Source organism: Paenibacillus sp. FSL H3-0333 (assembly GCF_038002805.1).
GTDB classification, from domain to species: Bacteria; Bacillota; Bacilli; order Paenibacillales; family Paenibacillaceae; genus Paenibacillus_AQ; species Paenibacillus_AQ silagei.
On the sequence record NZ_JBBODG010000001.1, the window covers coordinates 5,984,906 to 6,446,278 of the forward strand.

General features: G+C 50.3%; 357 protein-coding genes, 1 tRNA gene, 3 pseudogenes, 3 riboswitches and 1 other annotated feature (2 of these 365 only partly in view). Of the genes and pseudogenes, 79 read left to right on the forward strand and 282 right to left on the reverse strand.

Features of this window, described 5'->3' with window-relative positions:
* From MHH78_RS26485 to MHH78_RS26545, 13 genes are all read right to left on the reverse strand, one after another.
* Positions 1 to 3,300, reverse strand: partial view of an S-layer homology domain-containing protein gene (locus MHH78_RS26485; RefSeq protein WP_341169363.1) — the 5' portion only. 1,014 nt of this gene lie to the left of the window's left edge; the window shows 3,300 of its 4,314 coding nt (coding positions 1–3,300); it begins with the start codon at positions 3,298 to 3,300; the stop codon falls past the left edge of the window.
* A gap of 98 nt (positions 3,301 to 3,398) precedes the next feature.
* On the reverse strand, positions 3,399 to 4,055 hold the full coding sequence (locus MHH78_RS26490) for a 3-oxoacid CoA-transferase subunit B (RefSeq protein ID WP_341169364.1): 657 nt from the start codon (positions 4,053 to 4,055) through the stop codon (positions 3,399 to 3,401).
* Positions 4,048 to 4,716, reverse strand: a complete 669-nt coding sequence (locus tag MHH78_RS26495; protein ID WP_341169365.1) for a CoA transferase subunit A — start codon at positions 4,714 to 4,716, stop codon at positions 4,048 to 4,050. Before MHH78_RS26495 ends, MHH78_RS26490 begins: the two co-directional genes overlap by 8 nt.
* A gap of 40 nt (positions 4,717 to 4,756) precedes the next feature.
* Positions 4,757 to 5,497 carry an acetoacetate decarboxylase gene (locus MHH78_RS26500; protein ID WP_341169366.1) on the reverse strand — a complete coding sequence of 247 codons (741 nt, stop codon included), beginning with the start codon at positions 5,495 to 5,497 and terminating at the stop codon, positions 4,757 to 4,759.
* Between the two features lie 34 nt (positions 5,498 to 5,531).
* A complete protein-coding gene (locus tag MHH78_RS26505) occupies positions 5,532 to 6,716 on the reverse strand; it encodes an acetyl-CoA C-acetyltransferase (RefSeq protein ID WP_341169367.1) in 1,185 nt (394 codons plus the stop codon).
* Positions 6,717 to 7,161: 445 nt separating this feature from the next.
* Positions 7,162 to 7,731: a manganese catalase family protein gene (locus MHH78_RS26510; RefSeq protein WP_036692823.1), complete on the reverse strand. Its 570-nt coding sequence runs from the start codon at positions 7,729 to 7,731 to the stop codon at positions 7,162 to 7,164.
* 48 nt (positions 7,732 to 7,779) lie between these two features.
* The gene (locus tag MHH78_RS26515) at positions 7,780 to 8,046 is read right to left on the reverse strand and encodes a spore coat protein CotJB (protein WP_036721463.1); all 267 of its coding nucleotides are present in this window, start codon (positions 8,044 to 8,046) and stop codon (positions 7,780 to 7,782) included.
* Between the two features lie 3 nt (positions 8,047 to 8,049).
* A complete protein-coding gene (locus tag MHH78_RS26520) occupies positions 8,050 to 8,265 on the reverse strand; it encodes a spore coat associated protein CotJA (RefSeq protein ID WP_036692819.1) in 216 nt (71 codons plus the stop codon).
* Positions 8,266 to 8,483: 218 nt separating this feature from the next.
* Positions 8,484 to 9,842, reverse strand: a complete 1,359-nt coding sequence (locus MHH78_RS26525) for a hemolysin family protein (RefSeq protein ID WP_036721461.1) — start codon at positions 9,840 to 9,842, stop codon at positions 8,484 to 8,486.
* An 18-nt stretch (positions 9,843 to 9,860) separates the two neighbouring features.
* A complete protein-coding gene (gene yfkAB / locus MHH78_RS26530; protein WP_339255043.1) occupies positions 9,861 to 11,000 on the reverse strand; it encodes a radical SAM/CxCxxxxC motif protein YfkAB in 1,140 nt (379 codons plus the stop codon).
* Between the two features lie 169 nt (positions 11,001 to 11,169).
* On the reverse strand, positions 11,170 to 12,276 hold the full coding sequence (locus MHH78_RS26535) for an HD-GYP domain-containing protein (RefSeq protein ID WP_036721458.1): 1,107 nt from the start codon (positions 12,274 to 12,276) through the stop codon (positions 11,170 to 11,172).
* A 58-nt stretch (positions 12,277 to 12,334) separates the two neighbouring features.
* Positions 12,335 to 13,156 (reverse strand): undecaprenyl-diphosphate phosphatase, encoded by an 822-nt coding sequence (locus tag MHH78_RS26540; RefSeq protein WP_209872766.1) that lies wholly within the window; start codon positions 13,154 to 13,156, stop codon positions 12,335 to 12,337.
* Between the two features lie 75 nt (positions 13,157 to 13,231).
* Positions 13,232 to 14,671, reverse strand: a complete 1,440-nt coding sequence (locus tag MHH78_RS26545) for a bifunctional metallophosphatase/5'-nucleotidase (protein ID WP_341169368.1) — start codon at positions 14,669 to 14,671, stop codon at positions 13,232 to 13,234.
* 153 nt (positions 14,672 to 14,824) lie between these two features.
* On the opposite strand from MHH78_RS26545, the gene MHH78_RS26550 reads away from it, so the two are divergent.
* Both MHH78_RS26550 and MHH78_RS26555 read left to right on the forward strand, forming a co-directional pair.
* On the forward strand, positions 14,825 to 15,073 hold the full coding sequence (locus tag MHH78_RS26550) for a MoaD/ThiS family protein (RefSeq protein WP_036692939.1): 249 nt from the start codon (positions 14,825 to 14,827) through the stop codon (positions 15,071 to 15,073).
* Positions 15,074 to 15,232: 159 nt separating this feature from the next.
* Positions 15,233 to 16,273: an HD-GYP domain-containing protein gene (locus tag MHH78_RS26555; RefSeq protein ID WP_341169369.1), complete on the forward strand. Its 1,041-nt coding sequence runs from the start codon at positions 15,233 to 15,235 to the stop codon at positions 16,271 to 16,273.
* A 113-nt stretch (positions 16,274 to 16,386) separates the two neighbouring features.
* Here the strand turns inward: MHH78_RS26555 and MHH78_RS26560 are convergent, their stop codons facing one another.
* Positions 16,387 to 18,249 carry a beta-glucoside-specific PTS transporter subunit IIABC gene (locus MHH78_RS26560; protein ID WP_341169370.1) on the reverse strand — a complete coding sequence of 621 codons (1,863 nt, stop codon included), beginning with the start codon at positions 18,247 to 18,249 and terminating at the stop codon, positions 16,387 to 16,389.
* A 236-nt stretch (positions 18,250 to 18,485) separates the two neighbouring features.
* A complete protein-coding gene (gene licT, locus MHH78_RS26565; RefSeq protein ID WP_076079076.1) occupies positions 18,486 to 19,331 on the reverse strand; it encodes a BglG family transcription antiterminator LicT in 846 nt (281 codons plus the stop codon).
* 266 nt (positions 19,332 to 19,597) lie between these two features.
* On the opposite strand from licT (MHH78_RS26565), the gene MHH78_RS26570 reads away from it, so the two are divergent.
* Positions 19,598 to 19,846: a DUF7667 family protein gene (locus MHH78_RS26570; protein ID WP_341169371.1), complete on the forward strand. Its 249-nt coding sequence runs from the start codon at positions 19,598 to 19,600 to the stop codon at positions 19,844 to 19,846.
* Positions 19,847 to 19,939: 93 nt separating this feature from the next.
* Here the strand turns inward: MHH78_RS26570 and MHH78_RS26575 are convergent, their stop codons facing one another.
* From MHH78_RS26575 to MHH78_RS26610, 8 genes are all read right to left on the reverse strand, one after another.
* Entirely contained in the window at positions 19,940 to 21,808 is a 1,869-nt protein-coding gene (locus MHH78_RS26575; protein WP_341169372.1) for an ABC transporter ATP-binding protein, read from the reverse strand.
* On the reverse strand, positions 21,805 to 23,574 hold the full coding sequence (locus MHH78_RS26580) for an ABC transporter ATP-binding protein (protein WP_341169373.1): 1,770 nt from the start codon (positions 23,572 to 23,574) through the stop codon (positions 21,805 to 21,807). The genes MHH78_RS26575 and MHH78_RS26580 overlap by 4 nt, the downstream gene beginning before the upstream one ends.
* A 461-nt stretch (positions 23,575 to 24,035) precedes the next feature.
* Positions 24,036 to 25,433 carry a Fe-S cluster assembly protein SufB gene (gene sufB / locus MHH78_RS26585; protein ID WP_036721442.1) on the reverse strand — a complete coding sequence of 466 codons (1,398 nt, stop codon included), beginning with the start codon at positions 25,431 to 25,433 and terminating at the stop codon, positions 24,036 to 24,038.
* Positions 25,434 to 25,463: 30 nt separating this feature from the next.
* Positions 25,464 to 25,892 carry a Fe-S cluster assembly sulfur transfer protein SufU gene (gene sufU / locus MHH78_RS26590; protein ID WP_036721441.1) on the reverse strand — a complete coding sequence of 143 codons (429 nt, stop codon included), beginning with the start codon at positions 25,890 to 25,892 and terminating at the stop codon, positions 25,464 to 25,466.
* Positions 25,879 to 27,105 carry a cysteine desulfurase gene (locus MHH78_RS26595; protein WP_341169374.1) on the reverse strand — a complete coding sequence of 409 codons (1,227 nt, stop codon included), beginning with the start codon at positions 27,103 to 27,105 and terminating at the stop codon, positions 25,879 to 25,881. Before MHH78_RS26595 ends, sufU begins: the two co-directional genes overlap by 14 nt.
* The gene (sufD, locus tag MHH78_RS26600) at positions 27,102 to 28,403 is read right to left on the reverse strand and encodes a Fe-S cluster assembly protein SufD (RefSeq protein ID WP_341169375.1); all 1,302 of its coding nucleotides are present in this window, start codon (positions 28,401 to 28,403) and stop codon (positions 27,102 to 27,104) included. Before sufD ends, MHH78_RS26595 begins: the two co-directional genes overlap by 4 nt.
* Before the next feature lie 25 nt (positions 28,404 to 28,428).
* Positions 28,429 to 29,211: a Fe-S cluster assembly ATPase SufC gene (sufC, locus tag MHH78_RS26605; protein WP_076079081.1), complete on the reverse strand. Its 783-nt coding sequence runs from the start codon at positions 29,209 to 29,211 to the stop codon at positions 28,429 to 28,431.
* Positions 29,212 to 29,384: 173 nt separating this feature from the next.
* Positions 29,385 to 30,413 (reverse strand): nitroreductase family protein, encoded by a 1,029-nt coding sequence (locus MHH78_RS26610; protein ID WP_341169376.1) that lies wholly within the window; start codon positions 30,411 to 30,413, stop codon positions 29,385 to 29,387.
* A gap of 208 nt (positions 30,414 to 30,621) precedes the next feature.
* On the opposite strand from MHH78_RS26610, the gene MHH78_RS26615 reads away from it, so the two are divergent.
* Complete coding sequence (locus MHH78_RS26615) at positions 30,622 to 31,128, forward strand: MarR family transcriptional regulator (RefSeq protein ID WP_076079083.1); 507 nt, start codon at positions 30,622 to 30,624, stop codon at positions 31,126 to 31,128.
* Positions 31,129 to 31,261: 133 nt separating this feature from the next.
* Here MHH78_RS26615 and MHH78_RS26620 read toward each other — a convergent pair whose 3' ends face one another.
* Positions 31,262 to 31,723, reverse strand: coding sequence for a Dps family protein (locus MHH78_RS26620; protein WP_036692784.1), 462 nt, complete (start codon positions 31,721 to 31,723; stop codon positions 31,262 to 31,264).
* A 275-nt stretch (positions 31,724 to 31,998) separates the two neighbouring features.
* Positions 31,999 to 32,301, reverse strand: a complete 303-nt coding sequence (locus MHH78_RS26625; RefSeq protein ID WP_076079084.1) for a YunC family protein — start codon at positions 32,299 to 32,301, stop codon at positions 31,999 to 32,001.
* A 212-nt stretch (positions 32,302 to 32,513) separates the two neighbouring features.
* On the opposite strand from MHH78_RS26625, the gene MHH78_RS26630 reads away from it, so the two are divergent.
* Complete coding sequence (locus tag MHH78_RS26630) at positions 32,514 to 33,047, forward strand: hypothetical protein (protein WP_341169377.1); 534 nt, start codon at positions 32,514 to 32,516, stop codon at positions 33,045 to 33,047.
* Between the two features lie 86 nt (positions 33,048 to 33,133).
* Here MHH78_RS26630 and MHH78_RS26635 read toward each other — a convergent pair whose 3' ends face one another.
* The gene (locus MHH78_RS26635; protein ID WP_036721421.1) at positions 33,134 to 33,511 is read right to left on the reverse strand and encodes a DUF423 domain-containing protein; all 378 of its coding nucleotides are present in this window, start codon (positions 33,509 to 33,511) and stop codon (positions 33,134 to 33,136) included.
* A 167-nt stretch (positions 33,512 to 33,678) separates the two neighbouring features.
* Between MHH78_RS26635 and MHH78_RS26640 the strand changes: the two genes are divergently transcribed.
* Positions 33,679 to 34,134, forward strand: coding sequence for a hypothetical protein (locus tag MHH78_RS26640; protein ID WP_341169378.1), 456 nt, complete (start codon positions 33,679 to 33,681; stop codon positions 34,132 to 34,134).
* 86 nt (positions 34,135 to 34,220) lie between these two features.
* Here the strand turns inward: MHH78_RS26640 and MHH78_RS26645 are convergent, their stop codons facing one another.
* On the reverse strand, positions 34,221 to 36,497 hold the full coding sequence (locus tag MHH78_RS26645; protein WP_341169379.1) for a copper amine oxidase N-terminal domain-containing protein: 2,277 nt from the start codon (positions 36,495 to 36,497) through the stop codon (positions 34,221 to 34,223).
* 205 nt (positions 36,498 to 36,702) lie between these two features.
* Positions 36,703 to 37,131 (reverse strand): hypothetical protein, encoded by a 429-nt coding sequence (locus MHH78_RS26650; RefSeq protein WP_339255032.1) that lies wholly within the window; start codon positions 37,129 to 37,131, stop codon positions 36,703 to 36,705.
* A gap of 172 nt (positions 37,132 to 37,303) precedes the next feature.
* Here MHH78_RS26650 and MHH78_RS26655 point away from each other — a divergent pair, with 172 nt between their 5' ends.
* From MHH78_RS26655 to MHH78_RS26680, 6 genes are all read left to right on the forward strand, one after another.
* Positions 37,304 to 37,948, forward strand: coding sequence for a methyltransferase domain-containing protein (locus tag MHH78_RS26655; protein ID WP_076079089.1), 645 nt, complete (start codon positions 37,304 to 37,306; stop codon positions 37,946 to 37,948).
* A 131-nt stretch (positions 37,949 to 38,079) separates the two neighbouring features.
* Positions 38,080 to 44,799, forward strand: coding sequence for a DUF7507 domain-containing protein (locus MHH78_RS26660; RefSeq protein ID WP_341169380.1), 6,720 nt, complete (start codon positions 38,080 to 38,082; stop codon positions 44,797 to 44,799).
* Positions 44,796 to 46,481, forward strand: coding sequence for a hypothetical protein (locus MHH78_RS26665; RefSeq protein WP_341169381.1), 1,686 nt, complete (start codon positions 44,796 to 44,798; stop codon positions 46,479 to 46,481). The genes MHH78_RS26660 and MHH78_RS26665 overlap by 4 nt, the downstream gene beginning before the upstream one ends.
* A 114-nt stretch (positions 46,482 to 46,595) precedes the next feature.
* Positions 46,596 to 47,756, forward strand: a complete 1,161-nt coding sequence (gene yhbH / locus MHH78_RS26670) for a sporulation protein YhbH (RefSeq protein WP_036721417.1) — start codon at positions 46,596 to 46,598, stop codon at positions 47,754 to 47,756.
* Between the two features lie 292 nt (positions 47,757 to 48,048).
* Positions 48,049 to 48,375, forward strand: a complete 327-nt coding sequence (locus tag MHH78_RS26675) for a PadR family transcriptional regulator (protein ID WP_445668068.1) — start codon at positions 48,049 to 48,051, stop codon at positions 48,373 to 48,375.
* Positions 48,375 to 48,950 carry a DUF2812 domain-containing protein gene (locus MHH78_RS26680; protein ID WP_036721413.1) on the forward strand — a complete coding sequence of 192 codons (576 nt, stop codon included), beginning with the start codon at positions 48,375 to 48,377 and terminating at the stop codon, positions 48,948 to 48,950. The genes MHH78_RS26675 and MHH78_RS26680 overlap by 1 nt, the downstream gene beginning before the upstream one ends.
* An 85-nt stretch (positions 48,951 to 49,035) precedes the next feature.
* On the opposite strand, the gene MHH78_RS26685 is transcribed toward MHH78_RS26680, so the two are convergent.
* The 7 genes from MHH78_RS26685 to MHH78_RS26715 all read right to left on the reverse strand — a co-directional run bounded on the left by MHH78_RS26685 (position 49,036) and on the right by MHH78_RS26715 (position 57,884).
* The gene (locus MHH78_RS26685) at positions 49,036 to 50,181 is read right to left on the reverse strand and encodes a stalk domain-containing protein (protein WP_341169383.1); all 1,146 of its coding nucleotides are present in this window, start codon (positions 50,179 to 50,181) and stop codon (positions 49,036 to 49,038) included.
* Positions 50,182 to 50,655: 474 nt separating this feature from the next.
* Positions 50,656 to 52,161, reverse strand: a complete 1,506-nt coding sequence (locus MHH78_RS26690; RefSeq protein WP_341169384.1) for an alpha-glucosidase/alpha-galactosidase — start codon at positions 52,159 to 52,161, stop codon at positions 50,656 to 50,658.
* A gap of 152 nt (positions 52,162 to 52,313) precedes the next feature.
* Positions 52,314 to 53,210 (reverse strand): AraC family transcriptional regulator, encoded by an 897-nt coding sequence (locus tag MHH78_RS26695; RefSeq protein WP_076079140.1) that lies wholly within the window; start codon positions 53,208 to 53,210, stop codon positions 52,314 to 52,316.
* Between the two features lie 244 nt (positions 53,211 to 53,454).
* Positions 53,455 to 54,108, reverse strand: a complete 654-nt coding sequence (locus MHH78_RS26700) for a Type 1 glutamine amidotransferase-like domain-containing protein (protein ID WP_341169385.1) — start codon at positions 54,106 to 54,108, stop codon at positions 53,455 to 53,457.
* Between the two features lie 181 nt (positions 54,109 to 54,289).
* On the reverse strand, positions 54,290 to 55,138 hold the full coding sequence (locus MHH78_RS26705) for a sugar ABC transporter permease (protein ID WP_340942434.1): 849 nt from the start codon (positions 55,136 to 55,138) through the stop codon (positions 54,290 to 54,292).
* The gene (locus MHH78_RS26710; protein ID WP_341169386.1) at positions 55,135 to 56,448 is read right to left on the reverse strand and encodes a sugar ABC transporter permease; all 1,314 of its coding nucleotides are present in this window, start codon (positions 56,446 to 56,448) and stop codon (positions 55,135 to 55,137) included. The genes MHH78_RS26705 and MHH78_RS26710 overlap by 4 nt, the downstream gene beginning before the upstream one ends.
* A 101-nt stretch (positions 56,449 to 56,549) precedes the next feature.
* Complete coding sequence (locus MHH78_RS26715) at positions 56,550 to 57,884, reverse strand: sugar ABC transporter substrate-binding protein (protein WP_341169387.1); 1,335 nt, start codon at positions 57,882 to 57,884, stop codon at positions 56,550 to 56,552.
* Positions 57,885 to 58,736: 852 nt separating this feature from the next.
* Between MHH78_RS26715 and MHH78_RS26720 the strand changes: the two genes are divergently transcribed.
* The 4 genes from MHH78_RS26720 (at position 58,737) to MHH78_RS26735 (ending at position 65,772) form a co-directional block, all read left to right on the forward strand.
* Positions 58,737 to 60,485, forward strand: coding sequence for an alpha-glycosidase (locus tag MHH78_RS26720; protein ID WP_341169388.1), 1,749 nt, complete (start codon positions 58,737 to 58,739; stop codon positions 60,483 to 60,485).
* 449 nt (positions 60,486 to 60,934) lie between these two features.
* On the forward strand, positions 60,935 to 61,969 hold the full coding sequence (locus tag MHH78_RS26725; protein ID WP_076079097.1) for a LacI family DNA-binding transcriptional regulator: 1,035 nt from the start codon (positions 60,935 to 60,937) through the stop codon (positions 61,967 to 61,969).
* A gap of 118 nt (positions 61,970 to 62,087) precedes the next feature.
* Complete coding sequence (gene pgmB / locus MHH78_RS26730) at positions 62,088 to 62,750, forward strand: beta-phosphoglucomutase (protein ID WP_341169389.1); 663 nt, start codon at positions 62,088 to 62,090, stop codon at positions 62,748 to 62,750.
* Positions 62,751 to 63,453: 703 nt separating this feature from the next.
* The gene (locus tag MHH78_RS26735) at positions 63,454 to 65,772 is read left to right on the forward strand and encodes a glycoside hydrolase family 65 protein (protein WP_341169390.1); all 2,319 of its coding nucleotides are present in this window, start codon (positions 63,454 to 63,456) and stop codon (positions 65,770 to 65,772) included.
* Here the strand turns inward: MHH78_RS26735 and MHH78_RS26740 are convergent.
* Positions 65,762 to 66,469 carry an HAD family hydrolase gene (locus tag MHH78_RS26740; RefSeq protein ID WP_341169391.1) on the reverse strand — a complete coding sequence of 236 codons (708 nt, stop codon included), beginning with the start codon at positions 66,467 to 66,469 and terminating at the stop codon, positions 65,762 to 65,764. The genes MHH78_RS26735 and MHH78_RS26740 overlap by 11 nt on opposite strands.
* Before the next feature lie 464 nt (positions 66,470 to 66,933).
* On the opposite strand from MHH78_RS26740, the gene MHH78_RS26745 reads away from it, so the two are divergent.
* The gene (locus tag MHH78_RS26745; protein WP_341169392.1) at positions 66,934 to 67,794 is read left to right on the forward strand and encodes an AraC family transcriptional regulator; all 861 of its coding nucleotides are present in this window, start codon (positions 66,934 to 66,936) and stop codon (positions 67,792 to 67,794) included.
* Positions 67,795 to 67,956: 162 nt separating this feature from the next.
* Entirely contained in the window at positions 67,957 to 68,802 is an 846-nt protein-coding gene (locus tag MHH78_RS26750; protein WP_341169393.1) for a DegV family protein, read from the forward strand.
* 321 nt (positions 68,803 to 69,123) lie between these two features.
* On the opposite strand, the gene MHH78_RS26755 is transcribed toward MHH78_RS26750, so the two are convergent.
* From MHH78_RS26755 to MHH78_RS26785, 7 genes are all read right to left on the reverse strand, one after another.
* A complete protein-coding gene (locus tag MHH78_RS26755; protein ID WP_341169394.1) occupies positions 69,124 to 69,924 on the reverse strand; it encodes a class I SAM-dependent methyltransferase in 801 nt (266 codons plus the stop codon).
* Positions 69,925 to 70,174: 250 nt separating this feature from the next.
* Positions 70,175 to 71,992 (reverse strand): ATP-binding protein, encoded by a 1,818-nt coding sequence (locus MHH78_RS26760; protein WP_341169395.1) that lies wholly within the window; start codon positions 71,990 to 71,992, stop codon positions 70,175 to 70,177.
* A 241-nt stretch (positions 71,993 to 72,233) separates the two neighbouring features.
* Positions 72,234 to 72,926: an ABC transporter permease gene (locus MHH78_RS26765; protein ID WP_341169396.1), complete on the reverse strand. Its 693-nt coding sequence runs from the start codon at positions 72,924 to 72,926 to the stop codon at positions 72,234 to 72,236.
* On the reverse strand, positions 72,919 to 73,836 hold the full coding sequence (locus tag MHH78_RS26770) for an ABC transporter ATP-binding protein (RefSeq protein WP_076079106.1): 918 nt from the start codon (positions 73,834 to 73,836) through the stop codon (positions 72,919 to 72,921). The genes MHH78_RS26765 and MHH78_RS26770 overlap by 8 nt, the downstream gene beginning before the upstream one ends.
* Before the next feature lie 104 nt (positions 73,837 to 73,940).
* A complete protein-coding gene (locus MHH78_RS26775) occupies positions 73,941 to 74,876 on the reverse strand; it encodes a sensor histidine kinase (RefSeq protein WP_341169397.1) in 936 nt (311 codons plus the stop codon).
* The gene (locus tag MHH78_RS26780; RefSeq protein WP_341169398.1) at positions 74,873 to 75,622 is read right to left on the reverse strand and encodes a response regulator transcription factor; all 750 of its coding nucleotides are present in this window, start codon (positions 75,620 to 75,622) and stop codon (positions 74,873 to 74,875) included. Before MHH78_RS26780 ends, MHH78_RS26775 begins: the two co-directional genes overlap by 4 nt.
* Positions 75,623 to 75,978: 356 nt before the next feature.
* On the reverse strand, positions 75,979 to 79,002 hold the full coding sequence (locus tag MHH78_RS26785; protein ID WP_341169399.1) for an S-layer homology domain-containing protein: 3,024 nt from the start codon (positions 79,000 to 79,002) through the stop codon (positions 75,979 to 75,981).
* 289 nt (positions 79,003 to 79,291) lie between these two features.
* Here MHH78_RS26785 and MHH78_RS26790 point away from each other — a divergent pair, with 289 nt between their 5' ends.
* Positions 79,292 to 79,783, forward strand: coding sequence for a DinB family protein (locus MHH78_RS26790; RefSeq protein ID WP_341169400.1), 492 nt, complete (start codon positions 79,292 to 79,294; stop codon positions 79,781 to 79,783).
* Between the two features lie 74 nt (positions 79,784 to 79,857).
* On the opposite strand, the pseudogene MHH78_RS26795 reads toward MHH78_RS26790, so the two are convergent.
* From MHH78_RS26795 to MHH78_RS26810, 4 genes and pseudogenes are all read right to left on the reverse strand, one after another.
* Positions 79,858 to 80,055: pseudogene (locus MHH78_RS26795) on the reverse strand (phosphoribulokinase); the annotation flags it as partial.
* A 1-nt stretch (position 80,056) separates the two neighbouring features.
* The gene (locus tag MHH78_RS26800; RefSeq protein ID WP_341169401.1) at positions 80,057 to 81,184 is read right to left on the reverse strand and encodes a glycoside hydrolase family 88/105 protein; all 1,128 of its coding nucleotides are present in this window, start codon (positions 81,182 to 81,184) and stop codon (positions 80,057 to 80,059) included.
* A gap of 35 nt (positions 81,185 to 81,219) precedes the next feature.
* Complete coding sequence (locus MHH78_RS26805) at positions 81,220 to 82,254, reverse strand: dienelactone hydrolase family protein (RefSeq protein ID WP_341169402.1); 1,035 nt, start codon at positions 82,252 to 82,254, stop codon at positions 81,220 to 81,222.
* A 56-nt stretch (positions 82,255 to 82,310) separates the two neighbouring features.
* Entirely contained in the window at positions 82,311 to 83,201 is an 891-nt protein-coding gene (locus tag MHH78_RS26810; protein WP_340954740.1) for a pectinesterase family protein, read from the reverse strand.
* Positions 83,202 to 83,275: 74 nt separating this feature from the next.
* Here MHH78_RS26810 and MHH78_RS26815 point away from each other — a divergent pair, with 74 nt between their 5' ends.
* Positions 83,276 to 84,145 carry a helix-turn-helix domain-containing protein gene (locus MHH78_RS26815; protein ID WP_341169403.1) on the forward strand — a complete coding sequence of 290 codons (870 nt, stop codon included), beginning with the start codon at positions 83,276 to 83,278 and terminating at the stop codon, positions 84,143 to 84,145.
* 25 nt (positions 84,146 to 84,170) lie between these two features.
* On the opposite strand, the gene MHH78_RS26820 is transcribed toward MHH78_RS26815, so the two are convergent.
* From MHH78_RS26820 to MHH78_RS26840, 5 genes are all read right to left on the reverse strand, one after another.
* Positions 84,171 to 85,622, reverse strand: coding sequence for a glycoside hydrolase family 28 protein (locus MHH78_RS26820; RefSeq protein WP_341169404.1), 1,452 nt, complete (start codon positions 85,620 to 85,622; stop codon positions 84,171 to 84,173).
* A gap of 30 nt (positions 85,623 to 85,652) precedes the next feature.
* Positions 85,653 to 87,218 carry a glycoside hydrolase family 43 protein gene (locus tag MHH78_RS26825; protein ID WP_341169405.1) on the reverse strand — a complete coding sequence of 522 codons (1,566 nt, stop codon included), beginning with the start codon at positions 87,216 to 87,218 and terminating at the stop codon, positions 85,653 to 85,655.
* Between the two features lie 256 nt (positions 87,219 to 87,474).
* Positions 87,475 to 87,843 carry a hypothetical protein gene (locus tag MHH78_RS26830; RefSeq protein WP_341169406.1) on the reverse strand — a complete coding sequence of 123 codons (369 nt, stop codon included), beginning with the start codon at positions 87,841 to 87,843 and terminating at the stop codon, positions 87,475 to 87,477.
* Positions 87,844 to 87,903: 60 nt separating this feature from the next.
* On the reverse strand, positions 87,904 to 88,680 hold the full coding sequence (locus tag MHH78_RS26835; protein WP_341169407.1) for a GNAT family N-acetyltransferase: 777 nt from the start codon (positions 88,678 to 88,680) through the stop codon (positions 87,904 to 87,906).
* Between the two features lie 104 nt (positions 88,681 to 88,784).
* Positions 88,785 to 89,582 (reverse strand): AraC family transcriptional regulator, encoded by a 798-nt coding sequence (locus MHH78_RS26840; RefSeq protein WP_341169408.1) that lies wholly within the window; start codon positions 89,580 to 89,582, stop codon positions 88,785 to 88,787.
* A 137-nt stretch (positions 89,583 to 89,719) separates the two neighbouring features.
* On the opposite strand from MHH78_RS26840, the gene MHH78_RS26845 reads away from it, so the two are divergent.
* Complete coding sequence (locus MHH78_RS26845; protein ID WP_341169409.1) at positions 89,720 to 91,972, forward strand: FAD-dependent oxidoreductase; 2,253 nt, start codon at positions 89,720 to 89,722, stop codon at positions 91,970 to 91,972.
* 294 nt (positions 91,973 to 92,266) lie between these two features.
* Here the strand turns inward: MHH78_RS26845 and MHH78_RS26850 are convergent, their stop codons facing one another.
* From MHH78_RS26850 to MHH78_RS26860, 3 genes are all read right to left on the reverse strand, one after another.
* Positions 92,267 to 92,896: a hypothetical protein gene (locus MHH78_RS26850; protein ID WP_341169410.1), complete on the reverse strand. Its 630-nt coding sequence runs from the start codon at positions 92,894 to 92,896 to the stop codon at positions 92,267 to 92,269.
* A gap of 120 nt (positions 92,897 to 93,016) precedes the next feature.
* Positions 93,017 to 94,132, reverse strand: a complete 1,116-nt coding sequence (locus MHH78_RS26855; RefSeq protein WP_341169411.1) for a glycoside hydrolase family 88/105 protein — start codon at positions 94,130 to 94,132, stop codon at positions 93,017 to 93,019.
* 34 nt (positions 94,133 to 94,166) lie between these two features.
* Complete coding sequence (locus tag MHH78_RS26860; protein ID WP_341169412.1) at positions 94,167 to 95,963, reverse strand: glycoside hydrolase family 2 protein; 1,797 nt, start codon at positions 95,961 to 95,963, stop codon at positions 94,167 to 94,169.
* A 227-nt stretch (positions 95,964 to 96,190) separates the two neighbouring features.
* Between MHH78_RS26860 and MHH78_RS26865 the strand changes: the two genes are divergently transcribed.
* From MHH78_RS26865 to MHH78_RS26875, 3 genes are all read left to right on the forward strand, one after another.
* Positions 96,191 to 97,108, forward strand: coding sequence for an ArsR/SmtB family transcription factor (locus tag MHH78_RS26865; RefSeq protein ID WP_341169413.1), 918 nt, complete (start codon positions 96,191 to 96,193; stop codon positions 97,106 to 97,108).
* A gap of 142 nt (positions 97,109 to 97,250) precedes the next feature.
* On the forward strand, positions 97,251 to 97,670 hold the full coding sequence (locus MHH78_RS26870) for a hypothetical protein (protein WP_341169414.1): 420 nt from the start codon (positions 97,251 to 97,253) through the stop codon (positions 97,668 to 97,670).
* Positions 97,671 to 97,827: 157 nt separating this feature from the next.
* Entirely contained in the window at positions 97,828 to 99,225 is a 1,398-nt protein-coding gene (locus MHH78_RS26875) for a SpoVR family protein (RefSeq protein WP_341169415.1), read from the forward strand.
* 107 nt (positions 99,226 to 99,332) lie between these two features.
* Here the strand turns inward: MHH78_RS26875 and MHH78_RS26880 are convergent, their stop codons facing one another.
* On the reverse strand, positions 99,333 to 99,671 hold the full coding sequence (locus MHH78_RS26880; protein WP_341170386.1) for a Uma2 family endonuclease: 339 nt from the start codon (positions 99,669 to 99,671) through the stop codon (positions 99,333 to 99,335).
* A gap of 94 nt (positions 99,672 to 99,765) precedes the next feature.
* On the opposite strand from MHH78_RS26880, the gene MHH78_RS26885 reads away from it, so the two are divergent.
* Both MHH78_RS26885 and MHH78_RS26890 read left to right on the forward strand, forming a co-directional pair.
* Positions 99,766 to 100,509 (forward strand): MBL fold metallo-hydrolase, encoded by a 744-nt coding sequence (locus tag MHH78_RS26885; RefSeq protein ID WP_341169416.1) that lies wholly within the window; start codon positions 99,766 to 99,768, stop codon positions 100,507 to 100,509.
* A gap of 242 nt (positions 100,510 to 100,751) precedes the next feature.
* On the forward strand, positions 100,752 to 103,169 hold the full coding sequence (locus MHH78_RS26890) for a transglutaminase domain-containing protein (protein WP_341169417.1): 2,418 nt from the start codon (positions 100,752 to 100,754) through the stop codon (positions 103,167 to 103,169).
* A gap of 74 nt (positions 103,170 to 103,243) precedes the next feature.
* Here MHH78_RS26890 and MHH78_RS26895 read toward each other — a convergent pair whose 3' ends face one another.
* The 5 genes from MHH78_RS26895 to MHH78_RS26915 form a co-directional block, all read right to left on the reverse strand.
* The gene (locus MHH78_RS26895) at positions 103,244 to 103,849 is read right to left on the reverse strand and encodes a DJ-1/PfpI family protein (protein ID WP_341169418.1); all 606 of its coding nucleotides are present in this window, start codon (positions 103,847 to 103,849) and stop codon (positions 103,244 to 103,246) included.
* 39 nt (positions 103,850 to 103,888) lie between these two features.
* Entirely contained in the window at positions 103,889 to 104,821 is a 933-nt protein-coding gene (locus tag MHH78_RS26900; protein ID WP_341169419.1) for a VanZ family protein, read from the reverse strand.
* 41 nt (positions 104,822 to 104,862) lie between these two features.
* Positions 104,863 to 105,795, reverse strand: coding sequence for an AraC family transcriptional regulator (locus MHH78_RS26905; RefSeq protein ID WP_341169420.1), 933 nt, complete (start codon positions 105,793 to 105,795; stop codon positions 104,863 to 104,865).
* A 66-nt stretch (positions 105,796 to 105,861) separates the two neighbouring features.
* Positions 105,862 to 106,305, reverse strand: coding sequence for a flavodoxin domain-containing protein (locus MHH78_RS26910; RefSeq protein ID WP_341169421.1), 444 nt, complete (start codon positions 106,303 to 106,305; stop codon positions 105,862 to 105,864).
* A 144-nt stretch (positions 106,306 to 106,449) separates the two neighbouring features.
* Positions 106,450 to 107,037 (reverse strand): TetR/AcrR family transcriptional regulator, encoded by a 588-nt coding sequence (locus MHH78_RS26915; protein ID WP_341169422.1) that lies wholly within the window; start codon positions 107,035 to 107,037, stop codon positions 106,450 to 106,452.
* Positions 107,038 to 107,197: 160 nt separating this feature from the next.
* Between MHH78_RS26915 and MHH78_RS26920 the strand changes: the two genes are divergently transcribed.
* Positions 107,198 to 108,079, forward strand: a complete 882-nt coding sequence (locus MHH78_RS26920) for a hypothetical protein (protein WP_341169423.1) — start codon at positions 107,198 to 107,200, stop codon at positions 108,077 to 108,079.
* Positions 108,080 to 108,313: 234 nt separating this feature from the next.
* Here the strand turns inward: MHH78_RS26920 and MHH78_RS26925 are convergent, their stop codons facing one another.
* Positions 108,314 to 110,209 carry a PrkA family serine protein kinase gene (locus MHH78_RS26925; protein WP_036721316.1) on the reverse strand — a complete coding sequence of 632 codons (1,896 nt, stop codon included), beginning with the start codon at positions 110,207 to 110,209 and terminating at the stop codon, positions 108,314 to 108,316.
* A gap of 170 nt (positions 110,210 to 110,379) precedes the next feature.
* Between MHH78_RS26925 and MHH78_RS26930 the strand changes: the two genes are divergently transcribed.
* On the forward strand, positions 110,380 to 111,273 hold the full coding sequence (locus tag MHH78_RS26930; protein ID WP_341169424.1) for a DUF2161 family putative PD-(D/E)XK-type phosphodiesterase: 894 nt from the start codon (positions 110,380 to 110,382) through the stop codon (positions 111,271 to 111,273).
* A gap of 986 nt (positions 111,274 to 112,259) precedes the next feature.
* Here the strand turns inward: MHH78_RS26930 and MHH78_RS26935 are convergent.
* From MHH78_RS26935 to MHH78_RS26955, 5 genes are all read right to left on the reverse strand, one after another.
* Positions 112,260 to 114,161: a beta-glucoside-specific PTS transporter subunit IIABC gene (locus MHH78_RS26935; RefSeq protein ID WP_341169425.1), complete on the reverse strand. Its 1,902-nt coding sequence runs from the start codon at positions 114,159 to 114,161 to the stop codon at positions 112,260 to 112,262.
* A gap of 238 nt (positions 114,162 to 114,399) precedes the next feature.
* Positions 114,400 to 115,251, reverse strand: a complete 852-nt coding sequence (licT, locus tag MHH78_RS26940; RefSeq protein WP_209872925.1) for a BglG family transcription antiterminator LicT — start codon at positions 115,249 to 115,251, stop codon at positions 114,400 to 114,402.
* A 248-nt stretch (positions 115,252 to 115,499) separates the two neighbouring features.
* A complete protein-coding gene (locus MHH78_RS26945; RefSeq protein WP_341169426.1) occupies positions 115,500 to 116,957 on the reverse strand; it encodes a glycoside hydrolase family 1 protein in 1,458 nt (485 codons plus the stop codon).
* A gap of 267 nt (positions 116,958 to 117,224) precedes the next feature.
* Positions 117,225 to 118,442, reverse strand: a complete 1,218-nt coding sequence (locus MHH78_RS26950; protein ID WP_076079779.1) for an aminotransferase-like domain-containing protein — start codon at positions 118,440 to 118,442, stop codon at positions 117,225 to 117,227.
* Positions 118,443 to 118,509: 67 nt separating this feature from the next.
* A complete protein-coding gene (locus tag MHH78_RS26955; RefSeq protein ID WP_340991942.1) occupies positions 118,510 to 119,166 on the reverse strand; it encodes a response regulator transcription factor in 657 nt (218 codons plus the stop codon).
* Between the two features lie 370 nt (positions 119,167 to 119,536).
* Between MHH78_RS26955 and MHH78_RS26960 the strand changes: the two genes are divergently transcribed.
* The gene (locus tag MHH78_RS26960; RefSeq protein WP_036722356.1) at positions 119,537 to 119,944 is read left to right on the forward strand and encodes a hypothetical protein; all 408 of its coding nucleotides are present in this window, start codon (positions 119,537 to 119,539) and stop codon (positions 119,942 to 119,944) included.
* A complete protein-coding gene (locus tag MHH78_RS26965) occupies positions 119,941 to 121,008 on the forward strand; it encodes a phosphodiester glycosidase family protein (protein ID WP_076079778.1) in 1,068 nt (355 codons plus the stop codon). Before MHH78_RS26960 ends, MHH78_RS26965 begins: the two co-directional genes overlap by 4 nt.
* A gap of 386 nt (positions 121,009 to 121,394) precedes the next feature.
* On the opposite strand, the gene MHH78_RS26970 is transcribed toward MHH78_RS26965, so the two are convergent.
* The 27 genes from MHH78_RS26970 to MHH78_RS27100 all read right to left on the reverse strand — a co-directional run bounded on the left by MHH78_RS26970 (position 121,395) and on the right by MHH78_RS27100 (position 156,235).
* Positions 121,395 to 121,649 (reverse strand): AbrB/MazE/SpoVT family DNA-binding domain-containing protein, encoded by a 255-nt coding sequence (locus tag MHH78_RS26970; RefSeq protein WP_036697751.1) that lies wholly within the window; start codon positions 121,647 to 121,649, stop codon positions 121,395 to 121,397.
* Between the two features lie 153 nt (positions 121,650 to 121,802).
* Positions 121,803 to 122,267, reverse strand: a complete 465-nt coding sequence (gene trmL, locus MHH78_RS26975; protein WP_036697752.1) for a tRNA (uridine(34)/cytosine(34)/5-carboxymethylaminomethyluridine(34)-2'-O)-methyltransferase TrmL — start codon at positions 122,265 to 122,267, stop codon at positions 121,803 to 121,805.
* A 195-nt stretch (positions 122,268 to 122,462) separates the two neighbouring features.
* A complete protein-coding gene (serC, locus tag MHH78_RS26980; RefSeq protein WP_036722639.1) occupies positions 122,463 to 123,554 on the reverse strand; it encodes a 3-phosphoserine/phosphohydroxythreonine transaminase in 1,092 nt (363 codons plus the stop codon).
* A gap of 106 nt (positions 123,555 to 123,660) precedes the next feature.
* Positions 123,661 to 124,545 carry a hypothetical protein gene (locus tag MHH78_RS26985; protein ID WP_341169427.1) on the reverse strand — a complete coding sequence of 295 codons (885 nt, stop codon included), beginning with the start codon at positions 124,543 to 124,545 and terminating at the stop codon, positions 123,661 to 123,663.
* 145 nt (positions 124,546 to 124,690) lie between these two features.
* Positions 124,691 to 127,438: a GH36-type glycosyl hydrolase domain-containing protein gene (locus tag MHH78_RS26990; RefSeq protein ID WP_341169428.1), complete on the reverse strand. Its 2,748-nt coding sequence runs from the start codon at positions 127,436 to 127,438 to the stop codon at positions 124,691 to 124,693.
* 934 nt (positions 127,439 to 128,372) lie between these two features.
* The gene (glnA, locus tag MHH78_RS26995; RefSeq protein WP_036722362.1) at positions 128,373 to 129,797 is read right to left on the reverse strand and encodes a type I glutamate--ammonia ligase; all 1,425 of its coding nucleotides are present in this window, start codon (positions 129,795 to 129,797) and stop codon (positions 128,373 to 128,375) included.
* A complete protein-coding gene (locus MHH78_RS27000; protein WP_076079776.1) occupies positions 129,787 to 130,065 on the reverse strand; it encodes a hypothetical protein in 279 nt (92 codons plus the stop codon). Before MHH78_RS27000 ends, glnA begins: the two co-directional genes overlap by 11 nt.
* A 13-nt stretch (positions 130,066 to 130,078) precedes the next feature.
* A complete protein-coding gene (gene aroF, locus MHH78_RS27005) occupies positions 130,079 to 131,125 on the reverse strand; it encodes a 3-deoxy-7-phosphoheptulonate synthase (RefSeq protein ID WP_036722366.1) in 1,047 nt (348 codons plus the stop codon).
* A gap of 262 nt (positions 131,126 to 131,387) precedes the next feature.
* Positions 131,388 to 132,344 carry a 4-hydroxy-3-methylbut-2-enyl diphosphate reductase gene (locus MHH78_RS27010; protein WP_341169429.1) on the reverse strand — a complete coding sequence of 319 codons (957 nt, stop codon included), beginning with the start codon at positions 132,342 to 132,344 and terminating at the stop codon, positions 131,388 to 131,390.
* Positions 132,345 to 132,401: 57 nt separating this feature from the next.
* On the reverse strand, positions 132,402 to 133,853 hold the full coding sequence (locus MHH78_RS27015; protein WP_341169430.1) for a sensor histidine kinase: 1,452 nt from the start codon (positions 133,851 to 133,853) through the stop codon (positions 132,402 to 132,404).
* Between the two features lies 1 nt (position 133,854).
* On the reverse strand, positions 133,855 to 134,541 hold the full coding sequence (locus MHH78_RS27020) for a response regulator transcription factor (protein WP_076079773.1): 687 nt from the start codon (positions 134,539 to 134,541) through the stop codon (positions 133,855 to 133,857).
* Positions 134,542 to 134,671: 130 nt separating this feature from the next.
* On the reverse strand, positions 134,672 to 136,333 hold the full coding sequence (locus MHH78_RS27025; protein WP_076079772.1) for a S1C family serine protease: 1,662 nt from the start codon (positions 136,331 to 136,333) through the stop codon (positions 134,672 to 134,674).
* 263 nt (positions 136,334 to 136,596) lie between these two features.
* Positions 136,597 to 137,808, reverse strand: a complete 1,212-nt coding sequence (locus MHH78_RS27030) for an MFS transporter (RefSeq protein ID WP_341169431.1) — start codon at positions 137,806 to 137,808, stop codon at positions 136,597 to 136,599.
* Positions 137,809 to 137,962: 154 nt separating this feature from the next.
* The gene (locus MHH78_RS27035; RefSeq protein ID WP_341170387.1) at positions 137,963 to 138,958 is read right to left on the reverse strand and encodes an ROK family protein; all 996 of its coding nucleotides are present in this window, start codon (positions 138,956 to 138,958) and stop codon (positions 137,963 to 137,965) included.
* A gap of 99 nt (positions 138,959 to 139,057) precedes the next feature.
* On the reverse strand, positions 139,058 to 139,711 hold the full coding sequence (locus MHH78_RS27040) for a response regulator (protein WP_036722382.1): 654 nt from the start codon (positions 139,709 to 139,711) through the stop codon (positions 139,058 to 139,060).
* A 63-nt stretch (positions 139,712 to 139,774) separates the two neighbouring features.
* Positions 139,775 to 140,839: a sensor histidine kinase gene (locus MHH78_RS27045; protein ID WP_341169432.1), complete on the reverse strand. Its 1,065-nt coding sequence runs from the start codon at positions 140,837 to 140,839 to the stop codon at positions 139,775 to 139,777.
* Complete coding sequence (gene liaF, locus MHH78_RS27050; protein WP_341169433.1) at positions 140,840 to 141,919, reverse strand: cell wall-active antibiotics response protein LiaF; 1,080 nt, start codon at positions 141,917 to 141,919, stop codon at positions 140,840 to 140,842.
* A gap of 236 nt (positions 141,920 to 142,155) precedes the next feature.
* The gene (locus MHH78_RS27055; RefSeq protein WP_200869501.1) at positions 142,156 to 142,302 is read right to left on the reverse strand and encodes a hypothetical protein; all 147 of its coding nucleotides are present in this window, start codon (positions 142,300 to 142,302) and stop codon (positions 142,156 to 142,158) included.
* Positions 142,303 to 142,437: 135 nt separating this feature from the next.
* Positions 142,438 to 143,139: a 3D domain-containing protein gene (locus tag MHH78_RS27060; RefSeq protein ID WP_445667978.1), complete on the reverse strand. Its 702-nt coding sequence runs from the start codon at positions 143,137 to 143,139 to the stop codon at positions 142,438 to 142,440.
* Between the two features lie 171 nt (positions 143,140 to 143,310).
* Positions 143,311 to 145,248: a threonine--tRNA ligase gene (gene thrS / locus MHH78_RS27065; protein ID WP_341169435.1), complete on the reverse strand. Its 1,938-nt coding sequence runs from the start codon at positions 145,246 to 145,248 to the stop codon at positions 143,311 to 143,313.
* Between the two features lie 511 nt (positions 145,249 to 145,759).
* Positions 145,760 to 150,148, reverse strand: a complete 4,389-nt coding sequence (locus MHH78_RS27070; protein WP_341169436.1) for a bifunctional 2',3'-cyclic-nucleotide 2'-phosphodiesterase/3'-nucleotidase — start codon at positions 150,146 to 150,148, stop codon at positions 145,760 to 145,762.
* 648 nt (positions 150,149 to 150,796) lie between these two features.
* Positions 150,797 to 151,933: a cyclic dehypoxanthinyl futalosine synthase gene (mqnC, locus tag MHH78_RS27075; protein WP_076079765.1), complete on the reverse strand. Its 1,137-nt coding sequence runs from the start codon at positions 151,931 to 151,933 to the stop codon at positions 150,797 to 150,799.
* Between the two features lie 230 nt (positions 151,934 to 152,163).
* Positions 152,164 to 153,330 carry an aminotransferase class I/II-fold pyridoxal phosphate-dependent enzyme gene (locus tag MHH78_RS27080; RefSeq protein WP_076079764.1) on the reverse strand — a complete coding sequence of 389 codons (1,167 nt, stop codon included), beginning with the start codon at positions 153,328 to 153,330 and terminating at the stop codon, positions 152,164 to 152,166.
* Positions 153,331 to 153,378: 48 nt separating this feature from the next.
* Positions 153,379 to 154,296 (reverse strand): homoserine O-acetyltransferase MetA, encoded by a 918-nt coding sequence (gene metA, locus MHH78_RS27085; RefSeq protein ID WP_341169437.1) that lies wholly within the window; start codon positions 154,294 to 154,296, stop codon positions 153,379 to 153,381.
* A 116-nt stretch (positions 154,297 to 154,412) separates the two neighbouring features.
* Positions 154,413 to 154,544: riboswitch (SAM riboswitch) on the reverse strand.
* A gap of 206 nt (positions 154,545 to 154,750) precedes the next feature.
* Complete coding sequence (locus tag MHH78_RS27090; protein ID WP_341169438.1) at positions 154,751 to 155,017, reverse strand: helix-turn-helix domain-containing protein; 267 nt, start codon at positions 155,015 to 155,017, stop codon at positions 154,751 to 154,753.
* Positions 155,017 to 155,883: an antA/AntB antirepressor family protein gene (locus MHH78_RS27095; RefSeq protein WP_341169439.1), complete on the reverse strand. Its 867-nt coding sequence runs from the start codon at positions 155,881 to 155,883 to the stop codon at positions 155,017 to 155,019. Before MHH78_RS27095 ends, MHH78_RS27090 begins: the two co-directional genes overlap by 1 nt.
* Complete coding sequence (locus MHH78_RS27100; protein ID WP_341169440.1) at positions 155,873 to 156,235, reverse strand: hypothetical protein; 363 nt, start codon at positions 156,233 to 156,235, stop codon at positions 155,873 to 155,875. Before MHH78_RS27100 ends, MHH78_RS27095 begins: the two co-directional genes overlap by 11 nt.
* Before the next feature lie 294 nt (positions 156,236 to 156,529).
* Here MHH78_RS27100 and MHH78_RS27105 point away from each other — a divergent pair, with 294 nt between their 5' ends.
* Positions 156,530 to 156,982 (forward strand): hypothetical protein, encoded by a 453-nt coding sequence (locus tag MHH78_RS27105; protein WP_341169441.1) that lies wholly within the window; start codon positions 156,530 to 156,532, stop codon positions 156,980 to 156,982.
* 204 nt (positions 156,983 to 157,186) lie between these two features.
* Here MHH78_RS27105 and MHH78_RS27110 read toward each other — a convergent pair whose 3' ends face one another.
* The 36 genes from MHH78_RS27110 to MHH78_RS27285 all read right to left on the reverse strand — a co-directional run bounded on the left by MHH78_RS27110 (position 157,187) and on the right by MHH78_RS27285 (position 206,250).
* Positions 157,187 to 157,570 carry a type II toxin-antitoxin system PemK/MazF family toxin gene (locus MHH78_RS27110; RefSeq protein ID WP_341169442.1) on the reverse strand — a complete coding sequence of 128 codons (384 nt, stop codon included), beginning with the start codon at positions 157,568 to 157,570 and terminating at the stop codon, positions 157,187 to 157,189.
* A gap of 328 nt (positions 157,571 to 157,898) precedes the next feature.
* Positions 157,899 to 158,759: a peptidoglycan recognition protein family protein gene (locus MHH78_RS27115; protein ID WP_341169443.1), complete on the reverse strand. Its 861-nt coding sequence runs from the start codon at positions 158,757 to 158,759 to the stop codon at positions 157,899 to 157,901.
* Positions 158,760 to 158,846: 87 nt separating this feature from the next.
* A complete protein-coding gene (locus MHH78_RS27120; protein WP_341169444.1) occupies positions 158,847 to 159,305 on the reverse strand; it encodes a phage holin family protein in 459 nt (152 codons plus the stop codon).
* Positions 159,306 to 159,424: 119 nt separating this feature from the next.
* Positions 159,425 to 159,565, reverse strand: a complete 141-nt coding sequence (locus tag MHH78_RS27125; protein ID WP_341169445.1) for a hypothetical protein — start codon at positions 159,563 to 159,565, stop codon at positions 159,425 to 159,427.
* Between the two features lie 28 nt (positions 159,566 to 159,593).
* On the reverse strand, positions 159,594 to 160,178 hold the full coding sequence (locus tag MHH78_RS27130; protein ID WP_341169446.1) for a hypothetical protein: 585 nt from the start codon (positions 160,176 to 160,178) through the stop codon (positions 159,594 to 159,596).
* An 18-nt stretch (positions 160,179 to 160,196) separates the two neighbouring features.
* Complete coding sequence (locus MHH78_RS27135) at positions 160,197 to 161,024, reverse strand: pyocin knob domain-containing protein (RefSeq protein WP_341169447.1); 828 nt, start codon at positions 161,022 to 161,024, stop codon at positions 160,197 to 160,199.
* A 21-nt stretch (positions 161,025 to 161,045) separates the two neighbouring features.
* Positions 161,046 to 164,291 carry a phage head spike fiber domain-containing protein gene (locus tag MHH78_RS27140; protein ID WP_341169448.1) on the reverse strand — a complete coding sequence of 1,082 codons (3,246 nt, stop codon included), beginning with the start codon at positions 164,289 to 164,291 and terminating at the stop codon, positions 161,046 to 161,048.
* A gap of 52 nt (positions 164,292 to 164,343) precedes the next feature.
* Positions 164,344 to 168,945, reverse strand: a complete 4,602-nt coding sequence (locus MHH78_RS27145; protein WP_341169449.1) for a hypothetical protein — start codon at positions 168,943 to 168,945, stop codon at positions 164,344 to 164,346.
* A gap of 62 nt (positions 168,946 to 169,007) precedes the next feature.
* Positions 169,008 to 169,406 carry a hypothetical protein gene (locus MHH78_RS27150; RefSeq protein WP_341169450.1) on the reverse strand — a complete coding sequence of 133 codons (399 nt, stop codon included), beginning with the start codon at positions 169,404 to 169,406 and terminating at the stop codon, positions 169,008 to 169,010.
* Positions 169,406 to 174,937 carry a DUF7359 domain-containing protein gene (locus MHH78_RS27155; protein WP_341169451.1) on the reverse strand — a complete coding sequence of 1,844 codons (5,532 nt, stop codon included), beginning with the start codon at positions 174,935 to 174,937 and terminating at the stop codon, positions 169,406 to 169,408. The genes MHH78_RS27150 and MHH78_RS27155 overlap by 1 nt, the downstream gene beginning before the upstream one ends.
* A gap of 15 nt (positions 174,938 to 174,952) precedes the next feature.
* Positions 174,953 to 175,729 carry a phage tail domain-containing protein gene (locus MHH78_RS27160; protein WP_341169452.1) on the reverse strand — a complete coding sequence of 259 codons (777 nt, stop codon included), beginning with the start codon at positions 175,727 to 175,729 and terminating at the stop codon, positions 174,953 to 174,955.
* A 48-nt stretch (positions 175,730 to 175,777) separates the two neighbouring features.
* Positions 175,778 to 182,335: a phage tail tape measure protein gene (locus MHH78_RS27165; protein WP_341169453.1), complete on the reverse strand. Its 6,558-nt coding sequence runs from the start codon at positions 182,333 to 182,335 to the stop codon at positions 175,778 to 175,780.
* A 217-nt stretch (positions 182,336 to 182,552) separates the two neighbouring features.
* Positions 182,553 to 183,689 (reverse strand): homing endonuclease associated repeat-containing protein, encoded by a 1,137-nt coding sequence (locus MHH78_RS27170; protein ID WP_341169454.1) that lies wholly within the window; start codon positions 183,687 to 183,689, stop codon positions 182,553 to 182,555.
* A gap of 39 nt (positions 183,690 to 183,728) precedes the next feature.
* Complete coding sequence (locus MHH78_RS27175; RefSeq protein ID WP_341169455.1) at positions 183,729 to 184,478, reverse strand: phage antirepressor; 750 nt, start codon at positions 184,476 to 184,478, stop codon at positions 183,729 to 183,731.
* A 150-nt stretch (positions 184,479 to 184,628) separates the two neighbouring features.
* The gene (locus MHH78_RS27180) at positions 184,629 to 185,387 is read right to left on the reverse strand and encodes a GNAT family N-acetyltransferase (protein ID WP_341169456.1); all 759 of its coding nucleotides are present in this window, start codon (positions 185,385 to 185,387) and stop codon (positions 184,629 to 184,631) included.
* 12 nt (positions 185,388 to 185,399) lie between these two features.
* Positions 185,400 to 185,606: a hypothetical protein gene (locus MHH78_RS27185; protein WP_341169457.1), complete on the reverse strand. Its 207-nt coding sequence runs from the start codon at positions 185,604 to 185,606 to the stop codon at positions 185,400 to 185,402.
* A gap of 495 nt (positions 185,607 to 186,101) precedes the next feature.
* Positions 186,102 to 186,572: a hypothetical protein gene (locus MHH78_RS27190; protein ID WP_341169458.1), complete on the reverse strand. Its 471-nt coding sequence runs from the start codon at positions 186,570 to 186,572 to the stop codon at positions 186,102 to 186,104.
* The gene (locus tag MHH78_RS27195) at positions 186,559 to 187,056 is read right to left on the reverse strand and encodes a hypothetical protein (RefSeq protein WP_341169459.1); all 498 of its coding nucleotides are present in this window, start codon (positions 187,054 to 187,056) and stop codon (positions 186,559 to 186,561) included. Before MHH78_RS27195 ends, MHH78_RS27190 begins: the two co-directional genes overlap by 14 nt.
* Positions 187,057 to 187,195: 139 nt before the next feature.
* Positions 187,196 to 187,927, reverse strand: a complete 732-nt coding sequence (locus MHH78_RS27200; protein ID WP_341169460.1) for a hypothetical protein — start codon at positions 187,925 to 187,927, stop codon at positions 187,196 to 187,198.
* 37 nt (positions 187,928 to 187,964) lie between these two features.
* Positions 187,965 to 188,684, reverse strand: coding sequence for a hypothetical protein (locus MHH78_RS27205; protein ID WP_341169461.1), 720 nt, complete (start codon positions 188,682 to 188,684; stop codon positions 187,965 to 187,967).
* A 1-nt stretch (position 188,685) separates the two neighbouring features.
* A complete protein-coding gene (locus tag MHH78_RS27210; protein ID WP_341169462.1) occupies positions 188,686 to 189,168 on the reverse strand; it encodes a hypothetical protein in 483 nt (160 codons plus the stop codon).
* Positions 189,169 to 189,178: 10 nt separating this feature from the next.
* Positions 189,179 to 190,099 carry a hypothetical protein gene (locus tag MHH78_RS27215; RefSeq protein ID WP_341169463.1) on the reverse strand — a complete coding sequence of 307 codons (921 nt, stop codon included), beginning with the start codon at positions 190,097 to 190,099 and terminating at the stop codon, positions 189,179 to 189,181.
* Positions 190,100 to 190,558: a hypothetical protein gene (locus MHH78_RS27220; RefSeq protein WP_341169464.1), complete on the reverse strand. Its 459-nt coding sequence runs from the start codon at positions 190,556 to 190,558 to the stop codon at positions 190,100 to 190,102.
* Between the two features lie 19 nt (positions 190,559 to 190,577).
* On the reverse strand, positions 190,578 to 191,039 hold the full coding sequence (locus MHH78_RS27225) for a hypothetical protein (RefSeq protein WP_341169465.1): 462 nt from the start codon (positions 191,037 to 191,039) through the stop codon (positions 190,578 to 190,580).
* Between the two features lie 57 nt (positions 191,040 to 191,096).
* Positions 191,097 to 192,089: a hypothetical protein gene (locus MHH78_RS27230; RefSeq protein ID WP_341169466.1), complete on the reverse strand. Its 993-nt coding sequence runs from the start codon at positions 192,087 to 192,089 to the stop codon at positions 191,097 to 191,099.
* A 37-nt stretch (positions 192,090 to 192,126) separates the two neighbouring features.
* The gene (locus MHH78_RS27235; RefSeq protein WP_341169467.1) at positions 192,127 to 192,663 is read right to left on the reverse strand and encodes a hypothetical protein; all 537 of its coding nucleotides are present in this window, start codon (positions 192,661 to 192,663) and stop codon (positions 192,127 to 192,129) included.
* 22 nt (positions 192,664 to 192,685) lie between these two features.
* Positions 192,686 to 194,185 (reverse strand): hypothetical protein, encoded by a 1,500-nt coding sequence (locus tag MHH78_RS27240; RefSeq protein WP_341169468.1) that lies wholly within the window; start codon positions 194,183 to 194,185, stop codon positions 192,686 to 192,688.
* Positions 194,186 to 194,217: 32 nt separating this feature from the next.
* Complete coding sequence (locus MHH78_RS27245; RefSeq protein ID WP_341169469.1) at positions 194,218 to 195,702, reverse strand: hypothetical protein; 1,485 nt, start codon at positions 195,700 to 195,702, stop codon at positions 194,218 to 194,220.
* 11 nt (positions 195,703 to 195,713) lie between these two features.
* Positions 195,714 to 197,534: a terminase gene (locus MHH78_RS27250; RefSeq protein WP_341169470.1), complete on the reverse strand. Its 1,821-nt coding sequence runs from the start codon at positions 197,532 to 197,534 to the stop codon at positions 195,714 to 195,716.
* A gap of 45 nt (positions 197,535 to 197,579) precedes the next feature.
* Positions 197,580 to 198,671: a hypothetical protein gene (locus MHH78_RS27255; RefSeq protein ID WP_341169471.1), complete on the reverse strand. Its 1,092-nt coding sequence runs from the start codon at positions 198,669 to 198,671 to the stop codon at positions 197,580 to 197,582.
* A gap of 559 nt (positions 198,672 to 199,230) precedes the next feature.
* Positions 199,231 to 199,737, reverse strand: coding sequence for a hypothetical protein (locus tag MHH78_RS27260; protein WP_341169472.1), 507 nt, complete (start codon positions 199,735 to 199,737; stop codon positions 199,231 to 199,233).
* A gap of 520 nt (positions 199,738 to 200,257) precedes the next feature.
* A complete protein-coding gene (locus MHH78_RS27265; protein ID WP_341169473.1) occupies positions 200,258 to 202,174 on the reverse strand; it encodes an RNA dependent RNA polymerase in 1,917 nt (638 codons plus the stop codon).
* A 628-nt stretch (positions 202,175 to 202,802) separates the two neighbouring features.
* Positions 202,803 to 204,323, reverse strand: coding sequence for a DEAD/DEAH box helicase family protein (locus MHH78_RS27270; RefSeq protein WP_341169474.1), 1,521 nt, complete (start codon positions 204,321 to 204,323; stop codon positions 202,803 to 202,805).
* 136 nt (positions 204,324 to 204,459) lie between these two features.
* Positions 204,460 to 204,630 (reverse strand): hypothetical protein, encoded by a 171-nt coding sequence (locus tag MHH78_RS27275; RefSeq protein ID WP_341169475.1) that lies wholly within the window; start codon positions 204,628 to 204,630, stop codon positions 204,460 to 204,462.
* 228 nt (positions 204,631 to 204,858) lie between these two features.
* A complete protein-coding gene (locus tag MHH78_RS27280) occupies positions 204,859 to 205,887 on the reverse strand; it encodes a RelA/SpoT domain-containing protein (protein WP_341169476.1) in 1,029 nt (342 codons plus the stop codon).
* Between the two features lie 15 nt (positions 205,888 to 205,902).
* Complete coding sequence (locus tag MHH78_RS27285) at positions 205,903 to 206,250, reverse strand: hypothetical protein (protein WP_341169477.1); 348 nt, start codon at positions 206,248 to 206,250, stop codon at positions 205,903 to 205,905.
* A gap of 1,214 nt (positions 206,251 to 207,464) precedes the next feature.
* Between MHH78_RS27285 and MHH78_RS27290 the strand changes: the two genes are divergently transcribed.
* From MHH78_RS27290 to MHH78_RS27305, 4 genes are all read left to right on the forward strand, one after another.
* Positions 207,465 to 207,662, forward strand: coding sequence for a hypothetical protein (locus tag MHH78_RS27290; RefSeq protein WP_341169478.1), 198 nt, complete (start codon positions 207,465 to 207,467; stop codon positions 207,660 to 207,662).
* Positions 207,663 to 207,945: 283 nt separating this feature from the next.
* Positions 207,946 to 208,155 carry a helix-turn-helix domain-containing protein gene (locus MHH78_RS27295; RefSeq protein ID WP_341169479.1) on the forward strand — a complete coding sequence of 70 codons (210 nt, stop codon included), beginning with the start codon at positions 207,946 to 207,948 and terminating at the stop codon, positions 208,153 to 208,155.
* A gap of 187 nt (positions 208,156 to 208,342) precedes the next feature.
* Positions 208,343 to 208,840, forward strand: a complete 498-nt coding sequence (locus MHH78_RS27300; RefSeq protein WP_341169480.1) for a hypothetical protein — start codon at positions 208,343 to 208,345, stop codon at positions 208,838 to 208,840.
* A gap of 69 nt (positions 208,841 to 208,909) precedes the next feature.
* A complete protein-coding gene (locus tag MHH78_RS27305) occupies positions 208,910 to 209,188 on the forward strand; it encodes a hypothetical protein (RefSeq protein ID WP_341169481.1) in 279 nt (92 codons plus the stop codon).
* Between the two features lie 54 nt (positions 209,189 to 209,242).
* Here MHH78_RS27305 and MHH78_RS27310 read toward each other — a convergent pair whose 3' ends face one another.
* Together MHH78_RS27310 and MHH78_RS27315 are read right to left on the reverse strand one after the other, a co-directional pair.
* Entirely contained in the window at positions 209,243 to 209,428 is a 186-nt protein-coding gene (locus tag MHH78_RS27310; protein WP_341169482.1) for a hypothetical protein, read from the reverse strand.
* Between the two features lie 340 nt (positions 209,429 to 209,768).
* Complete coding sequence (locus MHH78_RS27315; protein WP_341169483.1) at positions 209,769 to 209,912, reverse strand: hypothetical protein; 144 nt, start codon at positions 209,910 to 209,912, stop codon at positions 209,769 to 209,771.
* 145 nt (positions 209,913 to 210,057) lie between these two features.
* Here MHH78_RS27315 and MHH78_RS27320 point away from each other — a divergent pair, with 145 nt between their 5' ends.
* Entirely contained in the window at positions 210,058 to 210,255 is a 198-nt protein-coding gene (locus MHH78_RS27320; protein ID WP_341169484.1) for a hypothetical protein, read from the forward strand.
* Positions 210,256 to 210,269: 14 nt separating this feature from the next.
* Positions 210,270 to 210,755 (forward strand): hypothetical protein, encoded by a 486-nt coding sequence (locus MHH78_RS27325; RefSeq protein ID WP_341169485.1) that lies wholly within the window; start codon positions 210,270 to 210,272, stop codon positions 210,753 to 210,755.
* Positions 210,756 to 211,934: 1,179 nt separating this feature from the next.
* Here the strand turns inward: MHH78_RS27325 and MHH78_RS33985 are convergent.
* The 4 genes from MHH78_RS33985 to MHH78_RS27340 form a co-directional block, all read right to left on the reverse strand.
* Entirely contained in the window at positions 211,935 to 212,024 is a 90-nt protein-coding gene (locus MHH78_RS33985; RefSeq protein WP_445668069.1) for a putative holin-like toxin, read from the reverse strand.
* Positions 212,025 to 212,101: 77 nt separating this feature from the next.
* Positions 212,102 to 212,908, reverse strand: coding sequence for a hypothetical protein (locus MHH78_RS27330; protein ID WP_341169486.1), 807 nt, complete (start codon positions 212,906 to 212,908; stop codon positions 212,102 to 212,104).
* A 304-nt stretch (positions 212,909 to 213,212) separates the two neighbouring features.
* Positions 213,213 to 213,398, reverse strand: coding sequence for a helix-turn-helix domain-containing protein (locus tag MHH78_RS27335; RefSeq protein WP_341169487.1), 186 nt, complete (start codon positions 213,396 to 213,398; stop codon positions 213,213 to 213,215).
* A gap of 213 nt (positions 213,399 to 213,611) precedes the next feature.
* Positions 213,612 to 214,145 (reverse strand): hypothetical protein, encoded by a 534-nt coding sequence (locus MHH78_RS27340; protein WP_341169488.1) that lies wholly within the window; start codon positions 214,143 to 214,145, stop codon positions 213,612 to 213,614.
* A gap of 338 nt (positions 214,146 to 214,483) precedes the next feature.
* Here MHH78_RS27340 and MHH78_RS27345 point away from each other — a divergent pair, with 338 nt between their 5' ends.
* The 3 genes from MHH78_RS27345 (at position 214,484) to MHH78_RS27355 (ending at position 215,971) form a co-directional block, all read left to right on the forward strand.
* The gene (locus MHH78_RS27345; protein WP_341169489.1) at positions 214,484 to 215,077 is read left to right on the forward strand and encodes a hypothetical protein; all 594 of its coding nucleotides are present in this window, start codon (positions 214,484 to 214,486) and stop codon (positions 215,075 to 215,077) included.
* A 210-nt stretch (positions 215,078 to 215,287) separates the two neighbouring features.
* Positions 215,288 to 215,680, forward strand: a complete 393-nt coding sequence (locus MHH78_RS27350; RefSeq protein ID WP_341169490.1) for a helix-turn-helix domain-containing protein — start codon at positions 215,288 to 215,290, stop codon at positions 215,678 to 215,680.
* Between the two features lie 33 nt (positions 215,681 to 215,713).
* Positions 215,714 to 215,971: a hypothetical protein gene (locus MHH78_RS27355; protein WP_341169491.1), complete on the forward strand. Its 258-nt coding sequence runs from the start codon at positions 215,714 to 215,716 to the stop codon at positions 215,969 to 215,971.
* Positions 215,972 to 216,019: 48 nt separating this feature from the next.
* Here MHH78_RS27355 and MHH78_RS27360 read toward each other — a convergent pair whose 3' ends face one another.
* Positions 216,020 to 216,157, reverse strand: coding sequence for a hypothetical protein (locus MHH78_RS27360; RefSeq protein WP_341169492.1), 138 nt, complete (start codon positions 216,155 to 216,157; stop codon positions 216,020 to 216,022).
* A 128-nt stretch (positions 216,158 to 216,285) separates the two neighbouring features.
* Here MHH78_RS27360 and MHH78_RS27365 point away from each other — a divergent pair, with 128 nt between their 5' ends.
* The 3 genes from MHH78_RS27365 (at position 216,286) to MHH78_RS27375 (ending at position 218,671) form a co-directional block, all read left to right on the forward strand.
* Positions 216,286 to 216,870 (forward strand): helix-turn-helix domain-containing protein, encoded by a 585-nt coding sequence (locus tag MHH78_RS27365; RefSeq protein WP_341169493.1) that lies wholly within the window; start codon positions 216,286 to 216,288, stop codon positions 216,868 to 216,870.
* Between the two features lie 166 nt (positions 216,871 to 217,036).
* A complete protein-coding gene (locus MHH78_RS27370) occupies positions 217,037 to 217,807 on the forward strand; it encodes a helix-turn-helix domain-containing protein (RefSeq protein ID WP_341169494.1) in 771 nt (256 codons plus the stop codon).
* A gap of 135 nt (positions 217,808 to 217,942) precedes the next feature.
* Entirely contained in the window at positions 217,943 to 218,671 is a 729-nt protein-coding gene (locus tag MHH78_RS27375; RefSeq protein ID WP_341169495.1) for a helix-turn-helix domain-containing protein, read from the forward strand.
* A gap of 13 nt (positions 218,672 to 218,684) precedes the next feature.
* Here MHH78_RS27375 and MHH78_RS27380 read toward each other — a convergent pair whose 3' ends face one another.
* Positions 218,685 to 219,071: a hypothetical protein gene (locus tag MHH78_RS27380; protein ID WP_341169496.1), complete on the reverse strand. Its 387-nt coding sequence runs from the start codon at positions 219,069 to 219,071 to the stop codon at positions 218,685 to 218,687.
* 377 nt (positions 219,072 to 219,448) lie between these two features.
* On the opposite strand from MHH78_RS27380, the gene MHH78_RS27385 reads away from it, so the two are divergent.
* The gene (locus tag MHH78_RS27385; RefSeq protein ID WP_341169497.1) at positions 219,449 to 220,621 is read left to right on the forward strand and encodes a tyrosine-type recombinase/integrase; all 1,173 of its coding nucleotides are present in this window, start codon (positions 219,449 to 219,451) and stop codon (positions 220,619 to 220,621) included.
* Between the two features lie 552 nt (positions 220,622 to 221,173).
* Positions 221,174 to 222,109, forward strand: coding sequence for a magnesium/cobalt transporter CorA (gene corA, locus MHH78_RS27390; protein WP_036696789.1), 936 nt, complete (start codon positions 221,174 to 221,176; stop codon positions 222,107 to 222,109).
* Between the two features lie 169 nt (positions 222,110 to 222,278).
* Here corA and MHH78_RS27395 read toward each other — a convergent pair whose 3' ends face one another.
* From MHH78_RS27395 to MHH78_RS27465, 16 genes and pseudogenes are all read right to left on the reverse strand, one after another.
* A complete protein-coding gene (locus MHH78_RS27395) occupies positions 222,279 to 223,295 on the reverse strand; it encodes an HRDC domain-containing protein (RefSeq protein ID WP_341169498.1) in 1,017 nt (338 codons plus the stop codon).
* A 167-nt stretch (positions 223,296 to 223,462) separates the two neighbouring features.
* Positions 223,463 to 224,344 (reverse strand): ROK family protein, encoded by an 882-nt coding sequence (locus MHH78_RS27400; protein ID WP_341169499.1) that lies wholly within the window; start codon positions 224,342 to 224,344, stop codon positions 223,463 to 223,465.
* Positions 224,345 to 224,825: 481 nt separating this feature from the next.
* Positions 224,826 to 226,415, reverse strand: coding sequence for a cobyrinate a,c-diamide synthase (locus MHH78_RS27405; protein ID WP_445668105.1), 1,590 nt, complete (start codon positions 226,413 to 226,415; stop codon positions 224,826 to 224,828).
* Position 226,416: 1 nt separating this feature from the next.
* Entirely contained in the window at positions 226,417 to 227,556 is a 1,140-nt protein-coding gene (locus MHH78_RS27410; RefSeq protein WP_341169501.1) for a cobalt-precorrin 5A hydrolase, read from the reverse strand.
* Entirely contained in the window at positions 227,549 to 228,352 is an 804-nt protein-coding gene (gene cobM, locus MHH78_RS27415) for a precorrin-4 C(11)-methyltransferase (RefSeq protein ID WP_341169502.1), read from the reverse strand. The genes MHH78_RS27410 and cobM overlap by 8 nt, the downstream gene beginning before the upstream one ends.
* Entirely contained in the window at positions 228,349 to 229,224 is an 876-nt protein-coding gene (gene cobI / locus MHH78_RS27420) for a precorrin-2 C(20)-methyltransferase (protein ID WP_341169503.1), read from the reverse strand. Before cobI ends, cobM begins: the two co-directional genes overlap by 4 nt.
* A 31-nt stretch (positions 229,225 to 229,255) precedes the next feature.
* Positions 229,256 to 230,482 (reverse strand): precorrin-6y C5,15-methyltransferase (decarboxylating) subunit CbiE, encoded by a 1,227-nt coding sequence (gene cbiE, locus MHH78_RS27425; protein WP_341169504.1) that lies wholly within the window; start codon positions 230,480 to 230,482, stop codon positions 229,256 to 229,258.
* Positions 230,475 to 231,659 carry a cobalt-precorrin-5B (C(1))-methyltransferase gene (locus MHH78_RS27430; RefSeq protein ID WP_445668106.1) on the reverse strand — a complete coding sequence of 395 codons (1,185 nt, stop codon included), beginning with the start codon at positions 231,657 to 231,659 and terminating at the stop codon, positions 230,475 to 230,477. The genes cbiE and MHH78_RS27430 overlap by 8 nt, the downstream gene beginning before the upstream one ends.
* A 949-nt stretch (positions 231,660 to 232,608) precedes the next feature.
* Entirely contained in the window at positions 232,609 to 233,274 is a 666-nt protein-coding gene (locus tag MHH78_RS27435; protein WP_341169505.1) for a precorrin-8X methylmutase, read from the reverse strand.
* Between the two features lie 2 nt (positions 233,275 to 233,276).
* Positions 233,277 to 234,071, reverse strand: a complete 795-nt coding sequence (gene cobK, locus MHH78_RS27440) for a precorrin-6A reductase (RefSeq protein ID WP_341169506.1) — start codon at positions 234,069 to 234,071, stop codon at positions 233,277 to 233,279.
* The gene (locus MHH78_RS33990; RefSeq protein WP_445668107.1) at positions 234,068 to 235,228 is read right to left on the reverse strand and encodes a sirohydrochlorin chelatase; all 1,161 of its coding nucleotides are present in this window, start codon (positions 235,226 to 235,228) and stop codon (positions 234,068 to 234,070) included. The genes cobK and MHH78_RS33990 overlap by 4 nt, the downstream gene beginning before the upstream one ends.
* A pseudogene (gene cobJ / locus MHH78_RS33995) lies at positions 235,205 to 236,848 on the reverse strand (precorrin-3B C(17)-methyltransferase); the annotation flags it as partial. The gene MHH78_RS33990 and the pseudogene cobJ, both read right to left, overlap by 24 nt.
* A gap of 14 nt (positions 236,849 to 236,862) precedes the next feature.
* Positions 236,863 to 237,723, reverse strand: a complete 861-nt coding sequence (locus tag MHH78_RS27450) for an energy-coupling factor ABC transporter ATP-binding protein (protein WP_076079753.1) — start codon at positions 237,721 to 237,723, stop codon at positions 236,863 to 236,865.
* 12 nt (positions 237,724 to 237,735) lie between these two features.
* Positions 237,736 to 238,524: a cobalt ECF transporter T component CbiQ gene (cbiQ, locus tag MHH78_RS27455; protein ID WP_341169508.1), complete on the reverse strand. Its 789-nt coding sequence runs from the start codon at positions 238,522 to 238,524 to the stop codon at positions 237,736 to 237,738.
* Complete coding sequence (locus MHH78_RS27460) at positions 238,521 to 238,814, reverse strand: energy-coupling factor ABC transporter substrate-binding protein (RefSeq protein ID WP_036722466.1); 294 nt, start codon at positions 238,812 to 238,814, stop codon at positions 238,521 to 238,523. Before MHH78_RS27460 ends, cbiQ begins: the two co-directional genes overlap by 4 nt.
* A complete protein-coding gene (locus MHH78_RS27465; RefSeq protein ID WP_036722468.1) occupies positions 238,814 to 239,578 on the reverse strand; it encodes an energy-coupling factor ABC transporter permease in 765 nt (254 codons plus the stop codon). Before MHH78_RS27465 ends, MHH78_RS27460 begins: the two co-directional genes overlap by 1 nt.
* Before the next feature lie 288 nt (positions 239,579 to 239,866).
* Positions 239,867 to 240,060, reverse strand: a riboswitch (cobalamin riboswitch).
* Between the two features lie 139 nt (positions 240,061 to 240,199).
* On the opposite strand from MHH78_RS27465, the gene MHH78_RS27470 reads away from it, so the two are divergent.
* Positions 240,200 to 241,132 carry an ArsR/SmtB family transcription factor gene (locus tag MHH78_RS27470; protein WP_341169509.1) on the forward strand — a complete coding sequence of 311 codons (933 nt, stop codon included), beginning with the start codon at positions 240,200 to 240,202 and terminating at the stop codon, positions 241,130 to 241,132.
* A gap of 379 nt (positions 241,133 to 241,511) precedes the next feature.
* Here MHH78_RS27470 and MHH78_RS27475 read toward each other — a convergent pair whose 3' ends face one another.
* The 3 genes from MHH78_RS27475 to MHH78_RS27485 form a co-directional block, all read right to left on the reverse strand.
* The gene (locus tag MHH78_RS27475; RefSeq protein ID WP_341169510.1) at positions 241,512 to 242,033 is read right to left on the reverse strand and encodes a hypothetical protein; all 522 of its coding nucleotides are present in this window, start codon (positions 242,031 to 242,033) and stop codon (positions 241,512 to 241,514) included.
* A 233-nt stretch (positions 242,034 to 242,266) separates the two neighbouring features.
* The gene (locus tag MHH78_RS27480) at positions 242,267 to 242,542 is read right to left on the reverse strand and encodes a DUF6171 family protein (RefSeq protein ID WP_036722478.1); all 276 of its coding nucleotides are present in this window, start codon (positions 242,540 to 242,542) and stop codon (positions 242,267 to 242,269) included.
* Positions 242,543 to 242,554: 12 nt separating this feature from the next.
* A complete protein-coding gene (locus MHH78_RS27485) occupies positions 242,555 to 244,048 on the reverse strand; it encodes an alpha-N-arabinofuranosidase (RefSeq protein ID WP_339254966.1) in 1,494 nt (497 codons plus the stop codon).
* A gap of 185 nt (positions 244,049 to 244,233) precedes the next feature.
* On the opposite strand from MHH78_RS27485, the gene MHH78_RS27490 reads away from it, so the two are divergent.
* Entirely contained in the window at positions 244,234 to 244,650 is a 417-nt protein-coding gene (locus MHH78_RS27490) for a peptide deformylase (RefSeq protein WP_339313285.1), read from the forward strand.
* Positions 244,647 to 245,624, forward strand: a complete 978-nt coding sequence (locus MHH78_RS27495; protein WP_341169511.1) for a hypothetical protein — start codon at positions 244,647 to 244,649, stop codon at positions 245,622 to 245,624. Before MHH78_RS27490 ends, MHH78_RS27495 begins: the two co-directional genes overlap by 4 nt.
* Before the next feature lie 43 nt (positions 245,625 to 245,667).
* Here MHH78_RS27495 and MHH78_RS27500 read toward each other — a convergent pair whose 3' ends face one another.
* From MHH78_RS27500 to MHH78_RS27520, 5 genes are all read right to left on the reverse strand, one after another.
* Positions 245,668 to 246,609, reverse strand: a complete 942-nt coding sequence (locus MHH78_RS27500) for a 5'-3' exonuclease (protein WP_051477787.1) — start codon at positions 246,607 to 246,609, stop codon at positions 245,668 to 245,670.
* A 27-nt stretch (positions 246,610 to 246,636) separates the two neighbouring features.
* A complete protein-coding gene (locus MHH78_RS27505; RefSeq protein ID WP_036722484.1) occupies positions 246,637 to 247,002 on the reverse strand; it encodes an arsenate reductase family protein in 366 nt (121 codons plus the stop codon).
* A 95-nt stretch (positions 247,003 to 247,097) separates the two neighbouring features.
* Positions 247,098 to 248,156 (reverse strand): RluA family pseudouridine synthase, encoded by a 1,059-nt coding sequence (locus MHH78_RS27510; protein WP_341169512.1) that lies wholly within the window; start codon positions 248,154 to 248,156, stop codon positions 247,098 to 247,100.
* Positions 248,153 to 248,719 carry a cob(I)yrinic acid a,c-diamide adenosyltransferase gene (locus MHH78_RS27515; protein WP_341169513.1) on the reverse strand — a complete coding sequence of 189 codons (567 nt, stop codon included), beginning with the start codon at positions 248,717 to 248,719 and terminating at the stop codon, positions 248,153 to 248,155. The genes MHH78_RS27510 and MHH78_RS27515 overlap by 4 nt, the downstream gene beginning before the upstream one ends.
* A gap of 140 nt (positions 248,720 to 248,859) precedes the next feature.
* A complete protein-coding gene (locus MHH78_RS27520) occupies positions 248,860 to 249,654 on the reverse strand; it encodes a class I SAM-dependent methyltransferase (RefSeq protein WP_341169514.1) in 795 nt (264 codons plus the stop codon).
* 258 nt (positions 249,655 to 249,912) lie between these two features.
* Between MHH78_RS27520 and MHH78_RS27525 the strand changes: the two genes are divergently transcribed.
* Positions 249,913 to 251,988, forward strand: coding sequence for a methyl-accepting chemotaxis protein (locus tag MHH78_RS27525; RefSeq protein ID WP_341169515.1), 2,076 nt, complete (start codon positions 249,913 to 249,915; stop codon positions 251,986 to 251,988).
* 54 nt (positions 251,989 to 252,042) lie between these two features.
* On the opposite strand, the gene MHH78_RS27530 is transcribed toward MHH78_RS27525, so the two are convergent.
* The 7 genes from MHH78_RS27530 to MHH78_RS27560 all read right to left on the reverse strand — a co-directional run bounded on the left by MHH78_RS27530 (position 252,043) and on the right by MHH78_RS27560 (position 256,815).
* On the reverse strand, positions 252,043 to 252,954 hold the full coding sequence (locus MHH78_RS27530; RefSeq protein ID WP_341169516.1) for an alpha/beta fold hydrolase: 912 nt from the start codon (positions 252,952 to 252,954) through the stop codon (positions 252,043 to 252,045).
* Positions 252,955 to 252,988: 34 nt separating this feature from the next.
* Positions 252,989 to 253,618, reverse strand: coding sequence for a TetR family transcriptional regulator (locus tag MHH78_RS27535; protein ID WP_083685634.1), 630 nt, complete (start codon positions 253,616 to 253,618; stop codon positions 252,989 to 252,991).
* A gap of 182 nt (positions 253,619 to 253,800) precedes the next feature.
* A complete protein-coding gene (locus tag MHH78_RS27540; protein ID WP_051477788.1) occupies positions 253,801 to 254,055 on the reverse strand; it encodes an aspartyl-phosphate phosphatase Spo0E family protein in 255 nt (84 codons plus the stop codon).
* Between the two features lie 200 nt (positions 254,056 to 254,255).
* Positions 254,256 to 255,473, reverse strand: a complete 1,218-nt coding sequence (locus MHH78_RS27545; RefSeq protein WP_341169517.1) for an aminotransferase class I/II-fold pyridoxal phosphate-dependent enzyme — start codon at positions 255,471 to 255,473, stop codon at positions 254,256 to 254,258.
* 13 nt (positions 255,474 to 255,486) lie between these two features.
* Positions 255,487 to 255,978 (reverse strand): Lrp/AsnC family transcriptional regulator, encoded by a 492-nt coding sequence (locus tag MHH78_RS27550; RefSeq protein ID WP_036696743.1) that lies wholly within the window; start codon positions 255,976 to 255,978, stop codon positions 255,487 to 255,489.
* A gap of 168 nt (positions 255,979 to 256,146) precedes the next feature.
* On the reverse strand, positions 256,147 to 256,545 hold the full coding sequence (locus MHH78_RS27555) for a spore coat protein (RefSeq protein ID WP_341169518.1): 399 nt from the start codon (positions 256,543 to 256,545) through the stop codon (positions 256,147 to 256,149).
* A gap of 36 nt (positions 256,546 to 256,581) precedes the next feature.
* On the reverse strand, positions 256,582 to 256,815 hold the full coding sequence (locus MHH78_RS27560; RefSeq protein ID WP_036696741.1) for a hypothetical protein: 234 nt from the start codon (positions 256,813 to 256,815) through the stop codon (positions 256,582 to 256,584).
* Between the two features lie 188 nt (positions 256,816 to 257,003).
* Between MHH78_RS27560 and MHH78_RS27565 the strand changes: the two genes are divergently transcribed.
* Positions 257,004 to 258,242 carry an NAD(P)/FAD-dependent oxidoreductase gene (locus MHH78_RS27565; RefSeq protein WP_341169519.1) on the forward strand — a complete coding sequence of 413 codons (1,239 nt, stop codon included), beginning with the start codon at positions 257,004 to 257,006 and terminating at the stop codon, positions 258,240 to 258,242.
* An 83-nt stretch (positions 258,243 to 258,325) separates the two neighbouring features.
* Here MHH78_RS27565 and MHH78_RS27570 read toward each other — a convergent pair whose 3' ends face one another.
* The gene (locus MHH78_RS27570) at positions 258,326 to 259,885 is read right to left on the reverse strand and encodes a flavocytochrome c (protein ID WP_341169520.1); all 1,560 of its coding nucleotides are present in this window, start codon (positions 259,883 to 259,885) and stop codon (positions 258,326 to 258,328) included.
* 237 nt (positions 259,886 to 260,122) lie between these two features.
* On the opposite strand from MHH78_RS27570, the gene MHH78_RS27575 reads away from it, so the two are divergent.
* On the forward strand, positions 260,123 to 260,935 hold the full coding sequence (locus tag MHH78_RS27575; RefSeq protein WP_076083701.1) for a CPBP family glutamic-type intramembrane protease: 813 nt from the start codon (positions 260,123 to 260,125) through the stop codon (positions 260,933 to 260,935).
* A 33-nt stretch (positions 260,936 to 260,968) separates the two neighbouring features.
* Here the strand turns inward: MHH78_RS27575 and dcuS are convergent, their stop codons facing one another.
* From dcuS to MHH78_RS27590, 3 genes are all read right to left on the reverse strand, one after another.
* Positions 260,969 to 262,582, reverse strand: coding sequence for a DcuS/MalK family sensor histidine kinase (gene dcuS / locus MHH78_RS27580; RefSeq protein WP_341169521.1), 1,614 nt, complete (start codon positions 262,580 to 262,582; stop codon positions 260,969 to 260,971).
* A 204-nt stretch (positions 262,583 to 262,786) separates the two neighbouring features.
* Positions 262,787 to 263,146: an FMN-binding protein gene (locus MHH78_RS27585; protein ID WP_036696731.1), complete on the reverse strand. Its 360-nt coding sequence runs from the start codon at positions 263,144 to 263,146 to the stop codon at positions 262,787 to 262,789.
* 25 nt (positions 263,147 to 263,171) lie between these two features.
* Complete coding sequence (locus tag MHH78_RS27590; protein ID WP_076083692.1) at positions 263,172 to 264,602, reverse strand: flavocytochrome c; 1,431 nt, start codon at positions 264,600 to 264,602, stop codon at positions 263,172 to 263,174.
* Between the two features lie 184 nt (positions 264,603 to 264,786).
* Between MHH78_RS27590 and MHH78_RS27595 the strand changes: the two genes are divergently transcribed.
* Positions 264,787 to 265,245 carry a hypothetical protein gene (locus MHH78_RS27595; RefSeq protein WP_076083689.1) on the forward strand — a complete coding sequence of 153 codons (459 nt, stop codon included), beginning with the start codon at positions 264,787 to 264,789 and terminating at the stop codon, positions 265,243 to 265,245.
* A gap of 136 nt (positions 265,246 to 265,381) precedes the next feature.
* Here the strand turns inward: MHH78_RS27595 and MHH78_RS27600 are convergent, their stop codons facing one another.
* The 4 genes from MHH78_RS27600 to MHH78_RS27615 form a co-directional block, all read right to left on the reverse strand.
* On the reverse strand, positions 265,382 to 265,636 hold the full coding sequence (locus MHH78_RS27600) for a DUF7660 family protein (RefSeq protein ID WP_209991468.1): 255 nt from the start codon (positions 265,634 to 265,636) through the stop codon (positions 265,382 to 265,384).
* Between the two features lie 27 nt (positions 265,637 to 265,663).
* Entirely contained in the window at positions 265,664 to 266,383 is a 720-nt protein-coding gene (locus MHH78_RS27605; protein ID WP_341169522.1) for a response regulator, read from the reverse strand.
* A complete protein-coding gene (locus tag MHH78_RS27610; protein ID WP_341169523.1) occupies positions 266,380 to 267,024 on the reverse strand; it encodes a DUF4291 domain-containing protein in 645 nt (214 codons plus the stop codon). Before MHH78_RS27610 ends, MHH78_RS27605 begins: the two co-directional genes overlap by 4 nt.
* A 168-nt stretch (positions 267,025 to 267,192) precedes the next feature.
* Positions 267,193 to 267,870 carry a lactate utilization protein gene (locus MHH78_RS27615; protein ID WP_340755512.1) on the reverse strand — a complete coding sequence of 226 codons (678 nt, stop codon included), beginning with the start codon at positions 267,868 to 267,870 and terminating at the stop codon, positions 267,193 to 267,195.
* A 94-nt stretch (positions 267,871 to 267,964) separates the two neighbouring features.
* On the opposite strand from MHH78_RS27615, the gene MHH78_RS27620 reads away from it, so the two are divergent.
* Entirely contained in the window at positions 267,965 to 268,666 is a 702-nt protein-coding gene (locus MHH78_RS27620; protein ID WP_341169524.1) for a Crp/Fnr family transcriptional regulator, read from the forward strand.
* A 366-nt stretch (positions 268,667 to 269,032) separates the two neighbouring features.
* On the opposite strand, the gene MHH78_RS27625 is transcribed toward MHH78_RS27620, so the two are convergent.
* The 10 genes from MHH78_RS27625 to MHH78_RS27670 all read right to left on the reverse strand — a co-directional run bounded on the left by MHH78_RS27625 (position 269,033) and on the right by MHH78_RS27670 (position 293,507).
* Entirely contained in the window at positions 269,033 to 269,455 is a 423-nt protein-coding gene (locus MHH78_RS27625) for a hypothetical protein (RefSeq protein ID WP_341169525.1), read from the reverse strand.
* A 9-nt stretch (positions 269,456 to 269,464) separates the two neighbouring features.
* A complete protein-coding gene (locus tag MHH78_RS27630) occupies positions 269,465 to 279,205 on the reverse strand; it encodes an RHS repeat-associated core domain-containing protein (RefSeq protein ID WP_341169526.1) in 9,741 nt (3,246 codons plus the stop codon).
* Between the two features lie 26 nt (positions 279,206 to 279,231).
* A complete protein-coding gene (locus MHH78_RS27635; protein WP_341169527.1) occupies positions 279,232 to 280,026 on the reverse strand; it encodes a hypothetical protein in 795 nt (264 codons plus the stop codon).
* Positions 280,027 to 280,040: 14 nt separating this feature from the next.
* Positions 280,041 to 280,979 (reverse strand): hypothetical protein, encoded by a 939-nt coding sequence (locus tag MHH78_RS27640; RefSeq protein WP_076083668.1) that lies wholly within the window; start codon positions 280,977 to 280,979, stop codon positions 280,041 to 280,043.
* A 21-nt stretch (positions 280,980 to 281,000) separates the two neighbouring features.
* The gene (locus MHH78_RS27645; RefSeq protein WP_341169528.1) at positions 281,001 to 284,324 is read right to left on the reverse strand and encodes a fibronectin type III domain-containing protein; all 3,324 of its coding nucleotides are present in this window, start codon (positions 284,322 to 284,324) and stop codon (positions 281,001 to 281,003) included.
* A gap of 27 nt (positions 284,325 to 284,351) precedes the next feature.
* A complete protein-coding gene (locus tag MHH78_RS27650) occupies positions 284,352 to 288,548 on the reverse strand; it encodes a fibronectin type III domain-containing protein (protein ID WP_340826672.1) in 4,197 nt (1,398 codons plus the stop codon).
* Positions 288,529 to 288,630: riboswitch (cyclic di-GMP riboswitch) on the reverse strand. Its footprint overlaps the gene before it by 20 nt.
* 84 nt (positions 288,631 to 288,714) lie before the next feature.
* Entirely contained in the window at positions 288,715 to 289,932 is a 1,218-nt protein-coding gene (locus MHH78_RS27655) for an MFS transporter (protein WP_341169529.1), read from the reverse strand.
* An 81-nt stretch (positions 289,933 to 290,013) separates the two neighbouring features.
* Positions 290,014 to 290,559: a hypothetical protein gene (locus MHH78_RS27660; protein ID WP_076083656.1), complete on the reverse strand. Its 546-nt coding sequence runs from the start codon at positions 290,557 to 290,559 to the stop codon at positions 290,014 to 290,016.
* A 129-nt stretch (positions 290,560 to 290,688) separates the two neighbouring features.
* Entirely contained in the window at positions 290,689 to 291,108 is a 420-nt protein-coding gene (locus tag MHH78_RS27665) for a DUF350 domain-containing protein (RefSeq protein WP_036696710.1), read from the reverse strand.
* Between the two features lie 32 nt (positions 291,109 to 291,140).
* Entirely contained in the window at positions 291,141 to 293,507 is a 2,367-nt protein-coding gene (locus tag MHH78_RS27670; RefSeq protein WP_076083653.1) for an endonuclease MutS2, read from the reverse strand.
* A gap of 152 nt (positions 293,508 to 293,659) precedes the next feature.
* Here MHH78_RS27670 and MHH78_RS27675 point away from each other — a divergent pair, with 152 nt between their 5' ends.
* Entirely contained in the window at positions 293,660 to 294,007 is a 348-nt protein-coding gene (locus MHH78_RS27675; protein ID WP_076083650.1) for a phage holin family protein, read from the forward strand.
* Positions 294,008 to 294,050: 43 nt separating this feature from the next.
* On the opposite strand, the gene MHH78_RS27680 is transcribed toward MHH78_RS27675, so the two are convergent.
* Positions 294,051 to 295,151, reverse strand: coding sequence for a GGDEF domain-containing protein (locus MHH78_RS27680; RefSeq protein WP_341169530.1), 1,101 nt, complete (start codon positions 295,149 to 295,151; stop codon positions 294,051 to 294,053).
* Between the two features lie 274 nt (positions 295,152 to 295,425).
* On the opposite strand from MHH78_RS27680, the gene MHH78_RS27685 reads away from it, so the two are divergent.
* Positions 295,426 to 295,812, forward strand: a complete 387-nt coding sequence (locus MHH78_RS27685) for a cytochrome C oxidase subunit II (RefSeq protein ID WP_341169531.1) — start codon at positions 295,426 to 295,428, stop codon at positions 295,810 to 295,812.
* A gap of 715 nt (positions 295,813 to 296,527) precedes the next feature.
* Here the strand turns inward: MHH78_RS27685 and MHH78_RS27690 are convergent.
* The 6 genes from MHH78_RS27690 to MHH78_RS27715 all read right to left on the reverse strand — a co-directional run bounded on the left by MHH78_RS27690 (position 296,528) and on the right by MHH78_RS27715 (position 304,654).
* The gene (locus tag MHH78_RS27690; protein WP_341169532.1) at positions 296,528 to 297,721 is read right to left on the reverse strand and encodes a sugar ABC transporter permease; all 1,194 of its coding nucleotides are present in this window, start codon (positions 297,719 to 297,721) and stop codon (positions 296,528 to 296,530) included.
* A 2-nt stretch (positions 297,722 to 297,723) separates the two neighbouring features.
* Positions 297,724 to 299,235 (reverse strand): xylose ABC transporter ATP-binding protein, encoded by a 1,512-nt coding sequence (locus MHH78_RS27695; RefSeq protein ID WP_209878383.1) that lies wholly within the window; start codon positions 299,233 to 299,235, stop codon positions 297,724 to 297,726.
* Between the two features lie 87 nt (positions 299,236 to 299,322).
* Positions 299,323 to 300,369 (reverse strand): D-xylose ABC transporter substrate-binding protein, encoded by a 1,047-nt coding sequence (gene xylF, locus MHH78_RS27700; RefSeq protein WP_209878455.1) that lies wholly within the window; start codon positions 300,367 to 300,369, stop codon positions 299,323 to 299,325.
* A 248-nt stretch (positions 300,370 to 300,617) separates the two neighbouring features.
* Positions 300,618 to 302,198 (reverse strand): helix-turn-helix domain-containing protein, encoded by a 1,581-nt coding sequence (locus MHH78_RS27705; RefSeq protein WP_341169533.1) that lies wholly within the window; start codon positions 302,196 to 302,198, stop codon positions 300,618 to 300,620.
* A gap of 36 nt (positions 302,199 to 302,234) precedes the next feature.
* A complete protein-coding gene (locus MHH78_RS27710) occupies positions 302,235 to 303,668 on the reverse strand; it encodes a sensor histidine kinase (RefSeq protein ID WP_341169534.1) in 1,434 nt (477 codons plus the stop codon).
* Entirely contained in the window at positions 303,665 to 304,654 is a 990-nt protein-coding gene (locus MHH78_RS27715; RefSeq protein WP_341169535.1) for a sugar-binding protein, read from the reverse strand. The genes MHH78_RS27710 and MHH78_RS27715 overlap by 4 nt, the downstream gene beginning before the upstream one ends.
* Positions 304,655 to 304,968: 314 nt before the next feature.
* Between MHH78_RS27715 and MHH78_RS27720 the strand changes: the two genes are divergently transcribed.
* On the forward strand, positions 304,969 to 306,291 hold the full coding sequence (locus tag MHH78_RS27720; RefSeq protein WP_341169536.1) for an IS4 family transposase: 1,323 nt from the start codon (positions 304,969 to 304,971) through the stop codon (positions 306,289 to 306,291).
* Between the two features lie 671 nt (positions 306,292 to 306,962).
* On the opposite strand, the gene MHH78_RS27725 is transcribed toward MHH78_RS27720, so the two are convergent.
* The 3 genes from MHH78_RS27725 to pheS all read right to left on the reverse strand — a co-directional run bounded on the left by MHH78_RS27725 (position 306,963) and on the right by pheS (position 313,461).
* The gene (locus MHH78_RS27725; protein ID WP_341169537.1) at positions 306,963 to 309,428 is read right to left on the reverse strand and encodes a hypothetical protein; all 2,466 of its coding nucleotides are present in this window, start codon (positions 309,426 to 309,428) and stop codon (positions 306,963 to 306,965) included.
* A gap of 204 nt (positions 309,429 to 309,632) precedes the next feature.
* Positions 309,633 to 312,077 carry a phenylalanine--tRNA ligase subunit beta gene (gene pheT / locus MHH78_RS27730; protein ID WP_341169538.1) on the reverse strand — a complete coding sequence of 815 codons (2,445 nt, stop codon included), beginning with the start codon at positions 312,075 to 312,077 and terminating at the stop codon, positions 309,633 to 309,635.
* A 349-nt stretch (positions 312,078 to 312,426) separates the two neighbouring features.
* Positions 312,427 to 313,461: a phenylalanine--tRNA ligase subunit alpha gene (gene pheS / locus MHH78_RS27735; RefSeq protein ID WP_341169539.1), complete on the reverse strand. Its 1,035-nt coding sequence runs from the start codon at positions 313,459 to 313,461 to the stop codon at positions 312,427 to 312,429.
* Between the two features lie 59 nt (positions 313,462 to 313,520).
* Positions 313,521 to 313,797, reverse strand: a binding site (T-box leader).
* Positions 313,798 to 314,017: 220 nt separating this feature from the next.
* Here pheS and MHH78_RS27740 point away from each other — a divergent pair.
* From MHH78_RS27740 to MHH78_RS27760, 5 genes are all read left to right on the forward strand, one after another.
* On the forward strand, positions 314,018 to 316,564 hold the full coding sequence (locus tag MHH78_RS27740) for a hypothetical protein (RefSeq protein WP_341169540.1): 2,547 nt from the start codon (positions 314,018 to 314,020) through the stop codon (positions 316,562 to 316,564).
* A complete protein-coding gene (locus MHH78_RS27745) occupies positions 316,561 to 317,988 on the forward strand; it encodes an efflux RND transporter periplasmic adaptor subunit (RefSeq protein WP_341169541.1) in 1,428 nt (475 codons plus the stop codon). The genes MHH78_RS27740 and MHH78_RS27745 overlap by 4 nt, the downstream gene beginning before the upstream one ends.
* On the forward strand, positions 317,985 to 318,686 hold the full coding sequence (locus MHH78_RS27750) for an ABC transporter ATP-binding protein (RefSeq protein ID WP_341169542.1): 702 nt from the start codon (positions 317,985 to 317,987) through the stop codon (positions 318,684 to 318,686). The genes MHH78_RS27745 and MHH78_RS27750 overlap by 4 nt, the downstream gene beginning before the upstream one ends.
* On the forward strand, positions 318,683 to 319,855 hold the full coding sequence (locus tag MHH78_RS27755; RefSeq protein WP_341169543.1) for an ABC transporter permease: 1,173 nt from the start codon (positions 318,683 to 318,685) through the stop codon (positions 319,853 to 319,855). Before MHH78_RS27750 ends, MHH78_RS27755 begins: the two co-directional genes overlap by 4 nt.
* Positions 319,856 to 320,383: 528 nt before the next feature.
* Complete coding sequence (locus MHH78_RS27760) at positions 320,384 to 321,988, forward strand: sensor domain-containing diguanylate cyclase (RefSeq protein WP_076082693.1); 1,605 nt, start codon at positions 320,384 to 320,386, stop codon at positions 321,986 to 321,988.
* Between the two features lie 125 nt (positions 321,989 to 322,113).
* Here the strand turns inward: MHH78_RS27760 and pulA are convergent, their stop codons facing one another.
* From pulA to MHH78_RS27830, 14 genes are all read right to left on the reverse strand, one after another.
* On the reverse strand, positions 322,114 to 324,513 hold the full coding sequence (gene pulA, locus MHH78_RS27765; RefSeq protein ID WP_341169544.1) for a type I pullulanase: 2,400 nt from the start codon (positions 324,511 to 324,513) through the stop codon (positions 322,114 to 322,116).
* A 267-nt stretch (positions 324,514 to 324,780) separates the two neighbouring features.
* On the reverse strand, positions 324,781 to 326,025 hold the full coding sequence (locus MHH78_RS27770) for an MFS transporter (RefSeq protein WP_341169545.1): 1,245 nt from the start codon (positions 326,023 to 326,025) through the stop codon (positions 324,781 to 324,783).
* Between the two features lie 158 nt (positions 326,026 to 326,183).
* Positions 326,184 to 327,896, reverse strand: a complete 1,713-nt coding sequence (gene ptsP / locus MHH78_RS27775) for a phosphoenolpyruvate--protein phosphotransferase (protein WP_076082687.1) — start codon at positions 327,894 to 327,896, stop codon at positions 326,184 to 326,186.
* Entirely contained in the window at positions 327,889 to 328,164 is a 276-nt protein-coding gene (locus MHH78_RS27780; RefSeq protein WP_036696683.1) for an HPr family phosphocarrier protein, read from the reverse strand. Before MHH78_RS27780 ends, ptsP begins: the two co-directional genes overlap by 8 nt.
* Positions 328,165 to 328,264: 100 nt before the next feature.
* On the reverse strand, positions 328,265 to 330,322 hold the full coding sequence (ptsG, locus tag MHH78_RS27785) for a glucose-specific PTS transporter subunit IIBC (RefSeq protein WP_341169546.1): 2,058 nt from the start codon (positions 330,320 to 330,322) through the stop codon (positions 328,265 to 328,267).
* Positions 330,323 to 330,574: 252 nt separating this feature from the next.
* Positions 330,575 to 331,438 (reverse strand): glucose PTS transporter transcription antiterminator GlcT, encoded by an 864-nt coding sequence (gene glcT, locus MHH78_RS27790; protein WP_341169547.1) that lies wholly within the window; start codon positions 331,436 to 331,438, stop codon positions 330,575 to 330,577.
* Between the two features lie 145 nt (positions 331,439 to 331,583).
* Positions 331,584 to 333,203, reverse strand: a complete 1,620-nt coding sequence (locus MHH78_RS27795; RefSeq protein ID WP_076082683.1) for a hypothetical protein — start codon at positions 333,201 to 333,203, stop codon at positions 331,584 to 331,586.
* Positions 333,196 to 333,903 (reverse strand): ABC transporter ATP-binding protein, encoded by a 708-nt coding sequence (locus MHH78_RS27800; protein ID WP_076082681.1) that lies wholly within the window; start codon positions 333,901 to 333,903, stop codon positions 333,196 to 333,198. The genes MHH78_RS27795 and MHH78_RS27800 overlap by 8 nt, the downstream gene beginning before the upstream one ends.
* Before the next feature lie 116 nt (positions 333,904 to 334,019).
* Positions 334,020 to 335,603 (reverse strand): flotillin family protein, encoded by a 1,584-nt coding sequence (locus MHH78_RS27805; protein WP_341170388.1) that lies wholly within the window; start codon positions 335,601 to 335,603, stop codon positions 334,020 to 334,022.
* A complete protein-coding gene (locus tag MHH78_RS27810) occupies positions 335,603 to 336,139 on the reverse strand; it encodes a protease (RefSeq protein ID WP_341169548.1) in 537 nt (178 codons plus the stop codon). Before MHH78_RS27810 ends, MHH78_RS27805 begins: the two co-directional genes overlap by 1 nt.
* 179 nt (positions 336,140 to 336,318) lie before the next feature.
* Entirely contained in the window at positions 336,319 to 337,482 is a 1,164-nt protein-coding gene (locus MHH78_RS27815) for an iron-containing alcohol dehydrogenase (protein ID WP_341169549.1), read from the reverse strand.
* A 166-nt stretch (positions 337,483 to 337,648) separates the two neighbouring features.
* Complete coding sequence (locus MHH78_RS27820; protein WP_341169550.1) at positions 337,649 to 339,232, reverse strand: UDP-glucose--hexose-1-phosphate uridylyltransferase; 1,584 nt, start codon at positions 339,230 to 339,232, stop codon at positions 337,649 to 337,651.
* An 81-nt stretch (positions 339,233 to 339,313) separates the two neighbouring features.
* Positions 339,314 to 340,300 (reverse strand): UDP-glucose 4-epimerase GalE, encoded by a 987-nt coding sequence (gene galE / locus MHH78_RS27825; protein WP_036696662.1) that lies wholly within the window; start codon positions 340,298 to 340,300, stop codon positions 339,314 to 339,316.
* Between the two features lies 1 nt (position 340,301).
* Positions 340,302 to 341,483 carry a galactokinase gene (locus tag MHH78_RS27830; protein ID WP_445668070.1) on the reverse strand — a complete coding sequence of 394 codons (1,182 nt, stop codon included), beginning with the start codon at positions 341,481 to 341,483 and terminating at the stop codon, positions 340,302 to 340,304.
* Positions 341,484 to 341,709: 226 nt separating this feature from the next.
* Here MHH78_RS27830 and MHH78_RS27835 point away from each other — a divergent pair, with 226 nt between their 5' ends.
* Positions 341,710 to 342,567 carry an AraC family transcriptional regulator gene (locus MHH78_RS27835; RefSeq protein ID WP_341169551.1) on the forward strand — a complete coding sequence of 286 codons (858 nt, stop codon included), beginning with the start codon at positions 341,710 to 341,712 and terminating at the stop codon, positions 342,565 to 342,567.
* Positions 342,568 to 342,677: 110 nt separating this feature from the next.
* Here MHH78_RS27835 and mgrA read toward each other — a convergent pair whose 3' ends face one another.
* The 4 genes from mgrA to MHH78_RS27855 all read right to left on the reverse strand — a co-directional run bounded on the left by mgrA (position 342,678) and on the right by MHH78_RS27855 (position 346,123).
* Positions 342,678 to 343,676: an L-glyceraldehyde 3-phosphate reductase gene (gene mgrA / locus MHH78_RS27840; RefSeq protein ID WP_076082664.1), complete on the reverse strand. Its 999-nt coding sequence runs from the start codon at positions 343,674 to 343,676 to the stop codon at positions 342,678 to 342,680.
* A 98-nt stretch (positions 343,677 to 343,774) separates the two neighbouring features.
* Complete coding sequence (locus MHH78_RS27845; protein WP_341169552.1) at positions 343,775 to 344,515, reverse strand: NAD-dependent protein deacylase; 741 nt, start codon at positions 344,513 to 344,515, stop codon at positions 343,775 to 343,777.
* A gap of 40 nt (positions 344,516 to 344,555) precedes the next feature.
* A complete protein-coding gene (locus MHH78_RS27850) occupies positions 344,556 to 345,326 on the reverse strand; it encodes an HAD family hydrolase (protein WP_341169553.1) in 771 nt (256 codons plus the stop codon).
* Between the two features lie 47 nt (positions 345,327 to 345,373).
* Positions 345,374 to 346,123, reverse strand: a complete 750-nt coding sequence (locus MHH78_RS27855) for an alpha/beta hydrolase (protein WP_036722576.1) — start codon at positions 346,121 to 346,123, stop codon at positions 345,374 to 345,376.
* 213 nt (positions 346,124 to 346,336) lie between these two features.
* Here MHH78_RS27855 and MHH78_RS27860 point away from each other — a divergent pair, with 213 nt between their 5' ends.
* Positions 346,337 to 347,377 (forward strand): acyltransferase family protein, encoded by a 1,041-nt coding sequence (locus MHH78_RS27860; protein ID WP_341169554.1) that lies wholly within the window; start codon positions 346,337 to 346,339, stop codon positions 347,375 to 347,377.
* Between the two features lie 258 nt (positions 347,378 to 347,635).
* Complete coding sequence (gene ilvD, locus MHH78_RS27865) at positions 347,636 to 349,321, forward strand: dihydroxy-acid dehydratase (RefSeq protein WP_036722581.1); 1,686 nt, start codon at positions 347,636 to 347,638, stop codon at positions 349,319 to 349,321.
* Between the two features lie 147 nt (positions 349,322 to 349,468).
* Here the strand turns inward: ilvD and MHH78_RS27870 are convergent, their stop codons facing one another.
* Both MHH78_RS27870 and MHH78_RS27875 read right to left on the reverse strand, forming a co-directional pair.
* A complete protein-coding gene (locus MHH78_RS27870) occupies positions 349,469 to 350,599 on the reverse strand; it encodes an IS4 family transposase (protein ID WP_341168437.1) in 1,131 nt (376 codons plus the stop codon).
* 186 nt (positions 350,600 to 350,785) lie between these two features.
* Positions 350,786 to 352,156: a polysaccharide deacetylase family protein gene (locus tag MHH78_RS27875; protein ID WP_036722582.1), complete on the reverse strand. Its 1,371-nt coding sequence runs from the start codon at positions 352,154 to 352,156 to the stop codon at positions 350,786 to 350,788.
* Between the two features lie 223 nt (positions 352,157 to 352,379).
* Between MHH78_RS27875 and MHH78_RS27880 the strand changes: the two genes are divergently transcribed.
* A complete protein-coding gene (locus MHH78_RS27880) occupies positions 352,380 to 353,621 on the forward strand; it encodes an AI-2E family transporter (protein ID WP_341169555.1) in 1,242 nt (413 codons plus the stop codon).
* On the opposite strand, the gene MHH78_RS27885 is transcribed toward MHH78_RS27880, so the two are convergent.
* The 8 genes from MHH78_RS27885 to MHH78_RS27920 form a co-directional block, all read right to left on the reverse strand.
* Positions 353,570 to 355,387: a peptidoglycan D,D-transpeptidase FtsI family protein gene (locus MHH78_RS27885; RefSeq protein ID WP_341169556.1), complete on the reverse strand. Its 1,818-nt coding sequence runs from the start codon at positions 355,385 to 355,387 to the stop codon at positions 353,570 to 353,572. The genes MHH78_RS27880 and MHH78_RS27885 overlap by 52 nt on opposite strands.
* 180 nt (positions 355,388 to 355,567) lie before the next feature.
* Positions 355,568 to 356,515 carry a methyl-accepting chemotaxis protein gene (locus tag MHH78_RS27890; protein WP_341169557.1) on the reverse strand — a complete coding sequence of 316 codons (948 nt, stop codon included), beginning with the start codon at positions 356,513 to 356,515 and terminating at the stop codon, positions 355,568 to 355,570.
* A gap of 21 nt (positions 356,516 to 356,536) precedes the next feature.
* Positions 356,537 to 357,637, reverse strand: coding sequence for a cache domain-containing sensor histidine kinase (locus tag MHH78_RS27895; RefSeq protein ID WP_341169558.1), 1,101 nt, complete (start codon positions 357,635 to 357,637; stop codon positions 356,537 to 356,539).
* A 121-nt stretch (positions 357,638 to 357,758) separates the two neighbouring features.
* On the reverse strand, positions 357,759 to 358,784 hold the full coding sequence (locus MHH78_RS27900; RefSeq protein ID WP_341169559.1) for a glycoside hydrolase family 130 protein: 1,026 nt from the start codon (positions 358,782 to 358,784) through the stop codon (positions 357,759 to 357,761).
* A 66-nt stretch (positions 358,785 to 358,850) separates the two neighbouring features.
* Positions 358,851 to 359,684 carry a carbohydrate ABC transporter permease gene (locus MHH78_RS27905; protein WP_340991793.1) on the reverse strand — a complete coding sequence of 278 codons (834 nt, stop codon included), beginning with the start codon at positions 359,682 to 359,684 and terminating at the stop codon, positions 358,851 to 358,853.
* A gap of 4 nt (positions 359,685 to 359,688) precedes the next feature.
* A complete protein-coding gene (locus MHH78_RS27910) occupies positions 359,689 to 360,570 on the reverse strand; it encodes a carbohydrate ABC transporter permease (RefSeq protein ID WP_341169560.1) in 882 nt (293 codons plus the stop codon).
* Between the two features lie 107 nt (positions 360,571 to 360,677).
* Positions 360,678 to 362,054, reverse strand: coding sequence for an ABC transporter substrate-binding protein (locus tag MHH78_RS27915; protein ID WP_341170390.1), 1,377 nt, complete (start codon positions 362,052 to 362,054; stop codon positions 360,678 to 360,680).
* A 309-nt stretch (positions 362,055 to 362,363) separates the two neighbouring features.
* A complete protein-coding gene (locus tag MHH78_RS27920) occupies positions 362,364 to 363,128 on the reverse strand; it encodes a response regulator (RefSeq protein ID WP_340954955.1) in 765 nt (254 codons plus the stop codon).
* A 256-nt stretch (positions 363,129 to 363,384) separates the two neighbouring features.
* Here MHH78_RS27920 and MHH78_RS27925 point away from each other — a divergent pair, with 256 nt between their 5' ends.
* Together MHH78_RS27925 and MHH78_RS27930 are read left to right on the forward strand one after the other, a co-directional pair.
* Positions 363,385 to 364,614: an AGE family epimerase/isomerase gene (locus tag MHH78_RS27925; RefSeq protein WP_341169561.1), complete on the forward strand. Its 1,230-nt coding sequence runs from the start codon at positions 363,385 to 363,387 to the stop codon at positions 364,612 to 364,614.
* Positions 364,614 to 365,789, forward strand: a complete 1,176-nt coding sequence (locus MHH78_RS27930; protein WP_341169562.1) for a glycoside hydrolase family 130 protein — start codon at positions 364,614 to 364,616, stop codon at positions 365,787 to 365,789. Before MHH78_RS27925 ends, MHH78_RS27930 begins: the two co-directional genes overlap by 1 nt.
* Before the next feature lie 136 nt (positions 365,790 to 365,925).
* On the opposite strand, the gene MHH78_RS27935 is transcribed toward MHH78_RS27930, so the two are convergent.
* The 12 genes from MHH78_RS27935 to alaS form a co-directional block, all read right to left on the reverse strand.
* A complete protein-coding gene (locus MHH78_RS27935) occupies positions 365,926 to 366,987 on the reverse strand; it encodes a LacI family DNA-binding transcriptional regulator (protein ID WP_076079658.1) in 1,062 nt (353 codons plus the stop codon).
* Positions 366,988 to 367,035: 48 nt separating this feature from the next.
* Entirely contained in the window at positions 367,036 to 368,346 is a 1,311-nt protein-coding gene (locus tag MHH78_RS27940) for an ABC transporter substrate-binding protein (RefSeq protein ID WP_341169563.1), read from the reverse strand.
* A gap of 2 nt (positions 368,347 to 368,348) precedes the next feature.
* Positions 368,349 to 370,247, reverse strand: coding sequence for a cache domain-containing sensor histidine kinase (locus tag MHH78_RS27945; protein WP_341169564.1), 1,899 nt, complete (start codon positions 370,245 to 370,247; stop codon positions 368,349 to 368,351).
* 202 nt (positions 370,248 to 370,449) lie between these two features.
* Positions 370,450 to 372,648 carry a methyl-accepting chemotaxis protein gene (locus MHH78_RS27950; protein ID WP_340826666.1) on the reverse strand — a complete coding sequence of 733 codons (2,199 nt, stop codon included), beginning with the start codon at positions 372,646 to 372,648 and terminating at the stop codon, positions 370,450 to 370,452.
* 258 nt (positions 372,649 to 372,906) lie between these two features.
* A complete protein-coding gene (locus tag MHH78_RS27955) occupies positions 372,907 to 374,229 on the reverse strand; it encodes a peptidase U32 family protein (protein WP_036722597.1) in 1,323 nt (440 codons plus the stop codon).
* 256 nt (positions 374,230 to 374,485) lie between these two features.
* On the reverse strand, positions 374,486 to 375,418 hold the full coding sequence (locus MHH78_RS27960; RefSeq protein ID WP_341169565.1) for a peptidase U32 family protein: 933 nt from the start codon (positions 375,416 to 375,418) through the stop codon (positions 374,486 to 374,488).
* Between the two features lie 47 nt (positions 375,419 to 375,465).
* A complete protein-coding gene (gene mltG, locus MHH78_RS27965; RefSeq protein ID WP_200869505.1) occupies positions 375,466 to 376,512 on the reverse strand; it encodes an endolytic transglycosylase MltG in 1,047 nt (348 codons plus the stop codon).
* Positions 376,513 to 376,694: 182 nt separating this feature from the next.
* Positions 376,695 to 377,000 (reverse strand): DUF1292 domain-containing protein, encoded by a 306-nt coding sequence (locus tag MHH78_RS27970; RefSeq protein ID WP_341169566.1) that lies wholly within the window; start codon positions 376,998 to 377,000, stop codon positions 376,695 to 376,697.
* A complete protein-coding gene (locus MHH78_RS27975) occupies positions 376,993 to 377,301 on the reverse strand; it encodes a DUF1292 domain-containing protein (RefSeq protein ID WP_036696606.1) in 309 nt (102 codons plus the stop codon). The genes MHH78_RS27970 and MHH78_RS27975 overlap by 8 nt, the downstream gene beginning before the upstream one ends.
* Positions 377,302 to 377,314: 13 nt before the next feature.
* Positions 377,315 to 377,731 carry a Holliday junction resolvase RuvX gene (gene ruvX, locus MHH78_RS27980; RefSeq protein ID WP_200869510.1) on the reverse strand — a complete coding sequence of 139 codons (417 nt, stop codon included), beginning with the start codon at positions 377,729 to 377,731 and terminating at the stop codon, positions 377,315 to 377,317.
* Positions 377,731 to 378,006, reverse strand: a complete 276-nt coding sequence (locus MHH78_RS27985) for an IreB family regulatory phosphoprotein (RefSeq protein ID WP_036696603.1) — start codon at positions 378,004 to 378,006, stop codon at positions 377,731 to 377,733. Before MHH78_RS27985 ends, ruvX begins: the two co-directional genes overlap by 1 nt.
* Before the next feature lie 337 nt (positions 378,007 to 378,343).
* The gene (gene alaS, locus MHH78_RS27990) at positions 378,344 to 380,977 is read right to left on the reverse strand and encodes an alanine--tRNA ligase (RefSeq protein WP_076079662.1); all 2,634 of its coding nucleotides are present in this window, start codon (positions 380,975 to 380,977) and stop codon (positions 378,344 to 378,346) included.
* 508 nt (positions 380,978 to 381,485) lie between these two features.
* Between alaS and MHH78_RS27995 the strand changes: the two genes are divergently transcribed.
* Positions 381,486 to 381,562, forward strand: a tRNA-Pro gene (locus tag MHH78_RS27995).
* Between the two features lie 110 nt (positions 381,563 to 381,672).
* Here the strand turns inward: MHH78_RS27995 and MHH78_RS28000 are convergent.
* The 8 genes from MHH78_RS28000 to MHH78_RS28035 all read right to left on the reverse strand — a co-directional run bounded on the left by MHH78_RS28000 (position 381,673) and on the right by MHH78_RS28035 (position 393,399).
* Entirely contained in the window at positions 381,673 to 383,739 is a 2,067-nt protein-coding gene (locus MHH78_RS28000; RefSeq protein ID WP_341169567.1) for a family 43 glycosylhydrolase, read from the reverse strand.
* A 30-nt stretch (positions 383,740 to 383,769) separates the two neighbouring features.
* Entirely contained in the window at positions 383,770 to 384,765 is a 996-nt protein-coding gene (locus tag MHH78_RS28005) for a glycoside hydrolase family 43 protein (protein ID WP_341169568.1), read from the reverse strand.
* 18 nt (positions 384,766 to 384,783) lie between these two features.
* Positions 384,784 to 385,707, reverse strand: a complete 924-nt coding sequence (locus MHH78_RS28010) for a carbohydrate ABC transporter permease (RefSeq protein ID WP_341169569.1) — start codon at positions 385,705 to 385,707, stop codon at positions 384,784 to 384,786.
* 12 nt (positions 385,708 to 385,719) lie between these two features.
* Positions 385,720 to 386,658: an ABC transporter permease gene (locus MHH78_RS28015; protein WP_036722608.1), complete on the reverse strand. Its 939-nt coding sequence runs from the start codon at positions 386,656 to 386,658 to the stop codon at positions 385,720 to 385,722.
* Positions 386,659 to 386,739: 81 nt separating this feature from the next.
* Positions 386,740 to 388,419: a hypothetical protein gene (locus MHH78_RS28020; protein WP_341169570.1), complete on the reverse strand. Its 1,680-nt coding sequence runs from the start codon at positions 388,417 to 388,419 to the stop codon at positions 386,740 to 386,742.
* Positions 388,420 to 388,535: 116 nt separating this feature from the next.
* Positions 388,536 to 389,990, reverse strand: coding sequence for a response regulator transcription factor (locus MHH78_RS28025; RefSeq protein ID WP_341169571.1), 1,455 nt, complete (start codon positions 389,988 to 389,990; stop codon positions 388,536 to 388,538).
* Positions 389,975 to 391,723 carry a sensor histidine kinase gene (locus MHH78_RS28030; protein WP_341170391.1) on the reverse strand — a complete coding sequence of 583 codons (1,749 nt, stop codon included), beginning with the start codon at positions 391,721 to 391,723 and terminating at the stop codon, positions 389,975 to 389,977. The genes MHH78_RS28025 and MHH78_RS28030 overlap by 16 nt, the downstream gene beginning before the upstream one ends.
* Before the next feature lie 257 nt (positions 391,724 to 391,980).
* Positions 391,981 to 393,399 (reverse strand): MDR family MFS transporter, encoded by a 1,419-nt coding sequence (locus tag MHH78_RS28035; RefSeq protein WP_341169572.1) that lies wholly within the window; start codon positions 393,397 to 393,399, stop codon positions 391,981 to 391,983.
* Positions 393,400 to 393,515: 116 nt separating this feature from the next.
* On the opposite strand from MHH78_RS28035, the gene MHH78_RS28040 reads away from it, so the two are divergent.
* Positions 393,516 to 394,109 carry a TetR/AcrR family transcriptional regulator gene (locus MHH78_RS28040; RefSeq protein ID WP_341169573.1) on the forward strand — a complete coding sequence of 198 codons (594 nt, stop codon included), beginning with the start codon at positions 393,516 to 393,518 and terminating at the stop codon, positions 394,107 to 394,109.
* A gap of 368 nt (positions 394,110 to 394,477) precedes the next feature.
* Here MHH78_RS28040 and MHH78_RS28045 read toward each other — a convergent pair whose 3' ends face one another.
* Together MHH78_RS28045 and MHH78_RS28050 are read right to left on the reverse strand one after the other, a co-directional pair.
* Complete coding sequence (locus tag MHH78_RS28045) at positions 394,478 to 398,452, reverse strand: endo-1,4-beta-xylanase (RefSeq protein ID WP_341169574.1); 3,975 nt, start codon at positions 398,450 to 398,452, stop codon at positions 394,478 to 394,480.
* 212 nt (positions 398,453 to 398,664) lie between these two features.
* On the reverse strand, positions 398,665 to 400,050 hold the full coding sequence (locus MHH78_RS28050) for an MATE family efflux transporter (protein WP_036722618.1): 1,386 nt from the start codon (positions 400,048 to 400,050) through the stop codon (positions 398,665 to 398,667).
* Positions 400,051 to 400,252: 202 nt separating this feature from the next.
* Between MHH78_RS28050 and MHH78_RS28055 the strand changes: the two genes are divergently transcribed.
* Complete coding sequence (locus tag MHH78_RS28055; protein ID WP_036722620.1) at positions 400,253 to 400,432, forward strand: hypothetical protein; 180 nt, start codon at positions 400,253 to 400,255, stop codon at positions 400,430 to 400,432.
* Between the two features lie 536 nt (positions 400,433 to 400,968).
* Here MHH78_RS28055 and MHH78_RS28060 read toward each other — a convergent pair.
* From MHH78_RS28060 to MHH78_RS28105, 10 genes are all read right to left on the reverse strand, one after another.
* Positions 400,969 to 402,528 (reverse strand): IS1182 family transposase, encoded by a 1,560-nt coding sequence (locus tag MHH78_RS28060; protein ID WP_341169575.1) that lies wholly within the window; start codon positions 402,526 to 402,528, stop codon positions 400,969 to 400,971.
* A gap of 434 nt (positions 402,529 to 402,962) precedes the next feature.
* On the reverse strand, positions 402,963 to 405,425 hold the full coding sequence (locus MHH78_RS28065; RefSeq protein ID WP_341169576.1) for a glycoside hydrolase family 88/105 protein: 2,463 nt from the start codon (positions 405,423 to 405,425) through the stop codon (positions 402,963 to 402,965).
* On the reverse strand, positions 405,425 to 406,690 hold the full coding sequence (locus tag MHH78_RS28070) for an FG-GAP-like repeat-containing protein (protein WP_341170392.1): 1,266 nt from the start codon (positions 406,688 to 406,690) through the stop codon (positions 405,425 to 405,427). Before MHH78_RS28070 ends, MHH78_RS28065 begins: the two co-directional genes overlap by 1 nt.
* Positions 406,691 to 406,733: 43 nt before the next feature.
* Positions 406,734 to 407,534: a polysaccharide deacetylase family protein gene (locus MHH78_RS28075; protein WP_341169577.1), complete on the reverse strand. Its 801-nt coding sequence runs from the start codon at positions 407,532 to 407,534 to the stop codon at positions 406,734 to 406,736.
* Positions 407,535 to 407,616: 82 nt separating this feature from the next.
* Entirely contained in the window at positions 407,617 to 408,312 is a 696-nt protein-coding gene (locus MHH78_RS28080) for a DUF1961 family protein (protein WP_076079670.1), read from the reverse strand.
* Complete coding sequence (locus tag MHH78_RS28085; RefSeq protein ID WP_341169578.1) at positions 408,309 to 411,542, reverse strand: exo-rhamnogalacturonan lyase family protein; 3,234 nt, start codon at positions 411,540 to 411,542, stop codon at positions 408,309 to 408,311. Before MHH78_RS28085 ends, MHH78_RS28080 begins: the two co-directional genes overlap by 4 nt.
* A 119-nt stretch (positions 411,543 to 411,661) precedes the next feature.
* On the reverse strand, positions 411,662 to 414,028 hold the full coding sequence (locus tag MHH78_RS28090) for an AraC family transcriptional regulator (RefSeq protein WP_341170393.1): 2,367 nt from the start codon (positions 414,026 to 414,028) through the stop codon (positions 411,662 to 411,664).
* 90 nt (positions 414,029 to 414,118) lie between these two features.
* Positions 414,119 to 415,726, reverse strand: a complete 1,608-nt coding sequence (locus tag MHH78_RS28095; RefSeq protein ID WP_341170394.1) for an extracellular solute-binding protein — start codon at positions 415,724 to 415,726, stop codon at positions 414,119 to 414,121.
* Between the two features lie 36 nt (positions 415,727 to 415,762).
* Entirely contained in the window at positions 415,763 to 416,647 is an 885-nt protein-coding gene (locus tag MHH78_RS28100; protein WP_036722627.1) for a carbohydrate ABC transporter permease, read from the reverse strand.
* A gap of 16 nt (positions 416,648 to 416,663) precedes the next feature.
* A complete protein-coding gene (locus MHH78_RS28105) occupies positions 416,664 to 417,635 on the reverse strand; it encodes an ABC transporter permease (protein WP_341169579.1) in 972 nt (323 codons plus the stop codon).
* Between the two features lie 470 nt (positions 417,636 to 418,105).
* On the opposite strand from MHH78_RS28105, the gene MHH78_RS28110 reads away from it, so the two are divergent.
* Positions 418,106 to 420,094 (forward strand): beta-galactosidase, encoded by a 1,989-nt coding sequence (locus MHH78_RS28110; RefSeq protein ID WP_341169580.1) that lies wholly within the window; start codon positions 418,106 to 418,108, stop codon positions 420,092 to 420,094.
* 422 nt (positions 420,095 to 420,516) lie between these two features.
* On the opposite strand, the gene MHH78_RS28115 is transcribed toward MHH78_RS28110, so the two are convergent.
* The 4 genes and pseudogenes from MHH78_RS28115 to tnpA all read right to left on the reverse strand — a co-directional run bounded on the left by MHH78_RS28115 (position 420,517) and on the right by tnpA (position 424,416).
* Entirely contained in the window at positions 420,517 to 421,689 is a 1,173-nt protein-coding gene (locus MHH78_RS28115; protein ID WP_341169581.1) for a methyl-accepting chemotaxis protein, read from the reverse strand.
* Positions 421,690 to 421,706: 17 nt separating this feature from the next.
* A complete protein-coding gene (locus tag MHH78_RS28120; protein WP_341169582.1) occupies positions 421,707 to 422,738 on the reverse strand; it encodes an FIST signal transduction protein in 1,032 nt (343 codons plus the stop codon).
* A gap of 213 nt (positions 422,739 to 422,951) precedes the next feature.
* Positions 422,952 to 424,040 (reverse strand): RNA-guided endonuclease InsQ/TnpB family protein, encoded by a 1,089-nt coding sequence (locus tag MHH78_RS28125; protein ID WP_341169583.1) that lies wholly within the window; start codon positions 424,038 to 424,040, stop codon positions 422,952 to 422,954.
* Positions 424,012 to 424,416: pseudogene (gene tnpA, locus MHH78_RS28130) on the reverse strand (IS200/IS605 family transposase). The gene MHH78_RS28125 and the pseudogene tnpA overlap by 29 nt, the downstream one beginning before the upstream one ends.
* A gap of 276 nt (positions 424,417 to 424,692) precedes the next feature.
* On the opposite strand from tnpA, the gene MHH78_RS28135 reads away from it, so the two are divergent.
* Both MHH78_RS28135 and MHH78_RS28140 read left to right on the forward strand, forming a co-directional pair.
* Positions 424,693 to 424,878 (forward strand): hypothetical protein, encoded by a 186-nt coding sequence (locus tag MHH78_RS28135; RefSeq protein WP_341169584.1) that lies wholly within the window; start codon positions 424,693 to 424,695, stop codon positions 424,876 to 424,878.
* 42 nt (positions 424,879 to 424,920) lie between these two features.
* Positions 424,921 to 425,409: a YfbM family protein gene (locus tag MHH78_RS28140; RefSeq protein ID WP_341169585.1), complete on the forward strand. Its 489-nt coding sequence runs from the start codon at positions 424,921 to 424,923 to the stop codon at positions 425,407 to 425,409.
* Between the two features lie 954 nt (positions 425,410 to 426,363).
* Here MHH78_RS28140 and tyrS read toward each other — a convergent pair.
* The 5 genes from tyrS to MHH78_RS28165 all read right to left on the reverse strand — a co-directional run bounded on the left by tyrS (position 426,364) and on the right by MHH78_RS28165 (position 433,119).
* Positions 426,364 to 427,623, reverse strand: a complete 1,260-nt coding sequence (tyrS, locus tag MHH78_RS28145; RefSeq protein WP_076079745.1) for a tyrosine--tRNA ligase — start codon at positions 427,621 to 427,623, stop codon at positions 426,364 to 426,366.
* Positions 427,624 to 428,094: 471 nt separating this feature from the next.
* Complete coding sequence (locus MHH78_RS28150; RefSeq protein ID WP_341169586.1) at positions 428,095 to 429,156, reverse strand: M4 family metallopeptidase; 1,062 nt, start codon at positions 429,154 to 429,156, stop codon at positions 428,095 to 428,097.
* A 15-nt stretch (positions 429,157 to 429,171) separates the two neighbouring features.
* Positions 429,172 to 429,840 (reverse strand): YukJ family protein, encoded by a 669-nt coding sequence (locus MHH78_RS28155; protein ID WP_076079679.1) that lies wholly within the window; start codon positions 429,838 to 429,840, stop codon positions 429,172 to 429,174.
* A 20-nt stretch (positions 429,841 to 429,860) separates the two neighbouring features.
* Positions 429,861 to 430,373 carry a histidine phosphatase family protein gene (locus MHH78_RS28160; protein ID WP_341169587.1) on the reverse strand — a complete coding sequence of 171 codons (513 nt, stop codon included), beginning with the start codon at positions 430,371 to 430,373 and terminating at the stop codon, positions 429,861 to 429,863.
* 28 nt (positions 430,374 to 430,401) lie between these two features.
* Positions 430,402 to 433,119 carry an endonuclease gene (locus tag MHH78_RS28165; protein WP_341169588.1) on the reverse strand — a complete coding sequence of 906 codons (2,718 nt, stop codon included), beginning with the start codon at positions 433,117 to 433,119 and terminating at the stop codon, positions 430,402 to 430,404.
* 301 nt (positions 433,120 to 433,420) lie between these two features.
* Here MHH78_RS28165 and MHH78_RS28170 point away from each other — a divergent pair, with 301 nt between their 5' ends.
* From MHH78_RS28170 to MHH78_RS28180, 3 genes are all read left to right on the forward strand, one after another.
* The gene (locus tag MHH78_RS28170; protein ID WP_341169589.1) at positions 433,421 to 435,319 is read left to right on the forward strand and encodes a S8 family peptidase; all 1,899 of its coding nucleotides are present in this window, start codon (positions 433,421 to 433,423) and stop codon (positions 435,317 to 435,319) included.
* Positions 435,320 to 435,508: 189 nt separating this feature from the next.
* Entirely contained in the window at positions 435,509 to 436,090 is a 582-nt protein-coding gene (locus MHH78_RS28175; RefSeq protein ID WP_340942776.1) for an LOG family protein, read from the forward strand.
* Positions 436,091 to 436,194: 104 nt separating this feature from the next.
* Positions 436,195 to 437,706 carry an amidase gene (locus MHH78_RS28180; RefSeq protein ID WP_341169590.1) on the forward strand — a complete coding sequence of 504 codons (1,512 nt, stop codon included), beginning with the start codon at positions 436,195 to 436,197 and terminating at the stop codon, positions 437,704 to 437,706.
* 116 nt (positions 437,707 to 437,822) lie between these two features.
* Here the strand turns inward: MHH78_RS28180 and MHH78_RS28185 are convergent, their stop codons facing one another.
* Entirely contained in the window at positions 437,823 to 438,257 is a 435-nt protein-coding gene (locus tag MHH78_RS28185) for a MarR family winged helix-turn-helix transcriptional regulator (RefSeq protein ID WP_341169591.1), read from the reverse strand.
* Between the two features lie 118 nt (positions 438,258 to 438,375).
* Here MHH78_RS28185 and MHH78_RS28190 point away from each other — a divergent pair, with 118 nt between their 5' ends.
* Together MHH78_RS28190 and MHH78_RS28195 are read left to right on the forward strand one after the other, a co-directional pair.
* The gene (locus tag MHH78_RS28190) at positions 438,376 to 438,831 is read left to right on the forward strand and encodes a CBS domain-containing protein (RefSeq protein WP_076079685.1); all 456 of its coding nucleotides are present in this window, start codon (positions 438,376 to 438,378) and stop codon (positions 438,829 to 438,831) included.
* Between the two features lie 203 nt (positions 438,832 to 439,034).
* Positions 439,035 to 440,237 carry an ROK family protein gene (locus MHH78_RS28195; protein ID WP_341169592.1) on the forward strand — a complete coding sequence of 401 codons (1,203 nt, stop codon included), beginning with the start codon at positions 439,035 to 439,037 and terminating at the stop codon, positions 440,235 to 440,237.
* A gap of 672 nt (positions 440,238 to 440,909) precedes the next feature.
* On the opposite strand, the gene MHH78_RS28200 is transcribed toward MHH78_RS28195, so the two are convergent.
* The 15 genes from MHH78_RS28200 to MHH78_RS28270 form a co-directional block, all read right to left on the reverse strand.
* Positions 440,910 to 441,917 carry a glycoside hydrolase family 130 protein gene (locus tag MHH78_RS28200; protein ID WP_341169593.1) on the reverse strand — a complete coding sequence of 336 codons (1,008 nt, stop codon included), beginning with the start codon at positions 441,915 to 441,917 and terminating at the stop codon, positions 440,910 to 440,912.
* Between the two features lie 70 nt (positions 441,918 to 441,987).
* Positions 441,988 to 442,824 (reverse strand): carbohydrate ABC transporter permease, encoded by an 837-nt coding sequence (locus tag MHH78_RS28205; protein WP_341169594.1) that lies wholly within the window; start codon positions 442,822 to 442,824, stop codon positions 441,988 to 441,990.
* 14 nt (positions 442,825 to 442,838) lie between these two features.
* Positions 442,839 to 443,741, reverse strand: a complete 903-nt coding sequence (locus MHH78_RS28210) for a carbohydrate ABC transporter permease (protein WP_341169595.1) — start codon at positions 443,739 to 443,741, stop codon at positions 442,839 to 442,841.
* A gap of 108 nt (positions 443,742 to 443,849) precedes the next feature.
* Entirely contained in the window at positions 443,850 to 445,238 is a 1,389-nt protein-coding gene (locus MHH78_RS28215) for an ABC transporter substrate-binding protein (protein ID WP_341169596.1), read from the reverse strand.
* Between the two features lie 174 nt (positions 445,239 to 445,412).
* Positions 445,413 to 447,041 (reverse strand): response regulator, encoded by a 1,629-nt coding sequence (locus MHH78_RS28220; protein ID WP_341169597.1) that lies wholly within the window; start codon positions 447,039 to 447,041, stop codon positions 445,413 to 445,415.
* A gap of 3 nt (positions 447,042 to 447,044) precedes the next feature.
* Positions 447,045 to 448,853, reverse strand: coding sequence for a cache domain-containing sensor histidine kinase (locus tag MHH78_RS28225; protein WP_341169598.1), 1,809 nt, complete (start codon positions 448,851 to 448,853; stop codon positions 447,045 to 447,047).
* Between the two features lie 158 nt (positions 448,854 to 449,011).
* A complete protein-coding gene (locus MHH78_RS28230; protein ID WP_341169599.1) occupies positions 449,012 to 449,290 on the reverse strand; it encodes a hypothetical protein in 279 nt (92 codons plus the stop codon).
* A gap of 90 nt (positions 449,291 to 449,380) precedes the next feature.
* Positions 449,381 to 450,388 carry a glycoside hydrolase family 130 protein gene (locus tag MHH78_RS28235; protein ID WP_341169600.1) on the reverse strand — a complete coding sequence of 336 codons (1,008 nt, stop codon included), beginning with the start codon at positions 450,386 to 450,388 and terminating at the stop codon, positions 449,381 to 449,383.
* Between the two features lie 729 nt (positions 450,389 to 451,117).
* Positions 451,118 to 452,416 carry a group II intron reverse transcriptase/maturase gene (gene ltrA, locus MHH78_RS28240; protein WP_341169601.1) on the reverse strand — a complete coding sequence of 433 codons (1,299 nt, stop codon included), beginning with the start codon at positions 452,414 to 452,416 and terminating at the stop codon, positions 451,118 to 451,120.
* Positions 452,417 to 453,189: 773 nt separating this feature from the next.
* Positions 453,190 to 454,530, reverse strand: coding sequence for an SGNH/GDSL hydrolase family protein (locus MHH78_RS28245; RefSeq protein ID WP_341169602.1), 1,341 nt, complete (start codon positions 454,528 to 454,530; stop codon positions 453,190 to 453,192).
* Positions 454,470 to 455,852 carry an FAD-dependent oxidoreductase gene (locus tag MHH78_RS28250; protein WP_341169603.1) on the reverse strand — a complete coding sequence of 461 codons (1,383 nt, stop codon included), beginning with the start codon at positions 455,850 to 455,852 and terminating at the stop codon, positions 454,470 to 454,472. Before MHH78_RS28250 ends, MHH78_RS28245 begins: the two co-directional genes overlap by 61 nt.
* A gap of 91 nt (positions 455,853 to 455,943) precedes the next feature.
* The gene (locus tag MHH78_RS28255; RefSeq protein ID WP_341169604.1) at positions 455,944 to 456,843 is read right to left on the reverse strand and encodes a carbohydrate ABC transporter permease; all 900 of its coding nucleotides are present in this window, start codon (positions 456,841 to 456,843) and stop codon (positions 455,944 to 455,946) included.
* 13 nt (positions 456,844 to 456,856) lie between these two features.
* The gene (locus MHH78_RS28260) at positions 456,857 to 457,756 is read right to left on the reverse strand and encodes a carbohydrate ABC transporter permease (RefSeq protein WP_341169605.1); all 900 of its coding nucleotides are present in this window, start codon (positions 457,754 to 457,756) and stop codon (positions 456,857 to 456,859) included.
* Positions 457,757 to 457,824: 68 nt separating this feature from the next.
* Positions 457,825 to 459,243, reverse strand: coding sequence for an ABC transporter substrate-binding protein (locus MHH78_RS28265; protein WP_341169606.1), 1,419 nt, complete (start codon positions 459,241 to 459,243; stop codon positions 457,825 to 457,827).
* A 145-nt stretch (positions 459,244 to 459,388) separates the two neighbouring features.
* Positions 459,389 to 460,612, reverse strand: a complete 1,224-nt coding sequence (locus tag MHH78_RS28270) for a glycoside hydrolase family 130 protein (protein WP_341169607.1) — start codon at positions 460,610 to 460,612, stop codon at positions 459,389 to 459,391.
* 230 nt (positions 460,613 to 460,842) lie between these two features.
* Here MHH78_RS28270 and MHH78_RS28275 point away from each other — a divergent pair, with 230 nt between their 5' ends.
* Positions 460,843 to 461,373: the 5' end (the start) of an FAD-dependent oxidoreductase gene (locus MHH78_RS28275; RefSeq protein WP_341169608.1), read on the forward strand. The gene runs 978 nt beyond the window's last position; 531 of the gene's 1,509 nt are visible here — the first part of the coding sequence; it begins with the start codon at positions 460,843 to 460,845; the stop codon falls past the right edge of the window.

Sequence of the window (461,373 nt, forward strand, 5' to 3'; positions counted from 1 at the left end):
TGTGCCAGGCTCGGCGGTCAGCTTCAGCAGCTTAGGCACCGTACCTTCTGTCTGAACCGTTACCGATAGCTTCACCGGCGGCATGTTACCGTAGTTCGCCTGGATGGTAGCTTCTCCCACTTCAACGGCATGAATGATACCCTGGGCGTCTACCGTAGCTGCCCGCTCATTAGAAGATGTCCATACCGCTTGATTCGTGACATCGGCAGTGGAGTTATCGCTATAGGTAGCCGTAAGCACCGTCGCGTGCGTGTCACCGACATTCAGCTTCAATTCAGCAGGGGCTACGGCCACGGAAGTTACTGTCCGCTCATCCTTTTTCACAATCGTATAGTTGTCAATTAATTCTGCACTCTGCGTAGTGCGGGCTTGGATAATGATCTTATCATGGCTTACCTGAATGGCAGAATAGACGGGAACATCCTCGTCAAACATGAAATCAAGATACTCGTATTTGCTTCCATCGTAGAACTTCCAGCCCGACGCCCCGCCGTCCAGATAGACTGTTCCTTGCTCTCCGTTCAGCAGTGGCTTGCCTTTGCTCATCGGATAGGTGCGCGCATATACATGGTCATGGCCTTCCAGCACCAGATCGACCTTCAATTCTTCGAGAATAGGGGCAAAATAAGTCTGGGTGTATTCAATCAGATTGCCGCGTCCATCTTCGGTATGGTAGGCAGGTTTGTGGAACATGACAATCTTCCATTTTTTATTACTAGTTAAAAGATCCTCCCGCAGCCACTCCGCTTGCTTGCCCATTGTGACTTCGTCTGCTTCAGAGTTCAGCACCACGAAATGCACCTCGCCTGAATCGAACGAATAGGCATACTCCTTCTGAACCTCAGGCCCATTTACAGGAAGCCCCAAGCCTTTGGCGAAAATGTACTTCCCTCCCCCTTTTACATCATGATTCCCCATGGCATACGCTGAAGGAATCGAGGAGGCGTAGACCGACGAGGCTTGCCAGAACTGGTCCCACTCCTTCAAAACCGCCCCGTCATCGACCATATCGCCTCCATGCATAACGAACTGGGTATCCGGATAATTAGTGAATGCATTCTGGATCAATTGCTGATAAGTCTCCAGCCCATTGTCCCCTTTGGTATGCGAATCAGTTACAAATACAAAGGAAACAGGCTTGTCCGGCGCAGCCTCCACCGTCTTATAATTGGACCAATCGCTCCAATGGCCTTCGTAGCCAACTCTGTAATGATAGCCCGTACCTGGCTCAAGACCCGTGACTAATGCGTTATGGAACTTGATTTCGCCCATAGGTCCCCCTGCAACCTCAGGAATAACCTCCACCTCGGAGAGCGCACGCTGCATGGCTGCTTTTGCCGGAGCATTCGTCAAGTCACTGTCCACCCAATCACTATCTTTCATGTACTGGATGTAAGCTTCTTGAACACTTGGCGCGCTCTGCCACCCTACACTCATCATCGTCTTCATATCTTCGGTTACAAAGGTCTGCACATATTGCGGATCTGCCCCGCCAAACGGAGCTACAACATTCATACTGATACTCTCACTGGTACCGCCATCCTTGACAGCCTGAACGCTCCAAGTGCCAATGGCAAGGTTAGTCAGGGACGTATAGATCTCTCCCTTGGCATCCGTCAAGCCTATTCCTGAGGTAAGATCACTCTGCTCCACATCTGCGGATGAGATGTACCCTGCCTTGCTGCCATCCGGCAAATACACCTTGATGAATCCGGAAGCACTGCCTGCTGTGGCGAACATCCGCGCGTCTTTCTCTACAGCAAGCAACAATGCGGACGATGGATCGGCTTTGGCATATACTTTGGACCCATCGGCGGTTACACGCACATAAGTCTGAGGACCGCTGGTATCGCTAAAATCAATCCCGGCTCCTTCCACCGGCGCTCCTGCGCGAGAGGTAACCGTGAGGATACTCTGAGTATGCAGCGCTGATCCCTTGATGCTAAGCTTGTAAGGAAACCCGATCTTATACCTAAGCGGGGAGGCTAAGGAAGGAACTCTCGTCCCGCTTTCATACCCGAAACTGCCTTCCACCATAGCCATCTGCTTAGCCGTCTCGCCGCGTTCCATTTTCGCAGAGCGGTTCACCTCAAAATCAATACTTGCCAGCGCATCCGCCTGATCCCCTTGCAATCCCTCGGCACTGACTTCAACATAGCCGCCTGTATTATCAAGGACTGTCTGCACATGGCTGAGGCCGGAGCGTGCAGTAATGACATTGGCCTGCAATGTCTCTGGATCGAACTTGATTCTGGCATGGAAGCTCTCAGCCTCGCCTACATCTGTTGCCTTCAGCTTCAGCCGGTAGGTCTCATTGCTGACAGCCTCCTCAGGGGCTTCCAAGGTAAATCTGGCTCCATGCTCAATCTGAAAAGCATATTCTGCCGCTGCCGGATTGCCGGCCTTATCCTTCACTTCTGCCAGCACTTGATGATAACCTCCGGCCAGCGGAAGCTCCGGGTGATAGGTAATCTGCTTATGATTCAGATCATAGCCATAAGTTGACGGTGCCGCAAGCTGACCATCCACCGTTAGCCGGATCGAATCCGGGTCAATGCCCGACTTGGCATCCTCCGCTGACAGAATAATGTCAGAGACAGGGGCGCTCAAGGTTTGATTAGGAGCCGGTGCCGCTGGACTTAACACAGGCACATCCATATCTTCATTAACCGGCTCATCATAGATCAGCCTGACGTCATCAATCCAGATCGAGCCTTTATTCTTTTTGCTCATTTGTCTTTCTTTCATCTGGAAGTAGAAGGCCAGTGTACCCGGCATGGTCAGATCTGACCCTATATCCGCCTCAACATACTTCCAGCCGCTCCAGTCGATCCCGGTCTCTTCACTCCTGATTTCATACGTTTTGGATTTGCCGGTGGAAGAAACGTAGAACTTGGAGGTCAGGCCATGGCCTTCCTGATTGGCATATACCCACATTCCGATTCTTTTAGGGGTTCTGTTAGAGAGCGGCAGCTGAGTCGCCGGGCCAACGGCAACCTGAGACGGGTTATCGGTTATGCCAATGAAGTCATAATCAATCCGCAGGGACTTCGATCCGCTATGTACGTATTTCGGATTCGTCTCCAGCGCCAGACTGCCGCTATGAATGCGGGCACTGTCAAAGGTTAGATCCGCTAAGCTCAACTGTTCAAAGTCCTCTACCTTCAAGACTCCACTAGGTTCCGCTGCATCCCCAAAGGCAGTCGGTAACGGAGATAGAGCAGGTGTAAGGATGGGAAGCAGAACCGTCATAGCCAAGATCCCGCTTAATACTTTCTTTACAAATGGATGATTACTCACGAACTTTCACGCTCCTTGTTGTCTGTTCTAGTAGACAGCATAACGGCGTAATATGTTCGTAGAGTCATCACAATGTAAACATATTAAATTTTATTGTATTAGACAGCAATTCCCTTCAGGTCCGGTGAGATCCATAGCTCGGCCCCTGTCGCCTTCTGAATCTCTTCTACCGTCAGACCCGGTGCGATTTCCATCAGCATCAGACCTTGGCCCGGGATCACCTCGATGACCCCCATTTCAGTGACAATCGTGTTTACGACATGTACCGCTGTCAGGGGCAGCTTGCAGTCTTTCACTATTTTCGGCTGCCCATCCTTGTTCACATGATCCATGGCGATAATGACCCGCTTGGCCCCGACTACCAGATCCATAGCTCCGCCCATGCCCGGTACTTTTTTCCCCGGAATCATCCAGCTTGCAAGATTGCCCTGCTCATCGACTTCAAGCGCACCCAGCACAGTGATGTCCACATGCCCGCCACGGATGATCGAGAAGGAGACCGCGCTGTCAAAATAGCAGGCTCCGGCCATCGTGGTCACGAAGCTCCCGCCAGAATCTATACAATCGATGTTTTCTTCTGACTTCGCCGCTTTGGGGCCGACTCCAAGTATTCCGTTCTCCGCCTGTAGCATAATCTGGACATGATCAGGAATATAGTCTACCGCCAGGGTCGGCATACCGATCCCCAGATTCACCACATCGCCGTCCTTGAACTCCTGCGCGATTCTTCTCACAATGAATTCCCGGTTATTCATGCGTATTCCCCGCCTTTACAATGGCATCGATCAAAATTCCCGGTACGTTGACATGATTGGGATCAATCTCCCCGAGCTTCACATAGTCATCTACCTCAGCGATTACATAATCCGCCGCCATCGCCATGACGAAATTAAAGTTCCGGGAAGAGCCGTCGATCACCAGATTCCCCGCCTCGTCCGCCTTATGGGCCCGGATCAGGGCCACATCTGCATGGAGAGGCAGCTCGAGCAGGTATTCCCTTCCTTCAATATCGAGCTTCCTTTTGCCTTCCTCCACAATCGTCCCTACTCCTACAGGGGTTAACACACCGCCCAGTCCCGCTCCACCAGCCCGGATTTTCTCAGCTAACGTGCCCTGCGGATAGAGATTCACCTCCGCTTCTTTGGTCATCAGCAGTCTTCCGGTTTCCGGGTTGGAACCGATGTAGGAGGCATAGATCCGCTTGACCCGGCCGCTTTTTACCAGCTTATAGATAGATAATTCCGGGGTGCCCGTATCATTGGAAATTAGCGAGAGCTGACCGGCTGACTGCGTCTCGACAAGCGCACGCACCAGCTCTTCGGGGTGGCCACCAGCCAGAAAACCGCCGACCATCACGGTATCTCCATCCTTCACCCTCTTCACGGCGTCTTCGGCGGAGATTAATTTGTTTATCATAGATTTCAGGCTCCTTGTTCATTATTTGGAGAAAAGCTCGTTACTGGAGATAATCATGAATGACTTGGCCATAGGGCAGTGTTAGATCGGCAATAAAATGCTTTCCCCCGCGATACGTCTTCACCGGCAAATCGGCCACAGGGGCATTCACATGGGGAATCAGGCTTAAGCGGGCCGGTCCGGTCCAAGCGCCTTTTACATGAACATCTTCAAGAGTGTAGGCAACCAGCTGCGCAATCTTAGGGGTCCCATCCACATCGGGGATCAGCTTCAGATTCACTTGGGTTTTGGCGATAGCTCTGGCCGTGTCCTTTTCATCCAGCAGGTTATGCTTGTAAGGCATCGTTCCCACAGCCACCAGGACATCGTTATAGTGCAGCGTACCGGTCAGCGTCTCTGTGCCTGCAACGCTCAGGCGGGGAGAGGCCCACTTTTTGGGGAACCCCCAGATCTCCCGTCCTCCCAGAATGGCAGGCACATTATCCAGATACATCTGGGCTACAAAATTGCAGGGCTCCCCCTGAAAGGTACACGGAATCACGATCCCGCTCTCCTCATAGCTTCCCAGGCCAGACGAATCGGGCATCTTAATCCATTCATAAGACACGGTATTGCTTCCATCCGGCTGCAAGGGTTCCGGGACCGCCTGTCTGATCGCCGCAGGATCGGATTCGTAAGTAATAACCATAAATTCACGGTTTATGAAGCGGTAGGGCGGATGCCCGTAACCCGGACTGGCCGCAGGCATGGATTGCAGCGTAAGGACCTCTTTTGCATTCATAATGATCTTAAACTCCCTTTCTGTCAGAGTAGTGTTAATAGCGTGCGTTCTCGACCAGCATGGCAATGCCCATCCCTGTTCCGATGCACAAGCTGGCTATACCGTAATGCGACGATCTCCGTACCATTTCATGCACCAGTGTAACTAACACTCTGGCTCCGCTTGCCCCTACAGGATGTCCAATCGCAATCGCACCGCCGTTGACATTCACCTTCTCGGGGTTAATCTCCAGCTCATGCAATACCGCTATGGCCTGTGCCGCGAAGGCTTCATTAATCTCGAACAGATCGATAGCTTCTAGAGGGATATCCTGATTCTTAAGCAGCGACTTAATAGCTCTTACCGGACCCATTCCCATGTAGGCAGGATCTACGCCAACCAGTGAATACCCCTTAATATAGGCTAAAGGCTCTACCTCATACTCCTTGCATTTGTCTTCCGACATGACCAGCACAGCCGCCGCTCCATCATTGATGCCCGAGGCATTTCCGGCAGTCACCGATCCGTTTTCTTTAAAAGCAGGCTTCAGATGAGCAAGCTTCTCTTTGCTGACCTCTCCTCTTACATGCTCGTCCTCCGTGAACCAGACAGTTTCCTTTTTGCTGGTGGTCATCACGGGCACAATCTGCTCTGCAAAAACCTGGTTCCGTTTAGCTTCGGCGGCCTTAATCTGGCTGTCATAGGAAAATTCATCCTGCTCCAGTCGTGAAATATGATATTTCTCGGCGATGTTTTCGGCAGTAATGCCCATATGATATTTATTAATAGGACAGGTCAGACCGTCTGCTACTACGGTATCAATCAGCTCGCTGTTCCCAAGCTTGTAGCCGTTTCTTGCATTCCTCAGCACATATGGGGCATTCGACATGCTCTCCATCCCCCCGGCCAGAAGGACACTCCCTTGTTCAGCCCGAATAGAGTTGTAAGCTAAAGCGACGGCATGAAGCCCTGAACCGCAAACGGTGTTAATGGTTGTTGCAGGGACTTCAATAGGGATACCGGCTTGCAGTGCCGCCTGTCTGGCAGGATTCTGACCCTCACCCGCCTGTAGGACATTGCCCAGATAGATCTGCTCCACTAGCGCAGGCTCTATATGGCTTTGCTGAAGACAGGCCGTCATCACCTTTGCTCCTAATTCTGTAGCACTTAGTGTCGAAAGTCCGTTGTTAAATGAACCAACTGCTGTCCGTAAAGGACTTACCAATGCAACTCTGTTCACAAAATCTCACTTTCCTTTCTGATGGTATTGGGACTTACATGCGGGTATGACCACGATGTATGAGAGAGTATGCGTTACGGCTTAGATCGGCTTAATCAGCTTGATTAGCTTGATCCGCTATGCCGCCTTGATCGCCTTCCTCCATTTGAATATTTGTAATTTATTTACATATTTAGTGTAAGTCTAAATTTCCTTTTGCTCAACATTGGTATTATTACATAATTTTACATACGAATACCTCTAGGCCCTTGTACACTCCCCCAACGAGGTCATGCTATCATTTCCTTTGATATTCTGGTTATTAATGGTTATTTCAGAAAAACGCATGAAAACATACCAAAAGAGTTCATATTTAAAACGCCTCCGGCCCTTACTTGGGTCTGGAGGCGTTTTTTGCAGCTCTCTTAGCATATTGTTCCGTTATTTGTTTGTGTATTCATTATTGTCAGAACACCCGCTTCTTATCCTTCTCCTCAATCAAAATCTGCACCGATTCCTTGAACCGGATCGCATGAATGATCTCCCGCTCGCGCAGGAACTTGAGGCTGTCCTGCAGATCCACATCGTCGGTCATGTCAATCAGCCACTGGTATGTAGCCCGGGCCTTCTCCTCAGCGGCGATATCCTCATACAGATCCGCGATTGGATCTCCCTTCGCAGCGATGTAGGCAGCTGTGAACGGAACACCGGCAGAGTTGTTATAGAACAACGCATGATCCCGCTGCGCATAGTTCGGGCCTAAGCCTGCGGCTTCCAGCTCCTGCACCGAGGCGTCCTTGGTCAGCTTGTAGATCATGGTGGCAATCATTTCGAGGTGTGCAAATTCTTCAGTGGAAATATCAGTCAAAACACCAATTACCTTGTCGGGTATTGCATACCGCTGGTTCATATAGCGCAGCGCCGCAGCCAGCTCGCCGTCCGCACCGCCGTATTGCTCCATCAGATACCGGGCCATCCGCACATCACATTTGCCGACACGCACCGGGTATTGCAGCTTTTTCTCATAGATCCACATTCGTGAACTTCCCCCTCCTTAAGGCTATTTCATTCCCGGCTTCATGCCTCAGACTTGCCAAGGCCAGGGACTCTCGCTCCATTGCCATGGAGCCTTGGAATAGGCGCGGCCGAAATTCTGCAGCGGTCCGTATAGCTCCTGGAACTGGTTCGCCAGCTTGGTGCGCTCATATGTCAGCTGATTGAACTGCTCAATCGCCTTCACATCCTGCGGATGAGTGTCCAGGTACAGATTCAGCTCTACGAGTGCAAAATCAAGTACCTGCAGCTGCTCCAGCATCTCGTAATAACGGGGCTCGCAAGGATTAGCTTCCATAGCCTACTTCCCTCCTTTGAACTTGGATTCATAAGGGCTGTATAGCGATGGCCATAACGTTCCATGCTTGAGCGCCTCCGGCAGGGAGAACTGCGGCAGATTCGGGGGCTGAAACGTGACGAATTGATTCGGCGGCACAACATACGTCTTGAACGGCACCGGCGGACAAGGATCAAACGGTCCCCTGTACGGTGTCCATACGCGATCCTGGGAGTTCAATGATCATTCCTCCTCGTAAGGTTTTGACGGCATTGCCTGATGGATGTCCAGATCTCTGATCGTTACCTTCGTAACTAACTTATGACAGTCCAAGGGTGGAAAAGAACAACTGCCCAATAAAATCGCCCCAAGCAACAAAAAAACAGGGACCCCAAAAGCCCTGCAAACCGGCTTCTGAAGTACCCTGCTCTATTTAAAAATACGAGTTACACTTCTGCTTACTCCTTCTCCTCTTCCACGGCTTCCGCATCCTCTTCGGACTCTGGCGGCGGCTCGCGGTGGATGTTGATCCGGGTGATCCGCAGCCGGGTGGACTCCTCCACCTCGAAGGTGACATCGCCTACCACAACTTTTTTGCCCTTGGACGGATTGCCCTCCAGCTCCTTGAACAGCCAGCCGCCGATGGAATCCACCTCGTCATCCTCAATCACGACGCCTGTGAGATCGTTGACGTCTTCAATCAGCATCCGGCCCTCTACGGAGATGTAATCGCCGTTACGCTCTACGCTGGGGCGTTCATCCTCGAACTCGTCATGCAGATCGCCGACGATCTCCTCCAGAATCTCTTCAGCGGTCAGCAGCCCCGCCGTTCCGCCGTACTCGTCAACGACCAGAGTCAGCTGGGCCTTGTTCTTCTGCATCAGCCGCAGCGCATGGCTAATCTCCATCGATTCCGGCACGTTCAGAATCGGCCGGACCAGGGAAGCCAGATCATTCTGCTGCTCCGGCGGGGCGAACAGCAGATCCGTAATATGGATGAAGCCGATAATCCGGTCCTTATCCTCGAAGGCCACCGGATAACGCGAATGCTTCGTTTCCGTGATAATCCGCATATTCTCCTCGAGCGGAAGATTGCTGTACAGTACATCCATATCGGTACGCGGCAGCATAACTTCACGGGCCAGCAGGTCCGAGAATTCGAAGATGTTATCCATCAGCTTCATCTCATCCTGATCGATCACCCCGCTCTTCGCGCTCTGATTCATCAGAATACGGATTTCCTCCTCCGAATGGGCAGCCTCGGCTTCACTGGCCGGCTCCACGCCGAACAATCTCAGCAGAGCGTTCGCTGATGCATTCAGCACCCAGATGAAGGGCAGAAACAGATTATAGAAGAACATCAGCGGTGCGGACAGCAGCAGTGCTGAGCCTTCTGTTTTTTGAATAGCCAGAGATTTCGGTGCCAGTTCCCCCAGCACAATATGTAAAAAGGTAATAATCGAGAAGCCGATAATCACAGATACCGTTGAGATTAGCGTCTGGTCAGTAACACCGATCTGGTACATCAGGGGCTCCACCAGGAGCTCCGAGATCGCCGGTTCCCCGACCCAGCCGAGTCCAAGGGAAGCGAGTGTGATCCCGAACTGGGTGGCTGACAGATACGAATCCAGCCGCTTGTTGACCTTTAGCGCATATCCCGCCATTTTGTTCCCTTCGCTGACCAGCTGGGTCAGACGGGACTGTCTGACCTTGACCAGCGAGAATTCCGCCGCAACAAATACACCATTTAATAATACGAGCACCAGAACGAGCAAAAGATTAAGCACTAATCTTCCTATTTCAAATTCCGTATGCACTATAATAACGCCCCATTTCTACAAGGTGATCGCTTTTCTGGTTTTGAAATCGACCCCGGGATAATACATATCCGCCACGAGCAGATTAGGCCCGCAGCAGCCTGCTGCATCGCAGTAACAATTCACTTGCTGATTCAAGGGATGCTTAGTCTGCCACTCGGTGAAAATGTCATCCAGCTTCGAGTCGCTGATATTGCCAAAGGCGGATATGTCGGCGAAGTCTGTTACAAAGACATCGCCCGTGAACAGGTTGACATTGACCCGGTTTCTTCCGTCCGGATCATTGCGCAGCGTTACATTCTTCTCGCTGCGCAGTCTGCTCAGCAGCTGCTGGTCTTCCTCCAGGAAGCTGCAGGCGAAGAACGGCAGCGTGCCGAACAGCATCCACATCTCCGGGTCACGATGGTCAAGGAGGGAATGAATAGCAGTATTCATCTCCCGGAGCGACAGCACAGGCAGCTTCGAGGCGAAGCTGGATGCGTACATCGGATGTACCTCATGCCGTCTTGCCCCCATGTCCCCGATCAGCCGGTGAATCTCGGGAAGCTTGGTGTGTGTACGATAGTTGATCATCGACTCGGCAGAGATCAGCATTCCGTCGCTGCTCAGCCGGCGGGAATTCTCCAGCATCGTATCATACAGCCGGTAGGCGGCCTCCTTCGAGACCGGGTGCCCGCTGTTCGCGAAGCCCACCTCGTGGAAGTCATCGCCGTTCACATAATTGAACGAGATATGCATGACATCCAGGTAAGGGAGCAGCTGCTCATAACGGGAATACGGCATGGTCAGATTCGAGTTGATCTGTGAACGGATGCCACGCTCCCGTGCATATTTCAGCAGGGGTACGATGGTATTCTCCACCGTCCCGGCACGGAACATCGGCTCCCCGCCCGTAATGCTGATAGTCTGCAGGTGCTCTACCTCGTCCAGACGCTTCAGCATCTTGGTTAAAGGCAGCAGCTCTCCCTCTTTCATCGTAAGACTGTCGCCGACGGCGCAATGCTCGCAGCGCATATTGCATAGATTCGTGACCGTCATCTCTACACTGGTCAGCACATGCTGCCCGTATTCACGGAGTGAAGTAATCGGATCCCACGGATCATACTCCGGCGACAGCTCTTTTACAGGGATTATAGATGATGGCTCTAATATACTCATTTATTAATGCTCCTTTAATGCTTATTCCTTATTATTAACCCAAAACAAAAGATAAAGAACGATAACTTAAGCTATATCATACCACGACTACTCAAAAAAACAGCAAGGCGGAGAATACAGCTCCGCAATTCCTGCAGATACCCTATTCTCTCCTCGCTGCGCAGAACACCTATCCGGTACTTTTCACTACAGGTTCTCCCCCGTCTGTCACATCCACAATGACTACAGAGAGGGCTTTGCTGAGATCACGCTCATAGGGGGTAACCGTTTCGCCTTCGGGTCCATTCAGCACCCGGACAACAGGCCGATGTGGTGTGCTGGGATCTATCTTGACCACCACACCGCTCTCGCCGGAGCTGAGCTTCACCGTAAGTCCCAGCGGATAGATGGCCACGCGGTCTCTGAATAACTCCAGTTGTTTCTGCTCATACAAAGTTCCCGAGCCGACATACAGCGCTTCTACCGCCTGATGGGGCAGCATGGCTTTTTTGTAGATCCGGTTGGAGGTCATCGCATCATAGGAATCGGCGACCCCCAGCCATTTCGCATATTCATGGATCTGCGGACCCGTCAGGCCGCGCGGATAGCCGGAGCCGTCAATCCGTTCATGATGCTGCAGGGCACAGTGGGCCGCCAGCAGAGGAATATTCGGCTCTTCCTTGAGAATGCGGTATCCGATCTCCGTATGCGCCTGCATATGGCGGAACTCCTCCTCGCTGAGCATACCGGGCTTTTGTACAATTTTGACAGGAATTTGCGTCTTGCCGATATCATGCAGCAGCGCACCAAGCCCGATGACCCGCAGCTCTTCTTTGCTGTAGCCATGGGCAATGCCCAGCACCAGCGTATACAGGCATACGTTCAGGGAATGGACGTACAGGTAATTGTCAGCGGTGTGCATGTCAAGCAGCATGATCATCGGGTCCTCCTGCAGCGACATGTCGTCGAGAATGGAGTCCATCACCTTGGAGAACTTCTTATCCAGATGATAAAAGCCCTTGGTGATCCCCGAGGCGCCGGACATCTGCTGGAACTGGTTCCGGATGACCTTGAGCGCCTGATTGCGCGTCTCATCCTGCAGCATTCCGGGGATCACAATATCCTCCGTGAGCGAATCCTCAATATAGATATAGCCGATATCGATTCTGGCGAGCCGCTTGATCAGGGAATCGGTAAGCTCCACTCCGTCCGCGAGCAGAACCAGCCCTTCATCATTATATATTTTTTTACCCAGCTTCATTCCCGCCTGAAGCCGGTTAACGGATACTAGACGCACCTTGGCTCACTCCTGCCTTTAACGGTAAAATTGCTTTGCTGTGATGCCAAGCTGAGAATCAACGCATAATAAACAGCCAGAAGGCGGCTGCAAGGATAAAGCGGTAGATGGCAAAATGCGTTGGTCTGATCTTCTGGATCATTCTCATGAACAGAACCACCACCACATAAGCCACGATGAAGGAAATAATGAAGCCGATGACAAAATACCCGATCGTCTCACTCGTGAAATTCTTGTAGGAATCCAGCAGCTCATACCCCGAGGCCGCGCACATAATGGGAATCGCGATGAGGAAGGAGAAGTCGGCCGAGGCCTTGTAGCTCACCCCGCTCAGCATCCCCCCGGAAATCGTCGAGCCGGAGCGGGAGAACCCGGGCCAGAGGACGGAAATAATCTGGAACAGTCCGATCGAGAGTGCCTGCCCGTAGGACAGATCATCCAGATCATGCGCCGTCACGCGGATCTTGCGTTTGTTGACCCATTCGGCAATGATCATCAGAATACCGCCTGCGACCAGCGCCCAGAGGACGGTGGATGCCCCGAAGAGGCTTTTAATGAAGTCCCGGGCAAAAAAAGCTACAGCGAGCGCAGGCACAATGCCCAGCAGCACATGAATCAGGTTCAGGCGGGCTGCCGGCATTACGCCCCCTCTGTCTCTGCGGCCGAATCCGAGCAGATCCACAATCCGCTGGCGGTAGACCAGCGCAATCGCCAGTATAGCCCCCAGCTGAATCACAATTTCATACGTCTTCATAATCGAATCCTGCTCGTTAAATCCCAGAAGCTTAGTCGTTAGAATCATGTGTCCCGTCGAAGAAACCGGAATGAACTCCGTGATTCCTTCCACAATTGCCAGAATAATGGCTGTAATTGTATCCATATTACTCCTCCTGATCTAGTCAATGAAACCTGGTACTGTGTTAACTATCAATTTAATAAAACATGGTGTGGATCATCAGGTGGATTGCCTCTCCCAGCGAACCGCTTCACACTCATCCAGACTCCCCGGCCGCTGCAGCTCCATCCGCAGCAGATCGCGCAGGAAATGAGGCAGCAAATATACCGCCTCCCGGCCATTGGCTATACTCTCATAGCCTGTACGGAACGTAAACATATCCAGCGTGCCGACACTATATACCTTGGTATCCTCCAGCTGCTCCCCGCCGGCAAAAATCGCAATACCGTTATCATAAGGCATGACCCTTGGATCGTACAAGATTTTTAATCCGTCCACGGCCAGGGTGCCCAGCACCTCTCCCCGGAAGCCATATCCGTAGATGACTTTATTCCGGAACTCTGCCATCAGACTTTGTTCCAGTGCGGTGCGGATATCCTTGCCTGTCAGCTGTACAATACAAGGATTAATCGGAGAAGGACATAAGGCATGCAGCATGCCTGCGGTAATGTTGCCCTCCGGCAGCGGGCCGAGCAGCTGGCCTGTATTAACGAGCGAGATGGGACTGCCTGTGAACTGACGGACCGCCTGTGCCAGCAGGTTGCCAAAAGGAGACTCCCCCTGCAGATCCAGAGGCAGCATGCGGTCGCTGATGGCAACCGTCTCCTCCAGGGCCTCACGCCCGCGCAGCAGATGGATCGCTGCCGCCGGAGCAATCAGCTCCTCCGTCAAGGCAGGATCAACTTCCGTGCAGCCTCCTTCGGCCAGGTGAAACGCTCCGTCCGGCTGCTGCCGCTCGAAGACCACCCGTCCGGCGTACCGGCCGAATTTGCCGGCTCCGCATACGGCTGTCCCGTTAATCATCTGCGGCTGCTCCAGCATATGGTGGGTATGCCCGCCCAGAATGGCATGCACGCCTTCCAGCTTCTCTGCCAGCCTCTGGTCTGCGGGCAACCCCAGATGAGACAGAATGATCACGATATCCACCTGCGGGGCAAGCAGCTGAACCTGCTCGCGCAGCGCCTCTTCCGGGTCCAGCACATCCCAGCCGAGCAAGGAATAGAAGGAGGTGAATGCCGCCGTCGCACCGGTCAGCCCAATCTTGATGCCATCCTTCTCCAGAACCGCGCGGCGCTGCATCCAGTGCGGCGGCTCACCGGTGGCGGACTCCAGGAAATTGCAGCATACCACAGGACACTGGATACCTGTAAATATGGCTGAGAGCATCTCCTTGGAGAAGGTGAGACCCTCGTTGTTGCCGATGGTAACCGCATCGTATCCGGTCAGATTCATAATGTCTATGTTGGCCTGACCCATCGTGCCTTCCGTCTCTACAGCAGCGCGGTCCATATGATCGCCGATATCAAGCAGCAGCACCGGCTCCCCGCCCGCCTCTGCCTTCATCACGGATATCACTGCCGCGAGCGGACTCATCATTTCAAAGTGGCTATGTATATCATTGGTATGAATAATGGTTAATCTTTGCGGCCCAGGCTTCATAAGCTGGCTTCCCTCCCACTTGTACAGCCGTTTATAAAGTAAGCGGCAGGCTTGTTCAGTTCTAGAGTTAGCATAACATTTTCAGACCCAATATGGTATATTGTAATCATTATAAGCTGTCCTAAGCTTAAGTCCAGAAAGGGTGAAGAAAGCATGCATATCTCCATCCGGCTGTTCGCCGGTCTGGCCGAAATCATCGGCTCCTCCACTCTGGTCTTCCACGCCCATGAGTCCCCTGTGACAGCAGGCCGGCTGAAGGAACTCCTCTCCGCCTCCTATCCTGACGCCGCGCCGCAGATCGGTGTATCCCTGGTAGCCGTTGATCAGGAATATGCGCCTGATGATACGGATATTACCGAAGGCTCAGAGGTGGCCTTCATTCCGCCCGTGTCCGGCGGTTAACCGGACCGTTCCCCTTCCGCGAATCTGCATAGATACACAACAGGGTAGGACCAGCGGGTTGCACAATCTGCAAGCTACAATCAGTACTCTTACACCATTGAATATTGCAGACTTTGTTGCTATGCTGTAAAAAATTGCTATAGTAAGGTGGCCTATTCATTGAGAGTACACGTGATGGATCTTAAACCGGGTGATCATCTGCGGATGGATACCTTCAGCTCCCGCGGGCTGCATGTACTCCCTAAGGGATCACGGCTGCAAATGGAGGAAATCGCCAAGCTGATACAGCACGGCGTGGATTATGTAGACATTGAAACGGTACAGGAAGAGCCCGCCCCTTCCAGCCGGACGTCAATCATTCAGGCCGCAGCCAGCAGCTTTGATACCACGATTGACGGTTTTGAATCTCTATATATGGAAGCGCTCAGCAAAGGCAGCTTCAATCAGTCCGTAGTGGATGATATTCTGCAGCCGACCTTGTCCACGCTGGACAAACATAAGGACGTAGTGACACTCCTGCTGCTGCTGGACCGGGAAGATAACTATACCTACAATCATTCCCTGCAGGTAGGCATGCTCTCGTATTATCTTGCCTCGTGGCTCGGATATTCCAGGACAGAGTGCTACGAGATCGGGCGTGCGGGATACCTGATTGATATCGGCAAATGCCGCATCTCCCCCGCAATTCTGAATAAGCCCGGCAAGTTAACCCCTGAAGAATACGAAGAGATCAAATTACATACGATTTACGGGTACGAAATCATACAGAACTCCATGAACGATCCTTTCACTGCTCTGGTTGCCCTGCAGCATCATGAACGCGAGGACGGCTCCGGTTATCCCAAGCAGCTGACCAAGACAGATATTCATCCTTACGCCCAGATCGCAGCCGTTGCGGATATTTACAGTGCCATGACCACTCACCGGGTCTATCAGTCCAAGCAGGAGCTGATTTCCGTTCTGCGTGAGATCAACTCCCTCAGCTTCGGGAAGCTGAACGGCAAACCGGTCCAGGCCTTCATCAATCACCTGATGCCTAACTTCATCGGCAAGCGCGTTCTGCTGAGCACCGGTGATATGGGTGTTATCGTGATGAACAACCCGCTGGATGTCTTCCGTCCGCTTGTACAGAGCGAAGGCAAGTTCCTTGACCTGTCCCGCGAACGCAAAATTGCCGTCGTTGAGATTTACATGGAGTAGAGAGATTTCCTCTACGCAAAATAAATCAAGCAGCCCCTCCTACGTTGCCGCAGAAGTGCTGCTTGAAGCTGAATACCAACAGAAGCCTCCCCCGGCCGGGGGAGGCTATCCTTTTATCGAATGAGTGTAAACAGTATCTCGCCGCTAGGCACTTCTGTCCCTGTGCTCTTAAGCACATCAAGGTATTGTGCCGAGTTGGTGACAATCACCGGTGTCGCGGTTACAAATCCGGCTGCACGGATGGCTTCGAGGTCAAATTCAAGCAATAGCTGACCCTTGACCACCTTGTCGCCTTCCTGCACTTTTTTGGTAAAATGCTGACCCTTAAGCTTCACGGTATTGACACCGACATGAATCAGCAGCTCCGCACCGCCCTCCGAAGTGATGCCGATGGCATGTCCTGTCGGGAATACAGTAGTTACCGTTCCATTCACAGGGCTGGTTAAGATGCCGGAAGAAGGCTCGATGACAATGCCCTTGCCCATGGCGCCGGAGGCAAAAGCTTCGTCAGGCAGGGTGTCAAGCGGCTGCAGCGTTCCTGCCAGCGGGCTTACAACCAGTTCTTTATCAATCAGCGTCGGTGTAGTCGTACCCGAGGTTGCACTTAAGTTAACCGATGCCGCAGCATCTGTCTCAGGCTCCTCGTAGCCAAACACCAGCACCAGTACGGCGGCCAATACAAATGCTACCAGTATACCAATGACTACCCAGACAAATCCGGTGCCGAAATAGGTCGGCAGAGCCAGCAGACCCGGCAGCGAGAAGGATAATGCTCTTGCGCCGCCTGTTGCAATAATTGCACCGCCGATAGCGCCGGAGATACATGCATAGATGAACGGTTTTTTGAGCTTCAGGGTGACTCCATAAATTGTTGGTTCAGTAATCCCGAAGACCGCAGATAGTGTAGAAGAACCGGCGAGTGCCTTAAGCTGCGGGTTCCGCGATTTCAGGAATACACCGAATACAGCCCCGGCCTGCGACAGAACGGCCGCACTGAGAATAGGCAGCATGGTATCCTGTCCCAGTGTAGCAATATTGCTGAGCATGATCGGTACGAAGCCCCAGTGTACACCGAAGATTACGAACACTTGCCAGAACGCCCCGGCTATGGCTCCGGCCACAAGCGGACTTAGATTGTAGAGCCAGGTATAGCCAGAGGCCAAGCCGTCACTGATCAGGGAGCCGACAGGTCCGAAGGCCAGGAACGTAAGCGGAATAACAATGAGCAGCGCGAACATGGGAACAAGAATATTCCGCACGGACTCATGAATGAAGGAACGGAACCAGCGTTCCACATACGACTGCACCCATACCGCCAGAATAATCGGGATCACGCTGGAGGAATAGTTAATCAGTACGATCTTGATCCCCAGGAAGTGCAGCGGGTCAGGTGAGCCTACAGCCGCAATGACTGCGGGATAGATCAAGGCTCCGGCTATGGCAATGGACACGAATTGATTCGCCTTGAATTTGCGCGCTGCCGTAACCGCCAGGAAGACAGGCAGGAAATAGAACACGCTGTCGGCAGCCGCATTGAGGATCATGTAAGTACCGCTGGCAGCACTAATCCACTCCAGTGACAGAATCAGGGCCAGCAAGCCCTTGAGAATCCCCGCCCCAGCCAGTGCACCCAGAATCGGCGAGAAAATACTCGAAATGATGTCCACCGCTTTACCCAGAACTCCGGTGCTTTCCGAGCTTTCGTCACTGCCGCTTTTCTCCGCATCCTGAAGCGAGGTTTCCTTCATAATCTGCTCGAATACCTGGCTGACATTGTTGCCGATGACCACCTGAAATTGCCCGCTGTTCTCAACTACTGTAATGACTCCCGGAGTCTTCTCCAGCGCTGCTTTATTGGCTTTGCTGTTATCCTTCAGCTTGAATCTTAAGCGTGTGGCACAATGGAAGACGGAATTCACATTCCCTTCTCCGCCAACGAGTGTGATAATTTGTTTGGATAAGTCTTTATTGCTCATTTGGGTTTGCTCCTTTTGAGATCTGTAATATAAGCATCGCTGCAGAGGCGAGTTGTGCCAGCCCTTCTATCTTTCCCCTCTGCAAACAAGAAAAACCTGAACTCAAGGCAAAAAAGGCGTAGAACACACACGCTATTTTGCCATCAGCTCAGGTTTTGCCTGCATGACCAGTTACACCCTGACAGATGATATGAAAATATATGAAATAAATATTGTAGTCTTACGTATGTTACGTGTTACTCCAGGTTATTGCGTTCAGTTACACGCTGAATGTGAATCGTCAAATAGACATATTCATCCTTGCTGAGGCTCTGGCCATGGGATTTCTCCAGATATTCATTAATCTTGCCTACGCATTCAAAAGCCTTGACATAAGTTAGCCTCACCTGATTGTACAGGAACTCTTCCCCGCTGTTATTGGTCTCCTTCTTCAGCACCCGCATGGAAAAATACTGCAGATGGGTCAGGAACCGCGAGTAGTTAAGCGAGGTCTCGTCCAGCACAACCTTATAATGATAGGTAACGATGTTCAGGATATTCTGAACGATCTCCGTCATCTTGATCGTCGATCTTACCTCGGTGCCATCCATTCTGGCGTTGACCAGGTGGAGGGCAATGAAGCCGGCTTCATCCTCGCCCAGCGAGAGGCCGGTGGTCTGTTCAATCATCTTCAGGGCATCCAGCCCGATCCCGAATTCCTTCTGGTAAAAGCGCTTGATCTCAAACAGCATCGCATTCTTCAGTTGAATCCCCTTCTCAAAACGCTCCAGCGCGAAATGAATATGATCCGTCAGCGTCAGATAGAGATTATCGTTCAGCTCTGTGTGCAGCACTTCATTGGCGTAGGTGACGATGCCGCTGGCCAGCTCCAGGTGAGCTACCGGAATATCATTCAGCAGTTCAGTCAGCCGGGCAGTGAATTCATTCTCATTCAGCAGAAAAATCTTATCCACCTTGGCAGGATCCACATAATCACCCGCCACCTTATTGAAGGAAATTCCTCTGCCCATCACAATAACCTCCTTGCCCTTCTGGTTCTTGGTCAGGAGCACATTATTGTTCAGCACCTTCTCGATAATCATCTCAATTTCACCTCCTGACGCATAGTTTGTACAAAAAAAGCCTAAGTTGATCCCAATATCATTCATAAAATGATACTCGCATCAGCTTAGGCATTGCCCGCGTTACCGGTCACAATCCTGTATTACTGTTATTGTAGCATAAATAAAAGCGATTTCAAGAACTTTTTTTATTCTAAAGATCTGAATATTCATATTAGGCTTCATTCCGGTTTGAAACCGTATCTCCAGGGTCACGCTAATAGAAGACAGTAATACAAGGAGGAGATATGATGCTTGCGGTTCATCAGCGCCTTGCCGAGCTATATACCCTTAGTCAGAAGCGTCCGCTGGCTCCTGCGGAGCAAGACGAGCTTCAGCACTGCCTGCATGTCAACACCGTCTACTGCTGGGAAATGGCCCGCCTCCATATCGAAGCTCTGTTGGCAGAGGGTACTCAAGATACCGGGTGGCAGCAGGAGATCAGCGCGCAGCTGCTGGAGGTCCGGGTAAGCGGGAAGCCGGGGAAACGGCCTTAACGGGAAGGAACTCTACGCTTCCCCTTATCATTCCAGACGCAAAAAAAACAGCAGCCCCTCCCCCACTTCGGGGCCAGGCTGCTGCATGTGCTTCTATAAGAAGCGGAACTGTGCTTCTATTAATCCGTTATAAATACCGTCGTGCTTGGTCAGCTCGGCATGGTTGCCTTCTTCCTTGATCTCGCCGTGATCCAGCACCACGATCTTATCCGCATGGCGGATGGTCGAGAGGCGGTGGGCGACGATGAAGGAGGTCCGGCCCTGAAGCAGCAGCTTCAGCGCTTCCTGAATTTTGATCTCCGTCTCCGTATCAATGCTGGCGGTCGCTTCATCCAGAATCAGAATCCGCGGATCGGCCAGCAGCGCCCGGGCGAAGGACAGCAGCTGGCGCTGTCCCATGGACAGTGCGCTTCCCCGCTCCTCTACCTCGGTATCATAACCGGCAGGCAGCTTGACGATGAAATCATGGGCGTCTACAGCCTTAGCGGCCGCTTCAATCTCTTCGTCCGTGGCATCCAGCCGCCCGAAGCGGATGTTGTCGCGGATCGTTCCCGAGAAGATGAAGGTATCCTGCAAGACAATCCCGATCTGTTCACGCAGACTCTGGAGTGTAACCTCGCGGATATCCCGTCCATCAATGGTGATGCCGCCGCTCTTGATATCATAGAACCGGCCGATCAGGTTGATGATCGTGCTTTTGCCGGAGCCGGTATGTCCTACGAGTGCAATGGATTGGCCTGCCTGGACATCCAGGTTAATGCCCTTGAGTGCTGCACGGCCCTTCTCATATTCAAACACAACATTATCGAAGTGAATATCTCCCTTAATCTTGGACAGCGGAGTTGCTCCCGGCTTATCCTGAACCGCAGGCTGTTCGTCGAGATACTCGAAGATCCGCTCGGAGGAAGCCATCGCCACCAGCAGCTGATTGTACATCTGCCCCAGCCGGTTGATCGGGTCCCAGAAGTTGCTGACATAGCTGCTGAAGGCCACCAGATAACCAATGGTAAGCTCTCCCGATTGAATCAGGTAAGCCCCGAACCAGAAAAGAATCATCGTTCCGAAGCCGCCGGTAACTTCAATAATAGGACCGAACCCCTGGTTCATAGCGGATGCTTTGTTCCAGGACTTCCGGCTGTCCATATTCATGGCATCGAAATAATGCATATTCTCTTCTTCCTGGGTGTAGGCCTGCGTTACGCGAATCCCTTGAATCGACTCGTTAAGATGGGAGTTGATCCGGGAATTCTTCATCCGCACATCCTGCCAGGCGATCCGGATTCTCTGCCGCAGCTTGGTGGAGATCAGGAACATAATAGGTACGGTGATCATCACCGCCAGCCCCAGCTTCCAGTTGATCAGCAGCAGAATAATCATGATGCCCAGCAGCTGCACACAGTCAATCATCAGATTGACCACGCCGTTCGTGAACAAATCCTGAAGCGAGTTAATGTCATTGGTTACCCGGACCAGCACCGAGCCCGCGGGCCGTTTATCGAAGAAGTTGAAGGACAGCTTCTGGATATGCCGGAACAGGTCCGAGCGCAGATCATAGATCACCCGCTGGCCGATCACATTCGTATATTTGATCCGGTATACGCCGGCGATCCATTGGATCAGGTACAGGATGATCACACTTGCCGTTAACGTATAGAGCAGCGTCAGGCTGGTATTTCCGTCTTTCGGAGCAATTGCTTTGTCTATCGCCATACTTGTCAGGAACGGAACCGTAAGCTTGGTAATCGTGCCCAGAATCATCATGATGGAGACAAGCGGCAGCATCTGCTTCGCGTATGGCTTCATATAACCGAACAAGCGGGTGAACTGCCTCCAGTCAAAAGCCTTGTCGATCACATCATCATCTTTATAGATAAACCGTTCTTCAAGCGTCTGTTCCTCTACTTTACTGTTGTCAGTCTCTACTGCGCCCTCTACAGTCTTCTTGGAGGTCTGAAGGTTCATGCCGGATCACCCGCCTCTCGCTTCATATCCCTGGCTAAATAATCGGCATACTGAATCCGGTACACATCCTGGTAAGGTCCCGGGACCGCGATCAATTCCTGATGGGTGCCCTGCTGGACCATTCTCCCTTCATTCATGACAATGATCTGATCGGCATGGCGCAGAGAGGAGATCCGGTGGGCAATAATCAAGGTCGTCCGTCCGCGCATAACCTCCTGGAAGCCGGCCTGAATCTCATGCTCCGTCTCCATATCGACCGCACTGGTGGCATCATCCAGAATAAGAATCCGCGGATTCTTGAGCAGTGCGCGAGCAATGGCAATCCGCTGCTTTTGGCCGCCCGAGAGACCCATTCCCCGCTCACCGACTACGGTATCGTAGCCTTCCGGCATCTCCATAATGAAGTCATGCGCCTTCGCCAGCTCGGCGGCACGGATGATCTCATCCATGCTGACATTCTTCAATCCATAAGAGATATTATTGCGGATCGATGAGGAGAACAGGAAGGTCTCCTGGAATACCGTCGATATTTGCGAGCGCAGACTACGGACCTGGAACTCGCGGATATCCACGCCATCGAGCTTGATACTGCCCTGATTCACATCATAAGCACGCATCATCAGCTGGGTAATCGTGGATTTACCGGACCCCGTTCCGCCGAGGAAGCCAATGATCGCACCCGGCTCGGCATGAAAATGAATATCCTTGACTGCCGGCATTTTGTTGCCGTAAGCGAAGGTCACATGATCGAACTCCACCTCACCCTTCACTTCTGCCGCTGCAAGCTCGCGGGCATTCTCTTTATCCCGGACATCAATCTGCTGATTCAGCACTTCCAGCACACGTTCGCCGGAGGCTTTGGACTGGGTGTAGTTATTGATATGGAACCCAAGTCCCCATACCGGACCGATGATGTACCAGATCAGGCTGAAGAACGCAACCAGCTCACCCAGCGACATCTTCCCGTTGATAACCAGCGTACCGCCGACACCCAGCAGGATCGCTACACTGACCGAAGCCAGCAGCTCCATGAACGGGAAGAATTTACTCCACAGCTCGGCCGCAAAAATCTGATTATCTTTATAACGTTCATTACGGTGTGAGAATTTCTCAACTTCGTAGGCCTCTCTGGCAAACGATTTGACCGTTCTTACCCCGGTGACATTCTCCTGTACAGCCGTTGTCAGGGAACTTAACGCCAGGCGCATCTCCTGAAAGGCCGGATGAATCTTGGATTCAAATCTGAGTGCGACTACCGCCAGAAACGGCATTGTGATCAGAGTAACCAGCGTCAGCTGCCAATTGATGGTAAACATCATAATGGAGCCGAACAAAACCATGAAAAATACATTCAGCAGTTGGGCAAATCCGAAGCCGATGAACATCCGGATCGCTTCCAAATCCCCGGTCAGCCGGGACATCAGGTCACCTGTCTTCGCCGTATCATAATAACGGAAGGACAGAAATTGCAGCTTCTCATAGCAGGCATTGCGCAGCCGGTAGGCCAGGAAATTCCCCAGCCGTCCGCCGAAAAATCCATGAGCAAACTGCAGGCACGCCTTGACAATAATGACAGCAAGCACACTGAGAGCGAGTACGGGCACCTCAGTAAACTTTAGGGGAACAATAACATCATCGATCAATCTCCTTAACAAATTGGGGGTAATAAGCCCCACTGCAGTTGCGGCCGCCAAACATACAATCGACAGAATCAGATAGTGCAGCTTCTCCCGATAAAAGCCCCGCAGTTGCCTGAGAACATCCATATCTCTCCTCCTTAAAGCTTTACGAAGTAAAGCTGGCTCCGTAAGCATAAACTTAGCTTTACGAAGTAACCTGCTCCGTAAGCATAAACTTGGTCTCTAAATATCGCACCGTAAGCTAGCTTTTTTAGCGCTTCCAATTTAGTGACTTTAAGCAGTTTATCATCCCTAATTTAATGCGGCAAAGGGGAGAAACCACCGTTTTCCCTCTTTTTCCGGAATAAACCGGGCTTAAGCAGGGGCTAAAGGACGCCCGTCGTTTTAAATGCTGCTATTTCCTCGCAAATACTGCTCAATTAAGATATAGCAAGATTCAACAATGCGAAGCAGCTTTTTGAAAGCCTAATAAAAGGTATTTTATGTTCCTATAAAACACAAAAGTGCCCACAGAGCTTTGACCAACCTGCATCAAAGTTCTGTGGACACTCACTGTATATCGCCTGGTTATTGAAAGAGGCAGCTAGTTACCCGATACTGCCTTCCATTTCGAATTTGATCAATCTGTTCATCTCGACCGCATATTCCATCGGCAGCTCTTTGGTGAACGGCTCGATGAAGCCCATAATAATCATCTGCGTGGCATCAGCTTCGGAGAGACCGCGGCTCATGAGGTAGAATAGCTGCTCCTCAGATACCTTGGAGACCGTCGCTTCGTGCTCAAGCACAATGTTATCGTTCATGATCTCATTGTAAGGAATCGTGTCCGAGGTGGACTCGTTATCCAGAATGAGCGTATCGCATTTAATATTGGATTTCGCGCCTTCTGCCTTGCGGCCAAAGGAAGCGAGTCCACGGTAAGTGACCTTGCCGCCGTGCTTGCTGATCGACTTGGATACAATGGTTGAGGTGGTATCCGGTGCCAAGTGGATCATTTTGGCGCCTGCATCCTGATGCTGATTCTTGCCCGCTACCGCGATGGACAATACAGACCCCTTGGCTCCACGGCCTTTAAGCACAACCGCAGGATATTTCATAGTCAGCTTGGAGCCGATGTTGCCATCTACCCATTCCATCGTAGCGTTCTCTTCGGCAACCGCACGTTTGGTAACGAGGTTGTAGATGTTCGGTGCCCAGTTCTGAATGGTGGTATAACGGACACGGGCGTTCTTCATGCAGAGAATTTCAACCACTGCACTATGCAGAGAGTTCGTGCTGTAGATTGGGGCAGTACAGCCTTCAACGTAATGCACGAAGCTGTCTTCGTCTGCCAGAATCAGAGTACGCTCGAATTGTCCCATATTCTCGGAGTTGATGCGGAAGTAGGCCTGCAAAGGAACTTCACACTTCACACCCTTCGGAACATAGATGAAGCTGCCTCCTGACCAAACGGCACTGTTAAGTGCGGCGAACTTGTTGTCTGCAGGCGGAATGATTGTGCCGAAGAACTTCTTGAACAGCTCAGGATGATCACGCAGTGCGGAATCCGTATCTGTGAAGATCACACCCTGATCCTCCAGGTTCTGCTGCATGCTGTGATAGACTACCTCAGATTCATACTGTGCAGAGACACCGGCAAGGAACTTCTGCTCCGCTTCCGGAATTCCCAGCTTGTCGAAGGTCTCTTTGATCTCGGAAGGCACCTCCTCCCAAGTCTTGCCCTGCTTCTCGGAAGGTCTAACATAATATTGGATATCCTCGAAATCCAGATCATCCAGATTGCCGCCCCACTTCGGCATTGGCATCTTACGGAACTGCTCCAGGGATTTCAGCCGGAATTCCAGCATCCATTCCGGCTCGTTTTTGATTGCGGAGATTTCCCGGACGATTTCTTCCGTGAGTCCTTTACCAGACTGAAATATCGACTTGTGCTCGTCACGGAATCCGTACTGGTATTCCTCCATATCAGGCGCTTTCTTAGCCATGGTGTCAGCCTCCTTGTGTGTAATATTATTTTATAAGCTTCTTTGCGTATCTATGCCTTTGCGAAGCGCGTTCCAGGCCAGAGTGGCACATTTGATCCGCGCCGGAAATTTATTAACACCGGACAGGGCTTCAATATCTTCGTAGTCACCGAAATCTGCTTCCTCACCCTTCATTAGAGAGGAGAAGCTGTCGGCCATCTCAAGCGCATGCGCTATCGATTGGCCCTTGACCGCTTCCGTCATCATCGAAGCCGACGACATGCTGATTGAACAGCCTTCGCCGCTGAAACGGGCGTCCTGGACGACGCCATCCTCCACCTTAAGCTGAAGCGTAATGCGGTCGCCGCAGGTAGGGTTATTGAGCTCAATCTTAAGTGCGTCATCTTCAAATGAGCCGCGATTCCGGGGATTTTTGTAATGATCCATAATTACGCGTCTATATAAGTCATCCAAGTTCATAGCTGAAATACTCCTTTGCCTTAAGTAAGGCTTGAACCAGCGCATCTACATCCTGTTCAGTGTTGTACAGGTAGAAGCTCGCCCGGGCGGTGGAGCTGACCTCCAGCCAGCGCATAAGCGGCTGGCAGCAATGATGCCCCGCGCGGACAGCCACGCCTCCCGCATCCAGCACGGTGGCCACATCATGCGGATGAACATCACCCAGGTTGAAGGTGACTACCCCCACCTGACGGTTGCGGGGACCATAGATCGTCAGATCACTAACCTCCGACAGCCGCTGCTCCGCATATGCTGCAAGCTGCATTTCGTGGCGGTGAATCTCATCCATCCCGACCTCCTGCAGGAAATCAATCGCTGCTCCTAAGCCGACGGCACCTGCAATAATCGGTGTTCCGCCTTCGAACTTCCACGGCAGCCCCTTCCAGGTAGACTCATACAGCCCGACATCATCGATCATCTCGCCGCCGAATTCAACCGGCTCCATAGCTTCCAGCAGCGCCTTCTTGCCGTAGAGAGCACCGATACCAGTAGGCGCAAGCATCTTGTGCCCGGACAAGGCGTAGAAATCGCAATCCAGATCCTGCACATCCACCTTCAGATGCGGTGTGCTCTGTGCACCGTCCACCACGATTACTGCACCGTTCCGGTGGGCAATCGCTGCAAGCTCTTTGATAGGATGAGTAACGCCCATGACATTGGATACATACGCAATGGCTACAATCTTGGTCCGGGCAGTAATCGTCTGCTCGGCATCCTCCAGCGTGATCGTACCGTCCTTTTGCAGCGGCAGGAATTTCAGGGTAGCCCCGGTGTTCTTGGCCAGTTGCTGCCAGGGAATGAAATTGCTGTGATGCTCCATCTGGGTAATCACGATCTCATCCCCTTCCTTCAAGACGGAAGGACCGTAAGAGGAAGCTACAATATTGAGCGCGGTCGTTGTCCCGCGTGTGAAGATAATTTCCTTCACACTGCGGGCATTAATGAAGTTCTTCAGCTTCTCGCGGGCGCCTTCATACGCATCGGTTGCCCGGCTCCCCAAGGTATGCACCCCGCGGTGTACGTTGGCATTATCCCACTCGTAGTAAGACTTGACCGCCTCAATGACCTGGCGCGGCTTCTGTGAAGTGGCCGCACTGTCCAGGTAGACCAGCGGATGGCCGTTGATCTTCTGGTTCAGGATGGGAAACTGCTCCCGGATCTGACTGCTAATCATTGGCCTAACTTCCTTTCCACAAGAGATTGGAGCTGATTGCGCAGTCCCTCCAGTGGAATTTGCGATACAACAGGTGCAAGGAAGCCGTATATGATCAGTGTTTCTGCGTCATGCCGCGATAATCCCCGGGACATCAGGTAATAGACTTGCTCGTAATTGACCTGTCCTACGGAAGCGGCATGGCCTGCGGTTACATCATCTTCATCTATAAGGAGGATCGGGTTGGCGTCTCCGCGCGCTTTGGGGCTTAGCATCAGAACCTTCTCTGTCTGCTGTCCGTCAGCTCTGGTAGCGCCCTTCTCAATCTTCGTAATTCCGTTAATAATCGAGGTTGCTGAATCCCGCATAACAGCACGCGTGATCATGTCACTTGGTGTATTTCTGCCGAAGTGCTGGGCTTGTGTAGTATAGCTCAGCTTCTGCGAACCGGAGCCTACAGCAATGACCTTCGCATCTGAGCTTGAGCCGTTGCCTTTAAGCACCGATTTGGTATCGCTGGCTGTATCTCCATAGTTCATCTCACCGATGATCCATTCAATGGTGCCGTCATTCTCCACAACGGCGCGGCGGTACGTCACATCCGTTGTATCCTGCCCCAGCTGATGTACGGTAGCGTATCTCACAGTGGCACCTGCACCTACGAATACTTCAACGGCTCCGTTATGCAGACCCGCTTCAGTCTTATCGGATACGTAGTTATCCACGTAGGTCAACGAACTGTTAGTATCGGCAACAATCAGAATATGCGGTACAAAGGCAGCTTCAGCGTCATCCGTGAGCAGAACCGCCTGCAGCGGAGTCTCGATGACAACATTCTTCGGAACATAGAGGAATACCCCGCCGTTCCATAGTGCTGCATGCAGTGCGGCGATGGAGTGCTCTTCCGGCAATACTGCCTTATGCAGATAACGCTGAACAAGGTCTCCATGCTCTCTGACTGCAGTCTGCAAATCGGTGAAAATAACACCTTGCGCAGCCAGCTCCGGAGCCAGGCGGGCATATACAGCCCCTGAATTCCGTTGAATGATCAGGCTGCCTTCTTCTTGCCCCTCGATTAGTCCGGCAATGGAAGCCGGTGCATCTTGAAGTGCCGCCAGCGCCTTGCTTGGCTTGTATTCCCCGTAGTTGTTGATATTCCAGCGGTCAATCCGTGTCTTCTCCAGCTTCGGCAGGTCAAGCCCTGCGGCAAGCTCCAAAGCCTTCAAACGGCTGTCCTTCAGCCAACCCGGTTCGCCGCTACTCTGCGACTGTGCGCTGAGCTGCTGTGCATCCACGGGAAGAATGGTTTGCGTCGTCATAAGTGGTTTCCTCCTTCCAGCGTTTCTAAGCTTCTTGTCCTACAGTTTCATCTTCGATGCCGAGTTCTTCCTTAATCCATTCATAACCATCAGCTTCCAGTCTGTGGGCCAGCTCAGGGCCGCCGGATTTCACAATCCGTCCCTGCATCATGACATGCACATAGTCGGGCTTGATGTAATTAAGCAAACGCTGGTAGTGGGTAATAATCAGGAATCCGCGTTCCGGGCTGCGCATGGTGTTCACACCATCGGCAACAATTTTGAGTGCGTCAATATCAAGGCCGGAGTCAATTTCGTCAAGAATGACGATCTTAGGGTCCAGCATCATCATTTGCAGAATCTCGTTACGCTTCTTCTCCCCGCCGGAGAAGCCTTCATTCAGATAACGGTGCAGGAATTCAGGGTTCATATCCAGTTCTTTCATCTTGGCTTCCATCTGTCGGATGAAGCGGATCAGTGAGATCTCACTGCCCTCTTCACGGCGCGAGTTAATCGCACTGCGCAGGAAGTCGGAGTTCGTCACTCCGCTGATTTCACTTGGATATTGCATCCCGAGGAACAACCCGGCGCGGGCGCGCTCATCCACTGCCATCTCCAGCAGATCTTCACCTTCGAGCAAGGCCGTACCTTCTGTAACCACATACTTGGGATGACCCATCAGAGCTGAGGCCAGCGTACTTTTACCAGTACCATTCGGTCCCATCACGGCGTGAATTTCTCCGCCCTTCATCTGAAGGTTAATCCCCTTCAGAATTTCTTTTCCTTCAATCGTCGCTTTCAGTCCCTCAATGACAAATTCTGCTGCCATAATTATTATTCCCTCCATTGATCGATTTGCGAAATCAGAAAGTTGTATTGTCACAGGTTAACCCTGATTACAAGCAATTAGATTTTATATCACATTATAATTATTATAAAGTGAATCAGGATGATTATCAATGATTCTCACTAATTTTATTACATCGGCCCTTTTTTATCAAATTAATTAATGGTTATCTTCACTGCGGGAATAAGAAAAACGGAATTTGAATACCGCTTATGTTCCCCCGCTTCAAGTACTGCGACGATCCGTTCCAGCGGACGAAGCCCGAAGGACTCACACTGCTTCCGGTCATAGACCCATTCCGGAATCCTGCGGCGCAACTGCCACCCTTCAGACCGGGCCAGCAGTTGAAAATTCTGTATCAGGCTGCACACCGCGGCATAATCCTCGTCCTGCTTGTGCGGGTCCGTCTCTTCTCTGGCTACGACCAGCAGAAACGGCGGTGAAGGTGCCTCTTCAGAGAACTGCAGTTTGCCTGGTGCCTCTGTCTTATCACCCGTCACATAGATGAACCGCCAAGGCTCCCGCATGCCGTCATTCGGCGCCCAGACCGCCTCGTTCAGCAGCCTAAGGACATTGTATGCAGAGAAAGGGGCGGCATCCTCAAGCTGGCGGCTGTCTTCCCCGATAATTGTCCATTTCCGTTCTGCCGGTGTTCTTTTTCGTCCTCGCGGCGCTTTGTCGAAGGAGCCGATTTCCAGTATCCCCGCAAACCGCTCTCCTTCACGCCAGCCGATGAGCTTATAAAACGATTCGCTCAGAATCAAGGGATCTGTGTACCACAGCATCCCCAGCCCCTGTTCCCAGCCCAGAAGCTGAACCGTTTGCATGATGCTGCAGACCGCCGCGTAATTCTCATCCCGCTCCCGCTCCGTGCCGGCGGACTCGGCGATGAAGATTACATGAGCGGGAGTACCCGTGATTTGCCTTCTTAGAAGATCTGTCATGCGGGCAGGAAGGAGCTTCCCGAGCCGGCCGCCCGTCACCTTCGCCATCATGGATTCAGCCAGCTCTTCACGGGACTCGGGAGTGCCGAAGTAAAGACAGCGCCAGTGCGGCGTATCTTCGGACTCATATAAGCCAGCCGCCTCTTTTACCAAGGAAATAATCCGTTCTTGTTCAACCGGTGCAGCGCTGAATCTCCGAATGGTCCGCCGTTCCCTAACCGTTGTGGACACATTCTTCATCTTCATCCCCCCCAAAATATCGTTTGGCATTCAATAATTTATATTGTTTACCAGTTAACTATATTTTGAAAGAAATACGATGTCAATCTATATTATTAAATTTAATATCAGCAATTTATCATAAATAACTCGTCTGAATAGTTAGTTTACACGTTAATAATTTTACGTTAGAATAAAGGTACTTTGCAGAAAGGAGATGCTAAGCCCTATGCATTCCTCTGAAGGACTTAAGCGGCTGCTGTATGACCGTTTTCTCCACCTCTCCCATTTAGTTGAAGAGACTTTCGTAACCGAAATGGATGTATTTACGGATCTCACACGGAAGTACGGGATTACTCTCACTTCAACCAGCTTGACCAGTATTCATGTCATCGACTGCATTGGCAATCACGAGCCTGTCAACAGCACTACCATCGCGGAGAGCTTGAAATTGTCCAAGGCGAGCATCACTAAGATCAGCACCAAGCTTCTCCAGGATGGCTGCATTAAGCGGAGCCGGATGAATGACAACAAGAAAGAAATCTACTTCAGCCTTACTCCTAAAGGCAGACAGCTCTTTGAACTCCACGCCCGGATGCACAAGAACCTGGAGGAGAAATTCATTGAGAAAATGGGTGAATTCTCGGAACCGGAGCTGCAGGCTTCACTGAAATTCATTCAAATGATGATTGATGAGAATAGAATGCTCCCCCTGAATCTTAGTGAATTCGAGTAGAAAGGGCTACGCTGCCCTTTTAAAGGGGATCATGCGAAGCACATGAATCCTTATATTTTGAAAAATAAATAAAGCCTCCCTTCAGGGGAGACTTTATTCCTATATTCAAATCATTGTGCTACTTATCCCGCAATCAGCCCAGGAAAGCGCGCAGCATCCACTGGTTCTTCTCCAGATCCGTGCGGATCTTGATGAACAGGTCTGCCGTAGGCTGGTCGCTGATTTCTTCCGCCAGCTCGATGCCCTCTGTCAGTTCTTCCGCTACTGTAGCGAAATCTTCGATCAGCGCCTGAACCATACCACGGGCATCTTCTTTGCCTGTGGCTTCCTGAATGGTAGCCAGTTCCAGATATTCTTTCATAGTTGCTGCAGGGCTGCCTTTGATGCTCAGCAAGCGCTCAGCTACCTCGTCCATTTTGAGTGTAATATCATCGTACAGCTCTTCGAACTTCACATGCAGGGCGAAGAACTGCTCCCCCTTCACATACCAGTGATAGTTATGCACCTTCACATACAATACGTTCAGGTTGGCAACCTGACGGTTCAGTACCTGTTCCAATGAAGCGGTGTTCACTTTGTTTGATGCTTTAGCCATGATATGATCCCTTCCTTATCCATTAAATTTAGCCGGCTGCTTGTCCATTGTCCGGCCTTGCAGTTGTCTATTCTCCATTTACCCTTTTGCCTGGAGGGCGAAACAAGCCTGACCCCGGACAAGCCCTCTTCCCCGCCGCTGGCTGCATGCTTGTGTCTTCACCCGTAGGATGAACCAAGCAAGCGCCGGTTATGCTAATTGATGCGATTCAAGACAGAATAAAGTCAGCCAAGGGGCCGGGAAGCTCCTTGGCTGACTACACATTGCTATGTGCCTTACATCATTAGCAGCAGGGCCTCTGCACCGGACATGCCCGGAACGATTCCCAGCTTCTCTGCTTCTATAGTTACAGACTCCAGCGGCGCGGCCAGCAGCTGTTGAAGCGTGCGCACCCCGACAGCCCTTGCCGCAATAATCTGCCGGTCGCTCAGCACCTCGTTCAGCAGTCCTATGTCCAGCGCCCCGCACATAATATATCCCTTGTCTGTGCTGATGCTGAGCAACGTCGTTTTGGGCAGCTTCACCTCAACCCCCACCAGGACATGATCGCCCACATGCATGGGCTCTATTGTTACCATCTGCAGCACCTCCTCCTTTCACATTCACGTTGTAGGTTATGCGTACGGTTCAGGCCACGTGTGGACGATTGTCCTAGTTCATGGAGAAATCGGAGGGTCAGAAGTCCTTATTTCTATACAGGAGGGTATATAATTTCCGCTTATTTAATGGTATAGTTTATACACTAATTTAAATTAAAGAAATCGTGATTAACGATTAAGCTGGGGGATTAATGGATAAGAAACTACAACACACCGACGGCAATTATCTTTTCAATGTCGACATCCTGATTAATGCCCGCACCAACCCGCTTGCGCTGCAGTTCCTGCTTGAAATGTTGAATTCAAGCGACAAAGTCACTGATTTCAACATCAACTCCGGGCTGGAGCTTGGAAGAGCCATTGATCATCTGCTGAAGTCTGCAAAAATGGCTCTGAAGAATGACAGCTCCACACCTGCTCCGGTGCCAGTGAAATTGCCGGAGAAGCCGGCAGACCCTCAGGCAGCCAAGCCTGCGGAGAAGCCCGCAGCCAAGAAGCCTGCAGCAGCTCCGGCAGAAACTCCAGCAGATGTATTCGGCAAAATCAGACAGTACATTCAGAATAACCAGCTCGTCCGGCTGCGTGCGAACCGGCATGGCAAACAGGTATCCATGCCCTGCCGTATTCTGAACTTAGACGAAACGGAGAATTCGCTGAGTGTATACCATGTAGACGAGAAGCAGGTCTACACGTTCAAGCTTAATGAAATCGATGAATTTCTGTAAGAGAAAGAAGCACCCGCTCCGGGTTCCGGGGCGGGTGCTTCTTTCTCTTACGATTATTTTGGCGAATATGCAGCTCTTGCCGCACTTCACTTCTTGCGCGAGAAGGCCTCCAAGGCCAGGCAGATCCAGCCCGCAATGAAGCATACGCCTCCCAGCGGAGTGATTGCTCCGAGAACCTTGACACCGGAAATACTGAGGATGTACAAGCTGCCCGAGAACAGGACAACCCCGGCAACCATCAGCCGTCCTGCCCAGCGCAGACGGACACTTTCGCCCCACTGCCCAGCGGTAAGCCCGATAAGTATCAGGGCCAGCGCATGGAACATATGATACTGGACGCCCGTCTCGTACACCTGCAGATAGTGCTCGCTGATTACAGGCTTCAGGATATGCGATCCGAACGCGCCGATGGCAACAGACAGCATACCCAGCAAGGCTCCCCAGCCCACCAATCTTCGTTGCATGGATATACAGCTCCTTCCCTGAGTTGAACTTCTCCTATCTTAACAATCAGCTTCGCCTTTTACCAGCCGCATCATTCTGTAGCTTGTATTCCTGAGGACTTGCATTTAGAGCGCTGTTATGATGAAGTGGTAGTAATAACCTATTACACCCCAAGGAGTGCAGCCAAATGGACTATCATACACCTCCCAAATCGGACACCGCCGCAACCGAGCCTGCGAGATGGGGCTCTTCAGAACAAGACATGAACGCGGATTATGTATACCAGGAGAACAAACGAGACTATAAGCACTCCGGCCCCGGTATCGCCTCGTTCGTAATAGCTCTACTTACACTGGTCTGCTATGCCATTACCTTCGTGTATGTAGGAGCGCAAGCGTCTTCTCTGATGAATGAGCATAATAAACTGATTGCCGATTCGGCAGAAACGATTATGTATTTGGGCCTGACGATGCTGATCCTGGTCGCAGTGAATATCATCGGGGCGGTTACCGGTATTATCGGCCTGACCCTGCGCAGACGGCGCAAGGTTTTTGCTATTATCGGCACCATCATCAACGCCGGCTTCCTCCTTCTGTTCATGCTTCTGCTATCCGTTGTTCTGGTGAATGCCGGAGCATCATGATAACTCGTGTACGCAAACACAGCATATCCCCTTGAACCGGGACATGCTGTGTTTTGTTATGGAGCCTTATATACAGAGCTGGACGCTTAGATCTCGAACTCTTCGCTTGAATCGGACAGTCCGCCGTTCTGCACTCCAGAGCTGTTGGCTACCGCAAGCACGTATACCTTATACTTGGTGCCTTTGACAATCGGGTTACCGTTAATATCTCTGGCTGCAGCCGCTATAGAGAGATTGCTTCCGTTAGGGACTGCTGATCTGTAGTAAGACGATTGCACGTTAAGAGCTTCTGCAGTGCCGAAGCTCTGCTTGGAAGGGACTACGAATACTCGGTATTCGGAAATATTCGACTCACGGGCAGACTTGGTGAAGTTAACCACAAGTTTGCCGTTATCCATGCCGTAAGTCACATTTGTCACGGAGGTGACGGGAAGCTTAGCCGATAAAGTAATGGCTGCCGATCCCTCCGATAATACATTAGCTCCCTGGTAGCTGCCGTTTCTGACAGTCAATACATATACCCGGTAGCTGATTCCCGGCTTGATGGCTGCGCCGCGTACGTCTTTGGCTGAGCTATCGAGCACCTGATTGGTGCTGTCCCCGGATGTACCTGCGGTTGTATAATTCCCCGCATTATTCGCATCCGACAAGCTGAAGCTGTTGTAATAATTCATAGGTACCACCAGAATCCGGTAATGGCTGATGTAGGATTCGTCTCCGGCATGATTGAACGATACTCTCAGATCACGCCCGTCTCCATAATCGTTCACATCACTCACACTCAGATTCGATATGGCACTGAGGCCGGAGGTATTCACCAGCGTGATCGCCGGAGAAGCAGCGGATAACACATTCGAGCCCGAATTGTTCCAGTTGCCTGCCGCGAGCACATACACTTTGTAGCTGGTTCCGTTCCTGATCAGGGAACCGCGAACATCTCTGCTGGAAGAATTCATGATCTGTTCGGTATAGGTTCCTGATGTGTTTACCGCCGTATAATTCGCACTGGATACGTTATTCGCATCATTTAAGCTGAAGCTGCTGTAATAATTCACAGGCACCACCAGAATGCGGTATTGGCTAATATTGGTCTCGTCTGTAGCATGGTTGAAGGTAACCTTCAAATCCCGCCCGTCATTATAATCATTCACATCGGTCACGTTCAGGTTGGATACCCCTGCATTGGCCAGTGTAAGGGCCGTTGAAGCAGGTGACAGCACATTATTCGCAGCATTGCTGCTGTCAACCGCCAGTACGTATACCCGGTAACTGACACCCGTCTTGATCAGCGCTCCATCTGTATCTCTGGAGCCGGAGGAGAGGTTCATGCTGATGTTGTTCCCCGTCTTGTTGATCTGCGTGTAATTGCTGCTGGAGACCGCATTGGCTCTGCCCAGGTCAAACACTGTGGAATTGGACGCTTTGACTACGAAGATCCGGTAAGAGCTTATCTTACTCTCATCGGCCAGCTTGTTGAAGCTGACGGAGAGATCCCGGCCATCCCCGTAATCACTGGTATCCGTTACCTGGACGGTGCCCAGTGCCGGAACTGCCTTGTTCTGCAATGTAATAACGGCAGCTGCACTGGAGAGGGCACTGGTATTATTGCCTTTGCCGACTGTCACTACATATACGCTATATCCCTGATTATTCTTAATCAGGTCACCGTCGATCGTTCTGGCGGCAGCGTTCAGCTTCACAACAGGATTGGCTCCTGTTACCAGAGCAACGGAGTAGTTATTGGCACCTACTGCCAGTGCAGACGACAGGTTCAGTGAAGTACCGGTCTTGGCGACAAGCACTCGGTATTGATCCACCAGCGATTCGTCGGCCGCACGGTTGAAGCTGACCTGCAGATCCCGGCCGTCTCCATAATCGCTGATATCCTGAGCGGTTACTCCCGATACCGGAGCCGCATTCCCGCCTACCGGAACCGGAGTGGTGATCGTGACAATCTGCGCAGCCGGATTCCAGCCGACCTCGCGGCCGAGCGCTTCACTTACGAAGCGGGTAGGCACCATTGTGCGGCCCTTCAGATTCTGGCCCGGCACATCCAGGCTGACTGCCTTGTTGTTGATGGTTGCGATCTTGGAGCCAATCTTCAGTACAATCGTTGTATCGTTCTGGGAAGCTGTTACTGTCTGTGTCTTCTGATTCCACTTGATGTCGGCATTGAAGGCTTCAAAGATCGCCCGCAGGGGAACCATAGTCCGTCCGTTCACCATTACCGGCGGCTGGTCTGTGGACAAGGTCACTCCATCAATAATAACTCTGATGGGTTTTGCTGCTGCCTGGGCCGGAGCCTGAAACAACATCGGGAACACCAATAATCCTGCTACAATCGAAATCCATAACTTTTTCACAAGCTCACCCTCCCGGATAGGAAACCAATCTCAATTTCTATCTCTTTGACGCAAGCCGGGCGGAAAAAGTTTCTCTCTGAACCGGTTACAAAAAAATAACCTTTGGAGCCGATTCCAAAGGCGGCAAAAAGAACTGCAACAGGCGGATACCCATGGGATATTCCGCCATTGCAGCCCGGGTTCGGGTTCAGGGCACTCTGCCGAATCAGTCCGCTTTGGCCAGACTGGACAATACCCGCTGAATCACGACAGGATCTTTTCCGACTATTTTTTCCACATAAGTAAATACTACAGGATCATCCATCTCAAGCCCTTCCGGCGCATCCGCTGTGCCTGCACCGAGTTCAAAGGCCGTCGGCCCTTCTTCTGTCACAATCTCCACGGAATGGGTATCCATCTGCCCGACATAAGTGCCTGAGCCCTGGATCTTCTCTGACTCTGCGGCTGCGGAAGGACCAGGCTTCAGCACCGGACTGGCGAGAGGTAACGCCGCTGTCTGTACAGGGATTCCCGATGAGCCTGCTGAGGACGATTCTCCGGGGGCTTCCGCAGGGCTGTTCCCGCCGCAAGCCGTCAGGGTGAGCATCAATACAGCGATTGCTGTCATAGCGGGTAGCGTACGCTCTAATCTCATGATGTGTACCTCCTCTGTTGGTTGTGTGCTGCTTACCTTACCTATGGATTACCCCATAAGCCGGGTAGTGTAAACTTGCCGTTACGGGCTGGGCATCAGCCGTACGCACAGAAGCGCCGGACTAATACAATAGATGAAGAGCCTTATTCAGCATTTGAAGGAGTGGTATCCCTTGAGAATCGATATCGGCTGCGGCCCCGGCAAAGAGTCCGGGTATCTGGGAATCGACCGCACACAGTACCCCGGAGTGGATATCGTCTGCGATATTTGCGAAGAAATCCCCCTGCCCGACAATACGGCTGAATTCGTTATGGCCAGCCGGGTGATGCCTTATGTGAACGATCTGTTTGCAGCGATGTCAGAGATTTATAGAATAAGCACACACCAAGCGGTTGTGTGTATTCTCTCACCCTATGCCCATAGCTTCCCGCATGCCTCCAACCCTATGTTTAAGCAAAAGTTCGATGAGTATACCCCACGGTATTTCACCGGCCACTTCTTCCAGCCCTATCAGAGCCCACTGTGCCCGGAGATCCCGGATTATCCCGTGCCGCTGCCGCCGTTTGACTTCAGACTGCTGCGGATGGAGCTGTTCTATCAATATCCGTATGACGACAATCTGTATGATGCGGAAGAGCTTGAGGTTCTGAAGACGCTGCAGTCCAATGTCATTCACGAAATTATGTACCACTTCGCCGTCATTAAGCGGGAGATTACCGATGAGGAACTGGAGGCGATGAGCCGGAAGGTGCTGCCTGAACCACAGGCACTGCTAGAGCGCCGGCTTCGGCTGCAGGACAGGAAATATATGTTATAAAATTCGGGATGGACATACAAGATTGCCCAAAACGGAACATAGGTTAATACAACACAAGCAGGATGGCATATCGGCTCACACAGGAGCCGGTCTGCTTTTTTTTGACTGTCTGAGCTTCTATTCAAAAGGAGGTGAAAATTATTCCTCTAGTCGTTCGGTCTACGGTTAATGCAACAGGCGCCATCACTTTCACTGGCAACACGCTGGGACTAAGCCGCTCTGAAACTGCCGGTGTACCGGGTACACAGGACAGTATCGGAGGCTTCTCTACGATTAATACAGCTTCTGTATACGGCACCTATCCTGCTGGCACTACCAGTCTATATCAGAGCAACAGTTCAGCAGCCATTCTGGTTCTCCCTGCCGGAAGCACAGTTCTGTATGCCGAGCTGATCTGGGGCGGTTCCTATGTTAACGGTACCGTCAATCTCACTGCGGCAATCAACAACCCTGTATCCTTCACTACACCGCTAGGGAACACGGTCAGTGTAACCCCCGATTCAGCCACAGCCAATTCGGTGGATCTGGGCGGGGGTGCACTCGCATATGTCCGTTCCGCAAATGTCACCAGCACCATTCAAGCCTCCGGTGCCGGAACCTATGTCACTGGCGGTGTAGTCGGAACTATTGTAATTCCCGGAGATTCCACTGCCAACCATGCCGGCTGGACACTTGCTGTCATCTACCAGAATCCGTCGCTGCCCTTCCGCAACATGTCCCTGCGCGCAGGCGCTGTCCTTGTCCAAGCCTCCTCGGCCCCGGTGGTCACCACCATTACCGGCTTCGCCACACCTGTTACCGGCGCGCTGGGCGGACGCATCCAGTTCAGCGCCCAGGAAGGAGATGCCAACCGCTCGGGAGACCAGGCGCTTTTCGGCCCTACCTCCACCACTCAGGTCGCCCTCTCCGGGCCTAACAATTTTGCCAATAACTTCTTCGCTTCGCAGATTAACAATGATACCGGCAATCTGAATACGACCGGTACGTTCGGCACCCGCAACCAGACCAACGGCAGTCCAGGCTCTAACATTGTCGGCGGGCGGCAGGGCTGGGATATCACGAATGTGGATGTCTCTGCGCGCCTGGTCAATAACCAGTCCTCCGCACTCCTGACCTTAACTACTTCGGGCGATGCGTATGTCGTTAACGCCAACGGGCTGCAAATCGATATCAATGCACCTAAGATCTCCTTGACCAAAAGTGCAAATGTCGCCGGCACCATCGTTGGTGATCTGGTCACCTACACTGTAACGGTTAACAATACCGGTACCGCAAGCGCAGCCAGTGTTGTATTGTCAGACATCTTACCGGCAGGTCTTACTTTTGTCACAGGAAGCGTGGTGGTAGCCGGTGTTGCCAGGCCGACTTATGATATAACCTCCGGCATCCCGCTGGGTTCACTTACTCTGGGCACTTCCATAACGGTGACTTATCAAGCCAGGGTGACTTCCCTGCCGAATCCGCAATTTGTGCCCAACACGGCTAACGCTGCCTTCACCTTCCAGAGTGTAGCCGGAGGCCCGATTGTCAGCGGAGTCATTCCATCCAATACACAATCGCTGCCGGTATATTCTCCCGTTCTCGGCATTGTCAAAAGCGCCAATACTACCAACGCAACCGTCGGAGACCAGATTCTCTACACCCTGCAAATCTCCAACACCGGCAATATCGGAGCCACTACTACGCTCACGGATAACATTCCTGCCGGCAGCTCCTATATTCCGGGAAGCTTCACGGTAAACGGCACGCCTGTGGCGGGTAATCCCGCCGCCGGGATCGCCATCGGCACCATCGCGGCGGGAGGAAGCTCTACAGTCCAGTTCCGTGTACTGGTGAACAGTCTGCCTTCTCCTCCGCAGCTGGTGGACCAGGCTACAGCCGCCTATACCTTCCAGGTTCCTGACGGGCGGACCGTGAGCGGTACGGCTGCCTCCAATACGCTCACCATACCGGTCAGACTGCCGAATGTTGCCCTTGTCAAAAGCGCCAGCTTCCCGGATGTCGCCGTAGGCGATACCTTGCAGTATACGTCTGTGGTTACTAATAACGGAATCGTCGCCATCACGAATGTTGTGCTCTCTGATCCGATACCCGCCGGCAGCACTCTGGTGCCTGGAAGCGTGGTGGTAGCGGGAACCGCACGGCCTGCCGCTGATCCGGCTTCGGGGATATCCGTGGGCACCCTTGCCCCGGGAGCCAGCGTAACGGTAACCTTCCAGGTAAGTGTCACCTCTGTGCCGGGAAACGGCCAGCTCGCCAACCAGTCATCGGCCTCTTACAGCTCGGGGACATTTAACGCCATCACACAGTCCAATACAATCCTCACTCCTGTGTACCAGCCAATAATCGGTATCGTTAAAAGCTCCAGTCCAAGCAGCGCCACGGTTGGAGGAAATGTACAATACACGCTGCAGGTGCAGAACACCGGTAATCTCGCAGCGAATGTGACCCTAACTGACACGATCCCTGCCGGGTCTGCCTTCGTCGCCGGAAGCGTCACAGTAAACGGTGTGGTCCGTCCGTCAGATTCTCCGGTAAGCGGAGTCCCGCTCGGGTCCGTAGCACCGGGAGCTGCCTTGACCGTAACCTTCCTGACCACTGTCCAATCCCTGCCGTCTCCGGCAACCTTGACGGACCAGGGCAGCAGCAGCTATACCTATCAGTTGCCCAGCGGACGCTCTCTGTCCGGCGGAAGTGTATCCAATACGGTGACTATTCCAGTCTCTGCCCCCAACATCACGATTCTCAAAAATGCCAATCTCACCTCAGTGGCTGTAGGCGAATATCTTACCTACAGCGTCTCTGTATCCAACCCCAGCGGCGTAGCTGTTAACAATGTAGTGCTGTCTGATCCGGCTCCGGCAGGCAGTGCCTTTGTAGCAGGAACTGTCACGGTGAACGGGACGGCCGTACCCTCTGCCAATCCAAATGCCGGGATTGCTCTCGGAACACTTGCTGCGGGTGCCACAAGCATCGTTGTCTTCCAGGTGAATGCCAACTCTATTCCAAGCCCGCCTCAACTGAGCAACCGGGCCAGCGCATCCTTTACGGCCGGCTCATTCAGCGGAGCAGCCCTGTCCAATACAGTGTCTACCCCAGTCTTCATTCCAGTCATTGGACTGGTCAAAAGCTCAAGCCCTGCGCAGGCCTCTGTCGGCAGTCTGCTCTCCTTCTCCATCCTGGCCAGCAACACTGGCAATATCGCGGCAATGCTGAATCTGACCGATTCCCTGCCGCCGCAGACGGTATTCGAGACCAACAGCGTAAGTATAGGCGGGACCCCGTTACCTGGGTATAGCCCATTAACAGGCATTCCGGTGGGGCCGCTTGCTCCCGGAGACAGCGTCGTAGTCAGCTTCCTTGTTACGGTTACTTCGCTTCCCCCAAACCAGCAGCTGCCTAACTCGGCAGCAGCATCCTATACTTTCACCCTGCCGGATGGGCGTCAGCTTGGCGGTAACACCGTGTCGAACACACTTATGGTTCCCGTATCGGCACCGAATGTCAGTGTTGTCAAAAGCGTCAATGCAATTGATGCCGTGACCGGCGACATCCTTACATTCACCTCCGTGCTGACGAATAACAGCATTACCTCTGTCAGCAATATCATTCTCAGCGATCCCTTGCCAGAGAATGCAGCGTTCCTTCCCGGAACCGTAATTGTCGGCGGCGTCTCCCAGCCGTTGTCAGTTCCGTCGGCCGGCATCCCAATCGGCAGCCTGGGGCCTGGAGCCTCCGTTGCCGTCACATTCGAGGTGAGAATAACCATGCCGATTCCTTCACAGGTGAATAACCAGTCCACCGTCAGTTTCACCTCCGGGGTCTTCTCCGGCTCTTCATCGTCCAACGTCACCACCACACCGGTCACACAACCGCAGATCTCCCTTGTCAAAAGCGCCAGTGACCTGAACGCCACAGTAGGCGATACGGTCATCTATACCATTGTGGTCAGCAATAACGGTAACCTTGCAGCCAATGTTACGTTAACCGACAACATCCCGGCGGGTACTACATTTGACCCCAACAGCGTCATTGTCGGCGGATTCCCTCAGCCGGGGGCTGCACCGGATACCGGAATTACTGTTGGAACTGTAGCTCCCGGTGCCAGTGTATCTGTCAGCTTCACGGTCTTCATCGTGTCTCTGCCTTCACCGCAGCAGCTTGTCAATCAGGCAAACGCCACCTATACCTTCACTCCGCCTGACGGGCGGCTGCTAAGTGGAAGTGCCGTCTCCAATACCGTGACCATCGCAGTCTCTGCCCCTAATCTGGCGGTGGTCAAGAGCACAACCTCCACCTCCGTTGCCCTTGGGGATACCATTTCCTATTCCGTGAACATCACCAATAACGGGATGGACCCTGTCAACAATGTCGTGCTCAGTGATCCAACACCGGGCGGGGCCACCTTTGTGCCGGGCAGCGTATCGGTGAACGGGGTGCCTTTTCCGAATGCCAATCCGGCCTCAGGGATTACTATCAGTACGCTTGCCTCCGGGGCTAGTGCCGTCGTCTCGTACAGTGTCACTGTCACCTCTGTACCCGCAGATACCTCCATTGATAATCAGGCGACGGTCACTTACACCTCCGGTGTATTTAGCGGATCAACCTTTTCCAATCCTGTGGCGGTGCCTGTCTTCCAGCCCAATATCGCTGCGGTCAAAACAGCCAATACCGCCAATGCAACAGTCGGTGATACAGTAACCTACACGATAACGGTCAGCAATACCGGCAACTACGGAGCAAGCCTTACGGTAACGGACAACATTCCGGCCGGAACTACCTTTGAAGAGAACAGTGTGCTGATTAACGGGCTACCTCTGCCGCAGGCGAGTCCCGCCGCCGGAATTGCCGCCGGAACCATCGCCCCGGGTGCAAGCGTTGCTGTCTCATTCTCCGTAATCATCACTTCACTGCCATCGCCGCAACTGCTGGTGAATCAGGGAACGGTTGCTTCCAGCTTCACCTTGCCTGACGGAAGAATCCTGGGAGGGTCGGTGCTCACCAACACCCTGACCATCCCTGTCTCGAACCCGAATCTGGCTGTCGTCAAAACCACTGTAACCACCGCAACCAATGTGGGCGACACCATCACTTATTCCGTGACCCTAACCAATAACGGTATTGCTACGGTTAATAATGTCGTATTCACAGATGCCCTGCCTGCCGGTACCGCCTTTGTTCCGGGCAGTGTGCTCGTAGACGGCGTGTCCCGCCCTGCTTCTTCACCGGCTACCGGGGTGACCATAGGCAGCATCGCTCCGGGCGCTTCTGTAACGGTGGCCTTTAACGTAACGGTTACGTCTCTGCCGGCTTCAGGTGTACTGAACAATCAGTCATCCGTCAGCTTCACTTCCGGCGCCCTGTCCAGTGTAGCCTTCTCGAACATTGTGACCACTCCGGTCTTCCAGCCGGTTATCGCTGCAGCCAAGAGCTCCAGCTCTCAGAATGCCACGGTAGGCGATACCATTGTCTATACCGTCAATGTCAGCAATTCAGGGAACTATGCGGCATCGGCCACGCTGACTGATACTATTCCCGCAGGTACAACTCTGGTTCCGAACAGTGTACTGATTAACGGCTTCCCTGCTCCGGGTGCAGATCCCGCTACCGGAATCCCTCTGGGCAGTGTTGCAGCCGGTGCATCACTGACCGTAGTATTCTCTGTAGTGATCGACACGCTGCCAGCCAGCCAGCAGCTCAGCAATCAGGCCATTATCGCCTTCAACTATACGCTGCCTGACGGACGCGTCTTCAATCAGTCGGCCAGCTCGAACATCAATCTGATTCCGGTATCGTCGCCGGATGTCCTGGTTGCAAAGAGCACTACTGTAGTCGATGCAGTCCCGGGGGATACCGTTACGTACAGCATCGCAGTCACCAATAACGGAATTGCACCGGTTAACAATGCAGTGCTGAGCGATCCGATTCCGGCCGGTTCTTCCTTTGTAGCCGGCAGCGTGGTCGTGGACGGCACTCCGCTGCCGGGAGGCAACCCTGCGAACGGGATCTCGCTCGGCACTATCGCCCCTGGTGCAGTGGTCCAGGTCACCTTCAATATTCTCGTCAACAGTCTTCCTAATCCGGCCACACTGAACAATCAGGCTTCGGTCAGCTTCACCTCCGGGGCATTCTCCGGCGCCTCTTATTCCAACAATCTAATTACCCCGGTATTCCAGCCGATTATTGGTGTCCTGAAATCTGCTGATACCACTAATGCCACGGTTGGAGATACCGTCACTTATGCACTAAGCGTCACCAATACAGGTAATCTTGCGGCAGTCGTCACCTTAACCGACTCTATCCCTGCAGGAGCTGTTTTCATACCGAACAGTGTACTGGTTAACGGCCAGCCCGTTCCCGGCGCTGATCCGACTACCGGAATCAATCTGGGTACAGTTCCAGCGGGTGCCACAGTTACTATGCTCGTCACCCTGCAGGTTACGCTGGCTTCCCTGCCTTCACCGCAGCAGCTGGTGAACCAGGCGGCGGCAACCTTCACCTTCACGCCGCCTGATGGACGTCTGCTCTCAGGCTCTACACTATCGAATACACTCGTCATTCCAGTCTCTTCACCGGACGTAACGGCAGTCAAGAGCACTCCGGCTGTCGATGCTGTAGTCGGCGATATCATCACCTATACGATTGCCGTAACCAACAACGGCATTGTTCCCGTCAACAATGTGGTCCTTGTTGACCCGATCCCGGCCGGCAGCCAGTTCGTTGCAGGCAGCGTAACTGTGGATGGCACTCCGCGTCCCGGTTCAAATCCGGGCACCGGTATCGTGATCGGAACGATCGCCCCGGGAGCGACCACAACGGTAACCTTCCAGGTTCAGGTCATCGTCATATGACAGACGGCTCACAGCTCCAGCCTGTCGTAAGTAATCAGTCCATGGTTCTGTACAGCTCGGCAGAGGGCACTGAATCGGTTACCTATTCCAATACCGTCAATACGCTTGTGGTGGGCCCGGTATTATTACTGCAAAAGCAAGCAGACCGCCTGAGCGCCTCCCTGGGGGAGACGCTCGTCTATACTGTGACCGCCAGGAATAGCGGCAATACCGGGGCGGTTGTCACCATCACGGATGTGCTTCCCCCAGGCGTCTCGTTCATTGCCAATAGTGTGCTTAGAGACGGAGTCCCCCTTCCGGGGGTCACTCCGTCTTCCGGCATTCCCCTTGGCCTACTCGCCGCCCATTCGGGAGTCAGTATCGCCTTCCAGGTCATTGTTATCTCGCTTCCGCCTTCACTCGCGCTGCATAACAGGGCGGTTGGCACGTATTCCTTCACTACACCTGAAGGAAGAACGGTGAACGGGGAGATCCGCTCCAATCCGGTCAGTGTCTCCCTGCTGTCCTACCAGTTGTCCTCTCTGCTCTCGGCAAGCACTCCCACTACCTTCATTGGGGATGTCGTCACCTATACCCTTCAACTCAGGAACGAAGGCACCCGGCCGCTGACCGGAGTCATGGCCACGCTTCCCGTTCCGGAAGGCACCTCTATCCTTCCCGGAAGTGTTATCGCTGGCAGGATTTATCAGCCTGAGGCCGACCCAGCTTCAGGCATCGGGCTGGGCTCGCTCCCTGCAGGCGCAGCCGCCGAGATCTCCTACCGTGTAAGGGTGGCCTCGAACCCTCCAGGATCGGCGATTATGGCGAACGCGCAGATCTCTTATGAGGTCAACGACAACAGAACCTCCACCACAAGCAACACGGTTCAGATTACAGTCATCCAGCCCGGATTATCGGTAAAGCTGAAGGTTGATCTCTACAGCGCGGCGCCCGGTGACAACTTGCGGTACGAGTTCACTGTACAGAATAGCGGTAATATGGCGGTGAACGCACTGCTGACGGACGCCATTCCGCCAAGCGTACTATTCATCTGGGACAGTGTCCGTATTGACGGGGTTCCCCAGAGGGGCGTCCGCCCCGGGGACGGAATTCCGCTGGGCACCTTACGGGCAGGCGCTGTTATGGCGGTAGATTTTCTCGTATCTATTCCAGGTGCCACCGATATCCGCCAGACGCCGGCCATTCAGAATCAGGGAGTGGTCCAGTATACGTTCTCCCTGCCGGACGGGCGCAATGTCGGGCAGCTCTCCCGCTCCAATGCGGTGACCACGTTGCTGTTCACGCCCATCATTTCCATTCAGATTGAGGGCGAGCCGCCCATCGTCGAGCCTGGAGGTATCGCGGAATTCAACATTTACGTGTCCAATAGCGGGAATTATCCGGCAGAGGTCTCGGTGATCCGAATTGTACCGCAGGGTACCGTCATTAATCCCGATATCGTTACCATAAGCGCTATCGCCGTGCCCGGTACGCCATATAGCGGAACAATTGCTCTGGGAACGCTGGAAGCGGGGCAGACCGTCACACTCACTTACTTTGTCACAATAAATGCGGATTATATGGGCAAGGATCTTCAAGGCTCCACGGCTGCCCTGTATCTGTTCACCATCGACGGACGCCGGTACTCCGGCGAAGCCCGTTCTAACAGCTATAACCTGCTCATTGAAGAAATCAGTGAATAATACAGCTCACATATCCCCCATCTCCCTGAATATACTTTAGTTACAACCTGCTGCTTCGTCTTAGTCTCCGTAGTGACATTACCGAATAACACAGTCCATGGGAGGTGGTCATCCTTGTCCCAGCCGTCCGGTCCATACGCATTTGTCGTATCCAAAGAAGACTGGTCCCTTCACCGCAAAGGCCATCAGGATCAGGAGCGTCACCAGCAAAAGGTCAGAGAAGCCATCAAGGGCAATCTGCCCGATCTGGTTACCGAGGAGAATATTATTTTGTCAGGCGGCAAGCAGATTGTGAAGGTGCCGATCCGCAGTCTGGATGAATACCGGATTATCTATAATTTCCGCAAGCAGAAGCATGTCGGACAGGGAGACGGGGACAGCCAGGTGGGGGATGTACTTGGTCGCGATTCCCAGTCGGCCCAGCCGGGCAAAGGGGATAAGGCGGGAGATCAGCCTGGGGCGGATACCGTTGAAGCTGAGGTCGATCTGGAGGATCTGGAGGATATTCTGTTCCAGGATATGGAGCTGCCCCATCTGAAGCCGAAGGATAAGGAAGAGATTGAGGTCAAATCGATTGTCTTCAACGATATCCGCAAAAAAGGCATGATGTCGAACATCGATAAAAAGCGTACACTGCTTGAGAATCTGCGGCGCAATGCCAGCAGCGGCAATCCCGGAATACACAGCATCAGCCCTGATGATCTGCGTTACAAAACCTGGGATGACATCACGGTCCCTCACTCGAATGCAGTGATTATCGCCATGATGGACACCTCAGGCAGTATGGGCACTTTTGAAAAATACTGCGCCCGCAGCTTCTTCTTCTGGATGACCCGCTTCCTGCGCCGCCAGTATGAGAAGGTGGATATTGTGTTCCTGGCCCATCATACGGAAGCCAAAGAGGTCAGCGAGCATGACTTCTTCACCCGGGGGGAGAGCGGGGGGACGATCTGCTCCTCGGCGTATCAGAAAGCACTGGAGATTATCGACAGCCGCTATCCGCCTGCCAAATACAACATCTATCCCTTCCATTTCTCGGATGGCGACAATCTGACCTCCGACAATGAGCGCTGCGTCAAGCTGATCGGCGAGCTGCTGAAGCGCAGCAACATGTTCGGCTACGGCGAGGTGAACCAGTACAACCGCAGCAGCACCCTGATGTCCGCCTACCGCCACCTGAAGCAGGAGCAGTTCATGCATTATGTGATTAAGGATAAGAAGGAAGTGTATCTGGCGCTGAAGGCTTTTTTCGGCAAAAAGGTTACTGAAGCTTAAGCAGCCTGACATTAGACTTGTCAGCCCAAGCCACCCCGGGCTATGCGCATTCTTGTTGTGAGTTCCCGCCCCGCCCTGCCGCTTATTGCGGTGTGCGGGGTTTTTTGTGCTGTCGAACTTGCACCGCATATCCCTGTTGACTATTATATCGGCAGCCGATATAATAAATGTATCGGTTGACGATATAACGACAGATGGTATAACGTCAGATGCTATAACGCCGAATGATACAAAGGAAATTCCCGGTCTGTGAAATGAAGCTCAAAGATACGCGATAAGGAAGGTGATTGCATTGTCCGGCAACAATGAATACGGGGCGCTAACCGAAGGCGTCTATTATATCCTCTTGTCACTGCTCACCCCGATGCACGGCTACAGGATTATGCAGAACGTGAAGCTGCTGAGCAATCAGCGTGTGGAGCTGGGTGCAGGCACGTTATACGGGGCGTTAAGCACACTTGTGGAACGAGGCTGGATCAAGCTGCTGGCTGGCGGAGAAGATTCCCGCAAGAAGGAGTATCAGATTACGGAGCTAGGCAAATCGATCGTCCAGAGTGAAATGACAAGGCTTGACGAGTTGCTCACTAATGGAAGAAAACTAATGGGAGGCGAAGTGTAATGAGTCAGGTGGTGCGCAAATTTTTCATGGATTTCGAGAAGGAAGAAGCGTGGCTGAATGAAATGTCGGCCAAGGGATTGGCCCTGGTGGAGCATTCTTGGGCCCGTTATGTGTTCGAAGAGAGCGCTAAGGGGGAGTATATTTACCGGATTGAGCTGCTGGAGAAGGATCCAAAGGAGGCGGCAGGCTACTTGCAATTCATGGAGGAGACCGGAGCCGAGCGGGTGCCATCCGGGACCCCTACCAAGGCCAATCGTGCCTTCATGAACCAACGCTGGGTGTTCTTCCGAAGGAAGGCCTCGGAAGGCCCCTTCCAGATCTATACCGATGCAGATTCCAAGATCAAGCACTATCAGAGAATCTATAAAGTCTATCTGTCCCTCGCGTTCATGGAGCTGATCATCGGCTCTTTAAATCTCATGCTGATTATGCTTAATACTTCTTCTAACATCTACAAAATCAACCTCGTCGTGGGAGTGTCCGTTATCATTCTGGGCCTGTTCTTCATCTGGCTCAGCCTGCCTATCCGCCGCAAGATCGCGCGGCTGCAGCAGGAGAAGCTGATTCGGGAGTGAGGCGGGAGCGAGGAATAAATATACAAAGGGAGACCCGCAGGTCATGTAATAGCTCCTGCAAGGTCTCCTCTTAATGATTCAGACGCTACTTGACAACCTCTCTGCCAAGCGCAACTCCTTCATTTGAATCAATATACCATTTATCCTTACTTTTAACTACAGAGGTAAGTGAGTAGAACCGCTCCTTAAACTTCGATGGATCGTTGTTAGCTTGAAGTGTATAGATTGAATAGACAACTGCTTTCTTTGCCGAAAAAGAGACAATGACCACCTGTTCTTGCGTATATTCTATATCATATTTTCGATTCGACCATTCCCGGAGCTCTCTGATCTCCTGTTCGTAGTCAGTAGTCTTGTTGGCAGGGTCCTGCAGCGCCAGTTCCGCCTCTACATCTTTGTCATTTATAGCTTTACTATACGCAGCGAGCAACTCGCGAATGGCCATTTTATCTGCGGCCGAAACACTTACCTCTTTATTAATCAATGAAGTATAGTTTAGATAGTCTGTATCATTGATTTCTATATTATGTATCATCCAACTGGCATCGGGCTTATGCTCCATTTCTAAGGTTACATGGTCAACCCGGTCCAGGAGCTCAGTTTCTGTCTTACGAAAGGAGACATCAGCAAGCATTACTGTATACTCTCCCCACGATTTCATTTCAAATTTGTCGATCGACTTAAAGCCATCCAAAGTCTGATAATGGGCTTTAATTAGTGCCTGTATTTTTTTCAGATCCGCCTTTTTAGGCTTGCCTTGCAGATCCTCGTATACTTTAACTAATTTATTCGTCTTATCATAGTCAGCATTGATATAGTTAGTCTCCTCGAACAAAGAGAGCGCAACCAGGGCATCCGCACCCGAACCAATGACCATCGGAATGTTCGAATTATGGGTGTACAGAGAACCGTTTACGAATGTTTTTTTCGTTTTGAGATCAACTTTAAAAGAAGCATCCTCTGAGGTAGCTGTAATTTGCTTGCTGTCAGCATCATACTTGAACTTAAAGCCCAAAGCCTGCACCACACTGCGGAATTCGACATACACACTTCCTCCTTGAACCACCGTAGCCGCACGCGGATGAATTTCCTTATTTTGCACATATACACGCATTCCCTTTGCAGTCTGCGCCGCTGTTGCAGCGGATACTGTATTCGCAGTCGTTGCAACCCCAAGCAGAGTAATCAGCAGGAGTAACAACACATTAGCCATATGTATTTTTTTCTTCAATTTCCTTATTCCCCTTCGATAGATATAGTTTGTATTTCCCAAGTTTATATTTCGCTCCGTTCCATTGTATTCCCTTTATTTGCAATCTATCGCATAACAACATCATCCTATGGGGAATAAACGCAACCACAGTAGCAACAAGTGGAATAATGCGGCTTAATTCTTCAGTTCCTAACGGTTATAGAGAAACAATTGGAAAAACAGCATCTGCTAATGCCGGAATCCACACTATTGGCGAATATTCGAAGATTTAAGTGTTGTTTATCCAACTCTTGCCGCAGAATTGCCCAACGTTTGATTAGCAAGTGCCTAAATTCCAACTATTCCCTCATCAACAAAGCCGAAGCGGCTGTCTGTCACCTCCCTTTCCCCCACCAGACTAAGCTCATACTCTATCGCAAAAACAAGCCTCTCCCGGAATTGGGAGAGGCTTGTTACAATGATTCACTCGCTTCGCATCAGGCTAACGCCCGCTTACTGCACCTTCTCGCGGTCCTTGCCCTTGTCGGATTCCCCGGCGTTCTTGTTCGCGGCTTCGCGGTCCTGCATCATCTCGTCTACTGACTTCACCTTGAGCCGGGCGGCGCCTTCGTTGCCGGCATTCGTCGGGATCAGATCACCGGAGGCGAGGCGTTCCTTCGCTTCTGCAATAGCTGCGCTGTACTGCGGCAGCCACTGTTCTCCGGCCACCAGCATCTCATCGACCATCTGCCAGATTTCCTTCGGGTTGCAGACGGCGCCGACCAGCGGGTCCATCATGAATGCCTGGCGCAGCAGCTTGTCGTCGCCATGCACAGCTGCTTCTACCGCCAGGCGCTGCACAGAGATGCTGACGTTGCAGACCGCCGCCGGTCCAAGCGGCAGGTCACCGACCAGCGGCATCGAGATGCCGTTGCGGTCCACGTAGCCCGGCGCTTCAATAATAGCATCATCCGGCAGATTGGAGATGACGCTGTTATTCACCATATTGAAGTGGCCTCTGTACACGCGCCCGGTCTCCAGCCCTTCGATGATATACGAGCCGTGCTCCTCGCCGCGCTTCTCCGGGATGTACTCCAGCGCCGGGTCTTTCATCCAGTTCGGGAAGTCCGTCTCGAACCAGTTGCGGCCTTCCGTGCATACCCGCAGGTAACCACCTGTCTCTCCGTTAATCCATACGCCCAGATCGATCCAGTCCATGATTTCACTCGGGCGCTTGCGGTACCAGGGTACATATTCGCTCAGGTGACCGTTCGATTCCGTGCTGTAATAGCCGAAGCGGCGGAGCATATCAATTCGTACCTTCTCGGTACGGCTGTACTCAGGGTGCTTCTCGAAAGCCTCGAGCAGACCTGCCGTCAGATCCTTGCCTTCATGCTTCGCAGAGATGTACCAGGTCTGGTGATTGATTCCGGCGCAGATAATATCCACCTGCGACTTCTCCAGGCCGTACACCTGAGCGATCTGCGAATGCCCATGCTGCACGCCATGGCACAGCCCGATGGTCTGCACCCCGCCGTATTTATTACAGGCCCAGGTCAGCATAGCCATCGGATTCGAGTAGTTCAACAGCAATACATCCGGCGCAGCTGTCTCACGGATATCACGGCAGATCTCCAGCATCTCCGCAATCCCGCGCTGCCCGTACATAATCCCGCCTGCGCACAGCGTATCTCCTACACACTGATCCACGCCATACTTCAGCGGAATATCCACATCGGTAGCGAAGGCCTCAAGGCCCCCCATACGAATAGTACAAAATACGTACTTGGCCCCCTTGAGCGCTTCCCTGCGGTCCGTAGTGGAAGAGATGGTGATATCCAGACCATTCTCCTTAATATCCCGCTGGCACAGCTCAGTGACCATGTCCAGATTATGGCTGTTTATATCCATGAACGAAACTTCGATATTACGGAATTCCGGCACATTCAGCAGGTCTCGCAGCAGTCCGCGGGTGAATCCGATACTGCCTGCCCCGATAAAGGTTACTTTAAAAGACATAATAATCATCCTCCGGCAATGAATTATTGACTCCTGACCATTGTAACAAGGGGACTGCCGGAAGCGTAACCAATATCATGACCATTTTGCGGGTAACCTGTCAACAATCCTAACTCTCTGCATACCATACCCATCCCTGGTTGAACACGAAACTATCCTTCACTCCAGTAGTGGCGTTCGATAGAGTTGCGGTATTCGATAGGAGTACAGCCTGAATACTTCTTGAATAGCAGATGAAAATACTGCCTGCTGCTGATCCCCACATAGTCGGCAATCTCCGCTACCGGAATCTCCCCCTGACCCAGCAGCATCCGGGCCTTCTCCATACGCAGCTGGTTCAAGTAGTCCGTCAGGGTCTGCCCAGTGTGCGTCCGGAAGATGCGGTGCAGATAACCCGGGTGAACATTCACGGAGAGCGCAACCTCCTTAACCTGAATGCTCCGGTCATAATTCTGATGCAGGAACTCGATGGCCCGCCGCACATAGAGCTGTGAGGGCTGCTGGCTGGACGGGAGCGACTCCATGCGCAGCCGAGCCAGACGCAGCAGCAGCTCTGCGAAGAGCAGATGCACCATGCTGCTCCCCTTCCGCCCGCGTTGATCCAGCTCCAGCACCAGCGCCTTCAGCACATGGAAGACCTCCTCCTGATCGGACAACACCAGACTATCGAACGGATGCCGAAGCAGCTCTGCCAGCACCTCTTCCTCCCGGGCCAAGCTGCCAATGGACGGAACTACGCCCCCATATTCGGTAAAAGCAAATTCCACATTTAGCATCCGGCAGGAGGAGCCCTCTTCCACAATCAGCCGGTGCGGCACCTCCGCATCCAGCAGAATCATCTCTCCCCGCTTCAACCGGAAGGGCGTATCGCCGCCCGCTTCATCCCGCACCTCCACTACACAGCTGCCCGAGATAAGATACATGATCTCCGTGGAGTTGTGATGATGGTAAGCCATCGTATAATTGCTCCATTGCTTATAATAGTAAGCCAGAAAGTGCGGGCTATAATCCCGCTCCAGCAATCCCTGCTCAAAAAGACTCCCGTTCATCTCCGCCACATCGCCCGCCTCCCCTCTGCCAGTATCGATAGCACAAGTGTATCGCTTGAGCGCAGGCAGGACAAGCAGCGGGTTAACCCCTCCGGCCCGGATGCCTCCTCCCAACACATTGTGATCGGTTTTTCGATTACTTTCCGCCTACATGCCTTCATACCAGTCTGGAGCCTACATGCCCAGGCTTCCCGGCGCAAAAAAAGAGCAGAAGGCCCGCGCCCTCTGCTCCCGTTCATCATCTTCAATGAATCTTTGTCAATATTCCATTCACCAGACTGTACACCCCGCCGCCCTCTATCTCTTCGGGCTGTCCATTCAGCAGGTAGATGCCGGTCTCTTCGTCAATTCCGTAATTCGGCAGCTCCCCGAGGGTACGTACCGCTGTCCGTAAATGCTCCTCCTCATCCCACTGGGTGAAATGGACGGATAGCAGCATATCTGGAATCAGATTGAGGCCCTTGCGGTGTTTGAATTGTCTGCTCTCATTATCCTTGGCGGAAATTACACAGCGCTCCGGGCTAATCAAGGCTCCTGCCGAGAAGCCGGTAACCGGCACACCGGACTCATACCGCTGCCGGATTACATCTCCAATAGGGGTATCCACAATGAGGTCAGCATACAGATCCGTATCCCCGCCTCCGATAAAGATCCCGCCGCAGGCGCGCAGACTCTCCATAGCTGTCTCCACCGCTGTGGATTTCAGCGGCAAATAACGAATCTCGGATATCCCCGCGTCAACCAGTGGCTGCATGCAAACAGCCATATAGTCCGGCCAGTCTTCGCCTTCTTCAAATAATACAGCGACTGGTCCTGCTGCCATCACGCTTACGAACCTTCGTGCCAGACCACGGGTAAACGGCGGACCTCCGCCGTTCAGAAATAAATGTTTGTCCATGACATCACCTTCAGTATTCAGGATATCCTGCATCTAACCTCATCCATCTTATAGAAAAGCGCAGGTTCCCGCAATACACTTCCACACCCGCTCCCCCTTCATCCTTTTATCTCATCAGCCCCTCAGAACTGCTTCAAGGCCGCACCCGTTATTCGTACATACATTGTCTAATTACTATTTCCTATCCCTTGCTTGCCCCCGCCGTCAGGCCGTCAACCAGCAGACGCTGCAGGAAGGCGAAGAGAATCATTATGGGTACAGAAATCAGCACGGCTCCCGCCGCGAACAACGTGAAGTTGGAATTCTGCATCGTATTGACCATATCCCACATCCCCACGGCAACCGTCCAGTTCTCCTTGGTCCGCAGAATCAGCTTGGCGAAGATGAAATCGACCCACGGGCCCACAAACAGGGTCAGCGCTATATAAGTGATCATCGGACGGGATAAAGGCAGAATAATCCGGGTGAAAATCCCAAAGTTGCTCGCCCCGTCAATCCGCGCGGCTTCATCCAGCGAACGCGGAATCGTGTCCAGGAACCCCTTGGCGATCAGCGTCCCTCCGAGCGGTGCTCCGGCTGCATAGACGATAATAAGGGCCAGATGAGTATCCAGCAGATTGAACTCCTTCAGCAGCAGATAGATGGCAATCATGCTCATGAAGCCCGGGAACATCCCGAGAATCAGCAGTGTGGACATAGTGGTCTTACGGCTTTTGAACCGGAACCGGGATAAGGCATAGCTGGTCAACAGTGTCAGCACCACCCCGATCAGCATCGAGAACACCGCAATCTTAAGCGTATTCCCATACCAGGTTCCAAACATATAGACCGGTGAGGTGAACAGCTCCTTATAGTGGGCGAGGGTGAATGTCTCGGGAATCAGCGTCTTGCTGTACAGGGATTTACCCGGCCGGAACGAGGCAAGCAGGATCCAGAGTGCCGGATAGATTGCAGCAACCGCCAGTGCAACAAGAACGATATAGCTTAAGCAGAGACGAATAAAATTCGCTGCCTTGCGTCCGATGATCATTGAATCATGTCCTCCTCTTGGAACGATTTGGTCCGGCGGTAATTATACAGGGAGAACCCGGCAACAATGATGAACAGAATAATGCCGATCGCAGAAGCCATATTATTCTTGTTCTGATCCAGCGTCAGCTTATATAGCCAGGTAACAAGCAGATCCGTCGAGCCGGCGTACTGGTAGTTTCCGTTCACCGGGTTCCCTCCCGTCAGCAGAAAGATCGCATTGAAGTTGTTGATGTTCCCTGCGAACTGCATAATCAGCGTAGGTGCGGTAGAGAACAGAATCATCGGCAGAGTGACGATCCGGAATTTCTGATAATTGGTCGCACCGTCCACCTCGGCCGCCTCATACATATCACGGGGAATCGTAGTCAGCACCCCCATAATCAGCAGCATCGATACCGGAATTCCTACCCACATGTTGACGACAATAACCGTAACCTTGGCCCAGAATGGATCAGTCAGCCAAGGCAGGCCGCCTAGTCCGAAATAGCCGAGATACTGATTGATCGGGCCGAACTGCCCGTTGAACAGGTTGCGCATCAACAGGAGCGAGATCATCTGCGGAATAGCGTAAGGAATGATCAGGAGCATTCTCCACATGCCTTTGAAGCGTATGCCTTTTTGGCTGATCAGCAGGGCAACCAGCATCCCGCCGAAATAAGTAGTTACAGTCGAAAGAACCGCCCAGATAATCGTCCAGGTAAGTACACCGTAAAAGGTATGGCTCCAGGATTTCAGCACCAGCAGATTGCGGAAGGTCTCGAATCCAACCCAGTCTACAAGCTTGGCCGGAGGAATGTGGTTCGGTGCAGCATAGTTGGTAAAGGCCAGCATGATCATAAAGATGATCGGCATAATGGTGAAGAACAGAATGCCCATACCCGGGAGCAGCAGGAAGCTCTGGGCGAATTTATAATCGAGGATATAACGTACAGATTGTTGAAATGTATTGGACGGACGGCCGTTTTCGCGTTCTGCTCCGATTTTATAGGCATCCCTAATATTCATATACCAGACGATCAGGAATAACACAAAGAACAGCAGGGTGATCAGGCTTTCAATCAGAATGACGATGGAATGGTCCCCGGGAACCATTTTGGCAATCCCCTTTACCTTTTCCAGACGGCTTGGAGATTCCCCGAGCGTAGTAATCCCCCAGAAGGCTCTTCCCAGATTGCTAATGAAATAGATAAGTGCCACAGCTTCTACAGCTATGAACATAAGCCCTTTGATGAATTGGCGGTTATATATTTGCCCGAGTCCCATAAAAATGGCCGACAGTATTCCAGCTCTCGCTTTGTGTCGCTGCATTTCCCTTCCGTTCTCCTCTCCGTGCGGAATTCAAGGAAACTGCCCGCCGCAGGCTATGCGGCGGGCAACTCTAATTCCACGGTAAGCTGTTGATTGTGTAGTTACTGGGCAGAAGCCCCGTTGTTCAGGTCTTTAATCTGCTCTACGGCTTTGTCCATGGCTGCCTTCGGATCAGTATTGTTATCCCAGATGGCCGGAAGTGCAGCATTCACCGGGCTCCAGACGTTCCCCATCTCAGGAATCGAAGGCATCGGCTGGGAGTTCTTCGCCTGTTCTGCGAACGCGGATACGAACTGGTCACCCGTAATCTGCGGATCTTTCAGCGCTTCGAGGTTCGTCGGCACGGAGCCGACCAGCTTGTTAAGTGTCAGCTGCGAATCTTTGCCAGAAGCAAAGTGTGCATAGAGTTTAGCCGCATTCGGATACTGAGTGTAGGCGTTGACGGTGAAAATTTTGATCCCGGAGAAGGTAATGGCGGTTTTGCCGTCAATAGTAGGAACCGGAGCAATTCCGAGGTTGTCGCCCAGCGCTTCTTTATATCCGGCAAGCTCCCAAGGTCCTGTAATATCCATGGCGACATCCCCGCTGTTGAACAGGCTGCGCTTGATGTCCGGGTTGATGTCACCGCTCTTGATCGGCAGGACTTCCTTCAGCTTGGAAAATTCAGTCAGGCCTTTGATCGCACCTTCATTGTTCAGGCCGATATCGTCCTTGTCGGTACCGTCTTTGCCGAACAGGTAACCTCCGGTAGTGGCGATGAACGGATAGTTGAAGTACATGTTGCCTACTTCCCACATAATGCCGTAACGGTTCTTGGCTTTATCCGTGAACGTTTTGCTGAAGGCAATAACGTCATCGAAGGATTTCGGAGCTTCTTTGACCAGAGACTTGTTGTAGAACAGCGCATAGGTCTCCGCCGCTCTCGGATAGCCGTACAGCTCGCCGTCATAGGAAGAACCCACGATGGAAGCCTCAGTGTTCTCCGCCTTGGTCTGTTCTGCAAAAATATCATTAGGGAGCAGCAGACTGGCGCTTGCCGCCTTGCCGAGATTATCATGAGGAATGATGATGACGTCTGCAGCCAGACCGGAAGGGCCGTCCTGGGTGAGCTTGCCAACCTGATCCGGCGGGGCTACCTCTTCAATTTTGACCGGAACGTTATACTTGGCAGTGAACTGCTTCGCAACTTCTTCAGCGAACTGTCTTTCTTCCTTACTCTCCCAGATCACAAGTGAAGCGCCCTCTTCCGGGACGATCTCACCTGCTGCCGGTGCGTTGTCGCTGCCTGCCCCCGCATTATCGGTAGCTGCTGCATTATCCGCAGGAGCATTAGTCGCTGCCGCATTTCCTCCGGCATTGTTGTTTGAGCCGCACGCCGTAATTGACATTGCCATCGAGCACGCTGCGGTGAGAACCATAAGTTTTTTGAGATTCATTCCTTTTAACCCCTCCTGTGTGTGTATATCACTTGATTTGACGATGATGCTTCTTTGACTTAACGATGATGCTCCCTACTTTGCGCAAACGATTTCAGAGGATTCAAAAAAAATTCTGCTTTCTCCAATTGCCTCTTCCGAATACGTTATACCCGGTTTAGAAAGCGCTTCATTCCTGAATCCATAATACATCAGCTAACTCGCAGTTGTAAAAACGTTTGCACATAGTAAATTCAATAGAATTCAGCCGTTTATTATGGATAATGTTACCTTTACTCTTTTTATCGCATGATTTCTTTAAATAACTTGGATATACTTCGGTTTAAAAATTATTTTCTGCATTTTTTGTCGTATTCAGACGAATATTGTTGTATAATTGCTAAATATTATCAATTTACAGACTTTGGAAATCGGTTTCCCCTTCCTAAAACTTTGTGCAACTGTTTGTACAAACCTCTTGAACCTCATTTTGTTCCGTGCTATAATCCAAACCATCATGAAACACCTCATTCTTCACCAATCTAAAGGCACTGTCCCTTCTCGGGTACAACCTCGGCGTAATTTATCCGGGGGTGTGCCTTTTTGTTGTGTGCAGAATCGGGTGTGGAATCTAGCTAGATAAGATGCACCTAAGAATTGAACTTGAAGCATCTACGTCGCTGCGGTGAACATTTGGCCCTCCGGCCGCTGTTGTATTTGGATTTCCTTATTAGAACCGCTCCCGCGGTAGAAATCCAAATACAAAGGCGGACGCTACCGCTCCTTCAGTTCCAAATTTCCCCTCCGCTTCTTTTTGCTTTTTGTTAATGTCTCTAGTGCTTCTTATCCAATCCAAATTTAGGAGGAATTATTATGTTACTAGAAGCCGTGTATCACCGTCCCCGTCTGAACTGGTCGTATGCCTATGATCACAACACTATCCACCTGCGGCTGCGGGCCAAGAAGGGGGATCTGACTGAGGTTTTCGCCTGGGCGGGCGATAAATATGCCTGGGACACCACCAAGGAATTGATCCCGATGACCCTGTTCACTTCCGATGCGATGTTCGATTACTGGGAATGCGAATCGGTTCCGCTCTACCGCAGGCTGAAATACGGCTTCCTGCTGCAGCAGGGCAAAGAGCGCATCTGGATGACAGAGAGTGATTTCCAGAAGGAGCGTCCCGCGAACCCCAACCGGCTGTTTGAATTCCCCTACATAAGCCGCGGGGATGTCTTCACGCCTCCGGCTTGGGTCAAGGATGCGGTGTTTTATCAGATTTTCCCGGAACGGTTCGCTAACGGTAATCCCGGCATAAGCCCTGCTAATGTGGAGCCTTGGGGCGGAACCCCCCGGCCGGATAATTTCTTCGGCGGAGATCTGCAGGGTGTCATAGATCATCTCGACCATCTGACGGAGCTGGGCATTACGGGCATTTATTTCACACCGGTCTTCACTGCCACCACCAATCACAAATATGACACGGAGGACTATATGCAGGTCGATCCGCATTTCGGTGATGTGGACACGCTGAAAAGATTGGTCGATGCTTGTCATGAGCGCGGCATCCGTGTACTGCTGGACGCGGTCTTCAACCATGCGGGCCGTACCTTCGCCCCGTTCGTGGATGTGCTGGAGAAGGGCGAGGATTCGGAATATAAGAACTGGTTCCATATCCGGGAATATCCGCTGCAGGTCGTGAACAACATTCCAACCTACGATGCCTTCGCCTTCGAGCCGCTGATGCCGAAGCTGAACACGGAGCATCCTGAGGTGAAGGAGTATCTGCTGAAGGTCGCCGAATATTGGATCAAGGAGGTCGGCATCGACGGCTGGCGTCTGGATGTAGCCAACGAGGTGGATCACGAATTCTGGCGCGATTTCCGCAAAGTGGTGAAGCGTGCCAATCCCGAGGCTTATATTCTGGGCGAGATCTGGCATGAATCAGCCCCTTGGCTGGAAGGCGACAAATTCGATGCCGTCATGAACTACCCGTTCACAGACGCGGTGCTTGACTTCTTCGTCTACGGAACGCTGGATGCGGAAGGCTTCGCCCATTCAATCGGCAGACAGCTGTCCCGGTATCCGCTCCAGGCCAGTGAGGTCGCCTTCAATCTCCTCGACAGCCATGATACTGCGCGTCTGCTGACTGTAGCCGAGGGCGATAAGAACGTCATGAAGCTGGGTGCACTGTTCCAGTTCACCTTCATGGGCACGCCCTGCATTTACTACGGGGACGAGATCGGAATGGATGGCGGAGGCGACCCGGACTGCCGTAAATGTATGGAGTGGGACCCGGAGCGGCAGGACCGCGATTTATTCAACTTTTACCGTAAGCTGATTGAGATCCGCGGCAGCCATCCGGCGCTGCGCACCGGACGCTTCACCTTCCTTGAAGCCTCAGCCGGGGGCAGCAAGCTGGCCTACGAGCGCAGTCTGGGTGATGATCTGATTATCGTACTGATTAATACGGAGGAGACGGTGCAGACCTTCCGGCTGGACGTTCAGGAACGCAATTGGGAGAACCTGTGGACCGGCGAAGCGATCCATGCCGAACGCGGCAAGCTGTCATTGAGGCTGCCGGCATACGGCTTCGCCGTACTTCAGGCCAATATGTCCTAAACTCTGATAGGTTTCTTTATGGGCTGATTCAGAACATTTTGGCGCAAACGTTTGTAGAATGAAATAGAGCTACTACTTAGTACAGGACACAATAGAATCATTCTGTTGTGTCCTCTATATAATGAGTATTTATAGGTGTCTGCTGAAATTTTCGAACCAGCTAATCTTCCGGAGAAGTAATGTTCAACTGCTTACTTTTTAGAGATTGATAAGACAAACTCTACTCTATTTGCACTAATTTTGCACAAAATCCCCTTGTCCATTGCACAGATTTGCATACCCCTCTGCTCCACTTCCAGATTCACAATAGCTTAAGCCGTATCGCTGTGTAGTGCTCAGAACGTAGAAGCTACGGGGATTACGCCCTATGCGAGGTTTCACTATTTACAATCATCCCCGCTTCGATTAATATTACTGTGTAAAGCAAACGGTTCCATTAGGAGGTTTCTATGACAGTTACCATTAAGGACGTTGCCAAGAAAGCGGGGGTCTCACCCTCCACGGTGTCCCGGGTGTTGTCAGGCCATCCCAGAATCAGCTTAGAAACTTCCCGTAAGGTCAAAGTGATTATGGAAGAAATGGGCTACACCCCGAATATGATGGCCAAAAGTCTGGTATCCAAGACCACTAACAGTATCTGCATCATTCTTCCGAAACCGGCTGAAGAGCTGTTCTCCAATTTGTTTTTTATGGAATTAATCCGCGGGATCGTCACTCAGTCCAGCCGTTCCGGCTATGATGTGCTGATCAGCTCCGGAGCGAACGAGAAGGAGGAGCTTGAAGCTGTCTCCCGTCTGCTCAAGGGACGCCGCGTGGACGGCGTTATTCTGCTGTATTCCCGTAAAGACGATGCGGTGATCGATTTCCTGCAGTCGGGCGGTTATCCCTTTGTCCTGGTGGGACGGAGCGACCGCTACGAGGATATTCTGTCAGTGGACAATGATAATATCATGGCCGCCTATGATGCGACGAATCATCTCATCTCCATGGGGCATGAACGCATTGGCTTCGTCAGCGGGCCGCCGAACCTCATCGTCTCGCGCGACCGTCTGGAGGGGTACCGCAAGGCCATGCAGGGCAAGGGTCTGGAAATGAAGGATGAATGGATCGTTGAAGGCGAATTCCTGCAGGACAGCGGCTATAGGGCGATGTCCTTCTTCATGAATCTTCCGAACCGTCCGACAGCGCTTGTCGCAGTGGATGATATGGTCTCATTCGGGGTACTTCGCGGATTGAACGAGCTGAAGTACAAGGTCCCTGAGGATCTGGCGATTGTCAGCTTCAACAATATCCCGCTCTCCGAGCTGTCCAGTCCTCCGATCAGCAGCATTGATATCGGGATTTATCATCTTGGCTATACGGCCTCTCAGGTGTTGATCCAGAACATTCAGAAGCCGGATAATCAGGACGGATATACGAATCGTTTTGTCATTCCCCACCGTCTAATCGTACGGGAGTCCTCTATGCATGCTCCGGGAAATTAAGGCATGTACAAGAAAATGAATGAAGCAGAATTACGCTTCATTTATTTTTTGGAACTTTGTACAAACGTTTGCGCTAATGTATGCAGTGGTGTTAACTAATCATATTAGGAGGTTCAACATGTCAGATATCAAAGCCTGCCTGTTCGATCTGGACGGTGTTCTCGTGGACACTGCCCGGTATCACTATATTGCCTGGAGGGAGCTGGCCGAAGAGCTTGGATTTGTCTTCACAGAGCAGGATAACGAGCGGCTCAAGGGGGTCAGCCGGGCCGCTTCGCTGAATATTCTGCTGGAGATCGGCGGCATCACACTTGGTGAAGACGAGAAAGCCCGGCTGGCCGAGCAGAAGAATAACCGCTATGTCGAGTATATCGCCAAGATGGACAGCTCGGAGATTCTGCCCGGCGCCCTGGACTTTCTGCAGGAATGCCGGACCGCCGGCATCAAGGTAGCCCTCGGCTCCGCCAGCAAGAACGCCATGACCATCCTGAACAATACCGGCCTGACCCCATACTTCGATGCCATTATCGACGGCACGCATACCAGCGCGGCCAAGCCTGACCCGGAGGTCTTCCTGCTCGGGGCGCAGGCGCTGGACACCGCTCCCGCACACTGCGTCGTCTTCGAGGATGCCGCTGCCGGTATCCTGGCCGCTTCCCGTGCCGGTATGCGCAGCGTGGGCATAGGCTCACCCGAGACGCTAGCCGAAGCGACGCTAGTTGTCCCTTCCCTGCGGCAGCTCACTGTTGCCACGCTGAAGGAATCTTTTGCCACTGTATGACGAATAGTAACAGAGCCTGAGCCTAGCCGTGAGCCCTTCCGCTCCAGCGGCATCTCTAGTCCGCCGGACAGCCTAACTGTACTTTGTACAACTATATTGCCAATTTATCCCCCGGTTATCGGCTTAGTTGTACTTTGTACAATTATGCTATCAGTTTTAAGCTGATATGACCTTTTAGGGCAGATTTAGATGTACAGACTACAGTTATACGACTCAAGTCCCTCTAATCGCAACTTTTTAATGCACAGAATACAACTAACTCTAAGTCTGAACCTCTGAGCTTCGCTCATGGTGCAGAAAACATCCACTGCTCTATACACTTATCAGTTCAGTTCATCAGTTCAGTTCATTAATCAAAATCATCAGCAGATCATCAGTCAGAGCGAATGCTGCACTTGCATCTTCTACCCTACCATCAGTAAAAGAACTGAAGGTAGTTATTAAACTCATGGGGATGAAGCTGCGGAGTGAAAGTTTGGAGCTGTAGGAGCGTTAGCGACCGCCTGAAAGCTTTCCGTAGGAAAGCTCGCATCGGAAGCATATGCTTGAATCAGATTTCATCCGCTGAGAACCACTTCAATAAAGAAATCTGATTATAACAGCGGCCGGAAGCCCAAACCTTTCGTGCAGCGGCGATGTAGTCCCAATAATTTTATTACGAGGTTCAGTTCATTTCCCATCCCCCCTTAAAGGAGCCAAAATCATGAAACAATACTTAACAATCAACGAATGGTCCATTATCGAAGAGTCCTTTGATCCGCAGACCCAGGAAATATCCGAAAGCGTATTTAGTATCGGGAACGGATACATGGGCGGCAGAGCCAACTTCGAGGAGCAGTACAGCGGACACAGCCTGCAAGGCAGCTACATGGCCGGGGTCTATTACCCTGACAAGACACGGGTCGGCTGGTGGAAGAACGGGTACCCGGAGTATTTTGCCAAAGTGCTGAACAGCACCAACTGGATCGGAATTAACATCGAGCTGGACGGAACCCCGCTGGATCTGGCTACCTGCACAGTTACAGAGTTCCGCCGCGTACTCAATATGAAGGAAGGCACGCTCTCACGCAGCTTCACCGCAACCACCCAGGATGGCAAAATCGTTAAGGTAGAGAGCATCCGGATCGTCAGCATGGTCCGTCAGGAGATCGGGGCGATCCGCTATTCGCTCACTCCGCTCAATTTTGCAGGGAATATTACCGTAACCCCCTACCTGGACGGCGATATCAAGAACAAGGACTCCAACTATGACGAGAAGTTCTGGAACGAAGTGGAGAAGAAGGCAGGACCAGAAGGCGGACATTTGACCCTGAAGACCAAAAAGCTTGATTTCCATGTCACCTCCGCCTTCGTCTTCGACATTCTGCTGAATGGGGAGCCGGTTGCGGCCGAAGCAGAGGTGCTGGAGCAGGACAAATATGTGGGCAGTACAGTGAATGTTCCGGTACAATCCGGCGAACAGCTGGTTATTTATAAGTATGCTGCGAATGTTACCTCTCGCAATTACGGGCTGGGACAGCTCGTGGATGCCGCCGGGGCGGCACTGCAAAGTGCGCGGGAGGCGGGGTTTGTGGCGCTTTTGACCGAACAGGCTGCGGCTTGGGGCGACAAGTGGAAAGAGAGCGACATTATTATTGAGGGCGATGTGTCGGCGCAGCAGGCGATCCGGTTCAATATTTTCCAGCTGAATCAGACGTATACGGGCGAGGATGACCGGCTCAACATCGGACCGAAGGGCTTCACTGGGGAAAAATACGGCGGCAGCACCTACTGGGATACGGAAGCTTATTGTGTGCCGTTCTATCTCAGTACCGCCGACTCCGCGATTGCCCGCAATCTGCTGATCTACCGCTACAAGCACCTGGAGAAGGCCAAGGAGAACGCCCGTAAGCTCGGCTACCGCAAAGGCGCGCTCTACCCGATGGTCACGATGAACGGTGAGGAGTGCCACAACGAGTGGGAGATTACATTCGAGGAGATTCACCGCAACGGCGCGATTGCCTATGCCATCTATAACTATGTGAATTATACCGGCGACAAGGCTTATCTGGGCCAATACGGCCTGGAGGTGCTGGTGGAGATTGCGCGCTTCTGGGAGGAGCGTGTGAACTATGTGGCGCATAAGGACAAATACGTGATGCTGGGCGTCACCGGCCCGAATGAATACGAGAATAACGTCAATAACAACTGGTACACGAACCGGATGGCCGCCTGGACGATGGAATACACGCTTGAGGCTCTGGCCTATGTGCAGGAGAATGAGGGTTCGCGTTACGCTGAGCTGGCCGACAAGCTGGAGCTACTGGAGAGCGAAACGGCCAAGTGGAGTGAGATTATCGCCAAAATGTACTATCCGGCTGACGAGGAACGCGGCATCTTCCTCCAGCAGGACGGCTTCCTTGACAAGGAGATCATTCAGGTCAAGGATGTGCTGCCGGAGAACCTGCCGCTGAACCAGAAATGGTCATGGGACCGGATTCTGCGCTCGTGCTTCATCAAGCAGGCAGATGTGCTTCAGGGACTTTACTTCCTCGGCGACCGCTATGATCTGGACACCAAGAAGCGCAACTTCGACTTTTACGAGCCGATCACCGTGCATGAATCCTCTCTCTCCCCTTGCATCCATTCCATTCTGGCCAGTGAGCTGGGCTACAAGGAGAAGGCGTATGAGATGTACCTGCGGACCTCACGCCTGGATCTCGACAATTACAATAACGATACGGAGGACGGCTGCCATACAACCAGCATGGCGGGTACATGGATGTCCGTTGTTCATGGCTTCGGCGGACTTCGCGTGCTGAACGACCGGCTGGTTCTGAACCCGTCTAACCCGGGACACTGGACCTCCTATTCGTTCAAAATCATGTTCCGCGGCTCCCGGCTAAAAGTGACCGTGACCGATGCACAGGTTACCGTCAGCAACGAAACCGAGGTTCCAGCCTCCCTCACCATTCACGGCAAGGAGTATACGGTGAACGGACTAGGCACTGTCAGTGCCGGGGGCGCTTCTGTCACGGTGTAAGCTTATCAGCCCCGAAGATGCATGGCTTCTTCGGGAATTTTTTTAATAAGAGCTCCACTAATTCTGCCAAATCATCAATGACTGCATCCGCTTCGGCCACTGTGACAAACTGTTGATTCCGTTTCCAGACGGCCTTCATTCCCGCTTCGCGGCTTGCCCGAATATCGTTATCCGGATGATCGCCAACAAAAAGAGCATTGCCCGCGTCTACACCTAATCTTGTTAATGCACGATGAAAGATGGCCGGATCTGGTTTACGGAGTCCCTCCCATTCAGAGATAAGCACCTCATCGAATAAATGCCCGATGTTCAAGGCCTTGAAATTATCGTATTGAAATTGACCATAACCGTTCGAGATTAACGCAATCTTCAGATCATGATTCTTCAGTTCAGTAAGCATACTTAATAAATTCGGGAAACCTGTACAGTGTTGCTGGAAGTTGTATAAGTAATCATCCAATAGCAAGCTCCAGTCCAGCTTCGAGATAGAGAACTCTTGTAAGATCTGTTGATACACTTTGTCCTTCCATAGGTAGCCATGATTATCAAGTTCGATAAAGCGCTGAACAAACAGCTCTTGATCAACAATCTGAAGCTCCGGGTAACGCCTGTATTGATCTTGTACGAACTTTAACAGGGATGTATCCCGGTCTAGCAATGTTCCATCCAAATCAAAAAGAACCGCTTGAATTGTCAATCCAATCCCTCCATTCCCTTGCAACCTATAAACCTAATATACCATGGTAATGGAGCTACATTTATGTAAAGAACCTTTTGGAAAGAAGCCGTAGTCTACCAGATCTGCCCGCGCTACACCGAGATTAATATGCAGCAGGCTGGCTGATCCGGACTCGGTATTTTATTATTATCAGGAATTGATTCGTCTGCGTAAGCAGCATCCCATTATGGTCTATGCCGATTATGAGCTGCTGTTGCCGGAGCATGAATATATCTATGCCTATACCCGCACCCTGGAAGGTGAAAAGTGGCTAATCCTAGAGCCTGCCGGATCGGGTAGTCTAACGAATGCTGACAAACCCCTTCAAATATGACATCATAGGTGGATAGGACGCAGGCGGAACCCTGTCATTAATGAGCAGAGAATAACAGGAACATCTGTTCGGTGTTATGATAGGATGATATCAGAAGGAGATGGGGAGCTTGGAATGGCTGATCCGAATGAAGCATGCACTGGACTATATGGAGCTGAACATGACTGAAACTTTGCGTATCGAGGAAGTGGCTGAGGTAGCTTATGTCTCACCGTTCCACTTCCAGCGCATGTTCAGCATGCTGACCGGCTTCTCCGTAGCCGACTATATCCGCAAGCGCAGACTGACGCTGGCCGCCCAGGAGCTGGCCGTATCCAAGATCCGTGTACTGGATGTGGCGCTGAAATACGGATATGACTCGCCGGAGTCCTTCGCCAAGGCGTTCCGCAAAGCCCATGGGATTACCCCTTCAGCAGCGCGTAAGTCTGGCGTCCAGCTCAAAGCCTTTCCCCGAATCTCGTTCCACCTATCATTGAAGGGAGATCAGGACATGGACTACAAAATCGTGGATAAACCAGCTTTTACCGTCATCGGCAAATCAATAGAGGTAACTACCCGGGACGGGGAGAATCTCCGGAGAATCCCGCAGTTCTGGGACGAATGCAATGAGGACGGCACTTCCGATAAGCTGATCGAGCTTGCGTCTTCCCGCGAATGGCTTGGCATCTGCACGGATATGGATATGAAAAAGGAACAGCTTACCTACTGGATCGGGGTGGAAGGAACGCCGGAGACAGATGCACAAGGGTATGAGACCACTGTCGTTCCGGCCGCCAGTTGGGCCGTCTTCCGCTCTGAGGGGGCGCTGCCGGGCGCGATTCAGACGGTCTGGCAGCGGATCTACCAGGAATGGTTCCCGGGAACCGGCTATGAGCATACCGGCGGACCTGAGATTGAGCTATACCCGCCCGGCGATACGTCAGCTGAGGATTATGTGTGTGAAGTATGGATTCCGGTGATGAAGAAATAAGAATCAAGGCTGGATGTAGTATCCTGGAACAGCTTCGCTGTCTGCATGGGCGGTGGAGCTGTTTTTTTTGTTTTGAGATTCTTCCCAAGCTTGGTATAATAAACAGATTATAGTTTTCTTAATCTAGTGTATTCTCATCCGAGATCGGTGAAGGAGATATTCATGTCTATTGTAAAAATCTTTTCAGACAGCACTTCCGATTTGCCGCAAGGCTGGAAGGACACATATGATATCGGCATTGTGCCGTTATATGTTGTTTTTGGAGATGGTACCTTCAAGGACGGGGTCGAAATCACCCCTGAAGAGGTCTATCGCCGGGTTGCTGCGGGCGGTGCCCTGCCTAAGACTGCTGCGCCTTCCCCTGCTGATTTCATCGCCGCGTTCCAGCCGGTAATCAGCAGCGGCCATGATATTGTCTATATCAGTCTGTCCTCTTCTTTATCTTCTACATATCAGAATGCACTCCTGGCAGCGGGTGAATTCCCGCAGGGCCGGGTGCATGTCGTCGATTCTGAAACCTTATGCGGCGGAATCGCGTTGCTGGTCATGAAGGCTGCACGTGCCGCAGCCGCAGGCGAGAGCGCTGCCAACATCGCAGCAATGATCACCGAAGCCCGTAACCGGGTAGAATCGGAATTCGTGGTCGATACGCTGGACTACTTATACATGGGCGGCCGCTGTTCTGGGATGCAGAACTTTATCGGCAGCCTGCTGAAGATCCGTCCGGTTCTCCGGCTGGTGGACGGAGCCATTGTCCCCGTTGCCCGCATCCGCGGCAAGAAGGAGAAGGCCGTGGAGCAGATGCTCCACCATGCGCTGGCGAATGCCGCCGATATGGACAAGGAGCTGCTCATTATTGCCCATACACTGGCAGAAGAGGATGCCAAAATTCTGGAGACCGCGCTGCGCGCGCAGACTGATGTTGAGGAGATCGCCGTCATTCATGCCGGCTGCGTCATCGGGAGTCACTGCGGACCTGCTACGGTAGGTCTGATGTATATGCGCTAGAGCGGGTGGGCCCCGCAGCTGGCATCAGGTCAGGTAGTGTTTTCGATTACATTTGGCCCACTTGCCTAACGATTTTGCAATGTGATCGGTTTTTCGATTACATTTGATCCACTCGCCTCACGATTGCGTAATGTGATCGGTTTTTCGATTACATTTGGCCCACGCACCACCGTACCCCCTATTGTGGTCGGTTTTTCGATTACATTTGGACTACGCGCCTGCGTGCCACCCATTGTGGTCGGTTTTTCGATTACATTCTGCCAACAAGAAACAGCAGGCCCTTCGAGGGGACCTGCTGTTTTTCTTGTGTATGCGATTGAATTAAGTTGTTGTACCGGGATATAACGGGATCAGCGGACCCTCAACAGCATCGGCAACCAGCGTGTAGAATTGAGGGAATCCCGGGTGCTCGGCACTCTTGATTTCTTCGAAGGTACGGATATATAACCCTTGCGAAGCGACAGAGGTCAGGATATCCCCCAGCGTCCAGCTCCGCACCAGCACTTGTTCTAGGCCGGAGCGCTCCTCTTCAGGAAGCAGCTTGGCGAACGCTACTTCACTTTCTCTAAGCGTATCGTCAAAATAATTGCCGGTGGGATGCTGAAGCGTCTTCGTGGTCAGCCATGCCCTGGCGAACGGGTGGAAGTCGGTTAGCAGGAGTCGTCCGTCTGCCTTCAGCCGTCTGCGGACCAAGGCAAACACCGCATTCAAATCAGTGAAATAATGTAAAATACCAAACTCCATCAGCACTACATCGAACGTTCCCAAAGCATCTTCTTCGGGGATATTCATGACGTCTGCACAGATGTAATCCAGCTTCACCCCCGCTGCCTCTGCTACTTCGCAGGCATATAAACGGTTCTCTTCAGAAATATCCACAACGGTGACCTCTGCTCCCAGCAAAGCGAAGCAAATGGCCTTCCTGCCGTGAGATCCAAGCAGATTCAGCACCTTCAAGCCTGACGGATCGCCCGTGTACTTGAGCCAATACCGCAGCGTATGTGCGGGATCCTGCTGCAGCTGCACTGCAAGCTCCTCAGGTGAACCATGGTACTGCGTCCAGGCCTGATAGGCTTTTGTCTCCCAAGCCGTCTTATTCGTACGTGACATCTGCTCTTGCATGTTACTCCCCCTTGTAAGAAGAATTTGGAAATGGCACTTTCTGATTTTACTACAATCCGGTTATAATGCAACAAGCTGAAATCTAATGGTTTACGCTACCCATGCGTTAAAGTCGATATAACGAACAGAAATAACCCGCCCCACTGTATCTTGGGGAACGGGTTGTCTGGCTTGAGAGTTGAGAATACAGGTGATTGTCCTCGATATACGAGAACACAAGTGAGCGTCAGCCCCCGGCTCCGGTTAACCCTCAGGAGAGTAACTCCGGCTCCAGCTCCGCCTCTTCCTTCATAAAAGGCAGCATGAACCGGAAGATCGATCCCCGGTCCTCCTCGCTCTCCACGAAGATCGTTCCGCCCATCAGCTCCACGAGCTGCTTACAGATGGCAAGTCCCAGTCCGGTTCCGCCGTATTTGCGGTTAATGGACGGATGCAGCTGGGAGAAGGACTGGAAGAGCAGATTCAACTTGCTGTCGGCAATGCCTACACCGGTATCACGGACCGAGAACTCCAGCAGATATTCCGGTGAGGCAGGCAGCGGGATGTTCTTGACTGACAAGGTGACACTGCCCCGATCGGTGAATTTCAGCGCGTTGCCGACCAGATTGACGATAATCTGGCGCAGCCGGCTCGGATCGGTCGTGACGATGTCCGGCACACTGGTATCTGCCCACCAGCGCAAAGAGAGCTTCTTCTCCTCCGCCTTTGGAGTGAACAGATCAATAATGCCCTCCAGCATCTCCCGCAGATCGAAGCGTTCGGATTGCAGCGGCATCTTGCCCGCCTCCATCTTGCTGAAATCAAGGATGTCATTGAGAATCTGCAGCAGGCTGTAGCTGCTGCTGCGCAGAATCTCGGCATAGCTGCGCTGCTCCTCCCCAAGCTCGGTCTCCAGCAGCAGGTCGGCCATACCGATCATTCCGTTCATCGGCGTACGGATCTCATGGCTCATCATTGCCAGGAAATCCGACTTGGCCTGTGCGGCCCGCTCTGCCGATTCCTTGGCGCGGAGAATCTCCCGCTCGTTCGTAATATCGCTGAAGGAAATAACCACACCGCAGATCATCCCTCTGTCCAGCAGCGGAGCGATCCGGTAATTCACGAAGAAGCTGGTCCCATCCTTGCGCCAGAACACTTCATCCGCCTTGCTGCGGGTAACTCCGTCTTGCAGGGTAAGCGTGATGGGACACTCCAGCAGAGAATGGAGGGGCGCGCCTCCATGCATGTAATGGATTATCTCCATCATCGGCAGCCCGGTCAGCTCTGACGGCTCGTAGCCCAGCATCTCTGCCCCTTCACGGTTAATGAAGATGGTCCGGCCGAGGTTGTCCAGGCCGAAGATTCCGGCAGAGACGGAGTTCAGAATGAGGCTAAGCCGTTTGTCCTCGGCCATCTCGAACACGAATTCGGCCTGCGGCAGCTCCTCGTCATCCTTCGCGGCGGCCACTTCATCCGCATACGCAGAACACTCGTCTCCTGCCTGCACATTCCGCTCAGCACCTGCCGCAAGGCTGCTGCTCATGCTCACCCAGCTATGCAGCAGACTGGACAGGGGCTGGTTCCCCGGATCATGGAGGATAGCGAATACACCGGCAATGCCTTCGTCTGTGTGAAGCGGCACATAGCGTACCGTAACCCCTGAACCGCAAGCACTTCCCGTTCCCTTGGCACTTCCAGAACTCCCAGCACTCTCAGTACTTCCAGCACCAGCACTTACCACATTTCCAGCACTGGTACTTCCCGCACTTCCAGCACCATAATTCCCCCCAGACTCAGCACCGCCGGCCCCTCTCCCCGTCTCTTCATGTCCTTCCGAGTCTTCCACGGCCAGCTCGAAGCTCGATGTGATCCCGGCCAGGGCAGCTGCAAAATGAGCCTCACCGGGCGGATGCATCCGGCAATCGTTCAGTCCGCCTGCCTCTTCGGCACTTAACATCCGGTTACTGTCCCTGTACCTTCCCTGCCTGTCCAGCACAATGATGAGGTCCGGATGATGATCGAACAACGCCCTATAAGCACTTTCACCAGACAGCGCGTTGTCCAGAATAGAAGCCCAGTCCTTAAGCATAGCCCACCTCCTCCGCTGCTCCTTCAACCCTGCTATCGTTAGCGTCCGAAGACTGCAGAAACGCTCTGATTATGTAGAACTCTCTGAATTAGTTCCTATTATAGCAAAAAAAACGTTAGCGGTCGCCAGAAAAACATAGCACTAACCAGGCTGTACAAAAACAAAAACAGTGCAAATCCTTCAGGAGGACCGCACTGTCTGCTGCATTTCTAAGAGTGGACCGGCTTCGATTCCGGCAGCCTCAGCTTATATCCTGATGCTCGATCTTGCGGATGGAGAGGTAGGCAATCGCCATACCGGCCAAGGCAAGCGTGATCGAAATCCCGAACACATCCCCCATGCGGAAGCCGCCGAAGCTGTTGCCGGAGGATATCAGCGAGACGATCAACACAGCGGAAACAATCGTGGCCGTTACGGATTTGCGGCGCATTCCGAAGTATAACGGAATCAGCCCGATGCCTGCCGCGTATAGCGCATCCGTCCCCGCGCTGAGCAGGTGAGTAGTAATCAGCTCCCGGGTCAATGTCTCCTGAATAACATTCGGGAACACATACAAGCTTCCTGCTAGAAGGCTGCTGATGGCAATATCCGACAGCAAAATGCCGAAGAAGGTAAACAAAAAGACAATGATCAACTTGGCGGCCATGAGCATTTTGCGCGGTACCGGGTACGTGAACAACACAGTAATCGTATTGTTTTTGTATTCGTCGATGACCAGCTTGCTAAGCAACACAGAGGCGAAGACGATATAAGTCGCTTTTACAAATATGAATACTCCTTGAAAAATCTCGCCATAAGTATCGAATTCCCCATCATCCATCCCTGTAAAAATCAGCAAGATCATAGCAGTAAGAATGGCCAGATCCGCAATCAGCACACCCTTAAGAAAAGTGAATTTACTCTTGCGCAGCTCCAGCCGGATTAACTTAAACATGGTTGACGCCCCCCATCAGTTCCACAAAATGATCCTCCAGCGAATGATGCTTCTTGCTCATACTCTCCAGCTCCACCTCTGCTGCGGACAGGGCCCGGCTCAGCTCTAGCTGCGGGATGTCTTCATAGACACGAATGGTCCGCGGGTCAAGCACCTTGTAATTGCGGAGACCCAGCTTCCCCTCCAGGACGAAGACGGCCTTCGTGCACTCGCTGGTCACCAGCTCGATATACTGGGTTTGCTGGCTCCGGATCGTATCCATTGCCACCTGCTCCACCAGCACTCCTTCACGGATTACGCCGATCGTGTCGGCAATCTGTTCGATTTCACCCAGAATGTGGCTGGAGATCAGTAGGGTCATGCCATAATCACGGCTCAGCATACGGAACACCTCGCGCAGCTCCTTGATTCCAAGCGGGTCCAGCCCGTTAATCGGTTCATCAAGAATCAGCAGCTCCGGCTTGGTCATGACCGCTCTGGCAATGCCCAGCCGCTGCTTCATCCCCAGGGAGAAATTCTTCACCGGTTTGCTGTCCACGGCTCTCAGCTTCACTAATTCGAGCGCTTCCTCTATCGCATTGGCATCATAAAAGCCCATATACTCCCCATGCAGCGCCAGATTCTCGCGGGCACTCAGCTTGTCGTAGAACACCGGGTATTCAATAATGCTGCCCATGCGCTTAAGCATGTCGTAAGAGCGGTGGGTCATCTTCTCCCCGGCAAATTCAATCTCGCCCGCCGTCGGCTTCACCAGATTCGTGATCATTTTCATCACCGTTGTTTTGCCGGCGCCGTTCGGTCCCAGGAACCCGTAAATTTCACCCTGCTTAATCTCCATATTCACACTGCTAACAATTTCCTTATCCTCATAGACCTTGGTCAGATCCCATGTCCGGAGTATCGTTGTCATTTTCCGTTATCCCCTTTAGCATCGTCTTGTTCTTCCTGGTATTTATTCTACAGGGCGGAATTTGCTTTTTTCTTACTGAAATCTTACTTAATTCTTAAGAAGCTTCAGAAGGACTGTCTGGGAAAAGAGAGCGTAAATGCCGTACGCACATTCGGCTGGCTGCTCAGGGAAATAGTCCCGTTCATCTGCTCGGTCAGCCGCTTCGTAATCGTCAGTCCCAGGCCGCTGCCCTGATAGTCGCGGTTACGCGAATCCTCCAGGGTGTACAGCCGCTCGAACACCTTATCCTCGTGGCCTTCGGCGATGCCTTTGCCCCGGTCCCACACTTCTATGCAGACCCGTCCGGCGTCCGGGTACAGCTTGAGTCCCAGCACTCCCCCTGCATTACCGTAGGTAATCGCGTTGGAGAGCAGATTCGTCAGAATCCGGTCCAGTGCCTCATCGTTGCCCATGATATGAAGCGGCTCTTCCGGGATCTCGATCTGCACATCCGTGCCGCTCTCACTAAGCAGATCATAGAAGGATAGAATATTCCGGCGGCAGACCTCGCCCAGCTCTACCCGCGAGAGCGGGATATCCCGGTCCCCCGACTCCAGCTTCGCCAGATCAAAGAACCGGTTCATCAGCACAATGACCTCACCAGCCTTGGTATGAATCGTCCGCAGCATCCGTTCCTGCTCTTCCTTGGATATCGCCTCATCATGCAGCAGCGTCTCAATATAGCCCAGCACCACCGTCAGGGGCGTCTTCAGATCATGCGACACATTCGCCAGCATTCCGCGCATGGATTGCTCCAGCTTACTCCGCTTAGCCGCTCCCTGATGGTTAACATCCAGCAGCCGGTTCAGGTCGGTCAGCAGCTGCTGCACCTGCGGACTGCTGCTCATCAGCAGCAGCCGCTCATGCGATCCGCCTTCTATAATGCTCTCCAGCTTATAGTGAATGTAGTCCAACTGGCGGGCATGCTGCCGTGATTTCAAGAACTGTAACGTAGTGACCACAAGCAACAGTACAAGCAGAACCAGCAACAGAATGATCACAGCAGCACATCCCCCAGCTTGTAGCCGATCCCCCACAGCGTTTTGATATACTCCGGATGGGAGGGATCATCCTCAATTTTCTCGCGCAATCTGCGCATATGTACATTAATTACATTCTCATCGCCATAATAATCCTCTTCCCAGACTTGGCTGTAGATCTGCGCCTTGGTGAATACCCGGCCCGGACTGCTCACGAACAGCTTCAGGATGTGGAACTCCTTGGCGGTCAGCTTCAGCTCTTGTCCGTTCTTCCGCACGGAGAAATTATCCAGGTCCACGCTCAGCCCGCGCAGCTCTATTCCCTTCGGCTTCTCCGGCTGTGTCTCTCCGCCATCCTGGGCTCCGCTCCCGGCAGCAGCCTGGCTTCCAGATGCAGCATACCCCGCCCGGCGGATCGCCGCCTTCACACGGGCCGCCAGTTCAATCATCGAGAACGGCTTGGTAATATAATCATCCGCGCCGAAGCCCAGCCCCAGCGCCTTGTCCACATCGCTGTCCTTTGCCGACATAATCAGCACCGGCACAAGGCTGCCGCTGCGGATCATCTGCAGCACATCCGTGCCGCTGCGCTTCGGCAGCATCAAATCCAGCAATACCAGATCGTAAGTAAGGCCGCCCAGGAACTTGCTCACTGCCATGTCCCCGTCATATGCGATCTCCACCTCATAGCCCTCTTTGGTCAGATAAGAATGGACCATTTCGCTGATCGCTTCATCATCCTCGATCAGCAGCACCCTCTGTTGCATAATGAACCTCCCGTACTCCTATTTGACGCCGCCTGTAGCAGCAGGCAGCACTAAAAAACTAACACCGGCCTCTACAAGCCCGATTATATAAATCTGCTACGAGCCAAAATCGCTGATTTCGATGGCAATACCGTTCAACATATCTTTTACAAGTGACTGATTCACCTTAGAATTCATGATTGGATGGAGCTTTGTTAAAGTATACCAATGCTGCGGACGCGATTCTACTAAAAAGAGAGCTATCGGAGGACTGGCGTTACAACAGTGACCCAGTATTGCATGCAACAAAGCAGCGGCTCTCTTGTAACGGGAGAAGCGCTGCTTTGTTTTTCCAGATCATCTGCTGTATTCGTTTATTATTCCTTAGTCAAAATAATATCGAGGGGATCAACAAGCAAGCCCTCTTTAACTTTAAATTTACAATTGATTTCGATCCTCTTCTGATGCTTGGCGTCCCAATAGATGAATACATCGTATTCCCCATCCGGAAAATCAGCACCGAAAACCCCGTTTTTCAACTCAACCGTTTTGATATAATCCATACCGTCAAGACCACTGCCTAATTCAATATAGCCGTCCGGCAGCGCGGTCCCATCTTCATATTTCAAAGTACCGGTGACATTATTCGCCGGCAAATGAATTACAAGCTCACGCGGATCTGACTGTCCATCCAGCACCGAAAACCTGTAATACGGGAATTTGGCATTGTAGCTGGAGTACATTTCTTCTGCTAAAAGACGTACACGGTATGCGCCATCCGGCAGATAGAAATCAAACATACCCTTCTTAATAGTGGCCGAATATAGAAGCGGTGAAGCAGTACCCACCTCTTCGATTATTAATACTCCACCAGCGTATGGAGTTCCGTCCTCATTATATATCTTGCCTGATATTGCTAAAGGTACTTTAATATCAATCGGCCCGGCGGCAGGTTCACCGTTAACAATTTTGATCTGCGTGCGCAAATCTATAGTTCTTGCCTCGTCAGTGTTTAACGCCCCAATGTTATAATCGCCATCCGGTAAATAAAGATCAAACTTACCTGCAACCACAGGGACCCTGTAAATTCCGTAATTCTGAGCATTCATTTCTCTAATTTCCAGCCATCCGTCGTCAATCGGGGAGCCATCCACGAAGCTAATGTTTCCTTCAATTTTTGGAGGCAATTTTATATCCAGATTGCTCTTGCCGTCAATGACCTCAAATAAATAATTAATTCTTAATTGATTGTTGGTTTCACCATAGATTAACATTTCTACGTTATAATGACCGTCAGGTAAATAAAAATTAAAGTTGCCTGCTTGGATTTCGGCACTATACCAGCCAAGCGGCCCGCTGTCCAGGCGCTGTACAATTATTTCTCCATTCTCAACTACAGTCCCGTCCGAATACTGTATCGTACCTGACTGCTGCTCAGGAATGAGAATATGCACTTCTCTATCTGCCTTGCCATTCATAACGTAAAACATATAGTAGAGTGAAATGATCTCTTGTGTAGTTGTGGAACGCAGCGAGTAAATCTTGTACGGCCCATCCGGCAAATCTATTGAGAATTCCCCGTTCGTCAGTGCAGCGGTGTAAATCATATGATCGCTATCCCGTTCTAAGTACAAGATACCTGAATCAGCAGCCTTCCCGTCTGCACGCTCAATGAAACCTTTTACAACCCCATGATTTACAATGGGCGGTGTAGGTGCAACCGTTGACCCAGGTGTTACTATGGGTGTTACTACCGGCCACGAGGATGGGGATGGGGATGGCGACGGTGAATTCACCGCTGTGGGTACTACTGTAGCTGTTGGTATTGGCGTTGCTACTGGTGTTGGCGTTGCCGTTGGTATTGGTGTCGGTGTCGGCGTTGCCGTTGGTACTGGCGTTGCTATTGGTGTCGGCGTTGCCGTCGGTTCTGGCGTTGCTATTGGTGTCGGTGCCGCCGTTGGCGCCGGAGTTTCTACCGTACTGCCACCTCCGCCAGCTCCTCCCCCTCCGCCGCCAACTAGTACAGCCGCTGTTGGGGCCGCCGAAGACGCAGCAACCGTTAGATCAGAACCGGCTATATTTACTTTCACATCTGCCGGAACATCTGTGCCGATCGTAAGTTTACCTGGAGCATTCTCCATCGTAATGCCCGAAGCGTTGACAACCGCATTCCCGATGTTGCCTTTACCTGATATTTGTATACCGGCGTTCATTGTCATGGACTTGATATTGCTGCTATTGGACAATTTATTACTGCCCGCTGTTTTATCAACATTGACTGTCTCGATAGTGCCCCCGCTGAGTTCGATGTTAAGGCGTGATGCAAGAATATTCACAGCCTTGAAGCTGCCGGTCAACAGAATGCGGGCATCCGCTGGAATTTCAGGAGATAACGTGAGAGTGCTGATCTCAGCTCCGGTGAGGGATTCAACGGCAGCAGCGGACTGAATCTGAAGGTTATGGATTTGGGTCTTTCCTTCAGCGACCACTCTTAGACTGCCATCTTCCTTGTCAACACGTACAGAGCCCAGTGTGGAATCGGCAAGATGAATACTGTTCACCCCGCCGCCTTCAATCGCGGTATTGCCTTTTACTGTTACATTCTGGAGCCGCACATCGCCTTCAGCTATGCCTTCTCCTAGCAGCAGATTTCCAGTGATATTCATATTACGGAGTGTGATACCCGGCACGCTGACCACTACATCACTGTCTACTTCCGACATTCCTGACAACGGACCATATATACCTGGTGTTTCATAGATGATTACATATTCATCGGAATCTGCATTTAGCAAGGATAGCGCCCTGTCCAAAATGGCTACTGTCTCTGCCCGGGTTGCATAAGCGAGGGGCCGAAAGTTCCCATCACCGGAACCCGTCATAATACCTTGTTCGCTTACAGCCCCGATAGCACCTTTGCTCCAATCCGGACTCTTAGTCATATCACCGAACTCAGGAGCCGCAGCCGGTGCTGTCAGCTTGAGCAACTTGCTAATGATAACAGCCAGTTCCTGACGGTTGATCTTCTGATCAGGCTTAAAGGTCCCATCCTCGTAGCCTTGAATGTAACCTGCTGCATTAGCCTGCAAAATACTTGAATAATACCATTTACTGCTGGAGATATCGCTAAAATTAGCTTTTTTCGTTTCAGTGAATCCAAAAGCCCTATTAATCAAAACCGTTAATTCGGCCCGAGTCACCAGGTTATTCGGCTTAAATTCACCATCCGGGTAGCCGGAGATCAGACCTTGATCCATCCACCTGCTGATTTGATCCTTCGCCCAGTTTCCTGCCAGATCCGGCGCATTACCCGCAAAAGCTGCGCCTGCCGGCAATATCGCAAGACATATGGCGAGTGCTCCAGCGATTACTTTTTTTCTTACACTTCTTTTAATAAACAAACTGATTCCCCCGACAATGTAGTTATAAAAGCATACAAATTATAAATCCCCTTGCTCTATCTAATCCTTAAGCCCTATTAATCCGTTAAAATTATATCATGATCCTAGTAAAAGATTGGTATATTTCCGGATTTTATTTTCTAACCAGGAAAGTGAAAAAAACCTCCTAATGACTGATTTATCATCCAGTCTATGGAATCTATGAACCTGACAGGCTGTCGTCCAGTTTCTCATATTATAATGAGTTATAGAATCTCGTATTCAATCTGACAGAAAAGGCGGAATGATCATGGCAGCCAAAACCAATAAGCAGCTCATTCTTGAATTTGAATCGTTCATCACCTATATTCAATCGCTGGACCGCTTGGAAGATGCAGACTGGGAGGCTCCGCTGCAGGCCGGGAAATGGTCCCTGAAGGATGTCCTCTGCCACATCATGCTGTGGGACAAATACTTTTATGAAGAGGCCCTGGTCAAAATCCAAGAGGGCCTGCCGCTGACAGCCGCACATCTCGACTTCAATGCATTCAATGCCAATGCGGTTCTATACGCCAGAACTGTGACCCGGCAGGAAGCCATCCGGCAATTCGTCCTGTACCGGACCAAGATTACCGGGCTAGCGGCCTCTTTCAGCGATGCGGCGCTGGAACAGAATCATCCTGATGGGGACGGCAAGAAATTCAACATCCGCAGGTATCTGAGAGATTTCATCTCCCACGACAAGCATCACATGAAGCAGATAGACAAGTATGCAGCATCAGTTGCGGTCCCTAAATCATAAAACTGCGGCCCCGTCTGTCCACTGAAATCTGGATAGATGGGGCCGCAGCTTTTTAACCTACTTGTGGACAGAAACTAAGCTTCCTGATTCCTGATCACAATATCGAACTTCTCATGATACGGATGCATGAATAATTCATACTGAATTCTGCGCTGTTCATGGGACTTCATTAAGTATCCGATATCCGTGCCCCGCTCAGCCACATCCCGGATTCCCCTGCGCCTCAGCTCGCTCTCCCCATCCGTATGCAGGTATACTTTGAGGTCATACAGCCTATTGCCCGGCAACATACCTCTCCACTTCAAGAGAAGCCAGCAGCAGCGGCGCTACCCCCATAGGTACATCTGATACAACGGCTTCGGAAATGTAGTAATCGTAGGAGCCGTTGCGGTCCTTGCTGAGCCCTGCCCCGTGGCAAATCTTATCCAGATGAACACCTTGTTCGTCTTCGGTAACCAGATGCTTAAGGATTCCCTCGTAGCCTCGAAGCATCGCTGCCTTGAAGGAAGGCTCCAGATAACGCAGCCGCAGGGCTTTGGCCATCGCATAGACGAACATGCAGGAGCCTGTCGCTTCAAGGTAGTTGCCCTTGCGTCCCGCCTGATCCAGCACCTGATACCAGAGGCCGCTCTCCTGATCCTGCACCTCAACCAGCGCACCGCACATCCGCTGAAAAATCCCCATCACCGTACCCCGCTGCGGATGGGTGAGCGGGAAGTGCTCCAGGCAGTCCACGGCAGCCATCGCATACCAGCCCATCGCCCGGCTCCAGAAATGAGCGGACAATCCGGTGGACGAGTCCGCCCACTCCTGCTCCCCGGATTCATCCCAGCCGTGATAGAACAGGCCGGTACGCGGATCACGGGTTCTGCGTTCAATCAGCAGCAGCTGACGGGCGGCTTCATCGATCAGCTCCGGACGCCCGAAGACCGCCCCGTATTCGGCCAGGAACGGCGAAGCCATATATAATCCGTCCAACCACATCTGGAAGGGATATATTTTCTTATGCCAGAAGCCGCCTTCGGAGGTCCGTGGCTGTCCGATGAGCTGCGCTGCCAGCAGATGGGCGGCTTCCGCGTAGCGCTGCTCGCCCGTCTGACGGTACAGCCAGAACAGATTCTTACCCTGATTGATCTGATCCAGGTTATATTCCTCCAGCGAATAGGAGCGGATGGCCCCGTCCTCCCCGATGAAGCTGTCCATATGCCGCTGCATGAACGAGAGGTACTCAGGCTCGCTATGCTGCATCCCGGCCCGGGCCACTGACATCAGCAGCATACCGGGAACATATGCCCAGCGCTCCATTACATACTCGTGCTCCCCTTGTTCATTGCATTGACCGATGAAGGTATCCGCAATTCTGCGGGATAAGCCTGTGCTTACTGCTTCTGATATAGACATCTCTATTCCTCCTGTCGTTTGCGCTACCTGTTACCCTACTCCTGCGGACCGGCAAGCTGCTTAAGCAGCCACGCATACGCCGGTTCCCCATGAATCTCATGACCCCCTGTGAAAAAATCCGCCGCAAGCCGCCCGTCATGGCCCTCTGCCGCATAAATCAGCTCCAGCCGGTCCAAGGCTTGTCTCGCGCCAGCAGGACCAAACAGATGGTCTGTGTCCCCCGCCTCCAGGAACAGCCCGCGCGGTGCAATCAGACCCAGCAGGTCCGGCATCTCCGCTTCCAGCAGAATGCCCGGAATATAATTGTCCAGACAATGATGCCGGGTGAGAATGCTGGCTTCGAACGTATTGGCGTAGCCGCTGACCACCGCACTGCTGATCCGTTCATCCAGTGCAGCCGTGAAGCCCGCCACCAGCCCGCCGCCGGAGATGCCCATAATGCCGATCCGCTCATCGTCCACCTCTTCCCGCTGCTGCAGATAATCCAGCGCCCGCATCGTCTCATAGATGCGGCAGCCTGCCATCGTCTGCCCTGTCATCAGCAGCGCCGCGGACAGGCGGAAGCAGGAATTACGTCCAGGCTCGCCGCTGGCAAGATCCTCAGCCAGACGCCTGTCTCCGAAACCGAGTACCTCGGGAGCCGCAACGACGAAGCCTTGCTTCACCAGGGAGACGGCAAAATCCTTATGCAGACCCGGGTCCCCCGTCCGCTCCGACCCGTCCGGGTTCAAGCCGGTGATCTCGCGGCTGCCGTAGCCATGCCCGTGAATAGCCAGCACAGCCGGGCAGGGCGAGGACAGCGGCTGCTCCGGGAGCAGAAGATACATGGCCATTCGCAGTCCTTCATAGGTGGTAATCTCGACCCGTTCGCGGATATACCCGGGACAGACTGTCCGCTCCAGCTGTACCGGTTCAAGCGCCGCCCTCTGAGCAGGGAATCCGCCCAGCCGCTCTATGAATCCTGCGGCAAGGGATTCCCGCCATTGTCCGAATGGAAGCTCTGCCCTGAAGGCAGAGCTGCGCGGTGCAGAAGCCGTCAGTTGATTGATATATTGTTCAAGTGATTCCATCAGGGAAATCCTCCAATCCTGAATGCCTGGGTCCGGGTGTACCACGGTCCAAGTGATTAATAGCCCTCGGGATGCCAGCCGTCCAGCACAGACAGGATCCGGTACTGTGCAGCTTCCTCCGCAGTTAACTGGCGAGACCACGCCACCCGGCCTTCGGGGCAAGCGCCCGGGCCGCTGCTGCCGTACTCTTCATAGCGGCTGGACTGCTCCCGGTCCGGCTGCCCCCAGTTATGCCAGCCTTCTCCGGTCACCGATCCGTCCATCACCGTGCGGATGAAGGCGACATGCGCGTAAGGGCGCCAAGGGCGTCCGAGATAGACCTCACTTACCCCTTCGCCGCCGGTAATCCGGCAATCCAGGAACACATAACCGAAGGCGGCTCCCTCCGGCGTTGAAGCCGCTGTGATATACCCTCTGGAGCGCTTGTTATGGAGATGGCAGCGGTCAAACAACGCGGTGGCCGGGCCAAAAATATAATCCACATCCCCCTCAATGTAGCAATCATCATAATATTGCCGCCCCGGCCCGGTATATAGAGTATCCTGGTCCCCTAACAGACGTACACGCCGGAACACAGCCTGCCCGGCATCCACGAACGCCGCGACTGCCTGTCCTGTTCCCGGGCCGGAGGTGTTGCGGATGGTCAGATTCTCGGCAGTGAAGCCTTCTGCGAACACATTAAGCGTTCCGGTGCGGAAGGTACGCAGCGGTTCACCGTCCGCGCCGAGCGTATGGGCATTATCATTCCACGAGATAATCGTGGAATGCTGATCCTCTCCCAGCAGCAGGATGGGCGGGGCTTCGCGGACAACCGTAACCTTTTCCTCATAGATCCCGGGCTTAATCCGTATGGTTACGGCTTGCATCTCCCCCGGCGGAATGGAATCCAGCGCCTCCTGCAAACTGCTGAATCCTTCTCCGGCATTCTTCGAGACTATCATTAACATTGAACGGCTCCTTTCACAGCAACCTGAATGTATTCTATAATAACCGTAACAGCTTCCAGGAGAAGAGGAGATGTATGAACAGCGTATCTGGCCCTAATCCCAAATATTATCTTGAAGACGGACGCTTCAGCATCCAGCATATGAAGCGCAAAGGCATCACTGCCATGCCGCGCCCCCACAGCCATGAATGGACGGAGCTGTATTATCTGACGGACGGGGAGCGTGTATATTTCGTGGACGACCGGGTGGTTACGGTTCACAAAGGCGAGCTGATTCTGATTCCCGGCCGCGAGCTCCATTCCACGGCCAGCTCTGAGAAGGCTGAGTTCGAGCGGATTCTGATCAACTATGACCCGCTGTTGCTGCCCCCGGTGCTGAGGGACGAGCAGCAGTGGTTCCAGAGCCGCCGCTACCGCTTGTTCAGGCTGACCCTGCGCGAGCAGAATGAAGCGGAGTCCCTGCTGAACCGCATGCTGGAGGAATCCCGCCTCCGGCGGCCCTTGTACGAAGCCTGTGTCACCGCGCTATTGACTGAGCTGATGATTCTGCTCCAGCGTTCGGAGAGCACGGCCCAGTCCGGCGGGACCCGCCATCCGCTGCACCATCTGGTAACCGATGTCGCCACCTATATCCGTGCCCATTACCGGGAAGCGCTTACGCTGGAAGAGACCGCCAAGGACTTTTTCATCAGTCCGTCCTATTTGAGCCGGGTATTTCATCGCCTGACCGGCTTTCATTTCCGGGAATATATCGTCCATATCCGGGTCCGCGAGGCCCAGCGCCTGCTGGCCGGTACCCCCGCCAGAATCCAGGAGATTGCCGGGGCAGTCGGCTTCGAGCATCTGTCCCATTTCAATAAAACTTTCAAGAAATCAACCGGCCTGACCCCGCTCCAGTACCGCAAGGAAGCGGGGGCACTGCCTACACCGGAGTCTGGAGGGTAGTATCCGTTCCGCCCCGTACCTCTGCTTAATGCTCTGTGATGGCCAGCTCTCCTGAACGGACAAGCTCAACATCACTGCACTTATGCATCTGTACCTGCGCCTCCTCCTGCGTCTGCAGCCTGATCCGGTCCAGCTTCAGACCTGCGGCATGGCGCAGGATGATTCCCCGCTTGCTTATGGCGCTGAAATTCTCCACCGTAAGCGCAGCAAGCGGCATTTCCGGCAGCCCGTTCACCAGCAGCGCGGTTGCCGCCCCGTGGCAGGCCATATTCCGCAGCGTAATGTTACGGAACTGCGGAGTCTCCTCCGTGACCGGGACCTCCTGCTCATCATAGCCCTCAGACCCCTCAACCCCGGCATAGAACAGGTGGAAGGAGACCGCTTCATGGACGATGCCTGACATCTGTATATTTTCTACCCGGATATCCTCTACTACGCCGCCTCTTCCCCGGGTACTCTTGAAGCGCAGCCCGATGTCCGTACCCATGAACACGCAGTCGTTCACCCGGACCGCATGTACACCGCCCGACATTTCACTGCCGATCACTACCCCGCCATGCCCGTGATAGACCGTACAATGGCGGATCGTAATGTATCGGCAAGCTCTTCCTGCCCGGCGGCCCTCCTCATCCTTGCCCGATTTCAGACAGATGGCATCGTCGCCTACATCGAACCCGCAGTGCTCGACCAGCGCATGTGTACAGGACTCCAGATCCAGGCCATCCCCGTTCTGGGAGTACCACGGATTGCGCACTTGAATATGTCTGATCGTAACCTGCTCACAGCCCATGGGGTGCAGACACCAGGCAGGAGAATTCTGAAAGGTCGGCCCCTCCAGCAGCACTCTACGGCAATTCCGCAGGCTCAGCAGCGCTGGACGCAGATACGCACGGGCAGGGAGGTAGGCTTCCATTGCTGTCTCGCCTTTTTTCTTCAGGCTCAGATAACAGGCTTCTCCCGCAAGCGCTTCCTTGGAAGGCCACCAGATCTCGCCCTGTTCATCCAAGGCCCCCCCGGAGGCAAGCAGGCTATTCCACTCCAGTTCCGTCCGCTTGAAGCGCTTTACCGGACGCCAGGCCTCACCGCTGCCATCGAAGATGCCTTCACCGGTAATGGCTACATCGCTCAGATCCTCTCCGTCCAGCGGAGCCTGGCACCGCCAGCCGGCTGTCCCTTCGTAATGGGAGAACAGCAGGGGATACCGCGAATAGTCGGATTCAAAGCATACCAGTGCCCCCCGCTCGGCACACAGATTGATCCGGCTGTGCAGCGTCAGCGGCCCGGTACGCCAGATTCCAGGCGGGATGATCACCGTTCCTCCTCCCGCAGCTGCGCAGGCATCCAGGGTATCCTGTATAGCAGATGTACAGAGCAGCCCTTCAGCTTCTGCCCCATAGTCTGTAATACGGAAGGTCCGCTGTGGAATCTGAGGAAGCTCCGGGATTGGATAAACTTCGGAATCATATTTATTATTCATCGTATTCCTCCATCTCTGTCTAATCAAGATCTATTCAAGCTCTTCATAGCTGAACCAGCCGTAATCCGCAACCTTGCTGCTCTGTGCTCCGCCCGCACTGGCATACATTCCGATATAGGCCCCTGTAAAACCTCCGGCCCAATCCGTGCTCAGCACCCGGCCGTCAGCCTTTTCATGCAGTGCGGTCCAGGTGTCTGATCCTGAAGCTCTATAATAAAAGCTGTAATCCTGCCCCCTGGCTTCTACCTTAAGCTGTACGGTATCCAGCGGATAAGGCGCAGAGGCCAGCAATTGCTCAGCTCCTCTGCTGCGCACGGTCAGCTTCAGCAGCTGCCTGCCATCCTCCAGCGCCCGTTCATAGCGGAAGTGGTTATCCGCATTCTGGATCAGGGCCAGTCCGGCGCTCTCGCCTGCGGCCTCCGGCTGGAAGCGCATCTCCGCTGCGGCTCTGAAGCTGAGATGCTGCTGCCGTCTTCCGATATAAGCCGGATTGCCGGTCTCTGCAAGCACCTCCGGCTTCAGCCGCAGCCGCAGATGTCCCGGATGCTCGCTGAGGCTCCAGAATTCACCGCGCGGCGTGCGCAGGAAGTTCCAGACGGGGCTAAGCTCCCCGTCAGCAAAATCATCACGCACCGGCAGCAGCGGCCACTGCGTCACCGGCAAATCCGGTGCTGGCCCCGCAAGCTCAAGTACGCCCTTGCCGGGATTGACTACCGGCCATTCGTCCTCCCATTTGACTGGAGTCAGGAAGGTCTCCCGGCCCAGGTTGCGGTAATATCCCCCGCAGGTCCGGGAGGCCAGACAGAGCATCCACCAATCCCCGTGCTGCGTCTCCACAAGCTCCCCGTGACCCGTATTCACGATGGGGTACTCTCTGCCGAGATGGCGGTGGGTCAGGATCGGGTTGGCCCGGTGTCCCTCATAAGGCCCCGTCACGTTCCGGCTTCTGGCAACCGTCACCGCATGGGTATGTCCGGTGCCGCCCTCGGCGATCAGCAGATAATACCATCCTCCTATGGAATACAGATGCGGCCCTTCCTGGGCATGCGCTGTCTTCAGCGCACCTTGCCAGAGACTGTGCTTCGGGCCGGTAAGCTTGCCCTGCGCCAGATCAATCTCCTGCAGCCAGATGTCCATATGCTTAGGATAATCCTGGCCCCCGGGAGGCACCCGGTTACCGGTGTAGTAGACCTTGCCGTCCTTATCGAAGAACAGGGAGGGATCAATGCCGGGCGCATCCTCCAGCCAGACCGGATCTGACCAGTCTCCCGCCGGATCAGCTGTGGTTACATAGAAATTATGCGGCTGCTTGTGATTATCAACAAATGTCGTGATCATATAAAAGAGACCTTGATGGTACCGGAGAGTCGGTGCCCAAATCCCCCTCGACGGGAGAATTCCGTCCAGATTGAGCTGGGACGGACGGTCCAGCACATGGCCCAGCTGGCGCCAGTGGACAAGGTCCCTGCTGTAAAAGACCGGAACCCCGGGGTAGAATTCAAAGCTTGAAGTAACCAGATAATAGTCCTCTCCTACACGGATGGCCGAAGGATCGGGGTAGAAGCCCGGCAGCACCGGATTACGGAATGTTCTCAAATTCGGAAGTCCTCCTTCATACGGGCAATAGGTACGAATACTCAATCAACGATATGTAAGCATAACCCATTATAGTTCGTATAAGTTTAATTTTCTTGCGCTTTCTATGTTCTTTTTCCTGTTTTTTATACTTTCTTGTCCTGCAAACAGAAACAGCGACAGCAGAGGACGGATAACATCCCTTACTGTCGCTGCACTCTGGAAGTGTAGAATTCACTCTCGTAGTAGCCCGCTGAAATGAGTGAATCAGATTATTTTAATCAAGCGTCTTAGCATACTCTCTTAATTGTTCAGGCTCACTTGTGTGATAGACCATTTGTTCATGATCAAAAATCACAATTACGGGCCTTTTCGCTTCCAGGCCCAGTACCTCCAGCCACTTCAGCTTCTTCTCCTCTGTATGCACAGTCACATGCGGGATATGCTCCACGAGCGCAGGCTCGGAATTATGTACCTCATTTACTTCATTATCCCAATCCCGTGAATTGGAGAATATATGCATGTGAAGTACGTTCTCTTCCTTGGACACCAGCTGATCAATGACATCTGCTTTCGAAGGGCCGCAGCCAGCAATCAATAAGAATACTGAGACCAGCAAAAACAGTCTATGCCAATGATTAAGCATGTTATCGCCTCCTTCCTAAGCTATCTATATACCCATTTATTAACACATGGAATGGGACCCCTACTTCCTCACATAGAGCGAATAGGTCTCTGGAGCGGCAAAATTTAATTTCTGCGCTAATCGGATAGAGGCAATATTGTGAAGGTCACAGTCCCATCTTGGCGTGATCTGACGTTCTAAGCTCTCCAGGATAAAAGCTTCGGCAACACACCCCGCCACGCCCCTTCCCCTATACAAAGGATTCGTCACTATATCAATTTCAGCGTACTGTTCGGACGAGAATATAGAGACACATTCCCCAGCAAATACATCGTGTTCCGTAACAAAGAAACCGAAGCCCTTGTCCGCAAAACGCTCCACCGATCCCCAGTATTTCCGGATGTACGCTGCATCGAACTCTCTATTCACCTCAAGCGATTCCTTATTTGTCCTGTTCAGCCGGAAGCCATCCGGTATACCCGCTCTTTGCGATTGCATGAAACGGTGCTCATTGAATGTAAAAGAATACCTCGGCATCCGCTGCAGCTTCGCCCCGAATAGCTCTTTAATTCTTCTATCCCATCGTTCAGAGGATGAAAATAACGTAAACCTCTGATTAAGCATCTCTCTATGCTTGAATTCGTGCAGCAGCCTGGATGCAAAATCATCATTTGTCTCATCGCCCATCACTGCATAAATGCCTGAAGAGGTGCCAATCAGAGCCGAAGACTTATCGGTAATGATATCTCCATCGATGTAATGATCCAATACCGAATACGCAAATGTGGGATAAGTGTTATCTTGATCAGCATCCATTATCATTCTTGCGGCGGTGGCAGAAGCTTCGTTCTCGATCATTTCAAAACGTTCCTTTCTAGAGAAAACAGTATGGTTTACAACAAATTAGATAAACAGCTAATTACATGATAATATAATTCATTGATCCATACAATTGTTATTCATTACACACGGTGTAGCTTACGGTACCGGGATGGCGTTAATCCCAGCTTCGCCGTGAACACCCGGCTCAGGTAGAAGCCGTTCTCGTAACCGCACTGCTGGGCGATCCCTTCAATGGGCAACCTTGAATCCTCCAAGAGCTGGCAGGCCCGTCTGAGCCGGAGTCCGGTCACAAAGTCAGAAGGGGCCATCCCATAGGCTGTACGGAAACGCCGCGTTAATTGTACCGGTGTAATATCAAGGGTAGCGGCCAGCTCCTGCAGGGTCATAGGTGTACAGGCATGCTCCAGCAGCCATTGCTTAGCCTGTTGCATCAGCGAGCCCGGGCTTGTCTCTCCAGAGCGCAGCTCCTCAGATGCACTGCTGCGCTCGATTTCAAGCAGCCTCCACAGATCCTCCAGCATATGCTTCATCCGGCTATATCCCGGCTCCTCCTGAATCCCTCTTCCGATACTCCGCATATAGCGGTAGGTAGACATCAAGCGCTCCACATCCCTGACAGTCCATCTGCCTCCAAGCGTTGCGGCGTCCTCCGGTCCCCCCACTTCCTCCCATTCGAATTGTATGAAATGAAAGGTCAACGGACTAAGCGTTCTCCGGTAAAAGGTTGTCCCCGGCGGACATACAATGATATCCCCGGACCCGCCTTCCCCTTCGTGGTCTCCGAAGCGGTAAGCGAATTGTCCCTGCTCCACCGCAAATAAGGTCCACACGGGGTAGGTGTCGTGCTCCAGCAGGAACTGTTTTTTCTGCTCCCAATACAGATAGACTGCCGGACGAACCGACCAATTCATACGCATGTCTGACGCTCCTTAGATGCATTATTCAATGAAATAAAGTGTACAAATCAAGAAATTATATGCATGTCATTTGATTATTGATTATTCTATCATGAAACTACGGATATATTAACACACACCAAAGGAGAGGTTCAACAATGCGTAGTGAAACGGTCAACACGGATGTAACTGTGGTAGGCGGCGGACTGGCAGGGGTATGCGCGGCGATTGCGGCAGCCCGTCTGGGCAAGCGTGTGGCGCTGATTAATAACCGTCCGGTGCTCGGCGGTAACTCCAGCAGTGAGGTGCGGGTATGGGTATGCGGTGCAACCTCACACGGCATTCACCGGTATGCCCGTGAAACGGGGATTATGGGCGAGCTGTTTGTGGAGAACCAGTACCGCAACAAAGACGGCAATCCGTATCTCTGGGATATGGTTGTGCTTGAAGCGGTTAAGGCCGAGCCGAACATTCAGCTGTTTCTGAACACCGATGTTCATGAGGTCGATGCGTACGAAGATGGCAACGGCCAGCGGAGCATCCGCTCCGTGACCGGGTGGATGATGGGGTCGGAGCGGAGAATCACTTTTGAAAGCGCGGTCTTTCTGGACTGTACGGGAGACGGCCTGGTAGGCTTCCTGGCAGGGGCAGAGTACCGGCTGGGCCGTGAAGCACGCGAAGAATATAATGAGGAATGGGCACCGCTAATCGCAGATGATATTACGCTCGGCAGCACACTGCTCTTCTATACCAAGGACGCAGGTCATCCGGTCAAATATATCGCTCCAGCCATGGCAAAGGATATTACACAAACCTCTATTGCCGAGCGCCGCATCATCCGCAGCGGCGACAACGGCTGCGCCTACTGGTGGATCGAATTCGGCGGCGAGCAGGACACTGTTCATGACAATGAGGCCATCCGCGACGAGCTGTGGTCTGTGATCTACGGGATCTGGGACTATATTAAGAACTCCGGCAAATTCGACGCTGACAACATGACGCTGGAATGGGTCGGCTTGACTCCGGGCAAGCGGGAGTACCGCCGGTTCATTGGCGATTATGTCCTGAATCAGAACGATATCCTGGCCCAGCGCGAATTCCCGGACCGTGTGGCGTTCGGCGGCTGGTCCATTGACCTGCATCCGCCGCAGGGAGTGTACGCTACAGAGTCAGGCTCGAAGCATATGTATTCGGACGGCAGCTATCACATCCCGTTCCGTTCGCTGTATTCGGTGAACGTCAGCAATCTGCTGATGGCCGGCCGCGACATCAGCGCCTCGCATGTCGCGTTCGGCACGACTCGCGTCATGGCTACCTGCGCGGTCATCGGCGAAGCCGCCGGTATCGGCGCGGCACTCTGCGCCGCCAAGAGAATATCGCCGCGCGAACTGCATGCGGACCACCTGAACGAGCTGCAGCAGACGATGCTGCGCCAGGATGCTTCCGTCCTCGGGATACGCAACGAGGATGATGCCGATCTGTCGCTGAAGGCTGGGCTCAGCGCTTCCAGCGAGCGGACCCGGTTCGGCGTGGAGCAATCCGCGTTCAGCGTCCCGCTCACAGCGAACATCGGCATCACCGTTGCGGCCGATCCGGGGCTGGACGGAATTGAGTTGCTGATCGATGCGGCCGAAGCCGCAGAGCTGACGGTCGAGCTATGGGAGACCGGACGGCCCGAGAATTATATTCCCCATACACTGATTCAGTCCGCGTCAGCTCCCGTTCAGGCCGGAGCCGCCCAGTGGGTGAAGCTCCCGGTTCAGTGGAAGCCGGAGTCACCGCGCAACGCGTTCCTGATCTTGAAGGCCAATCCTGCACTGTCGCTGCATATGGCGGATGAGCCAGCTTCGGGTATGCTCGCCTACGGGCATAATGAGACCCCCGCAGCCTCGCAGGATTTCGGCGAGAATCCGCCTGCACAGCCCGTAGTGCAGTGGGACAAAAAGAAATTCGATCACAAAGCCCCGTGCCTCCGCCTGTCTGCCCCTACGAGCGCATTCGCCGCAGACAAAGCGGTGGACGGATACCTCCGTCCATATGGAGGCCCGCACTTGTGGTCCTCTGACCGGATGAACTCCGGCCAGCCGGAGTGGCTAGAGCTGGCCTGGAACGAGCCGGTAACTCTGCGCGAGGTTCACGTTACCTTCAATGACGATGTCAACGAGGATCTGATCAACCTGCATCATCATATTACGCCTTACGAAATCCTGCCAACACTCGTTAAGGAGTATCGTATTGAAGCTTACCTGGACGGCAAATGGACCTCAGTTGCCGGGGAACGTGACAACCACAAGCGCAAGCGGGTACACACGCTGAACGAAGCTGTGACAACTGGCCGCCTGCGCGTTGTGATTGAGTCGACTAACGGAAGCCAGTATGCGGAGATTATTGAGGTGCGGGTATATGGTTAAGGGAGCGGACTAAATTTAACACATTGAAATTTGAAGCGGAAGGCTACAGCATTTAAAATGTAGACTTCGGTAGTACAGCTAAAATAAGTATGGATAGCAAACATGGTCAGTTAAGAATATCCCGATCAATGCCGGAACAGCGGTAGGAACCCATACGGTATATGTTACTTTTGTGAAGTCAGATTCCACCACAGTTGCAAATTTAATTTTGTTCCAGTTCAAATGGGATGGAAACTGTTTGATGTATGTTGAGCGGGGCCTGACTGCGGTCAGGCCCTTTTGACGCTGAAGGAGCTATTGCTCCGTCCACTGCTCAAAGAGGTTGTACAATTCATCAAGGCGTTCCTCGTCTTCGGCCGCGAACATTAGCAGATGGCCACCGTTGTTGTTCATAATCATAATCAATTCACCCGGCCGGCCAAAAAAACGTACGCCCGTGTACAAATCTGAATTTGCTTGGCGGGATGGAAAGTTCTGCTCAATTCGCTCCGCAACAACCTCATCGATATCCCAATATTCTTCGCTGCTATACTCCATCGCCAGCACTGCCTGCAAATGGGCCATGGCCAGCAAAAATTCCTTAACAGACGAACGCAGGCGCTCCCATTCGGCTCCGCTGCGCACATAGACGGGAGGATTATCAAGCTTCATATCCGCTGCACGGATTCCCCACACGCAGGCTTCTTGATTTTCGGTATAAAAAATGCAGTAATCTTCTTCCATATAACGCGGAAATTTGTGAGGCGGAACCAGAAAATCCTGAGTTGCGTTCAATGCAGAGTGGGCCCCAAGCTCCGTATAATACGCCCGCAACACCTGAGGAATATGCCCGTAGCGTTCCAGCCACGGGGTTAACGATTCATGATCGAATCCGCACGGTTCCGTAATGTGGAACAGGTCTCGAATCGCTGTAAAGTCAGTCATTACTTCTCTCTCCCCGTTCGTCGATTTCCAAGTGTTAATTAACGTAATCTTAACATAATTTATTGTGAAAAAAAGCCTAATCCTCTGGCGTAAATGCTCAAGGATCAGGCTTTCTGCTGTTTAATTTAACGCTTCATACAAAGCGATAAGAGCCAAGGACTGTCCGTAGGCCATAGGCCGGAGGGCAATGTTCTTGTAATGCTCCTTATCCATCCCCATACCGGTTCCGGCCGACACATTCAGCACCGTGCCGTCTGCGCTAATATTCTGACATACCGCCTGAATGGCCTTGTCTGCCGCAGCCTGATAGGAGGCATCCAGAATACCGGCCTTGATGCCTTTGATCATCCCTGCGGCAATTGCGGCTGACCCCGATACCTCTTCATAGCTGGATGGGTCCTGCAGGACGGTATGCCACAGACCGGAAGCGGCCTGGAGGGATACCAGAGCATTAACCTGAGCAATATACGTATCCATCAGATACTGCCGGAACCCCGGGCTAATCGACTCCTGGCAAGCTTCCAGGTAATCGACAATACCATACGTGAACCAGGAATTGCCGCGGCACCAGAAGATACTGCCGAAATTATCATTACGTTCGAAGCTCCAGCCGTGGAAGAACAAGCCGGTATGTTTGTCGAACAAATACTTGATATGGAGCAGAATCTGGTGTTCAGCCTCATGCACCCACTCCGGGCGGTTGAACTTGCGCCCCGCCTGGTTCAGGAACAGCACCGCCATAAAGAGTGTATCAATCCATAACTGTCCGTTGTGCAGGTGAATGCCGTCCCGGTTGCCAATCGCAGTGACCGTATGCTGGAAACCTCCTTCTTTGGTCTTGGGCAGCTCATGAATGAGCCAATCCGCATGCTCCCGGCAGAGCTTTTCCAGTTCGCCGGAAGGCTCAAGCTGATCCAGGAGCAGCACCAGAGGCAAATAAGGAGCGGTTGTATTAATGTTTTTGGAAGGCAATCCCGCCTCCAGGTTACGGGAAACCCAATTCCGGAAAAATTCCATATAGCGTGTATCGCCGTAATAGTTCTGCAGCTTGTAAAGACCGTACAGACCTACGCCCTGAGGCCAATCCCATTCTTCAATGCCGAAATCCCGTTGCACAATCCCTACTCTGGTATCGGCCTGAACCACAGTTTTATCCTTTTCATAGTCGCTGCCGCCCAGATTCATAAGCCTGTCTACGACCAGCCCGATCTTCTCAAGCAATATTTCATTTGTCATCGATTATCAGCTCCTTATTATTCCTTAGGTCCGCTTAAATGGTCCGCAGATGCCACTGATCATTAATTTCTTTAATTAACGCCAGATCGCATTTGGGTGTCCGGTCATAGGCTACCAGGCCGTTAATCTCCTGTTCCACATCCGTTAACTGTGTATAACAATATCCATAAATAATCTTGGACGCGTATACCGCCTTCATGATTCTTCCGTATTCCTGAACAAGATCCTCTGCAGATTGTGCACTGGTATATCCCCAGCCGTCGTCAGCGCCAGCTTTATAGCTAATACCACCGAATTCAGTTAACAAGATGGGCTCGCCCCGGTGCTCATAACCGTCTGCATACACACTGCGGGCTGAAGGATTGGATGCAAGCATCGTATCCTTTGTGGATAGAATCCTTTTAAATTCCTCATACTTATCGGGCTCATCTGCACTGCCATGCTGATAATTGTGTACCGCACAAATGTCCGTCAGCGTCATTTCCCATCCGTCATTCGATATGACTAACCGGGTATTATCCAAGGAATGAATCAGACTATACATGGCTACGCTGTGATACTGCTGCTGCTTATCCGATTTCACCAGCGGAATGCCCCAGCTCTCGTTAAGCGGGACCCAGGCCACAATCGAGGGATGATTGAAGTCACGGTCAATAATCTCAATCCATTCTTTGGTTAACCGGGCTACAGCATCATTATTGTAAGAGGCGTTCGCCGCACATTCTCCCCATACCAGGAACCCTATCCGGTCAGCCCAGTATAAAAACCGGGGGTCCTCGACCTTCTGATGCTTACGGCAACCGTTGAACCCTAGTTCTTTGGCTAATTCAATATCTGTCTTCAGGTGTTCATCCGTTGGCGCTGTAAGCAGTCCTTCCTGCCAATACCCTTGGTCCAGTACAAGCTTTTGATAATAAGGTTTGTTATTCAGATAGACCATACCGTTCTCTGTATGAACCTTCCGCATGCCGAAATACGACTCTATCGAGTCCACCTCAACCCCGTGATCGTACAGCTTCATTTCCACATCGAACAAATTAGGAGCTTCCGGGCTCCATGTCCAGCCGGCGCGGTGAAAGTTTGTGCGGAATATTTTCAGACCAAACAGATCTACTATTCTGCTTGTTATAGGCTGTAATAATCGTACCCGGTCCTGAATAACAAGCTCTCCGCCAAAAGAAATACGAATATCCAAATCTAATTCTTCTGATCCATGTCCCTCCGATTTAACCTCTATCCCAACACTCCCTTGATCCAAATCCGGCGTAAATTTCACCTGCTGAATATGCACAGGGTTGACCGCCTCCAGCCACACGGTCTGCCAAATCCCTGTTGTGCGGGTGTACCAGATGCTTTCCGGCTTCTCTAACCAGAACTGTTTGCCCCGGGGGATCGTCTCGTCTGTTGAAGGGTCCTCCACATGAACTGTTACCTGTTCCTCCTGTCCGGTCAAGGCATGTGTAATATCAAACGAAAATGAAGTGTGTCCACCCTCATGCATCCCGATATATTGACCATTCACATACACCCAAGCCCGATAATCTACCGCTCCAAAATGTAATATCACCCGCTTCTGATACCAGTCCGAATTGAGGGTGAAATTGCGCTTATACCAAACATAGTCATGAAAAGTGGTATCGTGTATTCCGCTGGCAGGGGTCTGAAACGCAAAGGGAACTTCAATGGTCTGACTGAAGCTCTCACCTGGATCAAACCATCGCTGCGTTGCTCCCTCATTGCTGTCATCAAATTCAAATTGCCAGGTTCCATTTAAGTTAAGCCATGCGTCTCTGACGAACTGCGGACGCGGATATTCCATCCTGTGTGTCATCTAGCTTCAGCTCCTATCTTAGTAGTCCACAACAATAAAAGTTAACTTCTTTGTGGTTATCGCAATAAATCTCCCCCGCAAGCAAGCAAATACTATCATGATGAAAGCGTTCTTTCAAGGCTATATCAGCGTTATTCCTGATTTTCAACTTTGTGGTATACTAAATAAAATCAGCGCTTAACCAGATCGTTTATTGTAAACCAAAAAGTTAACAATTGGAGGTCCATATGTTCTTAGAACTCGATGATCATGGTATTTCTGTTCTGAAGGCACTGGCATCTGACACCAGAGCTTCGATTCTCAGACTATTGTTACATACACCGCTTACGGTCAGTGAACTCGCCACAAAGCTTAACTTAAGCAAAGCGATCGTCTCACGCCATATCCGGTTACTGGAGGACGCCAAGATCATCAAGCTCCAGGACAACTTAGAGAGTACCGATAACAGAAAGAAGAGTTTTGTGCTTGCCGTTGATCATATTGCCCTCAACTTACCCCAAAAGCTCCATCTTCCTTTTAAAGTCATTACGAATGAAATCAAGCTGGGATACTATTCTAACTTTTCAGTCACCCCTACCTGTGGATTAGCCAGCCAGACTAAAGTAATCGGAAAGTTAGATGATCAACGGACCTTCGTCTCCAATGACCGGATCGATGCTTCTTTAGTTTGGTTTGCGGAAGGCTTCGTTGAATATATGATTCCGAATGATTTTAACCGAAATTTTACTGCAGAATTATTAGAGTTATCCTTGGAGCTATCTTCAGAGTTTCCTGGGTCCAACAATAATTGGCCAAGTGATATCGCCTTTTATATCAACGATGTTTTTTTAGGCACCTGGACGGCTCCGGGTAATTTTTCAGATGTGCGCGGGAAATTAACACCAAACTGGTGGGATAACGAACTAAGCCAGTATGGACTTTTGAAGCATTTAAGAGTCACCAAGAAGGATACTGGAATAGACGGTCAGAAAATATCATCAGTCACACTCGCCCATCTAAAGATCGAAGACTCCCCCTTCATTAAGCTGAGGATTGGGATTGATGAGAATTCTACAAACAAAGGGGGACTTACCATATTTGGAGAGCACTTTGGAAATTATCCGCAGAATATGCTGCTTAAAATATTCTACACGGAAGCGGAATAAGGAAGATTTAAGCTGGGCTTGAACCGCCAAGATGCTTACGCCAAAAAGCTCTCCATGAACGATGCAGGATCGTTTTGGAGAGCTTTTTTATGGATCATATTCTGGTACAATAAAAGGACAAGCCTAATTGGAGGTGCCAGCCATGCAATGGGAAGAGGTTCGTAAGATTTATCCCGATCAATACGTCAAGCTGCAAATCCTTGCGTCACATACCGAAGGCAACACTAAGTTTGTGGATGAAGTCGCACTGATCCGTGCCATTCAGGACCCGAAAGAGGCGACGAAAGAATTGCTTCAATCTAAGGATGGCGTGATTGTGTCGCACACTGGAAACGAGGAGTTGAAGGTTGAAATTCGTGCCTTTAGAAGACCTAGAGCCGCTCGAATGACTAGGACACTTACAGACAAACAAAAGAAACAAATGACCTCGGTCATATTCAAAGATGAAGGTGTTCTCTCCCAACTTCAACAAGCTCAAAAGGATCGTAGAGATGGAATATCCACTTACAGTGATAGTGAAGAGGAGTTTGCACAATTAGTGAACAAGACCCAAAACGATTAAATAGCCTAATCCCTTAGCGTATTCGCTGTGGTTAGGCTATTTTTTTGTACAATGACTCTTCTATCCCCTCATGCAATGCTCATGCCCATCATACTCCCTCCCCTCCCCCCATATACATAGGAAGAACGGTTTACAAGCTGGAAGGAGAGATGGATGCATGCCCGGTGATGATGAGATAAAAGCGCTGGAACGGGCGATTGCCGAGATTACGGAGATTGCTACCGGCTTCGGCCTCGATTTTTATCCGATGCGTTATGAGATATGTCCTGCGGATATCATTTATACTTTTGGTGCCTACGGGATGCCCACCCGGTTCGGACACTGGAGCTTCGGCAAGACGTTTCACAAGATGAAGTCACAATACGATTTCGGCCTGAGCAAAATTTATGAGCTAGTCATTAACTCCAACCCGTGCTACGCCTTCCTGCTCGACGGCAACTCCCTGGTCCAGAATAAGCTTATCGTCGCGCATGTGCTGGCGCACTGCGATTTCTTCAAGAACAATATGCGCTTCTCCATGTCCAACCGGGATATGGTCGAGAGCATGGCAGCCACTGCCGACCGGATCAATGATTATTCAGTCACCTACGGCACTGATACGGTGGAGGGCTTCATAGATTCGGTACTGGCGATCCAAGAGCATATCGATCCCAGCCTGATCCAGCCGCGCAAGCTGGGCAAGACCCATCTGCTCGAAGCCAAGATGAAGGAGCGCAAGGACTCCCCTCCCGGCGGGCCTGGACCGGCTAATGCTTACAGTGAGCTGTGGGATCTGGAAAAGAGTGATGACGTCCCGCCAGTGCCGGAAACCGCTGGCAAACGCACCTTCCCCCCGGAGCCGGAAAAGGACATCGTCTGGTTCATCCAGCAGTATTCCACCGCCCTGGAGGACTGGCAGCGCGATATTATGACTATGCTGCATGATGAAATGCTTTATTTCTGGCCGCAGATGGAGACCAAGATCATGAATGAGGGCTGGGCCTCCTACTGGCATCAGCGGATTATGCGCGAGCTGGACCTGACTGCCGAAGAGACGGTCGAATACGCCAAGCTGAATTCATCGGTGGTGCAGCCCTCCCGCCAGAGCCTGAACCCGTATTACCTAGGCCTGAAGATTTTCGAGGACATTGAGAAGCGCTGGGACCGGGACAAAATGTTCGAGGTGCGCGAGCTGGATTCCGACCTCTCCTTCATCCGCAGCTATCTGTCGAAGGAGCTGGTGAACGACCTGGACCTCTATGTATTCGAGAAAAAGGGACCTGAATGGAAAATCACCGATAAAGCGTGGGAGAATGTACGCGACCAGTTGGTGCTGGCCCGGGTGAACGGCGGCTCCCCGTACCTCGTCATCCAGGATGCCGATTATGAGCGGAACGGCGAACTGCTGATTGCCCACCGCTATGAGAGCATCGAGCTGGATCTGAAATATCTGGAGCGCACGCTCCCGCATATCTACGCCCTCTGGGGCCGCACCGTGCATCTCCAGACTGTTGTCGAAGACAAAAAAGCCCTTTTTACCTATGACGGTAAGAAGGTGCAGCGGAAGTTTATGTAGGTAATATGTATATGCTCGTCTAATAGGCCGCAGGCGGATTGCGAAATGCAATTCAACTGCGGCTTATTTGAAAATATAAGACGGCGAATCCGTTTCTACTTGTAGTATTAGACTTCCAAGTCAAACAGCTTGCCAAGCGGTATCTGAAAATCTCTAAACACATTCGACCGCACGCTATCCTGCTCCGAATATAAGTCCCGTACCTGATATACGCCATACAGAAGCGTATATACATGAACCGTACGATTGCCGGGATCGACGATCCAATATTCCTGTACGCCGTACTTCTGGTACAGATTGAACTTCTCATTAAAGTCCTTGAGTGCCGTTGACGGAGATAACACTTCGATAATCAGATTAGGTGCGCCGTGGCAGCCGTTCTTGGAAATCTGATTCTTCGAACAGACTACAGACAGAGTGGAGTGTAACTGAATTAAAACATGAATGGCTGCGAATACTCAGTGCCCCCGTATCTTTAGATGGCTCCAATTCGTTTATATAATAAAGAGTACTAATTCATATAATAGGAGAGAAGAAAAGATGAAAATTTCGAATGGAGTAGAAATGCTGGAATTGCAGGTTGAAGTATTCGGCAGTCGTCAAGAATTGAATCCTACCCTGATTTGGGACGATGAAGCTGCTGTTTTAATTGATACCGGCACACCCGGTCAATTCGAGCAAATACGTGCAGCCATGAACGAGTGTGGAGTCTCTATGGATAAGTTGAAAGCAATTATATTAACTCATCAAGATATTGACCACATCGGCAGTCTTCCTGAAATCCTGCAGGAATCTGATGGAGATATTAAAGTATACGCTCATGAGCTGGATAAACCATATATTGAAGGCCAATTGCCCCTTATGAAAGTGAATCTCGATAGTATGGCTTGGCAATTAGAATCCCTTCCGGAAGACGAACGTTTAAAAGTAGTAGCCTACTTGTTAGAGAACTCTCCTAAGGCCAAAGTTGACAGAACCTTAGCTGACAGACAAGAGCTTCCGTATTGCGGGGGAATTCAAGTTATCTATACACCTGGGCATACGCCTGGACATATTAGTCTTTATTTGAAACAAAGCAAAACCCTTGTTGTTGGTGATGCAATGTTCAGTGTGGAAGGCATCTTGAGGGGACCCCACCCGCATTCCACACCGGATATGAACACAGCTTTCCGTTCCCTAGAAAAATATTTAGACTTCGACATTACATCGGTTATTTGTTATCACGGAGGATTATGTAAGGGTAACGTTAATGACCAGCTCCAAGAGCTTGTCAGAAAAGCGTAAACGGCTTAAACAAATACTAAAGAAATGTCGAAAAGTATGACAAGCGTGTTGCCCAGAAAATAATAAATCCCCGCTTCCCATCGCCCCCATATCCCCTGCTGCAAAAAATACTTAAATATAAATTATCCCAATTTTGTTTTAATAGTATCTGTATGGGTTAAATATCTCCTGTGATTTATAATGGGTAATTCTGGATGGTCTATAATTACCCTCATACAGAAACCAGACGGGAGAGGACGTAAGTGAAAGTGAAACAAATGGCAATACTGCTGCTCATCATGTGTGTGATTCTGACAGGCTGCATGGGGGGCAGCAAAGAAGGAAGTCCAGCACCTTCGTCCAGCCCGGCCGCCACGGCAACTGCCGAGACGAAGAACACTTCGGGGAACCCTCCGCCGGAGGCTTCACAGACCGTGTACGATCTGAAGCAGAAGTATGATTCAGATGAAGCAGATCAAAGTCCGGGCATCATGCCTATGTATAATGTGGAGCAGGATATGGAATTCATCTTCAGATTCAATACCGATCTTGGCTCAGAAGCCATTGGCAAGACGTTATCCGTACATACCGATATCGAGGCGCTGCCGGAGAGCAAGGTCGCAACCCTTGAGGATTCACAGCTTGTTGACGGCAAAAGCGTATACTCCATCAAGCCGCTCGGCTTCGGCGTCCTTCCCTCCGATTCCCTGCGCGCTACCGGAGCCAGCTCCTGGGGAAACGCGCCTGTCTACTACATCCGGCTCAACTATGACCTGGATGCCAAGTCGCCTACTCTGCTGAAGCAGCCAGTGATCATTCCGTTCACGGTGAAATCGGATCTGCCCACGCCGACGCTGCAAGCCGACATCAGTCCTGACGGAAGACTGACTCTGGTGTGGAATGAAGTTCCGGGCGCGGAGAGCTACAATATTTACAGCGCCTCCCATATTACAATGGAGAATATCAATGAGCCGCTCAGCGGCGCCGAGCAGGGCTATGCGGATCAGCGTCCGCTGCTGATTGCAACCGTGAAGGGCACTTCGTATAACGATTTCATGAAGGACGGACGCGGTGCGCTCGGTGTAGTAGATGAGATGATTACGAGCGTACAGAATAACAATGTCCAGGGGGAATATTACGTCACTGCCGTTCAGGGGGACAAAGAATCCCGGTTCAGCCGTTCGGCAGATACCGTAGCGTTATCCAAACGTCTGCCGCGCACTGTGGCTCCTGAGGATAACATCAACCTGAAATTGTACAAGAATGCCAAAGAGCTGCCCAAGACCGTTCCGGTCCAGTTCATTGACGGCTCCAAAGCCTCAGTAACAGTGATGTACGACACCGGAGCTGTGACTCTTAAGGCTTCCGGCCCAACCGATGTCCCGTACACGCTTCAAGGTACTGCGCTCAAGGGATATGTTCAGGTTACGCAATTGACGGAAGCGGATATTACCAGTCTTGCAGCCGCCCAGAGCAACAAGGCGAATCCCGGGTATGTGGAACCGCAGAATGACACGGATTATGTGCCTGCACCGGATGTACCGACCATCATTGACAACAACGATAACGGGAACGCCAGTGAACCTGGAGATAATGTCATCGACCAGCAAAAAGAAAATACCAAGAGCAAGGTAGAGGAAGGCAACAAGCAGGCGGTTCCGGGCACCACGATCCGGGCAGATCTGATTCATGCAGACTCTGCGCTAGAGGAGTATCTCGCGTTGACCCTGATGAACGGCGACACCGAAATCTCGCTGCAAGCCTTCCCGGAGGCGCAGAATGCCCGTACCCTGGTGGATGTAATTGAGAAGGTAGTCTACCAGAACCCGCTCATTCTCGGCTTCCGCGGCTATGGCTACGATTATGAGAAGCTGACGCTGAATGTGAAGTACGATGATTCTGCCGAGATCATCCGCTCCAAGCAGAAGGAGATCCTTGCCGAGGCAGATAAAGTAATCGCTGGTGTGATCAAGGAAGGCATGAGCGCGGATGAGAAGCAGATGGCGATCTACGATTATCTGAATGATAACACCGCCTATGACGATGCTGCACTGGAGAATGCCATGGAGCAGGAGTTCAAGACAGTAGATGCGAAGTATAACGATTCTTTCAATACCTATGGCATTCTGGTTAAAAAAGTCGGCGTATGCATGAGCTATGCCCATACCTTCCAGCTGCTCTCTGATCTCGTCCAGGTCCCTTCGATGGTCGTCACAGGAACCATGAGCGGCGTGAATCACGCCTGGAACAAGGTGAAGATCGGCGACGAATGGGTCAACGTTGACCCGACCAATAACGCCACCAATACCGGACTTCCTTATCTGCTCTATAACTCCAATGACGCTACAGCCTCCGATGTAGAGTATGTGATGGACAAGGCCTACTGGCTGGACCATGAGCTGCCTCAGTTCAAGGCCACCAGCAATGCCTACGATTATTACGTGACGCAAGGACTGGAAGTAGATTCCCTGGAAGCCTACAAGACCAAGCTGGCCGAACAGCTGAAGAAAGGCGAGACGCTGGTAGTTCTGCGCGTTCTGGGCAATACCGACAGCTCGGAGCTCATGCAGAAAACCGCCGAGGTCATCAAGCAATACGATGCCGCCAAGCTGGATAGTGCAGGCATGGTTGAGCTGGGAAGCTACGTTGCGGTTCAATTGGACGCTGCAGCCGGGCAATAATAAACGGACAAAAGGCAAGCCCCGCAGCAGGGGCTTGCCTTTTCTTACATTCTAAATTGCCGGCGACCCTCTGTCTATTCCTCTTCATACGGATAATAGACATCGCTCAGATTACCTGCCTGGTAGTAAGGGTACTCCAGTCTTTTTTGCACCAGACGTGCAGTGTCTGTATCCACTAAGCACTCAATCAGGTACAGGCCGAGGTCGATTGAGGACGTCACACCGCCTCCGGTGAAGGTGTCGCCGTCCCGGACGGCCCGGGCCTTAATGACTTCCCCGCAGTAAGGGGCAAGCAGATCGTAGGCCGATGAGTTCGTGGTCGCTTTTTTCCCCTCTAAGAATCCTGCCGCACCTAACAACAATGCACCTGTGCAGACCGAGACCTTATAGCGTGCGCCTTCTGCCGTCCGTATCCAGCTTATGAAGTCCTCATCGTAGCGGAGCGTCCGGGTCACATGGCCGCCCGGGAGGAACACCAGATCGAATGTCCCCAGATCAGGCAGTATCTCATTAGCCTTGATAGTCAACCCCCGGTCATCGCTCACCTCCGCCTTGTTAGCGCAGAAGGTCCAGGATACGTTCTCCTTCGCCTTCAGGATCGCCACCCAGCTCACCGCTTCATAGAACCCCACAAAATCCATGCTGGTCATGCCGTCAAACAGAACAAATGCCATTCTCATGTACCGTCACCCATCCTCTCTGAACAGAAGATTAAGTACTCATTGCCAGAAATACTGCATCTTCTTATACCCCACATCCCATACTTTCAATTCGCCCTTAATCGTGATCTTCAGCTCTTGCCCTGGCTCAACCGGCATCTCGTATACCACAGGGTACTGTTCAGGATTAGTACGCTGAAAATCTCCAGTATAATTCAAGAATTCCTGGCCATCCCGGGTAATACTGATCTCACCGGAATAATCCGTTGGTTCGGGGTTTCCGAAAGTGAAGCAGAAAGTCGTCTGTCCCTCAGACTTGTACGTGAATGTTCTGGAATCTCCGCCTTCAGCGCCATACAGGTTAGAGCGGAGCGGTATCTTCTGTCCGTTGATTTGAATGCTGTCCGGTTTGTCTGCGGATGAATTGCCCGAGGTGTCCGTCCATTCCGTGATCGCTGTGAACGGCCCCTCTACTTTAGTTATTATTTTGTTTACCGTTGCGCCTAGTCCCCATAAAGCTATAAAAAGGACCAACCCCGCTATAGTCGTTGCCGCCAGATTGCGCCCGAGGCTCCGGTAACGGAAGCCAAGCTTGTACGCCCCGAAACCAAGGGCTGCACCAACCGAATTCTGAAGAGCATCATTGATATCGAAGCTGCCCAGGAAGGTAAGGGCCTGGAGCGTTTCAAGCACAAGAATCGCGATGAAGAACAAGGTGATGAACCGGACGAAGCTGACCCGGTACAACCATGGAATCAATATACCGAAAGGAACAAACGCAAGCGTGTTCCCGAAACCCACCAAATCCATCAGGGTGGGAGGAAAAAGATCAGACGGAGTCGGCATCAAAATGAAGTTTTCAGGCATGAAAATAAAGGTGTAAACGGTATGATCCGAAGCCTCTCCTCTGCCGAAAGCAAAGAACATAAAATAAAGCACAAGCAGCGTGTACAATACGGTTACTGTTAGTAGAATCTTGCGTTGTTTGACCATGGTTAGCTCCTTCATACTATTTTTCCACATATTACTATAACCTATTTAACGGTTTCATGAAACCCGCGCTCACGCACCGGAACATAAATCTCCATCACCGAATCCACCCGGGCGTGACAGCGCTCGTCGTAGAACTCAAAGTTCAGCTTGTCCTCGTCGTGCACATAGCCGCTTCCCGGGAACCAGTCCTCGAAGATATATCTCCAGGTACTCTTGACCACCTCGGCAAAAGTCTCCGCTCCCGCCTCATCGGTAGCGTCTACCGGTGGTGTCGTAAATACCGCATACTGCGCCGCAGGCACAACAGCCGTAAGCATGTCAGGAGTGGCCTTACTGAAGTCCTCCACTATAACCCCCAGCAGATACACAGCATTACCGCCAGCGTCTGACGGTATACATAAGCCGACCTCCCCGTGCTTCGGCGGATTCAGCTTTGCGTACATCTGATCCTCCAGATTATCGCCCTCATAGTTATACCAGAAAGAAGCGACATCCTGCGTAGCATTCCCCGCCTCCACATTCGTCTCAATCCCGTAACCCGCTACGTTAAAAGCAGGCCGCTCCACCCTTACTGGCTCTGCCATATACGCCTTAATCTCATACTCCAACCTGTCCCGGAGATACCCGCTCATCCGCGCCGCATACTGGGAGGGACTGTAGCCGTAGGTCTTGCGGAAGGCTTTGGCGAAGCCCCCGGGGGTCTCGAAGCCATATTCCAGCGCAATCTCCGTAATTCTCCGCCCGTTGAACAATTCAACGGCAGCCCGCGACAATCTCCGGGTGCGCACATATTCCATGACCGGCATATCCTGAGACTGGCTGAACATCCGGCAAAAATGAAACAGCGAATAACCCGCATACGCCGCAATCTGCTCCGCTGTCAGCGGGTCCATGAGATGCTCCTCAATATAATCAATACTCCGCCCGATCTCTCTGCTGTAATTCAGTGACTCCACCGGCCTTTCAGTATACATAGGTGCATACATTATAGCAGATGGCGGCCTCCGGGACTGATCCAGTCTTGCTATATAATCAGCTTTTCAGACAATCTTGTCAAATATAGCGGCTGCGAACAGGCGGGCTTTCTCAACATCCAGCTCATCGGGATGCCCTTTTTTATCCAGATTGAAGCCCAGCGGGCTGAACTCCCCGGGACAATGGAACTCACCGATCACGTTACTGCCCTTGGCCGCCAGTTTGGCCTCAACCAGCGCCTGATTCTTGAATTCTCCAGAGCCGGATGTGCAGAAAATAAAGACATTTTTGTCCCGGAGCGGCATTCTCTTGATGAATTTGAACATCCTGCGGTGAATTTTGGAGGCGTAAATGCCTGAACCGAGGCCAATCAGGTCATATACGGACAGCATCTCAGGCTTTACGTCCTCCACTTTGGCCAAATCTGCCCCTAACACTTCAGCCATAGCGGCTGCAATCTTCTGTGTGTTCATGCTGCGGCCGGATCGGTAAATAACGATAATCTTCATAATGGCGCCTCAATTCGTTATATTTAAAATATGAATGAACTTAATTAAATTCATTCATTTCAAGCCAAAATAAAATGCCCAGGATATCCACTGAACATTTAATACTGTATTCTGCCGCCAGCAAAGCGATGCCGGAGACCTTTGTCAATGCTGTGTATCCGTCAAGCCTTTCATTATAAATTCGACCAAATAGTCCAGGATCTGCGGGAAATAGCTAACCCCGATCTCTTCCTTGTGAATGTCGATATACGGCACGGAGTTGAACAAGGCGAGAATCATCCCGTCCTCCAGATCTGTTCTGATTTTCCCCTTGGTCTTCCAGTGCCGGATTAATTCCAGTGTGCCGCTGTTCATCATTTCATGAATACCCTCTATTCCGCCATGCTCATAGAATTCCTTCTCCAGCTTGCTGAAAAGAGCTTTGTTGTACCATTCCTTCAGGATTGGATTCGTATTGATCCCGCTGTAATTAAGCGCCATGATTTCTTTGAGCACTTTGGCAGGCTCGTCGTCCAGATTGACCGAAGATTGCAGGATACTCCGTTTCAGCTTCTCGTTCTCCTGCAGATAAATATCGATGAACAGCTTCTCTTTCGAAGCGTAATAATTATAGAACGTGCCTACGGCATATCCGCACATTTTGGTGATGTCGGAAATATTGGTGTCCTTGAAGCCCTTGGAGCTGAACAGCTCTTTGCCGCATCTGAAAATCTCAGCCTTCTTATCTTCCATCCGTAAGCCCTCCGCGCCTGAGTGAATAATATATAATTCATTCATAATGTAGCATAGCCTTGAAGGCATTACAATGCACTTTTATATTCATCTGATACGAATCACTTCCCATTTCGGTGAATAGGCTATTGTAATGACTTCAAGAATGGAGGGTTCCCGCATGAATTACAGGAACGAAGATTCGAACAGTTCAGCTCATCCGTCAGGCTATCGGCATCTGCCGCAGCCCTACCCTTATTCGCATTACCACTACCTGGTACGTTCGGAGACCTCTGAAGAGACCACTCCGGGGATTGCTAAGAATTCCGCAACTGCCGGGAATACGCAGACTGTCAGGGCCTCCGAACCTCCGGCCGCTCCACATAAGCTCGAGAATGACCATGCGGAGGACAACATGGACGGCTGGCAGCAGATTCAGAATGCCAGCAAGCCGCAGACGATCCTGGAAAGCGGACATCCGGCTGCCGCGAACAAGCCGGTGGATGGCCATCCCGGGGCAAGTCAGGCCGGCGGAAAGGGAATTCATGTCGATGTAGGAGGCGAGTTAGGGGGTAAACACGGCATCGGCATGAATGCCGGAGGAAACCTGGCGTACAGCGGCGCAAGTATGCAGGCAGACGGCCATATCGGCAGCAGCTCCTATGGCATTGAAGCGCAAGGCGATTCCCATTTAGGTAATGGGCAGGGCCTCGGAGTGAACGCCGAAGCCCAGGCCTTCGGCAAATACGGGGTGGCTGCACAAGGCAAGGCCCAGCTCGGCGGCGGGCAAGGCGCAGATGTCAAGTTGGGCGCACAGGCCGGGGGCGATCACGGGCTGAATGCAGATGCGGGTGCTCATCTGGGGCTTAGTCAAGGTGCAGGCTTTGACTCTCATGTTCAGCTCGGCGGCAACAAGGGCATCGGGGCTGAGGCCAAAGCCCAGTTCGGCGGCGGCGAAGGCGCAGGCATCGGCGTGGGCGGACAGCTCGGCAAATATAACGGCCAATTAAGCTTCAAGATTGGCGGTAAGGAGCAGGAGCCTAAGGACTCTCAGGAGGATTAGGAGAATTAGCCGTCTTCAGGAAGATAAGGAGTCCCCTGACACTGCCGGTTCTCCAGTCCGCACGGATTCGCCCATCAGGCGCTTCGCTAGACTAAAGGGAATATCCCTAAGCCATCACCATGGCCTGGGATATTCCCTTTTGGCTGAGCGTACAAGTCTTAATTAGCTCCGGGACAGACAAGGGGACTGCCTGATGGCAGTCCCCGGTCCCCAGTATCCGTGAAGCCGCCTCCGTCAGCGGTTCAGCAGGCTTCCGACATATTTCAGCAGCTCATTGGCACAGATCGGGCAGTAGTTGTGCTCGTCGATCAGGCGGCGGCTGACCTCGTTGATCCGTTTGAGCTGGCTTTCATCCGGTGTCTTGGAGGAAGTGGTGATTTTGACGATATCCTTGAGATCCGTGAACAGCTTCTTCTCGATGGCTTCCCGCAGCCGGTCGTGATTGTTGTACTCGAACTTCTTGCCCTTGCGGGAGTAGGACGAAATACGGATCAGGATCTCCTCCCGGAAGGCCTTCTTCGCATTCTCCGAGATGCCGATCTGCTCTTCAATGGAGCGCATCAGCCGCTCATCCGGCTCCATCTCCTCATCGGTAAGCGGGTCGCGGATTTTGGACCAGTTGCAGAAGGCTTCGATATTGTCGAGATAATTCTCGAACAGCGTTTTGGCGGATTCTTCAAAAGAGTAAACGAACGCCTTCTGCACTTCGCTTTTGGCAAGAATATCGTATTCCTTGCGGGCAATGGAAATAAAGTTCAGATAACGCTCGCGCTCCTCCTTCGTAATCGAAGGATGCTGATCCAGTCCGTCCTTGATCGCCCGCAGCACATCCAGCGCGTTCATGCACTGCAGATCACCTTTGATCAGGGCGCTGGAGATGCGGTTAATGACATAACGCGGGTCGATGCCGGACATGCCTTCATCTAAGTATTCGGTCTGCATCTCCTTCAGATCTGCTTCCTTGTAGCCCTCGACCTCTTCGCCGTCGTACATACGCAGCTTCTTGATCAGATCCATCCCCTGCTTCTTGCTCTCCTTGAGCCGGGTCAGGATTGAGAAGATCGCCGCCGCGCGCAGCGCGTGAGGGGCAATATGCACATGCTTCATATCGCTCTGGCCGATCAGCTTGGCGTAGATCTTTTCCTCTTCAGAGACGCGCAGATTATAGGGAACCGGCATGACGATCATGCGGGACTGGAGCGCTTCGTTCTTTTTATTGGAAATGAAGGATTTATATTCGGTCTCATTCGTATGGGCAATAATCATCTCATCCGCCGAAATTAACGCAAACCGCCCGGCCTTGAAATTGCCTTCCTGAGTCAGCGACAGCAGATTCCACAGGAACTTCTCGTCACATTTCAGCATTTCCTGGAATTCCATGATCCCGCGGTTGGCCTTGTTCAGCTCTCCGTCGAAGCGGTAGGCCCGCGGATCGGATTCCGAGCCGAATTCGGTAATGGTGGAGAAGTCGATGCTGCCGGTCAGATCCGCGATATCCTGCGACTTCGGATCGGAAGGGCTGAATGTACCAATCCCTACCCGCTCCTCTTCCGACAACAGCACCCGGGTAACCGCCACACGTTCAATATCCCCGTGGTAGTCATTCTTCAGCCGCATCTGGCAGGATGGGCAGAGATTACCTTCAATCCGTACATCCAGCTCGCGTTCGATCTCAGGCCGCAGCTCCAGCGGAATCAGATGCAGCGGGTCCTCATGCATCGGGCAGCCCTCAATGGCATACACCGCACCCGCATCCGTGCGCGAATATTGCTCCAGGCCGCGCTTCAGCAGCGTTACCAAGGTGGACTTTCCTCCACTGACCGGTCCCATCAGCAGCAGAATCCGTTTGCGCACATCCAGCCTTCGGGCTGCGGAATGGAAGTATTCCTCGACCAGCTTTTCCACCGCACGATCCAGTCCAAAGATCTCCTGTTCAAAAAACTTATACCGTTTACGTCCGTTAATGTCCTCGACGCCGTGTGACTTGATCATGTCGTATACGCGGGAATGAGCCGTTTTGGCGGGAGAGGGGTCTACTCTAAGCAGTTCTATATAGTCCTTGAAAGTGCCGCTCCACGCCAAACGGTCGTTCTCAGCCCGATGCGTTGCTATACGCTCAAAAATATCCATGGCTCGCTGCCTCCTCTTGCGCTCCTACTTGCTCCACCAAGCTTAGAAAGTGTATTACATACCTATGCGGCGAGCCCGGAATAGTTGACCTCTTTTTTGCTGTGCTATAATAGAGAATCATAAATTCTCTATTATAATTACGCTGCAATTCAGGGCAGGAGTGAATACGAATGGCAATCAAGCAGGAGACGGAGCTGTATGCTCCTTTGAAGAGTTTTTTTGAACGGCAAGGCTATGACATCAAGGGTGAGGTGCGGACCTGTGATCTGGTGGGCATCCGGGAGGACGAGGCGCAGCCACTCATTGTGGAGATGAAAAAATCGTTCAATCTCGCCCTGCTGCTGCAGGGGATTGAACGGCTGCGGCTCAGCCCTAACGTCTACCTCGCGGTAGAACGCGTCAGGGAGAAGAAGGGCGCGGTCAACCAGCGCTGGGGCGAGCTCACCGGGCTGTGCCGCCGGCTCGGCCTCGGGCTGATCACCGTCGTCTTCTACAAGACGAAGGCCCCGCTCGTCGAGGTGCTCGCGGAGCCGGGCGACGCGCCGCCGCAGGCCCGCAGCGCGGTGCGCCGCCGCGAGCGCTTGCTCTACGAGTTCCGCGAGCGCAGCGGGGACTACAACACCGGCGGCAGCACGCGCGTCAAGCTCGTGACTGCCTACCGCGAGAAGGCGCTGCGCGTGGCCCTCGCGCTGCAGGCCCTGGAGGCCGAAGCCGCCGGAGCGGCCGGCCTCGGCGGAGGGCGCGCGGCGCTAAGCGGCGCGCCGGGCACTGCCCGGGCCGCCGGGGAGCCGGCGGCCGCGGGTGCGGCAGCAGCGGCGGCCGGTGATGCCGCTGCGGGTGCGGGCCCGGCGGCTGCGCACAGCCGGGCGGAGGGCGCGCGCGGCGTCACGCCCGCCGCGCTGCGGAAGCGCAGCGGCGTGCCCGGCGCCGCTGCGATCCTGCAGAAGAACTACTATGCGTGGTTCTTCCGGGTGCAGCGCGGCCGCTACACGCTCACGGCCGCCGGACAAGCCGCGCTGATCGAGTATGCCCGGATCGCGGAGGTCAGCGCGGGCAAGCTGTAGGCCCGCGCCCGGCCGGAGCGGATCTCAGCGGATTCGTCCCGCCCTCAGCCCAGGTCCTGCCGATTCGTTCGCAGCTCATCTGCCGGACCTGGGCTGCTGCGACTGCCTATCCGTTCGCAGCCCCAACAGCCGGACCCAGGCCGCCGTGTCTGCCCATCTGTCCGATCACTGCTCCATCTGCCGGACCTGGGCCGCGCGCCTACGCATCCGCTCACTACTCCACCTGCCGGACCTGGGCCGGCTGCTCCTGCCGATTCGTCCGCAGTTCCACCTGCCGAACCCGAGCGGGAGCGCCTCCCTTTACATGGACATTCACACAATTGTGAGGCGTTCCCGCTCGACGGCCCAACCAATAGTTGGAAAATCAACACTTAAATAGTTGAGTTTTTCCCAGCGCAAAAGATTAGTTGGATAAACAACACTTATTTTCCACCATTTTGTCTCAAGTAGCACATTTCAGCTGAATAAATGTACTTTTTCCAACTAAAGTCCCAAATTCGAGGAATCCAGTCAAATTAGATGCTCTTTTTCCACCTATCTCCACAGAATAAAGTTACTGGACAGGCGCCAACACATTGATACTCAGTTTTTCACACACATTCGGCCCGCTTACCCTCGTCCATCACATTGTATTCGGTTTTCCGCACACATTCGGCCCGCTTACCCTCGTCCATCACATTGTGTTCGGTTTTCCATACACATTCGGCCCGCTTACCCTCGTCCATCACATTGTGTTCGGTTTTCCGCACACATTCGGCCTGCGAATCATCTCTCGTGCCAACTATACAAGCACAAAAGGAGTTGTCCGTACGCAGACCTGCTGCGAGCGACAACTCCTTTGTACCTTCTCTATCCACTTACCTGATCTATACTCTAGAATATCCTACTGGTTTATACCATGCTCTTCGCTCATTCACTCCAAGCCCCCAGCTCTTCGCTCATTCACTCCAAGCCCCAGCCCTTCGCTTATTCGCTCCTAGCTCGCCCTAAGCAAGCACCGTATACAGCAGCTCCTTCTCCTTAACCGAGGTGGCGCCAGCAGACTGGATGGACTGGTACTGCTGGATGTTCGTAATAATAACCGGCGTAATCGTGCTATAGCCAGCCTTCTCGATCTCGGCCAGATCGAATTCCATCAGGAGATCGCCGACAGCCACCCGGGTTCCGGCGGTTACCTTGGGCGAGAAATGCAGGCCTTTCAGCTTCACCGTGTCGATGCCGATATGGATCAGCATTTCCGCTCCGCTGTCGCTGACCAGACCAATGGCATGTCCGCTCTTCGAGAGCGAGAACACCGTTCCCTGGACCGGCGAGACTACGCGGCCTTCGGACGGCTGAATGGCATACCCTTTCCCCATAATCTCCTCCGAGAAGGCCGGGTCGCTCACTTCGCTGAGCGGCTTCACCGCTCCGGCAATCGGACTGAATACCTCTTGATTCACCATCGTAGACTCAGCAGCAGCGCCGATTACAGTAGTAATAGCGGCAGATGCGTTTACAGACTCGGCAGGAGTCACCGCAGGCGCAGCAGCAGCTTCCGGCTCATCCTCAAAGCCGATAATGTAAGTGACAATCGCAGCAACTACCGCACCGATAGCGAAGCCGATGACCGAATAGACAAAGGTCGCACCGAGAACCATCGGAATGCCGGAGAGTCCGGCGAGTCCGCCGATGACATACGCTTTTACCTTGAACAAGCTTAGGAACGCACCACCGGCGGCTCCGCCGATCAGGGCAGCGATGAACGGTTTCTTAAGCCGCATATTCACACCGTACATAGCCGGTTCTGTAATCCCCATGAAAGCCGTAATACTTGTGGACAGGGAGAGGGACTTCAGCTTGCTGTTCTTCGTTCTCAGTGAGACACCTAGCGCACTGCCCGCCTGGGCAAAGTTCGCTACCATCATAATCGGAATCATATAGTCATAGCCAAGCTGTGCAATGGATGCGATCATGATTGGAATCAGAGCATAGTGCATCCCGGTAATGATCAGCAGCGACATGGTTCCGCCCAGCAGCAGGCCTGCGAACAATCCCGTATTCTCGAACAGCCAGCTGATCCCTCCAGTCAGGCCATCCCCGATAATTACTCCCAGCGGGCCTACGGCAATCAGGGTAAGCGGCACAATGACCAGCAGCGTAACCGTCGGAACGATAATCAGCTTAAGGGAAGCATGGGTTACTTTATCAACGGCTTTTTCCACATAGGAGGCCAGCCATACTGCAATCACAATCGGAATGACGGACGAAGCGTAGGTTGCAGCTACCACCGGCAGTGAAGCGAAGGTAACAGGCTCCCCGGACCCCAGCAGCGTGGTGACGGTCGGATGCAGAATGGCCGCACCTATCGCAGCAGCGATGTACATATTGCTTCCCAGCTTACGGGCAGCGCTGATGGCCAGAACAATCGGCAGGAAGTAAAAGGCACCGTCCCCGATCGCCGATAGTATGATATACGTGGAGTTCTCTGTCCCCATCCAGCCCACCGCCACCAGCAGGGCGACAATCCCTTTGATCATCCCCGCACCGGTAATGGCCGGCAGGATCGGTGTGAAGATTCCCGAGATGAAGTCAAACAGCTTGCTGAGCGGATTCTGCTTCGTTTTCTCCACCTTGTCACCGGAAGCCTTCTTCTCAGGAGAAACGGACATATTGCCAATCAGCTCATTGTAGACCACCGGCACATCATTGCCGATAATGACCTGGAATTGCCCGCCGTTAATCATCACGCCCATAACCCCGTCCGTCTTCTGCAGCGCCGCTTTGTCCGCACGGTTGTTGTCATTCAGGTTGAAGCGCAGACGGGTCATACAGTGGGTTACCTGATCGATATTGTCTTCTCCGCCAACAAGCTTCAATATTTCTTTGGACAGCTCTTTTGTATTCATAAGATGTTGCTCCTTAGATGTAGTATGTTTTCCGCACAAGCAGAAACGGCTTCGCCGTCCTTTTAAAGGACGGTACCGTTTCAGCGAGAAATAGAAGGATAATTCATAGCGTGAAACATATAAATTTTTATATTTAAAAAAACCTAAACGCCGATCAGCGGGGAAAGGCAGTCTTCTGCCTCCAGCACTGTCCGGGTTTAGGTTTTGCCTCTGTTCCGAGTAGCAATCCTGCACCACATTATTCTGTTATATCCTCATTACGGATAATCCGTTCAATATGAATGGTCAGATACAATATTTCTTCCTTAGACAAGACCCGTTTGTATATCTTGCGGGAATAGTCCGCTATCTTCACCGCAACCGCATGGGCAGCCGGGTACTGCTTCATGACCAGATCATGCAGCGCATGATCCTGGTCCCGCTCCTCCATCGGAGTGCCCTGAACCACCCGCTGCGCAAAGAACTTCAGATGGGTCAGGAAGCGGTAATACCCGAGTGATTCTTCATCCAGCTCAATCAGGAAGCTCCGCCGGACAATATTCAAGATGTCCTTCACGATATTCGTGATACTTACCGTCTCCCGCATCTCACCGTTCATCTGCGCATTAACCAGATGCATCGCGATGAATGCGCACTCGTCCTCCGGCAGCAAAACCCCAAGCCGTTCCTCGATAATTTGCAGCGCCTTGAGTCCAATGGAGAACTCCTTACGGTACATCCGCTTGATTTCCCACAGCAGTGCATTCTTGATTTGAAGCCCCTGACGGTGGCGGTCGATGGCGAAATGGATATGGTCCGTCAGTGAGATATAGATGCTGTCATGCAGCTTCTCCCCGAGCACCGTCTCAGCATAACGGATCACTTCATCGGTGCATTCCACATATTCCAGCGGGATCTCCGAGAGAAGCGACATCAGCTTCTGTGAACCTTCTTTATTCTCCAGGGCGAATACCTTCTCGACCTGAGCATCCTCAACATCATCCCCGGCCTGCTTCTTGAAGGCGATACCGCGGCCCATTACGACCCGTTCCTTCCCGCTGGCATCGAGTACGGTGACCACATTGTTGTTGAGCACCTTAGCAATTTTCATTCCATCACCTTACACCGTCAGAGTAATAAAATCCCCCCGCAGGCGCGGGGATACAACATTATCGTGTTAAAAAAGGCAAAACCAAAACGGCATCAAAAGAGTGCCCGTTTCTGGTTTTGCCTGAATGAACAGTAACAATCCAGTTATTCTACCTGTAGCAGCATCTTAGCATATCATTGTAAATATGACAACACTTTTATGAAAACGGTTTATTAAGGCCTGTGCTTCTTAAGCTTGCCCCATTTCACCTACAATATTTCACCGTTCGACGAAATCACCTGCTTGTACCACTCAAACGAATCCTTCTTGCTGCGGTTCAGCGTGCCGCTTCCCGTGTCGTCCAGGTCTACGTAGATGAAGCCGTAGCGCTTGGACATTTCCGAGGTCGACATGCTCACCAGGTCAATCGGGCCCCAGGCCGTATAACCCATCAGCTCCACGCCGTCCTTAACCGCTTCCTTCATCTCCTTGATGTGTTCCCGCAAATAATCAATCCGGTAATGGTCATGGATCGATCCGTCTTCCTCCACCTTGTCATAGGCGCCTAGCCCGTTCTCTACGATGAACAACGGCTTCTGGTAACGGTCGTACAGGTTATTCAGGGTAATGCGCAGACCCACAGGATCAATCTGCCAGCCCCAGTCGGAGGCCTTCAGATACGGGTTCTTGATACCGCCCAGCAGATTTCCTTCAGTCGCCTCACCCTCCGGACCTGCGGACACCGTAAGCGTCATATAATAGCTGAACGAGATGAAATCTACTGTATTCGCAGCAAGAAGCTCATCATCCCCCGGTTCATGGACAATCTCAATCTGGTTCTCGGCAAAATAACGGTTCATATAACGCGGGTACTTGCCGCGCGCATGCACATCCGTGAAGAACAGATTCAGCTGGTCCTCCTGCTGTCTCTTACGTACATCCGCCGGATTGCAGGTATGCGCGTAGCTCTCCATACGGGCCAGCATACAGCCGATCTGCGAGCCTGGAATAATCTCATGTCCGAGTCTGGTAACCAGGGCGCTTGCTACGAACTGATGGTGCAGCCCCTGAAAGACCGCTTGCAGCTTGTTCTCCACGCGGTCTGTAAGAATACCGCCTCCGGTATACGGGCTGAACAGCATGACATTGATCTCGTTGAAGGTCAGCCAGTACTTCACTTTTTTCCGGTAACGTGTAAATACAGTCTCAGCATACTTCACATAGAAGCCGACCACTTCACGGCTGGCCCAGCCGTTATACTTCTGTGTAAGACCGAGCGGAGTCTCATAGTGCGAGAGAGTAACCAGCGGCTCAATGCCGTATTTCAACAGTTCATCGAATACATCGTCGTAGAATTGCAGACCCTGCTCGTTAGGCTCGGCATCATCGCCGTTCGGGAAGATCCGTGCCCAGTTAATCGACAGCCGGAACACCTTGAAGCCCATTTCGGCGAATAGAGCAATGTCCTCCTTGTAGCGGTGATAGAAGTCAACGCCTTCGCGTTTCGGGAACCAGTCATCCGTCTCTCCGGCAAGAATCCGGGCGATACGCTCCGAAGAGATCTCCATGGAATGATCCCCTGTGCGCTTATCCTTTGGCACGAAGGCGATCATATCTGCGGTTGACAGCCCTTTGCCCCCCTGATCAAAAGCGCCCTCCAGCTGATTGGCAGCGGTTGCCCCGCCCCATAAGAAATGCTCAGGAAATCCGTTAAGTACTATAGCCATAGTCCTTACCCCTTTTCATTATGATCTTTCTGCATGGCCTATATAACAGAAAAACCTAAACCTATGGCAAGATCATCGAGCCCGGCGAACGGGTTCAAATCAGTCACCATCAGTTTAGGTTTTGCCTGGCACGGCCAGTAACAATCCAGTAAACGATGTGTTTATGGAAGATTTAATTGACTCCAGCCTAACATAGCATCCGGCAAAATTCAAATGAAAATCCGCTCAATTTCTGTGAAGCTCATATTTGCGCCCGTTCCTTCTCCCCTAGCTGCGCGCCGTGAACTCGGTCACCGCTTCACTCATCAGGTTCATTCCCAGCAGCAGCTCATCACGGCCGGGATGGCTGAAGTTGAGCCGGATGCGGTCCGAGCCTCCGCTTACACTGCAGAGCGGACCAGGCAGGAAGGCTACCCCCTTGGACAGCGAAGCCCGCAGCAGAGCCATCGCGTCCAGGCCTTCAGGCAGCGATACCCAGAGGAACATGCCGCCGGCCGGCATGTCATACACGCTGTGCTTCCAGGCCGGACGCTTCAGCAGCTCCGCCATCAGCTTCAGGCGGGTATTGTATTCGCGGTTCAGCAGCGCGATATGCTCCCGCAGATCAAAGGCCGACACACTGAGCAGATGATGCAGCAGGCGCTGGTTCAGCGAGCTGGACTGCCAGTCCGCCATCTGCTTGGCGGCAGCCATCATGCCGATCAGCTCGCGGCTTCCCGCCGCCCAGCCCGTCCGCAGCGCCGGCGCGACCGTCTTGCTGAAGGAGCCGATGTACAGCACATGCCCGCCCTCGCTGACATTCTCCAGCGCATATAGAGTAGGATATTTCTTGGAGGGGTGGCCCTCACTCCGCTGGAAGTGCAGATCGCCATAGGAATCATCCTCTACGATCAGCACATTATGTGAGATACACAGCTCCAGAATCTCTTGCCGCCGGGCAAGGCTCCAGAGCACTCCGCTGGGGTTGGTGAAGCTTGGCGCAGCGAACAGCATCTTGGGCCTATAACTGCGGATCGTTCGCCGCAGATGATCCGGCAGCAGACCGTCCCCATCCCCCTGGACCGGAATAATGACGGCTCCCTGCATCCGCAGCGCCTGCAGAATACCGGGAGAAGTCGGATTCTCAACCAGCACATGATCCCCGGGATCGATGTACACCCTGGACAGCAGATCGATGGCCTGCTGGCTGCCCGTTGTCAGCAGCACTCCGCCTTCGGTTACCGCCACCCCTTTGCTGCGGAGCCAATCTCCGGTCAGCCATTCGCGGAGCGGGCCATACCCTTCAGGCTCCCCGTACTGCAGCGCACTTGCATCTGTGGAGATAACGGTAGATGCCGCCTCAGACAGCAGTGACAGCGGAAATAATTCTTCTGCCGGGAGCTCCTCGGCCAGCGAGATCAGCGTACCCCGGCGTGTCTCCTTACGGATACTCAGCAGCGGTGAAGATAACAATGTATGTGCGCGCGAAGAAAACTCATACTTCATACGCTTCCCCCCTTTATCTGGTTTAAGAATATTCCAGTCCTGACGCCATTATGTCGTAATACAGGGATTATGCGTAGATTTGCTTGTTCTGTCTTGAGAAAAGCGCGAACTTCTCAATTGCCTGCGCTCTTGTCGATACTTCCAGCTTCACATAAATCTTTCGCAGGTAGTTATCGATCGAACGGCGGCTGACTTCAATTTCAAGTGCGATTTTGTCGTATGTAATTCCTTGCACAATGCGTTCCATGATGAACATCTCCGTCTGTGTCAGCTGCAAGACACCTTCCAGCCCTCTGGAGGAGGCTACCGGACGGAAGCCCTTTTCGATCCATTCCAGCGGAATGGAGAGGAACCCTTCGCGGATGCCGCGGATCATCTGAAGAAGCTGACCCGGAGTGGCTCCCTTCGACAATACCCCGCTCGCTCCCAGTTCAATCAGGGGCAGAAATATCTCCTTATCGTTCTCCTCCGTCATGATAATAATGTGGGAGCACGGTGAGCTTTTTTTCATGTCCGGCAGCACCTGCTCTACGGTTCCGTCATGCATCTGATAATCACTCAGCACCAGATCAGGCCTTAATTCCTCCATGCCCGCGAGACATTCTTCCCAGGTAGCGAACATGCCGTCTACCGTCAGCCCCTCCTCATCTTCCAGAATTAATTTTGTTCCCAGCATACTTGTGGGATGACATCCCACGATGACCACCTGCCAGACCTTCGTCATTAATGCCCAGACCTCCTGCTATCTATATAATTTTCCAGAATGGAAAGCGCTGTAAGCGTTTCCTGTCAACACGCAAGCAAGGATCTATGCTGTCATAAGTCTATTCTTCCTACTTTTACCTTGAATACGTCCATCAGATATTCCAATCTATAGAAATTGTATCGCAGTAGTTTAACAGGATGCAATTACTTTTTGTCGTTTCTGCGCGGCTCTTTCACTTTTGCGAAAAACCTGAAAGTCTGATAGAATGAGGACTTGAAAAATAACCCCACAAAGTGAGGCTTTGGCTTCGATGTTTACTCAGATACTTTGCGGGGACCCCGAAACATGTAAATTCTTTATCTTGAAAAATATGGCTTGAGGTGATGAAATGCAACCGCTAGCGGAATCGACCCGGGTACACTCTCGCCGGAGTGCAGAGAGAAGCGGCTCGTCCGTCAAATGGTTTCTACTGTTCTGGATTCTGATGATCACAGCCGGCGTATATGCCGTGTACAGCTACACCAATCATCTGAAGGATCAGGTGCTGAGCGAGCTTGGATCTCAAAGCCAGCAGCAGCTTACCGTTTTGAAGACCGACTACGAGTCGAAGATTGCCGTCCTGTCAGAACAAGTGAAGGAGCTTCAGAGCACCGTGCAAACGTTCAACGAACTGCTGACCTTCACCAAGGATAATGCCAGTAACAAGACGGACAACAGCAACAAGCTGTACACGCAATTAAGCGAGGTCAAGAAACAGCTTGATACGCTCAAGAAAGAGATGGATCTGCTGAAATGATGACTCCTGTCAAAAGAGTGAACCGGTTCTTCATGCTCCTGACCGCTCCATTGTTCGGATTGCTGCTCTGTCTGTGGCTGTACCAGCCTCCGCTTGAGCTTAAGCTGAATACCGCCCCCTTCGCAGCTGACCCCGGACCCGTGAATGAAACCGCACAATTGAAGCAGGACCTGGCTGTGGCCAAGAGCTATGCCGCTTACACCATAGACTCTATCGGCACCAGCGCACAGCTCTACAAGCAGACCACGAACGCTATGAACGCACTGGTCAGCACAGCAACGGCCCAGACCTCCCGTCCTGAGCGGATCTACAACCGCCGGATTAGTTCCCGTCTCGGCATTCCTGCCGATGTGATCAGCAGCGACCGGATTACCATTGAATTATACCGGCTGAACCCCGGCAATTATACAGCATACGCAATGAAGATTAAGCTAAAGGATACCTCAGCCATGAAGATGAGCCTGGCCGGTGACGGCACGGGCGCTTCCGAGACCACACTGCAGGCCGTAAACCGCTACGGTGCCTCGGCCGGTATTAATGCCGGCGGCTTCGCTGATCAGAACGGCAAGCGTTATCCGCTCTCGACCACCATCGTCGGCGGAGAATATCTGTACGGCTTCGAGCCCAGCTACAAGGATCTCAGCTTCGTCGGCCTGAACAAATCCGGCCAGCTGATCGGCGGCAAATTCACCAGTCGTGACCAGCTCGATCAGCTGGAGCCGGTATTCGGAGCAACCTTCGTCCCTGTGCTGCTGAAGAATCAGAGCAAGACAGCCATTCCGCTGAAATGGCAGCTGGCCCCGAAGCGGGCACCACGGACCATCATCGGTAACTACAAGGATAATCAGCTGCTGATTCTGGTCGCTGACGGATATAACGAGAACGGTGACTCGGGAGCCACACTGGCTGAGCTGCAGGATAAGCTGTACAATCTCGGCGTCATCGATGCTTATAACCTGGACGGCGGCGGCTCATCGTCCATGATTTTCCGCGGCAAGGTCATTAACAAGCCTTCCGACGGCAATTTGCGCCGCGTCCCAACCAACTTCTTGTTCTTCAAGTAATTCCGAGTATAACCGTCAATGCTAAATATCACATTTTCATTTATTTTTACAGATTAAAAGGGTATACTCAGGGTAACGAAGATCGTCAATAATGGAGGTGCCTGCATGTCGTTCTCCCTGACTTTTTGGATCGTGACCCTGGTATTTGTACTGTTTCTGGCTGGTATTCTTACTTCTTCCTACAACGACGACAAGACTAAGGGGCTGTGACCCGCCCTCCGCGAACAATCTGATGGACGTATACCACAAAAAGGAGCACCGCACTGATGTGTGCGGCGCTCTTTTTGTGTTCTTCACTATTCACTGAAGCCGAGTCCGACCAGCATCCATGTTATAAGACGCGCTTACGCGTTTTACCCTATGTAGATAATTGATGCGCTCTACGCTTACGCGTGTTTTGGCAGTTGGGTCATCTCGGTAAGGCAGCTTGAACAAATGTAACGGTCTTTATATTCGCTTACGCCTTCCATAGATCCGCAGAAGACACACTTCGGACGGTAACGCTCCAGAATAATGTGGTCGCCCTGAACAAGAATTTCTACAGGATCACCTTCATTCATTTGATACCTTTTACGCAGAGACTTAGGCAGAACAATTCTACCCAGCTGATCTACTTTACGTACAACGCCAGCAGGTTTCATATCTAACTTACACTCTCCTGTTCAACTTATGATTAGTAGTGCCATTTCTGACATCCAAGTTCACGTACCCTATTACTTTCTTCGGCACTAATCAACTATTTCGTTACTAAAATGTCGAATCCTGCTGAAAAAAATAAAAAATGATGTCAACTTTTAGAAAAGTTGTGGGAAATCGAGCTGCCGGAGCGCTTCATAGACCACAATCGCTGCCGAATTAGACAAATTAAGCGATCTGACCGCCTCGCTCATCGGCATCCGCATCGCCGTTTCCTGACCAGCCTCCAGGATCTCTGCCGGCAACCCCTTGGTTTCTTTCCCGAACACGAAGAAGTCTCCATCCCGGAAGGCGAAATCGCTATAGCGCTTCTTGGCCTTGGTGGTCGCGTAGAAGAACCGCCCTTCCTGATACTTCTCCAATACTTCACTGAAGGAATTATGATATTCAATATTCACTGCATGCCAATAATCGAGTCCGGCACGCTTCAGTGTAGCATCGTCTGTGCGGAAGCCCAGCGGGTGCACGAGATGGAGATGGGTTCCTGTGGCCGCACAAGTACGGGCGATATTGCCGGTATTCGCCGGTATTTCCGGTTCCACCAGCACAATGTGTAATGCCATAATACGAATGCTTCCTCTCTGTAGGGTCTTAAGGAGTGCGGCGGAGTAAGTATCCGCCGTGTCCTCCATGGCCCTGTGATGTATTCTTGATGCTGCTTGCAGATACAGGCCGGACACAGGCCGGGCTCTATGATCCTGGCTGCGGGCAAGAAGAAACCTTCCGCTGCAAGGCGGAAGGTCAGGAACGTTCTTTCATTACCCTTGAGTTTGCCGGAAATGCTTCATGAAATCAGCCAGCGCCTTAACGCTCTCATGTGGGACTGCGTTGTAGATCGAAGCCCGTAAGCCGCCTACGCTGCGGTGTCCCTTGAGGCCGACAAAGCCTTCCGCTTCGGAAGCTTTGATGAACTGCTTCTCCAGCTCCTCCGATTGCATCCGGAACGTTACATTCATGATGGAACGGCTGCCTTCTTCCGCAACTCCGCGGTAGAAGCCGTCGCTGCCGTCGATATAATCATACAGGAGACCTGCTTTGTCACGGTTCTTGGCTTCAGTGCCGGCAAGCCCGCCCTGTTCCTCAATCCATTTTAACACTTCGTTAACCATATATACAGAGAAGGATGGCGGCGTATTGTAGAGAGAGTTGTTCTTGTAATGAGTATCATACCGCAGAATCGTCGGAATATTCGCCGGAGAACTTGCGATCAGCTCTTCCTTGGCAATCACTACGGTAACGCCCGACGGTCCGAGATTCTTCTGTGCACCGGCATAGATCAGACCGAATTGGTTCACATCGAAGTCGCGGCTCAGAATATCACTGGACATATCGGCAACCAGCGGAATGTTACCGGCATCAGGATACTGTGCATACTGCGTGCCTTCAATCGTCTCATTCGAGGTGATATGCAGGTAAGCGGCATTGTCCGCAGCCTTGATGCTGCTAAGCTCAGGAATAGCCAGGAATTTCTTGTCTGCGGAGGATGCGGCTACATGACCGCCGCCTGTCAGCTTGGCTTCCTTCAGGGCTTTGTCCGCCCAGCTTCCTGTCATGACATAACTGCCGACCTGGCCTTCAGCGATAAGGTTCATCGGAACCATGGCGAACTGTGTGCTTGCTCCGCCCTGGATGAACAATACCTTGTAGCCCTGCGGATTGCCGAGGAGCGAAAGCAGGCGTTCCTGAGCTTCATTATGCACGGATTCGTATATCGCCCCGCGGTGCGACATCTCCATAATGGACATTCCGCTCTCCCGGAATTCAACGAACTCCGCCTGTGCACGTTCCAATACTGCCAGCGGCAATGCGGCCGGACCGGCATTAAAATTGTATGCTCTCTTGCTCAAAATAACTCCCACCCTTTCTCTCCTATGAATATGGATATCGCTATGATAGCAGATAACGATAAACACCAGCAAGTATAATTATTCACATATGAGGTAAGCTAGGCCGCAATCAGGAGGCTGAAAACAGGTAGCTGCGGCTCCAACCCTTGCTGTGACGCGGTAAAATAGTGATGTCTGCAAAAACCTCGGGTGAAATTACATGCTTGTCTCCCCACAGCGCAATCCGCTCAGCAGCGAAATCTCCGCTCTCTCTGATGCAGGCCCCAGTAGGCTTATGGATCAGCTCCCAGTAATAGTCCGCCTCCGCCTGCTCCCAGCCTTCGAGTCTGCAATAGAATTGGCGGTCCGGTTCCCCGGCCCATGTCAGGCTATTCCCGTCTATGCTGAGCAAATTCTCCGTATACGCCGATTCCGGGGCCACGATCTGGGGCGTTCCCGGCAGCCTAAGCTCATAATCCGTCCCTACGAGCGCCCCATCAATGCCGACAAAATTATGAATATACTCTTCAATCCGCAGCGCTTCGGTCCCTGTATTCTCTACCCTATAGGAAATATCCAGCCGGTTATCTTCAAGCTTCAATGTCTTGACCAGCCGCATGCTGTAGCCCCGGCATTCCAGCGGCTGCACAGTGTATGTAACCGAGTTTCCGTTCCACTCTTCTGTGATCGGGAATCGCTTAAGCGGATACTCCCCGACGAATGAATAAGGCTCATCACTTTGCTTCTGCAGCAGCCCGATGCCGGGCTTGGGGAACCATTCCCCAGGAGCAGCATCTTCATAGCCAATTGCCCGGGAAATGCCAAACTCATTGCAGAGGCCTATCCCTCCCGTACCCTGCCCAGGCACCAGACTTTCCGGAACGCAAAAGGTATGTCCTCCCTGCTCCAGCTTCACTCCTGTAATAAATCCCGTCCAGTCAAAACGGGTGCCTCCATAGGCTCCCACATCAGCAATCTCTACGGTCAGTACTCCATTGGATAGTATACGTGTCATTGATCTCTTTCCTTTCTGTCCTGGTTGGACGCAGCACATCCTATCATAGCATTTCCATGCCCATTCTATACGGGATATTTGGATATTAAAATGCCTGCTCCGCGAGGACCGGCAGAGCAGGCGATAGAATTCAGCAGCTCCGGCTTTAGGCCAGCTCTACCTCCAGCAGATGAATTTCTCCTTCAGGCAGGTCTGTCAACAGGCTGCGTGGAATCACAGCACCCTCTGAGACGCGCTGAAGCGTTACCTCAGCCCCGTTCAAGCGGGCTGCGTGTATTTGATACTCTCCGTATTCCGTGCTTCCAGAGGCCATATAGACGACTTTCAGCTCGCGTCCGGCAAAGATAGTCTTAATCGAGGCGCTCTTATCGCCGTCAAACTGTTCACTCACCAGCTTCGGCTGCAGCAGCAGGTCGCCGAGCTTGCCTTTGACGCCAAACACCTCGGTCACCATCGTCAGCAGCAGCCAGCTTGCCGAGCCTGTCAGATACGTATACATTCCTCTGCCCTGCTCATTGATATATTCCGGAATTCCGGGATACATCCGGCTCACCTCGAAGTTCGCACTCAGGTTATACAGTGAATCCAGCACCTTGCGGCCTTCTTTGACGTATCCGCGCTTATACAGCGCATTGCCGTACATAACGGTCATGTGGCTGAACATGGCTCCGTTCTCCTTGTGTCCGAAGGCGAAGCCGAATGCCCGGCCCAGATTCTGCTGAATGCCGCCGAAGTTGCTGTTCAGACGGTAGCCGATTTTCTCATCGTACAGATTGCGCTCTACCGCAGAGATGATCGCAGGAATCTGCTCTGGAGCAGCAGCGTGGCCGAGGAGTGGGAAGACCTGACCGGTAAGCGTCATCCGTGTGCTCTCCGCCCATTCCCCTTCTACACGTTCACCGTCATTATTATAATAGCCGTTGAACCAGCCGTCACCGTGTCCGCTCTCTACCCATTCATTGCGGCGCAGGTGATCGAATATCCATTCCGCCTTACGGGCAAGATCTGCTGCAACCTCTTCAAGCTTCAGAACGGCTCTTACCCCGCTTACCTTATTCGGTGCGGCAGCATAGAAGCGGCTGAGGAGCTCATGCTTGGCCGTCACCGATTCATAATCGACAGCTTGGCCGAGCGAGTCAAGCAGCAACACCATCTCTTCTGCCAGCTCCAGTGTATCTCCGCCAGTGCGTTCCTTCAGGGTAATCAGCAGCTTGGACAGATCCAGCAGGTTGCTGGCATAGAAGGCTGTGAAGGTGACACTTTCGCCCCGCTGCGCTGCCATATCGAGGCCATCGTTCCAGTCCGCTCCTTCCAGCAGGATGTTGTTATGCTCACCCACATTGAAGAAAGGAACCAGATTCTGCAGCAGGATATGCTCCAGAATAGTACCTGTATAGACTTCGCCCGCATTCGTCCGCAGACTGCTTCCTGCACCCGGCTCCCAGGAGGCATCGCGGTCCTTACAGCGGTTCATGAAGGTATCGCGGAAGTAGGTCTGTTCCTGCAGCAGGAAGTCCAGATCCCCGCTCTGATCCAGGTATAGCATGGTGGTCAGGAACGGCCACGCTCCATGGTCCATCCAGACCCGGGGTATATTGTTGCGGTCGGCAATGAATTCGCCCGGCTGCTGTCCGATGATCGTCGCATTGCTGCCGTCAATTCGCACTCCGGCATAGTTGTTCAGCAGCAGGCTGCGCACATCCGCAGGCTCCATAATCAATAGAGCCAGGCAATCCTGCCAAAGATCGCGCCAGCCGCGTCCCCCTCTGCCATAATCGTGGTAAGGCAGGAACGAGTTGCCGTATAGTCTACGCATCACTGGCTGCAATGTGACCCATTTCATCCATTCGTCGGCGGCATGATCTCCAGTATGGAATTCTACCGTATTGACTTTATCCGCCCAGAAGCGTTTATTCTCATCAAGCAACGCGTCAAAATCCGCAGCAGAGCCATATTTGGCCATCAGCGCCTGCACATCGATTCTATCATTGTCAATCGCCATGACTACGACATAAGAATGACTCTGACCCGGCTCCAAAGTGATTGCGGCGAACCGCAAACCACCCAGCGCCTCATATCCTTCCCAAGGCACTCCGCCATCTTCCCTAATCGGCGGCGCCAGATTGTTCACGACCGCTTCCGGCCAGTCCAAGCTCCCGCCCTCGCCGATGAATTCCTCCTGCACCGGGAATAATCCGGTTGGCAGCGCTCCGCCCTCACCAGCCCCGAATACCCCGTACGAAGTATGATTCACCCGGTGGCCGCGTTCGTCGAAGGACAGCGCAGGCTGTACCTCTACACCATACGCTGAAGTATAGATCCGGTTCAGCAGCGAGGTGACATGTCGGTGATCGCGCAGATCATCCGCAGAACGCGCATACAACGGAATAGCCGCTGTAGATGTCAGCGTAAGCGCCTCTGTACCGCTGTTCGTAAGTACCACCTTCATCAGCTCAACCTTGTCGTTGCCGCAGGGTACGAAGCTCGTGATCTCCGCTCTCAGCCCCAGCTCCTTACTCTCCCGCGTCACCCGATGCCACAGAAGTCCTGCCTCCAGCAAGGATTCATCTGCTGCTTCGCCATAGAACGCCGCATTCTGCCGTGCAGAATTGCCGGCAGCCGACCAGGCGCCCTTGCCTTCAATGTACACCCAGAAATTGCGCGAGGCGCGGGAGTTATGCAGATCCTCCACGGAGATTGGCGGTGTCAGAAAGGTATTATGGCCCGAAGTGGCCTGACCATGCAGCTTAGGACTGACCGAGGACATCATGCCCCCTTCATTCACCAGCGGAAAATATAAAAAGCTGCTCCGGTCCGGCTGCTCCAGTCGAAAGTCCCCGTTATTCCCGGTGAAGCTCCAGCCTGATCTTGACACCTTTGATTGCTCCTTCAATACATTCATCCTCCCTGTTCCTAACAGCAGACGTATTCTTGATTGCGTATGACCACATAATCGCAAAGCCCGGTACCGCTTTCCGAAATCGGTTTCGATTTCATTATCACACCGTTATTTCCCTTTGTAAAGCGTTATTTGTGACTTATGAGCAGAGATTAATGTGCAAAATTAATACTCTAAAACTCAGAGAATCACATTTAATTGTAATTTTATTACATTAACACTATTTTAGTAACGAAAATTTACGAAACCACAATATTAAGCTATTTGTAACAAGTACGAACAGGGTTCCACATTTGCTCAACTAGCACACATTCCTCGAATTCAGGTGCACTAATGCTCCTTATTTAGCTCATTTGCCCACTTTGGCCGATTTCAGGTGCACTAATGCTCCTCATTTAGCTCATTTGCCGACTTTTGCCGGATTCAGGTGCACTTGTGCTCCTCATTTAACTCATTTGCCCACTTTGGCCGATTTCAGGTGCACTAGTGCTCTTTATTTAGCTCGTTTGCCGACTTTTGCCGAATTCAGGTGCACTACTGCTCTTTATTTAGCTCATTTGCCCACTTTTGCCGGATTCAGGTGCACTACTGCTCTTCATCATTACTCTCCCTCAGCTTTAATCATCAGCAGCACCAACAGAGGGAATTATCCCTTTCATTTTAGCTTCCAGCCAACTTTTCGCTGAATCTGAGGGATTTATCCCTTTTATTTCACTCATTTGCCAACTCCCCGCTAAATCAGAGGGATTTATCCCTTTCACCTTCCACCTTTCACCTTCCACCTTTCACCTTTCACCTCAACCTCCAGCACGAACTGCCGCCCCTGAAAGTTTGTTTACACGAAAAAAACACAAAAAGCCCCCGGAATCAATGATTCCAGGGGCCTCTCTATGCAGCTATAGCTATATTCACATTAAATTAGCTTATCTTATACGTCGAAGTACAGGGAGTATTCATGCGGATGAACGCGGATGGCAACGGCTTGAGCTTCGGAACGCTTCAGGGCGATATAGTTATCGATGAAGTCTTTGGTGAATACGCCGCCCTCTGTCAGGAATTCGAAGTCAGCTTCCAGTGCATCCAGAGCTTCGTCCAGGGTACCCGGAACGCTGCGAATCTTCTCTTTGTCTGCATCAGACAATTCGTAGATGTTCTTGTCCAGCGGACCGTAGCCCATTTCTTCAGGGTTGATCTTCTTCTTAATTCCGTCAAGACCAGCCATCAGCATAGCGGAGAAGGCCAGGTATGGGTTAGCCGTAGAGTCCGGTGTACGGAATTCGATACGACAGCCCTTAGGTGTCACAGCAGCTACCGGGATACGGACAGCAGCGGAACGGTTCCCCTTGGAATACACCAGGTTGACCGGTGCTTCATAGCCAGGAACCAGACGCTTGAACGAGTTGGTGCTTGGGTTCGTCAGCGCGATCAATGCAGGAGCATGATACAGGATACCGCCGATGTAGTGCAGCGCCATTTCACTCAGGTTGGCATAAGCACCTTTTTCATAGAACAAAGGCTCGCTGCCGTTGAAGATCGATTGGTGAACGTGCATTCCGCTACCGTTATCGCCGAACAGCGGTTTTGGCATGAAGGTGGCTACCTTGCCGTATTGACGTGCAGTGTTCTGCACAATGTATTTGTAAGTGAGGAGATTATCAGCTGTTTTCTTCAAGGTGTCGAAACGGAAGTTGATTTCCGCCTGGCCTGCTGTTGCTACTTCGTGATGATGACGCTCGATTTCGAGGCCGGCTTCACCAAGCAAACGGCACATTTCACTGCGGATATCCTGCTGGGAATCCACTGGAGCTACAGGCACGTATCCGCCCTTCACGCCAACCTTGAATGCCATGTTGCCGCCTTCTTCCTTGCGGCCAGTGTTCCATGCTGCTTCTTCGGAATCCACATAGAAGGAGGAAGTGTTCATTCCGCTCTCGTAACGGACATCGTCGAAGATGAAGAACTCGGATTCAGGTGCGAAGAATGCTGCTGTACCTACACCGCTGGATTGCAGGAATTCTTCAGCCTTCACTGCGATACCGCGCGGGTCGCGCTCATAACGTTCGCCATCAGGCGTGAAAATGTCGCACATAATGTTCAGTGTCGGGTGAGCAGTGAACGGGTCAATGTAAGTGGTGCTTGGATCAGGCATCATTACCATATCCGACTCTTCAATCCCCCGGAAGCCTGTAATGGAAGAACCATCGAATGCTACTCCATTTACAAAGGTTTCTTCTTCAACTGCGGATGCTGGCAAAGAGATATGGTGAGCACGTCCACCCAAATCTACAAACCGGAAATCCACCCACTCGATATTGTTTTCCTTGATCGTCTGCAATACTTTTTCAACCGACATGCTTAATTCCTCCCCAGATTCCGAACATTAGGCCGCTCATCGTATCAAATGTTCTTGTTTTTATTTTTTTGCTGTCGTCATTATAAATCGCATACCTAACATCGTCAATGCTTATGTCAGGTATTTCTTGCGACAATGTGAGATATTCTGACGCTTTGGTGAAAATACCAATTTCATCCGGATTCCATGTCACCTTTGTCCAATATGCAGCAAAAACAGCTCTCATCCTCCAGCCTGAAGCGGGAGAAGAGAGCTGTTCAATAGTCATTATTCGTTGACAATCATACTACAGGCGCAGCCTCCAGAGACGGAGAGAACTTGCGGCCCACCAGCGGTGCCAGCTTCTCCAGATCCCGCAGCAGGCTGTCGAATTGCTCAGGGAACAGAGACTGAACGCCGTCTCCGGTCATGGAGTTATCGGGGTCGGTATGCATCTCGATAATCAGACCGTTGGCGCCTGCAGCAACCGAGGCCTTGGCCATAGGGGCTACCAGTTCGCGGCGTCCGGTGCCGTGGCTCGGGTCAGAGATTACAGGCAGATGGCTGAGGTTCTGCAACACAGGAATGGCCGACAGATCCAGCGTGTTACGCGTGTAAGTCTCGAAGGTACGGATGCCGCGCTCGCACAGCATGACATCCCGGTTGCCCCCCGCGAGAATGTATTCTGCCGCATTCAGCAGCTCATCATAGGTCGCACTGAACCCGCGCTTCAACAGCACAGGACGGCCGCAGGTCCCCAGCTTGCGCAGCAGGTCAAAGTTCTGCATGTTGCGTGTACCTACCTGCAGAATATCCGCATGCTCGGCACAGATATCCACGTATTCCGGCGTCATGACCTCAGTAATGGTCAGCAGGCCGTGACGTTTGCCGGCTTCCGCCATCATTGTCAGCCCTTCCACGCCAACCCCTTGGAAGCTGTAAGGTCCGGTACGCGGCTTGAAGGCACCTCCGCGCAGTACCTGGCCGCCGGAAGCCTTGACCAGCCGGGCAATCTCATCGATCTGCTCCGGAGATTCCACGGCACACGGACCGCCCATAACGACCATATTCTCTCCGCCGATCTTCACTCCGCGGATATCGATAACCGTATCCTCCGGATGGAAGTCTCGGCTCGCCAGCTTATAGGATTTGGTAATCTTAACTACATTCTCCACGCCCTTCATCTGGCGAAGATGCTCGGCAAGCTTCGGAGTGACGCCCCCTACCAGTCCGATTACGGTATGGTCAGCCCCTACAGAGAGATGGACCTGCAAGCCTTCCTTCTCAATCACGGCAATAATCTCATTCACCTGTTCCTGAGGTGTTTGGTTGGATGTAATAACGATCATATTATAGCTCCCCTTTTGGACCCGTATTAGTGTTGTTGGATAGACCGGCACACTGCTAATTCTCTGATTCACTATTTCGCTACGACGCGTGTACGCTTTTAAGCACTAAAGTGATTTTATCGCATATTCCCCTTTCAGTCAACCACTATTCCCCCGTTCCGTGTGAATTCTATGTGGCAAAAACGAAAAAAGCAGCACAGCCCTCTCAGGCCGCACTGCCGGTTATCCGCTATGAGTTCATCGTTATTGTTATGCAGACCTGTCAGCTGGTGCTGGCCGTCTTATTCTTCACCGGCGGCAGAAGCTTCGCCATATTGACCGTACGCTTGATCTCCCAGGTCTCCGGCTTCGCTTCGTCATACTGCTCCAGATAATTAATGACTTCCTTGGTGATCGGCGTCGGCGTAGAAGCGCCGGAAGTCACACCTACCTTGGTAATTCCCTTCAGCCACCCCGTATTCAACTCGGAGACGTCAGCGATCCGGTAAGCCGTAACTCCCGCGATTTCCTCTGATACCTGCGCCAAGCGGTTGGAGTTATTGCTGCGCGGATCACCGACCACAATAACCAGCTCGCACTGGCCCGCCTGCTCAGCGACAGCCTCCTGCCGCACTTGCGTAGCCATACAAATCTCATTATGAACTTCGGCACCAGGGAAGGTCTCCAGCAGCTTGCGCATAATATGCTTGATATCCCACTGGCTCATTGTGGTCTGGTTCGTAATGACAATCCGTGAGGAAGGGATAGAGAGGCCGGCAATGTCCTCTTCCTTCTCGATCAGATGGACATGCTCCGGCGCAATTCCCACCGCACCTTCCGGCTCCGGGTGGCCTTTCTTGCCAATATAGATAATCTCGCAGCCCTCATCAACCTTCTCCTTGATGAGATCATGCGTCTTGGTCACATCAGGGCAAGTGGCATCCACCGTGGTCAGCCCTTTGGCGCGTGCCATCTTACGGACCTCGGGAGAGACCCCGTGCGCTGTGAAGATGACTGTTCCCTTATCTACTTTATCTAGAATATCCAGACGGTTATGCCCGTCCAGCGTAATGATTCCGTCATCCTCGAAGGAGTTCGTGACATGGCTGTTGTGCACAATCATGCCCAGTATATAAATCGGCCGGGGCAAATCAAGATTCTGCGCAGCCTGCCGTGCCATCACCATAGCATCGACTACGCCATAGCAATAACCCCGGGGAGAGATTTTGATGACTTCCATGAATTCACCGCTTTCTGCTGTCAATGACTGCTGTAATAGGAGCCACTCAATTATACCCTATTCCAGCGGCGGGGCAAAGAGCAGCGGCAGCCAGATCACAAAGGTCGTCCCTTCCCCCTGACGGGTGACCACCTCAACAGAGCCTCCATGCTCCTCAATAATCCATTTGGCAATGGACAGTCCGAGCCCGATACCTTCCGTAATTCCTCTGGATTCATCTGCGCGGTAGAAGCGGTCGAAGATATGCGGCACCTCATCTTTGTCCATCCCGATTCCCGTATCGGCAATGCGGATTCCCACCTGATTCTGATACAGCAATGCATCCAGCGTAACCTCACCTGCCGGGGTGTATTTGAAAGCATTATCAATGAAAATAAACATCATCTGCTGCAGATAATCCTTGTTGCCCAGGATATACTTACCGTTCAGATGGCCCATCTCACCTACAGACCACTCCGCTTCGCGCGTCAGGAAGGACGCCCGGCGGGCTACCTCAGTCATCATCGGCTCCAGCGCCACCGGCTCAATCTCGAAGGTCCGGCCTGTATCCGCACGGGCCAGGGAGAGCATATCCGCTACCAGACGGCTCATGCGCGCAGCTTCATCAGCAATATCCTTCACCGATTCAATCGAGAGCTGGCGGATGTCCGCCTCGGACATCCGGCTGTCATCCGGCTTCATCTCCCAGACCTTTTGCAGCAGATCGATATTCCCGCGGATGGTTGTAAGCGGTGTCCGCAGCTCATGCGAAGCATCCGAGACGAAGCGGCGCTGCGTGGCATAGGCCTCCTCCAGCCCCGTATAGAAGCCCTCCATACGCCCGAGCATACTGTTCACCGTCTCAATCAGCCGCCCGATCTCATCCTGCGGACCGTCATATACGATCCGCGAGCTAAGGTCAGTTCCCGTCTGTATTCCATTCGCAGCTTCAATGACCTTGCCAATCGGACTCATCGCCTTACGGGCCAGGAAGAGGCCGAAGGTGAAGGCTGCGAGCAGGGTAGCGAAGGAGCCGGCCAGCAGAATATTCTTCAGACGGTTCAACAGGGTGACCTGCTCACCCGTATATACGGCAACCTGAAGGACAGCAGGCGCAGGCAGACTGTTGTTGAGCGTTACATCAACCGCCCGCTGATAGATCAGGAAGGGGTTGCCGCCATACCTGGCTTGCAGGAATCCCTCCTGGCTATGCAGGTCCTCCTTGGCGGGAACCTGGAATTTCAGTTTAATTTCGGTCATATTTGGGCTTGGTATCAGCCGGTCCAGATCATAAATGTACATTTGGGCAAACAGGCTCTGACCCGCCGGTCCCCCAAGCATCGGCTGAAGGGTTCCGTCCTGAGTCAGGCCAGCCTTCAATTCTACCTGTTGCGACAGATTCTGGAGCCGGTCCTTCAAATCGCCGTACGTATTAATATAGACGAACGCATAGATCACGCCGGACAAAACCAGCAGCATAACAGCCAGAATTCCCGAATACCAGGCAGTAAGCCGCAAACGTATGGACATATTAGTCACCTCTTAGGATGTAACCGGCTCCCCGGATCGTCTGAATCAGTCGTTTGCCGCCATGCTCCTCTGTCTTCTGACGCAGCATTGCAATATATACCTCCAGGACATTCGATTCCCCGCTGTAATCGTAACCCCAGATCTTATCCATAATGAGATCGCGGGAGAGCACCCGCTTCGGATTCTGCATGAACAGATGCAGCAGCTCGAATTCCTTCGCCGTCAGCTCCAGACGGCGGCCTGCACGGGTTACCTCCCTCGAATCCACATCAAGCGTAATATCCTCATAGGAGACCGATTGATCCGGGCTTCCGCCCTGCTCGCTTTTGCGCCGGAGCAGCGCCCGGACCCGGGCCAGCAGCTCCTCCAGGGCAAACGGCTTCACCAGATAATCATCCGCGCCGAGGTCCAGCCCCTTCACCCGGTGCTCGATTTCATCCTTTGCCGTCAGCATCAGCACAGGAACGCTGCTCCCGCCCTCCCGCAGACGGCGGCATACCTCGAACCCGTCCACCTGGGGCATCATAACATCCAGAATGACCACATCGGGATCACTGTTCAGAACGGCACGCAGCCCGTCAGCCCCATTGGATGCCGTCTTGACATCATAGCCCTCAAAGGCCAGCCCGCGGCGGAGCATAGAGGTTATTTTCTCATCATCATCAATTATTAGTATATTCGGTCGCATCCGGCAGCCCCCATTGTCTCTTTCATATATCTCTATTGTATCAGATGCACCAGTCTCTCCGCATCCGTACACGAACAGCACAGAGCGGAAGGGTTGCCCCTTCCGCTCTAACGCCCACCGCATGATGTGCTTATTGCTTCTGAGTCTGCGTGGTCTCGAAATCATTCTTGTTGCCGATCGTTACCGGCAGATCCAGCTTCTTGCCGTCACGGACCACATTCAGAGTCGCCTTATCGCCTACCTTAAGCGTCTGGATGTAAGTGATCAGATCCTGGCTGGTAGCGTAGCTCTTTCCGTCAATTCCTGTAATGATATCGTAAGGACGCAGATCCGCTGTATAAGCAGGAGATTTAAAGACAATTTCAGCTACTACAGAGCCTTCTTTAATCGTTGTCCCCATTTGCTTGGCAACTTCATCGGTAATCGTCATCAAGGTAGCCCCAATGAATGGTACCGGTTCCTTCGGAATTTCCTGATTGGCTTCAAGCTTATCTACTACGCCTTTAATGGTATTTACCGGAATGGCAAAACCGATACCCTGAGCGTCTCTGCTTACTGCAACGTTCATACCAATGACCTGGCCGTTCATGTTGAGCAGCGGTCCGCCGGAGTTCCCCGGGTTAATGGAGGCGTCAGTCTGCAGCAGGTTTTTATAGGTTTTTGTACCACTGCCGTCTTCTTCGGCAATATCGATGCTGCGGCCTCTGGCACTGAGCACCCCGGTTGTCACTGTATGGTCGAAGCCCTGCGGGTTACCAATCGCCACGACCTCAGAGCCTACCTTGATGCTGTCGGAATCGCCAAGCGCTACAGAAGGGAAGTCCGAGCCTTCAATCTTCAGTACAGCGAGATCGAGATCCTTGCTGGAGCCCAACAGCTTCGCTTCATAAGTCTTGGAGGTGCCGTCAACGGTAACCTGGATGACATCGGCGCCATCTACCACGTGCTGATTGGTCAGGATATAACCGTTCGAATTATAGATGAAGCCTGTGCCAATACCGTAAGGTGTAAGCTGCGGAGAAGAATTATTCGAGCCCGGCTGGGATTCCGAATTATTCGAACCGGAACCTCCGCCGCCGAATTGATCACCGAAGAAGAACTGTGAGAACGGATCGCTCATATTCGGACTGCTGCTTCTGTTCCGCGAGTTGTTGGATTTCACCAGCGTCTCAATCTTGACGACTGCCGGCCCTACCCCCTCAACTACGCCGGATACATCTCCCGAGCCGGTGACCAGCGCCGCTGCGGAAGTGGAAGGTGTAATATTAGCATTGCCGCTTGCCGTCTTCCCTGCCGGATTCGTTGCAACCGTGGCTGCCTCCTGGCCTCCGGTGAACCAGTTCCCCCGGTCTGCCATGAACATGGAGCCTGATAAGACTACCATTCCGGCGAGAAAAGATACCAGTACCGCCTTCACCGGCTTCTTCGGCTTACGGTTGTACTGCCAGCCGTTGCCCCCCTCAGGAGGATTGCCGCCGCGTCCGCCGTTCCCGTCATTGCCGGTAGTGCGAAGCGATGTGTTATACGGTAAGGACTTCACCGGCTGTGGCGGTGTAACCTCTACCCGCTCGGGATCGCGGCGGTTATAATGCTGCGGGTCATTGCCGTTCATCTCATCATTGTTCAACGATTTGAAAGGTCCGTAAGAATAGTAGTAGGAGCCGCCTTCTGCGGATGAATTAGTGCTGTTATCAGTATCATTATGATTATTGTCCCATTCACGATCCGGTCCCGGTTCATGATCACGATTGTAGTTGTTCTCACGATTGAAGTTGTTTTTGTTATCGTCCATGTTTACTTTCCTCCCGCGCCTTGCCGTGTCAGGCAAAGTGTTATTTGTTTTGATGTCCTTATTTTGTACTGTAAACCTTAAGGTCACATTAAAAACAATTTAAGCGGAGATAAAAGATACCTAGACGATGATGGATCGTTGATTAATCAAACAGATCTTCTACACTACGGATAGGCTTCACCTCCATAGGTTCTTTGAATGCGGCCATATGAAAGTAGGCAGCCAGCCAGATGATTGCGCATATAAGAATATAAGCCATCCGTTTATTCCCTCCCTAAAGTGGATTGGCCCAATAGCCGGTTCACCCGTTCTGTACTGCCGAACATGAAGATCAGTAACGTAAGTACAGCAAAGGGGAAAACGGCAATGCTGGTGCGCACGGATAAAAGTCCGAATAACGGCGGAATTAACGTTGTCCCCGTATAGGCTACCGCCATCTGATACCCGATTAAGCGGGCTGCATTCTCCTTGCCGAACCGGGCCGGCGTCTCATGCAGGAGACCCGGATAAACCGGTGCGAGGCCAAGACCAATCAATATCAGGCCTGCAAGCGAGAGGGCCGGTTGGAGCGGGATTACAAGAATAGCTCCGCCTATAATGGTCACCAATTGACCGTAACGGATAAGCAGGCGGTTATGGACTTTTAAAGTGATGAAGCCGGTAATCAGCCTGCCAACTGTAATACCCGCGTAGTATACGGAGATCCAAGCCGCTGCTGTATCTGGCGCAACTCCCCTTGCGCCTACCAGATAACTGGCGCCCCACAGTCCAACCATTGCTTCTATCCCGCAGTACAACAAGAACGTCAACAGAGTAGGCTTAACGCCCTGCAAGCGGAGGGTGTTCGCCTGCGGCTTAAGGTTCACAGCTGCTTCATCTGGAAGATTGCCGCTAAGCGCTGCGGGAAGCTGAGGCTCGCGCGTGGCAGCAACCTTTTTCCATAACGGAAGTGTCACTAACAGAAGCATTGCGAATCCGAACTGAATGATGGCCACAACCGCATATCCCCCTCTCCAGGACTGGGCGTGTACGAGATTGACTGCCATAATCATGGGTCCCAGGGTCGCGCCTACGCCCCAGAAGCAGTGCAGCCAGCTCATATGATGAGCCTTGTAATGTTCAGCCACATAATGATTCAGTGCCGCGTCCACTGCACCTGCCCCAAGACCCAGCGGAACGGCCATTACAATGAACCACAACACAGATGGAGACACGGAGAATCCGAACAATGAGGCGGCGGTTAAGAGGCAACTGACAAAGGTACTTCGTCCTGTCCCCAGGCGCTTCACGATTGTGTTGCTGAACAGACTGGACACGATGGTCCCTCCGGCAATAATCATCGAGATGATTCCCGCCGACCCCAGCGATGAACCCATCTCTGGCCAGATCACAGGCCACGCAGAGCCAAGTAAAGAATCGGGAAGTCCCAGACTAATAAAAGCCAGATAAATAATAATCAAAAAATACGTAGACAAAGATTCTCCTCCTAAAGCCACTTAATAAATAAACTTTATAAAGTATATATATTAAGTATGTTCTCTCTCTTATTTTTTGTCAAGATGCTGTTTTACTTATCCAGAAAACAACAAAAAACCCCTGTAGTTAACAAGGGTTCTTAGTACGTTAGGTCTAAACGGGCTCCGGCTCTAACTCCTTCAGGGTCAGCCTGCGCAGACCGTGCTCGAAATCTTCCTGAAAGGTATGCTGTAAGACGACTTCCGGATAAACAGGCATGGGGTGCTGAAGCTGATAGGCTGTCCAGGCCGATGTCCAGACGGAATCCTCCACTCTGTCCTGATAGATGACAATTCTATCCGGGGCCAGCACAGCATTCACCGTCTGTAAGATCCTGCAGGTTGCAGCTATGAATATGTCCGGGGTCATCTCCAGGCTCCACTCAGGCATATCGGGAAGGAACTTTACCTCTCCTGACATCCCCTGATTTCCTTTCAGGATGCTGCCGTGCAGGTAGATCCCCATACCCGGCGGGTACCCGTTCGGAAAGTAGAGACCCAGTAAATATTGCTCTTCGCCTTCGCTATGCTTCATGCAATATCCGCTGATCGCGGCATTCACATCATTCTCCACCAGAATAGGCAGCCCAAACCGGGTCTCAATCTCTTCTATAAACCGGGTGCCCGTCAGCTCCCGGAGACTGCTAACCTTAATTTCACCGTTTACCGCCTGTCCCGGAATACCTATGCCAATGACCTTGATGGAAGGATACTGGTTCAGGGCATGTTCAATAATTGAATAGCAAAAATCTCTTTCGAAAACCGGGATGATATGCTCATCCTTCATCAGAATATCGTCCTTCAAATTGATCACTGCGGCGGAGATCAATACTTTTCCCGCTTTTTCTGTCACGTACATCACCAACGCGAGACTGAAATCGTAATTAAAGCGATAGGTCTGTGCGGGTCTGCCCCCGTTGGAAGGCACCACCAAGTCTTCAAACAACTCCCCTAACTCGGACAGCTCCTTAACTAATGAGTTCACAGTTACTACGCTTAGCTTGGTCAGTGCAGCTAGCTGGGGTTTTGTAGCCGTCTCCATACGTTTCATCACCTGGCGCACATTATTCAGGTTAATTTCCTTCATCAGATTAGCGTTTGCTATTCGGATAGCCTCCTTATCGGTTCACTATATAAATTGAACTAATGTTTTTATGTTTTGGAATTAGCCGTGACTCCAGAGAAGTTTTAGTCAAAAAACCCGCAGCTGCTACCCCTGCGCCCAGCCCTTGCGGTGGGCGTAAATCGCCAGCTGGGTGCGGTCATCCAGCTCGCATTTCATCAGCAGATTGCTGACATGGGTCTTCACGGTCTTGATGCTGATATGCAGCTCCTCGCCGATATCCTTATTCGTCTTGCCCTCGGCGATTAGCAGCAGCACTTCCTTCTCCCGCTCGGTCAAGCCGGAGGTGTCGCCCTGGACCGTGCGCTGGCGGATGCCGCGGGTCAGCGCCTGCGACACATCGCCAGTCATCACCGGCATGCCGCGATAGGCGCCTTGGAGCGCGTAGATCAGCTCTTCTGCCGAGACGGTCTTCAGCACATAGCTGACAGCCCCGGCTTCAATCGCATCGACCACCAGATCGTCCTCCAGGAAGCTGGTAAGGATGACGATCTTGAGCCCGGGGAATTCAGCCAGGACCGCGCGGGTGGTCTCAGCCCCGTTCATCACCGGCATCATCAGATCCATCAGCACCAGATCCGGCAGCGACTCCTGTCCCAGCTCGCGCAGCATCGCCAGCGCTTCATGACCGTTGGCCGCTTCTCCGATCACTTCAAACATCGGGTCCAGCATCAGATAGGTTTTGAGGCCCATTCTCACCATATCGTGATCATCTACAAGCAGTACTTTTACGAGACTCATTCTGTACTCCCCCTAACATTGTGTAAGCATGATTCAGCCCCGCCTTCATCACCGCCGAGCCCATCAAGCCTCTTCAGAATCGGCCTCAATCCCGTCAGCAGCGGTCTCCGCGCGGCCTTGGACAAACTTTGGAATATGTACGCGGATCGTCGTTCCCGCTCCCCTGCGGCTGATAATCTCGACCTGACCGCCGAGCTTCTCGGCACGCTCACGCATAGTCGTGAGCCCGTAGGAGCCTTGCTTGTGCTGCACGTGCTCGAAGCCCTGACCGTCATCGCTGATGCTCAGCACCACCTGGCGCGGCACCTCCCGCAGGGACAGACTGACCACCCGTGCACCGGCATGCTTCACGATATTCGCCATTGATTCCTGAATAATCAGGAACAGCTGATGCTCAATGGCTTCGGACAGCTCACCCTGAAGCTCGAGCTCCTTCACCCCTTTGAGCCCGTTCTGGCGGCAGTAATCCGGGAACCACTTCTCCAGTGCCTCGAACAGATTGCGCCCCTCCAGCTCCACCGGACGCAGCTGTGCGATCAGCGCCCTCATCTGCTTCTGCGCCATCTGGGACATGCTGATCAGCTGATCCATCACCGTCCTGCCGTGCTCAGCGCTGCGTTCAAGCACTTTAGGCAGCGAGGAGGCGGACATGTGAATAGCGAACAGCTGCTGGCTCACCGTATCATGCAGATCCCGGGCCATACGCCTGCGCTCTTCCAGTACCGCACTCTCCGCTGCCTTTTCCTTCTCAATAACTTCCTGTTCTCCGAGCTGCTGAAGCCGCTTCATCTTCTTCTCGACCGTATCCATCATGATGTTGAACTCATGGTAGACACGTGCGAAAGACTGGTCCTCGCTCTCCGGCATCCGCACCGACATATTGCCCTTAGCCACCTGCAGCATATTCAGATCCAGATGATCGATCCGCCGCTGAATCCGCTGACCGGCGATGTAGCCGATGATAACTGTGAACAGTACAATGCCCAGACACAGGTAGATCCACATCCGGGTATCCACCACCTGAATATAGCCCAGGCATGTCCCCGCATACATCAGCCCCGCTGTCACCCCGCCGCTAAGCAGGAAATACACCAGCAGCATCCACTTGGTATTACTGAAGATCCCCATTTAACCCACCGTTTTAACTTTAACGTCACCGATGAAGCAGCTAACGTTGATACGGACCTTTTTGCCCGATTCCTTGTAATACGGCGTCTTGCACTGCACATTGCTCATGAACCCGCTGCGCGACTGCTCAAGCACCTGCATATCACCGATGAACGAGCTGCCATTCACAGACACCCCGAGATCCATATCGTCTGGAATGTATACCTTAATGTCGCCGACAAAAGCAGAGATATTAATCTTGGTCTCGCCGTAAGGAATCTGCGCATTGGTCAGGTCCAGCACCGTATCCCCGATAAACTGGGAAATATTGGTCCGCTTCAGTTGAAAATGCTCCTTGCCCATATGCACATCACCGATAAAAGCCGAGCGGTTCGTCGCATCCTTATCATTCCCGGAATCCTGGAACTCCTCATGCCATTCGCCATGACGGCGGGCATGCCGTTCCTGACGCTCCTGGCGTCTGCGCTCCTGACGCTCCTGCTTCTCCTGCCAGCGGGTATCTGCCGAGGCATGCAGCGGGTTACCGTCTGCGTCTTCCTCATTCTTATGCAGATAATCATTCCAGTTCCGGTCCGCGCTGCCAGCCGGCTTGCCGAATTTCTGCTCGAACTGCTGATCGAGCGTAGATTCGAGCGGAGCGGGCGGCGCTGTATCCAGCGGACTCTTACCGGGTCCAGGCGGGTAGTAGCCGGGCGGTGAAGGCGGTGCCGGAGGTATTGGCGGAGTACCCGGCCGCGGTCTGAAGATGACGGATAATCCGCCGCCGATCAGCATGACCGGAATCAACATTTTGAAGAAGTCGCTTGCCGAATAGTAGAACCAGTCTAAATTCCGTCCCAGGAAAAACACACCGATCGCCAGATATATAAATCCGCCGAGTGTTGCAGAGAATCTTGAACGCTCCTCATCCGAGGCCAAAAACCGTTGTACGCCCATCACGATCAGAATAACCGGCCAATAGGTGGAGATCAGTGAACCCAGACTGAAATCCGTATAGCCCATCTGCCGGAGCAGGAACATTCCTCCAAGACCGATGAGGAGCAGGCCTCCGAGTACCTGGCTGGTGAACCTTCGTTTCATAATGTCATCCTCCTTGTCGTAAATACAACTCTTCCTCTTGAACACTTATACCCTTAGTCTACAGGAAGAATGCGGCGGAGAACAGCGGCGTAAGAAGGAACCGCATCTCAGTCTCCAGACCGAGACAACTGGAATAATAAGTTAAATTATAAACGCATAAAAAAGCTGCCCCCCAGCCCGTAATCCGGACATGGCAGGACAGCTTGTTGCTTCAGAAGCTTACCGGGAACCCAGCATTACTGCTGCGGTTTCTGAGCCGGTTTGGTCATAGAAGAGCTGCTTTGCTTAGTTGCACCGTCATTTTCAACAGCGAACTCTGCATTGTATTTTTCATTTGGTGTTTTGAAGTTTTCTTGTACCTTTGGTTTCTTGGAATTAGCCACGAGAATCACCTCCCTATTGTATCGGAAGAAGCAAGTATTTGCCCCAGTCGATATTATGGGAAGCAGCCCGCTGTATTATGCATGCTCACGTGAAAATAAATTCAAACTCCCGGATTTGTCCAGCGAAAGCATCCGTTAAATAGCTTCTTCCAGCAAATATTGCGGAACTGCATTATAAGTCTGGATGGCGTGGCCAAGGCTCTTCAGCATACTTTCCGTGCATTTGCCGTCGCCGCGTTTGATCACTTGAACCACAACCGACTTCTTGCCCCATTCCTTGTAGACCTGCTTGGTGGTGCTGAAGTAGAGATCGATCTTGCGCCCTTTGATTGCCGATCCGGTATCGGCCACAATTCCATATCCATAACCCGGTATATATAAAATACTTCCCAGCGGCAGCACCTTCGGGTCCGCTGCAATCGTGGATACCGCATTCTTGTCCCGCCGTACCTTCACTCCTGAATACGTAATCCCGTACTCCGGATGCTTAGCGGTCTTGCCGGTGGATTCGTATCCGGCTGTATAGCCGGTCGCCATTACTTTCAGAGAAGTGATAATCTGCTCTGGAGCCGGAGCGGCTACCGGTACCGAGCCGGGGGCTTTGACAGCATTCTTAGGCTTAGCTGCCTGTACCTCTGGCTTAGCAGCTTTGTCTGCGGCATCCGGCTGTACGGCTCTTGAAGAGCCTCCAAGACGGGATGCTGAGCCTGCCTGCTGACGATCAACGGGTGACTGCTTCTGTATGCTGCTTCCATGCTGCCCTGCAGTGTCCTCCATCCCTCTCGCCTGAGCCGACTTGCGCACATAATCCGGGAAGATCCCGGCAGCGGTCAGCATAAGGACGATCGTGACGAATAGACACCAAAACCTCTGGTATAAGCCCATTTTGTTCATTAGTTAAACCCTCCCCATAGTACGAGGGTTTCCCGATTCACAAAACTTTATACATGACACCGCGCCATAGCGGTCTCATGAGGCTTATAACAGAGGTTCAATGAACAGACTGTATTAGATTACACGTCCGGCAATTTCCTGTGCAAGTGAATCAATCGCTTCCTGCAAAGGTTGGGCACCGATATCCCCTTCGCCGCGTTTACGGATTGCTACGCTGCCCGCATTCATCTCGTTCTCGCCGACCACGAACATGTACGGCAGCTTCTCGAGCTGAGCTTCACGGATCTTGTAGCCCATCTTCTCATTGCGTAAATCCACTTCCGCACGGATGCCGCTGCGCAGCAGCTTCGCTTCCACTTCCTTCGCATAGTCGTCGAAGGCTGACGATACAGGAATAATCTTCACCTGCTGCGGAGACAGCCAGAGCGGCAGTGAACCGGCAAAGTTCTCCAGCAGGAAGGCTACGAACCGTTCCATCGTTCCCAGAATCCCGCGGTGCAGGACAACCGGACGGTGCTTCTGGCCGTCGTCGCCGACATATTCCAGCTCAAAGCGTTCCGGCAGCAGGAAGTCAATCTGTACGGTCGAGAGTGTCTCTTCTTTGCCGAGTACAGTCTTAATCTGCACATCGAGCTTCGGACCATAGAAGGCTGCTTCGCCTTCGGCTTCGTAGAACGGCAGTCCGGCTTCTTCGACTACCTCACGCAGCATACGCTGTGCAGTCTCCCACATCTCGTCGTTGGCATAATATTTCTCAGTATCCTTAGGATCACGATAGGACAGGCGGAACCGGTAATCTTCAATCCCGAAGTCGCTGTATACCTGCTTAATCAATTCCAGCACGCGGATGAACTCGCCCTTGATCTGGTCCAGACGGCAGAAGATATGTGAGTCATTCAGCGTCATGGAACGCACGCGGTGCAGACCTGTCAAGGCTCCCGACATTTCATAACGGTGCTGAATTCCAAGCTCGGCAATACGGATCGGCAGATCGCGGTAGCTGTGCATCGAGCTCCTGTAGATCATCATATGGTGCGGGCAGTTCATCGGGCGCAGCACGAACTCTTCATTATCGATAGTCATCTTAGGGAACATATCTTCCTGATAGTGCTCCCAGTGCCCGGAAGTCTTGTACAGCTCTACGTTCCCCAGTACAGGAGTGTAGACATGCTGGTATCCAAGGCTTGCTTCCAGATCAACAATATAACGCTCCAGAATACTGCGCAGCTTCGCGCCCTTAGGCAGCCAGATCGGCAGGCCTTGTCCAACTAACTGGTTGAAGGTGAAAATCTCCAGCTCCTTGCCCAGCTTCCGGTGGTCGCGCTTCTTCGCTTCCTCCAGCAGGCGCAGATGCTCATCCAGCTGTGCCTTCTTGATCCAGGCTGTGCCGTAGACACGCTGCAGCATCTTATTCTTGCTGTCCCCGCGCCAGTAAGCCCCGGCCACATTCATCAGCTTGAATACCTTGATCTTGGCCGTAGACGGCAAATGCGGGCCACGGCAGAGGTCGAAGAATTCGCCCTGCTCATAGATCGTGATGACACTGTCTTCCGGCAGAGCTTCAATCAGCTCCAGCTTGTAAGGATCACCCAGCTCGCCGAAGCGCTCCAGTGCTTCCCCCCGGCTGACCTCATGGCGGACAATCGGCAGATTCTCCGAGACGATGCGGTCCATTTCCTTCTCGATCTTCAGCAGATCCTCGGGATTGAGCGGATGCTCCAGGTCCATATCATAATAGAAGCCGTCTTCGATCACAGGACCTACTCCAAGCTTCACTTCCTTGGTGCCGAACAGGCGTCTAACTGCCTGCGCCATCAGGTGAGCTGTACTGTGGCGCATCACTTCGAGACCTTCCGGCGAATCAAGGGTTACGATCTCTACCAGATCGCCTTCCTGCAGCGGTGTTGACAGGTCTACGACAATCCCGTTGAGCTTGCCTGCTGCAGCGTTCTTGCGCAGTCCGCTGCTGATAGAGGCGGCTACATCATCAATGCTGCTGCCGTCTGCGTATTCCCGGACCGATCCGTCCGGAAGCTTAATATTTACTGACATGATTACTTCCTCCTAAGGTTTGTTGGGTTATACTTCGCTGAACTCTTCACACAAAAAACACCCGTCCCGCAAAGGGACGAGTGATTGCACCCGTGATTCCACCCAAATTCGATCTATCCTTGCAGCAGCTGCTTATGCTTCACTGCAGAATATAATCCTTCGTTAGCATGGGGATAACGGCCATGAACCGGCGGTTCTTACTATCCGTTAAGGTTCCGGAGTACGGAAGCCGTCAGGAGTTCATAACCGCAGCTACAAAGGGGTAAACCAACAGCCGGTACCGGAGGAAGTTGCAGCCTGAGGCTTCCTCTCTCTGAAACGGTCCAAAGCAAGTGGTTCATATCTTCGTCAACGCTGATAACATGAATTAAGGCAATTATAAATCTCAGCTTATCTTCCGTCAAGCGCAAAACGGCTGCCCGTCCTCAGGCCAGAAAAGGGCCCATGCTATTTCAGCACGGGCCTTCCTCTAATTGATTATCTTTTCATGATCACATGATGAAACTTCAACTTATGAAGCTTTGTTCTCCAGCATACGGAAGATGATCACCGCAGCCTGGGCACGGTTAGCCATACTCTTCGGTGCGAACTGCTTAGCATCCACACCGTTGACGATACCAATCTGAGTCAGCTGTGCCACTGCCTGCTGGGCGTAAGGGGCAATCTTTGCCTTATCCGTGAATTTGTTCAACGTTGCAGCGTCTACCGGCTGCAGCTGACCTTTGAGGGCATTCGCGATCATAATCGCCATTTCCTCACGGGTAATCTCACGGCCCGGCTCGAATTTACCGTTGCCGGAGCCTTTTACAAGACCTGCATTGACAGCTGCAGCAATCGTATCGGAGTACCAGACTCCCTGCTTCACATCGCTGAATGTCACAGGTGAAGCCGAATTGCTCAAATCAAGTGAACGAACCAGCATGGTTACGAATTCTGCGCGGGTCACACTTTTGGTAGGCGCAAAGTTCGTGCTGTCCATCCCTTTGATAATGCCTTTGGCTGCCAGTGCATTAATGGCATCTGCGGCCCAGGCTACCTTGCCCAGATCCTTGAAGGCTACAGCAGGAGTTGCTGTAGGTGCCGGTGTAGCCACAGGAGCTGGTGTAGCAGAAGCTGCCGGCGTAGCCGATGGCGCAGCTGTCGGCTTAGGCGTTGCTGTTACAACCGGTCCAGGGTTATATCCAGTACCAGGATTAGAGCTAGGACTTGGAGTAGCTGTTCCAGGGTCTTTCTCCACATTAGTTATCCGGCCTTCAATGGCAGCAGTGATCGCCCCGCCGTTGAATGTGTCCCTAATGTATTCATAGAATACATCCAGGTCAATCGGTCCGGCCAGCGAGGAGCTTGCCTCAGTTAATACCTTATAGTTGTCGCCGCCCGCAGCCATGAAGTTATTGACTACAGCCGTGTAGCTCTTCGACATTTCAATAGGTGTTCCGTCAGCCTTAGTCAGGTTAGCCACACGCTCTGCAACCGGCAGATACATGTTCGCTGTATATTTCAGACCTGAGATTTGCAGGGTCTTCGTGTCTGCGGTGCCGTCAGCCTTAACCGCCCATTGCTGCTGCAGCAGGGTCTTGATCTGTTGACCAGTCAGGGTCAGCTTCACCAGCGTGTTGCCGAACGGCTGGATCTTCGCCAGATCTCCGAACGCTACATTGCCTTTCGGAAGATCCGCACGGATACCGCCCGGGTTCATGAAGGCGAAATCAGCAGGATCTTTCTCGCCCTCTTTGAAGATAGCATGACGCATCGCATCTGCAATCAGGTTACCCAATGCTGATTCCTTAGTGTAGGCATCTGTACGGGTAATTGTACCGTCAGTAGTTCCTACAGGCTGAGTCAGCTCAGGGTGAAGATTCAAATAGTAGTCCACCAATGCCTTAGTTTCGGCATCCGGTGCGATTTTACTCTGAACCGTGTTCGTTACAGTAGCTGTTTTACTCTTCACTGTACCTGTAGCTCCGTCAATCACCAGCTTGATGTCTTCAAAAGCCGTTCCGTAAGAGTAAGCCTGAACGATCAGCTTACCATTCACCGTATCATTAGCATAGCCATGATTGTCTCCGGCTACGATCACATCAACCGGGGAATTGGCAGGAAGCGCATTAGCCAGATCTACAGCTTCGCCGGTAGATACATTCTTTTTGGTCACCGGATCAGTCTTGGTTGTTGCCGGATCATGAGCAAGGACCACGATCGTCTTGACGCCTTGAGCATTCAGCTCGGCCGCATATTTCTCAATCGCCGCGACCTCTTCCTCGGCACTCAGGAATTTCACACCGGCTGTACCGGCTGGCGATACTTTGCTTGGCGTTGCTTTGGTCACAACTCCGATGAAGCCGATTTTCACGCCGCCAACTTCTTTTACAACATAAGGGGTAATAATAGGTTTACCAGTAGTGCTGTCTACTGCGTTGGCATTGATATAATCGAAATCTGCGCCATTATGGTCGACTTTATCATTCTTAGGATCCTTACCGCCATAGATTTGAGCCTTCATAGCCTCAACACCTTGGTCAAACTCATGGTTCCCCAGGGTGCCGACGTCGAACTTCATGAGGTTCATCCATTCCATCGTAGGCTTGTCGCGTTCCAGCGAAGATACCGGAGCGGAGGCGCCCACAGAGTCGCCGTTGTGGAATAACAGTGAATACTCATATTTGGCACGGGCTTCCTTCAAATAAGCAGCAAGTGTAGCCGCTGTGCCTACAGCTTCCCCGTTCACCACCGAGGTAGTGTCCAGTTGGCCGTGGAAGTCATTAATGCCCAGCAGATGAACTTCAACATCTCCCGTTGGGGTTGGAGCGGATTTTTTCAAGTCAAGGTTGTAGATCTCAAAGCCTCTGACATCTGTAGTACCCGTAGCTGTAATGTTGGCAGGAGCGACTGCTGCTGCTCTAGGTGAAGACGGGAACGTTACAGTGACATTTCCATGGATAGGATCAATCGACCAGTTGTTGTCTGCGGTAGGATCAACGGTTCCCGCAGCACTGATATAATCCATCAGCACCTGGCGGTTCTCCATCTGGGAATCAATGATCATTTTCGCTTCTTTGACACCCGGGAAGTTACCCCCGCCGCTTGCACGGTAGTTGTTGGTAACGACCACGAATTCCTGATCCAGGTCCAGTGGCTTGTCGCCATAGGTGATGGAGGTTACCCGGCTGGAGGATTTATCGTTGATGCTCCCATCGGGCTTGTACTTGGCATTGCGGGTGACATCAAGCGTATATTGGATGCCGTCAATCACATCGAAATTGTACACAGCAAATGCTGAATTTAACAGAGATTGCGGTGTAGAGATGGATGGCTTGATGCGGTTGAACGCTCCTGCGCTCATCTCTACCCATTCTTTGACGGTCGAACCTTTAACCACAATCGCCTTCAGCGTGTTGTCATACAGATACAAATCGCTTGCACTGGCTATTGTAAGGTCGCCCTTCTTGATATCTGTATACTCCTCAGGGCCGTTGCGTCCAGCCTTGAACGGTGCACCAACGCTCAGGATCGGCAGGTTTCTGTAGCCGGCCAGATTCTCGTTCGTATGAATCAAGTTAGATACATACTGCTGCTGGGCATAGGTTACGATCTGGACTGTCGGATCATCCTGTACCATAGCAAAATAGCTGTTCATCGGCGCAGAAGTTACACCAAGCGGCTGATTCACGTAATCAATCGTAGCTTGATGTGCCGCTCCGGCAAGATCATCGATAGCGGTGTCAACGGCAGCGCCAGCAATAGAACGCGTAGAAGCCTTCGAAGCTGCTTTGTCTACTGCCCATTTGCCGCTGCTGTTCTGGGCGATTTTCAGATCGATAAGGCCCAGGTAACCTCCGCCATAGCCCGCTTGTACTGCCGGAGTCCCATTGATGTGGCCATTAACGTTATCTACCTTAGCTACATCATTATTGTAAGGTTTCTTGGTGGACGGATCTTTGAAGGAAGCATCCAGCGCGCTGTCAACGCCGTTCGTCGGGAATACCTTGTGGGTATGCGAGAAAGTAATGGCATCGATGCCAGGTACCTTGCTCAGCAGGTTAATAACATTCTCTGCTCCAGTTCCTTCTGCGGCAGCAGCGTCGAACCCGGAATGAGTCATGGCGACGATAACGTCCGCACCAGCCGTCTTCATTTCAGGAACAAACTTCTTCGCCGTTTCCACAATATCTTTGGCAATAACCTTTTGCTCCAGGTTCACCTTGTCCCACTCCATGATCTGCGGAGTAACCAGACCCAGGAGGCCGACTTTGATAGTAACGGTGTTGCCGTTGCTGTCTTTTACTTCTTTATCGATGATTTTATAAGGTTCAAATGTATTATTATTATCGGACACATTATAAATATTTGCATTCACATAAGGGAACTTCGCTCCCGTAGACTCCTTATAAGTTGCGCTGTTTACATTGCCTTTAACGGTCCGGTCCAGATAATCCAAACCATAATTGAATTCATGATTGCCGAAGGTTGCTGCATCATAACCCATGAGATTCATAGCTGCAATGATCGGATGAATCTGGTCTTCACTTTCCCTGAAATCAGACACTTGGGCCATATACGTTCCCAGCGGTGTTCCTTGAATTAAATCGCCATTATCCAGCAAAAGGTTGTACTCGCCCTCTGCTTCACTGCGTGCAGTCTTTACTAAGGTTGAAGTACGGTCCAGACCTACAGTCGCGGAGGCGGCACCCTTGAAATAGTCCCATCCATATACGTTCGTATGAACATCAGTGGTGCTCATCAAGCGTAAATTAATGGTTCCCGGATTAATCACCGGAGAAGCCTCAGCCTTTCCTGCCGCCAGCACAGGAACATTGAATACTCCGCCCAGCATCTGTGCTGCCAGAACTGTGGTAGCCAATAAAGAAGCTATCGGCTTGTTCCATCTTCTCTCTCCCATAAATCTAATTTCCTCCCTGTGATTGCTATATTATTCTACCACTGTCCGAAAAATTGTATCATAGCCTTCCCTATGAATCTATCAAATTCCATTAACTCTTATAAATTATTGTGTAAAATCTCACATTATTTCAGCGTTTTTTGTAAAATATAACGATTAATTTTTACAACTCTATGACAAAAAAAACTAAAATCCAATGCATTGGAATTACCTGGAACGCCCACACAATATATGCTGTATATGCTGTTTTTCACATACATTCGGGTTAAGCGCCTGCGTGCGAGCACAATGTATGCTGTTTTTCGTATGCATTCGGGTAATATGCCTGTGAGCGAGCACAATATATGTTGTTTTCCACATACATTCGGCCATATGCCTGCGAGTGAACACAATGTATGCTGTTTTTCATATACATTGGCTACATGACGCTGTAACGATTGCTATTCGGTTTTCGCGTAGTTTTAGCCTTTTAACTCGTAAAATCAAAACACTCCTGCGCCTCCCGGCGATCCTTCAGCCACATTCAGCAACCAAGTCACTGTACGAATCATTCAAAGAGGAAATAATAGTTTCCAAAAAACATAACGGGGCTGCGCTACTTATATGTAGCACAGCCCCGTTATTGATCTGTTGGTGTATAGCTATATTCTAGTTCTGCATCACAAAATCATTATCAATCTTGGCATTCGCATCCTCGAACGTCCGCAGGATGTCATAACGCGTGTTGCGCTGCGCCGGGATCTTGCCCGCTTCGCGGATGAGCTGGGTAATCGACTCGATGTTGACCTTGTAGGTGGCGCCCGCCGAGGAGACTACGTTCTCCTCAATCATCGTGCTGCCGAAGTCATTGCAGCCGTATTGCAGGGAGAGCTTGCCTACTTCAGGACCCATCGTTACCCACGAGGACTGAAAGTTCTTGATATTGTCCAGCACCAGGCGGCTGATGGCTACGGTCTTCAGGTATTCCTCCGGGGTCTGGCGGTCCAGCTTCAGGTTCGTATTATCCGGCTGGAAGGTCCAGGAGATGAACGCCAGGAAGCCTTCGGAATCATATTTGTTCGCAATACATTCGTCCTGGGCTTCACGGACACGCAGCAGATGCAGCGCCCGTTCTTCCATACTCTCGCCAAGACCGATCACCATCGTGGCTGTTGTATTCATGCCGATCCGGTGTGCGGTCTGCATGACGTCCATCCACTCGCGCCAGGAGCCCTTGAGCCGGCTGATCTTGCGGCGGGTACGGTCATCGAGAATCTCTGCGCCTCCGCCGGGCAGGGAATCGAGGCCCGCAGCATGAATCTCACGCATGACCTGTTCCAGCGGCAGGCCGGAGACCTCAACCATTTTCATAATCTCAGCTGGTGAGAAGGAATGCATGGTAATCTCCGGGAACCGCTGCTTGATGCCGCGCAGAATATCCGTATAATAGCTGAACGGCAGATTGGGATTCGTACCGCCCTGCATCAGAATCTCGGTTCCGTTTACGCTCATGGTCTCGGCAATCTTCTGGTAGATCGTCTCATCGGGAAGCACATAGCCTTCCTCCGAACCGGGTCTGCGGTAGAAGGCGCAGAATCGGCAATAGACATCACATACATTGGTGTAGTTAATGTTGCGGCCGATGACGAATGTCGTCACCGGCTCCGGGTGCCAGCGCTTCATAATAATATCTGCGGCAGCGCCCATTTTCTCAATTTCATTGCTCTCGAACAATGTGACCGTATCTTCCAACTGAAGACGTTCACCCTTCAGTGCCTTATCCAGTATAAGATCGACTGCACTCACTGTTGACGGCCTCCTCTTCATCTATGAAGTCTATGAGATAAATACAATTTGAAATAAAAATAGTCCGTTCACCCATCGTATCACAATCGGCTGTTCTTGAAAAATGTTTCGCTGCACAGGACGGATAATTTCCCTTGTCCCATACAAAATTAAACAGCAGCGCCCGATGGCACTGCTGCTTGTACGTTCTGCGAATCTCGCATGCCAGGCAGGTCCGGCGGCGCATCGCCTTATTCCAGCTCGCTCCGGGCGGCCTCCAGAGCCTGTCCCAGATCAGCGATCAGATCATCTACATGCTCTATGCCGACAGAGAAGCGCAGCAGCCGGTCATCCACGCCTACAGCATCGCGGATTTCAGCCGGAATATCGGCGTGAGTCTGTATCGCCGGATAGGTCATCAGCGATTCAACACCGCCCAGACTCTCGGCGAAGGCGATCAGCCGGATATGGCGGAGCAGCGGCTCCACATAGCCCGCCTCTTTTACCTTGAAGGAGAAGATTCCGGTGTTGCCGGAGGACTGGCGGTTCTGGATGGCATAGCCCGGATGATCCGGCAGGCCCGGGTGGAAGACCTCGGCAATCGCCGGATGCTCCTGCAGATAACGGGCAATAGCCAGAGCGTTGCTCTCATGCCGCTCCATGCGCAGCGCGAGGGTCTTCATACCCTTCATCAGCTGGTAGCTGTCATTCGGCGCGAGAACCGCTCCCAGAGAGTTATGCAGGACGGCCATTTCAGCCGACAATTCTGCGCCCTTGGTCACGATCAGACCCGCCAGCACATCGTTATGCCCGCCCAGGTACTTAGTCGCACTGTGAACCACGATATCTGCTCCAAGCTCCAGCGGGCGCTGGAAGAACGGAGTCAGCAGCGTATTGTCTACAATCGTGAGCAGCCCGTGACGGCGGGCCCAGGTACATACGGCTTCGACATCCGTTATCATCATCAGCGGGTTGGTCGGCGTCTCAATGAATACAGCCTTCGTGCCCGGCTGGCGGGCCGCTTCAAGTCCATCCAGATCATTCGTATCTACATAGGAGGCGCTGATGCCGTATTTAGAGAGAATCCGTTCCAGCAGCCGGTAAGTACCGCCGTACAAGTCCAGCGATACAATGAGATGGTCCCCTTGTCCAAACAAGGTGAACACCGTAGTCAGTGCAGCCATACCGGAAGCGCAGGCGAAGCCGGCATCCCCGGATTCCAGGGCCGCTGCCGCTTCTTCGAGGACAGAGCGGGTAGGATTTTTGGTGCGAATGTAGTCGAAGCCTGTACTCTGCCCAAGTCTAGGGTGACGGAAAGCCGTCGCATGATAAATCGGGTAATTAATGGCCCCGGTGGCGGGGTCCTCCATCGAACCAATCTGTGCCAGTCTGCTCTCAATTCTCAGTTTCTCATCCATCTCCATTGCCTCCTGATTAATTACTTCTATTAAGAATAAGTCAACCTCTCAGATAAATGCCCCGATATCGTAAGGAGTCTCCTGGTATACATAGTAATTGAGCCAATTAGCGAATAATAAGTTGGCATGGGCGCGCCAGACTGCCGGCGGAGTACGCGTCGGATCATCCTTGGGATAATAGTGCTTCGGCAGGGCAACCACCATCCCCTTGGCGATATCCCGGTCATACTCCCATTTCAGCGAGAAGGGATCATATTCCGAATGTCCGGTGACAAAAATCTGCTTCCCGTCATGCGTAGCCACCAGGTACACCCCGGCTTCCTCGGATTCTGCCAGAATCTGCAGCTCCGGGTTCTGCTCAATATCTTCACGGGAGACGTCGGTATGGCGGGAATGCGGAACATGGAACACTTCATCGAAGCCGCGCAGCAGCTTGACATTATTTTGGCTCATTGTATGCGGAAACACTCCGAAGCATTTGTCCGGCAGACTCACCTTGCGCACGCCGAAGTGATGGTACAGTCCTGCCTGTGCCGCCCAACAGATGTGCATGGTCGAGGTTACATTCTGCTTGCTCCACTCAAAAATCACTTTCAGCTCCTCCCAGTAGTTCACATCCTCGAACTCCAGCTGTTCTACGGGAGCGCCTGTTACAATCAAGCCGTCGAACCGGCGGTGGCTGATCTCATCAAAGGTTTTGTAAAAGCTCTTCAAATGCTCAGCCGAAGTATTCTTCGACGTATGGGAGCTGGGATGAAGCAGAACAACATCCACCTGAAGCGGGGAATTCCCGATAAGGCGCAGCAGCTGGGTCTCAGTAGTTTCTTTGGTAGGCATCAGATTCAGGATGGCGATCCGCAGAGGACGGATATCCTGATGGAAGGCCTGGCTTTCATCCATTACAAAAATATTCTCACCGGATAACACTTCTTTGGCCGGCAGGCTGTCGGGAATTTTGATAGGCATTGCTGTTCACTCCTTAACTGAAATGGGGTTCCACTTGGTGGTTCAACCTGAGGCAGGGTAGCGAAAAAAGACCTTTCCCGGGCGAGAAAGGTCATATCATGCAGTCATATGCGCCTCTCTCATCTGCCAGAGAACTTCCGCCGGACGAATAACGCCCTGCAAAGCTTCCGCAAGAATTAGCACCGTGCGTTCACACGCCGGTTGCCGGGTTTCATCGGGCTAGTCCCTCCACCTGCTCTTGATAAGAAAAAACTTTTCAATTGTTCTTAATAAGTGTTAAAGAACCCTATAGTATCAAGGTTTTTTCGACTTCATGGGAACAATTGTGCTTATTCAGTTTTAATTGATTTTAGCTTGTTTTTTAAAGTTTCGTGACTTTCTTGTGACTTTAAATTAATAAAAAACAGCACATTCTCAATGTGTTATCATTGAGTAACATGCTATAGATTATACATCATTTATTCATTTTGACAAGATACAAAATTAGTTCAGCTTTGGCTATTCTCAAGTGCTTTCCAATTTGAAAAAGTTTAAATTCTCCAGACTTAACCAACTTATATGTATTGTTTTCGCCTAATTGTAAAATGGATTGAACATCTTTAACTGACAATAATGGAGGATATTCTTTCATTGATTTTTCTAGAATCAGCTCTAATTCTTGTTCATATGTATTTGCACTTTCTGTACTTTCTGTACTATGCTCCATCTTCACTTCACTCATCATACAGCCTCACTCAACAACTTATTAGACTGTAGATAAATATGGCTATATTTATTCTTACACATCTTAAGCAATGTTGCTTTTCTTTGGCTAAAATCCAACTGTCCCATTAACAACCCAATATCCATAATCTGCAATTCATAAATTGCTTTGTTAATTTGAGTCGTGAGATTGTCTCTAGTCTGATTATCTTTGACCTCTAATAATGCTCTAATTTCCTTTGCTCTGGCTCCAAGCAAACAAACATTGATCATGTCACCTTCATTGCTGTAGACTCCGAAATGAGGCTCCTTGCCGCTGTGAGTAAGCATGTAATTACTCTTTACGGCATCCATGAGTTGATTGTATCCTTCCTTTTCAGGATTACGCACCATAATCCATTTTTCCATATCACGCATTGCTCGTTCCATAAGGATGAAGTAAGAGCGAACTTCTCTACCTTTTTCAGAATTTTCTGACATAGCTATATGTTTGGCTGCATCAACAGTAAAAAATGTATCAATTTGATTTCTAGTAATGTTCGTGTTCTCAATGTAGGTTTTTTTTCCTATACTGATATAATCAATATTTTCTACATAACTCTTCTTAAAAACCTTACGTTCCATCCAGTGAGTATACTGATTGTACGGGTTTTCTAAACGTTCCCACAATACCCTAGCGTTAATGATATAATCATTATCAGTATGTTCTTGAAGTAATTCAGGGAAATCTTTTTGGTATCTCATCACAATTTTTATTTCATCTGCACTGAAGCCAAGCTTATTTTTGAGATCCTTTTTCTCAAAAATCTTGACCTTATTTCCGTTTTCGAGTTTAAATTTTTTGATAACATCATTCCCCTTTATTATTTTTAGTTTATAATCCAACAATCTTACTTCGCACTTTAAAATCATCAACAATAACAGTATATGTATCCTTGCCTATCACTCGTTCTGAACTTGCTCCAGTTCTCTCAAACAGATACTTCTGCAATGCCTCATCTTGCCCGTACTCCCAGATAAATTTAAGCACAACCTCATACCCTTCAGCGTAGAAGTTCATTGCGTGTTCCAGTGTTGCTTTTTCATTTTCTAAATCACCTCCTCCCATTTTCGCTCGTTTGTGATTATTCAGTTTCTTTCTAAGATTTTCAAATGATGTGCTATCGGTCTTCTCTGTGCTTGTCGCATATTTTATAAAAGCCAACTCTTCTTCCTCAGTTTCAAATTCTATATTCATGTATTTTCCTTTCTGATGAAATTAGTCTTTTATCATCATTTTACAGCCGCCAACTTAGGCGTTGGGCTACGCAAAATTGTATAGTCAGATTTCATTCCCCAAGATTGGGGAGTCAGTCCGCACATATATACCATCCGCACTCTCAATCCCATATATAGTGTCAACAAAAAATTTTCGATACTATATGTTCCAATTTAACTTGTACGTATTGGATTAAAGTGGTATTATAAGAATATTAGCACTCAGTAAGTTTGTTTGCTAACAACAATAATAATTATGGGTAGGTGTACAAGAATGTTGAAGTCGAATCTACCAGTAAGTCAGAACCCACTTTATGCTCCGATATTGCTACCTTCTTTACCTAAAAAACGTAATATTACGAATCAAAGTGACCATGATAGGGCTATCGAAAAAATTGCAATCATTAATCATGATGCTGATAAATACGTTATAGCTGCACACATCAATTGGATGAACAGAGGTAACCCAGAGAAAATCGGATTTGTTGTACCAGACTTAGAAATTCATGATAGTTCCGGTAAAACGTTCATTGAAGTTGAAACAATTTACAGCCTCCTACAAGCTCATTCAATCTCTCAATTTCGTGTCTTAAACAAAATTCCCCACAAGGCAATTATTGTATTAGCCATTCCGAGTTACATTAAACAAGACAAAATAGATTTGCTAGCTATTGGATTCAAAAATTTAGGCTTTACTAATCTCGAATTAAAAACAATATCGGTGTGATTTATGTGGGGCGTATTTAGTACGCTCCTATTCTTTTCTTGATAAAACTTACCTTTTATCGACTTAAATTAATACTTTAAAAGCTTTTCATATACCAGTTAACACTCTTATCTACTAATTCTGGATTGTATAGAAACAACATGTTTTAGTATTTGCTAACCGCTCAACCGATATAAAAAATTTAATTATTATAGTTATTTTTATTCATTTACCGTAGGCAGCAATATATGCACTAAATAATTCGTGGTTATACTTATCGGGTAAATCAAACAGTTTGTATTTTAAGTCTGCTTCTTTATCCAATGGGAATAACTGTTCAAACATAATAGTGCTGTCCTTCAAAAAGCCATTGTCTTCCGCAGTTATAAGCACATGGGTAGGCATTTTTCGCTTGGTGGTACTACCTGTAATTGGAGCAACTTGAATAATTGACGATTTCGAACAACCAATGTTATTAGTCGTAATAAGTACAGGGCGTACTCCACCTTGTTTAGAACCTTTTTGGGGGCCAAGATCTGCCAACCAAACTTCATTTTTTCGGACTATTTTGTCATGAATCGCCCCATCTCTATTTAAAATCAGTGTCATAATCTCACTCTCCTTGGTTTTATATGTAATTTTGTTCTTATGACTATTATACACCATACCTTAAATAAATCAATATATAGTTATTTTTATTTTATAATTGAAAAAAAATGCCCATGAACGCAATCAATATATTTTAATATTGAATGTATCCATAGGCGTGTACTCTTTCTCTAAATTAAGTCTTTTTACAAATCCATCTCTTGAATTCTCTGTTTAACTCCCAAATGCGAACTAATGCTATCCATATCTTTATAAAACTATTTTCCATCAACTTTCAAAGTACCATTAAAGGTACACATATCATGTGTTCGCTACTCCTCCTAATTCTTTAACTTATATACAACTTCTTATTGGCTGTATCAGGAGCTACCTTATGTCCCAAAGAGATAACAAATTGAGCTGAAACGTAATTAATATTATCCTTAAATATTGTATTGGCTAGAATACCGTTTACTTTCAGTTCTTTGGTGACATTGTTCCAACTCAATTCATCCCCCAACTTTTCCTTGAGAGCAGAGGCAGGCACATAGTTAGAACCATTTCTCATGAATCCATCAAAAGCCTTGTTATCTACTGTAAAGATTACTTTGGTTAAAGTATCAACAACAGCAGGAGCAGGTGTTTCAACTTTGGTACAATCCTCATACTCCAGAACAATATCCTTTAGCAGTTGTTCATATGTACGACCACTATCAGCAAGTCCAGATTTAGGGTCAGATTTACGTTCAGGGTCTAGAATGAAATGAGCTGTGATTGATTTTTTAGGATCAAGATTAAACTTATAACATATGCATGCCATTACCCAAACGTATCTCTTATAGGCTTCAGCAGAATTTATTTTTGAACCATAGCAATATTCGACACCAATAGCAGCGTCATTTGCATCACAACCATACAGTTCATTATCTTTAGTTTTATTGTAGAGAACATGCCATGCCTTTTCTGGAGTTCCAGTAAGTGCAGGAATACATTCATAAATAAATTTGTCATCAACGAAGAGGTGAGCAGAGGCTGATTCTGAATTGTTTGAATTCTCATAGTAGGTAACATTATTTAAAGCTGTCGATCCTTTATTTCCTGTATCATGGGCAACAATAAATTTAACCGTTGGCATTTTAGTTCCCGATCTACGTTTTGTTTTAGAAGTTAAATATTTCTTTGTTATCTCATATTTCATTTTGAATGACATTACATCTTCTCCTCCAACACATTGTTATGCTATAATTTACCTGAGACGAGATTACGGTGGATACTCAAGCAGGGTGATACTTTAAACCTAGTCTTTTTGCTGTTCTCTTTTATCTTCTTGAACTGTAGCTCTCTCCTGGAATATAGTGAACACTTTTGAAAATACAGGCGGAATCTTCAAATCAAGTCTTCCATAGTTTTCAATTATTGAAACACCCTCGTTTGCTAACCAAAAGAAAATACTTCCGTTCATAACAATATTCATGCCAAGTGCGAGATCAATTCTATGCCCCATAAACACCATTAAGAGCATAAGTCCCTTTTTAATTAATCCCCAGAATCCAACACTACTTTTGAGACCTTTACCTGTTTTCACACTTGCAGCACAACCTGACAGATAATCAACAACAAACGCCAGTAATAAGATTTCCAACAAGCCACTCCAACCTCCAAATGCATAAGATACTATTGTGCCACCAATTCCTGAAGCCGCATAAAGAAAGGTGTAGTCCCTATTGGCTAATAGTTTTAAATTAAAATCATTCACATTACACTCTCCAAATCAAAATAATAAGAGAGGAAGATAAATCCTCTCTATCTTTAATGGTAATAAAACTTCCCTAAATACAAGTTTAAGGCAAAATAAAAACACCTATTATACGACGTCTACTGTGATTGCGTAAGCTCGTTCAGCTGTATTTTTTTAGCATACGCATCCAAATTATCCATATTTCCGTTTAAATCGTTGATATTAACAAAGTCAGTACGATCCGGCTTCTTAAGTCCTAAATTCCCTGTGGTCTTCATTCTCCCACATCCCTCTCCTTAAAATAAATTAGCCGATGGAACCCGGGATGCTGCCGTTCCACAATTCCACGCCGTCTACCAAAATGCGGTACAACCGGACTCGCTTCCATAGCATAACCCCGCCATTGACAGAAGCATGTGCCCGGATATAATACAGGCCGGATGCACCGGTGACGTTGACGCTCCTTGTTGCCCGAGCCGTTCTGGCTCCGGTATATGTACGGTAATTGTACGTTCCGCCTCCGCCCCACTGGTCTGTGGATACAATGAATATGGCGTCACTTTGTATGTCGCTTGAACCCTCCAAGCCATAATCAAAAGTCACCTGTGACTTTCCGGTTAAATCAACCGGGACCGCTGTAACCGCACCGCTTTCGCCCCCCCCAACATTCGGGTTATTCGCCAGCAATGCCACGTGGTCAGATTGCGCGTAGTAAGATGAATCACTTCCGTACCGGGCACCCGGAACCACGTGAAAAACAGAATTGTAGAACTTCCTCCATGTTCCGCCCACATTCACATAAGCACTGGACACAGGCTTCCATGCTCCCCCCACGTTCACGGAAGGTTTGGCGGTCTTCCATGTGCCGCCCACGTTTATATTAAAAGGCATCTTTTTCCCCCTTCTTCATCATGAGTATTGAAGCCAAATGTCCCCATCGTTCCCGCCAGAAGGTCCGGCCGTTGACTTGATTATGTTACCGCTGTGGTAAATCCTCTGCCAGCTTGACCAAGCGTATTCATACATGTTTCTTGTCCAAATTTCCGGCGCTGAACCGGCTGCATAAAACACCGTAAACGTTTGGTTTACCCCGGCATGTCTCGAAACCTTCATGTGGAACGCCTGTGCTGTTGGCACATTCCCCATTGTTCCCGCACTTGAGTTAGCCGGGCAATAGTATTCACCTTCCACTATGAGATTGTTCAAATTCGTTCCCTCGGGCAATAGCGCCGCCCTGGTCAAAACGTCCCGACCGCCGGAAGCCATTGCAGCGGCGTTTACAGTGTTGAAAGTAACGTTACTTGTTTTTCTCACATCTTGGTCCAAATGATAGCCGTCTACCATGTCGGCATTCAGGTTCGTGACCACTGTCGTGCTTGCCACCGTTAACGGCGCTGTGCCGGTTGTCACTGTGGAGATATACCGGCGAACCGTAATATCTTGGTTTGAATCCTGCACGACAAGCGTACCAGGTGAACTCGCAGCAGAGGCGTGATACCCATCAACCATATCAGCATTTAAATTTGATACTACTGTAGTAGAAGTAACCTGCAGAGGTGCTGTGCCCGTGGCAACTATTGAATTAATTGGACTAGAAACCTTTACTACTGTCCCATCATCATAAAGATTCGAATTTACAACCGTATTACCATTTAATTTAGGGATATAGTTATCATTAGCTTTTTTACCTACCACTGGATATCCATTTACGGTACTTCCTCCAGATAATTCAGCCATTATTTACACTCCTTTTAATATTTATAATTTAAAAGCAATATTCTCTTTGAAGTTTCCCTGTATAATTAATTTATTTTTATTTTGTTTAACTACATTTTTATAGGTATTATTGAGTTCATCTTCTGTAAAAGCCTTTTGGGCTACAATTAGATCCTTATAAAATGTTCCACAAGAATTTCCGTTATCCCAACCTCCAAGTTTTAAATCGTATCCATACTGAGTTAAATAAGCATTCTCAGTCTTTATAGATGCAACGTTTACAGTTCGTACATGTACATTTGCCCCCACCCTTTGTTTAATTGTTAGCTCACTACCATTCTTTACAAGAGAAATCATATGGAAGTTATTAAAGTAAACATTGGGATCAATGGTACTAGGAGTCGAGGAATTTATTGCATTTGCATTTATGTCTTTACCCCAAAATAAATAATTACCCCCAACAGTATTACTATTGCAGCCAATGCTTTCAATATTATATCCAGCCAAACTATCTGTATGAGTTCCCATGGGCTTTTTCCAATAGACAATAGACCAATCATTATTCCATTTCAACCCATAATCTCTGTAAAGATTAAACTCTAATGATGTAGCTGATCTTGTACCATTTACAAAAGGAGATATATAAGGTTTTGCTTCTACTTGAACACTGTCAGCCCATAGTATCCCTACTGCACCAGCATGACCATATATGTATATTGAGACATCTGATGTTAGATCCCAATTGCTTGTGATTGTGTATGTAAAAAAAACTCTTTCCCAAGTATCAATTTTGTTTACAGAATAATATCCAATAGCTGCTTCAAATCCATAGGCACCACTATTAACTTGCTTATGATATAACCCAACTTGAGCGCCTTTACCAAGTACATTTGTTTTTTGATACCAAGAAATCGTTACTACGGTTCCAACTGACCAACCTAATGCATTAGGAGTTCCAATTGATCTATTTATACCTAACCATCTATGTGGATTCCCATAAGATTCATTTTGATCAATAAACTTCATACATGGATCGTTATTAATCCCTTCATAAACCCATTGACCATGATACCCAATTGTAGGAGAAGGTACACCGCCATTATAACCTTGTGACCAACCATAAACGGATATTGCACTTGGATGTAAAGAAGCATCCCAACCTGGAGAATATCCAGGAATTGATCCAGTTGTGGGATTATTCACAACATTAACAGCAGGTGTTCCAACCCATGCTCCATTCCCATCGATTGATTCGAGATTAAATTCTGAAGCACTTATATTTTTATCAATACTTAACGCATCATCTTTTAAAGGAAAATAAATAGAACCATTTGGAAAATATGGTTTTTCATCAAGTTTAAGAGCATAGATTGAACCATCAGCTCTTATATTAAATTTATTATTAACTAAAGAGTCTATTTCCCTATCTGTTAATGCCTTATTGTATACACTTAGATTACTGTACACAGCGCTAAAAGCTGGATTGAATATTATCAAATCAGGTGAAAAATTAACCAGCGAAGCATTTATAGACGTATTAATTGTGCTAACCAACGGTTTACTATTGCTAAAATGATATGTTTTCCATGTTGGACCATTTTTTGTAATAACCACCCAACAATCATATCCTGCTAAAAAATCTACTCCCGCTACATGCCAATGCCACCATGAAGCTTGAGCTGATGTTACAAAACTATCAAATCCTATCCATGGTTGAGATGAAGTTCCTAAAGCCGTATTTGTTTTATAGTCTTCAAAAGAGAATGACAATTGGCTATTTTTGTCTCTCACATTAAATATTCTTTTTCCTATTGATGTTGTTAACAATCTCCCCCAACTAGCTTGAGGTTTTATTTTTATTGCAATAGTGAATTCGCTTCCTAAATCAAGTGGTACTGTCATAGACGCTTCTGCACTTCTTTTACCACTAACATATGAACTTGCAAATATTTTTTGCTCTAATTGAACCCCTTCCATTTCCAACCAAGTTCCAATAGCGTTTCCGAATCCTCGTATAAAAAAGTTTACACGTGTGGCATTTGCAGGTGCGACGGCTGTCAATGTAAGTCTTTCGAACTCATTTGCATTTGTAACATATTTACTTGAAATATCTGTACCAATAGTATTTCCAGAAGCATCTCTCCAACGAATTTGCAAACAACCTGAACTTGCTATACCAACTCTAACATAAGAAGAAAACGTATACGTATTTCCAGCTACGATTCCATCAATAACTTGAACTATATAACTTGAATCTGTAGTTCCTGTAGCAACTACTTCAACACGTTGAATATTTCCGTTTGTATTTATACCTGGTTTCACAGAATTCTTAAATATTCTTGCTGAATCGCCATTTCCTCCAGCAGAAACAGAAAACGCGTCAGCTAAACCATCAGAATTTGAGTCAATTAAATCAGAGTTAGTTACGAGATTTGTTGTTCCTTCTTCAATAGCTACTCCACTCCCATTTAAAAGAAGTGTTGTATTGGACTGACTTCCAATATATGCATTGTCATCAATCCCCAACAATAAGTCCTCAATAGTTGATTCTGTGCCATCACAGACTTCCATTCTTGGTCTAACCCAATATACTCTCTCAGTTGTCGATGTAGAATAGAATAAGTATGTTCTATGGCCTCCAACTGTTGCATTAGGCATCCACTTAAATTCATTCATTCCTGCTAATCTTGTTCCAGAGGTATTATATACACCTGAAGTTAAATCTGCAGAACCAGTGTAATTATGAGGATAAATATATCCAACCATTAAAACATAGTTTTCATTTGCCGCTGTAAATCCTGGCCCGAAATTTGTAAAGTAAGGATTAGCGTTTGCAGTTGTAGAACCGAGATTGCTAACAACGTTCCCTTGACAACCAAAGTAAATTGTCCCATTGCCAACATTTTCTCTTTTAACCCATACACTTAATCTATACTTTTTTGTTGGATCAATTGTTTTATTATATACATTCCATCCACCATCGCCATCACTTGCAGGGTCGTTACTCAAAGATGCCCAAGTAGGCTCTTTAAATCCCCAAGGGTTTTCATACATGATTATTGTGTTAATATCAACAGAAGCGTTACCATTCAACGAAAAGTTCCCTTGAGTACCATTTGTCCCTAATTTCCACTGATTCGTATCAAGTAAATTTCTATTTTGTCTACCAAGATAGCTATTATCAAATAAAAAGCTCTTAACAAGTCCGCTTCTTATACTTGGAGTTCTTTCATTTAATGAACCAACTACCAACAAATCACTTTTTTTCAATCTACCTACTACTGCCACTGTTTCCCCTCCTATTTTAAATCTAATCGGAGGGATCTTATGCCCCTCTCAATTATCCATATACGAAATCTAAGCTGTCTTCTAATGCATTATATTGAATCGAATAGTTTCCAGATTTAAATATTGGTGATGTAATTTGCTTGGAAATCGTTGTATTACCAGTACCATCATCTAAAACATTGTTGAATGTTCTTATTTCTCCTGCCGCGCCATTTAAACCAGTAAGCCATAATGGAGCACTTGCCGTTCTAGCTGAGTTAGAACCTTGAAGATATGCTCCGTTAGCAGAACCAGTAATTCTAAGCGTTGCATTCCCAGATGCTCCACCAATAAAGGAAGTTCCAGTGTCTATTCCTGCAAATTTAGGACTTGCTGTTGTTCTTAAATCTTGATTTAAATGATAACCATCTACCATGTCCGCATTTAAATTTGCTACTAAATCCTTTGAAGTAACTTCAATAGGTGCCTGTCCATCTTCCGCTTTTATTTTCAAGGTATTTGTATCAAATCTTCCATCTGGCTGGAATGTGAATGAGCTCCCCCAATCCCAATCAGAACCATTTGAAGTTGTAGATGGAGCGACTACAAATGCATCTCCGTCTGGGTGGTGAAGAGTCCATGTCTTATAGCCGTTCATTTTTGAAATAAAAGCATATCTGTTGTAGCTTTTAATTCCATTGAACTCTGGAGTCGCAGAATCTCTAACATCTTGATTCAAATGGAATCCATCTACCATATCCGCGTTCATTCCTGATCCTTGTCCCATGTTGCCATAATGCCATACAAGATTTGTTCCAACGAACAACGATCCTGTGCCACGAATAGGAAACCTTGAGTTAATTTCATCAGCTACAGAACTAGTATTAGTTCGGACCGGATATACTGTGTTGTCAGATGCTGTATACCCTGATAAGTATACTGTAGCTGTTGCGGACATACCGCTCTCAGTTTGCAATTTGTATGATGCTGTCCCACCACGAAGCCATACAATTAATCCGCTAGTAGTTAAATTCATTCCAGCTACCATTGTAGAATAAGTTTCGTTAAACTGTATTATTCTAATTGATTTATCATTTCCACCCCATCCAATATCTCCTGACCAGCGGAAGGTGAGAGTTAAACCGCCTTTATGAGTTGCAGTATTCCACGTACTAGGAGCGATATCGCCATAACCACGAGTAATACTGTATTCGCTAAAAGCATAGCTTCCTGCTCCAGATATTAAAACCGGATAATATTTATCAGCATCTCCATTCACAGTAAATGTAACTGTTCTTCCTGATCTTCCTTGACGAAAACTAAGTTTTTCAGCATCAGTGACAAAACGGTTTGAAGAATCTTGTGTCACATCACTAGCTGTAATATTCGCCCATTGATAAACACCAGCTGAAGCAGTAGCTTCAAGGAATTTACCATTACTTGTAGTTCCGTTGGCTGGAACATGCAAGTTACCATCTCCATTAGGATGAGAGTAATTATTTGCTCCAGAGGTGATCGAATCCAACTTTGCTTTATCACTAGCATTCATTAGACCACTTACAGAAGATGTCGCAACTGGAAGGGTGGAATTCACCCATTTCGTTCCATCATGACCAAGATATTGTCCATTTGATGGTGTAGTAATTGTTGTGTCTGATAACCCAGCCAAATCAGGAGTAGACCATGAAGCAACTCCATTAGCATTATATTTTAGATAATTACCCGAAGCCCCACCTGAAGGAATATGATTATTACCTGCTCCTGTTGGGTGAGAATAAACAACATTTTCCACACCGTTAATTGTTATATTTCCGTTTGTGGCAGAGTTAACAACTTTAGTGGCTTGGACTGTGATCCCCTGTAGTTTATTGTAATCGGTGATACTCATTTTACCGTCAGCCGATGCAGAAGCATTAGGAATAGAGTTTGCAGAAATTGCAATCCATTGAGAACCCGTATATCGATATGTATAGTCAGTGTCGTTGACGTTCACTGTCCATCCATCTTGTGGCGAGGGATACGCTATGGCAATGTTAGCATAGGATGCTACGGAAGGCTTCCATTGGATATTGGCTGTGGCTTGATTAATTTTCGAGTCCACTTCTGCTTTAGTATACTTGTCATTCCAAAGCGATTTAAGGCTTGAATTTACTGCTAAATCAGGATTCTGTACTGTCCCAGCAACAACGATATCCGAACCTGTTGAAGTGATACCTACTACCGAACCAGCGCCATCGTTACCTTTTAAGGCAATCATTTGCCAATATCCGGTATCTGTTGGGATTTTATTTAATGCTTGTACTGTACATATGTAACTTGAACCATTGTATGTCACAATGTTGTTCGGATAGTAGGTTGTTGAAGAGTTGTATGTACCTTTTGCAGTTGTTCTAGACACCAAGGCATTCGCATTTGTTGTTGCGTTATTCGCGTTAGTGGTTGCTATATTTGCCAATCCTGTAGCTGTATCAGCATTTGTTTTAGCAGTGTTGGCTGCATTCGCTGCTGAATTGGCACTGCTTGCCGCATTCGTGGCGTTAGTTGAAGCTATATCTGCATTAGTTTTAGCAGTGTTGGCTACACTCGCGGCATTATTAGCATTTGTTGTGGCAGTATCTGCTAATCCAGTAGCCACACTTGCAGCATCAGCTTGTGCTTGAGCGTAATCCCCTTGAGTTTTAGCATAATCTGCTTGAGTGTTAGCATTAGTTGTGGCAGTATCTGCATTAGCCTTTGCTTTATTAGCTGCAGTAGCTGCATTGTTCGCATTTGTTGTTGCCGTATTTGCCAATCCTGTAGCCGTGTCTGCGTTGGTCTTAGCTGTATTCGCTGCGTTTGTAGCAGTGTTAGCATTAGTTGTTGCCATATTTGCCGCAGTCACAATGGATGAAATATCTAAAATAGGAGTCCAGTTCGCTCCAACAGTTAAAGCAACATTAAGTGTTGCATCCTTGATACAGAGATACATTTTCTGACTGGCCGAATCAATAACAAAGTCACCATATTGATAAGTTGTAGAAGTGTTATATGTACCCTTCCAATTGAAAGCTGTTATCTTTTTCCAATATGTTGCGTTGGTTGGCAGAATACCAGCAGTCGTATTTAAAATACACATAAATGTACAACCATTATAGTAAACTATATTTCTAATCAAATACGATAAAGTTGCACTATAGTCTCCTCTATGAACCAATGAATCTCCTACATCTTTAGCATAGCTACCTTGTGTCTGTGCAAATGTCGCTTGTGTATTAGCGTTTGTGGCTGCTGTAGTTGCTGCATCTCTAGCCGTATTAGCGTTAGCCGTTGCTGTATTAGCATTTGTTGTTGCAGTACTTGCTAAAGCAGTCGCTGTATTTGTAGCATCTTTAGCATTATTAGCAGCAGTTGTTGCAATATTGGCATTAGTTGTAGCAGTCACCGCTAATGAAGCTTTATTGTCAGCGTTTATTGCTGCACTATTTGCTGCGCTTGTTGCACTGTTTGCATCAGAGGTTGCAGTATTAGCACTTGCTATTGCAGAAGAAACGCTTACTAGAAGGCTCCAGTTCGTGGTAGTTGTTAGTGGTTTATTAAGAGTATTATCCAATATACACATGTATACATTTTGGTTTATAGAATCTGATACTACATCACCAAAATTATATGTTACCGATGAAGAATAGATCCCCTTCCACAGCATATTAGTAATTTTCTGCCAGTATATAGTATTGGTAGGCACATTACCGGTTGTATTTGCCATACACATAAATGTTGAACCATTATAGTAAACAATGTTTTTAGGAATGTATGCTGTAGAGGCATTATAAGTTCCTTTATGAACTAAGGCATCACCTGAAGCTTTAGCATAATCTCCTTGAGTCTGAGCATACGTAGCTTTACTATTTGCATTCGCTGCGGCTGAGTCTGCGTTGCTTTTAGCAGTGTTGGCCGCTATAGTTGCTATATCCGCATTTGTTTTAGCTGTATTTGCTGCTGTTGCAGCCGTGTTAGCAGCTGAAGTAGCATTATCAGCGTTTGTTTTAGCAGTATTTGCTGCACTCGCAGCATTATTAGCTACTTGAGCCGCTGTATTTGCTCCATCTTTTGCTGAGTTTACACTAGCGGCTGCGCTATCAGCATTGGTTTTTGCAGTGTTTGCCGCCGTAGCTGCATTATTAGCATTCGTAGTGGCTGAATTTGCTGCTGCTGTAGCATTGGTTGCCGCTGTGGTTGCTGTATTCATAGCTGTTATTTTTGTATCCGCAATTGCAAGTTTAGCATCCACTTTAGTTGTTGTATTGCTTACTACCTTATCCAGAGTCTCTAATACTGTTCCATCTTCAGCTACAGTTGTTGCAATCATTTTGTCATGAATAAATACTTTACCTGTTCCTTGATAGTTAGCAGTAAACTGTTTGTTGTTATACTGTGCATCAAAATAAGCCCAATTAGAGTTGAAATCGACAACAACATTATCTACATCTGGAATAGAAGTTTTTTTCTTAAATTTCTTAATGAAAAATGTTTTTGTTCCGTTTGAAATGGACATGGAAGAATACTCATCCGGAATCTCTCTCAAAACAGCTTTTCCATTAATTACAGTAATCTGTTCACTTATACTGACAAATGGATCATCTATTGTCCCTTTTCTTTTTTGAGTAATCCATCCATAATCATTATCCATTACTGACAAGTGTGTTCCTCCGTTCCATAAAAAAGAAGCCCTCAAATTAAGGACTTCTCTTTATAGTTTTTTTAGCCTAACTTTTTAAGTATTTCATCAATCATTCGTTGCTGAGATTGAATTATGTTCTCCAGATCTTCAATTTTCTTTTGTTGTTCTTCAGCAATAGGTGGATTTAATGGATCAGCATTGCTTAATTCAATAAAATCTAATCCCTTTGGCATTCCATCCTCTATGATTACTTTTATTTTTGAGTACATGATTATTTTATCTCTGAGGTTTATACCGTCTTCTTGTCTTACACTCTCGTCAACATAATACTCACCAAAGTCTTCATATTTTAAATCAGGACAAATGTACTTTAGACAGGCGTGATATAACCCAAATAATGAAGGGTCAATATTCACCCCATCACAATCTACATAATGTACAACTTCATTTGTATCTTTTCTATAGGCTATTAATACCATTACCAACACATCCAATTTATTCTTATATTTCTCGTTTCGCTGTTATATTGCTGATTCACATTTATTCTAAGGTAGACTTCACCATCAGCACCTATTTCTAGCCAAGCATCGCTTATATACATATAACTCCACCCAAGCGCGCTGGCAGGTACAAGATAATTAATGTTTCCATCGTTATAACCGTTATCAATGTAATTATTGCTATAACTAATAGACCATTTTGGCTGAGTAATATTTTTGCATGGATCTTTTAAACCTAAAAATAATGTTGCGCCATAATTCTGACTATCATCCGTAGCTGAAAGACTTGAAACAGAAGAAATAGATACATTTGCAATTCTTTTACCTTGACCTACTGGTAGGGCTATTGGAAAAGGCAGTTGACCTTCTGATAAGGAAATTGTACCTGCCCACGCTCCATAACTTCCTGAGGATGTTGCTAAAACCGATTTTTGTATTGTTGCTGAGTACTTACCGCCCGAGGAAACCTTATCAATCACCTTTACAGCTCGCTCATCGCGAAAATCAGGATGCATAATTACATGGCTACCAAAAGGTTTTTTAGCAACACCATTACCTCCACAAAGAATTACACCTAATATTACCGCATTGCTATCAACAGTATTTCTAGGATTAGCTGGATACACATCAATATTCCACTCATCTCGAACTCCACCAGAAGTACCAGCGTTCATATAAGTGATACTCCCAGCACTATTAATATAGATAACGCGATATTGCCAACCATCTTCATCATCAACACTTGATGATACAGGCACATTTAAATAAACATCATTCGGTATATTTACATAAACGCCGTTTTTGAGGATAGCACTCCCAGATGTTATCTTTAGAGCTATAGAACCGCTGGGGCTTTTATTCCACAAGTAACAACCATTTTTCAGTCCTAAATAGGCAGAAGCTGATGTTCTTACCGTGTTATTCGAACTATTTGGCGAGTCATAATTTACCGTACCAAGCCAACTATTCCCTGGCATATAAAGTGCTCCAGACCAAGGCAACCCAGCCACTGTATTTAATTGTAGATAAACATTCGCCTGTCCCCAATCATTCACATCTGGGCCAAGATATTGAACTTCAACAAAATCGCCTCTTGTTTCACTTTGGATACCCAAAGTTAACCCTGATGTGATTCCCCACCCTGAAGTTTCAAGAGGGTTAACTCCACGTCCATCTAATACAAGCCGACCAGCCGAATCATACATCTTGACGTTACCGCCACGAATCTCTAGTCCATTACCATTTAATTTTGAAGTGCTACCGTCACTGTTTGTTACTTTTATACCATCTGTTGAATTCGTTTCGACATTTTGATACTTTTGTCCAAGCTGAACTCCATTATTAATTGCATCGGAATTTCCAGCTTCCACATACGCTGTAGCTTTATCGCCTACTTCCAGTTTAATGTTATCAGCAAACATATAGCTATTAGCCTGACCTGACATAGTTACATCTTTGTTCAGATGCACTCTTATCTTCGTTGTACCAGTAGGAGCAACACCAGACATTTTTAAAACAGCAGTAGTGCTAGAATCATTTGTTTTAGATACTTCTTTTGATAGCAACCAGTTTCCGATTGCATCCATAAAAACCATTTGAATAAATCCAGTACATCGATGTGTACCAAGTTTACCCGAGAGTGTGTATGTCTTCCCTGGTGTAGCACCCAAATAATCCTGATAGTAAACGCCATTTGTATTTGTTGTAGAACTCCCTGAATTAATTTCAAAACTCGCATTTCCTGCAATCGTCCACGTAGCATCATTTAATCTACGTGTGAAAATACAAAGATTACTTGGTTGCCATATCGTCCAGCCATCAGGAATATTAGCTCCGTATTTCCCTGTATATATCTCAGCTCCACCATTTTGAAGCAAATTTACATTTGGGGCAACAGCATAGTCATAGGCATTGTCAGCTAAAGATTTAGCAGCATCTGAAATTCCTTTAAGCAAAGTAGTTTTTGCATCATAATAATTCTTAAAATTTGTTCTGAAAGTTGTACCTACAATGTCACTTGTTACAGAAAGGTTTGCCAATAAAGGAGTGATGTAGCTGCTTAAAGTGTTATAGGCGGTTGTATATGTTGTTTTAGCAGTCGTAATCCCATAGGTAGTTGCCTGACTTTCAATAGTGCTTTTCTCAGAAACAATAACATCCCATTCCAACTTTGTTGACGATTTTTCAATTGGTGTAAGTTTATCATCAGCAGCAATCTCTGCAAGTTTGGCGTTAGCAGTAGTGTCAGTATATGTTTTAGCATTAGCTTCACGAACAGAAGCAATCTTATTAATAAGTACGGACTTTGCACTTTGTACAGCTTCAAACTTACTTTGAATAGATGTTCTATTGGCAGAAGTAATAGTAATCGGATATGTTGATTTATTAATCCAATTGTTCATTTCTATCTGTAAGTTAGAAATTGCTGAGGAATATGTTGATTTCTCAGTTGTGATTGATAAAGTTCCAGCAATAGAAACGATATCCTCAGATTCTTTAACGACTTGATTTAAAGAAATTTCTAAAGCATTAGCTTCTGCTAAGGTTAATTTATTATCATTTGAGAATTCTTTGACTTGAGAAGAAAGTGTATTTAACGAGGTATCGAGCTCCGATATTTGTTGATCAGCGTAAGTCTTCGAGTTAGCCTCTCTAACTGCTGATATCTTATTAATCAGGATCGATTTTAAGTTCTGAACATTTTCAAATTTAGTCTGAACATTGGTTCGATCTGTCGAACTAATAGCAAGTGGGTATGTCTTATTAATCCACTTATTAATTTCTGTAGTCAATGCTGCCAAAGCAGAAGAATAGTTTGTTCTTTCTGTCGTAATGGATAAGCTTGATGCTATGCTGACAATATTTTCAGATTCCTTAATTACTTGACTATACGAAAGCTCTAAGGCATTTGCTTCAGCAAGTGTGATGTTTAAATCACTAGAAAACGAATTAATTTGAGAATTTAAAGTATTTAAAGTACTGTTAACCCCAACAATTTCTGCATCTATATAGGACGTAGTATTAGCTTGTCTAATAGCCGCTATCTTGTTAATCAATTTTGATTTCATATCTTGAACAGAAGCAAATTTACTTTTAATTGCATCTCTTTGGACTGTAGTAATATTTTTAGGATAGATAGCCTGATGAAGCCAATTTGCGGATAGTTCGTTATCCAGGTTAGCTAATGCAGCAGCATATGCTGTCTTCTCTGTTGTAATACCCAGACTAGTAGACACTGTAATTAAGTCTTCAGACTCCTTTTTAACCTGAGTTAGAGCATTGTCCAACGAATTTGCTTCAATTGAGGTAATAACTTTATCCGTAAACAAAGTATCAATATTATTATCCAATTGGGCCAAGCTATCGTTCACTTCTTGGATTTGCAAATCTATAAACGGCAAAGCATCATAAGCGCTATCCCATTCGACAATACGTGAAGAATCCACATTTTGTCCATCAATTGTACCAAGTACATTTCCATAAAAGGGTACTGTAGATGAAGGTTGATACGGATTTTCGTTGGCATATAGTGATTTCACTGTATTTGAGGTCAAAATACCAGTAGGAACAATATCTTGGTCTACCCTCCGATAAGACTGAATGCCAAAAGTATAGTAACGATTTGCAGGGACACCACTAATCAGAACTGCCCTTTTATCCGCTGTAACCTCACGCCGATCCTCTTTAGCAATTGTAGAACCAAAAGTATACTTTTCATTTGTGGTAAGTGTCCGTATGTACACTATAAAACCATCAATATTGTATTCATCTGCTTGGGAATTTGTGAGATTGTATTTCCATTCAAAGCTAATATCAACCGAACCATCTGTATTTTGTACATGATCAATTGCCGTACCATCATTAGCAATAATCGGGTCAGCAGGAACTGTGGAAATACGGTCATTACGAGTATTAAAGTTGTAAGTTAAGTTTTCTAAGGCAATCTTTGCCGCTTTTTGAGATTTTTCAGTTTCAGCAAATTTGAGAAGCTTCTTAAAGTAACGTGTTTCAGCCGTATCTCTTTTTTGGATATCTTTAATTTCAACCTGAATGCCTCCATTATTGAAATCATATTCAATAGATGAAAGATTCGCTTTAGTGTTTACCTTCAGCTTGTCATTATAGATCGTAACTTGATCTCCGATAATCAACTTATCCCAGTTACGTTGCTCCGATAAACATTGTAGAAAGTTAATAATATCTACAGTTAGATTGATTTTTGGACTTCGCTTTAGTTCCAACTGTTCAATACCATACTCATATAGTTCTAACTCATCACTAATGTTACTCTCTGAGATTTCACCTTCTTGAATATAATTCAAAATAAGCTCTTGGTATTGAGCATCAGTGAAATTGGTGCGATAGGATAGGTCTAATTTAAGTGCTTCAATATTGTTATTTACAGAAGTAATTTGACTATTTACAGTATTGATCTCTGTTTTTTTGCTTGCAATTTGAGATTCTTTAGTCGATTTCTGAGTTTGAAGGGCTGTAGTGTTCCCGCCAGATTCTTGTGTAACGGCAATATTATCTAATATGATTTTCAATTCAGTATTAAGTACATTTAATTCATTCGTTTTTACGGTAAGTTGAGTTTGAAAACCATTTAGCTTAGCAAGAAAATTGTTGAAATCATTTTTCCTTAAATCTATCTTTGTCATGAAATCCATAACTGCATGAGCTAAGTCGTCTTCCATATAATTTGAATGTTGAATTATATTTCTATTTGCATCACGCTCAAATGGATAAAGGTAGTGGGAATAATCAATTAAATAGCCTAATCCTGTAGGGTTATACGCATGAATGCCTATGTCATCTGCCCCTGTGACTCTGAGATGAGTGTAGACTTCATCATAATCTTCCTCATATTGTACATTCTCAAGATACTTACCATAAGAGAATTTAAGCCCACGATTTGTTCCAACATTCTCTGGTTTGTAGTAATTCACGGTGCGCTCACTGTTATTATAAATTAGAACAGCACTGTATTTTTCAGCAACTTCATTTAAAAAATCTAACTTGTTACTACTACTAATATCAAAGGAGCGATATAAACTTAACAGTTCTTTATCGATTTCTCCAATTGTCCAACCTGTTTGGTCAAGTGTATCTGTAAGAACTGTTGCAATTGATACCGCATCAGCTGAATAATTTTGTAGTCGTTTATATTTAAGTTGATAAGCAAGAGAATAACACTTTACCTCAAAGCAATTATCATCCATATTTCTGGTGACCTTATCAATGATCATCCATTCTTCAAATTTACCTAAATTGAGTTTCATGGTAAAACGTTCTTTGAGCTTACTTACATTCGGGTTATCTGTAGCATCCAGTTTCTTATCAATCACCAGTGGAAGTGAGAAATTGAGTTCATGAACTCCTGATAAAACAATCTTTAAGGTTTTGCTATACGCTTCTCTAAGGTTTGGAGATATCACATTCTTATTAGGCTTAGCAATCCACATTTTTAAATCATATGGTTTTTTAGACAGGTTAATACTTCGAAACAATATTATTCACCTCACTTATTTTAAATACTTAAATCTTGATTTAAATTGAATTTTGCATGTTCCATATATTTTTATTTTGTTGCTGCCACGAGGAAATTTAATGTATTCCGTAGTAACATTTTCATATCTATATGTATTTGGAATGCTACTTTCTATTTCTTCATTCTCCGTGTCAATCAAAACTGTTTCTCCGTTCAAGATGCCTACAACTTTAAATTCTCGACCTTCATCACTATAATTAACAATGCTAACATCACCGTTACCAACCTTAACAATTTCAATATCAGGAGTATCATCAACATCACCTTCATTAATGTAGATAATATCCGTTCCAGCCGAAGTATTAGTTGAAATATCATATTGCTGGGACATATATACGGGTGAATAAATGTACTGACTAATATTTTCAAATTCTAATGTGACTACACCTTGTTTCAAGGAATTGTGTAACAATGTAGCATTGCCAGTATACATAACAAAATATATTTTATTTGGCTCTTCTGAAAATGACATCTCACTAAAGTAAGGTTGTCTCAGCCATCTTGCAACAGCTCGAATATTCTCATCGTCCCATGGGTTTTCAAATGCAAATGTAACTTTTAACTTTAACGGTTCATCAACAACGTCTTGTAGGTATGGAATTTCATTTCCCTTTACTCTTTTTCGTTCAAGAGACCTTTCAGAGTAGAATTGTTCTTCGATAAGTCCAGATTCCATAGAACAATTTATGATTCCGTATCTTTTAGAATTTACTCCATTAAAAGTGAAGTACACACTCTCTGCGATTGCCATAATATAATCCACCTCTTCTCAAATTAAAAAGAGGTGGGAGTACCACCTCTAAAAATCAAATCCTAATTTATTCAATTCATTTACCATGTACTTTACTGCTTCTTTACCTTCACGTTTGGTTCCACTGAATCCAGGGAAGCTAAATGTTACTCCCCCTTCTATTGTGTTCCCTTTTTGTACAACAGCCTGAGTAGAGCTAGAAGGTGTAAACGAGGAGATTCTAGACACACTTTGTTGAATCCCATTTTTCACAGATTCAATCATATTGATTGGCTTAATAACCATTGATTGAAGTTTTGCCATCTGTTCCTCAGTAAATACAGTCTCACCGAGCTTTAGAATTGCAGGAACTTCCCCTTTTGCAAGAGGTTTCTTACCAACAGTACCACCTGTATGATAAACCCAAGCCGTACCATTCCAATGTTTACCTTTAATCGCTTCTCGCATTTCTTCTAATCTTGGCGTTGTTTTAACCGCATCTTGTTCTGCCTTAATTTTATCAATCTCTTTTTGTGATAAAACATAATAGTTGGGACTATTGGGGTCTACATAGGGGTTTGATGAGCTTCCAGAACTACTAGTACTTCCAGAAACGGTTGGTGTATTATTCAAGTTATCAAGATTAATCTTACTAAGCTCAGAGAGTTTGGCAATAAGAGTATTGAGTGTTGCTAACAGTGTATTTTGAATATTATTACTTATACTCAGGAAATTAGCATTCATCGTAGATGCCGCTTCACTCATTCGAACCTGCATTAAACCAATTTTATCTATGAGATTATTAGATATGCTTGAACCAATTGAGGCTGTATTTGCTTGATAAAATAATTTCAGTGCTTCCAACTGTGCGGTAGCATTAGAGTAATTACCAGCCATAATTTCCTGTTTTAACTGATAGAATGTCCGCTCATCATTAATGAGATTATCATAATAGATTTCCTGTGTTTTCTTCTGTTCATCTAGAAGTTGTTTTTGTGCATCAACAGTTTTCTTGTTGGCATCAATTTTCCCTTGCTCAACACTTTTAGATTTTTCAAGTTCAGTCTTCTGGGCATCCAGTTCACTCTGTAGCGAATCTTTACGTAACTTCAGCTCGCGTTCATGTTGCATTTCAGCAATATCATTGATTTGTTCAGCGAGTTTCTCTTCGAGGTCTTTACGTCTAGCTTTATCAGCCAAATCATCTGAACGTGAGAGTACTGCTATCTGATCCCGAGTTTTCTGAGCCTCTTCCTGTACCTTTGTTAACTTCTTACTATAGGACTCTTCATCTTCAACATCGTCAATCAGCTTAATACGAGCAGCATAAACCTCTTCAAGTTTATTTATTTCCTCATCTAAAGCGTCTATTTTAGAATCTTGTGCTTTTTCAAAAGCTTCCGAAACTTTATCAATTGCATCTTTCTGCTTATCAATATTACCAAGGGCTAATTCTTTTTGCTTCTCATAACCCTCTTTAATAATGGATACAATATCATCGGCCATTTGCCGTTGTTGCTCAATGATCTTTTTGCTCGTATCCCCTATTGATGTAGCTAGATCAATTTGATTCTGTACAGAGGCAATCAGTTGGGTATTGAGATCTTCATACTCATCTTTTGTCAGACCTACCGCCTTCATCTGTCTACGTAGCTCTGCTTCCACTAGTTGTTCCTGTACTTGTTTTTGCTGAAGGAGACTAATATTAGAAGAGAGTTCACTATTATATGAAGATAAAGAACCTGGACTATACAAATTGTTAAGTTTGTTTGTTAAATTATCTTCAAGCTTAGTAAGTTTACTATTAGATGCTGTCAACATAGCATCAATTTTAGTAATTCTCTTCTTAACCTCTTCAATTCGCTTCTGGTTATAGTCTTTATTTGCTTCATAAACAGCTTTATCAGCAGCAATCTGTTCTTCAGCAGAGAGTTTCGTTATTTTCCGTTCTGTCGTCCACTTCTCAGATGCCATGCGTTTACGTGCTTCAAGAACAAATTGAGCAATCTCAACCTCACTCTTACCCGATTGACGCATTTTTTCTGATTCTTCTTCGATGTACTTTTCTGAGTGTTTAAAATGTTCTTCACGTAAAGTATTGCCTGATTCAAAAACGGCCTTCTCAGCAGCTATTTGTTCATCGGCAGATAATTTAGTGATTTTACGATCCATTGCCCATTTTTCAGAAGCCATTCGTTTTCTAGAATCATATACAAATTGAGCAATCTGAAGTTCTGTTTTACCAGATTGACGCATCTTTTGGGATTCAGTTTCAATATAATACTCAGATTGTTTGAAATATTGTTCACGAAGATGAGTAGTATCAGTAACTTGGTTTGCTGTTGTTGTTCTGATTGTTGCATTATTTTCCCCAATTGCAGAAGTGAGCAACTTATATTTATCGAATATCCCTTGCAATTCCTTTTGGGCTGTCCCAGACTTCATGGAATTGTAAAGCTTAGTGTATGCCTGAGATGCTTCCCCATCTGGACCAATCCAACTAGACATTTTATAGTTTTTATGTGAGTTTTGGAGTGCAGCACGATCACTATAGAGTGTTTTATTAGCATTGCTTAGCAAATTAATTGCTTTAGTTTGACCGTCAATTAAGGATGTTTGTTGCTTAATAGCTTCAGCATATTGATTATTGCCTTCTGCCGTTGAAGATGCTGTAGCATAAGCTTCATTTAATTTTGCTTGAGCGGCTGCAAGGGCATTTATGGCGGCAATTCGAGCTTCGGTAGCATCTTTAATTTCTGCGAGGTCTTTAGCAGCTTTGTCACTATTTTTATTCGAGTCTTTACTATCACTAGATGTTCCAACGGTTTTTAAAGTGTCACTTGCAGCAAGAGCTTTAAGAGCCTCAAGCTCTTTCTTAGCTGTATCAATTGCCTGTAAAGATTTCTGCATGTTGATGATGTTAGAGTTATCTTGTTGCAACTTTTTAAGATAATCCTTTGCCCCGTCATCCTCGCCAGGCATTTGCATGTGCATCATTGTATATGTATCTTTTTGCACTTCTTCACGTTTTTGCGCTAATGCCTGCATAGCTTGTGCAACACTTTTGATACCATCAATCTGGATACCATATAGTCTAAGCTCATTAGTTGTAGCAGTCTCAAGTGCTTTAAGTTCAGCTTCTTTTGCCTTAATTACATCATTGATTCCTTGAATTTTTCCATCACGTAAAGCTACTACTTTATCTAAATTAACATCTAGGACACCGTTCTCATAGGTAACTGCATCTGCAAAGCCTTTTTCTTTCTCGATGAGGTTAAGAATCTCTTCGGCGGTTAATCGTTTGCCTTCTCTTAACGTCTCTATTGCAGCATTTAAAGGAGTCACAGCATCTGTAGTATCCTTTAGAGTATCAGATAAATTAGCAGTTACCTTTTCAGCTTCACTCGTATGGTTAGCGACTACGGTTAATGCATCTGCTTGCTTACTTAAAACGCTGTTTGCATCAATAGCAGAAGCAATCATTAGATCAACTTCATTGCTTGTTTTACCCAGACTAAATCCTAAAACTCTGATATCATTACTTAATTGTTTAACAAGTGGCTGGTAAGAGGTCTCTTGTAGTTTTGCTAGTTTTAACGCAAAGTCTCCAATAGCATTTGACTTGCTGTTAATCTCTTCCGGTGATAAACCTTCTAAATTTAGTCCAGCAATTACATTACTTATTTGTTTACTAACATTATCATCAATTTTGACCTTGTTGATAGATAAGAGGCTAGTTACAACATTGCTAAGACTTTCCTTTACACCTTGTGTCGCAGTGGCAGCTTTTTGTTGTAGGCTAATCAAACTCATTTCCATCTGATTTAATTCAGATTTATCGAATTTAATAAAAGTTGAACCAACAAATTGACCACCCAAAGCCATTTTTGTTCTAAGATCTGCTATTTCATCTTTAAACTCTTTTATCTCTTTAATTTTGTTTTTAAACGTATCTTCAGCATCAATTACAATTTGATTATTATCAAGATCTGCTAATTGCTGTGCATATTTAAGTTCCTCTTGGATGGCTGCTGCATTTTTAAGATGCTTCTCGCCCTTCTCATCAATACTCGCAACTAGATTTGGCATTAACTCTGCAATTTGATCAACTAACTCTTTATATTTGGTCTCTTGTTCAATATCTGCAAATAGTTTGCCACCATTAGTAGCTTCATTTAACTTATTATACTGCTCAATGAGATCCTCAATATGCGTTCTTTGATTATTCCATGAGTCAGCAATCTTCTTTTGTTGCTCAGCTAGAGCTTTTTGTTCTTCTTTTGCTTTTTGATGGGCTGTGACGAGTTTGCTAATTACTGAAGTAACAAGTACCATTGCTGCGACTAAGCCCGCTCCCATAGCCAATTGAAGACCTATTGCTGCCACTCTTGCACTGACTAGGCCCCCAGTCATAACTGCAATTTTACTTCCCACTTTTGTTGCTTCAAGTCCAATCAGATTCAGTGCACTTGCTGGCAACGAACGATTAAATAGTAAAAACGCTATCGTAGCTGTCCCAACAATAGTCTGCAATCCGCCAAATTTATCAGTTACCTTAGTGATCGCTGTAAGTAGACTCGTCATCATATCAACTACACTACGGATACCTTCAGACTTAAACATGCTGCTCCATAATCCTTCAAGCGCAGTCTTCATTGTATCGATATGCGCCTCTGTACCTTGTTGGTATAATCCAAATTTCTCGGTGCTTACTCCAGCACTATCTAATGCACCCTTATACAGATCAACAGATTGTCCATAATCACTCATCAAACCGAGGAATTTAGCAGATTGCCAGCTACCCGCAACGGTAGTACTAATATACGCTTGCTGTCTATTAGTCAGACTGTCCCACTTACCACCGATTTCGTCCATAACCACACCAAAATCTCTAAAGTTGCCCTGTGCATCCACAAGCTCTACTCCAATTGTGGCTAAAGCCTTTGCAACATCATTAACTTGTGTGCCATCTTCTTCATCAAAGCCATTTTCTTTCATAGACTGCATACGCGCTAGGATAGACTTTATTGAGTTACCAATTGTGTATGCACCTTCACGGCTATTTGCTGACATTGTTGCAATCCAAGATGCTACCTTCTCAAATTCCACTCCGATAGCGCCAGCAGTACCACCAACACGCTGCATAGCTTGGCCTACCTCGTCTGCACCACTCGCAGTAGCATCACCAAGGTAACTAAATACATCACTTGCTCGTTCAGCACTGACATTCATACTATTGATTGATGCTGTCATTATTTTCGCTGCTTCTGCAAATTCTAAGCTTGAGATTTTAGCATATTTAATAGTTGTTTCCATGCGACTAAAGGTATCTTTGGGTGACAATCCCTGTCTTGCAAATTCAACTGCACCTCTCATAAGCTCACTAGATGTTATCCCCATTTCCATACCAAGCTCATGGAACTTCTCAGCATACTTTCCAACTTCATCTTGGCCCTCCATATATACAATGGATAGCTCAGTAAGAGACTTATTCAATTCATTTACATAGCTGATGCCTTCACGTAAAAATTGAGTTGCACCACTAAATATACTACCAATCCCAGCATACATAACAATATTCTGGAACGCACTCTTTAACGAATCCCCAAAACTCCTAGCATGGCCTGTACCTTCATTTAATTGGCTTACTGTTCGTTTCAATTCATTATTCAAATTATTTAACGGTGACTTAAAATCACCTATATTACTAATCGATCTGAGCTTAGTCTCCAACTCATTTAAACTGGCTACAGCATTAGCATTACCACTATACTTTGTCTTAGCATCTGAAATCTTTTGCTGAGTATTAGCTATAGATTGAGCATAATCCTGGTCTCTCTTCTTATTCTGCTGGAGTGCCTGATAATGTGCTTTGTCTAATGCCTCAGATTTTGCTGCTTGATTTTTCTCAAACTCATACCTTTGTTTAAGAGTAGCTTCAAATGCTTTATTCCTTTGCTCTTCTTCCTTGAGCGCTTTATCAGCAATTGCCTTGCGTGTATTGTATTCTTCTTTGGCGACTTGTTCTCTTTGCTTATTTATTGCTTTTTCTTGTGCTAATGCAGATTGCTGTAACTTAAGATACTCTTCTAACTTGGCGTAATTTTTAACGTAACCTTCAGCATCCGTATTTACTGTTAATGTACTTCCTGTTGTGTCATTTTTATATGTATTTTTTACATTACTTATTTGACCAGCCTTATTATAAGAAACTCTTTCGTTTACCTTAGTATAATTTGCAAGGCTGATGTTCAAGTCTTCTAAACTTTTCCGTTCTGCCTCTATTGCTTTCTTTTGGGCATCGTGTTTAATTCTTGATTTCTCAATGATTTCGCCATTAGCCAAAACTTGTTTTGTATTCTTTGTTAGTGTTCCATCTAATGCTCTATGTTCTTCAATTGTTTCTTTGACCACTTTTCGTTGAGCGTCTAAATTACTACTGAGCTTTTTTGAAGCTTCAACAAAACTGTTCATACCCTTAACAAAACTCTGATCAATATCAATATTCAACTTTAACTTTTGTAAACTTGGAGATTTAGCTAACTCCTTTATTGCCTTGTTTATCTCACCAATACTCTTTCCTTGATTTAGCCCTGCTGTTATTAATAGTCCTAATTCATTTGCCATTATCTTCACTCCTTTTTAGACGCAAAAAAAGAAGCGAATCCAATTGGCCGCTTCTTGTTCAAAAATTTTTACTTTCTATTTCTTTATTTTATAAAAAAAGCCACTGAAGGATGAGTGACTTAGAATGTAAGAAGACCACGCCATTAAGTGTGTTCTTCTTATAATAATTACCTACGTTGGAAATTGGCTAGAGAACGTTTACTGGCTTTAATGAAAATTAAATTAGACTAAACACTGGATCTTTGAGTAATAAATTCTCCATGTATTCTAACCATTGTTCCTTTGTGTTACCCCCAAGTCCATAAATTCCATGAAAATCAGTATGACACATTTCGCACAGTGTTATTCCATTGCTTAAGTCAAATCTTTCATTTTTACACCAATCCCATCCATTGAGATGATGAGCATTTAAATTTCCTCCGGTTGTGTCGCCACAACATTGACATGTGTATTTATCTCTTATATAAACATCTTTTCTCCATTGTTTATATTCAGTAAACAACCTTCCCTTTTCACGTTCTTCTTGAGTTTTTGCAGGATTCCAAAATGGATGCTTGACACCCGAGTTATTTGGATACCTACGACCTTTGTTGACTATCGATTTCTTATTATTTGAGCATTGTTTACATCGTCTCCCATATAAAAAATCACTCAACCGAATGCATCCATTTTTATTGCCACATAAACAAATAAAATTCAAAACTTGTTTATTGTTAATGTATTTATCATCTAGTAGTTTGCACCCATTGACTTTAAATATTTCACGAACGTCCTCAATTGTTTTTTTCATTCGCTTCACATTTTTTTCTGTTCCACAATTTTTACATCTATGCCCTCTACGAAACGAATCAAAACTAATTTGAGATGAGTTGCCGCACGAACAAATATAATCTAATTTCTGCTTAACGGAATAATAATTTGTAGTAAGTAATTTGCATTCATGTTTTTCAAAATAATTTTTCACCACATCATGATCTAATGTTCTAGAGTTTTTCTTTTTTATAGAGCAAGAGTTGCAATGAGGCCTATTTCTAAATGAATCCATCTTTGTCGTGGCCAATTCTCCACATTTACATATATATTTAAGATCTTGTCTATTGTTGGTATACTGCTCGGTTAGTAGTTCGCACCCATTTTCATTAAAGTATTCACTAACAGACTCTATACTTAGTTTTTGGAGATTTAAGGATAGTCCGGCCTCTCTTAGTGCATTATTCCATGTTCCAAAATTATTAATTATCACCTTGCTACTTGGAATTTTAATTATCTCATTGTATTTTTTTATTGTGGGAGTTTTCCCAATAATATTAGCACATTCAATAATTTTAGTAATAATTAGTTCATTCCTACACATTATCCATCACCATTTAAATTTAATATTGTTATTTTTATTTTAAATAGATATCTTTTCCTTATTCACATAAATCTTTGCTAAGTAATCTATACCTTTTGGTGTTACAAATGTTGTTGGTATAACCCTTGTATTGAACTTATTGCTTTTAATAACATCCTTAACCTCAAAGAAGCCATTATCCAAGAATCTTTGTGCAGGTAAATTGCTACCTTTAAGCAATACTTTTCTTTTACGTAAATCTGCCATTACCTTATTACGCCCAATACCTTTGCCAAATGATTTAACCGCTGAGTTAAACGGTACTGAGTTCATTGCTTTGAAGAGTTGAGAGTAAAGTGCTTCACTTTGATGAAGTGCTAAAATCAAATCATTTATGTAGTTCGGATTTTTGCTAATCTCTTGCATAATTTCAGGTGCAATGTAAGCCCCATGCCTTTGAATTGAAGGCACAACATCTTCAAACAACCAATCTTGAAATGGCTCTGCTTTGGGCTTTTTTGAATTAGCCAAACCTTGATATAAACCAAATGAAGAGATAAAGGTCTCACCTGTGTTGTGTAATTTTCTATTCTCTCTTTTTGGGAGAATAGAAATATCATCATTTTTTACTTTGTAGATGTATCTATCCTTAATCACTTCGACAAATCTGACTGTTAGTGAATACTCCAAAATCTCACTTACATCTCTAGCTCGTACAAGAAAATCACCCTTAAATTCAAACTTAACATCTTCCTTGCTAAGTATCATTACCTCATGCCCTTCAAACAACAGCAACCCGCCATTTAACAATATACCAATCTCCTTATATTTGGTGTCAAATAGAAAAAAAAACCTATCTGCATCTCAAATATATCACATAAAATAATGAATGTATATAATTATTTTTAGTTTTAAAATCAAACAAAAAAATCACTCTATAAAAAAGTGACTTTAATGGATTTAAAATAAACGATTATAGGGAATCTCTAAGGCTTCTGCTAATAACTTTATAGTTTCAACATCTGGTACTTGAGAACTGAACTCCAAACTTTCAATTATTTCCTCCTGTACACCAGCTGCTTGTGCTAGATAAGAGTGATCCCATCCCAATTCTTTTCTTCTGGAAACAAGAGATTCTATCATTTTCCCTAAAGTCATAGGATCAATTATCATTTTCCGCATAGATTCATCGATCTCAATTTCACCCAGCTTGAAAATCATATTGGCAAATTGTTCATTCTGTGCCAACCAAACAAATCCTCTTTTGTGGTAAAAATCAATTGAAGTTGTAAGAGCTTCTACAGAAACAAAGTTGCATCCACTGAGTTCACCAATTTCTGAAGCAATATCGTTGACATCTCGTAACAAATGCTTCCCATACCCCAAGCCTCTATATCTTTTATCTACTCCAAGATAATGCAATTTGATTCCTGGGTAGGAATGATGATCTTCGATAGGTAATTTCCATCCATATATTTTTTCAAACTCTTCTAACTGACGAGGAGAAATTCTGATTTGATCATTATGCAAAGTAAAAAACCCGACCAGATTTTGATCCTCATCAAAATAAAGTCGAGTTATAGCACTTTGACAACGATGGAGATTGAGTGCTTTCTCTTTTAGAAAATCACCTACTGAGATTTCATCTGGAGTATCATTAAACTGAAAAGCCTTTATGTCATCAGAATATTTATCAGAGAGAAAGTCGAAGTTTAACAATTCTATCCGTGCCTACTTTCTTCGAGGAGTTCTAATGTGAGCTTTCTGTTCTTTACGAACTCGTTCTAAAATATCAGTATATGTTTTCTCTGTACTCGTAGCATATTGAACAAACTTTTTGAGGTCATCTAGAGACTGAAATTCGATTTCAGTAGGACGAATTGGTTTTATTTGAGTTGCTTGCACCTTTATCTCCTCCTTATTATCTCTAATATTCATAGAAACACCTCCTAGAATACTCTAGCAAATGATCTATGCAGATAAACGAGAATCATGTACCCAAATATCAAATAGTTTTCTCCATTTTTTTTTACATCCGACAGGAATAGATAATAGATTGTCGGCATATAATATATTGAAGAGAAGTCTATCGAAATTAATCTTAATTTATTATAGCACAAATGTGAATTCCATTGTGTAATATTTAACCAGAATTCAGAAAAAACACGTGGATTTTTCAATTATAATGCTTGCTCTTAAGAGTGAAATAGCTAGGAAATAATGACGGATTTTTTGTTCACTATCTTCTTTTTTAATTATAATATCAATTGCGAGATTTCAATATCCATAAGAACAATAAAATCCTTATCCATACAGTAGATCAAAAGCTCTTTTTACAACTTCAATAATTCTAATTTAACTTAAAACTTATATAACTCTCAAAATTGCTGACACCATATAGATGTCAACTGTTTTGCTAATTATCCTTGTAACTCAACCCACTCTACGAATTTTCAATCCCCATCTGTTCTGACTCTCAAAACGATCTATTGCCTTTTCAATAAAGTGAAAACCTTCATACCTTGATAAACGATAAATATTAACTGATTGATTCCCCCAAGCCCATCCATCATTAATAAGCTCTGCTGCATATCCTGGCTCACCACCAAAAATAGATGGATGAGTAGATTGAGTTCTATCAAAGTAAATACTAATCTGCATTTCGTTACCTACCATAGAAATAGGGCTTACCCTAAGTGAATCACGCATACCATAAGTTCGTTCATATATAACTGGCTCATAAGAATCATAATAAGCCTGAACTTCTTCCTTCAGTATCTTTTCAAGTAGTAACGCAGCTTCTCTCAATGTTTTTTTGATATTGGATTGACTAAAAACTAATTTTTGTCCAGAGGGGGAATTTATATGATTAGACAACTCATTTAAACTGTTAACCCATTTCACTTTTACTCTCTGTAGCTCCTTGCTCAGTCTTATTCAATTCTTCAGCAATAGCCCATTCTCCCATTACAGTTCCAATATTCTTCCCGAATGCATTAATCTTATCGGTAACTTTCTTGATTTGTTCTTCAGGCAATTTAGAATACACTTCTTCAGTAATTCCAAGATTGTAAAGATTTTTACTGATGACGATTAGACTTGAAATATCAGTACTTTCTTTTGGTATTGGGAGATTGGTAAAAGCTCTTAGGATCAATGTAGGTAACAAACTCAATGTATCTTTAATTTGGATCTCATCTGTATCGTTCATTTCTTTTAGCTCTTGGATGGCAGACGCATATACCATCACTAGATCATCAATATCTGATAACTTAAAGGTAACATCAATATCCACCTCATATTGCCCATCTAGGATGTAAATCTTCTTTCTCTCATTAAACTTTTCGCCCAACTTATTCAATTCTGTAAGTGTAAGTTTCTTTGCCATATAATATTATCTCCTTTTATTTGTGTCATTAAGACACTTAGTACAGTTTTCTTCTTTAACAAAACTCTATATGATGTCTTAACTTAGATAAAAAAAGGGGAGACAGCACAAGTACTGAATCCCCTAGATTGTTTTACTACTAAATAGGGAACTTTTGAACAGTCCCTACGATATTCGATGTTGCAGGTTTTGCAATTCGGAAGCTAGAAGCATTGGAAGAAGCATTTCGTTCCGAAGCTGTGCTTACTGTGAATGTTCCATTAGGAATAGCAACTGGGAACATATATTGAATCCGATAAACTGGTTTTTCATTTTCATCGATCTCAATAGTGTCCAGAATCAATGTACAGCCACTAGCGAAGGAAGTAGTATCAATATCAATACGCTGAGTTGTCGCAGGAGTATCAAATTTATATGTACGAACTTCCAACGAATCTCCTGCAACTACACCAGTTGGGAAGGTGACAGTACCTGAACTAACAGTAAACCCTGTTACTTCCGAACCATCCTTTTTATAAATTTTCATTCCATGACCAGTAGCTTTTGGTGCTGGTGTTACAGCAATTGTGATTGTAGAAGAACCGGATGCAGTATACCAAGTTGGCATTGCATAGCCTACACCAGTTCCTGTTACAATTGCTTTACCAAGTTTCCGAGCCATCCAATCGTAACGGAATACAACATCATCCGTTTCTACTTTAATATCTCTAGCAGAGTGAAGTACGCCTTGAAGTGTATTACCTTTACCTGCACGGATATCATTCTCCTGAACCTCAACGTTAATGCTAGAACTTGTCAACGTTGTTGATCCAGCGACTTCGCCTGTTGCGTTGTCAATAATTACTGCATCAAATACATCTGCTACAAACATTTATATAATTCCTCCTCAAATATAAAAGAACAATGAGCTAATTTCCCATTGCTTGGTTTAAGCCTTTTAGTTTATCCTGGCTGACAAATAGATCATCATTCGGGTCTCTAAATAAATCTACATGTTCAGCGTAGTGTTTAAGCGGACTCTTTGTATCCCCAGCACATTTAAATGAAATGGTTGCATCGTATTCAATCAACTTACCTATACGGTTAAAGTCACTTTGAAGTTGATAGATAGTATATTTTCCTAATTCAGAATAATGCTTACCTGCATAGACTGAGACAGTAGATAACATATCCTCAAAAGTCATTTGGATTCCTTTACGATTTTTTGCTTCCAAAGCCTTGTTTGCCCATTCCTGAACTAGCTTATCTTTATAAACTTTTTGCTCGTTCATAAGATTTTGATGCATGATCAAACTTCTGACTTGATCATAATTATTCTTATCGATTAGGTTCATTTCATCAATTATGAATCCATAATCATCAATGCTATTTGCAAAAAAGGTGACCTTTTCACTAATAGTTAGTTTGAATAATTCAGTCAAATTAGTAACTAATTCTTCTTGATTAAGTCCCCACACTATTAAGTCTAAAAGAAATTGTGCTTTAAATTCATCACCAAAATGTGCCATAGAGTAATAAAGGACTGAAGATTTCTCCAAAAAATCATCATAATCATTAAGTGTTATAGGCTTAACTAGTCCCACACCATCTATTTTTTGCCCTCTGCCAAAAATTAAGCTTGTAGACATATCAGTTTACACTCGTAATAGAGTACGATACCTGATAGCCACTGTAATTCTCATTCACATATAAGAATCGAGCTTTATCAAATTGAAGCTTCTTTATCCCCATAACACGTTCATTATTAAATATCTGGTCAATTTCGGATAGGATGGAATACGGACGAAGCATTCCGGTTCCAGTCATTCGCCAAAGATCATTATGAACAACAATATTGAAGATGATTGTTCCTTCTTTAGTCCCTCTATTGCTGCTTCCAATTCGGAAATCATCAAAAAAGATACATAGTGAACTACTCTTCTTTGTCTCAACTTTGGGTACTTTCGGATAAGGAAAAATCTTGTTATATAGAAGGGTGTCTGACTCTTCAATATCTGCTTCTTGGAAGGGGTCATCAACAGGATATTCTAAAAGTTTACACAAGTTCTGATTATCAATAAGCAATAGCATTGTATCGTAAATGTAAGCATTTATTTGTTCGAATTTAGCCAAAACACACCTCCTAAAAGAGAGCTTTAATTTGAATTTTCTTTTGGCTTGTCAAAGTTTGGTCTGAATTAATTGCATGTAGAAGGATATAACCCAAGTTTACTCCTTTAACGATGCACACATTATCTCCCTGAGATTCAATAGTCGCCAATGATGTCGAATTTCCATCAATATCTGTGATTGCAAATGTAGCAATCCCCTCGACTTGACTTCCACCCTTTGAAAAGATGCATGTGTACGTTTTACTTCTAGCCTTTGTTATACTAGCATCACCATTAATCTCAATAATTAAAGAAGATGGATCTTCTGGCTTTACTGGTGGGACTATAGGTGCAACGTAATCTGCAATTTCTAATTCAAGATTATCCTTGGCTGTATCAATTAGGTCTTCTTCCAAAGTTACAATACTAATATTCTTAACTGAGATATTGTCGATAGCTGTTATCTTCCAGGCGCGAGAATCAAATAGGAACCGTTGATCTCGTTTAAATAAACGAGTACGATCATCACAACTAACTAGCAATGTTCTTCTCTCGTTGCCCACTGCAATAATTCGTCCATCACTTACACCAAAGTTAGTGGAAGGGTCACTTTTAAATGTAAAGTAACGCTCGTTGAGTATACCGTGTTCATCATTCCATTTGAGTGAACCATTACACCTACGAAGAACGCCCCTATAATATAATCCGCTCATATTATCCGTCACAATGTTAATCCACTTTTCGGATTGCCAGTCAATAATGTCACCATTCTTTAATACATGGTCAACGATGGATATAGCCTTCTGGTCCTTAGTGTCACTATCATCAACAATTTGTGCAGATTTCTGTACCATTCCGTTAATAGTCACTGTAGAATTTAGACTTACATGATGGAGACCATTATATTCTTTAAGCGTGCTAATTCTCTTTTTGTATCGATCAAAATCACTCATCTAATCACCCTTGCTTAGACCACTATAGTCAGGCATGTAATAGTTAGAGCCAGTCCGTCTATACGAATATTTGGTCTTTAAGGTAGCCACTTTTTTCTGAATTCTTTCCTGGTTTTGATAAAGAGCATCCAAATGATTGGCTTGTGACGTATATTGAAAATCTTTATTGGAGAAACGATGCTTAATCAGTTCAATATTATTAATCTGTCGCTCAATCCATCGTTCAACCATGATGAAGGATAGTATCTCTGTTTCATCTATTCCAAGATCAGTATTAAAGCATTGCTCATCATCACTCTTATCTCTAATATCAACCTTCGGATAATCGAATTCGACAATAGCAGAATTAAGAAGAGAAGTTAAGTCTCCTCCTAATTCCTCATCGGTATAAGATTCATATGTATAGTCAGTAATTTTACCCAAAAACGAATTGAATACTTTGGAATATGGAGTACTCATAACCTCTTCTCCCTTCCTCTTATTTGGCATCCTCTTTCAATTCCTTGATTGCCGAAAGTACATCTACGCCACTGTATTTTTCAATAACATCCATCTTGTCTAGATCGCTAATTTTCTGTTTGATGGCCTCAGCAGCAACTTTCTCAAGGATTGCGCTGTTGGAATCAGATAGGACTGCCTCAATCTCCACGCTTGATTTAGTAAGAAGTTCAGTGATACCCTTTGCATCCAGTACTTGTCCAGGACTTACGGGTAGGCCAAGTTCTTCACGAATGGCGGACTCCTTAATGAGCAATTCCTCATTCAAAAGGGTATACCCGCCTGTGATATTCACCAATTCCTTCAAAACCTCTAGATCAACTGACTTCTTTGCGCCAACCTTATCCCAGAGATATTTCTTATCATCAAGAACGAACGAAACTCGTCCCATACTGTTATTCCAAACATCAACTTTAATTTCACCTGTATTTTTTCTAGCCAATGTAATTCTCTCCTTATTTATAAAAATATCCTAAGAATATACCTTAGGGCATATCGATTAAGACAAGCTTGTTAGACGGTACATCGCAAAGTAATTCGTAGACAACACCGTTGTACCTACCTTTTTATACGCGCTGAATTCTTTCGATCCATCCGCATTCTTCACTTCATCAACAATGGTCTGACCTTCAAGGACTACTTTCACAATCTTATCTTCTGGTGCAGAGCCAACTGGAACTACAACAGCATATTGTGGATCAAAGATTTTAGTCGAATTCGCACTATCCGCAAAGGACTGAGGAAGAACAATGACGTCCGCACCCAGGAATCGACCAATGTAACCCTGATTACGCATGTCAAGCCGATCAGCATCACCAATAAATCGAGTATCAGGAATAATATTAGCTGCAAATTCAGGAGTACAAATGATGGCAGCTTTATCACCATAGGCAGTAACCGTAGTAATCAGCTTAGACATTTCAGCGCTGTCAAACGTTGCAGATGCAGCCTTATTACTAGCTGGAAGCTTAGAATAACTTGCAATCAGAGCCGCTTGAATTTCTTTGTAAATTTCAGCTTCAATGCCATCAATGATAAGGTTAATCAGATCTGTCCAATCCATTTGACCATCCAGGAACTGCTCGAATTCTACATATCCTGCACCACCAAGCGCATGAGTTGGAACTTCAACAAAGTCTTGATCCAAGCGAACACGTTGTAGCACTCCACCAAGACCAATACGGGTAATGAACCGTTTGACATTGTTACGGCCCTTCTTCAGACGGAAACGTGGACGTTCCCCCTGCGTATAAGACTTAACCTGTGCAAAGTATCCAATCGCTGCTTCAACCTTCTTCGGAGCCACTTCATCAATCACTTCTTGTACCAACTCAAAAATATCCAGTTGATTACGACGATAGGTATTATAGTCAGGGGCTAGTTCACGGAATTTATCGCGCAAAGCACCTTCCATATCAGACAACGAAAAATTAGTTACAGGTACTTCCTTTTTATATACAGCAACCGCCATTTGTTTAAGTGAAAAATCCATTATTTACATTCCTCCATGATTATCTTTAATATATTGATTAGGCTTTTACAACGACCCATTTGATACCATTCTCACCGTTAGGTAGGACTACACCTTCTACAGCCTTCAGTTCAACCGCTGCAGTAGGGGTAGTGGCAGCTTTAACATCAATGAATCCATTGGTGGCAGCCACGCCAAAGACAGCAGTAGGACTAATTGCTGCTACAAGAGCTGCATAATTAGCATAGACAGAATCATCGTACTGGTAGGTATTGGTTTCAAACACATCACCAACATTGAGTTTATCTACACGAGGCAAAAATTCTCCTGGTTTAACCGCAAAATGTTTGCGACCTTTGTTCTCATAGTCTTTTTCAACAGAAGCATGTAGACCTACCAAGGCTGTAACCGCCGTTGGTTTCTTAATCTTTTTGCCTACATGATCAACAACAAGCAGCATACCATTCTCAGCAGGAGTCGCTGCAAATTCTGTTTCATCCAATTCGTACTGCGTATAAATTTGACCTGTCTTTACAGCTGCTACTTTATTCAGTTCTACAACTCCGTAAACGGAGGTTCCTTTTACAATCGCCATTAATTAATAGCCTCCAATATTCTTATTTTTGTTTTGATTTATATTGCTCTACGTAATTGGCCCATTCAGGCAGGTTAGTAGTAGCAGGTGTATCCACTGAATTCAACGAGTAAATCAGATTGGGTTGCTGACTATTCGTTGAAAAGTGAAGTCCCTTCTTACCTACCAAAGCAAACAACTGCAACTCAAGTTCATCTTTGGTGTATTGATCAAGCTTACCTTTAAATGTATCCAATTCTTCTTTGGTAAGTTGAGTAAAACTGTCGATTACTTTAGACTTATCTTCGTTTTCTCTGACAGCCTTGTAATTACGCAACTCTTCAAGTTCGTCATTGTGGTCTTCGGTTGGTGTTTTTGCTTGTTCAACATTAAAATCATTTCTTTCAATAGAAACAAATGTTGTTGTACCCTCAGCTTCCTCCACATTTTCCATGTCTTGAGGAACGAATTTGACACGCTTCTTGGTTGCAAAATCAATCGTCACAAAGTCACCAGATAGAGAATAGTTAAGTCCAACTGGAGTATAGCCATTTTGCACGTCCTCTGCATACACTCTGGTATCATCGTGATCAATGTACCAATAAGCTTTGCAGCTATCCCCCCAACGATCTGTATACTTTTCTGTGCCCAGTGCTTTTCGAATTTCTTGCTGCATCTGTGTAGCAGTGAGACTAAAAGTTTGGGGAATGGGCGTTTCTTCATTCTGATCCTTAGATTCATTAAGTTCAGTCAACTTTTTATTCAATTCGTCCAGTGAATAAGACTCAATATTTGCTTTAATTTCAGCGATTCTATCTTCTGTGAGATTAGAGAATTGTTTCATTAGTTCTAGTTTTTCGTCCATTTTTTCGCCTCCTTTTTGTTTGGTATATTCACTATAGTAGGTATTAAATTGTTGCAGCATATCACTATAGTTGGCTGTATTCTTAATCTCGCTATACTTCTCCAAGATCGAACCTTTCATCGCTGGTGTAACATCATCTCCTAGCAAGCAAAGGCCATCAAACTGGAATTGGGTAAAATTAAACACTCCCTCTTTTGTAAAGGAGCCATTTATGGATGCTGGAAATAATTCCATAGAGTGATTCTTAATTAGATCTCTCTCAATAATCTCAGTTGATTCAGGGAATTTTCTCCAGAATAAAACTTCAGAAGTTAGAAACTCACGTTCAATACCATCATCACATAGCTTCATCTCAAACTTAGCATTATTTGATTCAGGTACAATACCATAAGCTCTTCCGACATACTCGATTTGTACTCCATCTTTATCGATGACAATTCTCTGCTCATGGCCGCGAAAATCAGACTCATTCATTGTATTCTTTTGTATAAAGCCCAGAACAGGGATATTGGCTAACGAGGGGATTGCATCTTGTATGACCTGTTTATCAAAGTTAGTATTATTAAGGTTTTTGCCTGTATGACAAATCCAGATTTTACCCTTAAGAAATCTTGCATCCTCAATAGTTTCGACTTCCTCAAAGTAGATCGGAAGACTAGTATTTATCTTTAATTCCAAATATTCTTCACCCCCTCTCAAAGCCACAAGTGTTACTTGGCTCGGTTTGCATTGGCATCCGTTTCCCTTGTTTTACGCCCTTTATCAGATAAGTCTTTCTCTGCTGCTTGTGGCCTTCCTTTGGTAGCATCACTGCCCTGAGTGTGTGTGGATTGTAGAGGCTTTAATAACTCATCTAGTTTTAGATAATTATTTTCAAAATTAATCAAATTCATGAAGGTGGATTGTTTGATTCCCATTGCAGCCAAAGGCATTAATTTGGAATAACCTAGAGTTGCACCCTCCTTGTAGAGATCAAACATCTCTTTTCGATTGAATATCGTTATTTTTGGAAACAAAATTTCAAACTGATATGACCTACTTTTAAACAACGTCTTAAATTTATTGTCTCGCCATCTTTTATATTGATTCAGCAATGGGAAGATTGTACTTTCATCAATTTTAACGGAGTATGATAATCCAATACTTCCTCCATCCGTTCCTGAACTAAATAGAATTTTAGAAGTATTCGCAGACTCATAGACATTATTCGTTGCTCGATCAATATTATCTTTAACCGTTGATCCTCTTTCTTGGAGGTTTACTGCTTCGATATCTAATGGGCTAGTGAGGACATCAATCCCCTCTTGTGTAATCATCTTTTTGGCATTCGCATGGAGTGCTTTACCTTCTTCTAGTTGAAGGAGAGGAAGACCTGAGTCTTTATCAATCGGAAGTTTTTGAACAATTAATTTGTATAGACTCAGTTTACTCTGGGACTTATCGAGTTCTTTGTATTCTTTGAGATCCACTAAATCGAGGAATACATCAGACAACAAAGGTTTTGGATTGTCCGTAAATTTATGGCATCGTGCATAGTTAGGATCTAATGGAATCCATTCTTTTGTCTTTCCGTTCTTATAGTCAAGGTAGTAATCGAGGAATTCTGGAGGGAACATTTCAAACAATTGTACTTTGAGATCCGTATCTCTATACATATCAAAAAATCTGAGGTCAAATTCAATTCCATTTGTCCCATTAACCTTATATTTCGACCTACAATATTGTGCTGGTAACTGCTGGATAGATACAATATTGTCTATTTGTCGTTCGTATCCATAGAATACTCCATCGAGTAGTGTGATAAAGGTTATAAATCGTTCCGTTTCTTCGATGTAACTATTATCTGTATAATCCATGATGTATTGATAATCACGTTCAAACCTATCCGAAGTTAACATCTCACTCTTTTTAACTTTGGGAACAATCAAGTAATCAAAAGTGAGAATATTAGATAAGTATTGAATTAACCCTCGATATTGACCGGAAGCTAAGAAGAAGTAATTGGATACTTCTCTTAATTTATCGACATTGTTATTCTCAATATAAGTGTTGATTTGATCTTTAGTGTACTTCGCCCTATGAGTTTGATTTTTATAAGACAAAGCATATACACCTTCAGATAACTTCTCATAATGGATCATGTCACGCTCGTAAGCAGGATTAGGGAATTTAGTATTTTCTGTTATTTTACTCACCTCCTATATCATTAATTAATGAACATAAATTGAGTGATATCTACTTTCGGTTTCGGCTTGTTGGTTATCATTTCTCGGCGCACTTTTTGTAAATACCATCCCAGCATGGCTAAACAATAGGCCCTATCATCATGCATCTTCCCCTCTTTTTCAGTGGAGAGATCATATCGGTAGTTGCCATTCGTTCCTTTATGACGATATATATTTACGAGTTCTTCCTTCGACAAGTCGATATTTCGTAACGCAAGTTGTTGATCAAAGTCCAGTTTAACTTTAATGTATTGTATTTCTGATTCTGCTTTCTTGTTTCCATCCTCATCTTCAATCACAACTTCTTTTCCTGTGAGCTTAGGAACCATAATATAATCTTTTCCATCATATTCAGCGGTAAAAGAAATCAAGTCGAGATTTAGCATTTCTAGCAAAGCATCGTACATTTCACGCTTATACTTTTGCGGACTCATCAGTTTTAATTTGTCTACAGCATTAGGAAATCTAGAAACATACTCATGATTCTCCTGTTTATCAATCAAACCTTTATGCTTTACACCGTCAACATCTTCCCAATCGTCCATAAAGTAATCCGCATACGTTGTACCATGTCCACCCGCACCCGCATCAATCATGAGACATTCAATATTCTCATAATCAGCTTGCTGTTTACCGTTATAATCAAGCAGCATTTTTTTTAATGCAGCCATCTGCTCAGGTGTTCGCATAGGTGTTTTCTTTTTCTTTCCAATATCTACAAAGCTTACACCGTTTACGATTTCCATTCTCGGGCCTACAATTTCATCATGAACAATCTCTGCCACTAAACAAACAGAGTTATCATAATGATGTGCAGGGTCATACGCAAAAACAAATTGTCTTTTTTCAGAGGTACTATTACTTATAACAGGTAATCGACTCTCAGAATTGGAAATGACGGTTGCTCTCTTGAAGACTTGATTATCCCCGCCATCTACGGAGAACTTGTTATAGAATTCTCTCAGTGCCTTCTCTTTGTTCTTTCTCATCTCTGCATCAATGGTATCTCTTTCAATAAGAGGAACGGGGTATAACTTGCCGTTAAACATGGGACGGATCATAACTTCGCAGTTTATATCACAAACGAAATAATCCTTATTCCCCAGAAGCATTTGTTTAGAGTAATCTCTATACAGTGAATAGAAATAACTCTCTGTACTAGAAGCAGAAGAAATAAAGAGCCGTTGGTTCGGTACTTGTTTAGGTAAGGTGTCTACATTGATATCTCCACCCATGCGGAAGGATGAGTTTTGCAATAGAAACGGTGTAGTAGCCACTACATAATCTTCCTCCGTCCAACCACTCTCATCATAAACGTTAAGCGCACTTCTTTTGCCACGGTTGTTATTTATATCTCCACTTAAACTAGTTACAGCACTGCCATTATAGAGCTTATAATTAAAGCCCGATTGAGCATGGGTAAATCCATCTGTATTCGCAGCCGATTTAACCAGTTCACCCATAAAAAAGTCAGTCAACCCTGTGAAACTATTAATTTCGTTCTTAGCAATCTTCTCAATCTTCATAAATGTGTCTTGGCTTTGAGCGGATACATTACTTAGTATGTATGTATTATGTCCGTGAAACAAAACACCTTTTGCCATGATTAAAGGAGCGCTTAGCGTACTCTTCCCGCCGTTTCGAGTTATGACCCAGAGATTATAGGGTTTCAGCCAAGTGTTCATAAATGCATATTTTTGTGCATCCAGAAATTCAATTCCGAAAAATCTCTCACAAAACTTTACTGGAGTTTTGCTAACGTCCCCATTGGATAATTTCAGCCAGTTTAAGATATCCTTCAAGCTTTCGCTGTGAAATTTGATTCTGAGATTGCTTCATAATTATATTCATGAGGACGCATCACCTCCATCCGTTATATTCTTAATTGCAACTTTTAATTTTCTATTCTCTTCTTCTAAAGCAATGACTTTATTGTCTAACTTCTGTATCATTTGTTTTTGCTCGCTAATCATTTCAGCATAATCATTCTCATCTAGCATTAATTGCTCTAAAATACTTCGATGGCTAATATCTGCTATTTGTTTCATTGCATCAGCCGTTTCTAGATTAAATAAGTTTACAGAAGCTTCTTCAAGCCCAATTTCATTTAGCTTCTTCACGATACCATTAAGGGTATTACCACCTTTGGATCGATTGTTATTATGGTTTACAGATAAGCCGTTGTCTTTAGCTAGTGCTGTGATAGCAGTAAGTAACCCCTTTTTAGCATCCATAAGAGATTTTATACTTCCTGTATTTTGTGTTAGGCTGTCAATGTCAGATGTCAATTTTGAAATTGCCATATCAATCTTATCAATCTGTCCAAAAGTCTTAACGATGGAAATGACTACGGGAAGCTTATAACTGTCTTCGAGTGTACTTTCATCCAGGAAGTCAACCAATTTATTATATAGAGCCTTTTTATCCAGTTCAGATTCGGACTCAAATGGATCATATCCCACCATCCGAAACACATCTGCCTTATTCTGTTCATCTTGATCAGAATAAATGATTTCTTCTGAAAAGGTTGCCATTGGAAGGGAACTATTGAGTCCTATAGAACTATCCCCATCGTTCCAGCCCAAATTCTTGTGGTTTAACTGAATGTTTTTAAGGTATTTCCCAAAATAATCTGTTGTCCCATTCCTACTACATTCCTCCACATTTAATGTCCACACATCATCTAAGAAGGGGCGATCCATAGAACGTAATACATCTTTTACAGTTTGTAGATCACTGTAATTTATTTGTTGTTTAATGCAGACTTTACAAGCACTCGTTCTTCCATCTGCATCAAGCTTGTTTTTAGATATGTAGAATCCCGAATTTGGCTCATTAACATTTTTACTTTTTCCGCAGCTAGTACATTGTTTCTTAGGATACACTGTCTTTGGCTTTAAAGCAGTTTCCTTATTCTTGCTCCCAACTGTTCTTGCCATTCTTCAACTCTCCTTTTGTTTATTTCCTCTTTGTGATGTAGGCTGGGAAGGAGAGGAAACCATCCTACACCACAAAAAAGAAACAAAAAAGAGAACGAATCATCGTTCCCAACACTTATAACTGTATGCTATCTAAGACAATGCTTTTATTGGTGCTATGACCTATTGCTACTTATATCATTTGTTACATTAGCCTGTTTACGTTTTTTGTTCTTCACACTTTTTCCGTGTTTTTCATCTTCATTTGCTAGAACATCCATAGCCTCATCCCAGTAATCTAGTGTGCTATACGATAGGTAATCATTAATTATTTGTTGTGAATTTTTCATATATTTAATTTTTCACCTATTCAAAATTATTATCTAAAGTTTATCTATTTGAAGAGAGAGGATTATCTTTCTATTTGTAAATCAGTCTACACTCTCTCCCTTAAAGACAATTATCTTTTTTGGAAAATAACCATATACATCAAGGGTTTTTAGCATTTTCTCTGTGAAAAGTATGATCTAATATGGTTAAACCCCTTGATATATAAGGGATACAGAGTTTCATTAATCCGTTACACATATTTATTTTTAGTTTTATTCCTAAAATTTCTAACTCGTTCCTTTGTTTTCTCACGATTTTTCATTACTGAACAAGAAGAACAATACTTCATATTCATACCGGATATTTCTATACGCTTCCCACAGCACTCGCACTGCTTAGTATTTTCTGAGATATTCCTCTTTAGATTATTTATAATAACATCGCCAAAGCTTGACCATAATGTCACTTTATATTTACTATTTTTTTCAAAATAAAGATATTCAACTAAAACGTCAACTATGTATAATAAATCATTAGTTACGCTAAGATGCTCTTCTCTTATTTTGGCGTATGGAAATAAATTATCTCCATTCATATCATCTTCAATAGGTTTAAACTCCATGAACCTTTTACTTTGATCATTCTTATGATACATTTCAATAATTTTCTGTTTTAACTCCTCATCTTCTTTTCTATGTATTCCACTCATAAGGTTTTTATAATCAAATATCCCTAAGTTTGCCGCTTTAAAATTCATTCGAGTCTTCGGAATTAAATCAGATATACTATTTACCACAGAATCATTTATTTCTTCAACTTTATCATCTTCCTTATTCTTCGCATAAATAAAGAAGTGTGGGACTTTAAGTTTTGTATATTGTTTGATAGATTCAGAAACCTGTTTAGGACGTTTTGGTTTATAAAGTGTCTTAGCATACCTCTATACCCTCGGTTTCCCGATATTTATTAGGGGAGTAGACCATATCATCAGCTAACAAAAGTTAGTTGGTCAGCGCTTCGCAATACGTAGTTCCAACGTAAAGCTACTTCCTTACGGAATGGTCGTTGCACCTTTATGAGCACGTTTGGACTCAAACTTGGCACAGGATTATCATACGATATGGAGCTTCTTTTCTGTTTAATACCGCTTAGACTTTCCCTGTTAGCACGATTCCTAATTATCATTTCCTATAATTCCTTAAACGTGAATCGTACACCCTACATTTATAGGTTCACTGACTTTTCATTTGCATATCACTATGCAATGCGACTAAATATCAATCGATTGTGAAGTTATTTTCCATGCAAAGTTTTTTGATAATATCTAAATTGATATCTTTGCTGTTCCACACCTTTGAAATATTGTTACTTATTGTTCCAATGTTGCCACCAGTATATGCAGACTTTAACCCCTCATAAATTGAATCAATTGTTACAATCTCAGGATCAGCTTTTTTCATCTCATAATATAAAGGCACGATGCCCTCCATATTTCTCTTAGCAACCCTAACTAAAGTTTCATCTCTGCATACTAATGCTTTATCTCCATCACAATCAAACTGTAGTATTTTGCTAATTGGATCATGACAGCTAGTATATAGACTTTTGGTTACAAACCATCGCTTCATTTCCTTATCTACTCGATTCTGTCTAATTGCATGTTCACGGTATAGATGAGGACTTCGTAGACAATCAAGCGTTTCTCCATCGGTATATAGAGAGCAGAACACCTCGCCGTTTTGGAGCAGTCCTTTTGGACTTTCAAGTTTCAGTATCAACTTCTCACAGAATGCATATAAGTCAGGTGAAATGAAAGTGTACTTCCCCTCAATCTTAAGTTTACCTGCTTTTGCATTGTTAATTAACTTCTTCCTTGTTTCTTTCAAGACTTCTCTGCTATATGTATCCTTAAGCAACTCAGGATAAAGTTCCAAAGCTTGTTGAAAGTAGTTCTTGTTAACATTGTAATCAGTAACACCAAGAATCTCTAACATAGTTTTCTTATCTGTACCAACACTTTGAATCATGTTTATTGAAGGAATGCACAGTTCCAATAGTTCCTCTTTAGTTATATCTGTGAGAGTTTGCAACATCTGATAGTTTATTTTCGCATTTTTAATTCGCTCTTCTTCCTCGTTACACTTACCAGCCTTACAGTTATATTCTTTAAAATATGTCTGGTATTCTTTCCAGGATGAATAAAACTTCCACATTTTAAATTGACTCTTCGTAAGAATGACTTCAATTCCTTCTTTTAAAATATCATGAGGTGTACCATATATATCATGCACAATTCCATATTTCGCATATCCCACATCCCGATTATGTTCACGTATAAATTTATCAAACGGGAATGGCTCTAATAATCCTTTAATCCAAGGCCCACGCACTTGTAATGGTTTCCTACTCTTCTTGGGTAGAATCATTCCGCAACCATCTGTATGCTCAATTGGGAAACTCATTTTCTTACGTTCAACCGTATATGTAACATCATCTATAAAGTCAACTTCCGAATCAACAAGACTACAAAAATCATCAACTACAATTGTCTTATCGATATCAAAATCGACCCACTCTTCTGTAGCACTATTGCATAGAGCAAGATAAGCAAGGTACTTATTAACGTTAATTCCACCATGCTTATTTATTTTTCCAATGCTTAATCCACACATCAAAGTGTCGTGATATTCATTAAATACTGACTCTCTAATAAATACTGTTTTCTTTGTTCTAATTTGTCCTGCACTTGCAGTAAAGCATATGTATTTCTCATCGTTTAAAAAGAATCCTTCTTTAATTAACTCTTGAAGTATGTCAAAGAAGTATGCTTGCACAATAAGAATGTCCGTTGATATTGTATTCGTATCAATTTTTAGCGCCCTTGTTAATACCGAATCAAAAACAGAAATCACATTGTTGTCTGTAATATATGCATTACGAAGGACTCTCGTTTTATCATTTAAAGTAAACTCATGTTTTATTCTGTTCTTTAATTGTTTATTTCGATTATTATGATGTTTTATTTTCATTGTTATGGCATCATATGCATCTAAATACCCTTCGTTTTTCTTGTCTAGTTTAGTTCTTTCTTTTATCAATTGATTTTTCTTAAGGTGACCACGGTTCATTAAATCTTGAATGCGTTTTTCATTGTCAGTATAAAAAGCACTTGTATCTACACTATAGATTTTCACTTGTTTATCTAGGCTAATAATAGATTACCTCCAAATCATGAAAATATCATTTAATAGTTATTTTACGTTTATTTATTCAATGAATTTCACTCTTAACTTCTTCCCCTCATAAGAATACTCAACAATTAAGTTAGATTAGAAATATACATAAATTAATAAGGAAATCGAAGCTTGAAATTGATGTGTGAGAAATAGTTAATCATAGCGTAAGCATAATAATATCCGGAAAGCCAACGGAGTTGGATTGACACGGAACACTTCCGTAAGGATTTGTGACGGTTCTTTTGACCCTGCCCTTATCCTTTGATTTTATATATAAGGGTGCTAATACCATCTCGATACATTCCACTACGCTTCGCTTCGTAACCGGAAAATATCGACCTGCCGCACCACCCTCTTGCCTACGGCAATTCACCCTCACGGCTCGTTATGGACATGATCTGAATGTTGACTTCAATTGGGTGTAAAGCTTGTATTAGCTATTCTTAAATAGATACCTCAACGCCAAATCATGGATAAAGCCTATATATAGGATTACTCCACAATATGGCGTTTATTTTACTGTTTACCCCCCTATACGTTCGTCAACCCTATATATAGAGTAAACGTTCAAATAAGGGGGTAAATGCTATTTATCGGTTAATCTCATTACTTTCCATGCACACTTAAATTTTTTCTTCTTTCCGTCAAGAATTCTACTAGTTTCAAATTCCTTAATAACAAAATTAAAACCACGTTCACATAAAGCAGCATTTAGACTGTTTGCTGATTTTAACTGATGTCCATCAACACGTACATTAATTTTATCAATTAATTCTTCCTTCTGATTTTTCATAAGAAATACTCTACCAACAGTACTATCTAAATATTCTGCTAACTCCTGCTGCTCATAAATCCTATCCAAGTCAGCACATCTATCCTTATTCAACAACTCTAAAATGTACATCACAAACGCATCACTCCGTTTCTTTTCTCCATATTCGCTTCTTAGTTTGTTTAATTCCCTGTTGTTATTTAGCATCTCATCAATAATACTCAGATCGTTTTCGGCTTTAAGTTGTTTAACCCTTGATACTCGCTTATTACTGCTGAATTTATTGTCTGTTGAAGGTTCATCATAGATTATGTAGTTAGATCTGTGTGCAAATCGCCCCACAAAGTTGTTTCTGCCTTCTACTCCACCTTCCATAAATGCCTCAACCTCATTTAATTTATTAATTAACAGAGACTTATAACCATTAATAGAACGATTACTGTGATTGAATAGAACAACATGTACCTTATCGGTGTCAGACAATATCCGCTTACGGCCTAGACATTGGATTATCGTATTAATCTCAAACTCGTCAACGATAATTAATTTTATCTTCTCATCCTTTAAATCGAATCCATTATCTAATACCTTTGTAGTAAATAAATACTTCCGATCAAATGTTGTTTTGCCATCTGTAGTTTTAAAAGTGTCCTCTTCAAGCAATTTCAAATGCTTTTTATTCTTGTTGCTGATACTACATAAGAAATACGAATCTGGATACTTAGCATGTAGTTTTGCAGCTTTTTCAACAGACTTACAAAACCAAATTATCTTTTCATCATTTCTAAATTTGTGTTGTATGAAGTTCTCAACAGCATCGTTACTGGTATAAAAGTTTAGCGATGCGATATGGTCATAATTTTTCTTTTGTCTATAGTTCCATATCTTAGGTTTAGAATGATTCTCTTTAATAAATGAGAATAATGAACCGCCCGTCGCAGACATGAATATTTTTATTTTATTAGTCTGATTCATAATAGCATTGAATGAGATATCACTATTATGGTTGAAACCACTGTCATCTGTGAAGTAATGGCACTCATCACAAACGATGTATTTGTATTTGCTGAAGTCATAAGAACCATTATTGATAATTGACTGCTCAATTTCTTGATATGTAGCTGTATGTACTCTGAAATTATTGTCCTTTCTGATATGTTCCTTGTTTTGCTCGTGCAGTTGCTTTCTATTGAAGATGATTAGAATTTCTTCCCCTTCTTCATTTGCATAAGCTGACAAATGGTTACGAATGAAATATGATTTACCTGAACCTGTTCCAGTTCCAATAAGAACAATATCTCCTTCGTTCCAGAGTTTATATTCCTCTTTGATCATGTCAGTTAACCATTTACTTAAATCGCCAATATTTATGCTGCCTCCTTTTATTTACTTGACCTGCATTTTCTCAAATTAAGTTAAATAATCACCGCCTAAAATAATTTTGTTTTATTGTTATATTTATTATATAACTTTAAATACAGATTTCTATTCTCACACAATTCGTTATGCTATAATTCTCCCGGCCAAAATCATCATAAGCAAATTCTTCACCATCACAGGTATGCAATTCGTATTCTTTACCAAGTGTGAAGCCACAATCACAACCAAAACAGAATCCAGTTACTTTAACATATTTGCTCATATATATCCCCCTAATTATGTATATCTTTTTTTGAAATTATAAATATAAACTTATATAAGATAAAGCCGGGATTGAAAGCCTTAGTGTATTTAGGATTAACCTGCTATAAAATGACTATCTCCTTTCTCTTTGAATAATTACACTATACACCTAAGTTATATTATTGTATATAGTTATTTTTAGTTTATATTAAAAAGCCACAGTTACATTCTCCTGCGGCTGTTCTAACTATATTTTGGGTTTTGATAGAGAACTTAATGTTACAGGAATAATACTACCAGTGTAACTTTGATCTTCTTGACCAAGTAAATGTGAAAAATTATTTTGCTTAAGAACTTGAGAAGCTTGAACATCAGGCCAAGAGAGCAAGGTAGTATTTGTTAATTCTATCGTCCTAGTATAATTTAATTTCTTAAGTTCTTTAATAAGAGTATCTTTGTTCGTCTGATCCATTTCCATTTTTTCAACAATCCCTCTTAAGTTATCAATTTCTTTCTCCTTTTCTGATAGTTGTTCATTAATTAAAGTGTACTGTTTATCGACATCAGCTAAGTGATTTTTTAAAGAAAGAACGAAAGACGCAATCTCATCTGCACTACCTGCAATACGGTTTAATGCCAAAAGATTGTTTATAATTACTTGTGGAACATCATTATGAGGATAACTGATTAGATGATCAATTTCACCATAGCCCTCTTCAAAAATTGTTCTTACCTGAATCTCAATTGGAATTGAAATTTTAGTCGTAGAAATACTTATCAGATAGTGAACAGATCTATAACCAGAAGTACGTTCATCTATTTCAATTCCATTATCTATATATAAACTTTTATTATCTCCACTTCTCAGATTTGCTCTGCGCTCAGAAGGTTCCCATTTATCTAAAATGTAATCGTGGACCTCTTTCCAATCCTCTTTGAAAATATGAATAGCTCTGACTCCAACTAGATCAGTAATTTCATTCATGTAGTTATCAAGAGTAAATTGAAATTCCTCTCCATACTTTTCTTTTCTGCTAGGAAGTTTTCTAAGTAGCTTTGCAATAAGATGTTCTGGATCTTTCACTCGTGATCTGACAGTGTGGATCTTTTTATTTAAGCGTAGTATACCTGCTACAACTTCAGCCTGCTGTTTTAGAAAGTCTATTTGAGACTTATAGTTATCATAAATGCTTTCTAACGCTTCCCAGGAAACACCATCTTGTAATTCCTCAGGAATACGATACTTTAACATGAATTCATCTTTATTGATTTGCATTAAAACTCCTCCAGTTTATCGTTTTTCACTTAATAACACCGCATATTTAGGAGTCTCATGAATTCTGTCTTCAATAACCCAATCAAGAAACAATTTAACAGCTTCAATATTAGAACAATCATCAGGATAGTCACCATCCATTTGAATGAGGCGACCTAGAGAATCAATAATTTGGATATAAGCCATTTGAGAGTATTCATAAGTTTTATGCTCATGAGCGAATTTAAAGTCCATATTTTCTATAATGGCTTGAGCTGCTTTAAGCTGTAGGTCAACACCTCCGAATATTTCAGACTCTCCCTCAACAGTGATTGCTACACCATTTGAATGGATCTCTATTTGATTCTCTGAACTAAATTGCATATGTACGCCTCCCTAGTAAAAAGTGTATTAATATATAGTAATATTTTACCACACATACAATTTAGGATCATAGATGACAGGGAAATAAAAACCCAATGAAACTGAGATAAATGAACGATATTTACACAAAATTATAGATTATCGGAGAATGCTATATGGGAAAAGGGAATAAAGGAATATTGAGGATAAGATTGTGGATGATGAGATTAATTAGTGCAGAGTAATCGGTGGGAAAAGCATAGATAAAATAAGGATATTGCGAGGTTATAGCGATAATAAAAACGATAACATAGAGATGAAAATGGTGATTAAGGGCGATTAATTTTTAGAGTATATATATGGATATCCATTAAATAAATTGAGTGTGGGAATAGATGTGCTAAACGTGTCAACTGTAAATAAAACCCATATTTTGATGTAAAATAGCCCCCTTTTAGGGCTTCTAAATGGTATCAAACCATAGTTGTACTGCATATAGGATTATAATGATGCTTGACAAATCACGCCGAATATGAGTGATGAACATAGTTTAAAATTTTAATAAATCGAGTAATTTTTCAATTTTTTTTAAGTAAATAATCACAGGCCCATTTTAATTAGACTATTGCAGATTATCGGACAGTAACGATTAACCGCGAAAACAATTGTTAATATTATTAATTATCATTTGATAACTATATTCCTCCTCATCCTCTATATTGTTCATCTCACTTTATCCATCTACTCTCAGTCACATTTCATTCACATTTGTACTCACAACAAACTAAATATAACTATATTTCTTTACAAGCGATAACGCCTGTAGTATACTAGGTATATAAGAAAGAGAGGTGATAAACATGCTAGAGACAATCAAATCCATATCATCAATTGTCCTTCCTTCACTTTCATTCCTACTCTCCTTGCTGGTCTTCATAAACAACGAGAAACGGGCTAGACGGAAGGAGAAAGAAGAACAACGCAAGACAGAACAAAACGGTGCTGAACTCCCGCCAAGAAGTACAAAGCACCGTTAGGAAAGCAGGCTAAGGGGAATCCAATCGGGTTCCCTTTAGTCTTATTATACATTATACCACATTTAACATTGACAATATGTAATGAGTACATCACTAAATAAAATAAATATAATAATAATCGCAAAATATGACAACATTCACTTTACAGGCGATACCGTTTTTAGTATAATAGTAGATGTAAGGGAGGAGGTGAATACAGTGAAATTTATCGAATCACACCTTCCATTCTTTTCCTTACTAATCACTACTACCTTAGCCTTATCAAACTTAACACTTGCCATCATGAAAGAGCTAAGGGATAAGAGAAAGGAAAAGAATGAACGCTTGCAACAAGAATCAGCACAAATTGAAAATGGTGCCTATCCTCTGCGAAAGGACAGACACCGCAAGCGTTAGTATTTACTCTAGGGGAACTGAAAAGTTCCTCTAGCCCTTACACATTATATACCATACTCGTTGACTATATGCAACATTAATTGATACTAAAGGAGGAATCTAATTGAGTCGAATGATGAACCGGATTATTTATGTTATGCTTATTTTTACATCTATCCTGATTGCCATTAACATGGAACAGACAGCATTAAACATCACATTTGTAACACTATCCATTGTTATTAGTTTACTGGGTCTTATCCTTACATTCAAGCGCTCATCTAGGCATTAAGGAGGTTTATTCGTGGACATTACAGAACTCAGACAGAAGTTAGATGATATCATGTCACAGCTTATGACTACAGAAGAGGCAGGGGAACTATGGGGATTATCACAAGTACGTGTTAAGGATCTCTGTGCAGCAGAACAAATTATAGCGGCTAAACGTGGTAAGACTTGGCTTATTCTTAAGGGCCAGGATAACCCTAAACAACGAGAACGTAACAGTAAATGAAGCCTGTACAGGGCTTCTTTCTTTGTATATAGGATTGTGCTAGGCTATCCTAAGTCCCTTATAATAAGTGTATAGCCAGTGTAAATAACATTGTAGTATTTAAGTGGAATCATTCGACTATACCTCACAGCGGTCATACAACGCTTCTCATGCTAAGGTACATCATTATTATTTAGGAGTGTTGCACTTGTCCTTGTATACTATACGCCATTTAATGCTGCAATTAGCAAACAACAAAGATGAATCCACATTCTACATTAATCAAGAAATGCAGTTAAAGTGTTTAGAATTATATATCGACCTGAACACTTCCGTTATAGATAATCACATTATACTGATTCAGTTGCGTGATTTATTAATTCGCTTATCTAAGAACACTAATAGTTCAACTAGCATAAGCCTAACAACCTTATCTGGGCCTCTCTGTAGCTTACTAGACCTGTTTATAGACAATGATTGGATAGATGTTGATGCCACACATTTTAATTTGTTAGAGGAGCAAACAGAAGTTCAAAGTACAATGACACAATCAGATACATTCATGTTGCTAATGTTAGATGTTGTAATTCCTGTTCTTCTTCATTTCTTTTCCGATGCAACATATTTAAATTCTATTGACATTGAAAGTGATACCACTATTACACGTTATTTGTATCAACTTATTTATGCTTTCCCTGTACTCTGACTTCCCTTTTAATAATCGGATCTATTTTAACTTTTTTAAATACAGTTTTGTGGAAATGGGGTTGCAATAATGGATAAGAATTATATCCTTTACGAATTACTAATGGCTATGAGATCAGTAAACATACCTTCAAATGATAAAAATGAATTACGGGATCAACTTAACCACAATTTGTGGAATGTCATTAAACATGTATGTGTGCTTGATATTTATGACTTCTTTGATTTAAAACTGCAAGAATATACAATAGAAAAAGTGTTAAAAGTGGATCTTGAAGATCCATCACCATTTGCAGAAATTATTAATTTTTTAACCAAGAGTAAATTCAATGTTGGTGACTTCAGTTAAACAAAAAAAGGTCTAATCAATTAAGATTAGTCCTTTAATAGTTGTTATCAATTTCTAAATATCCGCTATTTCTTCAATATCAACATGTCTATTTGCAATAAATTCGTCACTTACCCCAAATTCACCGTTGATATCGAAAAAAATATTGACTCTATCAGTTGAACAGAGATATGTTCCCACCTTTGATTTTTTCAAGTTTTTGTATCTAATTTCATATGGTACGCCTCTTTGAAATTCCATTATTGTTACCTCCTTTTAGTTTATTCCTCCACTTATATAGTGGAGGGTTTACATTAACCTAAGCGTATTGTAGTACTGTTCTACCTTTATAATTTGGCACAATTACAATTGATGATTTAGGGGCGTTATCTTCGTACCAGAGCTGTTCTAGGGCATCCTGGAGGTCTAGATTCAAGTAAGATTGTTCTTCCATTCCATTACTTGTATTGCGCTTCATGACGCTTCTAGCACCATTTTCAGCACATTTAGCATGTACCCTATCCATGTAGGACGGTGTAATATATGTATTGATTTCAATCGGAAGAGTGAACGATTCATTTTTAATAAATTTAGTTATATTTTATTTGATTGATGGGGGAACATTAGCAACATTGATATTTACGCTTACTTCTCTACCGAATGATTCCAGATTTGCACGAGCCTGAACATTGAATTGGGCCTTTACTGCCTCAAGTGCTTGAGCCATGATTTGTTTATTTGTCATGTGTATCGTCTCCCTTTGGGTTAGTGTGTGTTCCTTAACTCTTGTCTAAATTTTATACTCGTACGAGTATATTGTCAACACTTTTTTATACTTGTACGTGTATATAACCTTAATGTATAATACATATTAAGGTAGGTGAATAATTTTGACTGAAAATACCCCAAGTGCTGCTAGTAAAGCAAAGAGAAAATATAATGACAAAACATACGAACGAATTCCACTTGATGTAAAAATCGGTACTAAGGCCATTTATAAAGAGGCTGCCGACTCTGCTAAGATGAGTTTAAACGCTTATATTCAGAAAGCAGTTGAGGAAAAAATGAAGCGAGACATGTCTAACTAAACAAGAGGTTCATTATGGAGAGATTTAAAGCTGGAGATATTATAAAAGCTAAAATGGCCTATTTACGTGGAGGAAATCCTGTTGCTGAATATAAATACTTTCTTATTGTCTCAAAAAGAAAAGATGCGACCGATGTTGACCAGGATTACTCAGCGTATAGAATTACCTCTAACACTGAACGTGGAGGAAAGTATGATATGGAGTTTGACCAATCCAATATTAATCTTCGTTTACCTTCAGTGATTAGAACAGATAAACAGCACTCAATAAACCCTCGTGACATTGTTGGTTATAATTATAGACATGATCAAAGGGGAACACTTCTAGGTTCTGTCACAAAAAATGAATTACGTCAAGCAAGACGATTGCATGAGAGTGAGCAAGAACCAGTACCAATTGCGACAAAGAAAGTGAAGCATAAAAAGAAAAAAGTTAAAGTCGAGAAAAAGCAATCACTTCAAGAAATGATCGATGAATTATGCTTGATTGGATTTAAATAGAGTAACAAACAGAACTTCTATACGTCTCAATCCGCAAGAAGTGTTATATGGATTAAAATGACATTGAGGAACTTCCAAGCAACAACAACAATAAAGATGATTAAAAACAAAAAAGAGACGATCCATTTAGGAAAGCCTCTTTCAGATCTTTGTACTTCACCATTTGATTATTAAAACTACTAATGTGGTGATACTTAATGCCAACGAAATGTAAGTCATAGTCATTGTGGCTTTCTGTTTTCGGTTCATTCATTTAGCTCCTTTTAGTTATGTTATAATTGACGTACCTTATATACCCTACGCCCCAGCTCTTACGAGGTTTCGGATTGCTTACCTACTCAGCAAATAGATGTGAGTGAGGATTGAGTTTATCAATGCGATGATTGCAGTCACCGTCTTGAATTTTCATCTCTTTCCTCTTTGCGTCTTTCTTTTTTATTCAACCTTGTTGACTATATGCAACGCCATTAAACTAATTAACTGGAGGGATTGCATTGTCTATATTGCTATTTGCTCTTCTGCTCATCAATTCAATTATTGTAGGTATAACAATGGAACCTACAACATTAAATATTGTGCTAATTTCACTATCTGCAATAATAAGTGTCATTGGATTAGTACTCCACATCATTCGATATAATAAAAAAGGAAGGATTTAAATGGACACCTTAACCCTAATTATATCCCTGGTTGCACTTGTAATCTCCTTAATTGCTCTCAGCAAGGCACTCCAAAACAGGAGGAACTAGCATGACTAAGCCAGCCCCTAAGCAGCCCTTATCATTTAGATTTAGTGAAGAGTTTGTAACTCAACTTAGAACGTGGTCATTTGTCACTGAAACGATCAACGTATATTATTAGAAGAAGCGTTTAAGGAATATGCAGATAATCATCCTGATGTAAAGGATAAAGTAGACAAGATAAGTGAAACACTGGACAAAGACTCCTAATTATTTAGGAGTCCTTTTATTGTCTCACAATATTTCTTCCGCATTAACAATCCTAAATTAATATGGTATAATATCATATAACGTAGTATTATTTCTTACAGAAATGTATATGCTAAAAAAGAGCAAGGATGTTCCAGCATCCTCACTCTTACAACAGTCCGCTTTTAAGGGCGGCAGGCTGTGCTTTTGGATTGGGAATATGACCGTCATCCTCTGTCAGAAGGGCGGTCTATTTCCTTTTGTGGAATGATAGGATTAACACAACCAGTGTCGCAAATGAAATCATCAGCGTCAGTGCTTGGTATACCTCCACAGGCATCACCTCCCTTCAGGGAGACTAGCCGACCGCCCATATAGCCTTACTGTTGATACTCTATTATACCATATGTATCGTTATTAGACAGCCTCTGGAAGTATTCTAGGGGCTTGTATTGTTATGTGCTTAAATCTTGTTTTGCACATGTTTTGAATCATTATCTGACGTTGTTCAAACTCGATATTTGATGAAACTAATCCTATATCTAAAATCTGCAACTCATGTATCGCTTGATTAACCTGTATTGATAGATATTCTCTTGTTTGATTATCTTCTGCGTCAAGTATTTTTCGAATCTCAATTGCCCTGGAACCTAATAAGCATAGATTAATCATATCGGATTCTTCACTATACATTTTAGTGTCTGGGGATCTATGACCATGTTCAAGTATGTATTTTCTGCTTAATGCCTTCATAAGCTGTTTGTGGCTTTCTTTCTCTGGGTGACGCACCATTGTCCATTTATCATAATCCTTGATTACCAGTTCAATTAGAATGAAGTAATCAGAAACTAAGTCACCTGCTGGATTATTCTGCTTCAATGCAATTTTCTTAGCACAACTTGTTGTCAACTTGACTATCTTCTTATTATGTCCACCACTACCTGCCCCTGTTTTGCTTCGGGGAATCTCGAAGCAAAAATCCTTATCTCTTACGAAGCTGTATTTTATTAACTTCCCCTGTACTTTCCCTCTATCTGCCAATAGCCAATCAGTGTATCTATCTTTCACTTCTAAAGCCTTACACAAATCCTCACCATCAATCGGATGCTTCTCTTCACTTTCAATTATAGACAACATTGGAAATTGTTTTTGATACTTACTAATGAGTTTCCACTCTTCTTCAGACCGTCCAAGTTTATTGATAACGTCTTTACGTTCAAACACCTTTGCTTTATTTCCGTTTGCTAATGTAATTGTCTTAATGTTGATATCTCCTTTTACATTTCATATTATTATTTTTATGTTATTAGCACAATATATATATTATGTACATCGGAAAACAATCACCTCCTTTCCGTTTAAGTTTTGTCACAATAAATTTCTGCAATAGACTCAACACTTCATTCGTATTGCATATTGACCAAAAGGTTAAGGATATTTTTTACAACATTTACAAACTAAATATAACAATAAAATATTTAAAAAGTCAATATATATCTTTCAGAATCCACATTCTTATTAACAAATTTTATGATACCAACTCATTAGACAAATATCTCGCCAAATCAACCTTGCTAATCCGCAAATGCTTACCAATCTTAATCAAGTTTATTCCACTTTGCTTAAATAGCTTATAGGTATTATTTTCGCCTAATTGTAAAATTTCTTGTACCTGCTTCACACTTAATAGTGGAGGATAATTCTCCATTGACATTAAAATGCTCTCCATATCTCATTCACTCCCTCAAAAAATTTGATCTATGTCATGGTCAGTAGTAGCTGACTCTTAACGGATAACCACGATAGCCACGCCTCCCAGCGGTACTATTTCGACCTACTCCGTTGATAGGTCATCATCAGGCGGATTAATATGTTTAATATATATATTTATTGTTTATATATAATAACAGTGTTTATTACGTTGTTATCAGATACATAGAGTGAGATTAAGGAATAATTGATTAGGATTAAGTGCCTTAAGATCAAACAATTGTTTGAGCGTTAATTTTGTTTCAGCAAACACTTCCATCTTTGCAGAATTGAATGGTTCCAGGAACAGGCATTCCAAAGCGTTCTTGATTGGCATTTGCTCTAGGTGACTGAAATTATCGTATGTATAGTGGTATGAGCCGATTTCCTTGGAGAGATCTAGCACCTTAAGGAAAAAAACTCTCATCCATGGATACAATTGCTTTTCTTTGACTAGTTGGATGAGTTTAAGACGGTCTTCATTGGTCTTTAGAAAGTGATTTAGCTCATACTTGATTGCAATTGCCTTCTTTATGGCCTTCTTTTCGAAACCAATCTCCTGCATTACATCCTCAATACTGATTTGTTGTTCAGACTCGTTAACTTCGCTCATGTTGTTGTCCCCTTTATTATTGATATGGATAATACCACCAAATACCTTTTCAACATTAGTAGTCTTTGTAGTTATGTTACTTTTAAATAAATTGATCATTACGATCTACTCCTCTAGGTAAATGTATTTAATAAATCTAGGGCTTTTGAAACAATACAATTATTAATATAGTTAAATTTTACTATAAGTGCAATTTAGGTTTTTCCAATTTGGGTATATATGTCTCCTATCACTAATTTGCTACATTGTCGAATAATGGAATAAACAATGTCGAATTATGTTGATTTTTGCGTTGTGCAGCGGATACTGAATGAATACAGTTGTTATAAGAATTATTTATATGATCAAACTCAATGAAATTGAGTGAATTTTTATAGTTTTGTTATGTGTGTCTGTGTTAAAATTTAGGGAATAATATATGTAGGGAGTCGTGGTGTGTGATGGGATGGTTAGTTTTGTTTATTATCTGCTTGATAGTATTCTTTGCATGGATCAAACATATAACAAAGGACATTGAGACTGGCACTGCTCAAAAAATTAAGGACAAAGTTGAGCATTTTAACTTTAGCAGAGAACGTTATACTTTTGGAGTAGGTACAAATATATTAATCGGAATCGACGAGCCAAATCAGAAAATTATCGTGGCCTCAATGACTAATCAAATTTATATTAATTTTTCGGATATTCTCGAATCGGAAATTATCCAAGATGATATATCTATTAGTAAAACCTCACGTTCAAGCCAGATTGGAGGAGCAGTAGCAGGTGGATTGTTGGCTGGTGGCGTAGGTGCTATTGTTGGCGGATTAAGTGGAAAAACTGAATCAACAACTAGAATTAAGAAACTAAATTTGAAGATAGTTGTAGATAGTTTATCACAACCAGTTATTTACATGCCCTTCTTAAGTGAGTTATCACCCTTACCCAAAGAGCAAAAAAGAGTAGCTCAGGCTATTGAAGACATTCAACATTGGCACAGTTTATTGAGTGTAGTAATCAATCGAAATAATAAGGTGGTCAAGGAGGGGTAACCCCCTCTTTCTTAATGTATTATTTTGATCTTTTTCAATCGAATAATGTAATTATATTACGCTAAACGCAATTTGTAAATACCCTAAAATGAATTTAATTACTCCTAGTGTAATTTTTGATTTGCATTTAGTATTTTTTTACGATTTACGTTATAATTAATAATACGTATCCAAATAATACGTATTAAAAAAACAAATGAGGAATGTTTAATGATTAAAATCAAGGTAGCTGAGCTACTTGGAAAGCATAAAATGTCTCGCAAGGATCTTGCTGAGGCTATTGGAATGAGACAAGCTACAGTAGGTTTATTATACAATGAAGAAATTAAACGCATTGATATTGAATGGCTTGATAAAATATGCAAATATTTTGATTGCAACTTAACTGATATAATTGACTACTATCCTGATGATATGGTTGTTGAGGAGAGTACATATAAATATCAGCGTAGCTCAACATCAAATGGTGAATGGACACTCGTGCCAAAAAATGATGAGGACAATAAATCAAATGCTAAAATAGGTGCTCAACCTTCAACAAGCCTAGATAAAGTGGTAGACGATCAAGACACAAAGCCTAATAAAAAAAATCCGCAAGCGTAAGATAAAATGAATTCAACAGTTGGGAGCGATCACATGTCAGACTTCAAAGGTCTTGAACAGTTAATTAAGCAGTCGTTTGACCAACAGGATAAACGTCTCGAAAGAATTGAAGACATGTTAACAAGTCTGATTAAAATTGTTGGCGCTACTAATAGTAAAGTTGATCAAATCAGTACTGATATTACTTCAGTAAAAGAAGGCCAAGTACGCCAAGACAGAATCCTTGAGTCACTTGCTATGCGTTCCTTAGAACAAGAAAGTGAATTGCGGGAACTTAAACGGTTTAAGTAGTGAATTGAATTTAATCATATCACCTCTCTCCACTCTCAAAGTCTGAGTTTAAGGATGTTTTTGGGATGTTTTTAAGGAGTCACTAATTGTAACAGAAAAATATTCAGCCCAAAATATAACCCCTGTAATAATATCATAACTGCTATGATGACTTTTTTTATTTTTTAATCTAACTCCTACACCCATAATGTAACTCCTAATTAAGATCGAGTCAATATAATTCGTTCTTTTTGGAGTTATTTTTTTATTCTTTTTAGGGAATACTTATGATATGATTGATTTAGAAAGCTCTAATTCAATGAGGAGGATCTACAATGTTAATGTTTAATTTAGAAGATGCAATGAAATTAGTTGATATAAACCAAGCTAAACTATCCGCGCTATCAGATGTTAGACCTAATACTATTTCAGATTTAATAAAGGCTAACACTAAAAGAATTGAAGTTGACACATTAGAAAATTTACTTGATGCACTTAATGGCATAGCAAAATCAAAAGGTATAAAAAAGTACTTTCAGGTTCAAGATATTATCCAATATTACAATGATGATTATGAAGATAATGCGGAAACCTACAGCGACTTGATTAACAAAGAAGAATTTGAAATGATAAGAAGAATCTTAAGCAATTCAAAAGTCTTCACTCCTATTCAAGGAATAATTGAAACAAATGTCTGCAAAGTATTAATTTTGTACCGAGAGATACTTACTAGTGGAATAATAATTGCTTTTGACAAAACTCACACGAAAATTGAGGAAGTACTGCTTTCTTGCGAACAACAGTTAAAGCCATACTATTTAAGTGAGCGTAGAAGTGAAGGCCCTGTCAATACAAGATTTCAACTAACTGAAAAAGGAAAAGAGTTTGTCAATTTACTCAGAAAATACGGAACATCATAAGAGGCTGGTTTCAGTCTCTTTTTGTTTAATTATCAAGGAACAATTTGTGTTAACAATATATAACTCTTTTAAATGGTAGTTAACATCTGCTATAATACAACTATAAGGGATTTATTCCCTGTATGTCAACTAACATTTAAACTTGTTAACTAAAGGGGTGAACAACTTGCAAACTTTCAGTTTAAATAATAGATTGGGCGAAACTTTGAAAGAATTACGAGAGAAAAAAAAATGGACTTTACGTCAAGCAGGCGAAAAAAGTGGCTATTCAGCTGCCTATATATCAATGCTAGAAAGAGGCATTCACTCTACTACAGGTAAACCAATTAAAGTGACTCCAGAAGCTCTTGAAAAGTTTGCAGAGGTGTACGAGTATCCCTATAACCTTTTAATGATTGCTGCTGGTTACGGTGAGTATGCTGCCGTAATGGATGAGATGGCTGTTTCAAGTGAACCATTAATTTTAAAGGAAGAACCAGCAGGTTACTATGTAAACGAAGAATACTTAACCTCCCTCCAGAATTCTTATAGCGTGCCTGAAGCCGATAGCACTAACCCAACAGAAGAAAAGTTAACTGACAGATTAATTCAATTAAGATTGCAGGAAGGATTGTCTCACAAAGAATTAGCATTAAGCATTGCTTCAATAGTTAATCGCCACTTTACTACTGAAGAAATTAATAAAATTGAAACAGGTGAATTGAAACCTGATTCTGATTTCTTAATTGCAGCTTCTCAACTTTATGATGTTAGTACTCACTGGATATTAACAGGTGAACAGTTTAAAAGTAAAAGGTTTAAGACTATAACCGATGCAAATACCTCTATTGACACAATACTAGAAAAGTTAAATCAAATTAAAAAGGAATCTGATAATATAACAAAAGTAATTCGTAATAGTTTACCTGATGAAGTTAAGCAAAAAAATAAATCATGATTAAAAATGCTGAAGCTACCCCCTCTTGTTTAATATGGTAAACATGTTTACAATAACAATGTAATATATTCCTTTCTCATTGTCAATAACTATAGTAAACAACTTTCTAATTTCGTTTACAGGAGTAAATAAACTATGGAAAAGATAGATAACCAGGTAGGAGAACTACTTAAAGAGTTACGCGAATCAAAAGGCTGGACAATGCGGCAAGCCTCCGAAAAAACTGGAGTAAGTGCAGCTTATATTAGTATGCTTGAAAAAGGTGTTCATTCATCTACTGGGAAACCGATCATGATTACACCTGAAATATTGCTCAAGTTTAGTGCAGCTTATGATTACCCCTACCACATCCTATCTATGAAAGCTGGAGCAGCAAATTATAAAAACGGATTGACAACTACAGATGATCATATGGAAATTGACCATTTAATACCGAAAAGAGTCGCTGAGGAAATTAATAAATATGATCCAAATGGTAACCAGCTAATAAATCTCCTCAATTTGAGCGCATCAGAGAATAAAGAAACTCTAGGTGATCGCATATATCAATTACGCCTAGCAAAAGATTATACTAAAACTGATCTTTCCAACCTGATCAAACCATTTTACAATACTGATACACTGGAACGAGAGTCCTTCACTATTGAGCAAATTGAGTCTTATGAAAATGATAAAGTAGAGCCTCCGCTTAGATTCATAGTTGCTCTATCGGACTTGTTTAATGTCTCATGTGATTGGATTTTAAAGGGGAAGGATTTCGTTATTAAAAGCGATACTCAAAATGAGAAGGAACAAATGTTAGATGTAATAAGCAAATTGAAAAATATAGTTGAGGAGAATTATAAAAGCGACCCTAATTCATAAGGTCGCTTCTTTTTTATGTAAACATCATTATCGCATCTTGCACTACTTCATTGGGAAGCAGACAACCTGCCCCACCTTCGATCATGTAAAGCTGTAATTCCGCAAAAATCATTGACTCTTTATTAGGTACATCAAGAGAACTGAAGTAAATAGTTGAACCGTTCGCAATAGCTTCTAATGATCTTTTGTTGTTAATTTTACTAAAATTCACTGAAAACTCTCTTGGCTGAACTTCCCCTTCGACTTCCATAGAAAAGAAAAAAACAATTGCATCCTCTTCCCCAAGATTCATTACGTTGACCGTTGTTTCAAAAGGCTGCATAGGTCCAATTCCTTCAACTTCTTTGACATTCCAAATTACAACTAGTTTACCTTCATAACAAACTATTCTTCTGCGCACTAATGATCACTCCTAATATCCTGCTTCACAAATCATTTACCAACTCATTCTACTGAAATCGGGCATTAGATTTGTGAGCATGTCTGTAAGTCCCCTCAGAGAAGCTGTAGCAGCGTATGAGAAGTCACTGAAGTCTCCCCCATTACTAAACCCCTTGTAAACATAAAGCCCAAATATGGCTATTACAGCGATTATGACAATGTCTGATTTTCTTAGTCTCATGAAACCTCTCCCTAAACATTTTGTATAAATTATACAATATCCCGGTCTATTAATATAGCAGATAAATCTTATCTATTTTGTTGCGTAGACTAGTTAAATCTGCTATATTAACATTGTATTTATAGTTATTTTTAGTTTTAAGAGAGGATGATAAGATGGCTCAAGGTTCAATTAAGCAAGATCCAAAAACGAAATTGTATCGATTTGTTGTCGATGTAGCAAAGAAAGGAGAAAAAAGAAAACAAGTTAAACGAGGTGGTTTTAAGAAAAGGTCAGAAGCACAAGCAGCCATGACTAAACTTCTAAATGAGGTTAACGAAGGAGAATACATTTCACCAGATAAAACAGTCTTTGTAGATTACATGTTAAATGTGTGGATTGCTGAAAAAGAAAGAAACAATCACATGACTCGTTTGACGGCAGATTCGTACAGATCATATATTAAAAATCATATCAAGCCTATATTGCCTACAATCACACTTGGCGAGTTGCAAGCAAAAGATATCAAACACGTAGTTAAAAGTATGCAGACAAGAGAAATCAAAAAGCAAAAAAAAACCATAACACTGTCTGATTCAACAATTCAAAGAATATATAATATGATTATTTCCGCCTTAAACTATGCCAAGCAAGACGGATTGATTAAGACTAACCCAGCAAAAAAAGTTGACAGGCCAAAAGTACCAAAGAGAAAACTGAACATCTGGAACATTACACAAGTTAAGACATTTCTAGAAGGCTTCAAGAATAGTCGTCATTACATTGTATTTTTTCTAGCACTTCATACTGGCATGAGACAAGGTGAAATTTTAGGATTACCCTGGAGCAATGTAGATATGAAAAAGAAGCGAATAATGATAACACAAACACTGGAACATGATGGAAAAGGAATTAAAGAAGGAGCTAAGAGTTCGGCGGGAATTCGTTCAATTTCCATATCAGATGAGATAGTTGAGGAATTAATGAAGCAGAGGAAAAGAATTGAACATGAAAAGGAACTTGCTGGGGAATTATATATTGATAACGATTTAGTTTGTTGTACTAATATCGGGAAACCTGTCTTCCCAGATACACTTACTCATCTAATGAGAGCAAAAATAAAAACACTTGGATTACCTAAGATTCGATTCCATGACTTAAGACACACAGCAGCCTCTCTACTCCTTGCTTTAGGATATCATCCCAAAGTGGTTTCAGAAATTCTTGGTCACGCGAGTGTCACAATTACACTGGATACTTATTCACATTTATTAAAAAATATGCAAGCTGAAGCAACACAAGGATTGAGCCAATTATTGACCGCTGAGATTAAAGTTGAGCAAAAATAAAATCGTGTGACTTTTAGTGTGACTTTTGAGTGAAAATTGAAGACTATAATCTCGAAAAACCCTTGATTCATAAGGATATTTTAACACTTACATAGAAAAAGAACTCTTATGTGCTCTTGATAAGATTTAGCTGTATTCAGTTGAATAACCTTAAGCATCTGAACGATGCTTTTTCTTAAATTTCACTTTAAATCATGAACCTCCTTTTCGTCAAGTCCATACAATGCTGAAGGGGCCTTATAACAGAAAACAATTTCTCTTGTAAGAGCCATATCCCGGCGTTATACTAGACAAGTGTTTCAAACCCAAAAACGGCGAAAAGAAGAGGTGAGAGAAGAATGGAAGGCGACCCGGGCTCGCGAATATGCGTGCAGAATGAACAACCACACAGGATTAACATCAGCTTGCCGGCGGCGGGAGCCCTTTTTCTTCATGCTCTCGGACCGTCTTTTGGCCTTCGTCCATGATTGTACCACCGGCCAAGCTGATTTTTTCCGTGTGCTGAAATTAGCATACCCCTGGAGAAGAACAGGGACATAAGGAGTGAATCAGATGAAAATCCGGCTGGTGAATGCAGGGGTTTTTACGCCTATTGATAATATTGAAGAAACTTTAACCGCCCCTGCCGAGGGGTTCTACTGGATTGATGCGGATGTGGAGGACCTTGTAGAGCTTCAGCCTATATACGGCCTGCATGATCTGGCTGTGGAAGACTGTCTAAGTGAAGAGGATCAGCGTCCGAAGCTGGAGATTTATGAGAGTCATTATTTCATCGTGGTGAACAGCATCCGGTTCGATGATGAGGAAATCTTCCTCCGTGCGCTCAACGTATTCCTTGGCAGACATTATATTATTACCGTTACGAAGCAGAAGATCCATGAGCTGCGTGTCCTGAAGCCCGTACTGTGGGAGCAGGAGGTCAGTACTCCTGACCGCTTCCTGTATCTGCTGATCGACCTCGTTGTCGACAACTTCTTCTCGGTCGGTGACCGGATTGAAGCGCGGATCGAGAAGCTCGAGGAAGACATCCTCATGCATACCAAGAAATCGCATCTGAGCGAGATCATCGGTCTGCGCAGTGAGATTCTCTGGCTGAAGAAGATGCTCGGCCCGCAGAAGGAAGTTATCAACACGCTCAACAAAAAGGATCTTCGCCTGATCGATGATCAGCTGCAGAAGTATTTCAGCGATATCTATGAGAATGCGGTCAAGATCTCTGAGACCTTCGAAACATACCGCGATCTCATGGGCAACTTGCGCGAAGCTTATCAGTCCAGTATTGCGAACCGCGCCAATGAAATCATGCGTGTATTTACGGCAATTACCACTATATTCATGCCGCTGACCGTGATTACCGGGATCTACGGCATGAACTTTGACAATATCCCGGAGATCCACACCGAGTACGGCTACTATGGCGTCATTGCCGTCATGGTGACGCTAGGCTGCGGAATGCTCATTATCTTCCGTAAAAAGGAGTGGCTATGAAGCAGAACGGACGAATACGAAGGACGAAGGCACCGTATACCCGGCTACCGGGACTCGGAGAGCCTTCGTCTTTTTGGTATTTCACCAGTATGTAATGCGTCTGCGCCCATCAGGAGTTCTGTTCATCAGGACCGCAGATTGGGGCCGATGCTGGCCGTCAGTCACCCTCTTACAAAGGGGCAGCCATTCCAAGCGCCGCCGGATGCTCCCGCCGGAAGCGGATGCGGATCAGCCGCAGGCGTTCATAATACAGATCAAGTCCGTCAGCAGGTACGAAGTTGTCGCCGTAGGCTTTGTAGAGGACAGGCTTCAGGAAGTTGTCGCCGATCAGTTCATAGGCTGTCCAAATATTGTTCTGTTCTTCGGGGCTTACTTCACTCAGCTCCAGGGCAATGAGCTTCTCGGCCGAGTAGCCGTCCTTCTCCAGCTCTTCCAATACTTCAAGCACTTCACGGCGGGAAACTCCGCTAAGTGCCCTGAGCTGCTCCATCCCTTGCCCCTCTTCGATCCCCTGTAACAGAACGCGCCGCAGTCTCAGCCGCTCCAGCTGCTTCTTGTACTTAAGCTCCTTCTGCTTATAGTGCCAGGACACGAAGCTCTCTTCGTCTATGGCATGATTCACCCAGCTTAGGGGAAAATCATGCTCGCGCGGAGCCGCCGCGGTGATGCTAAGCCAGTCTGCACCATACTGTGAAACTTTGCCTTCTCCCACACCCGGAAGCTGCAGCAGCTCCTCCTCTGTCCGGGGAAGAAACGCGCTGATCATGCGCAGCAGACGGTTGCTGGCCAGGATATAAGGCGCCTTCCGTTCACTGGAGGCCTTCCCCCTGCGCCAGGAGCACAGCTCCTCGAAGATGGCTTCATTCCCGTGTTGCTCACTGAAATACTGCAGCTTAAGCTGCTCCTGGCTGCGGCTGCTGAGGTTATCCTCGTCATGAAATACCCCGTCAATCAGCGGGCGGTAGCCTTCCCCCATCTTCACGGCAAGCTCGTGCCGGTATACACACAGCATCTCATTCCATGATCCGCCTTCATACCACAGGCTGTCGTCCGTCTCCTGTTCCCCGGAGAAATCGCGCCAGCCCAGACGCCACTGCCCCTCTTCTTCTCCAATCCATAGCTGGGCAAAAACCCCTTCGTCCACTCTTGATCTTTTGCACAAACGGTTCATGAATACGATTTGCATAAGAATCCCTACTTTCGTCGTCTTACAGTACGCATGACATATTTGAACGCAAAAAAGCACCTCTCCCACGACATTCGTGAAAGAGGTGCTTCCTCTTAAATGCTATACTGTTAAAACCTAGAATACCATATATTACGTAACAGTCAATGCCTTTTTGACAGAATATCCTACTTGCGGTCCAAAGCCAGCTTGGCCAGACCCAGTGCGCCCGACAGACCGGCGTTATCTCCAAGCTGCGGAGGCACAATATAGCTGCCAATCTCTTCATTGAGCGCCGGATGCTGCACATATCCGCCGAGCAGCTCCTGCAGCTTGGCATGGATCAGCGGGAAGAGCTGGCTCTGCTTCATCACACCCCCGCCCATTACGATCTTCTGCGGCGAGAGGATCAGCACATAGTTCATAAGAGCATGGGCCAGATAGTGGGCCTCCATCGCCCAGGCCGGATGATCTGCAGGCAGCTCGCCCGCCGGCTTACCCCAGCGCTTGCCGATGGCCGGACCTGCCGCGAGACCCTCCAGACAATCGCCGTGATAAGGGCAGAAGCCTTCGTAGTGGTCCTCGGGATGACGACGGACCAGAATATGGCCCATCTCCGGGTGGGACAGCCCGTGAACGAGCTTCCCGCCTACCACAGCACCGGCACCAATCCCGGTGCCCACCGTGATATAGAGACAACTGTCCAGCCCTTGCGCTGCTCCCCAGGTGTACTCGCCCAGCGCTGCACCGTTCACATCGGTATCAAAGCCGATCGGAACCTGGAATTGCTCCTCCATGGCTCCAACCAGATTATACCCGCCCCAATGCGGCTTCGGTGTGGTTGTAATATATCCATAGGTGGGGCTGCCGATAACAGGGTCAATCGGTCCGAAGGAACCGATCCCGATAGCCTCCACAGCTTTTCCGCTGAAATAATCCATTACCTGGCCCATAGTCTCCTGAGGAGTGGCCGTCGGAAAGCTCACCCGGTCGATAATCGTCCCGTCCTCATTCCCGATACCGCATACAAACTTCGTTCCCCCTGCTTCAATCGCTCCCAACAATTTCACTGCAGCGTTCCCCCTTCTCCTGATGCATCCATATGCTGTTGCTTCTCATAACTTCAATAGATTTGCCTAACACGATGATCGCTCTCACGGATACGATAGATTTCTCTAAGTACGGCGGCGATAGATTTCTCTAGCACAGCGACAGATTTCCGTGATACAAATATGCCGGTTGACCGGCACAGCGCAATGATAAAGCGTTCTCTTATCCTATTATACGTGGCTCTTATATGTATGACAAGCGGTTGACATACAGGTTAAACAAGTGATTTGCTGATGAGGCTTAGGCTGGATTGAATGGGAACGGGAGATCGTTGGATTTTGTACACCTGCTAATGAACGAATGGCCGATGCTGGGACAACATTTGGAAAAACAACACTTAATTCCGCCCATTTTAGCCCAAGTAGCCAAAAGTAACATGAACAGCTGTTGTTTTTCCACTTGTTACCGAGTACACCGTTACAATCAATAAATTAAGATACATTATTCCATTTGTTGGTTGCAGGAATCGGAATCTTGTTGCTGCATAGTCTGTTTGCGGTCATGATAGGCCCGGCAGGCTGCTACAAGCCGGGCTGCTGCCGGGAGATGGGAGGCCAGATGGATATGCGCATAAGCAGCCATAATGCTGCCGCTGATGTAGCCTTCAGGCTGGCTCCCCCCTCTGCCCTTACTCTCATAGGCATAGGTCCGGGCTTCCCCGTCAGGATAGCTCATGACGGAGTAATGAAATTCATGGCCGCGCAGACGCTCGCCCTGCTTCAGCAGCAGACAGTCGTGAAGTGCCGTAACTTCACGATACCCGAGTGCCGCCCGGCATTCCTGCATCACGGTGTGTGCCGGAATGATTCCGGCCATCTCATGCACCGTGCCGGTGCGGTCGGTCAGACTGCGGGCCAGCACCATATAGCCGCCGCACTCCGCATACAGTGGCATTCCAGCGTCTGCAGCAGATCTCAGGCCGCCGAGGAATAGCTGGTTCGCGGCAATCACCGCCGCGAATTCTTCCGGAAAGCCGCCGCCGAGATAGATGCCGTCAGCTTCCGGCGGAATGCCTTCACCGCTGAGCGGGCTGAAGTACACCAGCTTAGCACCTTCACGTGCAAGCAGCTCCAGATTATCGGCGTAGTAGAAATTGAACGCCGCATCCCGGGCTACGGCAATGAGCGGGCTAGGCCCCGCCGGGCCTGCCTGTGTCTTATGTATCTGAGCAGCGGGGTTACAAAGTTCAGCCGCATATGTAAGAGAGCGAACTTGCTGGACCGGTGTCTGCATGCAGGCAAGCAAGGCTTCTTGCTCCGGCGCCACAGGCTGCCCCTGCACAGCAGGAGCGGCAGCCGCAAGCTCCAGCAGCCGTTCCAGATCCGTGCCTTGCTCCAGCATGTCGGCGGCACGCTCGAACAAGGGCGCAAGCTCCCCCCGCTCCACAGCGGGCAGCAGGCCCAGATGCCGCTCCGGGATGTCCAGCCCGCTGTCGCGGGGGAGCCAGCCAATCACGGGAATCCCGCAGGCTGCTTCAATGGCAGCCTTAACTAATCGGTAGTGACCCTCGCTGCCGCAGCGGTTCACCAGAACGGCGGCAATCTGCACCTGCGGCTCCAGCTGCCGGAAGCCCAGCACTATCGCCGCGGCACTGCGCCCCATGCTGCGGACATCGACCACCAGCAGCACAGGGCTGGCGGTCAGGATGGCGATCTCCGCCGTGGATCCGGTCAGTGCTGTGTCTTCCTTGCCGTCATACAACCCCATCACGCCCTCAATGACGGACAGGTCAGCATCCGCCGAAGCCTGCAGGAAATACTCCTGCAGATAGTCGCTTGAAGTCATCCAGGAGTCCAGGTTACGCGAGGGACGGCCTGTGACCGCAGTGTGATAGGCGGGATCGATATAGTCAGGGCCGCATTTGAAGCCCTGAACCTTCAGGCCCCGCCGGGCAAAAGCGCGCATCAGCCCCAGTGTGACCGTTGTTTTGCCCGAGCCGCTGCCTGTGCCTGCGATGACCAGGCGGGGATGCGCCTGCGGCTCACGGGGGGCTGATCCAGGCTTTTTTTCATATCCGGCTGCATTCCTCAGCTCATTCACCGCTCTTCCACTCCTTCTCTCCGGGATAGACAATCCGGGCTACGGCGATGGTCACATTGCCGCTCTTGAGCTTAGGCTGCAGGAGCGAATGTGCACCTGAAGACAGCAGCGCAGCAGGTTCACAGACACCGTAAGCCCCGGTTGCCCTGAATACCACCTCAGACGGATGATCCAGTTCTACTGTATTGAGCTGCTCCGGGGTGTACAGAACCAGCTCCCAGCTGTATTTGGCGCACAAGGCCAAGAGTCCCGCTTCATCCCCCTTGATCCCGGCTGTCGCCACATTCCGCACACTATGGAGCGACAAATTAAGCTCGTGCAGAGTGTGAAGAACCACCGCTTCCAGCTCATCCGCAGACGTCCCGCGGTTGCAGCCGAGTCCAAGCACCAGACTGCGCGGGCGATACACTACAGTGTACTCGGCCAGAGTAGTATCTGCCGGTGCGTCCTCCTCTGGTTCCTCCGTCACCCGGTCGCTTACCACAATCGCTGCGCTGAAGCTGCGTCTGCTATACCGAAGCTCGGCTCTGCTTGCGAACATAGAGACATGCTCCGGCACCTCAGCACCCGGCGGCAGCCAGTCACGTTCCCCGCTCTCCTGCACAAAGGCTACCGGCTCCCCGTTAACGAGCGCAGCACTAACCCCCTTCATGGAGGTGAAGCTATCGGCACGCCAGCCGTACTCCCGGCCCAGCAGATCAACAGCGAAGGTGCCCTGCACATCCGAAGCCGTGGTGATCACCGGATGGCTGCCCAGCAGCTCCGCAATCTCCAGTGTCAGCTTATTCGCTCCGCCGAGATGGCCGGAGAGCATGCTGATGACATGCTCCCCGCGCTCATCGATGACGATGACGGCAGGATCGGTTCTTTTATCCCGCAGCAGCGGAGCCGTCAGCCGGACTGCCGCCCCCAATGAGAAGAACAGAATGACCGCCTCATAGCTCCCGAAGAGCCTAGGCAGCAACCCTCTGACCGGTCCGTTAAAAACAGTAATTTCCCCACTCCGCGCCTCCAGCTCTCCGCTATACTTGGCATAGACAAAGACCTCAGTCCCGCCAAGCCGCCCGCCGAGCTTCACAGCCAGCTCTATGCCACTCCGCGTAATGGCAACAACCGCATACCGCTTACTCACCGGAGCCGATTCCTTCCCGGCAGCCGTGGGTGAAGGTCTTGTCATACAGCTTGGAGCGGTGCTGATCGCGGTCCGTCAGCCCGGGGTCCAGCGCCCAGCCGGCCAGGATCATGGCATGCATGGTGATGCCAGCACCTTGCAGGTCCGCCTCCAGCTTCTCAACCGTGGTCCGCAGAATCTGCTGATCCGGCCAAGTGGCCCGCTTCACGACCGCCACCGGGGTCTCCGGGCTCCAGCCTGCGGCCAGGAATTCACTGCTCACATGACCGGCCAGTGATGCACTCAGAAACAGCGCCACCGTGCAGTGATGCTCCGCCAGCTTGCGCAGCTGCTCGCGCTCCGGCACGGGTGTGCGCCCTTCCGCACGGGTCAGAATGACCGTCTGCGTCAGCTCCGGCACGGTCAGCTCTGCGCCCACCGCCGCCGCAGAGGCAAAAACCGAGCTGACGCCCGGTACAATCTCGTAAGCGACGCCGCGTAGCTTCAGCAGTGACATCTGCTCCAGAATCGCGCCGTACATGGCGGGGTCTCCGGTGTGGACGCGGGCTACGCTTTTACCGGACTGCACGGCAAGCGTCATCAGCTCCACCTGCTGCTCCAGATCCATGCCCGAGCTCTGAAGCACCTGCGCACCGGGCTTAGCGCTGCGGATCAGCTCCTCGCTGACCAGCGAATCCGCATACAGCACCAGATCTGCCGAGCGCAGGATACGGCTGCCTTTTACCGTAATTAGCTCGGGATCGCCGGGTCCGGCACCGACAATATATACTTTTTGCTCCAACAGCTTATTCGTCATTTGCTCACCACCATCAGACTCAGGTACTCCACTTCCTTGCCCCGCAGGTCCCGTGCATCGCGCCAGACAGTCTCATAGGGGGAGGTGACCTTGGTCACCACCGAGGCGCGGCCGGACAAGCCCAGCTCATCCAGCACATCCAGCACCACATCCAGCACCTTGGCCACCTTAAGGAACACCACCGTATCATGATGCAGCAGCGCTTCTCGAAGCGCCTCCCTGTCGTCCGTAGCCGGGATGATTCCCACCCGCTGATTGCCGTCTGCCAGGGGCTGCTCCAGCGCAGCCGCCGCGCCCAGCACCGAGGATATTCCCGGAACCGAGACGACCGGCACACCGGGGTGCAGCTCCTGCATCAGCCGGGCCAGATGAATGAAGGTACTGTAGAGATTAGGATCGCCTTCGGTCACAAAAGCCACATCCCGCCCCTGTCTCAGCTCTCCCCAGCACAGCTCTACCGTACGGGTCCAGCCGCTGGCCAGCAGCTCCGGGTCCTTCGTCATCGGAAAGACCAGTCCGAGCATGATTTTGTCCAGCGGGTCTACATGCAGCTCAATGATTTCATAGGCGTAGGATTTGCCGCCCTTCTTGGTTGCCGGGTAGGCAATCACCGGACATTCCCGCAGCAGACGGCAAGCCTTAAGCGTAATCAGCTCCGGGTCGCCGGGGCCAACGCCTATGCCGTATAACGTTCCGAGCGCCCGGGGAGTCAGTCTTTCCTCCAGCTCCAGCTCTTCTGCATCCAGTGGGTCAAATAACGCACTGGCAACCTGTATCGCTGCTTCTGTCCACAGCGTACCTGCCGCTTCTCCTGACGTTATTTCCTGTCCCTCCGCAGCCTGCTCACGCGGCTCAGTTACATCGGTCTTCATTGCGGGTTCCTCCTTCGTTATTGTCAGATGATTAATGAAGCCTCCGGCCGCTGACCACATAGACGGGATTCATTCCGTCGAACCGGGTCATGCCGAGAATCGGCTTGCCGCGCGACGCCTGAAGCATCGTCACCTCGCAGGCCAGCCCTGCGGCCTTAAGCGCCTCCATGCTGCCATGCAGCGTCTCCACCGTGATCGCCCCAACCACAATCCGGCCCTCCGGGCGCAGTCTGGCGGCGCTGTGCGCGATAATGTTCGCCAGCTCCCCGCCGCTGCCGCCGATGAAGACGGCATCCGGGTCTGGCAGAGCCGCTAAGCCCTGCGGTGCCTTCTCCTGAATGATCTGGAAATCCGCCCGGAACTTCAGACGGTTCGCTGCCATATTCGGCAGGTTCTCGGCACTTTTCTCCAGCGCGTAGACCTTCCCGAGTCTGGCGATCCGCGCGCATTCCGCAGCCACCGCACCCGAACCGGAGCCGATGTCCCACACGACTGCATCCTCGGACAGGTTCAGCTCCGACAGCACCAGAGCGCGGACCTCGCGCTTCGTAATCAGGCCTTTCTCCGGCTTGCGCTGCCGGAACTCCTCATCCGGATAGGCGAAGCCGCGCCGCACAGGAGCAGTGACCTCCTGCTTACGGCGCAGGATCACGACATTAAGCGCTGCGAACTCCCTGGTCACCATCTCCTTCAGCGTCCAGAACCGGCAGACTTCCTCCGCCCCGCCAAGCCGTTCACAGATAAACGCCTCATATTCCATCATCCCGAACTCCTGCAGATAAGCGGCAATGACCGCAGGGGTGTTGTTCTCGTCTGTCAGCAGGGCGATTTTATGCTTGCCGTCGATACGCTGGGCCAGTCCCTGGATGGGACGCCCGTGCAGACTGATCAGCTCCGCATCCTGCCAGCTGTCCCCAAGCCGTGCAAACGCAAGCTGCACACTGCTATAATGGGGGATCACCTCCACATGCTCCGGCCCGAACCTGCGGACGAGATACCCGGCAATCCCAAAAAAGAACGGGTCCCCCGAGGCCAGCACCACCGTCCGCCGCTCACGCCACACCTTCTCCAGCTTGTCTGTAAAAGGCTTCAGGCCGCCTTGCAGAACGATTTTCTCCCCTCTGTACCTGCTGAAAAAATTCAATTGCCGCTCGCCGCCCAGCAGCACCTCGCTGTTGTTCACTATGCTTAAGCTATCCGGTGTCAGGCCGCCGGTGCCATCCTCACCGATCCCGATCACATAAATCAGGTTATCCATGAATCTCCGCCCTTCCCAGCACCCGGCCCTTCATTGTAACGAGCACCATTTCCACAATCATGCCTCCGTTCATATGCGCCAGACTCTGTTCACAGGCATGCCTGCACAGCTGCTCGAAAAAAACGTGATTCCCCGCCTCAGTCATCAGATCCACGACCTGTGAGGCTGTGTTGGCGGCAGCAATCTCCTGCACCTGCTCCGGGGTTGCTCCCGCACCAGCCGCAACGGAGGCCAGAAATCCGAAATCGACGGGCGCGTTCTTGGAGTGAATCAGCATGGCCCCCTGAGCTACCTTGGAGAATTTGCCGGCCATCCCGACGAAGGTAACCTTCCCAATCCCGTAAGCCTTCGCATGCTCCAGCGAGAAGCCTACATATTCCCCCATCTGCACAAAAGCTTCCTCCGGAAGCTCCGTGAACATTGCGATGGCATATTTCTCGCTGCTGCCGCCTGTGGTAAGCACGACCTGCCGGTTCCCCGCCGCAGCCGCCACCGAGATGGCCTGAACCACGCTGGCCTTATAGGCCTCGGTGGAGAACGGCGTCACCACGCCCCGCGTGCCCAGGATCGAAATGCCGCCCAGAATACCCAGCCGGGGATTCAGCGTCTTAAGAGCGATGCTCTCGCCTTCCGGCACGCTGATGACTACCCTAAGGCCCCGCGCTGCACCGTGCTCCTCCAGCACGGCGGTTACCGCCTCCTGAATCATCCTCCGGGGGACCGGGTTAATCGCCGCTTCTCCCACGCCTACCGGCAGGCCCGGCTTCGTCACCCGGCCAACACCGCGGCCCCCGTCAATCTCCACGCCGGCCTGATCCCGCCAGCTCACCGCCGCCTCGATCCACGCCAGATGCGTCGCATCCGGGTCGTCTCCGGCATCCTTAACAGTGGCACAGCTTGCCGTGTGTGTTCCTGTACGCTGCCAGCCAGTCAGCTCAAAGGTATGACGGAACCCGGCCGGCAGATCAATCTCTACCGCAGGCAGGCTCTCCCCTGTAATGAGCAGGGTGGCCGCACCTGCGGCTGCCGCGGCGGCACAGGCCCCTGTCGTGTAGCCCCTGCGCAGCTGGGGAGCAGGGGGCGCTTCTTCGGAATCGTGATCGGGCGATCCGGGATCGGGCGATTGTGCGAACTCAGGCCCAGCAGACTGTTGTACACGATCACCCTCCTGCTCGATCTCGGGGCCGTCTGCTTGCTCCACCTGCTGGGCTGCCTGATCGAACTCGGGGAAGCTGGCTTGCTCCGGTTGCTCAGTTGCCTGATCGAATCCGGGCAATCCGGGTTCGATAGCCTGCTGTACCTGCCCAGCCATCTGCTCGATCTCGGAGCCGGCTGCGTGCTCCAAACGTTCAGCCGCCTCTGCAAATTTGGGGCCAGTCGCTTGCTCTACTTGCCACACCTGCCCCGCCCCTGCCTCACCGCTTTCTTGGCTCCGGTTCTGCCTGACGGCGTGACCGGGTATTTCCTTGGTCATGGCAATCCCTCTTTGCTGTTGGTCTAAGAATAAATCCTCAGAATCTGAACAATCTGCACATCGCTGAAGCTTATCCTCTGAGCTTTCGCCCTGGGCAGGTAACCTGTCTTACTCTCTATATAACCTGATTATACTGCTGCTTCTAAGCAAATCAGGAGATTTTTATACAAATTCTGGATCCATTGCACTTTGTACATTAGTTGAACCCCATATCCGCCAAAAAAGTGAGTCTGCTGCATTTTGTACATTAGAATTTGGCGGGGGAGGTGTTTTGGAGCTATTATCCACAAATCAAGTGTATGAACTACAGTAGAACCGGATTTCAACTATAAAATCACGAATTCTGTTGTACAGAATACTATTAGAACTAAAGAAGTAAATAATTTGAGATAGTTGTATTCTGTACATTTAAAACCCGCAAAAAGGGAGGATTTCCTCATCTAACTGTAATCTGTACAACTATATCTGCCCAAATCAAGGAGAACACCGATTATAGAAAAGTTTAATTGCACGTTTTACAGCTAAATGGCTATTCACTCGTACATCAGAGCATTTAGTTGTACAGAGTGCGATTAAGCATACCACTTGTACCTTAATCGGGATATGACAACTCACCAGCCCTACGCTTCAGCTATCTGATTCTCTGATCAAGCTACCCCAGCTCACCCGCCGCCCGGCGGACGGCCAGCAGACTTAGTGCGTTCACTGCGGCGACCACGATTGTACTGCCCCCTTTGCGGCCGATATTGGTGATGTAGGGAATATCCAGCTTGCGCAGCTCATCCTTGGATTCCGCCGCTGAGACGAAGCCAACGGGCATGCCGATGACGAGGCCTGGCTGGGCGGCACCTGCTTTTACCAGACGGATTAGCTCCAGCAGGGCAGTCGGCGCGTTGCCGATGACATAGATTCCCCCCGGTGCCTGTGCGCAGGCCTTGCGCGTTGCGATAATCGCCCTTGTGGTTCCCAGCGCCTTCGCCTCCTCCACCACATCAGGATCTGAAATATGTACCCGGACCTCGCCGCCGTACCGCTGAATCCGCTCCTTGGCAATGCCCGCCTCCACCATCCGCACATCCGCTATAATCGGCTTGCCCTGCAGAATGGCGTGAATCCCCGCCTCAATCGCCCCGGGATGGAACACCAGGCTGCGCCCCAGCTCAAAATCAGCCGAAGCATGAATAATCCGCTGTACAATCGGGTACTCGAGTGCACTAAACGAATGTTCACCCAGCTCCTCCGTAATCATCTGAAAGCTTAGACCCTCTATCTCCTGCGGCTGTACGGTCACCGGCTTGAACTCTGTCCCGAAATCCACATTCATCCCTCTTCCCTCGTCATTAGCAGCGCATTCTTCACAGCAGCCGTAATCTCGTCAAAAGAATCAAACACCGTTCCGCCATCCCCGAAGGACAGCCCCGGCCGCATAATCAAAATCACATATAACCCCATATCCAGCGCGGCATGCAGCTTCTCATCCACCGAGCCCTCGGCCCCGCTCTCCTTGGTAATCATCACCCGGGTGCCGTACTGCCGGTATAAGGCCTCATTCATCTCTCTGCTAAAAGGGCCCTGAAGCGCAATAATATTCCGCTGCTCAATCCCAAGGGTCAGACACTTCTCCAGATTCTCCAGACAAGGCAGCAGCCTTACGGTCAGCCGGATATCCGGATCTCCCAGCAGCTCCTCCGCAAAAATCTCCAGCGTTTTGCCGCCGGTAGTCAGCATCACAGAGCCCTTCAGCTCCTTAGCCTTGCGCGCAGCCTCTTCATAGGAATGCACTAGCAACAGCCGGGGATGGCTGTTATAGATAAGGCTCTGCCGCTCGTAGCGGAAGTAAGGCAACCCCAGCGCAGCAGCAGCTTCCATTGCATTAGCATGGGCCTCCAGCGCAAAAGGATGGCTGCCGTCCACCACGGCACGGTACCCGCCCGCTTGCAGCAAAGCGATCATCGCCGCGCGGTCCAGTCTGCCGACGCGGGTGCGGATGCCTGCGGCCATAAGGCGTTCTGCCCCGCTGGGCGTCACCACGCTGGCCTGCAGCGGCAGGCCTTGGCGCAGGAGGCTCTGTGCCAGCTCGCGGGCATCGCTGGTGCCGCATAACATGAAGATCATCGCGGCTGACGAAGCGCCTGATCGTCTGCCGGAGCCGCCGCCTCCGTTACATCATGCTGCCCATGGCAGTGATGCTCATGCGCGTGATGCGTGTGCCCATGTTCATCATGCCTGTGATGCGCACACTCGTGATGCCCATGCTTCCCATGACAGTGATGCCCATGCCCGTGATGTCCATGCCCATGCTCCCCGTGCTCCTCCTCACCATGATGGTGATGATGGTGATGGTGCAAAGAGGCTGCATCGCGGTATTTGCAGTTATCACAGTTGCTGAAGGCACGCCCTTCCAGCGTCTCCTCGATCCGCTCTGTCAGCATATCCGCCAGCAGCGGATGTGCACCCAGTGTGCCGCCGATCTCCACTTCAAGCCCGGGATGCTCAGCTGCGAATTGCGCCACTCTCTCTGCGAACTGCTGCATTAGCACTCCGGTGAACAACAGGTACGGGAGAACAATAATTCTGCGCGCACCCAGCGCCAGACAGCGCTCAAGCCCGTCCGGCAGCGACGGCTTGGCGATGGCAATGAAGCAGCTTTCCACGCTGCGGTAGCCTGTTCTCTCCCAGAGCAGCCGGCTTATTTTATACAGATCGCTGTTGGCATCCGGGTCACTGCCCCCGCGTCCCATCAGCAGCACGATAGTATCCTTATCCTCTATCGTAGATGCACCGTTCCCGCGCAGGTCCAGGTCCATTCCGCCAGCCACCTTCACCTGCAGGAGTGGAACTCGTTCTGCTTCCTGAATCCGCTCCAGCAGAATATCGACGGCACGGTCCTGCACCCCCAGCGGACGCCCGTAGATGAACTTCACCCCGGGATATCTCTGCTTGGCTTCATCAATGGCCATTGGAATATCGAGCTTGGAATGCCCCGCCGCGAACAAAATAATCGGCACTACGTATATCTCCGCCGCACCGCCCTCAATGCATCTGGCAATTCCGCCAGCGATGGAAGGCGAGGCCAGCTCTATGAAGCAAGTCTCAACCTTCAGCTCCGGCTTACGGGCTGCGAGCAGGCGGGTGAATTCCAGCAGCTCCTCATTTCCCGCTTGAACCCGGCTCCCGTGTCCCACCAGTAATACCGTTCTCATCGTCTGCACTCCTTCTTTGCTGTTATCGTTATCGGATGTATGGGCTGCACTCCCTGTTGCGCTGTCCATCCGTTCCCGGAACGCATGATACCGCTCCTGCTCCCGGCCATGAGCCCTGTAGTCCTCAACTGCGGCAGCTACAGCGGCTACCGCTTGCTCTTCGTCCATCCCTTCACGCACCAAAATCCCTGCATGGGCACCCCGCCCGGCCTTCTTGCCGCCGAGATACAACTCATAGCTGCCGCGCGACATTACCAGTCCGATATCATCCAGCACAGCGGAGCTGCAAGCCATCCCGCAGCCGGCTACACTGATGTGCAGCTCTCTGGGCACAGCCATTCCATGCAGCAGGGTGTGGAGCCGGACAGCAGCACTTAACGCTCCGCTTCTGCGCAGCTCACAGAATCCGCAGGTCTTCACCTTCACGTAATCTCCAGGTGTACTTACATTCAGTCCGGCCTCCAGCAGCCTTGCTCCTGCCTCTGCCTCTTCATTCCGGCTGCCGCGCAGCAGGAAATATCCGTCCTTCGTATAGATCAATTGCCCATCGCTGCCTGCAAGCTCAGCCAGCAGCTTCATCTGATCGCCGCTGAAGCTGCGGCTGCCGGTTACGGGAGCAATCCCCAGCTCGAAGGAAGAATCGGTTGATGCCTTCAGGCGACCGGACAAGCTCCGCAGCCGCTCCACCTGCGGAGCAGCAGCCAGGCTCTGCGCAGCAGCCTCTTCCATTCTCACTGATTCCGCTTCTCTTCCTGATACAGCAGCTTCCCTTCCTGCAACAGCGGCTTCTCTCCCCGCATCCACAGCTTGTGCCGCTCCAGCTCCAGCTGCCCCCTCTGCCTGCCCGGACTCCGCCGCAGCCAGCGACCACGGCTCTGCGGCTGTGCGCAGCCGCTCGTGCGGCTTCAGCGTCTGCGTCTGTGCCCCGAGACTGTACTTGCGCTCATATCCGCGCGGCGTAATCATAAGATCCTCATAGACAACGGTAGCAGAGTTGCCGACCACTACGGTTGAGAGCATGCCGATCTCATGCTCCAGCATCTCCTGCAGCGTCGTTATGACCGTCTGCTGGCGGTCACGATAGGCGCTTTTGACAATGCCTACCGGGGTAGCCGGATCACGGTAACGGAGCAGAATGCCCCGCGCTTCTTCAATCTGGCGCGTCCGTCTGCCGCTGCGCGGATTATAGAACGCAATGACGAAATCTGCCGCCCCCGCTGCTTCCACGCGCGCAGCAATGCTCTCCCAGGGCGTAAGATGATCGCTCAGGCTGATCGTGCAGGAATCATGCATAATCGGCGCTCCAAGCAGCGAGGAACAGGACTGGATCGCCGAGATTCCCGGGATCACCTCCACCTGTACCCCCTCTGAGCGGTTCCAGCCGCGTTCGATCAGCACCTCGTAGACCAGCCCGGCCATTCCGTAGACACCGGCATCGCCGCTGGAGATTACCGCAATTGTCTGCCCTTCTTCTGCTCTGCGGACGGCCTCCTGGGCCCGGCTGACCTCCTCGGTCATTCCCGTGCCGACAATCTCCTGATGCCGCAGCAGCGGTCTGATCAGATCTACATAAGTGGTATAGCCGATGACCGCCTCACTCTCATCCAGCGCAGCCAGTGCGCGGCCGGTAATATGCTCCAGCGCTCCGGGGCCGAAGCCGATAATCAGCAGCTTTCCTTGTTTCTTCATTCTTCTTCCCCCGTTCATGAATAGCTGTGGTTAAGCGCAAGCAGCTTATACAGCTTCACCTTGAATTCTCCGGCGGTGCGGGGAGCGCTCTGCCCTGCGGTCAAGCTGGCAGGCAGGCTGAACCATAAGTCAGCCAGCAGCGGCAGTCCCAGCCCGATGGACAATAGCTCTTCCCGTCCCGCAAAAATCTCCTCCGGCGTCCCCGCCGCCCGGCATCTTCCATGCTCCAGCACAATAATCCAGTCCGCCCAGCGGTAGGCCAGGTCCATATCATGCGTAGCCATAACTACGGTTGTCCCTTTATCATGTATGGCTTCAAGCCCCTTCAGCATCTGCGTTTCCGATAACGGGTCCAGATACGAGGTTGGCTCATCCAATAGAATCAGCTCCGGCTCCATAGCCAGTACACCGGCGAGTGCCGTGCGTTTCTTCTGGCCCAGACTAAGCTGGTGAATCGGTTTATCGCCCAGACCGGATAGATTCAGCAGCTCCATGACCTCCCGGCAGCGCGCAGCGATAGCCGGTTCAGCCATGCCGCTGCCGCGCAGCCCGAACGACACATCCTCCAGCGGAGTGCTGAGGATCAGCTGCTGCTCGGGGTCCTGGAAGACCAGGCCCACTTTCCGCCGCAGAGCGGCCAGCTCTTTTTTGGAGTAGGATAACGCCTTCCCTCCTTGCACAACCGTCCCCTGCTGCGGGCGCAGAATGCCGACGGCATGCAGGAACAGCGTCGATTTGCCCGAACCGTTATGACCGAGCACCGCCGTCTTGCTGCCTGCGGGGATGGAGAACGTCAGTTCATGCAGGGCAGGCTCCTTCGTATCCGGGTAATGGAACACCACTCCGTCACAAGCCAAGCTAGATTCCTGATCCATGGGTGACTCCTTTCATGTGTTAGTGATAAAGTACGCCTTAGCCAGCAGCAGTAGCGCAATACCGGCATAAGCCTGGATTGTATAGCGCCGCGGCACAGGACGCGCCGTATAAGGCGGGAGAATAATCTCATCTGTGAATCCGCGGGCCAGCAGCCCCTGCGATAATCCGTAATACCGGTGCATCGTGTTGCCGAACAACGCTCCTGCCATAGCCGCAGTCTCCCGCATTCTGGCCTTGTAGCCCCGGCGGCCTCCGCGCAGCCTGCGGGCCAGTAGCAGACCATGCGCTGCATCACTCAGCAGGAATAAGAAGCGGTACATAATCAGCATCAGCTCCAGGACAATCTGCGGCATCCGCAGCCTGCGCAGCACCTGCAAAAGCTCACTGAACGGAGTCGTAAACATCAGGAAGAAGAAACAGCTCATGCAGGCAGAGATTCTGGCCAGCAGCTCCCCTGCCCGCTGAAGTCCCGCTGCTGTGACATATACCGGCAGGTTCAGTCCCGGAAGCGGGAATATCCCTGCCTCTCCCGCAGCCGGATGCCCGAATTCCACGAGCAGCGCCGGTACGCTAAGCGCATAGAACAGCAGCGCTGTGCCGAACAGCATGCCATAAGCACGCAAGGGAATTCGGGCCTGCAATATACACCAGGACATCATCCATAGGGTAATTGCAGCCTGTAGTACCGGATGTACGGTGTAAGAGAGCAGGAACATCAGGGCTGCGAACGAGCTTTTCCACATCGGGGACAACTGGCGCAGAGCATTATTGTAGGAGAGAACGTCAATCCGCCGGATCACTTGCTGCTATGCTGCTTCGTCCCGCCTTGCTTGCCCTTGAGCAGCCCCAGGGTATAACCGATTACACCGGCACCAATCGCGGCCTGCAATGCAAACAGCATACTCTCCGTCTCACCCGGCAGCTCGGTCAGCGGCTTGAACCACGGCTTATAGTCAGGATTCATTTCGGTAATCACACCTTCAGCCGCATCATCGGCCCCGCCGAATTCCCCATTAACCAGCAGCAGCGGCAGAATGACCAGCAGAATAACAACCAGCAGCATCAACCCATTTTTCCATTTATTGCTCATTAGGCTCTTCCTCCGTTCACCTTGCGTTTCAGAAGCGACAATTCATTCGGGCTATACGATTTCAGCCAGTTCCAGAGCAGTACCGTCAACAGCCCTTCACTGATGGCCAGCGGGATTTGCGTCACGGCAAAGATGCCCCCGAATTTGAGAAAAGATGCCAGCACGCCGCCATCCGCCGCCGGAAAAGCCACCGCCAGTTGGAAGGAAGTCACTACGTACGTACTCAGATCAGCCACCGCAGCCGCACAGAACAAGGCCAGCTTCTCGCGGTCCGGCATTTTCATCATCAGCTTATACACTGCATAGCCGGCAAAAGGACCCGCCACCGCCATCGAGAACGCATTGGCCCCGAGCGTAGTAATCCCCCCGTGCGCCAGCAGCAGCGCTTGAAACAGCAGGACAATCGAGCCGATTACGCTCATGGGCAGCGGCCCCAGCATTACCGCACCTAGTCCGGTACCGGTGGGGTGGGAGCTGCTTCCGGTCACGGAAGGCATTTTGAGCGCAGACAGTACGAAGGTAAACGCCCCGGCCAGACCCAGCAGCAGCTTCAGCTCCGGATTCTCCCGGGTCATGGCTCTCAGCTTGAAGATTCCAAGGACAAAGAACGGGATAAACGCCGCCCACCAGAACACCGCCCAGCCAACCGGCAGGAATCCTTCCATAATGTGCATCGCCCGGGCCGTCCCCGGTTCGTTCAGCATAAAGTACACCGTAAATCCGGCAACCAGTGCCGCAAAGCTCCACCATCTGTGCTTTTTCATTTGTCACCCTCCATGTTTGTTGATTTCCCATTACAGATCATAAAGCCCAAAAAACCCACCCTAAAGGGTGGGAGTGTATGTACGCAGGCAAGTTCGATAGAGCGCGCAGCCGCTGCCAAGCGAAACAAGGTGCTTCTCATCGTCCCATCACTATGGGCCGTGTCCCCTTGTATCCCGCAGCTGTAAGCCGGGTGTCATCTCTAAGATTCCAAGATTCCTCCGGTCCATCAGGGCAGAACGCCTCTTCTCATTAACCTATCCGTACACCGCTCCTATCCGCGTAGAGTCGTGGTGTGCGTCGACAAGGTAGGTCTCCTGGCTTGGAATACAGGCGCCGCAGACTTCGTCTTCCCCGGGGCATCCCGAGTGACCTCATGAAGTGCAGCTCTTCCATACAGTGGCGGGACCGCTCGGGAGTTGCACCCGATTCCCTGTTATCCCTTGCCGCTTCCGGCAAGAGCACCTTGTTTCATCGCTAATTCATCTCACATCATAGCGGACAGAGATTAGCCTGTCTGTGATATAAATTGGAAAAGCTGGCCTGCAGCCAATCATAGCTTGTAGAAATTTTATTTGAGTAATATAATTATTAACTATATAACCTGAACGTGGAGGCATCCGATGAAACTTGATCTAACCGAACAATCCCTGCCCGTGTACGAGGCCCTGTCCAGTACCGTGCGCCTGCATATGCTGCGGCTGCTGTCCGATAAGCCCATGAACGTGAAGGAGCTGGCCGCAGCCCTCAAGCTCAGCAGTGCGATTATGACCATGCATGTGCGCAAGCTCGAAGCCGCCGGGCTGATCCGCAGCCATATGGCTCCCGGCAAAAGCGGCCTGCAGAAGATCTGTACACTGGCCGCCGACGGGGCTGAGATTGTTTTTCCGGGACAGGCCCGGACTCCGCGCAGAGGGTACCGCAAGGACATCCCTGTAGGCCATTATTCCGACTTCCAGATCGAGCCTACCTGCGGACTGTCTACGACGGAGAGGGTCATCGGGCACTTTGACGATCCCCGTTATTTCTGGGACCAGGAGCGGGTGAACGCCGGGATTCTCTGGTTCGGCAAGGGGTTCGTCGAGTATAAAATCCCGAATTTTCTGCTGTCGAGCCAGCAGCCGGAGGAGCTTGCCATCACGATGGAGATCGCCTCCGAAGCCCCGTCCGTCAACAACAACTGGCCGTCGGATATTACCTTCACACTGAACGGACAATCGCTCGGCTTCTGGACCAGCCCCGGTGACTACGGAGATAATCCGGGAAAATACACCCCGGCCTGGTGGCCTGCACTCACCAATCAATACGGCCTGCTCAAGCAGCTGCGGATTACGCAGACGGGCACTTTCATGGATGGGCAAAAGCTGTCGGAGGTCACCCTGGATCAGGTAGGCATCCGCAACAAACAATGGACCTTCCGGCTCTCTGTCGAGGAGGATGCCGAGCACATCGGCGGCCTCACCCTGTTCGGTAAAGGCTTCGGCAATTACAACGAGGATCTGGTGTTTGAGTTGTTTTATACAGATGGTGTGGCAGATTTGCCAGGTTCTTTATAGAAGACTGCTTAGTGGGTGTGTAGAAGGTAGGTAGGTAGTGGAGATAGATTAGTTAGACTAATTAGGTTAGTTTTCGTTTCAGCTACTTTTAGAGCTAATACTCCTCATTTCTGCTTAACGCCCACTTTCGGCCGAATCAGGTGCATTAGTGCTCCTCATTTCCGCTCAAGGCTCACTTTTGGCCGATTCAGGTGCACTAGTGCTCTTCATTTCTGCTCAACGCTCACTTTCAGCAAATTCAGGGGCATTAGTGCTCTTCATTTCCGCTCAATGCTCACTTTCAGCAAATTCAGGGGCACTAATGCCCCTCGCAACATCCATCCACCTTCTAACCGCACTAATGAGATTTATCCCTCTCTTTTCCTCCTCCAGCCCACTTTCACGCCGCATTAGAGGGATTTATACCTCTCATTTCCTCCTCCAGCCCACTTCCCGCCGCATTAGAGGGATTTATCCCTCTCTTTTCCTCATCCAGCCCACTTTCCGCCGCATTAGAGGGATTTATACCTCTCATTTCCTCCTCCAGCCCACTTCCCGCCGCATTAGAGGGATTTATCCCTCTCTTTTCCTCCTCCAGCCCACTTTCCGCCGCATTAGAAGGATTTATCCCTCTCTTTTCCTCACCCAGCCCACTTTCCGCCGCATCAGTGGGATTTATACATCTCATTTCCTCATCCAGCCCACTTCCCGCCGCATTAGAGGGATTTATCCCTCTCATTTCCTCCTCCAGCCCACTTTCCACCGCATATGAGAGATTTATACCTCTCATTTCCTCCTCCAGCCCACTTCCCGCCGCATTAGAGGGATTTATCCCTCTCTTTTCCTCACCCAGCCCACTTCCCGCCGTATTAGAGGGATTTATACATCTCTTTTCCTCCTCCAGCCCACTTTCACGCCGCATTAGAGGGATTTATACCTCTCATTTCCTCCTCCAGCCCACTTTCCACCGCATTAGAGGGATTTATACATCTCATTTCCTCTTCCTCCCCCTCACCTCCACAACACAAAAAAAAGCCCCTCCAACTGCCGCATTGTGCAGGTTGGAGGGGCTATCGGTGATCGATCCGTCTCTTATGGCAAGAGCGGCTTCTAGCCTATCTTTTCGCCTGACCCCTAGCCGTTAGGCGTGGGCCGTCATTCCGCCACTGGCTGCCACTTTCCGCCGCCCGGCAGCGGACAGCTGCGGGCCTTCAACCGGGCTACGACGGGAATGATACAGCCGCAGGCGGTACAGGTCACGCCATCCTGCAGCTTGGGGCAAGCCCCGCAAAGCGCAAGCCGCTCGGCATAGACCTCGTCTGAAGCGGTATTGCCGGGGTTGAACATGGAGGACGCCAGAATGCGGGCAATCTGTGCTTCCGTGACCTTGTACTCCTCCCGGCATCCTTTGCAGGCTGAAGTGGTTGTCATGCAGTTCTCTCCTTAGGCTTGTGGAGTGATGGCCAGTACCGTTACCGACATTGGCGGCAGCTCTACAGTCAGCGTATCCCCTTCAAGCTTGAAGGCGCTGAATGCCTGCGGTGTTACAGCTTCCGGCTGCTCAAAGCTATTGTGGGCATCGATGGAAGCTCCGGCCAGCGTTGTTCCGCTTACGGATGCTTGACCAGCCAATCCGCGCAGGGCAAGCGGCAACACTGCCGATGATGCGTGATTCAGGTTACACAGGCTGACATGAATGATGCCCTCAGCATTGACTGAAGCCGAAGCCGATACTTCAGGAATCTCTACGCCTTCATAGCTGTATACCGGGCTGTCCACAGTCAACTCCAGCAATTCTGCATCCTGATGCACCTTGTACATGTTGAATACATGGTAAGTAGGAGTCAGGAGCATTTTCTCGCCTTCGGTCAGAATAACAGCCTGCAGCACGTTCACGGTCTGGGCAATGTTCGCCATCCGTACACGGTCACTGTGCTTGTGGAAAATATTCAGCGTCAAGCCGGCCACCAGCGCATCGCGGATCGTATTCTGCTGGTAGAGGAAGCCCGGGTTCGTACCCGGCTCAACATCATACCAGGTGCCCCACTCGTCAACGATCAGGCCGACTCTTTTCTCAGGATCGTATTTGTCCATGATGGCAATATGGCGGGTAACCAGCTCATCCATGAATAGCGCCTTCTTCAACGTTGTGAAGTATTCGTCTGTTCCGAAGCCTGTAGCCGCGCCCTTATGATTCCAGTCCGAATTAGGCAGGGTGTAATAGTGCAGGGTAATTGAATCCATGAAGCGGGTAGCTTCACGCATCAGCACTTCCGTCCAGTTATAATCATCCGCATTCGCCCCGCAGGCGATCCGGTGGATCTTGTTGTCTCCATAGTTACGTACATACGTCTGATATTGGCGGTACAGATCAGCATAGAACTCAGGACGCATGTTGCCGCCGCAGCCCCAGTTCTCGTTGCCCACGCCGAAATACTTGACACTCCAGGCATCTTCCTGGCCGTTCTTCTGACGCAGCTCAGCCATTGGCGAGACTCCGTTGAAGGTCAGATATTCCACCCACTCGGACATCTCCTGAACTGTTCCGCTACCTACGTTACCGTTGATGTACGGCTCGCAGCCCAGCATCTCGCAGAGGAGCATGAATTCATGCGTACCGAAATGGTTGTTCTCTACCGCGCCGCCCCAGTGTGTGTTGATCATCCGCTTGCGCTCTTCGCTCGGGCCGATACCGTCCTTCCAGTGGTATTCATCGGCGAAGCAGCCGCCCGGCCAGCGCAATACCGGAATTTTCATTTCTTTAAGCGCTTCCACTACGTCGTTGCGGATACCCTTGGTGTTCGGAATAGGGGAATCTTCGCCCACCCAGATGCCTTCATAGATACAGCGTCCAAGATGCTCAGCGAAATGTCCGTAGATGTTGCGGTCAATCTTACCTTTGCGGATGTCGGTGTTCAGTACAATGCGTTCTGCCATGGGAAGTTAACGCTCCTCTTTAAGTTAATATATTTGTTAATCATTTAATACTTATATTAACATTATAATCAAGCTTCCTCTAGTTCGTCAATCTTTATCTTAAGCAGCACCTCTCGCATTCCCGCATTTCACTTCCCCGCCAAAAATGATATTATGGACACACAAATACAGCATAATTGGAGAGTATGATGATTAGACCTATCAATAAAGATATATCGCTTCTTAGCCAGAAATCTGCGCCGGCCACGGAAAAGGATCTGCCCGTGTTAATGGATCTTGTGGAGACCCTGAACGCTAACTCCGACCGGTGCGTCGGCATGGCTGCGGACATGATTGGCGTCAACAAACGCATCATTGCCATCCGCGTGGAGCAGCAATTAACCCTTTCGATGATCAATCCGGTGATCGTCAAGCGTGCCCGTCCTTATGACACCGAGGAAGGCTGCCTGTCGCTCGAAGGCGTACGTCCTGCGAAACGATACGACTATATTGAGGTAGAGTACCTCGATTATAATTTTAAAAAGCACCGGGATAGCTTTACCGGATTTACGGCGCAGGTTATCCAGCATGAGGTGGATCACTGCGAGGGTATTGTCATTTGAGCCGGGACCTGAGAGCGATAACCTTCAGCAAGACGGCCGCCGAGCAAATTCTGAGGAATGAGACCGATACCCGTACGCTTTTGTCAGAATATCCGGAGTACAAGGAAGAAGTGCTGCTTGAGATCAATGCCCTATCGAGCCAAAAGCGCGCCAACCTGATCCATAATCTGCTCGCCAGCTATACCAGCAGCGCCAAAATAGCGAAGAACAAAATTGTCAAAAGCGGCTTTAATCAAACCACTATCAACGCTTTTCTTCCTAATATTATTAAAGCCCGCTTTGCCATTTATCTGATCGAACAGCTGCAATTAGCGGTGTCCGCCGAATCAGCCTCCGGGCCTGTCCGGTTCAATCTCTGGGACGGTTATATTCTGCAGAAGCTCCTGTTCAAGGAAAAGCTTGTACGCAAGCCCGTATCACTCCCCCTGTTCCGGGTATGCTGGAAGCTGATTATCCGCCCCAAAATGCTGATGCCGCTTGTCAATAAACAAGGGATCTACTGCTTCTATTCCCGTTCGTTAATCAAGCGCCTGTCGGCTCTAATCGGGGATAAGGAGTGCCTGGAGATCGGCGCGGGTGACGGTACCTTGACGAGATTCCTTAACGATAACGGCACGCCCTGCCGGGCAACCGATGATTATAGCTGGGCGCATTATATCACCTACCCGGATTTTGTGGAAAAAGCCGATGCCAAAGCCGCCCTGAGCAAATACGCTCCTAAGGTTGTGCTTTGTTCCTGGCCGGTGCCCGGCAACCCGTACGAGAAGCATGTTTTTAATACGGATTCTGTGGAGCTGTATATTGTAATCGGCACAAGAGATATGGCGATCACCGGTGACTTCGACGCGTATGATAAGGCTAAGCATTTCAGCATGGAGCTGAATGAGGAATTATCCCGCCTGCTTGTGCCGCCCTCTGAGGATAATGCGGTTTATCTCTTCACACGCAAACAAGACAGTACACACTCACGATAGGTGAGTATCTACTGTCTTGTTTGGTTTGCTGTCTATTCCGGCCTCAGCCCAGATCCCCCAGCTCAATCTGCACGATCCCCCGGTCATCCCGCACCTCGGCGATTCCGCCGATCAGATGCATCAGGCTGCCGAACTCCAGCTCCTGGAACTTGCGTGCCGCCGTATCCCGCTGCAGCTCCCAGAGACATTCGGCCAGCTCGCAGACTACAGGCACATCACAGCGGATCTCCGCCAGCTCGCGAGAGAGATGCAGCATGTCGAGATCCGCTTCAATCTTGGCACGTACGCCCTTGGGCAGCAGATGCAGGTTCTCAATGACCCCTTCTACCGTGCCGTATTCGGTCAGCAGCTTGGTGGCCGTCTTCTCGCCTATGCCCTTCACTCCAGGATAATTATCGCTGGTGTCGCCCATGAAGCCCTTAAGGTCGATCACCTGCGCAGGAGTGAGGCCCCGTTCTGCCAAAAGCTCAGCCGGATCATACACTTTATAGTTAGAGCGGCCTTTTTTCATAATCACGACCTTGACGCTGTCATTCACCAACTGGAGCATGTCGTGATCCCCCGTCAGAATATAGACCTCCGACTCCCCGCTGTAGCACGAAGCCAGTGTACCGATGCAGTCATCTGCCTCGTATCCGACCAGCCCGATATTCGGCACGCCCAGCTCTGCCACAACCTCCTTCACGAGGTCGAACTGCGGGATCAGCTCCAGCGGCGCGTCAATCCGGTTCGATTTGTAGCCTTCGTACTTCTCCGAACGGAACGTGCCCTTGCCCATATCCCAGCAGCAGACCACATGTGAAGGCTCAAACGTACTTACCGCATCGAAAAAATACTGCAAAAATCCATACACCGCATTCGTCGGCAGTCCGGCGCGGGTCTTGCGGATATATCCACCATAAGAGGTAGCATAAAAAGCGCGGAACAGCAGAGCCATTCCATCGACAATCATGACCCGGCCCTTCATTTCTGTTGCTGTGCTCATGTGTAACCTCTCCTTGTATTCCTTAATTTAGGCGTTGCTCCAAGCTTCGGCGTACTGGTCTTCCTTGTAGCCTACGGTAACCTTCTTGCCGTCAGTGACTACCGGACGCTTAATCAGCATCCCATGTGCGGACAGCAGTGCAAGCTGCTCGTCTTCGCTTAAGTCTGCAAGCTTATCCTTCAGGCCAAGCTCCCGGTAGACCTCACCACTCGTATTAAAAAACTTCTTCAGCGGCAGGCCGCTGTGCTTCACCAGCACGCGCAGCTCCTCCACAGTTGGCGGCTGCTCTGCGATATGCTGCAGCTCCAGCTCATGCCCTGCTTCCTTCAGCCATTTCACTGCGCTGCGGCAGGTGCTGCATTTCGGATATTGATACACCTTCAAGTCACTCATCGGCTTCTCCTTCTATATATAAAATATAAAGTGCATACAAATTGCTGCCCGCTGCTGCAGCTGACAGCTGCGGCCAGAACATGTCCGGCGCTTACTTACCGCGCCGACTGCCGGAGCTTCTCCTGCAGCAGCGCCATATCCGGCGGCAGCGGAGCCTCGAAGACCAGCTCGGCATGCGTCACCGGATGCCGGAAGGCCAGCCGCACCGCATGCAGCGCCTGGCGCGGAATGGCCGCGTCCAGCTCCGCGACCTGCGCGAGCCGGGCGGCGTCGCCCGGCGGCAGCGCCGCGCCGTCTGCGGTCACCGCCAGCTCGCCCGCACGCCGCTCCTCGCCAGGCGCTAACGCCTCCGCCCGGCTGCCAGCCGCCTGCCCATACAGCGGGTGACGGTACATCCCGTCACCGATCAGCGGGCAGCCGACCGAGCCCATATGCACCCGGATCTGGTGGGTGCGCCCGCTCTCCAGCTTCAGCTCGACGCGTGAAGCGGCGCTGCCATAGACCTCCTTGACCTCATACCGGGTCAAGGAGGGATAGCCATCCGGCGTCACAATCCGCCGGTGCGGCTCCAGCGGGTCGCGGTCGATCGGGCCGTCGATATCGCCGCTTGGCAGAGCAGGCACGCCGTGCACGAACGCGGTATACCGCTTGTCCACCGTTCCTGCGATCATCTGCTCGGAGATGTGCTGGTGGCTGTAAGGGTTCTTGGCAATCACCAGCACCCCGGAGGTCTCCTGGTCCAGCCTGTGTACGGGGCGGAAGCGGAACCGTTCTCCCTTCTCTGCCCAGTAATGGACCACACCGTTCGCCAGGGTCTCGGTATAATGGCCGTGGGTCGGATGGACAATCATTCCTGCGGCCTTGCTTACCACAAGCAGATGCCCGTCCTCATACAGAATCTCGAAAGGAATCGGCTGCGGCAAAATATCCTCTGAGGTCTCCTCCTCCATCCGGATCTGCACTAGATCGCCGGTGCTAACCTTAACGCTGATATAGACACGCTCTCCGTTCAGTGTAATGCCGAGGTCCGTCATTTTGAGCCGGGAGAGCAGCTTGCGGGAGACATCCATCCGCTTCTGCAGGATGGTTTTGAGCAGCCAGCCGTCTTCAAGCGGCGGCACTGTATAGGAGATGGGCGGATAATAGCTGGTCATTTGTTCCGGAACACCTTTTTGCTGCGCAGATATTCTACTTCAACAATCTCCAGCCGGGTGTTGGCGGCACGGGCCAGAGCGAAGAAATAGTCGGACAGCCGGTTCAGATAGATTACCGCCTCAGGATTAATCTCCGCACTGCGGCCCAGCGTCACTGCCCGGCGCTCGGCCCGGCGGCAGACTGTCCGGCAGATATGCAGCACCGAGGACAGCTGGCTTCCGCCGGGCAGAATGAAGCGCTCCAGCACCGGATTCTCGGCCTGAAGCGCATCGATCCAGCCTTCCAGGCGGGTGGCCATCTCGCTTTTTACCTTATAGCGGTTCTCACTCAGCTTCACGAATGCCAGATCCGATCCGCAGTCAAACAGCTCATGCTGAATCTCCAGCAGCTGCTCGCGGACATCTAGAAACCGCTCGTCCTCCATCAGGCTCCGTGCCTGGCCAACGAAGCAGTTCAGCTCGTCAATGGTGCCGTAAGCCTCGACGCGGACATCGTCCTTGCCTACCCGGCCGCCAATCACCGAGGTCTCGCCCTTATCCCCCGTACGCGTATAGATCGCCATGATACTTCCCTCCTAAGTTGCAAAATCACATAGTAATAGTGTAATCGTTCTTAGGTAGGGTGGCAAACAAAGATCAACTTTTCCGCTATGTAAATAACTCCCTTAAGAGGAAGCCTTAATTGTCACTTGCTCCACCCGCTTCATGGCTTACGAAAAGTAATGCAATACATCAGGCCCTTGCACACCTCCTTGTACTCTACCTCCAGCATCTCCGGCGGAATCAGTCCAAGCATCTCCGGCAAGTCCTTTCCCTCTGCAAAATACCCCTTAACCACCGGCACCTTCCCGTACGTTCCCTTCACCAGCTTCTGCGTCTCATCGGCAATCATCAGCCTTGTGCCCGGCTTCGCCACCCGGATCATCTCCAGTACCGCAGCATGCGGATCACTGAAACAGTTGATTCCGCCAACATGGTACACGCAGTCAAAGCTGTTGTCCTGAAAAGGCAGCCTCTCAGCAGTCCCCTGGAACAGATGTGCCTCCAGCTTCCACCGCCGCAGATTGCGTACCGCCTGCTTCAGCATTCCGCTGGAAATATCCAGCCCGTACAGCTCGGCGTTCACGTTACCAGTTTTCACGTTCTTGGCCTTCATGTTAAGGTACGGGAAATTATCGCCGCTGCCCACCGAGGTCTCCAGCACACGCTGACCGCCGCCCAGCTCAAGCGAAGACAGGAACTGCTCTCTATAGCTGCGTTCTCCGCCGAACTTCAGCGCGAAATACAGCTTGTTGGACAGCCGGTAGAAACGGGCAATCCGGTTGTACAGCTCCAGGTACTTCCGGTTACTTCCTGCGGCATCCGCTTCCTCCATAAAAGCCAAATACCCGTGCTTCCACGGATACTGCCGTCCATTTGCCGGATTGACCGCCCCCGTACTAACCAGCTTAAGCTCTTCATATGTATTCGGGTCCCTCAACAGCTGATCATGCAGCATGAATATCTTCCTCTCCTGACACAGTACGGTTCAAGCCCATACTTTGTGATGTTCGTGAATATTCATTATATTCCTACAATTGGAAGCGGACATCAGTCCCGGGTCTGCCGCCGTCTCCGCCTTTGGTCGTACCCCACAGACTTAGATATACGACATTTTTTTATTTTTTTCGACAAAAAGTAACAACAAAATCAGTTCTCCAGCCGATGATATTCAATACAGGTATAAATAGCTTCACTATCTAATGGGGGGATTAACATGGCTAATGTTGTTCACAAGGGGATTTCCAGGCTCCGGTTCAAAAGCATACGTATGAGAACATTTGCATTCATCCTGCCCATCTTTCTGATCACGCTGGTGCTGGTCGCTCTGTTATCGTACATGTATTCCAAAAGCATTATCCAGCGCGAGGTTAAGCAAAAAATGAATGTGCAGATATCAGATATTTCTAACGAAATTAATGCGAACTTAAATGTGCACAGCAAGGTTCCCGAGGTTCTGGCAAGGACGCTGGAGAGTCGCGCTGCGGAATTCACACTGGATCAATACCGTACCATGCTGTCCAGTGCGCTGAAGGCTAATCCGGATACCTATGGTGTGGGCATTTATTTTGAACCCGGACGGTATGACAGCAAGCTGAAGTACTTCTCCACCTATGCCCACCGAGACGGCGACAAAATTGTGACAACTGAGCAGTACAATGACCCCGATTACAATTATCACGGGCAGAACTGGTACACCATCGGCAGAGACCATGCAGCGTTTACAGATCCATTCTACGACACAATTACAGGGACAACGATGGCTACGTTTACTGTTCCTTTCCGGGATACCACGAATACCTTGCTGGGTGTCATGGCCGGCGATATCGATCTCAAGACGCTGCAGAGCAGGATCGAACAGACCAAGGTGGGGAATACAGGCTGGGCGTTCCTGCTGGACAAGCAGGGGAATTACATTGCCGGACCGGATGCCGAGAAGAATATGCAGCTGAAAATAACAGATGAAAAAAGCGCAAGTCTGTCCGCAGCGGGAGCAGAAATGCTTCAGCAGAATCAGGGGATGGTAACCTATGCCGATTCCGGCGGGACCATCCAGATGTATTATGAAAAGCTGCCGGATACCGGCTGGACCGTGGGTCTTGCCATGCCGGAACAGGAACTGTATGCGCCGCTTAAAGGGCTGCTAAGGTCTATTCTGCTGGTTAGCTTTACGGGTCTTATCCTGACGGTAGCAGCCGTATATCTATACAGCCGCTATATTACCCGTAAGCTGACTCGGGTCAATGAGATGTCCCGGCAGATGGCTGCCGGAGACTTCACCGGGAAGCTGGAGGTAGACAGTGAGGATGAATTCGGCAATATGGCCGGGCATTTGAACCAGATGATTACCAATCTGAGCAGACTCCTGGGGACCATTGCCGATCACTCGCTGCAAGTCGCCTCAACCTCGGAGGAATTAATGTCGAGTGCCAATCAGACCAATCACACCACAGAGGCCATTGTAGAGAATATTCAGGATCTCTCAGCCGGAGCGGATCAGCAGATGCAGTCCACCCGCGAGTCTGCAAGAGCGATGGAGGAGATGGCCGCCGGTGTGCAGCGGATCGCGGAAGCCTCAATGGACACTGCAGCAGCGGCTGGGCGGGCGGCGGGCCAGGCGCAGAACGGGTATTCCGTCATTACGGAGGCCGTGGACCGGATGGAAGAGATGGAGCGGACCGCCGCAGATGCTTCAAGCATGATTACCTCTCTTAGCGCACAGTCCCAGCAGATCGGTAACATTATTGGTCTGATCAAAGGCATCAGCGACCAGACCGGCATGCTGGCCTTAAACGCGGCGATTGAGGCTGCCAGAGCGGGCGAATACGGGCGGGGCTTCTCCGTGGTTGCCGGTGAGGTGAAGAAGCTGTCCGAGCAGACAGCCGAAGCCGCCGGGCATATCAGCACCCTGATTCTTGAGATCCAGCAGGGCAACCGTGCCGCATCCGATGCGGTGCTGGCGAATGCCGGTGCCGTTCAGGAAGGCTCGCGGATGGTAGGCGAGGCCGGGCGTCTGTTCACGGATATTCTCAGCGGCATCGGCGAGATTAACACCCAGGTTCATGAGATGTCCGCTTCCTCCGAGCAGCTGCTGGCCGGAACCGAGGAGCTGACCTCTTCGGTGGCGGAGATGGCTGAAGTGGCCAGGCAGGCCGCAGAGCGTTCCCAGAGCGCTGCCGCGTCCTCCGAGGAGCAGCTCGCCTCCATGGAGGAGGTAGCCGCAGCCTCTACCGAGCTGGCGAAGATGGCCGATGGGCTGCAGCAGGCAGTGGCCGCGTTCAAGGTAAACTAACAGAGCAACAGTGCAAACCCCCTGATAGGTCTCCGGACCAGCACAGGGGGTTATTTATATAGATTCACTCCCCTCACTCCCTTCACTCCCCTTCAAAAAAGCCACCAGCTCCCGGTTCACCCGCTCCGGCTGCTCATGATTCACGCCGTGACCGGCGTCCGGGATAACCGTGTAGCGGAACCCGCCAGCGTCCAGTGTACTAGTGAGCTCCCGCTTCTGCTTCAGCTTATAATCTCCCAGCAGGAAGTATAGCTGATCCCGGAACGTAACCGCTCTATCTTGTTCGTAGGGCTGAAGCTTATGGGCGAACATCGCCTGCTGGTTATGATTCTGCATTAACAGCACCAGATGCTCCCCGACTTCAGGATGCTTGTCGAACAGGCCTGAGGCCGGCGAGCTGAGCTTGCGGGCTGCCCTGAGCAGATTGCTGCGTGTAGGGATAAGAATCTCCGGGAACATCATCATCAGCGTATGTATCATGCTTTTAATTGGAGAAATGATTATTCCTCCCTCCATACAGACAGCCTTCAGCGCTCTTCCCGGCCCGTTCACCGTGTAATTGAAGGCCATATATGCTCCGTTCGACACTCCTGCCACACAGAATTGGTCAAGCTTCAGTCCATCTGCGACCTTGTTAATCCAATCCACCTGGTCAAAGGTCCGTTTATGGAACAGCTCACCTGGAACACTCTTCCCCGGTCCTCCCAGCGTATCTATCGCAATGCAGCGGAAATGCCGGGACAACTCCTTCATATTCAGCAGCCACATCACGGCCGAATTATCGCCTACCCCGTGTAATAGGAGCAAGGGCGGTGACTCCGGCTCTCCCGCTGTTATACAATGAGTTGTCCCATAAGGGGTCTCCACATCAAGCTCCTGAAATTCCGTCCCCCACGCGTCAAGCAGCTCGTTATAGGACCTTAGAACCTGTTCTTTGCCGGACTCGCTTTTAAATACCTTGATCATAGTAGATTCCACCTTTTCCGATTTGGGATGGGTGCTATCGATCTTTTTTCATGAAACGCAAAACCAGTTCAGTAGAGGGGAAAGGCGCAGCAGAGGTAGCCTGCAGCCTTGCTATACCAAGCCCCTGTATGAATGAAAAATACGCGATGGCAATCTCCACCGGATCTCCCGGTACAATCTCCCCTGCCTGCTGCCCGGCAATAATTAAGGGAACAAGCCGCTCAAAGGGCAGCATGATCTTCGCCTTCGCTACAAGCTTGGCCTCCTCTGGAATCGCCTCCGAGGTAGCCGTCTGGAGCAGAATTAGCCGAAAATGCTGCATAGAGATACTATCCGGGGACAGGAACGCCTCTGTCAGCCACGTGATCCGTTCCATCGGACTTCCCTCCAGCTCCGCAGCATATTGCACCGACATTCCGGCGCCATCCGAGGCCATTTCAACAATTTTGGTAAAAATCTCATCCTTCGATTTGAAATACATATAGACGTACCCCTGGCTAAAGCCTGCACTGGCAGCGATATCCTTGATCTTAGTCCCGGCATAACCCTTCATGGAGAATACCTCTACAGCATGTAGAATGATTTGCCGTATAGTCTTATCCGGAGCTAATTGTTCAAAGCCTTCCGTAAATTTACGTTCCAGCCATTTGCTGTTGTCGCTCACAATGACCCTCCCTCCGAAATGAATGACTGTTCATTCATTATACAGCGAGAGAATATTTATGTAAATTAGTATAAAAGGAGGATGTCGAGGGAGAACCATAGCATGTAACCTCATAGCTTGAATTGCAAAAAAACGGATATCCTCCGCAAAGGAAGACATCCGCTTCGTATAATCGTACTGGATTAATTGCTCTTGCGGTGGCGGCCTCTCATATACTCATTAATCTTGAGATCCAGCAAGCTGCTGATTGCTATTACATTATCCGAGGTAAAGGACTTCTCCTGCATAAAGAGCTGTTCCATTCTGCTGCGGAGCATCTGAATTTCATCTTCCAGCGAGAGCCTGCGTGCATTCGCATCTTCTCTGGCAGGAGGTCGCCCGCTTCCGGAGCCACATTTCCCGCCAAAGGAGGATAAGTAATAATCTGCGCTCAGCACAATCACCCTTCCTGATGTAGTATTGCGCGTCATCCAGATAAGAACTGTGTGGTTCTATGCAACCAGATATGAAGCGCCTTTATTCCCGGAATAAGAGGTCCATGTAAGTGTATTACAGGTGTTTCTTGTCCTTAGAGTAAAATAATACCATATCAGAAGGTGATCGGCTATAGTTCTATTTACTTCTTTGTCGAGCCTTGTCAGGCCCCTTCCCGGGCCAGCTGTGAGACCAATGCCCCAATTCGCTCAACCGCTTCATTCAACTGGGACACCGAGGTGGCATAGGAGCAGCGCAGATAGCCTTCCCCGCCCAGACCGAAGACACTTCCCGGAACGGCGGCGACCTTATATTCAAGCAGCAGACGCTGGGCGAACTGGTCGGAGGTCAGGCCGGTGGCCTGGATACTAGGGAATGCATAGAAGGCACCCTGCGGCTCATGACACTCCAGTCCCGCCTCCCGGAGTCCTTTGACAATCAGCCGGCGGCGCTGGTTATAGGAGTCTGTCATGCGGTCCTTCTCTTCCATTCCGTTGGTAAGGGCCTCCAGCGCAGCCACCTGGCCCATCGAAGGCGCACACATGACCGTATACTGGTGGATCTTCAGCATGGCTGAGATCAGGTCCGGGTGACCGCAGGCATAGCCCATCCGCCAGCCGGTCATGGCGAAGGCCTTGGAGAACCCGCTGACCAGGATCGTCCGGTCAAGCATCCCCGGCAGCGAAGCGAAGCTGACATGGTTGCTTCCATACGTAAGCTCGGCATATATCTCATCCGAGATGACGATAAGATCATGCTTCTCGACTACCTTGGCAATCGGCTCCCAATCCTCCCGGCTCATGATCGCGCCCGTCGGATTGCTTGGATAACAGAGAATCAGAATCTTCGAGCGCGGGGTAATCTTGGCCTCCAGATCCTCGGCTGTCAGCTTAAAGTTATTCTTCCCGAAGGTCTCAATGCCTACCGGAATACCGCCGCCGATGGCCGTAATCGGAGAATAAGAAATATAACAAGGCTCGGGAATCAGAATCTCGTCTCCCGGAGAGATCAGGGCACGCAGGGCCAAATCAATGGCTTCGCTGCCGCCGACCGTGGCGATAATCTGGTTCGCCGGATCATACTTCACGGCGAAGCGGGTCTCCAGATACTCGGCAATACCCTCGCGGAGCTCGGGCATTCCGGCATTGGAGGTGTAACCGGTGAAGCCTCGTTCGAGCGAATAGACGCAGGCTTCCCTGACATGCCAGGGTGTCTTGAAGTCAGGCTCGCCGACACCCAGCGAGATAATATCCTTGCTGCCTGCCGCCAGATCAAAAAACTTGCGGATGCCCGAAGGCTGAATCTGCTGGACCAGCGGGGCCAAATAAGAGTTCATCGACTTGCCTTTATCTCCTGTGTGCTGTGCGTTATTAATGATCATGACATTACATCCTTCACGGAGATATCATCAGACGGTTGTCTTCCTCATGCTCTTCAAAGATGATACCGTCCTGTTTGTATTTTTTGAGCGTAAAGTTGGTCTTGGTAGAGAGCACAGCATCAATCGGTGACAGCTTCTCAGACACAAAATTAGCAACCTCGCGCAGATTGCGGCCTTCCACTTCCACCAGCAGATCATAAGCGCCGGACATCAGATAGACGGATTTAACCTGCGGATACAGATAGATCCGTTCGGCAATGCCTTCGAAGCCGCGGCCCCGTTCCGGCGTAATCTGCACCTCGATCAGCGCCGTCACCCGTTCATCATCGACTTTGTCCCAATTGACAACCGTCGCGTATTTCACAATGACATGATCCTGCTCCATTTCGGCGATCACGGTCTTGACATCTTCTTCCTCCGCACCAAGCAGGGTCGCCATTAATGCCGTTGAGCTTCGAGCGTCCTCCTTGAGCAGTTCCAGCACTTTCCTCTTCAATTCATTCATTCTTAGGGCCTCCTGCAAAAAAGAGTTTAGTATTAATATGACATGAAAAGTACCGTTCTGCAAACAAAATAACCCCGCCGAGGCGGGGCTATATGACTTCATTCCTTTTGTATTTTCTCCTGCATGGCCGGGGAAGCGCTCTAATGCTTCACAGGAACATCGCCAGGGTTACATATAATAGGAACCGTTATGATGCTGCTGGACGTTCGGCTGGTGCTGCGAAACATTCGAGTTCTGGTTATAGGCTCCTGCCCCGCCTGTTTTCTCACGCACGAACTGCTGCAGCTTCTGCTGGGTCTGCTGGGCACTCTGAATCTGCTTGTCCACATCCTGGCGCAGTGCTTTACCCGGAACGGTGTACATGTTCATTTGCGACATCTTCATGTACAATTCCCCCTGAATTCTGAGGGTATCCATGGTCAAATCATTGAATACCCGTCTGACGGCGGGACAATTCGATTCTGTAGCTGCAGTGGTGTACTCGCGGACTGTCCGCTTCAGATCGGCCAAAATCGTGTAGAGTAAATCTTCATCCGCCATAAACGGCGTTCCATTCTGTGCGTACACAGTAAAACCTCCTTTAGAATTTGTGGGTTATCCCTGTTATTGCGGCTGCGATGGTGCGTACTGCTGATGCTGATGGAGCAGCTGGACCAGCATATCCATATGATGGGTATGACTCTGAATCTGCTGGATGCAGATCCCCTGCACGGCAGAGTTCTGAGTGGTTCCGGCTGTAGCCGCGAGCTGCTTAATCAGCAAATCCTCATTAGAAATGGAGTCGGCGATATACTCCAATTCTTTTCCGCTAAGTGCCTGCATTTGGTTAGATTGCATGTTCGGTAGTCCCTCCTTCTGGTTATTCAAGCGTTCCTTAGTATGCTTCCGGAGAAGGCTGTTTATGTGCCCGAAGGTACATTAAGCAAGCTCACATATGATGAATAATCCTTAAGGTCTTGACGCATGAGACTCTTCAATAGTGCAAATAATACTACTCTGAATGACATAAAGGAGCGAACAGATCTATGAAACTCGTCAGCGGGCAACTGCCCTGGGAACACACACTGCCTGAGCCTCCGGTATATCCGGTGCTTGAGGAAGATATAACCTGCGACTGTCTCATTGTAGGCGGCGGGATGGGCGGAGCAATGATGTCTTACCGCATGTCCCTCAGTGGAGCAGATACCGTTCTTATCGATAAAAGAACGATCGGTACCGGAAGCTCCCACGCCAATACGGGACTGCTGCAGATCGCCAATGACAAGTCGCTGACAGCTTGCATGAATACTTTCGGGGAAGAGAATGGCGTGTTGTTCTACAAGCTGTGCCAGCAGGCCATGCGTGCGATTCTTGACCTGCCCGGCAAGCTGGACATCGATCCGCAGATTATTGAGCGCAGCAGTCTGCTGTATGCCAGTACGCCGGAAGATGTTGCTATGCTGAAGCTGGAGAATGAGAATCTGGTGAAGCACGGCTTCGATTCGGAATTCTGGGAGGAGGAGAAGATCCGCGCCCATTACGCCTTCTCCAAATCAGGTGCGCTGTATTCCAAAGGAGATGCGGAGACCAATCCGCTGCGCACCGTACACAGCCTGATTCATAAAGCGCACTCCGGCGGGGTAAGGGTCTATGAGCATACCGAAGCCCTTCATTATGATTACAATGCCGACGGGGTCATCTGTCATACTGCAAACGGCCGTATCTTCGCCAAGAAGGTGGTGTTTGCTATGGGGTATGAGACCCAGGAGATGAAGAAGGACCGGGGGGCAGAGCTGATCAACACCTATGCTATTATGACCGAGCCTCTGCCGCATCTTCCAAAATGGCATGAGCAGAGCCTGCTCTGGGAAACGGCCCGGCCTTATCTGTATTTCCGGACTACTCCTGAAGGCCGGATTATCGCCGGCGGCAAGGATGAGCAGCTTACCAGCGTGGAGCGTCGTGAGGTAAGGGTCCTCTCCCAGTGTGAGCGTCTGGTCGAGGAGCTTACGGCCCTGTTCCCGGAACTTCAAGGAATCAAGGCCGAATATTCCTGGGGAGCGGTCTTCGGCTCCACCCGTGACGGACTGCCTTATATGGGGCCGCACCCGGAATTCCCGCATTGCTACTTCATTGAAGGCTATGGCGGAAACGGTACGGTCTACAGCATGATTGCCGCCGAGCTGCTTGCCGATACGCTGGCCGGCAAGAGCCGTCCGGAGCTGGAGCTGTTCTCGCTGACCCGGTCGGCCAAGCCTGCGCCTTCCCCGGCGATACAGCCTTAGAGCTGCAACACAGAAAGGGATGCCCGCATAGCATGATGGCTGCGGAGCATCCCTTTTATATGAGAACAATATAGAATAATAGCTTATTGCGCTTTTACAAATTCAGCCGACTTAATCCCTGCCTGACGTCCGAAGATAATAATCTCGGCTACCGAGTTACCGCCAATGCGGTTCTCGCCGTGCAGCCCGCCGACCACTTCTCCTGCCGCGAACAGGCCCGTAATCGCCTTGCCGTCTTTGTTCAAGACCTCAGTGTTGGTGTTGATCACCACTCCACCCATCGTATAGTGAATTCCAGGGCCGATCTGAATCGCATAATACGGAGCACCGGACAGATCATTATCCATACCGGTTGTTCTGCCGAACTCGGCATCCGACTTACTCTTCACCGCACTGTTCCATGTTTCCACGGTGGTCTTAAGTGCAGCGGCTGGAACCTTCATCTGATCCGCCAGTGCCTCGATGGTATCTGCGGTCTTGACTACACCCATCTTGATGTATTGATCTACCGCCTTGACACGGGATTTCACTCCGGCGTCGAACACGAGATAAGCGGATTTCTCAGGAAGTGTATTAATTGAAGCCGTCACCTTGTCACGGGTATCCATCTCATTGCCGAAGCGCTTGCCCTCAGCAGATACAAGAATAGCCCCTTCTCCCCGGACCGCTTCACCGATCAGGTAGGATTTCTCCTGCTGTACAGTCGGGTGAACCTGAATCTGATCCAGGTCCACGGTAGTTCCGCCGACCTTCTCAATCATGGCAATGCCGTCGCCGGTGCTGCCAATCTGGTTGGTCGTTACCAGTCCTTGCAGATCCGGGCGAACCTTGGCAATCAGTTCCTTGTTGGCACCGAAGCCCCCGGTGGTTACGATAACTGCTGCTGCGCTGATCGTTTTGTCATCAGCCTGGTTGAACAGCACCTTCACGCCGTTCACCTTACCATCCTGTACCGTAAGCTCCTTCACATCCGCATTGACGAACAGCGGAATTCCCTGCTCCTGAACATTGCGGACAAGTCCTGCTACAAGATATTGTCCCACGGCCGAGCCGTCCTCCGGACGATGGGTACGCTTCTCCTTCATACCGCCGGTAATTGTAATATTGTTCAGGCGGATTCCGATGGAATCGAGCCAGTCAATGGCACCTGCGGATTGATCCACGAAGAAGTGCAGCAGCTCCTTATTGTTCGTATCATGTCCGCCCTTAAGGGTCTCTTCATAAAACAGTTCGTTGCTGTCTTCGATGCCCTGCTCCTTCTGGAACTTGGTCTGCGAAGCATTCATCCCTGAGGAGGATTTGGTTGTATTGCCGCCGGCTACCGGCATTTTCTCTAAGATAACCGGGTTCATGCCGGCCGCTTTGGCTTCCAGCGCAGCAGACATTCCCGCACCGCCTGCGCCGACGATAACGATATCATATTTATCTTTTAATTGATCGTACGGAGTATAGCTCGCTTCGGATGCTCCCGACACGGCTTCTGCCTTCTCTGCAGGTGCAGTGGTTGCTGCCGGCTCTGTGGTCGCGCTGTTTGTTCCCTTGCTCTCATTCTTGCTGCTGCCCGCATTGTTGTTTCCGCAGCCTGCAATCACCAGCATCACGGAGAGAATGAGGATAAGCGCCGCTGTTAATCTCTTATTCATGTGAGTTGTGCCCCCTTGTGCATATTTTCACAATTATCATAGCGTCAAAGAAGCGGTTTGTGGAACCTTCCGTAAATTATTAAAGAGTTTTGTAACTAAAGTAACCAAATTAACTAAATAGCTAAACGGATGGCTGACTGCGTAAGAGTGAGAGAATTAACTTCGCTCCGGTCAGATTTATGATAGGCTTTCCCGGTCTGCATACATAACTGAAGTATCCGGAAGGAGAAGGAAGTATTGAACACCGAAAGTAACCTTAGAACGGTATGGATTATGTTTAGTGTATTTGTATTGCTGTTTCTGTTGAATTTCGGCATTCACAGCAACAATCCCGCCCCGACAGCCAGAATGTGGCTTCTGCTGGGTGTATGGGTATTCTTCATCAGCGTGCTGCTGCTTGTAAAACACAAGCTGCCGTCAACGCGGCAGATTCTGCTCTCTGTCCTGCTAGCCGCTGCTGTAGCAGCAGCCTATATCAATCTGTCTCTCTTCTCTATGATTGAGGTAAGCCTGCTCACGTTAATGGCATCGTTGGCTGTATTAAGCACCTTCAACCAGTATAGCGAAGGGAAGCTTCGTTTCCTCAACATAACCAGCGCCTCAACAATCTTCATGAGCCTATTCGTGGGAGCCGCCGCTGGAATTCTGCTCGGAATCATCAATCTAATGCTGAGCGGACAAAGCCTCGATGGATTCAGCCTGAAGCTAATCTATTTCAGAGTGGCGCTCAGTCCGGCCATTTATGAAGAACTAGCCTTACGTACCTTGTTCTATGCCATGTGCCTGTCCCTGACGCACGGCAGAGCTGATACCAGAGCCCAAAAATTCACAGTCTGGTTCATGATGATCGTTCCGCATGTGCTGGTCCACACGCCGGACAGCTTCATTCAGGGTGGAATCATCTCCGGCATCATCAGCACTCTCATGTATATCCTTCTGTTCGGCCTGCCCTTTGCAATACTGCAACGCAAGCGCGATCTGACCTCTGCCATGCTGGCACATGGTACAGTAGATATAATGCGGTTCTGTTTCCTGGGTCTTCCCCTCTAGTAGAGGGGGTGCTTCGGTAGGGTACGGCACAGTTCACACCCCCTCCTCCTCCTTCACCTCATAAGGCACATCCACGATAAAATGTGCTCCCGGCCCGCAGCCGGCGGCAAGCTCAAGATGGCCCTTGAGTTTGTCTACACTTTTCTTCACCAGATATAGGCCGATTCCCCGCTGTTCACCCTTGGAGGAGTAGCCCTGAACGATGATCTTCTCCTTCAGGCCTGCCGGAATTCCCGGACCGTTATCGCTAACCTCGCATAGCAGCCGCCCTTCTTCATATTGAAAAGCAAGCTCCACGCGCTTCACGGGTTGCTCGCGGAGCTCCCCCAGCGCCTCCAGGGCATTATCCAGCAGATTGCCGGCAATCGTAATCAGCTCATGAATCACCTGCGGATCGGCAGGCTCCGGCAGATAGCTGTCTCCGGTCAGCAGCAGCTCGATTCCCGCTTCGCGTGCCCGGCTCAGCTTCCCCAGCAGAAATCCGGCCAGCACCGGGTCCTTGATCTGTCTCGTGATCGACCCGATCTCCTTCTGGTAGTTGGTTACCGTTCCCAGAATATATTGCTGCAGCTCATCATACAGGCCCATATGTGTCATACCCATAATCACATGCAGCTTGTTCATGAACTCATGGGCACCGGAGCGCAGCGCTTCTGCATAGACCGAGACTCCCGACAGCTTCTCCACCAGCACAGCCAGCTCGGTTTCATCCCGGAAGGTAGCAATCGCGCCAACGATGTTCCCGTTCACCCGGACTGGCAGGCTGTTCACCAAAAGAGAGCTGTCTCCCAGCTCTAGCTCCCGGTCCTGTATCCCCTCTCCCTCAGCCAATACCTGCTCAAGACCCAACTCCGGCCAATACTCGGCAATCTGCCGGTTCATGGCGCTCCCGCCAATCCCCGCTGCCCGCAGAAGCCGCTGTGCTTCCATATTAAGGATGGTAATCCGCGCCTCCTGATCTACGGCAATAATTCCCTCACGCGTGGATTCCAGCATCGCACTGCGTTCCTGGAGCAGCTTGGAGATGTCCTCCGGCTCCATCCCGAACACCATCCGCTTGATCCGGGCTGCGAGGATGAATGCTCCTCCCGCTCCAAGCAAGGCTCCCGAGACCAGAATCGCAATAATCGTCCACTCATTCATCAGGACCAGCCGCTCGACCCGCTCCAGGGACAGACCGGCAATGACCACTCCCACCTGATGCCCCCGGTTGTTATAGACCGGCACGAAGCCGCGCAGAGATCTGCCGAGCGGCCCGGCCCCTTCGGAGATGCTCTCCCCTCCGCGCAGCGATATCTCCTGACCGCCTCCCGCAAAGGGCAGTCCGACCAGCGAGGCATCCGGATGGGAATAGCGGATTCCCTTCATATCTGTCACGACCACGAACATAATATCATTACGGCGGGCGATTCTTGAGGTGTAGTCCTGAATCTCCTTGCTGTTGCCTTCACTGAGTCCCTCCGAGACCAGCGGAATCAGGGCGATAGTACGGGCAATCGTAATCGCCTTATCCTCCAGTGCCTGCCGGGTCTGCGGAATAATCTGATTGCGGAAAATAAAATATAAAATCAGCAATACCAGCAGGACAACGGCAGACACCATGACGGCAATCATTGTGCGCAGACTGTAGCTTTTTTTCCTGGCCACTGGTGCGAAGACCTCCCTTCATGTCCCATATTCCTATACCATTCGAACTATATTAGTTGAACCTGAATTTGTAAAGCTACTCCCGGGGATGGCTTCCTGGGGATGGAACTATGCAGCAAGCCCAGCCGTGCTGCCGGAGACAGGAGGGCTGGGCTTGCTCAGGTGATATGACCACAACTCTTTTATAAGCAATTGAATGATGACTTACTGCTTCTTGGCCTGTTCCAGCGCCTGGGTCACCGCTTCAATAATCCCGCCGCTGGAGCCGGAAGCACCGGAGAGGGCATCTACGCCTTCTGTGGTTTGCTTTTCAATAATTTCAGGAATCGTATTCTCCACGGCCGCATCGATCATCGCCTGCGTCTCCTTATGCTCCTCTACGGTAATAGCGTCGATCTTCTCATCCTTGATCTCTACCGCTACTTTAATATCACTCTTGACCCCTTTGCCCGTACCATCATATGTCCCGTCCACATACTTGCCGGAAGATGAAGAGCAGCCCGCCGTTAATACTGTTGCAGCCGCGAGGGCAGAGAACAGCAAGGTTTTTGTCCACTTGTGCATGAGTAATTCCTCCTTCTGAAAGTTCCTATTTCTTAAGTGCCTTCACAGCTTCATCCGCTGCAATCCGCCCGAAGGTAGTGATGTCTGCCAGTGCATTACCGCCCAGACGGTTCGCGCCGTGTACTCCGCCGGTTACTTCGCCCGCAGCATACAGCCCGGCAATGACCTGATCCTTGGTATCCAGTACCTGAGCCTGAGTGTTAATCGCTACTCCGCCCATGGTATGGTGGATTCCCGGTGTTACCTGAATTGCATAATATTTACCCTTTTCAAAAGACAGCTCAAGATCCGGCCGTTCAAACTCTGTATCCTTACCGGAAGCAACGAAGCCATTATACGTTTTCAGTGTATCCGCAAGTGCTTTGCCATCTACACCAATCTGTGCCGCCAATTCTTCAGGTGTTGCCGCTTCTTTGACTAGATCCATTCCAAAATAAACCTCAGTTGCCTTCAGGTTCGCACGCAGCTCATCATTGAAGATCAGATAAGCTACTTTGCCGGATTGGGCTAGAATATTCTGGGACACGACATCGCGGGTCAGCAGTTCATTCGTGAATCGCTTGCCTTCGCTATTGACCAGAATCGCACCGTCTCCGCGTACCCCTTCTGTGATCAGCACGCCTTGATTCGGAATGGTGGTCGGATGAATCTGAATCTCCTTCATGTCTACCAGCTTGGCACCGATCTTCTCTGCCATCGTTGTACCATCGCCGGTTGCGCCCGGATGGTTAGTGGTGGAGAACCCTTCCAGCTTCGGCTGGTACCCCTTGATCATGTCCATATTAGCTCCAAAACCGCCGGCCGCCAGAATAACGGAATTCGCACTGATCGTGTACTGCTTGCCATCCTTATCCGTCACCTTCACTCCGGTAACCACGCCGTCCTTATTCTTGACGATCTCATCGGCAGTCGTCCGCAGGCGCACATCAATTTTGTACTCCTCCAGCTTCTTCTTCAGCGCGACTACGATGAAATTCCCTGCTGCTTCTCCGCCTGCCGGACGGTGAATCCGGTTCACGCTTGCCCCGCCTGCGCGTCCCACCTCAGACAACTCGGCTCCATTCTCCTTCAGCCACTCCACCGAAGCCGCCGCGCCGTTCGTAAGCGTTCTGACCAGATCCGGGTTATTGAGATTCTTGCCGCCCTTCATGGTATCTTCGAAATGCAGCTCCGGACTGTCTTTGATACCAGCCGCTGCCTGATAAGGTGTTCCTGCCGCATTCAATCCGCCTTCCGCACGGACGGTGTTTCCTCCAAGCATAGGCATTTTTTCGACTAGTATCACCTTGGCTCCCTGATTATGCGCTTCAATGGCAGCAGTCATTCCCGCGCCGCCGCCGCCGATAATTACGATGTCCGTAGACTCCCCTTTGGTGCTGTTACATGCAGGCAATACCACCAGACTTGCCAGCAGCAGCCCCTTGCCCAGCAGACTTCCCCATCTCTTTCTGTTCATTCTGTTCTCCTCCAATTGTCATTGTGCATATTTTCACAATCATCATAACCTGAAGGAGCCCTGACAAGAATATTTAGTAATTAAAGAAATGATAAAGTAAATAAAGGTAGTGAATTTGCTTGAATGTGTTTATAGATTTATAATTGGAGCTTATACAACCGTATCACTAGGAGGAACAGAAACTATGGAAAAAAGCGAAAAATATTGGCTGGCCGGTGCTGTTCTGGCAGCAGCCGGTGTCTCCCTGATGAGCTACACCGCGAGCCGCTATACTTCATTCAAAAGAGTAGTTACCCGAACCGTCCGTCTGGAAGATATCGCCGCTCTGGAAATTACCCGCCTGTCTTCTGTTCCCGGTGAACAGAAGGACGTTGTGCTTACTGAGCCGGAAGCGATTAAGCAGATCTACGATGATTTCTCCGGCGTCCGCCTGATGAAATCCGCCCGCAATGTGAGCACAGACAACAAGTACAGCTATTACATTACCATTGTCCAGGCAGACCGGAAGCAGCGGTTCGACATTATTTTGAAGGGCAAGCATCACATGATTATCTATGACAATGACATGAACAACCCGCACCTGGTAGCCTACAAAATCATTAACGAGTTCAGTCCGCTGGCTCTGCAGCAGGCCTTCGATTGATTCTGCGCACGCTTATGTATGGCATAGCTTAATAACCTTCACAGCTACTGTGACGGCTATATGGAGTCATGGAACGCCTGGGGCAGCCTTGGGACAACCGTGACTCCGTTTTAATTGTGCGGCTAGCTCCTTCCGCTCATTCGTATATTTTTCCGGCATACAGTATGCCTGCGATGAAGCTCCAGTCGATATTCTGCGGCGCGGGCCGCTTCAGATTCTCATAATATCCATCCATATCCTCTACCCAGGACTGAACTCCTTCCAGATACAGCTCCACACTGCCATTCTCCCATTCGCCCGGATTCGCGCTGTAATCCTTAGCCAGCAGGCCAAGGAATGCTGTGAAGTCCTCCCTGCTTCTAACCTTCTTCAGTGCTTCATGCAATTCCATGCTCCAGCTCCTTCCGCCCTTAGCTGCTTATAGATATTTACGGATAAGCTCATACCCTTCAGGTCTCACCTTATACATATACACCGGCCTGCCTACCGCCCCGTAGCTAAGCTCCATTTCCAGAATACCTGCCTCCGTCAGAAAAGCCAGATATTTGCGGACCGAGATCCGCGAGATGGGCGCATGGCTGCTGATATCCTCCGTAGAGAACACCGGGCTCTCCAGCCGGTTAATCGTGCTCCAGATGCTGTCCAGTGTGCCTTCGGCAAGCCCTTTGGGTAGCGGCAGGGCAGCGTACTTCTCCTCTTCCGTCCCGAGCGAATGCCGCAGCAGCTTATCCAGCTGCTCCTGGCTGAGATGCTCCTTGTGCATCAGCTTATAATCTTCACGATACGCCGACAGTGCCGCCTGAAACCGGGCAAACTCGAACGGCTTGATCAAATAATCCACGGCCCCGTTCTGCAGCGCCTTGCGGATGCTGGCATTGTCACTGGCGGCGGAGATCACTATGATATCCACCTTGCTCCCCTGCTCCCGCAGAGCAGAGAGCAGCTGCAGCCCGCTGACACGCGGCATATAAATATCCAGCAGCACCAGATCTACCTGCTGCTCCTCCAGCATAGTTCTCGCTTCATCCCCTGTCGCCGCCCAGCCCGCATACTCAAAGCCCGCAACCTGCTCCAGATAATGCCGGTTAAACTTCGCCACCATCGGGTCATCTTCTACGATCAATACTTTAATGTTCATAGGTTCTCCTTGTCTTTCTGAATAATTCCTAAGGTTCGTTTAATAGAATTCTCCACAGGATACGGGGTCTCCCTCGGCAATTGATCTGTGCTGAACTGCCCGGATTGTATCGCCTCTCTGGTATCGATTACAAACTCAGTAATATCATTGATTTCTATTATCCATTCGTGAATGTATTTATGCACCATCTCGCCCCTGAGACCTAACTGGATGGCTCTCCGCGGCAATTTATTCCCATGAATATCTCTATCCAGGTCCCATTGACATCTCACTTGGGAAGCTTGTAACTTCGTCTGCCACTTCTCTTGGGAAGCATACAAGTCAGGGTCGTATGAAGACAGGATTACCCGTGACAAAATATGATTGAAGCCCTCTCTGGTGAGATCAATCGCCAATATCCGTTCCTGATCCGTTTTGGTCGCCCAGCCCGACCGGTACATCATCCATAAGAAAGAAGGCTTGATCCAGGTCATTCTATCTATCTTGAAAGAAGGCCCAAATTGCCCAAGTTCCGATACCTCATCTGCAATTTTGTGATTATACGCTTGATAGACTCTGACCGTTTGATCATTGTAATGGGCCATGATTATTCTGTCTTCTACATTTATCGTCCGTTCCAGTTGCTTTCGTGCAGTTGTCATTTGAATGGATGCCTCCGAATTTTTTTCTAATGCTGCTCCTATCAGTATATTCTGTGTCTGCTATTCAGTCTAACTTCAAGACAACACTTTCTCCCAAATATAAAAAAGCGGCTTGGGATAGATGAGATTCTTCTACCCTTAAGCCGCTATTTCATGAAATGTTAGACCTCAAAATCCCAAAGATTCACCAACGAGGATAACCTTTATTCTCCCCGCTGTTTTACACATTCTTGTTTCGACGATGTAAGAACAGATACAATCCTCTGATTTACAATCTGCACAAGCACCATTGATTAGGCAGGGCGTTTTTTGCGGTGAATGTAAAAATGGGCTGGACGAACTCGAAAGACGGTTTGCGTTAATGGGAGCGGCATAGGTTCTGGCTCTGATCACTGCATCTTCAGCGGTCTTGCACACCTTATTCATCCCGACGACAGCAACCACACTTCTCGGTCCAAAAGTAACCGCTGCCGCCCGATTGCCCACACTGTCGATATTGACCAGTATCCCATCTTCACTAACCGCGTTGAAGCTGGTTAAATAGGTGTCGCACAAAAGAGATTGGCGCATGAGGTCATAACGTTCCTCCATTGTCTGCGCTGTATCACGATCAATGACTGCATAGTTGCTTTGGCGTACCCGGTCAAGAAGCCCGATTTCCTCAAGCGTGACTGAACCGCCCCAAGATACCGAAGACTGTTCCGGAATTAAGGATAGCGCCTTTTCCGCAGCTTCTATGGCGTTGTCACAGTAATAGGCCTCAAATTTTCTGCTTTGCAGATTTTTCATAACCTTGGAGGCTAACAGCCGGTTTCTCGCTTTGATTGAATCTTCTTTCGTTTGCATTGCTCTTCCTCCGTTCTGACGTTAGACAAGGTGGCTAAACTTCGTGTGTGTGTATGATTAATATAGTATAGTGGAAATAAAAAGGATGTTGCACATGCAACGCGAAGCCGCTCAGAATAACTTAGAGTCCATATGTCAATCACGTTTATTTTCAGGGATTTCCCCTGATGATATTCCCCAAATGCTAAAATGTCTGTCAGCTACACGGAAAGAATATGTAAAAAATGAGATGGTTGTCCGTGAGGGCGATTACGTTGATGATGTCGGCATCATATTGCAGGGCCTCGCTCAAAGTACGAAATTGAACGTCAAAGGAAAACAAATTATTGTATCCCTCCATTACCCGGGTGGATATACCGCTGTTCTCACAGCTGCCAGCCGTGGAAGAAGATGCCCGATGTCAGTACAGGCCATAGAACCGCTTGAGGTTCTCTTTATTCCTATCCAAAGCATATTGAGCCGTTGCACGAAGCTATGTATGGGTCACGAACAATTACTTGGCAATCTTTTTGATAGTATTGCCGAACGTGCGTTAGAATTGCATGACCGGAATGATTGTCTAATTATGCCGACTATTCGGGATAAGGTTCTAACTTACTTAACAAGAGTTATGCGTGATGCTGGAACCGAGACTTTTACGATTCCCTTTGATCGGGAAGCCATGGCCGAGTATCTGGACGTAGACCGCAGCGCCCTATCCAGAGAGCTGGCATGGATGAAGCGGGACGGCTTGATTGAATTTTATAGAAATGAATTTAGGCTGTTGCGAGAAGTAGAAGAAATGGAATTTCAGTAAAGGAGACGGGGCGGGTGTGGTCTTCGCTTATGTGGGGTAGTCGTTATGGGGGATTTCAGCGTTTTTTTAATTTTGATTGGATGATATTGGGGATGGAATTCTTTTCCATAGCCATCACTTTATCTGCTCCCAAATGATACTATTGAACCATCTGGGCTAAACCTAAAATGCCCTTTATTTAGATCAGTAAGTCCATGCGATTATAGCCTCTATTCCATATATATTTTTATCATGGTCTTCCTTTATTTCACAGGATACTCCCCTCAAGTTTTTTAACTTAATTAGACCATTATTCTTCCATCTTAGTTTAGGTAGGCAAAAAAAGACCTTGAAAGGCATGGAGCCAATCAAGGTCTTAGCAGGTCATTACTTCTCGCTTAGTTCAGATAATCCCTTTTTTATGTTTTCTAATCTTGTTCGTGATAGCCTAGTATAGTTAAGTACTTTTACAATATCCATTCCATCCGAAAGCATTTTACTTACTACTGCAACCTCACCACTGAGTTCACCGATCGGATAGGCTGCTCTTATTCCCTCGTCCCTCCCCTTTTCCCTTTCTTCTGTTACAGAATACTCCTTACTTCCATTCAAATCCAAATACCATTCCATTTCTTCTGGGCTATTTGGATCATATCCAATATTTCCTTCCCACTCTTGGTCATCTTGAAATCCAATTATTATGTCTCCCTCATGTATATCAAAATGGGAGATTACAAATGGAGAAATAGTAGGTCTACTTGGTCCAAAATAATTAAAATTAGTGTCAATAGCAATTTTCACTTTAATCATAATTCCTCCTTACTTTTTTGAAGGATTTGGGACTTGTGTAAACTGACTTGATAAGCGCGCAGCTTCATTGTCATTAAGTTTTATGCCCCCAGGTGTATAAATACTAACATGATATGGATTAGTATTGGTAGGTGTTGCAATGACTTTATAACCTGCATCATTAAGCTTCCCTACAGAAACTACAGAAATTTGATTATTCTTTAATCCTGATGATAAGATTTCATTTGATACACCCATTCCTCCATTTGCTGATAACGTATTATTTTTCAGATCTAATTTTTGATTCGCTATTAAGTCTCCCGGTTTTGCTAAACCACCTCGAAGTATAATAGCATCTCCAGGCAACTCAACACCGTTTTTAAAAGCTCCATTTCCGCCTGGTGTTGCTAAACTTGTATTTCTCTGAGCACCAACCGTTCCCGAATTCGATAAATATTCATCCACCTTAGACTTACTAGGGCTTTTAGTGATACTTACCCTACTCTCACCTTGTGCCATTTTCTTTAAACTGAAACCACTGCCCGCCAGGTTTAAAGTAACGGTAGCATAGGCCTCCGCCAATCTTGGATCGGTGACCTCTTCCTTATACATTTTCAGCGCTTCACTTACAGTAAACCCTTTTTCGGACATATCGTAAGTGAAATTTAACATATCAACTGTTCCCATGGGGCCCTTAGCTACTTGAAGCTTGGCATCCTTAAGAATCTTAGAAGTAACAGTTCCTTTGTTTGACTTCACTGCATCAATAACATATAAGGATTTTTCCAGACTTCCCATATATGAAGCTGTATCCGCTATAAACTTCAGTTCATTCGCTGTAACCTCATACGACATCGCAAGTGAAGCAGCTGCACTGTCTGTGGTCACTTTGGTTGAATTAATCGTCCTGGAGGACGAGTTTACCGTTACCGTAAGATTTGTTCTTCCAATAGTCACACTATTCACAGTCGAATAAGTAATATTCCTTGCCCCACCTGAGGATACATCGGTCTTTTGTTTCCGTTCAGAATTCGTAGCACCTATTCCAACGCTTTGTAAAGTTTGCCTCCATTCCTTTTCGGTTGCATAGCCCTTTGATGTCCCTTGCACCACGATCTCAGTAATTCTTGCTGCTTGGAATTGCAAAGGAGTAACTACTGACTTATCCGCTGCCCCTGCTGTTGTTCTAACTGTTGTGGCTTGAGCGGAGATGGCCTTCTTCTCGGCGTCCGTCACAGCCTTATAATAAGCATTGGTTAACGCAATAATCTTCGCTTGCGCCTCAACATTTAACTTCTCATCACCCGCTGCCCAGTGGCCCGTTGGGTCCAGGAACAGGATTGGATTATTGTGCGCGTAAGTATACAGGTTCAGGCTTAATGGATTCGTATCTTCGCCCCGATAGCTGTCTTCGGATATGAATCTTGCCGTGTAGGGATCATAATAGCGAGCACGCAGATAGTATAATCCTGATTCTGCATCATAGAATTCTCCCGCATATTGAATAGATTCTGCATAGACTTCTATCGTTAATGTGCGGTTACCAAAGACATCATAATCATATTGGTTCTGTACTTCTCCACTAGCTGTTACTGTCTGTACAACATCGCCATGGCCATTGTAGAGATAGTAAGTATATTTCTCAGCCTGGTTCATTCTTGCAATATAATTGATCCCCCGGATGTAGCGGGTACTTAGCTTGCCGCTGCTATCCAGCTCCAGGATGACATGCTGCCGATCATACACATAATTGGTCTCTTTGGCGATATCCGGTGTTTTTGCACTCCGTACCGTTTTTTGAGTTCGGAGACCATCTCCATTATACGTGAACTCAATTTCAGATCGATCACCGGATTTTACGGTTACTGCTTTCTTCAATCGGTTGAAGCCATCGTAAGTTCGCGTCACCTTTTCGATGAACCGGTTATTTTCCTGTAGTTCACCCGCACCGTATGTTTCTCCCCCGGTTGACTGGTGCAGATCAGCAGAGTGCGGTTGAATATAACTGGTCCGCTGGCTGATCTCATTGCCCCCTGCATCATACAGATAATCCACGGTTTTGAGCAGAACCTCTTTGCCGTCTGCCCCATGCATCCGCTCTTCTAGCTTCATTAATTGATTACTGGAAGAGTATAAGTACTCTGCCTTCTTCAATTTATATTCGATAGCTTGTTGAGTTTTCGAACTTTTAAAGCTGCTTGGCTGCATAGAAGTATAGGTCTCAAGCATAGACTTACGGTTACCCGCTCCATCATAAGCATAGACGGTCGTCTTCCCTGGAGCTTCAATCTGCTTAATACGCCCAGCTTGATCGTATTTGTATGTGGTTGTACCGTAGCTATCAGACTTCGTCTCTTGTCTCCCGGCAGCATCGTAGGTATAACGGTAACGGGATACTTCAGAACCGTCCTTACGCTTATTGATTAAGTTAAGGATGCGGTTGTTCCGGTCATAGCTATATACTTCACTAACGCCATCTTCGTATTGCACTGCCGTCCGATTACCATTTGAATCATAAGTGTAGACCGTGGTATAACCATCATAGGTTAGCTGGTCCATCCTGCTTGATTTGTCATAATGATAGGCTGTTACATACCCTAGAGCATCTGTTATCTTAGCAAGATTACCAATATCATCATAAGAATAACCAATTTGTTTCTTACCATCCTTGGACAATTCTAATAACAGATTCTCAGAGTCATAAGTATAACTAGATGTCCCACTCTCATCAGTCATGCGAATACGATTACCTGATTCATCGTATCCATAGAGAACCTTATCACCAGTCTGTAGGACCTTGGTTTCAATTAACTGATTAAAGTTATCGTAAGTATACGTAGTATCATGCAGCATCTGGTCAGTCATCTGTACTTTGTTAAGTCCAAGATCATATTTATAACTAATTGTCTGATTGGAGGCATCTGTAATAGCCTGCTGAACTCCAAAGGCGCCATAACGATATTGGGTTAGTTTCCCCCGCCCATCTTTCATGAACAGCTTATTTCCTATACTGTCATAACCATAAGTAACTTCAACTTGTTCACCATCGGTGACTTTGATCAGACGCCCGGCATTATCATACTCATATTGAATGAAGTTGCCTAATGCCTCTGTTTGACTGACCATATCTCCATAGATATTGTATTGATATTTCGTAGTGAACTTGGAAGTTCCATTAAGAACTGCTAGCTCAGAATCGATGAATGCTACAAGCCGGTTAGCCAGATCATATTGATAGATACTTCCGTATTGAGCACTATCTGTACTTCCTGCAGCATATCCTTTGGCATCAATTTTTTTGGTAATATTACTGTTGGCATCGTAGATATTTTTGGACATCACTGTATCGTCAGGGTCTTTAGTTAAAATTAGACGATTCAGCTTGTCATAAGTGTAGGAAATAGTATGGCCTTTTGCATTCTCTTCCTGTATTTTATTTCCTGCCAGATCGTATCCCGATGTAAATTCTTTACCTTTTGTATTTGTAGTGACTGTTAAACGGTTATTTGCATCATATTTATAACGGGTTACTCCGCCCCGTTCATCCCTGCTTGTAATTTTATTTCCTGCTTCATCATATTCATACTGCTTATATACCGCAGTGTCACCCTTATACCGAATGAACTCCTCAGGACGGTTCAAGATATCATAAGTATAGTATGAGGTGTATAGTTTTCTGTTAGCAGTATCCGTATCCAGATAACCATAAGCACGCGGACTGATCTCCTGAACTTTGTTGCCTAATATATCATAGACATAACCAGTGGTCTGACGAATTTTCCCAGGCATATCTGTAGATCTTAGGGCAGTTCCATTAGGCAGGCTGGAGGCATCACCTACACTTTCTTCATCCAGCCAGTTTGTTTTTTGAGTCAATCTATTTTCCGAATCAAATTCAAAATCTTGCACATCCGTATGACCTTCTGATCTCAGGCTTTCCTGCCAGATCATATTCCCGTTCTTGTCATATTTTCTTGATGTATACGCTCCACTGTTGTCCGCAGTGTTTCTAACAAGATTGTTGTCATAGTAGCTGTAGGTTGTTTCACGTTTAGGAGAACCATCCTTTGATCCAGTAATTGTCTTACTAAGCAGATTCCCTAGTGAATCATAGCTATATTGTTCAGATAAATACACAATGTTTTTGCTGCTATCCATCTCTAAGGGGATTTTCTTCACAGTAAGCCGGTCAAGGGCATCAAAACTGAATAATGACAGACTCCCCCGTTTGTCTTTTTCAGAAACCAGATTTCCGTTAAGGTCGTACTTTTTTTCAATTGAATATCCGTAAGGATCTTTTATGGTTTTCTCTTTGCCAAAAGCGTTGTAACTGTAAGCTGTTGTTGCTCCTAGCGGATTGGTTTCTGAGATCTTTCTGCCCAGTTTGTCATATTCATATTTCACCACTCCTCCATCTGGATTGGTAACTTGAGCAACGGTGCCGTCTGGATTGACTTTATAAAGCGTGGAGTTTCCTCTAGCATCAGTTTGTTTCACCAAATGATCCAGCACATTATATTCATATTGCTTGGACACGCTCAGGGCATTGATCTCTTTAACCATTCTTCCTAAACCATCATAAGCATATGTTGTCCCTTTGGAGGACTTCATGTCTCCCTTATACCTTAAGCCGTCAACAAACTTGGCAACCTGGCCATTCAGATTGTACTGGATGTATTCCAGTCCGGCCCCTTCAGGAGAAATCTTTGAGATCCGGCGGTTCATCGTATCATAGGTATACGAGTAACCTTTCATTTGAGACAACTGGCCGTTCTTATCCTTTTCGGAGGAGTATTGATTAGGTAATATTTCTTTAGTCAGATTTCCAGCCAAATCATATACATATCTTGTAATTGCTTTATCTCCGTCACTTGATGGTGCAATCTTTCGCAGCAAGCGTTTCAGTGCATCATACTCGTACAGAGTAGCGACTCCTTTGGGGTTTGTCTCAGCAATCAAATTACCATTACTGTCATATTGATATTTTGATATTCCCTCCAGAGCATCTGTTTTCTTAACCATGAGCTTATCATAGTCATATTCGTATAGAGTCTTATTGCCTCTGGGATCGTTCTTACTCTTCATTTGATCATTTTTGTAGTAGGAATAACTCGTAACCGCATCTAGACGGTCCACATACTCATTGTCGAATTCTGCGCCAGCCAGATATTCAGAGCTTACATCAGCAGTCTTTATCAGCAATGTTGACTTGATTAGTCTTCCTCTGGAATCATAACTGAATCTTGTAATATCGTAGTTACCGTCACTTACTTTCTGGTAGCTAGCAACTACATTACCGGAGCGGTCATAATCATTTTTACTCTCTCTGCCGAATGGTCCCTTTACTGCGATTAACCGCCCTGCTTTATCGAAGATTTGCTCTGTTCGATTATTAGCGCTGGTATCGTTCACAGCACCACTCGAAGTATTCACCTTGTTCAGGAAACTTTCTTTGACCAGAAGATTAGAAGCCTCATCATAATCCATTCGGGTTAGCCGGTAGTTGGTATTCGTTTCATGTTTATTGATGAAGCTTTTCTCAGCAATCTGGTTTCCTGCCAGGTCATAGCTGTAATATGAGGAGTTGCCTTCTTTATCTACATGTTCTAAGAGCTCTCCTTTAGCCGAATACTTGAACATTTCTGTTGTAGCATCAGGATATTCGATCAAATACGGCTTGCCAAAAATATTATTATACGTTTTAGTTACATGCCCTAACTGGTCGGTACTGCTAACTTCCCATTTGCCGGTTAAGTCATACGCCATTTTAACCGTTGACCCGTCTGGATAGGTTAATTGTTGTAATCTTCCGCCCAGGTCGTAATTGAAGAGAGTTGTGTCTCCTGAACCAGTCGTTTCAACCAACACATTGCCTGAGCCGTCGTAGCTAAGACTTTTGGTGAATTTGCTTGTACCCTGTTGCTGATTTAGGTAAGCTGTTTGTGCGGATATTACCAGAACCGGCTTATCCAGCACATTATAACGATATTCTGTTCCTATAGACTTACCAGGATTCTCAGTATTGTATCCTTCACCATCAGCTTGTTTAATGAGATTGCCTCTACCATCGTACTCCTTGTAATCAACTACCTCTCTTGTTATCCCATCGTATGCAGTGGTTTTCACCAGACGGTTGAGTGCATCATATTCCTTCTCCATTCCCGGAGCTTCTTCCACAGATTGGTTATAGAATCTGGCATCCACCATCTTCACAACATTACCTGCCGGATCATATTGATAGCGGACAGTATTGCCAAGCGGATCTGTTACACTTGTTTTTAGAGCCATACCGTCATAGGTATAAGAAGTGGTACGTTCGGTTTCAGAAATAATAGAAGTTTCAGCAACCAAATTACCGACCTTATCATACTCATAACGTTTCTGTCTTGCCCCCTTAGCAGTAAAAGGAGACTTAGTGGTAGCAATTAAATTTCTATAGGTGTAGGTATTCTCTTCAGTATCGTAGCCTGTACCATTAAATATTTGTTTGTTTAAAAGGTTGCCTGCAAGATCATAAGTATTCTTCGTTTCGAATTGTCCCCGTTCTAATTCCTTACCGTCCCCAGCCTTCTCTTTGGAGACGCCAGATTCAAGTACAGGCCGTCCGGCAAAATCATACTGTAAATTACGGATCATCAGCCGATTGCCTGCAGAATCACCATATTCAACTATCTTTATTTTGTTTCCGTTCGCATCGTAATCATAATGAATATGAGTTGAAGCAGACTCCGATAACTTGGAGTATTCATCAGAGATTCTGTTTTGGGAATCATAGACGTAAGAAATATTAGATGATTCTTGATTTACACCCTTGAGGAAAGTCCCCACTGTTGTTTTGATAACATTATTTACAGCATCGTACTCATTTCTGGTGTAATAATAATCTGCAGATCCTGATTGTAATAATTTCTTAGCTGTATTTCTGCCCAGATTATCATAGGTCCACTCGGTGACTTTGCCTCCGGGGGCCTTTTCTCTAAACATCTGTCCAAGAATATTGTATTCATATTCTGTGGTGTTGCCCATAGCATCCGTTTGGCTGATCTTCCTGCCTTGTGAGTCATAGGTATACCGGGTGATATTTTGCTTCTGATCTGTTTCACTCAATAAGTTACCCACATAATCAAATGAAGCAGTTAATGTATAGAACTTTTGGCGATCTGGAGTGATTTCACGTTTCACCATCTGGCCCAGAGGGTCATAATAAGATCGCTTATCGTACCCCTCTTCATCTGTAACTGTCAGCATTAAAGGCATCAATAGATCATTATTATTTTGATAATTTAAGGTAAGCTTGCCCCTAAGCGTCTGGTCATTAGCGTAATAAGCCTTTTCTACAACCCTCTGATTAGAGTCATAGCTGAACCGGGCACTATGCCCGTTGGCATCAATCTCTTTCATTAAATTCCCAAAGGAGTCGTACTGCTTGACTGCGGTTGTATGCCACTCGTTATCTTTCCAAACTTTGGAGCTCAGCAAATTCCCCTGAATATCATACTCATTCAGATACTTGTAATTTCCCGCATCCGTGTACTGTATCTTGAAGTTGGCATACGGGCTTTCCTGATATTCGTACTGCATTGCCTTATTATCCGGCCTGATGTTCTTGAGTACACGGCCTACTGCATCGTATTGATACGATGTCTTGTTGCCATTCGCATCGATCTCGCTGACGATATTGCCGGTCTGCATATCATAGGCGTAGGTTTTGGCATAAGTCTTGCCATCCGCCTGCTGATATTGTTTGGTCAGGTAAGCCCCTTTGGTATTGGTGCCATTGGCGTCGATGCCATACTCATAGTGAGTGGTGAAATCCTGCGAACGGTCATGGGCCGTTTTACGGATTAGATTGCCATAGGAATCATAGGCGTAATCTGTGATTAACCAGGGATTCGCCGGATCATTTGTGGCTTTGCTCTCTTTGATTACGTTACCTTTACTATCCAGCTCATAATTGGTCTGAGCCGTTGTATTGGGGTTGAGCTTCCAGGTTTTCTGGGTCAGAATATGATATTTATTAATATCATAGGTAAATAGTTCGGTGTGTTCATTGTTCACCGGATAACCCTTGCTGTCACGTTCAGCAATGGGTCCGGTATGACTGGTCATATTGCCGTACTCATCATAACGGTAGTTCTCAATGCTATGAACCGGCTCACCTGTAGCCTGCCCGCCAGCCACTTGATAGATAAGGGTCTCCTGTTTCTTGACCAGCTTCAGCTCATCATGCTCACTGGTAACGGTCTCCTTGTGATTCTTGCCCAACTTCTCGGTGAGAATCATTTCCTGATTACCGTTGTATGTATATTTGATAGTGCTGCCGTTAACATCTGTGATGGTTGTGTAATAACGGTATGTATCTTTAAGATAAGTCTTATCATCCTGCTTATAGTCTGCGGTACCGTACCCGTCAGCTTCATTAGTATAGGTGTAGGTCTTCTTGTTATAGGTTTCGGTTATGAATTTATCCAGAAAGTTTGGTTTGGCAGGATCGAACCCTTTCTTGATCAGATCGTTACTCTCAAAAATCTTTCTGTACTGCATACTGCCTTCATTCAGCCGTCTGGTATACGTGTTATATACAAAGCGCTTCGCTTTATTGCTCTTCACTTCATCCACCAGTACAAGATTCTCGTAACGGGAATAGGCAGAATATTTATCTTTATTGAAATAGGTGAAGCCCAGATCCGGCTGTTCATACCAGAACATGAATTTCGGTTTGGCATCTGTATCATATACGCGCTGCAGTCGGGTACGTATAACATGCTTGGAGTCATTCACAAGCGTCGCTGATTTGTCATAGACAATACTTTTATCGCCCGGAAGATGGAGAATTACTTGGAACTTCTCTTTCAGATCTCCGGAATCCGTATTATTGGGGCTTTGCGATGCGTTGTAATAATTGCTTGCACTTACAGGAGAGTCGATGCTGGCAGGCCCTACGGTATACTTGACATCCTCTTTGTATTCAATCGTCGTGTCACGGCCCACGGAATCCGTAATTTTGGAGATCAGCTTCTTATTAATGGAATGACCATCCATGTAATAATTCAATGTCTCATACTGAAAATTAATAGTGTTGCCGTACCGGTCCACGATGCCCAAGATCCGGCCGTCTTCGGCGAAATAGGTATTCTTTCCATCCTTGCCTGTCATCTTGTACTTGGAGGTTCCGTCTGCTTGTCCATTTTGATAAGTGACAGCTTCACGGACTACCACATCTTTCACAGTCTGACCCTCCGGCAAAAATACATAGGCTCCATCTTGATTAGCAGGCTTAAGGCGATATACATCACCGCTGTCTGTATGCAAAAACTTATGGCTGGAGCCGTCCGAATTCACCTTCACTTCAATATTCGGGAAGGAGAAGCGCATCCCCATGCCGAGGTTATATCTATCCTCATAGAAGGAGGAGGTTTTGGCATAAGAGAAGGCTCTGTCTACCCAGGCTCCGTCTACATAATTCACTTCCATCTCTTGCACATTCGCTGTTTCATTCTTATAAATTCGTTTGAATTCAAGATCCAATCCGTTCTTGCCAGGCAGAACATAGTCCGTCTGAGTGATGGTTAGTGAACCACTCTGAGGGCTAATTTCGTCAACCGTTTCATTGGTTCTTAAATATGCCGGTGAGAGCATAGTGTTATACTTTTGTTTCGGCCCTACCAGATTGTTAAGTTGATCCTGTAAGGTCTCAGCACTTGCTGCCGGTAAGAAAAACATCATCAAGATAAAAGAAGCCAATGATATTCGAATACATGCTTTCTTCACAAAGCTACCCCCGTCTGCCTTTTAAATTATTCTCCGTACTTTTCCGTATAACTTTGGGCCATGATTATTTCATCTGCAATTCCTTGCGCGACTTTGGTAACTACAACTTTGGCAGACTCTCCAAGCTTCTGTGCCAATACAAAAGCATGTGTAACCTGCTGATCGGAAAGCTTGCTATTCCCAGTATATTTACGAACTTCTTCCTCTGTTATCTGAACTCTTGGAAACGTATTTCCGCTGTACAATACATTTTCCTGTTCAAAAACACTGCTCCATTTACCACTTTTCAGCTTCGCAGTCAGTAAATCTCCAAACAGCTTACCGGTTACGAAAGATAGTCTGTCAGCAATCATAATATCGTCAGAGGTTGCTCCTGGCACCTGCATTAGAAGTTCAAGCTCTTCTGATTCGAAGGATCTGGGGATAAATTCTTTATGTGTCTCACGGTATTGTGTGAAAAGCGCCTCCCAGGTCTTGCCTGTATTTCTGGCCCCCAGCATAGCAGTCCACTCATTCACATTACCGAAATTGTGGTATAAGAAGTCATAAGCGGTCAAAACAGCTGCACGGCTATAACCGCCAGCAACCAGTTGATCAATCTGCTTACGGTATGTCTCTTGAACACTGAATTCTTTCAGGAACTGATCATATGAACTCCGAACTACTTCAGACTGTACAGGTCCAGTATTCGTTTCCGGACTTTCTTCAGTCTCCGCCTTAGGAGTAACGGCCACCTTGGCATAGGCGAATACTCCTGCCTGGAACACCAAAACCAGAATGATGATTAAAGCTGAAGCTTGAATGACCTTGCGTTTGTTCATTCCTCTTAACTCCTCTATTTGTAATTAGGGTTCATCGCCTGAATCTCTTGTCTGACCGATTCACCCGGATTCTCCGGTCTTACATCCTGCACCGTAGGCGGATTAATATCCGGAATCAGTGACTCCTTGTCTTCAGTTACCATATTGCTGGGGTCATAGTCCTTCTCTGCAACTTTAAGATCAGGTGCTTCATTCCCCTGCTGTAATTGCTCTAGCATCCGCTTCTCCAGAGCGTCCAGTGTTACAATCTCACTCTCTTTGAGTGTGATCGTTTGCTGCTCTTTATTTTCCTGATACGTTTTGGGATCAGTGATATAGTCCTTGAGATTCAGCCCAATCTGAAGCGACAATAAATATTCATTCATTACGGCTTCCATGGAACCGAATTCCTGCTGCAAGGTAAGAAGGAGAGTAACAGCCTCTCCCTCATTAAATTGCTCGTTAATCGTTACATACGCAGACTGTAAATCCTCCTCAGCCGAACCGGATGGATCTGGGGATGCTTCCGGCTTCTCCACCATAGACTCTGCACTGCTGACAACTTCTTTTAACTGTTGCATAGTTCTCTCTGTCAGCATTTTAGCTTCCATGATCTCGTCATCCTGGAAGCCCTTCTGACGAAGCTCCTTAAGTAATTCCTCACCTAGACCCGCCTCATGCAGCAGATTTGAACGCCCCTGCTTGTCTTCAGTATTGTTCTCCGGAAGCTGCTGCTTTAAAGTCTCCGTAATTTCATTCCATGAAGAACCTGATTTTTTCATGGCTAGAATTTGTTTTGCTGCAACTCCGCTAAGGTTAGAGAGCTCTGCAGCCGTCTGCTCATCTAGTTGCTGCGAAGACTCTTGTACTGCTGACTCTCGGCTAAGCCTTGGAAAGGTCACAATGGCTGCTTCAGCCAGCAACACCACTATGATTGCTATGGATATATATCTGTATGTTCGCTTACGGATCATTACCATTCTCCTTCAATATCATCAATCTACAGTAATTTTTACGTTACTATCTCCAGTTATTTTTGACTTGAACGTGAGCGTAGTTATCTCTCCAGACCAAGAGGTTCCGGGGACAACATTCTGGTCGATCGAAAACGTGATTTTCCCGGCAGTATAAGTTGCAGTCAAGTTAGAACCGGCAATCCTGCCATTAGAGAGATCACTGGCCGGAGTGAAATCATATAAGTCGATCAATTCAAGCTCATCGGGATTATAGGTCACTACAAACTCCAGTTCACTGAAATCCTGTACATTCTGAGCCAGCAAAGTCAGACTAGCTTCCTTATCCTTCTTCACTTTAAGAACGTAATCCGGACTGGTGGTACTCTTCTGCAGGGAAGGGCTCCATGCAGTCACCCCTGTAGTATTCTTCGCTCTTACCCGGTACGTATGAGCGGTTCCTGAAGCAAGCTCGTTATGCAGATAGGTGATATTGTTGCCGACATCGATCGTCTTCCCGTCTACTTCAAGCTGATAGCCATTAGCCCCCTCCATCTTCTCCCAGCGCAATTCAATCGAATTATTTTGGGCAAAGCCCTCTATCTTGGAAGGGGAGTCAGGCAGGTTAGGGAGAGTAGAGAGCGCCAATACGGCCACCCAGTCTCCACGCTCAGTGCCTTGCTTCACTCTGATTTTATAGAGATGGTACTCTTCTGCTTGCAGACCGGTATGATTGTAAATGGTATCCGCACCGTTATCCAATACTTTGCCATCCACTTCTATTTCATATCGTGCATTCGCTGCAACAGTATCCCACGACAGGGTAATCGACTTGTTTGTCACTACCGCTACTACATTTGTTAAGGATTCTGTGTTTATTCCTGCAGGCATGGTAGCCATGGTTATCGGTTTCGACCATTCACTTGTTCCGCTAATATTAGCGGCTCTGATTCTATACGTATGCTTGGAATCTGCAGCGAGCTGGTCATGCACGAACAGGTTATCCTTTACAGTGATTATAGTTCCGCCATCCACTTCAATATCGTAACTATCCGTATGAGGAACGGTGCGCCACGATGCAGTAATCTGACTCTCATCCGCGGTCGTCATTATGTTCGTGGGCACATCCGGTATTTCCGGATGAGTGGTTACATCCAGAGGAGAGCTCCATTTACTTTTCCCGCCTATATTAACTGCGCGAATTCTATAGGTATGACCGCTAAGTGCATCTAATCCTTCATGGGTATAGCTGGTCAATTGTTTGTTGTCGATAATTAGCCCGTCCACTTCAATCTCGTAGCCGCTGGCCCGTTCCATCTCATCCCACTTCACAGTTACCGTATGAATATCCTGCACTGCTGATATCTTCGTGGGAGTCTCTGGCGGATTAGGCCATGTCTGCTGTACGGCAGGTACGCTCCATTCACTCACTCCTCCTAAGTTACCTGCTCTTACACGATAGGTATGATCCGTTGAAGCTTCCAGATCTTTGTGCGTGAAGGAGTTGAGGGTGCCGTTGTCTGTCACAACTCCATCGGCTTCCACTTCATACCGCGTAGCATGAGGAACTAAATCCCAGGTCAATGAAATGAACTTCTGCGAAGGAACCGTCAATAAATTGACAGGAGAAGCCGGCGGTTCGGGCAGTGTCATCTGAGTAAAAGCCTGACTCCAGCTACTCGTACCTCCTGAATTGATAATTCTAACTCGATAGGTGTGCTGAGTATTCGGTAATAATCCATTGTGAGTATAAGAAGTGGAGGCTCCATTATTGATAATTGCTCCCCCTGCCTCTACCTCATAACCTAATGCACCTGCTGATGGGGACCATGTTAGCTTAATCCATTGCTGTGAAGCTTCCGCAGTAATCCCTTCAGGTGCAGCGGCTAATGTAGTTCCGCTTGCCGGACCTCCGAACGCTGTCTCTAGCCCTTCATTATTCCTTGCCTTCACCTGGAAGGAGTACGAAGTATTTGCTGATAAGCCATGGATAACTACTGTCTTGTTAGACGGGGTAAACCATACAGGTGAAGAAGTAAGAGTACCGGACGAATTAATATACGTAGTACCCATCTGTATCAAATATTGGGTTGAAGCGGTGTTCAGATCATGAAGCTGCAGGAATAGAGAATTCTCGCCATTTTGCTGAAGAGATAGGGATGGAACTTGCGCTCTCGTATAGACATTTTGCTCATGGACTGCGATATTCCCTACTTTATCTCTCGCTTCAATCTTCGTATACAATGCGGTATTGGAGGTTAATCCTGTTGCCGTAAAGCTTGGATTTGTGGTCCAGCCGCTCGACTGACTTCCCACTGTGTAACGATAAGGTACGTTATCCAGCCCAGATACAGCATCTGCCGCTGTTCCCGATACTTGAACCTGTGAATCTGAAGAAATAATATTGATATTTCCAATCACAGGTGGTGATTTATCTACAACGATGGTAACCGAATTCTGGGTGGTGACTTTTCCGTCGCTGGCGGTAAAGCGGATGGTATGGCTGCCTTCGTATAGATTTGAAGTGTTTAATACGTTGAATGAAACAGTTTGGCCTGATGTTGTATTCGTTACTGCTTTAACCTCTCGAGGCTCTGTGTCGGAATCTAAATAGTATTTTATTTCAAGTTGATCCCCATTAGGGTCTGCAACTCTAACTAAGGGTATGAAATTGGAGCTTCCACTTATAAATTGATTGCTTGAATTCAAAATATCAAGGGTAGGCTCACTATTCGGAACAAGATCAATTTCAAAATTTCTTCTTCCATAAAATTCTTTATCTCCCTGCCAATTGTATCCATCACTAAAAGTTTTCGAAAAAAACGCACTCCATAATAGTTTTGTTGGAGGTTCATCTAACTCCATTTGAATTGGATTTATAACACCTGTGCTAGCATCAATAATTGCGTCAATAGTACGATAATTACTACTATGGACAGTTTCATAAGAGGCTTTAACCAGTTCATACGATAAATACCCATAACCGTCTTGGTTAGGATGTTTTAATTGCATCCGTGCAAACATATTAATAAATGTAGAAGTGTTATAATACATGGTGTCGGTATTGAGAGACATTTTTAAATTGTATTGAGCCGGAACTACTCTAAGGGACATTTTTTTTGTCAATTTATTATATTGAATATCAGTTATAACTGTCTCTTGAAAATCTCCGGATAACCACCCATGCGCATCATATGTAATAATTTCAGATTTCTCATACCAAGCAGGAATACGCACATCCGCATAGGAAACAATATCAGTATTTGAAGCCTTGACAACTTCATTCCCTGGAAACAATCCCGAAATAAGGATAATTAACATTAATGCCATGAAAATAGTAATAGATTTTAAGAATATATTTTTCATAGTTTTCCACTCTCACCTCTATAAAATCTACTCTATGGTATAGGTTACTTTAGTAAATTGATTCGTCTTCGCATTGAAAATAATAGTGTTCATCGCAGCCTTATTGCTCATTTGTACGCTGAAGACAATTTTCCCCGGTTCAAACTGGATGATATTCACTGGTGTTCCTGCTATACTGCCAGTCTCAAGCTCCATGTCTGGGGTCTCTGCCCGCAGATCCATGACCTCAAGATCATTGGCATTATACGTGACCGTAACTCTGCGCTCAGACTTGTCACTTTTATAAGGGATGATCATTACAAAATTGAGCTGAGTATCCTTTTCCGGCTTGATTGTTACTGCAGGAGTCGTTGTTTTCTTCAAAATCTCTGACCAGTCGCTCGTCGCTCCTGCATTCTTAGCCCGAACGCGATAAGCGTGCATTGTATTGGGCTCAAGTCCGCTGTGTTTGTATTCCAACTGGTTGGAATTTGAAACGACTTGTCCATCTATCTCCAAATCATAGCTGGACGCGTCATTCACGGAATCCCAGGCAAGCTGAACGGAATTCACCGTCACTTCACCTCTAAGATTCTTAGGCACCTCTGGTGCTGTAACACCAGTAACAATGGTAGTCCATTCACTCCAATCGCTGACGGCCTGAGTGTTCTTGGCCCGTATCCGATAATTGTGCTTAGTGTTAGGCAACAAACCGGTATGCGTGAAAGCCATCTTGCTGCCATTGTCAATAATTGTACCGTCCGCTTCAATTTCGTAGCCGGTAGCACCCTTAACTGAATCCCAGGATAATCGGATTTGATTGCTCTTGGTCTCCGTCTTTACATTTCCCGGAATCCCGAGCACTGTTGAAATCGTCAGAGGTTCGCTCCATTCTCCAAGAAAGCTTCCCTGCTTCGCTCTGACCCGATAATTATGCCAGGAATAGGGTTCCAATTCAGTATGCTTATAGGATAACGATTCTTCATTATTCAGAACCTCGCCATCTACCAGGAGATCATAGCCAGTCGCACTCTCTACCTTGTCCCACGTAAGTTCAATACTTGTATTCTTGGCTAATGCCTTCAGATTAGATGGTTTGCCGAAGGTCGTGGTTGCAGTTACGTATCCGCTCCATTCGGCTGCTCCTGCCGCATTAACAGCTCTTACTCTATATTTGTGCGTGGAGAAGGGTGCCAGCTTCTTGTGGATGTAGAGGTTATCCGAAATGTTGCGAATCGTTGTCCCATCCAGTTCAATATCGTAACTCAGGGCACCTGCAACTATGTCCCACGTTATGGTGATTTCGTTGCTATTCGCTGTAGTCTGAATATTATTAGGAACTCCCGCATGAGTAGAATAAACAATTGTTTGGGTCCAGCTTCCGACTCTGTTCTCATTCTTGGCCCGCACTCTGTAGGTATGCTCTGAATTCAACGGGAGCTGTGAATGAGTGAATTCAAGCTTCATTTCATTATCCAGCACGTCCCCATCTACCTCGATGTCATATCCTGTGGCCCCGGCCACTTTATCCCAGGTCACATGAACTGAGGTTCCTTCGACTTGCGCTATAAGGTTCTGGGGAACTCCAGGCGAAGTGTACACTGTAATGGGATCGCTCCATTCACTGATTCCATCATCATTCTTAGCACGTACACGATAACTGTGCTCGCTGTTAGATTGCAGGTTGTCATGTATATACGAATGATCCATGATGCTATTACTAAGGGTTCCGTCTATCTCCAAATCATACGAGGCAGCCCCTGATACAGCATCCCAGTTCAGATGAACAGACCGCTCGTCTGCTGTTCCCTGCAGCTTGGAGGGGACTCCAACCAGAGTAGTCTTCGTAACCACTTCGCTCCATGCTCCTGCTCCGCTGCTGTTCACCGCCCGGATACGGAATACTTTGGGCATGTTCGGATTCAGATCATTCTCCTGGTAAGTTAGCACCGGTCCTATATTCTTTGTGCTGTTATTAACCTCTATTTCATAACTGGTGGCCCCGGTTACCGGCTCCCATTCAAGAGTAATCGTATGGCTTGTTGCATTCATTTGAATATTCAGTGGTGCAGCCGGTAAGGTCCAATAAGAAGAAGTTATTGACCACTCCCCTTTGATGTCGCCACTGATTGCCCGAATACGATAGAAATGTTCGGTTCCCGGACTAAGCTCCTCCTTGGTAAAATCAGGTTCACTGCCGAGGACGGTAACCTCCTTATCAAATTCCACCTCATATCCGTCCGCATTGAACAGAGAAGGCCAGCCCAGTGTAATGGCTGAGTCTGTTGCACTTGCATTTACTGCAGGTATAGAAAAAGGTCTTAAAGATACAGAGGGCACCACTTCACGAATCTGCTGCCCGCTCTCCCAGAATAAGCTGGCCTGAGGATTCCCTATATCATTAGCGTATTCCATCTTCAGGTCATATTTTTTACCGGCTTCAAGCTGGATCGTGCCTTGCTCCACATGCTGCTTCGCTGTCCAGGCATCGACCAGGAGCTGATCATTCACCCAAAGTCTGACTCCACCTGACGTTTTAACCGAGAAAGTATATTGGTCAGTATAGTTAGGTTGAATCTGCCCAGTCCATCTAACGGAGAAGCGCTGGTCCGCTATTCCCGGCACACCCAGAACAGGTTGGCCAGCCAAAGAAATAGATTCATCTACTTTCACGGCCTTCTTGCCCGTGAAATCATTATTGCTGTAATACTCAGCCTTAAGGCCTGACAGAACATACTTCAATAATGTACGTCCTGCTTGCTCATTCCCCGTGTGAATTACAGGTCTTTGATTCGAGATGACATTACCGCCAACTGCAAATAATCCGCCTGTGTTGATATTCAAATGATTATTTATACTGACATTGTCCCGGACGAATAGATCTCCCTGGGCTACATTAAGTTCTGCCCTTGAGTTATTGGATACCACTTCTCCTACAGACATTTCCTCATCAACATTCATAGTTACCAGAGTATTGATGTTCATGTTGCCCTGTACTAATACCCGTTTCGCCGATAGATCCAGAGAGCCGTTGTTGTAAACCAAAGAACCGGCAAACAGCTCATTATCTACATGAACATTAGAGTTATTATTTAGATGCACGGTTCCCTGTACCCATAGGTCACCAAGATTCACATCCTGCGCAGGGTTGATAACATTAACATTCAACTCCGTATTTGCATTTAATCCTCCATGAAGGATTAACGATCCGTAAACTGTTATATTCAGACTCCGGTTCGTATTGATGCCATCTGCGATTAAGATGACAGGCTGTTCTTCACTTCCGAACGTAACACTCGATTCTAGATTCATCTGCCCAACTGCTATTATTGCAGGCTTGTTGCTGTTTGAGCGGATAGAGCTTTGAATCGTTTCAATATCAGCATTTCTTATTGCCACTGCATTTTTGCTAACCTGCTGTATTTGTTGTCCGATGGATTCTATTTGTTCGCGGATATGCCGGGAGATCTCTCCCTGCAGACCATTTACCCTGATAAACGGCGGAGCGTTATGTATATTGGTCATACTTCCAGACAGAAGAACTTTGTCTCCGGCAACCTTATTGGGTTCAAAAGGCAGGCGGATTTGAGGCGGGATCAAAGTGGGAGTGTATGTATTCACCAATGAAATATCTATGCTATTTAGAGCAGTCTCAATTCCAGTAGCATTGATTTGACTTAAAGTCAGTCTTCCATCTTCAACAGCAACCTTCTTCTTGATCGTTTTATACTGCCCTGCTTCAAGAGACAGTCCCTCCATCAATTTGACATTCTCTACGGCAAGTGAATTGTTGCTGCTGTATACAGAGTCACCTACGGTTACTGAGACTTCATAAGTACCATTGTCTAGCGCAATTTCCCACTTCCCATCCGGATGGATTCGTGTCAGGCTGCTTATGCTGGAGTCGTCGTATGTATCTCTTGAGACGGTTGCATCAGTATGATCTATGTTCCAGCCGTAGGAGTATTGGTTTTTGACGCTAAAAACGGCTCCAGAATCTGCAAGCTCCCCTTCCTGTACGGGAGTTTCAGCGGGCTGAAACCGGATTTTGAGCATACTGTCCTGTGCGGAAATTTTCATCCCTGAGAATTCCATAAAAGGGGCGAGAAATTGAGCCAGAATAATAAAACACAGTACCTTACATATCAAGCTTTTCCTATTTGTCATAAAAGACCTCCGCTCAATTAAAAAATCATTTAAAAAAGGGCGCAAAAAAACCACCGGAAAGAGCGGCCCGGCTGCCATTCACAGAGGGGTGTCCCCCTCCCTGTGATAAGGCCCGTGGCTTTGCGTCCCTGACTTTCGTACAGGTTTGCCTTTTTAGTTCTAATGGTTAATTCAAGAGAAATCATGTGTAATTCAATTCAATTACAATCTGTACTTACCTTGGCAATAATACCCTATATTTGAATCATATAATATTGTTATTTTTGTGAACATTCCAATTCAGCAACCCCCGCACCACCACCCAGCTCCCCAGCGGCGCGGCACCCAGCAGCAGCATGAGCAGAGTAATCGTCTGCGGGGACTGGTCCAGCGACAGTACGGCGATGAAGATCAGCAGGCCGAGGAGGCGGCCGCTCATCAGGCTAAGTTCCCTGAGCACTACCAGTTCCACGCGTTTGCCGGCGCTCTCCTCGGACACTCCCATCAGGTCGAAGCTGGTGGACAGCATCGGCAGCATGTAGAGCGGCAGGCAGAGCGAGGTCCCGATTCCCATGATTAGGAGGGTGGTAAGGTTCACCTTCCACAGCAGCGGAAGAAGGAAGGCGATGAGCAGCAGACTGCCTGCCAGCATACCGCCGAGCCGGGCACGGGGCTTGAACCATCTGCCGGCCGCATAATAGCTGATCAGGGAGACGGCGGAGGTCAGCAGGGCGAACTGTCCCAGCTTGCTCTCCTCCTGTGCTGCAATGTAGACGAGCAGACCGATGAGGAAGGAGAATACGCCTTCCCGCATGCCCTGGAACACTAGCGCTGCCGCCACTGGACGCCAAGAGCTGCGTCTGCGGGTAAGCTCGCGCCAGGGCTCCAGCCAGAGATAGGCTTCGCCGCGCGGCCGCTTACGCAGGCCGAAGCTGAGTACAGCAGCAACCCCATAAATACAGAGTGACAGTATGAATACCATGCGGTATCCCTGCCCGCCATGCCAACGGGAGATCATCCAGCCGGATACCCAGGGTCCGGCTATTCCCGTCAGGGAACCCAGCAGGCCCATCCACCCGTTATAGTAATCGCGGTTCTTGGCATCCGTAATCTCGAAGAAAACAATATTGAACGCCAGCCAGTACAGCCCGATGGATAGCCCGAGGACCCCGCCCAGCGGCCAAATGTAATGAATCGCGTCGCCCCGCAGCCACAGCACCAGCAAATAAAAAAAGCCCGATACGGCAATTCCCAGCCGTAGGGCATTCATTTTGTTACGCTCTTTCACCCACTTGCCGCCCAGCCAAAAGCTGAGACCCACGGCAAGCTGCTGGGCCACGGTGAACCAGCCGATCATGGCGAAGTTCTGCCGGCTTTTCCACAGATATACGTTGAGGAACGTTCCTGCAAGCACTGTAGCCAGAAGGTATAGCCCGCCTACAGCCAGCAGCAGCGCCGCCTGTCCCCGTTCTGAACCTCTCATGCTTAGCCCTCCCTGCTCGTCCTTAGACACTTCATCTTTCAATATCATGTCCAGATGGCAGGGAAAGCATGAATCCGATCTTTATTCGGCGGAGGTGCTGAGATTGCGGACAAGCTGGATGCGGTCTTCCTGCGCCAGGCTGTGCTGCACATGGAAGCAGGAAGGACAGACGTACAGATTCAGCGCAAAAGGAGGCTTCAGCACAGCTGCACCGCCCAGCGCTTCCGGCGTTGCCGGGGTGAACCCGTCCACCTGCTGCGTACCGGAGTGAAGCATCAGCTCATGGCATTGCGGACATTCCGGCGCTTCCAGCTGGGCAGCCAGAATAGCGGAGACCTTGTCCTCATAACGTTTCAGATCATAGTCATCGCCGAACTGGCCCAGCGTACCCCATACAGGCACCACGCTATCCTTGTCGTCGTCATCCCACAAATTATCGTCGCTGATCTCTTCCTCCCCGGAAGCTTCCTGTGTATCCGGCTCTTCATCCTCCAGATCCTCTGCACCTATCGTCACTGTGCGGTAGCCGCTCAGCTCGTTGTTGCAATGAGGACAGGTATCCTCGGGGCCAAACTCCTCATCCCATACAATCTCGGTATGGCACCATGGGCAAACTGTTGTCTCCATCTGTATAATCTCCTTCGTTACTCTCATTCAATTCAATTCACCATTAAATATATAATGCCGGCCGCTAGAAAAGCCAGGGCGGAAATAAACAAAATCCGAACCAGAATCTTCATCATTCCTGCCCCCTATTCAGAATATGGCCGCGCCGATAACATAGGACAAGGATATGGAGAGCAGCATAGCTGTCAGTCCTACGGCCCGGTTATCCGCAGCAATCTCTTCATCAATTGAAAAGACCGGAGTAAAAAACTCGAACAGGAAGTAAGCCAGCAGCAGCAGCAAAAAGCCTACAACCGACCATTTCATCGTCTCATAGATGGATGCCCCCGCTTCAATGCTGAAGCGTAAGATGTTGCAGATTCCGAAGATTTTGCCTCCGGTTGCCATGGCTACGGCCACATTCCCCTTGCGGATCTCTTCCCAGCAGTTGTATTTCGTCACCATTTCGAAGAAGGACAGGAATACGACCAGCCCCAATATGGCGACAGTGAAGTAGCCTAGCAGCGCCCCCAGCGGATGTTCCAGCAAAAGATCAATATTATCCTGCACACTTTTCCCTCTTCCCTGCCGGACTATGGGCGCTACTCCAGTTCAGCTACCGTCACACCCGCGCCGCCTTCATTGTAGTTCCCGAGCCGATAGCTTTTGACATGCTTGTGCTTGCGGAGGTATTCCTGTATTCCTGTCCGCAGGACTCCCGTCCCCTTGCCGTGGATAATAGAGATCTGCCCCAAATTGCCGAGAAAAGCTTCGTCGATGAAGCGGTCCGTCTCCATTATCGCCTCCTCCAGGTTCGCTCCGCGCAAATCAAGCTCATTACGGATATTCTCATCGCGTGTACGCTTGACCGTTGTCGCCCTGCGCAGAGCCGGCGGAGGAGCATCCGGTGCGGAAGCCAGGAACTCCAGATCACTCAGATTGACCTTCATCTTCATGATGCCGAACTGTACAACAGCTTCCTTGGTGCCGCTCAGCTCAACCACAAGGCCCTTCTGATTCACATTCGCTACCTTAACTTCATCCCCTTGCTGAATCTTGCGCGGCGCCTTGACCGTGCTGCGCGGCACAGCCTTCTTACGCGGGGCAGGCTCTGCTTCATCCAGCCGGCGGCGCGCTTCGATCAGCTTATGCTCCTTGACGGACGCGCCTTCCTCCAGCGCCAGGCGGCGGAGGTCACTGATAATCTCCTCAGCTTCCTTGCGCGCCTTGGCCAGAAGATCGCTGGCATCCTTCTCTGCCTTCTCCAGACGTTTGTCGCGTGAGCCTTCGAGCTTCTCCAGCTCCTGCTGCTGCCGCTTGCGGAATTCCTCTGCTTCGCGACGAATCTCTTCCGCCCGTAAGCGTTCGTTCTCCGCAGTGAGGCGGTTCTCCTCAAGGGACGCAATCATATGCTCTACGCGCATATCTTCTTCCTTCACTTCACCGCGCGCATGCTCAAGGATCGCACTTGGCATCCCGAGGCGTTCAGCAATAGCGAACGCATTGCTTCGTCCAGGAACACCGACCAGCAGCCGGTAAGTAGGACTCAGGCTCTGCACATCGAATTCCATACTGGCGTTAATAACGCCTGCCCGTTCATAAGCGTATGCCTTCAATTCACTGTAATGTGTAGTAGCAACCATCCGGGATTCCGTCCGGTGAATATTCTCCAGAATCGCTATCGCGAGCGCAGAGCCTTCAGCCGGATCTGTTCCTGCCCCGACCTCATCGAGCAGAATCAGACTCTTCGGTGTCATCCTCTTCAGAATGGATATAATATTCGTCATATGGCTGGAGAAGGTACTGAGGCTCTGCTCAATGCTCTGCTCATCGCCGATGTCAGCGTAGATCGCATCGAAGACGCACAGCTGGCTGCCTTCCTCGGCCGGAATGAAGAGACCGGACATGGCCATCAGGCTGAGCAGGCCGATCGTCTTCAGGGTCACAGTCTTTCCGCCCGTATTCGGTCCAGTCACGATGATGGAGCGGTAATCATTGCCCAGTTCCACATCCAGCGGCACAACCTGCTCGGCGGGAATGAGCGGATGGCGGCCCTTGCGCAGGCGCAGGTATCCGCGGTCATTCATCCGCGGCTGGGTAGCCTTCAGGTCGCGTGCGAGCCGCGCCTTGGCGAAGATGAAGTCCAGCTCGCCGAGAATGTCGATATCATAAGCCATCTCCTCGGCAATATCGCCTACCAGCGCAGTCAGCCGGTGCAGGATGATCTCGATCTCGCGTTCTTCGCGCAGCCGCGTCTCCCGCAGCTTGTTGTTCATCGCCACAATGGATTCCGGCTCGATGAACAGCGTGGCTCCTGAGCCCGACTGGTCGTGCACAATACCGCCGAAGTGGGCGCGGTACTCCGCCTTGACCGGAATAACGAACCGGTCACCACGGATCGTCACGAGCTGATCCTGCAGCATCTTCGAGACCGAAGACGAGCGGATCATCGAATCCAGCTTCTCACGGATGCGCGTCTCTCCCCCGCGCAGCTCGCGGCGGATGGCGGCAAGCTCCGTGCTCGCCGAATCCATTACATCGGCGTTCTCGTCAATACACATGCGGATGGCATCCTCTACATGCTTCTGCTCCGACAGCAGATCACTCTGCGCGAAGAGGGCAGGAATGCTCTCATCGTCATGCATGGCATTCAGGAACCGCTTGACCCGGCGGGCCCCGCCAATCGTGTTGCCTACCGCAAGCAGCTCTGCTGTGCCCAGCATTCCGCCAATTGATGCACGCTTCAGCGCAGGACGGATATCGGTCACGCCGCCGAAGGAGGGAATTCCCTTCAACCGGTCAACATTTACCGCCTCATCCGTTGCCTGCAGGAGCTTCTTCACCCCTTCGAAATCACCGGAAGGCTTCAGGAGCTCGGCGGTCAGCCGTCCCATCGGCGTCTGCGTATACTGCATCAATTTATTTAAAATCTTGCGATATTCAAGCGTATGCAAAATTTTGTCGTCCAATTACTGTCACAGCTCCCTTCATAGATGGAACCATTATACCTAATTTAGCCCATTTTCGCTATTTGGGTATGATTTCTGGGCATAGAAAACCGGCTTCGGGCCACAATAACAACGCACATATCCTTAAGCGAACGCCAAAGGAGGTTAGTTCATTGAGATTCTTAGCTCATGTAGTACGGTTCATAGTCGCTGCAATCGTGCTGATGGTGGTCGGATGGATTGTTCCGCAGTTCACAGTCGGGGGGTTCTGGAGCGCATTCATGCTTGCTCTGGTGATCGCTCTGCTCGGCTGGGTCGTTGAAGGCATTTTCGGCAAAAAAACCACGCCCTTCGGCCGCGGTATCGTCGGCTTCCTGGTCAGCGCCCTGGTCATCTGGATTGCCCAGTTTGTCGTCAGCGGTGTCAGTGTCTCGGTGCTTGGTGCCCTGCTTGCCGCACTGGTCATCGGGATCATCGATCTGTTCCTGCCGGTATCCACTCCGTTTGAAGCAGGCAAATAACGGCGCAAGGCACATGCAGACAATGAAACCCCCAGCTCCCGGTCTATATCGGAATTTGGGGGTTTTCTGTAAGTTTATGCACTTCACCGGAAGTGACCGCAGAGGTCACCACAGCATTTTTCCCGCCGCGCTTGGCCGTATACAGCGAATCGTCCGTCTTGCGGAACAGCAGTTCCTTGCCGTCTCCAAGCTGGTAGTGACACAGTCCGATGCTGACCGTAATGGGCTTGTTTCCGGCATACGGATGGCACATGGCAGCAATGCTGATACGCATTTGCTCGACAGCAGCGTAGGCTTCCTGGAAGCTTTTATCCGTAAAAATCACTGCGAATTCTTCCCCGCCATACCTTGCCGCGAAGTCATTCAACCCGATCAGGCTGCCCATCTTGGCCGCCACCTCTTTCAGCACAAGATCGCCTACCCAGTGTCCGTATCTGTCATTGACCTGCTTGAAATTGTCGATGTCCAGCAGCGCAAGCTGCAGCCTCAGTCCGTTGCTCTCACACTGCTCCAGCAGCGAATCCAGATATTCATGGAACGTCTTGTGATTATACAGGCCGGTTAACGCATCCATCTTCAGCAGCTTGTCTGATATCGCCCGCTCTACCATTAGCTCCTGCTCCGACTTGGCGAGCTGCTCCAGATATTCGCGTGTCTCGCGGCCACGGAGGATCACCGCCTGCGCCATCAGGGCAAAAACAATATACACACACTCCACCAGCACAAACTCCAGCAGCGGCTTGCCAAGCAGCGGCCGTTCAAGCCCAAAGTATACCCCCGCGTAGAATACAATGCTAAATACTCCAAGCGAGTACAGCAGCCGCTGGTCGAAATAGATGAGGGCCAGCATAAGGGGCATCATCAGCGTCATCTGGGCACCGTCTACATAAGGCTCAAGCACACAATACATCAGATAGGAAACCATGAAGCTACAGACCACAACCGCCTGCTTATGATAACGGAGCGAGCGCCGCAGCCAGACCTCGGCAGAAGCCATAGTCAGGACAATCATCAGGTTGCAGACTATGAACATATGGCCTTTGCCGGGACTAAAAATCGTCTGCATCTCAGCAGAACGGGAGTACAGCATATACAGGAACTGGGCGAGCAGCAGACAGAGTACGATGATCCAGTAGCCATACAATATTCTCCGGTGCCATCTCTCTGCACTTTGCAACGCGTAATCTATAATGATCTGACTCCCCTGCTTCTAGCCGAATAATATGAAGCTTTAATTATATTAGGCTTAATTATAATTAATTTTAAACTCTTTTGCATCATATTTTTGCAAAATTCGACAAAGTTTGCAGCTGCGGTGAATAGCGGTGGATAGAGTGTTTTTCATAGATTGATCAAGACAACTTGACCGATTTAGGCTATGCTAAGGACAACTGCCCAAGTAGATGAGGAGAATGCATATGATCAGAAAGTCGGCTATTCTTTGTTCTATTATATTTGTGCTTCTGCTAACGGCCTGCGGAGGGAACACGAGCAATTCTGATAGCGCAAACAACGCAGCTGCCGGGAGCAATCTGACGGCGGAGGAAGAACTCGTAATTACAGCCACCAATTATAGCTTTGACCAGCCGGAATACCATTTGAAGAAGGGCGTCCCTGTCAAAATCATCTTCGAAAATGAGAGCGGCAATCACGGCATACTAATCCCGGAGATGAAGCTGCGGCTGGATGCCAAGAACGCCTCGCAGGTTGTCCTGCCTGAGGAAGCCGGAACCTTCGAGATGACCTGTGCCATCATGTGCGGCTCCGGCCACAGCGCAATGACCGCCAAGATTATTGTGGAATAAAGGGGGGATTAGCAGAGTGGAATAACCCAGCTTCCGGCGGGCTCTGAAGGATTTATCCCTTTCATTTGATCCGTCCACCCGCATTCGGCGGAATCAGAGGGATTTATCCCTTTCGTTTGATCCGTCCGCCCACTTTCGGCGGATTCAGAGGGATTTATCCCTTTCATTTCCTCCGTCCGACCACTTTCGGCGAATTCAGAGGGATTTATCCCTTTCATTTGATCCGTCCGCTCACTTTCGGGGGATTCAGAGGGATTTATCCCTTTCATTTCCTTCATTCGCTCGTTTAGCCAACTTTCCAGGGCCTCATGGGCAATTGTGCAGCACTAGTGCACCTCATTGGCTCGTCTGGCCCTCATCTGAGCAATTCAGGTGCACTAGTGCACCTCATTGGCTCGTTTGACCCTCATCTGAGCAATTCAGGTGCACTAGTGCACCTCATTGGCTCGTTTGACCCTTATCTGAGGAATTCAGGTGTACTAGTGCACCTCATTGGCTCGTTTGGTCTGCACCCGGCCCTTTCACCTCTGCGCCAGTACATTGTGTTCGGGTTTTCGCATACATTCGGCCCCGCACCTCCGCGCCAGTACATTGTGTTCGGTTTTTCGCAGCCGCATCTTTTAGTTTCATATACAACACAAATAAGCCGGCCGGGATATTCTCCCTGCCGGCTTATTTACTCTTCATACAAGAGCGGCTGCTACAGCCACTTCTCTTACTTCACACCCTTGCTGCGGCCAGAAATGTCCAGCCAGACGGCGATGACCAGGATCGAGCCTTTGACCACATACTGCCAGAACGACTCCAGTCCCATCAGCGACATGCCGTTATCGAGCGAGGTCATAACCAGCGCACCGATCAGAGCGCCGATGACCGTTCCGGCTCCGCCCATCAGGGAGGTGCCGCCGATGACACAGGCGGCAATGGCGTCCATCTCGGCCATATTGCCTGCGGTAATGGTCGCCGAGGCCAGGCGGGAGGTCAGCACGATGGCGGCAATGGAGCCGAGCAGGCCGCTGAGGATGAAGACCAGCATCGTCTTGCGCTTGATGTTGATCCCGGAGAGCCGCGCAGCCTCAATATTACCGCCGATGGCGTAGATATGGCGGCCGAAGGTCGTCTTGGTGGACAGGAAGTAGAAGATGGCCGCCAGCACTATGACGAAGATGATCGGGAACGGAATCCCTTTGTAATTGTTCATCAAGGCCACGAAGACTACCACGAGCAGGGACAGTCCTGTTACCTTCGCGATATCCATGCCGAGCGGGGCGACGGTGAACCCGTATTTCTTGCGGGAGCGCCGCTTCGTGAACGCGCTATACAGCAGCAGAGCCACCGCGAGCACGCCCAGAATGATTCCGAAGCCTGAGGCAAAATAGGCATTGCCGAGCAGCGCCAGCACCGGATCCGATACCGGAATGGTCATGGATTCAGTCACGCCCATCAGCACCCCGCGGAACACCATCATCCCGCCGAGGGTAACGATGAAGGCGGGAATCATTTTATAGGCGACCAGCCAGCCCTGCACCAGACCCAGCACCGCACCTGCGGCCACGGTACCAAGAATGACCACGATAGCGGGCAGCTCCAGCCAGTTGCTCAGAATCGCCGCCATCCCGCCGGTCAATCCGACAATAGAGCCGACGGACAGATCGATATGGCCCGCCACGATAACCAGCACCATGCCAATGGCGAGTATAGAGGTCACTGACATCTGCGTGAACAGATTGGACAGGTTCCGCGAGGTCAGAAAGGTCGGATTCAGCACGCCGAACAGGACCCAGATCAGAATCAATGCGCCAATCATCGTATAGGCACGCATATCCATTTTGCCGAACAGGGTACGCAAGCGCGATCCTCCGGCGGCCGGAACCGCTTCAGGTTCCTTAAGCTCTTTTTGCAGCTGCATCTCTATCTGCCTCCTGTGGCGGCCAGCATAATATTCTCCTGCGTTGCTTCGCGCCAGTCATATTCCCGTACCAGTTGTCCTTCGCACATCACCAGAATCCGGTCGCTCATCCCCAGCACCTCGGGAAGCTCGGAGGAGATCATTATAATAGCTACGCCCTGCTCCACCAGCTTGTTCATCAGATTATAGATTTCGTACTTAGCCCCTACATCGATGCCCCGTGTGGGTTCGTCCATAATCAGAATCTTGGGGTCACTCATCAGCCATTTGCCGATAACCACCTTCTGCTGGTTCCCCCCGGAGAGTGTGCCTACCAGCGTCTCCAGCGAAGCTGTCTTCGTCTTCAGATCCTTCACGTACTGCTCAGACCACTTGATCTCCTCATTCTCATTGATCACTCCGAGCCTGGAGACCTTGCCGAGTGTGGCCAGCGTCGTATTGCGCTTGACATCCATCCCCATGACCAGCCCCTGGCGCTTGCGGTCTTCCGTGACCAGGGCAATCCCGGCCTTGATCGCTTCGGCAATCGAACGGATCTTAACGGCCTTGCCTTCGATCAGAACCGTACCTTCGCTTCTTCCGCCATACGCGCCGAACAGGCTGCTGACCAGTTCTGTCCGTCCGGCCCCCATCAGCCCGGCAATGCCCAGAATTTCGCCTTGACGGAGCGTAAATCCAATATCCCGAAGCACCTTCTGCTGACGCTTCTCCGGGTGCCAGACATTATAATCTGCGACCTCAAGCACCTTATCCCCGGGTGAATGCGGGACGCGCGGATAGCGCTCGGTCAACTCACGGCCGACCATCAGCGATACCACCTGATCGTCGTTCGTCGCCTGGCGCTCCAGGGTTGCCACCGTCCGCCCGTCGCGCAGCACGGTAATCGAATCGGCCAGTGCGAACACCTCGGGCATTTTGTGGGAGATATAGACACAGGTAACCCCTTCGCGCCGCAGCTGGTTCAGAATGCCCATCAGGATAGACACCTCGCTCTCGGTCAGCGCCGCTGTCGGTTCATCCAGAATGAGAATCCGGGTATGCTTGGAGAGCGCCTTAGCGATCTCTACGAGCTGCTGCTGGCCGATGCCCAGATTGCCGATCTTCGTATCCGGCGACAGGTTCAGCCCTACCTTCTTCAGCCACAGCGAAGCCTGATGGTACAGCTCATTCCACTGGATCGCCCCGCGCTTCACCGGCTCTGCCCCCAGGAAAATATTCTCGCCGACCGTCATCTCCTTCACGAGCGCCAGCTCCTGATGGATAATCGCAATGCCGGCCTGCTCGGCATCGGTAATTTGATGGAATGCCTTCTTCTCCCCGCCGATGCGGATTTCGCCTTCATAGGTCCCCGCAGGGTACAGTCCGCTCAGCACCTTCATCAACGTGGATTTGCCTGCGCCGTTCTCCCCGCACAAGGCGTGAATCTCTCCTTGCTTCACCTTGAAGTTCACATGGTCCAGCGCCTTCACGCCGGGGAAGCTCTTGCTGATCTCTACCATTTCAAGTACATCCATGCCTGCCGTTCCTCCTTCCCGCCCTCAAGCAGCAAGCAGATGCGGGTTCGCCACTGGCGCCGCATCTGCTTGCTGTACAGGCTGCCCTTATTGTTTCGGCCACTGGTCCTTCGGAACGTTCTTATACACATCCTCCAGCTTGTGGAAGCCGTCCTTGATCAGCACATCCAGGTTATCCTTGTTGACGGCAAGCGGATCAAGCAGCACGGATGGAACATCAATTTTACCGTTGTTAACAGTCTTATCTGTCGAAATAGCCTCGCCCTTGGCAGCTGCCACCGCCATTTCCGCCGCCTTGGTGGCAATCGCGTTGATCGGCTTGTAGACCGTCATCAGCTGTGTGCCTTCCGCGATACGCTGTACAGCAGCGAGGTCAGCATCCTGACCGGATACCGGAATTTTGCCCGCCATGCCCTGTGCCGTAAGCGCCTGGATGGAGCCGCCTGCTGTCCCGTCATTCGCTGCTACAACGCCCTGTACATCGTTATTGTTCGCGGTCAGCGCATTCTCCATATTTTTCAGCGCTTCTTCCGGCTTCCAGTCCTTGGAGAACTGGTCGTAGACGATTTTGATATCGCCCTTCTCTTCCAGCGGCTTCAGAATATTCATCGCGCCTTCCTTGAACATGTGGGCATTGTTATCGGTATCTGCGCCGCCGATGTAGACGATATTGCCCTTAGGAGCCTTGTCGATAACCGCCTGAGCCTGGAATTCACCGACACGCACATTATCGAAGGAGATGTAATAATCCACCTCGGAATTGTTGATCAGCCGGTCATAGGCAATGACCTTGATACCTTCCTTATGCGCCTTATCCACGATGGGAGCCGTAGCCTCCGCATTATGGGCAATGACCACGAGCACATCCACACCCTGGGAGATCAGTTGCTCCGCCTGGCTTAGCTGGGTAGCATCATCCCCGTTCGCGGCCAGCACCTTCACTTCACCGCCAAGCTCCTGTACTTTTGCTGTGAAAATATCCCGGTCCTTCTGCCAGCGCTCCTCCTTCAAGGTATCCATAGACATGCCGATGACAATTTTGTCCCCGTCCTTGGCCGCTCCCGCAGACTCCTTCTTCTCGTTGTCACCGCTTGAGACCACACCGCAGCCCGCCATCGATGCAGCCAGCACCATCGCCGCCAGCCCGAGGGAAACTATTCTTCCGTATTTTCTCACGATTGCTACGCCCCTTTTCGTCAGCCCTATATTTGATTGCGCTTACAAAAAAAGTGTAGCATGGAAAAACCGCCCCGGGAGCAGCGATTCCCTGCACTTATTTGCCCTCCACCCGCATTCTTGGTCTTGCCTGCTGTAATGTAATTCTCCGCCCCGGCTTTCATAGGATAAACCGGGGCAACAGCACAAAAAAGTCCTTGCTGCGCTCAGCAAGGACCCGGCTTCTCCTGCTGCTGGCGGAATTCGCTTGGCGTCATCCCCGCAGCCTTCTTGAAGACCCGGCTGAAATAATTCGGGTCCCTATAGCCTACTTCATAGCAGATTTCCTTCAGGTTCAGCTGATCCTCAGCGATCAGGCGTTTTGCTTCATTCATCCGTAGCCGTGTGACATAGTCGATGAAGGTCTCTCCTTCATGCTGCCGGAATAATTTGCTGAAATAATGCGGGCTCAGGTTCACATATTCAGCCGTCTGCTCCATGGAGATATCCTCTTTGTATTTCTGGCTGATATAGAGCAGCGCCCGCTGATGCACATGGGACCGGTGATGCTCCTGCTCCTCCTCCAGGCCATCGATCAGCCGCTCCAGCCAGGACTCCGCGCTTAGCCGCAGAGCATGCGGATCTTCCGCTGCGTTCAGCGAAGCCAGCAGCTCCGCACCGGCCGTGGAGTGAACGCCTCTGGCCAGGAACAGCAGCAGGCCGGTTACCTCCCCACGCACGGCGGACAGCGGCTGGTCCCCCCCTTGCTCGAAGGAGTCATACAGCAGGCTGAAGCGCTGGGCGGCCTCCTGCTTGCTGCGCTGGAGCAGGGCGGTAAGCAGCTTCTTCTCTTCATCCAGAGAGACCGCCGTCTGCCCCGAGCTCTGGATCATATCATCGTAATGGTGCACACCGAATGAATGCTGGTGGTCCGCACATACCCGGACGGCTTCGCGGTAGGAACGGCTAAGCCCGTCCCAGCCTTCACGGATCGAGCCGATCCCGACGCCAAGGGGCAGGCCGAAGCGCTCCCGGGTATAGGTGCGGAGCCGCTCTCCCCAGTCCAGCGAGCTGACGCGCTGGGAATATCCGGTCCTCCCCGGCGGCAAGGGAATGAACAGCGCCAGCTGATGCCCGGCCAGCGGTCCGGCGAGGCAGCCCAGCCCTGTTTTGGCAAACTGCTTGACCGCCTCATAGATCTCCCGCTTGGACTGCCGGAACGTCTCCCAGCCGCTCTCCCCGTGCCGGGGGAATGACAGGACCATCGCGTAGCCCTTGCTGAAATGCAGCTCCAGCAGCCCGGCCAGCTGCTCCGGCTCCAGATCCTGCACATGCTCCAGCATGAGCATCAGGGTCAGCTCATTCTCGGCCAGCGGCAGCAGATGGGCCAGCTTTTCCTGCAGCTCCAGCTGTTCATTCCTGCGCCGCCGCTCCTCCCCGATGACCGCCATCAGCTTCCTCAGCACCTCCGCCACCTCTTCCCGCCGGGCCGGCTTCAGCAGATAGTCGCGGACACCCAGCAGCAGCCCCTCCTTGGCATACGCGAAGTAGTCATGGGCCGTAATCATCACAATCTGCGCCGACGGAAGCTTCTCCCGAATCTGCCTCACCGCCTCCAGCCCCTGAATCCCGGGCATCTTAATATCCATGAAAATCATATCCGGCCGGTGCTCCTCCGCCAGCTGAATCGCCTTCCGCCCGTTCCCCGCATGCAGGAATTCGAATTTGTCCGGGATCAGATGCCGGATCATCAGCTCCAGCCCCTCCCGCTCCAGTGCTTCATCATCTGCGATCAGCAGCTTGTACATCGTTATCGCTTCCTCCTTCACTTCAGGTGATTGCCTCTAGGCCGAGGTCCGGAAGGGCAGCCGGAACAGCACCGCCGTCCCCTGCCCTTCACTGCTGTTGATCTCGATGAGCTGCTGGCCGTCGAAGAATAAATGCAGTCTTTTAAAAACATTATGTGTCCCAAGCCCGGTGGACTGGCCCTTGCCGCTGGAATGCGGCGCCTCCTGCTGAATCGATCCCATCAGCCGGGCTACCGTCTCGCGGTTCATACCCGCTCCGTTATCGCTGATCACAATCTCCACCTGCCCGCTGCGGTAACGGATGGACAGCGTAAGTATAGCCCCCTCCTCCATCTGCTCCAGACCGTGAACGAAGGCATTCTCGAAGATCGGCTGCAGCGTCAGACAGGGCACCATCCCGTCCATCGCCTGCTCATCAATCTCCATCTCAAAAGCAATCCGGTCCCGGAAGCGGGCCCGCTGGATATTGATATACTCGTTCACATGCTCGACCTCCTCGCGCAGCGGAACGGCCTGGTCCAGCTTTTGCAGATTATAACGGAGCAGACGCGAGACCGACACGGTCAGATCGCTGGTTCTCGCCGCCCCTTCCAGATACGCAAGCTTGGCGATGGAATTCAGTGTGTTGAACAGGAAATGCGGATTGATCTGGCTCTGCAGCATTTTCAGCTCCAGCTCCTTGACCAGCCGGTCCTTCTCCGCACTCTTGATGTTCTCCTTCATCAGCTCCTGGATATTATCGATCATTCCGTTAAAAGCGCGGCACAGTATGCTAATCTCATCGTTATTGACGCTCTCCGGCGCCTTGGTATCCATCCGTCCCTTGGAGATTTGCTTGGCGGTTGCCACCAGCCTGCGGATCGGCCCGGTAATACTGCTGGACAGCCAGACCGCCATGCAGATGCTAAGCAGCGCCGCGGTGATCACCAGCAGACTGCCCATCCGGTTCAGCTTCGCTGTCGTGGACATAATCTCGGCATAGATCGGCTTATATTGGTCCAGCTCCAAATCGACCAGCTCCTGGGCCTCCTCACGGATGAACCGCTGCGTCTGCTCCGCCTCGATATAGGCACCTGCCAGCGAATTCGCATCCTGTCCGTCAATCTCCGTGATCATCTGGCCCGCCTGCTCGACAAAAGTATCAATAAGGTGGCTGTAGTTCATCAGCGGAAGGCCGCTGCCCCCGATGGTATTCATCCCGTCCAGCCTGCTGCGCAGCTCCAGTACCGCGCCCAGATGCTTCTCCACCTCCGGGAAGCTGTCGGTATCCACCTGCATAATGAAGCGGTTCAAGGAGCGCATATTCTCGCCGACCTCATAGGATACCTCCTTATACAGCATGATCCGGTTCATCATCAGGTGGTAGCTCTCCTGCACATTCTTCCCGCTCTGGAACAGTACGAAGGAGACCGAGCTCATCAGCAGCACCAGCAGCGGAATACAGATCAGCAGCTTCAGGCGGATACTCATAGGCTCTCTCCCTCCTGCACATTGGTCTTATCCAGTACCTTCACTCCGGTATAATACCGGGTCTGTAACTGTGCACCATTAAAATAATCATGGAGCAGCCGGACCGCCATATTCCCCATAAGGTAAGGCTGCTGTGCGACAGTCGCAGTAATCGCTCCCCGGCTGATGGCATCCAGCGTCTCCGCCTGATTATCGAAGCCGATAATGGTCAGCGGACCGCGCTTCAGGCTCCTCGATGCCTGCAAGACGCCCAACGCATCCGTTGAACTGGTGCCGACCATGACATCGATCTCCGGATGATAGCGCAGCATATCCGCCGCCTGCTGGATGGCCTCCATGTGCGAGATGTTGGAGCTGCGGACATCGACAATCTCCATGCCGCTGTAGTCTTTTACGATGTTCTTCAGCCCGTCCAGACGCTGAAGCTGGTTCTTGGCCAGCTCGCTGCCGATGATTACGCCTATTTTGCCTTTTCCGCCAGTCGTCTTCACTACCATGCGCCCCAGCGCCTCACCGGCAGCTACATTGTCGGTCCCCACATAGGCCAGTCTCCGGCTGGCCGGAGCATCCGTGTCAATCGTGATTACCGGAATCCCCCGGTTCACGGCCTTATCAATCACCGGCGTGAACTTCTCGTCGTTGAGCCCCTGCACGATGATCGCATCCGCTTTAGCGGCAATCGCTTTTTCCAGCAGGCTGATCTGCTCCTCCATGTTATTGCGCACCGGTCCCGTGAATTCGATCTCTATCCCGTATTTCGCTGCGGCCTCCGCGGCCCCCTTCTCGACCATTTCCCAGTACGGGTGGTACCGCTCCTGCTCGATCAGCACAATATGATATCCAGGCTTGTCCTGACTGGGCTGGCCGCTTAATTCCTTGACAATATTGCCCATCCGGGCAGAATGGCGCGCGAAGCCTATAAACAAATATGACAACAGTATAAAAAGCACAATAACCCCAACGCCGCTGACCCATTTCTTATCCATCCCGTTCACCTCAACCAACATCCTACCCCGGGTTGTAACCGGTTGCAATAGTAATTGTGTTAAGGGTACATTATGTAGCCGAGAGCGTCAGACTAATGCTTTCTTCGTAGATGTGTTCGAACTCATTTAGCTCACATTTGGTGGATTCAGGGGCACTTGTGCCAATGTCATTAAGTTAAGATATAGAGCCAAAAACAAGAAAAAAAGGCAGGTTATCGAAAAGATAGCCTGCTCTTTTTTTGCACAAAAAAAATCTTGACAATCCGTAGAAAACGTGTGGCGAAGCCCCTTGAAAAAACGAGGAGGTTACGCCAATGAATGCTTATGCAAATTCGCTGAAAGACAGACTGACATCTCTCATCCGTGAGATGGCGGCTGCCCCCGCGCCTTACGTCAGAAACCCGGGAAAGGATTTTACCCGAACGAAAAAACTACCCTTTGAAATGGTTATGCAAACCCTGATCTTTATGGGCGGCAACAGCCTCTATAAGGAACTGTTGGAATCGCAGGGCTATGACGTTAACACCGCAACTTCTTCTGCTTTTGTTCAGCAAAGAAATAAAATTTTGCCGTCTGCGGTCGAATCTTTGTTTCACACCTTTACCGCGTCCCATACAGAATTCAAGGATTATCGAGGCTATCGATTATTGGCCATTGACGGTTCCGATCTGCATATTGCAACAGATCCTGCGGACCCGTTGACCTATTCTCAAAGTCAGCCACATTCGAAAGGCTTTAACCTTCTGCACTTGAACGCAGCCTATGACCTCTGTAACCGGCTTTATGTGGATGCCATTGTTCAACCTCGAAAGTTCCGCAACGAAGGAAGGGCACTGGCCACAATGGTGGATCGCTCCCCCATTCAGGGGAACGTCCTTGTGACGGGGGATCGAGGATTTGAAAGCTATAATACGTTCGCACATCTGGAACGGAAAGGATGGAATTACGTCATACGCGTCAAGGATTTGCATTCGAATGGTATTCTTTCGGGTTTGCACTTGACCTTGGACGGAGCGTTTGATCAGGAGATTCACCTGACGCTGACTAAAAAACAAACAAAAGAGTTCAGGAATCGCCCCGAAATCTATAAAGTTCTTCCGGCTACCTCTAGCTTTGATTTTCTGGACATGCAAGAGAACTTGTTTTACCCCATTTCCTTTCGGGTGGTTCGTTTCCTCCTGCCCAGTGGCGATTATGAAACCGTCATTACCAATCTGTCTACTGCTGAATTCTCACCGGATGAACTCCGGGATCTGTATCATCTGCGATGGGGCATTGAGACCTCTTTCCGGGCTTTGAAATACACCATTGGTTTGACCCATTTTCACGCAAAAAAGCAAGAGTCCATTACCCAAGAGATATTCGCAAGAATGATCCTCTACAACTTCGCTGAAATGATTACCTCGCACGTAGTCATTTCCCAAAAGGATAAACGGCACCTCTACCAAGTCAACTTCACGGTAGCCGTTCACGTCTGTAGACATTTCCTGCGCTCCAAGGGCGATGGACCCTCGCCTGATGTGGAAGCTTTGATTCGCAAAAATATTTTGCCGATTCGTCTCACCCGTCCTGGGCAAAGGAATACACGCAGAATACGTAGCAAATCCGCCATTAGCTTCGTCTACAGAGTAGCATAATTCGGTTCGCATGAACATTTTTTTAAGTGGATCTTCCATCCGCTTTGTTTGCTATGCGCTTTTTTCCTTCCTTACACCAAAAACAAACGGCATAGGACGTTTCCCCATACCGTTTTGGATTCTCTTTATTAATTCCAAACTTATCTTTGAACTTATCTTAATGACATTGGCACTTGTGCTCTTCATTTACTCATTTAGCTAACTTCTGGTGGATTCAGGAGCACTTGTGCTCCTCATTTACTCATTTGGCTAACTTCTGCTCGATTCAAGGGCACTTGTGCTCTTCATTTGCTCATTTGGCTAACTTCTGGTGGATTCAGGAGCACTTATGCTCCTCATTTACTCATTTGGCTAACTTCTGGTGGATTCAAGGGCACTTGTGCTCTTCATTGCAGCCTGGGCTCGCCAAATGTTGCATTTTTTGCAGGAATGTTACCAGTGGAGCGGTCATTGGCTGAAATATGTTGCATTCTAGGCATGATTTCCCGTAATTTGCTGCCTCAAAGGTACGAATGTTGTATTTAGTGCAGGATTGGTGCAATACTTCACTTCAGCCAACTTTAGAGCAGCAGCCCCCCTAAGGAGGAATCCGTCCCCCGTCCCTGCACAGCAGAAAAAGCCGTTCTAAGCATTCCTGCTTACAACAGCTCTTCCTGTGATGCATCCGCCATTCAACTGTCCTGTTCGATCAGTTGAATCCATTCATTATATTCACTCTGTAGCTTGGAATATTCCGCCTGCAAGCTGCGATGCTCCTGGGACAGCTTCTCCAGCTCTCCCTGCTGCAGCTCGAACTGGGCCTGAACCAGCCGCAGCTGGCCTTGGACCATCTCATAGCTCTCGCCGATCTCATCCAGCTGCTGCGCCGCCTCAGTACGTGAGCGGCTGACTGCTTCCGCCTGAGCCTCGGCTTCCCCGGCCTCCTGCTGCCAGATCTCAATCTCCTCACGCAGCTGTGCTTCCTGCTCATTCCACTGCTGCTCGCGCTGTTGAAGCTCCTCAACTTTCTGCTTCCAGGTAGCTTCGTACTCCCGGGTCTCACGGAGTGCTTCCTGCTGCTCCGCCGACGCAGCGGCAGCTTCACGGCCTGCCTCGTATAGCTCTTCCATTCGCCGCGCAGCTTCCTCGCCTTCAGCTTCCAGCAGCTCGCAGCGTTCCTTTAACTGCTCCCCGTCCTGCAGAATCTCGTCGTACTGGGCAATCAGCTCCTCGTAACGGCCGCGCAGCGCAGCCAGTTCCTTGCGGGCTGCTTCTGCCGCCTCCTGCTGAACAGCAAGCTCCTGCTCCGCTTCGGCACGCAGACGCGCCTCCTGATCAAGCTGCTGAACCATTCCGTCTGCCTGTCCGCGAAGAGTCTCCACTTCGCGCTGCAAGGCTGCCGACTTCTCCCCTTCTTCCAGAAGGTTCATCTCCAGTTCGCTGATATCCTCCATATGCTTGTTCGCACGTTCCTGCCAGGATGCCGCTTCCTCTGCCGTACGGTCGAATTCGACCTGTGTCCGGCTGAGCTGATCTGCGGTCTCCTGCAGCGATGTACGCAGTGCTGCCGCTTCTTCCTGCGTCAGCTCATAACGCTGGCGCAGCCCTTCCAGTTCATCGTTCAGCAGATTGCCAAGCTCCTTAGTAGTATGCAGCTCCTCCTGCGCTTCACTTAGCTTGCCCTCTACATCCCGAAGTTCGCTGCGGATATCCACCGCCTCGCTCTGTGTAGCCGCAACCTGATTACGCAGCTCATCCAGTTCTTCATTCAACAGTGTGCCGAGCTCGCTCGCCGTGTGCAGTTCCTCCAACGCAGCGCTTAGCTTGCCCTCTGCGTCCCGCAGTTCGCTGCGGAGCGTTTCGGCCTCGCTTTGCGCAGCTGCAACCTGCTGGCGCAGCCCTTCCAGCTCTTCGTTCAGCAGGGTGCCCAGCTCGTTCGCCGTGCTCAGCTCTTCCAGCGCAGCGCTTAGCTTGTCCTCTGCTTCCCGCAGCCCGCTCCGGAGCGCTTCCGCCTCGCTCTGCGAAGCCGCAGCCTGCTTGCGCACTTCCTCCAGCGCCGCACTCTGCTGCTCTCCTTGCTCAGCGGCAAGCTTCAGCTCTTCGCCAAGCTGCTCCTCCCGCTTCAGCACAGCTTCGTACTGCGCCAGCAGCGTCAGCCGCGCATCGCGTTCACCCTTAAGCCCGGCTTCCGCCGCACGCAGCCGGGACTGGAGCTGCCCGGTTCCGCCGCGCAGCTCGCCAAGCTGCTTCTCCAGCTCCTGAAGCTGCTGCTTGTGCCGGTGCTCCTGCGTCCCCTGGGACTGCCGCAGCTCCTTGTTCTTGGCCAGCTCCTTCTCAAGCGCTTCCCGCTCCCCGGTAAGCTCACTTGTGAGCGCAGCCTTGGTATCAGCCAGCTCCTTGCTTAACGTGGAGCGGATCTCCACGATCTCGCTGCCCATCGACTCCCGGGTCTCATTCAGCTCCTGCTCCAGGGCAGACAACGTCTCTGTCTTCTCGCGGATCAGTGTCTCGCGCAGCTGCTCCAATTCCTGCTGATGGGCAGCCTTCATCTCTTCCAGCTGCTGCAGCCGCATGGCTTCTGCGGCTTCCAGCTCCTGCCGCGCCGTCTCACGGCTTGCAGCCTGCTCTGCTTCATGGCCCTCGCGCAGCGCCTTCAGCTCATCCTCGCGTGCCTTCAGCTCCTGCACCAGCTGCTCGCGGCCGGCGGCCGCGGCCTGCTTCTCTTCCTCCAGCAGCTGGGCATGCAGCTGCCTCTCCTGCTCCTGCTGCTCCAGATGCCTTGAGCGTTCTTCTTCGGCAGCGGCAATCAGCCGCGCTGCCTCTTCCTTCGCAGCCGCTTCCAGCTTCTCATATTCTTCCTGCTGTTCACGCTGCGCTTCCTGAAGGCGTGACACCTCCACTCGAAGCTCGGTACGTTCACCGGTCAGCATATTCAGCTCATTCTTGAAATCCTGAACCTGGATTGCCTGCTCTGCCATATGTACAGCTGTAAGCACCGCAATCCGCGGCGTATCCAGTCTGGAATGTGATTTCGATATTGCACGCATATGCTCATCGACATGACGGGCGACCTGTTTCATATATTCTGTGCTGCTTCCTACAAGCTTGTAGGAAGTTCCGTATATCTCCACGGCGACACGGGTCCGGTCCATAGCCACAGTTGTGCCCTCCTTTGTATGTGTGCGGATTCTAAGTTGGTTTCTTTGCTCTTGCTCCTATTGTAGCGTGATTTCCTGACCTTTGGCAAAAGCACGCGTCCATTGCATTTATTTGCATGTTCCTCCGCACTTCACAAGGGTACAGAAAAGCCGCAGGGAATCTCTGTTTCTAAATGGATTCGCTGCGACTTTGCACAATTCCTGCTATTTTCTTAATTCTGCACCAAAAGTTTGTTCAAGCGCAGAGACCACTTTGTCATGCACTTCCACAACCTCTTCGTCTGTCAGCGTATGCTCGGTATGACGGTACACGAGCGACAGGGCAACACTCTTCTTGCCCGCCTCCATCTTGCCTCCTGTGTAGATATCGAATACCTGCACATTTTGCAGCAGAGTGCCACCGTGCTCACGGATCGCCGCGATCAGGTCACCTGCCGGAACCGCGTCATCGACTACCACCGCAATGTCCCGCTCCATGCCCGGGAAGCGGTGAAGCTCGCTGTACTGCAGCCCGGCGCGTGCCGCATCATAGAGCGGCTGCAGCAGGACTTCGGATACGTACGTATCCTCCAGATCCATCCGGCGTTGCAGCTCGGGATGAATCTGCCCCATCGAACCGATCTTCACACGGCCTTCAGCCTGAAGCAGATAGATGGAAGCGGAGCGTCCCGGATGATAGCCTTCAGGCGCGTCCCCTTCATAGATTACGCGATCCGTAAGGCCCAGATGTGCAAATATAGTCTCCAGCGCACCCTTAAGGTCGAAGAAATCCACCGGCTCAGCAGTCACGTTCCACTGCTTGGCTGCACGCGTTCCGCTCAGCAGCAGCCCCAGTACCGGCAGCTCACTCGGCTGGCGGGTAAGGACTTCTTCCTCCGTGAAGAAGACGTTGCCGATTTCGAATAACGCCAGATCGCCTTGGCGGCGGTTCGTATTGTAGAGGGCAATCTCCAGCAGCTGCGGCAGCAGGCTGGTACGCAGCACGCTGCGCTCCTCGCTCATCGGCATCGCCAGCTTCACTGACTGTTTGCCTTCCGCCAGCATAGGGAAGAGCGTGCTCTGCTCCGGCTGGATGAAGGAATAGCCCATAACCTCCTGATATCCGCCCAGCGAGAGCATGCGGCGCAGCTCGCGGCGCAGAGATTGCTGTCTGGTAAGCGCGCCCGGTGTTGTTGTGCCTTCGATCAGGGTGGTCGGGATGTTGTCGTAGCCGTACAAGCGGGCGATCTCTTCAATCAGATCCACATCCTGCGTAATGTCTCCGCGCCGTGTCGGCACCTCGACCTCGACGATTCCCTGAGCCGCATCACCGCACTTGAAGTGCAGGCGTCCGAACAGGGTTTTCACTTCCAGCAATGACAGATCTGTCCCGAGATAGCGGTTCAGCTTCTCCAGCGATAAGTGCAGCACCTTCTCCTGAGCAGCGGCGCTGCCGGCCTGGACAATCCCTTCATGCACCGTTCCTCCGGCATACCGGGCAATCAGTGCAGCCGCGCGGTTAAGCGCAGGGATGACCGCATTCGGGTCGACTTCCTTCTCGAACCGCTGGGACGCTTCCGAGCGCAGACCGAGCTGACGCGAGGTCTTGCGTACCGTTCCACCATCGAATTTGGCTGATTCCAGTACGATATTAACGGTGTCTGCGGTAACCTCTGTAGACAGTCCGCCCATCACTCCGGCCAGGCCAATTGCGCCTGAGCCGTCGGCAATGATCAGCATCTGCGGCGCAAGCTTGCGCTCTTGTCCGTCAAGGGTAACCAGTCCTTCCCCTTCACGGGCAAACCGTACACCGATGGTTCCTCCCTGGAGCTGCCCGCCGTCAAATGCATGCAGCGGCTGCCCGTATTCCAGCATCACGTAGTTGGTGATGTCTACGATATTGTTAATCGGACGTACCCCGGCCGCCATCAGGCGGTTCTGAATCCACAGCGGGGACGGCGCGGTCTTCACTCCGGCAATATAACGCACGGCATAATGGCTGCAGAATGCCTCATCCTCAAGCGTAACCGTGATGGAGTCCGCTGCCTTCCCGCCCGTTTCCACAAGCTCTGCCGCCGGATCAGCCAGCTTCAGCTCACGGCCCAGTACCGCACTTACCTCATAAGCGGCACCGATCATGCTCAGGCAGTCGGAACGGTTCGGCGTTAGATCGAAATCAAGAATTTCGTCATTCAGTCCAAGCACCTTGAGAATATCCTGGCCCACCTCGGTCTGCTCCGGCAGCACGAGAATGCCCTCCTGCAGCTCTTTGGGCAGCAGCTTGTCGTTCAGGCCCAGCTCTTTGGCCGAGCAGATCATCCCCTGTGACAGCACGCCGCGCAGCTTGGCTTTTTTGATCTCCAGGCCCGGCAGCTTGGCACCTACCAGCGCGACCGGAACCTTCTGGCCCGCTGCGACATTCTTCGCTCCGCAGACGATCTGCAGATCCTCGCCCTGCCCGGCATCGACAATACAGATATTCAGCTTATCGGCGTCCGGGTGCTTTTCTTTGGATTTCACGTAGCCGGTCACAATCCCGGAGATCCCTTTGTTGCGGCGTTCTACTCCGTCAATCTCGATGCCGGCGGTGGTGATTTTGTCCGCCAAGTCATCTGCGGTCACCCCTTCCAGCGATATATAATCGGCCAGCCAGGCGGTTGATACTTTCATAATCGCACACTTCCTTTTTGTTTCAGATGTATTGATCTCCATGCCGGTTGTGCCTGAACGCAGAACATGCAGGAAAAGGCAGTGCGCTCCCAAGCTCACTTTAGCGTATCCTGTAATAGCAGGACCTCCAGAGAATATTTGGACTTCCGGCCGCTGTTGTATTTGAATTTCCTGATCAGAACCGCTTCACGCGGTAGAAATTCAAATACAAAGGCGGACGCTAGCGCTCCTACAGTTCCAAAATTCCCCTCCGGACCTTCTATTACAGTCTTTGATTCAAAGTAAACCAGCACCTCATTACCTTTTCATGCAATCGTCCAACACGCCCCCGCGCACACCCGCCAAATCCCTAAATACCCTTGAACTGCTTCACAAAGCCCATATCATTCGTGTAGAAGTAGCGGATGTCATCGATGCCGTATTTCAGCATCGCGATCCGCTCAGCGCCCATGCCGAACGCGAAGCCGCTGTAAACTTCCGGATCGTATCCGCCCATCCGCAGCACATTCGGGTGCACCATACCGGCACCGAGAATCTCCAGCCAGCCGCTCTGCTTGCAGAGACGGCAGCCATCGCCGCCGCATTTGAAGCAGCTTACATCCACCTCAACGCTAGGCTCGGTGAACGGGAAGAAGCTGGGGCGCAGACGGATACCCGCGCTAGGGCCGAACATCTCCTTGGTGAACTGCTGCAGGGTACCCTTCAGGTCGCTCATGCGGATATTGCGGCCGATGACCAGGCCTTCAATCTGATGGAACTGGAAGGAGTGGGTCGCATCGTCATCGTCGCGGCGGAAGACTTTGCCGGGACAGATGATTTTGACCGGAGACTCCCCGTTCGCCGCCTGCATGGTACGCACCTGTACCGGCGAGGTCTGGGTACGCATCAGAATATCATCCGTGATATAGAAGGAATCCTGCATGTCCCGGGCCGGATGGTTCTTCGGCAGGTTCAGCGCCTCAAAGTTGTAGTAGTCCGTCTCCACCTCCGGTCCTTCAGCGATCCGGAAGCCCATGCCGATGAAGATATCCTCGATCTCCTGGAGCACCCGGCTCAGCGGATGAATCCCGCCCTGCGGCAGGCCGCGGCCCGGCAGGGTTACATCGACCTTCTCCGCATTCAGGCGGCTCTCTGTCTCCTGCTGCTGGAACAGCTCCTGCTTGGCGCTGATCAACTCTTCAATGGCGCTGCGCACCAGATTGGCCACCTGGCCGATCACCGGACGCTCCTCCGCGCTTAATCCGCCCATACCGCGCAGAACCTCTGTCAGCTCGCCTTTTTTGCCAAGGTATTTGACGCGCAGGTCATTCAGAATCTGCGGATCGTTTACCGCCTGCAGCTTCGTCAGCGCCTCAGCCTTCAGTGCTTCCAATTTGTCTTTCATGGCTTGTACTGCCCCCTCAAATCTCGTATTGTTCAACAAAAAAAGGCCTTTCCTCCCGGTAAAGGGACGAAAAGACCGTGGTACCACCCTTGTTAGACGGCCGTACGCTTCCCTTAAGAGCACTATTCCCTCTTTCGGTGCGGCAAAGACCTGTCTCACTTTATACAGAAATAACGGTCTGCGGCCGGTCCCCCCTACTAGCGCTCTTCAAGCACATTCAGGGAACTGCTCCGGAGTGAACTTCGGCAGCTCTGCTCTCTTAGAAACGCTCTCAATCTGCGGCGCTTCCTCCCTGTAAGCCAGGCACTGCGTACTCTTCTCCATCATTGCATGTATGCGGATTATAACCTCTGCACTTCGATCCTCCACTTGGGAAGATATGCCCATCTATTATATGCAAAAACAGCCAGTTTGACAAGCCGCACAAATTCCGCTTATTTTTTATCTTTTTTTAAGCTCCCTTTAAGCTTCAGCGCGGTTTGACGGCTTTTTTTTCAGCGGACATTCAGTCAATGTTGATATTTTCCCTTAAGAGATCACACAAGGAGGAAATTACATGCTTACACGAAAAAAAGCATTTGTTCTGCTGCTGCTCAGCACATTTGCCGCAAGTCAAACCGCAGGAAGCCCGGGAACCGCGGCCTATGCTGCTTCATCCGGTTCAACGGCTGCCACAGCAGCAAGCGCGGTCACGGAAGTCTCCACACTTAACGGTCTAAGTGCGCTCAAGCTCGGCACCGCGCTTCAGGTGAAGCTGAGCCATGTAGGGATTCAGAGCCAAACCGGCGGTAATATTCTCACCTACACGCTTACCTATACCAACACTGCCGGCAGCAGCGTCAATCTGGCGGACTATTTCTCCAAAATTGTAACTGCGGGCGGCAGCATCATTAAGGGAATTCCGGTCAGCGCAGACAGTGCGGTCAAGAAAATCCCTGCTAAACAAAGCACCAGTCTTACATACTATGCGAATATTGGAACCGCCGCCTCAGTCAAAGGACTCAAAATCAACATCTACGGCTGGAATTTCAGCGCCGCTAATTATGAACAGCGTATAGGCACGTTCACGATTCCTTCCAATTATTCTCTGTCCTCGCTTACAGGGGAGACCCGAAAGGTTGAACTCGGCGGCATTACTGCCGGCACCAAAGCCGAATCCGTGCAAATCTACAAATATAACAGCAAAGTCTATGCCAAGGTCGGGCTTAGCCTAACCAATCTGGGTACCAAAGTGCTTACAGATCCGGGTTATACCTTGTACCTGAAATCCTCGGGCGGCTCTGTCTTCACGCTTACGCTGGATGACAGCAGCTCCGAATTCAAGCTTCAGCCTCAGGAGAAGAAGACGCTCTATTATATGACCGAGATCCCCTCCTACATGAATCTCAGCAAGATGACGCTGCAGATTGCCAAGCTGGATGAAGGACTCAAGCTGTACCTGCCTGTCTCTTCCTACGCACTTCCGGCTGCAGTAAATGCAGATTTCACTGTAGCAGCGGGCTATACCAAAAAGGTCTCCATCGACAGCAATCTGGTGGACTTGCAGCTGCTGAAGGCAAATGTGCATGCGGATAACGGGAATGGTGTCTGGAGCTATCAGCTTCGGGTGAAGAATACCGGCAGCACAGCCGTTACTTTGCCTGCTTATGAGCTTAACGTCAAGTCGGCGGAAGGCTATAGCTTCCCGGTGACGGCCACTGCCTTGAGCAGCCTGACCCTGAAGCCGCTGGAAGAAAAGCTGATTGAGCTGAGCGCCAGTGTTCCGCTGGAGCTGGCTCAGAATTCGCTGGAGCTGCGAATGATCGCTCCTGCAGCCAGCGCGGATAAAGTAACGCTGCCTGTGGCCTATTTCCGCATCCCTTATACGCCTGAGAGACAGATTCATCTCGCCTCTGAGACCAGCGTAACCAATACCTATGGCACCTTCGCTGTCTCTCTGGACTCGCTGCTGCGTCTGCCTTGGGGCAGCGAGGATCTGGTACAGGCTGTACTAACGATACGCAATGCAACGTCCAAATCCGTTACCTTACCTGCTCTTACCGGCGTACTCCTGGTGGATCAGAAGGATCTCAGTTCCTCTTCGCAGACTTATACGGACAACAGTTCTTCGGTGCTTGCCCCGGGTGCCAGCACTCAAATAACGGTTCAAGGCCATATTCCATACACCCTGGATGTCAGACAAATCAAGCTCATCCTCCAGGAGACCAAGGGTACAGAGGTGTCGCAGTTCCTCACTCTCAGCACAAGCGACAGCACCGTTAAGAGTGTAGCTCCGGTGGCTGCAGGGGAAGCCTTCAAGATCACCGCCACCGGCAAAAAAGCCACGGTGAAGGAGCGCTCCACCCTCCTGTATACAGGAACCGGCTCGAACCTGGTGTACAGCGAAGTGGAAATGAACAGCGATGAAGTCCGGCAGGCAGATCTGGCCCGTCTATATGCACAGTTCAGGACTGCTGACGGGCAATATTTTGAAGCAACTGCCAACCAGTCCGAGCTGTCGACCAGCCCTGGGGGCAAAACACTGGTTACCTTCTGGGCGAAAGTCCCGGCCACCCTGGACACCACAGGTCTTGAGCTGTATATCAGCCAGTCGATTGCGGATGGCAAGCTGACTGCCGCAGGAACGGCTGCGACGGGATACGTCAATACGGCAGCGCTGACACTGACACCGTCAGAGGTTACGCCTCTGACCAATCTGGCTTCCGTTCCACTTTTCCCTTATACACTGGCAGTTACCAGCTCGACAGGAGAACTCACCAAGGGCGCAAGCAGCATTGCTGTGACGTTCAATTACAATCTCAACCAGGATACCACCTATCAGGCAGGCGCTTACCAGCATAAGCTCATCCTTCAGGTTATCGATCCTTATGGACAGTCTCACGAGAAAGCACTGACACCTGGCACCGACTTGACCCTGGGAACAAACAGCTCTTATTCTACGACCCTTACCAGCGCCCTGTTCAAAAATCTGAGCTCCGGCACCTACGCCCTTAAATTCTACGATGAATTCCAGGGAGTACGGACAGAGCTCGCCAGCCAGGCCTATTCCCTTGAGGTTACCGCCAAAGCAACCACCTCTTCCCCCGAAGGAGCTGCACAATGAATAAGAAGAAGATCATCATTATCGCTTCAGCGATAGTCCTCGTTGCTATTGCAGGGATTGCGGGCTATAAGCTCTGGCCGGATCAGAACCGGCAGATCAATGCCGCTCCGCTGAATACGGCAGTTGCCAGTAAGGGGGATATCCTGGTGGGTGTCTCGGGTTCAGGTGCAGTATCGGCGATCAACAGCGAGAGCATCCGTACCAAAGAAGCCGGGAAGGTCGATACGGTCATGGTTAAGAAAGGCGATGTTGTTAAAAAAGGTGCTGTGCTGATCACATTTGTTGCGGGCGATCTGGACGATAAGCTGAAGGAAGCCACCAAGTCACTGGAGAATCTCAAGACGGAGCTGGAGAATAAACAGGAGAGCTACAAGACGCTGGCTATGAATAACGCGACAGAGGAAGAGCTGGAATCGGCAAAAAAAGCCATTGATAAAGCCAATAGCGATATCGTGGACGGGCAGGAATCCATCGCTGCCATTCATGAAGATATGGCTCCGCCTGATCCGCTGACCGCTCCGATCGATGGAACGATCACTGCCGTGAATATTACGGACGGTGAACAGGCCCAGAATGGTACAGAGCTGTTCACCATGACCGACTACGTGAATCTAAGCGTAACCGTGCAGGTAGACGAGTTGGACATCCCCAAAATCAAGCTGAATCAAGCCTCTACCATTACACTGGATGCCCTTGAGGACAAATCTTTTACCGGTAAAGTTATAGATATCGCCAAAGAAGGGACCTCCTCTAATGGCGTCTCCCTGTTCAACGTCACTGTAGGATTAAATAACTCGGAGGGTGTGCTTATCGGCATGTCTGCGGAGGTGGCAGTTACGATCGAAGAGAAAAAGGATATTCTGACCGTTCCCATCGAAGCTGTAACGAAGATAAACGGGAAATCCTTCGTTAATGTGCCGGGAACCGGGGATGAGCAAGCTAACACAACAGACAGAGATCCTGCTGACCCCAAGCCCCCTGCTGGCGCTGCAGCGGACGGTGAACCCTCCGGTAGTGAAGCGGGTACCCGAGGCACAGGCGCCCGCGGCGGCAGAGAATTCCAGGGCGGTGAACTTCCGTCTGGAGAGTTCCCTGCTGGCGCGGAGTTCCCCGGCAGAGCAGCCGGAAGCAAAGGTGCAGCCGGTTTCGCCTCAGGCATGAAACGGATAGCTGTAGAGGTTGGTATCCACAATGAGAGCAGCATCGAAATCGTCAGCGGCTTAAGTGAAGGGGATGAAGTAATCCTCCCGACCGTGATCTCCTCAGGCAATGCCACCTCCCCGCAGCAAGGCGGTATGGGTGGTATGGGCGGCTTCAGCGGCGGAGGAATGACCGGCGGGAGCGGTGGCTTTCCCGGCGGGGGCGGCGGCTTCGGCGGCGGTGGTAGCGGCGCTGGCTTCGGCGGTGGCGGTGGCGGACGATGACCTCACCAGAGCCGCTGATCCGGGTTGAGAAGATGCAGCACAGCTACACAATGGCCGGAGAATCGATGACGGTTCTGAAGAGCCTGAGCTTCAGCATTAATCACGGTGAATTCGTTGCGATCATCGGCCCGTCAGGGTCAGGCAAGTCCACCCTGATGAACATGCTGGGCTGCCTCGATGTCGCCAATGAAGGCGATTATTTCCTGGACGGCCAGGAGATCCGCAGGCTGTCTGACAACAGGCTGGCCCAGATCCGCAACGAAAAGATTGGCTTTATATTTCAAAACTTTAATCTATTGCCGAAGTTATCAGCGGTAGAGAATGTGGAGCTGCCGTTGATCTATCGTGGAATGTCCCACAGGGAGCGCAGAGAAATTGCCCGTAATGCCCTGGTCCGGGTAGGCCTTGCGAGCAGAATGAATCACCGTCCCTCCGAGCTGTCAGGGGGCCAGCAGCAGCGTGTGGCTATTGCCCGCGCCCTTGCCGGAACCCCACCGATTCTGCTTGCCGATGAGCCAACCGGAGCGCTGGACTCCAAGACAGGCAAGGAGGTTCTGGAGATGATTAAGGAGCTTAACGTACAGGGGCATACCATTATTCTGATCACGCATGACCTGGAGATTGCCGAGCAGGCCAAACGGGTGATCCGGATTCAGGATGGGGATCTTGTAGAGGATCGGAAGGTGGCGCATTCATGATGCTATACCAGAGTATGAAAATGGCCTTCAAAAGTATCCTCAGCAGTAAAATAAGAGCCTTTCTTACCATGCTGGGCATCATTATCGGGGTATCCTCCGTCATTGCACTTGTCGCTGTGGGTCAGGGCACCACCTCACAGATTACAGAGTCCCTAAGCTCCCTGGGCACCAACCAGCTGACCGTCAACATTATGGGCCGCGGAGCCACCACTTCGCTAACCTACGAGGAGGCCCTGGCTCTGGGTGAGATTGAAGGGGTGGACAATGTATCCCCGGTAATCTCCGGGAACGTTACCGCCAAGCACGGTACCGAGAACGTTTCCGTATCCGTAGAAGGCATTACACCTGCCTACGAAGATGTTCAGGATTTCCATGTGCAATCCGGAAGATTCCTGCTTGAGATGGATACAGAATACCGGCAGAAGGTTGCGTTAATCGGATCAGATACGGCGGAGGATCTGTTCGGTACAGATAATCCTGTAGGTCAAAAGGTACAGATCAACGGAAGCAGCTTCAAGATCGTCGGACTGCTGGAGAGTAAAGGCTCCACCAGCGTCGGCTCAAGCGACGAGAAGCTGCTGATCCCCATCTCTACAGCCGAACGGTTCCTGCAGAGCAAGGGAGTCCGCTCCATTACCCTCACAACCACTTCAAATGACAATGTGGATGATGTCAAAACCAAGCTGGAAGCCAGCCTTACTGCCAAATTCAGTGCAGCCGAGAATGCCTACTCTGTTTTTGATTCCCGGGAGATGCTGGAAACGGTAAATGAAACCAGCGCCACCCTGTCCTTGGCCCTTGGCGGTATCGCCGGTATCTCCTTATTTGTAGGCGGGATAGGGATTATGAACATTATGATTGTCTCGGTCAATGAGCGAACCAGAGAGATTGGCATCCGCAAGGCCATCGGGGCCAAGAAAAAGAACATTATGATGCAGTTCATGATCGAGTCCGTGGTCTTAAGCGGCACCGGGGGTCTGATCGGAGTCGCACTGGGACTTGGCGCCAGCTGGGCTGTCGGTCATTATACCGCCTTGAATGTGGTGCCCTCCTGGAATATGGTCCTGATCTCCTTTTCATTCTCCTTGATCATCGGTGTCGTATTCGGAATGATTCCTGCAAGCAAGGCTGCAAGAATGCGCCCGATCTATGCGCTGCGCAACGAGTAGCGCCATCCTAGACGCTGCGTTATCATCAGCTTTTCAATCCGCCAGTCTCAGATCCCTGGGCTGGCGGATTTTTCTGTTTTATTTTTAATGCACAATTGATACCAAAGGGGTATCGTTTGCAGCAAAAGTGGGTAATAGGACTCAAAGGTCAGAATACCTTGTACATAGTAGTAGGGTATACATAATAGTTCTTTGTATCGGCTGTAACGGATATGTCTCCACTGTTTCCCCTCCGGCTCCAGGGTGTGCTTCACGGCCTGTCATCCGCAGCGGAAGCTGACGGGGCTTATTATTTTTTCAGCAATTGCTCTGCTTAAGGGGTGTCCTATATACTGGTGAAAAGAAACCGCGATCTAACCGGAAGTTATTCTTTCTATTGCCTCCTTCTTCCCCTGCTTTCTAGGACTCGCTAACGTATACTCTCTTACATGCCTGCAAGAAGCCATATTCCGCATAAGGATAAGTTTCGCATGCACCAAAGCTACACCCATGAGATTTGCAAAAGTTCTGTGCGGGGAGAGGATGACAGTGGCAGTTTTTTCGGAAAACAAAAGTACACGCAGACTGATTATATTATTCACATCCATCACCGTTCTTCTGGTTGGGATCAGTGTGGCCTCCCTGCTGTTTCTGAATCATACGATGAACAAATTATCCGATTCCCTGTACAGTGACGTATACCAGAATTCCGAGCTCATTCTGAACGCCGACCGCGATCTCTATCAGGCAGCCCTTGCGCTTCAGACCACAGTCGGCGGGGCGCTGACCAGCGCGCAGCGCAGTACGCTGTCGCAGGAATTCGAGGACAATAATGCCCAGGCGCTGCAGCGGGTCAATACCGCCCGCTACAATCTGGATGCTGTGAAGAGCCCGTTCAATGGAATGAAGCAGAGCGAGCTGCTGCTGGACGAGCTGAGGAACGAGCTGGATCATTTCGGAACCACGCTTACCGCGTGGAGGGATAACGGCCGGGAGCTGATCTCACAGCGGGTTCAGAAGAGCTGGAATCCCGCCTCTTATTCTGCCCTCACCATACACACGGAGCTGAATGAGGTACGGGAAAGCTTGAATCAGGCAGAGGACAAGATTGACACCTATGCAAGCCAAGTGATGACAGAGTTCAATAATCTCAAAAGCTCCCTGTTCGCCGTCTACTCTGTATTTCTGTTCCTGCTTGTTATGGTCATCATCTATCTCAGCCGCAGACTGATCTCCCTGCAGAACGAAATGCAGGACGAGCAATCGCTCTACCAGCTGATCGGTGAGACGATGTCCGACTTCATTGTGCTGACAGATCCGAACGGTCTGATCCTGTATGCCTCGCCTTCCCATGCAACTGCACTGGGCTATGTGCCTAGCAAAGGGGCACCGCTCTCCAACTATATCCGTGAAGCCGAAATCTCCTGGGCCAAGCTCAAGAGTGTGGTGCAGTCTTCACCGAGAATATCCGAGCTGCGCATGCGTTCGGCCGAAGGGCACTGGGTGTGGCTGGAGACCAAGGTTACCCCTATTGCGGGCAGCCGCAATTTCCCGGCACAGTTCATGCTGGTCTCGCGTGAGATTACCCAGCGCAAGCAATATGAGGAGCGCCTGCACAAGCTGGCCTTCTATGATCATCTGACCGCGATTCCCAACCGTGCCCATTTCAAAATGTACATGGAGAACCTGATCAACCAGCCCGAGGAGCGCCGGCAGGAGATCGCCGTGGCGCTGCTGGATTGCGACCGATTCAAGCAGCTGAACGATACGCTCGGCCATCTGGCCGGAGATGAATTCCTGCAGTTGCTCTCCCGGGAGCTGCAGCAGACCGTGAAGGGCTCCGGCCAGGCCTTCCGGATCGGCGGAGATGAATTCGCGGTGGTGCTGCACCGGTTCACCAGCCCGCAAATGCTGGACGAGCTGCTGAACCGTCTGCTCCAGTTGTTCAACAAATCCTGGTCTATCAACCAGGGCTCCAGCTTTCACACCTCTGCCAGCATTGGCGTGGCTCTGTACCCGCAGCACGGCAGCAGCATCAACGAGCTGCTTCGTGCCGCCGATCTTGCGATGTACCGCTCCAAGAACCATGGCGGCAATGAGGCTAACCTGTACAGCGAGCATGTGGATAAGAAGTACAGCGATCAGCGGAACTAGCATCAGCGGAACTAGCACCAGCGGAAGCTCACTCCTGTACTAAGGCTTCTTTAATAACTCTCAGCCAAAAAGAGCTGATTGGTTCCATCCCCAGGGGGGAGGAACTAATCAGCTCTTCTTATGTTCTAGCTGGTCTGCGGCAGCGGATCAGCCAGCTCTGTCCTATGCTCCGGACTACGCTCCCGAACCGTCACCTTGATAACCTGCTCCCCGCTGCCCGAGCAGTCGATGAAGCGGTCAGCGGTGCCGTCTTTCTCCTCCCAATCGTTCAGCCGGAGGATGTAGCCTATCGTGGAGGTCCCCGGCAGCACTTCAATCCGTGCTACGGCATGACCTTCCTCCATGTGCTGGAAGTCCCGTTGCCCATCCTGAATGCCTGTACCCCACACCCAGAGATTCCAGCCCCGATAATCGCCGTCCGGGCGGTCATAATGAACTTCCACAATCTTCGATCTCGGCTCAGGCTCCCCGTATTTATCATAGAGTACCATCATCGACAGTCCGAATACCTCAACACTGCCGTTCTCCGTCTGCCGGAAGGCCTCCGGTCCGGCATGGGTATGATCGACTACGATGTTCCAGCAGCCGGAGGTCTCCGGGAGGCACTGGGTGACCGGCTCCATATTGGCATTATAGATCACCACGATATTATTCCATGGATCTCCGCCGGCGTGATCCTTCAGTCTGTAGGCAACGATTCCGCTGTCACAGCGCAGGAACTCCAGACTGCGTTCAATCTCCTGGCGTCCGTGCAGGCGGAAGGCCGGATGTGTCCGGCGCAGCTCAATCAGACCTTTGTAATATTGAAATACTGCAATGAATTTGCTTTTGTTCTCCCAGCGGATCGCATTGATACAGTCCGGGCTGCGGTAGCTGTTATGATCTCCGTATTTGCTGCGCAGCAGCTCATCCCCGGCATGAAGGAACGGAATTCCCTGCGAGGTCAGAATGATTCCATTAGCCAGCAACGAACGGCGTACTGTCTCATTATCCAGCACATTCTCGGGATCTACTCCCACATACGGATTCGCCTGCTCTAGTGCGGCCTTGAGATCCCCGCCGCCCCGCAGCTTGCCGCCCTCAAGCTCCGGCAGTCCAGCTTCCCCGCGAAGTCCCCGGGTAGCTAGAATTTTGTCCCACAGGTTGAGATTATCATGTGCGGTTACATAGTTCACAGTCTCTGTAGGCGCATCGGTGAATTCATGAATCGCCCCGCTCACTCCGGACGCGATCGCACCTTCCTTGCCGTATTCCCCGGTCACGAAGCCTTTGCCCCAGCCGTCGCTGTCTCCCTTGATGGCTGCGCGGAAGTTGTCGTTGAAGACGGCGTAGCCTTTGCCGCGCTGCACGCCCTTCAGCGTCTTGGAGGCAAGCGGCGAGTCGCCGCCAGTCCACGGTTCACCATAGATCAGCAGCCCCGGATTAATCTCCAGCCGCAGCTCCTCGGTAATCTCGCGCATGGTCACGCTGTCCATCAGCCCCATCAGATCGAAGCGGAACCCGTCAATATGGTACTCCTTAGCCCAGTAGATTAGGGAATCCTTAATATACTTGCGGACCATCGGCCGTTCTGTAGCCAGCTCATTGCCGACGCCCGAGCCGTTAGAGAGCCGGCCGCTCTGATCATGACGGTAGTAATAGTCCGGCACCAGCGGCTGGAAGGGGCCCTTCTGGAAGCCGTAGGTATGATTGTAGACCACATCCATAATCACCGAGATGCCGCGGCTGTGCAGCGCCTGGACCAGCTCCTTGAATTCCCGGATACGGGCTAGCGGGTTAGCCGGGTCTGTGCTGTAGGAGCCTTCCGGCACATTATAGTGCTGGGGGTCGTAGCCCCAGTTATAGTCTGTGAAGATGGAGGATGCCGGTTCTTCCCCTGGCTTGCCCAGCTCATCCACCGTCTGATAATCGAACACTGGCAGCAAATGAACATGCGTGATGCCCAGCTCAGCCAGATGATCAATGCCCAGCAGATGACCCGCCTCATCCCGCAGGCCGGTCTCGGTGAAGGCCTTGAATTTCCCCTTATACGTCAGACCGGAGCTAGGGTCTGACGAGAAATCGCGGACATGCAGCTCATAGATTACTGCATCTGCCGGATGCGGCAGCACCGGAGAGGCATCGCTCTCCCAGCCGTCCGGGTCTGTCTCGGACAAATCCACAATGGCTGTGCGTGTTCCATTGGCCGATACAGCCGTAGCGTAAGGATCGGCCGCTTCATTAATCGACCCGTCCGCAAATACGGCGCGGTACATATAATATTTCCCCTTGAGGTTACCGGAAACCTGGATCGTCCATACTCCGCCCTCAGCGCGCTCCATACTAAGAATTTTGCCGCTGTCCTTGTAATCTGCGGTCTGCGGGGTCAGCCCGTTTCCGCCTGTTGCATATAATACGAGCGACACTGTGAAGGCTGTTGGCGCCCAGACTTTGAATACACAGTATTCCGCTGTGTAGGTCAAGCCGAGGTCATTGCCTTGATAGGTATCGATTTCTTGTTCTGCTTGTATATAATTGCTGCTCATTGCTATTCACCATCCCTACGCTCATCCGTAATACTCCCGGAGAACTATCATTCTATTACTATCAAGCTATGTCCACATTCTCCTTAACTAATACTTTGTACTTGCACAGCTCTGCAAGCGGATGACGCCGGAATTGCTACATAGGGTTCATTATATAATATGTAACACTATGTTCACAGGTCTGGGTTAAGGGTTGAATTGTGTCACCGGATATATCCTATATCGGCATGGATCGCCGGGGAATTAAGCTAATGAAGTTCCAAAACATCATGACCGCTTCCGCAGCACCTTGCCATATAACGCAATCACAGGTAGCAGCAGGAAGCCCGCCGACAGCAGCGAAGCTCTGATAGAGATCCGGCTGCCGATATAACCTACAACCGGACCGCCTGCGCTCTGGCCCAGGGCATCGGACTGGCTGATCATCGACAAGAGTGTAGCCCGGTTCCGGGATGGCAGCTTTGTGTTCAGCCAGGTGGTATAGATCGGGTCGCTGACCGAAGCGACCACCCCCAGGAGCAGTACCGCCCCGATCGCCCAGTAGAAATTAGGCGCAAGTGCCACCATTATAATGCAGCCGGCACGGACGGAGGTCAGGAGGAACAAGGCGGCCGCTACTTGACGTTCCTTTTGCAAATCAATGATTGTCCCGGCCATATAGACAGCCAGCACACCCAGCAGAGTCGTCGCCGCACTGATCAGCCCGAAGCCGGCCGCCATCGAGACTCCAATCTCCGGGAACCCGACTTCGTTCATAAGAAAGACTGGCCATAGGCGATCATATCCTTCAGACGCAGCACCGCTGAATAAAGTTACAACCGTCAGCAGCAGGAGCAGCGGATAATGCCTCAGGATAGAGATGCCGCTGACCCAGGTCTTGCCCAGCTCACGGATAGCGGAGGAATGCGGCGCACGCTCCCGGCGTATGAACCCCGTCTCCTTCATGTGCCGGATCAATATGAACCCCAGGACGAAATAGATGACTCCACCCGCCAGAAAAGGGAGATTAGACGCAACCAGGGATAATCCTACGCTGACCGCAATGCCTAGCAGAGAGGCGCTTAAAGAGAAGATTTTGGAGCGCATAAAGATTCTTCCAGCCTGCTCCTCCTCAAGCTCATCCATGATCCATGCGGTATCCGCTCCGCTCAGGAAGGTCCAGCCGATCCCGTACAGCATCTGGGAGATCAGCAGCCAGCCGAAGGCAGGCAACAGGGAAGCCGGATGCATGATCCAGACAATACTCCCTTCGAGGACAAAGGCACTTCCCAGAACGAACACGGCAATAATGACGGACAGTCTGCGGCTATAGGTATCAGCGACCACTCCGGTGATTCCCTCGAACACAAGCACCGTTATCTCCAGCACCGTTCCAATCAGCACAAGCTGAAGCGGATTCAGCTTAAGGTCAACTACATAATAAATACTGTAGGTTGTGAATATCGTACTGGCGGCAAGCGACAACATAAACACATGGATCAAATAAATCTGTGAAGCACTGAATCTATGCAAAATGGTTCCACCCTCCGAAAGTAATGGACACATTATATAAAATAACGCCCGGGCGGGCGGTTCCAGATTTGCTGAAATTCAAATAACCGCAAAAAAAAGCCCCCTGTAAAGGGGGCCGGAAAGTAGTTGGAGTTATTAACCAATGCTTGAGTAAAGAATTAATTCACGCGGGACTGCACCAGTGCGGCTACTTCCTCGGCCGTGCCGAGCTGCAGAGCCTGGGCAGCCATTTCCTTCATGTCGGCCGCAGACAGCTTCGAGATCTGGCTGCGTGCTGGCAGGATGGAGGTAGCGCTCATGCTGAATTCATCGAGGCCAAGACCGAGCAGCAGAGGAATAGCTGTGGCATCCCCCGCCATTTCTCCGCACATCCCGGTCCACTTGCCTTCGGCGTGTGCAGCATCAATGACGATTTTGACCAGTCGCAGAATTGCCGGGTTGTATGGCTGATACAGGTAGGCTACCTGTTCATTCATACGGTCCGCAGCCATTGTATATTGGATAAGATCGTTGGTTCCGATACTGAAGAAATCCACTTCCTTGGCGAACTGATCCGCCAGTACAGCCGTCGAAGGAATCTCTACCATGATGCCCAGCTGGATGCTGTCGGACACTTCTTTGCCTTCTTCACGCAGCTTGGCCTTCTCTTCCAGCAGCAGATCACGGGCTGCACGGAATTCACCAAGGGTAGCGATCATCGGGAACATAATGCGCAGGTCGCCGTGGGCGCTTGCTCTGAGCAAGGCACGCAGCTGGGTGCGGAAGATATCCTGACGGTCCAGACAGAGACGGATCGCACGGTAGCCGAGGAACGGGTTCATTTCCTTCGGCAGCTCCAGATAAGGCAGCTCCTTGTCTCCGCCGATATCCAGCGTACGCACTACAACCGGCTTGCCTTGCATATTCTCAAGCACGGTCTTGTAGGCATTATACTGGATCTCTTCGGAAGGCAGCTTGTCGCGGCCCATATAGAGGAACTCGGTGCGGTACAGACCTACACCTTCGCCGCCGTTCTCAATAACGCCAGTCACATCATTCGGAGTCCCGATGTTGGCTGCCAGCTCTACATGCTTGCCGTCGGCAGATACCGTTGGCTCGTCGCGGAGCTTTTTCCATTCAGCAATCTGAAGATTGTAAGCTTCCTGCTTCGCTGTATACTCGGCTACCTCAGCTTCGGAAGGGTTAATCAGCACATCGCCGCTCAGACCATCCACGATAACCAGATCGCCTGCTTTGACCAGGGACATCACGTTCTTCGTGCCCACAACCGCCGGAATCTCCAGGGAACGGGCCATAATGGCCGAATGGGAAGTCCGTCCGCCGATATTGGTGGTGAAGCCTTTGACGAAGTTGCGGTTAAGCTGTGCTGTATCCGATGGGGTCAGATCCAGGGCAATAACAATAACCTCTTCACTGATCTCAGCCGGGCTCACATAGTGAATGCCAAGCAGATGGTTCAGCACACGTTTGGTTACGTCACGCATATCCGCTGCACGTTCCTGCAGGTATGCGCTCTTCATGTTCTGGAACATTTCCACGAATTGATTAGCTACTTCATTCAGTGCGTAGTCCGCATTTACCGATTCCTCACGGATTTTGTCCATTACAGGGGTAATGAGCTCAGGATCATCAAGGATCAGCAGATGTGATTCGAAAATCTCCGCCTTCTTCTCGCCAAGCTCAGCCAGGGTACGCTCTTTGATGGTCTGAAGTTCGCCTCTGGATTTGTCCAGGGCGTCCTTCAGCTTCGCAAGCTCAGCGTCCACATCCGTGACCGCTGTTTTGGTAATGGTATAGTCCGGGTGTTCCAGGATAAAGGCACGGGCTACTGCAATACCTGCGGAAGCCGCGATTCCTGAAATTTTATTCATGAACTTCTCCCAGCCCTTCTTTAACCATAACCTCCTGCAACGCGTTCAGTGCTTCTGCTTCTTCACTGCCTTCAGTAATAAGAGTCAGGGTATCTCCTGCTTCAAGGCCCAGGGAGAGAACGCCCAGGATGGATTTAAGGGTAACTTTTTTGCCTTTAGCTTCTGCAAAAGCTTCAGTGCCTTTGAATTTTGTAGCTGTATTTACCAGCGCTGTTGCCGGGCGTGCGTGAATTCCGTCTTCGTCAATAATTCTGAAAGTTGTTTGCATAATATAATCCAACTCGCTTTCTGTTAATTTGGGATGGTGAATTATAGTGAAGGCTTGCGCTCCCCTTCATTATAATGGAAGCGCTTCGCCATTGCACATTTTACTGAATGGTGATGATATCCTTGTCACCGATGGCTACTCTGCCCGGTTTCTTCAAGGTAACGGAGGAGCCTTCCGGCAGGTTGGAGAAGATGACCGGAGAGATGACAGAAGGTGCATTCGCCTTCACATACTCCATATCCACTTCCATAATCGGCTGTCCGGCAGCTACCAGATCGCCTTCCTCCACCAGAACCGTGAAGCCCTGGCCCTTAAGCTTAACGGTGTTGACCCCGATATGCACAAGGACTTCCTTGCCGCCGTCTGACATGATGCCAATGGCGTGCTTACTAGGGAACACGTTGAATACCTTGCCGTATACCGGCGAAGCAATCTTGCCGTCTTCGGACAGGAAGGCGAAGCCGTCACCGGTCATTTTCTGCGAGAAGACCGCATCAGGAACCTCTGTAATATCCATCAGCTGGCCGTTTACCGGAGATACGATATCCTCAGGAATAATAGCGTCGCCCTGCTCGCCGGCCTGTTGTTCAAGCTCCGGCTTCGGAGCAGCAGGGGCTGCAGCTGGTGTTCTGCCGTTCATCACATCCTGAATCTGTGACTTGATCGTGTCCGAACGTGTGCCGAAGATCGCTTGTACGTTGTTACCCACTTCAAGAACACCAGACGCACCCAGCTTCTTCAGACGGTTCTTGTCTACGCCCGCTTTGTCCTTCACTTCGACCCGCAGGCGCGTAATGCAGGCATCCAGATGGGTGATGTTCTCTTTGCCGCCCAGGGCGGACAGAATGTTGCGCGGCAGATCGTCGCCTGTCTTGGACACACTCTCCAAGCTTACCTCATCCTCATCCTCGGAGGCATCCTCACGGCCGGGAGTCTTCAGGTTGAACTTGCGGATGACGAAGCGGAACCCGAAGTAATAGATCACGGCCAACACCAGACCTACCGGGATAACCAGCCACCAAGCGGTACGGTTCGGAATGACGCCGAACAGCACATAGTCGATGAAGCCGCCGGAGAAGGTCATGCCGATTTTGACATCCAAGAGGTGCATGGTCATGAAGGACAGTCCTGCGAATACAGCATGGACGGCGAACAGCAGCGGAGCCACGAACAGGAAGGAGAATTCCAGCGGCTCGGTGATCCCTGTCAGGAACGAGGTCAGCGCAGCCGAAATCATCAAGCTTCCGACAATCCGTCTGTTCTCAGGCTTCGACTCATGGTAGATCGCAAGTGCCGCTGCCGGAAGACCGAACATCATGAACGGATATTTACCGGTTGTAAATGTACCCGCTGTGAACTCCACACCGTCACGAAGCTGCTGCATGAAGATCCGTTGGTCACCTCGGACCAGATCGCCGGCCTTGTCAATATAGCTTCCGAATTCATACCAGAACGGTGAATAGAAGATATGGTGCAGGCCGAACGGAATCAGGGAGCGCTCGATGACCCCGAAGATAAAGGCCGAGAGCGTCAGGTTGGTATTAATCATACTCTGTGACACATAGTTCAGACCGTGCTGGATCGGTGGCCACACAATCGTGAGCGCAAGACCGAGCATCAGGGAGGTCACTGCCGTCATAATCGGTACGAAACGTTTACCCGCGAAGAAGCCCAGATATGACGGCAATTCTATACGGAAGAACCTTTTGTACATGGATGCGGCCAATATCCCGACCAGGATACCACCGAAGACCCCGGTTTGCAAGGTGGGAATCCCCAGCACACTGGAATACGAGAAATCCTTCCAGGTCAGCACGTAAGCATTGACACCGACTACCGTACCCATGGTTACGTTCATCACCAGGAAGCCGATAATCGCTGCCAGCCCGGCCACGCCTTCACCTCCGGCCAGCCCGATAGCTACGCCGACTGCAAAGAGCAGAGACAGGTTATCGAATACGATTTGCCCGGAGTTCATTAGTACCGTGGCAATGGCCTGTACGATATTATTCTCCAGGGCAGGCACGTATTGCAGGAAGTCCGGATTCACCAGCATGTTCCCGATTCCAAGCAGCAGGCCCGCTGCAGGCAGAATGGCAACAGGAAGCATTAGCGCTTTACCGACTCTCTGCAGAACGCCAAATAATTTTTTAAACATTCAAGGTCACTTCCTAATCCTTAATTTCTGTCAACAGAAGCCAAAAAAGGCATGAGCAATACAGCACATGGATTGCCACACTAACGCTAACGTTAGCGTACCCCAACTTGGGGCAGGACAACCATAATACTGTAAATCACTCATGCCTGATCGTATCAGTTACACGTTGGTATTCTGCTTCTGTTTCATAACAGGGATCATTGTAGCACCATTGATTTGAAGTTGCAAGCCCCAAAATCGCCTAAAGCCGGTCTACTCCTCCAGCTCCAGCTCATCTTCCTTCTTCTGGGCAATACGCTGAAGATGAATCGTCAGATAGCTGACCTCGGCCGGATATACCGGAATACGCACCCGCTGCTCAATCACCTTCGTCAGCTTCCAGGCAAGCATGTACATCTCGGGGTACTCCCGCTTCATTAGTCCATCCAGGGATGAGGTCTCGCGCACAGTCTCTCCCCGGCGCAGACGTTCCAGAACGAACCGCAAATGGGTCACCAGCCTTGAATAATCCAGCGAATCCCGCGGAATACGGTATTCCAGATTATCCTCCACCAGCCCCACCATATCCCCGATAAGCTCGGAATGCTGCTTCACCTCGGAGATATGGCGGTTGCTAAGCGCACTGACAATATGCAGAGCCACGAAGCCGATCTCATCCGGCGGCAGCGTCACCTTCATCGCCTCATTGATCCGCTCCACCGCATATTCTGCCAGACTGTACTCCTCCGGGTAAATCTCCCGGGTCTCGTACAGAAACGGATTATGAATTGCCATATGCTGCTCGCTTCTGCGGATCGCAAAGGAAATATGGTCGGTAAGGGCAATATGGATATGCTCATTCAGCGTCTGGCGGCTGCTCTGCATAATATGCAGCACAATCTCCTGGACCACCTCAATCAGCTTCTCGTCTACCTGCGGCACCAGCTGCTTGTATTGCTCCTGTTCCTCCTGGCTACGCAGGATGAACATCTTCTCTACGGAGGACAGATTGATCCGGTCCCTCGTTTTACGGTTGAAGCCGATCCCCTTGCCAATCACCACAACCTCGGCATATTGGGGATGCTCGGCAATGATAACGTTATTATTAAGCACCTTGCCCACGGTAATGCTGCTCACTTGCGACACCTCTTTTACTTCTGAATCCTGATCTATTCCAGCAGCACGATACATGTTTCAACGTGTGATTCGTTCCCTTAAGCTCCTATCATAACATCAAGAATCCCAAATTAGAAGGGTGCCGCAAACCGCCCGCGGGCTCCATTCATTTCACCCGAAACGTCCGGCCTGAGAACCTGTATACCATGATAAGCGCAGCCAGCATATACACCACAGCAGAAAGCACTACGATCACGGCAAACATTCCAGGCTCACTCTTGAACTGCATCGCGATGAATCCGACCCCCAGCACCACACTGTTCACAATCGTAAAGAACGGATTCTTCACATTCAGCTCCGTGCTGTAAGGCTGGAAGATGTAGTACATGAACAGATGATGCACCGAGAAGAACAGGGACAGCGCCACAATCGTCACGCAAAAGAGTACGGCATCCCCCGCGCCCCAACTCTCCGCTGACAGCACCAATAGCAGGTTCACCGCCAGGCAGATCGCGGCAGCCGGGATCAGATTAAGCACGCTGATACGCAGCAGCCGGATGCGGAAGTTGCTTAGAATCGCCGATTGTTCACGGTAGAATCCGTAGCGCAGCAGGCTGAGATCACAGTTATAGAACATCGCCTTGCAGAGGCGTTCGCCAATGGACGTGTAGTTCATAATGATCAGGAAGGTCGGCAACGCGGTAATCAGATAATGAGTCAGTTTGGTAAAAGCGGATTGCGACAACAGCATCGTCAGCAAAGCAGCGGCAAAGAGCGATCCAATAATAACCAGCCGCCGTTGAATCGGACTGGTGATCAGCCGCCGGTGACGTGAGAAAAAGATTGCATTCAGGTAAGCGTACCCGCTTTTCCCCTCGAACTTCTCTTGATTCTGTTGTTCCGCCGAGTAGTGCTGATCTTGGGTGGCCACATCCTTCACCCGTGCTTCTTTCATCATCCGTCCCATGTCGAGCAGCGGATCATCGATTTTGGTGACGGCATCGACGGCATTCGTATAGTCCTTATAACGGGCGATATAGACCGCACTTAAGGTTCCCAGCACCAGCACGCCAAGCACCACAGGCAGATTGAACAGCATTCCGCTCTCTACTACCGCAAATCCGGGGAGCAACGGAAGATAGGCCAGCAGATAGCCAGCGCCGATGGCGGTCCAGATCCAGCTTGTTTTTTTGACAATAACGATGCCGTAGCGGTCATACACCCACAGATGCAGCGCCTCGCAAGCCGTACGCCAGAACGTCAGCAGCAACGTAAGAACCGCCCCATGCCACAGAGGAGCACCGAGGAGATTCCCGAAGACCAGCATCGCCGGAATAAAAGTAACCAGAAAGCTGATCCCTCGCAGAGTCAGTGTGGTCCGCATATACCGCTCTGCCGGCAGCCTCATCAGCTTCACGAATATGTATTTATCCCGCTTCGGCTCCAGAATAACCGCGCTGGAAACCCCGGCCGTAAGGAAGCTTATACATAGCAGCATCTGCAAATAAAGCTGGTACTGAACAGAAAGGGATAAGGTGATATCATTACCGATGAACTTCAACGGCAGATAGATCATGATCCCAAGATAAGCGAACTTCGTCACAAAGGCCATAAGTACCTTGAGGATATGCACGATAACAGATAAGATCCGCTTCAGCGTGGTTTCCGAGTAGACCGAGGCCGGGATCAGCTTGCCCAGCACAGGGAGCTTACGGGCATAGAACATCAGCCGGTTAGCGCCGGACATCCCCCGCACTTCCAGAATCGCCTTCAGCGTCCTAATCATGATCCTCATCCTTCAGCAGGGCAATAATCTGCTCTTCAAATTCCGGACTGTGCAGGGTCTCCGCCGGAATCTCCCGCAGTGTACCGTTATTCAGAATCACCAGCTCATCGCAGAGATCGGCGGCCAGCTGCAGAATATGAGTGGAGAAAATAATGATATGATCCTGCTTCATCTCCCGCAACAGCTTCTTGATCTCCAGTGCCACTACCACATCGAACGAGGTTAACGGCTCATCCAGCAGGATCAGCGGCGGACGGGAGATGATAAAGCACAGCATCTGAATTTTGTTCTTCATCCCGTGGGAATAGCCCTTGATTAGACGGTGCCTGTCCGCCTCCTCGAAACGGATGATATCGAAATATTCCTCGATGGTCCGGTCCGCTTGTATCTTCCCCTTATTGATGTCCATGTAGAACTTCACAAACTCATAACCGGTCAGGAAGTCAGGCAGAATCGGCAAGGAGAAGACGTAGCCGATCTCCTCCTCAAGCAGCGGAAGACTCACCTCATCTCTCCGCAGAAAAGCCCCGCCACTATCCATTTGGATCTCCCCGCTCAGGCAGTTGAATAGCGAGGTTTTGCCGGCCCCGTTGCGGCCCAGCAGACCGTATATCTTGCCTTGCTCGAAGGTGAAGTCAATTCCCTTCAGCACCTCTCTGCCGTCAAAGCTCTTGCGTATATTATCCAGTATAAGCTCCATGCCTCTGCCTCCGTTTCAGCGTGAAAGATAAGGAATCTCTGTTTCGCGGATCACTTACAAAAAAGGTATGGCTGGCGTTACTACTGCCTGCCATACCTTGGTGGCTTGCTCTGCTCTTATCCTTCAGGGTGTTCTGAAGGTTCCACCGGTTGTGCCGGAGTGACCGGAGCAGCCGGGGCCGGTCTGGTGACGACAGAGGTGATTGGCGCAGTTGTATGTCTCACCATGTCCTTAGGCTCCGTCTTGCCCTTGGTCAGCCCTTTGATCAGCGCCTCGACGTCAATACCGGACACGCTTTTGAGCATCTCAGGGGCTGTGGACATCAGTTGGGTCACATAATTACTGACCCGCGCAGCTCCTTCACCGTTGCCGGTATCCACCACAGTCAGCTTGTCGATAGACGCCAGCGGCTCGGCAATCTTCCCGGCCAGCTCAGGCAGCATTTTGACGATAATATCGAGAACCGCCGCTTCGCCGAATTTCTGGAAGGCTTCTGCCAGCTTCTCCTTGGCTTCCGCTTCGGCCAGACCGCGCAGACGGATAACTTCGGACTCTGCTTTACCTTTGGCCAGCTCTGCATCCGCGATCGCCTGACCTTCCAGCCGCTTCTGCTCGGACGTAGCCTGAGCCTGCTTCTCGATACTATACTGCAGGGCGTCGGCTTCACGCATGCGCTTGGCCTTGTCGGCTTCCGCCGCCTGCTCTACCGCATAACGGTCTGCTTCCGCTTTCTTCTTCACTTCAGCATCATACTGCTTCTCGCGTACCTGGATTTCCTTCGCCTGAATATCGATTTCGCGTTCCTTGCGGACCAGCTCAACCTTCATCTGCTCTTCCACCACGGTCTGCTTGGCACGCGCCTCCTGAATGTGGTACGCCTGGTCGGCTTCCGCCTTGGCAGTATCCTGATCGCGTTTGAACGCTGCGACCTTGAGCTGGTTCTCCTTCGATGCTTCGGCGATGTTGGTATCCCGCAGCAGCTCCGCCTTCTGCCCCTGCTCCTCGGCATTGGCCTTCTGAATCCGCGCGTCACGGACAGCTTCCGCTTCCGCAATCTCCGCATCCCGCTTCACTGCGGCAATCCGCGGTTTACCCAGCGCTTCCAGGTATCCGTGCTTATCGCGTACGTCCTTGATGGTAAATGAGACAATCTGGAGTCCCATCTTCTTGAGGTCACGGGCGGCAACCCCCTGAACCTCCTGGGCGAAGCGGTCGCGGTTGCGGTAGACCTCTTCTACGGTCATCGTACCAAGAATCGCCCGCAGATGTCCTTCCAGCACTTCCTGCGCTTCACTCTTCAGGGATTCAATCGGCTTGCCCATGAACTGCTCGGCTGCCGTTGCCACATCTTCCGTGGAGCTGCCTACCTTGATGATGGCGACCCCGTCGGCAATGACCGGCACGCCTTGCTCCGTATAGACCTCCGGGGTCGTCACATCGAGCTTATGGGAGAGCAGAGACATGAACTCCGCTTTCTGGAAGACAGGCAGAATGAATGCACCGCCGCCGCGGACGATTTTGATTTTGCGGCCGGAGCCATCATCTGATATATGATTGTTGCCCAGGAAGGAACCGGTGACGATCATGCCTTCATCCGGGCCAACCGTCTTGTAACGCGCCCAGAAGGCGAGTCCGAGGACAAGCAGTACAGCGATTACTATCGCAGGTATAAATAGGGATTCTGGAATATTTTCTAGCATCATAAGTCCACTCCTTTTCTCTCTTCAAATTCAGACACAAGTGCTACACCCTCACGTACCTCAACTACTACAACCTTGATTCCGGCCGGTAGTGCCTGCTGCTCGAAGCTGGCCGCCGTATGCAGGCTGTTGCCTGCACCGAACTTCACCATAATCTCACCGTAGCCTGTGCCGGGGACCGGGACGGTAACCTCACCGATTCTCCCCGGCAGTTCACTCATGGAGAAGCCGTTCGACATTTCGCTGTTCCTCATTGGCTTCACTACCACCAAATGCATCAATACGCCCATGAATGCCGCTATCAGCAGGGACAAGGCAAGAATCACGCCATCTTCCAGTCCGCTGTAGCGGCCCAGCAGCATGCCTGCTCCACCGAATACAGTGACCCCTCCTGCCAATAGGGTAGGATTCAGGAAATCAAAGGATACGATGTCAAAAATCCCGTCCAGAGCGCTCCCAATCAGGTCGCCTACCACTACACTGACTACAGCAAAAAGAATACCCAGCGCCAAACAGCCCAAATACAGCGTTTGCATGTTAGTCTCCTCCCGTCATTACTTCCGGACTGTCATACTAGTATAAACGCAACTGTCATGCCCTTGGTTTCACAAAGTTGGGTATTGCTCTCATTAATGTATGCCAGAAGCGTTAAAATTAACAGACCAAAGAAGCCGCCCCCCGTAGATGGGAAGCGGCTGTACTGCCGATGGCTGACTTACAAAGCCAGCTTATAAATTTCAACTACGTCCTGACGCTCCAGCTTGCGGAAGTTGCCGAACGGACCGAAGCGGACCGCCTTGTCGGCCATGCTGCCGATTTCGCTGTCGTCGATGTCGTAATCGCCGAGCGTCTTCGGAGCGCCAATGGAATCCCAGAAGCGGCGGAGCGCTTCAATGCCTTCGAGGCCGGTCTGTTCATCGGTTTTGCCGGAAGGGTCAATGCCGAACACGTTCACAGCCAGCTGGCGGAAGCGGGCAGGATTCGTGCTGAGGTTATATCTCATCCACTGCGGGAAGAGAATCGCCAGGCCGCCGCCGTGGGGAATATCATACACAGCGGATACGGCATGCTCAATGTTGTGCGTAGCCCAGTCACCGGCAAAGCCCATGCTGACCATTCCGTTCAGCGCCATCGTCCCGCAGTACATAATAGTCTCGCGAAGCTCGTAGTTGTTCAGATCCTCAATCAGCTTAGGAGCCGTCTCAATCACGGTACGAAGCAGAGTCTCCAAGAAGCCATCCTGTAAAGGCGTATTGCTGTCTGTATGGAAATAATGCTCCAGCGTATGGGACATGATGTCCACCATACCGTACACCGTCTGGTCGCGCGGCAGGGAGAAGGTGTTCTCCGGGTCAAGGATCGAGAAGGCCGGATAGGCATGGATGCTGCCCCAGCCCATTTTCTCCTTGGTCACTTCGTTGGTGATGACCGAGCCGTTGTTCATTTCGGAGCCGGTGGCTGCCATTGTCAGCACGGTTCCCAGCGGAAGCGCACCTTGAGGTGCAGCCTTGCGTTCTACGAAGTCCCACATATCCCCTTCATATTTCGCTCCGACGGCCACCGCCTTGGCACAATCGAGCACACTGCCGCCGCCGACGGCAAGAATCAGGTCAATCTGATGCTCACGGCACAACGCTACACCTTTATGTACCGTTGAGAGACGCGGATTCGGCTCCACTCCGGCAAGCTCGGTAACTACGGCACCAACCGCAGCCAGTTCGGCAATGACGTTATCGTACAAGCCGCTGCGCTTAATGCTGCCGCCGCCATACATCAGCAGTACATTCTTACCGTATTTCGGCACCTCGGTACGGAGTGCCTGCAATGTTCCCTGTCCGAAAATAAGCTTGGTCGGGTTATAAAATTCAAACTTGCGCATATGGGTAAACCTCCATGAGTATGTGAATGTGAAGCACTGTCTATTATAGTCCTCCGGCTTGGCGCATTCAAATCGCTGATTTCTCCACAGCAGGACACGCAGAAATGCCCCGCCGGTACTCCGGCAGGGCGATATCTTATGAAACGGGCTCAAAACCTATCCAGACTTAGTTAAAGCCGCTGCTGTTCAGGAAACGGCGGAAGGCCGCCTGCCCTTCCGGCGTGCGTTTGTAGACTCCGGCATGCTCCAGAATGTGAGTGAACTTCGTACCCACCTCATTCTGGATGGTCTTCACCGCTTCTTCTCGGTTCAAGGAGGTGCCGAAGCGGCTTACCAGTTCGGTAATCCATGAAGTGTGCAGCGCCAGCGGATGCTCCTGGCCTTGGCTCTGGACATCTCCGAGAAGCGCAGTGTCGCCCGCCAATATGCCAGCGATGGCGTCAAGCTCTTCCTTGAGCCGTCCCGGCAGAATCGCCAGGCCCATGACCTCAATCAGGCCGATGTTTTCCTTCTTGATATGGTGCATCTCCCGGTGCGGGTGGAAGATCCCTTCGGGATATTCTTCGCTGGTCCGGTTGTTGCGCAGCACCAGATCCATCTCGTAGCCGCCGTCCTCTGCCCGGCGCACGATAGGGGTGACAGTGTTGTGCGGCACTCGCTCGCCGCTCTCTTCACTGAACGCCAGCACTTCGGCGGCCGGATCGCTGTAAGTCTTCCAGGATTCGTAGATATGGTTGCCTGCCTCCAGCAGCACCGCCGGATCTTCGGCATGCATCCGCAGCACGGACATCGGCCACTTCACTGTGCTTAAGCTGACGCCGGGATACGAGGCATGAGTGAAGGTGTCCTCTTTGGGCGCCTTCTGGATCGGGAACGTATGCCGTCCGCCCTGGAAGTGGTCATGCGTCAGAATGGAGCCGCCGACAATCGGCAGATCGGCATTCGAACCGATGAAATAATGCGGGAAGGCTTCCACGAAGCTAAGCAGACGCTTCAGCGTATCCTTCGTCAGCTTCATCGGCACATGATCGTGGTGGAACACAATGCAATGCTCGTTATAGTAGACATACGGCGAGTACTGGAAGAACCACTTCTCGTTGTTCATCGGGAGCGGGATCACGCGCAGGTTCTGACGCGGCGGGTGATTGACCCGGCCGGCATAACCGACGTTCTCGCGGCATAGCTGGCACTTCGGATAGACCGGAGGCGGAAGCAACCGGGCCATGGCGATTTCCTTCGGACTTTTCTCCGGCTTGGAGAGGTTGATCGTCATCTCAATATCCCCGTACGGCGACTCCTGAAGCCAATACACATTCTTCGCTACACGGTCCATACGGATATAGTTGGAATCAATGCTCAGCTTATAAAAACGGTCCGTTGCCGCCTGAATGCCCTGCTCCGCCTCGATCGCGGCGAACTCCGCATTCACCTCAGACGGGCGGGCCATCAGAAGGCCCATAATCTTCGCATCCAGCAGGTCGCGGTACGTATCCGTATTCTCCGGGATCAGCCCGAGACTGAACCCGTAATCAATCAGCTGGTCCAGCGGGGCCTGCGGGCTGTCCAGCGGACCTTCAGTGAACTCGCCGGGATACGGCTCGCTGAAGCCGAACTGGTCCAGGAGTTCATTGCGGCTGTAATCCACATCTGCTGGCTGGATAAGTCCCGTATGTCCGGCAAACAGAACCAGCTGTTCAATCGCATACAGCGCCTTCTCAGCGGCAGCAGCCGTACTATTATCGTTCTGCATTTCATTTCTCCTTCTATGGTGCCTTATGCGGCGCTTTGCATTCTGTCTATTTCACCTTCGGGTAACAAGCAGAATTGCTTCTTACTCCCCGTACCCTTGCGGATTGGCAGAGTGCCAGCTCCAGGCGCTCTGAATAATGCCTTCCAGATCGGCATGCTGCGGGTCCCAGCCCAGAACCTTGCGGGCTTTGTCAGAGGAAGCGACGAGTACTGCCGGATCTCCGGCGCGGCGGTCCTGAACCACAACCGGAATGTCCAGGCCGGTAACCTTCTTCGCAGTCTCAATGACCTGCTTCACAGAGAAGCCCAGGCCGTTGCCAAGGTTGAAGATATTGCTTGCACTGCCGCTGCGCAGATAAGTGACTGCACGGACATGCGCATCCGCCAGGTCGCTGACATGGATGTAGTCGCGTACGCAGGTTCCGTCTTCTGTCGGATAGTCTTCCCCGAAAACTGCAATATTCTCGCGCTGCTTCAGCGCAGCCTGGAGCACCAGCGGAATTAGATGGCTCTCCGGACGGTGGTCTTCGCCGATCTTGCCGCTGGCATGTGCGCCTGCGGCATTGAAGTAGCGCAGCGCCACATATTTGATGCCGAGCACTTTGTCGAACCAGGCCATCATACGTTCCATGGTCAGCTTGGTCTCGCCGTAGACATTCGCAGGCTCGGTGCGGTCAGTCTCTTCGATAGGTACCTTTTCCGGTTCGCCGTAGGTGGCGGCAGTGGAGGAGAAGACGATTTTATCCACACCGGCATGCTGCATGGCTTCGAGAAGACACTGCGTTCCATAGACATTGTTGTCGTAGTATTTAACCGGGTCCTTCATACTCTCACCCACCAGGGAGCTGGCTGCGAAGTGAATCACCGCTTCGATCTCATTCTCGGAGAACAGCTTCGCCAGCAGCGCCTTGTCGCGCAGGTCGCCCTCGTACAGCTTGCCGCCCAGCAGCGCCTCGCGGTGCCCTGTCAGCAGATTGTCAATCACCACAACCTCTTCACCGCGGTCCAGCAGCTCTGCTACTGTGTGTGAACCGATGTATCCTGCGCCGCCCGTTACCAGAATCGCCATCTTATTTCACTCCTTTCAATTCTTCCACGCCGTTGCCGATGCCACATACATAGAATTCGCCGGTCAGGCCGGTTCTGTTCTTGTAAGCTTCACCTACTTCAGCGATGAACCGCTGCACATCATCCTCATGCACCAGAGATACCGTACATCCCCCGAATCCGGCCCCCGTCATCCGTGATCCCAGTGTGCCAGGAATGCGCTGCGCTTCTTCCACCATCACATCCAGCTCCTCGCAGCTGACTTCATACAGGTCGCGGAGGGAGACATGGGAGTCATTCATGTACAGGCCGAATTGCTTCAGATCGTTGTTCTTCAGCACCTCCACCGAGTCAAGCACACGCTGATTCTCCTCCACCACATGGCGGGCGCGGCGTCTGACGGTTTCGTCTGTAATTTTATCCTGATGAAGCTCGAATTGTTCAGGTTTCAGCTCAGCCAGATAAGACAGGCCCGGCACCTCTTGCTTAAGAATAGCCAGAGCCTCGTCACACTGGCTCCGGCGCTCATTGTACTTGGAGTCCACCAGACCGCGCTTCTTGTTCGTGTTGCCGATGACCAGCTTATAGCTGCCTGTCACAAAAGGTACGAGGCTGTATTCCAGCGTATCGCACATCAGCAGGATGGCATGGTCGCGCTTGCCGTTGGCTACAGCGAACTGGTCCATAATACCGGAGTTCACGCCGACATACTGGTTCTCCACACGCTGGGACAGCAGGGCCAGCTCCACCGTATCTATCTCTCCGCCAAGCAGCGTCAGGAAGGCGAAGCCTGTGACTACCTCGATCGAAGCGGAAGAGGACAGACCCGAGCCGTTAGGAATTTCACCATGGAACAGGAGGTCATAGCCGCCGGATAGCGGAAGATCCTTCTTGGCCAGTTCTACCAGCACACCCACCGGATAGTCAATCCATTCGCCGGTCTTGGCTTTGCCGATCTCGCTATAGTCAATAGAAGCTTCGTAAGGTAAATTCGTCGATGCGAATTGAACCTTGCCGTCTGCACGCGGGCGCACGATCAGCGTGGTGCCGAAGTCCAGCGCGGCCGGGAAGACGTAACCTCCGTTGTAGTCCAGATGCTCTCCGATCAGATTCACGCGGCCCGGAGCGTAGAATACCCTTGCTTCTTCCTTGATTTCCCCATATTTCTCAATAAATTTGCTGTTCAGTTCCTGTGTGCTCAACATTGCCACTCCACCCTTTCGCTGCTTGCGCTTTGGAATTCAACTTACGTCCTTCATGCTTACATTATAATAAAATCAGACTTGCCCTGATAATGCAATCATGTGTGCAATATATGGACAAATGTGACTTCCGTCTCTGAAGAGACTATACTCGGTATGAGGAAAAGTGAACGGGCGCTCCCTATACACTTAGCTATGGAAGCGTTCTGCTCAGGAAAGGCGGCTTGCAGTGCAACATACCTATTCAGTAGGATCAAATCCTGTCTATTACGATAAGCAGCTGCTGCATGTACTCTTTGCAGGAGAGAGCCAGACCCTCCCGCTGCATCAGGCAGGTCCCAAGATCTACGATTACTATCTGCTCCATTATATTGAATCAGGCTCCGGGGTCTTCCGGACAGAGGAGCATACGTACGAGCTGGGAGCCGGAGACTGCTTCCTAATCCACCCGGGCCAGCTGGTCAGCTACATCTCGGATCAGCAGGAGCCCTGGCGCTACCGCTGGGCTGCCTTCACCGGCGCCGATGCCGGACAGCTTGCGGAGCAGGCGGGCTTCGCGCCGCTCGCCCCGGTGCTGTCTACCGCAGGCGGCAGTGTAATACCCGGAGCGCTTGCCGGGATGATGTCCGCATTCTATGCCAATAAGGAGAGTGCCGCCCTGACCTCTCTGGGGTATCTGTACCTTATCGCCGGCGAAGCGGCGGAGCTGCTGGTCTCCTCCACCCGGCTGCCGGGTGCGGAATCACAGATCAAGCGGACGGTGAAGCAGATGATTCACTACATGGCTTCTCAGTATGCCCATCCGGTCTCGATTGAACAGATGTGCGGCTCTCTGGGGTATAACCGCGCTTACCTCTCCCGCATCTTCAAGCAGGAGACGGGGCTCTCTCCGGTCACTTACCTGCTGAAGCTGCGGGTGGAGAAATCGCGCCAGCTGCTGCGTGAACGTCCCGAGCTGTCCGTGGAGCAGGTAGCGGCATCGGTCGGACTGACTGATGCCCTGTATTTCTCCCGGCAATTCAAGCGTTTCTACCGCCAGTCCCCCACCGCTTACCGCCAGGCCACAGTGAACCCTGGAGAGAAATAGCTATATCGCCTAGAGCAACAGCCCGTCTCCTGAACAGGAAGCGGGCTGCTTGCATGGTTATCTATGGAAGCCGGACCTTATGGCAACTCTTAGGCTGAGCGCCTTAAGCTTCACTCCTCTGTCTTAAGGATCGTTTCGATCCGGTCCAGCTCCTCCTGCGTGAAGTCACTGTGGGACAGCGCGGCGATATTCTCTTCGATCTGGCTGACCCGGCTGGCGCCGATCAGCGCCGAGGTGATCCGGCCGCCGCGCAGCGTCCAGAGCAGGGCGAACTGGGCCAGACTCTGGCCGCGCGTTACGGCCATCTGGTTCAGCGCGTGGATTCTGCGCAGCACCTCCGGCGTAATCCGGCTCTCATTCAGCGCTGCCGAAGGTCCGGCTGCCCGGGAATCTCCGGGAATGCCGTTCAGATATTTATTCGTCAGCAGACCTTGCGCCAGCGGAGTGAAGGCAATACTGCCCACCCCATGCTCCTCCAGCACATCCTGAAGCCCGCCTTCAATCCAGCGGTCCAGCATGGAATACCTCGGCTGATGAATCAGCAGCGGGGTGCCCAGCTCCTTCAGGATCGCAATAGCCTGCTGCGTCTGCTCCGCCGTATAGTTGGACAAGCCGATGTACAACGCTTTGCCTGAGCGTACAGCATGATCAAGCGCTCCCATCGTTTCTTCCATGGGGGTGTCCGGGTCCGGACGGTGGGAATAGAAGATATCCACATAGTCCAGTCCCAGCCGCTTCAGGCTCTGGTCCAGACTAGACAGGATATATTTACGTGAACCCCAGTCCCCGTAAGGGCCGGGCCACATCGTATATCCCGCCTTGGTCGAGATCACCAGCTCGTCACGGTACGGCGCGAGATCCCGGGCCAGCACCTTGCCGAACAGCTCCTCCGCCGATCCGGCCGGAGGCCCGTAGTTATTCGCCAGGTCGAAGTGGGTGATTCCAAGATCAAAGGCACGGGTAATCATCCTGCGGCCATTCTCAAAGGCATCAATGCCGCCGAAATTATGCCACAGGCCCAGGGAGATGGCCGGAAGCTTGAGACCTGACCTGCCGGTGCGGTTATAACGCATTCCTTCATACCGTTCATCACTAGCCACATATACCATGTTATATCCCTGCCTCTCGTATCTCTTTTGTGAATACCCTTCTTTAAACACACGGCCTCATAAGTAATCTTGTTCTATAAAAAAAGACTGACTGGGCGTTAGCCCAGCAGTCCCTGCACTCTACCCATCACATCTCCGATACGCTCTGTAATAATCAGGTCTGCCTGATCGTCATACGGGGTAGGCTCGCCGTTAAGCAGTACTGTATGCTGTCCCCTGAAGTAAGTGACCAGGCTTGCAGCAGGCTGAACGGTAAGCGAGGTACCGCCGATGATCAGCAGATTCGCCGCTGCAATGGCATCCACGGCCTCAATCAGCACTTCATGATCGAGCGCTTCTTCATAGAGCACCACATCCGGCTTGATGATGCCCCCGCAGTCCTCACAGCGCGGCACTGAGCCTTCCTGCTCCAGCCATTCCTCCAGGCCGTAATAGCGCTGACACCCCATGCAGTGATTGCGGTGGATAGAGCCGTGCAGCTCCAGAACCCGGCGGCTGCCGGCAATCTGATGGAGGCCGTCGATATTTTGCGTAATGACCGCCTTCAGCCTGCCGCTCTCCTCCAGATCCGCGAGCAGCCGGTGGGCCCCGTTCGGCTTCGCTCCGGGATGAATCATCTTGCTGCGGTAGAAATCAAAAAAAATGTCCGGCGAGGACATAAAAAAGCTGCGGCTGAGCATCACCTCAGGCGGATAGGGGGAGTTGTGCTGTGTCTGGTACAGACCGGCTGCCGAACGGAAGTCCGGGATGCCGCTCTCCGTCGATGTTCCGGCACCGCCGAAAAAGACGATATTATTGCTTTTTTGAATCCAGGAAGCCAGTAGCTGTAATTGTTCCATAATCTACACCTGTCCTCTCTGTACCTCATTCGTAATACATTCAGATCGTTAAGCGGAGCGCGTCATAGCCGGATACCACAATATCCGCATCCAGCAGATGGTCTGTCCTTCCGTCCGGTGAGATTCCGACCGCAAGGCGCAGTCCCGCCCCACGGCCCAGCTGCATATCCGCATTGCTGTCACCGATAATCACTGTGTCTTCGGGACGCACCTCCAGCTCCCGGCAGGCCTTCTCGGCCATCTCCGGTGCAGGCTTGCCGTACTTTACCCGGTCACGTGTAACCACCGCTCCGAAGTACCCGGAGATGCCCAGCCATTCCAGATGCTCTCGGGTGGTGGACAGATTGTCGGAGGTCACAACGCCAAGCTTCAGGGAGGCGGCAGCACACTGCTCCAGGAATGGCAATAATCCCGGCATGGGCACAGCCGTACGGCGGCGGCGAAGCTCATTCATGGCCTCCTTGGAGATGGCATTCACTCGCGTCACCGCTTCATTCCAGGGGACACCCGCTGTATAGAGCTGCCAGGCCAGAATCCCGGTGGATTCCTCAGCCGTTGCCATGGAGAGCGGACCGGCAGGATCATAACCGGTAATTCGTCCGGAAGCATCATGCGTCGTCCCCAGCACCGGGGCCAAATCTGCTCCTCTTACAGGTCTGCTGCCCATTAAAGTCAGCTGGCTGCCCAGCCCCTCAAGCACCAGTTCGGCCCAGCTGCCCCAGGTGGCCAGGAGATCAAGCAGCGTGCCGTCCTTATCGAACAGGATGCCGCTTACGGGAACGGAGAGTTCATTGATGTGCAATACAGGCATTCCAGCGCTCCTTCCGCATAAGTTATATTACTTCAGGTATTCGTTGTTCATTTGCTCTGGCGCAGATTCCCCAGCCAGTCCAGCATCGCCCGGACGGTCCGCGTCTGCTGTTCATCTTCGGTAATCGTAGCGGTCCCGTCACCCTTTTGCGCGCCATAGCTGCCGAATTGGGCATGGTTACCGCCGTCAACCGACACATATACGGTATTGCCCGGCAAATAGGAACGCCCTTTGTTATAGCTCTTCTGGTCTACGACCTCATCCTGCGTGCCAAGCACAGACAAGACGGATAGCGTGGTGTCCTTCAGGCTGCCTTTCTCATCGGGATACGAGGCCAGAAAAAAAACGCCTTCCAGCTGGCCGGCATGATCCGCAGCGAAGCGTGAAGCCATTACGCCGCCGAGCGAATGTCCGCCCAGGACGAAGGACTGCTTCGGATGCACGCGGATAATCTCTTCGGCGGCATCCCCTTTGATTACAGCCAGATTAAGCGGCATTCTGGCAATGTAGAACGGGTGACCGGCAGCGGCAACTTTACGGGCCAGCGGCGCATATGCTTCTGCCTTGACCAGTGCTCCCGGATAAAAGATTACGGCGGTGCCGAGCACCACTGAGGGCTCGAACGAGATCCAGTTGTCATTCTGCTCTACAGTGACTCCCCCGGCAGAGATCAGAGCCGTTTCAGCCCGTGCCTCCGGCTTATAGGGGGTCAGATATCTCCATATAAACACCCCCGCTACCAGTAGAACCAACACCACTCCAATAAGCACACGGCGTCTGATTATATTCTTTTTCATTAGTGTTCACTCCCGATTCCTGCATACTGAAAATTATAAGGGAATCAGTGAATTCAAACAACCTTCAAGACTTCGCCACATCTGGCCCTATCCATTTCCAATGATAGCGCTTACCATTGTGATGTATTTCACAATTTATTGTCCGGAAATCATGTATTTTAAAATTAAAGTATTAAACCCTACGCAAACCCTAATTTCATTGGAGGTTACGTCATGACCCGGGTAAGCCCGCTTAACACGCGTGGAGAGACCTTCTTTCTTAATCTGCGCTTCATGCTTATTGTAACTGTCTTTGTGGCCAATGCGATCGAACCCCTGATTCAGGAAATGAGCGGACTTCACACGCTTTACCAATGGATCTTCAGTTTTCATATGCCGCTGTTTGTGCTGGTAACCGGATACTTTGCCCGTTCAAGCTTGCATGGAGCGCCAGGACGCAAAGTCCTGCTGCAGATTGCCCTGCAGTATGTTATTTTTCAGAGCCTCTACTCCCTACTTGACGCCTCCCTGTTTCATGTCAATAATATACAGCATTCATTCTTCGCTCCTTATCTGCTGCTCTGGTTCCTGGCCAGCCACATCTGCTGGCGCCTGCTGATGCTGGGCATGAGCCGCTGGACCCGCAGTGCCCAGCTGGCCTTCGCTGTTACCGCAGGGGTCGCCGTAGGTTATTTGCAACTAGACGGGATCTGGTTCAGCATCAGCCGCACCTTTGTCTACCTGCCCTTTTTTGTGATCGGATACCATTTCTCCTTCGGGGCTTTCGTGAAGCTGTATCAGCGGTATGTCAAAAGCATTGCCGCCGCCGCTTCGCTCCTGCTGCTCCTTGCTATCGGCCTGCTTGGCAGTAATCTCCCCATAGGCTGGCTATACGGCAGTATGACTTATATGCAGCTTGGCGCCCATGCATGGTACGCGGGTCTGTTCCGGCTGGCGGTCTATGGCCTGCAAATTATCGCTTCACTGGCATTTTTGGGCCTGGTGCCTTACGGGTTAAGCCGCATGACCGGCCTGGGACGCCGAACCCTCTATGTTTTTCTGCTGCATGGCTTTGTGGTCCGCACGGCGGTGATTTCCGGATTGTATACCTATATCGGCAACCCGGCCGGAGCAGCGCTGCTGCTCGCCGGTGCAGTAGGATGTACTGTGCTGCTCGCCCAGCCTGCGGTCAGACGTCTGCTGAACCCGCTCGTGGAGCCGTCCGTGCAGTGGATGATCTCCCTGCAGCGTGCCGCCATCCGGCGCTCTCTATAGAATGAAGCGGCCCTGCTATATCAATTTGCCGAAGTCTATCCTATACGGAATAGGCTTCTTTCTGTATATTAGCCCAGACTTTACATGCGTGCCCCCCCGACAAACTTCACACTGCCCGGTAGAAAAAACAGGATTTTTGTGATAGACTCTCTATTAACGTTCGTAACCAATCACCGCAGATACGTATATTTCGGGATTGCAATGCGTTAATGCGGCACTATATTCGCTTTACCAATACTGTTAGGGGGAAAAGTCATCATGGCAAACAAGAAAATGCGATCAGATATGATCAAAAAAGGCTTCGACCGCGCTCCTCACCGCAGCCTTTTGCGGGCAGCAGGCGTTAAAGAAGAGGATTTCGGCAAACCGTTCATCGCGGTCTGCAATTCCTATATCGATATTGTTCCGGGTCATGTGCATCTGCAGGAATTCGGCAAAATCGTGAAGGAAGCCATCCGTGAAGCCGGCGGGGTTCCATTCGAATTCAACACGATCGGCGTTGACGACGGGATTGCCATGGGTCATATCGGTATGCGTTATTCGCTGCCAAGCCGCGAGATCATTGCCGACTCTCTGGAAACGGTAGTATCCGCGCACTGGTTCGACGGTATGGTGTGCATTCCCAACTGTGATAAAATCACCCCGGGCATGATGATGGGCGCACTGCGCGTCAACATCCCGACAATCTTCGTCAGCGGCGGGCCGATGAAGGCCGGCGTAGACAGCAAAGGCAAGAAGCTCTCCCTCACTTCTGTATTTGAAGGCGTTGGCGCGCATCAGGTCGGCAAGATCAACGATGCTGAGCTGCTCGAACTCGAACAATACGGCTGTCCTACCTGCGGATCATGCTCCGGCATGTTCACTGCCAACTCCATGAACTGTCTGGCTGAAGCTATGGGCCTTGCGCTTCCGGGCAACGGCACCATCCTGGCCGTAGCCGAAGAACGCAGAGACTTCGTCCGCAAGTCAGCAACCCAGCTCATGGAGCTGATCAAGCTGGACCTGAAGCCGCGTGATATCGTAACCCAGGAATCGCTGGACAATGCCTTCGCGCTGGATATGGCAATGGGCGGCTCGACCAACACCGTATTGCATACCCTGGCACTGGCTCAGGAAGCCGAAATCGATTATCCGCTGGAACGCATCAACGAAGTAGCCAACCGGGTTCCTTACCTGGCCAAGCTGGCTCCGGCCTCCGATATCTTCATCGAAGATGTGGACCGGGCGGGCGGCGTAAGCGCCGTGCTGAACGAATTACTGAAGAAGCCGGGCGCAATCTTCGGCGATTGCATGACGGTTACCGGCAAGACACTGGCCGAGAATGTAACCGGCCATGAGATCCAGGATACATCTGTTATTCATACCATCGACAACCCCTATTCCCAAGTTGGCGGACTGGCTGTACTCTACGGCAACCTGGCTCCTGAAGGCTCCATCATCAAGGTGGGTGCCGTGGATGCTTCTGTTGGCGGCTATCACAAAGGACCTGCCATCTGCTTCGACTCTCAGGAAGAAGCACTGGAAGGTATCGCGAACGGCAAGGTCAAAGAAGGCCATGTAGTCGTTATCCGTTATGAAGGTCCAAAGGGCGGACCGGGCATGCCGGAAATGCTGGCGCCGACTTCGCAGATCGTCGGTATGGGCCTGGGCGCCAAGGTCGGCCTGATCACGGACGGACGGTTCTCCGGTGCCTCCCGCGGGATCAGCATCGGTCACATCTCTCCGGAAGCGGCTGAGGGCGGCCCGATCGCTTTTGTAGAGGATGGCGATATCATTGAGCTGGACCTCAACAACCGCAAGATCGAGCTGCTGGTTGACGAGGAAGTGCTGGCGGTCCGCCGCCAGGGCTGGAAAGAATTCGAGCCGAAGGTGAAGACCGGTTATCTGGCCCGTTACTCCAAGCTGGTTACCAATGCAAGCAAGGGCGGCGTGCTGAAGATCTAATCGTTAGAGCCGCAGCCTTAAGCAAATGTAATGATGATATGAGCAGCTCCAACCGCAAATGCGGTTGGAGCTGCTCTTTTTGCTGCAGGAATTGCAGCTTTGAGGAGAAGAATGTTGCATCATGTGCAGGCATGTTGATTACCCATATTATGGGATGACAAAAACACCTAAATGTTCTTTACGCCTGAGCTGATTAAGCTGAACCTGCCACTCCAGCGGAAGATTAAATATACGCCAGTACTGCATAAATTCCCAAAGAGTCAGCTTAGCAAAGACCGGTACCTTCGGATGAATTTCATCAAAAATGTATTTTAGAAGCACATATGCGGTAAGGGCCACAAACAATTGGCTATACACTGCATTTTCGGTGTTTCCAAACAGACAAGGGACATTCAAATGCTGTTTCACCCAGCGGAAAAAGACTTCAATCTCCCAGCGTGCTTTGTAAATTTCAGCAATCACGTGAGCGGACTCTTTTCTCAAATCAGTGACGACCCGTACGACTTCGCCCCGGTCATTTTCAAATTCAACGACGCGGTGGCGCTGGGCGGATTGGTGTTTCCCTTGACCGATATAACAGGTAATATCGCGTACAATTTTGGTGTCTCCCTCTGCCGGTCGCTGACGTTTTCGCGGCAACACCAAGTGGAGATTGTCTTTCAAACGAATCACAAAGGACTGACCTTGCTGCACATATTGATCCAATCGACCGATTTTTCCATATGCCCGATCCTGGACTAGAAGGTAGTCCTTATCGGCCAAGACTTCTCCAAATGGAGCGTCATTGCGCCGGGCAATCGATTCGACCACCTTCACGGGTGAATGCTGTCCATGCGAGAAGGCCACATGCAGCTTGATACCTCCTCTGAATTTTTTATACGGAGCCCAAGACATACGGGAGTTTGCCGCCGTAACCGTCGTAGAGTCAATAAGCAGAAGATCTTTAGGCAGATTCAGGTGCCGCCGGGTTTGCCGGTTACATTTCTGGACGAGCATTTGAAACAAACGCTTGAAGATATCGTAAGGCACTTCACCGGCTTTGCCCGAAAGAGTGGAGTAATGAACCTTGGGCAAATCGTAGTTCGAGCCCACCCGAGCACTTTGACGAAAGCCATCCCATTGGTGGTAGCAGGCTTGGATAAAGTAGTCGAACAACACACCGACAGTCATTTTGGTTCCTGTATCCTCGTAGTTCTCGGTTTGCCCAGTCACCATTTCGACTTCTTCCGGGGTTAATACTTGTTTGAACACGGCCAGGAATGGGGTATTATTATTCATGAGGTCGCCTCATTTCGGTTTGGTTTGGTCGTACTTACCATTACCCGAAATGGCGGCCTTTCTTGTCCCTTTTTTTGGGAAATCAACACGCTTACATCATGTGCAGGAACTAAAAAACCGCCAGCCCTGATAGGCCAGCGGAGATTGTAATCAATATAAGTGCATTAAACTGTGTATGCTTCGTCTTCAATGAACTACCGTTGCTCCGGGAAGCTCAGCTTCAAGCGTCCGTTCCTCTTCGTGTACCCGCTCCACATGCTTGTGCGGAAGCTGACGGTTCATCTGGTCCAGAAGCTGCGATACCGGCATCAGTATCATCTTGGGCACCAGTTGGTCACTGCGTTCCTTAAGTCTTGCGCCGCCTGACGGATGAATCACACTCATGAGAATACTAAGGTAGAACTTGGTGCTGCTGGCGAACAGTCCGCTGGGCAGATCCAGTACGATGAAGCCGAACTTCTCCGGCCCGCGGTTGATCATGCTGACTCCGTAGAGCGCTTTGGCTTCAGCTAGCTCCACATCACCGCAAATCCGCTCGGCCAGCACCGGCAGATCCTTCTCCATCCGGCGGATCAGGCGGATCGCAAGCTGGGCAGTGGAACGGGAATGAACTCCCAGCTCGAATAGCTGCCTGTTATCGAAATGCAGCTCGATCACCTTGTCGCCCTTGCTTAAGGTCTCGCCGTTATCCATGTGGACCGTTCTGCCCTGGTACTTGCGCAGCCGGTAATGCAGGAACGGGTCTTCCTGCGAGATTGTCTTGATCTGGAACAGCAGCTGAAAGAGCTTCTCCCAGCCCAGCCATAAACCGACAAGCAGCCGCTTGCCGAAGGACAAATGCGTAATCGGGGAGCGCTGCACCGCCTTGATCATCTCGTCAATCCGGACGCTGTGCAGTCCGCGCCGCTCGGCCTCGGCCAGCATCCGCTCCAGCGCAATCAGCATATGCTCCGGTGCATTCGGATCAGCGCCGATCGTCGTCCCGCAGTCATGCAGCAGCAGCACCTCTCCCGGGCCGAGCTTTGCAATGAGCTTCTCGGTCAGCTTCTCCGCTCCAAGCTTCTCTTTCCAGTCGCCGAACATCGCCGACCACAGCACAATCTGCACCTGACGGCGTTTGGAGAAGTCGAACAGGTTCACGATTCCCCAAGGAGGACGGTAATAAGTGCTGCGCTCGCCGGTAATGGAGAAGATGATCTCGTCCGTCCGGTCAATCTGCTTCCTCACCGTGGCGGGACGCATCAGCCAGTTCGTCTTGTGCACATAATTATGAATTCCGATCAAATGCCCTTCGTCATGCATTCGCTTGATGATCTCGGGGTGCTGCTCCGCGTGCGAGCCAACGACAAAAAAGGTCGCCTTCGCATCGTAGCGTTTAAGCAGATCGAGCAGCAGCGGTGTATAATGCGGGTCTGGCCCGTCATCAAAGGTCAGGCCGTAATCCGTACGCCCAATTCCTTTGCGGAAGACACGATAACCAAATAAACGGCTGATCATACCGGGAATAAAAGCATAAAAGGTAGAGATATAAAATAGCCAGAGCAGCAAAGTCTGCATGTACAATCACCGCTTTTCCAGAGTTGACTTTGGCTCGCCTTACGTCTGTTAGGAGATAGATGTGATACGGCCAAGTAGAGTAAGTAGAAGCGACAGCTTTAAAAAACATCACCTCCTAGTTTAACACAGCTGCCAAAGAAATAGACGTTTTTTATTAAAATCGTGTACAATGAGTTGAAGTGCAGGTTACAAATTCATCTTCACAAAGGGGTCGTTTAAATCTATGCTGCCGCTGTACAGAAAATATTGGCGCACCTTTTTCGACATTGGGCTGCTTGTTCTAACCGTATATTTAGTGATGCTCGGCTTCAGTAAATTGTACCAGCTGGCTGCGCCGGTGTTCCTGTCCTTTTTTGTATTTCTGCTGATTGAGCCGCTGGCCCGCTTCCTGAACCGCAAGGGAATGGCCAAGCCCTTCGCCTCCGCGATCTCCGTGGTGCTCTTCCTGGTCATCCTGCTGGGCGTCCTGTTCGGTGCCGGACTGCTGATTACGACCCAGGCGATTCACCTCCAGAATAATCTGCCCAAATATACATACGTGGTCCAGCAGCATTTCGCAGAGACTACGACCTATCTTCAGCACAAAATCGATTCGCTTCCATCCGATGTGACAGATAAGCTGAACGGTTATTTCACAGATGCCACCAATATTCTCTCGAAGTGGATGGTCGCCTTCTTCAAATATATGGTCGGAGTGCTTGGCTCTTTCTCTTCCTTTATGGCTAATTTCGGGATTGCGATCATTCTCGCCTTTTTCCTCAGCATGGAGATTAAGGACTGGCGCCGAATTGCCCATGAGAAGCTGCCGAAGACGTTCAAGACCGCCTATGCCTTCCTGCAGGGCAATGTGTTCAAGGCTATCGGTTCTTATATCAAAGCACAGATGATCCTGATCAGCATCACCTTCGTCATTATTCTGGCTGGCCTGCTGATTCTTCGGACGGGCAATGTACTCACCATCGCGCTGGTCTGCGCCGTGGTCGATCTGCTGCCGCTGCTTGGAGTACCTGCGGTGCTGATCCCTTGGATCATCTATCTGTTCATTGTCGGAAATACTTCGCTTGCTATCGGGCTCATCGTTCTGCTGGCTGTAGTAATGGTGGTTAGACAGCTGCTGGAGCCCAAAATCACAGGGAATTCGATCGGTGTCTCCTCTGCCTTCCTGATGCTCTCCTTCGTGATTCTGTCCTCCTCCCTGTTCGGGATAGCAGGACTCATTCTGTCGCCGATTCTGCTGATTCTGCTCAAGGAGCTGCTCCAGCAGGGATATCTCCAGCAGTGGATCTATCTGCCGCAGGAGGAGTTCGTCGTCTCGCCCTTCGCGGCCTCGGGAACCTCTACGGCAGGCGCTCCCATAAGCGGCAGTCCGGCCGGGAATGCCGAGTCTAATGCGCAGCCTGCCGGTCCAGGCCCTCAGGCCCCGGTTGATCCGCCTTCCAGCCCCGACAACAGCTCGAACACCTGACCGAACAGGCGGGTGGCGGCCTGCGGACTGTCTGGATCCACATTCTCTATCGCCACAGACACCGCATATTTCGGATGGTCAACCGGACCATAGCCGATGAACCATTGATTGTTGCGCGGCGTGCCATGCTCCAGCGTCTGGGCCGTGCCTGATTTGCCGGCGAGCGGCCAAGCGGAAGGCTTCAGCATCCGGCCTGTGCCCTCTGTGACTACGCTGCGCATCATGCCCAGCAGCACACGGGCAGTGGCCGGAGCGATCCGGCCCTCCGGCGCTGGCGCCAGATGTCCCGGAAGCTCCTTAAGCGTCTGTCCATTGGCAAAAGCAACCCGCTGCAGAATCCGCGGCGCTCTCACCTCACCGCCATGCAGCAGTGTGACGACCAGATTCGCCGCCTGCAGCGGAGTGATCCGCACATCGCGCTGGCCGATCGCCGTCTGGACTCTCGCCCCGCCGTCATCCGGCAGGAGCGTGGTGAAGATGGTTCCCGGCTGCTCCCCGGCCAGCGGCCGGAGCAACGGCAGACCGAGCGTATTCTCCGCCTGCCACCCGATGCTCCGGCCCAGTCCGAGGGCAAGGGCGGTAGCTTGAAGCTTCAGACCGCTCAGCCGCTCGGCCAGCGTAGCAAATACAGTATTACAGGACACGGCGAACCCTTGCTTAAGCGTAAGGGCGCCGTGTCCTTTGCCGTGGGGACATGACAATCCGTATTTCCCATATGCTCCTGCACAGAAGAAAGGCTCCTCCGGCGTGGTCAGCCCGGCTTCAAGTGCGGCAGCGGCCGTAACAATTTTGAAGATAGAGCCCGGAGCGGCCGCTTGAAGAGCACGGTTGTTCCATTCTCCCCCTTGCGGTGAGACCTGCTGCGGATTGTAGAACGGCAAGGAGACCATCGCTGCGATATCACCGCTCCGGCTGTCCATTACCACAATCGCCCCTTCCTTCACCCCGGCTTCCGCCGCCAGCTGCTCAATGCTCTCCTGAAGCTTCAGATCAATTGTGGTATATAGTGACAGCGGATAATAGGGGTTGCCCGGCGCCTTGACTGTGATCGGGCTTCCCGGAACCCGTTTGCCGCGCGCATCAACCTGGGCAACGGCCTCCGTGTGCCCCACGCCCTGCAGCAGCGGCTCCAGCGTCTTCTCCAGCCCGTCTGTGCCGGTTCTTGGAATTCTCAGTCCTGTAGGGGATTGAGTGACAGCTTCGCCTGAAGCTTCAGACAGATAACCGAGCCACTGTCGGCCGGATGCAGACCCGTTATATCTGCGGGCAAAAGGCAGCGCCCGGACACCTTCAATCCCAAGCGCCTCCACTTCTCTGGCCTGCGGCAGGGTCAGGGCCAGCGGCCCCGTGCCTTGGCCGGAAGGCCAGAGCAACGGCTCCTTCAGCCCCAGCCGTCTTGCCTGCAGCTGGTTGTAGCTGACGCCAAGAATCTCCGCCAGACGGTGAAGCTGCTGGTCATCGTTATATTCACCGGCACCATGATGCCGGTGAAGCTCTTCCTCCGGCGGGAACAGCGCAGCGGTCCAGACCGTCTCTCCAGCCAGCGCCCTTCCGTGTTTGTCATACAGCCGTCCTCTTCCGCTGTCCAGCACCGTCTCCCGCTCACTTTGCAGCTCTGCCATCTGAGCTACAGTGTAACGGGTGCCGCTTACTACACTATCCTTCAGCAGCAGCTGTACCCAGGCCAGCCTGATTATCAGGCCCGCCAGCAGCATACACAGGATCAGGCATCCCCAAAATATGCGTGTATGAATCAGCTTGTGCAAAATGCTATTCCTCCATCCAGTGGGCTGCAGAACCATGGCTAATATTATACCCACCTCATGAATCAAAATAACCCCGCAAAGTGGGGCATTAGCTTCGATGATAACTCAAGTACTTTGCGGGGGCCCCAAAACATATAAGCCCCGCCTTCCCTCTAGGGAAAGGCGGGGCTTATGAACGGATCACACGTTGAACTTGGATAATCGCTCCCGCAGTCTGGAGGAGGCATTCTCCAGCTTACTGGAGAGGGTAACCAGATATTCGCTTACATTCTCCTGTTCTCCGGTAAGGGAGGCTACCTCTTCAGAGGCGGCCGAGGATTCTTCGGCGAACGAGCTGACATTGCCTATCGTCTCTGACAAGATCTGCTGCGAGTGGTTCAGGCCGTCAATCGAAGAAGATACCGAATCCAGCCTGGTAATCAGCTGATGCATCTGCCCCTGTACACTAATGAAGATCTCACTGGTGTTCTGAACATAGTCCATCTGCTCCCCGAACAGCGGCGCAACCTCGGACAAGGCGTCTACCGTCTCATGCATATCCCGCATGATCCGGTCCGTAATCTCGCCCACCACGGCAATGGAACGCTTGGACTGCTCCGCCAGCTGGCGGATTTCATCAGCGACAACCGTGAAGCCCTTGCCCGCTTCGCCTGCCCGAGCCGCTTCAATAGTAGCGTTCAGCGACAGGATATTGGTCTGCTGGGTGATGCTCTGCATGACCTCCAGCACCTGAATGACCGATGAGGCGGTATCCTTAAGCTCATTCACTTTAAGGACCAGCTTGCCTGTCCTGTCGCCAGTCTCTTGCGTTCTGCCCAGCAGCTCCTGCAGCTTGACTACCCCTTCCGCACTGGCTTGCTCCACACTATGCGCAGTTCCGCCAATCTCATGGGCTACTGCAATGACAGCTTCCATCTTCTCCGAGATCTGAGCCGTCATCTCATTCCCCCGGTCCGCCTCCAGTGAGAGGCTGCCGGCACCGCCGGCAATCTCTTCCGTGGCTGCGGCAATATCCTTCGCTGCCACCGCTGTGTCCCGCGAGGCATTGCCAAGGGCTTCCGCTGCTTCCGTAACCTCACGCGCGGTCTCATTGGTGTGGGCGACCAGCTCTGTAATCTGCTCCATCATCAGGTTGAAGGAGCCGGACAGCTAGCCTATCTCATCACGGGTGACGACATCAGTACGTACGCGCAGATCCCCGTCTGCCCCCTTGACCATCAGATCCCGCAGACGTGAGAGCGGACGTGAGACCATCCGTACCATCCAGAGTCCTATCAGTACGGCAACGGCAGCAGCGGCGGCTACCGCGATGTAGGTCGTGTTAAGGATCCGTCCCGCATCCTTGGTCAGATTGCCGGAAGGCACCACACCGAGCAGTCTCCAGCCGGAGGTATGCAGCGTACCGTAGACCGCAAGAATGGATTTGCCCTTCTCATCCTTGGTCGGCAGGGAGCCGGAGGTGTCGCTTAATCCCTTGAACAGGGTTCCCCCCAGGCGCAGATAGGTGTCCGTCTCCTCTTGCTGGGAAGAGGCAATCAGCTCATCTGTGGCAGTCAGCAACTGGATATAGGAACCCTGACCCAGATCAACCATTTTCAGCTGGCTGTCAAGCTCTGTACTCTTAATATCGCAGACCGCCAGATAACCGGTGTGACCCGCTTCCGCCGCCACAGACTTAGCGAAACGCACCACTCCTTCAGCCTCTCCCTGCTTCAGCGCTTCGGTAATCCACCGGCTCTGCGGCTTCTCCTGCAGCTGCTTGTACCATGCTGCATCACGGATAGCCGCCAGGAAATCATTATCCACTTCACCAGCTCCGGCTGCGGGCAACGCTTCATCCAGCGGAACCAGATACACTGCCTGCACGCCGGGTACAGCCGAGAGCCATTGATCGAGCTCCCCGTTAATCGTCGTGGACAGCTCTGTACGCTTCGCAGGATCTGCTGCAGCAGGGCCTGCCAGTGCGACCGCCTGCTGAATATCCTCATTGTAGAACAGCTGACCCAGATTATCTTCATAGCGCAGCAGGACGACATCCAGCTTCTCAGCCGTCTGCTCCACAGTCTGCTGATTAGCAGACAATGCATTGTTCTCAATCGTATGTCTGGCCACAGCGTAAGAAATATAACCCAGAGACAGCACAATTCCCATGGTCGCGATGAAAAAAACCAGAAAGAGCCGCATCCCCAGCGACTTGGAGGGATGCAGCCGAGAAAGAATAGAGGTACTCCGAACTGTTGACCTGCTCAAAAAACCACCGCCAGATTCTATGTATTCTTGGTATTCATGACCCTATTCATGATATACCATCAGCTCCTTGGTGGCTGTGATTTTGTTGTATGCAGCAAATTACGTCGGGTGGCGGACAGGTCTAGATCTTACCAGGGCCGGCATCATCGCCAATCTCTTCATGCGTCTCGATAACGTAATTGACGATTTCCTGGACAGTGGTGTAGGCAACGCCGACATAGGTGTCCGCAGCCCCGTAATAGATGGCAATCCGGCCGGTATCCGCATCGCTCAGCGCAGCACAAGGGAAGAGTACATTGTTGACAAAGCCTCTTTCTTCATACCATTCTTCCGGGGTCAGCACGAAGTTCCGGGAGCGGTATTTCACTCTAGAAGGCTCCTCCGCATCCAGAATCACCGCTCCCATGCTGTAAACAAGGCCGTTACAGGTCCCTGTAACCCCGTGATAGAACATCAGCCAGCCTTCCGAGGTCTCAATAGGCGCAGGTCCGCCGCCGATCTTGGTGCTCTGCCACCAGCCTTGTCCGCCCTTGGTCATGACATGACGGTGTTTGCCCCAGTATACGAAGTCAGGACTCTCGCTCAGGAAGACATCACCGAACGGCGTATGTCCGCTGTCGCTTGGACGGGAGAGCATGACGAAATTGCCGCCTATTTTCTTTGGAAATAGCACGCCGTTGCGGTTGAACGGCAGGAACGGATTCTCCAGACTGATGAAATGCTTGAAATCCTGTGTCTTCGCTACGCCGATGGCTGCTCCATAGAAGTCTGTGCACCAGATGATGTAATACGTATCCTCCACCTTCACCAGACGGGGATCGTACGCGTAACGCGGCATGTAAGGGTTACCTGCCTCGTCTGTGAATTGGATCGGCTGCTCATCAATGACCCAATCCAGGCCGTCCGCGCTGCGGCCCATCCGCAGATGGGGGCGGGTCGTGTGATCCTCCACACGGAAGACTCCCAGGAAGCTGCCCTCGTAAGCGATCACGGCGCTGTTGAAGATACGGGCGACCCCCTTCGCCGGATTGCGCTTGATCACCGGGTTATCGCTATGCCTCCAGACCGGATTATCATTCCCGGCAGGTCTGTCCTGCCATGGTATATTCGGCAGGCTGTGGCTGCCAGTCAGCTTTACTTCTCTCATAATAGAATCCCTCCAAATGTTAAATGCAGCAGTCGCTGCGGATAAATGTAGTGTACGGCATCCGTTTTATTTGACCGACCCTTGGGCGAAGCCGTTATAAATGTATTTTTGCAGCGCTACGAACGCGATCAGCGTCGGAATGATGGCGATCATAATCGCGGCGCAGATAACCTCCCACTGGGAGCCGTAGGGTCCTTTGAATTTGAACAGTGCGGTAGATACGACCTGCAGGCTGCTTTTTGGCATATACAGGAACGGGGTATAGAAGTCATTGTAGATATTAACACCCTTCACGATGATCACCGTCACAATGGCCGGACTCAGCAGCGGAAGAATGATTCTCCAGTAGATCGTCCAGTAGGAGGCACCATCCAGCATTGCGGATTCATCCAGCGATTCAGAGATCGAGTCCAGGAACTGCATGAAGATATAGACAGCGATAATATCGGTCCCCAGATACATCAGAATCGGCGCCCAGCGGGTATTGAACAAATCCAGAGCATTGATAATCTGAAAAGTTGCTACTTGTGTAGTTACTCCGGGAATCAGCGTAGCCAGCAGAAAAGCCCCCATCAGCGCCTTGCTGCCTCTGAATTTGAAGCGGGCCAGAATATAAGCCATCATCGAGCCGGTAAGCGTAGCGCCCGCAATGGAAATAAGGACGATAATGATCGTGTTCATGAAGCCGAGCAGCATGTTCCCGTCTACGAAGGCTTTGGTGTAGTTGGCGAAATTCAGCCAGTTCTCGGGCAGGGTCAGCGGACCGGTTGAAGCGTACTCAGCATTGGTCTTCAAGGAGGCGAAGAAGACAACGACAATCGGGATCAGCGCCATCAGCGCACCCAGCACCAGGGAGAGATATTTGAAGAAGGCCGCCACGTTGTATTTCAAGGTATGCATCGCTCTATTTCTCCTCCTTGATCAGAATGCGCTGCAGAATGGTAACCAGAACAACGATACCCAGCAGTACCACAGCCATTGCAGAAGCCAGCCCCAGCTTGCTGTATTTGAAGGCCACATCGACGGTCTGGATGACAAAAGTGCCGCTGCCGTTAGAGCCGCCGGTCATGACATACGGAATCTCAAACACCCCGATGGCCCCGCTGACCGCGAGGATCAGATTGAGCTGGAGGATACGCTTGATGCTTGGGATGATAATATGCCGGAACTGATGCCAGCGGTTAGCGCCGTCTATCTCCGAGGCCTCATAGATATCGCTGCCGATCGAGGAGATTGCGCCAAGGAAGATAATAAAGTTCATCCCCATATACCTCCATACCGAGGCAAAAGCGAGAGAGATGTTAATGAGCTGCGGATTCAGCAGCCATTTCTGTTGCAGCGCCCCGAGTCCAAGCAGATCAAGAATGGTATTAAGAGTGCCTTCCGGCTTGAAGAAGAACAGGAAGATGAACCCGATCGCCACACCGTTCAGCAAGGTCGGAAAGAACAGAATCCCCTTGAACCAGTTCTTCATCCGGACATTGAAGCTCAGAATCGTGGCAAAATAAAGCGCCAGTCCCATCTGGACAAAGGTGGCAAAAAAGTAATACAAGCTGACCTTGAATACGGCGAAGTACTCCGGCTTGGTAAAGATCGTCATGTAGTTGTCAAAGCCGATATACTCCATATTTTTGCTTAGCCCGTTCCAGCTGGTGAAGCTGTACTGAAACATTTTAAACACAGGTAAATAGGAGAACGTCAGCAGCAGAACTACGGGTACTAGTGAAAATAAAAAGATGATCAAAATCCGTTGATTTTTATAGCTCATGTTAGACAATTTGGGCACTCTCCACACCTCCAGAAAACTTACTGCTCTTAAGTCCGCTTCCATCCCTGCAAAAGTGAAGGGGATTATGCCGTTACCGGCATCTCCCCTTTCTTTTGTTCTTTAATTTACTTGGCAGTCACAATTTTGGCTCTGGCTGCTTTCCATTTATCATTCAGTTCTTTCATAATGTCATCATAGGATTGCTTGCGGTTGCCAATCGCCGCCTCGATAATTACTTTCTTGAAGTCAGGCTGCCAGAGACCGATTTCAGCTTCTTTATCAATGGCATCCACCCAGCCCTCTTCACCGGCTTTGGCTGGAGCAAGCGTGTCAAAGGTAATGTCAGTGCCTGCAAATTGCTTGAGAATTTCAGGCAATTCGGCTCCTTTTACCGGACTCATGCCCCCGCCTTCCACTGTCGGATAACCGGATTCATTGATGAACCAGTCTACCCAGGCTCTGGCGGCCTCTTTGTTTTTACTGTGAATGCTAACCCCCAGATTATAGTCGTCAGACAGAGGCACCAGGATCTTGTCGGCGTTGGTAGGGAATGGCATGAAGCCTATATCATCCGGGCTGGCAGCGAGCCCTTTGATCTGACCGATCGCCCAGGAGCCAAGCATCATGGTACCGATTTTACCGTTCGCCAGATCTGCCTTGGAGGATTCCCAGTCTGTTGTAGTAGGGTCCTCTTCAATCAGACCGTCTTTGGCCGCATCGTACATTACCTTGTACAGCTCGTAGTGCGGCTGGCCTGGAACGAAGTTATCGTCGGAGGCCACCTGGCCGATGTTGACATATTCACGGTCTCCGGCAACGGTAGCCAGATCCGCTTCCCACTGGGTCAGCGTCCAGCCCGCAGCATAGTTCGTGTAGAGAGGGACGGCATCCGTCTTCTCCTTGATGCTCTTCAGTGCGGCGGAGAACTGGTCAAAGGTTCTTGGAACCTCGGTCACTCCGGCATCCTTGAAGACCTGCTTGTTGTAGATCACGCCGGAGAAATTAACCGTAATCGGAATGCCGTAGGAAATCCCGTCTACTGTCCGCTCTTCCAGGCCTGTATATTGCTGTTCCAGGTCAGACTTTTTACCCAGCGGCTCGAAGAAGTCCGGCAGATCCTTGATCGCTACGCTGGTAGGCAGCAGCAGAACATCCCCGTAATCACTGGTGCTCATGCGGATTTTGATCTGATCCTCATAGTTGGATAAGGCTTCGAAATTCACTTTGATATTCGGATATTTCTCATTGAACTTGGCGGCGTAGTCTTTGAACACGGTATCCACGATATCCGTCCGCTGCGTAATCACCGTAATATCACCCTTGAGATCCTTGGCGGCACCTCCCTCTGGAGCGGCTGTTGCCTCCGCAGTGGTACCTGTGTTGCTGCCTGCATTGGTTGCTGCCGCATTAGTGGCGTTATTGTTGTCAGATGCACAGCCGGAGAACAGCCCGGCCATCAGTGTCAGCGCTGCCAACCCGGTAACTGCTTTGGTTTTTTTCATCATATTTCTGACCCCTCTCTTCATTTAGAACGAAATAGATTAATAACAAAACAATAACAATACGATCCGTTATTCCAATAAACAGAACTTAAATCATCTTGTCTTCACCTTGGATTCGCTGTTGTTATCGCTTACATCGCAATTATAGACCGTATAACCCCTCAAAACGATGGTTTCAATTGCTTTTTCTAGTCTTCAATTTGTTATTTTTGTTATATAAAAAATACAATAAAGAAAAACACTGCTCAATCACCTCTGGGGAGGTGAAGGGCAGTGCAAATGTGTTCGTATCATTCTAAGAGACGCATATCATGATCTGTACCGGCCTTTATACTCCTTGGGCGTCATGCCGCACATCTTTTTGAACAGCTTATTGAAATAGACCGGATCACTGTAGCCGACTTTGTCAGCAATCTCATAATTCTTCAGGTCCGGATGATGGAGCAGCATCTTCTTGGCCTCCACAATGCGGATGCCGATCAGGTAGTCCGTAATGGTCTGCCCTGTCTTATGCCTGAACAGCCTGCTGATATAACTCGCATTCATTCCTACGGCCTCAGCCAGCCGCTCAAGCTCGAAATTTAGCCCGTATTCCAGTTGAAGAATACTCTTCATCTGCTCTACCACATAATGCTCCCCGCCTTCAGAAGGCTGATGCAGCACTTCATCCGGGAGAGCAGCCGCAGGCGTCTGCTTAGTCGCTTCTACGCTTTTGAGCAGATCATATAATTGGGCCTTATCAATGGGCTTCAGCAGATAATCAAGCACACCGAAGCGCATCGCCTTACGGGCGTAGTCGAATTCACTGAAGCCGCTCAGTACAGCTATTGGCAACTGCTTGAGATGCGCTCTCGCCTCTTCAATCAGCTTGAATCCATCCATTCTTGGCATCTTGATATCTGTAATAAGAAGATCGATCTCTTCCAGGCTTAGCTCCTGCAGATGGTTCCAGGCCTCAAGCCCGTTGCCGTATGAGCCGATTACCCTAACTTCCACATCCATTCTGGAAGCAATCTTCTCAAGCCCGCGTCGGATCACTTCCTCATCATCCGCAATCATGATCCGGATTACCACCTTATCGCCCCCGTCATTTGATCCGCTATGATAGCGTTATCAATAATTATAAACTTTACAGATCCAATAGAAAATGTGTCCATATCCACTTTTATAGTCTTCAATTTACTTCATCCATTTCCCGCTTGAATTCCAGCCCGAAAAGGGTTATAACATGGTTATATATAGTTATTATTATACACTAACATAATAATAACAATTATAAAAAAGACAACTCCCATACCAGCAAGCAATATTAAGGAGTGAACAGAACAGGATGAACAATGCAACCGAAGTGTGGCGCACTCGGCTGGAAGCTGAGCTGTTAGACAACATTCTCGGCTTCTGGATGAAGCAGACCATCGACGAAACTCATGGCGGCTTTATCGGTGAGATGAACAACCAGCTGCAGGTGATACCCGGTGCAGACAAAAGCCTTGTACTGAATGCACGGATTCTCTGGACATTTGCAAGTGCTTACAGAATCTATGGAACGGCAGAATATTTGACTATGGCGGAACGCGCCTATGATTATCTCATTCAGTATTTCACAGATCCCGAATTTGGCGGATTCTTCTGGATGGTGGATGAACACGGCGCTGCTTCCCAGCCTAAGAAGCAAATCTACGGACTCGCTTTTGTCATCTATGCCTTGGCTGAGTACCATCATGCCACCGGCCGGGAAGACGTCCTGCGCCAAGCAACCCAATTGTTCCATTTGATTGAGAAGTACGGTTATGACCCTCTTCACACAGGGTATATCGAAGCCTTGTCACGGGAGTGGGAGATGACCGACTCCCTAAGTCTCAGCGCGAAGGATATGAATGAGAAGAAATCCATGAATACACATCTGCATGTGCTGGAAGGGTACACCGGCTTGTACCGGGTGTGGAAGTCAGAAGTGCTGGGGCACAAGCTTGCTGAGCTGATCGAAACCATGCTGGAGCATATCCTGGATTCGGACGGCAAGCACTTCCATCTGTTCATGGATGAAGAGTGGCGGGTGAAGTCAGGGCTTATCTCCTTCGGCCACGACATAGAAGGAAGCTGGCTGCTCAATGAAGCTGCGGAGACCCTTGGGGACGAGGAGCTGCTTGGGCGTGTGCGCAAGGCATCCCTGTCGATGGCCGAAGCCGCGCTGGCAGAGGGGATTGAAGTGGATGGCGGAATCTGGAATGAGGCCGATCGTAGCGGCTTCATCGATAAAGCCCATGAGTCCAGAGACTGGTGGCCGCAGGCTGAAGCCATGGTCGGATTCTACAATGCGTATCAGTTAACCGGAGATTCGCGGTTCCTGGAAGCCGCTGAGAACTCATGGAGCTTCACAGAGAAATATATTATTGATCATAAGCTGGGCGAATGGCACTGGGGTGTAGATGAATCCCTGCAGCCGCTGGCTCATACTCCCAAGGTGAGCGCCTGGAAATGTCCCTATCATAACAGCCGGGCCTGCTTCGAGATGATTAGACGGCTTGGCGAACCATTACATGTAGAGGAGATTATTTAATGAGCACAATCTTTGAACAACGGAAGCAGGCGTTGACGCAGCGCTATGAAGCTCTCATCGGCCGCACCAATGAGAAGCTGCCTTACGGCAACGGTATTTATGACCGCTACAAGTATCCCCTGCTCACTGCGGAGCACGCCCCCCTGATCTGGCGTTACGACTTCAATGAAGAGAGTAACCCTTATTTCGCAGAGAGAATCGGAGTGAACGGCGTATTCAATCCCGGCGCCATTGAGCTGAACGGCAAATTCTACATCATTGCCCGTGTGGAAGGTCATGACCGCAAATCCTTCTTCGCTGTTGCCGAGAGCAGCAGCGGGGTGGACGGCTTCCGCTTCTGGGATCACCCGGTAGTGCTTCCCGAGACCGCAGACCCGGATATTAACGTCTACGATATGCGCCTTGTGCAGCATGAAGACGGCTGGATCTACGGCCTGTTCTGCAGCGAACGCAAGGACCCGGACGCCCCCCCTGGTGATTTGTCCAGCGCAGTTGCCCAGTGCGGGATTGCCCGCACCAAGGATCTCAAGACCTGGGAGCGTCTCGCCGATCTTAAGACCGGCTCCGCCCAGCAGCGCAACGTGGTCCTGCATCCAGAGTTCGTTGACGGCAAGTATGCCTTCTACACGCGCCCGCAGGACGGGTTCATTGACGCCGGTTCCGGCGGCGGCATCGGCTGGGGCTTATCGGAGCAGATTGAGAACGCTGTTATCACCCGCGAGACGATTATAGACCAGCGCTACTACCATACCATCAAAGAAGTGAAGAACGGCCAAGGCCCGGCCCCGGTCAGAACTCCACTCGGATGGCTGCACATCGCCCATGGTGTCCGGGGCACCGCTGCCGGACTGCGCTATGTGCTGTACGCCTTCTTGTCTGATCTTGCGGAGCCTAACCGCGTAACTCATGCCCCAGGCGGGTATTTCGTTGCTCCGGACGGCGAAGAACGCGTCGGTGACGTATCTAACGTTGTCTTCTGCAACGGTATAATCACCCGTGATAACGGCGAGGTCTTCATCTATTACGCTTCCTCCGATACCCGTATCCATGTAGCCACCACTACCATAGATCAACTGCTGGATTATGTCGTGAATACTCCTGAAGATCCGCTTCGTTCCTATGCTTGCGTACAGCAGCGTATCGCTTTGATCGAACGGAACCTGCAATTGAAATAACGCAAACAAGCGGAAACGGTACCGTCCTTTTAGAGGACGGTACCGTTTTAGCGAGAAATAGAAGGATAAGTTATCGTGTGCAACATATAAATTATATTTAAGCTAAAGCTCCACTTTGTGGGGTTATTTTGCTGCTTCAAGCCCGGGGATTCCCCACAGAGTCCCGGTGGACGATATCTGCGGAGATCAGAATTTTCTCCAGCGGTACAGCGGGATTCTGGATACGGTTCAGCAGCTTCTCTACAGCTGCCCGGCCCATAGCCTCCTTAGGAACATGCACGGTTGTAAGCGGAGTAACCCCCCGCAGGGAATCCTCGATATTGTCAAAGCCTGTGACCGAAATATCAGCGGGAATAGCAAGCCCGGCTTCCCGCAACACTTCGCTAACAGCAAGAGCGGTGAAGTCGTTCGCGCATACGAGCGCAGTAGGCAAGGTATCCGACTCTTGTCGTGCGGCGACCCAGCGTCTGAATTCTTCACGGAGCGCTTCGTCATACATCCCTTCCAGCAGCAGCTCATCATCGATAGCCGGGGTCTTCAGCTGACTCTCCTCCAGCGCGCTGCGGAACCCGATCCAGCGGTCACGGAAGCTGCGGGAGTAACGGATATTGCCGACAAAGTGAAATAACGTATGTCCGGTGCCAATCAGATGATTGACGAGCCGGGTCATCGAATCGATGTTATTCGCAAATACAGTATCACAAGGAATTAAAGCATCCTCATGGTCGATCATGACCAGCGGAAGCCCGATCCGATGCACTTCTAGCAGCAGTGAGGTGGAGATCTGCCCAACTCCGATCAGACCGAGCAGGCCGTCCGGATTAAGGACATTTACGAAATTATCGGCCCGGTGCTCTGAGATGATCACCATGCCCAGCCCCTCCTGATCCAGCGCCAGCGCAATGCCATCTACGATTTTGCCCCAATATAGTGAATCCTGGGTCTGAGAGCGGATATTGGGCATCAGCACCAGCACGGACTGCTTATTGCGGTCTTGCTCTCCAGACAGAGAACGGCGCTTGGGACTTTGCACATAGGCGTTTTTTTGGGTAAAATATCCAAGCTGAGAGGCGGCTTGAATCACCCGCTCACGAGTGGTTTCATTGACCCCCTCCTTGCCGGAGAGCGATTTGGATACGACGAACTTGGAGACCCCAAGATGATCGGCTATTTTTTGCATCGTTACTTTTTTGGCCACAACACTACCTCCAGAATTTGATCTTGCTTACTGCGCAGACCCCGGCGGTTACGGGACAGACTGCTGACTCATGCGCGCTTCCTTCCATTTCGCATTCAACTGGTCAAAGGACTTCTGCAGATCCGGTGCCGCGAGCACATCCTGAATATAATCGCCCGACCAGAAGCTCAGCTTCGTCCGGTTCGCCAGATCAATGAAAGCATCCGTCTGCACCGTAGCCTCAACCAGCTTTGGGTGATAGGAGAGGAACTCGCTGTATTGCTGTAAAGCGGGTTCCTCCGAACCCTTCGCCGGAAGAAATCCCCAATCTCTCGCATACGACGTTTCTGTAATGAAATACTCCAGCCAAGCCATCGCAAGCTCTTTATTGCGGCTGTACCTGCTAACCCCCATGAACCAGTCGGGATTCAGCGCAGCATAGTGGACCTGGTGATTATCATAGGGAAAAGGAAAGAAGCCGATATCCTCCGGTGAAGCACCTGCATCCATAATCTGCCGGATGGTCCAGTTCCCCTGGAGATACATGCCCGCTTCTCCTTTGGCCAGCCTGGCTTTGGAGATCTCCCAGCTGTTGGAGAATAGCTGTTCCTCGACATAGCCCTTGGCCAGCATCGTCCTGGCAATTCCCAGAGCCTGCCCCCATTCGTTACCGATCTGCCAAGGGCTGTCCTCATGGACCATATCATTCAAATAATCAGGGTTCCCCGTCATATAATTAACCAGGTTATTGCCCCACTCCCGCAGCGGCCAGACTGCCCCGTAATTCATATACAGCGGGATAATGCCCGCCTGCTTCAGCTTGGCACAGGCCGCGTAGAACTCATCCAGCGTCTGCGGTACCTGCTCAATTCCCGCCTGCTCAAAAGCCTTCTTGTTGTAGACGATTCCGCTCGTAGTCGTACCTGTAGACAGACCGTATCGCTTGCCGCCAAAGGTTGCAAAGGTCGTGAATCGCTCCTGCGCCGCCAGCTCCCCGCTTAAAGGCTCAAAGAAAAGCTCCAGCTCCTTCGCAGGCAGATTGACCGGCAGCAACAGCACATCCCCTGTATCCTTGGTGGACAAGCGGACCAGGATATCCGTGGCATAGTTAGACAGCCCCTCGAATTCCACATGCGCCTCAGGATACCGCTTCCTGAATTCATCCGCGTAGTCCCTGAAGGTCCCATTCTCAATCAGGTCAATCCGGTTCGTCAGCATCACGATGGTCCCGGACAGCCCGGAAGCCGCTTCCTCTCCGGCAGAAGCCGCCGGGACCGATGCCGGCCCTCTACTGCTCCAGCTGCTACAGCCGCTTGCCAGCAGGAGCAGCATTAGCAGCAGTACAGCATACACCGGAAAGCGTACAATCCTCCATCTCAAGCTCATTCCTCCTTAAAAGGATCTTCCCTTCCATTCCCGGCGGCAAGCCCCGGCAGCGGTAATGACAAGATTACATCCGTACCCTCGCCCGGCTTGCTGAACACCTCAATCCCATAGGCCGGACCGTAATGAAGCTGAAGGCGCTGGTGTACATTGGCCATGCCAATCCCTCCATTAATGCTCTTCTTCGGGGGGAGCTCGTGCCGGAGCCGCTCCCTTAGCTTATCTAGTGTAACCTGATCCATTCCGCAGCCGTTATCACGGATATGGAACTGAAGCTTCTGCTCTGTATACTCACACTTGATGCTCAGCTGCATCCGGGACTTGGTATCATCCAGCCCGTGATACGCAGCATTCTCAATAATCGGCTGAAACACCAGCTTAATCATGGAATAGCTGTCAAGCGCCTCTGGAACATCAATCGTCAGCTCAAATCTGCCAGGATACCGGCTGCCCAGCAGCTCCACGTAGTTACGCACATACAGCAGCTCCTGCTTCATCGTCGCCCAGCCGCTCAAGTCACTGGTGCTGTAGCGCAGAAGCTTCCCCAGAATGGAGATCATGTCAGCGGCTTCCACATCATCATTAATCTCTGCGGTCATCCGGATGGTTTCAAGCGTGTTATAGATAAAATGCGGATTGATCTGGCTCTGAAGCGCCTGCAGCTCCGCCTCCTTCTTCTGCTCCTCAATCTGATAAATATCCTGAATCAATTGACGAATACGGGCCAGCATACGGTTGAATTGATGCCCCAGGAGACCAATCTCGTCACGGCGTTTAATGCGGAAGGTCACATCAAGGTCGCCGTTCTGTACCTTTTTCATAAGCTGGATCATCTGGGTTAGCGGCTTGGTCAGGGCAAACGACAGAATGAGCGAAATGATCAGGGCCAGCACAATGATGATTAGAGTAGCGCCTATTGTTGCATTGCGGGTCAGCTTCACTCCACGGGTCAATTCGTCCACCGGTATGGAAATAATCACCTTCCAATTCGTCTTGGTTGAGCTTGAATAAATATTAAGCCGGTCTTTGCCGGATACGGTGTCATAAAAGCTCCCGGAGCTCCCTTCCGCAGCACGGAATAAGGAGGACCGGGAAATATCCGCAGTCAGCAGCTTCTGCTCACTGTCATAGATGACTTTGCCCGCTTGATCCACAAGGATAGATTTCCCCCGGGTCACCTTGTCCAGCTCCGCCACCTGATTCTCCAGATTACTGAAGTTAGCCTCCACTGCGATCAGGCCGGCTGGCTTCCATAGCCCGTCCAGAATGGGACGCACCACCGTAAAAGCATATCGGGTACTCTGCAAATTGCTTGTATATGCCTGTGTTCCCAGCAGGGTCGCTTCTCCGCCGGAGCCCTTTACCTGCTCGCTCCAGAACCTGTAGCTCTGCTGCAGATCCAGCCGGACTCCCCCATCCTTAGCAGAATAATAACCATTCCCGTAGGCATCAAAAATATAGACCGAATGGGTTCCCCGCTTAATATTGTTAATAAATGATATATTCTCTTCGATGCCGCGCTGAATGGACAGCAGGAGATCCAAATCACCGGGAGCCACCTGAGCCGTGTCCTGCTTGCCTTCCATCATCTGCTTTTGCTCATAATAGCGATTCGAGCGGATCAGGTTCTGCTTAATCTCATTGACGTAGGCGGGCATGGATGAAATCCGTTTCATATCTTCTATGTAATCATCGATGGAATCCATCATTTGATCAATCAGCTTCTCGGAATAGGCGATCGTGTTCGCCTGGATGGATTCGGAATAGCTCTTGAAGCTGATCACACTGATGAAGGACAGCGGGAGCGTAATAATGACCAGAAATACCAGGAACAGCTTGCGCTCCATGGACATGTCCTCGATATAAGACCACCAGTTGTGATTGCGTGCTGCTCTCATTCGGCCTTCTCCCTGGTTCAAATTACATAACTAATCCAGCAAACAACAATAACAAAACCCTAACAAAACCATTATACGCATTCGCATAAGGATGTACAAGGACCTATAACCCTGCAAGGCCAACTATGCCGAAAAGGGCGTCACGCAGCCAAATATCGGCTTGCGTGACGCCCTTGCTTAAGATCCGGAACGGTTCTGATGTTTATTTGATCGTAAACAGCGACAGCTTGCTCTCCAGCTGGGTGGAAGCCCCTTGCAGCTTGTTCGACAAGGCTACCAGATGGTCACTGACATTCTGCTGCTCACTGCTGAGGGATGCTACCTCTTCCGAGGTTGCCGAGGATTGCTGCGCTACCGCACTCACATTCCCCATAGCATCGGACAGCACACCCTGTGAATGGTTCAGACTGTCGATGGCCCCTGTTACAGACTCCAGACTCATAATGAAGTCTTCCATCTGACCCTTCACGGATACGAAGATCTCACTGGTACTCTTCACGGACACCATCTGCTGCTTGAACAGCGGAGCCACTTCAGACAGGACAGCAACCGTCTCATCCATCTCAGCTACGATCTTATCTGTAATTCCGGCGACCAGAGCAATGGATTGCTTGGATTGGTCGGCAAGCTGCCGGACCTCCCCTGCGACTACCATGAAGCCACGGCCGGCTTCGCCTGCTCTCGCTGCTTCAATCGTTGCATTCAGAGACAGAATGTTCGTCTGCTGGGTAATATTCTTCATCACATCCAGCACCTTGATTACGGAATATACCGTTTCCTTGAGGTTATTGACTCTATCCACCAGAGCAGAGGTCATTTCACCTGTGCGTCCGGTCTGATCCAGCAGCTCTTCCAGCTGTACAGCCCCCTGTCCGCTGGCTTCCCCAACTCCACGGGCTGCCTGATCCATCTCAGAGTTGGCTGCAATAACACTCTGCATCTGCGTAGCAATCAGGTCAGTCAGCTCATTGCCGCGCTCGGCTTCCTGGGCCAGACTTCCCGCACCACCGGCAATCTCTTCCGTGGCCGCAGCAATCTCCTTGGCGGAGATCGCCGTCTTGCGCGAGGCATCCCCCAGCTCACCCGCAGTCTCAAGGACTTCGCGGGCTGTATCTGTAGTCTGGGCTACCAGCTCCGTAATCTTACCCATCATCATATTGAAGGAGGCCGACAGCTGGCCGATCTCATCCTTCGAGACATACTGCGTGCGGACACTCAGGTTGCCTTCGGCTCCCTCCAGCATCAGGTCCTTGAGGCGTGCCAGCGGCTTGGCGATCATCTGGACCATCCAGAAGCCGACAATCATGGCAAGCAGGGCTGCCGCTCCGGCAGCAAGGAAGGTGGTGAACAGAATCGGCGTGGCAGCTTGAACCAGTTCTCCGGTAGGAACTACACCGGCAAGCTTCCAGTCTGCCTTCTGCATCGGGTTGTATACAGCAAGGATATCCTGGCCGTTCTCATCCTTCGCTTCCGTGCTTTCATTGTTCACCTTGCTGTCCTTGATGAAATTCAGTGCGGTGGCTTTGCCGTCCTCTTCAGGCTGCGAGGAAGCTACTACCGTTCCATCCGGGGCAACGAGTTGAATCCGCGAGCCATCGCCAAGCTCTACGCTCTTGAAGGCTTCTTCCAGGAGGGTGCTCTTCAGCTCCAGCATGACTACATATGAGGCATTGGAGCCCAGATTCTTAAGCGTTCTGACCATGGCCAGATTCTTGCCGCCGCTGCCTTCAATGGCTGTAGGGAACCAGTAGTTCTGGGCGGATTTGGCTTCTGCCGTATAATAAGGCTCATAAGAGCTTGAATTCTTGACCACGGTCTTGTACCATTCCTGTGCTCTCACATCATCACCCGCGAGACCGGTGCTTCCGCTGGAGACGATCCCCATCTCAGGGTCCTCCGGAATGAGTGATATTGCGACGATATTGGCATCTGTTGTAGTCTGGCTGGACAGCTTCTTGCTGATTGCATCCGTAGCCACGAACTTATCGTAGCTGCTCTTCGCCGAAGACAGCTCTGTCAGATTCGCCTGCATCTGTGTATCAAAATATAACTGAAGTGCGAGACTCTCATACTGCTTCAAGGTAATGTCCAGCTTCTCTGAGGTCTGAATAATCGTCTGCCGGTTCGCTTCAGACACATTATCTTTAATTGTATTCTTCGCTTTGTTGTAAGACAGAAGTCCTAAGAACAGGACCACCACCACGATAGAAGATAAGAAGATCAGGAACAGCTTCACCCCTACGGATTTGGTCGGGTTCACCCTTTTCACCTGGCGTAGCGAGCCGTTCAATACTGTCTTGTAATTTCTCTTCTCTGCCGTGTTGCTTGTTATCTGTGAAGCTTCTGTCTTCTGGGCCTTAGCCTTTTGTGTGCTCTTTGGCTTTTTACTGTTTTTCGCCACTTTTATCCTACTCTCCTTCGGTTTATTTGTCTTATTATCCGGATTGGGAGCCCCCATAACCATCACCTACCCATCCCTTAGATTGGAAGACGTATGTAAGCGTTACCTGCCCTATATATCGGCACAAAGTCTCATTTTTCTTAGCATTATTTGCAAATTGCTTCAATACTCATATATTTTTGTCGAATTGCATAGGCAATTTGATGTAAAAAAAGGAATGCCCTTGTGTAAACGGGCATCCCTTAGTTTGTAAAGCCATTATTTTCGCTTGCGCATCATATCGAAATAAGCAACAGGCTGATCTACCTTCATCCGCACACGCTGAAGCGGGTGACGGGCCACATCCAACGGATTGCCAGCCTCATCCCACAGCTCTCCAACAGTCTGCTTGAAGAAGGTGTCATCCGGGCCGAAGAATTCAACTTCCTGTCCCGGCTTGAAGTTATTGCGCTGCTGAACGAGCGCCATCCCGCTCTCTGCGTCATACTCCAGTACCAGTCCCGCGAAATCATACGGAGCCGCCTTCTCTTCCGGTTCATAGATGTGATCCTCATGGTCCGGTGTATCGTAGAAGAAGCCAGTATTCAGCGGACGGTTAGCCGCCTTCTGCAGCTCCTCCAGCCATTCGGGCTTCAGTACATACCCTTCCGGGTCGGCCATGTAAGCATCTATGGCTTTGCGGTAGGCATTCACTACGGTCGCCACATAGTGAATCGATTTCATCCGGCCCTCAATCTTGAAGCTGTCGATCCCGGCTTCAATCAGGTCGGGAATACTCTCCAGCATACACAGGTCTTTCGATCCCATAGTGAACGGGTTGTCCTCGGGCTGATGCAGCGGCAGCTGGGTAATTCCGGGCTGCAAGGCCTGAGGCGCCTCAGCTTGCTCCTCTTCGGATACCCAGTTCCCTTCGGGACGGGCATCTTCGAACAGATCATACTTCCAGCGGCAGGATTGGCAGCAGCCCCCGCGGTTGGAGTCACGGTCGGTGAAGTGGTTGGATAACACACAACGTCCGGAGTACGAGGAGCACATCGCACCATGGATGAAGCTCTCGATCTCAATATCCACATGCTGCTTGATCTCGGCGATCTCCTCCAGGCTGGTCTCCCGGCCCAATACTACGCGCGGCAGACCTTCCTCCTTCCAATAGGACACTGCCTGCCAGTTGAGCGTGGACTGCTGGGTGCTTAGGTGCACCTCAAGACCCGGCACCAGGCGCAGGGCAGTGTCGACAATCACCGGATCGGCTACGATAATCGCTGCAATTCCGGCCTCATATAAATTACGCAGGTATTCTTCAATCCCCGCGACATCTTCATTGTGAGCATAGATATTGGTGGCTACGAATACTTTGGCACCATATTTCTTGGCAAATTCAACGCCTTCGCGCATTTCCTCAAAGGTAAAATTATCTGCGCCTGAGCGCAGGCCGTATTTTTGTCCTCCGATATAGACTGCATCCGCGCCATAATGCACGGCGAATTTCAATTTCTCCAGGTTTCCTGCCGGAGCCAGGAGCTCCGGTCTGTCCAGACGGTAACGCTTGCCCTTGAACTGGGGCTTGGTCATGGTTCCCATTCCTGTTCTCCTTTCGTTGTCTTTGCTGTCAAAAACCCACCTAAAACTTCCTATCAGATAGCACGTAACTGCGGAAAGCGTTTGGACTTCCGGCCGCTGTTGTCTCCAGATGTTTTTTGATTACTCCGCTGAGCGGATAACATCCGGAGACAAAGGCGGACGCTACCGCTCCTACAGTTCCAAACCTTCCCTCCGTTACTTCATCTTTAAGGTAAAGCTTTAAGTTCTCTTTTAGAACAGCAAAGATTTTTTTATATTAATAGACCTGCTCTTTGTAGAAGAAGCCGAACGACAATTCACGCTCAGGGTCCTGTAAAGACCGGACCTCCTCCAGCCAAGACTCCTCGAATGCATATTCAGCCGGATCAGCGGCGTAGACGTCCATAGCATGACGGTAAGCCTTGACGACAGCCACATTATAAGCCTCCGGCTTCAGCAGACCCTCGATCTTCAGGCTGTGTACGCCAGCTTTTAACAAGAAATGAAGATCCTCCAGAATGCAAATATCATCCGAGCTCATAATATGCGTGCCGTTCTCGTCTTCATAGATCGGGAACTTCTCATTCGGACGCTCCGCTTCAATCAGGAACAGCCCGCGCTCCTTGCCCAGGCTTCCGCCATCGCTTGGACGGCCCTGGTGGGACATATAGCTTGCAACCAGCTTGCGCTTGGAATGATAGATATTCGTCATGCCATGTACCTGAACCTGGGCTTCCACTTCCAGATGGGGGACCATTTCGGTCATCTCATCCATATTCAGCTCGCGTGCCAGAACGACCCGCGTAGCTCCCTTGCGGCCCCAGTAATTGGCTGTAGCATAGTTGGTCGAGGTCATTTCCGCATTCCAGTGCAGCTTCATTCCCGGCGCTTCGGCTTTGACGGCCGCCAGTACGGCGGGATCACCGAACTCTACCCCATCCACACCCAGCTCGCCGATCGCCTTCACATAAGCCGGAAGCTCCTCCAGCATGGTATTGGGTATCAATCCATTGATGCTTACATATACCTTACCGCCCCGGGCATGTGCCAGCTTAACTACTGCGGCCGTATCTTCAAGTGTAAAATGTCCGGCAAGACGCATCCCAAAGCGGTCATCGCCGACCAGCAGCGCACTCGCTCCTGCATCCAGCAGCGCTGCAGCTTCTTCCAGAGAAGCCGCTGTTGCCAGCAGCTCCGGTGTGTTATTCATCGTGTTACCTCCTGTGCATTGCTCATCCTTACTATTGTAGCGGGTTCTTACGGATTTTGTTTACTTTTTTGAATATTGGCTAAATGTTCCTTGTAGGTTCTGGCAAATAAATGCCCCTGTGAGCCGTCCTTCTTAGTGACATAGAAGAAATAATCCGAGACCTCCGGCGTCATAGCTGCTTCAATCGACGCCAGCCCGGGGCTGCTGATCGGTCCAGGCGGCAAGCCTGCCTGCTTATACGTATTATAAGGACTATCTACCTTCAGGTCCTTCTCATACAACCGCTCTTTCTGCTTGTCCAGTAAGTACTGGACGGTAGCATCGATCTCCAGCTTCTGCCCTTTATCCAGTCTATTATAGATAATACCGGCCACCAGCGGACGTTCCTTGTCTACTACCACCTCACGCTCCACCAGTGAAGCTACGGTCAGCAGCTCATGCAGGGAGAGCCCGCGGTTCGCCAGCTTGGCCTTCCACTCAGGAATCGTATCCAGCTTCTTCACCAGCTGCTCCAGCATCGCCCCGATCACTTCCTGCGGGGTGCTGTCCTTAGCCAGTTCATAGGTCTCCGGGAAAAGGTACCCCTCCAGCCGGTGGCGCAGCAGCGGATTGTCTGGAATCTCCAGCTTGCTTACGGCTTCCATGCCCTTACCGGAATCAATCAGCGCAAGGAAGACCTCAGGCTTCTGATTCCATGCAGCGGCCAGCTTCTCTGCCACCTGGACCGCAGTATACCCTTCAGGAATTGTAAAAGTAACGGTAGCTTCCTTCACAACATCTCCGGCATTCAACCGGCTGATCAGCGTATCGTAGGAGTCGCCGGGGCTTACCTGATATGTGCCGGCCTTGAAGCTGGAGCCTTCCTGGACCCATTTCAGATAGCCTTTGAAGAACAGGCTGTGCTTAATAATGCCCTCTTGCTCAAGCAGGTCGGCGATTTGCGAGCTTCCCATACCCTTCTCTATCGTAACCGTTACGGCCGGCCCTGCGGGCTTGACCGGCTGCATTCCATTCCAGATGTACCATGCTCCTCCTCCTGCAGCTGCTGCCAGGACCAGAATTAAGATAAGCACAGTGCGGATCACGGCTTTCAAATGTTACGCCTCACTTTCCGACTATAAAGTATAAAATTCTATTGTCCAAAATTCAACCTATTTTTATAGCATAAGCTTTTTTCAGGCAAACGGAAAGATCCTTTCGCTCCTCATAAGCAAAAAGAGCGCGGAAAAATTCCGCCCTCTTCCGTATCTGCCATACATGAAGTTGCTACAGACGCCTACTCGCTATCCGCAGGGAAGGTGAGCTCATCGTACAGCTCGGAAATATCCTCCCACTCTTCATCGTCCATAATGCTCTCCAGTTCCGGAAGTCCGTCCGGAGAAACTACGATGCGCAGAATTTCCTGCTCCGCAGCTCTTCCCGATCCGGCCAGAACGGCATAAGTACGGTCACCCACAGCAAATTCTGCAATAATATCGTAAACGGAAGACTTGCCCTGCTCATCCTCCAGTTCTACTGTTTCTCCATATACTTCCTTGAGCTTAGAAGTCCATACCGCCTGATCAGCGGAAAACTCAGTCATTCTCTGCTCCTCCATCAAGCTCGTCAACCAAGGTATTGAAGGTCTCCTCTACGATGGCCCACTCCTCGTCGTTCTCAATCATGAAGAGCTGCAGATCGTCACCGTCTTCCTCATAACGGAACGCGTAGACCTCATCTGTCTCCTCATCCTCGGAATCAAGCGGAACCACCATCATATACTTGGCATCCGATCCGTCCACTTCAAACTTCATGATGACCTCGAATTCCTCTTCATTACCTTCCTCATCGGGAATATAGATAATTTCCGGTTCCTCTTCTTGGCCGATCTGTTCGTTTGTCATATCCGCACACCCCTCACCTTTTACTGTTAGCATCCAAAAAATTTTGCAAAATCAGCGCTGCGGCCATTTTGTCCACCAGCCCCTTGCGTTTCTTCCGGCTGACGTCCCCGTCTATCAGCACCCGCTCAGCAGATACCGTCGTCAGACGCTCATCCCAAAGGTGTACGGGTAAATCGAGTTGCTCCCGCAGCTTATCTGCGAATTCGATGCAAATTTCACCACGGGGTCCTACGGAGCCGTTCATGTTCTTCGGCAGCCCGACAACAATCTCGCCGATTTCGTACTCCTTGACCAGTTCACGGATACGTTCGAATTCATTGCCGTTTCCGCGCCGCTCAATAGTCTCCAGAGATTGTGCTGTCCATCCGAAAATATCGCTTGTGGCGACACCGATTCTGCGGTCGCCGTAATCCAGTCCCAGCTTCTTCATCATTTGGGCTGGTCCACCCGATGATTGGCCAGATAGAAACGGACCAGTTCTTCGATCAGCTCATCACGCTCTTTCCTCCGGACCAAACTTCTCGCATTGTTGTGGCGTGGAATGTAAGCCGGATCTCCTGAAAGAAGATATCCTACGATCTGATTGATCGGATGATATTCTTTCTCCACCAGCGCGTCGTACACGGCGAGCAGTATTTCCTGGGGAGAGGCTTCCTTTTCGTCGCCCTTCACATTGAATTTGACCGTTTTGTCCATGGAGTCCATGTGGTGACACCTTCCTTCTGCAAAATCACCCTGATTCGGGCGGCTTCGCAAAGTTGCTGCTGTACAGCTCACTTGCTGCCCTCATCATAACATATTCATGCCCCAACGAGGAAATCCTGCCATGGTTAAAGCGCTTTTTTTGGCATTTTGTCTACAAAACCAGATGTTTTTTTGGGTTTTAAGCTATTGCAAGCCCTGGGTCAATAATGAATAACCCCAAAAAATATACATTGTGTGAATAAAGCAGCGGCACCGAGGAAATGCCCTCAGTACCGCTGCTTCCCAACCCTTGATAGAAATCCACAGTTTCTTACAGACAAGAATCACTGCATACTGCTTAAGCCTGTGCAGCTACCAGTTCCTCTGCCTTCTTCAGGGCTTCGCCCAGCTTGGAAGCGTCCTTGCCTCCGGCCTGCGCCATATCCGGACGTCCGCCGCCGCCGCCGCCGCAGACGGCAGCGATCTCTTTCACCAGCTTGCCGGCGTGGAAGCCCTTCTTCACCAGCTCCTGAGGCACGGCGACCACGAAGTTCACCTTGTCCTCCATTGCAGCACCGAGCACCAATATGGCCTCCGGGAGCTTGGACTTCAGTTCGTCCGCTGTCGAGCGCAAAGCATCGATATTGCCGGCTTGCACAGAGACCGCAAGAAGCTGCGTTCCTCCGCCTACTGTGACTACACTGCTGGTCAGCTCTGCTGCGAAGGTTGCGCTCAGCTTGGACTGAAGCGATTCATTCTCACGGCCCAGCTCGCGTACCTGGGCATGCAGCGCCTCGATCCGCTTCGGCACATCGGTCAGCGACGATTTCAGCAGGGCTGCCGATTGCTTCAGCAGGTCCAGCTGACTCTCCGTGAACTGATAGGCATAACGGCCAGTCACAGCTTCAATCCGGCGCACCCCGGAACCGATGCCGCTCTCGCTGAGCAGCTTGAAGATTCCGATCTGCGCTGTATTAGACACATGGCATCCGCCGCACAGCTCCAGGCTGTAGTCGCCGACTTGAACGACACGGACAACATTGCCGTATTTCTCTCCGAAGAGGGCCATCGCTCCCATGGCTTTGGCTTCATCTATCGGCTTATTCTCAATGACTACAGGAAGGCTGCGCCAGATCTGGGCGTTCACGCGCTGCTCGATATCGCTGAGTTCCTCTGGAGTGATGGCTCCAAAATGCGAGAAGTCGAACCGCAGGCGTGAGCCTTCTACTAAAGAGCCTGCCTGATTCACATGGCTGCCCAGCACTTCCTTCAGCGCCTTGTGCAGCAGGTGGGTAGCCGTATGGTTCTTCACGATATCCTCGCGCTCCGCCCGGTTCACTTCGGCACGGACGGTATCGCCAACCTTCAGATCACCTGCTTCCACCGTAACCAGATGGACATGCTGGCCGTGCGGTGCTTTGAAGAGGCCGTTCACCTTAGCGGTCACCGATCCGCCGGTCAGAACGCCGGTATCGCTGACTTGGCCGCCGCTCTCAGCATAGAACGGTGTTGACTCCAGGATGACCTGGCACTCGGCGCCTTCGCTTACTGTATCCTGAAGCGCACCGTCTACCACAATTGCCAGCACCTTGGACTCTGTTACCGTGTCATTATATCCAACAAATTCACTTTTAACCGTCAGCTCGGCCAGGGCACCGCCCTGAATCTTCATGCTGGCGCTGTCCTGACGGGCAGCTCTCGCCCGGTCACGCTGCTCCTGCATTGCGGCATCGAAGCCGGCGCGGTCTACGGCAAGCCCCTGCTCGGACGCGAAGTCCTCGGTCAGGTCAAACGGGAAGCCATACGTGTCATAGAGCTTGAATGCATCGGCACCGGCAATGGTGCTCAGGCCGTCCGCTTTGGCTTTGGCGCTGATCTCCCCGAGGATCGCCAGACCATCGGACAGCGTCTCGTGGAAGCGCTCCTCTTCCAGACGGATGATTTTGGCGATATATTCGCGGTTCTCGACCACGGAAGGATAATAGACTCCCATAATCTCTCCAACGGTCTCAGTCAGCTCATGCAGGAACGGACGGTCCAGTCCCAGCGTCTTGCCGTAGCGTACGGCGCGGCGGAGCAGACGGCGGATAATATAGCCGCGTCCTTCATTGGAAGGAAGCACGCCGTCCCCCACAGCAAATGTAACGGTACGTACATGGTCGGCAATGACTTTTAGCGCGATATCCTGTTCAACATTATCCTTGTAGGTTACACCGGCAAGCCCGGCGGTCTTCTGGATAATCGGCTGGAACAGATCGGTATCGAAGTTGGAGTCCACATCCTGGAGAATGGAAGCGAAGCGCTCCAGGCCTGCGCCGGTATCAATATTCTTGTTGGGAAGCGGCGTATAGCTGCCGTCCTTGTTATGGTTGAATTGCGAGAATACGAGGTTCCAGACCTCCAGCCAGCGCTCATTCTCACCGCCCGGATACATCTCCGGATCACTCATATCACTGCCGTATGCTTCACCGCGGTCATAGAAAATCTCCGAGCACGGGCCGCACGGGCCTTCGCCAATATCCCAGAAGTTCTCGTCGCCCAGCTTGATGATGCGTTCTGCGGGCAGGCCGACCTTCTCATTCCACAGCTTGAACGCTTCTTCGTCCTCAGCATACACGGTCACGGAGATCCGGTCGCCGTCGAAGCCGATCCACTCCTTGCCGGTCAGGAATTCCCAAGCCCAGGTGATGGCCTCTTCCTTGAAATAATCGCCGATGGAGAAGTTACCCAGCATCTCAAAGAATGTATGGTGGCGGCGCGTCTTGCCCACGTTCTCGATATCATTGGTGCGGATACATTTCTGCGAGTTCGTCAGGCGGGGATTCTCCGGAATCTCCCGGCCGTCGAAGTAGGCCTTCAGCGGCGCCATACCTGCGTTAATCCACAGCAGCGAAGGGTCATTGTGGGGCACGAGCGAGGCGCTCGGCTCAATACGGTGGTTCTTGCTCTCAAAAAACTGCAGCCATTTGGAACGGATTTCACTTGCTTTCATCATGTACAGCTCCCGTCTCTTCATTAAAATGCGGCACGCTGGCCGGAAAACACATTGTTGCCGTAACCGTTACACGAAAAATCAAAAACAAAAAACGCCCCTGAATGAAATTCAGGGACGATGATTATCGCGGTACCACCCTGGTTATCGCCTTAATCCGTGTACACGGACAACTGCAGACGATCGCCTTGTGCGGCTGTTAACGGGTGCCCCCGGCGGGATTGTCCCCGCACTCCGAAATCAGCTTTCGGCCGGTCTGTCTCCCAGGTTCTCACACCCGATGCGGACCATCCGCAAAGGAACCTGTTCTCTGATGAAGCATTCTCCGGCGTACTTGTTTTCATCAACGCTTTGTCCGATTTGCTTTTTAACATTTCAAGTATAGCCAGCGGGTGGATATCTGTCAATCACAGGCCGTAATTTGCCGCAACAGAAGCCCATAATCGCTATAAAAAAGGTTATTTACAGCGCTTACACACAGGCGTATAATTTACATTATTCATAACGTCGAGACGTAGCTCAGCTTGGTAGAGCGCTTGCTTCGGGAGTAAGAGGCCGCAGGTTCGAATCCTGTCGTCTCGACCATATCGAATTCAGATTCGCGGCTTTGGGGCCGCGATTTTTTGGCGTTTAAGAGCGAAGTACCAATATAAGCTTTATTTTCACTCTGCTTGTGGGTCTGTCATCATCCCGTGTCACTTTACAACAACAGTTATGGTTAACCGTTCATACTCCGGAAGCAATTCCTCTTCTTCTGTCATATCAAGCACCGGTGAACCGTCAGAGCGAAAATGTACAGGACGTATGCTTGCATGCCGGAACCCGCCGTTAACCTCACAAGCATGGTACACGTTGAACCAATTCCCATCCTCGTCCTGCACGAACGAATTATGCCCCGGACCATACTGGCCCGGGTGGCTCAGTGAATGCATCCATGGATAATTGGATTTGCGCCAGGCTGCCGGATTCAGCGGATCGCCAGCCTTCATCAGCTCCAGCATGCCGACCGTATAGGTAGGCCCTACACTTGATCCGGAATATACCATATATACGGCATCCTCGTGTTTCAGCACATAAGGCCCTTCCGCTACACCAGAGGCTACCTTACCGTTACGATCCCAGCCATATTCATTTTGACATATTTTCACGGGATCACCGGTCAACCGCCATGGCATGCTCGGGTCCACTGTGGCGATATACAGAGAGGCCAGCTCTTGAACTTCCTTATGCCACTTCGGCTGCGACCAGCAGACATAGGATTGTCCGCCATATTCAAAATATGTCATGTCCAGATTAATGTTGCGTTCCCGTTCCGCCAAATCACCTAATACCTCTCCATGCCGGTCCAGCACTCGTACCGGTGTCTCCCAATGGTCGCTGTTCAGCGGATCATTCCCGGTAAGCACCGCTACATGCGCCTGAACACCTGTCCAGCTGTTATTGACACTTATCGCTAGAAAACAATACAAGCTTCCATGAATAAGATGCAATTCAGGCGCCCAGTGTTCCCCTCTCCGCTCGCCGTCTGGAAGGGTTCCATCCCATAATAGAGTTTCTGCAGCCTGCCCATCCTGAAGTCCTTCAAGGGTGTCTGCGGAGCGGATATAGATTCTCCGCTGTCCGTCATCATCCGTAGAAATGAAGTAATACCGGTGATTCAGTCTGATGATCTGCGGATCTGGCCGTGTCATCATCATGGGGTACGGGAAACGGTGACGAAGCACTTCTCCATCCAGCTTGTAAGTACCCGGCTGCGACAAATTCACGGTGGCAAGTCCAGCAGGATCAATGATGAGCCGCTTCTCCTTGACACTGCCATCGGAATATACGGTTGTCACACGCCAATGGTCCGGCAGCGGATCTCCCGCCTGCAATTCAATAACCGGCACACTCACCGATACATTGCATACCCGTCCCAGCTTGTTTTGTAGATAAGCCGCTTCTGATCGAGTCAGTGCAATCCGTTGTCCTGTTAGCGCACCCTTCATACTCAGTTCTTGGAGCAGCACCGGAAACCTCTCTCCCGGCTGACAACCCTCAAGAGTGATAAAATCCTTCGTCATTCCAAAATAAGATTCGCCGCCTTCATCTTTCCATCCAATCCGGTATAACCTAGTAGCAGCATCCAGTTCACAAGAATAATCCAGGATAACCTTGGAGCTTAAAACTATGTGTTCCTTCTCTTCATAATGAACGAAGTCTTTGGTTTCAAAGTAGAGCAGCTCACCTGGCCAGTCTCCCTTCCCTTCATGATTAAGCGGAGTCGCTAAAATTCCAAAGCCCCCATCGGCAAGCCGGAAGCACCGCGGCATACCTAGCAGCCTGGTTTCGCCCTGTACTGAATGATAATAATCGGCTTTGGCGAATAGTACGCCATAGTTGCCGTTAAGAGCTTCATAGCCTTCCCCTGTCATGTCGAGCGCCAGATGAAGGCTACTCGCAACAAAAAGGCTGTAGACATTGGCATTCTCATCCGGCTCACGTGTGTAACCGGCCAGCCAGCAACTGCGTTCTCCCAGCATGCGCACGGTATACGTGTAAGACTCCTCCAATGTAACTGCGGTCAGCTGTATTTCCGGACCCAGCTCATCTACAGGTGAGACGAGTCTCCCCGGCCCGGCCCATAGATCCGGCTGCGAAGACTTCCATTCCACAGCTTGTCCGCTAATGGTGGAGGGAAGCACCGTGCCGGGAGGCAGATAGTAGGGCAGCAATAAGGGAGTGTCGTTGAACCCGGAATTTCGAATGTGAGGATGCTTCATGGCAGATAGCCGCCTTTCACTAGGATGGATTCATGATTTCACAGAACGGACAGGAGGGAACTCTTTCCCCCACCTGTCCAATATTGTCTCGTACTCCGATTGGGTAATGGGCAGAATTGTGCCATGCCGTTTCTTCAGCTGGCCGAAGGCATACTCTTCCGGTGCGGGTATGCGCCAGCAGTCTCCGGTAGTGTCACCGATATTCGATGTAAGAATCGGCAGATAGCCCTGTTCAGTGGCGTATTGATCTACAAGCAGCCCCCATTGCTCATCGTGGTTGAATTTGAAGAACTCCGGTCCTTCCACATCTTTGCCGGTTAAGCCAAGCCCCAGTGACTCAAGCGTTGAGATGATCTTCCATTCTCCCAAAAGACGATCGCTCGACTCAATGGTGATATGACCATCGCCAGAAGCACGGTAATATCTGCCCTCGGCTCTGATAATTGTCGTATCAATAATAGTGCGATGTTCCCCCCGGGTGATGAACAACTCTGCCTCCGTGAACGTACGGAAATCTTGTGTTTTGCTGGCGTAAATATGCAGCCCCCTGCCCATTCCGTCAGCAGCCTCTCTGCTGGAAGCCCAAAACACCAGACAATCCGCTGCTTCCTCATCATAGATCGCTTCTGGAGCCCAGGCGCAGCCGGCTTCCTTGGGGGCAACCTCCACCCTCCGGGGCTCCGACCAATTCACTAAATCCGGAGATTCCCAGACTATAATAGAGCGGCTTCCAGTAACCGTTGCATTCGAATCAGTCCACCCTCCCCGGTGATAAATGCTAAGGTCGGTTGCTAACAAATAAAAGCAGCTGCCGTCCGCACTACGAAGTAAAAATGGGTCCCGTACCCCGCGTTCTCCAACGGTAGAGTATAGTACTGGTTGTTTGTGATTTAAATCCTGCCAATGCAGCCCGTCCCGGCTAACCGCAAAGTAGATTTGCTCGCCGTCCTCTTGTTCTCCAATGAAATGGGCAAACAGATAAGCATGTAAAGCTTGCTTGCCCGGCAAAAAAGAGAATGAATCCATGTGAAACCCCCTATTAATTTATCCTTTAACTGATCCCAACAACACTCCTTTAATGAAAAACCGCTGCGCGAACGGATATAAGATGATCATCGGAATGGACGCAATGACCATAGCGGCAAGCTCAATGGTATGAGCCGTGACCAAGCCTTGTCCTCCGGTATTATTCAGTAACTGTGCTACCGCAAGGTTGGAGCCGTCCACCGTACTCATCATATTCTCAACCGCGCGGTTAGACTGAATTAACCTGAGGATGACATACTGTAAAGTCTGCAAATGGTTGGATTGGGTGAAATAAAGTGTTGTACCGTAATCATTCCATATATTCACTGCTGTAAATACGGACAGTGCTGCCATGACCGGTTTCGATAGCGGTAAGACAATCCGGAAAAAGATTCTGAACTCACTGGCTCCATCCATCTTGGCTGACTCAAATAAAGAGTCCGGGATGCCCTTGTAATTCGCATTAAAGATGATGACGTTATAGAAGCCTCCAAAAATACTCGGCAAAATGTAGACGAGGTAATGATCGTATAAACCCAGCCAGTTCATCAGCATAAAGGATGGAATCAACCCGCCGCTGAAATACATGCTGGCAAAGCCAATCACCACGTAGAACTGTTTACCCTTCAGATAAGACCTGGAGAATGCATATGCGAACATCGATGTATAGAGCATGGATACAACCGTAACAATGATCGTGCGCGACGCCGTAATCCAAGCGGCCTGAAGGATTCCCGGATCAATCAACACCTTTTCCCAGCTGGCCCATGTCCATTCTCTCGGCCATAAAAAGATTGGACCGCGAAGCAGATCCTCTCCACTGTTCAGAGAGCTGACCAGAGAGAACCAGAACGGGTAGATGGTTACAGCCATAAGGATCACCATAATGATGATTGTAGACAAATTAAACGTACGTTCTCCTAAGCTTTTCCCTCCAACCATAAAACGTCCTCCTTAAAACAACCCTGTCTTAGTCAATTTATTGGAGACAGTATTCGCACCCACCAGAAGTAACAGGGCAAACACAGTCTTCATCAACCCTATTGCCGTCGCCGAGGCAAATTGGAATTGCAGCATTCCCGTTTGATAAACATAAGTATCTATAACCTGGCTTGCCGGTAAATTCAATGTATTCTGTAAAACATAAATCTGGGTGAAATTGTTGTTTAGCATACCGCTTACGGCAAATATGACCAAAACCATCAACGTAGGCATGATTCCGGGAATCGTAATATGCAGCATTCTTTTCAAACGGCCCGCTCCGTCGATGGCAGCCGATTCATATAGACTCTGGTCGACACCGGCAATGGCCGCAAGATACAGAATGGCACCCCAGCCGAGATCCTTCAGCAGTCCGGTTCCAATGGCTATGCCCCAGAAGTATTTCGGTTCCGCCAAAAACTGCAGCGGTTTGTCAATAAGATGGAACTCCAGCAGCAAGTAATTAACTATACCGTCAGTATTCAACAGTGTAATAAAAAGTCCGCCAAAAATAACCCAGGAGAGAAAATGAGGTAAATAGGTGATGGTCTGAACCAAGGATTTGAACTTGGGAGACTGTATTTCATTGAGAATCAGGGCAAAAAAGAGCGTTACCGGTATTCCTATTAAACCGCTTAGCAGGTTGATCCCCAAAGTGTTCCGTACCATCGGCCAGAATTGAAAATTATGAAACACCCTGGTGAAATGCTGAAAATGATTCCAGTCACTTGTAAAGATTCCCTTGATGCCCATAGCGGGTTCGTAGCTCTTAAAAGCCATCAGAAGACCAAATAACGGAGTAAAGTTAAACACAAAGATCAATACCACTGCTGGAAACAGCATTAATTTGAGTTCAAACTGCGTTTTGAAATCATATCCCAGCCTGTATCCTTTTCTACGCTTGGATGGCATACTTACCCTCCTATCTCTACATTAAGAGTGCCAAAGCATCATGTTGTTCCACGTGCTTTGGCACCATTCATCCTCTGGTAATCAGGAGTTGATCCCTTTAACCTCTACTCCATACTGCTTACTCTTTTCTTTAAAATATTTATCCCGCTCTTTATCCAAAGCCTCGATGCCAAGCTTCTTTAATTGTGCGATCATTTCATTATATTGCTGCTCAAACTTCGCATCATTTTCCGACATGATTATTTTAGCGATCTGGGCAGTTTTGTAGTTCTTAATCTGCAATTCATCATTGGCAAATTGACTGTCGGCAGGGAATAGATCCTGCGGCAGACTGAGTGCCGCATTATTATAGATCTGAATTTCTTCAGATTTGCCATAAGCCGAAGCAACCCGGTTGGCAGTTACAGCCGCCATGTCTGTTTCTTCGGTCGGAGCTGACTCCAGACTATAGGAGAAAGAGGTATTATTAAATGGCCAGAATGCACTCACGCCCGTAGTCATATACTGGGTCGCATCCTTGAGCCCCTGCTCTGTCTTCACTACATGTCCCTGATCGTCCAGATTATAATGAACACCTTCAATCCCGTAGTTGTGCAAAAGCATACCTTCTTTACTGCTCATGAAGCTTATGAATTTAGCCAGCTTCTCCGGTTCTTTGGCAGATTTCGAGACAAAGGTATGCATCCAGCCACCACCTGCCCGCTGGTTCTTCGCAAGTACAGGCTTCGCTCCCTTATCCGAAAGAATAGGACCGGAGGATGTCCAGTAATTATTGAGCTGGAAGGAAGTATTGGCCATATTACCGATAAAAGTAAAGACTCTGCCCGATGCCATATCGGCCTTCACTGCAGCATTATCCACCGTCATCTGTCCAGGTTCAAAATAGCCTCCCTGCATCGCCTTGTACAAGAAGCTCAAGGCCTCCTTCGTTTCCGGTGCCAATAGCGGGTCTCTGTAGTTACCATTCTGATCTACCGGCATGGCCCCGAAGGTGCTCTTCAGGAAGTCGAATGTAGGCTCCTGATAGCTTTTGCCATCGACCAGAAGCGGAATCACCGCAGCCCCGGATACCTTCAAATTCATATCTTTAATCTTTTGATAGGCGGCAAGCAGACCGGATTCCGTCTTGATGTCATCAAGGGTCAAACCCGCCTCTTTGAGAATATTGCCATTCACCACAATCCCATTGTTATCCGCGTAATCAATAGTATCGATATAGAATTGTCCGGAAGGAGGATATTGCTTTCTGGCATCCTCTGAGTTGATATGGCTTGGGAAAGCATAGAAGCCGCCATCCCGGTCAATGATCGTCTGCTTCACATCCGCCGGAAAATCCTTCAGCAGATGAGAATCCGGATCATATTTTTGCAAAAATTCATCCAGTTTCCACACTTTATCAGCCTCAATCAGCTTTTTCCCCAGCACATCACTTGTAATGGTCAGCAAATCCGGGAAGTTTTCACCTGAGGAAACCAGCATCAAATTCAACTTCGTCTCTCCGTCTTGTGCAGGTATGTTGAAATCAAAGGTTAAGCCGGTCTTCCCGGTGATTATACCTTGAACAGTACCGGGGTCGGTGCTCCATGTAGATGGAGGATTCCAGAAATCCACTGTCGAGAACCACACTGCTTTGTTTACAGCTGGTGCCGCATTTTGTGTCCCTTCCGGTTTGTTAGCGGTTTCATTCTTACCGGTTGAACCACACCCCGTTAGCGCCAAAGCCAGGGTCAGAACCGGAGCCATCATATACTTTAGTTTCATAGCCTATTGTGACCTCCCTTAATCTATGTGTTTGGAACATCTCTATCGTAGCTCAGATTCATGAGGATGAAGATGTCTGAATTTTTCTATTTTGGTGTTCTGTTCTTCTTTCAATGTTATATTTTCCGGTATTGGCTAGGCGTGATTCCAAAGTTCTTCTTAAACAGCTTATTGAAATGGTAATAATCCTTATATCCAATTTGCTCGACCACCTCTGCTACAGACAGGGAGGAATCTCCAAGCAGCTCCTTAGCCATACTCAAGCGCTTATGCATGATGTATTCGGAATAGGTTACTCCCGTCTCCTTCTTGATCAGCGTGCTTAAGTAGCCCAGGCTGAGATGAAACATCTTGGCGATTTCACTGAGCGACAGATCATGCATATACCTGCTGTTGATATAATCAATAATCTTCTCGACAGCCTCATTGGAAACGTGGATATCTTGCTCACTCAACTGCTCCAGCAACGACTTCATTCTGGTAAACAGCTGTTCCGGCGTATGATACATTCGAATAATCTGTTCATACGATAAGAATTCCAGCTCATTGTCCGGGCTTAATTGATGATGATACTTATGAATAATGGAGATCACCTGATTATAGATGATTGCAATCTGATCAATGTATATACGGGAATGGCGGCATTCCTCGCTGATCTGCTCCAGCAGAACCTCCACTTGAATGTTATCCTTTTCCTTAATGGATTGCTCCAGCTTTAATAGACATTTTCTAATCAGCGTGGAGATAACAGGCGGTTTGTAATGCGCGAGTTGTTCGGTTTGATGAAAGCATGCGCTGAACATCACAATCTCTGATTCTTGATACAGCCTGGAGATTGGCGTGGAAGAGCCCCCTATACCGCTTATCCCGATGTACCTGGCATCGGACAATTCATTGGTAATAAAATCGAGTAGCTCCAAAGGCTCCATGTGCTCGTCATAATTGAGCAGCAGCGAAATTTTATCATAACCCGTTCGTAAGGAGGTGACACTCAAATGGGGATATGGATGCATTCCTTCCGCTATTCTAGGACTGGAGTCTGCGGGATACAGGCAGCATATGAAGCGATAATCCGGAAGCATTCCGGTAACTTCCTGGTTGACCTGAAAATCCTCGATTGTGAATTTATTCGCCGGATTCAGCCACTCAAATAAGTCTCCCTGCAACAAATTATATTCCTCGTAAGCCTCCCGTTTTCTATTCATCTCTACGGTAAGTCTATGGATAGCCTCTTCAAGTTTGAGGGCATCAATCTGTTTGACCAGATAGTCGAATGCCCCATAACGGATCGCTTTCTGAGCATATTCAAAATCGGTATATCCGCTTACAAGAATAACCTTCGTCTCTAGCTGCAGCCCTCTTATTCTCTCCAGTAATTCAATTCCGCTTAATCCAGGCATACGAATATCGGAAATGACCAGATCCGGCAATAGCTCGGTAATCATCTCCAAGGCATGCTGACCGTCATACACCTCACCGATAATCTCGTAACCCAGACTGTTCCAGTCAATCATGTGGGCAATTCCGTACGCTACCCAAGGTTCATCATCAACAATCAGGACTTGAAGCATAGTTCTCCCTCCGTTTCTCCGGGCTCCTCCATGATCGGTACCATCAAGATCACCGTGGTCCCTTCGTCTACTTTGCTCTCGATCGTCATTTGGGCATTTTCTCCATAGAACAGCTTTATTCTACGATAGATATTGGCCAAGCCGATGCCCACGCCTCCGTCATTCATGACAACAGGACCTTCAAACCGGTTTAATTGTGCCCTCACCTCTTCCAGCCGTTGCCCGCTCATTCCTACGCCATCATCCTTGACTGTGAAACAAACGAACTGATCTGTCAGCAGGTTTACCTGAACAGTAACCCATCCAGAGCTGACCTTTGTCTCCAGTCCGTGAAAAACTGCATTTTCTACGATCGGCTGCAGTAATAATTTGAGAGTGTAGAGCGATTGCAGGCGCTCTTCCGCTTCCACCTGAATTTGTATTTTCCCTCTAAAGCGGTAATCAATAATTCTCGAATATTCCCGAAGGTAGAGCAGCTCTTCACCTATACTGACAAATCCAGCCCCTTTAACGGAATATCGGAACATCTTGGATAAAGAAGAGGTGATTTCCGCTATATCCTCTGCTTTATGAAACAGGGCAATCGCACGTATACATTCTAAGGTATTGTACAAAAAGTGAGGATTAATCTGATTCCTGTAGGCCGATATCTCCATTTTCTTTTTCATCAGCTCTATATCAAAGGCTTTTTGCTGAACGACCTGGATATCCCGGCTTAAATGATCGATATCATCGAGCATCTGGTTCAAGCGGCTGCCCAAGACTCCGATTTCGTTGTTGAACGTCACTGAGAACCTTCTGTCCTTCCCTTTTTTCGTGTAGGATTTCACAAAATCAAGGAGCGCTTTGACAGGCTTAAATACCTGATTATAGAACACAACCAGGAAGAGCAGCAGCATGGAAAAGATTACAATATAGGTAGCAATATTAAGGTTCTTGATGGTACTCACATCCTGGAGCACTTCGGCCTTAGGCAGGACGCTAATAATCTTCCAGCCGGTATTTTTAAGAACCGCTTCCTGAACCAGATATTTATGACGATTAGAGTAATTCTCAGAAAGAAAAACTTCGCCGTAATTTTGCGGAGCGGTTCCCGCAATGATGACGTCCTTTTCGTCCAGCAACAGGAATTTGGAATGGGGGGATTGCTTCGATGTCTGTAACAGCTCATTAAAGCGGGCTCCATCCATTAGAAATACGCACATTCCCCGGTAATCTTTTAACTTGATATTATTCTGCAGATTATAGACTGGAACAGATATCGTGTAGTAGGAGCTGTTGGATAATATGGAAGTAGTATATTCAATGACAGAGGCCTGATTTTTAGGTGTAATATTCGCCTTTTCCCCTAAATTGGCAATCAGCTTGCCCGTGTTGTTATAGAGCAATATCCCTTTAATGTCTTCTTTCAAAGAAAGTGTACTTGAAAATTGGGAGACAATATCATCGTCCATAAGAATATGTGTCAGTGCATCATTTGTGCTCAGATATTGCTGAAGCGTCGGACTGTACAACAAGGAGTATGAAATACCATCCATATCTTTATAGAAATTATTCATGGTTGCTTCCAGCTGAAGCATCAGCTTGTTAACAGATTCCGTAACCTTGTCCTCGACAATACGCTGCGCGATATAATTAGAAATGAGAAAGGATACTAGCAGAAAGCTTAGCATCAGCACATTCAGATAGATAATCTGTTTCACCAGGCTAACTCTTTGAAACCGCTTGATCATATACACATTCCTCCAATCAGCCTGCAAAGATAGCGCTTTCTATTAATTCCAGAGTCATTCCTGAGCGCCTCGTCCGAATTATACCCTGAATTCAGATAAACGGATACAATGTACCCTCTCCCACACTTGGGGATGCCATCCATAATTAATTCCACCGGAGGGCGGCAACAGCAACAAGAGCCTGAATCAAATAGACTGATTTCAGGCTCTCATTACTGGTGACGAAGTTATGAGAAGTTTATTGTGAATCCACGGCTCTATCTTTTTATTCTCGGCAGAAATGCCGCCGGAATCAGCGCCAGAGTCGAGAAGGCAATCGTCCACATAAACGTATGATCGAAGGCAACGGCCACTGCGGCTGGGTCACGAGTCAGGACGGAATTCAGCTCATTTTGTAAAATAATTGCGATAACCGATACGCCGAAAGCACCGCCAATCTGCTGCATAATACGGGTGGTGCTGCTGGCGTGCGGGATCTGCTTCGAGGACAGACCGATATAGGCAGAAGCCATAACCGGCAGAAAAACAGCCCCTAATCCAGCACCTCTCACGATAAGAACCGCACTCAGAAAATAGTAACTCGTATCTGCGCCAAGCTGCGTCAGCGGCCAAGTGCCAAGGATGGTAAGGACCGTTCCTACAAGAACCACGGGTCTCGATCCGATCTGATCTGTCAGTTTGCCGGCCAGTGATCTGGTCAGCAGCATCCCGATGCCTTGGGGAACGAGCAGCAGGCCGGACATAAGCACAGATTCACCGCGGACTTGCTGGAGATAGAGCGGCAGCAGCAGCATTGCCCCATAGGTGGTCAAGCCGGATAGAAACAGCAGCGATGAGGACACGGTTAAAGAACGTACCCGGAACAGCGTGACATCAATCAACGCTTCGTCTCCCTTGCGGAAGGCATGGATCACGAATACTGTCAAAAGCGCCACACCTGCTATAACGGGAACAAGGACCGCAGGATGACCAAACCCGTGGTGGGAGCTGACTTCTCCAAGGCCGTACAGGGTAAGCACGATAGCCGGAGACAGCAATAACAGTCCAGGCACATCTAGCCGCAGCGTCCGGGCATGGTGCTCTTCGTTGGGGAGCCCCTTCCACGCAACAATTATGGCAGCCAGGCAGAGCGGAATATTGACCCAGAAGATCCATCGCCAGCTCAGATGATTGACGATTACTCCTCCCAGCACCGGTCCCAGAATGGGCCCAAGCAGCGCTGGCAGAGCTATGGTCGCCATTCTTTTGCCCATATTCTGACCTCCATAGGCACGTACGGCCAAGGTCTGCATGATCGGCATCAGCAAGCCCCCGCCGATCCCCTGAAGGGTACGGAAAATAATCAGGCTCTCTACGTTCCACGCCATGCTGCACAGCACAGAGCCGAGCAAAAACAGACTCAGCGAAAATAGCCACATTTTCCTTCCCCCAAACCGTTCCACAGCCCAGCCGGTTAGCGGAATAACCATCGCAAACGACAGCAGATATCCGGTCATCACCCACTGAACAATGGATACCGAGGTGTTAAATTCCCGGACCAGCGTATCAATCGCCACATTGGTTATCGTCGTATCGAATATCGGGGCCAGAATACCGAGCATAAGAATCCACATCAAATTCCTGGCTGCTGCCTGCTGTTCAGCTGGTTCAAGTGCTGGTTTAGCTTGATTTTGCAAGTTGATCATCTCCCTTTGGTCGCTAAATAAGAAACTTTATGTTTCTTATTTGAGCCTATGATATACTATCCGCATAGGAAACGCAACGAAATTCTCCAAAGGTGGTTGAGACCGGTATGTCCACTTCTCAAGAACAGGATAAATTGAAGAACAGACGCAGAGGCAAGGAGCTCGAAGCCGCTATACTCCAGGCCGTACGGGAAGAGTTGACAGAGCAGGGGTATTCCAATCTTACGATGGACAGTGTGGCCGAGCGGGCGGGAACAAGCAAAGCCGTACTCTACCGCCGGTGGGCCAACCGTGCAGAGCTTGTGCTTGCTGCCATCCGGGACCGTGTGCCCCTGCCGCTGGAGGAAGTGCCTGATTACGGGAATTTGAGGGATGATGTGTGCGGGGTGCTGCGGGCCATGAACCAGAATAATATACAAGCAATGTTGAATGCTTTCTACGGGCTTGTAGCAGAAATGGGCGATATGCCGCTTGCCTCCTTTATTTTCCCCCATGGGCGTCAAAACAGAACCATGTCGATTTTGCTAGAACGGGCTGTTGAGCGGGGAGAAGTATCTGCCGAAGCCGTGACTCCCCGAATGCTCACTTTACCGTCCGATCTGGCCCGCCATGAGCTGATGCTGTATAACGCACCTATGTCGGAGGAGACGATCGCCAATATTGTGGACGAGGTGTACCTTCCGCTGGTCTTGAAGCGTTAATTCTTCGTCCCCGGCTCTCAGCTTCACGGCTTAAGTCATTCGCCCTTAATTTCTTTGCTGTGGGGCTAATGTTGCATGTATTGCAACTCGGCATCTAGGATATGGGGATTCCCCGGGAGATTGTTGCAGGAATTGCAGGATTATCTTCGTTAAGGCGCTTCAAGACGGGATATTCCTGCTTTTTGTACAACAATACGAGTAGCGGTTGATGTAATGTGAGTGAATGTTGTAGTTTAAGCAGGATTTTGAATCGTAATTATAAGTTGGAGTTGGAGCAGCAGCAAGATAATCCGGCTGCAACCACAAACAGCCAGCCACCGGCAATCTGCCCGGCGGCTGGCTGTCTTTCTACCTTATTAGAAGTAACTTTACAGCTTCCAGATCCGGTACAGAATCACCGCTGCTTCTGCACGGGAGAGGGTATCCCCCGGAGCAAGCTTATTGTTCTTACCGTTCACTACGCCGTATTTCAGCAAGGCTGACACGCTGTCCTTGGCATAGGCGGAGATGTGACCGGCATCGGTGTAAGATGCTATCGATCCGCTGCCTTCAGCCATGATTCCGGCCGCCTTCAGGGCACGCGCCGCAATTACCATCATCTCCTGGCGGGTGATGACGCCCGCTGGCTTGAAGGTATTGTCCGCATAGCCTGTGACGATACCGAGCTGCTTCGCGGCCGCAAGCTCCTTGCTGTATGCCGCGTTGTTCTGGACATCGCTTAAGCCTGCAACTGCTTCAGCAGCAGCCTTAAGCTCCAGCACCTTCACCAGCGAGGCTGTGAAGTCTGCTCTGTTCATAGGAGCGGCAGGCATGAAGCTGTTGCCGCCCGGAAGGATATCGCGCGCAGCCATTGCAGCGGCTGCCTGCTTCGCCCATGACAGGCTGCCGAGATCTGTAAAGGTCGGCGGAGCGAAGGCTGCGGCAAATGTGCCGAACTCTGTAGTACGGAACACCAGCGCTTCCTTCACTGCATCATAACGGCTGTTCACCACAGCAGACCATGCGCCGTTGCCGGTGAGCGAACGGACCAGAAGGGATTCAAGTTCACCCTGCTCTTCCGCTGATGCTTTGTAAGGAATAGAGACGGTCATCGCACTGCTGCCAGACAAGGCTACCTTCTGCCCGCCTGCAAGCAGACTCAGCTCCACCACCGGACGGCTGCCGGTCTGCTGGAGAGCAGTGGCATCCAGGCCTTCGGCTGTGGAATGCTTGACCCGGATGCTAACATGTTCAGTGGTTGCTGTAATCCCTGCGAGCTGCTCACTTGGAATGGACAGCGTAGCAAGGCCGTTCTGGAGGACAAGCAGGAACTTCTCCTGCGTCTTCAGGCCTTGAAGCGGCAACTGCGCTTCATAGGAGTCCACACCTGTCTGGTTCGCCAGATCGATGACGATCTGCTTCCGCCCGTCTGCTGCCGGGGCCGCCTGCTTCAAGGCTTGCTGCCACAGCTCGCCCGTCACAGTGGCTTTGGCCGCTGTGCCTTCGGTCTTCACCTCAGGTCTGATCGTCACTACGCCGTCCTTGACATCAAACTGTGCAGGCTTAGGCGCAGGTGTGCTGCTGGTATAGCTGGTGCCGCCGGAATCCGGTGCCGATGTTGGCGTTGGCGCAGGTGTTGGTTCCGGAGTCGGCGTTGGCGTCGGCTCCGTTGACGGCTCGCCGCCGTCTTTGGCCTTAAGCGTCAGCACGCCGAAGACGGAGGTGTCCTGATAACCGTTGCCGGTGGTATCATTCCAGGCGGCCACACTTTGCCGGACGCCGTTCTTGGCATCGTTGATCTGAGTGTCGAAGCCGACCTTGGTGCCGCCGGCTGGCGTAATCTTTTTGAACGGAATCTTCATTTCAAGCGTATAGTTGGTTCCGTTAACCTTGGTTACCGACTCGAAGCCTGCACCAATGGCTGCCGGACTGAAGGAGGCTTCATTGTCATAATTAACCCGGTATTGTCCGTCATCATCCTCATAGAAGGTCGTGCGGCCGAAATTCTCATCCACGAAAATCTCGACAGAGTCCTGCTCCCATGCATTAGCATTACTCTTGTCCAACTGGGCGTCACTGACCTGAACCAGCACATACAGATTCTGGTCATCCCATAGGGTACGTGCGGTTCCGCTTGCGCCCTGCCAGGCCATCTGATAACGGTTCACAGCCATCTCAGGCGCAGAGGCCCAGATTCCATCCGCTGTCCCGTCAATAACCGGCGTGCCGTAGACCGCCTCTGACACGTTAGCTTCTGCCGTATTCGGCTCATGCTCAGCCATGAATTTGGCCGGATCAATGACCGCGTAGTAAGCCGGCTTCGCCTGCAAATCCCTGTCGAACAGCAACGGGCTTGACTCCGCTCTCCAGCTTGTGCGGTCATCCATGCCCCAGAAGGTTACCCGCGCAATATGGTCGGCATGGGCCTTGTAGAGATCCATCAGCCTCGCATACAGATAGCCTTGAGCAATCCGTTCCTTCTCTGTCTGCGTATTCTGGCTGCCGGCCTGAATATCCAGTTCGGTAATGCTGACCTCTACGCCAAGGGAGATGAACCTCTCCAGCGACAGCTTGACGTTATCTGGATTCGTATTGATATTGTAGTGCGCCTGCATCCCCACACCATCAATCAGCAGCTTGCCGGGATGGGTCAGCGCGTACTTGTCATTCAGTTCCTTGACCATACTGTAGATGGCCTGGGCCTTGTTCTGGTTATCGTCATTGTAATCATTGTAATACAGCTTGATATCCCATTCCGGATGCTGGTCCAGCACCTCTCTGGCCGCCAGGAACGCCTGCTCCAGATAGTCCGGACCGATGGCATCATACCACGGAGCCTTACGCAGCGCCGCTTGCCAGTCCGAAGGATTGGACGGGTTATCATTCATTGCCTCGTTGACCACATCCCAGGAGATGACCCGGTCTCCGAAATGCTCCATAACTCCCTTGATGTGCGCTCTAAGGTTAGCGAGTGCTTCGTCACGCCCCAGGGGAACGCTAAGGCCTGCTGCATCCGTGGTCAAGTTCATCCAGTCAGGCGATTGCTGATACCATACCAGTACATGCCCATGCATCTTCATCCCTTCAGCCAGCACCTTGTTCACCATCGCATCCGCTGCTGTAAAAGTGAAATTTCCTTTGGTCGGCTGCAGCGCATCCGGCTTCATGGCATTACCTGCGGTAGCAACGTTGTGATGCATCTTCAGCAGGTCTAGCCGTACGCCTTCCAGATCCTCGGCGGATAGCGCGTTGCCGATCAGGAAGTCATTTTGATAGGCTGTTTTTAGCGGAATCAGATCTCTCTGAATATCCACCGGCGCGGTACCTGTAGGCTCGAAATTAATATCATCGATATAGAAGGAAGCGGTTGCATTATTGGAACTTTCAATATACAAGGTCAGGTATTCTCCGCCCACGCTGTTATAGCGGTAGCTGCCCTCATATTTCACCCAGCCGTCAGCCGTACTGATCGTCTTAGGGGACAGGGTCACATAACTTGCACTGCTGTCTGTGCCTACTTGTGTAGATAGCTGGAGCTGTGCGCTCGCCGGTTCGATCAGCTTCACCCAGGCAGAAAGGGTATATTCGCTGCCCTTGTCCACGTACTTCTCCACACGGAGGGAAGGCCCGTGCCAGGTATTGCTTCTGCCCTCGACCTTCAGGGAATATGAACCGCCCTCGGTATGATTCGCTTCATTCGTTACGGTCAGCGTCTCGGTTCCGGCTCTGCCGGTGAAGCCGCCCTCTTGCTGATCTTCAAAAGTCACTGTACTGAACGGCAAAGCCGGTTCACGCACAGGCTCTTCCCCGCCGCCCAGAGTGGACTCTGTCGTTATCAGAAGATCGCCAAGGTAGAAGGGTACTGTGGCTCCCTTATCGTCTGATTGGATGCGCAGCTTCTCCTCCGCGTCCACCGTGAAGGTCTTGGTCAAGGTCACGGCTTGGCCCGCATGATATTCGCCACCGGCGTAATTGCCATAACCGTCCAGTGTCAGCATCACTGCCTGTGCGTCCTTCGGCACAGTTACGCTACCATCCACATAGACCACCGCTGTTACGGTATAGGTGCTGCCCTTCTTCATGCCCATATCCGAGAGGTTGAAATCAGCCGCATCCCAGCTATCCTTCCGGTTGCTTACGTGCAGCGCTGCCCCATCACTATTTCCGTCAAAAACAACGCCCTTAACCGCCTCCAGCTTGGCGCCTCCCGACTGAACTGCCTTACCTGCGCCATTCGCAAACGTTTCGTGATATACCGTGGTCTGTGCCTCGGCTGCCTGAGCAGCCGGAAGATATCCGCCTGCCGGAAGAAGCAGAAGGGCTGCCAGCAGCACCAGAGAGACTTGCTTGATTATTCTCTTCATGCGTTGCACTCCTCTGTATGAATTTGGGTTTCAATGAGTTAAGCGCTTACAGCTAATGTGGAAGCCTCCCCCTTCACCACCCAAATCGTAGCATACGGACCAAAGTGCGTCTTACCTGAAACTAAAGGTTGTACCGTGCTTTTTATAGATGATTCCGGCTGACTGCATAGCAAAGAAGACCCCTGAATTAGGAGTCTTCTAACCGGCAGTATCTATATCAGCTTGTGCGCATACCATTTCTTGCCCCGGAAGCGCCACAGGAACACCGCTCCGCGCACTGCCCATTCGCAGTTCATCGCCAGCCATACACCCAGCACTCCATAGCCCAGCACGATCCCGAGAATATAGCCGAAGACCACCCGGAACAGCCACATCGTCAGCATCGAAGCGATCGAGGTGAAGCGCGAGTCTCCCGCTGCCCGCAGCGCAGACGGCAGAATGAAGCTGAAGGCCCACAGCGGAATCTGGGCAATCGCATTGACCAGCAGCACCACGAACAGATCATCGATGATCTCCGCAGGCGGAGAGAAGATCGACACCAGCGGATGGAACAGCGGCATCAGGATCAAGGCCACCAGGGCGTAAGAGGCGGAACCGATCCACAGGAAGGACTTGATGAACTTCCGGGCATCCGCCACATCCCCCCGTCCGATACACTGGCCGACCACGGTCACAATCGTCAGCGACAGTGCACTGGCCGGAATCTGAAAGACCATCGCCAGCGATCCGGCAATCGCATTGGTGGCGATGGCATACGTGCCCAGACTGACAATGAAGATCTGCGTCAGCAGCTTGCCGCCGTTGAAGAACATCTGCTCTGCGGCGAACGGTACGCCGATGAACATGATTTTGCGCAGCATCATAAGCGGAACATGGAACAGGTCGCGGAACTGCACACGCAGCACCGAATCGAACTTGAACAGATAGATCAAGGCACAGGCCATCCCCACATAACGAGCAATATTGACCGCAAGTGTCATGCCCAGCACACCCATGTCCAGCAGGTTAATGAAGACAACGTTGAGGATAACATACAACACGTTCATAATCAGCGACAGCATCAGCGAAGCCCGCGTCCGGCCCACGCCCCGCAGCGCACCGCATACAGCCTGAACCACGGCAATCCCCAGATACGAAATGCTGCTGCCGATCATATAGACCCGGGCATTGTCCAGCACATCGGCGGAGGCCGTCCCGAACAGCAAATTCAGAATTGGCGTATGGAAGGACATCAGCAGCAGACCGATTCCCACCGCAAGCAGCGAGACCGAGGTAACCGATCCGGCCGTGGCCTGGGAGACCATGCGGTCATTCCCGCTTCCTTTATACTGCGCAACCACCACCGTCCCCCCGGTCGCAATCGCCACAAATACATTGATCAGAAAAATATTCAGGGAATCCACCATATTCACCGCACTGACTGCCGCCATCCCCGACGAGCTGATCATCGCAGTGTTGACCAGATTCAGCCCGATAATGAAGGCCTGGTCAATGAGAATAGGCAGGAACAAAGCGATAATTTGCCGGTAATCCATGCTGTCTCCGGACAGATATTTTTCCAGCCATTTCTTGGCCGGTTGAGGAGCTTGAAGCTGCATACATTGATCACATTCTTTTCTGTAGAATAATTGCAGGCGTACTATACATTCCTTCCAGTTTACTACAGATTCCGCTTCAAGTCTGTGATAAGAGTGGAATTCGTTCAGATTACCGGATAACATTCCCTGCTCCCTAAGTAAAATCCTGGGTCCGGCCGAAATATAGAATGAGAGTATTTACATTCGGAAGGAGGAGCCTATTATGAACAATGAGATCGTTAAAAGTCTGATCCAGCAGGTGACGGAAGAAGTGTTATCCGAGAACCAAGCTGCCTTGGAGCAGAGCGGAAACAGCCAAGCCAGCATTCAATTAGCTGTGCAATTGTCCGCCGTTACCACCCTTAAGATCCTTGAAAAGCTGGAGCTGATCGATAAGGATTAACCGCACAGTCTGCCTGTGCTACATACCCGTAAGGCACTCCGCGCAAAAAAACCGCAGGAAGCGAATTTCCGCCTGCGGTTTTTTTGCGCGCCTATGGGGGGTTCAGGGGCATTTGTGCTCTTCATTTACGCTGTCCGCCCGTTTTGGGCGTATTCAGGGGCACTTGTGCTCTTCATTTACGCTGTCCGCCCGTTTTGGGCGTATTCAGGGGCACTTGTGCTCTTCATTTACGCTGTCCGCCCGCTTTGGGCGTATTCAGGGGCACTTGTGCTCTTCATTCTGACGGCTCAGAGGGATTTATCCCTCTCATTTTCGCTCACCGCCCATTTTCAGTCGAATCAATGGGATTTATCCCTTTCATTTTGACTGATCATCCACTTTTAGCCGTATCAATGGGATTTATCCCCTTCATTTCGGCTTATCATCCACTTTTAGCCGCATTAATGGGGCTGTCCCAAAAGTAGATACTCTACTGGTGGGGAAAAATCCCATGCCTTCTTAAAAGATGAATTTGTAAGAAAGGGAGCGATTCTCCGTTATTGGAGGATCGCTCCCTTGCGTTTCTGGTCATTCGCTGCTTGCTTCAGCAGGTTGTGAGCAAGCGAAAGCCAACCGACCTCTAGCGTCACTTTTTCCATGCCGCGAAGCAGAAAGCGCCGGAAGCCCCGGTTATTCTTTAATTGTCCAAATACACTTTCCGGCTCCGTCATTCGACGTACGGCCAATAGATAGCCTTCCTCGCTTCGGAGGATTTCTTTCGCCTGTTTCTGGTATCTAAGCCGCTCCAAACTGACTGCGATTTCCCGGTTTCCGCTTCCCTTCGTGCAGTTTTCTTTTAGCGGACAACCTCCGCAGCTTTGACTTTGGTAATGACGCTTCTTAATTTCGTATCCACTCTCTGTGGTTTCCTTGCTCTCTCGTTGGAAATACAGCGGGTATCCAGCTAAACACGTCCAGCGATCCTCGGATGCGTCGTAGGTCCAGTTCTCGATTTTTCCGACGTCGGCTTTCCAGGCTTTGCTCTTTTCTTTGTGGTAGGTGCTGTATTTCACGACGGCCTGTAGCTCGCTCTTTTCCAGATAGGCGTAGTTTTCTTCACTTCCATAGCCGGCATCTGCAATGACCGTCTTTGGAAGTTTCCCGAGGAATTGCTTTGTTTTTTCCAGATGTGGTTCTAAACAGCGGGTGTCACCCGGTCTTTGATGGAGACTGTAGGTTAAAATAAATTGGTTTTCGGTCCCGATCTGTAGATTGTAACCTGGCTTCAGTTGGCCATTTCGCATGTGATCTTCTTTCATCCGCATAAACGTTGCCTCGGGATCGGTCTTGCTGAAACTGTTCCGGTCCCCAAGCAGCTTTTGATATTGTTCGTACTTCTGCAGTCGAGGGAGCAAATCCTTACGCAACGACCGAACCGTCTTGTTTAGGGGCTTGTCTTTCGGTTTTTCGGCAAGCTGAGCTTCAAGCTTTTGCACGGCTTGTTCGAGTTTCTCACTGTCCATTTCCGAACCCGTGCTGAGTTCAGCCAGATCTTTGCCCTGATTCTCTTGTTCTTCCTGCTCTTCGGCTGCTTCAATGTCAGCGAATAGGGCCTGCACCTTATCTTGCAGTTTCGCTTTGTGTTTGCTGACCGCTTTGCTCCAGACAAAGGTGTAGCGATTGGCATTCGCCTCGATCTTAGTTCCGTCCACAAAATAATGCTCCAGAGACACGTATTTTTCGTCAGCCAGAAACTGAAGCACGGCGGTAAATACCGTTTCGAGGACATTTCTCATCCGCTGGGAACGGAAGCGATTCAGCGTGCGGAAGTCGGGTCGCTGCCGTCCGGCCAGCCACATGAAGGGAATGTTCTCCCGGACCGCTTTGGCGATTTGGCGAGACGAATAGATTCGCTGAGTGTAAGCGTAGATGATGACTTTGGTGAGCATTTTAGGATGGTAGCTGTCACGGCCGCCGCCGGGATAGGCCGCGTCAAAAATGGCGTTGTCCAGCCGATTGACGGCGGCATTCACGACGCGAACGAGGTGATTTCCCGGGATATCTTCTTCCAGATCCATTGGCAAGCAAAGTTGGTCCATGGTATATTGAATGTACAAAGAAACCTCTCCTTTGAAATGGTTGTGTGGTAACTCCATTTTAACAAAAGAGAGGTTTCTTTTTGTGATTTTAGAAAGATTTGAAGAAACTTTTCCCACTTAAACAGCGGAGAGGACGGAACGATTGTGTAAAAGCGGCAGCGGTCGCCTTGGTCTCCGGATTTTCACCGCTAAGGGGAATGAAAAAAATCTGGAGACCACAGCGATTGGAACAACGGTCCGTTCGCGCAGCGTCCACCCAAGTGCTCACGTTGATCCGACTACAAAATAAAGAGCTGTCCCAAGCAGCCATTTCATGGCTTTTGGGACAGCCCCTTTCATTTCGGCTTATCATCCACTTTCAGCTGAATCAATGGGATTTTTCCCTTTAATAGCCTCTGATTGACTCTGATTGATAAATTACTCTTTTCGGCAGCAATTCCACAATACAATTCTTATATACGCTGCGCCTCCAGCTCCCGTGTGAGCTCAAGCGCTTCAATACCCGCCAACAGTACTATTCCGATTCCGTGAGTATCGTTGAGCTGCCAGGTGAGCTGTTCTTTGTAATACAGTTTGTTGAAGGAATACCCCGATCCCCGGCAGACGCCATAGACGTTCCCCTGATGGTCGATGCAGTATTGGGCCAGCGCAGTCCAGCCGCGCAGCGCTGCATCGGCATATGGATACGGCTCTGTCAGCCAACCTCTGCGCACACCGCGCGCAAAGGCATATACGAACATCGAAGAACACGATGCCTCCGCATAAGATTCGGGATCGGTCAGAACCTGATGCCATAATCCTGCGGCGTCCTGCAGCCGTATATATCCTTCGCACAGCGTCCGGTAAAAAGCCAGCAGTTCTTCCCGCTGCGGATGCTGCTCCGTCAGTACCTCCAGCAGCTCAGTCAGCGAGAACAGCACCCAGCCGTTGCCTCTGCCCCAGGCTACTCCATTCGGCTTGCCGAATTTGTAGTCATACACATGATGCATTATGCCAAGCTCCGGCTGGAACAGCCGATTACGGTAATGAAGAAACTGTGACACTGCATCATCCAGATAAGCGGTATCTCCCGTCAACAGATAGTACCGGCTCAGGAACGGAGTGCTCATATACAGATCATCGCACCACATCGTTCCCTGCATGAAGTCGGTGGTGCCCCGTGTACGGTAGAGCGCCCCATCCTCGTCGCGGGACTGCGTATTTTGAATATACCGGGCGATATACGCCGCTGTTTCGGGCGCTCCATGCAGCGGCTGCTCGGCATGAGCGGCGAGCATCACCGCACCGAAGGAGCCGCAGTCGTCCAGAGAGTCCATAAGCGCCAGCTGCTGGTTAATACCCGGAGCACCATAGCGGCTGCGGTCCCAGAGCGAATACGTATGAAGCCGGGTGCACTGCTCAATATGTCCTCTGGCATAAGCGGAATAATGAGGATCGCCCAGAGCCTGACCGGTACGCAGCAGACCATAGAGGGTCACCCCCAGCGGATAATTCCAGCGTCCGTACAACGCACTCTCCAGATATGGCCTGACTGCCCCACCAGGACGGTCCACCCGCCAAAAGCATTCCTCCGCCCCTTCACCGAAAGGAGCATCCATAGAAGCCGCTTCCGCAGGCTGCGGTACCGCCGATTGCAGAAACGGACCCAGGTACAGCCATGGACCGGTCTGCCCTTCCACCGGGCAAGGACTCACCAGCTTCACTGTGCCGTGGACTCCACTGGCGCCAGCTCCCTTATTCAAGGTTCCCTGCGGAGAGCAGCAGGGTGAAGCTTCCGCAAGAGCCGCGCTACACTCCGCTTCCACCTGTACCTCTGATGTGTTCCCAGCCTCCGCCGCTTCCAGGCGGAAGTCCCACCCGGGACCGCCGCACACGGCCTCGACCAGCAGGTCATGGCTGCCGAAGCTCAGCGGCAGCACACACTCAAGGCCGGCACTCGCTTCGGGCTGGATGGCGGCAAGCCTGCCATCCACGCAGACCTTGAGTGCCGCTACATCCCGGCTGCGGAGGACCAGCCGGACGTTCATTCCGCCCGGCGCACTCACCGCCAGCCGGCTCCAGGCCAGCGCCTTCGCGCCGGACACCGCGCCGAGCACGCGCGCGAGGTTCCCGCCCTGTGCCTTGGTATCCGGCCATCCGGCCGCCGGATACCAGGCACAGCGGGCCGCCAGCGCAGCTTCGGCAGCCTCCGCGGCTTCGCCGCAGCGGACGCGCTGCGAAGACTCCGCGCGGTGCGCCGCAGCCTCTCCCTCAGAAGCGCCGCCGCCTTCCGGCTGCAGCGTCCATCTGCTCTGCTGCGGCGCGCTGTAGATCCAGCCCTCACAGCCGCTGTGCTCCGCAGTCGGGGCCAGAAAATGAAGCGGAGCTCCCTTCACGCTCCCGGTGCCAAAAATCCCGCCGCAGCCGGTGCCGACGGCGGTACATTCCAGCAGGAACTGATTCCAGCCTGCCTTCAGCCCGGTACGAAAGAATGCCTTGCGGTCCGGGAACACATCATCGTTTAGATTGGACGCGAACACGGCAATGCCGTTGACATAGACTGTCACCGGACCGAAGCAACTGAGAGCGAGCGGAATATCGCTGTCCGTATCGCTCCACAGCTTCCCCCAGGCATAGACAAATTCCCCGTCCCGCAGCTCAGGCAGCCGTTCTTTCAGATTCATCTCATACCGGCAATCCGGCAGGCGCGGGAAGCTGTTCTCCAGATGAACGCGGTAGACCGGAGGCTGCGGCGGATTTGCACCAATATAGCGGTTCGCTATGATGGCAAGCATCGCTTCCGTATGCTCTCCGGCTGTGCGGACGATGGAATGACGCGGATGAAAGTAGGCGGGAACATTGGCCTGCTCGGCATCACCCTTCATGTCATGTCCTTCCTCTGCACTCACCGCTGCATTCTCGTCCCTACCGCCCATCACAACGCCACCTCACCGCCGGGGTACAGGGTGGAGCTGTACAGCCGTTTGGGCTGGGGCAGTTGCTGCCCGGGATAGACCGCTTGCAGCGGAAGAGCTTCACCGGCATAGACAGCGGCCAGCTCATCCGTGTAAATAATGACCTGCTCGGTTCCGCTGCCCAGCAGATCGCCGTGCACGGCGTAGCCCTGCTCGGCGAACTCGGCTACGATATTCATATAGCCGTCATACAGTGCGGGAAGCACGGCTTCCCCACGGCGGTACGCCAGAATATAGTCGGGTGCATCCGGCCAGAACTGGCTGACGGCTTCGACAATGGTCAGCCAGCCGTCAGTGGTGCGTTCTTCCTTCCACAGCTCCCGGCCGGACTGGTCCAGCAGGAACATAGCGTCCTTGCCCCGCAGACCCTTGCCGTCATCCTCGCGGACCAGACGGTCAAGGCCCGCAATCTGCAGGCCAGGCAGGTCCGGGCGGAACCGCCCAAGTGCCAGGTGCTGCGACTCGACAGAGCCTTCGTACCGCCATAGCTCGTGCCCGTTGTGGTCGTACATCACCGTCACACTGCCGCCGATGACCAGCTCCGGCACCCCGTCCCCGTTCACATCGCCGACCCACAGGCAATCGGCATGATCGTCCAGATCATGGCAGCTCCACAGCTTATTTCCGTCCGCATCCAGCAGATCATATCCGGCCATCACCTCATCGCGCCCGTCACCGTCCAGATCGTACACCCAAGGATAGTGCCCCACATTGCCCTGATGGGTCCAGAGCAGCCGGAAGTCCCGATCCAGCGCCCACAGCTGATGGTAGCGGTCTTTGAGAATGATGTCGGAAGGATAATCCCCGCCTGACAGGTTGGCAATAATGATGCAGTCATGAGCCTCCTTCGCCGGCAGCGGGTGAACCGCTTTGACCTTGCCTGTCGCCCCCTCCAGAATATGCAGCTGGTCCTTCATCACACACAGCACCTCCAGCGCCCCGTCACCGTCAATATCGGCAATCTGCGCCGGATAATCGGAGCCTTGGCTGCCCGCGTTCGAATCCGGCGTTCCCGTCTGCCACAGCAGACGGCCATCGAGATTATAAGCCGTCAGGCACTGCACTTGGTGCGGAATATAACGGACATCCTGACGGTTATCCGGCTGCACCAGCAGCAGCTCAGCCCGGCCGTCCCCGTCCAGATCGCCGAGCAGCATTTTGCATCTTGGACCGGCGGCGGAGATATCCAGCCCGGCCAGCCGGTGCAGCTTTTGACTATGATCCATATGATTCACAATACATCCTCCTTCACTCTATCCCTGTTCTGTATCAGCCCAAATCCACAGTCTGTCCCCCGGGCACCTCGACTACCGTACCGTCAATCTCCAGCCAGACCGCAGCCGCTCCCGGATTATAGACAAAGTCCCTTGCCGCCGAGAACAGCAGCCCCCGGCAAGCCTTCATGTAATGCACCAGCTCCAGATTGGTCGCATACCAGATGTCCCCGCGTCCGCCCGCCATGGCGCAGAAGCGCTCCATCAGCTCCCAGTTGTTGTCATTGTCGAACTCGTAACTATGTCCCCACACATACATCAGGTACAGATACTGCCGCTTATGCAGCCCCACAAAAGTCTCCCCGTGAGCCAGCAGCTCCCGGTTATGATGACAGGTCGCCTGCCACTCCAGCCAGTCCTCCGGCAGAGCGAACCCGCCGGTAGACTGCACCGTTCGGGCATATTCAATGCCCAGATGCGGCAGCAGCGCCTTGATCTCCTGCGTATAGGAGCCGTTCGGGTAAGACATGCCGCGCACAGGCTGGCGGATCAGCCCTTCCAGCACCCTGCGGTCCTCCATAATCTCCTCCACGACCAGCTCCTGCGGGCAGCGCGCCAGCGTCGGATGACTCCGCGTATGCACGCTGACCTCATGCCCGTGGTAGAGAGCCGCAACCTCGTCCGCCCTGATGCGGTCTCCTTCTCCAAGCAGCCCCGAATTCAGATGAAAGCTGCCCTTGATTCCATACTGATTGAACAGGCCGACCAGCCGTTCATCCGCTCGCCGTCCGTCATCATAGCTCATGGTCAGCGCCTTATGACGGCCTTGCGGATAGCAGTAATACACTCCCGGCATTGCAGTTAAGCCTCCTTCGAATAGAATCGTCCGTCCCTAAGAGGGACGCGTATGTTCATCCGCTCATCCAGCGATCCAAGCTTCAAGGAGCATAGACAACCAGATCGCTATATTCCGCTATCAGCGGTGCCATTTGCCGGAAGCCGATCCGGCCTCCGCCCAGCAGCGGTCCGAAGGACGAACCATCATCCACCCAGTGCAGCACCGGCAATTCATTGATTGCAAAAGTCACAGCAGCCTCCCGCTTCACCACCAGCATCCGGTAGGCCTCAGTCATATCGGCGGTATCCGGCAGCGGATCAGCCCCTTGGGCAACAAGGTGGAAGCCGTAGCTTTTGCGCAGATTACAGGTGTGAAAAGCCCGTTCCTCCTCCCACATCCGGCGAAAATACGAGATATGATAGGCATCCATCTCCCCATGATGGTACTGGTCATATTCGCCCGTGCGGACCGGCAGGGACGGATCAAACAGATCCTTGCCACCGGCACCGGCAGCCGCGAAGAACAGAATGGCCAGCCCCGGCTCCCGCAGCGGGCGGAACCTCCAGGATACGGCAAGCTCTGCCGGAAAAACCTTAGGGCACCAGAAAACCACATTCGCCTTCTGCCCTTCCTCAGCCCCCCGGGTGCTCTCCAGCCGCAGCCGTCCCTGTGGAAAAGTAACTGCTCCGTCGCCTTCCATACGGAAGCCTTCCACCTGTGTGGAGCCCTCCAGCGTATTGCGGTAGATCTCCCGCCAGCCCTCAGGAATTCCTGCATCAGCCTGCTGCGTAATCATTGAACCACATCTCCTTTCCCGGCACCGGCATTATTGTCAACTCCGGCACCGGACCTCGCGCTTATCCCAGCTTCTGCACCAGCCTCAAAATCAGTTCCAGCACCAGCTCCAGTCTCTATAATCCCCTCAGCTTCCGCACTAGTTGTATCACTAGCTCCGGCACCAGACCTCACACTAACCCCCGCTTCTCCACTAGCACCATCACCAGCTCCCCCACCCGTTCCTGCCTCCCGCGCAGGCAGGGCTTCGGCAATCAGCTCCAGCGCAATGATCGTATTCAGCGACCACTGCGAGGCTTCATTCGTATTCATCCAGTCGATCTCATTCAGCGCTTCCGTATAAGTCACCTGCTTCAGCTCCGCTTGAAGATTGACGATGCCGAACGGGTTCTCAAGCAGAATGCTCCAGCAGCGTTCCGCCGTAGCCCGGTCATCCTTGACCCATGCACCGTAGGCGGCAATAGCCACGCTCAGCACCGGATGCTCGAAGCGCAGCTTGCCTGTAATCGCACCTCCGGATCTAAGCAGCTGCTCTTCCTCCGGCAAGTTATAGAAGACACCGAACTCAGCGAGCATGTCCTCCCACTCCGGGTCCTCCAGCATCATCGCCAGCTCGAACCATACCTGCGGACCACCCATGCAGATCGCCAGATGCCGTCCCCAGTTGTCATCGCCCATTGGGCTGAGAATGCCCGTTGCGGGATCGTATCCATAGGTTGGCCCGGAGATCAGCCGCAGATTGGCCGCTTTGATGCAGTCGATGCCTGTTATGATTTTGTCGCGGTAGGCCGTATCCTCATAACGTTCCCAGCGGGTCATCCAATTGGAGCTGAACGCGGCCCAGTCCGGTCCCACCCGCACATGCGTCTTGAATTCGTCCTTCGGAAAATAAGCCCTCATCGGGTCCAGCGTCACCGTGGAATAATCCGCATCCTTCACACTGTCCATGATGTCGCCGGTCCGCTCATCACCGGTCAGATAATAGTAGTAGCGGTGCAGACCCGCCATTGCAATCCGCGCTTCCTTGCAGCCGCAGCCCCAATGCACGACATTATGCCGGGAGCCAAGACCCGCATATTCCCCGAAATGATACACATCCACCTCGCTCGTGTGCCGGGTCATCGCTTCAGCCATCCGGTAAATATCCGCGCGTCCGGTCCGCAGGAAGCTCACCCACAGCCACATATTCGGCACCAGCTCGGCGTTCTGCCACGCACAGCCGCCCAGATCATAATTCCAGACATGGCGGACCGGATCATAGCTGTGCATGAAGTCGCCATAATCCCACAGGCCGTACCACTTCCGCTGCTCAATTTCCTTCTGGTAAAAGCTGATAATCCCGTCCAGCCGGTCCTCCAGGAACGCCTTGGCCGGGGTGCTCCGGTCCGGCAGGCTCCACAGTCCAAACGCCCGGCTGCGGTGGTAATACTCGGGTTCACAAACCAGCAGCGACGTTTCATCCGCTTGCTGCTGCATCTGCCGGAGTTGCCCGGAATCCGGCGTCCGCAAGGTACACCACAAGGTCAGCTCGTTCGTATTGGCGATGCCGTAAGGGGTTGCCCGCAGCTCCTCCGCGCCTTCATAGGAGGATTCGACATGCGTCTTCGTATCATAGTGGCGCAGGTCCATCGTCTGCGCCTCCGGCGTCCAGAACCAGACGGTTAGCGCCGCTTCCGCGCCTGTGGTGCCGCTGATCTCCAGCCCGGACGGGTGCTTGCGCCAGAAATCCTTCACTCCAGCAGCCAGCCCCCCGCCGTCACAGCCGATATAGCCCAGTCCTCCGGCCCTCCGCCCTTCAGCGCCCTTAATCCAGGTGCATTCCGGCCCCGTCCGCTTATGGACGGCATAATGCTCGGAGGAAGACTGCACCAGCCGGAAGTCATCCCATACCGCAGAATCCTGAAGCAGGCTGGTGAAATAGGCATCCTCCACGGGATCGAAGTGCTGGCTCTGCCCTTCGAGCTGCCCGGCGAACCTATCGGCATATTTGCCCCGGGTTCTGCGGGTCTGGAGGGTCTTGGGGGATTCGCTGAAGATTCCCCCGCTACCCGCCAGCCGGACATGGCGGTTATACAGCGGACCGCTGAGCGGCACCTTGAACAGCAGGCCCAGCCCCTTGATGAAATCCTGCTGCGGATTGCCGTCATAATGAAAGGTATGCACCACCCGGATCGATGCAAGCCCGGCATAGAAATAGAGCCGCAAAGTATAAGGAAGCCATTCCCTGGCTCCTCTTGTGCTTCTATGCCGCCCGTCCAGCCGGATCACGGCACGCACCGGTCCCCGGTCCTCCAGACTGGCCTTCAGCGTCACTCCGGTGAACCGCTCCTGCCGCAGCGTCAGCTCCCCGCTGAGGATGTCCCGCTGCTCGCGGAGACAGACCAATTCGCTACCGCTGCACACCAGTTGCTCTACAGGGCTGGACTGCGGCGCTATGTCAGCAGCTGCACCATCTGAAGCTGCACTAATAGCCGCACTTGCACTTGCACTTGCACTTGCACTTGCACTTGCACTTGCACTTGCACTTGCACTTGCACTTGCACTTGCACCTGCACTTGCACCTGCACTCACATCAGCACTCTCACCTGCACTCACATCAGCACTCGCCCCTGCACTGACATCAGCGCCTGCACTCGCCCCTGCACTGACATCAGCGCCTGCACTCTCACCCGCCACCGTTCTCACACTCACGCCTGCACTCTCACCCGCCTCCGTTCTCATACTCATGCCTTCACTCTCACGTGCACCTGATCCTAACCCCGCCTCGACAGCTCCATAATATCCGGGATCCTCGTCCGGTCCCCCGGATTCCGCCGTGTCCCGGCGGATGATCCGCGAGATCACGCCCGGGCCATGCTTGACCACGGTGCACAAGATGCTGCCTGTATCGACAATATACGCCTCCTCCGTCTCTTCCACGGATACCTGGAAGGCTGCGGGCACAGCGCTCTGCCCGGCAGACCGTACCAGCGTGTATCCTGCCGTACTCCCTTCAGGGCATACGGCAGAATGCAAAGACCATTTGATGCTTCCGTCCGGCCAATACGCAGCCGGGCGGCTCTGCAGCGGCAGACGGGAGCCGTCATCCGCGCCTCCAAGATATAACGCGGCCAATTCTCCGCGCTTCAGATCGCCCTTGGACCAGGGTACACCCCAGGTCACCCCAGCAGCCGCAGCAGGCGGGTTCAGCCACCGTAGCTGGACTGGCAGGGCTGAGGATAAAGAGGTCATCTTCTGTCATCTCCTAGATGGGACATCACCCGGACGAATGAACCGTTCCCGGAGCAGGAGGCTTGTGGACGCCGGGATCACAGGAAGTGAGCCGCAGTCATTCTGGAGCCGGTCCCTGATTACCGGGTCCCGTTCTCCTTCTCCCCCTCCTGTCGGCTCAGCTCACGGTAACGTGTCGGCGTGATGTCCTCCTGTTTTTTGAAAATCCGGTTGAAATAGCTCTGCTGATAGCCGACCTGCAAGGCGACATCGTTCATCTTCAGATCCGTGTCCCGCAGCAGCTCCTTCGCCTTGGCGAGCCGAAGCTCCGTCAGATAATCGATGAAATTCTGCCCGGTGACCCGCTTGAACGACTTACTGAGCAGAAAAGGGCTGGTACCTGTAACATCTGCACAGCTATCCAGCGAGATATTGTCCATATAATGCTGCTGAATGTACAGCATCGCCTGATCAATCGTTCGTCTTATTCCGGCGTCAGATCGTTCGCACAGCTCCTTCAGGAAGGGAGCAATTACCTGCGTGCGGAACCAGGAGAGAATCAGGCCCGGCTCATGGATCTGCGAGAGGCTGGCATACAGATTCCTGCCGCCGAATAGCTGGCTCTGGGCCATCCCGGCCTCCAGCACCGCATGAAGAATCGCGCCGAGCAGATGCAGCATCCCCTGCTGTACGTCGATCACCTTCGCGCCGCCTGCGGAGAGCGTCTCCAGGAATTCCTCCAGCAGCCGGTCCGCCTCCTCTGCTTCTCCAGTCCGTAGCGCCTGAATCAGCCCGCGCTCCAGCGCGAAGGAATACTGCGGCAATGGGGCGCCCTGCCCCTCCCGCTCCAGCTGCTCCAGGCTGATGATCTGGTTCCCGCCTCCGTACCTGCTGTGGCTGGCCGCCTGCTTCGCCGCCTCGAACGCCCGCGGAATCGCGGAGATGCTCCCGATCCTTGCACTGTACGCCACCGTGGCCTGAAGCTTAAGCATCCGGCTCAAGGTAGCCGCCAGCTCTTCACCGAAGGCTCTCACGCGGGCCGGGTCGGGGCCGATACCCGGCTCCATCAGCAGCATACCGGAGGTAAGGTCATGCAGATTGACCGTCTCCGCCCGGCCGAAATGCTCACGGGCAAGCTCCAAGGTAATATTGACGGCCGCGAACGACACCAGACTCTCGTCGCCGCTGCGGAACTTGGCCTCCAGGCTGGAGATGCCGGTCAGCTGGATATACAGCACCACGAACGTACAGTTCTCCACTTCCCACTTGTACTGCTTCATCCGGCTCTGCAGATCCTGCTCGGAATAGGCATACAGATACCCCTGGAACAGCTGGTGCAGGAAGCTCTGCTGCACATGCGGAAGCTGCTCCGAGAGCGTGTACTGGAGAGCATGCTGCTGTCCGTGCAGGTTCTGCCAGTGCCGCTCGATCAGCGTCAGCTCATCCACCCGGTCCCCGGAGGCCGCATGCTCAGGGAGCAGTGTCTGAAGCAGGCGGCGGACCGGCGAATAGATTCTGCGGGAAGCAATCCAGGACAGGACCGCCGCCAGCAGCAAGGCGCACAGGCTGACCAGGATAATCATCCGGGACAGCCAGACCACTGGAGAGGTTACGCTGGAGATCGGAGAAGCCGACACATACCGCCATTCACTGGCAATCCGCGAGAAATCACCATAGGTCACCGCATAAGTAACCCCGTTCCAGTCATACAGAAATGATCCGCTATCCTGGCTGCCTTTGGCTGTAATTGCAGTCCGCAGCGCCGTAACCAGCGGCGTGGGTGCATCCATCCCGCCCCCCGAGATGAACAGTCCGCCGGATTTCTGCTCCATGAACACCTCCCCCGTGTTGTACGGGGTCATGGTCCGCAGCAGCGCGGATACCTTCTCTGTATCCATCCGCAGCAGCAGCGCCCCGAAGGGCTCCCGGCTGCCGCCGGGGATATGGTGCACCAGCGTCAGCTCCTTCTGCTCCGGGTTCACCGGATCAAAAGCCCATTCCGTCCAGTACGTGCTCCGCTCCTGCTTCAGCAGCTTCCCGTACAGCACTTCCTCATCCGCAGACAACGTCCCGTACTCCGTGCCGAAGCGTACCGGCTGATTACCGGCCAAATACAGCTCAACCTGCCGCACCATGGAATTGGAACCCTGCATGACTACCAGCGTCTTCGTAATATCCCAGGCCCGTTCATGATTCCGGGTGAAATCCATGTTGCTCAGTCCGTAGTCGAACTTCGGATCGAACGCCCAATGGGCCAGCATCAGCTCCAGATTGGACAATTGATCATTAATGTTGTCCGCCCGCTGCTCAATCTGCCGGTTATGCATCCGGAGCAGCTCCTTTTCCAAACTTCCCCCGGCCATAAAGTAAACCAGCAGTCCAATGATCAGCCCGGGAATGGACGAGACGATCAGCACAATAATGAGATTATTGCGGTAATAACGGCCCTTGCGTCCCGCCCGGCCTCCGGTATACCTGTTCCGTGCTCCTGCCGCTTCATTCTCCATTCGTTTCACCAGCCGAATCCTTAGTTTAGAGTTGCCGCCATGCAGCCGCAGCGGGGACAGACCGGCCGGAGACTGGAGCAGGACCGGACTTTACTTGCCGCCTGAGGCGTACAATTCATTCATTTCCTTCACCAGCTCATCTCCGCCAGTCTTCCGCCATACCTCAAAAGCGGACTTCAACCCGGCCTCATCGATCTGGCCGACAATAAATTTGATGCGCGCATCGTTGATTACGTTATCGAGCTGCGAACCCTTTTGCGTATAGACTGCCGAGATCAGCGCTTCGGCGGGATTGGTCACAATCGTCGCTTCATTCGTCTTCTGTACCTCAGTCTGCTTCAGCCGCAGCGGGGTCTGCTTCACCTGCTTCGCCTTGTCCTCTGGAATGAACGGCAGCATCTGGTTCAACCCTTCCACTTCCGATTCCAGCAGAACCGTATCGCTGGAGCGTTCGATATATCCGTCCACCAGCTTGTAATGCACGCCTTCAATACCATAGTTCAGCATCGTCTGCAGATCCTCATCATTCAGCCGGTCCAGGAAGGCCAGGACCTGCTTCAGCTCCTCCTCGGTTTTGACCGAAGACTTCGGAATGGCCAGCATGCCGGAGAAGCCCGAGGTCGGGAGGGTATGCAGCGCGCCGTCTGCTCCAGTCACACCGCCGATGACATCCATATAATGGCGTTCCGGCTCGTCTTTGCCTTCTTTTTGGAGAGCGGCATGAATCTTGTCATCCAGCCGGGCCGCGTTATCGACCACATCGACAATGACGCCGGCCTTGTTGTTGACGACCGGATCATTCCATTTAGAGCTGTCCATCACCGCAAAGTCCGCGTTGATCAGCTGCTCATCGTACAGCTTTTTCATGAATTTAAGCGCTTCCAAATACTCGGGGTATTCATGCTCTGGCACCAGCTTGCCCTCCTGCACGCCCCACTTGTTCGGAGAACCGAACCACAGCTTCATCGTATCGAAGCCGCTGGCCCACTGGCCGGTCCACTTGACCAGCACCATGCCGTACGTATCCGCCTGGCCGTTGCCGTCCGGGTCCTGCTCCTTGAACGCTTTTAGCATATTATAGAAATCATCTACGGTCTTCGGTTCCGCGAGCCCTACCTTCTCCATCCAGTCCTTGCGGAACACCACGCCGTTACGTCCCAGCGCCCGGCCTCTGTAGATTCCGTAATTCTTGCCGTCGATGGCCGAGTTATTCAGAATGACCTCCTTCGCCCCGCTGAGATTCGGATAATCCTTGAGATACGGACCCACCTCCCAGAACGCGCCGGATCTCGCTGCATTCACGAAGCTGGAGGCCTTCACATCACCTACATACATAATATCAGGCAGCTTGCCGGAAGCCAGCGTAATGTTGAATTTGTCGGCATAGGACGCATTCGGCACCCATTCGAAATGGATTTTGGTGTTCGTCAGCTCCTCCAGCTTGGCGGCGACCGGACTGCCGTCCTTCGGATAATTGGTTTTGAAAATCGGCAGCATCAATGTCAGCGCAAGCGGCTCCTCAGCCTTGGCTGTGCCGTCCGCCTTCCCGCTGTCCCCGGCAGGCTCCTTCTGTCCCGCTCCCGCATTCTCCCCATTCCCGCCGCAGCCGGACAATACACTTAGAATCATAATCATAGCCAGCAGCATGAACAACCCTTTTTTCGCAGACCGTGAACCTCTGCTCCGCTTCATCTTCATCATCACTTGGCCTCCCTTTATATGTTGACTAACCGGTTACCCTTTGACTGAACCCAGCATCACCCCTTTGGCAAAATGCTTCTGCAGAAACGGATAGACGCACATAATCGGCAGGGTGCCGACCACGATGACGGCCATTTTGATCGACTGCTCCGGCGGCTGCACGAAATTGGGGTCCATGGAGCTGAGATCCCCCGCTGCCGACTGGGACAGCATGACGATCTGGCGCAGCATCACCTGCAGCGGCCACTTGGATGGATCATTAATGTAGAGCAGCGCCGAGAAGAAGTTATTCCAGTGTCCGACCGCATAAAAGAGCGTGAATGTCGCCAGCACAGGCTTCGACAGCGGCAGCACAATCCTCCATAACAGCCCCAGCTCGGTACAGCCGTCGATGCGGGCCGCCTCCTCCATCTCAGCCGGAAGCTCCTGGAAGAAGTTCTTGACAATAATCAGATTGAAGGCGCTGATCGCCCCCGGAAGAATCAGGGCATTCAGCGTATCGAGCAGATGCAGCTCGCGGATCACCAGATAGGTGGGAATCATCCCGCCCCCGAACAGCATGGTGAAGATGACCAGATTGAGGATCAGATTGCGGCCCATCAGGTACCGCTTCGCCATCGGATACGCCATGGTAACCGTGAAGAACAAATTGACTGCCGTCCCGATCACTGTCACGTACAGCGACACCCCGATGCTCCGAACAATGGTATCTGTGGAGAAAATAAACCGGTAAGCGTCCAGCGAGATCGTCGTCGGAATCAAAAAGACAGCGCGCTTCGTAATTTCCGCCTCGGTGGCGAAGGAACCGGCGACTACAAACAGGAACGGCAGGATGGCCGCGATCCCGATGATGCCCAGCACCACGTAATTAAAAACGTCAAAGGTGATTTCTCCGGCGCTGCGGTAACGTTTAGCCACACTCTTGGCCTCCTTTTCAATATAATCCGGATTCGCCTGACTTCTTGGCGAGCCAGTTGGTGCCGAGCACCAGCACGACCCCGATGACCGATTTGAACAAGCCGACGGCGGTGCTGTAGCTGAACGCTCCCTGGGTAATCCCCAGTGCATACACATAGGTATCGAAGACCTCAGCCACCTCACGGTTCAGCGCATTCATCATCAGATAGATCTGCTCGAAGCCGTTATCCAGAATCGTGCCCATCCGCAGAATCAGCAGAATGACAATCGTGCTGCGGATCGCGGGCAGTGTAATATGCCAGGTCTGGCGCCAGCGGCTGGCCCCGTCCACCACGGCTGCTTCATATTGCTCCACATCGACACCGGCCAGAGCAGCGAGGAAAATAATCGTCCCCCAGCCGCATTCCTTCCAGATGGTCTGCAGAATAATCATCGGGCGGAACCAGTCGGGATTGGCGAGGAAATCAATTTTGCGCCCGGTAAACGTGAACAGGAATTCGTTGACCGCGCCGCCCTGTGTCGTAAGGAACACGTAGGAGATACTGGCGACGATGACCATGGAGATGAAGTGGGGCACATAGATCAGCGTCTGAATCGTCCTTTTGTAGAAGGAGAGCCGGATCTCATTCAGCAGTAGTGCCAGGATAATCGGTGCCGGGAAAAAGAACACCAGATTATACAGCGACAGCACCAGCGTATTGCGCAGCAGCATGAAGAAATCAGGGTTCTGGAAAAACGTGCGGAAATGCTCCAGGCCGACCCAGCTGCTCTTCCAAAAGCCCAGAAAAGGCTGATAATCCTTAAAGGCGAGCAGCACTCCCCACATCGGCACATATTTGAACAGCAGGAAATACAGGAGTCCGGGGCTGAGCAGAATGTAAAGCCATTTGTCCCGCTTCAGACGTCTGAAGCGCTGTTCGCGCCTGCTGCGGCGGAAGCTTGTACCTGCGCTTATCTCTGCTGCCCCCAATGCCGCTCCTTGCTTCATTGACATTCACCTCCGTATGGATAAGCAGCCTCGCTACTACACTTCACTACATTGCCGTGGCTGCGCTTTCTATTATGGTTGGCGGGTGTTTTTCCGGCAATCGGACTTTTTGGACAGCGCTCGGTATGGCTTCAGCGCCGCTTCCGCAATAAAGTCCAAAACCGGCAAAAGTTTACTATTGCATGTGGGGGGCGGACACTATATAAATTAAACCTTGTAAATACTCAGTATGGGAGACCGTGACTCCAGAGAAGTTTTGGGCTTTCGGCCGCTGTTGTCTGCAGATTTCTTGATATATACCGTTTTTAACGGTTGAAATCCGCAGACAAAGGCGGACGCTACCGCTCCTACAGCTCCAAAATTCCCCTCCGCCACTTTCCCTGTCTGTATATTTTCAAATTCAATTGATATAGATCGAAAAGAAGTAAAAATACATCGCCCGTGTGGGCTGCTTCAAGGAGGTCAAAAGAATGAAGCAAAAGCTATATTACGGTGCCGCATGGTACCCCGAGCTGTGGGGAGAGGCTGAGCGGCAGCAGGATCTTCAGCTCATGCAGGAGACCGGCATTAATCTGGTACGCATGGGCGAGTTCATCTGGTCGCTGCTGGAGCCGGAGGAGGATTCTATCGACGTCCGGCCGTTCGCCGAGCATATCCGGCAGCTGCACGATCACGGCATCGATACGGTCATGTGTACGCCGACCGCGACCCCGCCGGTCTGGCTGACCCACGGGCACCCGGAGCGGCTGCATATCCGGGCGGACGGCGCAGTCATGAGCCATGGGTCGAGGCAGCATGTCTGCACGAATAACCCCTATTTCCGCAAGCGGGCTGCGGTAATTACGGAAGAACTGGCCCGGGTGCTGGGGCAGCTCCCGGGTCTTGCCGCCTGGCAGCTCGACAATGAGCTGAAGGCGCATGTGGCGGAATGCATGTGCACGTCCTGCCGCTCCCTGTGGCATGAGTGGCTGGAGCACCGTTACGGTAGCATCGGCGAGCTGAATGTAGCGTGGGGAACCGGCGTGTGGAGCCACACCTACCAGCGGTTCGATCAGGTGCCGCAGCCGGTGGCTACGCCTTTTCTGCATAATTCATCGCTCGTCACCCAGTACCGGTTGTTCCAGATGGAGAAGGTTGCGGAATTCGCAGGGGAACAGGCGGCGATCATCCGCCGCTATTCGGCGGCTCCGATCACGCACAACAGCAATGTCCCTTTTCATCTGGACAATGAGCAGCTGTTCCGGGAGCTTGATTTCGCTTCGTTCGACACCTACGCCTCTCAGGCCAACAGACACGCTTATCTGCTGAACTGTGATCTGTGGCGCGGCTTCAAGCCCGGGCGGGATTTCTGGCTGATGGAGACCGGCCCGGCCTATGCCGCTTCGCTTACAAGCTACGGCGAGCCGCACCCGGACGGCTATCTCACCGCTGAAGCTGTGGCCGCCTACGCGCTGGGGGCAGGCGCCTTCTGCTATTGGCTGTGGCGGCAGCAGCGCACGGGCAGCGAGCAGACGCACAGCTCGATTATCAGCGCCTGGGGCCAGCCTGCGCTCGGCTATGACAATGTGCGCGCAGCTTCCGCCGCCAGGCTGCAGATCGAGCCGCACATGCTGAATACCCGGCCGCTCAAGTCCGAGGTGGCGATTACTTATTCGGATCGGGCCAAGGCGTTCCTGGCCACGGAGCCGCACCGGCAGCTGAACTACCGTTCCCTGCTCGGGGACTTTTACAGACGGATTCTCGATCTGGGGATTCACCGTGACCTGCTGCCGGAAGGCGGCGATTTAAGCGGCTATAAGCTGCTGTTCACGCCTTTTATCCACTATCTGTCGCCGGAATACATGGCGCGGGCGCTCGCCTTCACCGCGGCTGGCGGCATCTGGATCTGTGGCCCGCTTAGCGGAGGGCGCACCGCCGAGCATACGCTGCATACGGATGCTGCGCTGGGAGAACTGGAGCGCTTCGCAGGTGTGAACACTACCTTCGTCTACCCGATGGAGGGGCCGGGCAGCATCGGGGAGGCCTTCGGCTGCTCCGCACCGCTGTCGCTATGGAGCGCCGTCTTCGAGCCGCTGCCGGGCGGAGCCACCGTGATCGGCATGATCACGGAAGGCCGGACGCCGGGCCTGGCCTACCTGACCGAGCAGCCCTATGGCCGGGGAGCCATCGTCATGCTTGGCTCGCTGCCCTCGGGCAGCGAGGGCGACAAGCAGCTATGCGCGCTGATTGAGCATTATGCCGCCCGGGCCGGAGTCACCCGGCGCAGTGATGTCACGCCGGGCACCATTCTCTGCCCGAGAAGCGGCGCTGCCGGAGAGCTGTGGACGCTCGTCAATATGGACGGGCTTGGCGGCAGCGTCACTCTGCCGCACAGCGGGCAGGATGTGTTGACCGGCACACCCGTGCCCGCCGGTCCGCTGCCCATTGGCGCTTATGAATACAGGCTGATCTCGCTGTAGTAGTGGAATATCCTCCTGCCGATGGCGGAGAACGCTGCCTCCCACCAAACAAGTGGAAAAACGCAGCTTGCTATGCTGGTTTCCAAGGAATTTCCGGAAGTAAGTGGATAAACAACAACTAATTATGGTCGTTTAGGCCAGTTTCGGGGAAACGGGTTCATTTAAGTGCTGTTTATCCAATTGCTGTATTGGCATAGGACGGTTGCCGGTCAGCAGGTGGAGTTTATCCAACTCTTTCCCTCCCGCATCATACGCGAGTTGTCTAGTCATAAGGCGCGTGAAGCTTACGCTGGCTGGGCCCCTCCCCCTTAGCGGTGTTTCACCAGCAAGAGGAGTATTACCTGGCCCATGCCGGACACAACACAAAAACACCCGGCAGCTTCACTCCCGCCGCCGGGTGTTTTTCCTTTTACCATATCTGCCTATACGTTAGTCTTCTCTGCTTCTTCCGCCTGCTGGAGCAGCCCGATCTGGTGCAGATGATTCAGCAGCTGCTGGTAATGGTCGGCCTTCTTCTGGACGGTAAGAACCAGCTTACGGAACTGGTCTGTGTCCTGGCCCGATTTCTCCAGAATGCGCAGCAGGTCGCTGTTTATCTGCTCCACATCCTCCATGCTGCTCTCCTGGGACTCCTGGATTGCCTCCAGATGCTCGAAGACCTGCTCCTCCGCGACTACGATTTCATTCATATATACGGTGGACTCACCGATCTTCGCCGTGGTCTCGTTCATCGCGAGCGTTCCATCCCCGGACTTGCTGTGAATCTGCTCCATGACACGGGTCATTCCTGAGAGTGAACCCATAATCTCCTTCACATGGCTGCGGGTGCTGTCAGCAAGCTTGCGGATCTCCGTGGAGACAACGGCGAAGCCGCGTCCATGCTCACCAGCCCGCGCCGCCTCAATCGCCGCATTCAGCGAGAGTAGATTCGTCTGCTCGGCAATATCCGTGATGATCTTGGCCAGCTGCTCAATGCTGTGGAAATGCTCCCGCAGATCCTCATTCAAAGCAACGAACTCAGTAAATACCTCCGAGGCCTTCTGCATTTCCGCAGAGATCTGGATATTGGCTTCCTTGGCAAATTCGATTTTGTTGGATGAGTAGGACAAGCTGCCATACATTTCATTAATCAGATCTTCAGTCTGTCCGTTGTTGGTCTTCAAATGCTCCAGGAGCTGCTGAGTCCCGGCGATTTGGCCGATCATCTCCCCGCCGCCTGCCCGCAAGGCCTCGAAGTCCTCCACCAGTTGGGCCTCTTCCTTTAGGATAGCTCCAGTCTCAAGGCGGATTTGCTCCGCCAGGGCATAAGCATGTCCCCCATAAGACACCGCGCCTGAAGCGTGTGCAGACGGTTCTACGCTATCTTTACCGCTGTGAGGTACTGGTGCGCTAGCGCCCGCTTCCTCTACTGCGACTTTTCCCTCTGCTATAACCGTTTCTGTTGATGCGACTGTATCCTTAGCTGCGATCACACGCTCTGCCCTGCCCCTCTCCGCTGCCCCGCTTGTATTGCTCTGACGGTTACCGTAACTTGGAACGCCTGCAACAGAAGTGTTTCTCCCCCAAGCTGTGCGCAGTTTGCTTAACCACTCCATCCGATTTCAACTCTCCCTTATTCAACCAGCAGCAGAATCATGGTCTGATTGGCATGCTTAGTATAATATTGCTCTCCATAGCTGATGAAGCCTGTAGTGTTGCCGCAGAACCCAAGCATCCTCTCGTCAAAAGCTCCCCAAAGACCGTCCCGTGTAAACATCTGGTCCCGCAGCGTACAGTTAATATTGAGGACAAACGAAGGCTTGAACGGACTGCCGCCGAGCGTCTCCTCAAGCACTGCCAGCGGACCGGCTGAACTCAGCAGCTCCACATAAGTACTAGACATAATCTGACTGTAAAATGTGACAGAGCCATCCGGATGAACCGCCTTCGGGGAGGCTATGATCAGATCATCCTCGTATCTTTTGCCCAGCGGGCTGCTCAGAAAATGCTCTGCCAGCTCCTTCTCCGGCACTCCCAGGACACGCGCGTATTCCCCGGCCGCAGGCCGCCCGTTGAAGGAATACACCCGTCTGCCGAACACATCGGCTTCTGTCACCAGCAGCGTCTTTCCGGCCGGGACATATATATTCTCTTTGATCAGGGCGGTGCGGTCAGGCATATTGAAATAAATCCCCAGGTTCCGCACCCGGCGGGTTCCTATATAGAGGTAAGTCTCGCCGCGCTCATCGTCAGCTGCACTGCCGCCAATCACCTTGAATTGGGGGTCCATAAAATACAGCGAGGAGAGCAGCATCTCTTCCATCCCGCCTGTGCCGTCACAGAGCAGCATCAGAAAAGCATTTGGATTGCCCCGGACCTTGCGGTAAGCAATCTCCAGCGTACTTGCGCTAAGCACGGGAGGGTGCAGAATGCCCACAATATCTGCTACACCGGCTTCGTATTCAAAACCAGTAATTACGCCGCTGCGGTAGCCCTGCGGAGTATATTCCCCCTTGGTTGAGCACAATACTGCCCGCGAAGGCGCATGACGGGATAATTCCCGGACAGCCGCAGCCGCAGCGAACAGCACCAGCCCACGGTTCACATCCAGCTCCTCCAGATGGTGCCTGGCCTCGTCCAAGGTGTTAAAAGATACAGCAATCATTATGTATACCAAACCTTCCTTTGCGGAAATTTCTCCCGCATACTGTTACTGAAAAATTAAGTTATAATTTTCAATACTACTCATGTTGAACTTCCACACCCTTAAAAGGGCGGGATTCTTAGCTAGTTAGCGGGCGCATACGTTTCCGCTTTGCCCTACTGCTAAGTTAAGGGCGAGTTCATTCGCCCATCCTAGATCAGAGCGTATAGCTATCTAGGCTGGCAGACTGTTACCATCTGCCACAGGTTGACGCATGATGTTGATGGCACCGACCCGATCCCGATGCGCTGTATAACCGCAGTCGCACTGATACGTTCGATCCTTTGCTTTGTTCCGCTCTCCACAAGAGGGACAGGTTTGCGAAGTGTATGCCGCATTCACTTCAACCACTTGGATTCCAGCGAGTGTCGCCTTATATCCGATGAACATTTGCAACTGATAGAACGACCAATGATGCAGGTTTTTAGCGTTTTTACGACTTGTTCTTGTCGTCTTACGAATATCCGTCAGCTTCTCCAGCTTGATGACAGACACCTGTTCTTGAATCGCCATATTCACGATCTGGCGGCTGATTTTGTGATTCTGATCTTTCATATAACGACTTTCCTTGTCATTCTGTTTACGGATTGCGGATAGCTTTTTAAGCTTTCCTAATTTGCGGCGATAGGTACTGTACTTACGGCGAACAAATTTGTTTTTACGTCCATTTCCGCAAAATTTTGTCTTGCCACTAGAAGTCACGACAACAGCAGGCACTTTCAAGCCTAAATCAATCCCCATCACTTCATGACCCTCGGCTGGCTCAGTAGGGCGTTCGATTGAAATTTGAACAAACCATTTCGCTGACTTTTGAACCACGCGCAGAAGTCCAGGCTTCCCATTTGAAAGCATGTCTCGCTCCCGATCCGGCAGAAGCACAGGAACAACAAACCGTTGTACTTTTCCATCCAGGATCACGGGGAAAGAAATGTGGTTGCCCCAAATCGTATAATTTTGATTGTTCACGTAGTACACCCTCTTTTGGAGAAGAGGCCGCTTTTTCGTTTTCTTGAACCGCTGAAATAGGCTTTTGGCATCTCGAATGACTTGATTCTTTACGGCAGAGGGTAGATTGGCATGAATGGTTTTTGAAGTTAGTTTGGGAAACGTTCCAGACCGTTCGGCTTGCTCCGTTAATTCGTTGACGGTTCGAATGTATTCGTTGCCCATATCCACTAGTACAGACGGACGGGTCGGAAAAATGCGGATTTGAATCGTTACGGTTTGCAGGGTTTCACCCCCTCTTTTTTTGTTCTTCACCATATTGTTTGATCGTTTTGCTTGAAACGTTCCCTGCGGTACTGACCAAGTAGGAACGAGTCCAGAGGGAAGGCAAGTGGTTCAAGTGCTTAAATTGTTCACGGAGGCACCGGGAAGTGAAGTGATTCTTTTCAGTTTCGCCATAAGTTCTGCGGGAGAATCGGTGAGCAGTACGTTTAGAAAAATATGCACATGATCAGGCTTTACTTCCATTGCGAGTAGCTGCCAATCCTGTTCGGCACATATCTCTATAACGATTTGCTTAAACTGAATCACCACTTGATCGACTAGCACTTTACGTCTGTATCTAGGGCAAAAAAACAAAATGATAGTTAATGAAGGATACGGTTGTTTTGGTATTTCTGAAGGCTTGTCTCATACCTCGATTGTAGCATTTAAACAATTTAACTACTACAAGAACACGCGCTCATTTAGTACAATTTTTACAACATAAGGATGTCCCTTAAACAAAGACGATTCATCCCCCCCTAAAGGAGTTGGCTTTCGCGATTAACTTCTGTAAAACCAGAACCGGGTTCATTGTCTGTGAACAATGTCGCAGCCTGTGCCGGGTTTCCCTGGAAGGAGGTTGAGCCCTTCCTGCAAACCCTGTATCATGAATATATCACAGATCACAGAAAAGAGGCTTCGGCATATGACCTATTCCCAACGCTCCACCCACCCTGCCGCCGCATCCGACTACACGTACCTGGAGTATCAGCTCGGCATAGCCGCCGATGAATTGGCAGTTGCTGTGAAGGCGCAGGACGAGCCCCGGGCAGAAGCTATCCGGCTTAAGATTGCTGAACTCGAAGACAAGCTTGCGCTGCTTGAGGATTAAGTACAACTACTCTATCCCAACGATGGAAGGAAGGCTGATACAATGGCGATACGCGGATATTACTTTGCAATGGAAGATGAACTGGTGCAGCAAATTGCCGCAGGCAGCACCCCGCTGGCGAGCTTGAACATAGACAAGTACCCGGGGCTGGATATCGACCGTACCTGGGAGGCGATTCACTACCTGCTCTGCGGTGATATATCGGATGGGCCAGCGCCGCTCGGATATGTGGTACCGCTGCATTCCGACCAAGGTATTGAGTTCGGGTCATACGGGGCATTCTGCCTGCGTGCCGGACAAGTGGCCGAAGCGCTTGACGCCATCTCCGGACTAGATGAAGCGCAGCTGCGCCAGCAATATGATTTCCGGACCATGGCTGAGGAGGAGGTCTACCCGCTGGACCCTGATACGGTGTCTGACGATGACGCGGATGCGTTCTTTGCCTATCTGCTCCAGTTCTTCACCGAGATCCAGCGGTTCTACAGCCAGACTGCCGCTGCTGGTAAAGGTATTGTTTTCTATTTGTTTTGAAGCCTGACTCTCCCGTCAGATGGCGCGCTGGACTAGGTGGTTTATGGCGAGTGAGGTGCGTGCGCTGAATTCAGGGGCATTTGTGCCCCTGATTCCCGTGTCTAGCCCGCATTCGGCGAAATCAAGGGCACTTGTGCACCTGATTTGGTCATTTTGGCCGTTTGCGCTGAATTCAAGTGCATTTGTGCTCCTCATTTCCGCTCGCCGCTGACTTTTGCCGAATTCGGGTGCACTAATGCACCTGATTTGCTCATTTCAGCCGTTTGCGCCAAATTCAGGTGCACTTGTGCTCCTCATCGGCCTCCCCCTTCCCACCCGGCAGCTATTAGAGGGATTTATACACTTGATTTCCTCATTTAGCTTACATCCAGCAAAATCATAGGGATTTATACACTTGATTCTCTCATTCAGCCCACTTCCAGCAAAATCAGAGGGATTTATACACTTGATTTCCTCATTCAGCCCACTTCCAGCAAAATCAGAGGGATTTATACACTTGATTTCCTCATTTAGCTTACATCCAGCAAAATCAGAGGGATTTATCCCTGTGATTTCACGACGCAGCCACGCTTCCGGCCTACGGTGATCAGGGGAGGAAGGCGGGAGACCGTCTCACCTTCCGCGACCACCAAAAAAGGCTATCCCCGTCACTGCTGACAGCGGGATAGCCAAATCACTCAGTTACTTCACACCATTCTCTCTCTAGCTCAACCTAACTCATCTATCTTACTCTAGCTCATCTAGCCAAATCTAACTCTTCTGGCTCATCCTAGCTCATCTAGCCAAACCTCACTCATCTCTGTCTCACTCTAGCTCATCTATCTCACCCTAGCCACCATCAACCTCGTTCCAGTTCACCCTCAGCCTCGTTCCAGCCTAACAACCCTCAAGATCCGGCTCAACATCCGGCCCGCGCTACTCGCCTTCCGCAAACCATCACCCGGCAGCTTGCGCTTAGACCAGCTTCACCAGGCTGTAATTCTTCTTGCCCTTGCGGACGATGATGAACTTGCCGCCGATGGCATCTGCAGCTGTAATCTCCGTCTCCAGCTCATTCACACGCTCCCCGTTGATCGAGATTGCGCCTTTGGTGATATCCTCACGCGCCTGGCGTTTGGACGGCTCCACTCCCAGGTCCACGAGCCAGTCTACAATGTTCTTGGTCTCAGTGCCCGCTGTGAAGGTCGGCATTTCCTTGAAGCCTTCCTCGATTTCGTCCGCAGTCAGGGAGCGGATATCGCCGCTGAACAGTGCCGCGCTGATACGTTTAGCCTGCTCCAGCAGCTCCTCGCTGTGCACGAAGCGGGTCATTTCCTCGGCCAGCGCTTTTTGCGCTTCGCGTTTATGCGGCTCAGTGGCTACCTTCTCCTCAAGCGCCTCAATCTCTTCCTTGCTCAGGAAGGTGAAGTACTTCAGGTACTTAACCACATCACGGTCATCGGTGTTCGCCCAGAACTGGTAGAACTCATAAGGGGTGGTCTGCTTCGGATCGAGCCAGATGGCGCCACCGGCGGTTTTGCCGAACTTCGTACCGTCAGCCTTCAGCATGAGCGGAATGGTCAGGCCGAAGGCTTTGGCTTCGTTGCCTTCTTTTTTACGGATCAGATCGAGGCCACTCGTAATATTCCCCCATTGGTCCGAGCCGCCGATCTGGAGCTGCACATCCTCATTCTGGTACAGATGCAGGTAGTCAATGGACTGCAGAATCTGGTAAGCGAACTCCGTGAACGAGATGCCGCTGTCCAGACGGCTGGCGACTACATCCTTGGCGAGCATCGTGTTGATGCTGAAGTTTTTGCCGAAATCACGCAGGAAATCAATGACGTTCATATCCTTGGTCCAGTCGTAGTTGTTCACCATCCGCACCTGATTGTCGCCATCGGTAATGAACAGCTTCTTCATCTGGGCGCTCAGCGCCTCCACATTCTCCTGCACTTGCTCCATCGTCTGCAAAGAGCGCTCACTCTGGCGTCCGCTCGGATCGCCGATCGTTCCCGTAGCTCCCCCGATCAGAATTACCGGACGGTGACCGGCCAGCTGGAAGCGCCGCAGCATCATGAATGGAATCAGGTGGCCGATATGCATACTGTTGCCCGTCGGGTCCACGCCGCAATATAGCGACACCGCCTTACTCTCCGTCAATTCACGCAGTCCGTCCGCATCTGTCTGCTGGTTAATGGCATCGCGCCACAATAGCTCGTCGATAATGTTCAACATGTACAGCCCCTTTTGTGTAAGTGATTGTTCTATATCCCTTGGTATCCGTCAAAAAAACAGCAGCCCTACCGCAGCAGCCTCAGAAGCTTAAGCCCGCCACGCACCCAGCCAGCAAATTCGCACAGACAACAAAAAATCGCCCCTTGTCTATTCAGACACAGGGACGATTATCATTAACCGTGTTACCACCCAAATTGCACAGACCTAGTGCTGCACGCAGGTCCATACCACTCTCAGGCGAGTTATCGTTCGCTTAGCTCCGCTTGGCATTACCCAAGATACTCCCGAGGCGTAATTCGCAGTCCGCTTGTGTGTACCGGGTTCCATCGACCCCCGGCTCTCTGGGAACAGGGACAAGGCTGCTACTGGCTCGTTCAACGTATACCAACTATAAGATTACAGAAAGTATAGCCGCTTCTAAAATGGTTGTCAATGCGGCTGATGCATGGAATTCTTTTCGCTCCTCCCTCAGGCATGAACGGGCAGGAGAATCCCCACATCACTGAATACTTTCGTGATCACTGCGACTGCGGATTGCGGCAGTTTGCCCTGCCGGACCAGCTTCTCTCCTGCAATAAGAAGAGCCTGCAACAGATCCGTGAACTTGGCATTATGCTTAATCGTCTCACGGTCCTGCAAAGCAGTGTACCATAAGTATGCAGCCGGGTCAGTGCCCAGTTCCATCGCCGCAAGATAGAAAGCCCTATTCGGTATTCCGCTGTAATAGTGTACGCCTCCGCCATCATCACCTAGGGGGATTTCCATATACTTGCTGAAGTGAGACACTTGCCTGTCTCCAATATAGGCTGTCCCCGGCTCCTTCATGGATCTGAGCGCTTTGCCGGGAAATTCTGAACCCACAATCTCATCGCCAATGAGCCAGTCGGCCGTTCGTGCGGTTTGCCCTTTTACATACTGCTGCACAGCAGTTCCGATGACATCCGAGAAATGCTCGTTAAGTGCTCCGGATTGTCTCATGTAATCAAGATGATTGACATACTGGGTGACACCATGAGCCATTTCATGAGCGACAACATCAAGGCTCTTGCTAAGATTGATGAACCATTTTCCGTCTCCGTCACCGATAGCAAGCTGATTCTGGTTGGGTAACCACACGGCGTTATTATAATTTTTCTTAAAGTGAACATTGCATATAACATCCATCCCCTCATCGTCGATGGAATTCCGGTTAAGCTTGTGTTTGAAGTACTCCAGCGTTTTGCTGGAGTAATCGAAGGTAAGGTTTACAGCCTGATCGTTATGCAGAGCATCTCCTTCTTTGCGGCTTAATTTATACCGGAGCTCTCCTGTGCCCTGACTGTCATATACTACACATTTCGGGTTATGGCTGGCTTCGAAGGCGTTATTTACCGCCTGGCCTTCCGTTTTTTTTACCTGCTTCTCTTTCTTGGCTAACTCCGCCATACCAGCAAGTGTGCGTTTCGCATCCTCATTCCCTTTTTCCGCCAATTCCTCAAGTAAAAACTTGGGGATAAATCCTTCTTCATGTTCAATATGTCCGCTCATCATGATGCTCCTTTCGCTCTAATTAGACAGCTGTGCAGACTTTTGAGTCAGATGATTACATTCACTAACCGGACGTTCCATATGACCCTGGTCATCGGTGCACCAGGATTGCGACTGGAAGGCGAGGAACAGGCCGAGCCATTTGTCTTCCTGCTCAAAATGAATCACAATTCCGCCATCCTGCCAAATGCCGTCGTCCGCTTTGTATTTTTGAACATTCCCTTGATTCATGTGGATATTGTGGATACCGCCCGGGAAAGGCTCACCGTATACATAAATTTTAGCTGTTTCATCTTTAATTGCACGTTGCAAATAGGCATCAACCTTCTCATTTAGGTCATTATCGGGACCGTCTTCATTGTATGGAAGTGCGATCATCTTCGAGGGATCAAACAGTCCGCCGCGGATGTAGTCCAAGGCAATTTCATCACGGTTGGATTTACCAATTTTAGTGATCCCGTCCTTTAAACTCTGCAGGTGGGTAATCTGTTCAGAATTAAATTTATCTCCGACCAGATAAAGCAGCTCTGAAGGGGCCTCGGTGGATTGAACATTGATGGCTAATTTGTATTCTTTGCCGGCAGCCTTGACCACAGCATGATAATGCGGGGTGCTGTCGCCTGTGGGAGGTGCAGGTATTCCTTTGATGATTTTTCCTTTTAGCACTCCATATGGATTCAGTGGCATAATGATCGTCTCCTTATTAATTAGAAATTAAAAGCACCGGCAATCTCATAACCTTGCGCTTCACCCTTAGGCTTGAGCAGAATCAATCCGAGGTAAGGTCTGGCTTCGATCTGATTATTAAAGGAAAAACTATGCGCCACCAGCACTGTATTAGTGCTCTCTGAGGGGATGGATTCCAACAGAGTCACAAGGCGCGTCTTCATCTCAAGTGCTTCACCGGCCGGATTCTCCATAAACAATGTATCCATATGAGCCAGAGCTTCTTCAACACGGATACTCTGAAAAGCCGCCTTCCCTGTCTCCTGTGTCCGATGCGTAGGACTGGTTAACACAGGCAGACTTAGCTTAATATTCTGTTCCCTCATCCAGTTGCCTAGTAATGCCGCCTTTTCCTGCCCCTCCGAGCTTAAGCCCGGATCACCAGAAGTCTCAGCCGGCTGGGCATGGCGGAAATATAGCACATAACCGCCTTGCTGAAGCTGGTTTACCATTTCTGCAGGCGGTTGATTAATTCCGGTACCAGTCATGTTCATTACGTTGCCGCCTCCTTATTTCTCTTGGTTAAAACTCTATTTGATCTGCAATTTCAGGCAGATCAATGAAGGGATTGCGATTGCCCTGCAATTCAAAGATCAGCTGATTGCGGTGCTTCTCATGCAGGCTCACCGGATGCTCCTTATGCCAGCCCAGCAGCAGCTTAATGTCAATCCGCTCATTTTGCCGTTCGATTTTTCCCGGATACCGTACCAGGAAGTACAAAACCGCTCTCGCTGCCTCCCCCTTGCCGCTCTCCGGCTCAAAGCGGATCATCCCGCCGCGTTTCCCGCAGGCATTCCGGACGGTTTCCCGGTAGGCTTCCGGATTATAGTCAGCAAAATCATAGTATGGAATGTTGCTTCTATAGCTGTTGCATTCCTTCTCACAGATGAATAAGTGGTGCAGATCACCCCGCATAGGCGAGCTTTTGCTGAACCAGGACTGGGGAACAACATGCTCGACATTGAACCCGAATTTCTCATCGATCAGCTCCTGGAACCCTTCCTCCTCCTCCGGGCCGTGAAGGGCAAGGCTCTCCATGAACTCCTTCCGCAGCCGTTCGGTACGGTGATCCTCCCGGATCAGTTCTTCTGCATCAAGCTTCTCTCCTGAATACAGGCTGTGCAGACTGCCATCCTCGCGGATATCGACTCCGGCATACAACTGCGTCCGGCTTGCCGGGTAGGAGAAAATGCTGTTATGGGTCTCAAGCATCAGCTGATGCAGCTGACGGAACACCTGGCTTCCCCCGGACTGGAGATCCACACTGCGATAGTAGTTCACGATATCGAATTTATCCTTCTCGGCATCGTAATATCCCCGCTCCTCTTCGAGTCTGAAGCGGTTTAGCTGAAGCTTGAGCAGCGCATGCTCCATCGTATTTCCCTGCGCCCAAACCACACTCGGCACTGAAGGAATCCTCAGGTTATCCTGCTCGATGCTGCTGTCTTTATAGATGATCCGCAGCACGAGTGGAACATGATCTGAGATTCTCGAAGCATAATCAGGCATGCTTTTGTCAAATCTGACGATTCCGGCATCATCCTGCTTCCCGTCGAAGCTGATAACTCCTGCCCTGGTATCCTTGGTAATAATGATGTGATCGATCAGCGACTTATGATCACCAATGTAAGAGATATGACCTGCCTGTGCATCGTCAAGGGTTAGTGTAAGCACCGAGGGCATGTTCATCACCGGACTCAGTGACACACTTCCTGCATCATCATTCAAGTCTCCACCCAGTAGAATAGGCAGCTCCTTGAACTCTTCTGTACGCTTCAGATCCTCAATGATGACTGACAATGTCTGGGCGGCAAGCGTTCGTCTTTCGGTGCTTACCGCATCACGCATGGCTTTCAGATGCACCACAATCTTCAGGAATTCAACATTCTGGCCATCTTCTCTAACTGTACATTTTGCGAATAGAGGCTCTCTCGGAAAAGCAGTTTTACCGTTGATTTCTGAACGCAGCAGCCGGCCGTACTTCAGGTTAATGTCAGTTCTGAGCTCAACATTAGCCGTGGTCGTATCGTACAGCACCGCAAGATCCTGCCCCCCATCCGCATCAAGGTACACGTAGTCCATAGCAGCTCCGCGATTCTTCAGCTCTTGTCTCAGCCGGTCCAGCGCCCCCCGCTCTACCTCAACAAGGCCAAGCGTATCCATCGACATATCTGCCACTAAATGGGCAACATCCTTAATCCGCTGTTCACTTACGCTATTGTTGAAGTTTTCAATATTCCAGAATCCGATATCCGCGAACCGTTTATCTCCTTTAAAGGAGGGGATTTCGATTTCAGCAAGCTCTCTGCGGTTATCCACCAGCCCCTCAACATCGTAGAATCCCAGATACGGCGAAGTGCCTTCAAGCTTCTGTGTCAGCTGCAGAGCAGCAGAATCACCAGTTTGGGCAAGAGCTACAAGTTTGGCAACGATTGCGGAGATCCTTATGCCTTCATTCACTGCCTGCTGCTGATCATTGTCTGTATACCAGCCCGCATGATGCAAGGCAACAAGCTGCCACTGGTTGTTAAACACTGCTGCACCAGAGGAGCCCGGCTCCGTATCGGTCGTATAATGAATCACTTTTTCATAGACATAGCTGACTGTGTTGTCCTGCAGAGCAATCTCTTTCTGCCTGCCCTTGGGATGCTGGATAATATTCGCATATTCTCCACGGGTAATCGTTGTCGGACTCCGCATCAGCTTCACAGGAATCACATCCTCAATCCCGGCAGTCTCACAGGCTACGATTGAGAAGTCCAATTCTTCAAAAGGGGAAGTGATGAAAAATTCCTCAGGCTTCAGTGCAAGCTTGACGATCTTCCCATTCTCTTCATATCCGAATTCAACCTGGCTGCCAGTTGCTTCCTCGACGCTTGCCAGCACATGATGGTTAGTCATCACCAGCCCACGGCCAATCAAGAATCCGGTTCCAAGTCCCGCAGGTGTTACAATCCGGCAGACCGCTTTGGCGCGTTCAACTCCCTTGCTCAAAAAATCAATGGGCAGCAGATTGCTGTCACGGTGAATTTTCTCCATAATCAGTTGCTCGGTTTCTCTTCTGAGCTCTTCGTTCCCCTGCCACTCCTGCTCATCAGGAGTAATATGCAGAATGGAAACCGCACGGCGTTTCACCAGATCGCGGTAATCATCCGGTGTCAAAGGGGTATTGTCCGCAGCTGCATAACGTTTTCCGACCAGTGAATACGTCTTTCTTCCAGATTCGTTGGATATGAACATTCGTTGTTCACCCCTTACAATTTATTTTTTTGGGTACCTCCCAATAAAGAACGCAGGTATTATGTGAAATCATTAACTTGATGATACTTACTTTTTTTTACATAAATGTTTATTTGACGACATGCATTTATGCATTTAATAAGAATGCCCGTGTATGAATGACCATAATTTTCTTGCTGTATTGTTCATATCCCATAGGATGTATCGGTTTGAATAAAATGGTTTTTATAAAAATTCAAATTAGTGAAAGTATATGGACGTTGTATTTTCCAGTTCACTAACCAGCTAAAGGAGACATGAAATGAAACTCAAAGAAACAACGAATGAGATCCCCACTAAGCTTGATCCAAGACTGCAGCGGGTCATTGCCTTTAATCAAAGTGAACATAAGGATGCTCATCCGCATTTGTTCAACGCAGAATCAACGGAGACAGCGGATACCCGCGAAATCGCGGTTATCGCCAAGGTGAAGGATATGGAGGCGTGGAAAAATCTGTCCGGAGTCCGGCAAATTGCCGACTTGGGCAGCGTGCCTGAGGAGCAGGAGAATGTACGGCTCGTTACCGCCCGGATTGACGCTGATCAGATTGAACAGATCCGCAATTCACCGGCGGTAATGAGCTTGAAGTCATCACAATTATTGAAGCCCCAGCTCTTTAAGACCATTGAAGAAACCAAGGCCCGGGCGGACTTGCTGAATCAAAATACCAACAGCCACGGCGGAAAAGGGGTGGTCGTAGGGATTGTAGATTATGGATGTGACTTTACCCATAAGAACTTTATCCATTCAGACGGGACAAGCCGGATACTTAGCTATTGGGATCAGACGGTTCCTAATACCAGTGATACCGAGTTTGGTTACGGCAAAGTCTTTTCGCAGGACGAATTAAACCGTGCTCTGAAAACAGATGATCCGTTCGCGGCATTACATCTTTCTGATCCCAAACATGAAGATGAGCCCTGGCACGGAACACACGTTATGGATACTGCTGCGGGCAACGGTAACGGAACTAATGTTCCCGGTACTGCTCCTCAGGCAGATATCATTTTTGTACAATTGAATGCCGATGATGTTCCATGGTCGGGACCGGACGCGGTCAAAGGAGATTTCGGGGGTTCAGTGCACCTGCTGGAGGCTCTGCAATATATCTATAAGCTCGCCGGAGACCGGCCGTGTGTTACCAATATAAGTCTGGGTACCAATGGCGGCCCCCATGACGGCACTTCTCTGGTTGAGGTAGGGTTCGATACACTCCTAACCGCTGCTAACAATCGGGCCATCGTATTGGCCGCCAGCAACTCTTATACCGACGGCATACACGCCAGTGGTACAATCCGCCAGAATGAGGTGAAGGATCTTCGCTGGATCGTGGAACGATCAGACCGTACCTCTAACGAAATCGAGCTTTGGTACGATGCAGCAGATGAATTATCCTGCCAGTTCATCACTCCTGATGGGGATAACCTCGGGGAGGTTAAGCTCGGCACGAATCACCAGGCAGTCGGGAACCGGAATGAAATCCTGATCTTCATCTCCCACCGGAAACAAGATCCGAACAACGGTGACAACGTCATCAATATCTTCATGGAGAGCGGTTTACCGGCCGGTGCATGGACACTTAGACTGCGCGGAGAGAATATCCGGTCGGGGAAATATCATGCCTGGATTGAGCGGGATGATAATGAGAAGGATAAGAACGACATATGGTATTATAATCAATCCCATTTCGAGGAACCGCTGGATAATACGCATACCCTTGGTTCAATCTGCTGCGGCAAAAAAACAGTCGTTGTCGGTTCATACAGCGCCAAAGAAGCAGGCACACCGCTTTCCTTCTTCTCCAGCGCCGGTCCGACACGTGACGGAAGACAAAAGCCGGAGATTAGTGCTCCGGGAGGAAATGCTACGCAAAATGAACGTGAACAATTCATGGTTATGGCCGCTAAATCAGGATCAATAGATAAGGTTACTCCTATGATGGGCACCAGTATGGCAGCTCCCGCTGTAACCGGTATTGTTGCCCTGATGCTCGCAGAGGCGTGGGCCCACGGCATTTCTTTATCCAGTGAGGAAATTCAGGAAATTCTCCGCAAATCAGCAAGACCCATGTCGGGCAGTTGGCATGACCGGTATGGCTATGGACGCATCGATGCCGCCAAAGCCGTACAATTAGTCGCCGAATTAACCCCTGTCCATTAAGAGCATCTGCAAGGGGCCAACAACTTCTGTTGGCTCCTTTTGTACATAGACCCCTTTGTAAAATAAATGTAATCCAGAGTTAAACATTAAGCATATCCTTCTAACGCACAACATCGTATGGTATCTTTGTTGTAGATACACATACACCAAGCATTTTTAGATACTAAGACAAAGGAGAGTCAGCAGCTTATGAAGAGTATCGCAGTATTCTGCGGTTCCAGTGAAGGGGCTTCGCCCGTATACAAGGAATCCGCTATTCTACTCGGCAAGGAGCTTGCCGCACGTAACATTACGCTGATCTATGGCGGAGCTACTGTAGGCTTGATGGGCGCTATTGCAGATAGCGTGATGCAGGCGGGAGGTCAGGTGATCGGGGTGCTGCCGCATTTTCTGAAGCAAAGGGAGATCGAGCACACCCGTCTGACGGAGCTGATCATGGTAGACTCTATGCACGAACGGAAGCTTAAGATGTCTGAGCTGGCGGACGGATTCATTGCTATGCCGGGCGGCCCGGGCACGATGGAGGAGTATTTCGAGATCTTCACCTGGGCGCAGCTCGGCCTGCATCAGAAGCCCTGCGGACTGCTTAATGTGAATCATTATTATGATCCGCTGATTGCCCTGTTCAGCAACATGGCCCGGGAACAATTCATGCAGGAGAAGCATCATTCCATCATGCTGAACGCTACCACGCCTGAGGGCATTCTGCAGCAGTTCGCAGAGTATACGCCGCCTCCAGTGAAGCAATATCTTACAGATGAGCGCACTTGAAAAGTCTCTGCCCCCCTTATAACGCAATATACTATGCGCGAGACTGCAGCTATAGCCTGACCACTATGTAGCCTGCCTGTTCCTGCCAGAAAGAGGTTATACCTATGTCGTTGTCTGCTTATTCCGGTTATGATGCGCTGGGGCTTGCCGCCCTAGTTAAGGCACGGGAGGTCTCGGCGCGTGAGCTTGTGGAAGCCGCCTATGCCCGGATGGATGAGGTGAATCCGCTGCTGAATGCGGTGGTGCGCACCCGCCGGGAGGCCGCGCTGAAGGAGGCTGCGGAGATGCCCCTTGATTACGGGGCCGGGGATACCCCCCGTCCGTTCGCCGGCGTCCCCTTCCTGCTGAAGGATATCTCGCAGGCGATTGGCGGCGAATCGCTGACCTCGGGCGCTCTGCTGATGAAGGACAATGTCGCGAAGCGGGACTCTAACTATGTGGCCCGTATCCGGCGCGGCGGCTTCATTCCGCTGGGCCATACGAATACGCCGGAATTCGGGCTCAAAAATATCACCGAGCCCCTGCTCCACGGCCCGGCCCGCAACCCCTGGAACCCCGCCTGTTCACCCGGCGGCTCCAGTGGCGGTGCGGCGGCGGCGGTTGCCGCCGGGATCGTCCCGGCCGCCGGAGCCAGTGACGGCGGCGGCTCCATCCGCATACCGGCCTCGTTCACCGGCCTGTTCGGGCTGAAGCCGACGCGCGGGCGTACGCCGGTCGGCCCGGGGATCGGCCGCCAGTGGCAGGGCGCGTCGATTGATTTTGCGCTGACGCGCTCTGTGCGGGACAGCGCCGCGATGCTGGATCTGCTGCAGGTGGTGCAGCCGGAAGCGGCTTTTCAGACGCCGCTGTATCCGGGCGTCTACCTGGACGATCTGCTGAAGCCTGCGCAGCGGAAGCTGCGGATCGCCTTCACCACCGCTTCGCCGGTGGGAACACCGGTATCCGCTGAGGCGGTAGAGGCCGTGCTGAAGACGGTCAAGTGGCTGGAGTCCGAGGGCTATGAGGTGGAAGAGAAGCTGAGCCCGGTCAACGGGGTGCGGCTGATGGACAACTACTATACGATGAACGCGGGAGAAGTATCCGCCATGTTCCTGTCGCTGGAGAGCGCCATGGGCCGTGCAATTAAGGCAGAGGAAGTGGATATTGTCACCTGGGTGCTGGCCGAAGCCGGGAAGCAGGTCTCGGCGGCAGAATTCGTGCACAGTCTGCACGAATGGGATGTAGCCGCTGCGCAAATGGCCGCGCTGATGGACCGCTTCGATCTGTATATTACTCCGGCTAATGCAGACTCCGCCCCGAAGGTCGGAGAGCTGACCCAGACCACGGCGGAGACAGAGGAGCTGATGCAAGTCAGCGGGCTGCCGAAGGATGCGCAGCGGCGGATGATCTATGAGATGTTCGAGCCGAGCCTGACCTACACGCCCTTCACCCAGCTCGCCAACCTGACCGGCCAGCCCGCCATGAGCGTGCCGGTGCATCTTACGGCCGAAGGAATGCCGATCGGCGTCCAGGTCATGGCCTCCAAAGGGCGCGAGGACCTGCTGCTCCAGCTCGCCGCGGCTCTGGAGCAATCCCCGCTATGGGTAGGGATGAGCGGGAATGCAGGCTTTGCTTGAGGCCTGTTCCGCTTCCCTGAATACTATGCAAAGGGCCGTCCGCAGCGTGAAGTAACGCTGCGGACGGCCCTTTTGCTGTGATGTCTCCGGGAGCTTCCAGAGACTTCCGCGACCCATCAGCCCTCTCCCAGAAAAGTTGCATTGAACTTCCGCAGCAGTTCCCCGAACAGCTGTCCCTCCTCCTCCGACCAGCCCTTTAGCAGTTGTTCGATCATCTCCTGCCGGACCTGCCGGTTCTCCTCCAGACTCGCTTGGCCCGTCTCCGTAATCTGCAGCGAATAAGCCCGCCCGTCCACAGGGTCCGGTACCCGGGTGATGTACCCCTTACTCTCCAGTGAGGCAGCCTGCCGGCTGACCGTAGAAATATCCAGCTGAAACTCATCGGAGATTGCCTTGATCCCGGCAGTTCCTTCACGAGATGCAATGTGATGCAGCAGCAGGTAGGCCGCACGATCCAGATTGCCGATTTTTTTGAACGTGGTAATTGAAGTGAGACGGCGGAACAGAACCGCCATTTCCAGCTCTATTGTCTCAATTGAATGTTTGTCCATGCCGGTTGCCCCTCTTCTCTTTTATTCATTGACTTTACTCTTTCCACTTGTATAATACAAGTATATACTTTCATGATACAACTTATTTCTGCAAAGCTAATTTTCAGGGGGAACCGGTATGAAAGCCCATGAATTCATGGTCCGTCAGGTGTACAAGGTTAAGCAGGAAGACACTGTACGGACTTTTATTGAGAAATGTATTGCCCACCGGATCAGCGGTATGCCTGTCGTGAATGACCGGAATGAGATTGTCGCCTACCTCAGCGACGGGGATATTATGCGCTATATCGGCAGGCATGAGGATCTGATTGTGGATTCTTTTTTCCAGATTAATGTGTTCGTCGGGGATAATGATCTGTTCGAGGAACGGGCGCAGAAGCTGCTGGATCTGAACGTAATGGCTATCGCCAAGAAGAAGGTCATCACTGTGCATGCCGAAGAAGATATTGAAGCCATCGCCACCATCCTCGGCAAAAAGCAGATCAAAAAGGTTCCTGTTGAACGGAACCATGTGCTGGTCGGCATCATCAGCCGCGGCGATGTGATCCGCCATTCCTTCAAGGCGCTGCTCTAGGATGAACAATCCCCTCCACTAGCGCCTACTTATCCTCATGTGCTGCCTGACCGTCCAGCGTCTCTCCCCGGCAGCGGCTACAAGTTCGAAATGGCGCTTACGCTCTCCTTGTGATAGTTGCGGCACCCTGCTTTTTATGTCATTGTTGAAGCAGATGTAGTCCATTCGTCAGGTATAGTCTTTTCATAAGGAGAGAACCATCTGTGCTGCCTATTCATGAAGTCATCGCCAATCCCAAAGCCAAAGAGATCTATTTCACGGTCAGAAAACACGGTACCGTCTCCAAGCAGACCCTGCTGGACGAAAGCGGACTGACCATAAGCACGTTAACACGCATCCTGGATGAACTGTTGTCCCAGGAGCTTCTGGTTGAGGTCGGCTTCGGCGAATCCACCGGAGGACGCCGCCCTACCCTTTATGAGACGAATCCATCTTACGCTTATCTGCTCGGACTGGAGATCTCCCGGACCCATGCCAAGCTTGTGCTGACGGACTTTCATCTGCGCTTGCTGGGCGAGCATACCTGGAGCATGGATGCAGGGCTTACCCCCGAGCTTCTCATGAAGTCGCTCCACAGACAAGGCGTACAGATGCTTGACGCAGCCTCTGTCCAGCTTAGCCGGGTCGCCGGTCTGGGCATCGGCGCGGTTGGTCCGCTGGACCGCACAGCCGGAGTTATCCTGAATCCGGCCCATTTTCCTGCAGAGGGCTGGTCACAAGTACATATCAAGGAACAGCTGGAGCAGCGCCTGGGGGTGCCTGTCTATCTGGATAATGGAGCCAATACGGCACTGCTCGGCGAATACTGGGCCGGCAGCAACCGGATGCAGCAGCACCTTCTCTATCTCCATGCCGGAATCGGCCTGCGCTCCGCTATTATGAACGATGGGCGGCTGCTCTACGGCATAATTGATACCGAGGGAGCGGTTGGGCAGATGATCATTGACCGCGCGGGAGTACCGCCGCAGCTTCCCGGCGGCAACGCCGGGGCCTGGGAGAGCTATGTGTCGGTCCGGACGCTGGAGGGGCAGGCCCGAGAGGCCTGGCGGATGGGCAGCAGCACAAGCCTCCGTGCTCTGGCAGAGCATGCGGAGGCTTTAGAATTCGTCCATCTGCTGGAAGCGCTCCGGGAGCGCGATCCAGTGATGGTCAGGTTATTCGATGAGATGGCGGTGGCCTGCGGCATCGGGCTGGCGAACCTGATTAACATCCTCCACCCGGAGGAGGTCATCCTGGGCGGCCCGCTGTTCCTCGCCGCAGATTTCTACGAGACCGCCACGCGGATCGCCCTGGAGCGGACCTACTACCGCGGACAGTACAATGTCCGCTTCACCCGGAGCAGCCTGGGCGAGCGCGCAGTTGCAACAGGCGCATGCGCGCTGGTGCTGCACCAGTTGACGAGCTGAGGGTGCTGCACATGTTGCTCCAGCAGTTGACGGGCTGACCGGATGCCAGCCGCTCCCGCTGTGGTGCATTTATACACCTTATTTCCGCCCTGCGCCCGCTTTCGGCTGGATCTGGTGCATTTATACACCTGATTTCCGCGCTGCGCCTGCTTCCGGCTGAATCTGGTGTATTTATACACCTCATTTCCGCCCTGCGCCCACTTCCGGCCGAATCAGGTGCATTTATACACCTCATCTCGCTTGCGGTGCTGGTTGGGCTCCGGCATCGTTGCACCTTTTGCACAATCTCCGCGCAAGTCGCTCCTAGTAAGCCGCATTGTTGCACCTTTTGCAGGATTTCTCTAAATTGGTTACTGGCTGTGGAGCTATTGTTGCAACTTTTGCAGGAATTTCGGCGAAACGGTGCTAATTTGAGCTGGATTGTTGCAATTTGTGCAGGATTCCTGCACTGGCGGCTCCTATGTAGCTAAATTGTTGCACTTCATGCACAATCTCCTTATGGCCGCTCCTATTGAGCTAGCATTGTTACACTTTGTGCGATCTCCCCACAGTCACTCCTATTGAGCCGGCATTGTTGCACTTCATGCACAATCTCCGCGCACGCCGCTCCAATCATGGCACATGGCCCCAATGTTGTTCCACCTTTCAGCCTTCAGCTAGCTTCCATCTTATTTATTCCCCCGGTTCCAGACAGAGCCGGAGCAGATCGTCTACATGCGCCGTAGCCAGACATTCAACCGTATCCGCAGAGCCGTAATAGATTTTGACCTCGCCGTCATCCTCCAGAATCATCCCGCCGGGAAAAATCACATGATTGCGGAAGCCCCCACCAATCTCATAATCTGTCTCCGGTGCCAGCAGCGGCTGCTTGCTCATGCCGAGCACCTTGCGGGGGTCCTCCAGATCCAGCAGCATAATTCCGGCAGTATAGCGCTTCTTCCAGGTGTCTTCCCATCCGTGCTTGCCCCTGGCCGGATCCACATCCACCGCATGGAAGGTGGTCAGCCAGCCCTTGTCCGTCCGGACGGGAGGTGCAGCTGGACCGACCTTGTCATTGGCAAACGGCACCTGCTCGACAGCGAGCAGCAGGCTGGAGTTGCCCCAATGCACAAGGTCCGGCGACTCGGAGATCCAGGCGTCGAAGCGGTCCCGGCCGCCGCGGCTGTACACCGTGAAGGGACGCTCCAGCCGGACATATTTGCCGCCAATCAGCTCGGGAAACAGCACCATATTGCGCAGGTCCGGTGTAGACAGGCTGAGCACCTCGAAGTGTTCCAGATCATCGGTAATGGCAATCCCGCCGCGGATGCCATGGCGCGTATCCACGGCAAAACACATGTAACAGCGGCCGCCGAGCACGGTCAGGCGCGGGTCGTAGGCACGGATGATTTCTTCATCGTGCATTTTGAACACCGGCTTCGGGCCGGCGGTCCAGCTCAGCCCGTCATCGCTGTAAGCAATGCCGAGATCCGTAGTATGGTGCGGCGCAAGCGTCTGATCAGCCAGTGAGCCGTAATCATTGCGGAAGATCATCACATATTTGCCGTTAAATTTCGTTACACCGGCATTGAATACCAGTGCGGTGGGGTAAGGAACCTTTGCAGCATCCAGCACCGGATTGCCCGGATACCGCCGGATGAACGGGGCGGATTGCAGAATCGCCGGAATGTGTAGTGTCATGGGGTGTACCTCCTTAAATGTTGAATGTTGAGTGTTTCATGTTGTATATAGTCTGTGCAGTGCCGGACAGCTACCCCTTCAGGGAACCGGCCGTCATCTGCATGAAGGATTTGTTGGCGAACAGATAGGCGACGAGAATCGGCAGAATGGATAAGCAGGCTCCCGCCATCATGTAATGGGTCTGGGAAGCGGCCGAAATCCCGTATTTCAGGTTCGCCAGCCCGACAGTCAGCGTCTGCAGCTCCGGCTTCGTCATCGTGAACACGAGCGGCAGCAGATATTCATTCCACGCGCCGCGGAAGGTGAACAGGGCACCTACGCCAAGTCCGGGTCCGAGCAGTGGCAGAATGATCCGCCAGAAGGTCCGGCCCGGGGAGCAGCCGTCGATCAGCGCCGCCTCGTCCAGCTCGCGGGGAATCCCCTTCATGAAGCTGAACAGAATGAAGAAGATCGAAGCATGGGCGGAGATCAGAATCAATATCACTCCCCACAGGCTGTTGTGCAGATGAAGCTTAACCATCAGATCGAACTGCGGACGCAGCACGACCGCCCCTACTGCCACGAACATGGTGAACGATTGCAGTCCGATATACAATTTTTTGCCGGCAAAATCCATCCGGTCCACTACATAAGCCGCCATGGATGAGACCAGAAGCGTGCCGACCACTGCCGCCAGAGAAACCATCAGGCTGTTCAGCGTATATCTGGAGAAATTCGCCTGCGACCAGGCTTCGGCATAGTTCGAGAAGTGCCAGCTCTCCGGCAGGAAAGTCGCTCCCGCAGTAAGCTCAGCATTGGTCTTGAAGGAACCCAGGATGGTGATCACGACCGGAATTAGGGTGACAAAAGCAACAGCCAGCAAAAAAATCCACAGAATGATTTTGCCCAGTATGGTTCTTAGTCTCATAATAGCCTCTCTCCTCAATCGGTCTGATTCATGCGTCTGGATGCGTAGAAATAAATGAGTGATATCATCCCTACAATGACCGCAGACACAAAGGCGACCGCACTGCCGTATCCGAACTCCTGGACCTGAACCGCCGCGCTGCCCCCGCCGACAGGGAAAAATAATTTGTACAAATACAGGAACATGACCTCCGTCTTGCCTACAGGACCGCCTTCAGTCAGTACCATGATGCTCTCGTAGCCCTTCAGGGCTGTAATGATCGCCAGCATAATAACCATCTGCATGACAGGCCCGAGCATCGGCAGGGTGACATAGCGGAACTGCTGAATTTTCCCTGCCCCGTCCAGGGAAGAGGCCTCATACACATCCTCGGGAATATTCTGGAGACCGGCGAGGAAGAGCAGCATATAATTGCCGACCGCGCCCCAGGCCGCAACCAGAATGACGGTGAGCATGGCATATTTCGGCCCCAGCCAGTCCACGCCGGAATCTGTGAGGCCCAAGCGGATCAGGAACTGGTTGAGAATTCCGTTATACGAGTTGAAAATCGTGAAGAAGACTACGGCCATTACGGCTGTACTGATAACGGTCGGCATGAAGAAAATCCCCCGCAGCAGCTGTCTGCCCCGCAGCCCCCGGTTCAATATGGCGGCCAGCAGCAGGGCCAGCGGAATGGTGATCAGCAGCTTACCGCCTGCATAGACAAACGTATTCACCACCGAATCCCAGAACTGGGTATCCTTCAGAATGCGGCTGAAATTGGCCAGACCGGTAAACCGCGCCGTTCCAAACCCTTTGTAATCATAGAACATATAGCGGAACGCCCAGGCAATCGGGTAAATCCCGAGGACCAGCGTAAGCAAGGCACTTGGAAAGATAAAGCTGTATGAGAATAAGGCATGTTTCGTTTTGTTCATCTGGTTTCTTCCGGCTCCTTTCCTTTACGGCCAGAGCAGAGGGATGAGGGAGCTGCTCCCTCATCCCCCGCTATCCCGGCCTATATATCTCTATCCCTAACCTTTTGTCTATTTGGCGAACTTGCCGCCCAGAGCGGCGGGATCAAAGCCGGCATCCGGCTCGGCCTTCACACCGTCATTCGCAATTACACTGTCCAGTGCAGCATTATAGCGTTTGTTCAGATCAGCGATAATCGCCTTCAGGTCGCCGCCGTTCAGCATATATTTGAAGAAGGCGTCATCCGATTTCATGCCTTCCGGTGCTACAGACGGATAGACCGGCCACACTCCATCGTACTTGTTCGGCAGGAAGCCTTCGATGCCGTTCACATCCGGTGTCTTGGCTACTGCGCTGATGGACGGAACCATGGAGATGCCGAAGCCTTTTTCCTGATAATCCGTCAGCACCTGATCGCCGTACATGAACTCCATGAACTTCCAGGCTGCTTCTTTGTGCTCTGATTTCGAGCTGAGCGCCAGCCATTGGCCCCCGAGGAAGCCGGAAGCCCCCTTCACATTGCCGTCGATGGTCGGAACTGGAGCAGCCGCCCAGTCAATCTTGGCCGGGAACTGATTCTTGTAGACGCCCGGCTCCGAGGAGTAGGACATGTACATTCCGATCTTGCCTTCCGCAAACTGCGCCCGCAGCGGATCAATATCCAGCGATTCTACACCCGGCAGCATACTGCCGTCGTCCTTGATCTGCTTAAAAGCATTGATGATCGGCTCGAAGCCGCTGAAGTCATAGCGGGCCGTCTTGAAATCATACCCGAAGCCGCCATAGCCGCTCATCTCCGCAACCACCCGCGCTGAACGTGCGAACGCACTGCCGGGGTTCTTGAAGTTAAGGGCGAAGCCGTAAGCACCGTCCGCTTTGCCGGCTGCTGTCAATTTCTTGGCGGTATCCACCAGCTCCTGCAGGGTTGTCGGCGGATGCTCAATGCCTGCTTTGGCGAACAGATCCTTGTTGTACACCAGACGCATGGTCGTTCCATAGTTCGGCAGACTGTAACGCTTGCCGTCAAATTCATTCAGATCCGGCATGGCCGGGAATTTCGTCTTCATCTCATCGCTCAGGAACTCGTCAATTGGAGCGAGAAAGCCTTTTTTATAGAAGGTCTGGATGGTATTCTCCTTCGCCCGGATCACATCCGGCGCATCCGAGGTCTGGAAGGACAGATCGAGCGCGGTATCGAAGTCATCGCCCTTGACGACCAGTTCCACTTCAATCCCGTCAGGATTGGATGCGTTGAACTCGGCTACCTTCTCCTTTATAAAATCCGCATCGTGGCGGTCGCCTGTCCAATAGCTGATTTTAGTTTTTTCCCCCGAACCGGCCTTCGCCCCTTCTCCCTTGCCTTCAGCTGCATTGCCGCCGCCGCTGTTACCATTGCCGCAGGCTGCCAAGCCGAGTGCCAGGACCAGGCTCAGAGATGTCATTAGCGTACGCTTCATCATTGGTAGTGCCCCCTTATATACCCTGCTGTATTCGCTTACAACTTGATTATAGTTCTATAGGCGGATTCAGATAAGGCGGGTAAGCCCACATTAAGGGCAGATTTCTGTAGGAGTTGTATACAAACAGGGGAGGCAATCTCCGCCCTGCGGAAATTCCTCCCCTGCTGATTGCTATTATTTTCCAATATAATGCAATTTGAACTCCGATGGAGTCATGCTCGTATATTTCTTGAATACCTCACTGAAATAGCGCCTGTGCTCATACCCGAGATCCTGGGCGATCTCCTGAACCTGCCGGCCGCTGATCAGCATCGCCTTCGCCTTCTCCATCTTCTCATGCATCACATACTGCTGAAACGAAATTCCCTGCACCTTCTTGAACAGATTGGAGAAATACCCCTGGCTAAGGTTAATCTGCTTCGCCATCTGCTCCAGTGACAGCCCCGTGTCCAGATGACCATGGATGTATTCGACGGCTTGGCGGATAATCCGTGTGGACTCCAGAGAACGGGCCTCCGTAACCAGCGCACAGGCCTCCCGGCACAGCCAGGAGAGCAGGTCCCGGATATCTTGAAGGGAAGGATGCATCTGGTTCTTCAGGGCGGAAATTCGGAGCTCCAGCGGCTCCACCTGCCCGTAAGGGAACTGCTCCAGCAGGACCCGGCAGATCCTGGAGCTCAGCTCATAGCCGACACTTTCCACATAACGCGGCTCAGGCCACAGCCCGCTGTCCAGCAGCTCCGCGAACAACTGGTCCAGCAGCTGCAGGCTTTTGGCGGAATTGCCGGAACGCAGGGCGAACAGCAGCTCCTGCTCGGCGGCGGCGGAATAGTTGTGAAGCGAGAGTGGTTTATTCTCGATATTGCTGTAATGATATACCCCGTTGCCCCCGGTATAGAAATGATACCCCAGGGCGCTCAGCGCCTGCCTATACGCCGTACCCAGCCCCTGAATCGCCGCCGTGTCCAGCCCCACGCCAATAGAAATGGTATGACGCGAGAAGCGGCTTACATTCGTGCAGCAGGCCTCCGTAATCAGCGCGGCGGTCTCCGGGTCCGAGCCGTTCATGATGCAGACGTACCGGTCTGTCGACTCCCGGATAATAACGCCGCGGGTCCAGGCGGAAATCGTCTCTTCGAGAATATTGTGCAGGCTGAACCTTAGCAGCTCGACCTCCTGCACAGGCTGCCCGCTCAGCTTCTCCGCGAAATGATCAATCTCGGCGACAAACACGAAGAAATCATGCTGGTCCAGCGGGATATCGAGATAGGCCCAGCGGGAACGGGCATCCGCCTCTGTCGTCTGGTGGTGCAGCAGGAAGGTGAGGTATTCCTGGCGGAGGATAGGCAGACTTTCCTTGATTTTGGATTCCATCACAGCAAGCCTGGCGGTCTCCTGACGCTCCTCCCGGCACAGCTCCCTGGCCTTCAGCACTGCATTCACAATCTCCTCCAGCGAAAAGGGCTTCTTCACGAAATCAAGCGCCCCCAGCCGGATGGCTTCCTGGGCATAAGAGAACTCCGAGTAGGCGCTGAGGATAATAATCTTACAATCCGGCAGCACCTCCAGAATCGCCCGGGTCATCTGCAGGCCGTCCATTCTTGGCATGCGGATATCCGTCAGCACAATGTCGGGCCGGGTCTCGCGGATGATCTGCAGCCCCGCTTCACCGTCAAGCGCCGTACCGGCGACCTCAATACCGTGCTCCTGCCACGGCGGCTTGCGCGAGACCATCTCCACCACACTTTTGATATCGTCAATTACACATAATTTGAACCTTTCCGGCTCCAGCTTCCGTTCCATCCTTCAACGCTCCTCCTCTGAGGGAATCCACAGATCCGTCCGTGATCCCTTACCTGGCTCGCCGCCCACATCCATACGGGCTTCATCCCCGTAATACAGCGCCAGCCGGTGCCTGATATTGAACAGGGCATAACCTTTCCTCGACTGCGGAGCCGTGGCCATCCCCTGCTTGACCTGTGCAGCATCAAGTCCCCGTCCGTTGTCGGTAATGCAAATATGCAGCATCCCCTGCTCCCGGCTGACCGTGATGTCTATCCTGCCTCCTATGGTCCGGTCGCTGAAGCCATGCTGAATGCTGTTCTCCACCACCGGCTGCAGGATAATCTTCGGCAGCAGGCAGGACAGCAGAGCCTCGTCCTCTACCGTCACCGTGTATTCGAACAGACCTTCATAGCATTTCTGCTGAATGGCAAAATACTGCCGCATATGGGACAGCTCATCCGCAAGGGTAATCAGATCCTTGCCGCCGCTGAGTCCGATCTGGAACATCTGCGACAACGACAGGATCATCTCATTCACATCGTCATTCTCGCCCATGACCGATTTGCAATAGATGGTATTGAGCGTATTGTACAGAAAATGCGGCTCCATCTGCGCCGTAAGGGCACGGATCTCTGCATGCCGTTTGCCCTCCTCCTTGGTCTTCACATCCGCAATCAGCGTCTTAATCTCCGACATCATCCGGTTGAACTGAAAGCCGACCTGGGCAATCTCGTCCTCATAACGGCTCTCATACACCACACTGAGCTGATTCTCTTCGACTCTGCGCATCAGCCGCCGCAGCTTGAACAGGGGCTTCAGCAGCACAGATGTCAGCTTATTGGAAATCAGCCAGGTCGCCAGCAGGAAAACAACGATGACATAGATGGTGATACGCTGCACCCGCTGCAGCTTGCCCAGCAGCTGGTCCCGCGACTGCATGCCGGAGATGATCCAGTCGGGGGATGCCGCTGAGCTTGTATAATTCACCAGATATTCCTTGCCGCCATAGCTGTAGTAGTGATCCTGCGGATCGGCCGCTTTCCCGGCTTCTGCAAGCACCGGCTTCCAGGGGAACCTGCCCCGGAACGGCCAGCGGGACTCCACGACAGCTTCTCCTTCCCCGCTCACCAGATAATAATTTCTCCCTGCTTGTTCTCCGCCTGTATTCAGCAGCTCATCGATCCGGTTCTCCCTGATATTGACCACAATAAATACATTGCTGATCGGCGTGTAAGGGTATTCATAAATTCCCCGGACTACGAAGGAGACCACCCTCTGGCTGCCTGTGAACAACCGGTCATAATGTCCTTTGGCCCAGTAGCCGCCCGGCTGCTCCTTGCTCAGATCATATAATTCCGAGCCGTAGAACGAGTTGTCCTGCGCCCGGATCTGCGTAGTGGGATAGAAATCGCCAATCGGGGTAACGATCAGCACACTCTCAATGATCGGCTGATTGAACATGGCCTGCGAGAGGACATATTGCAGATCGGACAGATGTACGTAGTAATTCGACACATCATGGCTGAACACATCGAGCATCATCTTGCGGTACGCATCGCTCAGCATCAGGGACTGCACGGACAGCGCCACATCATTCAGGCGGGAATCCAGCAGCTGGGCCGTTTTACTTACGGTCTCCCGGCTGCCGGCGTAAGCATTATCCTCGATCTCCTGCGCGGCAATCCAATATGAGAAGGTGCCCATTGCACCGATGGACAGCGTGATCAGCACGATGAACGAGAACAGAATCCTCTGTTTGATGGATATCCGGTAATACCTGCCGGCGATCTGCCGCCCGAGCTGCCGGCCATAGGCTGTGAATGTATCCATAGTTCCCCCTTCTTGAGCATGTATCTCCCTATGATTGTCAGTCCTTGTCACTTGTACGATACGACTGCTCCGGCCCGGCGTCAAGACAGGGCATGATAATTAGAACAAAAAGCCTGCAGCATCCCCATTGTGATCGGTTTTTCGACTACATCCCGCCCTCACACCTCCGCCGCACCGAATGTGGTCGGTTTTCCGACCATATCCAGCTCACACACCTCTGCCGCACCGAATGTAGTCGGTTTTTCGACCATATCTGGCTCACACATCTCTGCCGCACCGAATGTAGTCGGTTTTTCGACCATATCTGGCTCACACGTCTCTGTCGCACCGAATGTAGTCAGTTTTCCGACCACATTCGGCCCAGATGACCACGCGCTGTCCATGTGTCCGGTGAAATCAGTGAAGTCATTCCTGTTACTGATCCAGAATATAGTCATCCTGCCGATGCATCATAATTTCCTTATTAATGAAAAAGGCAGGAAGCCCTCCGCATAACGGAAGGCCCCCTGCCTATATAACCGGTCTAATTATCTCTTTGCCTCCAGGCAAAGCCGGAGCAGATCATCCACATGGGCCGTCGCCAGACATTCCACCGTATCGGCTGCACCGTAATAGATTTTGACCTCGCCCGAGTCCTCCAGGATCATCCCACCGGGGAAAATGACATCGTTACGGAAGCCACCTGAAGTTTCATACGCCGCCTCCGGCACCAGCAGCGGGGCTTCCGCCCGGCCGATAATCTTGCTCGGATCTTCCAGATCCAGCAGCATAATTCCGGCGGTGTAGCGCTTCTTCCAGGTGTCCTCCCAGCCGTTCTTGCCCCGGGCAGGATCGAGATCCACTGCATGGAAGGTGGTCAGCCAGCCCTTGTCCGTCTTCACCGGCGGCGCACCGGGACCTACCTTATCGTTGGCATAAGCCACTTGCTCCACGGCCAGCAGCAGCTTATGGTTCCCCCAGTACTTCAGATCGGGGGAATCGCTCATCCACATATCGAAGCGGTCGCGGCCGCCCCGGCTGTAGACCGGAAGCGGGCGCTCCAGCCTTACATACTTGCCTCCGATGGTTTCCGGGAAGAGCACCATGTTGCGGTTATCCGGCAGCGACAGGCTTAGCACCTCAAAAGTGGAGAAATCGTCAGTGACAGCGATCCCGCCGCGCAGCCCGTGGCGCGTATCAACCGCGAAACACATATAACAGCGGTCTCCGACGACACTCAGGCGCGGGTCATACACCCGGACCACCTCTTCATCATGCCAGGACCAGCAAGGCTCCGGCTGTACCTCCCAATGGACGCCGTCATCGCTGAAGGCAAGCCCCAGATTGGTGGTATGATGGGGAGCCACGATTCCCTTGCTCTCATCCCCGTAATCATTGCGGAACACCATGACATATCTGCCCTTGAATTTCGTCACCCCGGCGTTGAATACCATCGCCGGTCCATAGGGTACATCAGAAGGCTTCAGAATCGGGTTAAGCGGATGCCGGACCATCACCGGACTTGAAGTCAGCGTTCCTGTCGTCAGATCGTTCATTGTGCAGATTCCCCTCTGTAAGTTAATAGATGAAAGCGCAACCAGTGTCTTTGCATCCCCTATTATGCATCATCTTGCATAGTTAATCTATAAAATGTTCACATGAAATCTTCCATTTTCAGCTAGTAGAGCATAGAGCACAAGGACTGAATTTAGTTAATAATTATGGTAACGTTAAAGTTGCATTTGAACCGAGTATTCGGCGATAGTTGTATTCTGTACATCTAAAAACCGTGAAAAGAAAGGTTCGCCTCTTCTAGCTGTACTTTGTACAACTAAATCTGCCGGAATGGGCGATAACCCAGGTAGGATGCCAGTTTAAATGTATGAAATACAACTAAATGCATATTCAGCGGTACATCAGAAGATTTAGTTGTACAAAATACACTTAAGCCTATTGCTGGTACTTAATCGGGTCATAGCAAACCCTCAGAGTGAGATTGGATGCTCTGCTGGTGCAGCATCAGATTTAATATTGTGAATATGGAACCATTACCGGACCTTAACGAGCCAGCGTCTCATTCGCACAGCAGTCATTCGGATGCTTAGTCGCTGGAACGATAGTAACTGCATTTTGTACATTAGAATACTGTAAAAAAGGCTTCGAAAGAGAATCTATTGGTCGAGTAGGCGGGGCCTCTCCATCGTGGATTGTGCCCCTACCCCTCACAGATCCGTACGTGCGCAATTCACGCATACGGCTCTTCACCCCATCGTTCACAGTTGGCCTTAGTCGTAGATATTGACGTAAATCCGCGGCTTAGGTAGCTTGAATTCTTTAAGCACTTCGTAGAATCTCTCCCGGGTGTAGCTCTTGCGCTGACTTCTGCGGTTTAGCCATTTATAGATCAGGTCCAGGGTTTGCATGTAGTAGGACTTCATTTTCTGTGAGTTATCCGTGATTCCGTAGTATCGGTAATGACCCGACAACTTGGACCGGATGACGCCTAGAAACTCCTCCTGCTTCAGGTGGCGATTCCACCTGACCCAGCTCTTCATGGCTTTGACCTTCTGTCTGAATTTCTTCCCGCTCGTTTTGCGCTTCACTCGAAAGGTTCCTCTTCGGCTTTTGGCGCAGTAGTGCGTGAAGCCTAGGAAATCGAATGTTTTCGGTTTCCCTTCGTCCTTCCTCCGTGACTCTGCTTCCGCAAAGCGACCGAACGCGATGATTTTTGTCTTCTCTTCCGCAATGCTTAGTCCGAATTTCTCCAGCCGGAGCACAAGCGCGGTATAGAAACGTTCTGCGTCTTCTTTGTACTGGAAGCAGCACACAAAATCATCGGCAAAGCGCACCATTTCGGCTTGCCCCGCACATTGCTTCTTCACCGTCACGGTGAACCATAGGTCCAGAACATAGTGCAGGTAGACGTTGGCTAGCAGGGGCGACACCACCGATCCTTGGGGAGTTCCCTCCTCCGTCGGTTCAAAGTGTCCTTCCTCTTGTATGCCCGCTTTCAGCATCCGTCTCACCAGCCGGTGGATGTTTGGGTCTCCGATCCGTAGTTCGAGGAACTTCATCAGCCATTCGTGATCCACGTGGTTGAAGAAACCCGAGATGTCCGCATCGACGACATAGCTGGTTTTCCCGTGCTCAATGACCCGGTTTAGATGTTTCAGCGCATTGTGCATGTTCCGGTTTGGGCGAAATCCATACGAGAAATCCATGAAGTCTTGTTCATAGATGGCTTCGAGAACTCTTTTCAACGCATGCTGCACCAGTTTGTCTTCGTACGCAGGAATTCCTAGGGGCCGCATGGTTTTCTCATCCTTCGGGATATAGACTCTTCTTGCGGGCTGAGGTCTGTAGCTTTTTCGCTTTAGCCGGTCTACTAGGTGTGCTACATTCGTTTCCACGTTTGCTTCGTACGTCTCTTTGGTCGATCCATCGACTCCCGTTGCTTTTCCCGGTTTCATCTCTTTGTGACTTTTCTTTAATGCTTCTGCGTCAATGAGATGTCCGATGGAGGTGAACCGTATTTTGGGATCTGCTTTGGCCATTTCTGCTATTCTTGCTAATTTCGTTTCCATTTTTCCCCACCTCTGTGTGTGGCCAATGTGTCCTTACCAAGATTGATAGGGTGTCGCCTGCCTTTCCTCCGCCCCCATTACAGGGGTTTCACAGGTCTTATGCGGCAATCCGACTCCCTGAGCGCCATTTGGCATCCTTACGTGTTACGGCTTGTTTACCATACTCCTGCAAAGGTTCCTAAAGAGTACTTCTCTCGCAGAAGAGCGTCAGGGTCTCCCGAGTTGCTGAGTAACCATGGGTATACATGCCTGGCTCTTCGACCCCGGGGAAGCTCCTCCATCCTCGCCTTTTTTTTTTTTTTTTTTCGGCTGGAGTCATGTTGTCTTCCGGGGAAATAAGCCCGTCGACCTTCCCGTTTGTTGCCTTTCGAGGCTCCATCACTTTCAGGCCTGCATCCTAACTGTCTACGCTTAAACGGCAGGGTTACCCTTGCCGCTCCAAGACTCGCTATTGGTGGCGTGGCTTTCGCCTTTCCAAGCAGGGGTTCCACCTGCTAAGTTACTCAACCTAGGCTCGGTCGCTCTATTCCGTACAATTGAATGTTGAACAAAGGCCAGTTTTCACCCAAAACCCAACATTCTACTGTATGAAATCAATAGAATCTCATTTTACGGTCAGTAATCCATTTTCTATTGCAGGAAATACAATCACCTACTTGAATGTAAGAGCAGAAAGCGGTAACGGGTGCAGGATCAGCCCAACATCTAGCTTGATGTTCATGCTCAGCCTTTAACACCCCTGAGGTTCATCTTACAATTTTAAAGTTGATGCTCTACTGGTGCAGCATTCCGCCCTGAAACGCAGCCGCCAGCCTGCCGCTGAAGCGGCTGCCCAGCAGCTCATAGCCTTCGGGACCGGGGTGCAGACCATCGGTCAGCAGCTCTCCGTCCGCTGGGCCGAACCACTCCAGCCCATCGAGGTAATGCAGATGACGGTCTCCCCGCGCCTGCAGCAGCTTCACTGTATCCAATATCTCCCGGCGCATCAGCGGCAGGGTGAAGCCGAGCGGATTCTCCTCTGTCTCACGCTCCGTTCCGTAAATAGGCGAGATGACAACCATAGGTGTCTCTGTATGCTTCTCCCGGATCGTCTCCAGCAGGCCGATCAGCAGCGGCTTGAACATCCGCGGGCTGGAGGACACTGCGCCATAGATGTTCACACCGACGCACAAGGTAATCAGGTCAGCCGGCAGATTCCGGATCAGCCGGCCCGCCATCGGCTCCATCAGGCAATTGCCGGAGAAGCCGAGATTGGTCAAGTGATAGCCCATCTCTGCGGCGGCGATCACCGGCCAGGTGCGCGACGGGCTAGAAGCCGCTACGCACTGGGTAATTGAGCTTCCATACGTCACCCAACGAGGCCGCCGATCTGCCAGCGGTTCGGCAACAGCATCATCATCAATCGCAAGACCGCTGATCGTCATGCCGGTATTCTGCGGCAGGTAGATTTCCAGTTCCTTCACACCAGGGGGAAGTCCGGTGTTGCGGGCCTCTCCAGCCCCCGCAGCAAGCCTGAGCGTCTGGACCAGACGGCCGTCAGCAACGCAATCCAGCGAAGCCTCCTCCGCCAGCGGTTCAAACCAGAGGAGAAGGACCCCGGAATCGGTGGTCAGCCGCAGCCGGATACCGGAGCAGATCTCCGCCTTGCCGCCGATCCCATCCGGCGGATATAGATCATAGTCCCGGAACGGAATCCGCCAGGGCTTGATCCCCTCCTGCCGGTGCTCCAGTGAGACCGCCCCGTGAAACCAATCCTCCAGCAAAGGGAGGCTCCTTACGTTCTTCAAGTTCTTCCCGTTCCCCACACTCTTCCCGCTCTCCAGGCTCTTCCCGCTCTTCACACTCTCCGTTCGCTCCGCGCTCTTCTCGTTCTCCACGTTCCCCACACTCTTCCCGCTCTCCACACTCTCCACGCTCTTCCCGTTCCCCACACTCTTCCCGCTCTCCAGGCTCTTCCCGCTCTTCACTCTCTCCGTTCGCTCCGCGCTCTTCTCGTTCTCCACGTTCCCCACGCTCTTCACGCCCTTAACACTCTTCACATTCCTCGCGCCGCTCACTGCCCCTGCCCCGCATCCTGCTCCGCCGCCCCCGGGACGAAATTCTCCCCGAGCCACACATCCTGCTCCAGCAGGCGCTGCTGCAGCTCAGGAACCGAGATACTGCGGGAGTCCGTGCCGTCCCGTAGCGCAAGCGTTGCGGCCGTGCCGCAGGCCTGGCCCATTGAGAAGCAGTTCGGCATGACGCGCAGGGAGCCTTGTACCGCCCGGTCCGAGGACACCGAACGTCCCGCTACCCACAGATTGCGGATGCCCGCCGGAAGCATCACCCGGTAAGGCACCCCGTGGGAGACGCCCGGTGGCAGATGATTGAAGGTCATATCGCTTTTGCTGGTCGCCAGATGGATGTCAATGTAGTAGGCATTACGGGCGATATCGTCAGGGAATGAACGCGCGGCCACGAAGTCGTCCACAGTCAGCGTATAATCGCCCTGGATGCGCCGCGTCTCTCTGATGCCCAGCTGCTCGCCGCTTGCTACCAGATGCGCCTGTTCGAAGCCGGGCACATACTTGCGGAAGAATTCCAGCTGCCGCAGCACCGTCCGGCGGCCCTCAATGGCTCCGCGTGTAAGGTCCTCGGCCTTCGTTCCGTCCACCCCGAACACATGGCCGAAGTTCACGCCGACCAGCTGATCGCTCACCCAGGCCAGCCCGGAGATGGATTTACGGCCTTCCGGCAGCGCTCCTTCCAGGATGGCCTGCTCCACCGTCCGGTGCAATTGACTTGTATCTCCCGTCTCCGCCAGGAAGCGGCTGAAGCTTGGACGGTCCACATTCGCCAGCAGATAACACATGCTGCCCGGCTGAAGCTCCCCGTCTCCGCCCCCCTTCTGGAACGGCACGCCCGACAGGGCAGCAATATCGCCGTCGCCGGTGCAGTCAATGATATAACGGCAGCGGATGAAGGATCTCCCGGATTTATTGACAATCAGTACACCCTCTACCGTCTGCCCATCGGGAGACCGCACCACATCGTAAACAAAGGTGTGGAACAGCGGCGTCACACCGCTCTCCAGAATTGCATTGTCATAGACACGCTTCAACACTTCAGGATCAATCGGCACCCAGTCCAGCTGCTCGCGGTATTCCTCCTGATACCCTGGATCACAGGCCTGCTTCATCCGTTCCATCAGCTTCAGGCCCAGGCCGCGGATAATCGGCTTGACCTTGTCCGTATAGGGACAGAAGGCAGGCACCAGCGCCACTGTGCCCATTCCACCCAGATACCCCCGCTGCTCCACGATCATGGTGCTCGCCCCGCCTTCGGCAGCGGAGATGGCAGCGGCAATCCCCGCCGCCCCGCCGCCGATGACCAGCACATCCACCTCGCGGGAGACAGGCACTTCTGTCTGCTGCACTGTAATATGTCCGTTATTCATTATTGTCCTCCTAAAAGTTTGGATAGCGTAGCCATCACTAGATTCCACCTCGCAAAACTCGCTTCGGAGCATACGCCTATCTTCAAATTTATTACCCCTTCACCGATCCGGCAGTCACCTGGATGAAGGTCTTATTGGCTAATACATACGCCAGCAGCATCGGCAGAATGGACAGGCAAGCCCCGGCCATCATCAGATGAATCTGCATCGCAGCCGATGAGCCGTAGCGGAGATTCGCCAGCCCGACGGTCAGCGTCTGCAGCTGCGGATTGGTCATCGTGAAGACCAGCGGCAGAATGTATTCGTTCCAGGCATGGCGGAAGGCGAATAATCCGGCCACCCCAAGCCCCGGGGTCAGCAGCGGCAGAATAATGCGGAAGAAGGTGCGGATGAAGCCCGAACCGTCCACCATCGCCGCCTCATCCAGCTCCCGGGGAATCGCCTTGAAGAAGCCCTGCAGCATGAAGAAGGTGCTGGAATGGGCACTGACCAGAATCAGAATAACCCCCCACAGCGTCGTATTCAGATGCAGCGCAACCATCAGATCGAACTGCGGGCGCAGGACGATGGCCCCGACTGAAATGAACATCATGGACGCCTGCACTGTGACATAGATTCTTTTCCCCGGAAAATCACGCCGGTCCACTACATAAGCAGCCATTGAGGCCACCAGCAGTGTTCCTACCGTCACCATCACACTCATAAATGCGCTGTTCCAGGTATAGCGGGCAAAATTGGCCTGCTTCCAGGCTTCGGCATAGTTGCTGAATTGCAGCTTCGCCGGAAGCAGACTGCCGCCGGTCATCATCTCAGCCCCGGTCTTCAAGGAACCGGTCAGTGTCATCAGCAGCGGAAACAGGGTCAGGACCGCCGTTGCCAGCAAAAAGATCCACATAACGGTCCGGGTCACTATTCTCCCGGCAGAGCCGGGCGTCCGGTCAGCCGTCTGCGGCCGCCCTCCGGGCTGCTTGGATATCACAGATTCGTTCATTTGGATAAGCCTCCTAATACACCTTGTTCATTTTGCGGCTGAAGAAGAAATACAGGCCGGTTACCGCTCCGACAATCACTGCGGTGGCGAAGCCCACGGCGCTGCCGTAACCGAGCTGCTGCGTTACCGGTGAACCGGTGGATACAGGGAATAGCAGCTTGTAGAGATAGAGATACATGACTTCCGTTCTGCCGATCGGTCCGCCTTCGGTGATGACCATGATGCTCTCATAGCCCTTCAGGGAAGCGATAATCGCCAGCATAATGACCATCTGGGCTACCGGAGCCAGCATCGGAAGCGTGATATTCCAGAAGCGTCTTCCGGCGTTCGCTCCGTCGATGGCCGCGCTCTCGTACAGGTCCTGCGGAATGCTCTGCAGCCCGGCGAGAAATAGCAGCATATAGTTCCCGACGGCACCCCACACCGCCACAAGAATAACCGTCAGCATGGCGTGCTTCGGACCAAGCCAGTCAACCGGCTGGGAGACGAGATGCAGCTTCATCAGAACTGTGTTAACCATGCCGTTATAGGAATTAAAGATGTTATAAAAAACAACAGAGATCACTGCGGTACTTATAACCGTCGGCATGAAATAAATGCCCCGGAGCAAGTTGGACCCGCGCAATCTGCCGTTAAGAATAACAGCCAGCAGCAGCGACAGCGGCAGAGTCAGCAGCAGCTTCCCTCCGGCAAAGATAAAGGTATTGCGCACCGATTCCCAGAACAGGGTATCCCGCAGCAGCCGGCTGAAATTGTCCAACCCGGTAAACAGCGCCACGCCGTATCCGGCATAATCATAGAACATATAGCGCAGCATCCAGATCAGAGGATAGATGCCGAGAGTGAGTGTCAGAATGACGCTAGGTGCCAAGAACAGGGAATTCTCCCCAAGTCTTTTCCATTTGTAAATCATAATTAGTCTCCTTCAGGGAAAGCAAAGGGGCTGATCCGGGAATCCCGTACAAGCCCCTGTGTAACCCGTTATTCTCCCTGCGGCTTCATTGGATCAAAGGCCGGGTCCGGTGTAACGGTAACCTCACCCTTCTCCACTGCTTTGGACAATGCGTCATTGTATCTTGTATTCAGATCAGCAGCAATGGCCTTGGCATCCCCGCCCGAGAGCATATACTTGAAGAAAGCATCCGCATAGGTAGAGCCTTCCGGCGTGACGTTCGGCACAGCAGGCCAGAGCGAGTCATGCTCACCGACCAGGAAGCCTTCCATACCGCCAATTTCCGGCTTTTTGGCCTGCTCCACAATACTCGGCACTACAGCAATCCCGAAGCCCTTCTCATGATACGTCTTCAGAATATCGTCGCCGTACATGTACTGCATGAATTTCCAGGCGGCCTCCTGATGCGCCGATTTCGCGCTGATCCCGAGCCAGGTGCCGGCGGATACGATCTCCGAGGTTCCCTTAATCTGCCCGTCCAGCGTAGGGGCGAGCGCACCTGCCCAGTTGATCTCTGTCGGGAACTGGTCCTGGTATACGCCCGGCTCCGTCGAGAAGCTGAGGTACATGCCGATTTTGCCTGCGGCAAATTGGGCGCGCAGCGGGTCGATATCCAGTGTCTCCGCCCCCGGCAGAATACTTCTGTCTTCGTACATCTGCTTGAAATACTCGATAACCTGAGAGTAAGGCGCGAAGTCGAACTGGCCTGTCTTCAGGTCAAAGCCAAGGCCCTGGTAGCCGCTCAAGGAGAGAATCTCGCGGATCGAACGGTCGAAGGCCGCCTTCGGGCTTTTGAAGTTCAGCGCGAAGCCGTATACGCCCTCGGCTTTGCCGGCTTCAGTGATTTTTTTGGCGTCATCGACCATTTCCTGCAACGATACCGGAGGATTCGCGATGCCTGCTTTGTCAAAGAGATCCTTATTGTAGATCAGACGCAGGGTGAGGCCGGTGTTGGCCAAAGAATACACCTTGCCGTCAAAACGGTTGACATTGTCGATTAGCAAGCTGCCGAATTTCGTTTTGATCTCGTCGGTCAGGTAATCGTCAATCGGAGCCAGATAGCCTTTTTTGACAAATTCGGGGGTGTTGCCGCTCTTCAGACGGAGGATGTCCGGTGCCTGGTTGCTGGTGAAGGCAATATCGACGCTCTGCGCGTAGTTCTCAGACATGACTGTCAGTTCCACCTGGATATTCTCACCGTTCGTCTCATTGAACTTGTTGATCAGTTCCTTGATATATTCCTGGTCATGACGGTCATCGGTCCAGTATTTAAGCTGTACCGGCTCGCCTGTATCTGCTGCGGCCGAAGCTGTCGGACTCGCTGTTGCCGCTCCGGGTGTTCCCTCTGCCGCACCGCCGCTCTTGTTATTGTTCCCGTTCCCGCCGCAGCCGGCGATTCCGGCGGCCAGCATGAGGCTCAGGCTGAGGCCCAACCATTTTTTCTGCATACGTTCTACCCCTTTGATTGACATTTGTATTGTGAGCTCGTTCTCTATTATAGGCCACCCCTCCCGCAAAAGGAGTGCGGCAGACTCACTCTTGAGGGACAGAATTCTATTCTTTGCGGCAGGCGGCAGCGGCCGGGCTCTCCCGTTACAGCAGGATGCCGTTCTCATCAAATGTCCGGATATACTCCAATAATTCCGCAAAATGGACCCAAGCGATACCCGCCTTTTGATCTGCAGCGCCATAAGACATGATTAGATCCTCCCCCACGACAATACCACCCGTGGTAAACAGACAAGGCGTAGGGTAATCCTCCGGCATCTCCCAATCCCGCTCGGCATACATCAGACGGTCAGAGCACCGGTGAATGATAACCGGAAAATCATTGTCCTGCTCCTTGAGGATCATGAAGGACTGGGTATAGCCAAACTGCACATTTTTCTTCGCGTGATAAGCCACCAGCCACTCCTGATCCCCCAAGGCGATCGGCGGCCAGCTTGCCCCCACTCGATCCTCCTCCCAATCAAACAGCGGACTGGCCAGCAGCCGGTGGACTGCCGCAGGTGAAGCGAAATCCGCAATCGATTCTGCCGCTGCCAGATAGATAGAAGGCTTGCCCGCCCGCTCCCCTCCGGCAAAAGGAAGGACATTCATCGGCCGGTGCAGCATCACATATTGCCATTTACCTGCAATCCTCATCTGCTCAGGAAACAGGAACACGTCACGGTTATCGCTGACATGCCCCTCGGTAAGCGGGCCTACGTACCCGAAAGCGTCTTCATATTCCCCTTCCTTCAGCTTGGCCAAATTCAGCTTGTACAGAACGCTGACCGTATCATTCGCCCGGGCTGATTGAATGAACGGGTCCGAACCCTCTCCAGCAAAAATCCAATCCGGCACGTATTCAAAGCGCGTCTGGACCGGAGGCTGCTGGCTGCTAAGCCAGTACGGGCCAGGGGGAAACGCCCGGCAGGCCACCGTGACATACAGCTCGTTCCCGACATAGAAGATACGGGGGTCCTCCACACAGCCGTTGGCATAATTCCGCACTCTTTTTCCGTAAATGTCCGTAATGTACAATTCATGCTCTTCATACCCGAGGGCGGGAGCCAGGGCAGGTCTTGAAAAATCCGCCTCCCAGGTCTCTCCCCCATCCCTGCTCCGCGCATATCCCAAAAAAATCGGATAGGGATCATGACAGCCCTCTCTTCTCTTCTGCGGCCACGGGCCCGTTGCCCGAAACAGCATATGAATGTCATTCGAGTCAGGGTCCTGAATGATCGCCGGATTCAACACCATTTTGTCCGCCCAGTCACAGCCTGGTACAGGTTCAAGCGCCGGTTTGTCCAAATAGCGAAATTGTGGTTTCATAGTTCCTCCTGGTTTACCTCCTGAAGCAGGGGCATATTCCGTTTTTCAGCAAACAACTTATCATAGGCCATCCGCGAATTCAAAAGACTTTTCCCCTGAAAACGGACTTTCGGACAAAACAGTAAGATCCGTCAACTGAAAAAGGAAGATCCATCATTCACGCGGGTCCGGACAGCGGCTTATAATCATTTTTGCAGGCAAAATCGTTACCAAGGAGGAAGATGAGCCGGATGAAACAGTATGATCTTGTCATATACGGCGGAACGGCTGCAGGCATTACAGCGGCTGTCCAGGCAGCTATCATGGGCAAAAGTGTGGTCGTCATCGAGCAGAGCCGGAGGATCGGCGGCATGACCACCGGAGGGCTGGGCGATACGGATGTGGGAATGAAAGAGGCAGTCGGCGGCCTGTCTCTGGAATTCTACCAGCGGATTGCGCAGAAATATGTGCAGGACGGAGCGTGCTGGCTGTTCGAACCCAAGGTTGCGCTTGAGGTGCTGCAGGACTGGGTGGCGGAGCATCATCTTGAAGTCGTCTGCGGGGACAGGCTGGAGCTTAAGAATGGGGTAACCCGGCAAGGCGCAAGAATCACCTCCATTACCATGGAATCCGGGAAGGTCTATCACGGTAAAATGTTCATTGACGCCTCTTACGAGGGAGATCTGATGGGCCATTCCGGCGTGTCCTATGTGGTCGGACGGGAGCCGAACGCACAGTACGGGGAGATGTTAAACGGCATTCAGCCCGGCCCTGAACTGAAT

Excerpts from the sequence above, each read along its gene's own strand:
- MHH78_RS28005 (WP_341169568.1), bottom strand. The coding sequence starts at position 384,765 with ATGGATTCATTCTCTTTTTTGCCGGGCAAGCAAGCTTTACATGCTTAT.
- MHH78_RS27465 (WP_036722468.1), bottom strand. The coding sequence starts at position 239,578 with ATGAAAAAGCACAGATGGTGGAGCTTTGCGGCACTGGTTGCCGGATTT.
- MHH78_RS27375 (WP_341169495.1), top strand. The coding sequence starts at position 217,943 with ATGGAAAAGATAGATAACCAGGTAGGAGAACTACTTAAAGAGTTACGC.
- pheT (WP_341169538.1), bottom strand. The coding sequence starts at position 312,077 with ATGAAAGTATCAACCGCCTGGCTGGCCGATTATATATCGCTGGAAGGG.
- MHH78_RS28140 (WP_341169585.1), top strand. The coding sequence starts at position 424,921 with ATGGCGATACGCGGATATTACTTTGCAATGGAAGATGAACTGGTGCAG.
- MHH78_RS27565 (WP_341169519.1), top strand. The coding sequence starts at position 257,004 with ATGAAACTCGTCAGCGGGCAACTGCCCTGGGAACACACACTGCCTGAG.
- MHH78_RS27510 (WP_341169512.1), bottom strand. The coding sequence starts at position 248,156 with ATGACCAGCTATTATCCGCCCATCTCCTATACAGTGCCGCCGCTTGAA.
- MHH78_RS27080 (WP_076079764.1), bottom strand. The coding sequence starts at position 153,330 with ATGGATGAGAAACTGAGAATTGAGAGCAGACTGGCACAGATTGGTTCG.
- MHH78_RS27490 (WP_339313285.1), top strand. The coding sequence starts at position 244,234 with ATGATGATTAGACCTATCAATAAAGATATATCGCTTCTTAGCCAGAAA.
- MHH78_RS27925 (WP_341169561.1), top strand. The coding sequence starts at position 363,385 with ATGAACAATGCAACCGAAGTGTGGCGCACTCGGCTGGAAGCTGAGCTG.
- thrS (WP_341169435.1), bottom strand. The coding sequence starts at position 145,248 with ATGTCAGTAAATATTAAGCTTCCGGACGGATCGGTCCGGGAATACGCA.
- MHH78_RS26820 (WP_341169404.1), bottom strand. The coding sequence starts at position 85,622 with ATGAATAATAAATATGATTCCGAAGTTTATCCAATCCCGGAGCTTCCT.
- MHH78_RS33990 (WP_445668107.1), bottom strand. The coding sequence starts at position 235,228 with ATGGACAGCGCAACAGGGAGTGCAGCCCATACATCCGATAACGATAAC.
- MHH78_RS27710 (WP_341169534.1), bottom strand. The coding sequence starts at position 303,668 with ATGAGTATCCGCCTGAAGCTGCTGATCTGTATTCCGCTGCTGGTGCTG.
- MHH78_RS28040 (WP_341169573.1), top strand. The coding sequence starts at position 393,516 with ATGTCCACTTCTCAAGAACAGGATAAATTGAAGAACAGACGCAGAGGC.
- corA (WP_036696789.1), top strand. The coding sequence starts at position 221,174 with ATGAAAATCCGGCTGGTGAATGCAGGGGTTTTTACGCCTATTGATAAT.
- MHH78_RS26960 (WP_036722356.1), top strand. The coding sequence starts at position 119,537 with ATGCAACCGCTAGCGGAATCGACCCGGGTACACTCTCGCCGGAGTGCA.
- MHH78_RS28050 (WP_036722618.1), bottom strand. The coding sequence starts at position 400,050 with ATGCAGCTTCAAGCTCCTCAACCGGCCAAGAAATGGCTGGAAAAATAT.
- ptsP (WP_076082687.1), bottom strand. The coding sequence starts at position 327,896 with ATGAATAAAATTTCAGGAATCGCGGCTTCCGCAGGTATTGCAGTAGCC.
- MHH78_RS27355 (WP_341169491.1), top strand. The coding sequence starts at position 215,714 with ATGTCAGACTTCAAAGGTCTTGAACAGTTAATTAAGCAGTCGTTTGAC.
- MHH78_RS26610 (WP_341169376.1), bottom strand. The coding sequence starts at position 30,413 with ATGAAGAATGTGTCCACAACGGTTAGGGAACGGCGGACCATTCGGAGA.
- MHH78_RS27875 (WP_036722582.1), bottom strand. The coding sequence starts at position 352,156 with ATGCAGACTTTGCTGCTCTGGCTATTTTATATCTCTACCTTTTATGCT.
- MHH78_RS27100 (WP_341169440.1), bottom strand. The coding sequence starts at position 156,235 with ATGAATATAGAATTTGAAACTGAGGAAGAAGAGTTGGCTTTTATAAAA.
- MHH78_RS27350 (WP_341169490.1), top strand. The coding sequence starts at position 215,288 with ATGATTAAAATCAAGGTAGCTGAGCTACTTGGAAAGCATAAAATGTCT.
- MHH78_RS27195 (WP_341169459.1), bottom strand. The coding sequence starts at position 187,056 with ATGGCAAAGAAACTTACACTTACAGAATTGAATAAGTTGGGCGAAAAG.
- MHH78_RS27170 (WP_341169454.1), bottom strand. The coding sequence starts at position 183,689 with ATGTGTAGGAATGAACTAATTATTACTAAAATTATTGAATGTGCTAAT.
- MHH78_RS28185 (WP_341169591.1), bottom strand. The coding sequence starts at position 438,257 with ATGGACAAACATTCAATTGAGACAATAGAGCTGGAAATGGCGGTTCTG.
- yfkAB (WP_339255043.1), bottom strand. The coding sequence starts at position 11,000 with ATGAGTATATTAGAGCCATCATCTATAATCCCTGTAAAAGAGCTGTCG.
- MHH78_RS26800 (WP_341169401.1), bottom strand. The coding sequence starts at position 81,184 with ATGTCTATATCAGAAGCAGTAAGCACAGGCTTATCCCGCAGAATTGCG.
- MHH78_RS26715 (WP_341169387.1), bottom strand. The coding sequence starts at position 57,884 with ATGAATCTCAAAAAACTTATGGTTCTCACCGCAGCGTGCTCGATGGCA.
- MHH78_RS26985 (WP_341169427.1), bottom strand. The coding sequence starts at position 124,545 with ATGACACGTATACTATCCAATGGAGTACTGACCGTAGAGATTGCTGAT.
- metA (WP_341169437.1), bottom strand. The coding sequence starts at position 154,296 with ATGCCTATCAAAATTCCCGACAGCCTGCCGGCCAAAGAAGTGTTATCC.
- MHH78_RS26885 (WP_341169416.1), top strand. The coding sequence starts at position 99,766 with ATGAAAATTTCGAATGGAGTAGAAATGCTGGAATTGCAGGTTGAAGTA.
- MHH78_RS28070 (WP_341170392.1), bottom strand. The coding sequence starts at position 406,690 with ATGGATCATAGTCAAAAGCTGCACCGGCTGGCCGGGCTGGATATCTCC.
- MHH78_RS27010 (WP_341169429.1), bottom strand. The coding sequence starts at position 132,344 with ATGGAAGTCATCAAAATCTCTCCCCGGGGTTATTGCTATGGCGTAGTC.
- MHH78_RS27200 (WP_341169460.1), bottom strand. The coding sequence starts at position 187,927 with ATGTTTGTAGCAGATGTATTTGATGCAGTAATTATTGACAACGCAACA.
- MHH78_RS28220 (WP_341169597.1), bottom strand. The coding sequence starts at position 447,041 with ATGGAACGGAAGCTGGAGCCGGAAAGGTTCAAATTATGTGTAATTGAC.
- MHH78_RS27115 (WP_341169443.1), bottom strand. The coding sequence starts at position 158,759 with ATGTCATTCAAAATGAAATATGAGATAACAAAGAAATATTTAACTTCT.
- MHH78_RS27485 (WP_339254966.1), bottom strand. The coding sequence starts at position 244,048 with ATGGCAGAACGCATTGTACTGAACACCGACATCCGCAAAGGTAAGATT.
- MHH78_RS28055 (WP_036722620.1), top strand. The coding sequence starts at position 400,253 with ATGAACAATGAGATCGTTAAAAGTCTGATCCAGCAGGTGACGGAAGAA.
- pgmB (WP_341169389.1), top strand. The coding sequence starts at position 62,088 with ATGTCAGATATCAAAGCCTGCCTGTTCGATCTGGACGGTGTTCTCGTG.
- sufD (WP_341169375.1), bottom strand. The coding sequence starts at position 28,403 with ATGACGACGCAAACCATTCTTCCCGTGGATGCACAGCAGCTCAGCGCA.
- MHH78_RS27945 (WP_341169564.1), bottom strand. The coding sequence starts at position 370,247 with ATGAGAGCAGCACGCAATCACAACTGGTGGTCTTATATCGAGGACATG.
- MHH78_RS27545 (WP_341169517.1), bottom strand. The coding sequence starts at position 255,473 with ATGATCATTAATAACGCACAGCACACAGGAGATAAAGGCAAGTCGATG.
- sufU (WP_036721441.1), bottom strand. The coding sequence starts at position 25,892 with ATGAACTTGGATGACTTATATAGACGCGTAATTATGGATCATTACAAA.
- MHH78_RS27780 (WP_036696683.1), bottom strand. The coding sequence starts at position 328,164 with ATGCAAACAACTTTCAGAATTATTGACGAAGACGGAATTCACGCACGC.
- MHH78_RS26750 (WP_341169393.1), top strand. The coding sequence starts at position 67,957 with ATGTCTATTGTAAAAATCTTTTCAGACAGCACTTCCGATTTGCCGCAA.
- MHH78_RS27230 (WP_341169466.1), bottom strand. The coding sequence starts at position 192,089 with ATGGATTTTTCACTTAAACAAATGGCGGTTGCTGTATATAAAAAGGAA.
- MHH78_RS27820 (WP_341169550.1), bottom strand. The coding sequence starts at position 339,232 with ATGCAGAACGATAATAGTACGGCTGCTGCCGCTGAGAAGGCGCTGTAT.
- MHH78_RS26860 (WP_341169412.1), bottom strand. The coding sequence starts at position 95,963 with ATGACACACAGGATGGAATATCCGCGTCCGCAGTTCGTCAGAGACGCA.
- MHH78_RS27275 (WP_341169475.1), bottom strand. The coding sequence starts at position 204,630 with ATGAGCAAATATGTTAAAGTAACTGGATTCTGTTTTGGTTGTGATTGT.
- MHH78_RS28075 (WP_341169577.1), bottom strand. The coding sequence starts at position 407,534 with ATGCCGGGAGTGTATTACTGCTATCCGCAAGGCCGTCATAAGGCGCTG.
- MHH78_RS27105 (WP_341169441.1), top strand. The coding sequence starts at position 156,530 with ATGTTGAAGTCGAATCTACCAGTAAGTCAGAACCCACTTTATGCTCCG.
- MHH78_RS27690 (WP_341169532.1), bottom strand. The coding sequence starts at position 297,721 with ATGCAGCTGCAAAAAGAGCTTAAGGAACCTGAAGCGGTTCCGGCCGCC.
- MHH78_RS27715 (WP_341169535.1), bottom strand. The coding sequence starts at position 304,654 with ATGGATAAGAAATGGGTCAGCGGCGTTGGGGTTATTGTGCTTTTTATA.
- MHH78_RS27000 (WP_076079776.1), bottom strand. The coding sequence starts at position 130,065 with ATGACTATTGAACAGCTCTCTTCTCCCGCTTCAGGCTGGAGGATGAGA.
- MHH78_RS27515 (WP_341169513.1), bottom strand. The coding sequence starts at position 248,719 with ATGGCGATCTATACGCGTACGGGGGATAAGGGCGAGACCTCGGTGATT.
- ilvD (WP_036722581.1), top strand. The coding sequence starts at position 347,636 with ATGGCAAACAAGAAAATGCGATCAGATATGATCAAAAAAGGCTTCGAC.
- pheS (WP_341169539.1), bottom strand. The coding sequence starts at position 313,461 with ATGAAAGACAAATTGGAAGCACTGAAGGCTGAGGCGCTGACGAAGCTG.
- MHH78_RS26895 (WP_341169418.1), bottom strand. The coding sequence starts at position 103,849 with ATGAGAATGGCATTTGTTCTGTTTGACGGCATGACCAGCATGGATTTT.
- MHH78_RS28025 (WP_341169571.1), bottom strand. The coding sequence starts at position 389,990 with ATGCTTCAAGTCCTGATTGTTGATGATGAACCTTGGGTAGCGTACGGA.
- MHH78_RS27365 (WP_341169493.1), top strand. The coding sequence starts at position 216,286 with ATGTTAATGTTTAATTTAGAAGATGCAATGAAATTAGTTGATATAAAC.
- MHH78_RS27325 (WP_341169485.1), top strand. The coding sequence starts at position 210,270 with ATGGAGAGATTTAAAGCTGGAGATATTATAAAAGCTAAAATGGCCTAT.
- MHH78_RS26680 (WP_036721413.1), top strand. The coding sequence starts at position 48,375 with ATGAGTCAGGTGGTGCGCAAATTTTTCATGGATTTCGAGAAGGAAGAA.
- MHH78_RS28180 (WP_341169590.1), top strand. The coding sequence starts at position 436,195 with ATGTCGTTGTCTGCTTATTCCGGTTATGATGCGCTGGGGCTTGCCGCC.
- MHH78_RS27450 (WP_076079753.1), bottom strand. The coding sequence starts at position 237,723 with ATGGATCAGGAATCTAGCTTGGCTTGTGACGGAGTGGTGTTCCATTAC.
- MHH78_RS26760 (WP_341169395.1), bottom strand. The coding sequence starts at position 71,992 with ATGCTTAAGGACTGGGCTTCTATTCTGGACAACGCGCTGTCTGGTGAA.
- MHH78_RS26810 (WP_340954740.1), bottom strand. The coding sequence starts at position 83,201 with ATGTTAATGATAGTCTCGAAGAATGCCGGAGAAGGATTCAGCAGTTTG.
- MHH78_RS28125 (WP_341169583.1), bottom strand. The coding sequence starts at position 424,040 with ATGGTGAAGAACAAAAAAAGAGGGGGTGAAACCCTGCAAACCGTAACG.
- MHH78_RS28105 (WP_341169579.1), bottom strand. The coding sequence starts at position 417,635 with ATGAAGCAAGGAGCGGCATTGGGGGCAGCAGAGATAAGCGCAGGTACA.
- MHH78_RS26915 (WP_341169422.1), bottom strand. The coding sequence starts at position 107,037 with ATGGAAGATAAGAAGGCTGAGATTTTCAGATGCGGCAAAGAGCTGTTC.
- MHH78_RS26720 (WP_341169388.1), top strand. The coding sequence starts at position 58,737 with ATGTTACTAGAAGCCGTGTATCACCGTCCCCGTCTGAACTGGTCGTAT.
- MHH78_RS26955 (WP_340991942.1), bottom strand. The coding sequence starts at position 119,166 with ATGACGAAGGTCTGGCAGGTGGTCATCGTGGGATGTCATCCCACAAGT.
- MHH78_RS27975 (WP_036696606.1), bottom strand. The coding sequence starts at position 377,301 with ATGACAAACGAACAGATCGGCCAAGAAGAGGAACCGGAAATTATCTAT.
- MHH78_RS27610 (WP_341169523.1), bottom strand. The coding sequence starts at position 267,024 with ATGACAACTGCACGAAAGCAACTGGAACGGACGATAAATGTAGAAGAC.
- galE (WP_036696662.1), bottom strand. The coding sequence starts at position 340,300 with ATGGCGATTCTGGTAACGGGCGGCGCAGGATACATCGGTTCACACACA.
- MHH78_RS27360 (WP_341169492.1), bottom strand. The coding sequence starts at position 216,157 with ATGGGTGTAGGAGTTAGATTAAAAAATAAAAAAAGTCATCATAGCAGT.
- MHH78_RS26705 (WP_340942434.1), bottom strand. The coding sequence starts at position 55,138 with ATGATCATCGGACGCAAGGCAGCGAATTTTATTCGTCTCTGCTTAAGC.
- MHH78_RS27550 (WP_036696743.1), bottom strand. The coding sequence starts at position 255,978 with ATGAATGAATTGAAGAGGAAAGTGCTGGAACTGCTCAAGGAGGACGCT.
- MHH78_RS27930 (WP_341169562.1), top strand. The coding sequence starts at position 364,614 with ATGAGCACAATCTTTGAACAACGGAAGCAGGCGTTGACGCAGCGCTAT.
- MHH78_RS28235 (WP_341169600.1), bottom strand. The coding sequence starts at position 450,388 with ATGAACGATCTGACGACAGGAACGCTGACTTCAAGTCCGGTGATGGTC.
- MHH78_RS26635 (WP_036721421.1), bottom strand. The coding sequence starts at position 33,511 with ATGCAACGAAGATTGGTGGGCTGGGGAGCCTTGCTGGGTATGCTGTCT.
- alaS (WP_076079662.1), bottom strand. The coding sequence starts at position 380,977 with ATGAAAGCAAGTGAAATCCGTTCCAAATGGCTGCAGTTTTTTGAGAGC.
- MHH78_RS26550 (WP_036692939.1), top strand. The coding sequence starts at position 14,825 with ATGCATATCTCCATCCGGCTGTTCGCCGGTCTGGCCGAAATCATCGGC.
- MHH78_RS26495 (WP_341169365.1), bottom strand. The coding sequence starts at position 4,716 with ATGATAAACAAATTAATCTCCGCCGAAGACGCCGTGAAGAGGGTGAAG.
- MHH78_RS27750 (WP_341169542.1), top strand. The coding sequence starts at position 317,985 with ATGACCTCACCAGAGCCGCTGATCCGGGTTGAGAAGATGCAGCACAGC.
- MHH78_RS26695 (WP_076079140.1), bottom strand. The coding sequence starts at position 53,210 with ATGAACGGGAGTCTTTTTGAGCAGGGATTGCTGGAGCGGGATTATAGC.
- MHH78_RS28155 (WP_076079679.1), bottom strand. The coding sequence starts at position 429,840 with ATGCCACTGAATCCATATGGAGTGCTAAAAGGAAAAATCATCAAAGGA.
- MHH78_RS27040 (WP_036722382.1), bottom strand. The coding sequence starts at position 139,711 with ATGAGTCTCGTAAAAGTACTGCTTGTAGATGATCACGATATGGTGAGA.
- MHH78_RS26570 (WP_341169371.1), top strand. The coding sequence starts at position 19,598 with ATGATGCTTGCGGTTCATCAGCGCCTTGCCGAGCTATATACCCTTAGT.
- MHH78_RS27640 (WP_076083668.1), bottom strand. The coding sequence starts at position 280,979 with ATGATCCGTAAGCGAACATACAGATATATATCCATAGCAATCATAGTG.
- MHH78_RS26830 (WP_341169406.1), bottom strand. The coding sequence starts at position 87,843 with ATGCTTAATCATTGGCATAGACTGTTTTTGCTGGTCTCAGTATTCTTA.
- MHH78_RS27315 (WP_341169483.1), bottom strand. The coding sequence starts at position 209,912 with ATGACAAATAAACAAATCATGGCTCAAGCACTTGAGGCAGTAAAGGCC.
- MHH78_RS28215 (WP_341169596.1), bottom strand. The coding sequence starts at position 445,238 with ATGATGAAGCGTACGCTAATGACATCTCTGAGCCTGGTCCTGGCACTC.
- MHH78_RS28120 (WP_341169582.1), bottom strand. The coding sequence starts at position 422,738 with ATGATTGCTGTATCTTTTAACACCTTGGACGAGGCCAGGCACCATCTG.
- MHH78_RS28135 (WP_341169584.1), top strand. The coding sequence starts at position 424,693 with ATGACCTATTCCCAACGCTCCACCCACCCTGCCGCCGCATCCGACTAC.
- MHH78_RS26625 (WP_076079084.1), bottom strand. The coding sequence starts at position 32,301 with ATGGTAACAATAGAGCCCATGCATGTGGGCGATCATGTCCTGGTGGGG.
- MHH78_RS27755 (WP_341169543.1), top strand. The coding sequence starts at position 318,683 with ATGATGCTATACCAGAGTATGAAAATGGCCTTCAAAAGTATCCTCAGC.
- MHH78_RS28010 (WP_341169569.1), bottom strand. The coding sequence starts at position 385,707 with ATGGTTGGAGGGAAAAGCTTAGGAGAACGTACGTTTAATTTGTCTACA.
- MHH78_RS26710 (WP_341169386.1), bottom strand. The coding sequence starts at position 56,448 with ATGCAGCGACACAAAGCGAGAGCTGGAATACTGTCGGCCATTTTTATG.
- MHH78_RS27310 (WP_341169482.1), bottom strand. The coding sequence starts at position 209,428 with ATGGAATTTCAAAGAGGCGTACCATATGAAATTAGATACAAAAACTTG.
- MHH78_RS28200 (WP_341169593.1), bottom strand. The coding sequence starts at position 441,917 with ATGACACTACACATTCCGGCGATTCTGCAATCCGCCCCGTTCATCCGG.
- MHH78_RS26970 (WP_036697751.1), bottom strand. The coding sequence starts at position 121,649 with ATGAAACCTGCTGGCGTTGTACGTAAAGTAGATCAGCTGGGTAGAATT.
- MHH78_RS27285 (WP_341169477.1), bottom strand. The coding sequence starts at position 206,250 with ATGCAATTTAGTTCAGAGAATCAAATAGAGATCCATTCAAATGGTGTA.
- MHH78_RS28260 (WP_341169605.1), bottom strand. The coding sequence starts at position 457,756 with ATGATTTACAAATGGAAAAGACTTGGGGAGAATTCCCTGTTCTTGGCA.
- MHH78_RS27695 (WP_209878383.1), bottom strand. The coding sequence starts at position 299,235 with ATGGATGTACTTGAAATGGTAGAGATCAGCAAGAGCTTCCCCGGCGTG.
- aroF (WP_036722366.1), bottom strand. The coding sequence starts at position 131,125 with ATGATCGTTATTACATCCAACCAAACACCTCAGGAACAGGTGAATGAG.
- sufC (WP_076079081.1), bottom strand. The coding sequence starts at position 29,211 with ATGGCAGCAGAATTTGTCATTGAGGGACTGAAAGCGACGATTGAAGGA.
- MHH78_RS27340 (WP_341169488.1), bottom strand. The coding sequence starts at position 214,145 with ATGATCAATTTATTTAAAAGTAACATAACTACAAAGACTACTAATGTT.
- MHH78_RS26630 (WP_341169377.1), top strand. The coding sequence starts at position 32,514 with ATGGATAAGAAACTACAACACACCGACGGCAATTATCTTTTCAATGTC.
- MHH78_RS28080 (WP_076079670.1), bottom strand. The coding sequence starts at position 408,312 with ATGATTACGCAGCAGGCTGATGCAGGAATTCCTGAGGGCTGGCGGGAG.
- MHH78_RS26615 (WP_076079083.1), top strand. The coding sequence starts at position 30,622 with ATGCATTCCTCTGAAGGACTTAAGCGGCTGCTGTATGACCGTTTTCTC.
- MHH78_RS27570 (WP_341169520.1), bottom strand. The coding sequence starts at position 259,885 with ATGAATAAGAGATTAACAGCGGCGCTTATCCTCATTCTCTCCGTGATG.
- sufB (WP_036721442.1), bottom strand. The coding sequence starts at position 25,433 with ATGGCTAAGAAAGCGCCTGATATGGAGGAATACCAGTACGGATTCCGT.
- MHH78_RS28095 (WP_341170394.1), bottom strand. The coding sequence starts at position 415,726 with ATGAAGATGAAGCGGAGCAGAGGTTCACGGTCTGCGAAAAAAGGGTTG.
- MHH78_RS27720 (WP_341169536.1), top strand. The coding sequence starts at position 304,969 with ATGAATGCTTATGCAAATTCGCTGAAAGACAGACTGACATCTCTCATC.
- MHH78_RS26665 (WP_341169381.1), top strand. The coding sequence starts at position 44,796 with ATGACAGACGGCTCACAGCTCCAGCCTGTCGTAAGTAATCAGTCCATG.
- MHH78_RS27800 (WP_076082681.1), bottom strand. The coding sequence starts at position 333,903 with ATGGAGCTTATACTGGATAATATACGCAAGAGCTTTGACGGCAGAGAG.
- MHH78_RS28045 (WP_341169574.1), bottom strand. The coding sequence starts at position 398,452 with ATGAAGAGAATAATCAAGCAAGTCTCTCTGGTGCTGCTGGCAGCCCTT.
- xylF (WP_209878455.1), bottom strand. The coding sequence starts at position 300,369 with ATGGTGCTGGCTGCATCGATGGCGGGCTGCGGTGTGGTCTCAAGCGGT.
- MHH78_RS26765 (WP_341169396.1), bottom strand. The coding sequence starts at position 72,926 with ATGTTTAAGTTAATCCGGCTGGAGCTGCGCAAGAGTAAATTCACTTTT.
- MHH78_RS27615 (WP_340755512.1), bottom strand. The coding sequence starts at position 267,870 with ATGCAAACGAAAGAAGATTCAATCAAAGCGAGAAACCGGCTGTTAGCC.
- MHH78_RS28165 (WP_341169588.1), bottom strand. The coding sequence starts at position 433,119 with ATGTTCATATCCAACGAATCTGGAAGAAAGACGTATTCACTGGTCGGA.
- MHH78_RS27500 (WP_051477787.1), bottom strand. The coding sequence starts at position 246,609 with ATGAGCACAGCAACAGAAATGAAGGGCCGGGTCATGATTGTCGATGGA.
- MHH78_RS26575 (WP_341169372.1), bottom strand. The coding sequence starts at position 21,808 with ATGAACCTTCAGACCTCCAAGAAGACTGTAGAGGGCGCAGTAGAGACT.
- cobK (WP_341169506.1), bottom strand. The coding sequence starts at position 234,071 with ATGATCTTCATGTTATGCGGCACCAGCGATGCCCGCGAGCTGGCACAG.
- mgrA (WP_076082664.1), bottom strand. The coding sequence starts at position 343,676 with ATGGTATATGTGGCTAGTGATGAACGGTATGAAGGAATGCGTTATAAC.
- MHH78_RS28170 (WP_341169589.1), top strand. The coding sequence starts at position 433,421 with ATGAAACTCAAAGAAACAACGAATGAGATCCCCACTAAGCTTGATCCA.
- MHH78_RS27590 (WP_076083692.1), bottom strand. The coding sequence starts at position 264,602 with ATGAACAGAAAGAGATGGGGAAGTCTGCTGGGCAAGGGGCTGCTGCTG.
- MHH78_RS28020 (WP_341169570.1), bottom strand. The coding sequence starts at position 388,419 with ATGAAACTAAAGTATATGATGGCTCCGGTTCTGACCCTGGCTTTGGCG.
- MHH78_RS28085 (WP_341169578.1), bottom strand. The coding sequence starts at position 411,542 with ATGACCTCTTTATCCTCAGCCCTGCCAGTCCAGCTACGGTGGCTGAAC.
- cobI (WP_341169503.1), bottom strand. The coding sequence starts at position 229,224 with ATGAAGACCGATGTAACTGAGCCGCGTGAGCAGGCTGCGGAGGGACAG.
- MHH78_RS27090 (WP_341169438.1), bottom strand. The coding sequence starts at position 155,017 with ATGAGTGAAGTGAAGATGGAGCATAGTACAGAAAGTACAGAAAGTGCA.
- MHH78_RS26910 (WP_341169421.1), bottom strand. The coding sequence starts at position 106,305 with ATGAAGATTATCGTTATTTACCGATCCGGCCGCAGCATGAACACACAG.
- MHH78_RS27215 (WP_341169463.1), bottom strand. The coding sequence starts at position 190,099 with ATGAGTGATTTTGATCGATACAAAAAGAGAATTAGCACGCTTAAAGAA.
- MHH78_RS27560 (WP_036696741.1), bottom strand. The coding sequence starts at position 256,815 with ATGCAATCTAACCAAATGCAGGCACTTAGCGGAAAAGAATTGGAGTAT.
- MHH78_RS26840 (WP_341169408.1), bottom strand. The coding sequence starts at position 89,582 with ATGCGTATGAATTGGTCGGTTCGTCCGGCAGTCTATCTGTATTGGGAG.
- MHH78_RS27130 (WP_341169446.1), bottom strand. The coding sequence starts at position 160,178 with ATGCCTTTTAATATAAACGTGGGCGGCACATGGAAGACCGCCAAACCT.
- MHH78_RS27185 (WP_341169457.1), bottom strand. The coding sequence starts at position 185,606 with ATGAATATTAGAGATAATAAGGAGGAGATAAAGGTGCAAGCAACTCAA.
- MHH78_RS27845 (WP_341169552.1), bottom strand. The coding sequence starts at position 344,515 with ATGGAACAATTACAGCTACTGGCTTCCTGGATTCAAAAAAGCAATAAT.
- MHH78_RS27335 (WP_341169487.1), bottom strand. The coding sequence starts at position 213,398 with ATGTCAATGGAGAATTATCCTCCACTATTAAGTGTGAAGCAGGTACAA.
- MHH78_RS27655 (WP_341169529.1), bottom strand. The coding sequence starts at position 289,932 with ATGAGAGGTTCAGAACGGGGACAGGCGGCGCTGCTGCTGGCTGTAGGC.
- MHH78_RS27135 (WP_341169447.1), bottom strand. The coding sequence starts at position 161,024 with ATGGCTGAATTATCTGGAGGAAGTACCGTAAATGGATATCCAGTGGTA.
- MHH78_RS28265 (WP_341169606.1), bottom strand. The coding sequence starts at position 459,243 with ATGCAGAAAAAATGGTTGGGCCTCAGCCTGAGCCTCATGCTGGCCGCC.
- MHH78_RS27045 (WP_341169432.1), bottom strand. The coding sequence starts at position 140,839 with ATGGGGATCTTCAGTAATACCAAGTGGATGCTGCTGGTGTATTTCCTG.
- MHH78_RS27505 (WP_036722484.1), bottom strand. The coding sequence starts at position 247,002 with ATGAGTGACTTGAAGGTGTATCAATATCCGAAATGCAGCACCTGCCGC.
- MHH78_RS26620 (WP_036692784.1), bottom strand. The coding sequence starts at position 31,723 with ATGGCTAAAGCATCAAACAAAGTGAACACCGCTTCATTGGAACAGGTA.
- MHH78_RS26755 (WP_341169394.1), bottom strand. The coding sequence starts at position 69,924 with ATGCAAGAGCAGATGTCACGTACGAATAAGACGGCTTGGGAGACAAAA.
- MHH78_RS27165 (WP_341169453.1), bottom strand. The coding sequence starts at position 182,335 with ATGGCAAATGAATTAGGACTATTAATAACAGCAGGGCTAAATCAAGGA.
- pulA (WP_341169544.1), bottom strand. The coding sequence starts at position 324,513 with ATGAGCAGCAATTATATACAAGCAGAACAAGAAATCGATACCTATCAA.
- MHH78_RS28190 (WP_076079685.1), top strand. The coding sequence starts at position 438,376 with ATGAAAGCCCATGAATTCATGGTCCGTCAGGTGTACAAGGTTAAGCAG.
- MHH78_RS27795 (WP_076082683.1), bottom strand. The coding sequence starts at position 333,203 with ATGATTAGGACGCTGAAGGCGATTCTGGAAGTGCGGGGGATGTCCGGC.
- MHH78_RS27740 (WP_341169540.1), top strand. The coding sequence starts at position 314,018 with ATGCTTACACGAAAAAAAGCATTTGTTCTGCTGCTGCTCAGCACATTT.
- MHH78_RS28270 (WP_341169607.1), bottom strand. The coding sequence starts at position 460,612 with ATGAAACCACAATTTCGCTATTTGGACAAACCGGCGCTTGAACCTGTA.
- MHH78_RS27395 (WP_341169498.1), bottom strand. The coding sequence starts at position 223,295 with ATGCAAATCGTATTCATGAACCGTTTGTGCAAAAGATCAAGAGTGGAC.
- MHH78_RS26560 (WP_341169370.1), bottom strand. The coding sequence starts at position 18,249 with ATGAGCAATAAAGACTTATCCAAACAAATTATCACACTCGTTGGCGGA.
- MHH78_RS27850 (WP_341169553.1), bottom strand. The coding sequence starts at position 345,326 with ATGCCTGTATTGCACATCAATGAACTCTCCGTTCCCGTAAGCGGCATC.
- MHH78_RS26490 (WP_341169364.1), bottom strand. The coding sequence starts at position 4,055 with ATGAATAACCGGGAATTCATTGTGAGAAGAATCGCGCAGGAGTTCAAG.
- ltrA (WP_341169601.1), bottom strand. The coding sequence starts at position 452,416 with ATGGAAACGAAATTAGCAAGAATAGCAGAAATGGCCAAAGCAGATCCC.
- liaF (WP_341169433.1), bottom strand. The coding sequence starts at position 141,919 with ATGAAACGAAGGTTCACCAGCCAGGTACTCGGAGGCCTGCTCCTCATC.
- MHH78_RS26735 (WP_341169390.1), top strand. The coding sequence starts at position 63,454 with ATGAAACAATACTTAACAATCAACGAATGGTCCATTATCGAAGAGTCC.
- MHH78_RS27125 (WP_341169445.1), bottom strand. The coding sequence starts at position 159,565 with ATGAAGACCACAGGGAATTTAGGACTTAAGAAGCCGGATCGTACTGAC.
- MHH78_RS27955 (WP_036722597.1), bottom strand. The coding sequence starts at position 374,229 with ATGGGAACCATGACCAAGCCCCAGTTCAAGGGCAAGCGTTACCGTCTG.
- MHH78_RS26650 (WP_339255032.1), bottom strand. The coding sequence starts at position 37,131 with ATGAGATTAGAGCGTACGCTACCCGCTATGACAGCAATCGCTGTATTG.
- MHH78_RS28160 (WP_341169587.1), bottom strand. The coding sequence starts at position 430,373 with ATGAACATGACTGGTACCGGAATTAATCAACCGCCTGCAGAAATGGTA.
- MHH78_RS27805 (WP_341170388.1), bottom strand. The coding sequence starts at position 335,603 with ATGCTAGAAAATATTCCAGAATCCCTATTTATACCTGCGATAGTAATC.
- MHH78_RS27985 (WP_036696603.1), bottom strand. The coding sequence starts at position 378,006 with ATGGACTCCATGGACAAAACGGTCAAATTCAATGTGAAGGGCGACGAA.
- MHH78_RS26500 (WP_341169366.1), bottom strand. The coding sequence starts at position 5,497 with ATGAATGCAAAAGAGGTCCTTACGCTGCAATCCATGCCTGCGGCCAGT.
- MHH78_RS27520 (WP_341169514.1), bottom strand. The coding sequence starts at position 249,654 with ATGCTGCATGATCAGCTGTTGAGGGACCCGAATACATATGAAGAGCTT.
- MHH78_RS27905 (WP_340991793.1), bottom strand. The coding sequence starts at position 359,684 with ATGCATACCTTGAAATACAACGTGGCGGCCTTCTTCAAATATCTCTCC.
- MHH78_RS26515 (WP_036721463.1), bottom strand. The coding sequence starts at position 8,046 with ATGGAAGCTAATCCTTGCGAGCCCCGTTATTACGAGATGCTGGAGCAG.
- MHH78_RS33985 (WP_445668069.1), bottom strand. The coding sequence starts at position 212,024 with ATGCCTGTGGAGGTATACCAAGCACTGACGCTGATGATTTCATTTGCG.
- MHH78_RS28090 (WP_341170393.1), bottom strand. The coding sequence starts at position 414,028 with ATGGAGAATGAAGCGGCAGGAGCACGGAACAGGTATACCGGAGGCCGG.
- MHH78_RS27020 (WP_076079773.1), bottom strand. The coding sequence starts at position 134,541 with ATGCGACCGAATATACTAATAATTGATGATGATGAGAAAATAACCTCT.
- MHH78_RS28110 (WP_341169580.1), top strand. The coding sequence starts at position 418,106 with ATGAAGCAAAAGCTATATTACGGTGCCGCATGGTACCCCGAGCTGTGG.
- MHH78_RS28255 (WP_341169604.1), bottom strand. The coding sequence starts at position 456,843 with ATGAACGAATCTGTGATATCCAAGCAGCCCGGAGGGCGGCCGCAGACG.
- cbiE (WP_341169504.1), bottom strand. The coding sequence starts at position 230,482 with ATGGATAACCTGATTTATGTGATCGGGATCGGTGAGGATGGCACCGGC.
- ruvX (WP_200869510.1), bottom strand. The coding sequence starts at position 377,731 with ATGAAGAAGCTGGGACTGGATTACGGCGACCGCAGAATCGGTGTCGCC.
- MHH78_RS26770 (WP_076079106.1), bottom strand. The coding sequence starts at position 73,836 with ATGACAACGATACTCCGGACATGGGATCTGACCAAGGTCTATGAGGAT.
- MHH78_RS27815 (WP_341169549.1), bottom strand. The coding sequence starts at position 337,482 with ATGCGCAAGTTTGAATTTTATAACCCGACCAAGCTTATTTTCGGACAG.
- MHH78_RS27205 (WP_341169461.1), bottom strand. The coding sequence starts at position 188,684 with ATGTCTACAAGCTTAATTTTTGGCAGAGGGCAAAAAATAGATGGTGTG.
- MHH78_RS28225 (WP_341169598.1), bottom strand. The coding sequence starts at position 448,853 with ATGGATACATTCACAGCCTATGGCCGGCAGCTCGGGCGGCAGATCGCC.
- MHH78_RS27270 (WP_341169474.1), bottom strand. The coding sequence starts at position 204,323 with ATGATCAAAGAGGAATATAAACTCTGGAACGAAGGAGATATTGTTCTT.
- MHH78_RS28250 (WP_341169603.1), bottom strand. The coding sequence starts at position 455,852 with ATGAATAACGGACATATTACAGTGCAGCAGACAGAAGTGCCTGTCTCC.
- MHH78_RS27280 (WP_341169476.1), bottom strand. The coding sequence starts at position 205,887 with ATGCAAATCAATAAAGATGAATTCATGTTAAAGTATCGTATTCCTGAG.
- MHH78_RS27605 (WP_341169522.1), bottom strand. The coding sequence starts at position 266,383 with ATGAACATTAAAGTATTGATCGTAGAAGATGACCCGATGGTGGCGAAG.
- MHH78_RS27305 (WP_341169481.1), top strand. The coding sequence starts at position 208,910 with ATGGATAAGAATTATATCCTTTACGAATTACTAATGGCTATGAGATCA.
- MHH78_RS26595 (WP_341169374.1), bottom strand. The coding sequence starts at position 27,105 with ATGATTAGCAGTCAGATCCGGGAGCAGTTTCCCATCCTGAACCAGAAG.
- MHH78_RS26640 (WP_341169378.1), top strand. The coding sequence starts at position 33,679 with ATGGACTATCATACACCTCCCAAATCGGACACCGCCGCAACCGAGCCT.
- MHH78_RS27525 (WP_341169515.1), top strand. The coding sequence starts at position 249,913 with ATGGCTAATGTTGTTCACAAGGGGATTTCCAGGCTCCGGTTCAAAAGC.
- MHH78_RS26805 (WP_341169402.1), bottom strand. The coding sequence starts at position 82,254 with ATGGAATCACTTGAACAATATATCAATCAACTGACGGCTTCTGCACCG.
- MHH78_RS27015 (WP_341169430.1), bottom strand. The coding sequence starts at position 133,853 with ATGTCCATACGTTTGCGGCTTACTGCCTGGTATTCGGGAATTCTGGCT.
- MHH78_RS27385 (WP_341169497.1), top strand. The coding sequence starts at position 219,449 with ATGGCTCAAGGTTCAATTAAGCAAGATCCAAAAACGAAATTGTATCGA.
- MHH78_RS26855 (WP_341169411.1), bottom strand. The coding sequence starts at position 94,132 with ATGACAAATGAAATATTGCTTGAGAAGATCGGGCTGGTCGTAGACAGG.
- MHH78_RS27660 (WP_076083656.1), bottom strand. The coding sequence starts at position 290,559 with ATGGAGACAACAGTTTGCCCATGGTGCCATACCGAGATTGTATGGGAT.
- MHH78_RS27235 (WP_341169467.1), bottom strand. The coding sequence starts at position 192,663 with ATGGCGATTGTAAAAGGAACCTCCGTTTACGGAGTTGTAGAACTGAAT.
- MHH78_RS27530 (WP_341169516.1), bottom strand. The coding sequence starts at position 252,954 with ATGATCAAGGTATTTAAAAGCGAGTCCGGCAAAGAACAGGTTCTAAGG.
- licT (WP_209872925.1), bottom strand. The coding sequence starts at position 115,251 with ATGAAAATTGCTAAGGTGCTCAACAACAATGTGGTCACCGTACTCGAT.
- MHH78_RS28115 (WP_341169581.1), bottom strand. The coding sequence starts at position 421,689 with ATGGAGTGGTTAAGCAAACTGCGCACAGCTTGGGGGAGAAACACTTCT.
- MHH78_RS26920 (WP_341169423.1), top strand. The coding sequence starts at position 107,198 with ATGAATTACAGGAACGAAGATTCGAACAGTTCAGCTCATCCGTCAGGC.
- MHH78_RS28230 (WP_341169599.1), bottom strand. The coding sequence starts at position 449,290 with ATGACTATATTCTGGATCAGTAACAGGAATGACTTCACTGATTTCACC.
- MHH78_RS28000 (WP_341169567.1), bottom strand. The coding sequence starts at position 383,739 with ATGAAGCATCCTCACATTCGAAATTCCGGGTTCAACGACACTCCCTTA.
- trmL (WP_036697752.1), bottom strand. The coding sequence starts at position 122,267 with ATGGCATTACACATTGTGCTGGTGGAACCGGAAATACCGGCGAATACC.
- MHH78_RS27220 (WP_341169464.1), bottom strand. The coding sequence starts at position 190,558 with ATGAGTACTCCATATTCCAAAGTATTCAATTCGTTTTTGGGTAAAATT.
- MHH78_RS28150 (WP_341169586.1), bottom strand. The coding sequence starts at position 429,156 with ATGATGAGCGGACATATTGAACATGAAGAAGGATTTATCCCCAAGTTT.
- MHH78_RS27745 (WP_341169541.1), top strand. The coding sequence starts at position 316,561 with ATGAATAAGAAGAAGATCATCATTATCGCTTCAGCGATAGTCCTCGTT.
- MHH78_RS26945 (WP_341169426.1), bottom strand. The coding sequence starts at position 116,957 with ATGGCTATAGTACTTAACGGATTTCCTGAGCATTTCTTATGGGGCGGG.
- MHH78_RS27585 (WP_036696731.1), bottom strand. The coding sequence starts at position 263,146 with ATGCACAAGTGGACAAAAACCTTGCTGTTCTCTGCCCTCGCGGCTGCA.
- ptsG (WP_341169546.1), bottom strand. The coding sequence starts at position 330,322 with ATGTTTAAAAAATTATTTGGCGTTCTGCAGAGAGTCGGTAAAGCGCTA.
- MHH78_RS26540 (WP_209872766.1), bottom strand. The coding sequence starts at position 13,156 with ATGGATACAATTACAGCCATTATTCTGGCAATTGTGGAAGGAATCACG.
- MHH78_RS27260 (WP_341169472.1), bottom strand. The coding sequence starts at position 199,737 with ATGAATTTTAAAGCGGCAAACTTAGGGATATTTGATTATAAAAACCTT.
- MHH78_RS26510 (WP_036692823.1), bottom strand. The coding sequence starts at position 7,731 with ATGTGGATCTATGAGAAAAAGCTGCAATACCCGGTGCGTGTCGGCAAA.
- MHH78_RS26725 (WP_076079097.1), top strand. The coding sequence starts at position 60,935 with ATGACAGTTACCATTAAGGACGTTGCCAAGAAAGCGGGGGTCTCACCC.
- MHH78_RS28065 (WP_341169576.1), bottom strand. The coding sequence starts at position 405,425 with ATGGGCGGTAGGGACGAGAATGCAGCGGTGAGTGCAGAGGAAGGACAT.
- MHH78_RS26580 (WP_341169373.1), bottom strand. The coding sequence starts at position 23,574 with ATGGATGTTCTCAGGCAACTGCGGGGCTTTTATCGGGAGAAGCTGCAC.
- MHH78_RS27110 (WP_341169442.1), bottom strand. The coding sequence starts at position 157,570 with ATGACACTGATTTTAAATAGAGATGGGGCGATTCATGACAAAATAGTC.
- MHH78_RS28210 (WP_341169595.1), bottom strand. The coding sequence starts at position 443,741 with ATGAACAAAACGAAACATGCCTTATTCTCATACAGCTTTATCTTTCCA.
- MHH78_RS27060 (WP_445667978.1), bottom strand. The coding sequence starts at position 143,139 with ATGCTGACCGCTGCCGGGATCTTCCCGGATTATGTGCGCAAGTCGGCT.
- MHH78_RS28030 (WP_341170391.1), bottom strand. The coding sequence starts at position 391,723 with ATGATCAAGCGGTTTCAAAGAGTTAGCCTGGTGAAACAGATTATCTAT.
- MHH78_RS26925 (WP_036721316.1), bottom strand. The coding sequence starts at position 110,209 with ATGGATATTTTTGAGCGTATAGCAACGCATCGGGCTGAGAACGACCGT.
- cobM (WP_341169502.1), bottom strand. The coding sequence starts at position 228,352 with ATGACGAATAAGCTGTTGGAGCAAAAAGTATATATTGTCGGTGCCGGA.
- MHH78_RS26700 (WP_341169385.1), bottom strand. The coding sequence starts at position 54,108 with ATGGACAAACATTTATTTCTGAACGGCGGAGGTCCGCCGTTTACCCGT.
- MHH78_RS26965 (WP_076079778.1), top strand. The coding sequence starts at position 119,941 with ATGATGACTCCTGTCAAAAGAGTGAACCGGTTCTTCATGCTCCTGACC.
- MHH78_RS26850 (WP_341169410.1), bottom strand. The coding sequence starts at position 92,896 with ATGACTGACTTTACAGCGATTCGAGACCTGTTCCACATTACGGAACCG.
- MHH78_RS27150 (WP_341169450.1), bottom strand. The coding sequence starts at position 169,406 with ATGGTATTAATAGCCTATAGAAAAGATACAAATGAAGTTGTACATTAT.
- MHH78_RS27900 (WP_341169559.1), bottom strand. The coding sequence starts at position 358,784 with ATGAGAGAAGTAAAGCTGACTGGCAGCCACAGCCTGCCGAATATACCA.
- MHH78_RS27600 (WP_209991468.1), bottom strand. The coding sequence starts at position 265,636 with ATGGAATTGCATGAAGCACTGAAGAAGGTTAGAAGCAGGGAGGACTTC.
- MHH78_RS27595 (WP_076083689.1), top strand. The coding sequence starts at position 264,787 with ATGGAAAAAAGCGAAAAATATTGGCTGGCCGGTGCTGTTCTGGCAGCA.
- MHH78_RS27970 (WP_341169566.1), bottom strand. The coding sequence starts at position 377,000 with ATGACTGAGTTTTCCGCTGATCAGGCGGTATGGACTTCTAAGCTCAAG.
- MHH78_RS26815 (WP_341169403.1), top strand. The coding sequence starts at position 83,276 with ATGAACAGCGTATCTGGCCCTAATCCCAAATATTATCTTGAAGACGGA.
- MHH78_RS26900 (WP_341169419.1), bottom strand. The coding sequence starts at position 104,821 with ATGGTCAAACAACGCAAGATTCTACTAACAGTAACCGTATTGTACACG.
- MHH78_RS27470 (WP_341169509.1), top strand. The coding sequence starts at position 240,200 with ATGAAACTTGATCTAACCGAACAATCCCTGCCCGTGTACGAGGCCCTG.
- MHH78_RS27025 (WP_076079772.1), bottom strand. The coding sequence starts at position 136,333 with ATGGACGATAACAAAAACAACTTCAATCGTGAGAACAACTACAATCGT.
- MHH78_RS27685 (WP_341169531.1), top strand. The coding sequence starts at position 295,426 with ATGATCAGAAAGTCGGCTATTCTTTGTTCTATTATATTTGTGCTTCTG.
- licT (WP_076079076.1), bottom strand. The coding sequence starts at position 19,331 with ATGATTATCGAGAAGGTGCTGAACAATAATGTGCTCCTGACCAAGAAC.
- MHH78_RS26780 (WP_341169398.1), bottom strand. The coding sequence starts at position 75,622 with ATGCAACAGAGGGTGCTGCTGATCGAGGATGATGAAGCGATCAGCGAA.
- MHH78_RS27830 (WP_445668070.1), bottom strand. The coding sequence starts at position 341,483 with ATGTTGAGCACACAGGAACTGAACAGCAAATTTATTGAGAAATATGGG.
- MHH78_RS27635 (WP_341169527.1), bottom strand. The coding sequence starts at position 280,026 with ATGAACAAACGCAAGGTCATTCAAGCTTCAGCTTTAATCATCATTCTG.
- MHH78_RS27960 (WP_341169565.1), bottom strand. The coding sequence starts at position 375,418 with ATGAATAACACACCGGAGCTGCTGGCAACAGCGGCTTCTCTGGAAGAA.
- MHH78_RS28015 (WP_036722608.1), bottom strand. The coding sequence starts at position 386,658 with ATGCCATCCAAGCGTAGAAAAGGATACAGGCTGGGATATGATTTCAAA.
- MHH78_RS26865 (WP_341169413.1), top strand. The coding sequence starts at position 96,191 with ATGTTCTTAGAACTCGATGATCATGGTATTTCTGTTCTGAAGGCACTG.
- MHH78_RS27460 (WP_036722466.1), bottom strand. The coding sequence starts at position 238,814 with ATGAGCAATAAATGGAAAAATGGGTTGATGCTGCTGGTTGTTATTCTG.
- glnA (WP_036722362.1), bottom strand. The coding sequence starts at position 129,797 with ATGTCGGTTGAAAAAGTATTGCAGACGATCAAGGAAAACAATATCGAG.
- MHH78_RS27645 (WP_341169528.1), bottom strand. The coding sequence starts at position 284,324 with ATGAAAAATATATTCTTAAAATCTATTACTATTTTCATGGCATTAATG.
- MHH78_RS26545 (WP_341169368.1), bottom strand. The coding sequence starts at position 14,671 with ATGAAGCCTGGGCCGCAAAGATTAACCATTATTCATACCAATGATATA.
- MHH78_RS27880 (WP_341169555.1), top strand. The coding sequence starts at position 352,380 with ATGCTGCCGCTGTACAGAAAATATTGGCGCACCTTTTTCGACATTGGG.
- MHH78_RS26790 (WP_341169400.1), top strand. The coding sequence starts at position 79,292 with ATGGCAGCCAAAACCAATAAGCAGCTCATTCTTGAATTTGAATCGTTC.
- MHH78_RS27070 (WP_341169436.1), bottom strand. The coding sequence starts at position 150,148 with ATGGGAGAGAGAAGATGGAACAAGCCGATAGCTTCTTTATTGGCTACC.
- MHH78_RS27160 (WP_341169452.1), bottom strand. The coding sequence starts at position 175,729 with ATGGCAATCGCAGAGAGTGTGTACTTCACTTTTAATGGAGTAAATTCT.
- MHH78_RS27625 (WP_341169525.1), bottom strand. The coding sequence starts at position 269,455 with ATGATTAAAGTGAAAATTGCTATTGACACTAATTTTAATTATTTTGGA.
- MHH78_RS27870 (WP_341168437.1), bottom strand. The coding sequence starts at position 350,599 with ATGAATAATAATACCCCATTCCTGGCCGTGTTCAAACAAGTATTAACC.
- MHH78_RS26845 (WP_341169409.1), top strand. The coding sequence starts at position 89,720 with ATGCGTAGTGAAACGGTCAACACGGATGTAACTGTGGTAGGCGGCGGA.
- MHH78_RS27480 (WP_036722478.1), bottom strand. The coding sequence starts at position 242,542 with ATGACAACCACTTCAGCCTGCAAAGGATGCCGGGAGGAGTACAAGGTC.
- MHH78_RS27620 (WP_341169524.1), top strand. The coding sequence starts at position 267,965 with ATGCAACGCGAAGCCGCTCAGAATAACTTAGAGTCCATATGTCAATCA.
- MHH78_RS26835 (WP_341169407.1), bottom strand. The coding sequence starts at position 88,680 with ATGATCGAGAACGAAGCTTCTGCCACCGCCGCAAGAATGATAATGGAT.
- MHH78_RS26875 (WP_341169415.1), top strand. The coding sequence starts at position 97,828 with ATGCCCGGTGATGATGAGATAAAAGCGCTGGAACGGGCGATTGCCGAG.
- MHH78_RS27855 (WP_036722576.1), bottom strand. The coding sequence starts at position 346,123 with ATGAAAAAGAATATAATCAGACGCCGTGTGCTTATTGGAGTGGTGTTG.
- MHH78_RS28205 (WP_341169594.1), bottom strand. The coding sequence starts at position 442,824 with ATGAGACTAAGAACCATACTGGGCAAAATCATTCTGTGGATTTTTTTG.
- MHH78_RS27860 (WP_341169554.1), top strand. The coding sequence starts at position 346,337 with ATGACCCGGGTAAGCCCGCTTAACACGCGTGGAGAGACCTTCTTTCTT.
- MHH78_RS27255 (WP_341169471.1), bottom strand. The coding sequence starts at position 198,671 with ATGGCAAGAACAGTTGGGAGCAAGAATAAGGAAACTGCTTTAAAGCCA.
- MHH78_RS26935 (WP_341169425.1), bottom strand. The coding sequence starts at position 114,161 with ATGAATACAAAAGAGCTGTCCAAAGAAATATTGAAGCTTGTTGGCGGA.
- MHH78_RS27915 (WP_341170390.1), bottom strand. The coding sequence starts at position 362,054 with ATGAAAAAAACCAAAGCAGTTACCGGGTTGGCAGCGCTGACACTGATG.
- MHH78_RS26690 (WP_341169384.1), bottom strand. The coding sequence starts at position 52,161 with ATGTCTTTTAAAGTAACCTTTATCGGGGCAGGCAGTATCGGATTCACC.
- MHH78_RS27810 (WP_341169548.1), bottom strand. The coding sequence starts at position 336,139 with ATGCAAACGCTGTATTTGGGCTGTTTGGCGCTGGGTATTCTTTTTGCT.
- MHH78_RS27475 (WP_341169510.1), bottom strand. The coding sequence starts at position 242,033 with ATGCGGCGTGAAAGTGGGCTGGAGGAGGAAAAGAGATGTATAAATCCC.
- MHH78_RS26950 (WP_076079779.1), bottom strand. The coding sequence starts at position 118,442 with ATGAAGTATGAGTTTTCTTCGCGCGCACATACATTGTTATCTTCACCG.
- MHH78_RS27705 (WP_341169533.1), bottom strand. The coding sequence starts at position 302,198 with ATGTACAAGCTGCTGATCGCAGATGATGAAGCACTGGAGCGGGAGGGG.
- MHH78_RS26905 (WP_341169420.1), bottom strand. The coding sequence starts at position 105,795 with ATGTATACTGAAAGGCCGGTGGAGTCACTGAATTACAGCAGAGAGATC.
- MHH78_RS28175 (WP_340942776.1), top strand. The coding sequence starts at position 435,509 with ATGAAGAGTATCGCAGTATTCTGCGGTTCCAGTGAAGGGGCTTCGCCC.
- MHH78_RS26870 (WP_341169414.1), top strand. The coding sequence starts at position 97,251 with ATGCAATGGGAAGAGGTTCGTAAGATTTATCCCGATCAATACGTCAAG.
- MHH78_RS27650 (WP_340826672.1), bottom strand. The coding sequence starts at position 288,548 with ATGGCAGCCGGGCCGCTCTTTCCGGTGGTTTTTTTGCGCCCTTTTTTA.
- MHH78_RS27890 (WP_341169557.1), bottom strand. The coding sequence starts at position 356,515 with ATGATGGAGCAGATTACAGAGCTGGTCGCCCACACCAATGAGACCGCG.
- MHH78_RS26930 (WP_341169424.1), top strand. The coding sequence starts at position 110,380 with ATGGCAATCAAGCAGGAGACGGAGCTGTATGCTCCTTTGAAGAGTTTT.